450 protein-coding genes, 11 tRNA genes, 1 pseudogene, 3 riboswitches and 2 other annotated features (2 of these 467 running past the window's edge) are annotated in these 461,373 nt (G+C 27.8%); of the genes and pseudogenes, 388 read left to right on the top strand and 74 right to left on the bottom strand.

The genetic code is table 11. The features are described from left to right. The 7 genes from ACFYH6_RS16110 to rho all read left to right on the top strand — a co-directional run. Positions 1-538: the 3' portion of a LacI family DNA-binding transcriptional regulator gene (locus ACFYH6_RS16110; protein WP_416180357.1), read on the top strand. It extends 497 nt beyond the left edge of the window; 538 of the gene's 1,035 nt are visible here — the last part of the coding sequence; its start codon lies off the left edge, out of view; its stop codon occupies positions 536-538. A 79-nt stretch (positions 539-617) separates the two neighbouring features. Then, entirely contained in the window at positions 618-1,715 is a 1,098-nt protein-coding gene (locus tag ACFYH6_RS16105; protein WP_316343956.1) for a BMP family ABC transporter substrate-binding protein, read from the top strand. 103 nt (positions 1,716-1,818) lie between these two features. Further along, complete coding sequence (locus ACFYH6_RS16100; protein WP_416180356.1) at positions 1,819-3,339, top strand: ABC transporter ATP-binding protein; 1,521 nt, start codon at positions 1,819-1,821, stop codon at positions 3,337-3,339. Beyond that, positions 3,339-4,427, top strand: coding sequence for an ABC transporter permease (locus ACFYH6_RS16095; protein ID WP_416180355.1), 1,089 nt, complete (start codon positions 3,339-3,341; stop codon positions 4,425-4,427). The genes ACFYH6_RS16100 and ACFYH6_RS16095 overlap by 1 nt, the downstream gene beginning before the upstream one ends. Next, entirely contained in the window at positions 4,427-5,374 is a 948-nt protein-coding gene (locus tag ACFYH6_RS16090) for an ABC transporter permease (RefSeq protein WP_416180354.1), read from the top strand. Before ACFYH6_RS16095 ends, ACFYH6_RS16090 begins: the two co-directional genes overlap by 1 nt. Positions 5,375-5,652: 278 nt before the next feature. Beyond that, positions 5,653-9,168 (top strand): 5'-nucleotidase C-terminal domain-containing protein, encoded by a 3,516-nt coding sequence (locus ACFYH6_RS16085; protein WP_416180353.1) that lies wholly within the window; start codon positions 5,653-5,655, stop codon positions 9,166-9,168. 233 nt (positions 9,169-9,401) lie between these two features. Continuing rightward, a complete protein-coding gene (gene rho / locus ACFYH6_RS16080) occupies positions 9,402-10,802 on the top strand; it encodes a transcription termination factor Rho (RefSeq protein ID WP_316343394.1) in 1,401 nt (466 codons plus the stop codon). Between the two features lie 61 nt (positions 10,803-10,863). Here the strand turns inward: rho and ACFYH6_RS16075 are convergent, their stop codons facing one another. Together ACFYH6_RS16075 and rpmE are read right to left on the bottom strand one after the other, a co-directional pair. Continuing rightward, a complete protein-coding gene (locus ACFYH6_RS16075) occupies positions 10,864-11,970 on the bottom strand; it encodes an MGDG synthase family glycosyltransferase (RefSeq protein WP_316343393.1) in 1,107 nt (368 codons plus the stop codon). 236 nt (positions 11,971-12,206) lie between these two features. Then, positions 12,207-12,413, bottom strand: coding sequence for a 50S ribosomal protein L31 (rpmE, locus tag ACFYH6_RS16070; protein WP_008676589.1), 207 nt, complete (start codon positions 12,411-12,413; stop codon positions 12,207-12,209). 151 nt (positions 12,414-12,564) lie between these two features. Here rpmE and ACFYH6_RS16065 point away from each other — a divergent pair, with 151 nt between their 5' ends. From ACFYH6_RS16065 to upp, 7 genes are all read left to right on the top strand, one after another. Next, the gene (locus ACFYH6_RS16065) at positions 12,565-13,155 is read left to right on the top strand and encodes a thymidine kinase (RefSeq protein ID WP_416180352.1); all 591 of its coding nucleotides are present in this window, start codon (positions 12,565-12,567) and stop codon (positions 13,153-13,155) included. Positions 13,156-13,168: 13 nt separating this feature from the next. Beyond that, positions 13,169-14,932 carry a peptide chain release factor N(5)-glutamine methyltransferase gene (gene prmC, locus ACFYH6_RS16060; protein ID WP_416180351.1) on the top strand — a complete coding sequence of 588 codons (1,764 nt, stop codon included), beginning with the start codon at positions 13,169-13,171 and terminating at the stop codon, positions 14,930-14,932. A gap of 63 nt (positions 14,933-14,995) precedes the next feature. Then, the gene (gene prfA, locus ACFYH6_RS16055; RefSeq protein ID WP_316343390.1) at positions 14,996-16,081 is read left to right on the top strand and encodes a peptide chain release factor 1; all 1,086 of its coding nucleotides are present in this window, start codon (positions 14,996-14,998) and stop codon (positions 16,079-16,081) included. Between the two features lie 51 nt (positions 16,082-16,132). Next, entirely contained in the window at positions 16,133-16,720 is a 588-nt protein-coding gene (locus ACFYH6_RS16050) for a hypothetical protein (protein WP_416180350.1), read from the top strand. 29 nt (positions 16,721-16,749) lie between these two features. Beyond that, positions 16,750-17,799, top strand: coding sequence for an L-threonylcarbamoyladenylate synthase (locus ACFYH6_RS16045; protein WP_416180349.1), 1,050 nt, complete (start codon positions 16,750-16,752; stop codon positions 17,797-17,799). 168 nt (positions 17,800-17,967) lie between these two features. Next, positions 17,968-18,420, top strand: coding sequence for a ribose 5-phosphate isomerase B (gene rpiB, locus ACFYH6_RS16040; RefSeq protein ID WP_316343387.1), 453 nt, complete (start codon positions 17,968-17,970; stop codon positions 18,418-18,420). 41 nt (positions 18,421-18,461) lie between these two features. Continuing rightward, positions 18,462-19,091, top strand: a complete 630-nt coding sequence (gene upp / locus ACFYH6_RS16035; protein ID WP_316343386.1) for a uracil phosphoribosyltransferase — start codon at positions 18,462-18,464, stop codon at positions 19,089-19,091. Between the two features lie 104 nt (positions 19,092-19,195). Here the strand turns inward: upp and ACFYH6_RS16030 are convergent, their stop codons facing one another. Further along, on the bottom strand, positions 19,196-20,053 hold the full coding sequence (locus tag ACFYH6_RS16030) for an IS3 family transposase (protein ID WP_416246479.1): 858 nt from the start codon (positions 20,051-20,053) through the stop codon (positions 19,196-19,198). 11 nt (positions 20,054-20,064) lie between these two features. Continuing rightward, positions 20,065-20,391 carry a transposase gene (locus ACFYH6_RS16025; RefSeq protein ID WP_316345662.1) on the bottom strand — a complete coding sequence of 109 codons (327 nt, stop codon included), beginning with the start codon at positions 20,389-20,391 and terminating at the stop codon, positions 20,065-20,067. A 220-nt stretch (positions 20,392-20,611) separates the two neighbouring features. Here ACFYH6_RS16025 and wecB point away from each other — a divergent pair, with 220 nt between their 5' ends. The 17 genes from wecB (at position 20,612) to mreB (ending at position 36,437) form a co-directional block, all read left to right on the top strand. Then, complete coding sequence (gene wecB, locus ACFYH6_RS16020; RefSeq protein WP_416179981.1) at positions 20,612-21,763, top strand: non-hydrolyzing UDP-N-acetylglucosamine 2-epimerase; 1,152 nt, start codon at positions 20,612-20,614, stop codon at positions 21,761-21,763. 113 nt (positions 21,764-21,876) lie between these two features. Continuing rightward, complete coding sequence (locus ACFYH6_RS16015; RefSeq protein WP_316343384.1) at positions 21,877-23,058, top strand: acetyl-CoA C-acetyltransferase; 1,182 nt, start codon at positions 21,877-21,879, stop codon at positions 23,056-23,058. Between the two features lie 466 nt (positions 23,059-23,524). Continuing rightward, on the top strand, positions 23,525-23,887 hold the full coding sequence (locus tag ACFYH6_RS16010; RefSeq protein ID WP_316343383.1) for an ATP synthase subunit I: 363 nt from the start codon (positions 23,525-23,527) through the stop codon (positions 23,885-23,887). Then, a complete protein-coding gene (locus ACFYH6_RS16005; RefSeq protein ID WP_416179982.1) occupies positions 23,888-24,586 on the top strand; it encodes a F0F1 ATP synthase subunit A in 699 nt (232 codons plus the stop codon). It abuts the gene before it with no gap. Positions 24,587-24,648: 62 nt separating this feature from the next. Further along, entirely contained in the window at positions 24,649-24,879 is a 231-nt protein-coding gene (atpE, locus tag ACFYH6_RS16000) for an ATP synthase F0 subunit C (protein WP_136007982.1), read from the top strand. Positions 24,880-24,918: 39 nt separating this feature from the next. Beyond that, the gene (locus ACFYH6_RS15995) at positions 24,919-25,401 is read left to right on the top strand and encodes a F0F1 ATP synthase subunit B (protein ID WP_416180055.1); all 483 of its coding nucleotides are present in this window, start codon (positions 24,919-24,921) and stop codon (positions 25,399-25,401) included. Continuing rightward, a complete protein-coding gene (locus tag ACFYH6_RS15990; protein WP_416179983.1) occupies positions 25,401-25,940 on the top strand; it encodes a F0F1 ATP synthase subunit delta in 540 nt (179 codons plus the stop codon). The genes ACFYH6_RS15995 and ACFYH6_RS15990 overlap by 1 nt, the downstream gene beginning before the upstream one ends. 10 nt (positions 25,941-25,950) lie before the next feature. Next, the gene (gene atpA, locus ACFYH6_RS15985; RefSeq protein ID WP_416179984.1) at positions 25,951-27,465 is read left to right on the top strand and encodes a F0F1 ATP synthase subunit alpha; all 1,515 of its coding nucleotides are present in this window, start codon (positions 25,951-25,953) and stop codon (positions 27,463-27,465) included. Between the two features lie 125 nt (positions 27,466-27,590). Next, on the top strand, positions 27,591-28,442 hold the full coding sequence (gene atpG / locus ACFYH6_RS15980; RefSeq protein ID WP_416179985.1) for an ATP synthase F1 subunit gamma: 852 nt from the start codon (positions 27,591-27,593) through the stop codon (positions 28,440-28,442). A gap of 15 nt (positions 28,443-28,457) precedes the next feature. Further along, a complete protein-coding gene (gene atpD, locus ACFYH6_RS15975; RefSeq protein ID WP_316343377.1) occupies positions 28,458-29,849 on the top strand; it encodes a F0F1 ATP synthase subunit beta in 1,392 nt (463 codons plus the stop codon). Positions 29,850-29,860: 11 nt separating this feature from the next. After that, positions 29,861-30,265, top strand: coding sequence for an ATP synthase delta/epsilon chain alpha-helix domain-containing protein (locus tag ACFYH6_RS15970; RefSeq protein WP_416179986.1), 405 nt, complete (start codon positions 29,861-29,863; stop codon positions 30,263-30,265). Positions 30,266-30,659: 394 nt separating this feature from the next. Then, positions 30,660-31,307 (top strand): hypothetical protein, encoded by a 648-nt coding sequence (locus tag ACFYH6_RS15965; RefSeq protein WP_416179987.1) that lies wholly within the window; start codon positions 30,660-30,662, stop codon positions 31,305-31,307. Between the two features lie 21 nt (positions 31,308-31,328). Next, complete coding sequence (gene murA, locus ACFYH6_RS15960; protein WP_316345062.1) at positions 31,329-32,588, top strand: UDP-N-acetylglucosamine 1-carboxyvinyltransferase; 1,260 nt, start codon at positions 31,329-31,331, stop codon at positions 32,586-32,588. Positions 32,589-32,788: 200 nt separating this feature from the next. Beyond that, positions 32,789-33,805 (top strand): stage II sporulation protein D, encoded by a 1,017-nt coding sequence (gene spoIID, locus ACFYH6_RS15955; protein WP_416179988.1) that lies wholly within the window; start codon positions 32,789-32,791, stop codon positions 33,803-33,805. A gap of 238 nt (positions 33,806-34,043) precedes the next feature. After that, entirely contained in the window at positions 34,044-34,778 is a 735-nt protein-coding gene (locus tag ACFYH6_RS15950) for a M23 family metallopeptidase (protein WP_316345065.1), read from the top strand. Between the two features lie 216 nt (positions 34,779-34,994). After that, positions 34,995-35,249 carry a sporulation transcriptional regulator SpoIIID gene (spoIIID, locus tag ACFYH6_RS15945; protein WP_291708469.1) on the top strand — a complete coding sequence of 85 codons (255 nt, stop codon included), beginning with the start codon at positions 34,995-34,997 and terminating at the stop codon, positions 35,247-35,249. Positions 35,250-35,402: 153 nt separating this feature from the next. After that, complete coding sequence (mreB, locus tag ACFYH6_RS15940) at positions 35,403-36,437, top strand: rod shape-determining protein MreB (RefSeq protein ID WP_316345067.1); 1,035 nt, start codon at positions 35,403-35,405, stop codon at positions 36,435-36,437. A 61-nt stretch (positions 36,438-36,498) separates the two neighbouring features. Here mreB and yyaC read toward each other — a convergent pair whose 3' ends face one another. Then, on the bottom strand, positions 36,499-37,011 hold the full coding sequence (gene yyaC / locus ACFYH6_RS15935) for a spore protease YyaC (protein ID WP_316345069.1): 513 nt from the start codon (positions 37,009-37,011) through the stop codon (positions 36,499-36,501). A gap of 109 nt (positions 37,012-37,120) precedes the next feature. On the opposite strand from yyaC, the gene ACFYH6_RS15930 reads away from it, so the two are divergent. The 8 genes from ACFYH6_RS15930 to metK all read left to right on the top strand — a co-directional run bounded on the left by ACFYH6_RS15930 (position 37,121) and on the right by metK (position 39,829). Continuing rightward, positions 37,121-37,567, top strand: a complete 447-nt coding sequence (locus tag ACFYH6_RS15930; protein WP_416179989.1) for a hypothetical protein — start codon at positions 37,121-37,123, stop codon at positions 37,565-37,567. Positions 37,568-37,781: 214 nt separating this feature from the next. Continuing rightward, positions 37,782-37,866, top strand: a tRNA-Tyr gene (locus ACFYH6_RS15925). Positions 37,867-37,884: 18 nt separating this feature from the next. Continuing rightward, positions 37,885-37,959, top strand: a tRNA-Thr gene (locus ACFYH6_RS15920). A 6-nt stretch (positions 37,960-37,965) separates the two neighbouring features. Continuing rightward, positions 37,966-38,050, top strand: a tRNA-Tyr gene (locus ACFYH6_RS15915). Between the two features lie 20 nt (positions 38,051-38,070). Continuing rightward, positions 38,071-38,146: transfer RNA gene (locus tag ACFYH6_RS15910), tRNA-Val, on the top strand. 5 nt (positions 38,147-38,151) lie between these two features. Further along, positions 38,152-38,226 (top strand) — tRNA-Thr (locus ACFYH6_RS15905). Between the two features lie 6 nt (positions 38,227-38,232). Beyond that, a tRNA-Tyr gene (locus ACFYH6_RS15900) sits at positions 38,233-38,317 on the top strand. Between the two features lie 132 nt (positions 38,318-38,449). After that, positions 38,450-38,555: riboswitch (SAM riboswitch) on the top strand. A gap of 98 nt (positions 38,556-38,653) precedes the next feature. Next, entirely contained in the window at positions 38,654-39,829 is a 1,176-nt protein-coding gene (metK, locus tag ACFYH6_RS15895) for a methionine adenosyltransferase (RefSeq protein ID WP_416179990.1), read from the top strand. A gap of 154 nt (positions 39,830-39,983) precedes the next feature. Here the strand turns inward: metK and nagA are convergent, their stop codons facing one another. Next, the gene (nagA, locus tag ACFYH6_RS15890) at positions 39,984-41,114 is read right to left on the bottom strand and encodes an N-acetylglucosamine-6-phosphate deacetylase (protein ID WP_416179991.1); all 1,131 of its coding nucleotides are present in this window, start codon (positions 41,112-41,114) and stop codon (positions 39,984-39,986) included. 151 nt (positions 41,115-41,265) lie between these two features. Here nagA and ACFYH6_RS15885 point away from each other — a divergent pair, with 151 nt between their 5' ends. The 7 genes from ACFYH6_RS15885 (at position 41,266) to ACFYH6_RS15855 (ending at position 52,217) form a co-directional block, all read left to right on the top strand. Beyond that, complete coding sequence (locus tag ACFYH6_RS15885; protein ID WP_416179992.1) at positions 41,266-43,497, top strand: ATP-dependent RecD-like DNA helicase; 2,232 nt, start codon at positions 41,266-41,268, stop codon at positions 43,495-43,497. Between the two features lie 10 nt (positions 43,498-43,507). Further along, positions 43,508-44,530, top strand: coding sequence for a hypothetical protein (locus tag ACFYH6_RS15880; protein WP_316344452.1), 1,023 nt, complete (start codon positions 43,508-43,510; stop codon positions 44,528-44,530). Further along, on the top strand, positions 44,503-45,147 hold the full coding sequence (locus ACFYH6_RS15875) for a ComF family protein (protein WP_416179993.1): 645 nt from the start codon (positions 44,503-44,505) through the stop codon (positions 45,145-45,147). The genes ACFYH6_RS15880 and ACFYH6_RS15875 overlap by 28 nt, the downstream gene beginning before the upstream one ends. 396 nt (positions 45,148-45,543) lie before the next feature. Continuing rightward, positions 45,544-46,089 carry a ribosome hibernation-promoting factor, HPF/YfiA family gene (gene hpf, locus ACFYH6_RS15870; protein ID WP_316344454.1) on the top strand — a complete coding sequence of 182 codons (546 nt, stop codon included), beginning with the start codon at positions 45,544-45,546 and terminating at the stop codon, positions 46,087-46,089. 192 nt (positions 46,090-46,281) lie between these two features. Continuing rightward, on the top strand, positions 46,282-48,795 hold the full coding sequence (secA, locus tag ACFYH6_RS15865) for a preprotein translocase subunit SecA (RefSeq protein ID WP_416179994.1): 2,514 nt from the start codon (positions 46,282-46,284) through the stop codon (positions 48,793-48,795). Positions 48,796-49,083: 288 nt separating this feature from the next. Continuing rightward, positions 49,084-50,185, top strand: a protein-coding gene (gene prfB, locus ACFYH6_RS15860) for a peptide chain release factor 2 (RefSeq protein ID WP_416179995.1) whose coding sequence is annotated in 2 segments (ribosomal slippage) — positions 49,084-49,161 and positions 49,163-50,185 — 1,101 coding nt in all. Because the reading frame shifts where the segments join, the coding sequence is not laid out codon by codon here. Positions 50,186-50,354: 169 nt separating this feature from the next. Continuing rightward, positions 50,355-52,217: an FAD-dependent oxidoreductase gene (locus tag ACFYH6_RS15855; RefSeq protein WP_416179996.1), complete on the top strand. Its 1,863-nt coding sequence runs from the start codon at positions 50,355-50,357 to the stop codon at positions 52,215-52,217. A gap of 155 nt (positions 52,218-52,372) precedes the next feature. On the opposite strand, the gene ACFYH6_RS15850 is transcribed toward ACFYH6_RS15855, so the two are convergent. Then, a complete protein-coding gene (locus tag ACFYH6_RS15850; RefSeq protein ID WP_416179997.1) occupies positions 52,373-53,728 on the bottom strand; it encodes a M28 family metallopeptidase in 1,356 nt (451 codons plus the stop codon). Between the two features lie 551 nt (positions 53,729-54,279). Between ACFYH6_RS15850 and ACFYH6_RS15845 the strand changes: the two genes are divergently transcribed. The 4 genes from ACFYH6_RS15845 to ACFYH6_RS15830 all read left to right on the top strand — a co-directional run bounded on the left by ACFYH6_RS15845 (position 54,280) and on the right by ACFYH6_RS15830 (position 59,370). Beyond that, entirely contained in the window at positions 54,280-56,454 is a 2,175-nt protein-coding gene (locus ACFYH6_RS15845) for a Tex family protein (RefSeq protein ID WP_416179998.1), read from the top strand. A gap of 51 nt (positions 56,455-56,505) precedes the next feature. Then, positions 56,506-56,622, top strand: a riboswitch (FMN riboswitch). Positions 56,623-56,813: 191 nt separating this feature from the next. Then, positions 56,814-57,416, top strand: a complete 603-nt coding sequence (locus ACFYH6_RS15840) for an ECF transporter S component (RefSeq protein ID WP_416179999.1) — start codon at positions 56,814-56,816, stop codon at positions 57,414-57,416. A gap of 145 nt (positions 57,417-57,561) precedes the next feature. After that, positions 57,562-57,975: a MarR family transcriptional regulator gene (locus ACFYH6_RS15835; RefSeq protein ID WP_316344958.1), complete on the top strand. Its 414-nt coding sequence runs from the start codon at positions 57,562-57,564 to the stop codon at positions 57,973-57,975. Between the two features lie 15 nt (positions 57,976-57,990). Further along, positions 57,991-59,370 carry an MATE family efflux transporter gene (locus tag ACFYH6_RS15830; protein WP_416180000.1) on the top strand — a complete coding sequence of 460 codons (1,380 nt, stop codon included), beginning with the start codon at positions 57,991-57,993 and terminating at the stop codon, positions 59,368-59,370. 32 nt (positions 59,371-59,402) lie between these two features. Here ACFYH6_RS15830 and rimI read toward each other — a convergent pair whose 3' ends face one another. Genes rimI through tsaE form a run of 3 tightly spaced genes read right to left on the bottom strand, consistent with a single transcriptional unit; the run spans position 59,403 to position 61,013 of the window. After that, positions 59,403-59,855 carry a ribosomal protein S18-alanine N-acetyltransferase gene (gene rimI, locus ACFYH6_RS15825; protein WP_416180001.1) on the bottom strand — a complete coding sequence of 151 codons (453 nt, stop codon included), beginning with the start codon at positions 59,853-59,855 and terminating at the stop codon, positions 59,403-59,405. Then, positions 59,839-60,555 carry a tRNA (adenosine(37)-N6)-threonylcarbamoyltransferase complex dimerization subunit type 1 TsaB gene (gene tsaB / locus ACFYH6_RS15820; protein ID WP_416180002.1) on the bottom strand — a complete coding sequence of 239 codons (717 nt, stop codon included), beginning with the start codon at positions 60,553-60,555 and terminating at the stop codon, positions 59,839-59,841. The genes rimI and tsaB overlap by 17 nt, the downstream gene beginning before the upstream one ends. Beyond that, a complete protein-coding gene (gene tsaE, locus ACFYH6_RS15815) occupies positions 60,552-61,013 on the bottom strand; it encodes a tRNA (adenosine(37)-N6)-threonylcarbamoyltransferase complex ATPase subunit type 1 TsaE (RefSeq protein ID WP_416180003.1) in 462 nt (153 codons plus the stop codon). The genes tsaB and tsaE overlap by 4 nt, the downstream gene beginning before the upstream one ends. A gap of 190 nt (positions 61,014-61,203) precedes the next feature. Here tsaE and ACFYH6_RS15810 point away from each other — a divergent pair, with 190 nt between their 5' ends. The 12 genes from ACFYH6_RS15810 (at position 61,204) to ACFYH6_RS15755 (ending at position 72,816) form a co-directional block, all read left to right on the top strand. After that, positions 61,204-62,085: a metal ABC transporter substrate-binding protein gene (locus tag ACFYH6_RS15810; RefSeq protein ID WP_416180004.1), complete on the top strand. Its 882-nt coding sequence runs from the start codon at positions 61,204-61,206 to the stop codon at positions 62,083-62,085. Positions 62,086-62,126: 41 nt separating this feature from the next. Then, a tRNA-Trp gene (locus tag ACFYH6_RS15805) sits at positions 62,127-62,202 on the top strand. Between the two features lie 86 nt (positions 62,203-62,288). Then, a tRNA-Trp gene (locus ACFYH6_RS15800) sits at positions 62,289-62,364 on the top strand. A gap of 120 nt (positions 62,365-62,484) precedes the next feature. Further along, a complete protein-coding gene (locus tag ACFYH6_RS15795) occupies positions 62,485-65,715 on the top strand; it encodes a ligand-binding sensor domain-containing protein (protein WP_416180005.1) in 3,231 nt (1,076 codons plus the stop codon). 151 nt (positions 65,716-65,866) lie between these two features. After that, the gene (gene licT / locus ACFYH6_RS15790) at positions 65,867-66,712 is read left to right on the top strand and encodes a BglG family transcription antiterminator LicT (protein WP_416180006.1); all 846 of its coding nucleotides are present in this window, start codon (positions 65,867-65,869) and stop codon (positions 66,710-66,712) included. A 77-nt stretch (positions 66,713-66,789) separates the two neighbouring features. Continuing rightward, entirely contained in the window at positions 66,790-68,838 is a 2,049-nt protein-coding gene (gene ptsG / locus ACFYH6_RS15785) for a glucose-specific PTS transporter subunit IIBC (RefSeq protein ID WP_416180007.1), read from the top strand. Positions 68,839-68,887: 49 nt separating this feature from the next. Then, positions 68,888-69,550 (top strand): PAQR family membrane homeostasis protein TrhA, encoded by a 663-nt coding sequence (trhA, locus tag ACFYH6_RS15780; RefSeq protein ID WP_416180008.1) that lies wholly within the window; start codon positions 68,888-68,890, stop codon positions 69,548-69,550. Between the two features lie 172 nt (positions 69,551-69,722). Further along, a complete protein-coding gene (locus tag ACFYH6_RS15775; RefSeq protein WP_316344522.1) occupies positions 69,723-69,905 on the top strand; it encodes an alpha/beta-type small acid-soluble spore protein in 183 nt (60 codons plus the stop codon). 303 nt (positions 69,906-70,208) lie between these two features. Continuing rightward, the gene (locus tag ACFYH6_RS15770) at positions 70,209-70,574 is read left to right on the top strand and encodes a GntR family transcriptional regulator (protein WP_316344524.1); all 366 of its coding nucleotides are present in this window, start codon (positions 70,209-70,211) and stop codon (positions 70,572-70,574) included. Between the two features lies 1 nt (position 70,575). Beyond that, entirely contained in the window at positions 70,576-71,274 is a 699-nt protein-coding gene (locus ACFYH6_RS15765) for an ABC transporter ATP-binding protein (protein ID WP_416180009.1), read from the top strand. A gap of 20 nt (positions 71,275-71,294) precedes the next feature. Further along, on the top strand, positions 71,295-71,993 hold the full coding sequence (locus ACFYH6_RS15760) for a hypothetical protein (RefSeq protein WP_416180010.1): 699 nt from the start codon (positions 71,295-71,297) through the stop codon (positions 71,991-71,993). Positions 71,994-72,006: 13 nt separating this feature from the next. Then, complete coding sequence (locus ACFYH6_RS15755; RefSeq protein WP_416180011.1) at positions 72,007-72,816, top strand: DUF4097 family beta strand repeat-containing protein; 810 nt, start codon at positions 72,007-72,009, stop codon at positions 72,814-72,816. A gap of 160 nt (positions 72,817-72,976) precedes the next feature. Here the strand turns inward: ACFYH6_RS15755 and ACFYH6_RS15750 are convergent, their stop codons facing one another. The 4 genes from ACFYH6_RS15750 to ACFYH6_RS15735 form a co-directional block, all read right to left on the bottom strand. Then, complete coding sequence (locus ACFYH6_RS15750; RefSeq protein WP_416180012.1) at positions 72,977-73,540, bottom strand: hypothetical protein; 564 nt, start codon at positions 73,538-73,540, stop codon at positions 72,977-72,979. 95 nt (positions 73,541-73,635) lie between these two features. Continuing rightward, positions 73,636-73,821 (bottom strand): DUF6440 family protein, encoded by a 186-nt coding sequence (locus tag ACFYH6_RS15745; protein WP_316344531.1) that lies wholly within the window; start codon positions 73,819-73,821, stop codon positions 73,636-73,638. A 219-nt stretch (positions 73,822-74,040) separates the two neighbouring features. Beyond that, positions 74,041-74,649 carry a hypothetical protein gene (locus ACFYH6_RS15740; RefSeq protein ID WP_416180013.1) on the bottom strand — a complete coding sequence of 203 codons (609 nt, stop codon included), beginning with the start codon at positions 74,647-74,649 and terminating at the stop codon, positions 74,041-74,043. Positions 74,650-74,804: 155 nt separating this feature from the next. Continuing rightward, positions 74,805-75,233, bottom strand: coding sequence for a hypothetical protein (locus ACFYH6_RS15735; protein ID WP_416180014.1), 429 nt, complete (start codon positions 75,231-75,233; stop codon positions 74,805-74,807). 729 nt (positions 75,234-75,962) lie between these two features. On the opposite strand from ACFYH6_RS15735, the gene ACFYH6_RS15730 reads away from it, so the two are divergent. The 7 genes from ACFYH6_RS15730 (at position 75,963) to yaaA (ending at position 85,515) form a co-directional block, all read left to right on the top strand. Continuing rightward, positions 75,963-77,093: a metallophosphoesterase family protein gene (locus ACFYH6_RS15730; RefSeq protein ID WP_416180015.1), complete on the top strand. Its 1,131-nt coding sequence runs from the start codon at positions 75,963-75,965 to the stop codon at positions 77,091-77,093. After that, complete coding sequence (locus ACFYH6_RS15725) at positions 77,080-79,815, top strand: AAA family ATPase (RefSeq protein WP_416180016.1); 2,736 nt, start codon at positions 77,080-77,082, stop codon at positions 79,813-79,815. Before ACFYH6_RS15730 ends, ACFYH6_RS15725 begins: the two co-directional genes overlap by 14 nt. 91 nt (positions 79,816-79,906) lie before the next feature. Next, positions 79,907-80,863 (top strand): metal ABC transporter solute-binding protein, Zn/Mn family, encoded by a 957-nt coding sequence (locus tag ACFYH6_RS15720; protein ID WP_416180017.1) that lies wholly within the window; start codon positions 79,907-79,909, stop codon positions 80,861-80,863. Between the two features lie 187 nt (positions 80,864-81,050). Next, positions 81,051-82,862 (top strand): MutS-related protein, encoded by a 1,812-nt coding sequence (locus ACFYH6_RS15715; RefSeq protein WP_316343687.1) that lies wholly within the window; start codon positions 81,051-81,053, stop codon positions 82,860-82,862. 428 nt (positions 82,863-83,290) lie between these two features. Further along, positions 83,291-84,208, top strand: a complete 918-nt coding sequence (locus ACFYH6_RS15710; RefSeq protein WP_416180018.1) for an exonuclease domain-containing protein — start codon at positions 83,291-83,293, stop codon at positions 84,206-84,208. Between the two features lie 90 nt (positions 84,209-84,298). Beyond that, positions 84,299-84,715 carry a CBS domain-containing protein gene (locus tag ACFYH6_RS15705; RefSeq protein ID WP_316343685.1) on the top strand — a complete coding sequence of 139 codons (417 nt, stop codon included), beginning with the start codon at positions 84,299-84,301 and terminating at the stop codon, positions 84,713-84,715. A 29-nt stretch (positions 84,716-84,744) separates the two neighbouring features. Next, positions 84,745-85,515, top strand: coding sequence for a peroxide stress protein YaaA (yaaA, locus tag ACFYH6_RS15700; RefSeq protein ID WP_316343684.1), 771 nt, complete (start codon positions 84,745-84,747; stop codon positions 85,513-85,515). A gap of 147 nt (positions 85,516-85,662) precedes the next feature. On the opposite strand, the gene ACFYH6_RS15695 is transcribed toward yaaA, so the two are convergent. Next, positions 85,663-86,520, bottom strand: coding sequence for a MurR/RpiR family transcriptional regulator (locus tag ACFYH6_RS15695; protein ID WP_316343683.1), 858 nt, complete (start codon positions 86,518-86,520; stop codon positions 85,663-85,665). 450 nt (positions 86,521-86,970) lie between these two features. Here ACFYH6_RS15695 and gnd point away from each other — a divergent pair, with 450 nt between their 5' ends. The 13 genes from gnd (at position 86,971) to ACFYH6_RS15630 (ending at position 98,441) form a co-directional block, all read left to right on the top strand. Further along, entirely contained in the window at positions 86,971-87,873 is a 903-nt protein-coding gene (gnd, locus tag ACFYH6_RS15690; protein WP_416180019.1) for a phosphogluconate dehydrogenase (NAD(+)-dependent, decarboxylating), read from the top strand. Between the two features lie 2 nt (positions 87,874-87,875). Next, positions 87,876-88,874: a D-isomer specific 2-hydroxyacid dehydrogenase family protein gene (locus ACFYH6_RS15685; RefSeq protein ID WP_416180020.1), complete on the top strand. Its 999-nt coding sequence runs from the start codon at positions 87,876-87,878 to the stop codon at positions 88,872-88,874. 14 nt (positions 88,875-88,888) lie between these two features. Next, positions 88,889-89,989, top strand: a complete 1,101-nt coding sequence (locus ACFYH6_RS15680; protein WP_416180021.1) for an iron-containing alcohol dehydrogenase family protein — start codon at positions 88,889-88,891, stop codon at positions 89,987-89,989. Positions 89,990-89,999: 10 nt separating this feature from the next. Further along, entirely contained in the window at positions 90,000-90,830 is an 831-nt protein-coding gene (locus ACFYH6_RS15675; RefSeq protein ID WP_416180022.1) for a PTS mannose/fructose/sorbose/N-acetylgalactosamine transporter subunit IIC, read from the top strand. A 12-nt stretch (positions 90,831-90,842) separates the two neighbouring features. Continuing rightward, entirely contained in the window at positions 90,843-91,700 is an 858-nt protein-coding gene (locus tag ACFYH6_RS15670) for a PTS system mannose/fructose/sorbose family transporter subunit IID (RefSeq protein ID WP_416180023.1), read from the top strand. 20 nt (positions 91,701-91,720) lie between these two features. Further along, the gene (locus ACFYH6_RS15665; RefSeq protein ID WP_416180024.1) at positions 91,721-92,224 is read left to right on the top strand and encodes a PTS system mannose/fructose/N-acetylgalactosamine-transporter subunit IIB; all 504 of its coding nucleotides are present in this window, start codon (positions 91,721-91,723) and stop codon (positions 92,222-92,224) included. 55 nt (positions 92,225-92,279) lie between these two features. Then, positions 92,280-93,155 (top strand): hypothetical protein, encoded by an 876-nt coding sequence (locus ACFYH6_RS15660; RefSeq protein ID WP_416180025.1) that lies wholly within the window; start codon positions 92,280-92,282, stop codon positions 93,153-93,155. A gap of 14 nt (positions 93,156-93,169) precedes the next feature. Beyond that, positions 93,170-93,622, top strand: a complete 453-nt coding sequence (locus ACFYH6_RS15655) for a PTS sugar transporter subunit IIA (RefSeq protein WP_416180026.1) — start codon at positions 93,170-93,172, stop codon at positions 93,620-93,622. 12 nt (positions 93,623-93,634) lie between these two features. Beyond that, complete coding sequence (gene uxuA, locus ACFYH6_RS15650) at positions 93,635-94,720, top strand: mannonate dehydratase (RefSeq protein WP_416180027.1); 1,086 nt, start codon at positions 93,635-93,637, stop codon at positions 94,718-94,720. Beyond that, positions 94,720-95,355: a bifunctional 4-hydroxy-2-oxoglutarate aldolase/2-dehydro-3-deoxy-phosphogluconate aldolase gene (locus ACFYH6_RS15645; RefSeq protein WP_416180028.1), complete on the top strand. Its 636-nt coding sequence runs from the start codon at positions 94,720-94,722 to the stop codon at positions 95,353-95,355. The genes uxuA and ACFYH6_RS15645 overlap by 1 nt, the downstream gene beginning before the upstream one ends. A 43-nt stretch (positions 95,356-95,398) precedes the next feature. Continuing rightward, entirely contained in the window at positions 95,399-96,118 is a 720-nt protein-coding gene (locus tag ACFYH6_RS15640) for an HAD family hydrolase (RefSeq protein WP_416180029.1), read from the top strand. Positions 96,119-96,215: 97 nt separating this feature from the next. Further along, the gene (gene rpsA / locus ACFYH6_RS15635) at positions 96,216-97,358 is read left to right on the top strand and encodes a 30S ribosomal protein S1 (protein ID WP_416180030.1); all 1,143 of its coding nucleotides are present in this window, start codon (positions 96,216-96,218) and stop codon (positions 97,356-97,358) included. A 144-nt stretch (positions 97,359-97,502) separates the two neighbouring features. Then, on the top strand, positions 97,503-98,441 hold the full coding sequence (locus ACFYH6_RS15630) for a M28 family metallopeptidase (RefSeq protein ID WP_316345273.1): 939 nt from the start codon (positions 97,503-97,505) through the stop codon (positions 98,439-98,441). A gap of 52 nt (positions 98,442-98,493) precedes the next feature. On the opposite strand, the gene pyk is transcribed toward ACFYH6_RS15630, so the two are convergent. Then, the gene (gene pyk / locus ACFYH6_RS15625; RefSeq protein ID WP_416180031.1) at positions 98,494-99,912 is read right to left on the bottom strand and encodes a pyruvate kinase; all 1,419 of its coding nucleotides are present in this window, start codon (positions 99,910-99,912) and stop codon (positions 98,494-98,496) included. A 140-nt stretch (positions 99,913-100,052) separates the two neighbouring features. Between pyk and ACFYH6_RS15620 the strand changes: the two genes are divergently transcribed. Further along, positions 100,053-101,504, top strand: coding sequence for an aminoacyl-histidine dipeptidase (locus tag ACFYH6_RS15620; RefSeq protein WP_316345271.1), 1,452 nt, complete (start codon positions 100,053-100,055; stop codon positions 101,502-101,504). A gap of 406 nt (positions 101,505-101,910) precedes the next feature. Here ACFYH6_RS15620 and ACFYH6_RS15615 read toward each other — a convergent pair whose 3' ends face one another. Further along, positions 101,911-102,612, bottom strand: a complete 702-nt coding sequence (locus ACFYH6_RS15615; protein ID WP_416180032.1) for a hypothetical protein — start codon at positions 102,610-102,612, stop codon at positions 101,911-101,913. A 343-nt stretch (positions 102,613-102,955) separates the two neighbouring features. Then, positions 102,956-103,171: a hypothetical protein gene (locus ACFYH6_RS15610; RefSeq protein WP_416180033.1), complete on the bottom strand. Its 216-nt coding sequence runs from the start codon at positions 103,169-103,171 to the stop codon at positions 102,956-102,958. A gap of 345 nt (positions 103,172-103,516) precedes the next feature. Between ACFYH6_RS15610 and ACFYH6_RS15605 the strand changes: the two genes are divergently transcribed. The 11 genes from ACFYH6_RS15605 to rodA all read left to right on the top strand — a co-directional run bounded on the left by ACFYH6_RS15605 (position 103,517) and on the right by rodA (position 114,348). Further along, complete coding sequence (locus ACFYH6_RS15605; protein ID WP_416180034.1) at positions 103,517-104,221, top strand: SPOR domain-containing protein; 705 nt, start codon at positions 103,517-103,519, stop codon at positions 104,219-104,221. 201 nt (positions 104,222-104,422) lie between these two features. Next, positions 104,423-104,992, top strand: coding sequence for a Maf-like protein (locus tag ACFYH6_RS15600; protein ID WP_416180035.1), 570 nt, complete (start codon positions 104,423-104,425; stop codon positions 104,990-104,992). 50 nt (positions 104,993-105,042) lie between these two features. After that, the gene (radC, locus tag ACFYH6_RS15595) at positions 105,043-105,732 is read left to right on the top strand and encodes a RadC family protein (RefSeq protein ID WP_316343985.1); all 690 of its coding nucleotides are present in this window, start codon (positions 105,043-105,045) and stop codon (positions 105,730-105,732) included. 17 nt (positions 105,733-105,749) lie between these two features. Then, on the top strand, positions 105,750-106,769 hold the full coding sequence (locus ACFYH6_RS15590; RefSeq protein ID WP_316343984.1) for a rod shape-determining protein: 1,020 nt from the start codon (positions 105,750-105,752) through the stop codon (positions 106,767-106,769). Further along, on the top strand, positions 106,769-107,620 hold the full coding sequence (gene mreC, locus ACFYH6_RS15585; RefSeq protein WP_316343983.1) for a rod shape-determining protein MreC: 852 nt from the start codon (positions 106,769-106,771) through the stop codon (positions 107,618-107,620). The genes ACFYH6_RS15590 and mreC overlap by 1 nt, the downstream gene beginning before the upstream one ends. Before the next feature lie 9 nt (positions 107,621-107,629). Continuing rightward, a complete protein-coding gene (gene mreD / locus ACFYH6_RS15580; protein ID WP_416180036.1) occupies positions 107,630-108,121 on the top strand; it encodes a rod shape-determining protein MreD in 492 nt (163 codons plus the stop codon). Next, positions 108,118-111,054 (top strand): penicillin-binding transpeptidase domain-containing protein, encoded by a 2,937-nt coding sequence (locus ACFYH6_RS15575; RefSeq protein WP_416180037.1) that lies wholly within the window; start codon positions 108,118-108,120, stop codon positions 111,052-111,054. The genes mreD and ACFYH6_RS15575 overlap by 4 nt, the downstream gene beginning before the upstream one ends. Positions 111,055-111,241: 187 nt before the next feature. Continuing rightward, positions 111,242-111,895, top strand: coding sequence for a septum site-determining protein MinC (gene minC, locus ACFYH6_RS15570; protein WP_416180038.1), 654 nt, complete (start codon positions 111,242-111,244; stop codon positions 111,893-111,895). A gap of 19 nt (positions 111,896-111,914) precedes the next feature. After that, positions 111,915-112,709, top strand: coding sequence for a septum site-determining protein MinD (minD, locus tag ACFYH6_RS15565; protein WP_416180039.1), 795 nt, complete (start codon positions 111,915-111,917; stop codon positions 112,707-112,709). Between the two features lie 16 nt (positions 112,710-112,725). Then, entirely contained in the window at positions 112,726-112,989 is a 264-nt protein-coding gene (gene minE / locus ACFYH6_RS15560; RefSeq protein ID WP_316343978.1) for a cell division topological specificity factor MinE, read from the top strand. Positions 112,990-113,211: 222 nt separating this feature from the next. Continuing rightward, on the top strand, positions 113,212-114,348 hold the full coding sequence (rodA, locus tag ACFYH6_RS15555) for a rod shape-determining protein RodA (protein ID WP_416180040.1): 1,137 nt from the start codon (positions 113,212-113,214) through the stop codon (positions 114,346-114,348). A gap of 236 nt (positions 114,349-114,584) precedes the next feature. Here the strand turns inward: rodA and ACFYH6_RS15550 are convergent, their stop codons facing one another. Next, positions 114,585-115,061: an NUDIX hydrolase gene (locus ACFYH6_RS15550; protein ID WP_316343976.1), complete on the bottom strand. Its 477-nt coding sequence runs from the start codon at positions 115,059-115,061 to the stop codon at positions 114,585-114,587. A gap of 220 nt (positions 115,062-115,281) precedes the next feature. Between ACFYH6_RS15550 and ACFYH6_RS15545 the strand changes: the two genes are divergently transcribed. From ACFYH6_RS15545 to ACFYH6_RS15480, 14 genes are all read left to right on the top strand, one after another. Then, positions 115,282-115,755, top strand: a complete 474-nt coding sequence (locus ACFYH6_RS15545; protein ID WP_416180041.1) for a peptidase M23 — start codon at positions 115,282-115,284, stop codon at positions 115,753-115,755. 63 nt (positions 115,756-115,818) lie between these two features. Continuing rightward, complete coding sequence (locus tag ACFYH6_RS15540) at positions 115,819-116,679, top strand: site-2 protease family protein (RefSeq protein WP_416180042.1); 861 nt, start codon at positions 115,819-115,821, stop codon at positions 116,677-116,679. A gap of 486 nt (positions 116,680-117,165) precedes the next feature. Further along, the gene (locus ACFYH6_RS15535; protein WP_316343973.1) at positions 117,166-119,019 is read left to right on the top strand and encodes a TIGR03960 family B12-binding radical SAM protein; all 1,854 of its coding nucleotides are present in this window, start codon (positions 117,166-117,168) and stop codon (positions 119,017-119,019) included. Further along, positions 119,003-119,704 carry a TIGR03936 family radical SAM-associated protein gene (locus tag ACFYH6_RS15530; protein ID WP_416180056.1) on the top strand — a complete coding sequence of 234 codons (702 nt, stop codon included), beginning with the start codon at positions 119,003-119,005 and terminating at the stop codon, positions 119,702-119,704. Before ACFYH6_RS15535 ends, ACFYH6_RS15530 begins: the two co-directional genes overlap by 17 nt. A 13-nt stretch (positions 119,705-119,717) precedes the next feature. Next, the gene (locus ACFYH6_RS15525; protein ID WP_416180043.1) at positions 119,718-121,166 is read left to right on the top strand and encodes a ribonuclease E/G; all 1,449 of its coding nucleotides are present in this window, start codon (positions 119,718-119,720) and stop codon (positions 121,164-121,166) included. A gap of 132 nt (positions 121,167-121,298) precedes the next feature. Next, the gene (gene rplU / locus ACFYH6_RS15520) at positions 121,299-121,610 is read left to right on the top strand and encodes a 50S ribosomal protein L21 (RefSeq protein ID WP_136005970.1); all 312 of its coding nucleotides are present in this window, start codon (positions 121,299-121,301) and stop codon (positions 121,608-121,610) included. 5 nt (positions 121,611-121,615) lie between these two features. Further along, complete coding sequence (locus ACFYH6_RS15515; protein WP_316343065.1) at positions 121,616-121,987, top strand: ribosomal-processing cysteine protease Prp; 372 nt, start codon at positions 121,616-121,618, stop codon at positions 121,985-121,987. A 4-nt stretch (positions 121,988-121,991) separates the two neighbouring features. After that, the gene (rpmA, locus tag ACFYH6_RS15510; RefSeq protein ID WP_416180044.1) at positions 121,992-122,291 is read left to right on the top strand and encodes a 50S ribosomal protein L27; all 300 of its coding nucleotides are present in this window, start codon (positions 121,992-121,994) and stop codon (positions 122,289-122,291) included. A 426-nt stretch (positions 122,292-122,717) separates the two neighbouring features. Further along, positions 122,718-124,007: a GTPase ObgE gene (obgE, locus tag ACFYH6_RS15505; protein WP_416180045.1), complete on the top strand. Its 1,290-nt coding sequence runs from the start codon at positions 122,718-122,720 to the stop codon at positions 124,005-124,007. Positions 124,008-124,022: 15 nt separating this feature from the next. Further along, positions 124,023-124,316, top strand: coding sequence for a ribosome assembly RNA-binding protein YhbY (gene yhbY, locus ACFYH6_RS15500; protein ID WP_316343067.1), 294 nt, complete (start codon positions 124,023-124,025; stop codon positions 124,314-124,316). A 4-nt stretch (positions 124,317-124,320) separates the two neighbouring features. Beyond that, complete coding sequence (gene nadD, locus ACFYH6_RS15495; RefSeq protein WP_316343068.1) at positions 124,321-124,938, top strand: nicotinate-nucleotide adenylyltransferase; 618 nt, start codon at positions 124,321-124,323, stop codon at positions 124,936-124,938. 26 nt (positions 124,939-124,964) lie between these two features. Continuing rightward, positions 124,965-125,531: a bis(5'-nucleosyl)-tetraphosphatase (symmetrical) YqeK gene (gene yqeK / locus ACFYH6_RS15490; RefSeq protein ID WP_416180046.1), complete on the top strand. Its 567-nt coding sequence runs from the start codon at positions 124,965-124,967 to the stop codon at positions 125,529-125,531. A gap of 21 nt (positions 125,532-125,552) precedes the next feature. Then, positions 125,553-126,899, top strand: coding sequence for an LCP family protein (locus ACFYH6_RS15485; RefSeq protein WP_416180047.1), 1,347 nt, complete (start codon positions 125,553-125,555; stop codon positions 126,897-126,899). Positions 126,900-126,907: 8 nt separating this feature from the next. Beyond that, positions 126,908-127,804: an RluA family pseudouridine synthase gene (locus ACFYH6_RS15480; protein ID WP_416180048.1), complete on the top strand. Its 897-nt coding sequence runs from the start codon at positions 126,908-126,910 to the stop codon at positions 127,802-127,804. A 178-nt stretch (positions 127,805-127,982) separates the two neighbouring features. Here ACFYH6_RS15480 and ACFYH6_RS15475 read toward each other — a convergent pair whose 3' ends face one another. Next, entirely contained in the window at positions 127,983-129,266 is a 1,284-nt protein-coding gene (locus tag ACFYH6_RS15475) for a D-alanyl-D-alanine carboxypeptidase family protein (RefSeq protein ID WP_316343072.1), read from the bottom strand. A gap of 157 nt (positions 129,267-129,423) precedes the next feature. Between ACFYH6_RS15475 and ACFYH6_RS15470 the strand changes: the two genes are divergently transcribed. The 5 genes from ACFYH6_RS15470 (at position 129,424) to ACFYH6_RS15450 (ending at position 133,931) form a co-directional block, all read left to right on the top strand. Beyond that, positions 129,424-130,077, top strand: coding sequence for a helix-hairpin-helix domain-containing protein (locus ACFYH6_RS15470; RefSeq protein ID WP_416180049.1), 654 nt, complete (start codon positions 129,424-129,426; stop codon positions 130,075-130,077). Positions 130,078-130,288: 211 nt separating this feature from the next. Further along, complete coding sequence (locus tag ACFYH6_RS15465) at positions 130,289-130,969, top strand: hypothetical protein (protein ID WP_416180050.1); 681 nt, start codon at positions 130,289-130,291, stop codon at positions 130,967-130,969. Positions 130,970-130,991: 22 nt separating this feature from the next. Further along, the gene (locus tag ACFYH6_RS15460) at positions 130,992-131,348 is read left to right on the top strand and encodes a hypothetical protein (protein WP_416180051.1); all 357 of its coding nucleotides are present in this window, start codon (positions 130,992-130,994) and stop codon (positions 131,346-131,348) included. 18 nt (positions 131,349-131,366) lie between these two features. Then, positions 131,367-132,719 (top strand): 23S rRNA (uracil(1939)-C(5))-methyltransferase RlmD, encoded by a 1,353-nt coding sequence (gene rlmD / locus ACFYH6_RS15455; protein WP_416180052.1) that lies wholly within the window; start codon positions 131,367-131,369, stop codon positions 132,717-132,719. Between the two features lie 663 nt (positions 132,720-133,382). Then, positions 133,383-133,931 (top strand): GNAT family N-acetyltransferase, encoded by a 549-nt coding sequence (locus ACFYH6_RS15450; protein WP_416180053.1) that lies wholly within the window; start codon positions 133,383-133,385, stop codon positions 133,929-133,931. Positions 133,932-134,162: 231 nt separating this feature from the next. Here ACFYH6_RS15450 and ACFYH6_RS15445 read toward each other — a convergent pair whose 3' ends face one another. After that, complete coding sequence (locus ACFYH6_RS15445) at positions 134,163-134,303, bottom strand: hypothetical protein (RefSeq protein ID WP_416180054.1); 141 nt, start codon at positions 134,301-134,303, stop codon at positions 134,163-134,165. Between the two features lie 291 nt (positions 134,304-134,594). On the opposite strand from ACFYH6_RS15445, the gene ACFYH6_RS15440 reads away from it, so the two are divergent. The 6 genes from ACFYH6_RS15440 (at position 134,595) to ACFYH6_RS15415 (ending at position 141,461) form a co-directional block, all read left to right on the top strand. Next, a complete protein-coding gene (locus ACFYH6_RS15440) occupies positions 134,595-135,722 on the top strand; it encodes a tyrosine-type recombinase/integrase (RefSeq protein ID WP_416180550.1) in 1,128 nt (375 codons plus the stop codon). Further along, a complete protein-coding gene (locus ACFYH6_RS15435) occupies positions 135,715-137,679 on the top strand; it encodes a tyrosine-type recombinase/integrase (protein ID WP_416180551.1) in 1,965 nt (654 codons plus the stop codon). The genes ACFYH6_RS15440 and ACFYH6_RS15435 overlap by 8 nt, the downstream gene beginning before the upstream one ends. Further along, entirely contained in the window at positions 137,679-138,053 is a 375-nt protein-coding gene (locus tag ACFYH6_RS15430) for a DUF6262 family protein (protein WP_416180552.1), read from the top strand. Before ACFYH6_RS15435 ends, ACFYH6_RS15430 begins: the two co-directional genes overlap by 1 nt. A 450-nt stretch (positions 138,054-138,503) precedes the next feature. Continuing rightward, positions 138,504-139,946: an aldehyde dehydrogenase family protein gene (locus ACFYH6_RS15425; RefSeq protein WP_416180553.1), complete on the top strand. Its 1,443-nt coding sequence runs from the start codon at positions 138,504-138,506 to the stop codon at positions 139,944-139,946. 156 nt (positions 139,947-140,102) lie between these two features. Next, positions 140,103-140,717, top strand: coding sequence for an NAD(P)-dependent oxidoreductase (locus tag ACFYH6_RS15420; RefSeq protein ID WP_416180554.1), 615 nt, complete (start codon positions 140,103-140,105; stop codon positions 140,715-140,717). A gap of 114 nt (positions 140,718-140,831) precedes the next feature. Beyond that, on the top strand, positions 140,832-141,461 hold the full coding sequence (locus ACFYH6_RS15415; protein ID WP_416180555.1) for a glycerol-3-phosphate acyltransferase: 630 nt from the start codon (positions 140,832-140,834) through the stop codon (positions 141,459-141,461). A 206-nt stretch (positions 141,462-141,667) separates the two neighbouring features. Here ACFYH6_RS15415 and ACFYH6_RS15410 read toward each other — a convergent pair whose 3' ends face one another. Beyond that, the gene (locus ACFYH6_RS15410) at positions 141,668-142,978 is read right to left on the bottom strand and encodes an IS30 family transposase (RefSeq protein WP_416180559.1); all 1,311 of its coding nucleotides are present in this window, start codon (positions 142,976-142,978) and stop codon (positions 141,668-141,670) included. A gap of 431 nt (positions 142,979-143,409) precedes the next feature. Between ACFYH6_RS15410 and ACFYH6_RS15405 the strand changes: the two genes are divergently transcribed. The 6 genes from ACFYH6_RS15405 (at position 143,410) to ACFYH6_RS15380 (ending at position 149,197) form a co-directional block, all read left to right on the top strand. Then, complete coding sequence (locus ACFYH6_RS15405) at positions 143,410-143,820, top strand: MarR family winged helix-turn-helix transcriptional regulator (RefSeq protein ID WP_416180057.1); 411 nt, start codon at positions 143,410-143,412, stop codon at positions 143,818-143,820. A 22-nt stretch (positions 143,821-143,842) separates the two neighbouring features. Continuing rightward, the gene (locus tag ACFYH6_RS15400) at positions 143,843-145,834 is read left to right on the top strand and encodes an MFS transporter (protein ID WP_416180058.1); all 1,992 of its coding nucleotides are present in this window, start codon (positions 143,843-143,845) and stop codon (positions 145,832-145,834) included. Positions 145,835-146,027: 193 nt separating this feature from the next. Continuing rightward, a complete protein-coding gene (locus tag ACFYH6_RS15395; RefSeq protein ID WP_316343085.1) occupies positions 146,028-146,690 on the top strand; it encodes an SEC59/DGK1/VTE5 family protein in 663 nt (220 codons plus the stop codon). A gap of 15 nt (positions 146,691-146,705) precedes the next feature. Further along, positions 146,706-147,503: a DUF92 domain-containing protein gene (locus ACFYH6_RS15390; protein WP_416180059.1), complete on the top strand. Its 798-nt coding sequence runs from the start codon at positions 146,706-146,708 to the stop codon at positions 147,501-147,503. A gap of 219 nt (positions 147,504-147,722) precedes the next feature. Beyond that, complete coding sequence (locus ACFYH6_RS15385) at positions 147,723-148,400, top strand: DNA alkylation repair protein (RefSeq protein WP_416180060.1); 678 nt, start codon at positions 147,723-147,725, stop codon at positions 148,398-148,400. 230 nt (positions 148,401-148,630) lie between these two features. Next, positions 148,631-149,197, top strand: a complete 567-nt coding sequence (locus tag ACFYH6_RS15380; RefSeq protein WP_416180061.1) for a DUF4256 domain-containing protein — start codon at positions 148,631-148,633, stop codon at positions 149,195-149,197. Positions 149,198-149,268: 71 nt separating this feature from the next. Here ACFYH6_RS15380 and ACFYH6_RS15375 read toward each other — a convergent pair whose 3' ends face one another. The 4 genes from ACFYH6_RS15375 to ACFYH6_RS15360 form a co-directional block, all read right to left on the bottom strand. Further along, on the bottom strand, positions 149,269-149,487 hold the full coding sequence (locus ACFYH6_RS15375) for a DUF2922 domain-containing protein (protein WP_416180062.1): 219 nt from the start codon (positions 149,485-149,487) through the stop codon (positions 149,269-149,271). A gap of 70 nt (positions 149,488-149,557) precedes the next feature. Further along, on the bottom strand, positions 149,558-149,782 hold the full coding sequence (locus ACFYH6_RS15370) for a DUF1659 domain-containing protein (protein ID WP_416180063.1): 225 nt from the start codon (positions 149,780-149,782) through the stop codon (positions 149,558-149,560). Positions 149,783-149,977: 195 nt separating this feature from the next. Beyond that, on the bottom strand, positions 149,978-150,748 hold the full coding sequence (locus tag ACFYH6_RS15365) for a nucleoside phosphorylase (RefSeq protein ID WP_416180064.1): 771 nt from the start codon (positions 150,746-150,748) through the stop codon (positions 149,978-149,980). Positions 150,749-150,909: 161 nt separating this feature from the next. After that, positions 150,910-151,941: a conserved phage C-terminal domain-containing protein gene (locus tag ACFYH6_RS15360; RefSeq protein ID WP_416180065.1), complete on the bottom strand. Its 1,032-nt coding sequence runs from the start codon at positions 151,939-151,941 to the stop codon at positions 150,910-150,912. Positions 151,942-152,136: 195 nt separating this feature from the next. Here ACFYH6_RS15360 and ACFYH6_RS15355 point away from each other — a divergent pair, with 195 nt between their 5' ends. The 3 genes from ACFYH6_RS15355 (at position 152,137) to ACFYH6_RS15345 (ending at position 153,568) form a co-directional block, all read left to right on the top strand. After that, positions 152,137-152,574 (top strand): HI0074 family nucleotidyltransferase substrate-binding subunit, encoded by a 438-nt coding sequence (locus tag ACFYH6_RS15355; protein WP_416180066.1) that lies wholly within the window; start codon positions 152,137-152,139, stop codon positions 152,572-152,574. A 1-nt stretch (position 152,575) separates the two neighbouring features. Beyond that, positions 152,576-152,770 carry a nucleotidyltransferase domain-containing protein gene (locus tag ACFYH6_RS15350; RefSeq protein WP_416180067.1) on the top strand — a complete coding sequence of 65 codons (195 nt, stop codon included), beginning with the start codon at positions 152,576-152,578 and terminating at the stop codon, positions 152,768-152,770. A gap of 468 nt (positions 152,771-153,238) precedes the next feature. Then, positions 153,239-153,568: a hypothetical protein gene (locus ACFYH6_RS15345; protein WP_416180068.1), complete on the top strand. Its 330-nt coding sequence runs from the start codon at positions 153,239-153,241 to the stop codon at positions 153,566-153,568. A 150-nt stretch (positions 153,569-153,718) separates the two neighbouring features. Here ACFYH6_RS15345 and ACFYH6_RS15340 read toward each other — a convergent pair whose 3' ends face one another. Continuing rightward, on the bottom strand, positions 153,719-154,621 hold the full coding sequence (locus ACFYH6_RS15340; RefSeq protein WP_416180069.1) for an ADP-ribosylglycohydrolase family protein: 903 nt from the start codon (positions 154,619-154,621) through the stop codon (positions 153,719-153,721). A gap of 204 nt (positions 154,622-154,825) precedes the next feature. Here ACFYH6_RS15340 and ACFYH6_RS15335 point away from each other — a divergent pair, with 204 nt between their 5' ends. The 4 genes from ACFYH6_RS15335 (at position 154,826) to ACFYH6_RS15320 (ending at position 161,206) form a co-directional block, all read left to right on the top strand. Then, the gene (locus tag ACFYH6_RS15335) at positions 154,826-155,626 is read left to right on the top strand and encodes a MerR family transcriptional regulator (protein ID WP_416180070.1); all 801 of its coding nucleotides are present in this window, start codon (positions 154,826-154,828) and stop codon (positions 155,624-155,626) included. A 339-nt stretch (positions 155,627-155,965) separates the two neighbouring features. Next, a complete protein-coding gene (locus ACFYH6_RS15330) occupies positions 155,966-157,129 on the top strand; it encodes a hypothetical protein (protein WP_416180071.1) in 1,164 nt (387 codons plus the stop codon). A gap of 300 nt (positions 157,130-157,429) precedes the next feature. Continuing rightward, the gene (locus tag ACFYH6_RS15325) at positions 157,430-160,330 is read left to right on the top strand and encodes a Cna B-type domain-containing protein (protein WP_416180072.1); all 2,901 of its coding nucleotides are present in this window, start codon (positions 157,430-157,432) and stop codon (positions 160,328-160,330) included. A gap of 201 nt (positions 160,331-160,531) precedes the next feature. Continuing rightward, positions 160,532-161,206 carry a CPBP family intramembrane glutamic endopeptidase gene (locus ACFYH6_RS15320; protein WP_416180073.1) on the top strand — a complete coding sequence of 225 codons (675 nt, stop codon included), beginning with the start codon at positions 160,532-160,534 and terminating at the stop codon, positions 161,204-161,206. A 57-nt stretch (positions 161,207-161,263) separates the two neighbouring features. Here the strand turns inward: ACFYH6_RS15320 and ACFYH6_RS15315 are convergent, their stop codons facing one another. Continuing rightward, positions 161,264-161,929: a cyclic nucleotide-binding domain-containing protein gene (locus ACFYH6_RS15315; protein ID WP_416180074.1), complete on the bottom strand. Its 666-nt coding sequence runs from the start codon at positions 161,927-161,929 to the stop codon at positions 161,264-161,266. A gap of 262 nt (positions 161,930-162,191) precedes the next feature. On the opposite strand from ACFYH6_RS15315, the gene ACFYH6_RS15310 reads away from it, so the two are divergent. The 7 genes from ACFYH6_RS15310 (at position 162,192) to ACFYH6_RS15280 (ending at position 168,860) form a co-directional block, all read left to right on the top strand. Continuing rightward, entirely contained in the window at positions 162,192-163,259 is a 1,068-nt protein-coding gene (locus ACFYH6_RS15310) for a BMP family ABC transporter substrate-binding protein (protein WP_416180075.1), read from the top strand. A 136-nt stretch (positions 163,260-163,395) separates the two neighbouring features. Next, on the top strand, positions 163,396-163,893 hold the full coding sequence (locus ACFYH6_RS15305; protein WP_416180076.1) for an ATP-binding cassette domain-containing protein: 498 nt from the start codon (positions 163,396-163,398) through the stop codon (positions 163,891-163,893). A 42-nt stretch (positions 163,894-163,935) separates the two neighbouring features. Continuing rightward, entirely contained in the window at positions 163,936-164,904 is a 969-nt protein-coding gene (locus ACFYH6_RS15300; RefSeq protein ID WP_416180077.1) for an ATP-binding cassette domain-containing protein, read from the top strand. Continuing rightward, positions 164,894-165,985: an ABC transporter permease gene (locus ACFYH6_RS15295; protein WP_416180078.1), complete on the top strand. Its 1,092-nt coding sequence runs from the start codon at positions 164,894-164,896 to the stop codon at positions 165,983-165,985. Before ACFYH6_RS15300 ends, ACFYH6_RS15295 begins: the two co-directional genes overlap by 11 nt. Positions 165,986-165,988: 3 nt before the next feature. Further along, positions 165,989-166,903, top strand: a complete 915-nt coding sequence (locus tag ACFYH6_RS15290) for an ABC transporter permease (protein ID WP_416180079.1) — start codon at positions 165,989-165,991, stop codon at positions 166,901-166,903. A gap of 1 nt (position 166,904) precedes the next feature. After that, positions 166,905-167,699, top strand: coding sequence for a metallophosphoesterase family protein (locus ACFYH6_RS15285; RefSeq protein ID WP_416180080.1), 795 nt, complete (start codon positions 166,905-166,907; stop codon positions 167,697-167,699). 180 nt (positions 167,700-167,879) lie between these two features. Then, the gene (locus tag ACFYH6_RS15280; protein ID WP_416180081.1) at positions 167,880-168,860 is read left to right on the top strand and encodes an O-acetyl-ADP-ribose deacetylase; all 981 of its coding nucleotides are present in this window, start codon (positions 167,880-167,882) and stop codon (positions 168,858-168,860) included. Positions 168,861-168,933: 73 nt separating this feature from the next. On the opposite strand, the gene ACFYH6_RS15275 is transcribed toward ACFYH6_RS15280, so the two are convergent. Then, complete coding sequence (locus ACFYH6_RS15275) at positions 168,934-169,431, bottom strand: hypothetical protein (protein WP_416180082.1); 498 nt, start codon at positions 169,429-169,431, stop codon at positions 168,934-168,936. A gap of 276 nt (positions 169,432-169,707) precedes the next feature. Between ACFYH6_RS15275 and ACFYH6_RS15270 the strand changes: the two genes are divergently transcribed. Both ACFYH6_RS15270 and ACFYH6_RS15265 read left to right on the top strand, forming a co-directional pair. Further along, the gene (locus tag ACFYH6_RS15270) at positions 169,708-170,868 is read left to right on the top strand and encodes a GNAT family N-acetyltransferase (RefSeq protein WP_416180083.1); all 1,161 of its coding nucleotides are present in this window, start codon (positions 169,708-169,710) and stop codon (positions 170,866-170,868) included. 231 nt (positions 170,869-171,099) lie between these two features. Continuing rightward, positions 171,100-171,753, top strand: coding sequence for a vWA domain-containing protein (locus tag ACFYH6_RS15265; protein WP_416180084.1), 654 nt, complete (start codon positions 171,100-171,102; stop codon positions 171,751-171,753). Positions 171,754-171,816: 63 nt separating this feature from the next. Here the strand turns inward: ACFYH6_RS15265 and ACFYH6_RS15260 are convergent, their stop codons facing one another. Then, on the bottom strand, positions 171,817-172,512 hold the full coding sequence (locus ACFYH6_RS15260; protein WP_416180085.1) for an IS1096 element passenger TnpR family protein: 696 nt from the start codon (positions 172,510-172,512) through the stop codon (positions 171,817-171,819). A 193-nt stretch (positions 172,513-172,705) separates the two neighbouring features. Here ACFYH6_RS15260 and ACFYH6_RS15255 point away from each other — a divergent pair, with 193 nt between their 5' ends. The 26 genes and pseudogenes from ACFYH6_RS15255 to malQ all read left to right on the top strand — a co-directional run bounded on the left by ACFYH6_RS15255 (position 172,706) and on the right by malQ (position 201,629). Next, a complete protein-coding gene (locus tag ACFYH6_RS15255; RefSeq protein ID WP_416180086.1) occupies positions 172,706-173,176 on the top strand; it encodes a flavodoxin domain-containing protein in 471 nt (156 codons plus the stop codon). Positions 173,177-173,278: 102 nt separating this feature from the next. Next, positions 173,279-174,451 carry a glycoside hydrolase family 113 gene (locus ACFYH6_RS15250; RefSeq protein ID WP_416180087.1) on the top strand — a complete coding sequence of 391 codons (1,173 nt, stop codon included), beginning with the start codon at positions 173,279-173,281 and terminating at the stop codon, positions 174,449-174,451. A 231-nt stretch (positions 174,452-174,682) separates the two neighbouring features. Next, positions 174,683-174,751, top strand: a pseudogene (locus ACFYH6_RS15245) (hypothetical protein); the annotation flags it as partial. Positions 174,752-174,976: 225 nt separating this feature from the next. Beyond that, the gene (locus tag ACFYH6_RS15240; RefSeq protein ID WP_316342646.1) at positions 174,977-176,263 is read left to right on the top strand and encodes an NCS2 family permease; all 1,287 of its coding nucleotides are present in this window, start codon (positions 174,977-174,979) and stop codon (positions 176,261-176,263) included. A 10-nt stretch (positions 176,264-176,273) separates the two neighbouring features. Next, positions 176,274-178,058, top strand: a complete 1,785-nt coding sequence (gene ade, locus ACFYH6_RS15235) for an adenine deaminase (protein WP_416180088.1) — start codon at positions 176,274-176,276, stop codon at positions 178,056-178,058. Between the two features lie 104 nt (positions 178,059-178,162). Continuing rightward, complete coding sequence (locus tag ACFYH6_RS15230; protein WP_416180089.1) at positions 178,163-178,804, top strand: YczE/YyaS/YitT family protein; 642 nt, start codon at positions 178,163-178,165, stop codon at positions 178,802-178,804. Between the two features lie 362 nt (positions 178,805-179,166). Further along, the gene (locus tag ACFYH6_RS15225) at positions 179,167-181,743 is read left to right on the top strand and encodes a polysaccharide deacetylase family protein (RefSeq protein WP_416180090.1); all 2,577 of its coding nucleotides are present in this window, start codon (positions 179,167-179,169) and stop codon (positions 181,741-181,743) included. Between the two features lie 25 nt (positions 181,744-181,768). After that, a complete protein-coding gene (locus ACFYH6_RS15220; protein ID WP_416180091.1) occupies positions 181,769-183,640 on the top strand; it encodes a glycosyltransferase in 1,872 nt (623 codons plus the stop codon). Next, on the top strand, positions 183,630-185,315 hold the full coding sequence (locus tag ACFYH6_RS15215) for a glycoside hydrolase (RefSeq protein ID WP_416180092.1): 1,686 nt from the start codon (positions 183,630-183,632) through the stop codon (positions 185,313-185,315). The genes ACFYH6_RS15220 and ACFYH6_RS15215 overlap by 11 nt, the downstream gene beginning before the upstream one ends. A 10-nt stretch (positions 185,316-185,325) precedes the next feature. Then, complete coding sequence (locus tag ACFYH6_RS15210) at positions 185,326-186,399, top strand: glycosyl hydrolase (RefSeq protein WP_416180093.1); 1,074 nt, start codon at positions 185,326-185,328, stop codon at positions 186,397-186,399. A 258-nt stretch (positions 186,400-186,657) separates the two neighbouring features. Further along, positions 186,658-186,891: a hypothetical protein gene (locus tag ACFYH6_RS15205; protein ID WP_416180094.1), complete on the top strand. Its 234-nt coding sequence runs from the start codon at positions 186,658-186,660 to the stop codon at positions 186,889-186,891. Between the two features lie 47 nt (positions 186,892-186,938). Then, entirely contained in the window at positions 186,939-188,345 is a 1,407-nt protein-coding gene (locus tag ACFYH6_RS15200; RefSeq protein ID WP_416180095.1) for a GH1 family beta-glucosidase, read from the top strand. A gap of 155 nt (positions 188,346-188,500) precedes the next feature. Then, the gene (locus ACFYH6_RS15195; protein WP_316342633.1) at positions 188,501-189,229 is read left to right on the top strand and encodes a MurR/RpiR family transcriptional regulator; all 729 of its coding nucleotides are present in this window, start codon (positions 188,501-188,503) and stop codon (positions 189,227-189,229) included. Positions 189,230-189,616: 387 nt separating this feature from the next. After that, the gene (locus ACFYH6_RS15190) at positions 189,617-191,056 is read left to right on the top strand and encodes a glycoside hydrolase family 1 protein (protein WP_316342632.1); all 1,440 of its coding nucleotides are present in this window, start codon (positions 189,617-189,619) and stop codon (positions 191,054-191,056) included. Positions 191,057-191,083: 27 nt separating this feature from the next. Then, the gene (locus ACFYH6_RS15185) at positions 191,084-191,389 is read left to right on the top strand and encodes a PTS sugar transporter subunit IIB (RefSeq protein WP_316342631.1); all 306 of its coding nucleotides are present in this window, start codon (positions 191,084-191,086) and stop codon (positions 191,387-191,389) included. Between the two features lie 51 nt (positions 191,390-191,440). Further along, positions 191,441-192,778, top strand: coding sequence for a PTS sugar transporter subunit IIC (locus ACFYH6_RS15180; RefSeq protein ID WP_416180096.1), 1,338 nt, complete (start codon positions 191,441-191,443; stop codon positions 192,776-192,778). 19 nt (positions 192,779-192,797) lie between these two features. Continuing rightward, positions 192,798-193,112, top strand: coding sequence for a PTS lactose/cellobiose transporter subunit IIA (locus tag ACFYH6_RS15175; protein WP_316342629.1), 315 nt, complete (start codon positions 192,798-192,800; stop codon positions 193,110-193,112). Positions 193,113-193,288: 176 nt separating this feature from the next. Next, positions 193,289-193,594 (top strand): PTS sugar transporter subunit IIB, encoded by a 306-nt coding sequence (locus tag ACFYH6_RS15170; RefSeq protein WP_316342628.1) that lies wholly within the window; start codon positions 193,289-193,291, stop codon positions 193,592-193,594. Between the two features lie 22 nt (positions 193,595-193,616). Continuing rightward, positions 193,617-194,153 (top strand): phosphatase PAP2 family protein, encoded by a 537-nt coding sequence (locus ACFYH6_RS15165; RefSeq protein WP_316342627.1) that lies wholly within the window; start codon positions 193,617-193,619, stop codon positions 194,151-194,153. Positions 194,154-194,218: 65 nt separating this feature from the next. After that, a complete protein-coding gene (locus tag ACFYH6_RS15160) occupies positions 194,219-194,410 on the top strand; it encodes a hypothetical protein (protein WP_316342626.1) in 192 nt (63 codons plus the stop codon). A 265-nt stretch (positions 194,411-194,675) separates the two neighbouring features. Next, entirely contained in the window at positions 194,676-195,626 is a 951-nt protein-coding gene (locus tag ACFYH6_RS15155) for a PucR family transcriptional regulator (RefSeq protein ID WP_316342625.1), read from the top strand. 114 nt (positions 195,627-195,740) lie between these two features. Continuing rightward, positions 195,741-196,949 (top strand): maltose ABC transporter substrate-binding protein, encoded by a 1,209-nt coding sequence (locus tag ACFYH6_RS15150; protein WP_416180097.1) that lies wholly within the window; start codon positions 195,741-195,743, stop codon positions 196,947-196,949. 154 nt (positions 196,950-197,103) lie between these two features. After that, positions 197,104-198,021: a sugar ABC transporter permease gene (locus tag ACFYH6_RS15145; protein ID WP_316342623.1), complete on the top strand. Its 918-nt coding sequence runs from the start codon at positions 197,104-197,106 to the stop codon at positions 198,019-198,021. Position 198,022: 1 nt separating this feature from the next. Then, a complete protein-coding gene (locus ACFYH6_RS15140) occupies positions 198,023-198,916 on the top strand; it encodes a sugar ABC transporter permease (protein WP_316342622.1) in 894 nt (297 codons plus the stop codon). A gap of 87 nt (positions 198,917-199,003) precedes the next feature. Beyond that, positions 199,004-200,020 (top strand): LacI family DNA-binding transcriptional regulator, encoded by a 1,017-nt coding sequence (locus ACFYH6_RS15135; protein ID WP_416180133.1) that lies wholly within the window; start codon positions 199,004-199,006, stop codon positions 200,018-200,020. 124 nt (positions 200,021-200,144) lie between these two features. Beyond that, positions 200,145-201,629, top strand: a complete 1,485-nt coding sequence (gene malQ, locus ACFYH6_RS15130; protein ID WP_416180098.1) for a 4-alpha-glucanotransferase — start codon at positions 200,145-200,147, stop codon at positions 201,627-201,629. 174 nt (positions 201,630-201,803) lie between these two features. Here malQ and ACFYH6_RS15125 read toward each other — a convergent pair whose 3' ends face one another. From ACFYH6_RS15125 to ACFYH6_RS15115, 3 genes are all read right to left on the bottom strand, one after another. Then, positions 201,804-202,232 (bottom strand): hypothetical protein, encoded by a 429-nt coding sequence (locus tag ACFYH6_RS15125; protein WP_416180099.1) that lies wholly within the window; start codon positions 202,230-202,232, stop codon positions 201,804-201,806. Between the two features lie 105 nt (positions 202,233-202,337). Then, positions 202,338-202,538, bottom strand: coding sequence for a hypothetical protein (locus ACFYH6_RS15120; protein WP_416180100.1), 201 nt, complete (start codon positions 202,536-202,538; stop codon positions 202,338-202,340). An 82-nt stretch (positions 202,539-202,620) separates the two neighbouring features. Next, positions 202,621-203,016: a hypothetical protein gene (locus tag ACFYH6_RS15115; protein WP_316342195.1), complete on the bottom strand. Its 396-nt coding sequence runs from the start codon at positions 203,014-203,016 to the stop codon at positions 202,621-202,623. A 247-nt stretch (positions 203,017-203,263) separates the two neighbouring features. Between ACFYH6_RS15115 and ACFYH6_RS15110 the strand changes: the two genes are divergently transcribed. The 8 genes from ACFYH6_RS15110 to ACFYH6_RS15075 all read left to right on the top strand — a co-directional run bounded on the left by ACFYH6_RS15110 (position 203,264) and on the right by ACFYH6_RS15075 (position 210,295). Next, entirely contained in the window at positions 203,264-203,920 is a 657-nt protein-coding gene (locus tag ACFYH6_RS15110) for an HD domain-containing protein (protein ID WP_316342196.1), read from the top strand. Positions 203,921-203,993: 73 nt separating this feature from the next. After that, positions 203,994-204,281, top strand: coding sequence for a DUF503 domain-containing protein (locus ACFYH6_RS15105; RefSeq protein WP_416180101.1), 288 nt, complete (start codon positions 203,994-203,996; stop codon positions 204,279-204,281). An 81-nt stretch (positions 204,282-204,362) separates the two neighbouring features. Next, a riboswitch (SAM riboswitch) is annotated at positions 204,363-204,506 on the top strand. A gap of 92 nt (positions 204,507-204,598) precedes the next feature. Further along, positions 204,599-205,627, top strand: a complete 1,029-nt coding sequence (locus ACFYH6_RS15100) for a methionine ABC transporter ATP-binding protein (RefSeq protein ID WP_316342198.1) — start codon at positions 204,599-204,601, stop codon at positions 205,625-205,627. Next, on the top strand, positions 205,627-206,265 hold the full coding sequence (locus tag ACFYH6_RS15095) for a methionine ABC transporter permease (RefSeq protein ID WP_316342199.1): 639 nt from the start codon (positions 205,627-205,629) through the stop codon (positions 206,263-206,265). Before ACFYH6_RS15100 ends, ACFYH6_RS15095 begins: the two co-directional genes overlap by 1 nt. Positions 206,266-206,288: 23 nt before the next feature. Continuing rightward, positions 206,289-207,122: a MetQ/NlpA family ABC transporter substrate-binding protein gene (locus ACFYH6_RS15090; protein ID WP_416180102.1), complete on the top strand. Its 834-nt coding sequence runs from the start codon at positions 206,289-206,291 to the stop codon at positions 207,120-207,122. A 205-nt stretch (positions 207,123-207,327) separates the two neighbouring features. Beyond that, positions 207,328-208,245: a serine hydrolase gene (locus tag ACFYH6_RS15085; RefSeq protein ID WP_416180103.1), complete on the top strand. Its 918-nt coding sequence runs from the start codon at positions 207,328-207,330 to the stop codon at positions 208,243-208,245. An 8-nt stretch (positions 208,246-208,253) separates the two neighbouring features. After that, on the top strand, positions 208,254-209,441 hold the full coding sequence (locus ACFYH6_RS15080) for an alanyl-tRNA editing protein (RefSeq protein WP_316342202.1): 1,188 nt from the start codon (positions 208,254-208,256) through the stop codon (positions 209,439-209,441). Between the two features lie 149 nt (positions 209,442-209,590). Then, on the top strand, positions 209,591-210,295 hold the full coding sequence (locus ACFYH6_RS15075; RefSeq protein WP_416180104.1) for an N-acetylmuramoyl-L-alanine amidase: 705 nt from the start codon (positions 209,591-209,593) through the stop codon (positions 210,293-210,295). A 122-nt stretch (positions 210,296-210,417) separates the two neighbouring features. Here ACFYH6_RS15075 and ACFYH6_RS15070 read toward each other — a convergent pair whose 3' ends face one another. Beyond that, on the bottom strand, positions 210,418-210,891 hold the full coding sequence (locus ACFYH6_RS15070; protein WP_416180105.1) for a hypothetical protein: 474 nt from the start codon (positions 210,889-210,891) through the stop codon (positions 210,418-210,420). Between the two features lie 315 nt (positions 210,892-211,206). On the opposite strand from ACFYH6_RS15070, the gene ACFYH6_RS15065 reads away from it, so the two are divergent. The 8 genes from ACFYH6_RS15065 (at position 211,207) to ACFYH6_RS15030 (ending at position 216,979) form a co-directional block, all read left to right on the top strand. After that, positions 211,207-211,683 (top strand): pyridoxamine 5'-phosphate oxidase family protein, encoded by a 477-nt coding sequence (locus ACFYH6_RS15065; RefSeq protein WP_416180106.1) that lies wholly within the window; start codon positions 211,207-211,209, stop codon positions 211,681-211,683. Positions 211,684-211,702: 19 nt separating this feature from the next. Beyond that, on the top strand, positions 211,703-211,897 hold the full coding sequence (locus tag ACFYH6_RS15060) for a hypothetical protein (protein ID WP_316342206.1): 195 nt from the start codon (positions 211,703-211,705) through the stop codon (positions 211,895-211,897). A gap of 24 nt (positions 211,898-211,921) precedes the next feature. Next, positions 211,922-212,488: a hypothetical protein gene (locus ACFYH6_RS15055; protein ID WP_416180107.1), complete on the top strand. Its 567-nt coding sequence runs from the start codon at positions 211,922-211,924 to the stop codon at positions 212,486-212,488. 247 nt (positions 212,489-212,735) lie between these two features. Continuing rightward, on the top strand, positions 212,736-213,752 hold the full coding sequence (locus ACFYH6_RS15050) for a glycosyltransferase family 2 protein (RefSeq protein WP_416180108.1): 1,017 nt from the start codon (positions 212,736-212,738) through the stop codon (positions 213,750-213,752). Positions 213,753-213,771: 19 nt separating this feature from the next. Continuing rightward, positions 213,772-214,878, top strand: a complete 1,107-nt coding sequence (glf, locus tag ACFYH6_RS15045; protein ID WP_416180109.1) for a UDP-galactopyranose mutase — start codon at positions 213,772-213,774, stop codon at positions 214,876-214,878. A 149-nt stretch (positions 214,879-215,027) separates the two neighbouring features. Next, positions 215,028-215,546, top strand: a complete 519-nt coding sequence (locus tag ACFYH6_RS15040; protein WP_416180110.1) for an RNA polymerase sigma factor — start codon at positions 215,028-215,030, stop codon at positions 215,544-215,546. Next, the gene (locus tag ACFYH6_RS15035) at positions 215,546-216,235 is read left to right on the top strand and encodes a hypothetical protein (protein WP_416180111.1); all 690 of its coding nucleotides are present in this window, start codon (positions 215,546-215,548) and stop codon (positions 216,233-216,235) included. Before ACFYH6_RS15040 ends, ACFYH6_RS15035 begins: the two co-directional genes overlap by 1 nt. A 213-nt stretch (positions 216,236-216,448) precedes the next feature. Then, positions 216,449-216,979 (top strand): helix-turn-helix domain-containing protein, encoded by a 531-nt coding sequence (locus tag ACFYH6_RS15030; RefSeq protein WP_416180112.1) that lies wholly within the window; start codon positions 216,449-216,451, stop codon positions 216,977-216,979. A 163-nt stretch (positions 216,980-217,142) separates the two neighbouring features. Here the strand turns inward: ACFYH6_RS15030 and ACFYH6_RS15025 are convergent, their stop codons facing one another. Continuing rightward, a complete protein-coding gene (locus ACFYH6_RS15025) occupies positions 217,143-217,613 on the bottom strand; it encodes a pyridoxamine 5'-phosphate oxidase family protein (protein ID WP_416180113.1) in 471 nt (156 codons plus the stop codon). Between the two features lie 561 nt (positions 217,614-218,174). Here ACFYH6_RS15025 and ACFYH6_RS15020 point away from each other — a divergent pair. The 6 genes from ACFYH6_RS15020 to ACFYH6_RS14995 all read left to right on the top strand — a co-directional run bounded on the left by ACFYH6_RS15020 (position 218,175) and on the right by ACFYH6_RS14995 (position 226,153). Next, positions 218,175-219,464 carry an ABC transporter substrate-binding protein gene (locus ACFYH6_RS15020; protein ID WP_416180114.1) on the top strand — a complete coding sequence of 430 codons (1,290 nt, stop codon included), beginning with the start codon at positions 218,175-218,177 and terminating at the stop codon, positions 219,462-219,464. 12 nt (positions 219,465-219,476) lie between these two features. Next, on the top strand, positions 219,477-220,394 hold the full coding sequence (locus tag ACFYH6_RS15015) for a carbohydrate ABC transporter permease (protein ID WP_416180115.1): 918 nt from the start codon (positions 219,477-219,479) through the stop codon (positions 220,392-220,394). Between the two features lie 15 nt (positions 220,395-220,409). Next, positions 220,410-221,264 carry a carbohydrate ABC transporter permease gene (locus tag ACFYH6_RS15010; RefSeq protein ID WP_416180116.1) on the top strand — a complete coding sequence of 285 codons (855 nt, stop codon included), beginning with the start codon at positions 220,410-220,412 and terminating at the stop codon, positions 221,262-221,264. A gap of 17 nt (positions 221,265-221,281) precedes the next feature. After that, positions 221,282-223,045: an FAD-dependent oxidoreductase gene (locus tag ACFYH6_RS15005; protein ID WP_416180117.1), complete on the top strand. Its 1,764-nt coding sequence runs from the start codon at positions 221,282-221,284 to the stop codon at positions 223,043-223,045. Between the two features lie 175 nt (positions 223,046-223,220). Further along, the gene (locus ACFYH6_RS15000; protein WP_416180118.1) at positions 223,221-224,336 is read left to right on the top strand and encodes a response regulator transcription factor; all 1,116 of its coding nucleotides are present in this window, start codon (positions 223,221-223,223) and stop codon (positions 224,334-224,336) included. 8 nt (positions 224,337-224,344) lie between these two features. Beyond that, the gene (locus tag ACFYH6_RS14995; RefSeq protein ID WP_416180119.1) at positions 224,345-226,153 is read left to right on the top strand and encodes a sensor histidine kinase; all 1,809 of its coding nucleotides are present in this window, start codon (positions 224,345-224,347) and stop codon (positions 226,151-226,153) included. 294 nt (positions 226,154-226,447) lie between these two features. Here ACFYH6_RS14995 and ACFYH6_RS14990 read toward each other — a convergent pair whose 3' ends face one another. Further along, entirely contained in the window at positions 226,448-228,187 is a 1,740-nt protein-coding gene (locus ACFYH6_RS14990) for an ATP-dependent metallopeptidase FtsH/Yme1/Tma family protein (RefSeq protein WP_416180120.1), read from the bottom strand. Between the two features lie 220 nt (positions 228,188-228,407). On the opposite strand from ACFYH6_RS14990, the gene ACFYH6_RS14985 reads away from it, so the two are divergent. The 6 genes from ACFYH6_RS14985 to ACFYH6_RS14960 all read left to right on the top strand — a co-directional run bounded on the left by ACFYH6_RS14985 (position 228,408) and on the right by ACFYH6_RS14960 (position 234,008). Beyond that, positions 228,408-228,830, top strand: a complete 423-nt coding sequence (locus ACFYH6_RS14985; RefSeq protein ID WP_416180121.1) for a hypothetical protein — start codon at positions 228,408-228,410, stop codon at positions 228,828-228,830. 28 nt (positions 228,831-228,858) lie between these two features. Then, on the top strand, positions 228,859-229,836 hold the full coding sequence (locus ACFYH6_RS14980) for a YkvA family protein (protein ID WP_416180122.1): 978 nt from the start codon (positions 228,859-228,861) through the stop codon (positions 229,834-229,836). Between the two features lie 22 nt (positions 229,837-229,858). Further along, positions 229,859-230,788, top strand: coding sequence for a ribonuclease H family protein (locus ACFYH6_RS14975; protein ID WP_316342218.1), 930 nt, complete (start codon positions 229,859-229,861; stop codon positions 230,786-230,788). A gap of 77 nt (positions 230,789-230,865) precedes the next feature. Further along, positions 230,866-231,039 (top strand): YtxH domain-containing protein, encoded by a 174-nt coding sequence (locus ACFYH6_RS14970; RefSeq protein WP_416180123.1) that lies wholly within the window; start codon positions 230,866-230,868, stop codon positions 231,037-231,039. 392 nt (positions 231,040-231,431) lie between these two features. Next, positions 231,432-232,733 carry a helix-turn-helix domain-containing protein gene (locus ACFYH6_RS14965; protein ID WP_416180134.1) on the top strand — a complete coding sequence of 434 codons (1,302 nt, stop codon included), beginning with the start codon at positions 231,432-231,434 and terminating at the stop codon, positions 232,731-232,733. An 18-nt stretch (positions 232,734-232,751) separates the two neighbouring features. Continuing rightward, a complete protein-coding gene (locus ACFYH6_RS14960) occupies positions 232,752-234,008 on the top strand; it encodes a transcriptional regulator (protein ID WP_316342220.1) in 1,257 nt (418 codons plus the stop codon). Positions 234,009-234,420: 412 nt separating this feature from the next. Here ACFYH6_RS14960 and ACFYH6_RS14955 read toward each other — a convergent pair whose 3' ends face one another. Next, positions 234,421-236,487, bottom strand: coding sequence for a helix-turn-helix domain-containing protein (locus tag ACFYH6_RS14955; protein ID WP_316342252.1), 2,067 nt, complete (start codon positions 236,485-236,487; stop codon positions 234,421-234,423). Between the two features lie 168 nt (positions 236,488-236,655). Here ACFYH6_RS14955 and clpB point away from each other — a divergent pair, with 168 nt between their 5' ends. Further along, on the top strand, positions 236,656-239,250 hold the full coding sequence (gene clpB / locus ACFYH6_RS14950) for an ATP-dependent chaperone ClpB (protein WP_416180124.1): 2,595 nt from the start codon (positions 236,656-236,658) through the stop codon (positions 239,248-239,250). A gap of 119 nt (positions 239,251-239,369) precedes the next feature. Here clpB and ACFYH6_RS14945 read toward each other — a convergent pair whose 3' ends face one another. Both ACFYH6_RS14945 and ACFYH6_RS14940 read right to left on the bottom strand, forming a co-directional pair. Further along, positions 239,370-239,870, bottom strand: coding sequence for a 2'-5' RNA ligase family protein (locus ACFYH6_RS14945; RefSeq protein ID WP_416180125.1), 501 nt, complete (start codon positions 239,868-239,870; stop codon positions 239,370-239,372). Between the two features lie 23 nt (positions 239,871-239,893). Then, positions 239,894-240,307: an HIT family protein gene (locus ACFYH6_RS14940; protein WP_416180126.1), complete on the bottom strand. Its 414-nt coding sequence runs from the start codon at positions 240,305-240,307 to the stop codon at positions 239,894-239,896. 468 nt (positions 240,308-240,775) lie between these two features. Between ACFYH6_RS14940 and ACFYH6_RS14935 the strand changes: the two genes are divergently transcribed. The 4 genes from ACFYH6_RS14935 to ACFYH6_RS14920 all read left to right on the top strand — a co-directional run bounded on the left by ACFYH6_RS14935 (position 240,776) and on the right by ACFYH6_RS14920 (position 241,647). Then, positions 240,776-240,852: transfer RNA gene (locus ACFYH6_RS14935), tRNA-Arg, on the top strand. A 4-nt stretch (positions 240,853-240,856) separates the two neighbouring features. Further along, positions 240,857-240,932: transfer RNA gene (locus ACFYH6_RS14930), tRNA-Lys, on the top strand. A gap of 87 nt (positions 240,933-241,019) precedes the next feature. Further along, positions 241,020-241,094 (top strand) — tRNA-Gly (locus tag ACFYH6_RS14925). 205 nt (positions 241,095-241,299) lie between these two features. After that, entirely contained in the window at positions 241,300-241,647 is a 348-nt protein-coding gene (locus ACFYH6_RS14920) for a class Ib ribonucleoside-diphosphate reductase assembly flavoprotein NrdI (RefSeq protein ID WP_416180127.1), read from the top strand. An 83-nt stretch (positions 241,648-241,730) separates the two neighbouring features. Here the strand turns inward: ACFYH6_RS14920 and ACFYH6_RS14915 are convergent, their stop codons facing one another. Beyond that, a complete protein-coding gene (locus tag ACFYH6_RS14915; protein ID WP_316342225.1) occupies positions 241,731-241,919 on the bottom strand; it encodes an alpha/beta-type small acid-soluble spore protein in 189 nt (62 codons plus the stop codon). A gap of 280 nt (positions 241,920-242,199) precedes the next feature. Beyond that, positions 242,200-242,826, bottom strand: a complete 627-nt coding sequence (locus ACFYH6_RS14910) for an ECF transporter S component (RefSeq protein ID WP_316342226.1) — start codon at positions 242,824-242,826, stop codon at positions 242,200-242,202. Positions 242,827-243,032: 206 nt separating this feature from the next. On the opposite strand from ACFYH6_RS14910, the gene ACFYH6_RS14905 reads away from it, so the two are divergent. The 6 genes from ACFYH6_RS14905 to ACFYH6_RS14880 all read left to right on the top strand — a co-directional run bounded on the left by ACFYH6_RS14905 (position 243,033) and on the right by ACFYH6_RS14880 (position 249,011). Continuing rightward, positions 243,033-243,746, top strand: a complete 714-nt coding sequence (locus ACFYH6_RS14905; RefSeq protein WP_316342227.1) for an ABC transporter ATP-binding protein — start codon at positions 243,033-243,035, stop codon at positions 243,744-243,746. After that, the gene (locus ACFYH6_RS14900) at positions 243,739-245,337 is read left to right on the top strand and encodes a putative ABC transporter permease subunit (protein WP_416180128.1); all 1,599 of its coding nucleotides are present in this window, start codon (positions 243,739-243,741) and stop codon (positions 245,335-245,337) included. The genes ACFYH6_RS14905 and ACFYH6_RS14900 overlap by 8 nt, the downstream gene beginning before the upstream one ends. Before the next feature lie 255 nt (positions 245,338-245,592). Beyond that, positions 245,593-245,973, top strand: a complete 381-nt coding sequence (locus ACFYH6_RS14895) for a GntR family transcriptional regulator (protein ID WP_416180129.1) — start codon at positions 245,593-245,595, stop codon at positions 245,971-245,973. A 9-nt stretch (positions 245,974-245,982) separates the two neighbouring features. Continuing rightward, a complete protein-coding gene (locus ACFYH6_RS14890; RefSeq protein ID WP_416180130.1) occupies positions 245,983-247,113 on the top strand; it encodes a DUF1648 domain-containing protein in 1,131 nt (376 codons plus the stop codon). An 18-nt stretch (positions 247,114-247,131) separates the two neighbouring features. After that, complete coding sequence (locus ACFYH6_RS14885; protein WP_416180131.1) at positions 247,132-248,196, top strand: DUF5808 domain-containing protein; 1,065 nt, start codon at positions 247,132-247,134, stop codon at positions 248,194-248,196. 29 nt (positions 248,197-248,225) lie between these two features. After that, on the top strand, positions 248,226-249,011 hold the full coding sequence (locus ACFYH6_RS14880) for a YhfC family intramembrane metalloprotease (protein ID WP_416180132.1): 786 nt from the start codon (positions 248,226-248,228) through the stop codon (positions 249,009-249,011). 38 nt (positions 249,012-249,049) lie between these two features. Here the strand turns inward: ACFYH6_RS14880 and ACFYH6_RS14875 are convergent, their stop codons facing one another. Together ACFYH6_RS14875 and ACFYH6_RS14870 are read right to left on the bottom strand one after the other, a co-directional pair. Then, complete coding sequence (locus ACFYH6_RS14875; RefSeq protein ID WP_416246479.1) at positions 249,050-249,907, bottom strand: IS3 family transposase; 858 nt, start codon at positions 249,905-249,907, stop codon at positions 249,050-249,052. Positions 249,908-249,918: 11 nt separating this feature from the next. Beyond that, a complete protein-coding gene (locus tag ACFYH6_RS14870) occupies positions 249,919-250,245 on the bottom strand; it encodes a transposase (RefSeq protein ID WP_316345662.1) in 327 nt (108 codons plus the stop codon). A 298-nt stretch (positions 250,246-250,543) separates the two neighbouring features. Between ACFYH6_RS14870 and ACFYH6_RS14865 the strand changes: the two genes are divergently transcribed. The 12 genes from ACFYH6_RS14865 to hisE all read left to right on the top strand — a co-directional run bounded on the left by ACFYH6_RS14865 (position 250,544) and on the right by hisE (position 259,334). Then, positions 250,544-251,008: a GNAT family N-acetyltransferase gene (locus ACFYH6_RS14865; RefSeq protein ID WP_416178199.1), complete on the top strand. Its 465-nt coding sequence runs from the start codon at positions 250,544-250,546 to the stop codon at positions 251,006-251,008. A 33-nt stretch (positions 251,009-251,041) separates the two neighbouring features. Next, positions 251,042-251,542: a GNAT family N-acetyltransferase gene (locus ACFYH6_RS14860; protein WP_416178200.1), complete on the top strand. Its 501-nt coding sequence runs from the start codon at positions 251,042-251,044 to the stop codon at positions 251,540-251,542. Positions 251,543-251,838: 296 nt separating this feature from the next. Next, entirely contained in the window at positions 251,839-252,981 is a 1,143-nt protein-coding gene (gene hisZ, locus ACFYH6_RS14855; protein ID WP_416178201.1) for an ATP phosphoribosyltransferase regulatory subunit, read from the top strand. After that, on the top strand, positions 252,971-253,603 hold the full coding sequence (gene hisG, locus ACFYH6_RS14850; RefSeq protein ID WP_416178202.1) for an ATP phosphoribosyltransferase: 633 nt from the start codon (positions 252,971-252,973) through the stop codon (positions 253,601-253,603). Before hisZ ends, hisG begins: the two co-directional genes overlap by 11 nt. A gap of 23 nt (positions 253,604-253,626) precedes the next feature. After that, positions 253,627-254,916, top strand: coding sequence for a histidinol dehydrogenase (gene hisD / locus ACFYH6_RS14845; protein WP_416178203.1), 1,290 nt, complete (start codon positions 253,627-253,629; stop codon positions 254,914-254,916). After that, a complete protein-coding gene (gene hisC, locus ACFYH6_RS14840) occupies positions 254,909-255,958 on the top strand; it encodes a histidinol-phosphate transaminase (RefSeq protein WP_416178204.1) in 1,050 nt (349 codons plus the stop codon). Before hisD ends, hisC begins: the two co-directional genes overlap by 8 nt. A 9-nt stretch (positions 255,959-255,967) precedes the next feature. Then, on the top strand, positions 255,968-256,561 hold the full coding sequence (hisB, locus tag ACFYH6_RS14835) for an imidazoleglycerol-phosphate dehydratase HisB (protein WP_416178205.1): 594 nt from the start codon (positions 255,968-255,970) through the stop codon (positions 256,559-256,561). Positions 256,562-256,575: 14 nt separating this feature from the next. Continuing rightward, positions 256,576-257,190 (top strand): imidazole glycerol phosphate synthase subunit HisH, encoded by a 615-nt coding sequence (gene hisH, locus ACFYH6_RS14830; RefSeq protein WP_416178206.1) that lies wholly within the window; start codon positions 256,576-256,578, stop codon positions 257,188-257,190. Further along, positions 257,187-257,900, top strand: coding sequence for a 1-(5-phosphoribosyl)-5-[(5-phosphoribosylamino)methylideneamino]imidazole-4-carboxamide isomerase (gene hisA, locus ACFYH6_RS14825; RefSeq protein WP_416178207.1), 714 nt, complete (start codon positions 257,187-257,189; stop codon positions 257,898-257,900). The genes hisH and hisA overlap by 4 nt, the downstream gene beginning before the upstream one ends. 8 nt (positions 257,901-257,908) lie before the next feature. Further along, positions 257,909-258,667, top strand: a complete 759-nt coding sequence (hisF, locus tag ACFYH6_RS14820) for an imidazole glycerol phosphate synthase subunit HisF (RefSeq protein WP_416178208.1) — start codon at positions 257,909-257,911, stop codon at positions 258,665-258,667. A 2-nt stretch (positions 258,668-258,669) separates the two neighbouring features. After that, positions 258,670-258,996 carry a phosphoribosyl-AMP cyclohydrolase gene (gene hisI / locus ACFYH6_RS14815; protein ID WP_416178209.1) on the top strand — a complete coding sequence of 109 codons (327 nt, stop codon included), beginning with the start codon at positions 258,670-258,672 and terminating at the stop codon, positions 258,994-258,996. Positions 258,997-259,007: 11 nt separating this feature from the next. Beyond that, positions 259,008-259,334: a phosphoribosyl-ATP diphosphatase gene (gene hisE / locus ACFYH6_RS14810; RefSeq protein WP_416178210.1), complete on the top strand. Its 327-nt coding sequence runs from the start codon at positions 259,008-259,010 to the stop codon at positions 259,332-259,334. 232 nt (positions 259,335-259,566) lie between these two features. Here hisE and ACFYH6_RS14805 read toward each other — a convergent pair whose 3' ends face one another. Next, on the bottom strand, positions 259,567-259,776 hold the full coding sequence (locus ACFYH6_RS14805; protein WP_316342246.1) for a hypothetical protein: 210 nt from the start codon (positions 259,774-259,776) through the stop codon (positions 259,567-259,569). Between the two features lie 163 nt (positions 259,777-259,939). Then, positions 259,940-260,707, bottom strand: coding sequence for a histidinol phosphate phosphatase (locus ACFYH6_RS14800; RefSeq protein ID WP_416178211.1), 768 nt, complete (start codon positions 260,705-260,707; stop codon positions 259,940-259,942). A 125-nt stretch (positions 260,708-260,832) separates the two neighbouring features. Between ACFYH6_RS14800 and ACFYH6_RS14795 the strand changes: the two genes are divergently transcribed. The 11 genes from ACFYH6_RS14795 to yihA all read left to right on the top strand — a co-directional run bounded on the left by ACFYH6_RS14795 (position 260,833) and on the right by yihA (position 274,128). Beyond that, complete coding sequence (locus ACFYH6_RS14795) at positions 260,833-261,174, top strand: hypothetical protein (RefSeq protein ID WP_316342248.1); 342 nt, start codon at positions 260,833-260,835, stop codon at positions 261,172-261,174. Positions 261,175-261,187: 13 nt separating this feature from the next. Beyond that, a complete protein-coding gene (locus tag ACFYH6_RS14790; protein WP_416178212.1) occupies positions 261,188-262,435 on the top strand; it encodes a TcaA 3rd/4th domain-containing protein in 1,248 nt (415 codons plus the stop codon). A 17-nt stretch (positions 262,436-262,452) separates the two neighbouring features. Beyond that, a complete protein-coding gene (locus ACFYH6_RS14785) occupies positions 262,453-263,778 on the top strand; it encodes a murein hydrolase activator EnvC family protein (protein ID WP_416178213.1) in 1,326 nt (441 codons plus the stop codon). Between the two features lie 681 nt (positions 263,779-264,459). Beyond that, a complete protein-coding gene (locus ACFYH6_RS14780) occupies positions 264,460-264,636 on the top strand; it encodes a hypothetical protein (RefSeq protein ID WP_316345335.1) in 177 nt (58 codons plus the stop codon). 80 nt (positions 264,637-264,716) lie between these two features. Further along, positions 264,717-265,517 (top strand): hypothetical protein, encoded by an 801-nt coding sequence (locus ACFYH6_RS14775; RefSeq protein ID WP_416178214.1) that lies wholly within the window; start codon positions 264,717-264,719, stop codon positions 265,515-265,517. A gap of 107 nt (positions 265,518-265,624) precedes the next feature. After that, entirely contained in the window at positions 265,625-266,908 is a 1,284-nt protein-coding gene (gene tig, locus ACFYH6_RS14770) for a trigger factor (protein ID WP_416178215.1), read from the top strand. Between the two features lie 155 nt (positions 266,909-267,063). Then, the gene (clpP, locus tag ACFYH6_RS14765) at positions 267,064-267,660 is read left to right on the top strand and encodes an ATP-dependent Clp endopeptidase proteolytic subunit ClpP (RefSeq protein WP_316345332.1); all 597 of its coding nucleotides are present in this window, start codon (positions 267,064-267,066) and stop codon (positions 267,658-267,660) included. Positions 267,661-267,695: 35 nt separating this feature from the next. Then, positions 267,696-268,991, top strand: a complete 1,296-nt coding sequence (clpX, locus tag ACFYH6_RS14760; RefSeq protein WP_316345330.1) for an ATP-dependent Clp protease ATP-binding subunit ClpX — start codon at positions 267,696-267,698, stop codon at positions 268,989-268,991. 206 nt (positions 268,992-269,197) lie between these two features. Next, positions 269,198-270,871 (top strand): ATP-dependent protease LonB, encoded by a 1,674-nt coding sequence (lonB, locus tag ACFYH6_RS14755; RefSeq protein WP_416178427.1) that lies wholly within the window; start codon positions 269,198-269,200, stop codon positions 270,869-270,871. 310 nt (positions 270,872-271,181) lie between these two features. Beyond that, positions 271,182-273,512: an endopeptidase La gene (gene lon / locus ACFYH6_RS14750; RefSeq protein WP_416178216.1), complete on the top strand. Its 2,331-nt coding sequence runs from the start codon at positions 271,182-271,184 to the stop codon at positions 273,510-273,512. Continuing rightward, entirely contained in the window at positions 273,505-274,128 is a 624-nt protein-coding gene (yihA, locus tag ACFYH6_RS14745; RefSeq protein ID WP_416178217.1) for a ribosome biogenesis GTP-binding protein YihA/YsxC, read from the top strand. The genes lon and yihA overlap by 8 nt, the downstream gene beginning before the upstream one ends. A gap of 337 nt (positions 274,129-274,465) precedes the next feature. Here yihA and ACFYH6_RS14740 read toward each other — a convergent pair whose 3' ends face one another. Further along, a complete protein-coding gene (locus ACFYH6_RS14740) occupies positions 274,466-275,158 on the bottom strand; it encodes an alpha/beta hydrolase (protein WP_416178218.1) in 693 nt (230 codons plus the stop codon). A gap of 535 nt (positions 275,159-275,693) precedes the next feature. Between ACFYH6_RS14740 and ACFYH6_RS14735 the strand changes: the two genes are divergently transcribed. From ACFYH6_RS14735 to ACFYH6_RS14725, 3 genes are all read left to right on the top strand, one after another. Then, positions 275,694-276,119 carry a hypothetical protein gene (locus ACFYH6_RS14735; RefSeq protein WP_316345543.1) on the top strand — a complete coding sequence of 142 codons (426 nt, stop codon included), beginning with the start codon at positions 275,694-275,696 and terminating at the stop codon, positions 276,117-276,119. A gap of 25 nt (positions 276,120-276,144) precedes the next feature. Next, positions 276,145-276,414, top strand: coding sequence for a hypothetical protein (locus tag ACFYH6_RS14730; protein ID WP_294169772.1), 270 nt, complete (start codon positions 276,145-276,147; stop codon positions 276,412-276,414). 107 nt (positions 276,415-276,521) lie between these two features. Then, on the top strand, positions 276,522-277,052 hold the full coding sequence (locus ACFYH6_RS14725; RefSeq protein WP_316345544.1) for a hypothetical protein: 531 nt from the start codon (positions 276,522-276,524) through the stop codon (positions 277,050-277,052). Positions 277,053-277,241: 189 nt separating this feature from the next. Here the strand turns inward: ACFYH6_RS14725 and ACFYH6_RS14720 are convergent, their stop codons facing one another. Continuing rightward, positions 277,242-277,649 (bottom strand): Fur family transcriptional regulator, encoded by a 408-nt coding sequence (locus ACFYH6_RS14720; RefSeq protein WP_316345545.1) that lies wholly within the window; start codon positions 277,647-277,649, stop codon positions 277,242-277,244. A gap of 300 nt (positions 277,650-277,949) precedes the next feature. Between ACFYH6_RS14720 and ACFYH6_RS14715 the strand changes: the two genes are divergently transcribed. The 3 genes from ACFYH6_RS14715 to ACFYH6_RS14705 all read left to right on the top strand — a co-directional run bounded on the left by ACFYH6_RS14715 (position 277,950) and on the right by ACFYH6_RS14705 (position 279,890). After that, a complete protein-coding gene (locus ACFYH6_RS14715) occupies positions 277,950-278,282 on the top strand; it encodes a hypothetical protein (RefSeq protein ID WP_316344547.1) in 333 nt (110 codons plus the stop codon). A 67-nt stretch (positions 278,283-278,349) separates the two neighbouring features. Continuing rightward, positions 278,350-279,552 (top strand): EAL and HDOD domain-containing protein, encoded by a 1,203-nt coding sequence (locus ACFYH6_RS14710; RefSeq protein WP_416178219.1) that lies wholly within the window; start codon positions 278,350-278,352, stop codon positions 279,550-279,552. Between the two features lie 116 nt (positions 279,553-279,668). Next, complete coding sequence (locus ACFYH6_RS14705; protein WP_416178220.1) at positions 279,669-279,890, top strand: hypothetical protein; 222 nt, start codon at positions 279,669-279,671, stop codon at positions 279,888-279,890. Between the two features lie 41 nt (positions 279,891-279,931). On the opposite strand, the gene ACFYH6_RS14700 is transcribed toward ACFYH6_RS14705, so the two are convergent. Continuing rightward, complete coding sequence (locus ACFYH6_RS14700) at positions 279,932-281,398, bottom strand: nicotinate phosphoribosyltransferase (RefSeq protein WP_416178221.1); 1,467 nt, start codon at positions 281,396-281,398, stop codon at positions 279,932-279,934. 140 nt (positions 281,399-281,538) lie between these two features. Here ACFYH6_RS14700 and ACFYH6_RS14695 point away from each other — a divergent pair, with 140 nt between their 5' ends. The 5 genes from ACFYH6_RS14695 to ACFYH6_RS14675 all read left to right on the top strand — a co-directional run bounded on the left by ACFYH6_RS14695 (position 281,539) and on the right by ACFYH6_RS14675 (position 289,482). Continuing rightward, positions 281,539-283,530, top strand: a complete 1,992-nt coding sequence (locus ACFYH6_RS14695) for an ATP-dependent helicase (RefSeq protein WP_416178222.1) — start codon at positions 281,539-281,541, stop codon at positions 283,528-283,530. Positions 283,531-283,626: 96 nt separating this feature from the next. Further along, positions 283,627-285,588 carry a cell division protein FtsA gene (locus ACFYH6_RS14690; protein WP_416178223.1) on the top strand — a complete coding sequence of 654 codons (1,962 nt, stop codon included), beginning with the start codon at positions 283,627-283,629 and terminating at the stop codon, positions 285,586-285,588. Positions 285,589-285,626: 38 nt separating this feature from the next. Beyond that, positions 285,627-286,817 carry a M20 metallopeptidase family protein gene (locus ACFYH6_RS14685; protein ID WP_416178224.1) on the top strand — a complete coding sequence of 397 codons (1,191 nt, stop codon included), beginning with the start codon at positions 285,627-285,629 and terminating at the stop codon, positions 286,815-286,817. A 64-nt stretch (positions 286,818-286,881) separates the two neighbouring features. Next, on the top strand, positions 286,882-287,850 hold the full coding sequence (locus ACFYH6_RS14680) for an RluA family pseudouridine synthase (RefSeq protein WP_316344554.1): 969 nt from the start codon (positions 286,882-286,884) through the stop codon (positions 287,848-287,850). Positions 287,851-287,865: 15 nt separating this feature from the next. Continuing rightward, complete coding sequence (locus ACFYH6_RS14675) at positions 287,866-289,482, top strand: putative polysaccharide biosynthesis protein (protein ID WP_416178225.1); 1,617 nt, start codon at positions 287,866-287,868, stop codon at positions 289,480-289,482. A gap of 122 nt (positions 289,483-289,604) precedes the next feature. On the opposite strand, the gene ACFYH6_RS14670 is transcribed toward ACFYH6_RS14675, so the two are convergent. The 3 genes from ACFYH6_RS14670 to spoVB all read right to left on the bottom strand — a co-directional run bounded on the left by ACFYH6_RS14670 (position 289,605) and on the right by spoVB (position 293,945). Next, positions 289,605-290,717, bottom strand: a complete 1,113-nt coding sequence (locus tag ACFYH6_RS14670; RefSeq protein WP_416178226.1) for an ArsR/SmtB family transcription factor — start codon at positions 290,715-290,717, stop codon at positions 289,605-289,607. Positions 290,718-290,738: 21 nt separating this feature from the next. Continuing rightward, positions 290,739-292,004 (bottom strand): MFS transporter, encoded by a 1,266-nt coding sequence (locus ACFYH6_RS14665; RefSeq protein ID WP_316345352.1) that lies wholly within the window; start codon positions 292,002-292,004, stop codon positions 290,739-290,741. 441 nt (positions 292,005-292,445) lie between these two features. Further along, on the bottom strand, positions 292,446-293,945 hold the full coding sequence (gene spoVB / locus ACFYH6_RS14660) for a stage V sporulation protein B (RefSeq protein WP_416178227.1): 1,500 nt from the start codon (positions 293,943-293,945) through the stop codon (positions 292,446-292,448). 156 nt (positions 293,946-294,101) lie between these two features. Here spoVB and ACFYH6_RS14655 point away from each other — a divergent pair, with 156 nt between their 5' ends. From ACFYH6_RS14655 to ACFYH6_RS14555, 21 genes are all read left to right on the top strand, one after another. Then, positions 294,102-294,596: a hypothetical protein gene (locus ACFYH6_RS14655; protein ID WP_416178228.1), complete on the top strand. Its 495-nt coding sequence runs from the start codon at positions 294,102-294,104 to the stop codon at positions 294,594-294,596. Positions 294,597-294,621: 25 nt separating this feature from the next. After that, positions 294,622-296,292: a B12-binding domain-containing radical SAM protein gene (locus tag ACFYH6_RS14650; RefSeq protein WP_316344161.1), complete on the top strand. Its 1,671-nt coding sequence runs from the start codon at positions 294,622-294,624 to the stop codon at positions 296,290-296,292. A 204-nt stretch (positions 296,293-296,496) separates the two neighbouring features. Next, a complete protein-coding gene (locus tag ACFYH6_RS14645; protein ID WP_316344162.1) occupies positions 296,497-296,823 on the top strand; it encodes an ATPase in 327 nt (108 codons plus the stop codon). After that, positions 296,810-298,765, top strand: a complete 1,956-nt coding sequence (locus ACFYH6_RS14640) for a V-type ATP synthase subunit I (RefSeq protein WP_416178229.1) — start codon at positions 296,810-296,812, stop codon at positions 298,763-298,765. The genes ACFYH6_RS14645 and ACFYH6_RS14640 overlap by 14 nt, the downstream gene beginning before the upstream one ends. Positions 298,766-298,777: 12 nt before the next feature. Continuing rightward, entirely contained in the window at positions 298,778-299,263 is a 486-nt protein-coding gene (locus tag ACFYH6_RS14635; protein WP_416178230.1) for a V-type ATP synthase subunit K, read from the top strand. Between the two features lie 18 nt (positions 299,264-299,281). Further along, positions 299,282-299,872 (top strand): V-type ATP synthase subunit E, encoded by a 591-nt coding sequence (locus ACFYH6_RS14630; protein WP_316344165.1) that lies wholly within the window; start codon positions 299,282-299,284, stop codon positions 299,870-299,872. 12 nt (positions 299,873-299,884) lie between these two features. Then, entirely contained in the window at positions 299,885-300,886 is a 1,002-nt protein-coding gene (locus ACFYH6_RS14625) for a V-type ATP synthase subunit C (protein WP_416178231.1), read from the top strand. Next, positions 300,879-301,190 (top strand): V-type ATP synthase subunit F, encoded by a 312-nt coding sequence (locus ACFYH6_RS14620; protein WP_316344167.1) that lies wholly within the window; start codon positions 300,879-300,881, stop codon positions 301,188-301,190. The genes ACFYH6_RS14625 and ACFYH6_RS14620 overlap by 8 nt, the downstream gene beginning before the upstream one ends. Before the next feature lie 17 nt (positions 301,191-301,207). Next, on the top strand, positions 301,208-302,989 hold the full coding sequence (locus ACFYH6_RS14615; protein WP_416178232.1) for a V-type ATP synthase subunit A: 1,782 nt from the start codon (positions 301,208-301,210) through the stop codon (positions 302,987-302,989). Further along, positions 302,982-304,364 (top strand): V-type ATP synthase subunit B, encoded by a 1,383-nt coding sequence (locus ACFYH6_RS14610; RefSeq protein WP_316344169.1) that lies wholly within the window; start codon positions 302,982-302,984, stop codon positions 304,362-304,364. The genes ACFYH6_RS14615 and ACFYH6_RS14610 overlap by 8 nt, the downstream gene beginning before the upstream one ends. Positions 304,365-304,366: 2 nt before the next feature. Then, positions 304,367-305,008, top strand: a complete 642-nt coding sequence (locus tag ACFYH6_RS14605; RefSeq protein ID WP_316344170.1) for a V-type ATP synthase subunit D — start codon at positions 304,367-304,369, stop codon at positions 305,006-305,008. A gap of 195 nt (positions 305,009-305,203) precedes the next feature. Beyond that, complete coding sequence (locus tag ACFYH6_RS14600; protein WP_416178233.1) at positions 305,204-306,157, top strand: MraY family glycosyltransferase; 954 nt, start codon at positions 305,204-305,206, stop codon at positions 306,155-306,157. Positions 306,158-306,347: 190 nt separating this feature from the next. Then, positions 306,348-306,821 carry an NADH-quinone oxidoreductase subunit NuoE gene (gene nuoE, locus ACFYH6_RS14595; protein WP_416178234.1) on the top strand — a complete coding sequence of 158 codons (474 nt, stop codon included), beginning with the start codon at positions 306,348-306,350 and terminating at the stop codon, positions 306,819-306,821. A 1-nt stretch (position 306,822) separates the two neighbouring features. Beyond that, positions 306,823-308,727 (top strand): NADH-ubiquinone oxidoreductase-F iron-sulfur binding region domain-containing protein, encoded by a 1,905-nt coding sequence (locus ACFYH6_RS14590; protein WP_416178235.1) that lies wholly within the window; start codon positions 306,823-306,825, stop codon positions 308,725-308,727. After that, a complete protein-coding gene (locus tag ACFYH6_RS14585) occupies positions 308,727-310,448 on the top strand; it encodes an NADH-dependent [FeFe] hydrogenase, group A6 (protein WP_416178236.1) in 1,722 nt (573 codons plus the stop codon). Before ACFYH6_RS14590 ends, ACFYH6_RS14585 begins: the two co-directional genes overlap by 1 nt. Before the next feature lie 218 nt (positions 310,449-310,666). Continuing rightward, positions 310,667-311,221: a DUF5317 family protein gene (locus ACFYH6_RS14580; protein ID WP_416178237.1), complete on the top strand. Its 555-nt coding sequence runs from the start codon at positions 310,667-310,669 to the stop codon at positions 311,219-311,221. Positions 311,222-311,243: 22 nt separating this feature from the next. Then, entirely contained in the window at positions 311,244-311,708 is a 465-nt protein-coding gene (locus ACFYH6_RS14575; RefSeq protein ID WP_416178238.1) for a hypothetical protein, read from the top strand. Then, positions 311,705-312,376 (top strand): accessory gene regulator ArgB-like protein, encoded by a 672-nt coding sequence (locus tag ACFYH6_RS14570; RefSeq protein WP_416178239.1) that lies wholly within the window; start codon positions 311,705-311,707, stop codon positions 312,374-312,376. The genes ACFYH6_RS14575 and ACFYH6_RS14570 overlap by 4 nt, the downstream gene beginning before the upstream one ends. Beyond that, positions 312,360-312,494 (top strand): cyclic lactone autoinducer peptide, encoded by a 135-nt coding sequence (locus ACFYH6_RS14565; RefSeq protein WP_416178240.1) that lies wholly within the window; start codon positions 312,360-312,362, stop codon positions 312,492-312,494. The genes ACFYH6_RS14570 and ACFYH6_RS14565 overlap by 17 nt, the downstream gene beginning before the upstream one ends. 56 nt (positions 312,495-312,550) lie before the next feature. After that, entirely contained in the window at positions 312,551-314,251 is a 1,701-nt protein-coding gene (locus ACFYH6_RS14560; RefSeq protein ID WP_416178241.1) for an HD-GYP domain-containing protein, read from the top strand. A gap of 20 nt (positions 314,252-314,271) precedes the next feature. After that, positions 314,272-315,189: a Gfo/Idh/MocA family protein gene (locus ACFYH6_RS14555; RefSeq protein WP_416178242.1), complete on the top strand. Its 918-nt coding sequence runs from the start codon at positions 314,272-314,274 to the stop codon at positions 315,187-315,189. A gap of 8 nt (positions 315,190-315,197) precedes the next feature. On the opposite strand, the gene ACFYH6_RS14550 is transcribed toward ACFYH6_RS14555, so the two are convergent. Next, on the bottom strand, positions 315,198-316,334 hold the full coding sequence (locus ACFYH6_RS14550) for an AI-2E family transporter (RefSeq protein WP_416178243.1): 1,137 nt from the start codon (positions 316,332-316,334) through the stop codon (positions 315,198-315,200). 154 nt (positions 316,335-316,488) lie between these two features. Here ACFYH6_RS14550 and ACFYH6_RS14545 point away from each other — a divergent pair, with 154 nt between their 5' ends. The 18 genes from ACFYH6_RS14545 (at position 316,489) to ACFYH6_RS14460 (ending at position 334,957) form a co-directional block, all read left to right on the top strand. Next, positions 316,489-317,076 carry an NUDIX hydrolase gene (locus ACFYH6_RS14545; protein WP_316342143.1) on the top strand — a complete coding sequence of 196 codons (588 nt, stop codon included), beginning with the start codon at positions 316,489-316,491 and terminating at the stop codon, positions 317,074-317,076. Between the two features lie 98 nt (positions 317,077-317,174). After that, on the top strand, positions 317,175-318,140 hold the full coding sequence (locus ACFYH6_RS14540) for an alpha/beta hydrolase (RefSeq protein ID WP_316342144.1): 966 nt from the start codon (positions 317,175-317,177) through the stop codon (positions 318,138-318,140). 153 nt (positions 318,141-318,293) lie between these two features. Then, positions 318,294-318,845 (top strand): GNAT family N-acetyltransferase, encoded by a 552-nt coding sequence (locus ACFYH6_RS14535; protein WP_416178244.1) that lies wholly within the window; start codon positions 318,294-318,296, stop codon positions 318,843-318,845. A 353-nt stretch (positions 318,846-319,198) separates the two neighbouring features. Beyond that, on the top strand, positions 319,199-319,948 hold the full coding sequence (gene sufC / locus ACFYH6_RS14530) for a Fe-S cluster assembly ATPase SufC (protein WP_316342146.1): 750 nt from the start codon (positions 319,199-319,201) through the stop codon (positions 319,946-319,948). 17 nt (positions 319,949-319,965) lie between these two features. Then, a complete protein-coding gene (sufB, locus tag ACFYH6_RS14525) occupies positions 319,966-321,375 on the top strand; it encodes a Fe-S cluster assembly protein SufB (protein WP_316342148.1) in 1,410 nt (469 codons plus the stop codon). Then, entirely contained in the window at positions 321,375-322,481 is a 1,107-nt protein-coding gene (gene sufD / locus ACFYH6_RS14520; protein ID WP_416178245.1) for a Fe-S cluster assembly protein SufD, read from the top strand. Before sufB ends, sufD begins: the two co-directional genes overlap by 1 nt. Further along, entirely contained in the window at positions 322,474-323,703 is a 1,230-nt protein-coding gene (locus ACFYH6_RS14515; protein WP_416178246.1) for a cysteine desulfurase, read from the top strand. The genes sufD and ACFYH6_RS14515 overlap by 8 nt, the downstream gene beginning before the upstream one ends. Before the next feature lie 6 nt (positions 323,704-323,709). Continuing rightward, positions 323,710-324,144: a Fe-S cluster assembly sulfur transfer protein SufU gene (gene sufU, locus ACFYH6_RS14510; RefSeq protein ID WP_416178247.1), complete on the top strand. Its 435-nt coding sequence runs from the start codon at positions 323,710-323,712 to the stop codon at positions 324,142-324,144. A 229-nt stretch (positions 324,145-324,373) separates the two neighbouring features. Then, on the top strand, positions 324,374-325,708 hold the full coding sequence (locus ACFYH6_RS14505; protein WP_416178248.1) for a hemolysin family protein: 1,335 nt from the start codon (positions 324,374-324,376) through the stop codon (positions 325,706-325,708). A gap of 82 nt (positions 325,709-325,790) precedes the next feature. Beyond that, the gene (locus ACFYH6_RS14500) at positions 325,791-326,234 is read left to right on the top strand and encodes a DUF2383 domain-containing protein (protein WP_416178249.1); all 444 of its coding nucleotides are present in this window, start codon (positions 325,791-325,793) and stop codon (positions 326,232-326,234) included. A gap of 72 nt (positions 326,235-326,306) precedes the next feature. Further along, on the top strand, positions 326,307-326,543 hold the full coding sequence (locus ACFYH6_RS14495; RefSeq protein ID WP_316342154.1) for a DUF1292 domain-containing protein: 237 nt from the start codon (positions 326,307-326,309) through the stop codon (positions 326,541-326,543). 405 nt (positions 326,544-326,948) lie between these two features. Then, complete coding sequence (locus ACFYH6_RS14490; protein ID WP_316342155.1) at positions 326,949-327,179, top strand: hypothetical protein; 231 nt, start codon at positions 326,949-326,951, stop codon at positions 327,177-327,179. A gap of 82 nt (positions 327,180-327,261) precedes the next feature. Then, entirely contained in the window at positions 327,262-328,011 is a 750-nt protein-coding gene (locus ACFYH6_RS14485) for a hypothetical protein (protein WP_416178250.1), read from the top strand. A 168-nt stretch (positions 328,012-328,179) separates the two neighbouring features. After that, entirely contained in the window at positions 328,180-328,983 is an 804-nt protein-coding gene (gene zupT, locus ACFYH6_RS14480) for a zinc transporter ZupT (RefSeq protein WP_416178251.1), read from the top strand. Between the two features lie 211 nt (positions 328,984-329,194). Beyond that, on the top strand, positions 329,195-330,361 hold the full coding sequence (locus ACFYH6_RS14475) for an AI-2E family transporter (protein WP_316342158.1): 1,167 nt from the start codon (positions 329,195-329,197) through the stop codon (positions 330,359-330,361). Between the two features lie 286 nt (positions 330,362-330,647). Next, on the top strand, positions 330,648-331,595 hold the full coding sequence (locus ACFYH6_RS14470) for an AAA family ATPase (protein WP_416178252.1): 948 nt from the start codon (positions 330,648-330,650) through the stop codon (positions 331,593-331,595). A gap of 4 nt (positions 331,596-331,599) precedes the next feature. Then, positions 331,600-332,697, top strand: a complete 1,098-nt coding sequence (locus tag ACFYH6_RS14465; RefSeq protein WP_416246465.1) for a DUF58 domain-containing protein — start codon at positions 331,600-331,602, stop codon at positions 332,695-332,697. 262 nt (positions 332,698-332,959) lie between these two features. Further along, on the top strand, positions 332,960-334,957 hold the full coding sequence (locus ACFYH6_RS14460; protein ID WP_416178254.1) for a transglutaminase-like domain-containing protein: 1,998 nt from the start codon (positions 332,960-332,962) through the stop codon (positions 334,955-334,957). A gap of 217 nt (positions 334,958-335,174) precedes the next feature. Here the strand turns inward: ACFYH6_RS14460 and ACFYH6_RS14455 are convergent, their stop codons facing one another. The 3 genes from ACFYH6_RS14455 to ACFYH6_RS14445 form a co-directional block, all read right to left on the bottom strand. Beyond that, the gene (locus ACFYH6_RS14455; protein ID WP_416178255.1) at positions 335,175-335,987 is read right to left on the bottom strand and encodes a TPM domain-containing protein; all 813 of its coding nucleotides are present in this window, start codon (positions 335,985-335,987) and stop codon (positions 335,175-335,177) included. 2 nt (positions 335,988-335,989) lie between these two features. Next, complete coding sequence (locus ACFYH6_RS14450) at positions 335,990-336,559, bottom strand: LemA family protein (RefSeq protein ID WP_316342163.1); 570 nt, start codon at positions 336,557-336,559, stop codon at positions 335,990-335,992. 78 nt (positions 336,560-336,637) lie between these two features. Then, positions 336,638-337,540 carry a prenyltransferase gene (locus ACFYH6_RS14445; protein WP_316342164.1) on the bottom strand — a complete coding sequence of 301 codons (903 nt, stop codon included), beginning with the start codon at positions 337,538-337,540 and terminating at the stop codon, positions 336,638-336,640. A 200-nt stretch (positions 337,541-337,740) separates the two neighbouring features. Between ACFYH6_RS14445 and ACFYH6_RS14440 the strand changes: the two genes are divergently transcribed. The 10 genes from ACFYH6_RS14440 to ACFYH6_RS14395 all read left to right on the top strand — a co-directional run bounded on the left by ACFYH6_RS14440 (position 337,741) and on the right by ACFYH6_RS14395 (position 349,712). After that, positions 337,741-338,775 (top strand): galactose ABC transporter substrate-binding protein, encoded by a 1,035-nt coding sequence (locus tag ACFYH6_RS14440; protein ID WP_316342165.1) that lies wholly within the window; start codon positions 337,741-337,743, stop codon positions 338,773-338,775. An 83-nt stretch (positions 338,776-338,858) separates the two neighbouring features. Next, the gene (gene mglA / locus ACFYH6_RS14435; protein ID WP_416178256.1) at positions 338,859-340,358 is read left to right on the top strand and encodes a galactose/methyl galactoside ABC transporter ATP-binding protein MglA; all 1,500 of its coding nucleotides are present in this window, start codon (positions 338,859-338,861) and stop codon (positions 340,356-340,358) included. A 16-nt stretch (positions 340,359-340,374) separates the two neighbouring features. Further along, entirely contained in the window at positions 340,375-341,397 is a 1,023-nt protein-coding gene (gene mglC, locus ACFYH6_RS14430) for a galactose/methyl galactoside ABC transporter permease MglC (protein ID WP_316342167.1), read from the top strand. Between the two features lie 17 nt (positions 341,398-341,414). Continuing rightward, positions 341,415-341,579, top strand: a complete 165-nt coding sequence (locus ACFYH6_RS14425) for a hypothetical protein (RefSeq protein WP_316342168.1) — start codon at positions 341,415-341,417, stop codon at positions 341,577-341,579. Positions 341,580-341,746: 167 nt separating this feature from the next. Then, entirely contained in the window at positions 341,747-343,333 is a 1,587-nt protein-coding gene (locus tag ACFYH6_RS14420) for a response regulator (RefSeq protein WP_416178257.1), read from the top strand. 10 nt (positions 343,334-343,343) lie between these two features. Further along, positions 343,344-345,140, top strand: a complete 1,797-nt coding sequence (locus tag ACFYH6_RS14415; protein WP_416178258.1) for a cache domain-containing protein — start codon at positions 343,344-343,346, stop codon at positions 345,138-345,140. After that, on the top strand, positions 345,137-346,111 hold the full coding sequence (locus tag ACFYH6_RS14410; protein WP_416178259.1) for a substrate-binding domain-containing protein: 975 nt from the start codon (positions 345,137-345,139) through the stop codon (positions 346,109-346,111). Before ACFYH6_RS14415 ends, ACFYH6_RS14410 begins: the two co-directional genes overlap by 4 nt. Positions 346,112-346,197: 86 nt before the next feature. Then, positions 346,198-347,238: a galactose ABC transporter substrate-binding protein gene (locus tag ACFYH6_RS14405; RefSeq protein ID WP_416178260.1), complete on the top strand. Its 1,041-nt coding sequence runs from the start codon at positions 346,198-346,200 to the stop codon at positions 347,236-347,238. Positions 347,239-347,496: 258 nt separating this feature from the next. Further along, positions 347,497-347,732: a binding site (T-box leader), on the top strand. 85 nt (positions 347,733-347,817) lie between these two features. Further along, positions 347,818-349,131, top strand: a complete 1,314-nt coding sequence (locus ACFYH6_RS14400) for a dicarboxylate/amino acid:cation symporter (protein WP_416178261.1) — start codon at positions 347,818-347,820, stop codon at positions 349,129-349,131. A 326-nt stretch (positions 349,132-349,457) separates the two neighbouring features. Beyond that, positions 349,458-349,712, top strand: a complete 255-nt coding sequence (locus ACFYH6_RS14395; RefSeq protein WP_416178262.1) for a hypothetical protein — start codon at positions 349,458-349,460, stop codon at positions 349,710-349,712. Between the two features lie 41 nt (positions 349,713-349,753). Here ACFYH6_RS14395 and ACFYH6_RS14390 read toward each other — a convergent pair whose 3' ends face one another. Further along, positions 349,754-351,418 carry an FAD-dependent oxidoreductase gene (locus tag ACFYH6_RS14390; protein ID WP_416178263.1) on the bottom strand — a complete coding sequence of 555 codons (1,665 nt, stop codon included), beginning with the start codon at positions 351,416-351,418 and terminating at the stop codon, positions 349,754-349,756. A gap of 147 nt (positions 351,419-351,565) precedes the next feature. Next, entirely contained in the window at positions 351,566-352,129 is a 564-nt protein-coding gene (ahpC, locus tag ACFYH6_RS14385) for an alkyl hydroperoxide reductase subunit C (RefSeq protein WP_316342175.1), read from the bottom strand. A gap of 258 nt (positions 352,130-352,387) precedes the next feature. Here ahpC and ACFYH6_RS14380 point away from each other — a divergent pair, with 258 nt between their 5' ends. Continuing rightward, positions 352,388-352,639 carry a TIGR04540 family protein gene (locus tag ACFYH6_RS14380; protein ID WP_316342176.1) on the top strand — a complete coding sequence of 84 codons (252 nt, stop codon included), beginning with the start codon at positions 352,388-352,390 and terminating at the stop codon, positions 352,637-352,639. Positions 352,640-352,741: 102 nt separating this feature from the next. Here ACFYH6_RS14380 and ACFYH6_RS14375 read toward each other — a convergent pair whose 3' ends face one another. Both ACFYH6_RS14375 and ACFYH6_RS14370 read right to left on the bottom strand, forming a co-directional pair. Beyond that, positions 352,742-353,743 carry a glycosyltransferase gene (locus tag ACFYH6_RS14375; RefSeq protein ID WP_416178264.1) on the bottom strand — a complete coding sequence of 334 codons (1,002 nt, stop codon included), beginning with the start codon at positions 353,741-353,743 and terminating at the stop codon, positions 352,742-352,744. A 156-nt stretch (positions 353,744-353,899) separates the two neighbouring features. Beyond that, positions 353,900-355,252, bottom strand: coding sequence for a [Fe-Fe] hydrogenase large subunit C-terminal domain-containing protein (locus ACFYH6_RS14370; protein WP_416178265.1), 1,353 nt, complete (start codon positions 355,250-355,252; stop codon positions 353,900-353,902). A 183-nt stretch (positions 355,253-355,435) separates the two neighbouring features. Between ACFYH6_RS14370 and ACFYH6_RS14365 the strand changes: the two genes are divergently transcribed. The 7 genes from ACFYH6_RS14365 to ACFYH6_RS14335 all read left to right on the top strand — a co-directional run bounded on the left by ACFYH6_RS14365 (position 355,436) and on the right by ACFYH6_RS14335 (position 359,507). Further along, positions 355,436-356,197 (top strand): DUF2087 domain-containing protein, encoded by a 762-nt coding sequence (locus tag ACFYH6_RS14365; RefSeq protein ID WP_416178266.1) that lies wholly within the window; start codon positions 355,436-355,438, stop codon positions 356,195-356,197. Beyond that, a complete protein-coding gene (locus tag ACFYH6_RS14360; protein WP_416178267.1) occupies positions 356,197-357,051 on the top strand; it encodes a GNAT family N-acetyltransferase in 855 nt (284 codons plus the stop codon). The genes ACFYH6_RS14365 and ACFYH6_RS14360 overlap by 1 nt, the downstream gene beginning before the upstream one ends. Positions 357,052-357,123: 72 nt before the next feature. Further along, entirely contained in the window at positions 357,124-357,288 is a 165-nt protein-coding gene (locus tag ACFYH6_RS14355) for a hypothetical protein (protein WP_316342185.1), read from the top strand. 1 nt (position 357,289) lies between these two features. Next, complete coding sequence (locus ACFYH6_RS14350; RefSeq protein ID WP_416178268.1) at positions 357,290-357,850, top strand: zeta toxin family protein; 561 nt, start codon at positions 357,290-357,292, stop codon at positions 357,848-357,850. Between the two features lie 137 nt (positions 357,851-357,987). Then, the gene (locus ACFYH6_RS14345; protein WP_416178269.1) at positions 357,988-358,398 is read left to right on the top strand and encodes a peptide deformylase; all 411 of its coding nucleotides are present in this window, start codon (positions 357,988-357,990) and stop codon (positions 358,396-358,398) included. A gap of 149 nt (positions 358,399-358,547) precedes the next feature. Continuing rightward, positions 358,548-358,910 carry a VOC family protein gene (locus tag ACFYH6_RS14340; protein ID WP_416178270.1) on the top strand — a complete coding sequence of 121 codons (363 nt, stop codon included), beginning with the start codon at positions 358,548-358,550 and terminating at the stop codon, positions 358,908-358,910. A 69-nt stretch (positions 358,911-358,979) separates the two neighbouring features. After that, positions 358,980-359,507 carry a putative immunity protein gene (locus tag ACFYH6_RS14335; RefSeq protein ID WP_416178271.1) on the top strand — a complete coding sequence of 176 codons (528 nt, stop codon included), beginning with the start codon at positions 358,980-358,982 and terminating at the stop codon, positions 359,505-359,507. Positions 359,508-359,600: 93 nt separating this feature from the next. Here the strand turns inward: ACFYH6_RS14335 and ACFYH6_RS14330 are convergent, their stop codons facing one another. After that, positions 359,601-359,996 carry a hypothetical protein gene (locus ACFYH6_RS14330; RefSeq protein ID WP_416178272.1) on the bottom strand — a complete coding sequence of 132 codons (396 nt, stop codon included), beginning with the start codon at positions 359,994-359,996 and terminating at the stop codon, positions 359,601-359,603. A 228-nt stretch (positions 359,997-360,224) separates the two neighbouring features. Next, complete coding sequence (locus ACFYH6_RS14325) at positions 360,225-360,806, bottom strand: manganese efflux pump MntP family protein (RefSeq protein WP_316342191.1); 582 nt, start codon at positions 360,804-360,806, stop codon at positions 360,225-360,227. Between the two features lie 410 nt (positions 360,807-361,216). Between ACFYH6_RS14325 and ACFYH6_RS14320 the strand changes: the two genes are divergently transcribed. The 13 genes from ACFYH6_RS14320 to ACFYH6_RS14260 all read left to right on the top strand — a co-directional run bounded on the left by ACFYH6_RS14320 (position 361,217) and on the right by ACFYH6_RS14260 (position 369,955). Further along, complete coding sequence (locus tag ACFYH6_RS14320) at positions 361,217-362,119, top strand: AEC family transporter (protein WP_316345026.1); 903 nt, start codon at positions 361,217-361,219, stop codon at positions 362,117-362,119. Positions 362,120-362,232: 113 nt separating this feature from the next. Then, on the top strand, positions 362,233-362,406 hold the full coding sequence (locus ACFYH6_RS14315) for a (2Fe-2S)-binding protein (protein WP_316345027.1): 174 nt from the start codon (positions 362,233-362,235) through the stop codon (positions 362,404-362,406). Between the two features lie 309 nt (positions 362,407-362,715). Further along, positions 362,716-363,378 (top strand): ATP-binding protein, encoded by a 663-nt coding sequence (locus ACFYH6_RS14310; protein WP_416178273.1) that lies wholly within the window; start codon positions 362,716-362,718, stop codon positions 363,376-363,378. 17 nt (positions 363,379-363,395) lie between these two features. Further along, positions 363,396-363,605 carry a 4Fe-4S dicluster domain-containing protein gene (locus ACFYH6_RS14305; RefSeq protein WP_416178274.1) on the top strand — a complete coding sequence of 70 codons (210 nt, stop codon included), beginning with the start codon at positions 363,396-363,398 and terminating at the stop codon, positions 363,603-363,605. A 10-nt stretch (positions 363,606-363,615) separates the two neighbouring features. Further along, positions 363,616-364,683, top strand: coding sequence for a 3-methyl-2-oxobutanoate dehydrogenase subunit VorB (gene vorB / locus ACFYH6_RS14300; RefSeq protein WP_416178275.1), 1,068 nt, complete (start codon positions 363,616-363,618; stop codon positions 364,681-364,683). A 1-nt stretch (position 364,684) separates the two neighbouring features. Next, a complete protein-coding gene (locus ACFYH6_RS14295) occupies positions 364,685-365,434 on the top strand; it encodes a thiamine pyrophosphate-dependent enzyme (RefSeq protein ID WP_416178276.1) in 750 nt (249 codons plus the stop codon). A 1-nt stretch (position 365,435) separates the two neighbouring features. Then, positions 365,436-365,969 carry a 2-oxoacid:acceptor oxidoreductase family protein gene (locus tag ACFYH6_RS14290; RefSeq protein WP_316345033.1) on the top strand — a complete coding sequence of 178 codons (534 nt, stop codon included), beginning with the start codon at positions 365,436-365,438 and terminating at the stop codon, positions 365,967-365,969. Between the two features lie 246 nt (positions 365,970-366,215). Continuing rightward, positions 366,216-366,410, top strand: a complete 195-nt coding sequence (locus ACFYH6_RS14285) for a hypothetical protein (RefSeq protein WP_316345034.1) — start codon at positions 366,216-366,218, stop codon at positions 366,408-366,410. Positions 366,411-366,648: 238 nt separating this feature from the next. Beyond that, complete coding sequence (locus ACFYH6_RS14280; RefSeq protein ID WP_416178277.1) at positions 366,649-367,038, top strand: zinc-ribbon domain-containing protein; 390 nt, start codon at positions 366,649-366,651, stop codon at positions 367,036-367,038. A 145-nt stretch (positions 367,039-367,183) separates the two neighbouring features. Then, positions 367,184-367,801, top strand: coding sequence for a superoxide dismutase (locus tag ACFYH6_RS14275; protein WP_416178278.1), 618 nt, complete (start codon positions 367,184-367,186; stop codon positions 367,799-367,801). Positions 367,802-367,974: 173 nt separating this feature from the next. Next, on the top strand, positions 367,975-368,592 hold the full coding sequence (locus ACFYH6_RS14270; RefSeq protein ID WP_416178279.1) for a superoxide dismutase: 618 nt from the start codon (positions 367,975-367,977) through the stop codon (positions 368,590-368,592). Between the two features lie 144 nt (positions 368,593-368,736). Further along, positions 368,737-369,171: a DUF2809 domain-containing protein gene (locus ACFYH6_RS14265; protein WP_416178280.1), complete on the top strand. Its 435-nt coding sequence runs from the start codon at positions 368,737-368,739 to the stop codon at positions 369,169-369,171. A gap of 61 nt (positions 369,172-369,232) precedes the next feature. Further along, the gene (locus tag ACFYH6_RS14260; RefSeq protein ID WP_416178281.1) at positions 369,233-369,955 is read left to right on the top strand and encodes a glycerophosphodiester phosphodiesterase; all 723 of its coding nucleotides are present in this window, start codon (positions 369,233-369,235) and stop codon (positions 369,953-369,955) included. A gap of 107 nt (positions 369,956-370,062) precedes the next feature. Here the strand turns inward: ACFYH6_RS14260 and ACFYH6_RS14255 are convergent, their stop codons facing one another. After that, positions 370,063-370,884, bottom strand: a complete 822-nt coding sequence (locus ACFYH6_RS14255) for an alpha/beta fold hydrolase (protein ID WP_416178282.1) — start codon at positions 370,882-370,884, stop codon at positions 370,063-370,065. 194 nt (positions 370,885-371,078) lie between these two features. Between ACFYH6_RS14255 and ACFYH6_RS14250 the strand changes: the two genes are divergently transcribed. The 25 genes from ACFYH6_RS14250 (at position 371,079) to ACFYH6_RS14130 (ending at position 398,159) form a co-directional block, all read left to right on the top strand. Next, on the top strand, positions 371,079-371,792 hold the full coding sequence (locus tag ACFYH6_RS14250) for a LytR/AlgR family response regulator transcription factor (protein WP_416178283.1): 714 nt from the start codon (positions 371,079-371,081) through the stop codon (positions 371,790-371,792). A 542-nt stretch (positions 371,793-372,334) separates the two neighbouring features. Then, on the top strand, positions 372,335-373,147 hold the full coding sequence (locus ACFYH6_RS14245) for a dimethylarginine dimethylaminohydrolase family protein (protein ID WP_416178284.1): 813 nt from the start codon (positions 372,335-372,337) through the stop codon (positions 373,145-373,147). 163 nt (positions 373,148-373,310) lie between these two features. Next, a complete protein-coding gene (locus ACFYH6_RS14240; protein ID WP_316345519.1) occupies positions 373,311-373,595 on the top strand; it encodes a hypothetical protein in 285 nt (94 codons plus the stop codon). A 198-nt stretch (positions 373,596-373,793) separates the two neighbouring features. Beyond that, positions 373,794-374,297 carry a sigma-70 family RNA polymerase sigma factor gene (locus ACFYH6_RS14235; RefSeq protein WP_316345518.1) on the top strand — a complete coding sequence of 168 codons (504 nt, stop codon included), beginning with the start codon at positions 373,794-373,796 and terminating at the stop codon, positions 374,295-374,297. Next, positions 374,287-374,805 (top strand): zf-HC2 domain-containing protein, encoded by a 519-nt coding sequence (locus ACFYH6_RS14230; protein ID WP_316345517.1) that lies wholly within the window; start codon positions 374,287-374,289, stop codon positions 374,803-374,805. The genes ACFYH6_RS14235 and ACFYH6_RS14230 overlap by 11 nt, the downstream gene beginning before the upstream one ends. Positions 374,806-374,815: 10 nt before the next feature. Further along, the gene (locus ACFYH6_RS14225) at positions 374,816-375,313 is read left to right on the top strand and encodes a zf-HC2 domain-containing protein (protein ID WP_416178285.1); all 498 of its coding nucleotides are present in this window, start codon (positions 374,816-374,818) and stop codon (positions 375,311-375,313) included. A 31-nt stretch (positions 375,314-375,344) separates the two neighbouring features. Beyond that, positions 375,345-375,872 (top strand): flavodoxin domain-containing protein, encoded by a 528-nt coding sequence (locus tag ACFYH6_RS14220; RefSeq protein ID WP_416178286.1) that lies wholly within the window; start codon positions 375,345-375,347, stop codon positions 375,870-375,872. A gap of 156 nt (positions 375,873-376,028) precedes the next feature. Next, positions 376,029-376,166: a hypothetical protein gene (locus ACFYH6_RS14215; RefSeq protein ID WP_416178287.1), complete on the top strand. Its 138-nt coding sequence runs from the start codon at positions 376,029-376,031 to the stop codon at positions 376,164-376,166. A gap of 223 nt (positions 376,167-376,389) precedes the next feature. Beyond that, positions 376,390-376,815, top strand: a complete 426-nt coding sequence (locus tag ACFYH6_RS14210; protein WP_316344929.1) for a hypothetical protein — start codon at positions 376,390-376,392, stop codon at positions 376,813-376,815. Between the two features lie 121 nt (positions 376,816-376,936). Next, a complete protein-coding gene (locus ACFYH6_RS14205; RefSeq protein WP_316344927.1) occupies positions 376,937-377,998 on the top strand; it encodes an efflux RND transporter periplasmic adaptor subunit in 1,062 nt (353 codons plus the stop codon). 1 nt (position 377,999) lies between these two features. Next, entirely contained in the window at positions 378,000-378,680 is a 681-nt protein-coding gene (locus ACFYH6_RS14200; RefSeq protein ID WP_316344926.1) for an ABC transporter ATP-binding protein, read from the top strand. Further along, positions 378,670-379,878 (top strand): ABC transporter permease, encoded by a 1,209-nt coding sequence (locus tag ACFYH6_RS14195; RefSeq protein ID WP_416178288.1) that lies wholly within the window; start codon positions 378,670-378,672, stop codon positions 379,876-379,878. The genes ACFYH6_RS14200 and ACFYH6_RS14195 overlap by 11 nt, the downstream gene beginning before the upstream one ends. Positions 379,879-380,035: 157 nt before the next feature. Beyond that, positions 380,036-380,254 (top strand): hypothetical protein, encoded by a 219-nt coding sequence (locus ACFYH6_RS14190; protein ID WP_416178289.1) that lies wholly within the window; start codon positions 380,036-380,038, stop codon positions 380,252-380,254. A gap of 91 nt (positions 380,255-380,345) precedes the next feature. Further along, positions 380,346-381,263, top strand: a complete 918-nt coding sequence (locus ACFYH6_RS14185; RefSeq protein WP_416178290.1) for a DUF2935 domain-containing protein — start codon at positions 380,346-380,348, stop codon at positions 381,261-381,263. 320 nt (positions 381,264-381,583) lie between these two features. Beyond that, positions 381,584-384,001: a hypothetical protein gene (locus ACFYH6_RS14180; protein ID WP_416178291.1), complete on the top strand. Its 2,418-nt coding sequence runs from the start codon at positions 381,584-381,586 to the stop codon at positions 383,999-384,001. After that, entirely contained in the window at positions 384,001-384,924 is a 924-nt protein-coding gene (locus tag ACFYH6_RS14175; protein WP_416178292.1) for an ABC transporter ATP-binding protein, read from the top strand. The genes ACFYH6_RS14180 and ACFYH6_RS14175 overlap by 1 nt, the downstream gene beginning before the upstream one ends. Before the next feature lie 17 nt (positions 384,925-384,941). Next, entirely contained in the window at positions 384,942-385,838 is an 897-nt protein-coding gene (locus ACFYH6_RS14170) for an ABC transporter permease (RefSeq protein WP_416178293.1), read from the top strand. A 4-nt stretch (positions 385,839-385,842) separates the two neighbouring features. Beyond that, on the top strand, positions 385,843-387,423 hold the full coding sequence (locus tag ACFYH6_RS14165; RefSeq protein ID WP_416178294.1) for a pectinesterase: 1,581 nt from the start codon (positions 385,843-385,845) through the stop codon (positions 387,421-387,423). 12 nt (positions 387,424-387,435) lie between these two features. Then, complete coding sequence (locus ACFYH6_RS14160; protein WP_416178295.1) at positions 387,436-388,419, top strand: AAA family ATPase; 984 nt, start codon at positions 387,436-387,438, stop codon at positions 388,417-388,419. 3 nt (positions 388,420-388,422) lie between these two features. Further along, complete coding sequence (locus tag ACFYH6_RS14155; RefSeq protein ID WP_416178296.1) at positions 388,423-389,307, top strand: DUF58 domain-containing protein; 885 nt, start codon at positions 388,423-388,425, stop codon at positions 389,305-389,307. Between the two features lie 12 nt (positions 389,308-389,319). Then, complete coding sequence (locus ACFYH6_RS14150) at positions 389,320-391,107, top strand: vWA domain-containing protein (protein WP_416178297.1); 1,788 nt, start codon at positions 389,320-389,322, stop codon at positions 391,105-391,107. A gap of 11 nt (positions 391,108-391,118) precedes the next feature. Then, a complete protein-coding gene (locus ACFYH6_RS14145) occupies positions 391,119-393,929 on the top strand; it encodes a VWA domain-containing protein (RefSeq protein ID WP_416178298.1) in 2,811 nt (936 codons plus the stop codon). 178 nt (positions 393,930-394,107) lie between these two features. Continuing rightward, positions 394,108-395,787: an FUSC family protein gene (locus ACFYH6_RS14140; RefSeq protein ID WP_416178299.1), complete on the top strand. Its 1,680-nt coding sequence runs from the start codon at positions 394,108-394,110 to the stop codon at positions 395,785-395,787. Between the two features lie 107 nt (positions 395,788-395,894). Further along, positions 395,895-396,596: a hypothetical protein gene (locus tag ACFYH6_RS14135; protein ID WP_416178300.1), complete on the top strand. Its 702-nt coding sequence runs from the start codon at positions 395,895-395,897 to the stop codon at positions 396,594-396,596. A gap of 201 nt (positions 396,597-396,797) precedes the next feature. Beyond that, entirely contained in the window at positions 396,798-398,159 is a 1,362-nt protein-coding gene (locus ACFYH6_RS14130; RefSeq protein WP_416178301.1) for an MATE family efflux transporter, read from the top strand. Positions 398,160-398,275: 116 nt separating this feature from the next. Here the strand turns inward: ACFYH6_RS14130 and ACFYH6_RS14125 are convergent, their stop codons facing one another. Beyond that, positions 398,276-399,034: a TIGR02206 family membrane protein gene (locus ACFYH6_RS14125; RefSeq protein WP_416178302.1), complete on the bottom strand. Its 759-nt coding sequence runs from the start codon at positions 399,032-399,034 to the stop codon at positions 398,276-398,278. A 267-nt stretch (positions 399,035-399,301) separates the two neighbouring features. On the opposite strand from ACFYH6_RS14125, the gene ACFYH6_RS14120 reads away from it, so the two are divergent. The 6 genes from ACFYH6_RS14120 (at position 399,302) to ACFYH6_RS14095 (ending at position 402,410) form a co-directional block, all read left to right on the top strand. Next, the gene (locus ACFYH6_RS14120; protein ID WP_416178303.1) at positions 399,302-399,496 is read left to right on the top strand and encodes a hypothetical protein; all 195 of its coding nucleotides are present in this window, start codon (positions 399,302-399,304) and stop codon (positions 399,494-399,496) included. A 136-nt stretch (positions 399,497-399,632) separates the two neighbouring features. Beyond that, positions 399,633-399,995 carry a C-GCAxxG-C-C family (seleno)protein gene (locus ACFYH6_RS14115; protein ID WP_416178304.1) on the top strand — a complete coding sequence of 121 codons (363 nt, stop codon included), beginning with the start codon at positions 399,633-399,635 and terminating at the stop codon, positions 399,993-399,995. A gap of 13 nt (positions 399,996-400,008) precedes the next feature. After that, the gene (locus tag ACFYH6_RS14110) at positions 400,009-400,347 is read left to right on the top strand and encodes a rhodanese-like domain-containing protein (RefSeq protein WP_416178305.1); all 339 of its coding nucleotides are present in this window, start codon (positions 400,009-400,011) and stop codon (positions 400,345-400,347) included. Between the two features lie 138 nt (positions 400,348-400,485). Next, entirely contained in the window at positions 400,486-400,956 is a 471-nt protein-coding gene (locus tag ACFYH6_RS14105; RefSeq protein WP_416178306.1) for a sigma-70 family RNA polymerase sigma factor, read from the top strand. Between the two features lie 109 nt (positions 400,957-401,065). Then, a complete protein-coding gene (locus tag ACFYH6_RS14100; RefSeq protein ID WP_416178307.1) occupies positions 401,066-401,407 on the top strand; it encodes a hypothetical protein in 342 nt (113 codons plus the stop codon). 130 nt (positions 401,408-401,537) lie between these two features. Next, the gene (locus ACFYH6_RS14095; RefSeq protein ID WP_416178308.1) at positions 401,538-402,410 is read left to right on the top strand and encodes a helix-turn-helix domain-containing protein; all 873 of its coding nucleotides are present in this window, start codon (positions 401,538-401,540) and stop codon (positions 402,408-402,410) included. A gap of 143 nt (positions 402,411-402,553) precedes the next feature. Here ACFYH6_RS14095 and ACFYH6_RS14090 read toward each other — a convergent pair whose 3' ends face one another. Then, complete coding sequence (locus ACFYH6_RS14090; RefSeq protein WP_416178309.1) at positions 402,554-402,709, bottom strand: hypothetical protein; 156 nt, start codon at positions 402,707-402,709, stop codon at positions 402,554-402,556. 147 nt (positions 402,710-402,856) lie between these two features. Here ACFYH6_RS14090 and ACFYH6_RS14085 point away from each other — a divergent pair, with 147 nt between their 5' ends. The 6 genes from ACFYH6_RS14085 to ACFYH6_RS14060 all read left to right on the top strand — a co-directional run bounded on the left by ACFYH6_RS14085 (position 402,857) and on the right by ACFYH6_RS14060 (position 410,311). Then, the gene (locus ACFYH6_RS14085; RefSeq protein ID WP_316343563.1) at positions 402,857-403,525 is read left to right on the top strand and encodes a response regulator transcription factor; all 669 of its coding nucleotides are present in this window, start codon (positions 402,857-402,859) and stop codon (positions 403,523-403,525) included. Then, on the top strand, positions 403,525-405,096 hold the full coding sequence (locus ACFYH6_RS14080; RefSeq protein ID WP_416178310.1) for an ATP-binding protein: 1,572 nt from the start codon (positions 403,525-403,527) through the stop codon (positions 405,094-405,096). Before ACFYH6_RS14085 ends, ACFYH6_RS14080 begins: the two co-directional genes overlap by 1 nt. 57 nt (positions 405,097-405,153) lie before the next feature. Further along, positions 405,154-406,053 (top strand): ATP-binding cassette domain-containing protein, encoded by a 900-nt coding sequence (locus ACFYH6_RS14075; RefSeq protein ID WP_416178311.1) that lies wholly within the window; start codon positions 405,154-405,156, stop codon positions 406,051-406,053. After that, positions 406,025-406,828, top strand: coding sequence for an ABC transporter permease (locus tag ACFYH6_RS14070; RefSeq protein WP_416178312.1), 804 nt, complete (start codon positions 406,025-406,027; stop codon positions 406,826-406,828). Before ACFYH6_RS14075 ends, ACFYH6_RS14070 begins: the two co-directional genes overlap by 29 nt. 487 nt (positions 406,829-407,315) lie before the next feature. Further along, the gene (locus tag ACFYH6_RS14065; RefSeq protein WP_316345446.1) at positions 407,316-409,340 is read left to right on the top strand and encodes a YgiQ family radical SAM protein; all 2,025 of its coding nucleotides are present in this window, start codon (positions 407,316-407,318) and stop codon (positions 409,338-409,340) included. A 173-nt stretch (positions 409,341-409,513) separates the two neighbouring features. After that, positions 409,514-410,311, top strand: coding sequence for a RelA/SpoT domain-containing protein (locus ACFYH6_RS14060; protein WP_416178313.1), 798 nt, complete (start codon positions 409,514-409,516; stop codon positions 410,309-410,311). Between the two features lie 111 nt (positions 410,312-410,422). Here ACFYH6_RS14060 and ACFYH6_RS14055 read toward each other — a convergent pair whose 3' ends face one another. Next, a complete protein-coding gene (locus ACFYH6_RS14055) occupies positions 410,423-410,662 on the bottom strand; it encodes a hypothetical protein (RefSeq protein WP_416178314.1) in 240 nt (79 codons plus the stop codon). Positions 410,663-410,876: 214 nt separating this feature from the next. Between ACFYH6_RS14055 and ACFYH6_RS14050 the strand changes: the two genes are divergently transcribed. From ACFYH6_RS14050 to ACFYH6_RS13970, 17 genes are all read left to right on the top strand, one after another. Beyond that, the gene (locus tag ACFYH6_RS14050) at positions 410,877-412,058 is read left to right on the top strand and encodes a class I SAM-dependent methyltransferase (RefSeq protein ID WP_416178315.1); all 1,182 of its coding nucleotides are present in this window, start codon (positions 410,877-410,879) and stop codon (positions 412,056-412,058) included. Between the two features lie 459 nt (positions 412,059-412,517). Further along, positions 412,518-413,501 (top strand): mannose/fructose/sorbose PTS transporter subunit IIA, encoded by a 984-nt coding sequence (locus ACFYH6_RS14045; RefSeq protein WP_416178316.1) that lies wholly within the window; start codon positions 412,518-412,520, stop codon positions 413,499-413,501. An 18-nt stretch (positions 413,502-413,519) separates the two neighbouring features. Beyond that, positions 413,520-414,332: a PTS mannose/fructose/sorbose transporter subunit IIC gene (locus tag ACFYH6_RS14040; RefSeq protein ID WP_369076187.1), complete on the top strand. Its 813-nt coding sequence runs from the start codon at positions 413,520-413,522 to the stop codon at positions 414,330-414,332. 23 nt (positions 414,333-414,355) lie between these two features. Further along, positions 414,356-415,273 carry a PTS system mannose/fructose/sorbose family transporter subunit IID gene (locus ACFYH6_RS14035; protein WP_416178317.1) on the top strand — a complete coding sequence of 306 codons (918 nt, stop codon included), beginning with the start codon at positions 414,356-414,358 and terminating at the stop codon, positions 415,271-415,273. Positions 415,274-415,338: 65 nt separating this feature from the next. After that, the gene (locus ACFYH6_RS14030) at positions 415,339-415,728 is read left to right on the top strand and encodes a DUF956 family protein (protein ID WP_316344093.1); all 390 of its coding nucleotides are present in this window, start codon (positions 415,339-415,341) and stop codon (positions 415,726-415,728) included. Between the two features lie 311 nt (positions 415,729-416,039). Next, positions 416,040-416,363, top strand: coding sequence for a metalloregulator ArsR/SmtB family transcription factor (locus ACFYH6_RS14025; RefSeq protein WP_316344094.1), 324 nt, complete (start codon positions 416,040-416,042; stop codon positions 416,361-416,363). 19 nt (positions 416,364-416,382) lie between these two features. After that, a complete protein-coding gene (locus ACFYH6_RS14020; RefSeq protein WP_416178318.1) occupies positions 416,383-417,720 on the top strand; it encodes an MATE family efflux transporter in 1,338 nt (445 codons plus the stop codon). Further along, complete coding sequence (gene gshAB / locus ACFYH6_RS14015; protein WP_416178319.1) at positions 417,695-420,013, top strand: bifunctional glutamate--cysteine ligase GshA/glutathione synthetase GshB; 2,319 nt, start codon at positions 417,695-417,697, stop codon at positions 420,011-420,013. Before ACFYH6_RS14020 ends, gshAB begins: the two co-directional genes overlap by 26 nt. Positions 420,014-420,189: 176 nt before the next feature. Beyond that, positions 420,190-421,227: a M42 family metallopeptidase gene (locus ACFYH6_RS14010; RefSeq protein WP_416178320.1), complete on the top strand. Its 1,038-nt coding sequence runs from the start codon at positions 420,190-420,192 to the stop codon at positions 421,225-421,227. Between the two features lie 133 nt (positions 421,228-421,360). Continuing rightward, the gene (locus ACFYH6_RS14005; protein ID WP_316345177.1) at positions 421,361-421,861 is read left to right on the top strand and encodes a DedA family protein; all 501 of its coding nucleotides are present in this window, start codon (positions 421,361-421,363) and stop codon (positions 421,859-421,861) included. Positions 421,862-421,926: 65 nt separating this feature from the next. Beyond that, complete coding sequence (locus tag ACFYH6_RS14000) at positions 421,927-423,534, top strand: multicopper oxidase (protein ID WP_316345176.1); 1,608 nt, start codon at positions 421,927-421,929, stop codon at positions 423,532-423,534. A gap of 75 nt (positions 423,535-423,609) precedes the next feature. Then, positions 423,610-424,212: an HAD family hydrolase gene (locus ACFYH6_RS13995; RefSeq protein WP_416178321.1), complete on the top strand. Its 603-nt coding sequence runs from the start codon at positions 423,610-423,612 to the stop codon at positions 424,210-424,212. A gap of 104 nt (positions 424,213-424,316) precedes the next feature. After that, positions 424,317-425,762, top strand: a complete 1,446-nt coding sequence (locus ACFYH6_RS13990) for a DEAD/DEAH box helicase (protein WP_316345173.1) — start codon at positions 424,317-424,319, stop codon at positions 425,760-425,762. Positions 425,763-426,054: 292 nt separating this feature from the next. After that, on the top strand, positions 426,055-426,324 hold the full coding sequence (locus ACFYH6_RS13985) for an ATP cone domain-containing protein (RefSeq protein ID WP_416178322.1): 270 nt from the start codon (positions 426,055-426,057) through the stop codon (positions 426,322-426,324). 82 nt (positions 426,325-426,406) lie between these two features. Next, on the top strand, positions 426,407-427,216 hold the full coding sequence (gene yidA, locus ACFYH6_RS13980) for a sugar-phosphatase (RefSeq protein ID WP_316344257.1): 810 nt from the start codon (positions 426,407-426,409) through the stop codon (positions 427,214-427,216). A 137-nt stretch (positions 427,217-427,353) separates the two neighbouring features. Continuing rightward, positions 427,354-429,192, top strand: coding sequence for an asparagine synthase (glutamine-hydrolyzing) (asnB, locus tag ACFYH6_RS13975; protein WP_416178323.1), 1,839 nt, complete (start codon positions 427,354-427,356; stop codon positions 429,190-429,192). A gap of 109 nt (positions 429,193-429,301) precedes the next feature. Then, the gene (locus tag ACFYH6_RS13970; protein ID WP_316344255.1) at positions 429,302-430,156 is read left to right on the top strand and encodes a CorA family divalent cation transporter; all 855 of its coding nucleotides are present in this window, start codon (positions 429,302-429,304) and stop codon (positions 430,154-430,156) included. 32 nt (positions 430,157-430,188) lie between these two features. Here the strand turns inward: ACFYH6_RS13970 and alr are convergent, their stop codons facing one another. Further along, entirely contained in the window at positions 430,189-431,346 is a 1,158-nt protein-coding gene (alr, locus tag ACFYH6_RS13965; RefSeq protein ID WP_416178324.1) for an alanine racemase, read from the bottom strand. Positions 431,347-431,466: 120 nt separating this feature from the next. On the opposite strand from alr, the gene ACFYH6_RS13960 reads away from it, so the two are divergent. From ACFYH6_RS13960 to ACFYH6_RS13915, 10 genes are all read left to right on the top strand, one after another. Continuing rightward, a complete protein-coding gene (locus ACFYH6_RS13960; protein ID WP_416178325.1) occupies positions 431,467-432,861 on the top strand; it encodes a PLP-dependent aminotransferase family protein in 1,395 nt (464 codons plus the stop codon). 48 nt (positions 432,862-432,909) lie between these two features. Next, positions 432,910-434,097, top strand: coding sequence for a pentapeptide repeat-containing protein (locus ACFYH6_RS13955; RefSeq protein ID WP_416178326.1), 1,188 nt, complete (start codon positions 432,910-432,912; stop codon positions 434,095-434,097). A 388-nt stretch (positions 434,098-434,485) separates the two neighbouring features. Beyond that, positions 434,486-436,024: a glycine betaine ABC transporter substrate-binding protein gene (locus ACFYH6_RS13950; RefSeq protein ID WP_416178327.1), complete on the top strand. Its 1,539-nt coding sequence runs from the start codon at positions 434,486-434,488 to the stop codon at positions 436,022-436,024. 11 nt (positions 436,025-436,035) lie between these two features. Beyond that, positions 436,036-436,794, top strand: a complete 759-nt coding sequence (locus ACFYH6_RS13945) for an ABC transporter ATP-binding protein (protein WP_316344251.1) — start codon at positions 436,036-436,038, stop codon at positions 436,792-436,794. Between the two features lie 160 nt (positions 436,795-436,954). Continuing rightward, positions 436,955-437,449, top strand: coding sequence for a DUF2975 domain-containing protein (locus ACFYH6_RS13940; protein ID WP_416178328.1), 495 nt, complete (start codon positions 436,955-436,957; stop codon positions 437,447-437,449). A gap of 13 nt (positions 437,450-437,462) precedes the next feature. Beyond that, entirely contained in the window at positions 437,463-437,669 is a 207-nt protein-coding gene (locus ACFYH6_RS13935; protein WP_316344249.1) for a helix-turn-helix transcriptional regulator, read from the top strand. A 16-nt stretch (positions 437,670-437,685) separates the two neighbouring features. Continuing rightward, a complete protein-coding gene (locus tag ACFYH6_RS13930; RefSeq protein WP_416178329.1) occupies positions 437,686-439,539 on the top strand; it encodes a DUF4153 domain-containing protein in 1,854 nt (617 codons plus the stop codon). Between the two features lie 26 nt (positions 439,540-439,565). After that, positions 439,566-439,892: a hypothetical protein gene (locus ACFYH6_RS13925; protein ID WP_416246464.1), complete on the top strand. Its 327-nt coding sequence runs from the start codon at positions 439,566-439,568 to the stop codon at positions 439,890-439,892. A 7-nt stretch (positions 439,893-439,899) separates the two neighbouring features. Beyond that, complete coding sequence (locus ACFYH6_RS13920) at positions 439,900-440,277, top strand: hypothetical protein (protein ID WP_416178330.1); 378 nt, start codon at positions 439,900-439,902, stop codon at positions 440,275-440,277. Between the two features lie 24 nt (positions 440,278-440,301). Beyond that, positions 440,302-440,529 carry a hypothetical protein gene (locus ACFYH6_RS13915; RefSeq protein WP_416178331.1) on the top strand — a complete coding sequence of 76 codons (228 nt, stop codon included), beginning with the start codon at positions 440,302-440,304 and terminating at the stop codon, positions 440,527-440,529. 146 nt (positions 440,530-440,675) lie between these two features. Here ACFYH6_RS13915 and ACFYH6_RS13910 read toward each other — a convergent pair whose 3' ends face one another. Beyond that, positions 440,676-441,884: a glycoside hydrolase family 3 protein gene (locus ACFYH6_RS13910; RefSeq protein ID WP_416178332.1), complete on the bottom strand. Its 1,209-nt coding sequence runs from the start codon at positions 441,882-441,884 to the stop codon at positions 440,676-440,678. Positions 441,885-442,114: 230 nt separating this feature from the next. Here ACFYH6_RS13910 and ACFYH6_RS13905 point away from each other — a divergent pair, with 230 nt between their 5' ends. The 3 genes from ACFYH6_RS13905 to ACFYH6_RS13895 all read left to right on the top strand — a co-directional run bounded on the left by ACFYH6_RS13905 (position 442,115) and on the right by ACFYH6_RS13895 (position 444,859). Continuing rightward, the gene (locus tag ACFYH6_RS13905; protein ID WP_416178333.1) at positions 442,115-442,297 is read left to right on the top strand and encodes a hypothetical protein; all 183 of its coding nucleotides are present in this window, start codon (positions 442,115-442,117) and stop codon (positions 442,295-442,297) included. 80 nt (positions 442,298-442,377) lie between these two features. Further along, positions 442,378-442,609: a binding site (T-box leader), on the top strand. 60 nt (positions 442,610-442,669) lie between these two features. Then, entirely contained in the window at positions 442,670-444,331 is a 1,662-nt protein-coding gene (gene gltX / locus ACFYH6_RS13900; RefSeq protein WP_416178334.1) for a glutamate--tRNA ligase, read from the top strand. 348 nt (positions 444,332-444,679) lie between these two features. Next, positions 444,680-444,859: a MarR family transcriptional regulator gene (locus ACFYH6_RS13895; protein WP_291629974.1), complete on the top strand. Its 180-nt coding sequence runs from the start codon at positions 444,680-444,682 to the stop codon at positions 444,857-444,859. Between the two features lie 369 nt (positions 444,860-445,228). On the opposite strand, the gene ACFYH6_RS13890 is transcribed toward ACFYH6_RS13895, so the two are convergent. From ACFYH6_RS13890 to ACFYH6_RS13880, 3 genes are all read right to left on the bottom strand, one after another. Further along, positions 445,229-445,351, bottom strand: coding sequence for a hypothetical protein (locus tag ACFYH6_RS13890; protein ID WP_316344332.1), 123 nt, complete (start codon positions 445,349-445,351; stop codon positions 445,229-445,231). A 230-nt stretch (positions 445,352-445,581) separates the two neighbouring features. Next, positions 445,582-446,568 carry a hypothetical protein gene (locus tag ACFYH6_RS13885; protein WP_316344333.1) on the bottom strand — a complete coding sequence of 329 codons (987 nt, stop codon included), beginning with the start codon at positions 446,566-446,568 and terminating at the stop codon, positions 445,582-445,584. Positions 446,569-446,865: 297 nt separating this feature from the next. Beyond that, complete coding sequence (locus tag ACFYH6_RS13880) at positions 446,866-447,393, bottom strand: DUF2321 domain-containing protein (RefSeq protein ID WP_316344335.1); 528 nt, start codon at positions 447,391-447,393, stop codon at positions 446,866-446,868. Positions 447,394-447,758: 365 nt separating this feature from the next. On the opposite strand from ACFYH6_RS13880, the gene ACFYH6_RS13875 reads away from it, so the two are divergent. Next, on the top strand, positions 447,759-448,178 hold the full coding sequence (locus ACFYH6_RS13875; RefSeq protein WP_316344337.1) for a hypothetical protein: 420 nt from the start codon (positions 447,759-447,761) through the stop codon (positions 448,176-448,178). An 83-nt stretch (positions 448,179-448,261) separates the two neighbouring features. Here ACFYH6_RS13875 and ACFYH6_RS13870 read toward each other — a convergent pair whose 3' ends face one another. Continuing rightward, positions 448,262-448,699: a GNAT family N-acetyltransferase gene (locus ACFYH6_RS13870; protein WP_316344338.1), complete on the bottom strand. Its 438-nt coding sequence runs from the start codon at positions 448,697-448,699 to the stop codon at positions 448,262-448,264. Positions 448,700-449,049: 350 nt separating this feature from the next. Here ACFYH6_RS13870 and rsgA point away from each other — a divergent pair, with 350 nt between their 5' ends. From rsgA to ACFYH6_RS13845, 5 genes are all read left to right on the top strand, one after another. Beyond that, the gene (gene rsgA / locus ACFYH6_RS13865) at positions 449,050-450,084 is read left to right on the top strand and encodes a ribosome small subunit-dependent GTPase A (protein ID WP_416178335.1); all 1,035 of its coding nucleotides are present in this window, start codon (positions 449,050-449,052) and stop codon (positions 450,082-450,084) included. A gap of 1 nt (position 450,085) precedes the next feature. Continuing rightward, complete coding sequence (locus ACFYH6_RS13860) at positions 450,086-450,538, top strand: GNAT family N-acetyltransferase (RefSeq protein WP_416178336.1); 453 nt, start codon at positions 450,086-450,088, stop codon at positions 450,536-450,538. Positions 450,539-450,674: 136 nt separating this feature from the next. Further along, the gene (locus ACFYH6_RS13855) at positions 450,675-450,938 is read left to right on the top strand and encodes an RNA polymerase sigma factor (protein ID WP_416178337.1); all 264 of its coding nucleotides are present in this window, start codon (positions 450,675-450,677) and stop codon (positions 450,936-450,938) included. Between the two features lie 9 nt (positions 450,939-450,947). After that, positions 450,948-451,247, top strand: coding sequence for an RNA polymerase sigma factor (locus ACFYH6_RS13850; protein ID WP_416246482.1), 300 nt, complete (start codon positions 450,948-450,950; stop codon positions 451,245-451,247). Next, complete coding sequence (locus ACFYH6_RS13845; RefSeq protein ID WP_416178338.1) at positions 451,240-452,709, top strand: DUF4179 domain-containing protein; 1,470 nt, start codon at positions 451,240-451,242, stop codon at positions 452,707-452,709. The genes ACFYH6_RS13850 and ACFYH6_RS13845 overlap by 8 nt, the downstream gene beginning before the upstream one ends. A gap of 93 nt (positions 452,710-452,802) precedes the next feature. Here ACFYH6_RS13845 and ACFYH6_RS13840 read toward each other — a convergent pair whose 3' ends face one another. Beyond that, complete coding sequence (locus ACFYH6_RS13840; RefSeq protein WP_316344345.1) at positions 452,803-453,405, bottom strand: DUF445 domain-containing protein; 603 nt, start codon at positions 453,403-453,405, stop codon at positions 452,803-452,805. A 263-nt stretch (positions 453,406-453,668) separates the two neighbouring features. Further along, complete coding sequence (locus ACFYH6_RS13835) at positions 453,669-455,333, bottom strand: glutamine--tRNA ligase/YqeY domain fusion protein (RefSeq protein WP_416178339.1); 1,665 nt, start codon at positions 455,331-455,333, stop codon at positions 453,669-453,671. Between the two features lie 344 nt (positions 455,334-455,677). On the opposite strand from ACFYH6_RS13835, the gene ACFYH6_RS13830 reads away from it, so the two are divergent. The 3 genes from ACFYH6_RS13830 to ACFYH6_RS13820 all read left to right on the top strand — a co-directional run bounded on the left by ACFYH6_RS13830 (position 455,678) and on the right by ACFYH6_RS13820 (position 458,275). After that, complete coding sequence (locus tag ACFYH6_RS13830; RefSeq protein WP_416178340.1) at positions 455,678-456,568, top strand: lysostaphin resistance A-like protein; 891 nt, start codon at positions 455,678-455,680, stop codon at positions 456,566-456,568. A 145-nt stretch (positions 456,569-456,713) separates the two neighbouring features. Then, positions 456,714-457,472, top strand: coding sequence for a DeoR/GlpR family DNA-binding transcription regulator (locus tag ACFYH6_RS13825; RefSeq protein WP_316342402.1), 759 nt, complete (start codon positions 456,714-456,716; stop codon positions 457,470-457,472). Positions 457,473-457,489: 17 nt separating this feature from the next. After that, a complete protein-coding gene (locus ACFYH6_RS13820) occupies positions 457,490-458,275 on the top strand; it encodes an HAD family hydrolase (protein ID WP_316342401.1) in 786 nt (261 codons plus the stop codon). A 74-nt stretch (positions 458,276-458,349) separates the two neighbouring features. Here the strand turns inward: ACFYH6_RS13820 and ACFYH6_RS13815 are convergent, their stop codons facing one another. Then, positions 458,350-460,134 (bottom strand): alpha-amylase family glycosyl hydrolase, encoded by a 1,785-nt coding sequence (locus ACFYH6_RS13815; RefSeq protein ID WP_416178341.1) that lies wholly within the window; start codon positions 460,132-460,134, stop codon positions 458,350-458,352. Positions 460,135-460,418: 284 nt separating this feature from the next. On the opposite strand from ACFYH6_RS13815, the gene ACFYH6_RS13810 reads away from it, so the two are divergent. Both ACFYH6_RS13810 and cobT read left to right on the top strand, forming a co-directional pair. Next, positions 460,419-460,889 carry a hypothetical protein gene (locus ACFYH6_RS13810; RefSeq protein WP_416178342.1) on the top strand — a complete coding sequence of 157 codons (471 nt, stop codon included), beginning with the start codon at positions 460,419-460,421 and terminating at the stop codon, positions 460,887-460,889. 359 nt (positions 460,890-461,248) lie between these two features. Next, positions 461,249-461,373, top strand: partial view of a nicotinate-nucleotide--dimethylbenzimidazole phosphoribosyltransferase gene (cobT, locus tag ACFYH6_RS13805; protein WP_316342398.1) — the start only. 979 nt of this gene lie beyond the right edge of the window; only the first 125 of its 1,104 coding nucleotides appear in the window; it begins with the start codon at positions 461,249-461,251; the stop codon falls past the right edge of the window.

Here is a 461,373-nt window from a genome sequence, read left to right as displayed (position 1 = left end):
AGAGGGTGGATATTTAGCTACAAAGGCTTTAATAGAAAATGGTCATAATAAAATAGGAATAATAACAGGTATAATGAGTTCAAGCTCAGCATTAAATAGATTAACGGGATATAAAAGAGCCTTAAAGGAAAACAATATTCCAATAGACTATAATTATATAAAAGAAGGAAAGTTTAAATTAGAAGAAGCATATAGGTTAACAAAGGACTTTTTAGAAATGGCAGACTCTCCAACAGCTATAATCGCATGTAGTAATAGAATGACATTAGGTGTAATTAAGGCATTAATTGAACAGAGGATAAAAATTCCTAATGATATTGCGTTAATAGGTTTTAATAAGATAGAGCTTATGGATACAGTAGGAATTAATCTATCATATATAGAAGATTCCCCTATGGAACTTGGAGAAGCCTCAATTAGTTTGCTTTTAGATATTTTTAAATCTAAAGAAGATAACTATGAAATAAAAAGAATAAATATTCCACCTAAGTTGATTTTGAGAGGATCAGAAATCAAGTTTTTAGAGGAAGAACTATAGAAGTAAGATAAAGTTTTAAATTTGTGCATTTCTTTGTAGTACAAAGATTGCTATATATTATTTTATGGAGGGATTATATATGAAAAAGAAGTTAATAGCACTAACACTTTCAGCTCTTATGGTAACAGGCTTAATTGGCTGTGGAAGTAAGGAAGAGGGAAAGGCAGAGACTAATAAAGATTTTAAAGTTGGTATGGTTACAGATGCAGGAACTATAGACGATAAGTCATTTAACCAAGGAACTTGGGAAGGTATATTAAAGGCTAAAGATGAATTAGGTATAGATAGTAACTATATTAAACCAGCAGGAACTACAGAAGCTGATTATATGAAAGAAATAGGTAATCTTTATGATACAGGATATAAATTTATAGTTACTCCTGGATTTAAATTTGAAACTGCAATCTTTGCTGCACAAGAAAAATATCCAGATGCAAAATTCGTTATTATTGATGGTTCACCAAACAATGGTAAAGAAGGAGATGCAAGACAAGCAAAAGTTGGAGAAAATTCAGTTGCTGTTTTCTTTGCAGAACATGAAGCAGGATTTGTAGCAGGTGTTGCAGCATCTCTTGAATTAAAAGAAGGAGAACTAGGATTTATAGGTGGTATGGAAATACCAGCAGTTCAAAAGTTTAACTGGGGATTCCAACAAGGTGTTAAATATGCTAATGACAATTTAGGAACTAAAATGAGTCTTAAAGCAGAAAACGTAGTTTATCAAGGATCATTTGATAATGTTGCAGCAGGACAACAATTAGCAGCTACTATGTATGACAATGGAGTAAAGGCTATATTTACAGCAGCTGGTGGAGTTGGTGTTGGAGCTATTAATGAAGCTAAAGCAAGAGCTACTGCTAAGAAGGAAGCTTGGATAATTGGTGTTGACGTTGACCAATATTCAGAAGGTGTTTATGATGGAGAAAAATCAATAATATTAACTTCTGCAATGAAGAAAATTGATACAGCAACATTTAATATAATCAAAGATGAATTAGATGGAAAATTCCCAGGTGGACAAACTTTAACTTTTGATGCAAAAACAGGTGGAGTAGGTATACCAGAAGAAAATCCAAATCTTTCTAAAGAAACTCAAGATAAGGTAGCAGAAGTATTTAATCAAATCAAAGATGGAAAGATAACAATATCTGACAAACAAGGGGATTTAATTAAGTAAATTATTTAAAAATTATCGCAGTATTTAAAAATAAATATATTTTTAATTTTTAAATATCTGCGATATTTTCTTATATTTATAAAAGTAGAAAGCGGTGAATTATATGGAATATGTAGTAGAGATGCTTAATATCCGAAAGGAGTTTCCAGGTATTGTAGCAAATGATAATATTACATTGCAGCTTAAAAAAGGAGAAATCCATGCTCTTTTAGGAGAAAATGGAGCAGGAAAATCTACATTAATGGGAATGCTATTTGGAATGTATAGTCCAGAAGCAGGAGTAATTAAAGTAAATGGAAAAGAAGTTAAAATTTCAAGTCCTAATGTAGCTAATGACTTAGGAATAGGTATGGTTCATCAGCATTTTAAATTAGTTGAAAACTTTACTGTAACTGAAAATATTATTTTAGGTTTAGAGCCAAAGAAATTTTTATCCATAGATATAAAAAGTGCAGCAAAAAAAATTGAGGAATTATCAAAGGCTTATGGGTTAAATGTTGATCCATATGCAAAAATTGAGGATATATCTGTTGGTATGCAACAACGTGTTGAAATATTAAAGATGCTTTACAGAAATGCAGAAGTATTAATATTTGATGAACCTACAGCAGTACTAACACCACAAGAAATTGAAGATTTAATAGGAATAATGAGAAACCTTATTAAGGAAGGTAAATCAATAATTTTAATAACACATAAACTAAAAGAAATTAAAGAAGCAGCTGATAGATGTACTGTAATTAGAAGAGGTAAGTACATTGGAACTGTTAATGTTAAAGAAACATCAGAAGCTGATATGGCTAAAATGATGGTTGGAAGGCAAGTATCCTTTAAAGTAGAAAAGAAGGAAGCTCATCCAGGTGAAGAAGTATTAAGATTAGAAAATGTATCAGTTAAAAATAATAAAAAAGTTCTAGGATTAAAGAATTTTAATTTAGAAGTAAGAAAAGGTGAAATAGTAGGTATAGCTGGAGTAGAAGGCAATGGACAAACAGAGTTAGTTGAAGCTATTACAGGTATGAGATCTATTGAAGAAGGAAGTATAACTTTCAATGGAAAAGATATTACAAAGGATTCTATAAGAAAAAGAATAGATGAAGGAATAGCTCATATTCCAGAAGATAGACATAAAAGAGGACTTATTTTAGATTATACATTAGAGGATAATTTAGTTCTTAAAACTTATAAGAATGAACCTTTTTCTAAAAATGGACTTATAAATAGAAATAAAATTTCAGAATATGCAAATGAAATTATAGATACTTTCGATGTAAGATCTGGAGAAGGCGGAAAGTCAATTGCTAGATCTCTATCAGGAGGTAATCAACAAAAAGGAATAATTGGACGTGAAATTCAATCAGATCCTGATTTATTAATAGCTGTTCAACCAACAAGAGGGCTAGATGTTGGATCAATAGAATACATACACAAAAGACTTGTTGAACAAAGAGATAATGGCAAGGCTGTACTTTTAGTATCTCTTGAATTAGATGAGATATTAAATGTTTCAGATAGAATTGCCATAGTAAATAATGGTGAACTTATTGGAGTAGTTAATGCCTCTGAAACAGATGAAAATGAAGTCGGATTAATGATGGCTGGAATAAAGAGAGGTGAAAGTTAATGGGAAAAGATCAAGGTATAAAATCCATAATGGCTGTAATACTTGGACTTATAGCTGGGGCCTTATTAATGCTTGTTATGGGATTTAACCCTGTTGAAGGATATAAATATTTATTCCAAGGTGGACTAAAAAACTTAGAAAGAATAGGAAATACTATTGCTACAGCTACACCTTTGATGCTTACAGGACTTTCAGTAGCTTTTGCATTTAAAACAGGGCTATTTAATATAGGAACTCCTGGACAAATGCTATTTGGAGGATTTTGTTCAATAGCTGTTGGATTATCTTTAGATTTACCTAAGATAATATTAGTTCCAATAGTTATTATAGCAGGTATCATAGGAGGAGCTTTATGGGCAACAGTTCCAGGAATTTTAAAGGCTAAATTTAACGTACATGAAGTTGTATCATCTATAATGATGAACTGGACAGCATATTGGATAGTTTATTATATGGTACCACAATATTTCAAAGGTGAATTTTTAGAAACTGAATCTAAAATGTTACCAGAAACAGCTACATTAAAAGCAAATTGGTTATCAGAAATATTTAAGGGCTCATATATAAATTTAGGTATTTTCTTAGCTTTAATAGCAGTTTTAATAATATGGTTCCTTTTAAATAAGACAGTGTTAGGTTATGAATTAAAGGCTGTTGGATTTAATAGATTTGGTGCAGAATATGCAGGTATGCCTGTTAATAGAAACATAGTTATATCAATGATGATAGCTGGAGCTTTATCAGGACTTGCAGGAGTAATACAATATACAGGTAATGCAAATATAATGCAAATAGGAGTAATGCCAAGCCAAGGATTTGATGGAATTGCAGTAGCTTTACTTGGAGCTAGCAACCCTATTGGAGTTATTTTCTCATCATTATTCTTTGGAGTACTATATGTAGGAAAAGGCTTTATGAATGCAGCTGTAAAAGTACCACCAGAACTTGCTGATACTATAATGGCTACAATAATTTATTTTGCAGCTACAAGTATGGTAATGGACAAGGTAATTAAGAAATTTAGAAAAGCTAAAAAAGATAAGTCTAACAAAAAAGACATTTCTAATGAAAGGGTGGTGGAAAAATAATGTGGAGTATAATTGAACAAGTTTTTCCATATGCAATTTCTTATACAATTCCTTTATTAATAACAGCTCTAGGAGCGCTTTATTGTGAAAGAAGTGGAGTTGTTAATATAGGTTTAGATGGACTTATGATAATTGGTTCTTTTGCTGGAGCACTTACAGTATCTAAATTACAAGCAAATGGAGTAGCAGGAGCTTTATGGATTGGTTTATTAGTGGCTGTGATAGTAGGAGTATTATTCTCATTACTTCATGCCTTTGCAAGTATTAATTTAAATGCAGATCAAGTTATAAGTGGTACTGCAATAAATATGATGGCAGGAGCATTAACAATATACTTAGCAAGAAATATTACAGGAAGTGGTAATATAAGAGTATCTAATGGATTTATTCCAAGAGATATTCCAATACTTTCAGATATACCTGTAATTGGACCTCTTTTCTTTACAAAGACATATGCTACTACATGGTTAGTGTTAATAATATTATTAGTTAGTGCATTCTTATTATATAAAACTAGTTTTGGTTTAAGATTAAGAGCTTGTGGAGAACATCCTCAAGCAGCACAAGCAGCTGGGGTAAGCGTATTTAAGATGAGATATATAGGGGTTATGATATCTGGAGGAATGTCAGCTTTAGGTGGAGCTATAATTCTTTTAACATATTCAGGAGAATTTAATGGTAATGTTGCAGGCCTTGGATTCCTTGCCTTAGCAGCATTAATATTTGGACAATGGAAACCACTTGGAATATTAGGAGCAACTTTCTTCTTTGGATTTGCTTCAACTATTGCAAATGTGTCACAAGTAATACCAACATTAGCTCAAATCCCAGGAGTTATATTAAAGATATTCCCATATATAGTAACTCTAATTGCTTTAGTGTTATTCTCTAAATCATCACAAGCACCTAAGGCTTCTGGTGAACCTTTTGATACAGGTAAGAGATAATATTAATTAATAAAAAAATATTGAAATAATGATTATTTAAGAATAGACATCTAAGTGTTTAATATAGATATTTAATATCTAACTTAACAATAGATGTCTATTTAATAAAATAATTATTTTTTTGGTCTTAAATGTAAAAATATATAAAAAAAGTTAAATAAAGTTAATGACTAGAGAGGTGATTCAATAAGTTTATTTTAAATGCATTATTATGATGACTTATTAACTAATAAAGGTTATTATTAAAATAACATAAATATAAAATTGGGAGGGGTAAAATGAGAATTAATAATGTAAAGTTAAGAAAATTCTTAGCTACACTAGTAGCATTTACTTTTATTATAGGTAATTTACCTATAAAGTTAGTAAAAGCTACAACAGAAGAACTATCAACAAAAACAATTCAAATTCTTGCTACAACTGACTTGCATGGGAAATATGTTCCGTATGAGTATGCAAGAGCAACAACCTCATATGGAGGATTATCACAAATAGCTACATTAGTAAAACAACAAAGAGCAAATAATGAAAATACTGTTCTCGTTGATAATGGAGATACTATTCAAGGTAACTATAATCATTTATTCTTAAATGAAGCAAATAATCCTATGATGTTAGCGATAAAGGAAATAGGATATGATTCATTTAGTCTAGGTAATCATGAATTCAATTTTGGGATGGATAAGTTATTTAATATAACTAGTCAAATAAAAAGTAATGTAAAGGTTTTATGTGCTAACTTATATAAAGATAATAAGAGAGTGTTTGATGCCTATACAATAAAAGTATTACCTAATGGGATAAAAGTTGCAACTATTGGAGTTGTTACTCCACATATTGCTAAGTGGGATGGACCAAATTTAATAGGATATACACCTACTAACCCAACAGAAGAAGTTGCAAAAGTTATAGAGGAAATTAAAAAAGCAGGTGATGCTGATGTATATGTGGTTACAGCGCATATGGGTTATAACAGTGAATATGGAGATGGAGATTCAGCAAAAGAACTTGCTGAAAAAAATCCTGATGTTGATGTAGTTGTTATGGGGCATAGTCATGAAGCGAATGTTAATAAAACAGCAGGAAATGCCATTTTAATTCAACCAACTAATAATGCGGGAAGCTTAGGAAAAGTAAATATTACCCTAGAGCCAGATGGAAGCAATGGATATAAAATTAAAGATAAATCTGGATCATTTATAGCATTAAATAAAGATGTAGCAGAAGATACAAGTCTAGTGAATTCTTTAAGTTATTATAATGAAAAAGCAAAAGCAGATGCAAGTATAGTTATAGGTCAATTAGAAGGAGCAAGTTTAGCAGATAAAAATGAAATAGCTGATATTCCAGAATCATTAGTAAAAGATCAAGGAATAACAGACTTTGTAAATGAAGTTCAATTATATAATAGTAAGAAGCATTTGGAGTCAAAAGGAATAGATATTAACTCTGGATATCAAGTATCTGCAGCAGCACTATTTGATGCAGGATCTAATATGTTAGCAGGAAATATCAAAAAATCTGATGTATCAAATATATATAAATATGATAATAAGCTTTACACAATAAAAACAAATGGAAAGCAACTTAAGAGATTTATGGAATGGACATCATCAATATATAATACATTTAATACTGGAGATTTAACAGTATCATTAAATCCAGATATTAGATTATACCAATATGATATGTTTGATGGAATTAGCTATGAAATAAATATTTCTAAACCAGCAGGAAGTAGAATTGAAAATGTTAAGTTTGAAAAGGACGGGAAAGTTGTTGAAGATAATGATTTAGTTTATTTATCAGTTAATAACTATAGATATGATTCAGTGCTTAATGCAACTAAAAATCCTGTATTTGAACCTGGAACACATGAAAAAATTTATGATACTAATAATGATAGTATTTCAGACATGAGAGACTTAATTACAGATTATATAATAAGTGTTAAGGGTGGCAAAATAAGCAGAAATATTGATAATAACTGGAAGTTAACAGGTGTTAGCTATGATGATACTTTAAGAAAAGAAGTTGTTAAATTAGTTAATGATGGAGTATTAAAAATACCAGTATCAGAAGATGGTAGAACTCCAAATGTAAGAAGTTTAACTATAAATGATGTATTAAAGGCTAAGAATATAAAGAGAGTTGAATTATTAAGCTTTAATGACTTACATGGAAATGTTCAAGAAAGTGGTAAAAATGTTGGAATAGCTAAGTTAGCAGCAGCAATAAAAGAAAAAACTTCTTTAAATACTTTCTCTAATTATGAAGCTATAGCATTAGCTGCAGGAGACTTGTATCAAGGTACAGCTATATCTAACCTTACTAAGGGGGCACCAGTAAGCGAATTCTTAAAGGATATAAAAATACCTGCCTCATCAATTGGAAACCATGAATTTGACTGGGGTAAAAACTTAATACCTACATGGGCAAAAGAAGGTAATTTTGATTTCTTAGCAGCTAATATTATTGATAAGAAAACAGGCAAGACTGTTGAATGGGCTAAACCTTATAAAATAATAGAGGTAGATGTAGTAAAAATTGGATTAATAGGTGTTACAACACCAGAAACAGCTTATAAGACAACTCCAGCAAATGTAGCTGATTTAACTTTTGAAGACCCTTCAATATCAGTTCAAAAATATGCTGATAAATTAAGAAATGAAGATAAAGTTAATGCAGTAGTTGTATTATCTCACCTAGGTGCAACAACAGATAAGAGTGGTAAAACTACAGGAGAAGCTGTAGATTTAGCAAACAAGGTGAAAAATGTTGATGCTATTATAGCAGCACATGATCATCAATTTACAAATGCAGAAGTTAATGGAATTAAGATAGTCGAAGCTGGATACAATGGTAGAGCTTTGGGACTATTAACTTTTGATTTTGATAATACAGGAAAATTACTTTCACTTAAAGCTAATATAGACGAGCTTCATAAAAGAAGTGCTAGCATAGTACCAGACAAAACTTCAGAAGAAATAGTAAAGAAATATGAAGCTGAATTAGAACCTATATTAAAGGAAAAGGTTGCAGACTTAGATAGAGATTTATCTCATGATAGAAATGAAGGACTTTCACCACTTGGTATAGTTGTTTCAGAAACAATGAGAAAAATTGCAGGAGTAGATATTGCTATAACTAATGGTGGAGGTATAAGAGCACCATTATCAAAAGGTGTATTAACAATGGGAGATTTATATACAATATTACCTTTTGACAATACTTTAGTAACTATGGAGTTAAAGGGAGCAGATGTAAAAGCTGCCATTGAACATGGAATTATGCCAAATAACTTTGGCTGGGGACAATTCTCAGGAATAAAAGTTTGGTATGATAAGAATGCTGAAGCAGGAAATAGAATTACATCAATAAGATTAGCAGATGGAACTCCTTTAGACATGAATAAATATTATACAGTTGTAGTTAATGATTTTATGTCAACAGGTGGAGATGGATATAATTTTACTAATGCTAAAAATATGAAAGATACAATGTTAGTAATGAGAGATGAAATAATTCACGAGTGGAAAACTAACGGAGTAAATACTAAGATAGATAACTTATTAATAGCAGGAGCAGATGATACTAAGGAAAATGTAAAGCCTGGTAACAATGATAAGCCTGAAACTGTAAAACCTTCAACTGAAAAGCCTTCTTCAAATAATAAGGGTAATTTACCAATGACAGGTGGACAAAATTCTGCTAGTATGGCTATATTTGCAGTAATGATTTCAGGTATAGGATATTTTATGGTTAAGAAAAATAAAAAGAAAAAAGTAAGTTAATAATATTTTTAGGAGTTGTATTATAATACAGCTCCTATTAAATTTATAGAGCTTGGATTTAGAGTTATAATTCGGAGATTAAAATTAAATAATTTGGAGAGAATAATAAATAACTTGATAAATTGAGAGTATTAATTCATAATATAAATACATATATAAATTCTAATAACCATATCTTGATATCTTATAACTCCCATAAATAGAACATAGGAATAAAATATGGAGGTGTAATTTTGAATAAGGAAAATTACGAGAAAAAAACTTTAATAGAGTTAAAAGAAATAGCAAAAGAACTTAACATAAAGAATATTAGTAAATTAAAGAAAAGTGAGCTTATAGAAGAGATATTAAATAACTCTCCTAAAAGTATAGAAAAGAATGGCGTTATATTACAAGAAAAAATAACTCCTAAGGTTAAAAATGAAGATAGTACAAATATTGTAAATGACAATAAAGAAGAATTTAGGGAAGAAAAGAGAGAAAGATTAAAGGTTATGATAAATGAATCTGATACTGCCATTGGAGTGTTGGAAATTTTAGAAAATAACAGTTTTGGATTTTTAAGATGTAACAATTATCAAACTGGTGAAAATGATATTTATGTATCCCCATCACAAATAAGAAGATTTAATTTAAGAACTGGAGACGAGGTCCAAGGAAAGGTTAGAGAATCAAAAGAAGGGGAAAAGTTTAAAGCATTACTTTATGTTGAAAAAGTAAATGGAGAAAATCCTGAAAGAGCGGTAGGAAGAAAGTCATTCGAATCTTTAACACCAATATATCCACAAGAAAGACTTCATTTAGAAACTAATAACGAAAATGATTTGTCATCACGATTAATGGATATAATTTGTCCAATAGGAAAAGGTCAAAGAGGTATAATAGTAGCACCTCCTAAAGCGGGAAAAACTACTTTATTAAAAAAGGTAGCTCAAAACATATCTAAAAATTATCCGGAAGTAAAATTAATAGTATTGTTAATTGATGAAAGACCTGAAGAAGTAACAGATATGAAGAGGTCAATAAATGGAGATGTAATATATTCTACATTTGATGAAGAACCTCAAAATCATGCAAAAGTATCACAAATGGTTTTAGAAAGAGCAAAGAGAATGGTTGAACAAGGAAAAGATGTTGTTATATTATTAGATAGTTTAACTAGACTTTCTAGAGCTTATAACTTAACTATAACTCCAACTGGTAGAACCTTATCAGGTGGATTAGATCCAGGAGCATTAATTATGCCTAAAAAGTTCTTTGGAGCAGCAAGAAATATAGAAGAAGGCGGAAGCTTAACTATTCTAGCAACAGCTTTAGTAGATACTGGATCTAGAATGGATGATATGATATTTGAAGAATTTAAGGGAACTGGTAATATGGAAGTTCACTTAGATAGAAAACTACAAGAAAGAAGAATTTTCCCTGCTATCGATATATATAAATCTGGTACAAGAAAAGAAGATTTAATTTTATCAGATGAAGAAAAAGAAGTTGCATATTCAATAAGAAAAGTTATGTATAGAGATGGAAATGTGGAAAATGTTACTGAAAAATTAATAAATATGCTTTCAAAGACTAAGAATAATAAGGAATTTATTAATATTTTCAACAAGAGTGAAATAGAAAAAAGATAGAAAAGGAGCTGTAAAACAGCTCCAAATTTCATTATTCATTTTTCATTGTGGGATAGCACACTTAAAATTTTTTGATAACTAGCTTATCAGCTAAATTAACTATATTTTGTTTAGAATATAATGATGACAACTTAGATAAGTTCATTCTCATTTTTTCTAATTCCTTAGGATTAGATATTAACTTATCTATAATAAGATTTATCTCTAATAAGTTATCTATATTTAATGCATATCCATTAGAAGTTAGAAATTCGACATTTTGAGTTTCTTGTCCAGGAATAGCAAAAGGTATTAACATGGGAAGATGTTTGTTAATTGCTTCAGTAACAGTTAATCCACCAGGTTTACTTATTATCAAATCTGAATATTCCATTAAATAATTTATATCTTTAGAAAAACCTAATATATGAAGTTTTTTATTTTTTATAGAATGACTATATTCCTTCAATAGATTATCTTTAAGCTTTTCATTTTTACCACAAACTACAGTTATTCTTAGTTTATGAGGATTGTTTAATAATTCTTTTAATACATAAGATATATTTTTTAAACCCATGCTTCCACTCATTAGGAGTATATTAAAATAATCATCATTTTTAGTAAAATGAGGATCTAATGCATTATCAAAGAATTCATCCTTAACTGGAATACCATAAGAAAAAATTCTTCTAGAGTCAATCCCTCTGTTTGAAAGATCTATTCTAGTATTCTCACTAGCGGTAATATAAGCATCTATACTCTTATCTATATATGTAGCATGAGCTTTAAAGTCTGTTACCACTACTATTACTGGTATATTTAAGCCACTCCTTTTAAGGCTCCCCATAATGCTAACTGCAAAGGGATGAGTAACTAAAATTATATCTGGCTTTGTCAAATCTATCATTTTCTTAATTTTTCTTTTAGTTATTGAGAATACAAATGATAAAAGTTTATTAGTAAAACTTGTATCAGTTAACTTATAAGCAAATCCATAAGTTTTAGGAAAAAAAGAAGCAGATACTTCATATCCTGTAATAAATAATTTAGTTAAGATTTTACTGTTTTTCTTTAAAAAGTCATGAGTTACTACTTCATACCCAGACTTTTCAAAAGTAGTTGAAATTGATTTTGCTGCTTGATTATGACCTTCACCTGTGGAAGTTGTTAGTATTAAAATTTTCTTCATAAATAACACTCGCTTTTCTAAATAACATAATAAATATAAAATTATACCAATATAAATATTATAATATAAATGCTATTGTTAAAAGTAAAAAAACAAAAATTCTAAGATAAAATTAAGAAAATTATAGGAGAACTTATTTTATTAAAAATGCTTATATATAAGATATTTATTATTTAAATCTATTTTTAATTCCATAAAAAGAAAAAATGGGAAAGATAGTATCTTTCCCAGAATTTCTATTTGTTAAGATTGAATCTCTTATTGAACTTGTCAACTCTTCCGCCGACATCAATAATTTTTTGCTTACCAGTGAAGAATGGGTGGCATTTAGAGCATATTTCTACTTTTAGTTCATCTTTAACAGAACCAGTTGTAAAAGTATTTCCACATGCACACTTAACTACAGCTTCGTGATTGTATTTTGGATGTATGCCTTCTCTCATTTTTTTCACCTCTTTCAAATACTAAAATAACTACTAGAGTATATCATAGCTTAATATTATGGTCAAGAATATACATAATAAAAATATTTTTGATTACTTATAGAAATAAAAATGCTATAATCTATGTATCTAATGTAAAGGAGACATAAATATGAGCAAATTATATTTTAGATATGGAGCTATGAACTCTGGAAAATCAACACACCTTATGCAAGTAGCATATAACTACGAAGAAAGAGGAATGAAAGTTATATTAATTAAACCTTATACAGATACTAAAGGTGGAGAAAGATTAGTTTCAAGACTTGGTGTAGAAAGAGAAGTAGATTTTGTTATTTATGAGGAAGACAATATATTAGAAAAGGTAAAGAAGTATAAAGAAATAAATGGTGATATAGATTGTATTTTAGTGGATGAAGTACAATTCTTAAAGTCAGAACAAATAGATAATTTATTTGAGATAGCTGTGGTATTAGATATACCTGTAATTTGTTATGGACTTAGAACAGACTTTAGAATGCAAGGCTTTGAAGGCAGTACAAGATTATTATTATTAGCACATAGTATAGAAGAAATGAAAACTATATGTAAATGTGGAAGAAAAGCTGTATTAAATGGTAGAAAAATAAATAACAGATTTGTCTTTGAAGGGGAGCAAGTGGCTATTGATAATGTAGATAATGTAGAATATGAATCTTTATGCGGACACTGTTATTTTAAATATAAAAATAATTTATATTAGAAAGAGTGGTAAAATGAGAAAGTGTGAAGTAGGGGGCCAAGCTGTAATTGAAGGGGTTATGATGAGAGGAAGCAAAGGTCAAGCTACTGCGATTAGAAAACCAGATGGAAAAATAGAAATAGATATGAAGAAAATAGTTCCAATAACTAAGAAATATAAGTTTTTAAATATTCCATTTATAAGAGGAATATTTGTACTTATTGATTCTTTAGTTACAGGAATTAATACTTTAAATTACTCTGCTTCTTTTTTTGAAGAAGATGATGAAGAAGAATCAAAATTTGAACTTTGGTTAAAAAATAAATTTGGAGATAAAAGCAATGATTTAATAGTAGGAGGTACTATGGTTTTATCCTTTGCCTTAGCTATTGGATTATTTGTTGCATTGCCTACTGGCATAGCTTCATTATTTGCAGCACTTAATTTAAATCCAGTATTATTAAATCTAATTGAGGCTATAATTAGAATGGCAATTTTACTTATATATATGTATTCAATTAGTAAGATGGAAGACATTTATAGAGTTTTTCAATATCATGGAGCTGAGCATAAATCAATTTTTTGTTACGAAGCAGGTGAAGAATTAACAGTAGAAAATGTTAGGAAATTTGCTAGATTCCATCCAAGATGTGGAACTAATTTTCTATTTCTTATTATGTTTGTTAGTATAATAATATTTAGCTTTACTGGATGGGGAGGCTTTTTTCAAAGACTTTTACTAAGAATAGTATTAATTCCAATAGTTTCAGGAATAACTTATGAGTTAATAAGATGGCTTGGCAAAAGTGATAATATATTATCTAAAATTATAGCTTATCCTGGATTAAAGCTTCAAGAACTTACTACTAAAGAACCTGATGATGAACAATTAGAAGTTGCAATAGCAGCTCTTATGAGTGCAGAAGGAATTAAATTAAAGGAAAAAACTATAGGTGAACTGTTAGAAATTGGTTCTAAAGAGCTAAAGGAACAAAATATAGATACTTATATGTTAGATGCACAATTATTATTAGGTATGGTATTAGGAAAAGATAAAATATATCTTATTACTAATAGGGAAAAAGAAGTTTCCGATAAAGATGAAAAAGAATATATAGAATTAATTAAAAAAAGAAGTAGAAAGATGCCTATAAAGTATATTTTAGGAGAAACTGAATTCATGGGAATTGACTTTGATGTTGAAGAAGGAGTTTTAATTCCAAGAGGTGATACAGAAATACTTGTAGAAGAAATACTTTCTATTATTAATGAGGATGATGAAATAAATCTTTGTGATCTTTGTTCAGGAAGTGGAGCTATTGGAATATCTTTAGCAATGAATAGAAAAAATATAAAAGTAGATGAAATTGATAACTTTGATATCCCAGAAAAGGTTACTAAAAGTAATATAGTTAAACATGCTTTAGAAAATAGAGTTAAGTTTATAAAAAGTGATTTATTGGAAGAAGTTATTAAAATAGGTAAAAAGTACGATGTTATTGTATCTAATCCACCATATATAAAAGCTTGCGAAATAGAGAATTTAATGGATGATGTTAAACTTTATGAGCCTCACACAGCTTTAGATGGAGGAGAAGATGGATTAATATTTTACAGAAGAATTATTGAGGAAAGTAAGCTTACTTTAAATGAAAATGGAGTTTTAGCCTTTGAAATTGGTCACGATCAAGGATTAGATGTGAGGATTTTAATGGAAGAGGCAGGATTTTCAGATGTAAAACTAGTAAAAGATTTAGCAGGGCTAGACAGAGTTTTACTGGGATACTTTAAATGTTGATAAAGTTCACCCTTTTATGATATAATAGGGAGATGTAAAAAAATAAAGTACGGAGTGATATTTATGTTATTAGATAAATTAGCATTTATAGAAAATAAATATGATGAATTATCTGTAAAGATATCAGATCCTTCAATTATGGCTAATCAAAACGAATGGAGAAAGCTATGTAAGGAGCATGCTGATTTAGAAATTATTGTTACAGCTTATAGAGAATATAGAAAAGTTATAGATGATTTAGAAGCTAATAAGGAAATGTTAGCAGAAGAAAATGATAAAGAAATGAAAGAAATGCTTTCTGAAGAAATTTCAATGCTAACTGAAAGAGAATCAGAATTAGAAAAGCATATTCAAATACTATTATTACCTAAGGATCCTAACGATGAGAAGAACGTATTTGTAGAAATAAGAGCAGGTGCAGGTGGAGATGAAGCTGCTTTATTTGCAGCTAATCTTTTTAGAATGTATACAAGATATGCAGAAACTCAAAGATGGTCAGTTGAGCTTATGAGTGCAAATGAAACAGACATCGGTGGATTTAAAGAAGTAGTATTTATGATTAAGGGATCTGGAGCATATTCTAAGCTTAAGTATGAAAGTGGAGTACATAGAGTACAAAGAGTTCCAGACACAGAATCAAGTGGTAGAATTCATACATCTACTGCAACAGTGGCAGTATTACCAGAAGTTGATGATGTTGAAATAGAAATCAATGAAAAAGATTTAAGAATAGATGTTTATAGATCTTCAGGTAATGGAGGACAGTGCGTTAATACAACAGATTCAGCAGTAAGAATTACTCATATTCCGAGTGGTCTTGTTGTTGCCTGTCAAGATGAAAAATCGCAATTAAAAAATAAAGAAAAAGCTATGAAAGTTTTAAGATCTAGACTATATGAGGCTGCAGAGGCAGAAAGAAATGCTGGTATAGCAGAAGATAGAAAGAGCCAAGTAGGTTCAGGGGATAGAAGTGAAAGAATAAGAACATATAACTATCCACAAGGAAGAGTAACAGATCATAGAATAGGCTTAACACTTTATAAATTAGAATCATTTTTAAATGGTGATATAGAAGAAGTTATAAATGCGCTAATTACGGCTGATCAAGCTGAAAAGATGAAACAAATGGGTAATACAGACGCTATTTAATAAGAAAAGCCTTGCATTTTTAAATGTGAGGCTTTTAAAGTAGGTGAGTAAATGAAGATATTAAAGGCCTTGAAGAAGGAGAAAAAGCAAGAAAAGCACTTCTTTATATTTATGATAATACTTTTTTTGAGTCTTCCTTTAATAGCTTTTTTATCACAAATAGAATCCATATTTTTATGGTTCTATCTAGGAGTTTTAGAGCTTTTAATAGTAATAGCATGTATAAATAAATTGAATTATCATAATTTAAAGTTTTCTTGCAATAACAATAAACTAAAGTTTAGGAGTGGATTGTTTTTCAAAGAGTCAGTTATATTATGTGATAAAGTTGCTGTAGTTCATACTGATAAAGATAAAGAAGAAATGGATATAATACTTATAAGTACAGTAAGATTCAGAAATAAATATTTAAAACCAGTTTCTAAAGGCTTTTTGAAAAAATATCCAGAAGCATTAGAAGAATACATAAAAGTTAAAAAAATAAACCCTGAAGAAAGTTATTATTTTCAAGTAATAAAAAGGGGAGCTTTAAAGAAGTATATGCTATTAGATGTTATATATAAGAATTGTGTAAGAGCAATTTATACTTCTTCAGCTATAGAAAATATAAAAATAGCTAGAGAACAAATAGAGTTATAATAAATGTAATGTGAAAGAAGGAATCTTATTTGGAAACAAAGATAGGTATTATTAACGATGTTAATAAAGATATTGAATACATAAAGGAAGCAGCTGACATAATATATAATGGAGGAATTGTTGCATTCCCTACAGAAACTGTATATGGGCTTGGGGCAAATGCCTTAAATGAAGATGCTGTGTATAAGATATTTAAGGCAAAAGGAAGACCGCAAGATAATCCGTTAATAGTTCATGTAGCTTCTAAAAATATAGATAAATTAGTTAAAGAAGTGCCAGAGGTAGCTAAAGATCTTATAGAAAGATTTTGGCCAGGACCATTAACAATAATTTTAAATAAAAAAGAAATAATACCAAATAGAACTAGTGCTAATTTAGAATCAATTGGTATAAGAATGCCAAATAATGAAATTGCACTAAAGTTAATAGAACTTTCAGGATGTCCAATTGCAGCACCATCTGCCAATATTTCAGGAAGACCTAGTCCAACAGATGTGGAAAGATGTATTGAAGATTTAGATGGAAAAGTAGATTGTATTATTGGCTGGAAAAAAAGTGATGTTGGAGTAGAGTCAACTATAGTTGATTGCACAGTTGTGCCACCAGTAGTATTAAGACCAGGTGGAATAACATTAGAAATGCTTAGGGAAGTTTGTAAAGAAATTAATATAGATAAAGCTATACAAGGAAAACCTGATGCAAATTTAAAGCCAAAGGCCCCTGGAATGAAGTATAGACATTATGCGCCAAAGGCAAAATTACAAATAATAAAAGGAAATAAAGAAAAAACTATTGAAAAAATTAATGAAATAGTACAAAATTATATAGATAATCAAAAAAAAGTTGCAATTTTAGCTACAGAAGAAATATCTAGCAGATTTCCTTTAGGAGAGATAATATCCTTAGGAAGTGAAAAGAATCTATATGAAGTGGCAAGAAACTTATTTGAAGCTCTTAGAAAGTGCGATGATTTAAATGTAGATTTTATTCTATGTGAAGCATTTGAAGAAAAGGGAGTTGGTCTTGCTATAATGAATAGATTAAATAAAGCAGCAGGCTTCAATATATTGGAAGTATAATTAGGGAGGGAGGGGGAAACCTTTCCCTTTTTTTTATAACCTAGGAATTTATAAAATTAAACTTATGAAAAATTTTTATAGATTCTTTCCTTTAGTTTTTAAGTATGATATTTAATAACAAAGTTTATATATCATATTTATATAATATTATAGTTGGGAGGAGTAGCAATGAAGAAGATAGCAATTGGCTCTGATCATGGAGGCGTTGAGCTTAAGGAAGAAATTAAGAACTTTCTATTAAAAGAAGGATATGAAGTTAAGGATTTTGGAACTAATTCAAATAATTCTTGTGATTATCCAGATTATGCATTACCAGTAGCAGAAGCAGTAGTAGCAAAGGAATATGATTTTGGTATTTTAATATGTGGTACTGGAATAGGTATTGGAATTGCAGCAAATAAAGTACCTGGAATTAGAGCAGCATTATGTTCAGATACTTTTAGTGCACATGCTACAAGAGAGCATAATGATGCCAATATATTAACACTAGGACAAAGAGTAGTTGGACCGGGATTAGCTTTAGATATAGTAAATACATTTTTAAATACTGAATTTCAAGGCGGAAGACACCAAGATAGAATTAATAAAATTTCAGAAATAGAAAAAAAATATAATAAATAATATTAAATAATATAAATTTTAATGCTATAGGAGGAATTTAAATGAGTAAAGTAACTCAAATTGATCACCCATTAATATTACACAAACTAGCTTTTATTAGAAGTAAGGATACAGGTGCTAAAGACTTTAGAGAATTAGTAGAGGAAGTTTCTATGCTAATGGCATATGAAGTAACTAGAGATTTGAGCACGGAAGAAGTAGAAATAGAAACTCCAATCTGTAAAACTAAATGCAAGATGCTTTCAGGTAAGAAAGTAGCAATAGTACCAATATTAAGAGCTGGCTTAGGTATGGTAGATGGTATGTTAAAACTTATACCAGCAGCAAAAGTTGGACATATAGGATTATATAGAGATGAAGAAACTCTTCAACCAGTTGAGTATTTTTGTAAAATGCCTCAAGATATAGCAGAAAGAGATGTAATTGTAGTAGACCCTATGCTTGCAACAGGTGGTTCAGCTGCAGATGCAATAACTATGTTAAAGAAAAGAGGGGCTAAGAATTTAAGACTTATGTGCTTAATTAGTTCTCCAGAAGGAATTGAATTTGTACAAAAACAACATCCAGATGTAGATATTTATGTTGCAGGAATAGATGAGAAATTAAATGAACATGGATATATAGTTCCAGGACTTGGAGATGCAGGAGATAGATTATTCGGAACTAAATAATTTATCATTAAGAAGATGTTTATGTAGCTCCAAATATAAAATTAATAAGTTAAAAACTCCGAATAAACTTGGCCCTGTCAAGTAGACAATAGGAAAAAGACTCTTTATGCGGCATGAGACTTATATTGAATAGGACTCATGCCATATTTTAGTTGTATTCGTTCATTGTTATAAAACCAAATATATTCATTGATTTCATTTATTATATTTTCCGCTCCTTGTGTTTTACTTAAGTATATTAATTCTGATTTTAAATGACCGAAGAATATTTCAATAGGAGCATTATCCCAACAGTTTCCACGACGAGACATGGACTGAGTAATACAATGCCTTTTTAAATCATCGCAATAAGCTTTTCTTGTATATTGAAATCCTTGATCTGTATGCAATATACATCCTTCTTTCAATTGTAGATCATATAGCTGCTCTAATGTATCATTAACTAGTTTTACATCATTTCGAGTACTCATGTTATAAGCAATAATTTGATTATTATATAAATCTTTTACTGCACTTAAATATAAAAATCGACGACTAGATTTATCTAGAGGAATATATGTTATATCCATGCATAACTTCGTTAACGGTCTAATTGCTGCAAAGTCTCTATTCAATATATTCTTCGCTACTGATGCAGGTTTAAACTTATGCTTATATACTTTTTTACGTATAACAGCTTTTATATTCATTTCATTCATTAGTCTATATACACGCTTATGATTGATTTCAATTCCTAATATATTATTAAGATAAATGCATATTCTCTTTCTTCCATAAGTTCCTCTGTATTTATTATGTATATCTAGTATATGGCTCTTAATTATTCTATCTTGGATATCCTTTTCTGTAACTATATCCTTACGTTTAAGCCACTTATAATAGGAGCTACGCGCTACTTTTGCCAATAGGCAAAGGCGAGAAATACAATATCGCTCTGATAATAAAAATATAATTTTGTAGATATTAATTCGCTTTATTCTTTTATCAGAGCTTGCAATTTTTTTAGGAATTCATTCTCCATTCTTAAATACTCAACTTCTTCTTCTATTGATGAAAATTTAGTCTTTGGTCGCCCTTTCCGTGAGCCATTAGCTTGAATTTTAGATTTTTTACCTCTATTTTCAATATCGAAAGCTTTATCACCTTCAGCTTGATATTTTTTTACCCAATCATAAACCCTCTTTTTTTCACTTAAACCTAATTCCTTTGCAATTGTATTTGCTCCTATATGTTTATTTAAATACATATCAACTGCTTTTAATTTAGTTTCTTTTGTATATTTTTTTTGAACCTTACTCATAAACAATCCCCTCCATAGTAAACAAATATTTAACCTAATTATAAAGGTCTTTTTATATTTGTCTACCATAAGGGGATTATACTAGAAAGGGGTTTTTTTCTTTAACTTATAAAAGCTGTATATTTGTTTATTTAATACATAATGTGTATAATGAAATTAGATGTATAAGATAATAAATATATAATTATTAATATGTACAATATATTGGGAGGAACCTTAAATGGAAAAGAAAAAAATAATAACGATATTTGGAACAAGGCCTGAAGCAATAAAAATGGCTCCTTTAGTAAAAGAACTTGAAAAAAGAGAAGGAATTGAATCTAAAGTTTGTGTTACAGCTCAACATAGAGAAATGTTAGATCAGGTTTTGGAATTATTTGATATAACACCAGATTTTGACTTAAATATAATGAAAAGTAAACAAACATTAACTGGAATAACTAACAAAGTATTAGAAGGATTAGAGGAAGTCTTTACTAAAGAAAAACCAGATATGATATTAGTCCATGGTGATACAACAACTACTTTTTCAGGAGCTTTAGCAGCTTTTTATCAACAAATAAAAGTAGGTCATGTAGAAGCTGGGCTTAGAACTTTTGATAAGTATTTTCCTTTCCCAGAAGAAATGAATAGAAAACTTACAGGGTCTCTAGCAGATTTACATTTTGCCCCTACAAAAGGCTCCAAAGCAAATCTTTTAAGAGAAGGTGTTAAAGAAAGTGATGTATTTATAACTGGAAATACTGTTATAGATGCTATGAGTCATACTGTTAAAGAAAACTATAAATTTGAAAATGAATTATTAAATAAAATAGATTTTGAAAATAAAAAAGTAATTATGATAACTGCTCACAGAAGAGAAAACTGGGGAGAAGGAATAGAAAATATATGTGATGCCTTAAATAAAATAGTTGAAGAAAATAAAGATGTTGAATTAGTATATTTAGTACATCTTAACCCAGTTGTAAAAGATGTAGTTACAAAGAAGTTAGGAAATAAAGAGAGAATACATTTACTTTCTCCATTAGATACTAATGAAACTCATAATTTAATGAATAAGTGCTTTATGGTAATGACTGATTCTGGTGGATTACAAGAGGAAGCCCCTCACTTAGGAAAACCAGTTCTTGTATTAAGAGACGTTACAGAAAGACCAGAAGCAGTAGAATATGGAACAGTAAAATTAGTTGGAACAGATATAGAAAAGATAGTAAGTGAAGCTAATTCCTTAATAAGAGATGAAAATCAATACTTAAAAATGAGTAAAGCAGCTAATCCATATGGGGATGGTTATGCATCAAAAAGAATTGTAGATATTATAGAAAACTATTTTGGAATAAGCAATATAGAGATTGAAGAGTTTATTAGATAAGTAAAAAATAAAATAATTAAAATAATTGGGTTGAATAAAAGGGACAAAGTGGTATAATTTAATTGTGTTAATTGTTTGACAATTCATAAGATTAAATTAAAGGAGATGTGAATATGAGGGAAGTTGTAATTGCGAGTGCTGTGAGAACTCCAGTCGGTTCATTTGGTGGTTCATTAAAGGATGTTTCAGCAGTGGATTTAGGAGCCTTAGTTATAAAAGAAGCTGTAAATAGAGCAGGAATAAAAGGTGAATTAGTTGAAGAAGTTTTGATGGGCAATGTAATACAAGCTGGTCTTGGACAAAATATAGCTAGACAAGCAACTATTAAGGCTGGACTACCTGTAGAAGTTCCTGCCATGACAATTAATATGGTTTGTGGTTCAGGACTTAGAACTGTTTCATTAGCAGCTCAAATGATTAAAGCCGGTGATGCTGATATTATTATTGCTGGAGGAGCAGAAAATATGTCTCAAGCTCCATACTTATTAAAGACATCCAGATGGGGTCAAAGAATGGGCGATGGAAAAATGGTAGATGCAATGCTTAATGATGCATTAATGGATGCATTTAATAACTACCATATGGGTGTTACTGCAGAGAATATCGCTAAACAATGGAATTTAAGCAGAGAAGAACAAGATGAGTTTGCATTAAATTCTCAATTAAAGGCGGAAGCTGCTATTAAAGCTGGAAAGTTTAAAGAAGAAATAGTTCCAGTTGTTATTCCACAAAGAAAAGGAGAACCAAAGGTATTTGATACCGATGAATTCCCAAGATTTGGTTCAAAGATAGAAGGTTTAGCTAAATTAAAACCTGCATTTATAAAAGATGGTACTGTTACAGCTGGTAATGCATCAGGTATTAATGATGGGGCAGCAGCATTTGTTGTTATGAGTGCAGAAAAAGCAAAAGAATTAGGAATAACTCCATTAGCTAAGATTGTATCTTATGGTCAAAAGGGATTAGATCCTGCAATTATGGGATATGGACCATTCCACGCTACAAAGAAGGCATTAGAAGTAGCAAACTTAAAGGTAGAAGACCTAGATTTAATAGAAGCAAATGAAGCTTTTGCATCTCAAAGTTTAGCTGTTGCAAAAGATTTAAACTTTAATATGGATAAGGTTAATGTAAATGGAGGAGCTATTGCATTAGGTCATCCAGTTGGAGCATCAGGTGCAAGAATATTAGTTACATTACTTCATGAAATGCAAAAAAGAGATGCTAAAAAAGGTTTAGCAACTTTATGTATAGGTGGAGGAATGGGAACTGCGCTTATAGTTGAAAGAGAATAGATTTATTTAAATGTAAATGCCCTCGAATAATCGAGGGCATTTTAAATTTTATGAATTATATAATTTGTTTTAGAGAATAATAAAAATAAATATAAAATAAAAATGAATAAACTATTAATGAATTATGCATTTGTCAAATAAAAAAATAAATTTTAATAATATAAACAATGTATTTTTTTATAAAATCAAGCAAAAATAAAATTAATAAAAAAATATGAAAATGTTATCAAAAGGAGAGTAAAAAATAAAATTTTGAATAAATTTTCAGAAAAATGAATGGAGAGGACAAATTTAAGCTATATTTAAAGATAATAGGAAAAAAAATGAATTTACTTAAGCAAATCAGATATAAATTCTTATAATAATGTAAAATCAAGTAATAATCTGTTAAATAAACTTATTTAAGGTTTTCATTAATTATTTTAGAGTAATATAATAACAAGAGTTAGTTGGGAGTGAAGATAAAATGAGTAGAGAAATGAAAAATACTATTTCGAATATGATAAAGTATGATTTAATAGCTGGTTTCATTTTTGTACTTATATTATCTCTATTCTTTAATTTAAAAGTGGCTCTTATATTTTTTCTTGGGTTAATGATTTCTTTAATTAACACATCCGTTAATGGACTAGTTATTGAATATTCCTTGTTAAAGGATAAAAAGATATTATTACCACTAAGTTATGTATTTAGAATAATTGCTATTATTTTAATAGCATTACCATTTTTAAATAATTTAATACAACTTTTATCCTATATTTCAGGATATTTAACCCATTTTTTATTAGTCGTAATTTATTGGTTAAAGAAGGAGAAAGGAAGTGATTAGGTGGAACCACTGAAACCATTATGGTCATTCAATGTTGGACCCATAAAAATTGATATAGTTCCAGAAATAGTAATGCAATGGATAATAATAATTATTATTGCTGCTATTGCAATATGGGCAACTAGAAATTTAAAACTTAGACCTAATAAAAAGCAAGTGGTAGTAGAGTATATTTATACTACATTAAAAAATGTAGTCACAGCTAATATGGGAGAAGAATTTTTGGATATTATTCCTTTCATTGGTAGTCTAGCCGTATTCTTATTATTTATGAATTTAACTGGCTTATTTGGACTACCAGTTCCAACCAAAAGTTTTAGTGTAACAGTAGGAATGGCTTTAGTAACTTTCTATATGGTTCAATATTACACCATAAGAAAATATGGACTAAAGAGCTATTTTGTAGGGTATACCCTACCTATTGCAATAATTACACCAATTAATATTTTGGAAAGAATAATGCTTCCAGTTTCCTTAGCACTGAGACTATTTGGTAATATACTTGCCGCAACTTTTTTAGTCGAATTATGTTATGAGGCATTAGGACATCTAGGATTCGTAGCACAATTGGCAATACCAGTACCATTACATGCCTACTTTGACATATTTGATGGTGGTATACAAATGGTTATATTTATTATGTTAACCATGATAAATATAAAAATGACAGCAGAACACTCAAGTCATATGGAACATTAATCACGAAAAAAAGTTTATTATTTTAAAATATAAAATGTATTTATTTTAAGGAGGATTTTATTATGGAATTATCAATGAGAGCATTAGGAGCAGCAATAGCTGTATTAGTAGGGATAGGAGCAGCAATTGCAATAGGAAATGCAACAGGAAAGGCTGTTGAAGGAATAGCAAGACAACCAGAAGCTAGTGGAAAGATAACAACTGCATTAATGCTTGGAGCAGCATTCGCAGAAGCAACAGCTATATATGGTTTATTAGTATCAATCCTTTTAATATTCGTTGGAGTAAAATAGTACCTTAGTACTCCAAAAGGGAGGCGATTATATATGTTAATGGAAATAAACCCTAGCACCCTTATTGCAACTATAATTAACTTTATTATACTATTTGCAATTTTGAAGTACTTCTTCTTTGAAAAAGTTCAAGCGATTATCGATGAGAGAGAAAATCTTATAAATGATAAATTAGATTATGCTGATGAAGAAGCTGAAAAAGCTAGAATGATAGCTATAGAAAATGAAAGAATGTTAAAAAATGCTAGAGAAGAAGGAAAATTAATTACAGAAAGGCATAAACAAAAAGCTGAAAAAGTTTATGACGAAATAGTTAGCGAAGCACAACAAGAAGCTAAGATAATTATAGAGAGAGCTAAGGTTGAGATTAATAGAGAAAAAGAAAAAGTTGAAGATAAGTTAAAGAGGGAAGCTATAGACTTAGCTATTGAACTTTCTAAAAAGGTTATAGAAAAGAATATTGATGAAGAAAAAAATAGAGAATTAATTGGAGAATTTATAACTAAGGTAGGTAATTCATAATGTATGAATATTTAGACCGTAGGTATGCTCTAGCCTTATATGAGGTAGCAGAGGAAAAAGGTAAAGTTCAACAATATCTAGAAGATTTACATGAAATATGTAATCTTATAGAAACAAATAAAGATTTCTATGAAGTAATCAAGCACCCTCAAATTAGTACAAAGAAGAAAAAAAGGACCTTTATAAATATTTTTAAAGGTCATATAGATGAAGAATTATTATCATTTTTATTAATTCTTATTGAAAAGGATAGAATACTATACTTAAAAGAAAAATTAGTAGAAATGGAAAAGATAGATCTTGAAAGAAAGAATACGCTAAAAGGCATAGTTAAGACTACCATTCCATTAACTGAAAAAGAGTTTAGTAATCTAATATCGACCTTAGAGGATAAGTACAAAAAGAATATAGTCTTAGAACAAGTTATTGATGAAAAAATTCTAGGTGGAATATACGTTAGAATTAATAATGATGTTATAGATGGAACAGTAAAATCTAAGTTAGATGATCTAAAAGAATTAATGCTTAAAACAGAATAGAGGTGAAGGTATGAATATTAAGCCTGAAGAAATAACTTCCATAATTAAAAGAGAAATAGAAAGATATGAAAAAGAAATAAAAACAGTAGACTCAGGAACTATTATACAAATTGGTGATGGTATAGCTAGAGTATATGGATTAGATGATTGTATGGAAGGTGAATTGTTAGAATTTCCAAATAATGTTTTCGGTATGGCATTAAACCTAGAACAAGATAATGTAGGTTGTGTTCTTTTAGGATCAGAAGAAGGCATTAGAGAAGGAGATATAGTAAAAAGAACTAATAAAATAGTAGAAGTGCCTGTAGGTGAAGCTTTACTTGGAAGAGTAGTAAATTCTCTTGGTGAACCTATAGATGGAAAGGGGCCAATAATTAATTCTGGTTATAGACCTATAGAAGTTCCAGCACCAAGTATTATTGATAGAAGTTCTGTAAATGAACCATTGCAAACAGGTATAAAGGCAATAGATTCTATGATACCTATAGGAAAGGGCCAAAGAGAACTTATAATAGGTGATAGACAAACAGGTAAAACAGCTATAGCAATAGATGCTATATTAAATCAAAAAGGAAAAGATGTAATTTGTATATATGTTGCTATTGGACAAAAACAATCAACAGTTGCAAATATAGTAAATACCTTAGAAGAATTTGGTGCCTTAGACTATTCAATAGTTGTAAGTGGAACAGCATCAGAATCAGCTCCACTTCAATATTTAGCACCTTATGCAGGATGTAGTATGGGTGAATACTTTATGCATCAAGGGAAAGACGTACTTATAATATATGATGATCTTTCTAAGCATGCAGTAGCTTATAGAACTATGTCACTATTACTTAGAAGACCACCAGGCAGAGAAGCTTATCCTGGAGATGTATTCTATATTCATTCAAGACTTTTAGAAAGAGCTGCAAAGCTATCTAAGGAGAATGGAGGAGGATCATTAACAGCACTTCCAATAATTGAAACACTTGCTGGTGACGTAACTGCATATATACCAACAAATGTTATTTCAATTACAGATGGTCAAATATTCTTAGAGTCAGATTTATTCCATTCAGGACAAAGACCTGCAGTAAATGCTGGTATATCTGTATCAAGAGTTGGAGGAAATGCACAAATTAAAGCAATGAAACAAGTTTCAGGAACTTTAAGATTAGAATTAGCTCAATATAGAGAACTTGAATCCTTTGCTCAATTTGGATCAGATTTAGATAAAGATTCTAAGAAGAGATTAGAAAAAGGTAAGAGATTAGTAGAAGTATTAAAGCAAGATCAATATTCACCTATGGCTGTAGAAAAACAAATTGCAATTCTTTATGCTGTAGTTAATGATTTGTTATCAGATATTAAAGTAAATGAAGTTAGAAAGTTTGAAAGAGAACTTTTAGAATATATGGATACTCACAATAGAGATTTATTAAAGAGAATATGTGAAGGCAAAGTTTTAAACGATGAGATTAAGAGAGAATTAGATAACTCTATTGTTGAATTTAAAAAGATATTCTTACAAGATGCATAACTTTATAATGAAAAATGAAGAATGTAAAATTAAGAATTGAGAAAAAACTCCTTTAGGAGTTTTTTAAACTAAATAATTAAATTAGCTGTCTAAAAGGCAGCTCCAATTCTTTAGGAGGTGGAATCTTGGGATCAGCAGGACTTATAGAAATAAAAAGAAGAATAAAGTCAGTTGAAAGTACAAGAAAAATAACAAAAGCTATGAATGTTGTAGCCACTTCTAAACTTAGAAAAGTAAGGAAAGAGTTGAATAGTAGTGAGGATTATTACAATTTATCTGAAGAAATAGTAAATAAATTAATATCCTCACTACCAGAAGATTACGAAAGTTCCTTCTTTAATACAAGTTCTAATGATTTAGATAAGTTATATATTGTTATGACTTCAGACACAGGCCTTTGTGGAGGATTTAATGGAAATGTTGTTAATACTCTAAATGAGGTTATTGATAATAAAGCTTCAGCTAGAATAGTAGTAGTTGGAAGTAAAGGGATTTCATATGTTAGAAAATATGGGCTTGATACTGTAAAAGAGTATATAGAAATTCCAGATATTCCAACGATTAAAGAAGTAAGGGCTATATATGACGACGCAGTATTTATGTTTCAAAATGGTGAAGTTGGCGAAGTTAATTTAGTATTTACTGAATTTAAATCTCCTGTAAAGCAAGAAGTGAAAATTGAAAAGTTATTTCCATTAGAAATAAAAAGTGAAAGTTCAGAACAATTCTTAATTGAGCCTAGTTTAGAAGAGGTTTTAAATTCTAGTTTAAATATATATTTCAAGTGTAAAATAAGAAGAGCTATGCTACATTCTAAGGTTAGTGAACAAAGCGCTAGAATGACTGCTATGGATGGAGCAACACAAAATGCCAATGATATCCTGCATTCATTAAACCTTAAGTATAATAGAATTAGACAAGGAATGATAACTCAAGAAATATCAGAAATTGTAGGAGGGGCAGAAGCTCAAAAATAGTAAGGAGGGATTACTGTGCCTGGAAAAGTAGGAAAGGTAGTTCAAGTAATTGGACCTGTAGTAGATATAAAATTTGATTCAGATTCTTTACCTAATATCTATAATGAAATTAGAATAGATATGGGGGATAAAGAGTTAATAGTTGAAGTTGAACAGCATATGGGTGACGATATAGTTAGAACTATAGCTATGGAATCAACAGATGGATTAAAAAGAGGTATGAAGGCTCTAGACATGGGAAGATGTATTTCTGTTCCTGTAGGAAAAGAAGTACTAGGAAGAGTATTTAATGTTCTAGGTCATCCTATTGATAATGCTGGAGACGTAGAAATAAAAGAAATGTATCCAATTCATAGACCAGCACCAAGTTTTAAAGAACAATCCTTAGAACCTGAAATGTTTGAAACAGGAATAAAGGTAATAGATCTTTTAGCACCTTATCAAAGAGGGGGAAAAATAGGTCTATTTGGTGGAGCTGGAGTTGGAAAGACAGTTTTAATACAAGAATTAATTAATAATATAGCAAAACAACATGGTGGTCTTTCTGTATTTACAGGTGTTGGTGAAAGATCAAGAGAAGGTAATGATTTATACTATGAAATGAAGGAATCTGGAGTTATAGATAAAACTGCCCTAGTATTCGGTCAAATGAATGAATCTCCTGGAGCTAGAATGAGAGTTTCATTAACTGGATTAACTATGGCTGAATACTTTAGAGATCAAGGCCAAGACGTGTTATTATTTATAGATAATATATTTAGATTTACACAAGCTGGTTCTGAAGTATCTGCTTTACTTGGAAGAATTCCTTCAGCTGTTGGTTATCAACCTACTCTAGCAACTGAAATGGGAGCCCTTCAAGAAAGAATTACATCAACAAAGAATGGATCTATTACATCTGTTCAAGCAGTATATGTTCCAGCTGATGACTTAACTGACCCAGCACCAGCTACAACATTTACTCACCTTGATGCCACAACAGTTTTATCAAGAAGCATTGCTGAACTTGGTATATATCCAGCTGTAGATCCTCTTGAATCTAATTCAAGAATATTAGATCCAAGAGTAGTAGGTAGAGAACATTATGATGTTGCTACTGAAGTTAAGAATATACTTGAAAGATATAAGGAATTACAAGATATAATTGCAATTTTAGGTGTTGATGAATTATCTGATGATGATAAGAAAGTAGTTGCAAGAGCTAGAAGAGTTCAAAGATTCTTATCTCAACCTTTCACTGTTGCAGAACAATTTACAGGAATGCAAGGAAGATATGTTCCAGTAAAAGAAACAGTAAGAGGATTTAAAGAAATATTAGAAGGTAAATATGATAATTTACCAGAATCAGCCTTCCTTTTTGCAGGAACTATAGAAGAAGTTATAGAAAAAGCTAAAACCTTAGAATAGGGGATGTGGGTATGAATAATATTTTTAAAATAACTATTATTTCTCCAGGAAAGAGTCCCTTAGAATTTGAAGGAGAAGCAGTAATAACATCTACTATTGATGGGCAGATTGAATTCAAATCTAATCATGCTCCTGCAATTATTAGTACAATTCCAACAACCACAACAATAATTAATGGTTCAAGTAAAAATAATCTTTTTACAGCTTCTGGAATAGTATATATAAAGGATAATGAGCTTAAGTTTTGTTGTGACTCAGCAGAAATATCATCAGATATTGATAGAACAAGAGCCTTACAATCAAAGGAAAGAGCTGAAAAAAGATTAAATGAAAAGAAAAATATCGATATAGAAAGAGCTAAGAGAGCATTAGCAAGAGCAAATGCAAGAATTAAGACTTTAGATATCAATAACTAATATAATTAGTAAATAGGAGCTGTTAGATAGCTCCTATTTGACAATATAGAAGATTAATTTTAGAAACTCCGCAAGGAGTTTTTTTATTTTTAAATTTTATTATAAAAATTTAAATAATTAAAATTATATTTTATAAATTTATATGAAATGGAATTTTTCGTGTAATTCCTGAACAAGCTATATTTATAATAGTATTAATTAAAAACTAGTAGTTAATTAAGATTTATTTAATTAAATATAAGACAATAATTATAAATGTAGCTTGTATAAAATTTTTAAGTATTGACAATTAATCACAAATTTCAACTAATTTTATATATTATATTATGACTATTATTTTTGAATAAAAAGAAAAAAACTGGACAATAATCATAAAAGAAAGGTAGGGGGAATTATGAAAAAGTATTTAAGAGTACTACCTATATTAACCTTTGTTTTATTAATTATTGGTACGGTTCCAGTAAAATCTGAATTAATTTCAGATGATTTTTATTTTTTAGAAGATAAAATTATTAACTATGGAACTTTTATAGAAAACGGAGTTAGATTAGAGTATAGTACAAAAGTTAGCACAGAAGATGAGATACTTAAATTAAAAAATAATTTTGAAAAACAATATAAAGTAAAAGTTAATATTGATAGTAATACTATTTCTATAAATGAAGATTCTATGGAAATTAGAGCAATAGTATGGAGCAATAAAAGAGATACAAAGGTTCAAATTACTTATATAAACAATAATAGTGATATTACTACTGTCCAATTAAAGAAAGAATTAGAACAAATTCGAAGTTTTGCAGATAAAAATATAAAATATTTTGAGTTTGTAAAGGTAAAAATAATAGAGGAAGAAAAGCAGAATATTTTAGATTTACTAAGGAGCAATATAGATGAAAAAACTATTGAAGAACTAGATATTTTAAATGGAAAAGTTTCAAAGGGGAAATTAATAGATGGAAGTAAAATTAATTTTTCTTTTATGACATATGATGAAGGAAAATATTTGGTTATCGGAACACCGGTGATATTCATAACATACTAACAATATATAATGGAGGATAATATGGAAAAAATTATAGTTGAAGGTGGTAATAAACTAAGGGGTGAAGTGAATGTTAGTTTAGCTAAAAATTCTGTTTTACCTATAATAGTTTCAAGTATTTTAAGTCCAAATGACATAGTTATAAAAAGTGCACCTATGTTAGAAGATGTAGTAGTATTAACTGATTTATTATTAGGTATGAATTGTAATATTGAAAGTAATGAAAATAGTGATCTTAAAATAAATACATCTAATTTAGAAAATGTTAATATGAATAGTGAATTAATTAGAAAGATGAGAGCATCCTTTTTAATTATGGGCCCCATGCTATCGAGATTTGGTAAGTGTAGAATATCAATGCCTGGAGGATGCAACATAGGTAGTAGACCTATAGATTTGCATTTAAAAGGCTTTAAACTTTTAGGCGCAGAAGTAGATATGGAGCATGGTTATGTAGAAGCTAAAGCAAAAAGATTAAAGGGAAATAGAATATATTTGGACTTCCCATCTGTTGGAGCAACTGAAAATATATTAATGGCAGCTGTTTTAGCAGAAGGAACAACTATTATAGAAAATGCAGCAGAAGAGCCAGAAATCTGGGACTTAGCAAACTTTTTGAACTCAATGGGTGCAAAGATTCATGGAGCTGGAGTAGGTAAAATTACAGTGGAAGGGGTAGATTCCTTAAAAGGAGTAACCTATAAGCCTATTTATGACAGAGTTGAAGCTGGTACCTTTATGGTGGCAGCAGCTATAACCAATAGCAAGATTACTATAAATGGTGCAAATGAAGATCACTTAAGACCAACAATAGAAAAATTAAAGGAATGTGGAGTTATATTTGAAAATATAAAAGAAGATACTATTTTAGTAGATGGAACAAGAACAAAGTCACCTGTAGATATAAAAACATTACCATATCCAGGCTTCCCAACAGATATGCAGGCTCAAATGATGGCATTACTATCAGTTACAAAGGGATCAAGTATTATTACTGAAACTGTATTTGAGAATAGATTTATGCATGTTGCTGAATTAGTTAGAATGGGAGCAAATATAAAAATAGATGGAAGAACAGCTATAATAGAAGGTGTAGGTACTTTAACCGGATGTGATGTTAAAGCAACAGATTTAAGAGCTGGTGCTGCTATGATATTAGCAGGCCTAGTGGCACAAGGAAAGACAGAAATTAGCGATTTATATCATATAGATAGGGGTTATGTTAATATAGAAGAAAAATTTAGGGGCCTAGGAGCCAATATATATAGAATTGAAAAATAATTTCATCTTTAGGTATATTATATTTAAATTGAATATTCTACATTTTAATAAGGAGTTGTCTAAAGGCAACTCCTATATTTATTTAAATCAGAATTTAAATGTAAAGTTTAAATAGTAACTTAACATAAAAAATAATATAAAGTATATTTGGGTAAATAAAACATATATTTAATTGTATTAATAAAAAGAGAGGTATCATTATGAAAAGAGATATTACATCTAATATAATATCTAGTATTCTAATATTAGTACTAATGATATTTGTACCAATATTTATAATTAAATCTATACCAGCTAAAGCAAATGGCAAAGATGAAGTATTGGAACCTAAAGAGGAAAATAAAGACATATTATTAAAGGGAAAGGATATTATCAGAGTAAATATTACAAAAGAAAATAGGATAGAAGAAGTTCAGATAGAAGAATATGTGAAGAGTGTTGTATCAGGAGAAATGTTAGTAACCTTTGATGATGAAGCTCTAAAAGCGCAAGCAATTGCAGCAAGGACATATATTGCTTCAAAAAGGCTTAGACCCTGTGATATTGCAAATGGTGGAGATGTATGTGACACAACTCACTGTCAAGTATATATAAGCAAGAATGAAAGATTTGAAAAATGGGGAAGTAATGCAGAGGAATATTGGAGTAAAATTTCTAATGCTGTTGATGATACTAAGGGAATGGTATTATCATATAATAATGAATTAGTTTTATATCCTCAATTCTTTTCTACAAGTTCTGGAATGACAGAGAATGCAGTAGATGTATTTTCTAGTTCAGTTCCTTATTTAGTATCTACAGAAAGTAAAGGTGAGGAAATAGCGCCAAAATTTGAAAGTGAATTTCCTTTTAGCATAACTGAATTTGTAAATAAAATTAATGATAAATATCCAGATGCCAGTATTACTTCCGAAAACTTAAAAGATAATATTGAAGTATTAAGTAGAAGTGAGGCTGGAGGTATTAAAGAATTAAGAATAGGGAAAATTAAAGCTAAAGGATTAGATTTTAGATTAACTTTAGGATTAACATCAACTAATTTTCAATATACTATAAATGAAAATGAGATAATTTTTAAATGCAAAGGATACGGTCATGGAGTAGGAATGAGCCAGTGGGGAGCCAATGTTATGGCTAACAATGGATCTAATTATAAAGAAATATTAACTCACTATTATACAGGAGTAGATATAACTAATTTAGTATTTAAGGAATAATATATAACAATAAAATATTAATAAAAGAAGACTATCTAAATAACTGATATATAAATCAGGTATTTAGATAGTCTTCTTTTTATGAAGTTTTATGTATTAAAAGTTATAAAAATGGCTATTGTTACAAATGTAAATACAAGCTAAATGTTGATAATTGTAGAAATTTGATGTAAACAAATATACTTTAATTTGTATTAATTTACTATAACAGGCAAGAATACAAAAAGGAGGTGTTGATATGAATAATAACAAAAAAGATAAGGTAAAAGACTTTTTCAGAAAGGAGGGCTTTTATTTAGTATTATTTCTTTGTTTATGCGTAATTGCTACTGTTGCTGTAGTGACAACTAGAAGAAATAAGTCATTAGAAGAAAGCAATAAAGCACAAAATGAATTTACTTTAAATGTTGATGATAAAGAAACTTCTGAAGTGAAAAAGCAAAATGCTGAAAGAGTTGAAGGTAATGGTGATGGTGAGTTAACTCAAGATGAAGAAGATATAGCTTCTAATGAAGAAGGTGTTGATGTTTCATCAGGAACAAATACTCAAGTTGTATTTTCAAATCCTATAGAAGGGGTAATATCAAGAGGATATACATATCCAAAGCCTCAAGCTATGTCTGATGGAACAAGTAGAAACATTAGAGGAATAAATATAAGTGCTGCTTTAGGAACCGAAGTTATGGCAGCTGCTGTTGGTGAAGTAAAAGAGATATCAACCAAAGTAGATGATGGTAATTATATAGTTATCGCTCACCCAAATGGTTTGTATACAAAGTATACTAATTTATCAAATGATATTAGGGTAAATGTTGGTGATAGAGTTACAGAAGAAACAGTTATAGGAACTGTTGGAAGTAGTTCAAAAATATTTACTAACACAGAGTTTGGAGAACATTTAAATATACAAGTTCAAGATTCAGATGGTAAAGATTTAGATCCAACAACTTATTTTACATTTAATGAAGAATAATTAAATGAAATTATTGTAAATAGTTCAAAATTAAAAAATGTAGAATGAAAAATGTAAAATTGTTGATGTAATTTATATAAGCTTGAAAAAGGTATATTCATTTTAGAACTCATTAAAGAGTTTCTACCTCAATTTTACATTTTCATTATTGGTTTTGTATTAACAGTAAATATTAAAGTATATGAATAAATTTTATTATAAAGGGAGGTAATATTTTTGAAGGATTATATAGAAGAGAGAGTTTTAGAAGTTGCAAAATATATTATAGAATCAAAAGATACAATTAGAAAAACTGCAAAAGTATTTGGAGTAAGTAAAAGTACAATTCATAAAGATATGACAGAAAGATTACCTAAGATAAATCCAACAATAGCCAAGGAAACACATTCAATATTAGAATTAAATAAAGCAGAAAGACATATTAGAGGTGGAAATGCTACTAAAATTAAGTACAAAACTTCTGGACAATAGAGATAGGTAAATAATTATTTATTAAGAATATAAAAATATTGAAGGTTTACCATATTCCATATATAATTAGAAATAGGGCAAATATTGTAAATTTTTATGTATAAGATATTGTTTTATTAAAATTATATAGTTTGAGATTAGGAGTGAACAGGAATGTGGTTTTGGAAGAATAGGGGTAATCTAGGGATCGACTTAGGAACAGCTACAGTTTTAGTTTATGCTGAGGGGAAAGGTGTAATACTTAAAGAACCATCAGTAGTAGCTATAAATAGAAATAACAATAAAGTACTTGCTGTTGGCGAAGAAGCAAGAAAAATGATAGGAAGAACGCCTGGAAATATAGTAGCAGTAAGACCATTAAAAGATGGTGTTATATCAGATTATGAAATAACAGAAAAGATGTTAAAGGAATTTATAAAAAAGGCTTACGGAAAGAGTAAGATTACAGCTCCTAAGGTAATAGTATGTGTTCCATCTCAAGCAACTGAAGTGGAAAAAAGAGCAGTAATTGATGCTGCAAGAAATTCAGGAGCAAAAAAGGTTAATTTAATTGAAGAACCACTAGCAGCAGCTATTGGAGCAGGTTTAGATATAACTAAGCCTAATGGGTCTATGGTAGTAGATATCGGTGGAGGAACTACTGATATCGCTGTAATATCCTTAGGTGGAATAGTTGTAAGGGCATCTATTAAAGTAGCTGGAGATTCTTTTGATGAAGCTATAATTAAATATGTTAGAAATAAGTACAAGATAATGATAGGTGAAAAAACAGCAGAAGAATTAAAAGTTACTGTTGGTTCGGCATTAAAGGATTCAAGGAAATTAACTACAACTATGAAAGGTAGAAATTTAATCACAGGATTACCAGATGAAATTTCTATTACATCTAATGAAATTAATGAAGCATTAAAGGAATCTGTATCATTAATTGTAGAGAGTGTTAAATCAGTATTGGAAAAAACACCGCCTGAACTTGCTTCTGATATAATTGAAAGAGGAATTTTAATGACTGGTGGGGGTTCTTTATTATTCGGATTGGATAAATTAATAGAACTTGAAACTGGCGTAAATGTTGAAATTGCAAATAATTCTGTTGAAGCAGTGGCAGAAGGAACAGGTAAGGTTTTAGGATATTTAGATAAGTTAGATATTAATATAAATGATGAAGAAATCAGTTTAATTGAATAAATGTAATTTCTACATAATTTAAAAGGAGCTTAAAGAGCTCCCTTTTTATTTATATTAAATTCTATAGAGAGTAAGATGATATAATAGCATTTGATATTACTTTAGCCATTTCCATGATTAAATATAATCTAATGCTTCTACTAGTAAAAAATGCAGCACTGTCACTAGAATCTACGATACCTATTATTGAAATATCCCCAACCTCTGGTAGTGATTTTCCAACTCCCTTTCCTGGGTGAATTGGATAATCACGAATATGAATTTCACCTATAGAATTTTCTTCTCCTAGGCAAGCATCTATTCCGATAATTAGTGAGTTTGGATGAAGTTTATTAATATAATTTAATTTTTCTTCAATATTTAAAGCATGAATAGGAGATTGTAGTGTTCCGAAAACTGGTAATAGGAAGTTCTTTTCTATTAAAATGCTACCTACTAGTGGACCAAGGGAATCACCAATGCATTTATCTGTACCTACACAAATTATTACTGTATTTTCATTCATATATTTTTTTATTTTATTAGCAATCTCAATGAAGGAATTATGATCATCATAATGTACTTTATGCTTCACTAGAATTCACCCCCCGATTATACCAATATATGTTTAAGATAATAAAAATATAATTAAATGTATAAAAAAATATAAATAGGAGAGTAATTAAATGAAGGTGGTGAATTATATGAAAAAATTAATACTATACATATTTACTATTATATTAGGTGCAAGTATACCTATTTATTTTTTACTTATTTGGGAGCCGTTAAAAAGTGAAGAAGTTTTAAGTAATAATATTTTAAGCCAAGATACAAATGAATATGATATGAATACAAAGGAAAGTTTAGAGAATAATTCAATAGAAACAGAAACTATTTTATTAAAGGAAAGTAATTTTTCAAATAGTTTATTTAATTATTTAGATAATGATAGAAAAGAAAAGTTAAATGTAATTATGAAAAAATTATCAGTTTTAGATTTTATTAAAATTAACAACTATTTTTCAGATAAAGATAATAATGAAAAAATTAATAAAGGTGTAGAATTAGCTAAAAAAAGAATGCCTACATCTGACTATGAAATATTTAAAAATATATTAGAAAACTCTATAAATTCCAGTATTTTGGACTAAATTTAAATTTAATAAATAAAAATGCTAAAAATATAATTTTAAAAAGATATTAGCATTAAATAGGAGAAAATGAAAGAAAAATAGAATAAAATAGTTATAATTTCGTTTAATGAACAAATATTACACTTGAAATTAATAAATAATAAATATATACTAGTCATTGTCAGTCGAGCGAGTAAAATCAAATGACTGAAATTAATTAAATAAATTTTATGGGGGAGTTCCCGAGTGGCCAAAGGGGGCAGACTGTAAATCTGTTACGTTTCGTTTCGATGGTTCGAATCCGTCCTCCCCCACCATTAAATTTATTTGAATATGCTGGCATGGCTCAACGGTAGAGCAGCTGACTTGTAATCAGCAGGTTGTAGGTTCGATTCCTATTGCCAGCTCCATAAAATGGGGGAGTTCCCGAGTGGCCAAAGGGGGCAGACTGTAAATCTGTTACGTTTCGTTTCGATGGTTCGAATCCGTCCTCCCCCACCATTTTAATTTAATTTTTATATGGAAGCATAGCTCAGCTGGGAGAGCATCTGCCTTACAAGCAGAGGGTCACAGGTTCGATCCCTGTTGTTTCCACCATATATGCTGGCATGGCTCAACGGTAGAGCAGCTGACTTGTAATCAGCAGGTTGTAGGTTCGATTCCTATTGCCAGCTCCATAATAAGGGGGAGTTCCCGAGTGGCCAAAGGGGGCAGACTGTAAATCTGTTACGTTTCGTTTCGATGGTTCGAATCCGTCCTCCCCCACCACAAAGACAATGTTAGTATACCTTGTCTTTTTTTGCTTATAAATAAAAATTATAAGAAAATAAATGTTTTACAGAAAATATTGACTATTCATAGTAAGAGTGATATAATCTGAAAAGTAAAATTTGATATTAGTTCTTATCAAGAGAGGTGGAGGGATAGGGCCCTATGAAACCCGGCAACCTACTTCATGTATTTGAGTGTGGTGCCAATTCCAGCAATTTGATTTGCAAGATAAGAAAAGTTATGATTTTTAACATCTCTTCTTATCGAAGAGATTTTTTTATTATATAGCTAAATTTTTAGAATTAATATCAAAATATGAAAGGAGATATTAATATGAGAAGATTATTTACATCAGAGTCAGTTACAGAAGGACATCCAGATAAAATTTGTGACCAAATATCCGATGCTGTTTTAGATAGCATCTTAGCACAAGATCCTATGGCAAGAGTAGCCTGTGAAACAGCTGTTACTACAGGAATGGTTTTAGTTATGGGAGAAATATCAACTAATTGCTATGTTGATATTCCAAAGCTAGTAAGAGAAACTGTAAGAGAAATTGGATATGATAGAGCTAAATATGGATTTGACTGTGATACATGTTCAGTTTTAACATCTATTGATGAGCAATCAGGAGATATAGCAATGGGTGTTAATGAAGCCTTAGAATTTAGGGCAGGAGAAAAGGATGAAGTAGAAGCTGTTGGAGCTGGAGACCAAGGTATGATGTTTGGTTTTGCAACTAATGAAACAGAAGAATTTATGCCATTACCAATAGCTATGGCTCACAGGTTATCAAGAAGATTATCTGAAGTTAGAAAAGATGGTACTTTATCATATTTAAGACCAGACGGAAAAACTCAAGTTACTGTTGAATATGATGATAATAAAGTAATAAGAATAGACGCCATTGTAATATCAACACAACACAGCGAAGAAGTTACTCAAGAGCAAATTAGAAATGACTTAATGGAGCATGTAATAAAAGCTGTAGTTCCAGCTGAATTATTAGATGATAAAACAAAATATTATATAAATCCAACAGGTAGATTTGTTGTTGGAGGACCACAAGGAGATAGTGGTTTAACAGGAAGAAAAATAATTGTTGATACTTATGGTGGATATGGAAGACACGGTGGCGGTGCTTTTTCAGGTAAAGATCCAACTAAAGTTGACAGATCAGCAGCTTATGCAGCAAGATGGGTAGCTAAAAATTTAGTTGCAGCAGGAATTGCTGATAAATTAGAAATTCAATTAGCTTATGCTATTGGAGTTGCTAAGCCGGTATCAATAGAAATTGAAACTTTTGGTACAGGCAAAAAATCTGAAGAAGAAATAGTAGCTATAGTAGAAAAGGTATTTGATTTAAGACCAGGTGCTATAATTAGAGATTTAGAGCTAAGAAGACCTATATATAAGCAAACAGCTGCTTATGGACACTTTGGTAGAATTGATTTAGATTTACCATGGGAAAACCTTAATAAAGTAGAAGAAATAAAAAAATATATGTAAAATTTTAAGCTTAATAAAGAGTTTATAAACTTTAATTAAAAAGGAGATAAATATTATATTTTAAGTTCTCTAGCCTTTGCTAAAGTAATTATTATAATATTTATCTCCTTGTTTTTATTCTTTAGAATTTATAAAAATATATCTAAATAATTTTTTATACTATAACTTTTCCACCAACAACTACATTTTTAATGTTGATATCTTCGTCAAATAATAATAAATCAGCGTCATATCCTTCTTTAATAAGACCTTTTCTATCTGAAACTTTACAATGTTTTGCAGGATTGTAGCTAGCCATTTTTACAGCTTCATATAGAGGCATACCAACGTTTTTATATACATTCTTAACAGCCTTGTCTAATGTAAGAATTGAGCCTGCTAGGCTTCCGCTTAATAATCTTGCTGCACCATCTTTAACCACAACATCTTGACCACCTAAAGCATACATTCCATCAGGCATTGCACAAGCCATCATAGCATCTGTAACTAAAAGAACTTTGTCTGAAGTTTTTTGTTTGTAAGCTATTCTAAGTGATGGATAAGACACATGGATTCCATCTGAAATAGTTTCTGTTGTTATATCACTATCAAATATAGCTCCTACAACTCCAGGTTCTCTATGAGCGAAAGGTGTCATAGCATTAAAAAGATGAGTTGAGTGACCACATCCACACTTTATTCCTTCCATAGCTTCGTTATAAGTAGCTTTAGTATGCCCTATAGAACAAACTACTCCTCTTTGAGATAATTCTTTAATTAACTCTTTTGCACCTGGTATTTCTGGTGCAATTGTAATTGATACTACAGCATCTTCAGCATCTCCAACCATTGCATTATAATTTTCTAATGTTGGTGGAATTAAGTAATTAGGATTTTGGGCTCCTATAGCCTTTGGGCTAATAAATGGACCTTCTAAATGAGCACCTAATACTATAGCTCCATCAGTTCCTTTTTCCTTTGCTTCTTTTATTACATTCATTGACTTTCTAATATCTTCTACAGCAACAGTCATAGTAGTTGGAGTAAAGGATGTAGTACCATGTTTAACTATTACCTTGGAAATTTCATTAATTGCTTCAAAGGTTCCATCCATAGTATCATGGCCACCTGCACCATGAATATGAACATCTATAAATCCTGGTGATAAATATAAACCATTGGCATCTATTACTTCCTCATCATCATAATTACTTGGATTAATTTCTTTTATTTTTCCATTTTCAATTAAGACAGAACCATTTTCTATCTTGTCAAGATATATGATATTACAATTTTTAATAATCATATAAACACCTCCATACTTCCTAACATATAATTATTATACCATATTGAAACAATATTCTTAAAAATAAATAATCTTTATTATGTATTATTAGAGATATATTATATAATAAAAATAGTATAAACAAAAAATATTTAGATTTGGAGAATGTAACATGGAAGATTGTATAAATGGAATAGTGGAATCTATTGTATTTAAAAGTGATGACACTGGATATGTAGTAAGTAAGATTAGAACTGAAAAGGAAATAATAAATGCAGTGGGAGTAGTTCCTTTTATAAAAGAAGGTCAACATGTTAAATTAAAAGGTCAATGGGTTGTTCATAAGCAATTTGGACGACAATTTAATATAGAGGAATATGAAGAAATACTTCCTAATTCTACAAAGGGAATAGAAAGATATTTATCTACAGGAATTATAAGAGGAATAGGCCCAATTACAGCTAAAAGATTAGTTGAAAAATTTAAGGAAAAAACTTTAGAAGTTTTAGATACAGATATCGATAAAATAAAATTAGTAGAAGGAATAGGGGCAAAAAAGTTTGAGATTATTAAGGAATCTTATTTAGAACAAAGAGATTTAAAAGATATAGTTATATTCTTCCAAGGTCATGGAATGAGTACAAATCAATGTATAAAAATTCATAAAACCTTTGGAGCAAATGCTAAAGAGATAATTTTAGAAAATCCATATATTCTTTCAGATGAAATTAGTGGTATTGGATTTATAACTGCAGATAGAATAGCAAAGAGTATAGGAATTGAAGCAAGTTCACCTTTTAGAATTCAAAGCGGGATTAGATATATATTAAATCAGTTTTCTGCCGCAGGTAACACATTTATGCCAAAGGATGAGCTAATAAGGGAATCAAGCAAAATATTAGGAGCTACACCTGAAATGGTAGAGGAGAGTTTATATAATTTATCTTTAGATTCAAAAATAAAAGTTGAGAAAATAGAGGGAAAGGATTCGGTTTTTGCATTACCATATTATTATTGTGAATTAGGTGTAACCAATAGAATAATAACTTTGAGTATGGAGAACTTTAGAAGTATTAACTCAGATATTGAGTTTGAAATTGGAGTTTTCGAAAAAAAATATAATATAAATTTTGCACCTTCACAAAGAGAAGCAATAGTAGGAGCTTTTGATAATGGAATAGAAATAATTACAGGAGGTCCTGGAACAGGTAAGACTACCATAATAAAAGCTATAATTGAAATCTATGAAAATAACAATATGAAGGTAGTATTAGGAGCACCAACTGGAAGAGCAGCCAAAAGAATGAGTGAGTCTACTGGAAGAGAAGCAAAAACAATACATAGATTACTTGAAATGGGTGTTAGTGATGAAGGAAAGTCTTATTATAAGCTAAGTGAAAGTGAACCCTTAGAAGCAGATGTAATTATTATAGATGAAGCATCTATGATAGATGTAATGCTTATGAATAGCTTACTCAAGGCTATAAAATTAGGAACTAGATTAATTATAGCTGGCGACGTAGATCAGCTTCCTTCTGTAGGTGCTGGAAATGTATTAAAGGATTTAATTGAAAGTAAGTTTATAAAAGTAGTAAGACTAAAGGATATATTTAGGCAAGGAAAAGAAAGCTTAATAGTAACTAATGCACATAAAATTAATAATGGAGAAATGCCAATTTTAAATAGAAAAGATGGAGATTTTTTCTTTGAGAACAAGGAAGATGTTAATGAAATACTTAGGACAATAATAGATTTAATAAATAGAAGGCTTCCTAAATTCAATACTAGTTGGGATAAATATAGAGATATTCAAATATTAACTCCTACTAGAAAAGGAATTCTAGGAGTACAAAATTTGAATAACGAACTACAAAATGTATTAAATCCAAAATCACCAAGTAAAAGAGAAAAAGATTTAAAAGAAGTTACCTTTAGAGAAGGTGATAAAGTAATGCAAATTAAAAATAATTATTCTTTGAAGTGGGTTAGAATAAACGGATATGGAGATAATGAAGGTGTAGGCGTATTTAATGGAGATATGGGTTTTATAGAAAGTATTAATGATGAAGAAAAAACTCTAACTGTAATCTTTGATGATGAAAGAAAAGTTATTTATGATTATATATATTTAGATGAATTAGAGCTAGCATATGCAATAACTATTCATAAAAGTCAAGGAAGTGAATTTAAAGTTATTATTACTCCAGCATTTATGGGCTCGCCATTACTTATGAATAAAAATTTGCTTTATACTGCAATTACGAGAGCAAAGGAACTAGTTGTAGTTGTTGGAGTTCCAAAGGCACTTCAATATATGATTACTAATGATAAGAGCGTAAGTAGATATTCATCTCTAAAAAATAGAATTTTAGATATTACCAGTAATGAAATATTCACTGAGTAGGAGAATTTAAATGGTAGATAATATATTAATTAACGTTAAAGAGTTTAATAATTGTGTATCTAAAATAAATAAGTGGTATAATAAGCAAACAAAAATTTTAAATATAATAACAAATCCATACAATACAACATTAATTTTTCTTAATATAATTAAGCTGTTAATTGAAGAAAATAAAAAGATTTTGTATGTATGGAATGGAGAACAATGCAATGAGGAAATATTAAGAGAATTAAAGAAAGAAAAATCAAGTTTTAAGTATTCATGCAATAAAGAATTGGATGGCTCTGAAGACTTAGTTTTTATTAATTCTAAAAATATAAAAAATATAAGAAATTACTATGATATTTGTATTATAGATGATATAAGTGCTTACTCCACAATTTCAAAAGAAGAAATCAGATCTGGGATAGAGTACTTATATATTTATGCTAAAAGGATAATATCATATTCAGTAGATAAAGTTATAAATATGGGAAACTCCTTTGAAATAGGAGATTTAATTAGAAAAAAAGTCTTTGCAGAACCAAGAATAATAACAACTAGAGTAAAGCTTGATGAAGATATCCCATACACATTATATGATTACTTAATGTGGTTTAAAAATAATAAAAGGAAGGTAATAATTTATGTTCCTACTGAAGATAGAATTAACAAAGTTTATAATTACTATACTAAAGAAATAAAAATAAAGGATGTTAATGTAATTAAATTTCTAAAGGAAGATTCCACAAGAGAAATAGATAGTACTTATATTAATAAAAATAAAAGTACATTTATTATTACTAATTATATAAGAGAATATTCAATGAAAACAGAAGGTATAGATATAGTTGTATTGTTTGCAGATGAAGCTTTTTATAATTATAAAAAAATACTATATTTCTGTGCAGATGTAGGAAACAATACTAAGGATAAAAGCATAGGGGAAGTGTTATTAGTAGCTAGGGATATATCTAAAGATATGGATTTAGCTAAAGATATAACGAGGAGATATAATAAGAATATATGGGAAAACGGATTACTAAAATACTGATTTCATTAAAGGATGAATTGTTAGATATTATCTATCCACCTAAGAATAGTTGCATAATTTGCCAAAGTGAATTTGTAGGTATATGTCCATTATGCAAAAGTAAGATAAAAAGGGTAAAAGAATTTAATGGAGTTCTTTCATATGGATACTACAATGGAGTACTAAAAAAACTTATATTAGAATTTAAATATAATAAAAATTTTGTTGCAGGTTCAATATTAGTAGATTTTTTATGTGATATGATTATAGAAAATCAAATAGATATAGATTATATAGTATATATACCAAGTAGCAAAAAAGCAATAAAAAATAGAGGATTTAATCAATGTGAATATTTAGCTAAAGAGATAAATAAAAATTTAGATATTAGTATATGTAATGATGTAATAAAAAATAAAAATGTTAAAGAACAAAAGCTATTATCAAAAGAAGAGAGATGCAAAAATATAAAAGGAGCATTTAAATTAAAAACTGATAAAAACATCAAAAATAAAAAATTATTACTTATTGATGATGTTATGACAACAGGGGCAACCCTATATGAATGTGAAAAGTTACTTAAAGAAAACGGAGCACTTTCAATAAAAATGTTGACAGTTGCTAAAAGTTATATATAATAATAGAGTAAAGATAGGTCTGTGGATGAAAGTCGATGCCAGTCGCAGGCAAAACGATCCACGTAAGCTTAGAAAAATTTTAAGTGAGCATGGTGCGGTGTAGAAGTAAGTCCTACCAAGCAATTGAGAGGGTTAGTAGTGAGGGGTTAATTCCTAGTAGCAAAAGCTCCAGTAGGCGAGTGTGGGGTCAAAATCCAGGTCAGCTATTTTTGCGGTAATTAGCTATTAGTGTAACTAATGGCTAATTTTTTTTACTTTGTATAAAAAAAGTTAACATTCTGAAAATTATGGATAATGTTATTGATAAAAACGGTTACTGATAGTATAATATATTTATAAACAAACAAATAATTCTACTGTTTAAGCTTTAAGCTTATAGAGAGGGGATGAACTTTTATGAGAGTTTCAGTAATAGCAAAAAATACTACAGCAACACCTGCATTAAAGGATATGGTAGAAAAAAAATTATCTAAGGTTAAGAAATATTTTAATCCTGATGTTGAAGCTAAAGCTACCCTATCAGTGCAAAAGAATAAACAAAAGGTAGAAGTTACAATACCTTTTAATGGAGTTATACTTAGGGCAGAAGAAGCAACAGATGATATGTATAAATCAATTGATTTAGTTATTAACAAACTAGAAAGACAAATTAGAAAGCAAAGAACAAAATTATCTAGAAAGAATAATGAATCTTTAAGATTTACTCAAATAGATGAATATGCTTTCGAAAATGAGGAAGAAGTATTAGATGAAGAAAACGGAAAGGTTGTTAAGACTAAGAAATTTAGTATCAAACCTATGTCAGTAGAAGAAGCTATACTTCAAATGGAGTTAGTTGGTCATAACTTCTTTGTATTCCAAGATTTTGATGGCAATAAGGTGAATGTTGTTTACAAGAGAAAAGATGGAGACTATGGTTTATTAGAACCAGATTACATTTAATTATTAAATGTTTAGGGTAAATACTAAGGGAAGTGCATAACACTTCCCTTTTTTAGTTATAATTTTATTAAATAGTTACATATTTGTTGAATTAAATATGATTAAAATGGTATAATTTATAAATGAAATTATATAAATATGAATATTAAAAATATCAGCATAAAAATATACGAATTAGAAGGGAAAATTAAAATGGGTTTTTTGGAAAAAATATTTGGATCATATAGCGAAAGGGAAGTTAAGAAGCTAGAAAAAATTGCAGATAAAATAGAAGAATTAGATGAATCCATGCAAAAGCTATCAGATGACGAACTTAGAGCTAAGACTGAAGAGTTTAAAAATAGAATTAAAAATGGTGAAACCTTAGATGATATATTACCAGAAGCTTTTGCAGTTTGTAGAGAAGCTGCATGGAGAACTTTAGGAATGAAGCATTATAGAGTTCAGCTTATTGGAGGAATGGTTCTTCATCAAGGTAGAATTGCAGAAATGAAAACAGGGGAAGGTAAAACTTTAGTTGCTACTCTTCCATTATATTTAAATGCACTATCAGGAGAAGGAGTTCACTTAGTAACAGTTAATGACTACTTAGCAACAAGAGATATTGAGTGGATGGGAAAATTATATCATTTCTTAGGATTAACTACAGGTTGTATAGTTCATGGATTAAATTCTGATGAAAGAAGAGCAGCTTATGCAGCAGATATAACTTATGGAACTAATAATGAGTTTGGTTTTGATTACTTAAGAGATAATATGGTAATCTACAAAGAAGAAAAAGTTCAAAGAAAATTAAATTTTGCAGTTGTAGACGAAGTCGACTCAATTCTTATAGATGAAGCAAGAACACCTCTTATAATTTCAGGAGCTGGAGAAAAGTCAACAAAATTCTATAATGTTGCAGATAATTTTGTTAAGCAATTATTAGCTGAAACTGATTATACCATTGATGAAAAGGCTAATTCTGTAATGCTAACTGATTCTGGTGTTGCTAAGGCAGAGAAAGCTTTTGGAATTGATAACTATGCAGATGCAGAACATTTAGAATTACAACATTATATAACACAAGCATTAAAAGCTAACTATGGAATGAAGAGAGATAAAGACTACATGGTGAAAGATGATCAAGTAATAATAGTTGATGAATTCACAGGTAGACTTATGGAAGGTAGAAGATATTCAGATGGTCTTCACCAAGCTATAGAAGCTAAAGAAGGAGTTAAGATTGAAAGAGAATCTAAAACTTTAGCGACAATTACATTCCAAAATTACTTTAGAATGTATAATAAGTTATCAGGTATGACAGGTACTGCTTTAACAGAAGAAAATGAATTTAGAGAAATATATTCTTTAGACGTTATAGTTGTTCCTACTAATAAAGAAGTTGCTAGAATAGATAAAAGTGATTTAATATATAAAAATACTAAAGGAAAATACAATGCTATAATAGAAGACATAATTGAATGTAATAAAAAAGGCCAGCCAGTATTAGTTGGTACAGTAAGTATAGAAAAATCAGAGTATTTATCTTCTTTATTAAAAAAGAGAGGAATTAAACACCAAGTATTAAATGCTAAATACCATGAACAAGAAGCAGAAATCATATCTCATGCAGGAGAATTAGGCAGTGTTACAATAGCTACTAATATGGCTGGTAGAGGTACAGATATTAAGTTAGGTGAAGGTGTTAAAGAAGTTGGTGGATTAAAGATTATAGGTACTGAAAGACATGAATCTAGAAGAATAGATAACCAGTTAAGAGGTAGATCAGGTCGTCAAGGAGACCCTGGTGAATCAGTATTCTATATTTCTCTTGAAGATGATCTAATGAGAATATTTGGCTCAGAGAGAATTCAAGGCTTAATGGATAAGTTAGGATTGGAAGAAGACGAAGCTATTGATCATAAGATGGTAAGTAAGGCTTTAGAAAATGCCCAAAAGAAGGTTGAAGGTAATAACTTTGATATAAGAAAGAACCTTATAGGCTATGATGATGTTATGAATATGCAAAGAGAAATTATTTATAAACAAAGATCAGAGGTTCTTGAAGGTAAAGATTTAAGAGATCAAATAAATCAAATGATCAAAGATATAGTTACAGATGCTGTTAAAGGTCATTTAGATAATATAACAGATAGTCTTGAAGTAGAAATAGAAAAATTAATACATTACTTAGAAGATATATGTTTACCACATAAACTTGTTAAAGTGGAAGATTTAATTAATTTATCTAATGATGAAATTATAGAAAAATTATTAGATATATTAGCTAAAATCTATCATGAAAAAGAAGAAGAATTTGGTGAAGAACACTTTAGAGAAGTTGAAAGAGTTATACTTCTAAGAGTGGTTGACCAAAAGTGGATGGATCATATTGATAATATGGATCACTTAAAACAAGGAATTGGACTTAGAGCTTATAAGCAAATGGATCCAATTCAAGCATACCAAATGGAAGGTAGTGCTATGTTTGAAGAAATGATAGAAGGAATAAAATTAGATACAGTTAAATTCTTATATCATATTCAAATTCAAAAACCTGTTGAAAGAGAAAGAGTAGCAGAAGAAACTTCAGCAAGCCATGGTGGAGATGAAGGAGATGTTAAGAAACAACCTGTAAAAAATGAAAACAAGGTTGGAAGAAATGATCCTTGTCCATGTGGAAGTGGAAAGAAATATAAAAACTGTTGTGGAAGAGAAGCATAGTTAATTTCCTTAGGGCAATTAAATGAAAAATTAAGAATGAAGAATTTAGGAAGTAATTTGTTCCAAATTACAAAATATTAAGGGGCTGTTTCATTAAAAAGAAATACAACAATGTATTAATTTCAATTATAAAATTAATACATTGTGTATAATTTCTTAATAAGGCAGCCCTTATTTATGAATGTAAAATTAATAATAAAATATATATTATAAGTAATTTGGAACAAATTACATCAATAATTTTACATTTTACATTCTACATTATTAATTTAAAAAAGGTGTGATATTATGATAATTAAGTTGGAAGCAGAATTAGCTAAGCTTAATGATATTAAAAAATTTATAGAAGAATTGAGGGCTTCTCTTTGACAAGGAAGCATTAGAAAAACAGTTACAAGAATTAGATCTACAAATGCAAGAACAAGGCTTTTGGGAAGATATAAAAAGAGCAGAAGAAGTTACTAAAGAAAGTAAGAGGATTAAAGATAAAATAGATAAATTTAGTTCTTTAGTTACAAGAGTTGAAGATGTAGAAATACTATCTCAATTAATAGAAGAAAATGATGAAGATTCTATTAATGAAGTCATCAATGAAATAAAAAGTATAGAAAAAGATGTTGATGAATATAGAATAGAGTTACTATTGTCTGGGGAATATGATAGAAATGATGCCATATTAACACTACATGCAGGTGTAGGTGGAAGTGATGCAAATGATTGGACTGAAATGTTATTAAGAATGTACACTAGATGGTGTGAGAAAAAAGGCTTTAGAGTTGAAACTATTGATTACTTAGAAGGTGATGAAGCAGGAATAAAGAGTGTTACCTTAAAGGTAAAAGGAGAGTTTGCTTATGGTTATTTAAAAGCAGAAAAGGGTGTTCATAGACTTGTAAGAATATCTCCTTTTAATGCAAATGGAAAAAGGCAAACCTCTTTTGCATCTGTAGAAGTCTTGCCTGAACTTACCAAGGATCAAGATATTGAAATAAGAAGTGAAGACTTAAAGATAGACACCTATAGAGCCAGTGGAGCAGGGGGACAACATGTTAATAAAACAGAATCTGCTATTAGAATAACACATATACCAACTGGAATAGTAGTACAATGTCAAAGTGAAAGAAGTCAATTTTCAAATAAAGATACAGCTATGTCTATGCTTAAGTCTAAACTTATTGACTTAAAGGAAAGAGCACATAAAGAGAAAATTGAAGATTTAACTGGTGAACTTAAAGATATGGGATGGGGAAGTCAAATAAGGTCATATGTATTCCATCCATACAATATGGTTAAAGATCATAGAACTAATGAAGAAACTGCCAATTTAAATGCTGTTATGAATGGAGAAATCGATAATTTCATTACAGCATATCTAAAAAATAATAAATAAGAGATACTTTAATAGAGCTGCTTTTAAAACAGCTCTTTTTTTATAAAAAAATAAAACAAAATGATTAAAACAAATTGATTTAATTAATTGTATAATGTACAATATAAATACACATTTAAGCGTAATTTCCGTTTATTTGTTAAAAAAATAACATGAGGTGGAGATATTTATGAAATTATTTAATGATGGACATATTGGATCATTATCATTAAAGAACAGAATTGTTATGGCACCAATGGGGATTGACTATATAGATGAAGACTATGGGTTTTCAGAAAAAGCAATTGATTACTATGTTGCTAGAGCAAAAGGGGGAACAGGTCTTATAATAACAGGTGCTACTTTAGTATCAGAGGAATTTGAAAAACCTCAAAGTTCCTTCTTATTAGACAGTGAGGATAAAGTTGAAAGAGTTAAGAAATTAGCTGATAGAATTCATTCTTATGATTCAAAGTTATGTCTTCAATTATCATTAGGGGTTGGTAAGATAGGTTATGTTGGGGAAAATAACCCGCCTTATTCTATAAGTGAAATTGATAGACTTTTAAATTCTTTTGAAAAAGCAGCAGCACTAGCAAAGAGTGCTGGGGTTGATGCAATAGAAATACATGGCTATGGTGGATATTTAATAGATCAATTCCATTCATCACTATGGAATTCTAGAACTGATGAATATGGTGGCAGCTTTGAAGGTAGAATGAAAATAGGAATTGAAATAATTAAAAGAATAAAAAAAGCTTGTGGAGAAGATTATCCAATTATATATAAATTTACACCAACGCATTTAATTAATGGTGGAAGAGAAATTGAAGAAGGAATAAGAATGGCTAAATATTTGGAAGAGGCAGGAGTTACTGCATTACATGTAGATATTGGTTGTCATGCTTGTTGGCATAATGCTATTCCTACAATATATCAAGAACCTGCAATTCATGAAAAATATATAAAAATTATTAAGGAAGAAGTAAATATTCCTGTAATTGGTCATGGAAAGTTAGGATACCCTGAAGTGGCTGAAAGAATACTTCAAGAGGGTGTTTCAGATTTTATAGCATTAGGTCACTATTCTTTAGCTGATCCTGAATGGGCTAATAAAGTTAAAGATAATAGAGAAGAGGATATTGTTCCTTGTATTGGATGTAATGAATGTATGTTTTCAGTATTAGCTGGACAACCTGTAAGTTGTGGTGTAAACCCACTTTGTGGAAGAGAAGGAGAAGAAATTATAGAAGCAGATATTAAAAAATCTGTACTTATAATAGGAGCAGGCCCAGCAGGATTAGAAACTGCAGTTACAGCAGCAAAAAGAGGTCATAAAGTAACTATTTGGGAAAAGGGTGAATTAATAGGTGGAAATCTTATTCCAGCTTCAGCACCTAATTTCAAAAATGATTTAAAAAGGTTAATTAAGTATTATGAAAATCAATTAAAGAAATTAAATATAAATATAGTATTTAATAAAGAAGGAAATGAAGCAGAAATATTAGAAGAAAATCCAGATGTACTTGTTATTAGTACAGGTAGTGAGCCTATTATTCCTAGAATTTCTGGTATTGATAGTGAAAATGTTCACCTAGCTACTGATATATTAGTTGATGATAGTAAAATAGGAGAAGAGGTAGTTGTTGCAGGTGGAGGTTTTGTTGGATGTGAAACAGCAATATACTTATCTCAAAAAGGTAAAAAGGTTACCATAGTTGAAATGAAGGATAGTATATTAGCAGAACCAATGGCATTAAATAATATGATAGCTCTTAGAACTATGTTAGCAATGAATAGAATAGAAATAATTACAGGAAATAAATTAACGGAAATAAAGGGAAATAAAGCTATATTAATGAACTCTAATGGGGAAATTAGAGAAGTTAAATGTGATTCTCTAGTATTAGCATTAGGATTTAAATCCTTACAAGAGTTAAAAGAAAAAGATGGTTTAAAAATAAATGATATTAGAGTTATTGGAGATGCAGTATCACCACGTCGTATAAAACATGCTATTGCTGAAGGTTTCCAAGTAGGAATAGAAATATAATAGTGCTATAGCACAATGTAAAATGAATAATGAAAAATGAAGAATTATGGAAGAAACTCCTTTAGGAGTTTCAAAAATAAATATATTTTTATAATTTCTTTGAATTAATTAAAAAAGTATATATTTTAAATTGGGAGCTGCTTTAAGCAGCTCCTTTAATTTATTTTTCTTTTTTTAATGTAGGTTATAAATGGAGCAGATACTAAAAATCCGAATAAGATTGAAAATATAAGAATTGAAGTTTTACCATAGAAAAATTTGGTTACTAAGCTGTAGGAAGAATCAAAAATTTTATCTTCTATTACGCTATAAGCATCATTAATTGCATTTATGCTAATATGTTCTATAGTATCATTAGGAGTATGGATTTTAGTTAAGTCGCTATGACAAAAGCTAAGAGCATCTATCCCTAAGTCATTAAAACTAGCATGATCACTTGAATTTTCATAGGCTACTTTTGTAGAGATATTATTCTTTTTAGCTATTTTTTCAATAGAGTTAAGAAGCTTTGAATCTTTGTCTTTATAGTTTGCACCTAGCATTAAAGTAAGTGGATAACCATCGCTTCCAATCATATCAAAGTTAATAACTTCAGCTCCTTTTAATTTGCTTAGGTTCTTTTCTGCAAAGGCTTTAGAGCCTAAAAGTCCGAATTCTTCAGCATTTAAAGCTACAAAAATTATATCCCTTTTTGGTTTACCATAAGTTGCAAGGGATCTTTCAAGTTCAAGTAAAAAAGATGTACCAGAAGCATTGTCTAAGGCTCCTCCATAAATATTATTGAGAGCATCTGTTCCTAAATGATCAAAATGAGCAGTTAAAACTAATGGAGGAAGTGATTTTGATGTTCCTTCAATAACTCCAACAACATTATATATTTCCTTTTCTTCTGTGGAAAATGGAATATTAATAGAAATATCAGCTCCATCTTTTAAAGAAGTTATAATTTTATTATAGCTGTCAGTATTTATTAATATCAGCATATCATAAGGAAAGTCAGTTATGAATGAACTTCTAAAGGAAAAATCATTATTAGGAGCTAAATGAAAAAGAAATTTTTCATCCTTAGTATTTACTTCAATATAATTAGAAAATATAGTTATTTTATCTTCATTAGAAAAGGTTAATTTTGTATTCTTGAAGTTAATCATATCTTCCTTAAAATCAACACCATATTTTAGATTTTCTTCATAGCCATCATCATAAGAAATTTTTAAATAAGGAGTACTATTATTATTTACTGGAGAAATAACTTTAAAACTTTCCTTATAGTTATCATTAAGTGGAATAAGTTTGTTATCTTGAAAGTTTTTTCTTAATAATTCTTCAACTAAGGAATTTTCCTTGCTACCAGCAAGCCTACCAGCATATGTGTCAGAGGATAGTATAGCTATACGTTTCTTTACATTATCAGCGTTAAATGGTGAATATGTAAAATTTGAAAATAATGATAGAGATAATAAAATAATTGTAATAACTAGTGATACATAATAAATTAATTTTTTCTTCATAAAAAATACCTCAAAAAATAGTTATAGTTAATACTATTAATTAAGGCTTTAAAATATAACAAATATAAATTTAAAAAACTTAAGCTTTCTTATATATAAGATCAATAAATCCATTTGTAAAGGAAAATAATATACATATATATATGGAAATGTTTATTTTATTAGAAAGTATAGAAAAAACTCCACCAACTATGAAGCTAAACAAAATGATACAGTTTATAAATTTTGTTAATCCAGATTTACTAACTATTATTTCTTTTGTAGAAGAAATTAAAATTAGAATTAAAGTTAAAAAGTAAAGTATATATTTAAGAGTAGTTGAAAATTCTATTATATAATATTGATTCAACACAATAAAAATTATAAAGAATACTAGAAGTATATTAATTATTTTATTAATAAATATAGAAAATTTATTCATAACATCACCTAATTGTAAATATTTTACAATTACAATTATAAACTTTATTTTACATAATATCAATAGGATAATATATAAAAGCATAAAATTGTATTATAATAGTAATATGATTTTTTTTAGGAGGAAACCTATGGTTGATATAACAGGAAGAATAGCAGAGGAACTTGGAATAAGTTTAACTCAAGTAAATAATGTTATTTCATTACTTGATGATGGTAATACTGTTCCCTTTATTTCTAGATATAGAAAGGAACAAACTGGAGCATTAAGTGACGAGGTATTAAGAAAATTTCAAGATAGATTAATTTATCTTAGGAATTTAAAAGAAAGAAAAGAAGATGTATTAAGACTTATAGATGAACAAGGTAAGTTGACAGAAGAAATTCAAAAATCTTTAGCAAAGGCTTTAACTTTAACAGAAGTTGAAGATATTTATAGACCTTATAAACAAAAGAAAAGAACAAGAGCAATAATTGCACTAGAAAAAGGATTAAAGCCTTTGGCAGATCTTATCTTATCTGGAGAATTTAAAGGTGATATAAAAGAAGAAGCGAAAAAATATATAGATGAAGAAAAGAAAGTAATTACTGAAGAAGATGCTATAAATGGAGCCTTAGATATTATTGCAGAAGAAATATCAGATGAAGCTAAATATAGAAAATGGATAAGAAACTTAGTATTTAAAGAAGGTAAAATTGAATCAAAGGGACAAAGTGATGAAAATACTCCTTTTGAAATGTATTACGAATATAGTGAAGATGTATTTAAAATACCACCTCATAGAATTTTAGCCATAAATAGAGGGGAAAAGGAAAAGGTCTTAACTGTTAAGATAACTGTTAATGAAGATAAGATAATATCTTATCTAGAAAAAGAAATATTAAAAGGAAATAATATTTCTGATGAATATTTAAAAATTGCAATTAAAGATTCATTAAAAAGATTAATATATCCATCTATAGAAAGAGAAGTTAGAAATGAATTAACAGATAAGGGTGAAGATGGAGCAATAAAGATATTTAAAGAAAACTTAAAGGCATTACTTATGCAGCCACCTATTAAGGGAAAGGTTGTAATGGGATATGACCCAGGCTTTAGAACAGGATGTAAAATAGCTGTATTAGATAGTACAGGAAGATTTTTAGAAAATACTACAGTATATCCAACAGCACCACAAAATAAAGTAAAAGAAACCAAAGAAGTATTAAAAAATTTAATTAATAAACATAATGTAGAAGTAATTTCCTTAGGAAATGGAACTGCATCTAGAGAATCTGAAGAAGTAATATCAGAAGTTATTTCAGAAATAAAAAAGGAAACTGGCAAAGAGGTGTCTTATGTAATAGTATCAGAAGCAGGGGCATCAGTATATTCAGCTTCAGAGCTTGCAACTAAGGAGTATCCAGATTTAGATGTTACTGTTAGAGGAGCTATATCAATTGGTAGAAGGTTACAGGATCCTATGGCAGAATTAGTAAAAATAGATCCAAAGGCTTTAGGAGTTGGCCAATATCAACATGATGTTACACCTAAAAAATTAGACGAATCCTTAACTGGAGTAGTTGAAGATTCAGTAAATAAGGTAGGAGTAGATTTAAATACTGCAACACCTTCATTACTTACTTATATAGCAGGTATTAATTCAAGCATTGCTAATAATATAGTTCTTTATAGAGATGAAGTTGGTGGATTTAAAAGTAGAAAAGAACTTTTAAAAGTAAAGAGACTTGGACAAAAGGCTTACCAGCAATGTGCAGGATTTTTAAGAGTTATGGAAAGTAAAGAACCACTAGATAACACTTCAGTACATCCAGAATCCTATGATGTAGCTAGAAATTTAATAGCCTTACTAGATTATAATGATAATGACTTAAAAGAAAATAATCTTAATGATATAGATAAAAGAGTGAAGGAAAAAGGAATAAAAAATATATCTAAAGATTTAGATATAGGAGAACTTACTTTAGAAGATATTATTAAAGAACTTAAAAAGCCAGGAAGAGATATTAGAGATGAAATGCCAAAACCTATTTTAAAAACTGGAGTAATAGACTTAAAGGATCTAAGTGAAGGTATGGTATTAATGGGAACTGTAAGAAATGTATCAGATTTTGGAGCTTTTGTAGATATTGGAGTTCACCAAGATGGATTAGTTCACAAAAGCCAAATGGCAGATAGATTTGTAAAGCATCCTTTAGACATAGTTAAAGTTGGTGATATAGTTAAAGTAAAGATTCTTGAAGTAGATAGCAAAAGACATAGAATATCTTTATCTATGAAAGGAATAAAAGAAGAAGATTGTTAAAAAATTTACTTGCAAGTAATTAGAAATAGGAATATAATAAGAGTATAAATAAATTATCTTCAGGGCGGGGCGTAATTCCCCACCGGCGGTATAGCCCGCGCGCTAGTTTTAGCATGATTCGGTGAAACTCCGAGGCCGACAGTATAGTCTGGATGAAAGAAGGTAAGGTGTTAGATATTGCTTATTATGTATTTAATTTGGCAAATCTTATTTCTTATGATTTTAATCCCTGATGTAATTTTACATTAGGGTTTTTTATTTATCTATAATATTTAAAGTTATAAGAAAAGTTGTTAAATTACTATCAGAGTTAAGCAACTAACCCATGCCCCAGGGGATATCTTTTGGGAGGAATTAAAATGAACAATCAACAAAACAAAAATCTAAACAAATTTATTAAAATTTCACTTTTAGGTGCCATAGCAGTGGTACTTATGTACTTCGATTTTCCAATACCATTTTTACCATTTCCATGGCTTAAAATTGATTTAAGCGATATTCCAGCACTTATGGGAGCTTTTGCTTTTGGACCTATGGCAGGGGTATTAATCGAATTACTAAAAAATTTATTAATTTTAATTGTTAAGGGAACTGGGACAGGTTTTGTTGGAGAAATGGCTAATTTTATAGTAGGGGTTTCTCTAGTTGCTCCAGCAGCATGGGTTTATAATAGAAATAAGAGCAAAAAAACAGCTTTACTTGGAATGTTATTAGGAACTATATGTATGGAAATAGTAGGAATTATAGCTAATGTGTACTTCTTGTTACCAGCATATGGGATGCAAATGGCTCCTAATGAATTGGTTCAATACGTAACTATAGGATTACTACCATTCAATGGTATAAAAGCTATAATGGTATCAGGAATAACTTATGTATTATATAAGAAGATATCAGTAGCAATTTTCCAAGTAGATTCAAATTTAAATAATAGAAGAAAAGGGAGCCTTGGTTCCGTTTAAAATAATAAGATAAAATTTAGAGCTGTTTATACAGCTCTTTTTTTATATTGAGATTTATTTTTTATATGATATAATAATATAGTTGCAAATGCAACTATATTGTTATATATTAAGAGTATTAAACTTAGTTATTTAGGAGTTTGCTATGAAAGAATTAGAATGTGAAAATATAGCTAAATATATATCAGAAATTCAAAGAATGGGAAATATATTCTTTTTAAAGGAGCTATGTCATTTAGGATTGGGATATGGGCAATTTAATTTTTTAATGGAGCTATATAAAGAAGATGGAGTAAGGCAGGAGGATTTATCACTAAAGCTAAAAATAGATAAGGGTACAACAGCTAGAGCAATTAAAAAATTAAAAATTGAAGGCTTTATTACAAAAGTTCCTGATGAAAAAGATAAGAGGGCTTATAGAATTTTCTTAACTGAAAAAGGTATGGAACATAAGAAAGATATATACAAGGTTGCGAAAAGTTGGGAAAAGAACTTAACTAAAAATTTAACTATAGAAGAAAAAGAAATAATTTTAAATTTATTAAAAAAGTGTATATAGGAGGAGTATGATTTAATGAGTACACAAGAATTACTAGCAAAAGAAAAGATAAGTAAATTACTGTTAAAATATTCAGTGCCAGCTATCATTGGTATGTTAGTTAATGCTTTATATAATGTAGTAGATAGAATCTTTATAGGTAATATACCAGGGGTTGGTTCACTGGCAATTACTGGAGTAGGTGTGACTTTACCTATAACAACTATTGTTTTAGGATTTTGTATGCTAGTTGGAATTGGTGCAACTACTACTATTTCTATAAAATTAGGACAGGGTAAAAAAGAAGAAGCAGAAAAAGTAATAGGAAATGCTATAACTTTATCTATAATAATTGCTGTTATATTAACTGTAATAGGAATAGTTTTTGGAGAGTCTATTTTAACTAAGTTTGGTGCAAGTGAAAGTACATTATATTATGCAAAATCATATATATACATAATACTATTAGGTACAGTATTTAATATGGTAGCATTTACTTTAAATAATACTATTAGAGGTGATGGAAATCCAAAGCTTGCTGCTACAATTATGATTATTGGATGCCTAACTAATATAGTATTAGATGCTGTATTTATCTTTATATTTAACATGGGTATTCAAGGAGCAGCTATTGCAACTATTATCTCACAATTAATAACAGCCATAATAGGTATTAGATATTATTTAAGTGGAAAATCAAATCTAAGATTTTTCAAATCAAACTTAAAGATAAATAAAGATATAGTAATAAAAATATTAGCAATAGGTTTATCACCTTTTGCAATGCAAATGGCAGCTAGTTTAGTTCAAGTTATAGCGAATAATGTACTTAGAACATATGGAACAGATATTGCAATAGGAGCAATGGCTACAATATCTTCAGTTGCCCTTATGTGCTTGATGCCTATTTTTGGTATAAATCAAGGAGCACAGCCTATAATAGGCTTTAATTATGGAGCTAAGCAAGAGAAAAGAGCTCAAGAAGCATATAAATTATCACTTATGGTTGCAACTATTATATTGGTAGTAGCATTTATAGTAGTTCAAAGCTTCCCAGAAGCTATAATAGGAATATTTAATAAAGATCCTAAGTTTATGGATATTTCTGTTAAAGGATTAAGAATATACTTATTAATGTTACCTATAGTTGGAGTTTCAATTACTGGAACAAACTATATTCAATCAATTGGTGAAGCAAAGACTGCAATGATATTAAGTCTATTAAGACAAGTGATACTATTAATTCCATTTATAGTGATTCTACCAAGAATATTTAATCTAGGATTAAATGGAGTTTGGATAGCACAACCATTAAGCGATTTAATTGCCTCATCTTTAACAGGTATAATCATACTTAAACATATGAGAAAAAAAGAAGAAAATTATGAGGAAGTATTATTAGAAGAAGCAAATTAGAAGGAGCTGCCTAAGCAGCTCCTTCTATTAATTTAAGAGTATAATATTTTACTCATTAATATTGCATTTTCCTTATTATCCTCATAGTAACCTTTTCGAATTCCATCTATATTGAAACCAAACTTTTTATATAGATTTTGTGCTTTATAGTTAGATTCCCTAACTTCTAAATTTATTAAGGAACAGTTTAAATCAGAACACAAATTTATTAATGAAGATAATAATTTATCTCCTATCCCATTTCCTCTATAATCTGGATGGACAGCAATATTAGTTATATTTCCTTCACCTACAACTATCCAAATTCCAACGAATCCAACTACTAGGTCATTTATTTCATCCCTTGCAACTATATATTTAGCCAATGGATTATTTAGTTCTCCATTAATTGACTCAAGGCTCCAAGGAATAGAAAAAGAAGCATTTGATATATCAAAGACTCCATTAACATCTTTATTAGTCATTAAATTATAAGTTATTTTCATTTTTTAATGCTAACCTTTTTTCTAATTCTCTTTGTGCTTGAGGTTTCTTTAAATAAAATGGAGATGAATTTAAATCATCTTGTTCATTATTTAATAACATTTTTATACCTATTTCGCCTAAGGAAGAGGCTCTTATAATACTAAGATGATTTGGCGCAAATTTACAATTAGGTAAATGCTCTAATAAATAATCCTTATGTTTATTTACTGCATCTCCAGTAAAAATAACATCTTCACCCTTTTCTTTTAATAAATCTATTAATTCATCTAATTCTAAAGCTGAATAATCTATTAGTTTTTCTAAATTTCCATTATTTCCTTTATAAAGACAAGTATAAACACTACTTCTCAAAGCATCCATTATTGGACATATTATTCCATTGAAGTTTACAAGAGAATAAGCAAGGGCATCTAAACTAGATATACTTATGTAAGGCTTATTTGAACCAAAACTTAAGCCTTTTACAGTAGCCATTCCGATTCTTAATCCAGTAAAGGAACCTGGACCCTTTGAAACTACAAATCCATCTACATCATCAATATCTAAGCTAGAGTCTTTTAAAAGTTTATCAACCATGTCCATAATTAAAGTTGAATGCTCTAGTTTATTATTAATTGTGTATTCTGCAATTAAATTATTTTCATCCAAAAGAGCTGCAGTAGCTACTTTTGAGGCTGAATCTACACTTAAAACTATCATAAGTTTAACTCCTTTATATAATTATATCTTTCACCATAAGGAGTAATAGTAATATTTCTAAAATTTTCTCCTTTAGATAAATCTTTTTCTATTAATATATGTAAGTATTCATTAGGTAATATTTCTTCAATGTAATTAGCCCATTCAATTATAGAAACTCCATCTGAAAAAATATAATCATCAAAGCCTATAGCATAAATTTCATCAGGATCACTTACTCTATAAACATCGAAATGATATAGTTTAATTCTACCTGAGTCATATTCATTAACTATAGTAAATGTTGGACTAGTTATATATTCATCTATCTCTAAACCTTTTGCTATTCCTTTAGTTATATGAGTTTTTCCAGTTCCTAAGTCTCCAGTTAAACATACTATATCACCAGGATTTAATAACTTACCTATAGCAAATCCAAGATTAGTTGTTTCTTCTATAGTATTAACATTAAAATTCATTTGAAATCTCCTTTCTAAGGAATTTATACTAATATATATTCTATCTAAAATGAAGAAAAAAAGAAAGTTAAAAATATATACATAATTTAACTTGTTACTAATATGTAAAAGATTTGTAATTCTTTTTCGCTCATGATAAGATACAATATATATATAATTAGATTATTATAATTTCCAGGAGGATATTAACATGAAGAAGTTAACATATGCTTTAGTTATTTTTACTTCTATATTATTTTTTGGATTAACATTTTCCTACAATCCTCTTATGGCAAATCCAACAGATGAGTTAGATGAAGAAAGGGATACTTATTTAAATATATTAACAGTAAATAAAGAACTATATAATATGGTTAAAGCTTTAACTTTAGATAAACATAGTGTAGAGTATTTATTTAGTAGTGAAAAAGAAATGCAAGATTTTAATATAAGTGAAAATACTATAAATAATGTATTAAATATGGACCTGTTTATATATAATGGTTTAGGTTATGAAAATTGGATAAATGTTATATTAGATAATTCCAAAAACTCTAATGTAGGAGTTATAAACGCCAGTAGAGGAATAAGAACTATTATAAAATCATTATCAAAAGAAAATGAAGAAAATCCTTATTATCTATTAGGTTTTAACGAATATAAAATAGCTTTGTATAATATAAAAACTTCATTACAAGAAAGAGATATTAAAAATAGAAGCTTCTATGAAGACAATTATAAGAAAGTAACTGAAGATTTAGATAAATTTTTAAGTGAATCTAAAGAAGAATTAAGTAAATATAAGGATTATAAAATATTTACTAATACAGATAAATTTGATTATTTATTTAGAGATTTAGGAATACAAGTAAATAAATTAAAGGATAATAATGAAGAAATAGATGAAGAAGAATTAACAAAAAATATATTTATTTACGATAAAGATGTTGAGAATTTAAATGAATTAAAGAGAAAAATGAAAAGAGAATATACCTATGTTGGGTTAAGCTCTGAAGGTGAAATAAATGTATTAACTGAAAATGTTATTAATATTCTTGAAGAATTAAAAAATAAAAGTAATATTAGTAGTTGATTTTTAGATATACATAAGTTATAATATTTATTGTCACGCAAAGGGGTATAGCTCAATTGGTAGAGTAGCGGTCTCCAAAACCGTTGGTTGTGGGTTCGATTCCTACTGCCCCTGCCAAAAAGTCAGTAATTTAATTACTGACTTTTTTTATAATATTTTTGTTGACAAGTATTAAATTGTCATGATAGAATAACTTTTGTTGAAGGGGTATAGCTCAATTGGTAGAGTAGCGGTCTCCAAAACCGTTGGTTGTGGGTTCGATTCCTACTGCCCCTGCCAAAATCAAAAGACTAAAAAATTTGTTTTTTAGTCTTTTTTTTTATTATATATATTTTTTATATATTAAAGTATATAATATAAACTATAAAATTGATTATTATTTAGTGGAGAATAATTTATATGAGATATAAAAAGAGGAAAATAATAATATTTTCAATAATAATAGGTATTATTTTTAATAGTTTATGTTTCCAAGTCAGTGCAGTTAATAATGATAAAAAGAATATTGTTTTTAAAAGAATAACTGTAGAAGATGGATTATCTCAAACCACAGCTCAATATTTATTTCAAGATAGCAAAGGTTATATGTGGATAGCAACAACAGATGGTTTAAATAGATATAATGGACATGAATTTGAAGTATATAGATATAGAGAAGGTTATGATAAAAGTATAAGTGACAATTATATTTCAGCCATAACTGAAGATGAAAATGGAAATATATGGGTTGGTACTGGGAGAGGTTTAAATAAAATAAATACTGAAACAAATGAGATAAAAATATATATTGCAGGTATCCATGGATGTAACTTATCTGATAATAATATAACTGAAATATTAATTGATTCAAATGAAAATATGTATATAGCAACGGAAAATGGATTAAATTTATATGATAAAGAAAAGGATAACTTTATAAGATTATATTCAGATGAAGACATTAATAATAAATTATCTAGCCAAGTTATCTATGCTATAGATGAAGATTTAGAGGGAAACCTATGGGTAGGAACTAAAGATAGAGGGTTAAATAAAGTTAACAGGAAAACTGGAGAAATTACTTACTATTATGCAGATGGATTAAGTAATTCAATTTCAGATAACTTTATATATGATTTATATTTAGATTGTAATAATTTGTGGATAGGTACATATAACGGTGGATTAAATAAGTTAAATATAGAAACAAATAACATAGAGCACTACAGTAATAACCCAAATGATTCAAGTTCTATTGCTAGTAACTCAATTAGAAATATATATAAGGACAAAAATAAAACAGTTTGGATAGCAACAAATAAAGGACTTAGTAGATTAGATGAGAAGGATAATAAGTTTATAAATTATACTTCAAGGATATATGATCTACAAAGTTTAGTTAGTGATGATGTATTGTTTTTAACAGAAGATAATTCAGGATCAATATGGGTAGGAACTTATGATGGAATAAGTATTTTTAATAATCAAAATTCCTTTACTAATTATAAGAAAGATTATTTAGACAGTAATTCATTAAGTGACAATATGATAGCTGGAATATATAAAGATAATGATGGCCTTATTTGGGTTGGAACTGTTCAAAATGGTTTAAATATTATAAATAAAAAAAATAATACTATAACTAAATACAAAAGCTCAAGGGATGATAATTCTATTAGTGATGATAGTATAAGAGACATTACTGGAATTGATAATGAGATTTGGATAGGTACTGAAAATGGATTAACAAAATATGACAAAAACACTAATAAGTTTACAAAGTATTTCCAGGGAAATGAAAATTCTTTAATATCAAATAATATAAGAAGTTTATTTATAGATAAAGATGGTGATTTATGGATAGCTACTGAAAATGGTGTTTGCACCTTTGATAGAAAAAATAATTTCCAATCCTATAATGAATTATTTATGAATAATGATATATCCGATACTATGTTTTCAGGAATAGCTCAGGATAAAGATGGGGATATATGGATAGGTGCATCTTTAGAAGGTGGCTTAATTAGAATAAATAAAAATACTAAAGAAATAAAAGTATATAAAAATGAAGTAGATAATAAAGGAAGTTTAAGTTTTGATGCAGTAAAAAGTATAGCTGTAGATGAAGATAATAATGTTTGGATTGGAACTGCATATGGGTTAAACAAATTCAATAGAGAAGACGAAAGTTTTATTAGGTATAATGAAAATAATGGTTTATATAATAGCTTTATTTATGGGATTTTAGTTGATGATGAAGGGAATCTTTGGATGAGTACCAATTATGGTATATCCAAATTTAATATAAAAAACAATAAATTTATTAATTATGATGTGGCAGATGGATTACCAGGTAATGAATTTAATGGTTTTGCATATCATAAAGCTAATGATGGAGAAATGTTTTTTGGTGGAACTAATGGACTAACTTCCTTTTATCCACAACAATTAAAAGAAAAGAGCTTTATACCTAGCGTAGTTATAGGAAGTGCATATACGAATCAAGATGAACTTTTAGATTTAAATAAAATACATTTAAAGTATAAAAGTAATAATATACACTTTAATTTCTTTTTGCCTGATTACAGAAACGTAAAAAAGATTCAATATGCTTATAAGCTAGAAGGATTAGAAGATGAGTGGATATTAGCGGATAATAGAAATTATGCCAGTTATACTAACTTAGAAGGTGGTAAATATACCTTTAAAGTTAGTGCAAGAAATTCTACTGGAGAATGGAGTAGGCCTACAAATGTAAGTTTTACAGTAGGAGTAAAGCCATGGAAAAGTCCCTTTGCATATATGATTTATTTATTGTTAATATTTATGATAATATATATAATCTGGAATAGGGTTAAGATACTAGATAGCCTAGTTGAGCAAAGGTCTAATGAGTTAAATAAGAAATTTAAAGAAAATGAAGAACTGTACAATAAATTAATTCAAAATGAAAAATATAAAAACAATTATTTTATTAACCTTTCTCATGAACTTAGAACTCCATTAAATGTTATAATTTCAGTTGAACAACTTATAACAAGATTAAATGATGATAAAAAAGTTATTCCAAGAGAAAAATTATATTATTATATGGATGCAATAAGAAGAAATTCAAATAGACTTTTAAAATTAATTAATAACATAATAGATACATCTAAAATAGAGTCAGGATCATATAAGTTAGACTTTAAAAAACATAATATAGTTTATTTGGTGGAAGAAATAGTTTTATCTATGAAGAATTATGTTGAATCAAAAGGGATTGAATTAATTATAGATCCAGAAATAGAAGAAAAGATAATAGAATGTGATGAATCAGAGATAGAGAAGTGTATAGTAAATTTAGTTGGTAATGCTGTTAAGTTTACTGAAAGCGGAGGAAGGATAGAAGTTAAAATTTCAGACCTTGGGAATTCAGTAAGTATATCTGTGAAAGATACAGGAGTAGGAATAGATAGAAGTTATCATGATGCTATTTTTGATAGATTTGGTCAAGCATATAATAATGTATCTGAAGAATTTGGCGGAAGCGGATTAGGATTAACACTTACTAAGCAATTAGTGGCTTTACATAAGGGTGAGATATTTGTTAAAAGTGAAGTTAATAAAGGCAGCGAATTTATAATTATTTTACCAACAAAGCAAAGATAATTTATTGATATTGACAGTAGTAATTTACAATGATAAGATATATTTATTAAGTATGTGGATTGTTACTGGAATGTAGGTAATACCTAAATTGGGGTGTATTAGTATACTCTAGTTTAGGTATTTTATTTTCCAAGTGTAAGGAGAATGTAAGATGATTGTTGAAAAAATATTGAACAATAACGTAGTTGTATCAATAGATCCTAATACTAAAAAAGAAGTAATAATTATGGGGTCAGGAATCGCCTTTAAAAGAAAGGTTGGTCAGGAGATCGAAGAAGATAAGATTGAAAAAATATTTGTTGTAGATGATAAAAAAATGAGCAATAAGATAAAGAAATTAATAAATCAAATTCCAGATGGAATATTTGAATTAGCTCATGAAATAATTGCTTATGCTACTAAAAAGTTAGATAGAAAGTTAGATAAACAAATATACATATCTTTAGCTGACCATATTGCTTTTGCTATAAAAAGATACAAAAATAACATACAAATAAAAAATGATTTATTAGATGAAATAAGAAGAATCCATAAAGAAGAATTTTCAGTTGCTTTATGGGCAGTAGATTATATTAATAATAAACTTAATATAAATTTACCAGAGGATGAAGCAGCTTTTATTGCATTACATTTAGTTAATGCAAGCTATCAAGAATCTTCAAAAGAATCTGTTATTGCAACTAATATAATTAAAGGTGTATTAAATATTATAAGATATTATTATTCAGTAGAATTTAATGAAGATGATTTAAATTATGATAGGTTATTAACACATTTAAAATATTTTGCAAAAAGGGTGGTCACCAATAATCAAAACAATGATGACAATAGTGAATTTATAGATATAGCTAAAAAGAGTTACCCAGAAGCATATGAATGTGCTCAAAAGGTGAAAGCCTATGTTAAAGCAAATTATAATCATAATGTTAATGAAGATGAAATAGTTTATTTAACTATGCATATTCATAGGGTTATTTCTGTACTTAGAAGTACCTAATTATTATTTATATCTTTCAGAATTTTGGACTTAAGTAATTTTACTTAAGTCCTTATTTGAATTATTTAGGAGGGAAAATGGATATTAGCTTATTTTTCAAAAAATCCTTTGGGGTTTTGCAAAGGATAGGGAAAGCAATAACTTTACCAGTAGCATTATTACCAGTTGCAGGACTATTAATGGGGATTGGTACTTTATTTGAAAATCAAGATTTTCTAAATATGTTTCCTATTCTATCAGGACATGGATTCCAAATAACGGCAGATATAATGTCAACATCAGGAAGTATAATATTTACTAATTTACCATTGATATTTGCAGTTGGAGTTGCAATTGGAATGAGCACTGGAGATGGAGTTGCTGCATTAGCTGCAATAGTTGGATTTTTAATAATGAATGTTACTACAGGTATAATTGCTGGTGTAGATATATCACAAGTTCCAAATAATCCAATGTATACTACTGTATTAGGAATACCAACCTTATCTACAGGAGTTTTTGGAGGAATTATTATGGGTCTTATTTCAGCTGTTCTATATCAGAAGTTTCATGATATAAAATTGCCTGAATTTTTAGGCTTTTTCTCAGGAAAGAGATTTGTACCTATAGTAACAGCTATATCAGGATTAATACTAGGGATTATTATGGCAATTATTTGGCCTCCTGTTCAAAATTTTTTATTAGAATTTTCTAGAAGTATGATTAGTACAAATGAAACTCTTTCTGCATTTATTTTTGGAGTTATAGAAAGAGCATTAATACCCTTTGGATTACATCATATTTGGTACACTCCTTTTTGGTATCAATTTGGAGAGTACATAAATTCTTCAGGTCAATTAATAGTAGGTGACCAATCTATATTTTTTGCTCAATTAAAGGATGGAGTAGAATTTACAGCAGGTACATTTATGACTGGAAAATATCCATTTATGATGTTTGGACTTCCAGCAGCATCACTAGCTATGTATAATGAAGCAGAAAAGGGAAAGAAAAAGCTAGTTGCTGGAATATTATTTTCAGCTGCACTAACATCATTCTTAACTGGTATAACAGAACCAATAGAATTTATGTTTCTATTTGTAGCACCAGTTTTATTTGCTATACATTGCATCTTTGCAGGACTATCTTTTATGATAATGCAAATATTAAATGTTAAAATTGGATTAACCTTCTCAGGTGGATTAATAGATTTTATATTATTTGGAGTAATACCTAATAGAACAAATTGGGTATGGGTAATTATAGTAGGTCTTGGATTTGCTATAGTATATTATTTAGGATTTAGGTTCATAATAAGAAGTCTAAATTTAAAAACCCCAGGAAGAGAAGAGGATGAAAATAATATAAATATAGATATGTCTAGTGAAAAACTTCCTTATGAAATTCTAAATGCCTTTGGTGGAGGCAAAAATATTAAATATTTAGATTCATGTATAACTAGATTAAGAGTAACTGTAAATAAATTTTCATTGGTTAATAAAGATAAGTTAAAAGCCTTAGGTGCAGCAGATTTAATGGTAATAGGAAATAATATTCAAGCTATTTTTGGTCCACAATCAGATATTATTAAAGAACAAATGAAGGATATTATGGATGGAAAAGAAATAGTAGTAAAGAAGAAAAATAAATTGAAGAAAATTAAAAGTGGTATAAAAACTGAAAAGCAAATAAGTATTCCTCTTTCAGGGAATTTAGTAAGACTTGAAGAAGTTCCAGATGAAATATTCTCTATGAAGATAATTGGAGATGGATTTGCAATAAACCCTAGTGATAATATTTTAAAATCACCAGCTAAAGGTATGGTTATTACCTTAGCTAAGGAGAAACATTCTATTACCATTAGAACTTTAGATGGCTATGATATATTAATGCATATAGGAATAGATACTTTAAAGTTAAGAGGAGAAGGATTTAAGGCTTTTGTAGAAGAAGGAGATATAGTAAATGTGGGCGATAATCTAATTGAGTTTACATTAGAACTTATAAAGGAAAAAGCTAAGTCTCCAATAACTCCAATTATATTTAAAGGCTTAGAAAATAATAAATATATATACTTTGAAAATAATAAGAAAGTTACGGCTGGAGAAGAAAATATAGTTCAAATACATAAGAAATTAAAAGAATAATATTATAGGTATTGAGATATAATTATTTAAAATTGGGGAGGTTGATACCATGAAAAAGGAAGAATTTGAATATAATTTTTATACTAAGGGAGAAGAAATTGCAAATGCTGTAACTCATGGAGTAGGAGCTATACTATCAATTGTAGGAAGTATATTTCTAATTTTAAAAGCCTCTAAAACTTCTAGTAATTATGCAATTATTGGAGTTTGGGTATATTGTATAGCATTATTTATACTATATTTAGGATCTACTCTATATCATAGTATACCTGGAAAATTAGTAAAAAGGATATTTAGAATCTTAGATCACTCATCAATTTATTTATTAATAGCTGGAACATATACTCCAATTATATTAATATTTTTGAATACTGATAAGAAATCTATGTATTTACTTCTTTTCTTGTGGGTAATTGCAGTGGTAGGCATAGTATTCAAAGCTTTTTGGATAGATAAATTTGGGCTTTTATCTACAATTCTATATATACTAATGGGATGGACTATTGTAATAAATATAAAAACAGTAATTTTATTAATACCTTTCAATATTTTAATGCTTATAGTTTTTGGAGGGATTTCTTATACAGTAGGATGTATATTTTTTTCAATAGATAAGATGCCTTACAATCATTTTATATGGCACTTATTTGTTATGTTAGGAAGTGCTTTGCACTATATTGCAATTTTCTTAGGTATACTTTATATAACTTAATGAAATATCCTTTATAAAATTTGTAGATAATAATACTAGTGTAGCCAGTAATTACTAGGAATATAAAACTTGTATCAGGTTAATATAATAGTGTAAACATCAAAGCTTTTAATTGATAAACACTTCATTTAAAAGTTGTTTACTAAACCAACAGCCAAAGGAGGAATTACAAATGGCTAAAACATTAGTTCCAGAAGCAAGAAAGGGATTAAGTGCATTTAAAAATGAAGTTGCAGCAGAGTTAGGAGTTCCATTTAGTGATTATAATGGAGACTTAACTTCAAAACAATGTGGTTCCGTTGGTGGCGAAATGGTAAAAAGAATGGTAGAACAATACGAAAATTCAATAAAATAGCCACAGGAACAAAGAACCTAAGGTATTAAAACAGGATGGATATACCGCCAAAGAATATAGTAATTCTACCGTTCTAAAAGGGAGAAACCTATATTAAAGTAAAATTTTATATTTTACTTTAATGGGTTTCTTTCTTTTTTGTTGAAATATTCTTAAAATTAAGAAAAATAGAGAGATACTGAGTAAATTGAAAATAAGTCCATGAAATGGAGAATTAACATCATTAGTAAAAGATGCAAATATATATGTACTAGTGTACTATTTAATTAATACACTAGTACTGTATAGAAAGGAGATAAATTTATGGTGCTTGAATTAAATACAAAAGAGCCTATATATCTTCAAATAATTGCTTATATGAAAAAGAAAATAGTTTCTGGAGAATTAAAAGGAGGAGAAAGAGTTTTGTCTGTTAGAGAATATGCAAGTGAAGCTAAAGTTAATCCTAACACAATACAAAAAGTTTATAATGAACTAGAAAACCAAGGACTAATTTACACACAAAGGGGTATTGGGAAATTTGTAACTGAAGATGAAGAAAAAATTAATTCTTTAAGAGAGGAATTATTTAACGAAGCTATAGATAAATTTATAGAGGATTCAAAATCATTAGGATTTACTAAAGATAATATATTAGCAATTATATCAGAGAGATATAAGGAGGATTAAAATGAGTAATTTATTAGAGGTTAATAATATAAGTAAAAGAATAAAGGGAAAAGAAATATTGAAAGGAATAAGTTTTAATTTAGAACAGGGAAAAGTATTAGGAATAATGGGACCTAATGGACAAGGTAAGACAACCTTGTTGAATGTTATTCAAGGATTCTTAAAGGCTGATAATGGTGAAATTAAAGTTGATGGAAATCCTCAAAGTGTTTTAACTAAAAATGATATATCTTTTCTACAGGATGTAAATATTTTTAATAAGTCTATGAAAATAAAAGATGCAATAAGTTTATATGTAGATTTCTTTAATGATTTTGATAAAGAAAAGATGGATTACTATTTAGACTTTATGAATTTAGATAGTTCATCTAAGATAAGAGATTTATCAAAAGGAATGATGGAAAAATTTAATTTATCACTAGCTTTAAGCAGAAGAGCTAAACTTTATATGTTAGATGAACCAATTTCAGGAGTAGATCCTGTATCTAGAGAAAAAATACTTGATGTAATTCTAGAAAACTTATCAGAAGATAGCTCCATGATAATAACTACCCATTATATAGGTGAACTTGAAAGAATATTTGATGAAGTTATTTTCTTAGGTGATGGAAAAATAATAGAACATGGAGATGCTGAAGAACTTAGAGAAAAGTATAAGGAATCAATTGACCAGATATATAGAAAGATTTTTGCAGAATAATATAGGAAGGGGTGTAGAATTTGAAAAACATTATTAATTTATTAAAGTATAGCTTTGGGAAATACCATATGAGTAAAAGTAAAGTGTTCTATATAGTTGGATTAGTTATTTTATGTTTTAATTTTATTGGCATGTTTGCTAGGATACCAATACTTGGAGAAATGATTTCATTATTAAATATAGGATTTATTGTAACTTTTTTATCTATAAATTTCATATGGTCTTTAGTTAGATTTCAAACACAAATTTCTAAAGAAAAAGGGAAATTACTATTTACATTACCAATAAAATCTCATGAATTTATAATAGCTAAAATTATTGAGTTTATTTTAATTCAAGGCATAATAGTTTTTATTACAATGTTAATGACTCTAATTTCAGGTAATAGCCTTAGAGATTTAGTTAATTTATCTTCTATAGCAGTAATGTATGGAACAATAATTGCATATATTATCATTATTTCTTTTATGGTGATTTTTTCATCTTATATTAAAAATACAGCTTTATATATTCTATCAGTAGTAATAGGTGGAAGCATAATTCAAGGTATTGTTGAAGGAATCATTAAAACAATAACAAACTTTTTACCTTATATTTATATGAAGATAGGAACTTTTATTGAAATTGATTTGGTACACTCTCTATTAAGCTTAAGTTGGATTATTTTTATAGTTTATTTAGCAATTTATCATTTAGATAAAAAATTAGATATAATTTAAAGGGGTGAATAAAGTGAAAAAATATATTGGTATCACAGTAGCTATAGCTTTAACTACATTGTTAGCTGGCTGTGGAGTAAAATTTGGAATAGAAAGTAGAAACAATTGGTGGAATGATAGGGCTACAACAGATGATTCTACTAATAGTGGAGAGAATATTATCATATCTGAAGTCATTACTGACATTAATAAATTAGATATAAAAATAGATGTAAGTAATGTGAAAATTAATTATTATGATGGATCGGATATAGAAATTTCAGGTAAGTTAAGTAAATATTCTAGAGGTGTTAAAACGGAAAAAAAATCTGATACACTAATTATTATAGAAGAATCAAAAAATAATAAGAATTTAATGGCAGACTCCTCAAGTAATTTAGTAATAGATATTCCTAGAAATTTTAATGGAGATTTTGAATTTGCCTTTGGTGTAGGTGAATGTGAAATTAATGACTTAGAATTAAGTAATATTAAAATAAGTAGTGGAGTGGGTGAACTAACTTTACATGAAATATCTTTTGATAAAATAGAATTAAAAAGTGGAGTTGGAGAGACAACTTTAGAGACAAGTAAAAAGACAGGTGAAATCAATATAGAAGGTGGAATTGGTGAAACTAATGTCTCATTAGGAGATATAAATGGAGATTTAAGATTTGAGGGTGGAATGGGCAGTGCAACTATTAAGGTTCCAGTTAATGCGCCAATAAATATTACTTCAAAAGCTGGACTTGGAGAGGCAAAAATAACTGCAAAGACATCAAATGAAGAAAAATATACTTTTGATGTTAGCGTTGGATTGGGAGATATTAAGATTACTAATTAATTTATAAGAATTAATTTAATTTTTTATGAAAATAATTAGGGCGCTACCAATAAAGGGCGCCCATTTTTTTGACTACAAGCTGTGTGCAGCCTAAAAATGATTATTATTAGCTGGAAAGAAAGATGTTTCTTGTTAAGAGGCTGGTTTTACTATATCTAGTTTATTGACATACTAACTTTATGAAAATATTAGTTTTATTTATCTCAAGTAATCTATCTAGATCTTCTTTTGATAAGGATCCTAGTCTATTCATGGGTAAACCCATTCCGCCATCATTAGCATGAAATAAATATACTTCATCACCTATATCTATTATTCTAGTTCCAGTAAAATAATAGTTTGTAAATTTAGAAATATCTTCTTCTATTTCAAAACTAGTATATGCTCCACCAGACATTAGTTTTATTTTATTTTCTTGTATATTTATTGATAAATTAGTATCTTCTATCTTATCTTCTGTTGGTCCATATGCCATAGCAAATATCATTTTTTCTTTTACTTTTTCTTTGTTTTCATAAGTTTCATATACTACCTGCAGTTCATAGCTTTTATCTTCAGGTAAGTTTTTTAAATCATATTTAAAAGCTCTATTACCAGTTAGTGATAATATTTCATTTTGTTCATCGGTAAATTCCTTATAATTAATTGTAAAGTCTTTACTTTGAGTACATCCACTAATAATTAACGAACTCAAAATTACAATTAATAGCAATAATTTTTTCATATTTTACCCCCAATAATTTATATTTTTTTGTGTTATATAATTTTCAAAAAACTTCTTTCCACGTAAAGAAAATAAATAGTTTTAATATTACTTATTTATTTATCAACAATCACTTTACCTTCTGAGTCTAGCAATGGTATGATACTATTTTGCCCTGCTCCAACAGTCATTAAATAATTTACTCCTGTAAGAGTATCAACAACTACATATAAAGCTCCACATATTAAAGCTTGTTCTTCTTTAATTACAAATCGTTTATCTTTTTTATCTTTTCCAAACAATTAAAATTCCTCCTTATAAATTTCTATATTATTTAAATAATAAATAATACAATTGAGAATTTATTATAATATTTGCATAGTATTTTACTGTTACATTTTTAAGTTATATTGATATAAAGTAATTAATAGTATTCTAAAAATACCTTTTATTCTTTTATCTTAATAAACTGTTTAATTACTACAATTATGAATTGCACTATTAAAATAATTTCAATATCATTATTGTTTTGATAGCCAATTTAAATAGTCTTCTGGCAATCTATCTACTTTTTCTGTTTTAGAAAGTATTTCACCATAGTCTAACTTTTTAAATCCATTAGAAGAAATTGCACTTTCATAGCCTCCATTTTTATCATAGTAAATAATCTGTATTCCTGTAAAATTATAATCTTCACCCATGAGATTTATAAATTTATCTGCAATAGTTGCACACATTTTTTTGCTCTCTTCTTCTGATATATCTTCTGTATTATATACACCCAAAAGATAAAGCCTTTGACTTTTTATTGAATAATTATCTGCATCAAATTCTGTCCAAACTGTGATTCCTTTAGGAAAACTTAGATTTTGTGGAAACTCTTCCTTAATTTTATTATATTGGGTTTCTGCTGATAAACTAACTTTTTCTGAAACATTTTCATCATAAATTGTATTCCTTTGTAGTCGATAACTAAGATTTCCCTTAACAGACTGATATTTAGCGTTATACCAATCATATTTTGTTTCAACCTTTTGTGTATTCCCTTTTTGTATAGTAGCATAATTGCTTAACTTTTTTTCTGCAATCAGATTTCCTATAATAGGTACGTAGCCAATTAAATACATCAAATATGATAGAACACCAATAATTGATATTAATATACATAGCTTTATTATAGGCTTTCTTATCTTTATTTTTATTCTCCTCACCCCTATATTACAAATATATAATTTATTACAATTGCTTATTTCCTATAAATTAATCACTTCTTAATAGTCTAATATTAATCGCTTTCATTATTATTAACTTTACTTAATTCAATAGTTTCTTCTGTATTATTCCATTTTATAACTACATTCAACTTATCTTTATTCTTAGATTTTGATACAGAGCCAAATATATCTTTATCATAATCGTCTTCAAAAGTAAAACCTCCAAATTTTTCGGCTGTTAATTCACTGTACTCAAAATATCCACCCGTACTGTTACCTGATAAGAATTCTGCATTTAAAGTAGCCTTTAATGGCAACTGTTCTTCTTGCCCTATATACTTAATATTAAGTATATACTTATCGTTTTCATCAAATATCATTGTTGATTCCCAATTTAAACTTTCACCCTGATACGTTACTTTAGTTATAGTTTCACTCGTACACATAGTCATAACGATGCAATTTAACAGAATAGTAAATGTTAATAACCACTTCTTCACTTCTTATCATATACTCCTTTCAATATAAATATCTATTATATTACTCAATATAATACAAATGTGTATTATTATATACTTGTATTATACATTATAATTGTAATATAATTCCATAAAATACTGATATTACATCAATATTGTAATTCTATCTTTAAACTCCGTTACTTTTAGATATAAGAGATAATAATATAGTGCTAGTGTGACTTGAAGAAATCGACAGACTTAAAATAATACTAATAGTTAAATGACAATAATAGAATTCAAAACAATTTTCATAATTCCGAATGAAAAGGGGAATTATTACCTTCAGTATTTAAGGATATATATATTATGTTCTGGCGACTTGGAGCTTGCGACGGACTTTAAATAATACAGATAGTTAAATGACAATAATAATATTCAAGACAACTTTCATAATTCTGAATGCAATGAAGAATTATTACCTTCAGTATAGAAGGATATAAATGTTATATGACGGCCACTTGGAGCGAAGTGACGGAATTAAAATAATACTAATAGTTAATTGACAATAATGATATTCAAGACACTTTCATAATTCCGAATGAAAAGAGGAATTATTACCTTCAGTATAGAAGGGGATAAATATCATATGAAGTCGACTTGGAGTTTACGACGGAGACCTGAATATGATATTTATCCCCTTTCTTGTTGTATAAGTAATTTAAAAATGATAAAATAGAACAAAAGTTCGTAGAATTTAAAGGTGATAATATGAGGAAGATTAAGATATTACAAGCAGGAGATTTACATTTTGATACCCCTTTTAAGGACTTAGATAAAAACATCTCTATGATTAGTAAAGAAGAATTATTAGAGGTATTTAGTAGGATAATAGATATAGCTATGGAAAATTCTGTTGATATATTATTATTAACTGGGGATATTTTTGACAATTTAACTATAAATAAGAAAACACTGATATTTATTAAAAATCAAATTGAAAGAATAGATAACATAAGAGTATTTATATCACCTGGAAATCATGATCCTTATAATGAGAAATCCTTTTATAAGATGATAAATTGGCCAGAAAATGTTCATATATTTGAAGGAAGCATAGAAAATGTAGTTTTAGAAGACTTAAATACTGTAGTTTGGGGAGCTGCCTTTAATGAATACCATGTAAGAAAAAGTATGCTTAAGAATATTAATATTAAAGAAAATTACATTAACATAATGACTATACATGGAGACATTTCTAATACTGATGATGGAAATGAATATAATCCAATGACTATAAAAGATATTGAAAACAGTAAATTAGATTATATTGCCATTGGCCATAGGCATAATTTTAGTGGAATATTAAGAGAAAACAATACCTTTTATGCTTATGCAGGATGTCCACAAGGAAGAGGTTTTGATGAAGTTGGAGATAAAGGAATCATATTAGGTGAAGTAACAAAGGGAGCAGTAAATTTAAACTTTATTAGAACATCAAAAAGAAATTATTATGTTGAAGAAATAGATATAAGTAATTCTGTAAGTTATGATGAAGTAAGACTTAAAATCCTATCAGCTATTAATGAAGAAGATAGAAAAAATAATTTATATAAGATAATACTTAAAGGTGAAATAGAATCTTATATTAATCTTAATGAAGCTGTAATATTAGAAAAAATAAAAAGAGATTTCTATTTTGTAAAGGTTATTGATAAAACAGAAGTTAAGCTAGACTTTGATAAAATATCAGAGGATTATTCTATCAAAGGTGTTTATGCAAAAAAACTATTAGAAAAAATGAAAGAGGAAGATTGTGATAAGGAGATTTTAAAAATGGCTTTAAAGCTAGGAATACAATCTCTATCCCATGAGGAAGTGAATTTAAATGATTATAAATAAAATTAATATAATTTCTTTTGCAGGATTGAAAGATAAGGAAATTAACTTTGAAGAAAAAATTAATTTAATTTATGGAGAAAACGAAAAGGGGAAAAGTACTATTCAAAACTTTATTAGAGTTTGGCTTTATGGAATGAACTCTAAAAGGACTAAGGATTTGAAGAACAATGATAGAGTAAGGTTTGCTCCAATAGATGGGGAAAAAATAAGAGGGGAGTTATATGTAACTCATAATAATAGAAAATATATAATTAAAAGAAGCTTTGGCGTTACTAAAAAAGAAGATACATCTGAAATATTAGATGCAGAAAGTGGAGAAATTATTACAGAAATTCCAAAGGATGAACCAGGAAGATATTTTTTTAATGTAAACTCATCTACCTTCTTTAAGACGCTATTTATAAATCAATTAGGTGTTGCAATTTCTAAGGATAAAGAGGAAGAAATAATAGATAAAGCAGCTAATTTACTTGATAGTGAGGATACTAATATATCTGCTCAAAAATCTATAGAGAGGCTTGAAACTATTAAAAAGTCTATATCTACTGCTAGAAAGACTGGAGAATTAGATATATTAAGAAATAGGCTTAATGATTTAAATCAAGAAAAATACGAAGGATATAAGTTATCAGAAGAAAATATAGATATGGAAAATAATTTAATATTCTTAAGAGAAAAGAGAGCTGGTTTAAGAACAGAAATTAAAAATCTAGATATCTATAAAAAATATTTAAAAAAATCAAAATTACAAAAAGAATATGAGGAAATTACTGAATATTTAAAGAAAAGAGAAGAATTAAAGAAAAAAGAAAGATATATAGAAGAAAGTATTTCTTCTAGAAATGGAATTATAGATGAAGTTTTACTTAATGATATAAAGGATGAAAATTCCCTTTACTTTAGTCTTTTAGATATGAAGAACGAAGAAGAAAAAAGTTTAAGTAAAAGTAAAGAAATTTATTCTGCTAAAAGAGAAGGTTACGAGAACCTTCTATTTATTGAAGAATTATCTAGTGAAGATAAAAATGCTTTTATGAAGGCAGTTATGGAAAAGGATAATTTAACAGAAAAGATTAAAAAATATGAGGAATTAAATAAAGAAATAAATTTAATAAAAGAAGATATATCTAAAAAGGAAAGATATATAGGAAGTGCAATAAATTTTAAAGGAATTAGGGAAAAAATAGGAACCTTATTAGATAAATATGAAGATAAACTAAAGGAACTTAAATTTAAAGCTGAAAGTTATACTAATAAATCAAATTTAGAAACAGAGAAATTAAAAAATAATTTTAGAATTTTTTCATTAGCAGCTCTTATAAATATTATCCTTTTAATAGCTTTAATAATATTCTATAGAAAAAATATGTTGTTAGTTGGATTTACAGCTGGAATTTTAGTTCTTATATTATATAAAACTATAACTTTAAAAATGGAAATGGGAAGTGAAGGTAAGTCTTCTTTAAATATTAAAGCATTAGAAGAAGATATAAGGAATATAGAAAAGGAAATATTTAAACATACTAAGTTAGTTGAGGCATCCTCCTATGAGGATTTTATTAAAAAATTAAAGCTATTTGATGATTATAACAGCTATTTAGAAAAACAAAATATTAAAATATCAGAAAAAGAATCCCAAGTTAAGTTTTTAAATATAGATGTAGTTAAAGAAAATTTTAGAAAAAATGAAGACTTTATAAATAATATTTTAAAACTAGCTAATACTGATGATATTAATAAAGTAATAGGGATGATTTCTCAATATGAAGAAATAAGCAAAGAAGTATTATCTATAAAAATTGATATAGATAAAGAAGAAAAATCCATTGAAAAATTAAATAGAGAATTAGCTATTAGAGAAAAGAGAATAAGAGAAAAGCTAGAATATATAGGTTTAGAAAACATAGATTTATATGAACTTGAAGAAAAATTATTAGAGATTAAAGAAAAAATTAAACAAAGAGATGAAATTTTAAAAACTTTAGAAAATATAGAAGGAGCATATGAGGCTTTAACTAAGGACAAGGATATAGAAGCTATAAAAGAAGATTTAAAAGACATTATTAATGAAAATATTAATTATAGTTATTCATCAGAAGAAGAAATAGATAATCAAGTTTCTTTAAAATCTCATGAATTAATTGAAGTTGAAAAGGAAATTAAGGATGTTGAAAATCACTTAAATAATAGATTCTTAGGAAAAAGAGCAATACCTGTAATTGAAGAAGAAATTCAAGATGTTCAAGAAAAGATAGAAAAGAAAGAAAAGCTACTTAAATCAACAGAAATTGCAATAGAAATTATGAATGAATCAATTAGAGAGGTAAGAGGCAACTTTGGTAATATACTTAATTCAAATGTAATTGATTATTTCAAAACCTTAACCAATAAGGAATATGAAGATGTTATGGTATCAGATTCTTATGATATGAAGGTAAGAAAAGGAAGAGATATTCTACCAGGTGCAATATTAAGTAATGGAGCTAATGATCAATTATACTTGTCATTAAGATTAGCTTTTATAAATATGATATATAGGGGGATGGATTTCCCAGTAATATTAGATGATACCTTTGTTCAATATGATGATATTAGAACAGAAAGAGCATTAGATTTATTAATAGAGTCTAATTTTAGTCAAACCCTTATTTTTACTTGCCAAGGTAGAGAAAAAGAGATCTTTGACAAAAAAAATATAGAGTTCACTTATATTAATTTATAATAATGTCAATACTAGTATTGACATTATTAACTAAAGACTATAAAATTAACCTATGAATAATGCAAATCATTTGCATAAATGAGGTGGAATAGTGAAGAAAAAATTAATAAGTTTAGGACTTATATTAGGAGTATTAGTTTCTTTTTCTGGGTGTAGTACTAAAGATTTAGAAGATAATAATGGAGAAAGATTAAGAGTTGGAGTTACAATAAATCCCTTAAAGGATTTCGCAGAAGCTATTGGAGGGGATAAAGTAGAAGTATTTTCTATTATTCCAGATGGTAGTGACGCACATAGCTTTGATCCAAAACCAAAGGATTTAAAAGAGTTAATAAATACGAACATATTTATATATAATGGACTTCAAATGGAAGAATGGATAGATTCTGTTTTAGGAACTATTGAAGGAAAAGATGTTAAAGTTGTAGAAGCTAGCAATGGAATTGATGTAATAAATATTTCAGAAGAAGATAATCATGACCATGAAGGCGAAGATGAGCATGATCATGAAGGTGAAGAAGAACATGATCATGAGCATGGAGGAGCAGATCCTCATGTTTGGTTAAGTCTAGGTAATGCAATAATAGAAGCAGAAAATATTAAAAATGCTTTTTCAGAAATAGATCCAGAAAATAAAGACTACTATGAAACAAACTTTGAAAAGTTAAAAAGTGATTTTACTTCATTATACGACGAATATAAAGATAAATTTAAAAGTTTAGAAAATAAGAATTTTGTTACTGGACATGCAGCTTTTGGATACTTATGTAAAGACTTTGGTTTAACTCAAAATAGTATAGCAGATGTATTTGGTGAAGGTGAATTAACAGCTAAAAATTTAGAAGCATTAATAAACTATAGCAAAGACAATGGAGTTAAGACAATTTTCAGTGAATCAACTGCTAGTGAAAAAGAGGCTGAGACTTTAGCAAAAGAAGTAGGAGCTAAGGTAGTTAAGGTATATAGCCTTGAAACAAAGGAAGATAACATGAGCTACTTAGAAGGAATGAGATATAATTTAGAAACAATATATAATTCATTAAAATAATATAAATATAATGCTACTGTGACTTATAATTTTTATGGCCATAGCTAGCATTATATTTTTTATTATACATAAAATTATATAAGTATTAATATGTTAATACTTTTAAAAATTCAGAGGGGTTGAAGAATAAATTTCTTTAGTTATAACAGAAAAAAATGGTAAAATAGTTAAGTGAGGTGGTGTATATATGAGTAAGGCATTAAACTTTTATAATAAAGAGATTTCAAATAAAAGTCAGGATATAAAAGCTTTAAATAATATAATCAATATAATTTCAACTATAAGATTAATGATAGTTATATTAACTATTGGATTAGCCTATTATTTTTATAAAAAAGAAAATATTATATTTTTAATTTCATCTGTTATCATTGGATTTTTAATATTTATTATTGTGGCTATTTTTCATAATAGAAAGATAAAAAGAAAAAAGGAAGATGAGCTCTATATTAATATTAATAAAAGAGGAATAGATAGAATAAAGGGAAACTTCAAAGAGCAAGATGATAAAGGTGAAGAGTTCTTAGATGATAAACACCCCTTCGTTAGTGATTTAGATGTTTTTGGAAGAAATTCATTATTTCAAATGATAAATTCCACAAAGACTAAGTTTGGAAGAGAAAAATTAAGTGAAATAATATCATTAAAATATATTCCTAAGAAGGAAGAAATAGTCCATAGGCAAGAAGCTATTAAAGAGTTAGGAGAAAAGATTAACTGGAGACAAAAGTTAGAAGTGAAATCTACCTTCAAAAAAAGTGGATTAAAGGATACTGAGGATTTATTAAATTGGGCAGCAGATAAGAAAGAAATTAAACCACTATTAAAAATTGTTCCTTATATCTTTATAGCTATGACAATCTTATCTATTCTTTTAGTAGCTTTAGGAACAATGCCTATAACCTATTTACTTTTAGTATTTATGGTTAATTATTTAGTAGTAAAGATATTAACAAAGGATCTTGATGGAATAATATCATTGTTAAGCAATCATAAAAAGGATATTGAAGCTTATACTAATATATTAACTTTAATAGAAAATGAAAACTTTGAAAGTAAGTTACTAAAGGAATTAAAGGTAAAGTTATTTAATGAAAATAAAAGTGCAGTAAAGGAAATGAAAGCATTAAAATCCCTAGTAGATTGGCTAGGAGATAGTAGTGGGAATGCATACTACCTAATATTAAATGTAACTATATTATCAGATACATTTATTTTAAGAAACTTAGAAGAGTGGAGAAATTTAAATGGTAAAAATCTAAAAGAATGGCTTGAAATTATGGGAGAGTTTGAGGCTTTATCAAGCATTGCTAATTTATCCTTTGATTTTGAAAGCTGGTGCTTCCCTGAAATATGTAATGAAGATAAAGTAGAAGCCATAGAGGTAGCACATCCAATGTTAGGAGAAAAAGCAGTTTCAAATAGTTTTATTTTAGATTCTAAAAATGGTATAAGCAGAAAAGTTGCTTTAATTACAGGTTCTAATATGTCAGGTAAAAGTACTTTTTTAAGAACTATAGGAGTAAATTTATTATTAAGCTATATTGGAGCACCAGTTTGTGCTAAAAAGTTTAGCTGTAGTATTTTTAATATTTATACTTGCATGAGGACTAAAGATAATTTAGAAGAAAGCATATCTTCATTTTATGCTGAAATACTAAGAATAAAGATATTAATAGAAGCAGCTAAAAATGGGAAAAAGGTATTTTTCTTATTGGATGAAATTTTTAAAGGAACTAACTCAAGGGATAGACATGAGGGAGCTAAGGTCCTTATAAATCAATTAGTAAGCAATGGAGCTATGGGATTAGTATCAACCCATGACTTAGAACTTTGCGATTTAGAAGAAACTAGGAAATGGCTTAAAAATTATAACTTCCAAGAGTATTATGAAGATAATAAAATAAAATTTGATTATAAATTAAGAGAAGGTAGAAGCAAAACTCAAAATGCAGTACATCTAATGAAGCTTGCAGGAATAAACTTTGATGATAACTAATATATGAGGGCAACTTGGAGCTTGCCAGGTGGCAAATAAATATAAAGTAAAAATAACAGATTACAAAAATATAAGGTAAAACATTTTTAATAATTCCGAAGTATTGAGGAATTATTACCTTTAGAGATAAATGGAAAATATATTATGCTGGTGTGACTTGGAGCTTGCGACGAAAAGTAAATATAAAGTATAAATAACAGACTACAAAAAAATTATAAGGAGAAACATTTTTCATAATTCCGAGTTAGGGAGGAATTATTACCTTCAGTATATAAGGATATAAATAATATATGACGTCGACTTGGAGCGAAGCGACGGAGAAAGGAATATATTATTTATATCCTAATTTTTTTTGTAGAAATAATAGTGAAAAATATTTGGAAAAATGGCATAATATACTTGTGAGTATAAAATTTGAGAGGTATGAAATGGCATTTATAATAATTGATTTGGAGTTCAATAACTTAGAAGGGATACATAAATATTATCCAGATATATTTACAAAGTATCCAAGCCTAGAAAATATTGATTTGGATAATGAAATAATAGAAATTGGGGCAATAAAACTAGATAATTATATGAAGCCACTTAATGAATTTAAAGCATATATTAAGCCCTCTGTTATTCCAATTTTAAATCCGAAGATATCTGAAATAACTGGAATAACAAATACTGATTTAGAAAATGGATTATCATTCCAAGAGGGAATTCAGAAGTTATCAGAATTAATTGATGAGGGAGATATTATATGTTCTTGGGCAAAAGACGATATAATTGAGATAATTAATAATGCAATACACTATAAATATGATAACTTAGATTGGCTAGAAAATTATTTAGATTTGCAAGAGTATTCTACTAAGATATTGGGAAAAAAGAAATCTTTGAGTTTAAAGAGCGCTTTAGAGGAATTTAAGATTAAGGTTGATAGCAGTAAGCTACATGATGCTTTAAATGATGCAGTTTATACTGCAGAAGTATTTAAGAGAATATATAACTCAAGAGTTCTTAAAAATTATATTATTAAAGATATATATAACATGCCAGCAATGGATATTAAAAATTTAGCTGAATATAAATTAGATATAAGCAAGCTAAAGTGTAAGTGTCCTAAATGTAATTTAGATATAGACTTTGAATATGATTTTATTCCAATGAAATGGAGATTTATAGCCATTGGAAAATGTAAAAAGTGTAATAATAAAATTATTGATGAAGTTATAGTTAAGCAAAGCTTTAGTGGACAAGAAGTTTATAATGAAATTGCTACTATAATTGACGAAATTGAGTATATTAATTATAGCTATAAGTTTAAGAGGGGAAAAAATAAATTAATTAACTATTAAGATTTTATATAGTGTAAAATAATTGACTTGAAAATGTGATAAAATTTATACATGACTTGGTTTAATTTAAAGTATTGGAGAAGATAAATTATGAATATTGCATTTTTTTTAACACCTAAGAATGAAGTGATATACGAATATTTAGATGCAACTATGAGACAAGTTATAGAAAGAATGGAGCATCATGGATATACAGCTATACCATTAATAAATAAAGAAGGTAAATATGTAGGAACATTAACAGAAGGAGATTTGCTTTGGAAGCTTAAAAATACTCCAGATTTAAATTTTAGAAATACAGAAAATGTTAAAGTAATAGATATACCTAGAAAAAGAAAACACAAGAGCGTTTCAATAAATGCTGATGTAGAAAGTTTAATTTCTTTAGCAACAACTCAAAATTTTGTGCCTGTAGTTGATGACGAAGGCATTTTTATAGGCATAATAAAGAGAAGTGATATAATAAATTATTGTTATAGTGAAATGATTAAAAAAAATATAGTTTAACTAATAATAAAGATAAAAGGAGGAACATTATGATAATTGTTATTTCTCCTGCAAAAACTTTAGATTTTGAAGCACAAAATAGTAACTTACCAATGAGTGAGCCCAGGTTTTTAGATAAGTCGCAGGAAATAATAAATGAAATTGTAAATTATGATAGTTATTCTTTAGAAAAGCTTATGAAAATAAGTACAAAGTTAGCAGATTTAAATAGAGATAGATTCCAAAAATGGACTAAGAGCTTAGATACAGCTAAACAAGCTATTCTAGCTTTTAAAGGTGATGTCTATAGAGGAATGGATGTAGGTAGTTTATCAGATTCAGAACTTTTTTATGCTAATGAACATTTAAGAATATTATCAGGACTATATGGAGTTCTTAGACCTTTCGATGGTATCAATGAATATAGACTTGAGATGGGTACTAAGCTAAAGGTAAATGGATTAAAGGACTTATACGAGTTTTGGGGAAGTACGTTAGAAGAAAGTCTAATTGAAGAATTACAATCCCATAAAAATAAGACTATAATTAATTTAGCTTCAAATGAATACTTTACTGCTATAGAAGGAGTAAGAAAAAGTAAAAAAGTAAATGTTATAACTCCAATCTTTAAAGAGCTAAGAGGAGATGAGTATAAAATCATATCCTTTAACGCAAAAAAAGCTAGGGGAATTATGACTAGATATATAATACAAAATGAAATTGAAGATATAGAAGAAATTAAAAAACTAGATATAGATGGATATTTATTTAATGAAGAAATGTCCACAGAAAAAGATCTAGTATTTATAAAAGAAAAATAAAATGGTTGCCCAAAAGGCAATCATTTTTTGCTTTTATGTAATATTTTCGTATATAAAAATTTATATATTCAAAGAAAGTGGATTATTCAGGAAAATAATCCGCTTTATAAGTATAGCAGTGCTTTGAACTTGAATATAATCTTGTTGTTATAAATTTTTATGCTTCACTTCAGAAATACTTGATCTAACTTTAGATAAAACTTCTTGTGCTTTTTCTTTATTCATAAACATTAAAATTACAAAGAGTGAATCTAAAATGCTCAATTGAGATATACGAGAAGATAAAGCCTCTGAATGAAATTCGATTTCTTCCGATACTGAAACGAAAACAATATCTCCAATCTTAGCTAAAGGAGAGGATGCATCACTAGTGATAACAATTACTTTCGCACCAACTTTTTTTACTGTTTCAGCAATTTTAATAGTCTCTTTTGATTTTCCAGTATGTGAGATACAAATTGCACAATCATCTGGTTTTAATAAAGATGCCTCCATTAGTTGTATATGATAATCAGTACTATGACGGACAGGAATTGGGGAACGTAAAAACTTATGATAGGCATCTTCTGCAAGTATTCCTGACCCACCAACACCAAAGAAATATAGGAGGTTTGAATTAAATATAATTTCAGTTGCTTTTTTCAAATCCTCTAATTGTAATATCTTCTTAGTGTTAGTTAAGGTTTTAATGTTTGAATCAAAGACTTTTTGAGCGATAGTTAACTCATTATCATCAACTTCAATGTTTTCATGAATTGTTGCATTGGGAAAAGTATTTTCATGAATTAAGATAGCCATCTTAAGCTCTTTAAAGCCAGAATATCCAAGTTTTTTTGCAAATTGAAATAAGGTAGAGCTGGCAACATTTAGTTCAGAGGATAAATCGCTGATAGAATTGTGAGCCACAAAATTAGGGTTTTCAAGTATATAGTCTGCAATTCTTTGCTCTTTAGTACTTAATCCATTATATAAGGACTTTATTTTAAGTCTAACAGATACATCCATGTTGTACCTCCTTTATATAGGTAATATATTATAACTTTAAAAAAGTAAAAATCTTAGGGTAATGTATATTATAAATGCTATTAGATACAAAAATCAAATTTATAAAATAAAAAACAAATAAAATTTTTGTTTACATGAGTGAATAATTGAGTCTGATAATACATGAAAAATTGTGAAAAATTGTTAGGTTAATAAAACATAACATTGTCATAAGTATATCAAATTGTAAAGTTATGTCAATATCTTGCTTATTAAAACTAGAATACTTATTCTTAACTCAATATAGCTGTTATTTTATATGAGTAAATTAGTGCTTATATAGATTATAAGCAGAAAATAGAGATAAGTAAAAGAAAATCACATTGATTTGTCGAAAAAAATTTTTTTAAAAAAACCTTTACACAAAAAAAGTTTTTTGGTAAAATTAACTTGTGAAATGGAGGAGATTACATGAGAATAGCTGTTATAGGTCTTGGTAAGATGGGGTTAAACATAGCACGCAATTTAAAGAGTCATAATTATGATGTTGTGGGATTTGATTTATCTGACCAAGCAAAAGAAAATGCTGAAAAGGCAGGGGTTGAAACCTTTGATAATTTAGACCAAATGATTACTTCATTTTCTGAAAAAAGAGTTATCTGGTCTATGTTACCTGCAGGAGAAATTACAGAATCTGTACTAAATAAATTACTAGATTTACTTTCTCCGAATGACATTGTCATTGAAGGTGGAAATTCAAATTATAAGGATTCAGTAAGACGTGCAAAAACTTTTGAGGAGAAAGAAATATTCTATTTTGATTGTGGAACATCAGGTGGAATTTCTGGTGCACGTGGTGGTGCATGTACTATGATTGGTGGAGATCCTGAAGTATTTAAGTACATAGAACCAATCTTCAAAGATATCTCAGTTGAAAAGGGTTACTTATATACTGGCAAATCTGGAAGTGGTCACTTTTTGAAAATGATCCATAATGGAATCGAATACGGAATGATGCAAGCGATCGGTGAAGGCTTTCAAATTGTTCAAGAAAGTGAATTTGATTATGATCTAGCTGATGTTGCACGTGTTTGGAACAACGGATCGGTTATTAGAGGTTGGTTGATGGAACTTGCTGAATCACAATTTAAAGGCAGTCCAAATTTAGAAGACTATCGTGGAGTTGTTGCTGCATCTGGAGAAGCAAAATGGACTATTGAAACTGCTTTGGATATGGGAATTGCAGTACCAACAATTGCTTTGAGCTTGTTTATGCGTAACTTGTCTCAGGAAGATGATAGTTTTTCTGCAAAGGTTGTTTCGGCTTTACGAAACGGATTTGGCGGACATGCTGTTGTAAAGAAGGATGAATAAGTATGAGAGAGTATAGAATAGCCATTGTTAATTCAAGTAGTTTTGGAAAGGTATTTCCTGAACAAATTGATCGTTTGAAGAAAATAGGATCTGTTGATTATTTTCAAGTTGATAATGAAATACATGGAAAAGAACTTGCAAATTTATTAAGTGGATACAATATTATCATTGCAAGTGTAACCCCATTCTTTACTAAAGAGTTTTTTGATTATAAAGATGAGCTTTTGCTGATTACACGTCATGGAATTGGATATAACAACATTGATATCGATGCAGCAAAAGAACATGATACTGTTGTTACAATAGTTCCCGCTTTAGTAGAACGGGACGCAGTCGCAGAAAATAACATTACTAATTTGCTGGCTGTATTAAGAAAAACAGTGGAATCTAGCAATAGAGTTAAAGCGGATCGTTGGGAAGATCGAGCTAAATTTGTTGGGCATACGCTTTTCAATAAAACAGTAGGTGTTATTGGGGTTGGTAACACAGGAAGTTGTGTAGTAGAGATTGTTAGAAATGGTTTTAGATGTAATGTTTTGGCTTATGACCCATACAAGTCAGAGTTATATTTGCAGAGTTATGGAGCAAGAAAAGTTGAATTAGATGAATTGTTGGCTTCTTCTGATATTATTTGTCTTTGTGCAAATTTAACTGAAGAAAATTATCATATGATTTCTAAAAAAGAAATAGAAAAAATGAAAGATGATGTTTATATATCGAATAGTGCAAGAGGAGCATTACTGGATGAAAATGCAGTTGTTGAGGGATTGAAATCTGGAAAAATTGCTGGTTTCGCAACAGATGTTTTAGAAGAAGAGCCAGGAAGAAAGAGTCATCCATATTTAGCTTTTGATAATGTTGTAATGACTCCTCATACGTCAGCTTATACTCTAGAATGCCTAGAGCAAATGGGAAATAAATGTGTAACAGATGTTGAACAAATAGTTCAAGGTTTGCTACCAGAAAGGGCAATTCAGTCAAAAAGCAAATTTATTAAATAGTGAAGGTGATTGGAATGTTGAGAGATTTAAAGGTTAAAGTTGGACCTGAATTCTATATGTATCATGAAGGTGCAATTGATTTTATTCCAGAATTATTAAAAGAACATAAATCAAAGAATATTTTGATTGTACATGGAACAATTTCTTGGGAAAAAGCAAAGCCTAAAATGAGTTTTTTAGAGAAGATAGAACAAAATGTTTTCTATCATCAATATACAGGGGAATGTAGCTATTATGGTGCAAATTTAATAGAAAAATCTGTTCAAGAAAACGACATAGATTTCATTATTGGAGTTGGTGGCGGGAAACTTGCAGATCTTGTTGGATATGCTGCTCATATTTGCAATGTTAAATATGGCGTAGTTCCAACTTTGGTTAGTAACTGTGCACCTTGGACACCTCTATCTGTTATGTATAAAGAAAGTGGAGAATCAGAAGGAAAAACTGAGCATTATATGAGACAAGCTGTTTTCTTAATTACAGATCCATATTTGGTCATTGATTCCCCAGTACGTTACTTTATTGCAGGTTTAGCAGACACAATTGCAAAATGGTATGAATCAGAATCTATTCTGGCTCAAAAACATTTAATTAATGAACCATTTTTACAATTAGCAAGTTATACTGCAAAATTATGTAATGATTCAATTGTAAAACATTCTGCTAAAGCAATAAAAGATATGGAAAATAATATTGTTTCAGAAGAGTTTGTACATTTGTCTGAAATTGTGATAGCAATTGCAGGCTTATGTGGAGGCTTAGGAGATAAATATGCCCGTAATTCGGCAGCCCATGCTATGCATGATGCAATAGCGAAGTATATTCCAGAAAGTCATTCATACCTTCATGGTGAAAAGGTGGCTTATGGGGTTTTATATCAACTAGCTTTAGAAGGCAAGTGGTCTACGATTGATTCTTTAATGCCTTTCTATTCTGATTTGGATTTACCTGTATCTCTACATGATATGGGATTGTATCCAAAAGATGACAAAGTTATTAATGATATAGTTGCTTTTATTGATTCAAAAGAGAAGGTGCATTTAATACCTATAGAAATTACACCAGAGATTTTGAAAAAAGCAATTATTGATTTAGAAAAATATGTAAAAATATAGGAGGAGAGTAATGGAAACTTTAAGTGTATTACAGAGTTTTTTAATCGCACTATGGGTTGGAGCGGTTATGTCAAGATGGTTAGGTGGAGGAGCTACATTAACGCTTAGATTTTCACCTTTAATGACAGGTTTAGTTGTTGGTATTATTATGGGAGATGTTTCCCAAGCAATGATTGTTACTGCAGCGTTACAAATGATTTATATGGGGGTTTTCTCACCAGGAGGATCAATGCCATCAGAGCCAGCTATTGCAGCAGCTATTGCAGTACCGGTTGCTTTATTAGGAGATTTACAACCTGAAGCAGCTATTGCAGTTGCAGTACCAGTTGGTCTATTAGGAAGTTATTTATATCAATTCCGTTTTTTCATCAATACATTCTTAGGTAAATATACAGATAAAGCTGTAGAAGATTTAAATGATAGAGCTATTAGAAGATCAATTATTACTTTACCTACAATTGCATCATTTGTTTTATTCGTACCACTAGTATTTATAGCTTTATATTTTGGGGCACCAATGATTGCAGATGCAATTAATGCCTTAGAAGGAACCGTTATTATTCATATTCTTGAAGTTGTTGGTGGTGGATTAGCAGCTATCGGTATTGCAACAACAGTTTATGTAATTGGACGTAAGGACTATTTAGTATTCTTTTTCTTAGCATATTTTATGAGTGTTTCATTAAAGTCATTAAATATTACAATGGTAACTTATGCTGTATTTGGTGTATTAATTGCTTTAATTTTCATTATGTCTCAAAAGGGAAAGAATGTACCAGTTAAAGCTAGTGCTAATGGTACAGAGACATTAGATGAAGATGATTATGATGATGGATTTTAAGGAGAGGATAAAATGATAGATAATAAAAAAAGAGCTAATGCAGCTCCAGAAGAGATAACAAAAAAAGATGTTACTAAAGCATATTTAAGATGGCATTTTGCTAATGAAATTCCTCATTCATTTGATAGATATCTAGCATCATCTTTATTATATGCAATGATGCCGATTTTAAAGAAGCTATACAAAGATGATGATTCATTAAAAGCTGCTTATAAAAGACAATTATTATTCTTCAATACTCAGTTAAGCTGGGGTGGTGGAGTTATTACTGGTTTAATGGCTTCTATGGAAGCACAACGTGCGAAAGAAGAATATGAACATTCAGAAATAACAATGCAAGATGATTTAATGTATAACACAAAAGCTGGTTTAATGGGTGCACTTGCAGGAATAGGTGATGCAATTGACTCAGGAACAGTACAATATATCTTTATTGCAATTGCAGTTGGTTGGGCTCAACAAGGTAGTGCAATGGGGGCATTATTCCCATTCATTTGTTTTGCAATTTACCAAGTTTTATTAGGTGTATTCTTTGCTCGTCAAGCATTTACTATGGGACGTAATGCAACAGGATTAATGGCAAGCACAGGTGTTCAAACTGCAATCGATACTTTATCTGTTTTAGGTTTATACATGATGGGAATTTTAGCAGGTAACTATGTAAAAGTTACTTCATCATTACAATTCACAATTTCTGGAAAAGAATTTATTTTCCAAGAGCTTTTAGATAAGATTGTTCCTGGTATTTTACCATTAACAGTAGTTATGGGAGTTTACTGGTACTACAATAAAAAAGGTTTAAAAGTTACAAAAGCATTATTATGGTTAACATTAATTTTAATTGTATTAGCTGGTTTTAGAATTCTATAAAATAAAAGGAGATTTGAAAAATGGGTGTTATAAATTTAGCAAGAGTAGATGAGCGTTTAATTCATGGACAAGTTATGATGACTCTTTCACAAAAGAGTGGAGTAAATTCAATCTTTGTAGTGGATGAAGTTGTAGCAAAAGATAGCTTCATGAGAGATTTATATAAAAATGCAGGAAGTCGTACTGGACAAAAAACAATAGTAATTACACCAGAAAAAGCTAAATTTTATTGGGATGAATATAAGTTCAAAGATTATAATTGCATCTTATTAGCAAAAACTGTAAAGGTTATGTACGACTTAGTTAAACATGGAATACCAATGAAAGAATTAAATATCGGAGGTGTTGCTCAAAAGGATACAAATAAGGATTTACTAGTTACAAAATCTGTTTATATGAATAAAGAGGATGTAGATAGACTAGTAGAAATGAGAGACAAATATGGAGTAGAGAATATATATTTCCAAGCAACTCCTTCTGCTCCTAAGACAGAATTAAAGGATGTTATTAATAAATTTAAATAATTGTTTTTAAATTAAAGACCACTATCTTTCTTATAATAAAAATTGGAGGTTTATCATGGATGATATTTTAAAAGATAGAATAGCGAGGTACTCTTTTATGTATCGCTCAAGGAATAGTAATAAAGAGAAAACTAGATTTTTAAAAGCACTTGTAGCAGATATATCACAGGTACGAAAAGATATTTCCGTAATTGAATATAGTAATCAAAAAAAATATAGTACACGAAATGTGTATATTGGAGATATTGAAAATGCAGATCAAATCTTTTGTACTTATTATGATACACCTCCAACCCATTTAGGAGATTATATATTTTTTGATAGAGGTAAGCAACAAAAACAAACAACAAAAGCAGTTCTTTATACATCTATAATGTGGGTTTTAGTGGGGATTATAGGGACACTTTTATACATGAAATTAATTACTGCACCATTTGTTTTATTTTCTCTACAAACCTTATGCCTTGTAGCAATATATGGTGGATATTTCTTTATTTTGTCAAAGCTATCAAAGGGTATGTGGAATAGAAAGAGTTTAATTAGAAATACATCTTCAGTACTTTGTTTACTACAGATGTTAACAGAGAATAAAAACAAAAAGAAAGTAGCTTATGCATTTATAGATGAAGGATGTTATGGAGAACAAGGCTTAGATTTCTTAATGAAATCTATAAAAAAGAGTGCAAAGGTTTATTACTTAGATTCTATTGGAGCAGATGCCACTTTAAATGTAATGGGTCAACAATTTAAAAAGGACATGGCTGACTCTAAGGGAATCCGATATATAGCACCTAAAGATCAAATCAATTATTTATTTTGTGCTGATATAAATGAAAATAAAGAATTTTATTTAGATAAGTCAAAATTAAATCAGAAAAGTTTAAATTATGATAACTTTAATCAAGCAATAGAATTGTTAAATAATATATAAAAGGAGATTGATTTATGTTAGGAATTGTAGTTGCCACACATGGTAGTTTTAGTAACGGTATAAAAGACGCAGCTGAAGTTATTATGGGGAATGTAGAGAATATCACAACTGTAAATTTAAATGCAGGAGATGATGTTGAGCAACTTGGTAAGAAGATAAATGACGCTATTTTAGAAGTAAATCAAGGTGATGGTGTTGTGGTATTGGTTGATTTAATTAGTGCAAGTCCATATAATCAATCAGTTCTTGTTACAAATCAGTTAGATCCAGAACTAAAAGATAATGTTTATATTATTGGTGGAGTTAACTTACCTATGTTATTGGAAATAATCAATCATCAAATTTTAGGAACCAAAATTGAACTAGTTGCAAAGTCAGCTGAGGAACAAGCAAAAGAATCTGTTGGTTCATGGCATGCTCCTGTTGATGCAGATGCTAATGAGGTTGATGAAGATGATGATTTTTAATGGAGGTATAAAATGAAGTGGGGATTTAGATGGTATGGAGCGAAAGACTCTATTCCTTTAAAACATTTCAGACAAATTCCAGGGACAGATGGCGTTGTAGGCACCTTATTAAATAAGTTACCTGGAGATGTTTGGGAAATTGATGAAATTAAAGAATTTAAGGCTTCAATTGAAAAAGAAGGCTTGGAGTTACTTGGTATTGAAAGCGTTGCAGTTCATGATGCAATTAAAGCAAGAACAAAAGATTGTGATCATTATATTGATAATTACATACAAACAATTAGAAATTTAGCAGCATGTGATATTCATTTAGTATGTTATAGCTTTAAACCAATTTTTGGATGGGCAAAGACAAACTTAAAATATGAAAATCCAGATGGAAGTTATTCATTAGTATTTGACCAAGCTGTAGTAGAAAATATGGATGCTAGTGAGATGTTCCAACTTATAAATAGTCAGTCTAATGGTTTTAAATTACCTGGATGGGAAGAAGAACGTCTTAAAAAGTTCAACAAATTGATGGAAATGTATGAAAATATTACAGAAGAAGATTTATTTGACAATCTTGCATATTTTCTAAAAAAAGTTATTCCTGTTTGTGAGGAAGTTGATGTGAAAATGGGGATTCATCCGGATGATCCACCATGGGAAATCTTTAATCTTCCAAGAGTAACAAAAAATTTAGAGGATTATAAAAGAATAATAAATATTGTTGATTCTCCTTATAATGGAGTAACACTTTGTACAGGATCTTTAGGAGCAAATCCAGAAACAGATTTAGTTAAAGTTATACATGAGTTAGGACATAGAATTCAATTTGTACATTTAAGAAATGTTGAATTTTTAGGAAAACAAAAATTTAGAGAATCTGCTCACTTAAGTGTTGATGGTTCATTAGATATGTATGCACTTATGAAGGCTCTTATAGATGTTAAATTTGATGGAGTTATCCGTCCAGATCATGGACGCTCAATTTGGGATGAAGTAGCAATGCCAGGATATGGTTTATATGATCGTGCATTAGGTTTCACTTACTTAAAAGGATTGTATGAGGCTATTACAAAATCTCAAAAAGAAAATGGATTGGAGCAAGAGTAATGAGTATAAATGGAGATGTATATAAAAAATTAGGAGAAATAAAGTTATTACCGCTTTATACTGCGACTGATTTGAAGTATTTAGATGATTTGGAAGAGATTCTTTTGCAGAATGATGTACCTTTTATAGAAGTTACATTTAGAAGCAATTTGGCTTTAGAAGCAATTAATAAGCTTTCACAATCTGGTAAGTTGATTGTTGGAGCAGGAACTGTACGTACACTAGAACAAGCTAAAAATGCAATTGAAAACGGAGCAAGTTTTATAGTTTCTCCAGCAGTGATTCCAGAGATAATCGAATATTGTATTGAAAACAAAGTTCCAGTTTTCCCTGGAACAGCAACTCCAACTGATATTCAAAAAGTCGTTAGTTATGGACTTCATGTTGTAAAGTATTTCCCAGCAGATATTTATGGTGGTTTAAAAGCGATTAAAGCATTAAGTGGACCATTCTATGATGTGAAATTCTTGCCAACAGGAGGAATTAATGCAGACAACTTTATGGATTATGTTAGTAATGATAATATTTTAGCTGTTGGTGGATCTTTTATTATTTCTGAAAAAATGATTAAAGAGGAAGGTAAAGAAAAGACAAGCAACTTGTTAAAATCATTAGTTGATAAAATTAAAGCTTAGTGCATTATTGCACGGCTTTTTTTTTAAGGGGGAGTATTTAATTATGAAAAAACCTAAATTAGTTATATTTGATATGGATGGATTAATGTTTGATACAGGAGTAATGTCATATCGTGCATATTTAGAAGGAGCTAAATATTTTGATTTTACAGTAAATCCTTCCGTATATTACTATTTGACTGGACGTAGAGATCCTGAGATTCGTGAGGGAATGAAAGAGTTATACGGAAATGATGTTCCTACTTCAGAATGGAGAGATAAAATTATATTATATAGAGAAAGAATTTTAAGTGATGAAAAACGCGTATATAAGAAAAAAGGCTTATTAGAATTATTGGAGTTTCTAAAGAGAAATAATTTTAAAACAGCGTTAGCTTCTTCTACAAGCAGAGAGAAAATTGAATACTATTTTAAAATTGAAGATATGCCAGATGTATTTGATATTATTGTAGCGGGAGATGAGGTTCATACTGGAAAACCAAATCCTGAAATATTTTTAAAGGCCTGTGAAAAAGCAAATGTTCTACCTGAAGATGCTTTAGTCTTAGAAGATTCTATTGTAGGTATTAAAGCTGCCTTGAAAGGAAATATTACACCGTTTTTAATTCCAGATGATATATCTAACTTACCAACCTATAAAGGAAAATATCCATTATTGAAAAATCCTGAAGAGTTTATTATTACAAGACCAGAGAATGTAAGAGTTTTCAAAGATTTATTAAAAGTTAGGGATTATTTAAAACAACATTTTATGATAGATTAAGAGTTTCTAAAAAGTTAATAAGTATAAAGGGTTGTAATCAATATCATATTAAATTAAAATTATAATAGTATATAACATATTTTAAGGAGTGAAATACATGGATAATCAAAACTTAGAAGGAACAATGGGTGACTTATTAAAAGAGTTTGACGTTAAGAGAATAAGAACTGGAGATATATTAGATGGTGAAGTAATAGATGTTAATGATAAAGAAGTTATGGTTAATATTAATTATGCCTTTGATGGAGTTATAGAAAAAAATGAACTAACTAACATAGATAAAGATCCTAGAGAAGTTGTAAGCATTGGAGATAAAATTAAAGTTTATGTCTTATCACCAAATGACGGAGAAGGATATGTTCAATTATCAAGAATAAAGGCTTTAGAAATAACTGAAAGAGAAGATATAGAAAAGGCTTTTGATAATGAAGAAATAATAAAAGTCTATGTTAAAGAAGAAGTTAAAGGTGGATTAGTAGCTTATTATGGAAATATAAGATTATTTATTCCTGCATCTTTAGTTTCAAGAGAAAGAGTTAATTTAGCTGATTATATAGGAAAAGAATTAGAAGTTAAAATAATTGAATTAGATTTTAAATCAAGAAAAATAGTTGCTTCAAGAAGAGTAATAGAAGATGAGATATTTGAAAAGAATAAAAAAGAATTATGGAAATCAATTAAGTCTGGTGAAAAGAGAACAGGAGTAGTTAGAAAAATAATAAAAGCAGGTGCATTAGTTGATATTGGTGGAGTAACTGGATTAATTCACTTAAATGATTTATCTTGGGGAAGAGTTAATAGAGCAGAAGATGTTGTTAAAGAAGGAGACAATGTGGAAGTATTTGTTGGAGAAGTAGATACTAAAAATCAAAGAGTTTCTTTAATTCTAAAAGATATAAATGAAGATCCATGGACTAAAAATGGAGAAAAATTAAAATTAGGGGATGTTTTAGATGGAAAGGTAGTAAATTTATTAAATTTCGGTGCCTTTGTAGAATTATTCCCTGGAGTTGAAGGTTTAGTTCATATAAATGAAATAACAGAAGAAAATATTGCAAAACCTTCAGATGTATTAAAATTAGGACAAAAAGTAAAGGTTAAAGTATTAGATGTTAATAAGGAAAACAAGAGAATTTCTTTAACTATAAAAGATGCTGAAGAAAAATCTAAGGAATATTTACAATACAATGATAACGATGAAGGTGTATCCTTAGGAGATTTATTTAAAGGATTATTTTAATATATAAAAGATAATAACAGTGAATTAATGAAGGAACTCATTTTATTTTGAGTTCCTTTTTTATAATTGATTTATATATTAAAAGTTATATTAATTATAAATAAAGAATAGTATATATTATTATTTATTTTAGGAGAAGAAGAGATGAAAAAAGTTATTATAATAATTTTTATTATATTTTCGTTAAGTCTAATATTCATTAATAAAGAAAGAAATAAGGAAGTTTCAGATATTAAAGAAGTTATAAATTATTTATGTTCCGATGAAATTAAAGACAGGGAATATAAAACTGATGGAAATAAAAAGGCATCAGAGTACATTAATAATTTATATAATGAAATGAATTTAGAGTTTGTTTTCGAAAATTCATATCTTAATAGTTTTAATTGTGGTGGAATGAATATTAATAATGTAGTTGGCAAAATAAGTGGTGAAGATAGTAAAAAGGCTATTATAATAACTGCTCACTTTGATGCTTGGTGTAATGGTGCAGTTGATAATGCATCAGGAGTTTCATCAGTAATTGAAATAGCAAAAAATCTAAAAGAATTTTCAGAGACAAATAAGCTTAATCAAGATGTAATATTTTTAATGACAAACGCTGAACTGAGCGGGTATAAGGGAAGTGAAGATTTTGTATTAAAACTATCTGAACTAAATTATGAGAATGTCTATAATATTAATATAGATTGTATAGGAATAAAAGATTCAATTAATTCTAGTGGATTAGGATTAAAGAACTTAAGTCGCTTAGAAGAATCAAAAAAATTATATTCGGGAATAAAAGAAGTATTAGGAGAATATGAGATAGACTATGTAGATGATTTTTCTACAGAAAAATCTAAGGATGCATATGAACAAGGTTATGGAGTTAGTGATTATGTTCCATTCGAACAAAATGGTTATCCGAATATTCATATTGCACAAAAGGGGATTGGAGAATTTATATTGAATGAAAATGATAAGCCAAACTTAATAGATTATAGAAAAATTAAGAATTTATCTGAAGCAATATCTAAATATATAGAAAAAAGGACTGCGGACTTGTTATCTAGTACCGCAGCCCAATATTACAACTTATGAGTGTAATTTTTAAATACTATGAAAATTAATGAACTTAATAATCAAGATAAATCTATAATTTTTCGATTTTTAGCATATTAGTTCCACCTGTAATGGCACTAGGCATTCCTGCAGCAACAATAATATCATCACCTTTTTCAGCAAAGGATAAATTAGTTGCAACCTTCTTTGCTTCACTTAATATTTCATCAGTAGTTGTGAATACATCACATTTTGCTGGGTATATACCAAAATTAAGATTTAAGCCTCTTCTAACTTCATCATATGGAGTTATAGCTATTATTGGAGATTTTGGTCTATACTTTGATATAAGTTTTGCTGTAGCACCACTATTAGTAGCTGCAACAATAGCTTTTGCATGCAATAGATTTGAACTTCTACATGCAGAATAGCTAATAGCTTCAGAAAAAGAAGATAAAGAAGGTTCTTTTAATCTCTTATTTAAATAGTTATAATCTAAATTTGCCTCAGTCTCTATTGCAATTTTAGACATCATCTCAGCAGCTTCTATAGGATAGTTACCACTAGCACTTTCTCCACTTAACATTATTGCATCAGTACCATCAAAGATAGCATTACTAATATCACAAGCTTCAGCTCTAGTTGGAAGAGAATTTCTTATCATAGAATCTAACATTTGAGTAGCTGTAATAACTATTTTGCCAGCTTCATTACATTTTCTAATTATTTTCTTTTGAATTATTGGCACTTTCTCGATAGGTATTTCAACGCCCATATCTCCTCTAGCTACCATAATTCCATCAGAAGCTTCTATAATTTCATCTATGTTATCAACGCCTTCTTGGTTTTCTATTTTGGCAATAATTTGGATATAATCCCCTCCATGAGATTTTAAAACATTTCTTACATCTTCTATATCAGAAGCTTTTCTAATGAAAGAAGCTGCAACGAAATCCACTTTATTTTCGCATCCAAATATTAAGTCTTCTTTATCTTTTTCAGTTATTGATGGAAGATTAATTTTTACGTTAGGAACGTTTACACCCTTATGATTTTTTATCATTCCACCAACTGTAACTATACATTTAATCTCTTTACCAACTACTTCTTTTATCTTAAATCTCAATAATCCATCATCTACTAAAATTTCTCCGCCTACTTTAACATCCTTATATAAATCTTTATAAGAAACAGTACATCTTTTATTATCGCCTAATATTTCATCATCACAAATAAAAGAAAACTCATTATCTGCAAATAGTGTTACACCATCATTAATGAAGTTATGAGTTCTAATTTTTGGACCTTTAATATCGAGCATAATTGCTGTTGGAGAATTAAGTTCTTCCCTTATTTTTTTTATAAGATCTATTTTTTCTTTATGTGTTTCATGAGTCCCATGAGAAAAGTTTAATCTTGCTACACTCATACCTATTTGAATAAATTTTCTTAAAATTTCCTCTTTATCACTTGCAGGACCAATTGTAAAAATCATTTTTGTTTTTTGCATAATATCACCTCAAAACATAAAATTTGTGAAAATTCTGAATAAGTATAATAAAAAAATATAATTTAAGTATCATATATACTATGATATACTTAATTTATAATATCATTCTAACATAATTTAGCAGTAAAGGAGAGGATAAAATGAATATTTTACAAAATTTAGAACCTAAAAGGGTTTTTCAATATTTCGAAGAAATTTCACAAATACCAAGAGGATCAGGAAATGAAAAGGCTATAAGTGATTATTTAGTAAGTGTAGCTAAAAAGCTTAATTTAGAAGTATATCAAGATGAGGCTTTAAATGTAATAATTAAAAAGCCAGGAACAAAGGGATATGAAAATTCTGAAACAGTAATTCTTCAAGGCCATATGGATATGGTTTGTGAAAAGAATAAAGGAACAGAACATGACTTTGAAAAGGACCCAATAAAATTAAGAGTTGTAGATGATATGATTTATGCAACTGATACAACTTTAGGATCTGATAATGGAATAGCAGTGGCATACTCACTAGCTATATTAGATTCTACAGACATTCCACATCCACCACTAGAAGTATTAATTACTACAGATGAAGAAACTGGAATGTCAGGAGCAATGGCAGTATCAAAAGAACATATAACTGGCAAGATTTTATTGAATTTAGATAATGAAGAAGAAGGACACTTATTAGTAAGCTGTGCTGGTGGAGTAAGAAGTAAACATTTATTAAAGGTTAATTTAGAAGAAGTAGGTAATTACAATAACTTTTTACATATCGCTATAAGAGGACTAAAAGGTGGTCACTCAGGTATGGAAATTAACAAAGAAAGAGGAAACTCTAATAAGATTATGGGTAGAGTTTTAAAATCATTACTACCTATAGATTATAAATTAGCATCACTTCATGGAGGTTCTAAAAACAATGCAATTCCAAGAGAAGCAGATGCTATAATAGCTTTAAAATCAGAAGATGTTGAAAAGGCTAAAGAAATAATTAATTCATGGACTGAAGTATTAGTAAATGAACTAAAAACTCAAGATCCAGGAGTGAAGGTTTCTATATTAGAAAACACTGAAAAAGTAGAAAAACTATTTACAAGAGTTGATACTGAAAAAGCAGTAAACCTACTTTATTTAATTCCAAATGGAATAAATACAAATAGCGTTGAAATAGAAGATTTAGTTGAAAGTTCAACAAACTTAGGAGTAGTATCAACTAAGGGTGATATTGTTGAATACGATAGTGCAATTAGAAGTTCAGTTGCATCATTAAAAGACGAAATAGTTTTAAGATGTAAAACTGTAGCTGATTTACTAGGTGCAGACTTTGAAACTACAGCTGGATATCCAGAATGGCAATATGATAGTGAATCTAAGGTAAGAGTATTATGCCAAGACGTTTATAAGAGAATGTATGGAAAAGATGCTAAGATAGTAGCAATTCATGCAGGAGTTGAATGTGGATTATTTAATGAAAAGCTAGGAAAGCTTGATATGATAAGCTTTGGACCAAGTCTTTATGATGTTCACACACCACAAGAACATATGAGTATTTCATCAGTAAAAAATGTTTGGGAATACTTATTAGAAGTACTAAAAGAACTAAAATAATTGTATAAATAGAGAAAGCTGGCTATAGTTTTATAGACCAGCTTTTTTAATGAATAATGAATAATGGGTAATGCACATTTAAAATGCATAATGCGTAATGCACAATGCATAATTATGGTAAAAACTCCTTAGGGAGTTTTGAAAAATTAAAAAATTAAAGAATGAAGCTTCTCTTTTGCATTCGCAAAATCAGCATGAAAGAATTAAGAATCAAATTTATTTAGAATTTATATTTTTATAACTCATCTTTTCTGAGTGATTTCATAAATATCCATTATGCATTACTTTTTCTGAATTACTAACTAAAAAACACCGCATATTCCTTTTGAATAATACGATATTTTTAATGATTAATATTAATTTTTTTCTTAACTTTTATATTCTTCTATATCTTTTATAATTTAAATTAAAATAGAGGATCATAAACTAGGTTATAATAACAATTATTATTCTCTATTCTAATTACTTCATATTTATTATCATCAATTTTATTTAAAAATACACTGTCTGAGTTATATTCTCCTGAATAAATATTTTTAATATAGTCATTCAACTTATCATAATCTAATACTTTATCTTCAAGTATTAGATTTCTAAATTCATTATCGCCAGATGCATCAGTAGTATTTATACTTAAATCAATATTTAAATTTTCTTCATCAGTAAAATATTGAATTGTCTCTGCCCCTAAAGTTGCTAAATTATTTAGTAATATATAGTGTTCATCATTAGGAAAATCTTTAAGACTAGAAATTTTATCGCTAATAGGTTGTATATATTTTATTTCTAGTGAATTGTTTCTACAAAATTCTTTAACTATACCTATAGCTCGTATATACTCTTCTGAAATGGCTTTATTTCTAACTTCGAGATTTGGTGTATTCTTATTGCTTTTAATAGTCGCAACCTCTTTTTTATTACTTATTATATTTCTTGAATTGATAGTTGAATCCTTATTCTCTCTATCATTTGAATTACTATTTACTTCAGAATCAATTTGAGTATTAATATTTTCAATTTCCGTCTTAACTTTAGAATTTTTATTTATTGTACATCCTGTTAATATTAAAGTAAGTGTTAATATTAAAATAATTATATTTTTTCTCATCTTATTTCCCCTTTTTTAAAATTATGTCTTTTAATCCTTAATTCAATACAATTATGAGTTAATTATAAAATATTTTGTAAATACCGTACTATTTAATTTTCTAAGAACAAATTGTTTAACTAGTTCTCAATAGTTTAAGATTGTTACTCAAGCTCTAATCGCTAAATTGAAATTTGTTAAATACTCATAATCTTTAACACTCTAGTTTTTTATTTTAAATACATTACCACCAACTTATATATGTATCTCGTCGGTCAGCAGAAGATTTTCATATATTAAAGACTATTGATTTATCAATCATGTCAAAGTAATAAGTAAATTCATCATCATGTCCTTTTTAAATTTAATCATAAATTTCTATTATTTCATAATCTGGATCTTCATATTCATCAATTGGATAATCCCCAGGATTAGATAAGTTTAAAGTCTCCGCTCCATCACTACAACATCCAACTAAATAACAAGCATATTCTTCAGCAGCTTCTTTTGAATCAAAAATATCATCCTCTTCTTCGCTTGTTCCGTCTGAATATTGCATTACAATCTTATATTTGGGCATATTATTCACCTCCATAAATTCCCACTTACCGAGCAGTTTAAAAGTAAAACTAACTCATTTTAAAATACAATTGTAAATTAATGTATATTTTTATTATACATTAACTATAAAGTATATTTAAATAAAAATAATAATTTTATATTTTTTAGAGCAGTATGAAGCTCAAAACTTAATTAAAACAGAGAAATTAATTTTCATAACTCAGCTTGGCTGAGTTATTTCAACCATTCTTTCATTTTTTCATTCTTTCATTTTTAAATTTTCAAAATTAATTGTTTTACATAATGAATATATTTAATCTATTTAGAATATAAATTAAATATAAAAAAGAGGGGGATGATAAAAATGAAGTACACTAAATATCAATACAAAAAGAAAAATAACGGTATTAAACTTTTAACATCTTTATTAATGACAACACTAGCTGCAATATCTATAGGTTTACTTGCAGCATGGTTGTTACTTAAAGTAGTTCCTAATATGGATGGATTAAAGGGAGTCAATGGCAATCCTAAAGTGGAAGAAAGCAATAATACTGAGAATTCCTCAACTGAAGAAATAGAAACCTTTAGTTTAATTCAATGTGGATATTTTTCTAAGGAGGAAAACGCTAAACAAGTTTTAGATAAAATAAGTAGTGATTTTAATTCTTTTATAGTTAAGGATACAGAAGGAAAATATAGAGTTCTTGCTGGAATTACAACGGAAGAAAATGGTAATGATCTTATGGAAGGCTTAAAATCAAAAGGAATAGACAATATTAAAGTGAAATTAGAGCTAAATAAGAATGATAAAATTGAAAATCAAATTAGTGCAATTACAACAGGTTATTTGGAAATTTTAGATACAGTACAAAAAGAGGAAGTTAAAGAAGTTAATACTAATGATTTTAAAACTTGGATTAATAAATTAGAGGAAGTTTCTAGTGGAGATAAAATTGATATATTAAAGGAATATAAAGAGCATATTAAAGCATTACCAGAGGCTTTAAATAAGAGTAATATTGTAGCAGAATTAGAATATATATATTCAATATTAAGTAAGATATAATTGAAAAAAAGTTAGTTGGAATAATATTACAAAACTATTAAAAATAAATAAAAATTAAATAAAGAAAGACAAAGTTACTTGTTTCAAATCTTATATAATGATAAACTATATTAGATATAAGATAGAGGCAACTAGCTTTGTCTTTATTTAGTTTTAAACCATGCTGTTTTTTCAAGAATATAAAAATAGGATGTGATAGGTTTGAAATATGTTTTAGCATCAGCATCTGAAAGAAGACAAGAACTATTACATAGAATAATTAGGGATTTTGAAATTAAAGTTAGTGACTTTGATGAAGATACTATTTTATTTAATGGAAATGTAGAAGAGTATGTAATTAATTTGGCTAAAGGAAAAGCAATTAGTACAAAGGAAAGCCTTCATGATAATGCTATAATTATTGCTGGAGATACTATAGTTGTATTAAATGGAAAAATCCTGGGAAAGCCAAAAAATGAAGAAGATGCATATAGAATGTTAAGAGAATTAAGTGGTAAAACCCATAGAGTTTATTCAGGTATAGTTGTTATTAATATGTATAATAATAAGATTGAAGAATCTGCTATATATACCGAGGTAAAAATGGGTGATTTAACAGACAAAGAAATATTAGAGTACATAAAAACTGGTGAGCCGCTTGATAAAGCAGGTGCCTATGGAATACAAGGATATGGAGGCATTTTTGTTGAAGAAATTAAGGGGTGTTTTTATAATGTAGTTGGATTACCATTAAATCTTCTAAATAAAATGCTAAAAATGGTTAAAGAATAGAATTATAGGGTATATTTATAAATAAAGTTATTATTTTTAGGAGTTTATTTATGAATAATAGTATAAAAATTATAGATATACCAGAAGAAGAAAGACCTGTTGAAAAATTATTAATAAATGGGCCAGAATCTTTAAGTAACCCAGAACTTCTTGCAGTAATTTTAAGGACTGGAACTAGAGGAGAAAATATAATTTCTTTAAGTACTAGAATTATATCAGAGTTTAATGGACTAGATGGTTTATTAGATGCTGGAATAAATGAAATTACAAGTATAAAGGGAGTTAAAAACATAAAGGCAAGTCAAATTATGGCCATAGGAGAGCTTGTTAGAAGAATTAATAAGTTAAATATAATTAGATCAGGAAAGATTATTTCTTCTCCAAGTGATATAGCAAGCCATATAATGAAGGAAATGGTAGTTTTAAAACAAGAAGTTTTAAAGCTAATAATGTTAGATACTAAAAATAATATAATAGGAATAAAAGATGTATTTAAAGGAAGTTTAAATACATCAATTGTACACCCTAGAGAAATTTTTAAAGAAGCTATAAAAAAGAGTAGTTCAAGTATAATAATTTGTCATAACCATCCTTCAGGAGACCCTACACCAAGCAAAGAGGACATAAATATAACTATTAGATTAAAAGAATGTAGTAAAATAATGGGTATTGATTTATTAGACCATTTAATAATTGGTAAAGATCAGTATGTTAGTTTAAAAGAAAAAGGAATAATATAAGCGAAAGGGGAATTCAAATGGGATTTTTCAGTAGTAATAAGGACATGGGAATAGATTTAGGAACAGCAAATACACTTGTGTTTGTTAAGGGCAAGGGGATAGTATTAAGCGAACCTTCAGTTGTAGCTATTAATAGTACAACAAGAAGACCGCTTGCAGTAGGTACAGAGGCTAAGCTTATGATAGGAAGAACTCCTGGTAACATAGTAGCTATTAGACCATTAAAAGATGGCGTTATAGCTGATTTTGATGTAGCACAAACTATGTTAAAAAAATTAATTGAAAAAGCAACTAGTAAGAGTGCTTTTACTAGTCCTAGAATAATAGTTTGTTATCCATCAGGAGTAACAGAAGTTGAAAGAAGAGCAATTGAAGAAGCGGCAAAATTTGCAGGGGCTAGAGATGTTGTACTAATGGAAGAACCAATGGCAGCTGCTATTGGAGCAGGACTTCCAGTAGGAGAACCTACAGGTAGCATGATAGTTGATATCGGTGGAGGTACAACAGAAGTTGCTATAATATCTTTAGGTGGAATAGTTACAAGCAAGTCTTTAAGAGTTGCTGGAGATGAATTAGACCAAGCAATCATAGCTTATATTAAAAAAGAGTTCAACTTAATGATAGGTGAAAGAACAGCTGAGCAAATTAAAATGGAATTAGGATCAGCTTATAAGATTGATGACGAAGAAAGAGAAATGGACATAAAGGGAAGAGATCTTATTACAGGACTTCCTAAGCCAGTAGTTGTTACTGAAACTCAAATAAGAGAAGCTTTAAAGGAACCTGTTTATGCTATTATAGAATCAATAAAAACAACATTAGAAAAGACACCACCTGAATTAGCAGCAGATATAATGGAAAAAGGAATAATGTTAGCTGGTGGAGGAGCATTACTTAGAGGATTAGATGCACTTATTAACCATGAAACAAATATGCCTGTTCATATAGCAGAAGCACCACTTGATTGTGTTGTATTAGGTGCGGGTAAAGCATTAGAAAACTTCGATGAGTTAAGTAAGACACAAAGAGGTCAATAATGAAGCGTCATAAGAATAAACTGGCAGTTACTGTAATAGTGCTGTCAGTTGCCTTTTTAGGCATAATTATTTATACAATGAATAATGAAAAAAAAGATGCTGTTTCAAGTAGTTTAGGTAGTGCGATTAATCCCTTGCAAAAGGTAGTTTATACAATTGGTGATAGAATAAAGGAATCTTTAGATTTTTTCTTGAATTTTTCTAATGTGAAAAATGAAAATAAGGATTTAACTAAGGAAAATAATGAACTAAAAAATAAACTTTTAGAATACGATAAACTTAAAGAAGAAAACGATAGATTAAGAGAAGTTTTAAACTTTAAGAATTCAAAAGCTAATTATGAATATATAGGAACTGAAATAATTGGATATAGCGGAGAAAGTTTTTCAGATGGATATATAATAGATAAAGGCGAAAATGACGGATTAAAAAAAGATATGGTAGTGATTTCAGATAAGGGTTTGGTGGGACAGGTTACCAGTACAGGTTCTAATTGGGCTATAGTGGAAAGTTTACTAAATGAAAACATAGCTGTTTCAGTTATGGTTAATAGTACTAGAGAAACTACAGGAATATTAAAAGGCTATGTTACTCGTACTAACAATGGATTAACAAAGGTAACTAATTTACCATTAGATTCTGAAATAAAAGAAGGGGATGTAATATTAACTTCAGGGCTTGGACAAATATATCCTAAGGAAATTAGAATTGGAGAGGTTATTTCTGTTGAAAGTGATGAAATAAAAGTTATGAAAACTGCAATAGTAAAACCTTATGTAGATTTTAATAAATTAGAAGAATTATTTGTTGTTGTTCCAAAAGAAACAAGAGAAGTTAAGTATGCTAATTAGAGGTAGAATATGAAAAAGTGGATTTTAGTTTTAATTTCATTAGGACTTTTAATACTTGATAATTCTTTTATGCCTTTTTTATCTATTAAAGGAGCCTTTCCAAGTTTACTTTTTATTTTTGCTATAGCTTATTCTATTATAAATGGCAAAAAGGAAGCTGTTTTTATTGGAGTTATTTCAGGATTACTACAAGATATATATTTTTATGAAGGCTTTGGAGTAAATGCTTTAATTAATATGTTAATATGCTTACTTGCAGCTGTTATAGGAGAAAATATATATAGAGAAAAGAAGCTTATACCAACAATATCTATGGCATTTTTATATATGTTAAAAGTAGTATCAATATTTTTACTATTAAAAATGGCTGGAAAAACTATAAATATTGAAGTTGGTATATACGCATCCATATATAGTGCAATAATAATGTTTTTAGGATATGATTTTGTTTTAAGGCTTTACAATAATAATTATAAAAAGAGATCATGGAGGTTTAGATGATAGTAAATAAACCCAAAAAGAAAAAGAAAATTTCTAGATATACTGTTTTAAATATAATAATGATAGCTCTTTTTACTACCTTTATTGCGAAGCTGGTTTATCTTCAAGTTTATAAACATGAAGATTATAAAGAAAGAGCTGATATTAGTTCAACAAGGCTTATTTCTGAAAATGCTCCTAGAGGAAAAATATATGATAGTGAAGGAAATATTTTAGCAAGTAATATTCAAACTTATACCTTAACATATACTAAGCCTAATGATGATAATGAAGATTTTTATGGAACTATGGGTAAGGTATTCGATATACTTTCACAAAATGGAGAGAATTTTGAAGATGAATTAATGTTAAAAGTAGATAACAGTGGTAAGTTCTACTTTGATTTTAAAACAGATGATGAAGATACAAAAAAAGTTGTTGAAATTAGATTTAAAAGAGATAGAGGACTTAATGAAGAAATAGAGAGAAATCTATTTGGTAATCAAAAGACTGAATTTAACGATAAAGAAATAGAACAAGTTAATGAAGAATTATTAAAAATATCTGCAGAAGAAACCTACTATAAATTACTTAAAAGTTATAGTCTTCAAGAACTGGTAAATCCAATGCCAGTTAGAGAAGAAGGTGAAACAAGTAAAGCTTATAATGCTAGAGTTGATGCTTATAATGATAAGTATAAAGAAATGTCTGGGAAAGAAATATTAGATGAACTTTTAGAAACATATTCAATGCAAGATGTAAGAAAATATGTTGTTGTAAAAGATGCTATTAAAATGCAAAGCTTTAATGGATATAGAGCTGTAACCATTGCATCTAATATAAAGAAAGATACTGCTTTTATTATGTATCAAAAATTAAATGATTTACCAGGTATTGATGTAAGTATAGAGCCTATTAGATTTTATCCATATAATAGCTTAGCTTCAGGAGTAATAGGATATTTATCTTCAATAGATTCATCTAAAGAAGATAATTATGAATTAAGAGGATATGATGTATCTTCGGATTTAATAGGAGTTGCTGGTATAGAATCTGCTTTAGAAGATCAATTAAAAGGAACTAAAGGTGGAACTACAGTTAAAGTAAACTCTCAAGGAAGAGTTACAGAGGAGTTATTTAAATTAGATTCTTACCCAGGAAATAATGTACACTTAACTATTAATAAAGATGTTCAGTATGCTGCAGAACAAGCTATGCAAGATACTATGAATCGTATAAAGAGTAGTATAGCTCCAAATGCAACAAGAGGTGCAGCAGTAGCAATTGAAATTAAAACTGGTAGAATTATTGCTATGGTAAGTTATCCAGGATATGATCCAAATGTATTCTCTATTCCAGGAAAGTTAACTGATGAGTTATCTCAGCAATACTTTAGTCCAGATATAGAAAGTTATGCCAAGGAATTTATACAAAGAACTGGTGCTACTGGAGGAATGGATTATTTATTCCCTATAAATGAAGAAACAGGTAAAAGAGAAGATAAGTTTGATACTTATCCTAAGCCTTTTTTCAATTATGCAACACAAGGTCTTCTTCCAGCGGGATCAACTTTTAAGCCTCTTACTGCCATTGCAGGATTAATGGAAGGGGTAGTTAATCAATATGAAGTTATGAATGATACCTCTGGTACATGGAGTAAAGAAGATTTGCCAGGAATGGTATTAAAGAACTTCCAAGGTACAGCAAATGGAGCAACTGATTTAAGAAAAGCTCTAGAAGTATCATCAAATTACTATTTTTATGAGTTAGGGTATAGATTATATAAAAATAGTGGAGGAGATGTAAGTGGTGGAAATATTGAAGCTTTAAATACTCTTGCTAAATATGCATGGAAGTTTGGACTTGGAGTAGAACCAAGTAAACAAAATTCTAAAACTATGTCTACAGGAATTCAAATTGAAGAGTCCTTTGGTCAAGTTTATAATTTTGAGTCATGGAAAAATCAAATAGTAAATACTCCTATGTATGAAATAGTAGATGCTTTAAAGGCGGGAAATTATTACAGCTATTCATTTGTACCATTAAATATAGAAGATAGTGATAATGATTCAGACACTTTAAAAGAAGCGAAAAATGCTTTGAAAAATTATATGAAAGATACTTTAGCAAAGGTAGGAACAGATGAAGAAGTATCTGACACTACTAAATACGCTGAAAGTTTAGTTCCATATATTAAGAAGGTAATGGATTTATCTGATGAATTTAAAGCTTCAGTAATTGAAACATCTAAAAGAAGAACTGTAGATATAGATGAAGAGGCTGGAACTATTTCAGATGCAATAGCTTATTATATTATAAGTAATGCAGGACTTCAGATTAAAACTCCAGGACAAATTATATCTAGTGCTATTGGGCAAGGTATGAATAACTTTACTCCTGTCCAAATTGCAAACTATGTTGCAACATTAGCTAATGGAGGAACTAGACGTAAGTTAACCCTTGTAGATAAAATTACATCACCAACAGGTGAAGTATTACAAGAATTTGAACCAGAAATAATTGATCAAATAGATATACCAGCAGAATATCTTCAAGCTGTTAAAGATGGAATGTACAGAGTTAATACAAGTCCTAATAATGGTACTGCGTACCAAGCTTTTGGTAATTTCCCAATTAAGGTTGCAGGAAAAACAGGTACAGCTGACTTTAGTACAGATGAAAATTATAAGATTCAAGGAAGATTAGCTTATGGTAACTATATTAGTTTTGCACCTTTAGATGATCCGGAAATAGCTATATTTTCAACTATTTATGATGGCTTCAGAGGTAGTGAGGGTGCAACTATTCATAAGGCTATATATGAAGCTTATTTTAAAGAAAAGTTATTAGAATTAGATCCTTCTTATGCTTCTAAATCAGAATCCTTTAGAAAATATGTAGTAGAATCTCCACTAAAGGATAATAAAGATGATAGTATTAAATTAAGTAATTAATAAAAAATAGTAATTAAAAGTAAAAAGCTGGGTTTTCTCAGCTTTTTACTTTTATAAAAACATTGATTTTCTCCGTTTTTTTTAATTTAATACAAAATTAGGTTGTTAAGTTATAGATTATAATTGTATAATTATAAGTATCAGATATTTTTATTAATAAGTAAATGTAATTGGTGGAGGGTTGCCAATGAAAGTACATAGTAAAATTCAAATAAGAGGTACTAAAGATGGTATCAATGCAGCAATAGATATGGATAAGTTTAATAACTTTGATGATATGTTAGAATCCTTAATAAAAAAGTTGTCTGTTGGAAAGGGCTTTTATAAAGGAGCATCTCTTAAAATAGAAACAAATTTAAAGTTATTGAATGAAGATGATGTATCAAGGCTAAAGGATGCTTTATTTGAAAAAATTCAAATTAAGGAATGTATTTTTGAAGATATTAAGAAATTAGAATCTAAAGATAATAAAGAAAATAAAATATTTAATGGAATATATGAAGGAAAAACAAAATTTATAAAGAAAACAATAAGAGGTGGACAACAGATTAAATATTATGGAAACATAGTAATTATAGGGGATATTAATAATGGGGCAGAGGTGTATGCAGGAGGAAATATAATAGTTTTAGGGACTATTAGAGGACATGTGCATGCAGGAGTAGGTGGAAATAAAAAAGCTGTAATATCAGCCTTTAATCTTCAGCCAGAAATACTACAAATAGCTGACATAGTTACTATTGCTCCAGAGGATGGTGTGAAGCCATCTTATCCAGAACTTGCAAAAATTAAAGATAATATTATTATAGTAGAACCGTATTTACCAAAGAAATATATATAGTGTTGGAGGGAGATAAAAAATGGGAATTTCTATAGTTATTACATCAGGTAAAGGTGGAGTTGGAAAAACAACAACTACAGCAAACATTGGAACTGCATTAGCAGCCTTAAATAAAAGAGTTGTAGTTGTAGATGGGGATACAGGTCTTAGAAATTTAGATGTGTTAATGGGTTTAGAAAATAGAATAGTCTATACAATTTCAGATGTTATAGAAAATAGATGTAGATTGAAACAAGCATTGATAAAAGATAAAAGATATCAAAATCTTTGTTTATTACCAACTGCTCAAACTAAAGACAAAGATGATATAAGACCCCAAGATATGTTAAAAGTAATAAATGAATTGAAAGAGGATTTTGATTACATTTTAATAGATTGTCCTGCAGGTATTGAACAAGGCTTTGAAAATTCAGTAGTAGGTGCTGATAGAGCAGTTGTAGTAGTTAATCCTGAAATAACTTCAGTTAGAGATGCTGATAGAGTTATTGGAAAGTTAGATGCTAAGGGATTAGAGGATCATGCAGTAATAATCAATAGATTAAATTACGAAATGACACAAAGAGGGGATATGCTTGATGTTCCTGATATAATTGAAACTTTATCAATAGAATTATTAGGAGTAGTTCCTGATGATAAAAACATTACTATTTCAACAAATAAAGGGGAACCTATAGTTTTAGATGATAAATCAATTTCTGGACAAGCATTTAGAAATATAGCAAGAAGAATAATGGGAGAAGAAGTACCGTTACTTGATTTAAAAACTGGGGGAGACGGATTTTTTGCATCATTAAAAAAATTATTTAAGCGTTAAAAGGGGGAGTTGAGAGGTGGATTTTTTTAAGAAGTTTTCAAATAAGCCAACACCTAAGGAAGTAGCAAAGGATAGATTAAAATTAATATTAATACATGATAGAGGTGATTTACCTCATGAAACTCTTGATAAAATAAGATTAGAAATATTAGAAGTATTATCTAAATATATAGAAATAGATGTTGATGATGTTGAAATAGCTGTAAGCAAAAGTGAAAATTTAGAGGGTAATAGCCCAGCATTAGTTGCTAATATACCTATTAAGAATATTAAAAACTAGAAATATAATGCATTACGCATTGCTAAAAGGTCTATGATTATGCTAATTCTATTTTATACGTAGAGTTAGAAATAGACCTTTTACTATTTTTTAATATTATTAACAGATAATTAATTAATAAATTCTTAAATTTTATTTATTTGTAGATATGTTATAGAGAAATAAAATTTTTTTGGATATAATAAAATCTAGGTTAAAAAAATGGAGGTGTAATGCAAAAAAATGATACCATTATCGCATTTTAAAATAGATTTTAAAAAGCTTAAAGAAATAGATAAGCTAATGCTATTTTCCATGATAGCTTTAATGATATTTGGAATAATAAATATATATTTAGCAAGTGCAGCAGAATATGGAACATTATTTTTGAAGAGACAGTCAATTTGGTTTGTAGTTTGCTTAGTTGCATTGTATTTTGTTGTTGCTATTGATTATACGTTATTAAAATCTTATACTCCTTTGTTTTATTGGGGATCAATACTTTTACTTATAGTAACAATGCTTATAGGTACAGAGATTAATGGAGCAAAAGGATGGATAAGACTTGGACCATTATCCTTTCAACCAGCAGAGTTAGCAAAGATAGCTACAATAATGATGTTAGGTAAAACTTTAGAAGAAATGAATGGAACAATAAATGAACTTAAAAATTTCTTAACCATGGCTTTTTATGCAATTGTACCAGCAATTTTTATAGTTATTCAACCTGATATGGGAATGACTATGGTTTTATTCTTTATGGTAGTTGGAATATTTTTTATTGCCGGATTAGATATAAGGATAATTGGTGGAGGTTTATTAACTCTAATTGTTGCAATAGTTATAGTATGGAATTCAGGGTTAATAAAACCGTACCAAAAAACTAGAATAACTTCCTTTATGAACCCAGAATCTGATTCTTCAGAATCGGGCTATCAATTGAGACAATCCCTTATTAGTATAGGAAATGGTGGAGTCTTTGGATTACAAGGCAATGTAATAACTAAGGAAAATTCAGTAGGGTATGCAGCTCAATATGTACCAGAGGTACAGACAGACTTTATTTTTGCAAGTATAGCTGAACAATGGGGATTTATTGGAGCCTGCTTCTTATTACTTCTATATGGTATATTAATTTCAAGGATGATAGCAATTGCACGAACAGCAAAGGATCAGTTTGGATCAATTATTTGTGTAGGATTAATAGCTTACTTTTTATTTGCATTGCTCCAAAATATAGGAATGACAATAGGTCTTATGCCGATAACAGGTATAACATTACCTCTTATTAGCTATGGAGGAACTTCATTACTTACTACAGTTATGTCTATAGGATTAATATTAAATGTAGGTATGAGAAGGAAAAAGATATACTTCTAAGAAATGTATAATGTAAAATGAAGAATGTATAATTAATGATGTAATTTGTACCAAATTACTAAATTAAAATAGAGATATTAAAAAAATCTGCAGTTTTAAAACAGCAGATTTTCCTTTTTTTATAAAAAATAAACATAAAATTTAATCGGCTAAATTAATATATAATTTTCTAGTTATTATTTTTTGTATCACTTGAGATTATCAAATAAAACTACTAGAGCTGTGACAATTTAAATCTACTTTATTTCTGTAATTAATGTTAGCTCCTTTGGTAGATTAAAGATTTTATCTTTTATAAATAATGGATATATGTATTCTGTTTGCAATTGATTAAATGTTAACCATTCAAAAGTATTACATTTATCCCCTTCAACTAAAGAAAATTTATTTCCATTATCTAATAGATTACTTCTTTTAATATCTATTAAGAAATATAAACATAATTCATGATATTGCTCTTTGTTAACATCTTCTGTGAAAAAATTCTGATTAAACCATAAAGGCCTAACTATATCAGAATCAATTTTTAATTCTTCTTTTAGTTCTCTTAGCATAGCTTGTTCGGCTGTTTCATGAAGCTTAACTCTACCACCTGGTAGATAGAAATAAGGAGAATGTTCATCTTTCATTGCTAATAACTTATTTTCATGGATTATAATTGCACATACGCGATAATTAAATCTTCCCTTTGATGTTTTAAATGTAATATCCAAGGTATTAACCTCCTTTTATAATTAATAATATAACTACGGAATAATATATATCTATTATACATTATTTGGGCTATCATTTATGAAAATACAAATATTATGTTCTAGTTACTTGGAATTTACGAGGTCGTAAGTAATATACCATTTATTTCCTAGTTTTTTATGGAATAAAAGTCTTAGTAATTAAATATAAATACACTATTAAGAGTAGGGAGAGAGGTGTATGGTTAACAATTATAACGAGGCTTATAAAGAGTATTACGAGAAAGTTAGGGGAAAAGTTAGAGGAAACGAAAATAAGGGTGATAATGGACTTATGACTAAAGAATATATATATCCAAATACGTCAAATGTAAGAAATTATACTTATGGAAAAGGGACTTATCAAATTAACTCTAGCAAAAAGAAATATAAATATATAGATGGATTTATAATTAGGCTCATAATAACTTTTATGTTGTTTTTAGTAGTTTTTACTTTAAAAGTACTTCCTAATAAGGAAGCAAAGGAGCTTTATAAAATATGTAAGACATCTATAAATAGTGAATTTAATTACAAAGAATTATTATCTGGAGTAGAGAAGCTTGGTTTTGATTATAGTGGTATTAAAAATAATATAGAAGAAAAGTATAAAGAAGTTATAAATCAAATAACTAATATAAATTTAGATGATATGAATAACGGATTAAATTTATAACAATAAAGCATTAGAAATAGAAGGTGGTTTTATAGATTTGTAGCAATTATTAGGGAGATATAAATGAATAGAGAAAGAAAGAAGATATTAGCAGAAATACTTCTAATATCAATTGTATGTAGCTATAACAAATTGTTTATATTTGCATTTATATGGGTGTTTTTACATGAGATAGCGCATATATTAATAGCCTTTAAATATGGATGTAAATTTTATAATATAGGATTCCATATATTTGGATTAAATGCAGAACTTTCAGAAATTAACACACTAAAGGACAAAGAGAAGATAGTAGTATATATTGCAGGAGCTTTATTTAATATAATTTCTGCATTTGCACTTTATTTAATTAGCTTTAAGTATAAAAACATTTTTATAGACACTGGCATTAGTTTAAACATAGGGTTAGCATTTTTCAATCTGTTACCTGCTTATCCATTGGATGGATCTAGGATTTTGGAAATTGTTTTATCAAAGAGAATTTTATTTAAAAGAGCTCAACGTATAATAAGTATAATTAGTTATGTTATAGCAGGCTTATTTATTATTTCAGGAATTAGTATTTATATTTTTCTACATAGTTTAAATTTTAGTATAATTATAGGCGCTATAATTATAGTTTATATTACTAGAATGGAACAACATACTTCAATGTATATAACAATGGGTAATATAGTTAAAAAAAGAAAAAAGCTTTTAAAAGATAATTATATTGAAAATAAAAGTATATCTGTTTATTACAAGCAAGGACTTGTTAATGTATTAGCCTTGGTAGATAGAAATAAGTTTAATACCTTTTATATTTTAAATGATGATATGAAACTTATTTATATATTACATGAGGACGAATTAATAGAAGCTTTAAAAAGCTATGGAAATATGACTGTGGAAGAATATATTAAGAGAATGCAGAATGCAGAATGAAAAATGCAAAATTGATGTTAAAATTTTTGGGAGAGTTTCTTATAGAAATTTATTCTGGTAATTTAAAGAAAATTACTTCGATAATTCTACATTGGACACTCTAAATTCTTAACTTGGAGCTGTTGTGACAGCTCCTTTACCTTTATTAGTAGATATGCTAGAATAGAAAAGATATATTGGCGCTACGCACAATGGATAGTGGATAATTAATGGATAATGCATAATGCGTAATGCATAATTAATGATGAAACTCCTTCGGGAGTTCCTTAATTAAAGAAAGAATAATGAAGTAATTAAAAAATGAAAGAATTGATGATGAAACTCCTTTAGGAGTTTCTAAAATTTCATAATTCAGCTTGCTGAATTATTTCAAAAATTATGCATTATTAATTATGCATTACGCATTGCTTTAAGTGTATTATCAATTACGCATTATACATTATTTTTGCGTGGCTTCTTTAAATTCTCGTTCTAGGAGGAAGTATTATGAAAAAAATTACTGACCATATTCTATATAAGGTTGAGAAACCATCAAGATATGTTGGTGGAGAGTTAAATCAAGTAGTAAAAAATCCAAAAGATGTTGATATAAGATTTGCTTTTTGTTTCCCAGATGTATATGAAGTAGGAATGTCTCATTTAGGAACAAGAATACTTTATCATACAATAAATCAAAGAAAAGATACATATTGTGAAAGAGTTTTTGCACCATGGCCAGATATGGAAGCGGAGCTTAGGAAAAATGAGATTCCATTAATGACCTTAGAAACTAAGGATCCACTTACAGCATTTGATATATTAGGGTTTACACTTCAATATGAAATGAGTTATACAAATATATTAAATATGCTTGATATGGCAGGAATTACTTATAGAGCTTCAGAAAGAGGAGAAGAGGAGCCAATAATTATGGCTGGTGGTCCTTGTGCATATAATCCAGAGCCCCTATACGACATAGTTGATTTCTTCGAAATAGGTGAAGGTGAAGAAATAATGAATGATGTCCTAGATGTATATAAAAAGTACAAGGGCAAGGGAAAGAAAAAAGAGTTTTTAAGAGAAATATCTAAAATTCAAGGAGTATATGTGCCTTCATTATATGATGTTACTTATAATGAAGATGGAACTATAAAGGAATTTAAACCAAAATATGAAGATGTTCCAGCTAAGATAAAGAAAAGAATAGTTAATAATTTTGATAAAGTAGATTTCCCTATAGATATGATAGTTCCTTATTCTGAAATAGTACATGATAGAGTAGTTTTAGAAACTTCAAGAGGATGTACTAATGGATGTAGATTCTGTCAAGCAGGGATGATTTATAGACCAGTTAGAGAGAAAACTACTAATACTTTATTAGATCAAGCTAAAAAGATGATTGAAGCTACTGGGTATCAAGAAGTTTCATTAGCTTCTCTAAGTATTTGTGATTATTCAGATATACAAAATCTTGTAAGCAGTTTAATTTTAGAGCATGGAGATAAAAATGTTGGGGTTGCCCTTCCATCTATTAGAGTGGATGCCTTTTCAGTTGATTTAATAAAAGAAATTCAAAAGGTTAGAAAAACAGGATTAACTTTTGCTCCAGAAGCTGGCTCTCAAAGAATGAGAGACATAATAAATAAAGGATTAACTGAAGAAAGAATATTAGAAGCAACTAAAAATGCCTTTGAATCAGGATGGAGTACTATTAAGTTATACTTTATATTAGGTCTTCCTTATGAAGAATTAGAAGATGCAGCAGGAATTGGAGAACTTGCAGAAAAAATGGCTGCTGTTTACTATGATATTCACAAAGATAAGAGAGCAAAAGGATTAAAGATTAACGTAAGTACATCAATACTTGTACCAAAGCCATTTACACCATTCCAATGGGCTCCAATGGCTAGACCAGAAGAAGTATGGAAGAAGATAGATGCAGTTAAAGGTGCTATAAAAACTAGAGCTATACATTATAGCTACCATGAACAAAAGACATCCTTTATGGAAGCTGTATTTGCAAGAGGAGATAGAAGAACCTGTGATCTTTTAATTAAAGCCTTTGAAAAAGGTGCAAAATTTGATGGATGGTCAGAGTACTTTGATTATAACCTATGGATGGAAGCTATGAAAGAATGTAATATAGATGAAGATTTCTATGTGTATAGAGATAGAAATTACGATGAAATACTTCCTTGGGACTTTATAGATATTGGAGTTAATAGAAGATATTTAGAAGTTGAAAATGAAAAAGCAAAGAAAGCAGAACTTACACAAAACTGTAGAAAGGGTTGTACAGGTTGTGGAGTAAATGTAAACTTTAAAGAAGGGAAGTGTTTTGAAGGTGCGTTATGTAATTAAGTTTACTAAAGAATCTAGTATTAAATTTATATCTCATTTGGATTTAATGAGAACAATTCAAAGGGTTATAAGAAGAGCAGATCTTCCAATGGAATACTCAAAGGGATTTAATCCTCATATGGCAATGTCAATAGCACAACCTCTATCAGTTGGTGTTTATTCAGATGCTGAATATATGGATATTGTATTAGTAGAAGAATTAAGTGAAGATGAGATAATTAATAGATTAAATGAAAAAACTGCATCAGGAATTAAATTCTTAAATGCTAAAAAGGTAGTCAATGTTGAAGGACAAAAGAAAGTCCCTCAAAGTATGGCCTTAGTAGATGCTGCTAGATTTACTATAAAGATGATATGTAAAGATGCTAATATAGTAGAAGAAAAAATGAAGGCTTTAGAAAAAGAAAGTCAATGGACTACTATAAAGAAAAGTAAAAAAGGTGAAAAAGAAGTAAATCTAAAAACTATGATTAAAGAAATGAAATATTGGATAAATAATGATGAATTAATTATTAATATAGTAGTTTCTTCTGGTAGTAGAGAACACTTATCTCCAGATTTAGTAGCAAGCTATATAAAAAATAATATTCCTGAAATAGAAGAAGATGCATTTGTAGATATAAAGAGAGAAGAAATGTATGTATTAACTAATAATAAATACATGCCAATATATAAATTTATTTAGGGAAGTGTATTTTATGAGGGAAATTTTCATTGAAAGAGATGAATTGCTTTTAAGAATTGCCATAAAAGAAAATGGAAAACTTGTAGATTGCTTCTTTGAAGAAATTTCTAAAGAACCTAAAATGGGAGAGATTTATAAAGGAAGAGTAAAAAATATAGTTCCTGCTATAAATTCCATTTTTGTAGATATTGGTCTAGAAAAAGAAGCTTACATGTATTATAGTAATGAGCTTAAGGATTCGGGAATAAAAAAAGGTGATGAAATTTTAGTAGAAGTAATAAAAGAACCTTTAAATAATAAGGGAGCTAAAGTAAGTAAAAATATAAGTATTCCAGGTAGGTTTATGGTATTAACCCTAGGGGGAAGTGGAATTAGCTTTTCAAAGAGAATTAATAGTCAAGAAGAGAAAAATAGAATTTATAAAATTATTAATGAAATAGATGGTTATGGCATAACTATGAGAACTGAATCAGTAACTGCTTCAAGTGAAGAGTTATTAGAAGAGAGAATAAAACTACTACAAGAGTTTGATATTCTTATAAATAAATTAAGATATAGTCTGAGCTTAGGTAAGGTATATGGAGAGAACATTATTTTAAATAAAGTAATTGTAGATAACCTAGGAGCTAAATGTAAGATAATTTCAAATGATGATGAAGATTTAAAAGAAATATATTTAAATATAAAATCTAATGAAGATATAAGTATTGAAAAATATAATAATAGTATAAGTTTATTTGAGTATTATGGAATAGAAAAAGAAATATTAAAGCTTAGACACAAGAAGGTGGCTCTAAATTGTGGTGGAAATATAGTTATTGATAAAACAGAAGCCATGTATGTTATAGATGTAAATTCTTCTAAAAACATTAAGGGAAGAAGTTTTGATAAAACTATACTAGAAACTAATTTAGAAGCTGCATATGAAATTGGAAGGCAAATTAGACTTAGAAATTTAGCTGGTATAATAGTTATAGACTTTATAGATATGAGAGATTATTCACAAAAGGCTTTAGTTATGGAAGCTTTAAAAAAGTCTTTAAAAGCAGATAAAGGAAATGTTAAAGTATTTCCATTTACAGAACTAGATTTAGTTCAAATTGCTAGAAAGAGAAGAGGAAAATCTATATATGAATATTTAGAAGAAGGCTGCAAAAGATGCCATAAGGAAGGTTTTGTTTTAAAACTATCATATATAGAAAAACTAATTAAGAATGAAGTTATTAAAGCAGAAGAAGAAAATTCAATAAATTCCTTTTATATAGAGTTAGATAAAAATTATGAGGATATAGTTAGAGGAGATGAATTTTCATTTTTATCAAATATAAGTTCCTTAGATAATGAAATTTACTTGAATTTTGTAGATGGAATTGAGGGTTATAAAATAGAACCTTTAATATTTAATAGTCAAAAAGAAAATGTAAAAAATTATCTTGTAAAAGCTTATGAAAAATATGAATAAATTGCTTTACAATCTACATAATAGTGTGGTAAAATAGCATTTGTTAAACCGCGCATAAGAGGTTTTTATATAAACAAAGTTTAGAGCTTTGTACCTCGGTTGGCGAAACCGTAATAAGAGGAGGTGTTTTTAATGTACGCAGTATTATCTACAGGAGGAAAACAATACAGAGTTCAAGAAGGAGACGTAATATTCGTTGAAAAACTTAACGCTGAAGTTGACTCAACAGTTGAATTAACAGAAGTATTAGCAGTTTCAAATGGTGATGCTTTAAAAGTTGGTACACCAGTTGTAGAAGGTGCTAAGGTTGTAGCTAAGGTTTTATCTCAAGGTAAAGCTAAGAAGATAACAGTTTTCAAGTATAAGCCAAAGAAGGACTACAGAAAGAAGACTGGTCACAGACAACCATACACTAAGTTAGTAATCGAAAAAATCGAAGCTTAATTATCATGATTAAGATTAAGATTTATGAAAAAGAAAATTTAAGACTTGGATTTAAGATAGAAGGTCATGCTTTATCTAAGGCTGAAATAGAGAAAAGTGGAGATGCTTATGATTTAATTTGCAATTCAGTTTCTGTATTATCTCAAAGTGTTATAATAGGCATTGAAGAGGTATTAAAGCTTAAGGTTAAGTATAGTATCAATGATGGATTTTTACATATAAATTTATCAAATCTTAAAAATCAAGAAATAGAGAAGACTCAAGTATTACTTTTAACTTTTGAGAAAAGTATAGAAAGCTTGATGGAATCTCTTAAATTACAATTTGGAAATAATAAGTATAGCGAATATATAAGATTATTTAAAGAGGAGGTGTAATAGTATGTTAATGATGAACCTTCAATTATTTGCCCACAAAAAAGGGGTAGGTAGCTCAAAGAATGGTAGAGATTCAGAATCTAAGAGATTAGGCGTTAAATCTGCTGACGGACAATTCGTTTTAGCTGGTAACATTTTAGTTAGACAAAGAGGAACAAAGATTCACCCAGGAACTAATGTTGGTAAGGGTGGAGATGACACTCTATTTGCTAAAGAAGACGGAATCGTTAGATTTGAAAGAATGGGTAGAGATAAGAAAAAAGTTAGCATTTATCCAGTAAATCTTGAAGAAATAGCAGAATAATATTATTTTCATAAAGCACCCTAGTTTAGGGTGCTTTATTTTGTAAAACAGCAAGAGTGGGCAATTGACAATGAATAAGCTTGCCCATTGTACACTGTCAATTGTCCATTTATTTATGGGCTTGTGCCCAATGTAAAATGAATAATGTAAAATGTAGAATTAAGGTTGAAACTCCAAAGGGAGTTTCTAAAATAAAGATATTTTTAAAATTTGTTTAAATGCATATCGATAATTATAGATTTTATGCCCTATATGTATAATATAGGAGTTAGTTTGACAACTGTTATAACTAAATTATATAGTTGAATTTAGTTTCTAATAATATAAGTAATAATTTTGTTATTTATACTTATGTTATAATAAACCTTAAGAAGATTGAAATAATAAGAATAAGGTAAGAATATTTTATGAAAGATAGGTGATTTTATGTTTATAGATAAGGCGAAAATATTTGTTAAGTCTGGAGACGGAGGAAACGGATGTGTATCCTTTAGAAGAGAAAAATACATTCCACTAGGTGGTCCTGATGGAGGAGATGGTGGAAAAGGAGGAAGTGTAATTTTTGAGGTTGATCCAGGATTAACTACACTTTTAGACTTTAAATATAAAAAGAAATTCGTTGCTGAAGCCGGTGGAAAAGGCGAAGGCTCTAAATGTTATGGAAAAGATGGAGATGATCTTCACGTTAAAGTTCCTATGGGAACAATTATTAGGGATTTTGAATCTAATAAGATTATAGCAGACCTTTCTCACAAAGATGATGTTTTTGTCCTTGCAAAAGGTGGAAAGGGTGGAAAAGGAAACTGTAAGTTCTGTACACCTACTAGGCAAGCACCTCATTTTGCAGAACCTGGTATGCCTGGGGAAGAAAGATGGATTACATTAGAACTTAAATTATTAGCAGACGTAGGATTAGTAGGTTTCCCAAATGTAGGTAAATCAACATTCCTTTCAACAGTTACAGCTGCTAAACCAAAGATAGCGAATTATCACTTTACTACATTAAAGCCAAATTTAGGTGTAGTTAAAGCAGAAGGAATTAATGCCTTTGTTATGGCAGATATTCCAGGAATAATAGAAGGCGCTGCTGAAGGTGTTGGATTAGGTCTAGATTTCCTAAGACATATAGAAAGAACTAGATTATTAATACATGTAGTTGATATATCAGGAATTGAAGGAAGAGACCCATTTGAAGATTTTGTTAAGATAAATGAAGAACTTAAGAAATATTCAGTTAAGCTTTGGGATAGACCACAAATAGTTGTAGCTAATAAGGCAGATATGCTTTATGATGAAGAAGTTTATGAAGACTTTAAGAAAAAAGTAAATGAATTAGGTTTTGATAAAGTATTTAAGATGTCTGCTGCTACTAAATCAGGAGTAGATGAAATTATCAAGGAAGCAGGAAGAATGCTTACAGAAATTCCAATAACAGAATTAGAAATTAGTGAAGAAGAAAGATATGTTCAAGAAGAAAAGAGATTTACATACGATGTTTCTGTTGAAGATGGAGAAGAAGGAAATAAGGTATATGTAGTTTATGGATCCTTTGTAGATAGATTATTAAATTCAGTTAATATACATGATGCTGACTCATTAAGATACTTCCATAAGGTATTAAGAAATAAGGGCGTATTTGATACCCTTAGAGAAATGGGCATTGAAGATGGCGACATGGTAAGACTTAATGATTTTGAATTTGAATATGTATTATAATTTAGGAGGAATAAGATGATAACAGGGAAACAAAGAGCTTATTTAAGAGGTCTTGCAAATAATATGGATCCTATATTTCAAATAGGAAAGAATGGAATAGAGGAAACTTTTTTAAATCAATTAGAAGAAGCTTTAGAAGCAAGAGAATTAATTAAAATAAAGGTGCTAGAAAACAGTGGTTTAGCTGCTAGAGAAGCATCAGACGAAATATGTGAAAAAATTAATTGCGAAGGTATTCAAGCAATTGGTAGTAAAATAGTTTTATATAAAAAATCCTCAAAAAAACCAAAGATAGAATTACCTAGGTAATAATATGAGTAAAATTGGTATATTAGGAGGAACCTTTAATCCTATTCACTTAGCACATTTGTATATAGCATACGAGGCTAAGAGCCAATTAAACTTAGATAAAATAATATTTATGCCAGCAGGAAGCCCACCTCATAAAAAAGATAAAGAGGTATTAGAGGCTTCCTTAAGGTATAATATGGTTTGTGAAGCTATTAAAAGTTATGAGGATTTTGAAATAAGCGACTACGAAATTCATAAAACAGGATATAGTTATACTTATGAAACCTTAGAAAAGTTTAAATCGGAGGATAATGAATTATATTTCATTACAGGTGCTGATTGTCTTATGGATATTGAAAAGTGGAAGAAGCCAGAAGAAATATTTAAACTTTCAAGGTTAGTAGTATTTAATAGACCTGGTTACAGTAAGAAAAACTTAATAATTCAAAAAGATAAAATTGAAATGAAGTTTAACACAAGTATAAAATTTTTAGATATAATAGACTTAGAAATTTCATCCTCTATGATTAGAAAAAGAATAGAGGAAGGTAAAAGAGTTGACTTTTTCCTTTCTAAAGAGGTTTTAAATTTTATTAAAGAGAATAATATATATAATTATTGTAACAATATTAAGCTCTAATAAAAGTGATATTTAAGGAGAGAATTATGATTAGTATAGATGAAATGAAAGTCTACCTTAAAAATAACTTAATTGAGAATAGATATATTCACGTATTAGGAGTAGTTGACACAGCCATAAGACTTGCAAAAATTAATAAGGTAGATGAAAAAAAAGCAGAAATTGCTGCTTTAGCACATGATATAGCTAAAAATATGACAATTTATGAATTAAAAGATATTTTAGATAAAAATAATATAGAGCTATCTTATGATGAAGAAAATAATCAAGAACTTTGGCATAGTATGGTTGGTCCTATAGTGGCTAAAGAAATTTTTGGAATCGAAGATGAAGAGATTTTAAGTGCTATGAGATGGCATACTACTGGTAAAGAAAATATGAGTAAATTAGATAAAGTAATCTATATGGCAGATATGATAGAACCAAATAGAAATTTTCAAGGAGTGGATAATCTAAGAAGAGAAACCTTTAAGGATTTAGATAATGGTGTTCTTCAAGGTTTAAATCATACTATAAAGTACTTGTTAAATAAGGGTGTTGCTATTGATATAAATAGTATTAAGGCAAGAAATTATTTATTGCTGCATAAGTAATTATTTAAAGGGGAATTAAAGATGGGTAATAGTAGGGAAGATGTTGGAAATAGAGAAAGAAGACCACTTACTAGAGAAGAAAGAATAAAAAGAAGAAAAGCAATTGAAGCTAAGAGGAGAAAAAGAAGAAGAAAGAGAATATTATTTTCTATAATTACGCTTATATTTGTTTTAATATTTGCTGGAGCAATATATGCATATTCTTTTATTTCAGGCTTAAAAACTAATAAATTAGGAAATGGAATACCACCAGCATCTTCAAATGACTCAATTAATATCTTAATTTTAGGTATGGATGTAGGAGATACTGATAATCAAGCTAATAAATCTATAAGAAGAAGTGATACCATAATGGTATTTAACTATAATCCTAATACTAAGAAGGTTCATTTAGTTTCTATACCAAGAGATACCATGATTGAAGTAGATGCATATTTAGATACAGGAGAATATCAAAGATATTGGAAAATTAATTCAGCATATGCTTTAGGTGGAGAAGAAGAAATAACTACTCATGTTGAATCATTATTAGATATAAATATTAATTATATTGTAGAAGTTGATTATAATGCATTTAGAAGTGTTGTTGATGCACTTGGTGGAGTAGATATGACAATAGAGCAAGATATGTTTTATGATGATGAAGAACAAGATCTTCATATAAACTTTACTGCTGGAGAAACAGTTCATTTAGATGGGAAAAAAGCTGAAGAATTTTTTAGATGGAGACAAAATAATGATGGCTCAGGATTTGCAAATGGTGATTTAGATAGAATTAAAAATCAACAATTACTTATGAGCAAGTTAGTAGATAAGGCATTAAGTCCTAACATAGTATTAAAGGCTCCAAATATACTTAAGGCTATTAGTGATAATGTTGATACTAATATTCCAGCAAATAAATTAATATCATTAGGACTAAAGGTATTAAGATTAAAGTCATCTGACATAGTTATGACAACACTTCAAGGTGTGCCAGAAAACATCTATGGTCAAGAATTTTTAGTATCTTATAAAGAAGATAATATGGAGTTAATAAATTCATTAAATGCTGAAAATCCATCAGAATCAGATAGTATAACATCTATAAAAAGAGAAGAATTAGATATCTTAGTTTTAAATGGAACTAAAATAAATGGTTTAGCCTCTACTGCTAAAGATCAGCTTCAATCATTAGGTTATGCAAATATTGAAGTAGGGAATACTACTCCAGTATCTAAAAGTATAATACAAACAGACAATAAAGAATTAAAAGAACTTTTAAAGAGTGACATAGATATAGATAAGTCTGAGAAGATAAGTAACCCTGAATACAAGGAATATGATGCAGTAATACTTTTAGGAGAAGACTATAATTTGTTCAACTAGGAGGAAATATGAGTACTATTAAAAAAGTAGTTCCTAAAGAGTACCAAGGAAGAAAAATAAGAGAATATTTAAAAGAAGAACTTGGACTTTCTTCAAGATTAATTAGGGGAGCTTCAATAGACAAGAGAATATTTGCTAATAATAAAGCTGTTAAAATGAATTATATATTAAAGGGGAATGATAATATATTAATTAATTTAATGAAGGATGAAACACAAAACATAGATCCAGAAAATATTCCTATAGATATCATCTATGAAGATGAAGATATAATAGTAGTAAATAAGGAACCTAATATGGTAGTACATCCAACTAAAAGACATCAAAGTGGTACCTTGGCAAATGCTTTAATGTATTATTTTAAAGAAAGTAATCAAAAATGCATAGTTAGATTAGTAAGTAGGCTAGATATGGATACTTCAGGATTAATAATAATCGCTAAAAATCAATATGCACATATGGAATTATCTAAGGAAATGAGCTTAAATAATGTTGAAAAAAGATATTTAGCTGTAGTACATGGGCATATGGAAAAGATGGAAGGAACTATAGACTTACCTATTTATAGACCAGAAGAAGAAGGAACTATAAGAAGAGTTATTGATGATAGAGGACAAAGAAGTATAACCCATTATAAGGTTATAGAAAGATTTAAAGACTCTGATTTAGTGGAATGTTTACTAGAAACAGGAAGAACACATCAAATTAGAGTTCATTTAAGTTCGCTAGGACATCCTATTTGGGGAGATACCTTATATGGAAATGAAGAAGATAATGAGATTATAACAAGGCAAGCACTTCACGCCTATGGATTAGATTTTAAATCTCCAAGAACAAAGAAACCTCTAACATTAAGAGCAAGCTTACCTAAGGATATTGAAGCTTTAATTAATAAAATTAAATAACAAAAAAGGAGCTGGAGTTCCAGCTCTTTATTTAATATACTAGGAATTTATAAAAATATTACCCTGCTAATAATTTTTTATAAATTCATTTCCTTAAGTATATGATGAGATAGATATTATATTCTGGCGACTTGGAGCGAATGCGACGGAGCAAAGAGTATAATATCTATCTCATCTTTTATCTACTAAATCTAGGACGTTTTCTTCTTATCCTTTTTCTTTTAATAGATAATAGTATAGCTCTTAATAATAAAAGAGCAATAAATACTATTATTAATGTATAAATTATATTGCTTGGCTTCTTAGCAAAGTCTGAAAAAGTTTCTTTTAACATGATTTCGCTGTTATATTCTCTATTTGCTCCACTTATTAAATCCATTGTAGAAATAGTTTCTCCATCAATAATAATTTTAGCTTTAAATAATGTATCATTTATATTAATATCTTTTTTGCTTATATCACTTTTATCATATTCAATTGTATATTCAGGTACTTCTTCAGATTTAGATTTAGTATAATAAAAGTCACTTTTAGCTAATAAAGGAAGAGTTATAGCATCATTAATTTTGTAGTTATCTAATATTTGATTTTCACTAATTAACTTTACTGTTTCAAAATTATCAAAACCATAATCAAATAATGGGCCTATATTAGTATAAAAGTTATCTTTATCTGTAGCATTTATAAAGGCTCCTATCATCATTTGGTCTCCTTTTACTGCAGCAGCAGTATAGGCATGATTAGCCTCAGGTGTATATCCATTTTTTCCACAGTATGCATTAGCATAAAAATAAGGACTATACTCATTAAATAGTTGATTTCTATTTGTTGCCCATTTTTCACTTCCATCAGAAAAAGGCTGATTTACATATTTATAATATTCTGTTTTAGCAATTCTTACAAATTCATCGTTATGGGAAGCAGCTTTCATTATAAGTGCTAGATCATAAGCAGTTGTTACATGTCCATCTTCATGAAGACCACTAGGATTTTTAAAGTTTGTATTTAAAGCTCCAAGTTCTTTTGCTTTAGCATTCATTAGCGTAGCAAATTCTTCATTAGAACCAGCAACATATTCAGCTAATGCTTCTGCACAATCATTTCCTGATTCTAGTAAAAGCCCAAGCATAAGCTCTTCAACAGTGTATACTTCCCCTTTTTGAATACCTATTGCAGAGCCATCCACTAAAGGTGGTTTTTCCCCTATAGTAACCTTATCTGTTAGTTTAACCTTATCAAGAACAACTAATGCTGTCATTACTTTTGTTGTTGATGCAGGTTCGTATTGATTATGTTCATTTTTTGCATAAAGTATTTTCCCCGTTTTTCCATCCATTAGAACTGCACCTTCTGAATAAACTGGAGGCAGTTCAGTAGCACTAGCTTTAACTAAATTAAGGCTAGCAAAGATACTACTTATAAATAAAGTAGATAGAAGAAATTTTTTTAATAAATTTTTCATAATAAATCTCCCACAATAACTATTTCATATAGACAAAAATATTTTATCAAAAAAATTAAAATCTTTCTATAATTTATAAATAATTAATGGTAAAGAGATAAATTTTTAAGAATTAGTTAATAATTATAAGGAATAATTATTTAATTGGAGGAAAAAAGTGAATAAAAAGGTAAAAAATATATTAAATTTAAGAAATTGTATACTAATTATTTTAGCTTTATTTTGCATAAGTACATCTTTTTATTTATATGGGAAAAATAAATCAAAGGTATTTAAAGATGAATATATGAAAAATATATTTGTAGAAGAGGAAGGAAAAGAAAATAATGTAGATGAAGAAAGTATTAAGTCTAGTGGAAGTAATGTAGTTATTCCTAATAAAAATAAGATACTTGTAGAAATTAAGGGGGAAGTTAAGAGACCAGATGTATATGAAGTTGAAGAGGGGAGTATAATAAGAGATTTAATTGATATTGCTGGAGGCCTAACAGAAAAAGCTAATATAAATAAAATAAATAGAGCAGAGAAATTAAGAGATAATCAACTTATAGTTATTCCTGATAATGAAAGTGCTGATAATGGAGCTATTATGAATGATGCAGGTAATAGTTCTAATGATGGAATTATTAATATTAATTCTGCATCCTTAAGTGATTTGCAAAAAATAAATGGAGTAGGTGCTGTCAAAGCTCAAAGTATAATAGATTACAGAGAAAAAAATGGGGGATTTAAATCTATAGAGGATATTAAAAATGTTGATGGTATAGGAGATAAAACCTTTGAAAAAATAAAGGATAAAATAAGTATTTGATGCAAATATACTAGCTGATTTTAATAAGGAGTTAGAAAAAGGAAATATGGAAGTAACTATATTTTTATATTCAGGTATATCTTTATTTTTTTGTAATATGTCAGTTAAGTGTCAAGCCCTTTTAATATAAGGGCTTTAGTGTTATAATAAGATGAATTTAGGAAAAAATAAAAAAGATGATTTACAAGGGATGCATCCTAAGGAGGATATTATGATTAAAAAAATATTGATGGCAATTTTAAGTGGAGTAACAATTGTATCTTTAGTAGCATGCAGTCCAGCTTCCAAGAATGAAAAAAGTGAAAGAACAGTAGAAGAAAGTAGCAAGAGTGATGAAAGCAAAAAAACTTTTATAGGCGAAGGAGTATGGGCAAATGATTATACTATAGAAGAGGTATCTCAATTAAATGATGAAATAACATCTAGAATTGAGGAAGCAGCTAACTTCTATGGGTTAGAGTATACAAAAGAAGAAAAAATTAAAGATGAAAATGACCAAAGTGTAAATGAAAAATACGTTTATTCTGATAATTTAAATCCAGAACCAAACAGAATGGAAAGTATGTATTATGGTTTTAAAACATATGGTACGGATATGGCAGAGGGAAGCCTAAATATGAAAATAGGATTTAAATTAGACTTAGATCAAATCAAAGAGGAAGATAAATTTGATTTAAAGGAAACTTCAATAGCAAACTTTTCAGAAGCTATGACAAATAATATTGATAGAGATTATTCTGAAATAAATGAAAAGATAATAGATATTGTTAAAAACAATGATGCTAATGGAACTATAGAAACTAATTTAAATGGATTAGTTGAAACTATAACTATAAAGGGTGACTTTTTATTATATAAAATAGATTCCAAAACATATAATTTTAAAATTTAATATAATTTAGGAGGATGCAGGTTTGGATAATAAAGAATTAAATAAGGATGAAGTTATAAACGAAGTTGTGGAAGAAAATAAGGTAGTAGAACCAGTAAATGAAGAAGTATCTGAAGAAAAAGAGATAAAAGAGGATAGCAAAGGACTAATATTTTTTAAAAGGCTTTTAGCAGGAGCAATTGATCAAATTATTAGTATTGCATTAGCATTAGTATTATTAATAGTTTTTGATTTATTATTAAAATTATTTGGTTTTTATATTGCAGAAAGAGAGCCTATGTTCTTAATAATGTACGTTATCGTTAATATAATATATGGACCAATTTGTGCATCAACTAAATTAAAAGATACTATAGGAAGAAAAACAGTGTTAAAATAATTTTACTTAGGAGTTAACATGAAAAAAGGAAGTACTATTCAAGTTAAAATAGATAAAAGTGAGTTCCCATCAACAGGAATTGGGACTTTAGAAGGTAAAAAAATATACGTAAAAGGTGCTTTTCCAGGGCAAACAGTAACTGGGAGAGTTAAAAAGAAAAGAGAAGCCTTTGCAGAATTAAAGCTTACTTCAGTGGATGAGAGAGCAGACTATGAAATAAGTCCATCTTGTGAGCACTTTGGAATTTGTGGTGGGTGTACATCACAAAATTTAACTTATGAAAAACAATTAGAACTTTTAAGTGAAGAATTTAAAGATTTATTTGAAGAAGCTGATTTACCACTTAAGAACTACAAAGGAATTGTAGGAAGTAAGGAACAATGGGAATATAGAAATAAGATGGAATTTACCTTTGGAGATTTCGAAAAGGGTGGAGAATTAACTCTTGGAATGCACATGAAGGGGAAATCCTTTGGAATTATTACAGTAGATAAATGCTTAATAGTGGATGAAGACTTTAGAACTTTAATTAAGGCAACAGTAGATTATTTTAGAGCTAAAGGCTTACCTTATTATAGAGTTATGAAGAGAGAAGGATATTTAAGACACCTAGTTATTAGAAAAGCAATTAATACTGGTGAATTAATGGTTAACTTAGTTACTACAACTCAAATAGACTTTGATTTATCTGAATATGTAGAGATATTAAAAAATCAAAATTATAAAGGTAATTTAGTATCAATTTTACATACAGAAAATAATTCATTTTCAGATGCAGTAGTACCAGAAAAGGTTAATTTATTATTTGGAAAAGATTATATAACAGAAAATCTTTTAGGATTAAAATTTAAAATATCTCCTTTTTCCTTCTTCCAAACTAATACTAAAGGAGCAGAAAGCCTATACAGTATAGTTAGGGATTACTTAGGAGAATCAAAGGATAAGGTAGTATTTGACCTTTATTGTGGAACAGGAACTATAGGGCAAATAGCAGCTGCTAATGCAAAAAAAGTAGTTGGAATCGAACTTATAGAAGAAGCAGTAGAAGCAGCAAAGGAAAATGCAAAGTTAAATAATTTAAATAACTGTGAATTCCTAGCAGGAGATGTAGCAGAAATAATAAAATCAGTAAAAGATAAACCAGATACAATAATTTTAGATCCACCAAGAAGTGGAGTACATCCAAAAGCATTAGAATACGTAATTAAATTTAATGCCAAGGAAATAATTTATGTATCATGTAATCCTAAAACCTTAGTAGACAACTTAAAGGTATTAATGGAAGCTGGATACGAAATGGTAGAAAGCTGCGTTAAAGACATGTTCCCAAATACTCCACATTTGGAGGCAGTTGTTAAACTTACGAAGTAAGTTGTTACAACGCCCCATGCAAGGATTTACCAAGAACACAAGCGAAGCGAAGTGTGATTGGAATAAATCTACTGCTGGAGGCAATTGTTAAGCTGGCATTGAACGATTGACATTGAACACTTAGTGAAGCTATAGCTAAACTTAGTGTGAAAGTCCATCTTATGTAGTGCAACGAAATAAGATGTTCCTTTTAAAAACGCTAGCGAAGTGTGAACTTAGCGAGAAAGCCCACATTCCGTAGCCTGCCGGAGGAATGTGTTCATTTTAAAAGATAAATTACCATTGCAAGGGATGCCCAAGAAACTGAACGCATTGAAAGTTGATTGGAAGCAGCCTACTGCGGAGGCAAAGGAGTTAAGCAGGATAATTGCTTGGCTCTTTTTTGATTTCTCCTTAAATCTGAAAGTTTGAAAAAGCAAACTTTCTTCGGAGAGTACAGTAATAGAACTGTTTATAAGGTTTTAATAGATTTTAAATTAAAGGTTTGCCATCCGTTAAGGTGATATGGTGGTAAACCTTAATAATTTTTTAGATAGTAACAGCTTCAAATTAATTTTGAATAGCATGAAATAATTATCCATTGTTGTTGAGATTATTAGAACTAAGTAATAAATATGGCATTTCAACTTATAAAACTGAAATTATGAATATGGAGGAGATTATATGAATATTAATGATATTAAATTTCGTACTGCTGAAGAAAATGATATTGATTATATAATGGAGATAGAACAATCATCATTTTCTAAAACCGTATGTGAAAATAAAGATGTATTTCTGCAAAGAATTAAAACCTTTAAAGAAGGCTTTATAGTAATGGAATATTATAATAAAGTTATTGGCTATATATGTTCAGAACTATGGGAGTATAGAGAAGAAATTGATAAGGATAAATTCACATTAGGACATTTAATCAAGGATAGTCATAAAGCAAATGGGAATGAAGTATATATATCTTCATTTGCTATTCTTCCAGAAGTAAGAGGCTATGGATTAGGCAAAATGATGCTTGAGTTTTTTATAAAACATATTACTAAAGTAGTAAAATCGCAAAAGTCAATAATTTTGATAGTTTCAGAAAAATGGACGAAGGCAAGAAAAATATATATAAATTATGGATTTGAAGAAGTTTCTATAATTAATGACTTTATTGATAATAAGGATATTGAGCCTTTTAAAGAAAATGGAATTATAATGAGAAAGCTACTGTAGTCTCTCACAATAGTTTAATTATTAATAACAAACATTGACTATTCTTAAGAAAGTCTGACGGTGGAATCTTTCATGCAGAGTTAAGGAAAGTGGTAGAGGGAAAATAAATAAAAGAAAATATTGCTAAAGTCAGATAAATAGAGGAGCTCGGCAAGATAATTGCTTGGCTCTTTTTTTGTCTGCCATTAAATCTAATGCTTTCTAAAAAGTCAAACTTTATTAGGAATTTTATTATTTATTGTCAGCATCAATCAATTCCTTCTCAATGCCTTTTCCAGAGTTCAAAGCTTCAATACCTCTTCGTAAATGTTCGATATTAGATTCTGAATAGAACGGGTCAAGGTCTTTAGTTGTAGGTTTGTCTATGGACATATACAACACTCCTTTCAATTATATTATATGACAAAGTAAAGAAAGCATCAATAGAACTGGAAAGATCCTATTTTGAGGGTATTTTCCTTTACTTATACTAAAGCATTTTTTATATTATTAGTAAAAGAAAGAAATATAGTGTAGATACTTAGATAGTATTTATAGTAGTTTAAATATACCCTTATAATATATGTAATACTTGGAATACTAAATATATAGTTGAAATGATTATAGTGTTTATAGTAAACTAAGTGTAGAATAAAGTAAAATTACAGAGGTGTATGTAGAACTATGGAAGTAGTGAAGGTAAAAACAGAAGATGGAAAGGAAAGATACTTTGTAGCAGATGATGATGGTTTACCAATAGAGCCTATACTAAAGTTTATTAGGTTTAAAGATAATACTAACTTTGCAAGAAATACTTTAAGAATGTATTGCCAACATCTTAAGCTATATTTTGAGTATCTGCAACAAAGGGAATTAGATTTTCAAAAGGTAACTATTGATGATTTAGCCTTATTTGTAAATTGGTTGCAGAATCCGTATAAAAGTTTAAAGGTTATTCCTACACATCAAGTAGATACAGCAAGAAGTCCAAGAACAGTAAATATTATAGTTAATACTGTATTAGCATTCTATGATTATATTTTAAGACACGAAGAATACAGTAATAATATTTCTGATAGACTTAGAAAATTTGTATCTACTCCAAGTAGAAACTTTAAAGGTTTTTTATACGGAATAGCTCATGAGCAAAAGAAAGTAATAAGCAATATACTGAAACTGAAAGTCCCTAAATCTAAGCCAAAGACATTATCTAAAGAAGAAATAGCAACGCTTATAAGAGCCTGTAACAACCTTAGAGATAAGTTCCTATTGAATTTGTTATATGAAACTGGCATACGCATCGGCGAAGCCTTGTCTTTATGGATTGAAGATTTTGATATAAGTGATATGGTTATAGATTTACAAGACCGAGGTGAACTTGAAAATAATGCTGAAATAAAAACAGTATCAAGTCCACGAAAAATAGATATATCTCAAAACTTAGCAGATATGTTTATGGAATATATTGCAGAATATCATACAGAAGAAGTTGAAACTAACCATATATTTATCAAACTTAGTGGAAGTAATAAATATAAACCTATGAATTATACTGATGTAGATAATTTATTTAGAACATTAAAAAAAGTAACAGGCATATATGTTACTCCACATATGTTTAGGCATAGTTCATTGACATTATTAAGAATGGCAGGATGGCAGCCAGAACTGTTGAGAATAAGGGCAGGACATAAAAATATTTATACTACTTTGAACACTTATATACACCCTTCTGATGAAGAAATAACCGAAGAGTTCAATAGAACTCAACCTAATTTAGATTTGGATATTTATAATGAGGAGGATGAATAAAGTGAAAAGTTTGCAAGAGATAAAAAGTAATCAACAAAGTAAATATGATGAAATAATTGAGTATCTTAAACAAGATAACGGATATTGGTTAGAAAATGATAAGTGGGACTTAACACATGATATTTTTGTTGGTAAAAAAATAAGATCTAACAGGTATTTTAATTTTGAAAGAATTAATAATGTTTGTTTGAAAAATGAAATTAAATATTATTTTCTTTATAATTTCAAAAATGGTTTAATAAAGTTAAACACGTTTGATAGGCAATCTGAATCTTTGAAAAATATAAGTTATTTTTTTAATAAGTATATAAAAGTGAATACTTTAAGCGAAGTAGATAAAAACAAAACTCAAACCAAATGGATTTTATTTTTAAATGAAATAGGTGTAAAAACAAGTAATCTCCATATGCGCAATATAACTAATTTTGTAATAGACTTTATAATAGATTTCTATGATGATAGAGAAGAAACTGAAAAAGATATATGGTATTCAAAAAATATTAAAGGTGTAAAGAAAAGTGCAACATCAGACAGAACAGCAACATCATTAAATTTTATAGAAATTCCATTATATTATAGAGAGATAGTTAAAAGATATTTTAGGTCTTTTATTACAAAGAAAAGTTGGATGACTTGCTTTAATACACTTAAACATTTAAAATATTTCTTTAATTATTTTTACTCAAACGGATATAATGACGGTTTTATTGAAAATTTAAATAGAAATGACATTGAGAAATATTTATTCCATATAGGGAATGAAAGAAAAGGAAAAAATCCAACTGAAACAAGTAAATATATATCTTATATAAGAACATTTTTAGAATATATTCAAATTGCTCAATACGATAAAGCACCTAAAAAGGAGGTATCATTTTTAATATTTCAAGATGATATTCCTAAAAGGGAATTAAATAAAGATGAAGTTAAAAAAGCAAAATTTATTCCAGAACCTATATTAAAACAATTAGATAATAATATTATGGATTTAGATAGACTACAGTTTATACCGATTTATATTTTACTTCGTGAAACGGGTTGGCGTGGAACTGATATATTAAATCTTAGATATGATAATTGTTTAGAGCAAGTGTGGAATAACAAAGAAGAAAAATATAACTACTATCTTTGTGGTGAAATAACTAAAACAGGTATAGCACAACTCAAAATACCTATAAGGGATAAAGTTGCTGAAATGGTTCAAAAAGCTATTGATAAAGCAAAGGAGTCAAGCACAGAAGAAAACAATCCTAATAAGTATTTATTTAATACTTATGAAGGAAAACTTAAAGGAAAACCGTTAGCAAAAGAAGGTTTACTAAGAACTATTAAAAGATTAATAGTTAAAAAAGATATTAGAGATGCTAATGGTGAATTATATCACTTTAGACTTCATTCTCTAAGGCATACAAGAGCAAAAGAATATGTAGAGCAAGGTATGGGTATAAGTGTTATACAACAGATTTTAGGACATCAAAGCCTACAAATGACAGTTCATTATGCTACTGTTTCAGAAAATGTATTATATGAAAAATGGAAGAATACAGAGGACTTAGAATTATTTAAAGTTGATACTACAAATAATGAACTTATTGAAGTAGATCCATCCTCTGATGAAGGTGAAAATCTTATTAGATATGAATATGTTAAAAAGAATTTAGATGCTGTAAGAGTTCCTTTTGGAGTATGCTTTAAACCTTCTAAAGCACCTTGTAAGCAACAAATGAATCATTGTTTAACTTGTGGAAGTTTCTGTACTACAGTTGAGAATATCCCTGAATATGAAGAAGAAATAGAAAAGGTTAAGCAGCAAATTGAAATAAGTAATAGATGTGGTAGAGAACTTTGGGCAGAAAAGAATAAACAGTATTTAAATATATTAGAACAAACATTAGAAAAAGTTAAAGAACATAAATTAGTTCATAAGAATGGCAAGTCAAGGGAGGATATAGTTTAATGGCTGATAATACTAAAGGATTAAAAGAATATGCTAAACAAAGATCACAAATGGCTTTAGATAAGGTCGATAAGGCTATTAGAGAACTCTCATTGACTGAACATAAAATTAACTTTAATAGTGTTTCACAACTTAGTGGAGTGTCTAAGACATTCCTCTATAACAACCAAGAAATCAAAAAAAGAATTGAAGAACTTAGAGATAAACAAGTAAGCAGAACTATCAATCAAAGAGCCAAATATGATAAAACTTCTAAAGCAAAAGATATTATCATAATGGCTAAAGATAAAAAGATAAAAGAATTAGAAGAAGAAAATAAAAAGCTCAAAGAACAATTAGAAGTTCTTAGAGGTAAGTTATATGAAAAATTATAGACTACATAGATTATATGTAGTCTATGTATAAAACAAGTAAAATCAAGGCTTGTGTTGAAATATACACTAGATATCTTAAGGAGTTGTGAATTATGGGTACAAGGCAAGATAGAGAAGAATATATGTGGAAAAACTTTATACAGTATACCAGCAAAAGGAAAAAAAAAAGAAGTGACGGCATGAAATGGACCCTATATAGTAGACACTAGTAAAAGAGAGTCTATTTGTATAGAGTCTTTTTTTTACAATAAAATTAATGAGGTGATTGAATAATTAGAAAAAACTTTTTCCAAAGAAGATATAAAGATCCTATCAAATGCTATTATTTTATAATAATCATTATCAATTATAATAAATATATGATATAATTATAATATATAATATGATCATTTAATTATTACTTATAAATAAAATATTAATATAATTTTTATATTCAAAAGGAGGGATTTTATGAAAAAGTATACTAAACAATATATAAATGGAGAGTGGAGAAGTGGTAGCAGTTCATCTACTTTGGAAAATAAAAATCCATATACCAATGAAGTGCTATATACTTATAAGTCAGCTAATGAGCAAGATGTTAAAGATGCTTATGAAGCTGCTTACGAAGCATCAAAACTTTGGGCAAGCACATCTCCTTCTGAGCGAATAGAGTACTTAGAAGCTTTAGTAAAAGTTTTTGAGGAAGGAAAAGATAACGTTTACGATGTGATAAGGGAGGAAGGTGGAAGTTCCTTGGCAAAATGTGATTTTGAATTCTTCACTAGTATTTCAATAATAAAGTTGGCTATGAGTTATCCTGAAAGAATGAAAGGTACTATGCTTCCTTCTAATATACCAGGAAAAGAGAATTATATTATTAAAGAACCAAAAGGAGTTATTGGTGTTATAGCACCTTGGAATGTTCCTTTAGTTTTAGCAATGCGTTCTGTAATTCCTGCTATTGCACTTGGAAATACTGTAGTCTTAAAGCCAGCTTCAGACACACCTGCATCTAGCTTAATGATTGCAGATTTCTTTGACAAAGCAGGATTCCCTAAAGGTGTTATTAATGTAGTTGTAGGAAAAGGTTCAGAAATTGGTGATAGTATTGTTTCTAATCCAATACCAAGTCTAATTTCATTTACTGGTTCTACTGAAGTTGGTAGACATGTTGGAGAAGTTGCTGGATACCATTTAAAGGATGTGTCATTAGAATTAGGTGGAAATAATGCGATGGTTGTACTTAAAGATGCTGATATTGACCAAGCTGTAAATGCAGCTGTATTTGGTTCATTGTTCAATCAAGGACAAGTTTGTATGGCTCTTAATAGAATTTTAGTTCCAGAGGAAATACATGATGATTTTGTAGAGGCTTTAGTTAAAAAAGTTAAGAGCTTAAAGGTTGGTAATCCAGCTGATCCAGAAGTGTTTATTGGACCTATTATAAATTCTTCACAAATTGAAAAAATTGAAAATTATATAGAAGGAACTATTAAACAAGGTGCAAAGGTTGTATTAGAAGGAAAAACAGAAGGATCAGTTGTTTATCCATGGATTTTAACAGATGTTAAAAATGATATGCCTACTGCTTGCAATGAAGTATTTGGTCCAGTTATTTCTATTATAAAAACTAAAAACGAAGAAGAGGCTATTGCTATTGCTAATGATACTATATATGGATTAAGTGGTTCAGTATTTACAAAGGATATTTATCATGGTATGGAAGTAGCAAAACAAATTAAGTCAGGTATGGTTCATGTTAATGACCAATCCATTAATGACGAGCCACACGTTATGTTTGGTGGTGAAAAAGCTTCTGGACTTGGACGTTTTAATGGTGAATGGGTAATTAATAAATTTACTACTGATAGATGGATTAGTGTCCAAGGTAAGGAACGTAAATTTTTCTAGAATATATATTGCTAAAAATTCATCTTATAGAGAAGACTTTTAAAAAAGGTTTACTCTATAGGGTGTTTTTATATATAATAAGTATAAAAAAATAACTAATTACCACTTAAAATTAGTATTTAAAATACACATAAATTAAAAGGATGGTGATATGTAATGAAAATTATTGTTTTTGGAGCTAATGGTAGAACTGGACAAAAGGTAATCGAACAAGCTATAAATAAAGGAATGGAAGTAACAGCTTTTGTGAGAAATCCAGAAAATATAAAAATAAAGTCTGAGAACTTACACATAATAGTTGGACAAGCAACTCAATATGAGGATGTAAGAAATGCTATGGCCCTTCATGATGCAGTAATTAATTGCATAGGAGGACCAGGAAATAAACCATCTACAACTATTACAGATATTACAAAGAATATAGTAGATGCTATGAATGAAACAGGAGTTAAAAGAATAGCACAAGTTTCTTCTGCTGGAGTACATGGTGAGTTAAAAGGAATAATAGGCAAAATTATAAGCTTAATGCTAAAGAATCCATTAAAAGATCATGCAGGAGCTTATGAAGTATTAAAAGAAGGAACAGTTTATTATACTTTAGCAAGACCAATGTCTTTAACAAATGGTAAATTTACAGGATTATATAGGGAAGCTGAAGATGAAGTTCCAGTTAAAGGGAAAAACATTTCCCGTGCTGATGTGGCTGATTTCTTATTAAGGGTAATAGAAGAAGATAAATATATTGGAAAGAGTATAGGATTAGCATATTAAATATAAGTAAACTATAATTATTAATTTAATTAAGACTATGGTGCTATATGGGATTTTAACTACGAAAATAACAAAGAAATGATAAGGTTTGGTTATGAGGAGTAAGAGAATTTAATGAGATATCTTATGGTAATTTTAATAGGTTATTTAATTGGAAGTTCTAGTATGTCTTATTATTTAGGTAGGTTAAATAATATTAATGTATTTAAAAGTGGAACAGGCAATTTAGGTGCATCTAATATGGTGCTAATAATGGGATGGAAAGCTGGAATTATGGTAGCTTTACATGATATTTTAAAAGCTTATATAGCCATTGTAATAGTAAGATATTTATTTACTGATTTACCTTATGTGGCAGAATTAGCAGGGGTAGCCTGTGTTATTGGGCATATATTTCCATTTTACTTGAAGTTTAAGGGGGGCAAAGGATTTGCTTCTTATATAGGTATGACTATTGCACTAGATTGGCAGTTTGCCATAGCTTTAATTATTTTATGTGTAATTCTAACTTTAATTACTGATTATGTTGTTAGTGCAACATTTGCAACTATAATTGCTGTACCTGTTTATATTGGATTATTTAATAATAATCTTATAGCTTTTTGTATCTTGTCTATGGCAACTCTTATAATGTTTTATAAACATAGTGAAAACATTACAAGACTTAGAAATGGTACTGAAATTGGATTGAGAATTGCAAACGTTGAATGCAAAACTAACTTCCGTTTTAGAGTAAGCTATTGATATTGCAAGAGTAAGGTCAGTTTTTACACTTAAATTTAGTGGCTAAAAGCTCTAAAATAAGATATAATTTTCATAAGATAATCAATTTTTAGGGTTTTTAAGCATGCTTATTAAGCCTACGGAAATCGGCTTGCAAAACTAAGTTCCGTTTGCTTGATTTTTGCATGATTAAGTTCCGTTGATACTTGCCCTAGATTTTTGATATCTTATTTTTTAAAAAGTGCAGGTTTTAGATGTATTTCATCTGCTGGTATAGGTTTTAATGATAGCTTGTCTAACAATGAATTATCTAATAACATTTGAGCTAGTCTGAATGGTGTATTTCCGTTTAAGCTAGCTCTTGCTGTACTATTAATATGATTCATCATCAAAGTAATATCTTCTTGAGTACGATTGTTTAATGATATTCCTTTAGGTATTATGTACCTTATGTACTCGTGATTCTTTTCTACGTGCGGCTTCTGATAAGAAGCCATGGGATTACAGTAGAAAATTTTGGTCCTCTGATTTCCTTTAGCATCTAATTCTAAATCTTTAGGATTCTTAAATTCAGAACCATTATCTGTTAATATAATAGGGAAATGATTCTTAAATACTTCATGCCCTAATACTTCATATAACTTATCTATAACTTCTTTTACAGCTAGCTCGCTACAACTATCAATTATAAACGCTAGCATTAAGGCACAATTTCTAAAAATAAAAGTTATAAGAACTTTGCCACTTCGTGTGCCGTGAACGGTGTCCATTTCTACTATAGGTATATTTGGATTCTCTTCAGTGAATTTAACAAAATCAACAAATGTTCTTCCAATTCTATAATTAGATTCTTTAATGACAGGAGGTGTAGATTTTTTTCGGGGTTTATACTTAACTTTTCTAGGTAAATCAATATTTCTAGCTGTAAAAGCATTTTTATCAAAATAATTATATAAAGTTCTTTCACAACAATTTATTTCTTTCCTATGATGAGTAAAAATATGAAATAAAGATTGCCCTTTAAAAATTAATGGAGAGATAACATCATCTATATTTTTCAATTCTTTTGAGGTTATATTAAGGCCTTCCCTAGATGATATTAATAGTTCTTTATACTTTGTATCTGCAATTTTAGATTTATAATACTGCTTTTCTGCCGTACACGTAGTAGCAGTGTTACAGCCGTTACAAACATATGGATAGCGATCAAGTTTAAAACATTTCTTAGCTGAAAAATCAGTGCATGCTCTGTAGCAGTTTATGAATCTACATTTCTTACATTGCTTTCCGCAGTTACTATTACATAAGTTTGTCTTAGTGCAACTTCTTCGATGTTGGCACGGTTGTATATCATTTTCCTTTTTCTTACTTACTTTAAGAAATCTATTTCTTTTAATTTCCTTAGATATAGTAGTTGGATCCTTTTTTAATCTTTCGGCAATTTCTTTTAATGGGTAATTTTGATCTAATCCATATTCAATTATAATTCGATCTTCAATCCTAAGGTGCTTTCCCTTGCATAAATTATTGTTTGACATAATTAATCCTCCCAATATGCTAAGGACAAATATCAAATTAATTATATCAAAGACTTTGCAAAACTAACTTCTGTTTAAGTAAAAAAACGGAAGTTACTTTTTCAATTTACATGAGAATTGCAAATAATGGTGAACATAGAGTAAAATAATTGATTTTAAAGTAAAAATAACTAATAGTGTAAATTAAAGGAGTAATGGTGATTAATCATTACTCCTTTTATAATTAAAAATTTTAGGTTAAAAAATGATAACCTATATAATATTATAATAGTTTGTTAAAACTAGGATTTTTTAAAGAATATTAAGGAAGAATAGGTGAAAAATGGCATTGTAATTTAAAAATCAAAGGATTACTATAGAATAGTGGCATTAGTCAACAGTTGTAAATAACAACATTTAAATTATATTATTAACACAAATGGAGGAATGATATGGATAACTTAGAAGTTATAGTACGATATTGGAGAAACTTTACTGAGAAGAGATTAAAAGAATTTGATTTGACCTTTGGGGAACAGATTATCATTATATTTTTATCAAAAAATGAAAATGTGAACCAAGAGACCATTTCAAAAAGATACATGATTGATAAAGGAATGGTAGCTAAAACCTTAACTAGGCTTGAAGATAAAGACTTTGTACTTAGAGAGAGGAATCCTGAGAATAAGAGAGAAAATATTATTTCACTTACAGAAAAAAGTTTATATATTATGAATGATATAAATACTATATTTGATGATTGGAATAAGATTCTTTATGGAGAAATGAGTAAGGCGGATATTGAGTGTGTGAAAAGACTTACAGGTAAAATGGTAGAAAATGTTGCCAAATATTTAGATTAGAAATTGAAAGGGGAAAGGGTTTATGAGGGTAAAAGAGAAAAAATTGAACTTAGGATTAATTATGGCTGTATATTTATTAGGGATATTTATGGGAGCTATAGATACTGGGATAGTAACACCTGCAAGAACTATAATCCAAAATGACCTAATGGTAAATGATAATACAGGAATATGGATGATTACTATTTATACTCTTGCATATGCAGCAAGTATTCCTATTATGGGTAAGTTAGCTGATAAATACGGAAGAAAATATGTTTACTTAACAAGTATATCTTTATTTGGTATTGGCTCTTTATTCTGTGGTTTATCACAAAATTTAGGAAGTTTTTCTGTATTACTAATTTCAAGAGTTGTTCAAGCCATTGGTGGAGGTGGAATTCTTCCTATTGCAACAGCTGAATTCGGTACCACATTCCCAAAAGAAAAAAGAGGACTTGCACTTGGATTAGTAGGTGGAGTTTATGGAATTGCTAACATTTTTGGAGCATCTGCTGGGAGTGCAATTATAGATATATTTGGTCAAAACAATTGGCAATTTATATTTTATATTAATGTTCCAATAACAATATTTATATTAATATCAGGCTTTATGACTCTTCCAAATACTAAGATGACAGATGTTAAAAAGATTGATTACTTTGGAATTACAACATTAACTTTAATGGTACTTTCTATTTTATATGGACTTAAAAATATTGATTATTTTAATTTTAAAAATACCTTCTTAAGTACATCTGTTTATCCTTTCTTAATAATATTTGTAGTTTTACTACCAATATTTATATTAATAGAAAAGAAAGCAGAAGACCCAGTACTTAATATTTCATATTTCAAAAATATTAGGATTATAATTACATTCTTTATTGCTTTTATAACAGGAATTATTATTATGGGAATGATATTTGTTCCTCAATTCTCTGAAAATTCTTTGAAAATAGCTTCAGGTAGTGGTGGTTATTTTGTTATTATTTTAGGGGTATTTGCAGGCATTGGAGCACCATTCTCAGGAAAATTAATTGATAAATATGGGGCTAAGATTGTACTTGGTACTGGATTTGTTGCTTCTATACTAGGATCTTTATATATTATATTTTACGCTACAAACAATCCAAGCTTAATTTCAATAGTAATATGTTTAATTTTACTAGGAACAGGAATAGGCTTTACTATGGGAACACCAATAAATTATATGATGTTAGATAACACTAAAGTTGAAGAATCAAATTCAGCATTAGCAGCTGTTTCATTAATTAGATCTATTGGAACTGCTATTGCTCCTGCAATAATGATAGGATTTATTTCCCATGCTGGAATGGCAGTACAAGATAATATAATGACTCTTATTCCAAATGAAGTTCATGTACCTAAGCTTCCATATGCAGAGGAACTTACAGAACAATTAGATCAATTAAAAGAAAATCCTTCTATGGCAGAAAAGCTTAAAGGAATAGATATACCAGATTTAGCATCAATGGAAACAATAAAATTTGATATGAATAGTAAGAGCGATAATTTCCAATTACCAGAAGAAATAATTGAAATGTTACAATCTTCTGATGTTACAACAATTACTGACAATACAAAGAAAATGGCAGAGTATATGTTCTCACAAATGACACCTTCAGTAATTGCTAAGATAAATGGTGGTATTGATTCTGGAATAACTGGTATTAGTGATTCTATAACACAATTAACAGAAGCAATAAATAAAATGCCACCTATTCCAACTATGAAGCCAACGATAGATAAGATGAATGCTGGAAAAGTTCAAATGGAAGATACATTAGTAAAAATGAAGGCATTAAAAGAAGCTGTTCCAACTGCATTTGAAACTGGGAAAAATAATTATTTAACTGAAATTGAAAATATTAGGGGTACAATTGAAAATGAATTCCAAACTACACTAAATAAGGGCTTCCAAGAAGTTTATGCAACAGTTGCTATTGCTTCATTATTAGCTATGGTTGTTCTTATGTTGTATAAAGAAGAGAAGAAAGTTACAACTAATTAAAATATTCAGAGGCTAAATTATTAATAATAAAAACTAGTCAAATACTAAAAAAATATTGACTAGTTTTTTTATGTTTTAATTATATCTAGAAATTTACTCCTATAATTAGTTATAGTTTCATTATTCCATACTATTTTATTTAAAAGAGATATAATATTAGATATAATATATACATTAATTAAAGGAGGTGTTTTTGATTAATATTGTTGGAATAATTGTTTCTATAGTATTTATATTTGGAATAATCGGGATTTCATCTGTACTAAATAAATTAAATATATTAGCTAATGAAGATAGCAGAAAATTTATTCATGTAGGGGTAGCTAACTGGTGGATTGTGGCAATGATTTTCTTTAATAATAATATTTATGCCTCTATTGTACCTGCACTTTTTGTTATTATAAATTATATATCATACAAAAAGCAGATATTTAAGGCAATGGAAAGAGATGGATCTAAAAATGATTTAGGAACTGTATATTTTGCTTTATCTTTAATGATTTTAGCACTTATAACCTTTAAAAATACTGAATTTTCTTATATTGGTGCTTTAGGTATATTAGTTATGGGCTATGGTGATGGCTTTGCTGCTATAATAGGAGTTAAATATGGAAAGCATAAATTTAAAGTATTGGGAAATAACAAAAGTCTTGAAGGAAGCTTAGCTATGTTCTTATTCTCCTTTGTAGTTTCTTTAGTTATACTTTATATTTTTAATCCAGTAAATATACTTTTATATAGCTTAATATTAGCTGTAGTAAGTACAGTTTTAGAAGTTTTTTCTCCTTATGGATTAGATAACTTAACAGTACCTTTAGGTACATCATTACTATATTATTTATCTATTATTTTATAAGTTAGGAGGTAGAATATGTTAGACTTTTTAGTTGGGCTAACCTTTTCCTTTTTAATAGCATTTGTTGCCTATAAAAAAGCCTCGTTGAATAAGAGTGGCTGTCTGGCTGCTACAGTGCTTGGAACAGGGATATATTATTTTGGGGGATTATGGTTTTCTATTATAATGATTTCATTTTTTGTATCTTCTAGTATTTTAACAAAATTTAAAAATAATAATAAAGAAAGCTTAGACAAATTAAATGAAAAGGGTGGAAACCGTGATTATATGCAAGTATTTGCTAATGGAGGAGTAGGACTTATAATTTCAGTCTTATATTATTTTTATCAAAGTCCAGTATTTTTATTAGCTTATGCTGTTTCCTTTGCAGAAGCTACTGCAGATACTTGGGCTTCAGAAGTTGGGGTATTAAGTAAAAGTAAGCCAATAAATATATTAAACTTCAAGCCTTTAGAAAAAGGTATGTCAGGTGGTATTAGTATATTAGGCACAACCTTTGCCTTCCTAGGAGCTTCATTTATTGCCAGTATATATTTTATAGCTTCTTTTATTACATATAGAGATATAAAGCAAAGCTTAATTTATTCTATACTTTGCCTTGTTATGGGCTTTATTGGTTCAATAGTTGATAGTATATTAGGTGCATCTGTACAAGCTCAATATTATTGTGAAGACTTAAAGACTATTACAGAAAAGAAAGAGTACAAAGAAAAACCTAATAAGCTTATTAAAGGAATTTCATTTATAAATAATGATGTAGTGAATCTCACTAGTAATATAATTTCTACATTAATAGTATTATTGATAGTTTAGTTTTATATTAAATTTTAACTCCAAGTAGAAAGCAATGATGCTCCTACTTGGAGTTTTATTTTATTACTTTAAGATATTAATTGCTATGCAAGGGCTTTTTGTAAGGAATATGATAAGCTATACTTAAAATAAGTAGAATTTAATATAATAGCTTGCATGACTTCAATAGTAAAAGAGGATTTAAGAGATAATGAAATTTATTATAGGAGGTATATAGAAATGGATAAATATAATGAAATAAAAGTACTATTTGAGAAAAATAAAAATGAAGAAAATGCAGAGAAAATGTCTGCCTATATGAGAAATATTTTTCCCTTCTATGGTATTCCTACACCAAAGAGAAAAGCATTTTATAAAGATTTATTAAAAGCTGAGAAAAAGACAAAGAAAATAGATTGGGACTTTCTAGATAAATGCTGGGAAGATGAACATAGAGAGTTTCAATATGTTGCCATAGATTATCTTTTAGCAATGCAAAAATTTATCACCTTTGATGATATTCCTCATATAAAAAAATATATTAAGACAAAGCAGTGGTGGGATTCAATTGATAACTTTGATGGCATTGTGGGAAATATTGCATTTGTTGATAATAGAATTAATGATTTAATGCTAGAGTGGTCTAAAGATGAAGATTTTTGGCTACGTCGATTAGCCATAGATCATCAATTAGGTCGTAAGGATAAAACTGATAAGGAATTACTAGAGAAGATACTGACTAATAATTTTGGAAGTAATGAATTCTTTATTAATAAGGCTATAGGTTGGAGCCTTCGAGATTACTCAAAAGTAAATCCAGAATGGGTAAAAGCATTTATTGAAAAATATAAGGATAAAATGGATAAGCTGAGTATTAAGGAAGCTAGCAAATATATTAAAAAAAATAATGAGATATAAATAAAAATAAATTAAAAAAAATAATAATGTCCGAAATAAAAATATCAACTATAAGTAAATATAGAAATTAGATAGTAATGCTATGGAGCAAATCAAATATACATTATATTGACCAGATAAAATCCATTTGATACAATTATAAAAAGAAGTTTGATAATCAAAATTCTTTTATTTAACTCTGATAAGATAATAAAGATTAGTCTAAAGAGATTATATGAGGAGATTTTATTATGGAAGATAAAGCAAGAAGCCTGTCATCTAAAGAACAAGAAGAAATACTTGAAATCTTAAAAGTACGTTTTAATAAAAATATAAATCTACACAAATATATTGAATGGGATAAAGTACAAGAAAAATTACAAAATAATATTGAAAAGTTGTGGTCTCTTAATGAAATGGAAGTAACAGGTGGTGAGCCGGATGTTATTGGTTATGATAAGGATACTGATGAGTATATTTTTTATGACTGCTCAGCAGAAAGTCCTAAAGGTCGTAGAAGCCTTTGCTATGATGGTGAAGCATTAGAAAAAAGAAAACAAAATAAACCACAAGGTACTGCAATTGATATGGCATCAGATATGGGAATTGAAATTTTAACAGAAGAGCAGTATAGAGCTTTACAGAAGCTTGGAGCTTTTGATATTAAAACATCAAGTTGGGTAAAAACACCTGATAATATTAGAAGTAAGGGTGGCGCAATTTTTTGTGATCGTCGCTATGATACTGTGTTTACATATCATAATGGAGCTGACTCCTATTATTCTTCAAGAGGATTCCGTGGATCACTAAGAGTTTAAACTTTATTTTAAATATAATATATATTATAAAAAAATAGGGAGCTACATTTATAGCTCCCTAGGTTTATATATTAAAATTTAACTTCAGTGGTATCTTTAACAACTATTTGAGCAGCTTGCTTTTCAACTAAGTCTCCAGCTGCAGTTTTAATAAGCTTTTTATTTAGAATAGTATCCATAAGGGCTACTACAGCAGAATTATCAACATTTTCCTTTATATCTTTAACAGCAACTGTGTGCTTTTTACCAGCTTCATCTTTAAAACTCATACTTGCAGTTCTTGTAATCATAGAACATCCTCCCTTCTTTATAGGTAATGGTTAATAACTAATAGTGAATAAATAAAGTAACTAATAAGTGTTAACCTCTAGTTACTATATAAGTTTGTTCTTTTTTTATAGTAGTAATATCGTGTTCTAATATTCCTCCTATAGCATCAGACATTGCAATTAAATCTTCATCTGTTGCAGTAGCTGAAATGTTCTTAAAGCTTTGGCCCTTAAAAACATCATTTCCTTTAGAATCAACTCCAATTTGATAGCTTACGCCTAAAGCATTTCCAACTAATACTGAACTTGCTGCCATAATTATCACCTCCTCATATCTTATATACGAAGGTTAAATACTATTTTGAAAATATTAGAAAAATATTTTTAATTAATTCTCTATTTCAAATTATTGTTGATATTGGACAAATAAAAAATGGACATTGATTGTCCACTTTTGCTTTATAATATATTAAATTTTTTATTTCAATCTATTTATAAAATTATAAGTTAATTATTTATCACCAATACATAAGGCTAATTCCATAGCAAGTGTAGCAATCCTATCTTTTTGTAATGGATTAAAATTATTTGATAAACTTCTTTCATCCCACTTTTCAGAATCTAAATTATCTGCTGCGTAGAAAAAGTGAAATATATCTTTTTCTCTAAATTGTGAAAGAGCAGCAATTGCTGAACATTCCATATCTACACAGATACATCCTTGTGCTTTTCTTAAATTAACCTTATTACGAGTTTCTCTATACATTGCATCTGTAGTCCATACTTTTCCTATATGGTATTTTAGTTTATAGTTGTCCAGTATATTTGTAAATATATCTATATATTTAGGATTTACAGCTATCTCATCTGAAGGTGGGGAATAATGAAAACTAGTTCCTTCATCTCTCATTGCCATATTAGGAATAATTATTGAACAATCCTCTATAGATGAGTCCAACACACCACAAGTTCCAAAAAGAATCAATTTTTCAGCACCCATTGCAAAAATATCTTCTATTACTGCAACACAACCTGGAGCACCAACATAAGACATAAACAAAGCTACTTCAAATCCATGATAATTTACTTTGTAAATAGGAATTTCCATATTTGCTATAGAAATTGAAGTGATTTTAACACCTTTAAGCTCCTTTACTAATCTATTAAATGTAGTTCTTGCAAAACATGATACTGCAACTTTAGGGAAAAAATCAATGGGCTTAATAATATCAGTTGCATTAATTACAGCAACTTTATTTTCATCAAATTCTTCAAGTATCATAAAATACCTCCTTATTAAATATATTTTTATTTATATAATGCTAAATATAACTTTAAATAGAACTTAATATAATTTTTAATTAATGGGTATTTTTATTATATATTAAATATAAATTATGTTATATAAAAATATAAATTTTCATTATTCAAATAGGGAAGCTATTAGTCCCATCCTAAAAGCTTCTTTTCAAGATCAGCATAATCATAGTCTCGTCCCTTAAAGTTATGGAATCTTAGACTTTTATTGCTTTTATAATTATTTTTAGGCTCATAGGAATTATTGCTATTAGTACTTGAAGTAGCAGGGACATTTTGATTTAAATACATTTCAAACTTATCACCAAATAGAGTAAAAGGAGTTAAGTATTGCTCAAATAAAGTTCCCTTCCAAGCTTTAACCTTTTTATCGATAACAGTTTTAAAGTCATCAACAGTAAAGCCATCTTTAAGCTTAGACTTAACTAAATTAATAGTTTTAGAATTAGTAGCTTTATACATAGCACCAGCTTTTAAATTTAAATAATTTATAATATTATTTATTTTTTTTTTTATATTATTATATATATTGTTTAATTTAGTAGATGAATTATTTAATAGATGGTTATTTGTTGAACATTTCTCTGCACAACCTTTATTCATATTTACATACACAGGCTCTTCATTTTTATGCTCAATGTGTTCTAAATCACTAAAATTATAATAAGCTTCTTCATTATTTTGCATAGTATCTTCATTAGTATTAAGAGCCTTATTAAATGTATCATTAATAATAGTGTTATTAGTAACACTATTATATTTAACTATATCTATATTGTTTTCTTTATTCTTATTGCTGCTTGTATAATTATCCTTATCATTATTGTCATTAACATATAATAACTCCTTGTACTTTTCTCCTAAGGCATAATAAGAGAAGGTACCACCTTCCTTTTTAGTATAATGAGCTAAAATCCCTAAATCCTTTAGCTTAAGCATTCTCATCATAATAGATCTCTTTCCTAGTCCTAAGAAAGGAAGTTCATCTTCAATATTCTTATAGCTTATCCAATAATATTTAACTCCTTCTATAACTTCATAATTCATTTTTCCACTTTCCATAAAGTCATCAAAATATCTAAGGATAGCTAAATCCTTAACATCTAAATCAAACTCCATAATTTTCTTTACTGAATACCCTAAAAATGAAAATTTCATATTAATTACCTCCAAAAAATATTTCTTAAATACCCTGTCATAAAATAAGTACCCAGTTTTAAGAGAAATTGAGAAAAATAATTTTAAAATAATTAAGTTTAATTTTAACGTTTAAAGTAAATAAGTTATTAATATCTGTGAGAAATTAAAAAAAGATGTTATTATAAATTTGATTTAGAAATTAGGAGTGATTAAATGAGTGGTATATTAGACAAGTATGATGAATCCATTAAACTCACTTATAATTACACATATAAAATACTTATGCGATTAAAAAATATAATAGAAAACTATAGAAGATTAGAAAATACAGATGAGATAACTTTAGAAGTATATAGAGATTCCATAATAAAAAAGTATGAAACCTTAGAATATTTAACATGTAAGTTATTATCTAAAATATTTAAAGCTGATGGAATAGATATAAATAGCCCTAGAGGATGTTATAAACATGCATTTAAAGAAGGATTAATAGAAGACATTATTGTTTGGAATGATATATTACTTGCAAGGAATTCAACAGCTCATATATATAATGAAGAGGATTATGAAGAAATAAAAAATAATATAATTGAAAGATATATAGATGCTATAGAAGAACTTTTAAATAAAATATCAGTGGAGAAATTATAATATGTATGGAATAGAAGAGAAGATATATAAAAACTTAATTTCATATTTTAATAATAATAAATATATACAAAAAGTAGTTTTGTTTGGATCAAGATTAAAAGGAAACTATAAATATAATTCAGATATAGATCTATGTATATTATGTGATAAAAAATATAAGGGAACTATAGCAGAAGAATTAGATGAGATTGTATGAATATATTCTGTAGATTTAGTTTTTTTAGATAGTATGAATGATGAAATAAAGACACAAATAGAGAAATATGGTATAGAAATTTATAATAATATAATAAAAAAATATGATATGAATACTTATATTATGGTGGACTGACACCTGAAAAACCTAAAAGATTTGCATGATTTAATGCATGCCGTTGGCAGACAACAGAAAAATCAGTTTACTTTAAAAGGGAGAGCTATCTCTCTCTTTTTTTGTTTTCGAATAAATTTATATGACTTTTCAGGAGAGATAATAATTTAATATAAAATTACAAAAATACAGCAAAAGATTTAGAAAATTGAAAAAAGGTGTTAAAATAATTATAAATAGATAATATTAACTTTTTTTCATCAATTTAGAGATGTGTTTATATTAGATTTTATTAAATAATTTCGTTGGATAGGCTAATTGTTACTAAATAGAATAAGAAAGGAGGAAATAACTATGCCTTGGAATTACGCAGAATTATCAAAAATGGCAAAAGAAAATGGCGGACCAGAAAAATTTGTAGAAATACTTATAAACTCTGGTAAAAAACAAATGATACCATGGCTAGGTGTAGCAATGGCTGTAGGTGTGGCTTCAACTCTTGGTATTCAGAAAGTTGTTAAATATTTTTCCAAAAAGAAAGCAATGTCAGATGAAGCTGTAGAGGCAGCTAAGCAAGAACTAATTCAAGGTATCAAAGAATATGATGCCGCTCAAGAGACTATTGAAGAAAAAGTCGAGATAGATGAAGATGATATTAATCAAGGAGAATTTGAGAAATTATAAGGACTAACTAAAAAGGCTCCTCATCACAAGTGATAATTTTAGTGATGAGGAGTTGCTTTTTTAATAAGAATCTAGGAAATAAAATTATATAGTAAAAGTTGTAATCAAGTAAATGAAAAATTGCTTTAATGAAATTTTTAAATTCAATAATTATCCATTTATTTTGAATTTTTCACAAAAGTCATTAACAACCATAACTATAATATCATCACAATTAGTTTTTTCAGTAACAGCATTAACAAATAATCCTACTAAGTTGCCAAAAACAGCTCCAGTTGAATCACTATCACCCTTATGGTGTATTGCTAATTTTATAGCTTTATTTAAATCCTTTGTTTTTTCATAAAATAAAGCTGAATAAACTGCAATTGCTAAACATTCTTCTGCAACCCATCCTTCTCCTAAAGAATCATAGGGACTTTTATCAGGATTATTTAATAAATATAAAGCAGATTCTAATAATTTTATTATTTCTTCAGTATTTTCAATTTCTTTAAGATATTGAATTCCTCTCTTTGTAGCTTCTTCAATTGATATATTTTCCTTTATAATAAGATTAATCATAAAGGCAAAAATACCAGAGCTAACTGCAGAATAATAATGATCATGAGTTATTAACGAATCCCTATAAGCTTTTTCATAAGCTTTTACAGAATCACAATTTAACATTCCATAGGGAGCACTTCTAATTAAGGCTCCATTGCCTTTTGAGTCATTTTTTTCTCTTTCATTGTTATAATAGAGTTCTTCTAATGAGGATAAGCATGTAAGTCCAGGAGCCATTTGTTTATGCATTCTGTTATCTTTATAAAACCAGCATATTGGGTCCTTTATATCATTTCCATATGACTGTGTGCAATACCATTCTATAAGTGCTTCTTTAACATTTCCTTGATTTAAGCCTTCCATTACAAATAATGTCATTTGAGTATCATCTGTAATTTCATAATCATCATATATTACATTATCAAAGTCCTTAGTTTTAAATTCCAGGGGCTCACCTAAAGCATCACAAAGAGCTCCCATTTTAATGCTATTCATAATTCTATCCATAACAAATTCACCCCAAATCTTATATAAATTAATTATAATTTAATGATAGTTTATTAATTTTCCTAAGTCAAAATAAAGAGAAAATATTATTAAAAAGTTATAATTTTACATTATAATTAGAAGTAAAGATATTAATTTTAAGAAGAAAATCTATTGACTCTTCCCTTAGAGGAGGGAGTATTGTTAATTTAAGGAGATGATATTATGTATAGGATTGGTGAGTTTTCTACTTTAGCTAAAACAACAATTAAAACATTAAGATATTATGAAAAAGAAAAGCTTCTAATTCCAGCCTTTGTTGATGATAATGGCTATAGATATTATGAAGCAATTCAACTTAAGGAGCTAGCCAAGATTATTTCCTTAAGACAAATTGGCTTATCAATTCATGAAATTAAGGAAGTATTAGAAGGCAAATTACTTGAAGATATTTTAATGTCTAGAAAAGAAAAGGTAGAAGAAGAACTAAGAAATTGCAAATATCAATTATCCAAAATTAATTATTTATTGGAGGGAAGAGATATGAGTTACGAGGTGATTTTAAAGGAATTACCAGACTACACAGTGTATTATAAGGAAGGGATAATAGAAGAATACAGTAAATTAACAGAGTTTATTTTAAGTAGTGGAAAGGAATGTTTAAAAACTAATCCTGATATTAAGTGCATTAAGCCAGATTACTGTTATATAAATTATCTTGATGGAGAATATAAAGAAAAAGACATTAAAATAAGATATGCACAAGCTGTAGAAAAAGAAGGTACACCTAGTGAAACAATTAAGTTTATGAAACTTAATAAAGTTGAAGCTGTTTGTATATATCATAAAGGATCCTATGATTTATTACCTGATGCTTATAGTTTTATAATGAAATATATTGAGGAAAATGGTTATGAAATAGTAGAAAGTCCAAGGGAAAGATATATTGATGGTATTTGGAATAAAGAAAATATAGATGAATGGCTTACAGAAATACAAGTTCCTGTTAGAAAAAAATTAAAATAATAAAGGAAGTATTATACTTAGTTAATTTAGATTTTTCAATTATTTATTTAGAGCTATAGAATCAAATTTTTTAATATAAAAGAGTTAAACAATATAAATGTTTAGCTCTTTTTATTGTGTGTTCAGCATGAGCAACAAGTTGAATGTGAAAACAAAGTCTAATACCCCAAAAAAACTTAAGAGCATATGTAGATATATATTTAAACTATCAGAAGTTAGCAGAAATCATAGTAACTCTGTTAATCATTATAGCAGATGAAGTACTGAACTTTAATGAGGTTTTGAAATATGATAATATTTACTAGTATAAATTTCGTTAATAATTAGGAGGAAAATATTATGCCACTGGATTGGGCTCAGAAAAAATACTTAACACATTCTTTTTTAAGAAATAGAAATAGAAGCTTTCCATTTGAATCAGGCAAGTATAAATTTTTAGATACAACAGGAGCGTATCCAGGATTTAAGGAGAAAAAAAGTTCGGAAGTTTTTATGTGCAGTTGTTGTAAAGAACCACTGTCGAGGGATATAGATAAGTTAAATATTATGTTAGAAAAGGATAGACAATATAAAGCATCTAAGGGAGATCAAGCTTACAAGTATGGAGGAAATTTAGATATTGTAGGATCTTTTGCTGGATTAATACCAAAGGCTGTATTTAAGGCAATAGACTTTGAAATTCTAAGAAAGTTTAGACTAAATGGTCATATAGAAAAAAAATTTTTATTTGAAAATATTAAATTTGATTATAGAATTTGTAGACTTTGTAAAGTAGAAGATGGGGAAAGTAAATCCTTATCCTTAGATGAATTTAATGAATTTAAATCAATATATGCACATCAGGTTATGAATGAACTAAATGCTTATTCAACTTTTTCTGCTTGTAGAAAACTTAGCTATTGTGTTCAAGAATATGAGCTAACAGAAAGAGGAGAGGTGTATTCAAAGAAAAAACATTTAGATATAGATGAAATAAAAAAAGTTATTCCACTAGATGAAGAAGAATGGGGATATAGTAGGTTTTGGATAGGAAAAACTAATGTAAAAAATCCAGAAAGTAATTTTGAAGATATTAATTTATTAATGAAGCGTAGATTAAATTATGGTAAAGCATTAGGAAAGTGGAAAAGAGAAGAAGAATTATACCACCTAATTAGAAAAACTTATAAAAAATATAATGTAATATACCAATATAGACCTCAATTTCTATACAATTCATATTCTAAGGGACAACAAAGTATAGATATATTTATAGAAGATCTTAATATAGGTATAGAGTATCAAGGAAAGCAACATTATCAGGCAGTTGAAATGTTTGGTGGTACTAAGGGATTACTTGAAACTCAAAGAAGAGATAAAGAAAAATTGGATAAATGTACATCTAATGGGATAAAGATAGTTTATGTAAAATATGATGAAAAAATAGATTCGAAAATGATAAAGGAAAAAATTAATGAAGCTATAAAGAATAGTATTATTATTCAAAATGTTTGTGTTAGATAATGCATATAGTAACAATTAAAGTCTTTTAAAGAAAAATCTTTAAGGGGCTTTTTTAATTTAAAAGAAACTTATTAGAATATTTATGAAAGATATTAAGAGAAGCTGGGAGTTATATTTTTCATATTTATATCATGCTTTAAAGTATGAAAAAAGCGTGCTAAATTCTAAAAAAAGTGTAAATAAAATGTATAATTATAAAAAGAATATAGATTCGAATTAATTTAAATATTGTGAAAATTATGTTATAATAAGTTTGTTAAAGTTTCTATATTTTTGAAAATGAGGAAGGAGAAGAGAAGTATGAAACGAAAAAGCAATTATAAAAAATTGTTGTCTTTTCTTTTAGTATTTGCTCTGATGCTACCTACAAGTATGACAACATTGGCAGCACCGGATGAAGGTATGGCAGAAATTACAGCTAATACAAAAGATGAGAGCAGTAATGTTGATACTACAAAAGAGAATGAAGAAACAATAGTAACAAATGATTCATCTGGAAATAAAAATGAATTAATATCAGATGAAACAAAATACAATGAGAATAATACAACAAATACAACATTGAAAACACCAGATGAAAGTGCAGTAGAAAATACAGCAGTTATAAAAGATGAAGGTATCAATGTTGATGAAGCAAAAGAAAATGAAGAAACAATTATAACAGATGATTCATCTGAAAATGAAGTAACACTAGATGAAGAAAAAGATGATAAAAATAATACAACAGATGAAGCTGAAAATAAAACTAAATTAAAGGCATCTTCTAAAGTAAAAGCTAAATCAGTAGAAGAGGACCTAAAGAATGGAATAAATGTTATCACCCAAAGTGTAAGTGGAAAAACATTTAATATCGATGATGGTAAATGTGTAAATATTAATGGACCTTCATCAGAGAAGTCAATTGAATTCACTAACTGCGTTTTTAATCTTTCTGCTAAGAATTATTTTATGAGAATTGAGGGAGTTGATTTAGCTACAAAAGTATATGTAAGTGGTAATGTAATCTTTAATAATTGTATTTTTAATATTGATAGTGTTAAGGAGGCTGGAGCTGGAGGTAATGATGCTGCTATTTATTTAACAGGTGATAGAAACAATATTACATTTAATAACAGTAGTATTACAAGTAAAGACGCTAAGTGTCAAGTAGTTGGTTTATACGGATCAGCAAATGTAACTTTTAATGATAGTAATATTTCTACTATTGGTACTACTGCTCTTTGGAGTTATGCCATGTATGGCGAAAGTGTTCTTAATTTGAATAAGTCAACTATGAGTGCAACAGGAATGAATAGAATTCCAGGCCATAATGTTAATGCAATTTATTCTGGAGATAAAAGGACTAACTACGATGCCATTTACATTAATAATTCTACAATTGATTTTAGTGATAATGATGGTGGAGGATTTGCAATTAATAAGATTAACATTCATGTTTATAATAATTCAAAGATTAATGTAAACAACAATGCAGGGAATGCTAGTAACTCTGGTGTTTGGTATGTCAATGATTCTGAAATCACAATGAATGGCAATAAAGGTCATGGTTTCTCACACATTGGTGATGAAATGACAAATACAAAATTAACACTTAAGCATAATGGATATGCAGGTTACTACCTTCAATCAACTGATGCATATTACACAAACTGTGAAGTAGATATACGTTGTAATGGTGAAAGATTATTAAGCTATTCTGCTGGTGATGTATGGTTGAATGGTCATACAGCAACATTTAATAATTGTCCATATGTATGGTTAGGTGCTGTAGGTCGTAAAGGTCAAGTTGTAGCAGAAAATTGTCCATATTTTGTTGCCTACGACTTATTTGAAAATAAGACAAAAGAAAACACAGCTCCAGTATTAGAAGGAGTTACATTAAGTGAACAAGATAAACATATTTTATTCTTAAACCCAAGTAAAGATTTTGATTATGCTCGTGGGGATACAGAAGGAAAAACAGGAAATAGCAATGATGACGATTTATTTAATGATATAGCTAAAGAAACTGTTATTGGAAAAGGGACTGCAAAGATTGGAACACTTACAACAGCTCAATTGTCACACCACAAGTATGATTGGACAAATGGTACAGTAACAGATAAAGCTACTCCAGATACATTTGGAGTTAAGGCTTATGAATGTGTAGATTCTTGTGCTGAACATAAGGAATGGACAGGCTCTCATACTAGTAGCTTTGATTGTACTGGAACTTATGTATATGCACCTCTTGTAGGATTAACTTTTGATAGTAATGCTGGTGATGATGAAGTTAATAATATGCCAGAAGCTCAAGCAACTATTAATTATGAAGATACTGCTATAGAACCAAATCAAGTACCAGAGCGTGTAAGCAAAGATAATGTTAATTATGCTTTTACAGGTTGGTATACTGATAAAGAATGTACAAAGAAATTTGATTTTTCTACTAAGTTAACTAATAACTGGACAACACTTTATGCAGGATGGAAAGAACTAACAAGTGTCTCTGTAACAAAAGTATGGGATGATGAAAATAATCAAGATGGAAAACGTCCAGATAGTGTTACAATTACATTATTAGCTAATGGGGAAGAAACAAATAATACAATAACATTAAATGCTGACAACAACTGGGAAGGAATTTTTGCTGGATTAGATAAGTATGCTGATGGAAAAGAAATTCTATATACAGTAAAAGAAATAGAATTAGAAGGATATACTAGCAAGGTTACTGGAGATGCAGAAAATGGATTTGTAATTACGAATACTCATACTCCAGAAAAATTAGGAAAAGTATCTGTAACAAAAGTATGGGATGATGAAAATGATAAAGATGGAAAACGTCCAGAAACTGTTACAATTACGTTATTAGCTAATGGAAAAGAAACAAATCATACAATAACATTAAATGCTGATAATAAATGGCAAGGAACTTTTACTGGATTAGATAAGTATGCTGATGGAAAAGAAATTCTATATACAGTGAAAGAAGTAAAAGTAGAAGGATATAGCAGTAAGATTACTGGAGATGTAGAGAAGGGATTTGTAATTACGAATACTCATACTCCAGAAAAAGTTGTGATTAATTCAGGAACAAAAGGAATAAGTACAATAAATACTGTAAAGACAGGGGATACTAGTAGCTTTGTATATTTAATTTTATTACTTATTGGATCAGTTACTGGAATTGGAGTATTAGGAATTCGTAGAAGAAAATAATATAGATTAGATGTATGTTGTTTTCAGAGTAATTATCACTATCTTATCTGAAAGCATATATTAAAATTCCATTTATAGTGCTGAGAATAGACTATAATTATTATAGTTTATTTTCAGTACTTTTTTTATAATAATGTGATGAGTAAGAGGCAAGGTTTTCTATACCATATGGTATAATAAGGAAAGTGAGGGAGGGCCTATATGTTAAAGAAGAAGAATACTATCATTTTAATTGTTTTAATAGGTTGTTTAATCATGGGATTTATAGATGCAGTTATTAGACCACAGTATCTAATAAAGTCCTTTATAAAAATTATACTTTTTTCCATAATGCCAATTGTATATTCAAAATATAATAATGAATTAAATTTATCCTCATTATTTAAAGTAAAGAGTAAGAAAGAAATAATTATAGCTCTTTTATCAGGAGTATCAGTATTTATTGTTATTTTAGGAGCATACTTCATAATTGGAAACTTCTTTGATTTTTCAAAGGTTGTATCTTCATTATCAGAAAATGTAGGTGTTAATAATAATAACTTTTTATTTGTGGCAATTTATATTTCCTTTATTAACTCTCTATTAGAGGAATTCTTTTTTAGAGGCTTTGCATTTTTAAAGTTAAAGGAAGTATCAACTAGGAAATTTGCTTATATTTTTAGTTCCTTAGCCTTTGCTTTGTATCATGTTGCTATGATGATGGGCTGGTTTGATATAAGTTTATTTTTATTAACTATAGTTGGATTATTTGTTGGAGGATTAATTTTTAATTACTTTAATGAAAAATATAAAAATATATATGTTACTTGGTTAATTCATATGTTTGCAAACTTTGCCATTAACTATATTGGATTTATGCTTTTTAGTATTATATAAATAAAGATCTCCTTAGCTTTATATTAATGTAAGTTAAGGAGATCTTTATATTTTGTATTAAGAGTTTGAGGAAATTTCTATAAAATAAGCTTCATCTAATATTTTGTAATATTTACCCTTCTTATCTAGTTTATTATTATTACAAAAAGAATTAAGTAATCTTAGTAGGTGCCTATAGCTGGTACATAAAAGCTCTGCACATTCTGTTAAGTTATAATGAAATATATTATCTTTAGAGGTTTTTAGTATAAAAGAAGCTAAACGACTTTCTAAGGAATCAAACATAGTAATGCAAGTATTACTATTCATATCGCTAAGTCTTTCAGCAAGACTCATACAGGTATATCTTAAAAATTTCACATCATTTAAAAGAGTTTCTCTATGTCTAATAAGAGATATACCTATACAATATCCATCTGTAGTAGCCTTAACTGAAGCTGTTGGTGCCTTATTCCATAGGCTACGGGCTTCACCTAGAATTTGTAATGAGTTAAAATGTGAAACAAACATTACCTTTCCAGAACTAGAATGAGAATAAACTTTCATTTTTCCACTTACTAAAAAAAACAAATAATCCGAACATTCACCTTCATTTATTAAAACATCACCTTTCTTAAAAGAAAAGAAGTCCATTTTACTAGTCATATCATTTGAAAATAATTCTAAAATATTACTTTCTAATAAAAATTTATTGAAAAGTGAGGTGTTTTCTATTCTTTCCATAAGTCCTCCACAACTATAGAAGTATTAACTATTTAGTATTAAATATTTTAGCATAGGAGTATTTATCATTCAAATAGTATTATTACAATCTAATAATGTAATAATTAAATAGGTATTAAAAAAATCTCTCTTAAAATACGAACATTTTTATCTTTAATAACAAAAATATATAGTTTTTTGCTGAAAATGTGACACAGGTCCTATTTTTAATGATAAATAGTTATTATAATAAAAAAGCAAGTTGAATACGGAGGATTAGATTATGAAAAAATTAATGAAAAAAATTACTATTTGTTTATTATTTATTATGTCAACTCTAGTTTTTGCAGGATGTTCTTCATCTAATAATTCAGCAGGTGGGGATAATCTTTCAAATGGAGATTATTCTAAATTAAGAGTAGCATTAATTTCAGATACAATTGGAACAGAACAATTTATACTTCAAGCTTATAATGCATTAAAAGATGCAGCTGATAAGTATGGATTTCAATGGACATCAATAGAATGTACAGATACAGCTGCTTGGGAAGAAAATACAAGAGCAGCATCAAATGAAGGTTATGATTTAATTATAGGTATTGGCTGGCAAGCAGCAGATCCATTTAGTGAAGCAGCAGATGAATTTGAAAATACTAAATATGCTGTAATAGATACAACAGCTTCTAATGATAAAGTAACAAGTATAGGATTTAATGAAGCAGAAGGAAGTTATGTACTTGGTACTATGATAGCAACAGCTTTCCCAAATGAAAGCTTATATGGATATGTATCTTCTTTCCAATCACAAGCTACATACAAATATAGATATGGTTTTTCAGAAGGTGTAAAATCTGTTAATCCAAATGCAAAGTTTATGTATAACTTTACTAATTCTTATAATGATACAAGCTTAGCATATGAATATGCATTACAACAAAAAGCAGCAGGAGCAAATTTCATATTTGGTGGAATTTCTGCTAGTGCAAATTCAGGTATATATCAAGCAGCTCTTGAATTAGAAAAGAAGGGTACACCTATCTACACTACTGGATTAAGTATTGACCAAACAACAGCTGATAATAAGCACATTGTTGGTGGATTAATAAAGAATACAGCAGCTTGTGTAAATACTGTAGTTGATGAATTCTTAGCTGGTGAATTAAAAGGTGGAGCTCAAATACTTGGATTAAAAGAAGGAGCTTTTGGTTTTGTTGGTGTTTCTCCAGAAGCTATGAATTACAGAAATACTGATATAATAACAGACGAAGTTCTTGCAATAGGAAAAGAAATAGCTGATAAGTTTATATCAGGAGAGCTTGCAATTGAAGTTCCAGAAGAATCTACAAGATAATAAAATTTTATTTTGTGAATAATTTAGGAGGTAAATATTATATGACCTTAGCTTAGATTAAAGTTACGGAATAAATAATATAATATTTATCTCCAGTTTTTTATGCTTAAAACCTTAGGAAAAGGAGTAGTTTAATATGCTTTTAGAAATGAAAGATATCGTTAAAAGATATGGAAATGTATTAGCTAATAATAAGATAAACATAAATCTTAATAAGGGTGAAATTCTTGCAATAGTAGGTGAGAATGGAGCTGGAAAATCTACAATTATGAAAATTCTATATGGATTAGAAAGACCAGATTCAGGTGAAATATATATTAATGGTAAAAAGATGGACTTCCATAATCCTTCAGATGCAATGGCACAAGGAATAGGAATGGTTCAACAACATTTCATGCTTTTTGACTCTATGACAATAGCAGAAAATATAGTTTATAAGAAGGAAATGAGAAAGGGAATTTTCTTTGATTATAAAAAAAGCATTGAAGTTGTAGAAGAGCTTTCTAAAAAGTATATGTTAAAGGTAGATCCTAAAGCTATTATAGAGGATTGCCCAGTTGGACTTCAACAACGTGTAGAGATTTTAAAAATACTATATCAAAATGCAGATATTATTATATTTGATGAACCATAAGCGGTTTTAACACCTCTTGAAGTAGAAGAGCTTTTAAAAACAATGAAGCAATTAGCTAGCCTTGGAAAAAGTATAATAATCATAACTCATAAGCTTAATGAAGTTATGGAAGTAGCTGATAGAGTTGTGGTAATGAGATCAGGGGAAGTAGTAGCAGAAAGACTTAAAAAGGATACTAATATTGATGAATTATCATGCCTAATGATAGGAAGACAAATATTAACTAGAGTTATTCCAGAAAAGGAAGTAAAGGAAAAAGTATTAAAAATAAAAGATTTAACTTTAAATGGTGAGCATAATAAGAAAACCCTAGATAAGGTTAACTTACATATAAATAAAGGCGAAATTGTTGGAATTGCAGGGGTATCAGGAAACGGACAGTCAGAGCTTATAAGATGTATAACAGGACTTACTCATGTGGATTCAGGGGAAGTTATACTTAATGAAAAAAATATTACAAATAAAAAGGTAATGGAAATTAGAGATGCGGGAATTGCTCATATTCCTGAAGATAGATATTACTGGGGAAGTGCTAAAGAAGCAACTTTATCTGAAAATGCTTTAATGGGCTTTGAGGATAAAAAGGAATTCTCAAAAAGAGGAATATTAAATATGAAAAAAGTTACAAGCCATGTAACAGAGTTAATATCTAAGTTCCTTGTAAAAGCTGATTCTCCAAATCAAAAGATTAAAGAACTTTCAGGTGGTAATGCCCAAAAGCTTATTGTAGCAAGAGAAATTTCTATGGAAACTCCACTTCTTATTGCCTGTGAACCAACTAGAGGTGTAGATATTGGAGCTATGGAATTTATTCATGACCAGCTTGTTGAAAAAAGAAACAATGGAGATAGCGTTTTATTAGTTTCTTCAGAACTAAGTGAAATAATGAGCTTAAGTGATAGAATTTATGTAATTTATGAGGGAGAAATAGTAGGAGAATTTAAAAGAGGAAGTATAGATGAGAAAAGACTTGGTCTTCTAATGGTAGGAGGTAAAACAAATGAAAATTAAAAATTCATTATCAAAAGATAAATTAAAAAATCTATTTGAGCCATTAAAGCACCCATTACAAGCTATAGTTGTAGGATTAATATTAGGAGGCTTAATTATAGCATTTTCAGGTTTTAATCCTTTTGAAGCAATTATAGGAATGTTTAAGGGTGGATTTGGTTCAGTTTATTATTTAACAACTACTTTAACAAGATCTGTTCCTATTATTTTTGCAGGTCTTGCAGGAGCTTTAGCATGGGGATCAGGTTACTCAAGTCTTGGAGCAGCAGGACAAATGGTTTTAGGTGCATTTACATCAGCTATAGTAGCAGCTAATTGCCCAGGACCAGCAGTGTTTGTTGTTATTGTAGCACTTGTTACAGGAGCTTTAGTAGGTATTTTATATTCAATACTTTCTGCTTTTTTAAGTGAGAGATTTAAATTAGATTTACTTATAATAACACTTATGCTTAATTATGTTGCAGATTATATTGCATCATATTTTACAACTTATGTGGTAAAGGACCCACTAGCAGTAGATTCTTCTGCTATTCAAACACAAAAATTAACAGATACAATATTACCAAAAATCTTTAAGGGATATTCTTTACATTGGGGATTTGTAATAGCTTTAATTACAGTATTAGTAATTTTATTTATTATGAAAAAGACAAGCTTTGGATATAAGGCTAAAATGGGAGGCTTAAATCCTAATTTTGCTAACTATGGTGGAGTTAATAGTACAAAGATGATGTATTATGTGCTAATTATAAGTGGTGCTATAGCAGGACTTGGTGGTGCATGTGAAGTTTTAGGCTCAAGATATCGTTATGTGGATTCTATGATAACATCTCCAGGATATGCGTGGACAGGTATTATAGCATCATTAATGTCTAGCAATCACCCAGTGGGAATTTTAGTTAGTTCTATATTCTTAGCAGGAATTACAACTGGTGGTAGCACTATTGAAAGAAGTATGGGGGTTCCATCAGAAGTAACTACTATAATACAAGGTATTATAACATTATTAATTACAGCAAAATTCGTAGCAAAATGGTATAAAAAGAAGAAAAATCTTTCAACTAAGGAAGGAGTTCAATAAAAAATGGAATTAAATATAGATTATTTAGCAGTGGTAATAAACTCTACTATTCGTATGATGACACCTATTTTATTAGTAACTCTTGCTGCTGCAATATGTACTAAAGTTCGTATTTTTAATATTGCAATGGAAGGAACAATGTTAACAGGAGCATTTTTTGCCATTGTTGCTAATTATTATACTCATAATGTATTTTTATCTATCTTAGCAGGAGCAATAAGTGGAATGATTGTTTCAGCTATAGTTGGTTTCTGTATTATAAAATTAGAAGCATCACCAGTAGTTGTTGGTATGGCAACTAATACAATGATGGGTGGAGTAACTACATATTTACTTTATATTATATTTAAGACAAAGGGTGTATTCACTGATCCAAGCTTAGTAAGTCTTACAAAGCTAGAAATACCTTTTATTAAAGATATTCCTGTACTTGGAAGTATATTATCAGGCTTAACAATACTTGATTACTTAGCCTTTGTAATAGCTATTGGATTACATATATTTTTATATAAAACAGTTTTAGGTTATAGATTAAGAGCTATAGGAATAAATAAAGAGGCTGCAAGAAGTCTTGGAACTCCAGTAGAAAAATATCAATTTATTACAATTAGTTTATCAGGTTTATTATGTGGCTTAGGTGGAGTACTTTTATCTATGGGAAGTGTAACTTTATTTATACAAAACATAACTTCAGGACGTGGATATATTGCTATGGCTGCTAATAACTTAGGAAAATCTAATCCATTAGGAGTACTTTTATCAAGCTCATTTTTTGGATTTTCACAAGCAGCAGGAAATGTGCTTCAAAATACCTCTTTAAAAACACAAATAACAGCATCTATTCCATATGTAGCTACAATAGTTGCTTTAGTTATATTTAGTATAAAGAGTAGAAAAAATAAGGTTAAAAGGGCTTAGTATGGTATTTTTACATTTATCAGATATTCATTTTTTAAGAAAATATATAAAAGAGAAAGATGGATATAATTCTATTTTTAATAATATGACAAATCCTATTATTCAAATAGAAAAGGTGTTAAAGAAAATAGATAAGGATATCTTAGACTTTATTATAATTACTGGAGATTTAGTTGAAGCAGGTAAAAGTGAAGATTATAAAGCATTAAAAGAAAACCTTGATAGTTTATTTGGAGATATACCTTATATTGTTACCTTAGGAAATCATGATAATAAAAGAGCTTTTTATAAGGGATGGCTTAATGAAGAGGAAAAGGATGAGCCCTATAATACTGCAATGAATATAGGAAATCTTAAGATAATAAGCTTTGATAATTCTGAATATCATAATAGTAATGGAATTATAAATGAAGAAAGATGCCTGTGGCTAAAAAATGAATTAGAAAAGGAAACAAATAAGGATACAATTCTTATGCTGCATCATCATCTTTTAAAAGAGCAATTTAATTTACCTCCAGTTAATTTTAATAGTGAGTTTTATGACATTATTAATAATAGTTCAATTATTGGTATATTTTCAGGACATACTCACCATCCTTATAAGGGAACTTTTGCTGGAAAACCTTATTTTACATCTGGAAGCCTTTCCTTTGTTGGGCATAATGAAGAGGATGGAAGGGTTAGATTCCAAGAAGAAACTAAATGTAATCTTTGTAGATATGAAGATGGAAAATTATATGTAGATAATATTGATGTTTTAGAAAAGAGTAAATTTTTAACCTATGTAAGATTTTAAATTATAAATGAATTCTGGGGCTGCCTTAAGCAGCCCTTTAATTTTAAGTTTATAATTATTAACTTTACATTGTGACATAGAGAATTTTTAGTTAAGCTTTTGTGGGGAATATTTACAAAAAATATTTAAAATGTTATGTTAAAAATGATATATATAATAAAATTAGGGGTGAGAATTAATATGCCATTTGAAATAATTCGTAACGATATAACAAAAGTTCATGCTGATGCAATTGTAAATGCAGCCAATACTTCATTACTTGGAGGGGGAGGAGTAGATGGAGCAATTCATGCAGCAGCAGGTCCAGAACTTTTAAAGGAATGCAGAACTCTTGGTGGATGTGCAGTTGGAGAGGCTAAGATAACCAAAGCATATAACTTACCAGCTAAATATATAATTCATACTGTAGGTCCAATATGGAGAGGTGGAAATAATAATGAGGAAGAATTACTAAGAAATTGTTATAAAAATTCTCTTCAATTAGTTAAAGATTATAAATTAGAAATTGTAGCTTTCCCAATAATATCTGCAGGAGCTTATGGATATCCAAAAGATGAAGCATTAAAGATAGCTATTTCTGTTATTGGAGACTTTTTATTAAGTAATGATTTAACTATTTATTTGGTTGTTTATGATAAAAATGTATTTATGCTATCTAACAAGCTACTTGCTTCAATTAAGGAATATATAGATGATAGATATGTAGAAGAGCATACCTATAGTAGAAATAGATACGAAGAAACTTATTTACGTGAAACAGAATGTATTGAGAGAAGCGAAGGTATTAAACCTAGAAGACTTGAGGATATATTAATAAATATAGATGAGACTTTTTCAGAGATGTTATTAAGATTAATAGATGAAAAAAATATGAAAGAGGTTGAAGTATATAAAAGAGCTAATATCGATAGAAGACTTTTTTCTAAAATTAAAAAGGATAAAAACTATAAGCCTAGCAAGGCAACTGCAATTGCATTTTCTATAGCCTTAAAGCTAAATTTAGACGAAACAAAAGACTTACTTTTAAAAGCAGGCTTTGCCCTATCCCATAGCAGTAAATTCGATATTATTATAGAATACTTCATCGAAAACCAAAACTATGATATATTTGAAATAAACGAAGCCCTATTTGATTTTAATCAAAGTACTTTAGGCTCATAAAACTATACAATTCCAGATAAAAAATCACAGTAAAAAGGTGGACATATGTCCACCTTTTTATTTTCCGTTTAAATTATTCACCATTAATAACCCTTTTTAGAGCTGCATCTATAGTATCAGTATCATCTGGATATTTTAAATATAAGAAAGATGATTCTGCATAAGCAGCAGCATATGAGGTTTGTACTGATTGTTTAACTTTAGGATCATCAATAGAATTAATATAATCCTGTTGACGCTTTTTAGCTTCTTTAATTATTATATAGTATTCTTCTTCAGTTAAGCCTTGCTTTACGTCAGATTCATTGTTTTGTTGTATATTTTCTTGGGTGGTATCTTGTGTATTTGGTTTTGCATCTTCATGATCTAGTTCACTTTCTGATGTAGCTTCAATAGAGGGAGATGTAGTTTCAATACTTTCTTCCTCAGAACTTTGAGAGCTGATAACAGCTTGACTTGTACTTGATATAGAAGAATTATCTTCCCCTGATGAATTATTATCTTGTCCACATGAGACAAGTAATAGAGATAATAACAATAATCCTAATTTCAAAAATAACTTTCTATTCATTTTACATCTCCTAATAAAATAAGTACTATACTATATATTTTGATAATATTACTAAATATCTTTTAACATTATTATAACACTATTTCCAAATTGGATTTATATGGATTTTAATGTGAGGCTCTGTTTTATTTGAATGTTGAAAATTACTAATTTTTCTTTGATAAAGTTATTTTACTTCTATTTTATGGGATTATATCCTAAATAAATGTATAATTAAAATATATATTATTAAGAAATTGTAATATATTAAGAAGTTATAATTTTATGGGGGATAGTATGGTGATTGAGTTTTTAAAGGGAATGAAAGAGGATTTTGATGACTTAGTTGAGTTTATAAATTATGTATTTAGTTATGATGGGGAAGAAACTGATTTTAAAAGTCTTTTACCTAAGTTATATAAAAAGGAATATAAGACTATAGAAAATCATTATATTGTAAAAGAAGATACGAAAATAAAGGCTGTAGTAGGTACTTTTCCTATGGACTTAAAAGTTTTAGATAACTTATCGTTAAAGGTTTCAGGAATAGGAAGTGTTTCTGTTCATCCAGATTCCAGGGGATATGGATATATGAAAAATTTAATGAATATGGCTTTGGAAGATATGAAAAAAGAAGGTATTCATATAAGTTGCTTAGGGGGCAATAGACAAAGATATGAGTATTTTGGATATACTCCCTGCGGTCAAAATATTTCCTATGAAATAAATAGTGACAATGTTAAACATAGTCTTAAGAAATGCATTAATAAGAATATGCTATTTAAAGATGTTAAAGATAATAATTTGGATTTTGTAGATAAGATATATGAAACTTATAGTAAAGATAAATTTAGGTTTAATAGAAATAAATCAGGTTTTCTTGATATATTAAAGTCTTGGAATTTTGATGTTTATTCTGTATATGATGATGAAATATTTATAGGTTATATAGTTTCTAATAAAGATAAAAGTTATATTAGTGAATTAAAGGTAAATAATGATGAAGATTTTATTAGTGTTTTAGCAAACTTTATTGAAGCTAATAATTTAAATGAAACTAATTTAGAATTACCTGTTTGGGAAAAGAAAAAAATAAAAGAATTAAACGCAGTTGCAGAAAAAATAACTATAAATAATTGCTATCAATTTAATGTATTAAATTATGAAGAGGTTATAAAACAATTATTAAGTTTTAAAGCAACTTACAGTAATTTAGTTAATGGAAATATAAGTTTTGATATCATGGAATATGGAAAATTTAAAATAACTGTTGAAAATAACAAAGTAATAATAGATAGTTTCAATGGAAACTGTGATATTCAATTAAGTCACCTAAAAGCAATGCAATTATTATTTTCACCATTTGGAAGTTATTTAATAGAGAATGAGAAACTTTGTGGAATTATAAATTCATGGTTTCCTATGCCTTTGTTTATAGGAACTCAGGATAAGGTTTAAATTAAATATAAATTGAATTTACTATTTAGATTAAGTTAATTTGTAATAGTTTAATATTACAAATTAAAAGTGGATAAATAAATTTATCCGCTTTTATACTTTCCATTATTAACTTAGTTTAAAACAGAGTCTAATGTGAATATCACATTAAAGGTGTCGCTTTCAATGCGACCAAAGAACTCTTTGAACATGCTATCCTTAAATCATAAAAGGTGATTGGAGGAAAAGGGTATGAAAAATAATTTAAGTGAATTAGTATTTATTTTAGACAGAAGTGGATCAATGAGTGGACTTGAAAAGGACACTATAGGTGGCTTTAATTCAATGCTTGAAAAACAAAAGAAAGAAGAGGGAGAAGCTATTATAACAACTGTATTATTTGATAATAAGTATGAGTTATTGCATGATAGAATTAATATTAGAGGAATATCTCATATAACAGAAAAAGAGTATTATGTTAGAGGGACAACTGCATTATTAGATGCTGTTGGAAGAACTATAGAAAAGATAGAAAATGCTCATAAACATACTTTAGAAGCTGAAAGACCAAGTAAAGTTTTATTTGTAATAACTACAGATGGTATGGAAAATTCAAGTACAAGATATAATTATGAAAAAATTAAGAAGATGATAGAAGATAAGAAAAAAGAATTTGGATGGGAGTTTATTTTCCTAGGAGCAAATATTGATGCTGTAAAAGCAGCAGAAAGTATAGGGATATCTGAAGATAGAGCAACTAATTACAACTGTGATAGTGAAGGAACTATGCTTAATTATGAAGTAATAAGTGAAACTGTAAGTTCTATAAGAGCTAATAAGGCTATAAATAAAAATTGGAAGGATAAAATAGATAAGGACTATAAAAAGCGTAGTACTAAAAGGTAAAACTTAAGGTGGAAGTACTTGATAAAATTAATGAAGTATCCATTAATTTTATCAAGTGAAATTTTATTCTAACTCATAAACATCATTATCACCTTCGTAAGCACATACTCCCATACGTGGAGAGTTGGTTATCTTTATATAAACTATGTCATCTTCATCATCAGAGATATTTTCTATGCAAGCATCACATAATGGTTTATAGTCTGAATAATCATAATCAGTCAGTAAATATGTAGAATAATTTCCACATTCTGCACATTCAAAGTCTTTTCTATTATTTCTAGCTAGTAATGATATTCCTTCTAATGAATTAATACCAGTATAGCTATCTACTACTGTAAGCTTTAATTTAGTAGTGCTTCCAAAATCATATTCATGAATAAAAGTGCTATTTTTGCTTATAACTTCAATAAGTCTAAAATCACTCATATCTTCATTATCATTAAAAAAGAATGAATCATCTTCATTAAAAACTTTATCATAAATAACATGGTCAATAGTAAAGGAGCTTAAGTGTCCACAACATTCTAGCCAAATATCTCTTAAAAAATCATCTAATTCATTTAAAGTTATATTAGTTTTTACTTGTAGATAAAGCCAGTAACTTTTATCGTAATAGTCTTCAACTTTAATTAAATAGTATTTTGTTTTTCCAGTACAAAGATTGTTACAGATTGATAAATGTTTTTTCATTCCAGCTTTAGTAAATTCCTTTTTACATATATAGCATTTTCCCCTATTTTTTTGAGATGTAGCCATAATCATAACCTCACTTTCTTAATTATATTATATCCATTTACAGAATAAAACAAAATAGGTTGTTAAAAGGTGGAAAAGACTTGAGTACAGAACAGATAGTAATAAATAAAATATTAAAAAAAGAATATATTGGGTATAATAGATATATATATAAATGATTATTGTTGTAGAAATTATAGAGAGGAAAATATTTATGAAAATCTTAATTATTTATTGTTCTGAGTATAAGAAAAATACAGAAAAAATTGTAGAGATTTTTAAAGAGAAAACCAGCTGTGATCTAATAAATATAAAAAACTTTAGAGAAGTTAACTTAGATAATTACGATTTAATAGGATTTGGTTCAGGAGTATATGTAGAAAGTTTATCACCAAAACTCTTTAAAATAATTGAAAAATTAGATTTAAAAGATAAAAATGTTTTTGTATTTTCAACAAGTGGTGTTGGTATGAAGTATTATAATAAAAAGCTTATAAAAGCATTAATTTCAAAAGGAGCAATAAATAAGGGAAGCTTTGCATGCAAGGGAAGCTTTGAAGCAAAGGAATTTTCAAATAATAAGATTTTTCATATTATAGGTAAATTAACTAAAGGTCATCCAAATCATAAGGATTTTAAAAATGCAGAGAATTTTTTTGTGAATATGATAAAGCAACTTAATTAGGCTATTTAATAGGGCAGAAAAGTGAATTGAATTTACTTTACAAATATGATAATATGAATCTATTATAATTGTAATATATTTACAATGAGCAAGAGGTGTATTATGAATAATAACTTAAAGGATACTGATGAGAAAAAAGAGGACTTAAGAGTTAGAATATTTGCTGGAATAGTTATTATAATAATTGCAGTAGGATACTATTTTTATAATATAAACTACACAAGTAGGGGTATTATAAATAAAGTCCTAAATAACATAGAGGGGAAGACTTTAAATAGTGACTTTAGTAGTAAAATAAAATCTGCAAATCTTTCAACAGATTATAGTGTTGAACAGGCTATAAAGGACATAGAAACTTTAGGGTTAAATACAATTAACTTACCAGTTGTTATTAATATAGATGATATAACCTCAAGTAATGTAAGTATAGATGAAAATAGTTTAGAAAGAGCAAAAATTCTTTTAAAAGAACTTAAAGGAAAGAATATAAATATTATATTAGAACCATATCCATGGATTGCAAATGGTAGTAAGTATGAAACAGATTTGAATCCAATTGATAAAGCAGAATTTTTATCAAATTGGAGGGATGATGTTATTAAACCATTGATAGATGAAATAGCTATTCCTTATAGAGTAGATGCATTAAATATAGCAACAGGATTTACCCATTTAGAGAATATGGAAGATGAATTTTGTGAAATAATTGATTTCTCTAGAAAATATTATAAAGGGTTAATTACTTATAGAACTAGTTTTTGGACAACTGCTAATTGGAAGGATGAAGTTGTAAAAAACCAAGTAGATGAATTAAATGAAAAATATTATCAAAAATTAAATAATAGGATATTTTCTAAAGTAGATTTTATATCTATTGCTTCATATTTTGAATTAACTGATAATGATACTAATACAGTAGAAAATCTTGTATCTTCTTTAAGTTCTTCACAAAGATATAATAGAGGGCAAAATATTAAAGAGCAAGTTGAAAATTTTCATAATAAGTGGGACAAGCCAATTTTCTTTGGAGAATTAGGATTCCCTAGAACAATTAAAGCATCTGTAGAACCATGGAATCCATATTTATCTAAGGAGATAAATACACAAGAACAAGCTAATTGCTTCGAAGCATATAAAGAAGTTTATGAATCAGAACCATGGTTTTTAGGTTTTTCTATTTTTGCAGTAGGAAATAAAGATGAAGACAAGATGTATTATCCAAGTGACGAAACTGTAGAAGTTATAAAAAAATGGTTTAATTATGAAGGGATATAATTTAATAGAATTTATTTTTTAGGTATTAAAATTTTTATTTTAATACCTTTATTTTTATCTTAGAAATATATCTTATAAAATTATAAGAAGTTTATACTCATTTAAAAGGATCAGAAAAAAGAGTTGCTGAATATATGTTAAAACGAGGTCAAGAATTTATAATTAGAATTGTCGTGAACTTATTGATTCAATTGAAGACATACATGAAGATATAGAAAGTAAGGACAAAGAGATTATTTTGGAGCACATACCTATGAGAGAATAGATACTGAAGGAGTATTCCATCATAAATGGAACTGATTTTAGAATAATATTATTTTAATTATAAGAATATTTAATTTATAATAACCCAATAATAACAGCAAAAAATATGTTGTTTTTATTGGGTTATTATTTATTATAAGATAATATTTAAATTATTTTAAAAGAATCGTAAAAAATCTTGACTATAACGAACAATGATTATATTATATAAAATATAATTCGTATTTTATTTTAAACTAGCGAAAGATGGAGGAAGTACAAATGATGGAAAAAGTTTTTAGCTTTAAAGAGCGTAATACAAATGTTAAGACAGAAATAACTGCAGGTATTACTACATTTATGACAATGGCATATATTTTAGTTTTACAGCCTATGTTTATGGGAGCTGCAGGAATGGATGTTGGAGCTGTAACGGTTGTAACAGCTGTTCTAGCAGCTGTATTTAGCATTTTTATGGGGATATACACAAACCTGCCTTTTGCTTTAGCGCCAGCTATGGGAAGTAATGCATTCTTTGCTTATACTTTGGTTGCAGGTGGAATAGTTAACTGGGAAACAGGATTAGGAATGGTGTTTATTTCAGGAGTTATCTTTATACTACTAACTGTACTTGGGCTTAGAGAAGTAATAGTAAACTTAATTCCAAAAAATATTAAGTATGCAATAGGTGTTGCAGTAGGATTTTATATAGTTTTATTAGGCTTCAAAAATGGGGGCTTAATGAGTTTAGAAGGTGGAAGTATTGCTATGGGAGATGTTAAATCACCAGGAGTTCTACTTACAATAATAGGTTTAGTACTAGTTGTATTTTTACAGGCAAGAAAAGTTAAGGGTGGCGTATTAATTGCAATTATTTTAACAACATTAATCGGAATACCTATGGGAATTACGAATGTTCCAGAAAAACTTATTACAATGCCACCATCAATAGCACCAATAGCATTTAAGTTAGATATAATGGCAGCATTAAAGTGGAGCTTTTTCCCGCTTATGTTTACATTTTTTGTAGGAGACTTCTTCTCAACTTTAGGAACATTATTAGGAGTTTCTGCAAAAGCTGATCTTTTAGATGAAAATGGAAATTTACCAAATATAAACAAACCATTTTTAGTAGATGCAATTGCAACAGTAGTAGGTGCTTTATTTGGATCTACAGTAGTTACAACATATATTGAATCAGCTGCTGGAGTTGAAGAAGGTGGTAGAACTGGATTTACTGCAGTAGTAGCAGGAATATGTTTTGCACTTACAGTATTCTTTACTCCAATTGCAGGAATGATACCTAGTGAAGCAACAGCACCAGCTTTAATATTAATTGGATTATTAATGATTACAGGAATAAAAAATATAGAATTTAATGATTTCACAGAAGCTTTTCCAGCTTTTGCAACAATTACTTTTACAGCGTTTACTTCAAGTATATCTAATGGTATAAGTATAGGAATTATTTCTTATATGGTTACTAAAGTTATGGCAGGAAGATTTAAAGATTTAAATTGGGGAATATACATTTTATCTATTCCACTAATAGCATATTTCATAATATAGGAGAGAGAAAATGAAAATCTTACCTAAGGATAAAAAAGGATTAATTGAAGCAGCAATAGGGAAGAGACCTTGTGACTTAGTTATAAGAAATGCAAACATAGTTAATGTTTTTACTGGGGAAATATATAATGGCAATATCGGAATATATGATGGATTTATAACTCATATAAGTGCAGATATTGATAATTCTACTATGGAAGATATAGAAGCTAAAAATTATTATGATGCTAAAGGTAAGTATGTAATACCTGGACTTATAGATAGCCATATACATATTGAGAGTACTCTTATGACACCAAGAGGTTTTGCAAGAGAAGTTATACCATATGGTACTACTACTGTAGTAACAGACCCTCATGAAATTGCTAATGTTCATGGAGTAAGAGGAATTAAATATATGCATGATAGTAGTGAAGATCTTCCAATGAGACAATATGTACTAGCACCTTCTTGTGTACCAGCTGTATTAGGGCTTGAAAATGCAGGAGCAGAGTTTTTTGTAGAAGAAATTGAAGAAATGCTTAATCTAGACAGGGTAATAGGTTTAGGTGAAGTTATGGACTTTATAGGAGTTATTGAAAATAGCGATAGAATGGTTAGCATATTAGAAGAGGCTGAAAAAAGAGGGAGTTTTATTCAAGGACATGCACCATTTTTAAATGGAAGAATGTTATCAGCTTATTTATGTGGGGGGGCAACTACTTGTCATGAAAGTAGAACATCTCAAGAAGCAAGAGATAAGATTAGAAATGGAATGTATGTAGATGCTAGAGAAAGTTCAATATCTAAAAATGTTACTGATATTGTAAAGGGAGTAAAAAACTTTGCATATTTAGACAACTTAACTTTATGCACAGATGATAGAGAAGCAGATGAAATACTTAAGAATGGTCATATGAATGATGTAGTTAGAAGAGCAATAAAAGCAGGGCTTAATCCAATTGATGCAGTAAGATCTGCAACTATAAATTCTGCAAGAGAAATTGGTATAACTAATTTGGGAGCTATAGCACCAGGATATGTAGCAGACTTAGTAGTTTTAGATGATTTAGAAGATATGCTAGTTAAAACTGTAATTTTCCAAGGGGAAATAGTTGCAGAAGATGGTGTATTATTAAAGGCAATAGAAGATAAAAAATATGATATAGAATTAGAAAATTCAGTTCATGTTGATAAATTATCCTTAGAAGATTTTAAATTAAAAGCACCTATAGAAAATGGACAAATAAAAGTTAATGTTATTAGGTATAATAGTCAAGCATCTTCATCTACTGAAATTATTGAAGAAGTTGTAGAAGTTGAAAATGGATATGTAACTTTAAAGGATAATGATGATTTAAGATTTGTTATAGTTATTAATAGACATGGGAAATTAAATACAAAATCCATTGGATTAGTAAGGGGATTTGGGATAAATAAAGGGGCCTTAGGAAGCACAATTTCTCACGATAGTCATAATTTAACTATAGTATATAAAGATATAAATGAAGCATTTAAAATAGCAAAAGACTTAATTTCTATGGGGGGAGGAATAAGTTGTGCTATAGATGGTGAAATAAAAGAACATATTCAATTAGAAGTGGCAGGACTTATGACAACAAAATCTGCTTCAGAAATAGCTATAGTTGCAGAAAAAATGAAAGAAATTCTTAGAGGGATGGGACTTACGGAAATAAAAAACCCTCTATTAAGAATAGTTACTTTAGCGCTTCCAGTAATACCAGAAGGTAAGATGTCAGATTTAGGATTAATAAATGTAAATAAAAAAGAAATAGTAAGTATTTTTAATAACTAATAAAAGGATGGTGCTAACATTTTGATAGCACCATCCTATCTTTGTTTTGTATCATTAATAATGATAAAATTATATAGATTGCAACTAATGAAAATATTAAGTAGGTGAGAAATTTGATAAGTATATTAAAAAAATCTATAAGGCTTATAATAGGCTTTATTTTATGTGCAAGTTCTACGGTGTTTATGTTAAATTCAAATCTTGGACTATCTCCATGGGATGTTTTTCATCAGGGATTAGCTAATGTAACAGGACTAACAATTGGGCAGGCTAATATAATATCCAGTATAGCAGTTATAATAATTGGAATTTTACTTGGACAAAGAATTGGTTTAGGTACATTATTAAATATTATAATGATTGGAAAGCTTGTAGATATAATTAATGAAAGTAATATAATACCTGTAGCAAGTAGCCTAAGTATGGGAATTATTATGATGGTTATTGGCATGCTTGTTATGGGATATGGATGTTACTTATATATAGGTTGTGAATTAGGTTGTGGTCCAAGAGATGGTCTAATGGTAGGCTTAAGTGCTAAATTAAAAAAGCCAATTAAACTTATTAGAGGAAGTATAGAAGTTTTTGTTTTATTAGTAGGAGTAGTTTTAGGAGGTAAAGTTGGAATTGGTACTTTAATAAGTGCATTTACTATTGGATATTGTATTCAATTAATATTTAAAATATGTAAATTTGATGCGGTTAATATAAAACATAAATCATTTTTTGAGTCTATAAAAATATAAGGTATTTATGTTATTACCTCTTTAACTTTTCTAATAATATATAGAAAGATAGATTTGATAATATCAAAGCTATCTTTTTTTTATTTGGATCTATTTTAGTATAATTATGAGATATATTACTATGAACAATAAAATTTTTAACTCTAATTAATTCTTCGGATGTCATTCTTTTAATCAACAATCAACACTTAATTAAAACAGAGCCTAATAAATAAATTAATAAAGTAATAAAAGTATAAAAATAAGTGAAATATTGTTATAAATAAATATATTTGATATAATCAATCGGTATGTATTTAAGTGAAAATATAGTTATGATATTTTAGTGTTGAAATAAGTGGATATAAAAGGGAGGAAACTAAATGAAGAGGAAGGTTTTACTTCTAGTAATTACTATAATGATTTCAATTTTAGCCATAGTTTTTTATTTTAATAAGAATTATAAAATAGATAGTAATTTAGAGGGAATAAATATAGTTAAAAAGAAAAAGTATGATGCATCTTATGAGATTGAAGAGGCAAAAAAAATATATGACATTAATAAGAAGGCTGAAATCATTGAAAATATTAATACAGATTCAAGTTCTATTGCTTTAACCTTCGAAGGATTAAGTGATAAAGAAACTACTTTTCAAATATTAGATTTATTAAATAGTTATAAAATAAAAGCAACTTTTTTTGTTACTGGAGTAGAGTCATCTGAAGATTCTAGCATAATTGAAAGAATAATAAAAGATGGGCATACAGTGGGCAGTGGAACTCTTTATGGAACAAAGGAAATGCAAAATCTATCAAGGGATGAATTAATATCAGACTTTGCTAGTGCAAATAAGATACTAAAGGATACAACAGGAGATAATATAAGATTATTAAAATGTAGTTCAACAGAATATAGGGAGGAGTTATTAGCTTCTGCTTATGCAGTAGGACATAAATATGTGGTAAATCCAGATGCTTATTTAAGTTATCAAAGCTTTAAAAATTATGAAGAAGTTGTTGGATATGTAAAGAAATTATCAAAGGGGAATATCTTATCAATAAAATTACAAGGTGTCTTAGATGATTTTGAATACACTAGATCAAAGGAAAATGAAAAGCAATTATCAGAGAGAAAGGTTAATGTAACTAATTTAGAAAAAGAAGAAAATACTTTAGAAATAGATAACGTAACTATATTAAATACAGTAGAGTGGATTTTAAAAGTTATTAAGGATTATGGAATAGAAGTAGTTGAAATTAATAAGCTAAAAGAATTAAATAATAGATTTGAAAAACCTATAACTTCTAATGAAAAGTTTATTTCTTATGATAATACTGTATCAGATACTTCAGATGATGTATCAGATACTTCAGATGAAGAAAATTTAGGTTATGAGATTAATTTTAATGACTTAATAGAAAGTAATAATAAGAAGTTTTCTCCAGTAGTTTCAAGATTTCTTACAACTGAAGAAACAGTAACCTATACCTTTAGAGGATTAAGTAATGAAAAAGTCCTAGATAATGTTTTAGAAAGTCTTAAAAAATATAATGCTAAAGGAACCTTCTTTGTTACAAAGGAAGAAATTCAAAAGTATCCAGATAGAATAAATAAGATAATTGAAGATGGTCATGAAATTGGTAATGGAGGAGTAACTTCTAGCTCTACAATCTTAAATAAAAGTACAGAAGAGATATGTAAGGAAATTTATGAAGTAGACAAGTTGTTGAAGGAAAAGGGAATTTCCACTAATTCATATATGGCTGGATATGGGTATTCAAATTCCAATATTCAAGAAGCAGTATCTACAATAAAGCAAATTAATGGACTTGGAGGCTATGAACTAATAACTTATACAAAGTCACCTATTTTAGAGAAATATAAAAATATGAGAGCTGAAGAAATCATTAGTGATTATTTTAATGTAAAATCTTATGTTTCATTAAGTAAGGGAGAAGTTGTCTACTTTAGATTAGATTCAGATATATTTACTGATGAAAATGAACTTGCAAGACTTATAGAGATGCTAACAGAAAATTATGTTAATAATGGATATGCTTATAGATATGTTGAAGAAACAGGTTATTATACTTTAGATAGTGTTCCATTAAATTATAGTGTAGTTTCAATAAAAAATATTCAAAATACTATTGAAAGTATAAATGGATATGGAAGATATGATATTGTATCTTACTATAATCCACTAGTACAGACAACTTATGATAAAGCTCTAGAGTTAATGAAAACAAATTATATCGGTAATAAAAATTCACCTTTAGTGAATTTTGATGAAGAGGAAATGAAATATCTTGATATTACTGGAACTATAGATACTAATGGAGAAGATGTAATATTCTTTACTTTTGATGATTGGGGAGGAGATCCAATTATTAATGAAATATTAGATGTTTTAAATAAGCATAATGCTAAGGCTTCATTTTTTATAATATCAAGATATTCAGATTTAGAAAGTGATGTATCTAATATTAATCCTAATTTACTTAGAACTATTGCATTAAATGGACATGATATAGGTAGCCACAATTATAATCATGAATTATTAGGTTCTAGTAAAGAACAATTGGAGTGGTCATTAATAAAATCCTATAATTCAATGGCTAATATAATAGGAGACTTAAATTCATTAAGACCATATTTTAGACCACCTACATTATATATTGAGAAGGGTGGATTAACTTCTGTATTTGAAAGTGGATATAAATATTCAATAAGTGGTAATATTTCTACTCATGACTATGAAAGCAGTTCTTCTGATAAGATAGTTAAAAATATTGAGTCACAATTATTAGATGGAGTAGGGAATGTAATAATAATGCATATTAATAATCAAAGTTATTACACTGCAGAGGCTTTAGATAAGTTTCTTACAAATAATGAGAACGGAGTTTATGGTAAAAAATATAAAATTGCTAAATTAAGTGATTATTTATCTAATTAAAATCTTTTATTAGGGAGGAATTGTATTGAGATTTAGGGATAAATATTACAAGAAACAAAAGAAGGACTATGAAGATATTTTATTAGTAAAAGAAGAGGACAGAAGAATCTTATCTAATGTTCCTGATAAAGATGGAATAAGAAGTAGAATTGATCGTAGAGGCAAGAAGGTATTAGAAAGGAATAAGCATAAAGAAACAGCATTTATAGAAGGGAATAAAGCTGGAATTAGATATATTACAGAAGTTGATGTAAAAGTGAAGTGTAAGACTTCTAAAACAGAAGATGTATTTGTAGCTAAATCCAGAGATATATCAACTACTGGAATGCTAATTAAATTAGATAATAATAAAGAACTAGACTTAATTGAAAAAGCAGAGGAAATAACCTTACAGTTTAAAATACTTCCAGGTTCAATGCCAGAAGGCTATGAAATGAAAGTTAAAATAAAGGGTAAAAAGGTAAGGGATAAAATTGATGAGGATGGAAATATATTATGTGGAATAGAATTTCTAGAAACCTTATCAGAGTATTCAAATAGAACAAAGGATAGGTATTTCTTAGTTTTATCAAGTTTATCCTTACTATTTATAAGCTTGTTTATAATATTAATGAGAGTGGAAAGTGTAATCTATTTTAAATTTAATAAAATAATGTATCTTTATAGTATTATAGCAGCAGTATTTTTATTAAGTAGATATTTATTTGGTGCACTATATAAGCCTGTACCCTTAGATACTAAATATACTCCAGGAGTAACTATTGTAATTCCTTGTTTTAATGAAGAACAGTGGATAAAAAGGACAATTATTAGTTGTGTTAATCAAGACTATCCTATTGATAAACTAGAAGTAATAATAGTAGATGATTGTTCAAATGATAAATCTGTAGAGAAAATTAAGGAAGTAATAGAAGAATTAAAAAAGGAAAAGAGATTTGAGCTAGATAAAAGATTAAGTTATTATGTACAAGAAAAAAATGCAGGGAAAAGAGAAGCACTATGTACAGGAGTTCTTAAGGCAAAGCATGATTTAATAGTTTTCGTTGATTCAGATAGCTTTTTAGATCCATTTGCAATTATTAATTTAGTTCAACCTTTTAAGGACCCTAAAATGGGGGGGGTAGCTGGTAGAACAGATGTAGCTAATACCTACACTAATGCATTAACTAAAATGCAATCTGTTAGATATTATATAGCCTTTAGAATAATGAAGGCAGCAGAAGGATATTTTGATACTGTTACATGTTTATCAGGTCCTCTTTCTTGCTATAGAAAGCAAATTATAATGGATAATATGGAACTATGGAGAAACCAAAAGTTCTTAGGGCAACCAGCTACTTTTGGAGATGACAGAGCAATGACTAACTTTGTTTTAAGCAAGCACAGAACAGGCTATCAAGATACTGCCTTTTGCTCTACTATAGTACCTAATAAGTATAAAGTATTTTTAAAGCAACAGATGAGATGGAAAAGATCTTGGATTAGAGAGTCAATTATTTCAGGAAAGTTTATGTGGAGAAAGGAACCCTTTGCTGCTGTGCTTTTTTATATTGGGTTATTAGTTCCAATATTAGCACCAATTGTAGTTGGTTATAACCTTATTTATATTCCTTTATTTCAAAGAACATTCCCTACAACCTTTGTAGTTGGATTATTGATGATGGCATTAATGATGAGCTTTGCACAGATGCTTTTAAGAAAAAGTACAACCTGGATATTTGGAATGCTCTTCTGTATATTCTATGAATCAGTACTACTTTGGCAAATGCCAATTGCATGGGTAACCTTCTGGAAATCTACATGGGGAACAAGAATGACACCAAGTGATATAGAAGAAGCAAGAAAAAAGGAAATGGCTAAAAGAAGAAAAGTAGGAGGAAGTATAAATGAAGCGTAAAGAATTTTCTCCTAAAAAGAAGGATAGAGTAAAAATTGTTAGAGGTATTTTGGAAGGAATAATATTAATAGGATTATTAGTATTAGCTATAAAGTCAATTTTTACACTTTCAGAATATAGTCCCTATGAATATAACTCCATAAATAGTGGAGAAGATAATGGTTTTATTACTATTTCTTACTTCGGAGTAGATAGAAATGGAACTAATAATTTAATAAGTACTGATGCATTAGAAAATCAATTAAAGGCTTTAAAGGAAAATGGTTATGTTACTATAACTCAGCAGGATGTTTTAGATTATTATAATGAAGGAAAGAAGCTACCACCTAAAGCTTTATTATTATTATTTGAAGATGGAAGAACAGATACTGCAATATTTTCTCAAAAAATAATGGAGAAATATAATTTTAAGGCTACAATGCTAACTTATGCTGATAAGCTTTCAAAAAAGGATTCTAAGTTTTTAAAGGGAAAGGACTTAGAAAAGCTAGTTGATAGTACATATTGGGAACTAGGCACAAATGGATATAGATTAGAATACATAAATGTTTTTGATAATAATCAAAATTATTTAGGGGAATTAACAATAGATGAATTTGTAAAAGCATCAAATACGATTAATAGAGATTATAATCATTATTTAATGGATTATATTAGAGATGAAAATAATATTCCAAAGGAAACTTATAGTGAAATGAAGGCTCGTATACAATATGACTATACAAAGCTAGAGGAAACTTATAATGATGAAATAGGAACGTCACCTAACCTATATGTTCTTATGCATTCTAATACAGGTAAGTTTGGAACAAATGATAAGGTTAGTGATATTAATGAAATGTGGATTAAGAATCTCTTTGCCATTAGTTTTAATAGAGCAGAATATTCATTAAATACCAAAGATAATTCAATTTATGATTTAACAAGAATACAACCACAGGCATATTGGCCAACGAATCATTTATTAATGAAAATCTTTGATGATACAAAAAATAGTATGGATTTTGTTATAGGTAATGAGGAAAAAGCTAAGGAATTTGAAAAAATAAATGGTGAAGTAGAGTTTAAAGATGATACAATAATTCTGACATCATTACCGAAGGGAGTTGGAACATTAAAACTATTAGGTAGCAATGATTATAAAGACATTAATTTATCTGTAGAGCTTAATGGTAATATAATAGGGTCTCAAGCTATTTATCTTAGAAGTAGTGAAGATTTAAAAAATAACTTAAGATTTAGAATTGTTAATAATACTGTTAAAGTAACTGAGAGTATAGATGGAAAAGAAGATCTTCTTTACTCAAAGAATTTAAGTGGTGATAGAGATATTAAGGATATTAATATTAGTGAACCAGGAAGTAAAAAGGTTAATTTACAGTTAATTGATAATAAACTTAATGTTACTTTGGATGGAGAAGAAATTATAAAGGGATTAGAAGTAAGGTACAGGGAGTGCGGAAGTATTTTATTAGAGTCATCCTGGGGGGGAGATGACTCTAGTAAAATAAATATTCATGATGATATTTATGATGGAGTATTTAAAAATTTAAAGGTAAGCAAATTAGATAATACAGTTTTATTTGATACATCATTAAAGGGTACTGAACTTATTAAATATAATACTAAAAATTTTTTTAAGAAGTTAGTAAACTGGTTTATAACTAACCTATAGAAGAGGTAATATGATTAAAAAATATAAAAAAGTATATATTGTTCTTAGTATGTTGTTATTGGTAGTAATATCAATTTCATTGATAAAATTAATAAGAATAAAGAAAAATATTGAAAAAAACAAAGTGAATATACAAGATAAAAACATATCAATTAATGATGTTAAAGACTCTTTATTTGAAGAAATTAATAATTTATCTTCTTGGGTTGTATATTGGGATTTAGAAGTAGATGATGAAATAAAACAATTAGAAAATAAATTGGATAGTGTTTCATATTTTGCTGTAAATTTTAATGATAAGAAGGAACTTCTTGTACCCCAAAAGCTAATAACATATTATAATGATAGTAAAATATATAATTTTAAAAAATATATAACCATTGTAAATGACATAGTTTATGATAATGGAAGATCTTCTGTAAAAGATAAAGATATTTTAAAGGAACTACTTACTGATGAAGTATCAAGAAGCAATCATATTAAAGAGATTATATCCTTAGCTAATAAATATAAATTTAATGGAATAGAAATAGATTATGAGCAAATTAAAGGGGATATAGAGCTATGGAATAATTTCTTATTGTTTATAAAAGAATTGTATAGTGAAGCAAGACAAAATAATTTAGATTTAAGAGTGATACTTGAGCCAAATGCTCCTATAGATAAATTGGATTTTATAGAAGGTCCTACTTATGTAATGATGTGCTATAACTTACATGGAGGCTTTAGCGAGCCAGGGGAGAAGGCTAATAAAGAATTCATAGAAAGTTTAATAGAAAAAATGGGGAAAATAAATAGCAATAAAATCTTTGCTATAGCCACAGGGGGATTTGATTGGGTAGCAAAGGGAAATGCTAAAGCAGTATCAGAAGTAGAGGCTAACAAAATAATAGAAAAATATAATGTAGATGTAAAAAGAGATAATAATAGTCAATATTTATATTTTAACTATATTGATGAAGATGATATAAAACATGAAGTTTGGTATGCAGATAAAGTGACTTTAGAATATTTATCAGAAGTAATTACTGAAGCAGGATATGATATAAGCTTGTGGAGGTTAGGAAGTAATTTATTCAAATAGAGTTTAAAAGGTAAGAGTAGTTAACAAAGGCTCTTACCTATTTTTCTATAATAAATTAATACTATAAAAGTTAATTTTAAATATATATTTATTTAAAATTAACTGATATAATTCTTATAACAATATGTTACAAAAATAAAACAAATTATAAAAAAATGATACTTGTTTTATTAGTTTATAAAAATAAGTCTTTACACTAAAAATATTGTAGAATTAGATTAAAATGATTTGTAAGTAATTAGGTAGGAGGAATTTGGTATGCATAAAGTGGAAATTAATGGAGTTCAAATGAAATTTATAAGAGAGTTTTTTGATAATTACCAAGATGAAAAGGTTAAACTAACTGTTTTAGATGATAAGAACAGAATTAAGATAGTATATTCTGCTGAAACCGATTTATCAGCTGAAGATTTAGAAAAACATTTAAAGAATGAATTTAAGACAAAATCAGTATATGGTACAAGCCTTTACTATACTGTACATGTAAAATAGCATATTGTGTTTGAAATGGCTTATTTTTATAATAGGAGGAAAATTTAATGAAGTTTGCTAAAGATTTTTTATTTGGAGCAGCATCTGCCTCATATCAAGTTGAAGGGGCATGGAATGAAGATGGAAAAGGTGTATCTAACTGGGATGTATTTTCTAAGATACCTGGAAAAACTTTTGAAGGTACTAATGGAGATGTAGCAGTAGATCATTATCATAGATATAAAGAAGATATAAAATTAATGGCTGAAATGGGATTAGAATCTTATAGATTTTCTATTTCATGGCCAAGAATTATACCTAATGGTACTGGAGAAGTTAATACTAAAGGATTAGAATTCTACAATAATATTATTGATGAATGTTTAAAATATGGAATAGTTCCATTTGTAACATTATATCATTGGGATTTACCACAGGTTTTAGAAGAAAAGGGTGGTTGGCTTAACAAAGATACAGTAGAAGCCTTTGTTAATTATGCAGAAGTATGCTATAAGGCTTTTGGTGATAGAGTTAAGCATTGGATTACTTTTAATGAAACAGTTGTATTTTGTAGTTTAGGATATTTAGCGGGAGCTCATCCACCAGCAATAGTTGGGGATATAAATAAATATTTCCAAGCAACTCACAATGTATTCTTAGCTCATGCAAAATCTATTGAGTTATATAAATCATTAAAGCAATATGGTGAAATTGGAATTACTCATGTATTTTCTCCAGCCTTTAGTGTAGATGATAAGGAAGAAAATATTATAGCTGCTAAACATGCTAATGAATTAGAGCTTAATTGGTACTATGATCCAATATTAAAGGGTGAATATCCTAAGTATGTAGTAGATCATCTTTCTAAAAATGGAATTAATATAGATTGGACAGATGAAGAGTTAGAAATAATAAAAAATGCTGCTGATAAAAACGATTTTATTGGATTAAATTACTATCAACCTCAAAGAGTTATGAAAAATAATTTAGATGATAGTGTTGAAAGAAGTAGAGAAAATTCTACAGGGGCACCTGGAAATCCTTCCTTTGATGGTTTCTATAGAACTGTAAAGATGGATGATAAAAAGTATACTAAATGGGGTTGGGAAATATCACCTGAAGCATTTTTAGAAGGCCTTAAAATGTTAAAAGAAAGATTTGGTGATGTTAAAATATATATCACAGAAAATGGATTAGGAGATGAAGATCCAATCATTGAAGGCGAAATTGTTGATATCCCAAGAATAAAATTTATTGAAACTCACTTATCTGCAGTTAAGAATGCAATTAAAGCAGGAATAAATGTAAAAGGCTACTATGCATGGTCTGTAATAGATTTATTAAGCTGGCTTAACGGATATAAAAAACAATATGGATTTATATACGTTGACCATAATGACAACTTAAATAGAAAGAAAAAAGCCTCTTTTTATTGGTATAAGAACATAATAAAAACTAGAGGAGAAAATATTTAGATATAATAATAGTTAGGCTGAAATCTTTATACTATAGATTTCAGCCATTTTTTGAATTATAATTATTAATAAGTGATGCATACAGCTAAGCTTTAAAAAATAAAAATGAATATTTTAAAACAACTATTCATTACTATAATTAAAGGAGATAGGATATGTTTAGTTATAATAAAATACAAAATCTAAACGAATTAGAACTATCATTATATAACTATATTATGAAAAATAGTGAAAAGGTTATTTATATGAGAATAAGAGAATTGGCTAATGAAGCTCATGTCTCTACAACAACTATATTAAGATTTTGTAAGAAGTTGGACTGTGAAGGATTTTCAGAATTTAAAGTCAAATTTAAAATGTATTTAGAACAAGCAGAGGGTAAAAATCTAGCGGACAATACCTCTATGATAATAGATTTTTTGAAAAAAGCTCAGGGAGTTGAATATAAAGAAAAAATAGATTTAGTTTGTAGGGAACTAGATAAAGCTAGCACAATTATTATTGTAGGAATAGGTTTTTCAGGAATACTTTCCAAATATGCTGCTAGATATCTTTCAGCTACAGGAAAAAACGCTTTATATATAGACGATCCTTTTTATCCATTAAATTTCAAATATAGTGACAATTATATAACTATTGCATTTTCTGTTTCTGGAGAAACACCAACAGTAATAGATCATATAAATAGGCTAAAGAGAAAAGGCAGTAAGATAATAAGCATTACTAATAATGAAGATTCAACATTATCCAAAATATCTGATATTAATATTGGATACTATGTGCAACAAGAAAAAACAGAAGATTATGATATTACAACTCAGATACCAGCTTTATATATTATAGAGACAATAGGAAGAAAATTGTACAAGACTAAGAAGGGATAGAATTAATTCTATCCTTTTTATAATTTTATTAATTCAGTTTTGAAATAGAATAAATATTATATGAGGTTAACTTGGCGCTTGCGACATCACAAAGAAAAAATAAAATGAAAAGTTTATATTACAAAGCAAATTTTTTATAATTCCGAATGAAGTGAGGAATTATTACCTTCCACATAGAGGGAAATAAATAGTATATGAGGGCGACTTGGAGTTTACGACGGAGCAACGAATATACTATTTATTTCCCATTTTTTTATGGAACGATTTGTTATTTTTATGGAACAAATTATATAAATCAAATGCTTGTTTTTTTAAGGGTGGAAATGATTACAAAGGGTGTTGTATGATGTATAATGAAATCATCAAAAAGGATTGGAGGAGGGAAATGTGATTTACGATAAACTTGATAAATTTAAAGAAGGTTTCTTGTGGGGAAGTGCTTCTGCAGCATATCAAGTTGAGGGTTCCTATAATATAGATGGAAAAGGGCCAAGCATTTGGGATAAGTTTTCAGAAATTCCTGGAACAACTTATAAAGGAACAAATGGAAAGATAGCAGTAGATCATTATAAGAGATTCAAAGAAGATGTAGCTTTAATGAAAGAAATGGGACTTAAGGCATACAGATTTTCAATAGCATGGAGTAGAATTTATCCTAAGGGTAGAGGCGAAGTAAATGAAAAAGGCTTAGAATTCTACGATACGCTAATAGATGAACTTATTGCCAATGATATAAAGCCTATTATTACAATATACCATTGGGATTTACCTCAATATCTTCAAGACCTTTATGGAGGCTGGGAGTCAAGAGAAATCATAGAAGATTTTAATAACTACTGTATAACTCTATATAAAAGATATGGTGAAAAAGTTAAGTGTTGGGTAACACTTAATGAGCAAAATGTATTTATGCTTTTAGGTTATAAAATCGGAATTCATCCACCAGGAATAAAGGACGAAAAAAGAATGCTTAAAGCTAATCATATAGCTAGTTTAGCTAATGCAAAGGCTATAGTATCTTTTAGAGAATATGTTAGTAATGGAATGATTGGACCAAGCTTTGCTTTTACACCTAATTATGCTTATACATGTAAACCAGAAGATGTTTTAGCAAGGGAAAACGCAGAAGATATGAATTGTCATTGGTGGTTAGACGTATATTGTTTTGGAAATTATCCAGCATTTGCTTTAAGTACTTATGAGAAACAAGGTATAGCACCAGAAATAGAGGATGGTGATTTAGAATTATTAGAAAGAGGAAAACCAGATTTTATAGGAATAAATTACTATAGAAGTGAAACTGTAGAAGAAAATCCTTTAGGAGGAATTAGTGACTTTGAAGAAATAAATACATCAGGGAAAAAAGGGACTTCTAAGGATTATGGAATTCCAGGTAATTTTAAAACAGTTAAAAATCCTCATTTAGAAAGAACAAATTGGGATTGGGAAATAGATCCAACAGGTTTAAGGGTAGGAATTAGAAGAATAAACAGCAGATATAGATTACCTATACTAGTGACAGAAAATGGTCTTGGAGAATTTGATAGTCTAGAAGAAAATGATGTAATAAATGATGATTATAGAATTGACTTTATAAGAAATCATATATTAGCATGCAGACAGGCTATTACTGATGGAGTTGAGTTGCTGGGATATTGCACCTGGTCATTTACAGATCTTCTTAGTTGGCTTAATGGGTATCAAAAAAGGTATGGTTTTGTTTATGTAAATAGAGATGAAAACAGTGAAAAGGATTTAAGACGTATAAAAAAGAAAAGCTTTTATTGGTACAAAAATGTAATCAAAACTAATGGCGAAGAGCTTTAGTTGTATATAAATTTAGGAGGGATTAATATGAAAAAAATATTATTAGTTTGTGCAGCAGGTATGTCAACAAGTTTATTAGTTAACAAGATGAAGGCAGCAGCAAAAGAAAAGGGAATTGAAATTGATATTGATGCTTTACCAGTTTCAGAATGTTCAAGCGTTATTGATACTGTAGATATAGTATTACTTGGACCTCAAGTAAGATTCCAAAAACCACAAGTAGATGCATTAGTTAAGGGAAGAGTTCCTGTAGAAGTTATAGATATGAGATTATATGGAACTATGAATGGAAAAGCAATATTAGAAGGTGTATTAAAAACTCTTGGAATTTAATAAGTAACAAGAGGTTTAATAAATATAAAAAATTATAAGGGGGAAAACACAATGAGCTTTATGACAAAATTAGAAAACAGCATGGAAAAAATACTTGTTCCAATTGCAACAAAATTAAATGCCCAAAGACATGTTTGTGCAGTTAGGGATGCATTTATCTTAACCTTCCCATTAACAATGGCAGGTTCATTAATGGTATTAATAAATAATGTTTTACTTCATCCAGATGGATTTATAGCAAAACTTTTACATTTAGGGGATTTGATTCCTAATTTAGCAGATTATCAAGCTATATTTGCACCAGTATTAAATGGATCTTTAAACATTTTAGCAATTTTAATAGTATTTTTAATAGCAAGGAATCTTGCAAGATCCTTAGGTGCTGATGACCTATTAACTGGTTTAACTGCAGTATCAGTATTCTTTATAATGTATCCATCAGCAGTTGATGGAAACCTTACAATGCAATATATGGGACCACAAGGTTTATTCGTTTCTTTAATAATAGGTTTAGTAGTTGGTGAAGTTTTATCAAGACTTTCTAAGACACCTAAACTAGAAATTAAGATGCCAGAACAAGTTCCTCCAGCAGTTGCTAGAACATTTAAAATATTATTACCAATAATAATAGTAACAGTTGGTTTCTCAATTCTTAACTTTATATTAGGTAAAATTACTAATGGTGGAGGAATTCATACTATAATTTATAACTTATTACAAGCTCCATTAACTAAACTTGGAGATAGTATTATATCAGTAGTAATTATGGCTTTAGTATCAAACTTATTATGGATCATGGGTATCCATGGACCAAATACTATTGCAGCAGTAAGAGATACTATGTTTGCAGAACCAAATGCAGCTAACTTAGCTTTCGCACAAGCTAATGGAACAGCATGGGGAGCTCCATTCCCAACAACTTGGGCTTTAGTAGATGGATTCTCTAACTACGGTGGATCAGGTTGTACACTTGGATTAATTATAGCTATTCTTATATTCTCAAGAATGAAGGATCAAAAGGATATAGCTAAGTTATCTATAGGACCTGGATTATTTAACATTAATGAATCAGTAATATTTGGTTTACCAATAGTATTAAACCCAATATTTATAATACCTTTCTTATTAGTACCAGTTGTTAACCTATTAATAGGATATGGAGCTATTGTAGCAAAAATTATTCCACCAATAGCTTATGGAGTGCCTTGGACTACTCCAGGACCACTTATACCTTTCGTAGGAACAGGTGGAGAAATTATGGGACTTGTAGTTGGATTTGTATGCTTAGCAGTCAGTGTATTAATTTATGCACCTTTCGTTATAGCATCTAATAAAGCAGCTGCAAAAGCTGAAGAAGAAGGACTAAATTCAAACGTAGAAACTATGTAAAAGATAGGAGAAGGATGAAATGAATGAACTAGAATTAGTTGCTTTTGAAATAATAAGCAATGTTGGAATGGCTAAATCATTAGCGATGGAAGCAATAAGAGAAGCTAGAGCAGGAAATTTTGAAGAAGCAGAAAAAAAGGTAGATGAGGCTAAGGGATTTTTGCTAGAGGGACATCATGCCCATTCTGGTTTAATTCAAAATGAAGCTAACGGAAAAAAACTAGAGTTTTCTTTAATAATAATGCATGCAGAAGATCAACTTATGAGTGCAGAAACAATTAAGGATATAGCTATAGAATTAATTGAAATGAATAAAGAAATTAAAAGTAAATAATATGCATTTAAAATAAACTATAAAAGGGAGCTGTCAATTTTTGATAGCTCCCTTTGTTTCATATAAAAGTAATCAAAAGTAATAGTAAATGTATTAATTAATAAATGTTTTATAGGAGTATCCTTGCTTAAAAGAGTGTTGAAAATATATAATTATAAAAAACAGGAGGTATTTTTATGAAAAAAATATTATTAGTTTGTGCAGGAGGTATGTCAACAAGTATTTTAGCTAATAAGATGAAGGCTGCAGCAAAAGAGAAGGGTTTAGCAATTGAAGTTGATGCTTTAGGAGTTTCACAATGTGAAGGTGTTATTGATACTGTTGATATAGTTTTAATTGGACCTCAAGTAAGATACCAAAAACCACAAGTAGATGAACTAGTTAATGGACGAGTACCTGTGGAAGTTATTGATATGAAACTTTATGGAACAATGAATGGAAAAGCTGTATTAGAAGGTGTGTTAAAAACTCTTGGAATTTAAAAATAAAAAATGAGGCGAGAATATGTTAGAGATAATAAGTAACTTAGATATTAATATATTGAATTTTATTAGAGATAACTTATCAAATGCTGTTATGGATAAGATTATGGTAGTTATAACAAGCTTAGGAGATAAGGGCCTTATATGGATAGTAATGGCATTAATATTATTAGCTGTAAAGAAATATAGGAAAATAGGAATAATTTTATTAATTTCTTTACTAATGACATCTTTACTTGGTGAGGGGATAGTTAAAAATATAGTACAAAGGCCAAGGGCTTTTATAACATATCCAGATATAAGTATAATAATAAATCCACCAACTTCATTTTCATTTCCATCTGGGCATACGGCTTCATCCTTTGCAGCAGCTGTAGTTCTAGGACATTATTTTAAAAAATGGAGTTTTTTATTTTATTTTTTAGCAACCTTAATTGCTTTTTCAAGACTATATCTTTTTGTACATTATCCATCAGACATAATAGTTGGTATAGCACTAGGAACTATTTGTGGTTTACTTACTATAAAGCTTTTAGATAAAACTATAAAACTATCATAATTAACTAGTATAAATTATTATTAAAGGTAAAATATAATAGTATATTAGTTAGGAGGTTTATAATTATGGGTATGGAAGATATAGAAAAGAAATTAAAGGAACTTTACAAAGATGTTAAGTCTGGTAAATTAACTGAAGAAATTGCAGAAGAAATATCAGAATTAATTAATAAGGCTGAAGAAATAGGTGGCGATTTTAAAGATAGTGTTTCTTCAATGATAAATGATATGAAAAATTCAATTAAAAAGATGAAATAATTTAAAAAATAGTTAAGATACTTTTGTTTATCTTAACTATTTTTGTAATATACACATAATTTGTGTAAAAAAACAACCTATGTTGGATAAAAGTACAAAAAAAGTTTTCTGAATTGTACAAATATACTATTGAATAAAAACGATTCCAATTATATAATTGCAATATAGAAAGAAAAAGTATAAAATAAACATACAAATTCATTCTTGATTTTTTGGAAACGTTACCTGTTTTCAGAAAGTAAATAATTTATATGGGAGGGAGCTCATGTATGGATTAAGAAATTCTTTTAAAAAGATAAGTGAAGAAATTCAGATTCCCTTCAAGCTAGTTGATAAAGATGGAGCTATCTTAGCAGATTTCCTTTCTCAAGAAAATATAAAAACCATAAGTTGTTCAATTAAAATTCCAACAGAAGAATTAACATTAGAAACTTATGAAAATTATAGTAACTGTATAGCATTATTAAAATGTTTTTTAGAGCAGGAGCTTGGAAATACAGTTAAGTCTAAAGAGGAAATTATAGTAGATATTTTAAAGGGAAAGGAATTTTCAGATGATATCTTAAAAGAAGTTATTAAGTACAAGCCTTTTAAATTAATACTTGTTTATCTAAATGAAAAACAATTAAAAAAAGGTTTGGAAATAATAAAGAATAATCCTTTGGAAGATGACAGTATTATAGTAACTCAGGATGAATATATTCTAATTATAAGCAAAAATGAAATTAGCAAAGAAAAAATAAATGAGTTATTCAAATTAATAAGTAAGAATATAACTAAAAAAGTATATATGACTTATTGCAATATACATGAATATAAAGAATTAAAAGAAAGATTTGAATACTTAAAAGGAAATATAGGGATTTGCATAAAATATGAATTGGCATCTAAGGTTTACGGAGAAAATTCTTTATTACTTGAAAAGATGATCAATAATGCAAGTGACGAAGAAATAACTCGTGCATATAAGCAGTATAATAATATTTTTTCTAAATTAGATAATGAACTAATTAAGACTATAGAAGTATTTTTGGGAGAAGGACTTAAAATTAGTGAGTCTGCTGAAAAACTATATATTCATAGAAACACATTGTTTTATAGAATAGATAAGATAAAAAAAATCATAAATTATGATATTTCTAACTTCAATGAAGCATTAGAATTCAAGATACTATTTTTACTTTGGAAAGAAGCTATTAATAGTAGTAGGTTATAGGGTTAAGTGGAAACGGTACCGGAAAGGTTACCTGAAAATGTTATCAATAAGTTAATAAACCTAAAAAGGGTTTATAATATAAAGATCAAAAATAGATTTTGGGAGGAATATATTATGGTAAAACGTTCAAAAGTATTAGCAGTATTAATTGCTGGTATAATCACAACAACTGCATTTGTTGGTTGTGGAAGTAAGAGTAAAGATGGAGGTAGTACTTCAGGAGAAAAGAAAACATTAACTGTTTGGTCTCACTTTACTACAAACGAAGTTCAAGAGTTTGAAAAGGTAGCTAAGGCTTGGGGAGAAGAAAACAATGTTGAAGTTAGCGTTGTTGAAGACCAAGGAAAATTCCAAGAAATGATACAAGCTGCTCAAAGTGATAACGGACCTGATATAATTTTAGGAGTTCCACATGATAATTTAGGAACATTCCAAAAAGCTGGAATTACTGCAGAAGTACCAGTTGGTATGGTTACAGAAGACAAATATACTTCTAAAGCATTAGTTGATGCAGTAACTATAGATGGTAAAGTTTATGCAATTCCATTTGCACAAGAAACAACAGCAATGTTCTATAATAAAGATTTAGTTAAAGAAGTTCCAAAGACTATGGAAGATTTAGTTGCTCAAGCAAAAGAAGTTGGATTTGTTTATAACATAAACGATTTCTATTTCTCATATGCTTTCCTTTCAGCTAATGGTGGATATGTTTATAAGAATAATAATGGTACATTAGATCCAAGTGATATTGGACTTGGAAATGAAGGAGCTGTAAAAGGACTTCAATTTATTTCTGATTTAGTAAATAAAGATAAATTAATGGCAGCAGATATTACTGGTGATATAGCTAAGGGAGAATTCACTTCAGGTAAAGCTGGATTCTACTTCTCAGGTCCATGGGATGTGGCTGGTGCTAAAGAAGCAGGATTAAACTTTGGTGTAATTCCAATGCCAACATTAAACGGAAATGCTCCAAGTACTTTCTTAGGTGTTCAAACTTCATTTGTTAATGAAAATTCTAAAAATAAAGATTTAGCATGGAAGTTAATGGAAGAGTTCGTTAATAAGGGACAAGATATAGTTTATAAAACTGGTAGCAGAATTCCTGTAGCTAAGGACTACACTGTTGATGATGAATACACTAAAGCATTTATGGAACAAGCTAAGGTTGCAACTCCAATGCCAAATATAGTTGAAGTACAAGCTATGTGGGAACCAGCAAATAATAATTTAAGATTATTAACTTCTGGTCAAAGTGATGCAGCAACTACTGGTAAGAATATAGTTGATCAAGTTAAAGAAGGTATAAAACAAATAAAATAATTACAGGATGTAATTACAATGCATAATGGGTAATGCATTATGCATTAGAATTTTGAGAAACTCCTTAGGGAGTTTCTTCCTTAATTCTACATTTTACATTCTACATTTTACATTCTACATTTTACATTTTACATTTTACAAAGGGGGATTTTAAATGGGAATGAAGAGTAAAAGTCCTAAAGCTTATTATTTCTTAGCTCCAGCACTGATTTCAATATGTATATTCACATTATTTCCAGTATTATCAACAGTATTTTATGCTTTTACTGATTATACTCAATATTCTAAAGGTGAAATTAAGTTTGTAGGTTTATCAAACTTTGTAGAAGTTTTGGTGGGACCATTTAAGGAAACATTTTTACCTGTATTTGGATGGACAATGATTTTTGCAATAATATCAACCCTTGGATGCTTCTTATTAGGTTTAGTTATAGCATTAGTTTTAAATAACCCTAACATTAAAGAAAGAGGATTTTATAAAGGAATTTTAATACTTCCTTGGGCGTTACCAGCATCAGTTGCAATTATATCATTCCAAGGATTATTTAATGGAAGCTATGGACAAATAAATAATTTCTTAATGCAAATTAATTTAATTCAAGAACCTATAAAATGGCTAACAGATCCTAATTTAGCAAGAATAAGTATATTAATGGTTAATATATGGCTTGGATTCCCATATATGATGAATGTTTGCTTAGGTTCTTTAGCAGCAATACCAGAAGTATATTATGAAGCAGCAGAGGTAGATGGAGCTAGCAAGTGGAAGCAATTTATGAACATAACAATACCATCAATAGCTAAAACTGCATATCCACTTATAATATCATCCTTTGCATTTAATTTTAATAATTTCGGTTCTGCTTATTTAATTACAGGAGGTAACCCTCCAAGATTAAATACTCAATTTGCAGGATATACAGACATATTAGCATCAGTAAATTACAAACTTTCAATGCAATTTGGTAGATTTGAGATTGCATCTGCACTTAGCATAATAATATTTATAATAATTGCATCAATTTCAGTTATTCAAATGAAAGCATCTGGTCAGTTTGAGGAGGTTGAATAATATGCAAATAGAAATAAATTCAAAAAGTATGGCGATGAATAAAGAAAAAGTCGTGTATAAAAAGAAGTTAAGACCTGATGAAATAAGAACAGCTTGGTTTGGAAGAATATTTATATGGATAATGATATTAATAACATTATTTCCTATAGTAGCTGTAATTTCTGCATCTATGGCAAAGGGAAGTTCATTTACTCAAACATCATTTTTCCCAGCAGAATGGACACTTGATAATTATGTAAAAGTACTTGAAAAAACAAATTTCTTATTATGGCTTAGAAATTCACTAATTATTTGTACTAGTGTTGCAGTTCTTCAATTAGTGTTATCAGTTCCAGCAGCTTTTGCTTTCTCTAAGCTAAGATTCTGGGGAAGAAAAAAAGGACTTATGAGTTTATTAATTCTTCAAATGTTTCCAGCTGCTATGGCATTACCAGCAATAATGGGAATAGTTTTCACATACAACTTAACTAATAAACCAATAGTGCTAATACTTATATTAGCTGGTGGTAGTGCATATAATATTTGGCTTTTAAAGGGTGCAGTAGATGGTATTCCAGATGAATTAGTTGAAGCAGCATACATTGATGGGGCATCTACATTTAAAGTATTTACATCAGTAATACTACCTTTATTAAGAAATATGTTAATAGTAATATTCTTATTTGCATTTATAGGAGCTTATAGTGAATTTATGTTTACTTCAGCAATATTAAAAAATGCAGATGTACAAACTATTGTAACTGGATTACAAAAATTTATTAAGGATCAATTCTCAGCAAATTGGACTCAATATTCAGCAGCAGCAGTAATGGCTACTACACCAATTGTAGTTATATTTATGCTTTTCCAAAAGTATATAGCAGGTGGATTAGTTTCTGGATCAGTAAAGGAATAGTGTATTATATTAAGGTAAACATTATAAAAATATAGGTGATAATGGAAACGGTACCGAATATTTTGTCGAATTTTGGAGGGATTTATGATTAACATAAGAGATATTGCAAATATAGCTGGGGTAGGGGTTAGTACGGTATCACGTGTAATTAACAATCATCCAGACGTTAAGGAGCAAACAAGAGAAAAAGTTTTAGAGATTATAAAAGAGAATAATTATATACCAAACAACAGTGCAAGAAATTTAAAAAAGAACAATTCAAATAATATTGGGGTATTAATAAAAGGGGTATTTAATCCTTTTTTCTCAGAAATGTTAGATTTAATTAGTAAAAGAATATCTAAAGCTGGTTATTCAATGATATTAGAACATCATGACTATCTAAGTGATGATGAAATGAATAATTTAATATCCATAATAAAGGAAAAAAGACTACAAGGTGTTATATGTCTTGGAGGCAACTTTACAGACGTAAAAAATGATGACTTTAAAGATATTAATGTTCCTGTAGTGCTAACATCTATTAATCATAAGTATGGAAAAGAGTTATCTAAATTTTCATCAGTATCCATAGATAATGAAAAGGCAGCCTATTCGGCTACTAAATATTTAATAGATTTTGGCCATAGAAATATAGCTTTAATGCTAGGGGATGAATATGATATTGGAATTAGTCATCGAAGAGAAGCTGGATATTTACAAGCTTTGATTGATAATGGTATTTCAGTTAATAGGGAATATAGAATTTTAGGGAATTATGATTATAGAGGAGCCTATGAAGAAACTAAAAAATTTTTAGATGAACATAATGAAGTTACAGCTATATTTGCAATATCAGACATAATGGCTGTAGGATGTGCTAAGGCTATAAAAGACAGAGGGTTAATAGTAGGAAAAGATATTTCAATTATAGGATTTGATGGTATGGATATAAGTGAATTTTATAACCCTACTATAACAACAGTTATACAACCTAAAGTGGAAATGGCTAAAATTAGTGTTGATTTATTATTAGATTTAATGATGAATAAAACAGATAATAAACACATTATTCTTAATACAGAATTAATAAAAAGAGAATCAACAAACCCTAGGATAGAATAATAAAAATTATTATTATAAATTTTAAGATTATACCCTGAAACAGAATTTTGCAAATCTTTTATTAAAAATGTTATACTAGCGTTGTGTAAAATATATGAAAATTTGGCAGAAATGAGGTAGTAAAATGGAAAGAAGTAGTGGAATATTAATGCATATTTCATCATTACCTGGAAAGTATGGAATAGGTACTTTTGGGAAACAAGCCTTTTCATTTATAGATTTCTTAAAAAAAAGTGGACAAAAATATTGGCAGATACTTCCCCTGGGGCAAACAGGATATGGAGATTCTCCATACCAATGTTTTTCAGCTTTCGCTGGTAATCCATACTTTATAGATTTCGATATATTGGAAGAAGAAGGCTTATTAAATAAAGGTGATTATGAAAATTTAGATTATGGATCAAAAGAAGATACAGTTGAATATCAAAAGTTATTTATTAATAAAAATAAAGTTCTTAGAATTGCTTATGAAAATTCAAAAGGAAAGTATACTAAGGAATTAAAGAAATTTATAGCTGAAAATAAATTTTGGATAGAAGACTATTCTTTATATATGGCAGTTAAAAATCATTTTGATTTAGTTAGTTGGTATAATTGGGATGATGATATAAGACTTAGAAAAAAAGAAGCAATAAATCATTATAAGACATTACTTAAAGATGAGATTAATTATTGGATATTCATTCAATATATTTTCTTTAAGCAATGGAATAACTTAAAGAAATATGCTAATGAAAATGAAATAAATATAATAGGAGATATACCAATATATGTAGCTGAAGATAGTGCAGATATTTGGAGTAATCCTAAATATTTTAACCTAGATAAGGATATGAAACCAATAACAGTTGCAGGATGTCCTCCAGACACATTCTCATGCACAGGTCAATTATGGGGAAATCCTATTTACAATTGGAAGGCTCTTGAAGAAGATGGATATGATTGGTGGATAAAAAGAGTTAGAGAGAGTTTCAAAATATACGATGTAGTTAGAATTGATCATTTTAGAGGATTCGAAGCTTATTGGGAAATTCCATATGGAGATAAAACTGCAGAGAATGGTCAGTGGACAAAGGGACCTGGAACTAAGCTTTTCAAAGCAATAAAAGATAAAATTGGAGATGTAAAAATAATTGCAGAAGATTTAGGAATGATGACAGATGAAGTAATCAAACTTAGAGATTATACAGGTTTCCCAGGAATGAAAATACTTGAATTTGCTTTTGGTGGAGAAGATAGTGGAGATTTACCACATAACTATCCAGTAAACTGCGTAGCCTATACAGGAACTCATGATAATGATACAGTATGTGGCTGGTACAACTCAACAGGAACTACAGCAGAAATAGAAAAGGCTAAGAAATATCTTAATTTAACTTACGAAGAAGGTATTGCTAGAGGTTTAATAAGAGGAGTATGGTCTAGTACTGCTTACCTAGCAATTACAACTATGCAAGATTTCTTAGGACTAGGAAAAGAAGCTAGAATGAACTTCCCATCAACTCTAGGAGGCAACTGGATGTGGAGAGCAAAAGAAAGTGATTTTACTGATAAACTAGCAAAAGAAATTTATGATTTAACTAAGTTATATAATAGAGTAGCTAAGTAATAGGTAATAGGTAATAGTGAAGAGTGAATAGATAAGGTTAAGAGTTAGGAGTTTAAAAGGTGTCTGCTTTGTAGACACTTTTTTATTAGTTTATGTTTTAAATTGGTGTTGATAATGGAAAGGATGAAAGTTAATAAATAAATTTATTAACTTTCAATTCGTAATAGTTTAATATTAATCGCTTTCATTATTATTAACTTTACTTAATTCAATAGTTTCTTCTGTATTATTCCATTTTATAACTACATTCAACTTATCTTTATTCTTAGATTTTGATACAGAGCCAAATATCTCTTTATCATAATCGTCTTCAAAAGTAAAACCTCCAAATTTTTCGGCTGTTAATTCACTGTACTCAAAATATCCACCCGTACTGTTACCTGATAAGAATTCTGCATTTAAAGTAGCCTTTAATGGCAACTGTTCTTCTTGCCCTATATACTTAATATTAACTATATACTTATCGTTTTCATCAAATATCATTGTTGATTCCCAATTTAAACTTCCACCCTGATACGTTACTTTAGTTATAGTTTCACTCGTACACATAGTCATAATGATGCAATTTAACAGAATAGTAAATGTTAATAACAATTTCTTCACTTCTTATCATATACTCCTTTCAATATAAACATCTATTATATTACTCAATACAATACAATACAATTACTCACTTCCTATAAGTTTATCAATTCGTAATAGTTAAGATTATTCCTTCGTATTTTTAGTATCTCTTATTTCATCAATAATAGAATACGTACAATAGAGCATAGTAAAAACAATTATTGTTGCAACTGCAATACTAGTTTGTTCCTGGTCAAACCCTATTAATTCAAATAAAATAAGAAATCCGATAATAATAACAATTGATAATAAAAAAGCCCTAATAAAATTTTTACCATTATTCATAAATTACACCTCATAATATTTATTAACTCTTAATTAAATACAATTACTTAGATCCTATAAATTAATTTGTAATATTTCAAAATTAATATTCTTTATATAAGCTTGATATTAATGTATATCCTAAGACAATATTTGCTATAGTAAATACACTGCTAAATGAATTTGGAATTTGAATAAAAGTTAAAACTAAATATTGCATAGAAAAAATTAGAGAAGGTATTCCTAAAATTATTAATTTAGTAATATCAAATTTCCATTTTCCTTCCTTAGTTAATTCTGATAAAAACTTATCTAAACCTAATACCATACCAATTCCGCCAAAGAATATCAGCTTTACCATTGTAATTAACCAGTAGTTATAAATAAAAGTTATTTTTGCTTCTTCATAATGTTTTGCCAATATACTTGAACCTAAATAATATAAACTTATAAGAAGAATAAGATAAATAAGATATTTTACTGTATTTTTACTATTCATTTTATTTTTTCTCCCCAATACCTAGTATTTTAATACAAATGTATAATAATATATATTCTTATTATACATTAATTGGGATATAATTCCACAAAGATAATGACATTATACAGAATTGAAAAAATTAATTAATTATCAACATTCAAATAAAATAGAGTCTTTTATTATTAAAAATTAAATATTTATCATGGGATTCAAGTTAATGATTAATGTATAATAATTATATAATTTACTACAAAAGGAGAATAAAATGGATAAATCTTTAAAGATAGAAAAAACTAAAGAATTTGTGAAAAACAAACTATATGGAGAAGGAAGTGGACACGATTGGTTCCATATAGAAAGAGTATATAACTTATCTAAATATATAGCTGAAAAAGAAAATGCAGATTCTTTTATTGTTGAAATGACTGCATTATTACATGATATTGATGATTGGAAATTTTCAAAGTCCAATGATAGTAATACTACCGTTACAGAAGATTTCTTAAAGTCCATAGAAGTAGACGAATTATCCTCTGAAGCAATAATAAAAATAATAAAAACTATGTCTTATAAAGGTGGAGTTGTGGATTCAACCCAACATACAATTGAAGGGAAAGTAGTTCAAGATGCAGATAGATTAGATGCTATAGGTGCAATAGGAATAGCTAGAACCTTTGCTTATGGTGGCAGTAAAAATCGTCTAATGTATGATCCATCAATAAAACCTATGGATTTTAAAAACTTAGATGAAGTTAAAAATGCAGAAAATCATACAATAAATCATTTTTATGAAAAATTATTAAAATTAAAAGATTTAATGAATACAGATACAGCAAAGGAAATAGCAGAAAAAAGACATAAATTTATGGAAGAGTTTTTAGATGAGTTTTATAATGAATGGAACTTTAAAGGAATGGATTAATATTGTGTATTATTTCTCCTTCTTTTACTTATATTAATATAAGGAGTATAATATTAATAAAAGGGTGATAATTATGAAGGTGTTAGTAATGACTATTAACTTAAGGGCTGAATGGGTTCATTCATTAAAAGAAAAAAGAATGATAGTTAGAAGTGTAACTCAAAAGCTTAAAAATAAATTTAATATATCAGTAAATGAAGTAGGTAATCAAGACATTCATAATTATATTACTATTGGAGTATCAGCTATTTGTGCTACAAATGCACAAGTAGATTCAACATATGAAAATATAATAAATTTTGTTGAAGAAAATACTGATGCAGAATTAATGAATATAGATAGGGAAGTAATAATATTCTAAATATTTTCGTGATAGTTATTGACAATTTAAGTTAATAACAGTATAGTATTAATATAAAATTTAATAAACATTTTTTAATGTTTCTTATCAAGAGTGGTGGAGGGACTGGCCCTGTGAAACCCAGCAACCTGTAATAGGTGTGATAGGCTTAATTTTTATTGAGCTTAAATTACGCATATTAAGTTTGGTGCTAAATCCTGCAGCTTTTAAGCTGATAGATGAGAGAATAAATCAATAAGTGAATTTACACGCACTAGAGAATTTATTCTCTAGTGCGTTTTTTGTTTTTATTGAAGTTCTTATTAGGAGGGACGTAAATGATTGAAATTAGAAACTTAACTAAAAAATTTAATGATGTAGAAGTTATTAAAAATGTATCATTATCAATTGAAGAAGGAAAGATATATGGAATAATAGGACATAGTGGAGCAGGAAAATCAACTTTACTTAGATGTATAAATGGACTTGAAGGTTATGAAGATGGCTCAATAAATGTTATGGGAAAAGAAGTTAAAGATTTAAAAGGATATGAATTAAGAGAATTTAGAAAAAAGCTAGGTATGATATTTCAAGGCTTTAATTTATTAAATAGAAAAACTGTATTTGATAATGTAGCATTACCATTAGAAGTATGGGGCTTTGAAGAAGAATATAAAGAGTATAGAAATAATTTAGGGAATAAAAAAAGTATTGGCTATAGAGCTTATAGAAAGAAAAGAATAAATGAAAGGGTAAATGAACTTTTAGAATTAGTAGGACTTTCTGAAAAAGCAAAAGTAAAGCCAGCTAGTTTAAGTGGAGGGCAAAAACAAAGAGTAGCTATAGCAAGAGCATTAGCATTAGAACCTAAAATATTACTTTGTGATGAAGCAACATCAGCCTTAGATCCTAAGATAACAAAGGACATACTATCACTTTTATCTAAGATTAATAAAGAACTAGGTATAACTATTGTAATAGTAACTCATCAGATGGAAGTGGTAAAAGAAGTTTGTGAAAAAGTTGCATTAATTGAAGGAGGAATATTAAAGGCAGAGGGAAAAGCAGAAGAATTATTCTTAAGGCCAGGAGTATCATTAAAGAAATTCCTTGGAGAAGAAGAGGACCTTTTACCTAATAAAGGTATTAATATTAAATTATTCTTCCCAAGTACATCTTCAGAAAATGCTCTTATAACAAAGATGGCAAGAGATTTAAATGTAGATTTTTCAATAGTTTGGGGAAAGCTTGAAAAGTTTAGAGAAGATATATTAGGTAATTTAGTTATAAATATTGAGGAAGAAGATAAGGACAAGGTTATAGCTTATCTTCAAGAAAGAGATGTAGTATTGGAGGTGCTTAATTAATGTCAGAAATATTAATAGAAGGATTTAATAAAACCATAATAATGGTATTTTTCTCAACACTATTTTCAGTAATATTAGGTTTTATTCCAGCCATTGCGTTAATAGTAACAGCACCAAAGGGGTTAAGGCCTAATAAAGGAGTTTATAAAACTTTAGATACAATAATTAATATTTTAAGAGGTTTTCCATTCTTAATTTTAATGGTGGCAATAATGCCCTTTACAAAATTATTAGTAGGAAAGTCTATAGGAACCACAGCAGCAATAGTTCCACTTACTATAGCAGCAGCTCCATTTGTAGCAAGAATAATAGAATCAGCTTTAAAAGAAGTAGATCCAGGAGTAGTAGAGGCAGCTAAGTCCTTTGGAGCATCAAATATTCAAATAATATTTAAGGTTATGCTTAAAGAAGCAGTACCATCAATAATTTCAGGATTAACATTAACAATAATAAGCATAATTGGATATTCAGCTATGGCAGGAACAGTAGGCGCAGGTGGACTTGGTGATTTAGCAGTAAGATATGGGTATCAAAGATACCAAACAGATGTAATGATAGTAACAGTAGTAATCTTAGTAATAATAGTACAAGTTCTACAATCACTAGGAAACTACTTATATAAAAAATTATCACAATAAATTAAATTAAGGGGGCTTTAAATATGAAAAGAAAATCAATTTTATCAATTTTATTAGCAGGGGCTTTAGCAATGGGCTTAGTAGGATGTGGAAATAAGGCGGATGATAAATCTGGTTCAGCATCTGAAGATAAAACAATAACAATAGGGGTTAGTCCTGTTCCTCATAAGGAAATAGTAGAGCAAATAGTACCAGATCTTGAAGCGGAAGGATATACAGTAAAAATAGTAGAGTTTACTGATTATGTAACGCCTAATACAGCATTAGATGAAGGAGAATTAGATGCTAACTACTTCCAACACATAGCTTATTTAAATGAAACTAATGAAAGTAAGGGCTTAGACTTAACTTATACAGCAGCTATTCACTTAGAACCATTAGCAGCTTATTCTAAATCTATTACAGACTTAAAAGATCTTAAGGATGGAGCAACAGTTGCTATACCAAATGATCCATCAAATGAAGCTAGGGCTTTAAGATTAATTGAAAAGGCAGGTTTAATTAAATTAAATGATGGAGAATTAGTTACTCCTAAGGATATTACAGAAAATGCTAAGAACCTAAAATTTGAAGAATTAGAAGCAGCACAATTACCTAGAGTATTAGATGAAGTAGATTTAGCTGTTATCAATGGAAACTATGCACTTGAAGCAGGATTAAATCCATCTAAAGAAGCTTTAGCAATAGAAGATGCAAATGCAGAAGCAGCTAAAAATTACAGAAATATATTAGCTGTTAAAAAAGGCAATGAAAATAGCGAAAAAATTCAAGCATTAACAAAGGCTTTAACTTCTGAAAAAGTTAAGAAATTTATAGAAGAAAAATATAGTGATGGAACAGTAATTCCAGCATTCTAAAAAGTTGATTTTTAGGTATTTTTATAAAATTAATTAAAGGATTGTTAGTTACCTATAATAAAAGTAGATAAATATTATATGCAGTTCACTTAGAGTAAATCTAGGAAAGAATGAATATAATGTCTATCTACTTTTTTATTACAAATATAATTTAAATAAGCTCATATGTTATAATAGAATGAAAATAAAACTAAGGATGGTAGTAATGAAAAAAATATATATATTGTTAATGGCTATTTTTATTACTATTTTTACAGGATGCAGATATAGCGGAAATATAGAAACAATAAAAAATAAAGATACATTGGAAAGAGAAAATAGCAGACTTATAGAGTTAATTGATAATAAAACAAATGAAGTATTAGGAGATTATAAGAATAATGTAGCTATTTATTTTAAGAATTTAAATACTGATGAAGAATACACTTTAAATCCAGATAAATATTATATAGCTGCAAGTACAAATAAAGTTCCTTTATCGATGTTAATATTAGATGAAGTTATAGCTGGAAATAAATCATTAGATGATTTAATTCATTTTAGTGAAGAGGATAAGGAAGAAGGAAGTGGAGTTTTAAGTAGTTTAGATGAGGTTCCTGATATAACCATTAATGAAGCTATATATTTATCTATTGTAAATTCTGACAATATAGCTAAGAATATGTTATCACGAGTAGCAGAAACTAACATTACTGATTATATGAAAGAAATTACAGAAGATAATAATATACCTAAGGGAAATTATACAACAGCAAGGCAGATTGGAATTTTATTAAATAATTTATATGAAAATCCAGATAATAACCCATATTATAATACCCTTATAGAATATATGACTAAAACTACTTACCATGATAGATTAGATAAGTATTTAGATTATAATAAATTTGCCCATAAAATAGGAAATTACTACAGATATTATCATGATATAGGGATAATTTATGGAGAAGATCCCTATATATTAGTTATTTTAACTAAGGATATTGGAGAATTAAGTACAAATCCCTATGAAGATGGTGGGGAAGATGAAAGATATTTACTTGATTGGGGCGAAGAAGCTTGTGAACTTATAGCTAGATTATCTAGAGAAATATATACTATAGTAGAAGAAAGTAAAAGGTAGGTGATACTTTGGAAAGGTTATACTATGAAAATCAATATATAAAGGAATTTGATGCTAAGGTAATAGAAGTTAAAGAAGTTGATGATATTTATCATATAGTTTTAGATAAAACTGCCTTTTTCCCAGGGGGAGGAGGGCAAAGCTGTGATTTAGGATACATAAATGATAATGAAGTTTTAGAAGTTTATGAAGAAAATAATTTAATTTATCATGTATTAAAAGAATCCTGTAAAATTAATGATACTGTATTCTGTAAAATAGATTGGAATAGAAGAGAAGATGGAATGCATCAGCATTTAGGTCAACATATATTATCAGGCTGCTTTTTTAAATTATTTAATGCCAATACAGTAAGTATTCATCTAGGGAAAGAAATAAGTACAGTAGATATTATAGGTGAACTTAATGAAGAAATGGTTAGAAAAGCAGAAGTCTTAGCTAATGAAGTAATTCATAAGGGAATAGAAGTAAGTTTTTTAGTTCCTAATGAAGAAGAATTAAATGATATGAATTTAAGGAGAGACTTACCTAATACAGAAGAGGATATTAGAGTAGTTAAAATAGGTGATTTAGATATTAATGCTTGTTGTGGTGTTCATCCTAGCAAAACATCAGATTTAAGGATGATAAAGATTAAAAAGTTTGAGAAAAACAAAGGAAATACAAGAATAGAATTCTTAGCAGGAGAAAGAGCTATTAAGGATTCATTACTTAAAGATAAAGTCCTTAGAGAAATTTGTAATTATTTAAATAGTAATGAATATGAAGCCTTAAATGGAATAAAAAATTTAAAGAATTCCTTAGAAGAAATAAAAAAGGAAAAAAAGATATTAGAAGAAGAATTATTGAATTATGAAGAAGAAGTACTTATTAAAGAAGGAGAAAATCTAGGAAAATATATTATTATTAAGAAGATATATTTTAATAAATCAATAGATTATGTTACAAGACTTGCTAATAAAATAACCGAAAGAGATAATATTATCTGTTTATTTGCAATAAGACTTAAGGAAAAAGCTAATATAATTCTTGCTTCTTCAAAAAATATAGAAAATATTAATATGGGACAAATACTTAAAGAATATATTTATATAGTTAATGGTAAAGGTGGGGGAAGTAAGACTTTAGCCCAAGGTGTTGGGGAAGTAGATAAAATAGAAGAATTTTTAAATATCATAAATGAAAATATATTTTAGAGCTAGGAATATAACATTTATACATTTTTTGTTGAAATAGTAATGATAAAAATTAAATTTGTAACCAACTATCGAAATTCCCAATATACTAAATTATAAAGTAATGCAATATTTATATTATTACTATATAAATAATGGGAGGGAAAGAGTTGGCAAAATGGGTATTGGATGCAGGTCACGGTGGAAAAGACTCAGGAACAGTGGGCAAAAATGGAAGAAGAGAATCTGATATAGTTTTAGAAGCTGTTTATGAGGCAAAAAGATTATTAGAAAGAAACGGTGAAATAGTATTGCTTACAAGAGCATCTGATATATACTTAGATGTCATGGACAGAGTAGAAATAGCAAATAATTGGGAGGCAGATTATTTTGTTAGCTTCCATATGAACTCCTTTGTAGATAATTCTGTTACTGGAACCGAAATTGTAATATTTGAAAAGGGACATAAATCAGAAGAATTAGCAAGATTTTTAAAGGATGAATTACTTGCTAATTTAAAATCTAAGGATAGAGGAATAAAGGAAGGTAGCTATACTATTTTAAGGGAAACTAAGATGCCTGCAGTTATTATTAATGCTGAATTTTTATCAAATGAAGACATAGAAAAAAACTTTAGTAGCATAAAGTATGGATACATGGTAGCAAGAGCTTGTTTAACTATGGTTAATAAAGTTTTAATTGATATTCCAGTGAAAAAGCCAAAGACTCCTACAAGAGAGGGCTGGAGAATTTGTATAGGATATTATAGAGATTATGAAACTGCTGAAGAGGAAGTAATTAGATTGCAAAATGAGGGCTTTAAAGATGCCTATGTGGTTCCATATCCAGAAGAAAATATAATCAAGAAAGAATGAAAAAATGAAAGAATGAACTATGGAAGAAGTAAGAAGTAAGAAGTAATAGTTAAGAGATAAGTAAGATAATGGAGGCTGTAAAAGTGGATAATTGAATTTATCCACTTTTGATTTGTAATAGTTTAAAATTGCTTATCTAATTTGCTTGATAAAATTGAATTTTTTCTCTTTAATTTTTGCTTGACAGAATAGATTATATTTATAACTAAAGTAATAGCTATTAATATATGTAGAATAATGTGATAAGCATCGGGAATATATACTGTCTCTGAGCTGAAAATTTTAATTGTCTCCTTAAAATATTCAATTTTCCCTTCAGTACTGCCCATAAATCCACTTCCGAATAGGGTATACCATTCATGACTTAAAAATTGAAGGATAATCCACAGTGAATTCCATAATAAAAGAATATACTGTCCTATATTCTCTTTTATTATGAATATAATAAATGCCATTAAGGGGATAATCATAAAAATCCAATCTTCTTTATATGAGGGTGTAACTAAATATTTATTTTCAAATTTAATTCCTATCATAGCTAAAAAATACCATAAAAGAAGAACTATATTTGAAATTATACAATATTTTTTCTTCATTATTTTCTCCTATAACTTTTTCAATAATCTATTTAATAATCTCTAAATTATTTCTTACAATTTAATAGTATGATGAATTAATAATACAAATGCGTGATAATATATATTCTTATCATACATTAATTTTAAACTATAATTCTATAAGAGATGAGAATAATATATTTAATTTAAAAAAAGTCATAAATTATAAACATTCAAATAAAATAAATCCATTTTTAAAATAGTGTTTATGCATTAAGGAAGTAAATATTATCTTTATTGTTAAAAAGAGTAAATAAGAGTATAATATTTTAAAGAATTGAAAGGTGGATGACTATGAGAACCATGAGAAGAAAAGATAGAGAAGTAACAGATATTAACGAAAAGATGGAAATAATAAATAATTGCAAGGTTGTTAGGTTAGCTATGAAGGATAAGGAAGGTTTATATATTGTACCACTTAATTTTGGATATTCCTATTTAGATAGTAAGTTAACTTTATATTGCCATTCTGCTAAGGAAGGAAGAAAATTAGATGCTATAGAGGAAAATTCAGAGGTAGCATTTGAAATGGATTGTGAACATAAATTAATTGAGGCTAAGCTTGCTTGTTTATATGGATTTTATTTCAAAAGTATTACAGGAAATGGTGTTGCATCAATAGTTGAAGATATGGAGGAAAAGAAGATTGCTCTTTCATTACTTATGAAGCATCAAACAGGAAAGGATTTTACTTTTGAGGACAAGCATGCTAAGGCAGTAACTGTTTTCAAGGTAGAAGTTACTAATTTCTCAGCTAAAGAGTATAAATAAACTTCCATACATAGATGAAATGAAAAATTACTATGGAAAACTAGAACAACCATATTTTCTATCAGGGGGCTTTGTAGAATTTATTATTAATGAATATGGATATGATAAGATAATTGATTTAATTAAAAATCCTGATGATATAGAAAAGATTATAGACACGACAAAAGAAGAAATAATAGTTAAATGGAATGAATATATCCTTAGTAGCTATTAATATGTTTAAAATAGGAGGAACAGAATGATAAGCAATTATTTATACTTGATTTCTATAGGATTAGTCTTTATGACAATTATATTTATAATATATAATTACATTTTATTAGGAAAAAGAAAAAAAGCTGATCATAAAGATGATAATAACAAAGAAAATATAATAAAGAACTACAAAAAGAATATAATGAATTTGGTAGTAATATTAATAGTTTGTATCTCGTTTGCATTTTATTTTTCAAGACCTGTAGACATATATAAAACAGTAAATATAGGTAAAAACATAAATTATGAAAAAGTTAATGTATATGGAAATATTACTAGTTTTGATATGATTGAATTAGATTCAGGTAATGGTGAGAAAGTATTTGATTTATTAGAAAAGTATAAGTATAAAAGGATTTTTAACTTTAGTGATGCTACTGGAGGAGATGCACAATTTATTTTATTTGAAAATACTGATGGTAAGCCTGGAATAATAGAAGTTTGGCGTAAGGGGTATATTAGAATACCAAATCATAAGGTTTATAAAGTTGAATCAGAAGACAAAGAAGAATTATACGGTAAGTTATCAAGTCTTCTTAAAAATTTATAATTATATTTATTGATTATAAAAATCACACCATTAATATGTTTTATTAATAGTGTGATTTTTTTTTACTATTAGATTTGTAATATAAATTATCAGAAAAAATTAAGAAAATTTAGTGGGGGTTATGAAATAAACAGTATTTTATTTGGCAATAGCAAATGATATAATTATACTTAGAAAAAAATGGGTTTAATTACATATTATTAAAGGTAATTTAAAATTATAAAGAATAAGTAAAGGTCGTGTAATTATGAAGTTATTATCAATAATAATTCCTTGTTATAATTCAGAAAACTATATGAAATATTGTATAGAGTCGCTTTTACCAGGTGGAGATGATGTAGAAATACTTATAGTAAATGATGGCTCAAAGGACAAAACAGCTGAAATTGCAGAGTCTTATGCTAATAAATATCCATCAATTATTAAAGCAATTCATCAAGAAAATGGTGGACATGGTGAGGCTATAAATACTGGAGTGAAAAACGCAACAGGGTTATATCTGAAAGTTGTTGATAGTGATGATTGGGTAGATACTAGAGCTTACTTTAAGATATTAGATGCTATAAAAGATTTCTATAATAATAGAGAATATGTTGATATGATAATCAGTAATTTTGTATATGAAAAAGAAAATGCTAAATTTAAGAAGGTTATGAAATATGATAATGTTCTTCCAGAGGAAAAAATATTTACCTGGGATGATATTGGAACTTTCCGTAAAGGACAGTATATTTTAATGCATTCAGTTATATACAGAACTGAGGTTTTAAAAGAATGTAGACTAGTTCTTCCAAAGCATACTTTTTATGTTGATAATTTATTTGTATATTTACCTCTTAAAAATGTAAAGAAGATGTTTTATATAAATACTGAATTTTATAGATATCTTATTGGTAGAGAAGATCAGTCAGTAAATGAGAAGGTAATGATAAAAAGGATAGATCAACAAATAAAGGTTAACAAATTAATGATAGAAAATATTGATTTAGAAGATATAACCAATAAGAAACTTTATAAATATATGATTAATTATTTAGAAATTATTACTGCTATATCAGGGGTATTGCTTATACGTTCAGGCACGGAAGAAAATTTAAAGAAGAAGAAGGAATTATGGAAATATATTAAAGATAAAGATGTAAATTTATATCGTACTCTTAGATATAAATTAATGGGACAACTTATTAATTTACCAGGTTTAATAGGGCGTAAAATTTGCATAGGAATATATAAAATATCTCAGCTAGTTGTAGGATTTAACTGATATAGTAGGAAGGTAAACTATGAGTAAAAAATATGATTTTTTAATTGTTGGAGCTGGACTTTATGGAGCTGTATTTGCACATGAAGCAAAAAAACGAGGAAAGAAATGTTTAATATTAGAAAAACGTAATCATATAGCAGGGAATATTTATACAGATAAAATTGAAGACATTAATGTTCATAAATACGGTGCACATATTTTTCATACAAACAATAAAGAAGTATGGGATTATGTAAATAATTTTGCTGATTTTAATAGATATACAAATAGTCCTGTAGCCAATTATTGTGGTGAAATTTATAATCTTCCTTTTAATATGAATACCTTCAATAAAATGTGGGGTGTTAAAACACCAGAGGAAGCTAAAAAAGAAATTAGAAAACAATGCAGTGATAACTATGTTGAAAATCCAAGAAATTTAGAAGAGCAAGCAATTAATTTAGTTGGAAGAGATATATATGAGAAGTTAATTAAGGGATATACTGAAAAACAATGGGGAAGACCTTGTAGTGAACTTCCTTCATTTATAATAAGAAGGTTACCAGTAAGATTTACTTATGATAATAATTACTTTAATGATAGGTATCAAGGTATAGCTATAGGTGGGTATAGTAATATGGTTAAAAAAATGATAGATGGAATTGAAGTGAAATTAAATACAGATTATCTTAAGGAAAAAGATAAGTGGAATAGTATTGCAGGAAAAGTAGTTTATACAGGACCTATAGATGCATATTTTAATTATAAATTAGGAGTTCTTCAATATAGAAGTATAGCCTTTGAAAATGAAACTTTAGATATTGAAAACTTTCAAGGGAATGCAGTTGTAAATTATACTGATAGAGAAACTCCATATACACGTATAATAGAGCATAAGCATTTTGAATTTGGAAATCAGCCTAAAACAATTATAAGCAGAGAATATAGTAAAGAGTGGAGTATTGGTGATGAACCATATTATCCTATAAATGATGATAAAAATAATGAATTATATAATAAGTATAGTGAGCTTGCAGATTCTGAAAATAATGTGATTTTTGGTGGACGTCTAGGAGAATATAAATACTATGATATGGATAAAGTCATAGAAGTAGCTTTAAATAAGTCAAAAGAAATACTTATATAAATTTAATAAATAGGAAATATATTTTAAAGTATATAAAGAGGATTCAAATGAGAATCCTTTTTATTTTAATTTTTTAAAAAACTATATTTTATGAACTTTTATGCAGTATAAAGTATCTAATAGATAAGAATAAAGAAGGGGGTAATTAGATGTTTCGGGGAAATAAGGGGAATTTAATTTCTAAGGCTAAGAAGGGAGATGGAAAAGCATTTACTGAATTAATTGAAGAAAATATTAAAGGGGTATACAGAGTAGCAAAAGGAATTTTAAATAATGAAGAAGACATAGAAGATGCCATACAAAATACTATATTAAAGGCTTATTCAAATATTAATACTTTAAAAAATGAAGAATTATTTAAAACATGGCTTATAAAGATTCTTATTAATGAATGTAATAAAATCTATAATTTTAATAAAAAGTGTATAAGTTTAGATAAGGTTATTGAAGAGCAATATAGAGATAAATATGAAAATTTAGATTTGAAGATTGCTATTAATTCTTTACCAGAAGAATTAAGACTAGTTATTATATTATTTTATTTTGAAGATTTAAAGATAAGTGAAGTTTCAAAAATTATTGGAATAGCTGAAGGAACTGTTAAATCACGATTATCTAGAGCAAAAGATAAACTTTCAAAAATTATAAATGGAAAGGAGATAATGTAATGATAGATTTAGATAAGAGTTTAAATAATCTTTATAAAGATAATGATATAGAAATTCCAACTTCTTTAAGAAGGAAGCTTGATAAAGTATACGAAGAGATAGAATCAAAGAAAAAGAAGACAATTAAAAAGAATGTATTAAAAGTTGCTGGACTAATCATTGCATTATTAATAGGTACTAATTTTATTAAGCCTTCTTTAGCAGAAGAATTACCTATATTTGGACCAGTAATTAAAGTATTAAATAATAAATGGGGATTAGGAATTAAATACACAGAAAATGGATTAGTAGTTAAAGAGGATTTTCATACCGAAAATCATACTCTTAATATTGAAGCTGTAGATTATCGTGGAGATCAAGTATTGTTAGTATATAAAATTATAAATAATAATAAAATAGATATGGATAATACAGAAATGTATTCTTTGGATATAGACATAAGTGGAGAGGACTTTATAGTTGATAGCAATACAGGGATAGACACCGGTGGGGTAGATGAAGATGGTGTATGCTATGGGTATTCATTACGAAGATTAAACTTTGAAAAAGGGTTAGATAATAGGAAGGAATTAACTGTAAAAATATCTCCCAAAGGAATAAGATATTTCAAAGGTGATGAAGATGTAATTGAAGAAATTAAAGATACTAGAGAAATAAATTTAACAATAAAAAATAAAAATTTTAGATAAAAGATATTTCATAGAGTAACTATGATGAAAATATATTTTTAATTTAGAGCTGTTTAGACAGCTCTATTTTTGTTTATATGCTTAAGAAAATATTTTGAAAATTCCTACAAATATATGGACAAATTATATATAAGAGAATATAATTAAATTAGTAGTAAAAAATATTTTAGTAATAAAATAAATATTATTAATAAAAACTTAGGGGGTATAATTATGAATTTCTTAGATTTATATTTGCAAAGAAATAATAGTAAGAGATATGAGATTTATAAAAAAACAGGGGTAAGTCAGCAGTTATTAGCAACTCACACAAAAAAGAGTGTAGAGAATTATTCTAATAAAGTAATACTAGCATTAGCAGAAGCTTTAGGAAAAACTCCAGGAACTGTATTAGATGAGCTTTTAACTTTAGAAAAAGAAAATCCAGCTTTTGAAGCTTATAATCCAGAAGAACTATTAACAGCTTTACAATTTAAATACGATAAAATAATTATTAAGGGTGCTTATTGCAAGGAAATATATAAATTGATGAAAAGTCAATTATCAGAAACGGAAAGTATGGGTTTTGAGTTAGGTAGTGGTGGAGTAGCTACAGTCCTTGCTTATGCTATAAACGTAGCAAGAGATCTTTTCAGTAATTCAGACAAGGTTTCTAAAGAAATTGAAAGAAAAATAATATCTTATAAATTAGAAAGTGCTTCAGAAGAACAAGTAATTATAAGATTAAAACAATTAGACTATTAAAATCCAGGAGCTATATAGTATTGCTTGTTCCGTCGCCAGCTCCAAGTCACCACAATAGGATATAGCTCCTCTTTAAAACTGAAGGAAACAACTCATTGGCATGAGTTGTAAAAAATATAGTACTGCTTGTTCCATCGTAAGCTCTAGAATTGGAAGTTAGTAATTATGATACTGGTTCAGTATTTAAATCAAATGGAAATTCTTCAACTTCTTTTAGTTGAAAGTTTACTTTATAGCCTATTCCATCTTTATAGAAAAATCCATCTTCCAGTTCAATTTTTACGTAACACATATTTTCATCATTTTCATTATTATGTGCAAAGTACCAAGGCTCAAATACTTTAATTAATTTTTCTCTTAACTCCCTATTTTCTACTAATAATGGATGACCAATATTATAAGCATTTCCACTAAATCTATAAAATTCATTGCATAGTGAAACTTGACTGTTCTCCTCTAATTCGCGAACCTTTTGTGATTTTGAGTAGGTAACTACATAAAATGAATTATCTTCAAAAAAAGTATCAATAACTCTAACTGATGGTTTATTATCCTTCACAGTAGCCATTGCAAATTGACAATCCTTTGCAAATAATTCATTCATAGTATATAAAGCCTTTTCGTAAATTTCCATTTCTAATCCTCCTACAAATTCTAATTAATTGAGTAATTTAATAAATAATCAACTTATAACAATGTAATTATAAGTTAATTATAGCATGTTTTGTAAGAATGTTACTATTTAATTCCATAGAGTAAATTTTCTTTCAAAAGAAGAACAAGATACATTAATAAAAATACTTACTAAAATTGATGAAAATATGTAATTTCTTTGGAGATATTATGAATACAATTTTATTTGAAACGTGGATTTGTAGAGTATGGGAAAAGGGAAATTAAAATTCCACTTACTAATAAAAAAGTTCCACTTACTTGTTTTTTATTTAGTTGATTTTATACATATACCTTATAAATAGTTAGAGGTTTTAAATTATTTTAAGGATTAGAAATTATGACTTTATGGATAAAATATTATACTTTTATTATTAGAAAATGTATTATCTCAATTTTATGATAAAAAAATAGTACTAAATTTGAAAGATAGTACTATTTAATATCTTTAAGAAAACATTTACAATGGGATTAGGCAAGTAAAGAAGGCATATAGATATATAAAATTTGATGGAGGGGTAAAATGAAAAAAAATAAAGTTTTAGTTTCAAGTCTTTTAGTACTAAGCTTAATTACTGGAATTGGATGTTCTAGTAAAACAAATGAGACAATCAACCAGCCAGAGGAAAAGACAAACTTAGTATGGGCAGGTTGGAGTGGAGAAGAAGAAGCTAATAAAGAAACAATAAAAGGTATTATTGATACCTATAATACTTCTACTGATAATGCTGAGATTTCATGGGTTGGATGGCCATGGGCTAATACTTTGCAACAATTAATTATAAGAACTCAAGGTAATCAAGATCTTGATGTTGCACAAGTAGATATGGCTTGGCTTGCTACTTTAGCAAAGATGGACGTGCTTGTTGATTTAAATGAAGTATTAGGAGAAGACTGGATGAAGGAAAACATACCAGAATCATCTTTAAATTCAGGAAATATTGATGGAAAACAACTTGCAGTTCCGTGGACACAAGCATCTATAGGTATGGTATATAATCCTACTATATTAAAAAATGCAGGGATTGATAAAGTTCCTGAGACAGTAGAAGAGTTTGAGGAAGCTCTTAAAAAGATTAAAGAATATGATAAAGATATTATTCCTTATGCAGCAGCAACAAAAGAAGCAGGAAGTATTGCAAAGGATGTAAATGCTTGGTTTTGGACTTTTGGAGGTCAGTATATAGATGATAATGGAAAAGTTGTTATAAATAGCGAGGCCAATGAAAAAGCTCTAACTTGGTATAAGGGCTTAAAGGATAATGGATATATAGCTATGGATTTAACAAGATTTGATGCAAGACAATTATTTGCACAAAATAAAGTTGCATTTTATGATGATGCAATACTTGCAAGAGGAATAGCTAAGAGTAATGGAGTGACTGAAGATAAGCTTGATGAAACAATACAACCAATGGCTAGACCAGTATTAAATAAAGGTGATAAGCCTCAATCTACACTTTGGGGACATCAGTTAGTTATATTTAAGAGTGCTAAGGATACAGAGAAGGTAGGAGAATTTATAAAATATTTGATAAGTGAAGAAACTTCTCTAAAATATTTTGAAGCATCAGGATCAGTACCAGTAATAAATTCAGCTATTAATAGTGATAAGGTTAAGAATGATAAGTGGGCAAGTGAATGGCTTACAATAACTGAAACAGGTAAAAAAGCTGAAACACAAAAATATGAAAACGATAGTCAGTTAGCAACTATTATTACAGAAGAAATTCAAAATACTTTACTTGGAACTAAAACTCCTAAGAAAGCATTGGAGGATGCACAAAGTAGATTTGAGCAAAGCATGGACTAAGGAGGACGATAAATGCAATCAAATTTGTTTTTAAAGAGTAAATCTGATGAAACTATAAAAAAGAATAAACTAACAGATGGCCAATTTGGCTTTCTGTTAGTACTTCCAGCCCTGATAGTATTTTCTCTAATAGTATTATATCCTTTTTTATCATCAGTTTCTCATAGCTTTTTCAAGGCTGGAATGTTGACTAATGAAAAGAGTTTTATAGGTTTAAATAATTTTAAGAATATTATTTCTGATCCTAATTTCACTAAAATACTAGCAAATACATTTATATTTGTTATTGGAACAACCCTTTTATCCTTTATTTTAGGATTTATATGGGCAATAGTATTAAATCAAGGATTTAAAGGTTCAGAATTTCTTAGAGGTATTACTCTTGTTAACTGGATAATACCTGGAACTGCTATAGGATTTTTATGGATGTGGATATTTCATGGCCAATTTGGAGTTTTAAACTATATATTAAGAAGTTTAGGACTTATTAAGGAGAATATTATATGGCTAGCAGATCCTAAATTCTCAATGTTGGCAGTTATAATTGCAAGAACATGGCAGTATATGCCTTGGTTTATGGCACTTCTTATAGGAGGATTAAAAGGTATATCCTATGATATTGTTGAAGCAGCAAGAATAGATGGAGCTAATAACTTTAAAGTTTTTACAAAAATAGTTCTTCCATCTATGAAAAATATTATATTCTTTATTTTGCTTTTAGGTATTATATCAGGATTGCAACATTTTGATATTATATGGGTTATGACTTCTGGAGGCCCAGGAATATCAACTACTACACTATCAGTTGAAGTGTACAAAACAGCATTCCAAAATTGGGATTTAGGCAGAGCATCAGCCATAGGAGCAATATGGGTTGCTATATTATCTGTGTTTATGTTTTTATATCTAAAAATGCAGAGAGAGAAGTAAGGGAGGAGAAATACTATGTCAGAAAATAAGTTGTTTGATAGTAAAGGTAAAGGCTTCAAAGTTTTCTTTATAATTTCCTTAATTATTGTTGGATTATTTGTACTGTTACCATTGTATTGGATAATAATAACTGCATTAAAGCCAGCAAATGAGGCTTTCAGTGTTAATCCAAGTCTCTTTCCTAAAAGTATAACCTTCGATAATTTTAAACAGGTAATAACAGATGAGAGAATACTTATATATCTTAGAAACAGTTTGTTTGTATCATTCCTAAGTTCTTTCATAACTACAGTTCTATGTACTTATGCAGGATATAGCTTTTCGAAATTTAATTATAAGGGAAAAAAATCTCTTATCATGCTGGTAATGACTGCACAAATGTTTCCTTTTGCAGTATTGCTTCTTACAATATATACAGTAATGCGTAATTTAAATTTATTAGATAATTATATATCCCTAATATTATCATTTGTTACATTCACTTTGCCAATGGGTACTCTCACACTTAAATCTTATTTTGACGAGATACCAGATTCTTTAATAGAATCTGGAAACATAGATGGTGCATCGAGGATGACTATAATGCACAAAATAATATTTCCGTTAGTAGTACCTGGAGTAATTTCTACAGCAATATATGGATTTGTTTGGAGCTGGAATGATCTTTTATACTCTTTAACTCTTGTTACTTCAGCAACAAAAAGAACTTTAGCTCCTGGATTATCACTAACATATATGGGGGAATTTCAAAATAATTGGTCTAATATGATGGCAGCATCCATATTTGTATCTATACCAGTTGCTTTAATATTTATATTTTTACAGAGGTACTTTATTCAAGGTATTACTTCTGGTTCAGTAAAAGGTTAAATTTGTGAGGTATAAGAATGAATAAAAAAATAGAAATTAAAGATTATAAAGTGATAGTTATAGGTGGAGGAATGGCAGGAGTATGTGCCGCTATAGCTAGTGCTAGACAAGGAGAAAAGACTGCTCTTATAAATAATAGACCAGTATTAGGAGGTAATGCTAGTTCTGAAATAAGAATGCATATATGTGGAGCTGATTATCATGGTTTCAGAAAAAATGCTAGAGAAACTGGAATAATAGAAGAAATTTTATTAGACAATAAAATGGCTAATAAAAGTAATTCTTTCTCTATATTGGATACTATCTTATGGGAGAAAACAAGATTTCAAGAAAATCTTGATTTATATTTAAATACCCATGTTACAGACCTAATTAAAGATGAAGATAAGATTATAAGAGTTATGGCAGAACAATTAACTACAGAAAAGATATTTGAGTTAAATGGAGAAATATTTATAGATGCTACAGGAGATGGTACTATAGCTTATTTATCTGGGGCGGAATATATGAGTGGAAGAGAAGGAAAAGATAAGTTTGGAGAAAAGTTTGCTCCTGAAAAATCAGATAATCATACTATGGGGAACACTCTATTATTTTCGGCAGTAGATATGAGGAAAAAAGTTGAGTTTATAAAACCAAGCTGGGCAAATACTTATCAAGAGGAAGATTTAGCTTATAGGCAACATCATGAAATTAACAGTGGATACTGGTGGATTGAAATTGGCGGAGATGATCTTGATGTTATTCAGGATGGAGAAGTTATAAGAGATGAACTTCTAAAGGCTGTATATGGTGTATGGGATCATATCAAAAATTCAGGAAATCACTATGCAGATAATTTTGCATTAGATTGGGTAGGATTTTTGCCAGGGAAACGAGAAAGTAGAAGAATAGTAGGAGACTATATATTAAAAGAGCAAGATTTATTTGAGGGTAAGATATTTGATGATGCAATAGCATATGGTGGTTGGCCTATGGACATGCATACCGTAGGTGGAATCAGAACTAGAAGAGAGCCAAATGACTTTATTATGATGGAAGATTTATATACAATACCTTATAGAAGTATATATTCAAAAAACATAAAGAATTTAATGGTGGCAGGAAGAGATATAAGTGCTTCACATATGGCCTTTGGATCTACAAGAGTTATGGCAACTTGTGCAGTTATAGGACAAGCAGCTGGTACAGCGGCAGCTATGTGTACAAACAAAAAAGTTTTTCCAAGGGAGATTAATGAGCATATACATGAGCTTCAGCAAAAGCTTATGAAAGCAGACTGCTATATACCAGGGTTTAAAAATGAAGATATAGGTGATTTAGCACTAAACTCAAAGATAAGTGCATCAAGTTTCTTAGAAAACTGTCAACCTGAAAATATTATTAATGGATATTCAAGAACTATTAAAGATAAAATTAATGCATGGATTCCACAAGAGGAGGATAAGTATCCATGGATTGAGCTTTCTTTTAATAATATTATTTCACCTAAGGAAATATTATTGAAATTTGATTCTAATCTTTCAAGAGAAATAATGATTTCTCTAACTCATAGTGTTAGAAATCGTCAGCATCAAGGGACTCCAGAGGAAATAGTAAGAGATTATGATATTGAATTTTATCATGGAATAGAATTAGTAGAAAAAAGAGAGATTAGAGATAATCATAGACGACTAAGTTGTACTAAAGTTGATGAAATTAGATGTAATAGAATAAGAATTAAACCTTTAAATACATGGGGTTCAAAAAGAATTTGTATTTATGAAATAAGAGTATATTAATAAAGGAGCTGTCGCGACAGCTCCTTAATTTTACATTATTCATTCTACATTGTGCACAGCTCCTTTAATGATTTAAGGATATTTAAAATGTGAGATATAAAGGATTATTTTATATTGTGAAGAATAATATAAGTAAGTATAAAAAAATGAGACTTATGAGCTGGTGGTGATATAAGTGTATAATCTAGTTATTGCAGATGACGAAAAGAACATAAGAGAAGGATTAAGTAGATTTATTGATTGGGCAGATATGGGATTTAAGGTTGTAATGAAATTTGAAGATGGAGAAGATGTAATTGATTACATGAATTCTATGTCTGTAGATGTAGTGCTTTGTGATATTAGGATGAATAAGAAATCTGGGCTTGAAGTAGCTAAATATGTATACGAAAATTCTCTAAATATAAAAGTTGTTTTAATGAGCGGATATCAGGAGTTTGAATATGCTAAAAAAGCTTTAGAGTATAATGTTATTTCTTATATAGTAAAACCTATAGAGATTGATGAAATTAAAGATAAATTTATAAAGATAAAAAACGACCTTGATAGTTTGAAAATAATTAATGAAAAAATGAAACAGGAAAAGAAAAGGGCAATAGAAGCTCAGCAGGACTTTAGTGTTCTTATAGACCTACAATCCAATTTGATAGAGTCCTTTTTAAACTTTGACAAGCCTTCTATATACAGTATTTTCAATGATATTTCTACTAAGGCAATCAATATGCCATTTAATTCTGGACTAAAATTTTTAGAGAACACATTATTACTTCTACTAAATAGAATAAATAGTCACTATTTAGGATTGACTATTAAAGAAGATTTAAAGGCTATCATAAGAAAAATTAATGATGCAGAAAATTATAATAATGCACTTCAAGTTTGTGAAGAATATATAAATTCAGCAATTAATGGTATTGAAGAAAATAATAATAACAATTCAAGATTAGCTATAAAAAAAGCAAATAAATATATTGAAGAAAACTATATGTATGACTTAACTTTAGAAAAAGTAGCTGAAACTGTATTCTTGAGCCCTGTTTATTTAAGTAAGATTTATAAGAAAGAAATGGGGATTAACTTTAGTGATTATGTTACCCAAAAAAGAATGGAAAGAGCCAAAGAACTATTAAATAATAGAAATTTGAAGGTATATGAAATATCAGAGCTTGTGGGATATAAAAATCTAAAATACTTTTACAAGATATTTAAAAATTATACAGGATATACTCCTAATAAATATAGGGGGATGTTTATAAGCAATAAATCTAATAAGGCAAGAGAAGATAAATAGGAGTTATTATGAGAAAAATTAAAAGTTTAAATATATATAAATATATAAAGGAATACAGATTTAACAGTATTTTAGTAAAGTATTTTATAACTATTAATCTTTTTATAACTCTTCCACTATTTTTAGCCATATTTATTGCTTTTAACTATTTAAACAATATATATAATGAGCAGATAATGAGTGCTAACCAGGCAGCTTTGTCTAGAACAAAAGATAGCATTGATATGATAAGCAGACAGGTTGAAACAGCTCTTTTAAGTCTTGCTACAGACTTAGAAGTAGAAAATATATTGAGATTTAATAGGCAGAATTATAATGAAAAAGATTCAGACATGATTAAGAGTATAAATAGTGTTGAAAAGGTAATAAATACTTATGTATATTATGGGGATTTCATAGACTCTATTTGTATTTACTCTGAAAAAAGTGGCTATAAGGTTGTTACAAGTAATATATCCTATATAGATTGGAAGTACAGTGATACTATTGAAGAGGAATTTAATAATAATATATCTAAAAGTTATTGGACATCTGTTATTCCAGAAAAAAATACAATATCATTTTTTAGATCCATACCTATATATTCTAGTGAGAAAAGTGGGGTAGTAGTTGTTAGTATAGACATTGATAGTATTAATAAGCTTATAAATGAAAATAAGGATGTTATTATCGAGGATTTCTATATACTAAATAATGATTCAATAGTATTTAACAAAGATAAAAATCTATTAAATAAAAATATTAGCAGTGTAGAATTATTAGAAGGAATGAAAAGATTAGATTTAGGTGAAGGTAGTACTATAACAATAGAAGGAAGAGAATACTTTACAAATAATATTCAATCTGATTATAATGATTGGAATTTTATATCTCTAGTAAGCGGTAAGGACAATAAATTAAGGGTAAATAGAATAAGAGATATAATGATTGGATTTTTAATTTTTAGCATAAGTATAGTGCTTATTATTTCATTTCTTATAGCTGTCAAGCTTTTCACTCCAATAGAAGAGATACTTGGTATATTAGAAAAGAAAAATAATGATAGTAGTCCAATTTACAGTAAATCAAAGATAAATGAACTGAAAATAATATCAAGAGGTTTAGAAAGCTCCATGAGTGATGTTAAATATCTTAAAGAAGAACTTAATAATAGAATGCGACTTTTAAAGAAAGCGAGATCTATAGCACTTCAATCACAAATAAATTCTCACTTTCTGTTTAATACTTTAGAGAATATAAGGTGGAAGGTTATGGAGTTCACAAATGGAGAAAATGAAGGAAGTCATATGATTTCAAATCTTTCAAAGCTTTTAAGGATTGGCCTTAATACAAAAGAGTATATGAATACTTTAGAAAATGAAATTGAACATATAAAAATATATTTAGAAATACAAAAAATAAGATATGAGGATAGATTTGAAGTTATTTATAATATTGATGATGAAACATTAGAAACAATGTTGCCAAAGATAACTCTTCAACCTATTGTAGAAAATGCAATTTATCACGGAATAAAGCCAACCAATAAAAAATGTATTTTAACTATAAAATCTTTCCTTTTAAAAGATAAAGTCTTTATAGAAATTAGTGATGATGGTATAGGTATGGATGAAGAGAAGTGTAGATATATTAATAATGAGCTTCAGACAGAATATATAAAGGAAGAGAATCATATAGGAATAAAAAATGTTAACCAAAGGATAAAGCTTAGTTTTGGAGAAAATTATGGTATAGAAATAAAAAGCAAACTTAATATTGGAACAAGTATAGTTATATCAGTACCATCAGATTTAAAAAATAACTCTAATGAACTATAATATAAATCCTATGTGTAAATGAGAATATGATGAACATTGTTTAGAAAATTGAGTTGGATTTAATTTTTAAATTTAAACTATTGCGAATTAAAAGTGGATAATAAATTATCCACTTTTAACTGTCCAATATAGAAATTAGTCTAAAAAAGAAAAGTATTACTAAGAATTTCACCAATTGCTTATGGTATTTACGGAGTTGTATTTAAAAATAAACTAATTTCATTTTTTTATTTCACTTTTGCGATAGCAAAAGTGAAGATTCATTCTTTCATTGTAACTCTTACCTCTTCTCTCTTAGTTATTACTTAAAATTTCGTAAATTCTCTCTTCTTCCAGTGTTTCTTTAGCTAAGAGCTCCATAGCTAATTTATCTAAAGTACCTTTATTTTCTTTTAGAGTAGTTATTGTTTCTTCGTATAAAAAATTAACTAATTCTCTACATTCCTCTACAATAGGGTTTCCATAAGAAGTTGAAAGATTACCTAGTTTTGATAACTTCAATAGTCCTAAGGTATTTCCCATTCCATATTCTGAAATCATAGCCATAGCCATTTCTGTTGTTTGGCTTAAGTCTCCTTCAGCACCAGTTGAAATTTTTTCTTTTCCAAAAATAATTTCTTCTGCAGCTCTACCTCCAAGTAGAACCATAATTCTATTTTTTAAATAATCTAATCTTTGATAAGAGTTATCCTTTGGTATTGTTAGAGTATATCCACCAGCACCATTAGTAGTAGGAATAATAGTAATTTTTGATACCTTATCCTCAGGTGTTTTTATAAGTGAAATAAGAGCATGTCCAGCTTCGTGATATGAAGTTAAAAGTCTATCTTCTTCTAGGTAATGCCCTCTTTCCTTCTTTTCATACCCTGCAAGTACAATTGAATAAGCTTTATTTATATGCTCCTCTGTTAAGGAAGGAGAATTTTCTTTAGCTGCTATAATTGCAGCTTCATTAATTAAGCTTTCTAATTTAGCACCTGAGAAATAAGCGGTTTTTTTAGCTATATTTTTTATATTTATATGATTATGAGGTTTATTTTCTAAATGAAGAGATATAATTTTTTCTCTTGCAGATAAATCAGGTAATGAAACCTCTATATGTCTATCAAATCTACCAGGTCTAAGAAGAGCTGAATCAAGGGTATCTAATCTATTAGTAGCAGCAATAACTACTATACCTTCTTGTTCACCGAAGCCTGACATTTCAGTTAATAGAGCATTTAAAGTTTGATCTCTTTCATCATTTCCACTAGTGGAATTAGAACCACCTCTTTTTTTACCTATTGCATCTATTTCATCAATAAAAATAACAGCTTTACCTTGGGCCTTTGCCTTCTTAAATAGATTTCTTATTCTAGCAGCTCCAACCCCTACATATACTTGTACAAAATCAGAACCACTTAAAGCATAAAATGGAACTTTAGCTTCACCTGCAACTGCTTTTGCAAGAAGAGTTTTACCAGTACCAGGAGAACCATAAAGTATAACTCCCTTTGGCATTCTAGCTCCATATTCCTTATACTTTTCAGGATTTTTTAAAAAGTCAACTATGTCCATAAGACTTTCCTTAGCTTCTTCATTTCCAGCAACTGAATTAAAATTTAATATATTTTTATCTTCAGAAAAATCCTTTATATCTAGATTAGTGATTTTAGAGCCACTTCTTTTTCCCATAGATATAAAAACAATAGAAATTATTGAAGCTAAAAGAACCATAGAAGTAATAGTTTTAGAAGGACTATTTATATTTTCGTCTGAAATATCTATATTATTTTTTAATAACTCTTCCTTTAATGTAGGACTATTAGGATTTTCAGTAGAATATTTACTACCATCCTTTAAAAATACAGTAAGCTTTGAGCTATTATTAATTATTACCTTAGATATATTATTATCAGTTATATCTTGTAAAAACATTGAATATTGTTTATTGTAGTTTGCAGTTTTCCCAAAACTTAAATACATTAAAACTAATGTTGAAAGAATAGCTGTTGCTATTGGAATAAAAATTAAATTTTTCTTTAGTTTATTCATGATTACCTCCTATAAAGAAGATTAATTATCAAAAATATTTTAGCATTTTAAAAAAATTAGTCCACTTAATAACCTAGATTATTCCTATGTAAGTGTTGGAATATATGCTAAAATAAAAGATATCTTTTAAATTTTATGTAAATAGTGTATACTTTAATAAAATAGCTGACTGATTAGACTAATGATTTTAATAAGTAATATATAAGGAGAGATAATAAAATTGCTTTATTCAACTGTGTTATCATCAATGGATATTACTAAGTTAGTTAATTCAAAAAGCAAAGATAAGGGGATAGAGATAACCCATATAGAAATAAATGAGGGCATAAGTTTTTCAGGAAATATATTTAGTAAAATAAATAGTAAATTTAGTGGCAACCTCTATATAAAAAGTTTTTACGATAACAAAATAGTTATTGGTACTAAAGACATAAATATAGATAAATTAGGTATGTTAAAGGGAATCAGCAATATAGTTTTAAAATCAGTAGTTAAAATCATTGGCGAAGAACAACTTAGTATAAAAGGAAAAGATATTGTGATTGACTTAGATAAGTATGAAGCAATTATAGAAGATGTATATATAAAGGACAAGTTTCTTTATATAATAGGATCTAATTTAAAGTTTTATATCAATGCATAATTAATTTATTAATGGGAGGTAGATATGAATGAATATTTCAAGTGTTAAAGTAGCCTTATCAGGTTTAGATTTATTAAGTATGGCAAATGAATTTGTAAATGTAGAGGGTTTAAATCTACAAAAAATTGAAATAGAGGATGAAATAAGACTATATGGAAGTTTTACTAAGGGTATAACTATTAACTTTGCAGTTGGTGTTAAGCTTAGTAGAGTAGAAGATGGAATAGTACATGGAGAAGTTTCCTTCGTTAAGGTAGCTAAATTAAAGATATTCTCAATAGCAAGAAAGGCTGCATTAAAGTTTGCATTAAAATCTCTTGAAGAAAAAGGGATAAGCTATAAGGATGGAAAAGTAGTAATAAATATTAAATATTTATTAAAGGATGTTCCATATATTGATTTAGATATATCAGATATATACTTTACTCAAGACCTTATAAATATTGATGTATCTAATATAAATCTTTCAATAAAGGGTACACTAATAAAAGAAAATCCATTAGGTGAAGAAGATAAAAAAAAACAATCTGAATCAAAAGAAGATTTTGAATTAATTGAAGAAAATATAGTGAAAGTAAAGGATCATTATAGTAGAGGAAGAAATTTTGCAGTAGAAAAACTTCCTAAAAAAATAAAAACTTATAGTGATTATTTATTTATAGTTCCAGATATGGCAGCTTTATTATATAGATTATTAAAAGATAAAAGGGTTTCTACAAAAACAAAAATTATTATTTCAGCTGCTATAGCATATACTGCATTCCCAAGGGATATAATACCAGATAAAATACCTTTTATAGGAAAGGTAGATGAAATAGCAGTTGCATTTTTTGCACTAGAAAGAGTTATATCTGATGTACCAGTTCAAGTAGTTTTAGAAAATTGGGAAGGTAAAAATGATATTGTTTTTGTATTAAGAAACTCTATTGAATATGTGGTAAACTTCACAGGTGCTAGAAATGTAGAGAAGATTTACAACTTTATTGAGGAAATTGTGTCATTATAAAAGAAGACAAGGAGTATTATAAATGGCAAAAAAAGTTTATGCAATTAAGGAAGGCTTTAATTTTAATACAAATGAAAAAGTTGAAAATTTAATAGTAGATACATGGGCAGAATGTCAAATGTATATAAAAGGTGTTAAAGGTGCTAAATATAAAAGCTTTGAAGATATTAATGAAGCTAAGGCATTTTTATCCAAAGGGGATGGCATGTTAAAAAAAGGTGTAGATAGTTATCCCATGGATTGCTTACATATATATGTAGATGGAAGTTATAATATATCAACGGAAAGATATGCTTATGCTTTAGTAGCTGTGAAAGATAATGTAATAGAGTATGTAGAAAATGGCAGAAGTGAAGATAATTCTAACAAAGCAATAAGACAAATTGCTGGAGAGTTAGAGGCTACAGTTAAAGGTGTAGAATATGCTTTAAAGAAAAAGGAAAATAGAGTAGTTATTTTTCATGACTATGCGGGAATAGCTCATCATGCTACTGGCTTTTGGGAAAGAAAAGATCAATCATCAGTAGCCTATCATAATAAGATGAAAAGCTTAATTGATAGTGGAATTGAAGTGATTTTCGTTAAGGTAGATAGTCATACTGGAGATTTATATAATGAAATTGCAGATGAAAAATGTAAGGAAGCTTTAAATATTGAATCTAGTAACGAGTTTTATAAATATCTTGGAAGTAATAAAGTATATGTTTCTAATGCTTTAGTTAAAGAAAACCTTAAAAATATAGCTAAAGATAGAGAATTTAATATTATTCCTACGGATAATTCCATTATTATAGAAACTTTAGATAAAGAAGAGATAGCTTTAGATAATAATGAAGAAACAGAAGAAATAATATGCAGCCTAAGAGAAGTCCTAAGAAAACTACCAAAAGAAAAGCAAAAGGATATTTTAAGCTATGCAGAATATCTTTTAAATAAAGAAATTAAAAAATAATTATAAAAATCATTTCATGAATATAAGATTAAAAAATACAAATAATAAAGTTAAAATAATGTTTATGAGGTGATGTTATGTTAAGGATTATTAAAGGAATGGTAGCAGGAGCTGTATTAGGAGTTGCAGTAACTGCTGTTATGTTACCACAATTAGATAGAAAAACTCAAAGAAACTTAAAAAGAGTAGGCAGAAGAGCTATGAATATGGCTGAAGATGCTTGTGATATGATGATTGGATATATGAGATAAGAAATATCATCATATAAATTAAAACTGAATAATTCTGAATATGTAAGGAAGTATTTCCTTTGGATATAAGAGATAAAAATATAGTGTTAGTATGACTTAAAGAATAAAAAGCATACTAGCATTATATTCTTATCTCATTTTTTTTATAATTAAATTAACTTTATGGAAAAAAATTTCAAATTATTAGTGCTTTTATTTAGTTTAATGATATAATATTTAAAAGGAAAAAATAAGAAAATATTATTATTTATATTATAATTTGACGAAAAAAGCAAATTAATAGGTTTATTATATGGAGAATTACTATTAAAATTGGTTAAATTATGATATAATTTAAAATAATAGGAAAAGTTAATAATATTAATATATGGGTATGAAAAGGAAGAGTAATGATGGAGATTCTTGCATTAGGAGAAAAAATAAAAAGAAGACGTAAAGAGTTAGATATGACTCTAAAGGATTTAGCTGGAGATAGAATTACTCCAGGACAAATCAGCTTGGTGGAATCAGGACGATCTAATCCTTCTATGGATCTACTTGAATATTTAGCAGGAGCTTTACAAACTTCAGTTGAGTACTTAATGGAATCGGAAGAGACACAAGCTGAAAAGATAAGTGTTTACTATGAGCAAATTGCTGAATCATATATTTTATCTGGAGATTACATTACTGGAGAAAAATATATAGAAAACGCTTTATATTATGTTGAAAAATATAATTTAGAGTATAGAAAGGCAAAAATTATATATTTAAGAGCTCAAATATGTAAATCTAAAGGTGAATATACTTTAGCACAACAATTTTTCTTATCATCAAATGTTATCTTTATTAAAAAAAATAATTATGAAGAAATAATAAACACATTTTTAAACTTAGGAGAAATAACTTTAAAACAAAAAGCTTTTCATTCAGCTAGCAGTTATTTAAGACAAGCTGAAAAGGTCTACTTAGATAACAATATTGGAGATGACTTTTTACTAGGTGAAATATATTATTATCTGGCACAAGCTTATTTCAATATAGAAGATATTTCTAGAGCTATGAATTATTCATTTTTAGCAAAGAGTAAGTTTGAACAAGTTAGAAATAGGGAAGAATATGCTAAGACCTTATTATTATTATCAGAAGAGTATAATAAGCAAGGTGATTTAGCAAATGCTATTAAATATTCTCAAAAAACTTTAGAAGTGTATAAAGAATTAGATGAGTTGAATAATATATCTGAAATAGAAAATAATTTGGGGAAATTATTCTATGAATTTGAAAACATTGAAGAATCCTTCAAGCATTATGAAATATCTAAGGATATTAGAATAAGAAGAAATGATTGTAAGGTAGTTAATACTTTAATGAATATTTGTGAGAATTATATTAAATTAAAGGATATTTCAAAATGTGAAGACATACTTATAGAAATAACTTCTTACCTAGAAGAAGGAGATATAGAAAATCTAATAGAATTGAATTTACTATGGTATAGAATTTATATTCTTAAGGAATTATTTAAGGAAGCGGAATATGTTTTACTTGATACTTATGATTTAGCTAAGAAGAATAATTTACAAAAACAAGCAGGGCAATTAGCAATAATGATAGGAAAGTACTATATAGATAATAAGAAAGAAGTAGAGGCAGCTAAGTATTTAGATGAGGGAGTTAATATTTTTAGGAAGTTAGGAATACTTAAAAACTAATTCAGGCGGGGGATTTAAATGGAAATATTATCAACTGGAGAAAAAATTAAAAGGGCTAGGGTATATCAAGGAATAACTTTAAAAGAATTATGCGGAAATAAAGTTTCTATATCTAAAATGAGTTGCATAGAAAATGGAAAAATTAAAGCGGATAAGGATATTCTAGAATATATATCAGAAAAGCTTGGACTTGATTATGATTATTTGGTAAGAGATGTAGAAGAACAAATAACAAGCAATTTAAAACTAATCAATAGAGGATTAGTTCCAGATGAAGAAATGGATAATGTTATAAATCATAATTTAAATTATGCTTTAGACTATTCTTATAATGATTTGGCCTTTGAATTAATTCATAAGTTATTTAATTATTATGTTAGAAAAAATAGGGTTGAGAATATACAATTAATCATATCACAATATTATGATTTATATCAAAAGAACAATACTCCCGAAAACACTATTACCTATTACGTAGATATGGCAACCTTCTTTTATAGTATAGAGGATTATAATGAAGCTATAAATTACTTTAGTAGAGCAAGATCAATTATTAAAAATAAGAAGAACTTTAATAAAGCAGATTATGCTTATATTTGCTATAGAGAAGGGAAATCCTTTGAAAAGTTAGGACAATTAGAAAAGGCTTATGATATTTTAAAGGAAGCTTTAAAATATGTAGATAATATTGAGAAGGATCTAGATAAAGGAGATATTTATCATAGCTTTGCAATTGTTTGCATAAGGTTAAATAAGGATGAATATGATAAATACATAAATTTAGCTTATAAGTATAAGAAAGAAAAATTATCAGTATTAGCAATTGCTAAAGGTAAAACTGGAGAAAGCTATTTTTATGTAAACAACAGGGAAAAGGCAATTGAAGAAATTATGGAAGGAATAGATTTATTCCCAACAATTGATGAGAAGAAATATGTTAGATTCTTAAATAAATGTGTTAAAACTCTTTATGAAAATAAGGAATATGATATTGCCTATGAAATTACGGACAGAGCTTTAAATTCAGCAATTGATACTAATGATATAGTATTAATTGAAGAAGCATATTATTTAAAGGGTATGATACTTCAAAAGAAAGAACTATATGTTCAAGCAGAAATGTATATGAACCTTTCACTAGATTCCTTGTTTAAGTTCGCTAACAAAGAAAAAAGACATGAAAGATATCTTGATATGGGTGAAATGTATTATAAATTAGGGGATGTAAAAGATTCTTTAAAATACTTTACATTGGCTATGAAGCTAGAGAAATAATATATACTGATTATAAAAATAAAAGCTCATAAAGAAGTTAAATATTGTGTTAACTTCTTTATGAGCTTTCAATTATAATGGTATTTATACATATATACTCATAAATATTTTAATGTTTTTTAAACTATAATTACTTTTTATTTGGATGGAAAAATGATGATATTATATTGGCTAATGAATATTTTGATAATACGCTTGGTACGAAAAATAATCCTCTCACTAAAATCAACCCTTTCTAATCTTTTAACTTAATCACTTATGTTTAAATTATACTTGTTAACTCATTAGAATGCATTGACTTAAATGTTTAGTTTTAAGTACATTTAAGTTATTTACAAAATTTCCAATATATAAAAAAGTACAAAGAAACACTAAAAAGTTGTATCTTTGTACTTTTGCTTATAATATTTATCTATTTAATGTTCTTAATTAGGATAAGCTTAGCATCATATCCCTTTAATTCAGTAATAATATTTAAAATTGTATTTTTCTTAGAATAACTAAATTCTATTTTAGGGAAGGATGCTTTGTGTAATATTTCTTTTTCTTCTTTATTTAATCTATCTGGAGATCCCATAGATAGCCAATAGTTATAAGAAGAACCGATTTTTTCGCTTATTTCATAAGTTATTATCCTAGAAGATTTTTTTATATTTTCAATATTTAAAGATATTTTCTTTTTATAAATTTTCCTTTTACCACGTTTAGTAAAGATATTTTCGAAGCTTTGTAATTCTTCAAGTTCATCTGTATAAGAATACAATAGTATACAATACTCATCATCCTTTTTAGTAACTATTAATCCATTATCTATAGTAACAATTTCATCACCTAATTTACTTAGTAAGTAATAGGCGTAATAAGATGGTTTTCTTATTCCCATATCATTTACTAAACCAGGAGCACCTATAAATACCTCGTTTGTTAAGCTTATTTCTTTTTCTAAAACATCAAAAGCTCTTAAAAAGCTTAATGAATTTTTATTAAAGATTGTGTTATGGATAATAAATGGTAGCATAAAAGCTGTATCATAAATTTTATTTAAACTTTTATCACAAATAAAATCTTCTTCTATAACCTCTATATTATATTCATTAGATATAAATTCTAATAAGGATGTCTTTAAGCTTCTATCTATTACAGGAGTACATTGAAATTTAAATTCAGTTATATCAATATAATCTATTTCTGAAAAATACTCAAAAAAACTATTTAGGATATGTTTATATTTTTTTAGCGAAAAATTAGGATTATCTATTAAAATAAGAGGTTTTAAATCAATATAATCCAAAAATTCAATAATGCTTTTAGCTTTATTCCAGTTATAAAAATCAGCTTTAGGGAAAACCCCCATATCATTATTAAACATGTTTTCTAATCTAACATATTTAAAGTGAAGTTCTTCTTGAATTTCTTCTAAGATATCTTTATTATCTTCTAGAAGTAAATCGAAGGCATCATCTAAATTTATTATTTCTCTAAAATTCTTGTTAAGTTCCCCTTGACTCTCATCCATATTTATATGGATTTTCCATAGTTTATTTTCATAATTAAATCTTTCGTAATCATCTAATTCTGATGATAGATATTCTAAGGCATCCTCAAGATTTAAAATTTCGATTTTTTTACTTCTCTCATATTCTTCTTCTGTTAATTTATTCTTTTTTCTATATTGAAGTGGAGTACATCCATAGTAGTTTTTAAAATTTTTATTTAAGTATCTAACATGGGAGAAACCAACCTCATCTGAAATATCAGAAATACTTAAGTCGCTATCTAATAATAATTTAACAGATTCTTCAACTCTAGTTTGATTAACTAAATCAGTAAAGCTATTTCCTGTTGCATTTTTAATTTCATGAGATAAATAATGAGGGCTTAAAAATTCTTTCTTAGCAATTTCTTGTAATGTAATATTACTATCATAATTATTAAATATATACTTAGAAATTCTATGATACCTTGCTAATTGTTCAGTATTAGATTTTAATTCTTCTCTTTCATAAGTTAAGTAATGAAAATTATTTATAAGATGATAAAGCAAATCTATTAATAAGGATTCTACTTCTTTATCAAAATCATCTAACTTTTGTACTGATTCACATAAAAGTTTAGCTAGAAAATTTCTAAGTAAATCATATTCTTCCCCTTCTTGAGCACCATCATCAGTGGAATTTGTATAAAAGAAAATATTATTTATATCCTTATAATACTTTTCAAAGAAGGAAGGATCTATATGAAACATTAAGACTCTATTATCTTCATCACTATAAATTCTATGTGCTTCATCAACGTTTATTATCTCCATTTCCTTTTCTAATACTTCAAAGGAATCTGTATCTACATTAACATTTATGCTTCCTCTTAAAACATAAAGTATTTCAATAGAATTATGCCAATGTATTGGATATTCCTTTATGTTAGCATATGTTATTTTTATAGGAGAGTCTGCTGGGTAAACTATATATTCTCTTCTTATAAAAATCACCTCATTTTGTTATAATAATATAATTATATCCTATTTATAGCAAAATAGAAAAGTTTTAAAAGTTTTAAAATATACTTTGACTTTCTTTGACTTTTGTATTAATATATTAAATATAGATTATAATAAATATATTAAGTAGTGTATAAAGGAGTGAAGCGCATGAACATTGAAAAAATGACATTAAGGGTTCAACAAGCACTAAATGATGCTAGTATGATTGCAGTCAAATTTAATCACCAACAAGTAGAACTAATACACTTATTCACAGCATTAGTAGAACAAGAGGATGGGCTAATACCTAATATATTTACTAAAATGGGTGTTAGTGTAAAGTCAATAGATGATGATTTAAATAGAGCCTTAGGAAATATGCCAAAGGTTTTAGGTGAAGGTGCTAACTCATCTGGGGTTTATGCTACTAGGCAAATAGAAGAAGTATTAGTTAAAGCTGAAAATATAGCTAAGAAATTTGAAGATTCATATATTAGTGTTGAACATGTTATGCTTGCAATCATTGAAGTAGATAAAAATGGAGAAGTTAAGAGAATACTAGACAAGTATAATATTAATAAAAAAACATTTATGAATGTTTTAAAAGAAGTAAGAGGAAATCAAAGAGTAGAAACTCAAGATCCTGAAGGAACCTATGATGCTTTAGGTAAATATGGTACTAACTTAACAGACCTTGCTAAAAAGCATAAGTTAGATCCTGTAATAGGTAGAGATGAAGAAATAAGAAGGACTATTAGAATTCTATCAAGAAGAACAAAAAATAACCCTGTATTAATTGGTGAACCTGGTGTTGGTAAAACTGCTATAGTAGAAGGATTAGCAGAAAGAATTATTAGAGGAGATGTTCCTGAAGGATTAAAGAATAAGGTTATATTCTCTCTAGATATGGGTTCATTAATAGCTGGAGCTAAATATAGAGGTGAATTTGAAGAAAGATTAAAGGCTGTATTAAAGGAAGTTCAAAGTAGTGAAGGTAGAATAATATTATTTATAGATGAAATTCACACAATAGTTGGCGCAGGTAAAACTGATGGTGCTATGGATGCAGGTAACTTAATTAAGCCTTTACTTGCAAGAGGAGAATTGCATTGTATAGGTGCTACAACCTTTGATGAATATAGACAATATATTGAAAAAGATAAGGCTTTAGAAAGAAGATTCCAACCTGTAATAGTAGATGAACCAACAGTTGATGATACTATATCAATTCTTAGAGGATTAAAAGAAAGATTTGAAATACATCATGGAATAAGAATTCATGATTCAGCATTAGTTGCAGCAGCAAAATTATCACATAGATATATTCAAGATAGATTTTTACCAGATAAGGCAATAGATTTAATTGATGAAGCTGGTGCTATGATAAGAACTGAAATAGATTCTCTTCCAACAGAACTTGATAATATTAGAAGAAAATTATTCCAATTAGAAATTGAAAAAGAAGCTCTTACAAAGGAAAAGGATGAAGGATCTAAAAAGAAATTAGAGGCTTTAGAGAAAGATATTGCAGAACTTAAAGCAGAAAATGATGCTATGACAGCTAAATTTGAAAAGGAAAAGGATGCAATAGTCAACTTAAAAGACTTAAAAACTAAGTTAGATGAAGCGAGAGGAGATTTAGAAGCTGCTCAAAGAAACTATAACTATAATAAAGCAGCGGAAATTCAATATAGTGTAATTCCAGCTTTAGAAGAAGAAATAAAGCAAAAAGAAGTTGAAGTAAAGGAAAACTATGAAGGAGCTCTTTTAAAAGAAGAGGTAACAGAAGAAGAGGTATCTAAGGTACTTTCTAAGTGGACTGGAATTCCAGTATCTAATCTTTTAGAAGGGGAAAGAGAAAAGCTTCTAAGATTAGAAAGTGAAATTCAAAAGAGAGTTATTGGCCAAGAAGAAGCTATAACTGCAGTATCTAATGCTATTCTTAGAGCAAGAGCAGGCTTAAAGGATGTTAATAAACCAATAGGTTCATTTATATTCTTAGGACCAACTGGTGTTGGTAAGACAGAACTTGCTAAGACATTAGCTAGAAATTTATTTGATTCAGAAGAAAATATAATAAGAATAGATATGTCTGAATATATGGAAAAACATTCAGTATCTAGATTAGTTGGAGCGCCTCCAGGATATGTTGGATATGATGAAGGTGGTCAACTTACAGAGGCAGTAAGAAGAAATCCATATAGTGTAATACTATTTGATGAAATTGAAAAGGCTCATGAAGATGTATTTAATATCTTCTTACAAATCTTAGATGATGGTAGATTAACTGATAATAAAGGAAAAACTGTAGATTTTAAAAATACTATTATAATTATGACTTCTAATATAGGTAGTAGCTATCTTTTAGATAATAAGAGTGAAGATACTATAGATCCAGAAATTAGAAGCGAAGTTATGAATGAAATGAAGCTAAGATTTAAGCCTGAATTCCTAAATAGAGTAGACGATATAATTATGTTTAAGCCTTTATCTGAAAGTGGAATTAAGAAGATAATAGAAATTTTCTTAGAAGAAATATCAGGAAGGTTAAAGGAAAGAAATATAACTATTGATGTAACTGATGAAGCTAAGACAATTATGGCAAGAGAAGGTTATGATCCAGTATACGGTGCTAGACCATTAAAGAGATATATTCAAAATACCTTAGAAAATAATTTAGCTAGATTAATTATTAAAGGAGATATTGGATATGGCTCACATGTTGTAGTAGATGCAGAAGGAGAAGAAATAGTTATAAAATAGGGAAAAGTTAAGAGATAATAGGTAAGAAGTAATAGTGAAGAAGTAAGAAGTGGAATTAAAATCACATGTGAAATCATATTAGAATTCATATGTGATTTTTTATGTTAAAAATTCACCATTTATTCATTTGGTAATTGCTTAAGCATATAACACCCAATATATCGTGAAGGAAAAAACTCATATAAATAAATCTTATCTACTCTTCCAACAAATTCTTTAAATTCCGATAGTACTATTCTTTCGGCTTCAAGAACTATCTCTGTATCGTCAATCAACATTGTTACATGTGGTGTCCATCCGGCACTATTCCCAAATAGTTCTTTAAGTTCCAACATATATCTATTGATATCAGGCGCAACAAACAATACTTCACCACCTGCAAAAATGCCTATATGATGAAATTCAACTTCAAGCGACTTCATGGAGAAAACAGTTCCTTTTAAAAAATCAACCAGCTCTGCTTCTTTTTCACAGGTAAGCATTCCAAGGGTAATATGAATTGGAATATTTTTTGTTTGCTTTCCAACAAATCCTTTTGAATATAACTTATCTTGTAAACTATGTAGAAATTTTTCTGTCTGGTCATCAAAACCAGCCATTACACACAAAAATTTATCCATGGCTTTCTCTCCAATTCTACAAATTATTTAATAATAAGTTTCTTTTGCATATATTCTATCTCATATTTTGCTCCGATAAATTTAGGCCATTCACCGGAACCACCAAGGCCATCACCCTCTTTTCTGGGAATAATATGCATATGAAAATGTGGGACTGTTTGTCCAGCAGATTCATTATTTGCATTTAACAAATCAACTCCATTGTATCCGCAATTTTCTACCAAATGATTCGAAACTTTTTTTACAGTATTCATAATATATTTTAATGTATCGTTGTCACAATCCAAAATATTTTTGCAATGTTTTTTAGGAATCACAAGAATATGACCATCGGCATCTTTTGCCAGGTCCATAAATGCAATTGTATATTCATCTTCAAACACTTTCATACTTGAAGCCTCTCCTATAACAATTTTACAAAAAATACAATCACCCATTATTAGTCCTCCCTCTTAATTATCCTTTCATCTACAGGCAGCGCAAATTCTAACTATGTTAAATTTTTTAATTAGATCTATTTCTCTTAGATTTTCTGTTCTTTCAAAAAATAAATAATATTTTTCCTTTGTTATAATCTTTTAATGTAAACATACATATGTGTCTTATAATTATATCTACTCATATTTTTTATTGTTGTTAATAAAAACTAATTTGCATTATGATACAATTATTTAATATTAGTATATTTATATTATACATTATTTATGGAATATAATTACATAAATAATGAAATTTACAAAATAATGGCATAAAACTTTCTTTTTAATATTAGTTTACTAGTGCTTTTAGATTTGATATTAATACTGATACGTTATTATTATTGTTATAAAAACTTTTAATTTAAATATAAAAAACTGTTGACATGATACGACAAAATAGGTTATTATATTTTTCGTGGAAAAGATGCGTGTTTAGCTCAGCTGGATAGAGCAACGCCCTTCTAAGGCGTGGGCCAGGAGTTCGAATCTCTTAACACGCACCATTGTGGTTTACTAGCTCATTCGGTAGAGCACTTGACTTTTAATCAAGGTGTACCGGGTTCGATTCCCGGGTAAGCCACCACATTTTTGTGGAAATTTGAAATCAATATTTAAAAAATAGTATTGACCATTTAGATATGATATTGTATTATGTAACAGTAAATAATATGCGGAAGTGGCTCAATGGTAGAGCGTCACCTTGCCAAGGTGAATGTTGCGGGTTCGAGTCCCGTCTTTCGCTCCAATATTATCCGTACAAGATAGATGCAAATTAGCATCTTTTTGTACGGATTTTTTGTTGTTTAGGTAATTTAAAAAAATATTTTCATTTATTAACATTATATTGTTATTATTATTAAAAAATAAAAATTATTTAATAATAAAATGCTTATATTTTCCTTTTTGTATGATATAATAAATCAAATTAATATATAAAAGGAGAAAAAGATATGTTAGTAGTATATGATAGTAGATTTGGCAGTGGAAAAGCATTTGCTGAAAAATTAGGAATGCCAACACAAAACGTTAGTGAGGCGTTAAATGAAGAATGTGTTCTTGTTACACGTAATGAAGGAGCAGGTCAAATTACACAAGTTACAAGAGAGTTTTTAGATAAACACAAAGATCTAGTTCGTGGCGTTGTTGTCAATGGTAGTAAGGAAAGACATGCTGAAACATATTGTTTTGCAGCTGATAAAATTGAAAAAGAATATGGAATTACTTGCCTTCGTAAAATTGATGGACAAGGAACTGATGAAGATGTAGAAGCAGTAAAAGCTGCTATTAATAATCTTTAATATAAGTAGGAATTTATCTTACTTTAAAAGGAAAAGCTAAGTATAGTTAAAAAACTACACTTAGCTTCTTTTATTAATATTTTCTATTTAATTTTTGATTCGTATTGTTGTACCATTCTCTTAACCATTTCTCCACCAACACTACCGCATTGTTTTGAAGAAAGATCTCCATTGTAATCTGTGAAAGGTACTCCCATTTCATTAGCTACTTCATTTTTAAACTTAGATAATCCTTGTTTTGCTTCTGGAACTAATTTTGTACTACTTGCCATAATAAATTCCTCCTTAAAAGTTAATACAAAGCTTTTTAATGACTTTGTACTATTATGTTATGTAATAATAATTTCTATAAACTATTAAATTAATTACAATAAAGGAAGTGAATTCTTGCTAAGCATAAAAATAGTACAAACTACCTAGATAATGAATAATGGATAATGAATAATGCGTAATTGAGGTAAAAACTACTGAAGTAGTTTTTTCATTAAAAAGAGCTGTACACTTATTTTAGTGATACAGCTCTGTGAAATTTAATTTTTATGTTAATATTTTTTAAAAACTTTTCTTTTGCATTTTAAAGATTGCTATTACTATTGGAGTTACAAGTAAAGCTGATAAAATAGCTTCAGCAATTCCGTTTGTTCCTATTACAGTTAATAGAGCAGTTGTAACTGCACTTACTGAATTTGATAAGATAGTTCCTTTATCCATAAGGATTTGAGCATAATCTTTAAAGTATATTAAGTAGATAGTGCCAAGTACACCAATTGTGTTTACTAAAGAGCCACAAATTGCAGCAACAGTAATTGATACTTTGATGTTTTTAATCTTACTTTTCAAATATTTAAAAATGTAATAAGATATAACACCTATTAGGACTCTAGGAAGTACAGATACTAATGGGTTATAAAAAAATGGTGACATTGGTGTTGGAGCTGTTATATTTTGATAAATTGAGAATAAACCAAAAATTAAGCCTATAGATCCACCTACTATTGGGCCTTCAATTATAGCTCCTATTATTACTGGTAAATGTAAAATTGTTAGTTTAAAAAGTGGTAAAGGTATAAAACCAAGCCCTGTTAATCCTAGAAACAAACAAATAGCGGATAACATTGCTATTATTACCATCTTCCTAACGTTTTCATGGGATTTCCCCATCCCTCTAGTGTTTAACATATTAACTCCTCCGTTCTTATTCCTTATACAAGGATATAATTCGGCAAAAAATAAATTTTTGCAAAGTTCGGTTTCAAAGAATACCGACTCTTATAATTTTACCATATATAAGTAATGTGTAAATAGAAAATATTAAGAAAATATTGTTTTTTCATTATATCTGTTATATACTGTATATAACAGATATAATAATGAGAGGTGTTAGTATGTTAGAAATAAAAAATTATTCAAAAGCATATAAAAATGGTAAAAAAGCTGTAAATAATATTTCTCTTAAGGTAAATGATGGAGAGATATTTGCTTTTATTGGTCATAACGGAGCTGGTAAAACTACCACTATAAAGTCTATAGTTGGAATATTAGAATTTGAAGAAGGCGATATTTTAATTGATGGGGTATCTATAAAGAAAGATCCTATGAAATGTAAGAGTAATATTGCATATATACCAGATAATCCAGATATTTATGAGTTCTTAACTGGAATTCAATATTTGAATTTTATTGCAGATATCTTTAATGTTTCAAAAAATGATAGAGAAAATTTAATTAAGTACTATGCTGATAAGTTTGAAATAACAAATTTTTTAGGAGATTTAATATCTTCATATTCTCATGGAATGAAGCAAAAGTTAGCTATTATTTCAGCCTTAATTCATAAGCCAAAGCTACTAATTTTAGATGAGCCTTTTGTTGGGTTAGATCCAAAGGCATCACATACATTAAAAGAAGAAATGAAATCCTTATGTAGTAATGGAGTATCAATATTCTTTTCTACCCATGTTCTAGAAGTTGCAGAAAAGATTTGTAATAAGGTAGCTATAATTAAGGATGGAGTTATAGTTTCCCAAGGTAAGATGGATGAAGTAAAGGGTAATAGTTCATTAGAAGATATATTTATGGAGTTGATAGATAATGAGTAAATTAGTAAGTCTTTTAAAAATAAATTTTATATCCACTATGGGTATAAATAAATTTACTAAGGAAAAATCAAAAGTAGAAAGAAATAAAGCAATTTTCTTAGCTGCAACAATTGGATTTACTATGATTATGCTTTTAGTTATGGCATTATTATATTTTGAACTTTTAGCTAAGGGATTACAACAATTTGGATTATTAGATATTATTTTAGTTATGGGATTTATAATAAGTGTAGTAATGATATTATTTACATCAATATATAAAGCCCAAGGAATATTATTTTCTTTTAAGGATTATGATTTGTTAATGAGTTTACCAATTAAGAAAAGTGATATTTTAATATCAAAAATGACACAATTACTTGTGGTTAATTATTTCTTTTCCTTATTTGTTTTATTACCATCTGCAATTATATACTTTAAATATAGTAATATATCATCTTTATTCTTTTTAAATTTACTATTAGTATATTTGACTTTACCTCTTATTCCTATAATTGTTGCTTCAATAATTGCCTTTGGAATAAGCTATATATCCTCAAGAATGAAACATAAAAATTTAGTAATTACCTTAGGAACCTTGGCAATTGTATTTATATTTTTTATAGCATCCTTTAAATCAAATGAACTTATAAATTCCTTTATAGCTAATAGTAAATCTATAAGTGAAGGGATTTTAAAAATATATCCTCCAGCAATTTTAGCGGTAAGAGGTCTAGCAAATAATAATTTTATAGATATCTTATTATTTGTTATATTATCAGTAGCAGTATTTGCTATATTCATATTAGTATTTAGTAAAAGTTTTAAGACTATAACTTCAAGACTTCAAGAAAGTTATAAAAAGTCTAATTATAAAATGAAAGAAATGAAAAGTTCCACCCAATTAATAACATTAATAAGAAAGGAAATAAAAAGATATTTTGCTTCACCAATATATGTAATAAATACAATTATTGGTCCAATATTATTACTTGGAATGTCAATAGCTACTATATTTATGGGAGAAGAAGTACTTGCTACTATTCTTGAAGTAGATATTGTAAAAGAAATAATACCTGTATTTATTATAGTTATGGTATGTGGCACTTTAGTATTATCTTGTACAACAAATTCATCAATATCATTAGAAGGAAAGAATTTATGGATATTAAAATCAAGTCCAATAAAGCCAATAGTTATATTTAAAGCTAAAATAGCCTTAAATTTATTTTTAATTATACCAGCTTTATTAATTTCAGATATAATTTTTGCATTTTCATTAAAGCTATCAGTTATTCAATTTATTTGGCTTATTGTTATATCAGGTATTTTTTCTTTAATTATCCCAATAGTAGGAATTATAATAAATCTATTATTCCCTAAATTTAATTGGGTTTCAGAAACAGCTGTAGTTAAACAAGGAGCAAGTGTACTTATTCAAATGTTAGCTTCAGCAATTATAGTAGCAATACCAGTATTAATATTTATTTATGGAAATATACAAAATATAAATCTATTTTTATTAGGTACAGTAATTTATGAATTAATAATATTAGGAGCTATAACAGTAATATTAAATACTACTGCTGTAAAACTATTCAACAAACTTTAATGGGCTGTAAACAGCCCAAATGCAAAATGCATAATTGATAATGCATAATTTATGGAGAAACTCCTTGTGGAGTTTCTTAAAATATATATTTTAGTAATTTGGAACAAATTACTTCAACAATTATTTCATTTTTTCATTCTGATTTTGCTTTAGCAAAGAAGTTTTTCATTTTTTCATTTTAAAAATTCAGAATGAGTTTTCACATAAATTATCAATTACGCATTATGCATTATCCATTAGAAACGAGGTGATTTAGTGATCTTGAGAATAAACTTCGATTCGGAGGTTCCAATTTATATTCAAATTAAAAATCAAGTTATTGAGGGTATAGCTAGGGGAGAAATTGATATAGAAGAGGAGTTGCCATCTGTAAGAGCTTTAGCAGAGGATATAGGTGTAAATATGCATACTGTTAATAAGGCATATAATATACTAAAAGAAGAAGGCTATATAAAAATTGATAGAAGAAAAGGTGCAGTAGTTTCTTTAAGTTTAAATTCATCTAGGGAAAGGTTTGAAGAAGAGTTGAAGGATAACTTATATTATTATATGGCTCAATGCTTTAACAGAGGAATTAAGAAAGATGAAATTAAAGATTACATAGATAAAGTATTCTTAGAATTTGATGAAAAGTAGGTGTAGATTATGGAAAGGATAATAATTATAAGTTGTACCATTATTACAAGTGTAATTCTGTTTTTTTCAACTTTTCTTGTAAATAAGTTTTCTAATAATGGAATAATATTTGGGGTTAGAGTTCCAAAGGAATATGAAAAAGATGAAGATATATTAAAGTTAGAGAAAGAATATAAGAAAAATTATTTGATTTTCATTTTACCATTAATTCTTATAATTAATATAATAGTTATTTTTAATTGGAGAATATCTATATTTATATTACTAACTTTTCTTTTATTAATAGTTTGTAATATTCCAGTATTTATATATTGGAAGAAAACAATGAAATTAAAAGAAGAAAAGGGATGGCATAAACTTGGAAAAAATATAGTTTTTGTTGACACTTCTATTAGAAAGCCAAAGCTTAGAGAAGATAATGTTGTAATAAAAACTAAGGCCTTTATGATATTATTAATATTCCCTTTAATTACATTTATAGTAACTCTTATAGTATATCAAAATGTTCCGAGTCCTTTTCCAATTCATTATAATGCAGAAGGAATAGCAGATAACTTCATATATAAAGAAGGGTTTAAAGGCTTTTTCTATTTAGCTCTATTTCCAGTATTAACTCAAATAGGAATGATAGTTTTCTTATCATTAATAAATAAATTTGCTATAAATGGAAAGGTTGAAATAAATAGTGGAACCTTAGAAGAAATTAAAGAACAAAGAAAAACCTTTAAAAGAATTAATTCTATCTTATTATTTATATTAACTATAGAAATTTCAATTATGCTTACCTTTATTCAATTTAGTACCCTTTTTTCATGGAATGTAAAGTTCATAAATATAATTTTCTTACCTATAATTTTATTAACTACAATTATATTTTCAATTATTAGTTACAAAATAGGACAAGGTGGAAAAAATATAAAAATTAAAAAAGAAGATAAAGAAATATATAGAGATGATGATAGAAATTGGATCTTAGGTAATTTCTATTATAACAAAAAAGATCCAAGCATCTTTGTAGAAAAAAGAGTAGGTATTGGCTGGGATGTTAATTTAGGAAACCCAATGGGGTTAATAATAATGATTTTACCTTTTATTTTAATTATAGTATCACTTATATATTTAATAGTAATGGGAGTATAAATTGTAGGAGGTGTTCTTATGAATAATATAGAATATATTATAGTATTTAATATTACAATTATATCTCTAGGGGTATTATCATATTATTTAAATAGTTTTTCTAATAATGGAATATATTTTGGAGTTCGTATTCCTAAAAGGTTTAAAGAAATGAAGGAACTTAAAGATTTAGAAAAGGAATATAAAAGAATTATTTTATTAACCTTTTTAATACTTATAGTTCTTTTTAATATAGTTTTATTTATAAATAGAAATAGTAGTGAAGAAAAAATATCTATAATTTTAGGTATTACTACAATTCTATCTATAATAATCCATGGTATAGTTTATTCTATATACAATATAAAACTTAAAAAATTAAAGGAAAATAATAATTGGAATTATAAGGGGAATAATGTTGTAATAGTAGATACCACTTTAAGAAAGCCAAAGAAAGATGAAAAATATAAACCCTTAAAAGATTGGATATTTTTAATTCCAATTATTATACCCATAAGTATGCTATTATTAACTTACATAAGAAGCAGTGAATTAATGAATTCAGGCTTTTCTAACATATATAAGTTTCCTTTCATAGGAATAATAATGTGCTTATTTATGTATTTATTAGCCAAGATAAGCTTAAGATTAAGAGTTGATTTAAATAGTAGTAATATTGAAAGTACAATAACATATAAGAAGAAAATAAAAAGATTAATATCATTATTTTTCTTCATAAATGAGATAGATATTATTATTCTTTATTCAGTAATTCAACTTGGAATAATTTATGATTTTTATTCTGAAAAGCTAATTTCGCACATTAATAGCTTTATTTCAATTAGTATGATTATTTTCTTATTAGTCTTTATTATAATGGGAATAAGGGAAAGAGATAATAAGGAAAATGAAAGTCAAGAAGAAGCTTACATGGATGATGATAGCAACTGGATACTTGGAATGTTTTATTATAACAAAAAGGACCCAGCTTTTATGATTGAAAAAAGAGTTGGGCTTGGATATACAATTAACTTTGCTAATAAATTTTCTTTAATTTTAGTACTTTTAGTTATACTCTTTATTATTTTTATGTCATATATTTAATAATTTTATGTGAAAAGGGGGATTTTAGTATGGTCAATAACTTATCAATTATTTTTATGGGAATTAGTTTAATTATATCTTTAGGGTTACCTATTGGAGGAATTATCTATTTAAAGGTGAAACATAAAGTAAGCTTAAAAGTTTTCTTTATAGGAATGTTAGCTTTTTTTGTTGCTGTTCAAGTTTTAGAAGCACCAATACACAATTACTTTTTAAACATTAATGAAAATACTTCAGCATTTTTACTAAATAATCCAGTGGCATATATGCTTTATGTTGGATTAATGGCAGGAATTTTTGAAGAAACAGCAAGATTAATATCCTTTAAGTATTTAATTAAAGATAGAAATGATATAACAGCAGTGACATATGGAGTTGGACATGGAGGAATAGAAGCTATATTAATTGGAGGAGTTAGTAGCTTAAATGCTATAGCTTACTCACTTCTTATTAATAGTGGTGGCTTTCAATCAACAATGGAGAAGGCTTTAGTTTCAAAGGAAGTAATAAGTACAACCTATAATCACTTTGTAAATAGCAGTTCAATTTTATGGTTAATGCCAGGTTTAGAAAGAGCAATAGCTATGATTATTCAAATTTCTTTATCTATAATAGTTTTTTATGCTGTAAAAGAAAGAAAATATATTTTCTTTTTTATAGCAATATTAATTCACGCATTTATAGACTTCCCAGCAGCTCTTTATCAAGTAGGAGTTATAACCAATGTTTATATAATAGAATTAATAACATTTATTATTGCAATAGCATTAGCAGTTACAACTTTTAAAAAATTAATAAAAAAAATCCCTAATTAAACTTGGCCCTGTCAAGTAGACAATAGGAAAAAGACTCTTTATGCGGCATGAGACTTATATTGAATAGGACTCATGCCATATTTTAGTTGTATTCGTTCATTGTTATAAAACCAAATATATTCATTGATTTCATTTATTATATTTTCCGCTCCTTGTGTTTTACTTAAGTATATTAATTCTGATTTTAAATGACCGAAGAATATTTCAATAGGAGCATTATCCCAACAGTTTCCACGACGAGACATGGACTGAGTAATACAATGCCTTTTTAAATCATCGCAATAAGCTTTTCTTGTATATTGAAATCCTTGATCTGTATGCAATATACATCCTTCTTTCAATTGTAGATCATATAGCTGCTCTAATGTATCATTAACTAGTTTTACATCATTTCGAGTACTCATGTTATAAGCAATAATTTGATTATTATATAAATCTTTTACTGCACTTAAATATAAAAATCGACGACTAGATTTATCTAGAGGAATATATGTTATATCCATGCATAACTTCGTTAACGGTCTAATTGCTGCAAAGTCTCTATTCAATATATTCTTCGCTACTGATGCAGGTTTAAACTTATGCTTATATACTTTTTTACGTATAACAGCTTTTATATTCATTTCATTCATTAGTCTATATACACGCTTATGATTGATTTCAATTCCTAATATATTATTAAGATAAATGCATATTCTCTTTCTTCCATAAGTTCCTCTGTATTTATTATGTATATCTAGTATATGGCTCTTAATTATTCTATCTTGGATATCCTTTTCTGTAACTATATCCTTACGTTTAAGCCACTTATAATAGGAGCTACGCGCTACTTTTGCCAATAGGCAAAGGCGAGAAATACAATATCGCTCTGATAATAAAAATATAATTTTGTAGATATTAATTCGCTTTATTCTTTTATCAGAGCTTGCAATTTTTTTAGGAATTCATTCTCCATTCTTAAATACTCAACTTCTTCTTCTATTGATGAAAATTTAGTTTTTGGTCGCCCTTTCCGTGAGCCATTAGCTTGAATTTTAGATTTTTTACCTCTATTTTCAATATCGAAAGCTTTATCACCTTCAGCTTGATATTTTTTTACCCAATCATAAACCCTCTTTTTTTCACTTAAACCTAATTCCTTTGCAATTGTATTTGCTCCTATATGTTTATTTAAATACATATCAACTGCTTTTAATTTAGTTTCTTTTGTATATTTTTTTTGAACCTTACTCATAAAAAATCCCCTCCATAGTAAACAAATATTTAACCTAATTATAAAGGTCTTTTTATATTTGTCTACCATAAGGGGATTATACTAAATAATGATGAAATTATTTAGAAAAACCCTTATAATAGTATTAATATAGTAATTGTAATGAGGGGTTTATGTAAAAAGTTAAAATTTAGAATATAGATTTTCTGATATAATTTAAACTAATGAAATATATCCATTTTAGAAACTCCGTTAGGAGTTTCTTCTTTAATTTTACATTTTACATTCTTCATTATACATTAAAACAAGGGGGCTAAATATGAAAAATTTAATTATTAGAAAGGCAAGAGCCGGAGATGAATTAGGAGTTTTAAATTTAGTAAAGGAGGCTTTAGAGCCTTATGGATTAGAGTTAAATCCAGCAGCAGAAGACTTAGATGTTACTAATATACCTAAATACTATATGGAGAATCATGGGGATTTCGAAGTTATAGAATATATGGGTAATATAATAGGAAGCTATGGCATCTATAGAATAGATACAGAAACTTGTGAGCTTAGGAAAATGTATTTAAAGCAGAATTTTCAAGGAATGGGCCTTGGAAATATAATGATAGAAAATTCCATTAAAATTGCAAAGTCATTAGGATACAAAAGAATTACTTTGCAAACTAATTCGCTTTTATATAAAGCAACAAAACTATATAAGAAATATGGATTTGAAGAACTAAAAGAAGATGTATGTGAAAGATGTGATTTAGCAATGTTTAGAAATATAGCTTAGAATATGTATTTCTAAAATTAAGAGAGGTTATTTATGAAATATTATGATACTAATATAGAAAATTTAAAGATTAGAGAAACAACAGAAGAAGATTGTAGTCTTATATTATCTCTAATTAAAGAAATTGCAGAGTATGAAAAGATGTCAGACCAAGTAGTAGCTACCGAAGAAAGCCTAAAAGAATCTATATTTAGAAATAAAAGAGCTGAAGTAGTAATTCTAGAGCTAAATGGAGAAGCTGTAGGCTATGCTTTATATTTTTATAATTACTCTACTTTTATTGGTAAAAGTGGATTATACTTAGAAGATATTTTTATTAAAAAAGAATTTAGAGGTAAAGGAATAGGCAAGGAAGTTTTTAAATTCCTTATTAAAAAAGCAAAAGAAGAGGGATGTAAGAGAATGGAGTGGACATGCCTTAATTGGAATGAGCCATCAATTAAATTTTACAAATCCTTAGGAGCGGTTCCTATGGATGATTGGACTATATATAGATTAACTGAAAAAGAAATAAATAAATTAAGTGAAATGTAAATAGAAGGTGCTAACGCACAATGTAAAATTAATAATGAAAAATGTAAAATTAATGAATAAACTCCGTTGGGAGTTTCTAAAATATATATTTTTCAGTAATTCGAAAGGAATTACATCAATAATTCTACATTCTACATTCATAAAAAAGGAGTTGCATAAGCAACTCCTTTTTTGGAATAATATGCAAATTTTATTTTTTTATTTTGTAAATTTTCTCGTAAATAATTGACAGTAGAAAAATATGGGTGTATTATTTTTATAACGCTTTAAAGTGATAAAGTGATAAAGGAGGGCTTATGTATAAGAATATTATTCCTGATGGGACAAGAGATTTAACTAATGAAGAGTGTATAAAAAGAGATAAAGTTATAAATTTAATTAATAACACCTTTGATTTATGGGGATATAAGGAAGTAATTACACCTAGTATAGAGTTTTATGATGGCTTCAGGTATGAGTATTCAGGCTTAAGAGAAGAGAATATTTATAAGTTTTTTGACTCTAAAGGAAGAATATTAGCACTAAGACCAGATATGACAATTCCTATAGTAAGGCTTGTTTCTACAAGGTTTAAGGATGTAAATGAAAGTATAAAGTTAAGATATACATCAAATATATTTAGAGTTTTTGAAGATTTTAGTGGAAAAAGAAATGAGTACACTGATTGTGGAATTGAGCTAATTACAAAGGAAAAAGATTTTTCAGATTTAGAAGTTTTAATAATTGCTATCGAAGCATTAAAATCAACTGGGGCAAAGAATTTTAAGATTGAGATAGGAGAAGTTAACTTTTTTAAAGCTGCTATAGAAGACTTAAATATATCAAAGGAAGAAAAGCTTTTATTATCTGAGTTAATAGAAAATAAGAAAATACAAGATTTAAATTTACTTTTAGAAAAATTAGACCTAGATGAAAATATAAAAAATACTTTTTATAAGTTACCTTTTATATTTGGTGATGGAATAGAAGTTCTTAATAGTTATAAGGAAATATCCTTTAATGAAAATATGTTAGAAAGCATAAAAACCTTAGAAAGCTTAGCTTATAGATTAGAAAGCTTAGGTTATAAGGATTATATAACCTTTGATTTAGGAATAACACCAAGTGTTAATTACTATACTGGAATAATTTTCAGAGGCTTCGTTGAAGGATCTGGTAATGTGGTTTTAAGTGGTGGACGATATGATAATTTAATAAAGTCTGGTAAAAAGGATTTTAAAGCTATAGGATTTTCTATAAATGTAGATGAATTAGTAAGTATATTACCAATGAACCTAGAGCATAAAACTAAGTTTAAAATTATCTTTAATAAGGAAAAAGAAATAGAAGCAATTAAAGAAAGTATGAAGCTTAGAAGTGAAGGCTATGTAGTTGAGGTAATACCTTCAACTGAAGAAAAGGAAATAAGAATAGTTAGGGAGGAATATTATGGGGGTTAGTATTGCTTTAACAAAAGGTAGGTTAGAAAAAGAGGCTATTAAGATTTTCGAAAGAGCTGGTTTTGGGGTAGATAATTTAAAAGATAAAGGGCGTAAATTGGTTTTTAATGATACTAAATATGATATAGATTATTTTTTAGTAAAATCTAATGATTGTATAACTTACGTAGAGCATGGGGTAGCAGATGTAGGTATAGTAGGATTAGATTCACTTTTAGAAAAAAATAATAATTGTTATGAGCTTATAGATTTAGGGGTAGGTAAGTGTAAGTTTATAGTAGCATCTATGCCAGACAAGGACTTGTTTAAAATGAAAGGCCATATAAAGATAGGAACAAAGTATCCTAAGGTGGCTAAGGATTATTTTAAACAAAATAATATAGATGTAGAAATTATAAAAATTGAGGGATCAGTAGAGCTAGCACCAATTCTTTGCTTATGTGATGGAATTGTAGATATTATGGAAACTGGAACTACATTAAAGGAAAATGGATTAGTAGTATCAAGAGAAATAAAAGATATAAGTGCTAGATTAATAGTAAATAAAGCAAGTTTTAAGCTTAAGAAAAAGGAAATTGATTTTATTTTAGAAAGCGTAAGGCAATCAATAAGCAATAAATAAGCAATAAATAAAGAGGTGGGGCTATGTTGAAAATATTTGATTTATCTAAGGATAAAGAAAGTGATATTTTAAAGATAATACAAAATAGAGATGATGAAGGTACAGATGTTTTAAATGTAGTTAATAATATTTTAAAAGATGTAAGAAAAAATGGGGACAAGTCTTTAAATTATTATACAAAGCAATTTGATAAGGTTGATATAGATAACTTAAGAGTTTCTAATGAAGAAATAGAAGAAGCCTTTACTAAGGTGGAAGAAGATTTTATTGTTGCTATGAAATTAGCAATTAATAATATTGAAGAATATCACAAAAAGCAAGTTAGAAGTGGATATTCAATTGAAAAAGAAAATGGAATATTTATGGGGCAAATAATATTACCATTACAAAGAATAGGGGTATATGTACCAGGGGGAACTGCAGCATATCCATCTTCGGTTGCAATGAATGTAATACCAGCAAAGGTGGCTGGAGTTGAAGAAATTGTAATGATTACACCACCTTCAGCAGATGAAGGAATTAATCCATATATTTTAGTAACTGCAAAGCTAGCTGGAGTTAGTGAAATATACAAGGCTGGTGGAGCTCAAGGTATAGCTGCTTTAGCTTATGGAACGGAAAGTATAAAAAAGGTAGATAAGATAGTAGGTCCAGGAAATATATATGTAGCTACAGCTAAGAAATTAGTTTTTGGGGATGTAGATATAGATATGGTGGCAGGACCTAGTGAAATATTAATTGTTGCAGATGAAAATGCTAATGCTAAGTATATTGCAGCAGATTTAATGTCACAAGCTGAACATGATAAGTTAGCATCATCTATATTATTAACAACTTCTTATGAAAAATATAAAGAAGTATTAGAAGAGTTTAATAAACAAATTACTTCATTAACAAGAAGAGAAATAATAGAATCATCATTAAATAATTATGGTATGTGCGTTATATGTAAGGATATTAATGAGTGTATAAAAATATCAAATAAAATTGCACCAGAGCATTTAGAGTTAATGGTTGAAAATGCTCCTGATTATCTTGGACAAGTTAAGAATGCAGGATCAATATTTTTAGGGTATTATTCACCAGAACCTTTAGGAGATTATTTTGCTGGACCAAATCATGTTTTACCTACTAATGGAACAGCTAGATTTTCATCACCACTTGGTGTAGATAGCTTTATTAAGAAAAGCTCATATTTACATTATTCAAAGGAAGCTTTAAATAGTGTAGGAGATAAGATAATGCTTTTAGCAGAAAAAGAAGGGTTAACAGCTCATGGAAATTCTATAAAGGTGAGGTTAGAAAATGATTAAAGATATAGGTGTGTATTCAAATAATAATAATACAAAAATAAGATTAAATGGAAATGAAAGTCCAGTTGAAATAAATGAAAATAAGCTTACAAGTGTAGTTGAAGCTTTAAAGAATATTGAGTTAAATAGATATCCAGATAGCGATAGTGATGCTTTAAGAGAGGCATATAGTAAATATGCAGAAGTGAAAAAGGAAAATGTTATTGCTGGTAATGGTTCAGATGAAATGCTTAATTTAGTTATTAGTAAAATTATTTCTAAAGGAGATAAGATATTAACACTAAGCACTGATTTTGTAATGTATGATTTTTATACAAATATAAATGAGGGTGGAATTGTTAAGTATGATTTTGACTTAGATAAAGGCTTTAATGTTGATGATTTTATTAAGTTAGGACAAAGTGATGATATTAAATTAATATTATTTTCTAATCCTAACAATCCAACAGGTTATGGATTTACTATTGATGATATAAAAAAGCTTTTAGATGCTTTTAAAGATAAGGTTGTTTTAGTAGATGAAGCTTATTACGAGTTTTATGGAGTATCAGCTATTTCACTTATAAATGAATATAAGAATTTACTTGTAACAAGAACTTTATCAAAGGCCTGGGGATTAGCAGCTTTAAGAGTTGGATTTTTAATAGGAAATGAAGAAAGTATTGCAGAATTATTAAAGTATAAAACACCTTATAATGTAAATTCTTTATCTCAAGAAATAGCAATAAATTATTTAAAGGATAGTAAAGATTTATTAAATAATTTAGATTACATTATTTCTGAAAGAGAAAGATTTTATAAGGAATTAAAAGAAATTGAAGATGAAGTTTTAAATAAATATAAAGAGGTTAAAATTAAGTTTTATCCTTCTAAAGCAAATTTTATATATGGAAAAACTGAATTTAAAGACAAGTTAATTGAGACTTTAGAAAAAGAAGATATAACAATAAGAGTTTTTGAAGATGAAAGATTTAGAATCACTATTGGTTTAGAAGAAGAAAATTCAAAGGTTTCAAAAGCAATAAAGAAGATTTTCTTGTAGGAGGGTTATATGGATAGAGTAGCTAGTGTAAATAGAACTACAAAAGAAACAAGTATTTCCTTAAAAATCAATTTAGATGGTAAAGGAATAAGTAATATAAAAACTCCAGTTGGATTTTTAAATCATATGCTTACTTTATTTTCATTTCACAGTTCTATAGATATTGATTTATTTGCAGAAGGAGATATTGATGTTTGTGATCATCACTTAGTTGAAGATATAGGAATTTCTTTAGGTAAGGCCTTAGATGAAGCATTAGGAGATAAAAAAGGAATAAAGAGATATGGAAATTCATTTCTTCCTATGGATGAAACCTTATGTCAAGCTATCATAGACTTAAGTGGACGTAGTTTCTTACATTTTGAAGGAGAATTTAAAAGAGAACAAATAGGAAATTTTTCAACAGAAATGACTAAGGAATTCTTTAGAGCTGTTGCAATGAATTCAAATTCTACATTACATCTTAGAATTCTATATGGAGAAAATGATCATCATAAAATAGAAGCTATGTTTAAAGCTTATGGAAGATGTTTAAAGGAAGCAATTTCTTATAATGAAGATAGAGAAATGGTACTTTCTACAAAGGGATCATTAAATATTTAGCAAGGTGGGGTAGTATGATTGCTATTATTGATTATGGAATGGGGAACTTAAAAAGTGTTAAAAATGCTTTAGACTTTTTAGGTATTCCATCAGTTGTTACAAAGGATAAAGAGGTAATTAGTAACTCAAGTGCTATTATATTACCTGGGGTAGGTGCCTTTAAGCAGGCTATGGATAACTTAAAAGATGATAATTTAGATATATTTATAGAGGACTTAGCTAATGAAGGAAAACTAATTCTTGGAATATGCTTAGGTATGCAAATATTATTTGAAGAAGGCTTTGAAGGCGATAGATGTAAGGGTCTAGGGCTTATTAAAGGTAATATAAGAAAAATTGAACCAAAGGAAAAGGTTAAAATTCCACATATGGGATGGAATAAAATAGTTATTAACAATAATGATGATATTATAAGTGGATTATCTGGGGATAATTTCCTATATTATGTGCATAGTTTTATGGCTTGTGAATATATGGATGAAAATCTTATTGCTTATTCTAATTATGGAGGCGTGAAGGTTCCAGGAATAGTTAGAAAAGATAATGTAATAGGAATGCAGTTCCATCCAGAAAAAAGTGGAGAAACAGGTCTTAATTTATTAAAAAAATTTGGGGAGATGATAAAGTGAAAGTAATTCCAGCTATTGATATTATTGGTGGTAAAGCAGTTAGATTATTTCAAGGTGATTATAATAAAACAGATTTTATTGGACAAGATGTTCTAGAGCTAGCAAAGTCTTTCGTAGATAGTGGTGCGGATTTAATTCACTTAGTTGATTTAGATGGAGCTAAAGCAGGAAAATTAGTTAATAAAGATACTATATTAGAAGTTGTAAAAACTTTAAAGGTAGATGTTGAAGTTGGTGGAGGCATAAGAAATTATGATGATATCAAAGCTTTAATAGATGGGGGAGTAGCAAGAGTTATATTAGGTACTGTTGCTATAGAAAATAGAGATTTATTAGTAAAAGTAGTAAAAGATTTTGGAGATAGAATAGCTGTTGCTGTAGACTTTAAGGATGGCTATATTTGCACAAAAGGTTGGATAGATAAAAGTGATGTTCATTATATGGACTTAATAAAGGATATGGAAGCAATAGGCGTAAGTAATATTATTGTTACAGATATAAGTAAAGACGGAACTTTAGCAGGAAGTAATGTAGGCATAATAAAGGATGTAAGTGAAGCTACTAAAATTGATGTAACAGCCTCTGGTGGAGTAAAAGATATTAATGATATTATTGCTTTAAAAGCTCTAGATGTTTATGGATGTATAGTTGGTAAAGCTATTTATTCTAAAACTATAGATATTAAAGAAGCTATAAATCTATGTAAGTAGGTGATATTATGCATACTAAAAGAATTATCCCTTGTCTTGATGTTAAAGACGGAAAAGTAGTTAAGGGAATTAATTTTGTAGGATTAAAAGAAGTTGGAGATCCTGTAGATTTAGCAGAGGAATATTATAAGCAAGGTGCAGATGAATTAGTATTTTTAGATATAACTGCATCTCATGAAAAAAGAAAAACTATTATAGATGTAGTTGAAAAAGTAGCTGAAAAAATATTTATTCCTTTTACTGTAGGTGGAGGAATAACTACAATCGAAGAAATTAGAGGAATACTGAGAGCAGGTGCAGATAAAATAAGCTTAAATTCTGCTGCTATTAGAAATCCTAAGTTAATTCAAGAAGGTGCTTATTACTTTGGAAATCAATGTATGGTTTTAGCTGTTGATGCTAAGAGAAAAGATAAAGACAACTGGACTGTTTATATAAATGGTGGAAGAGTAGATACAGGAATAGATTTATTTAAATGGATAGAAGAGGCTCATAGCTTAGGTGCAGGAGAAATATTGTTAACTTCAATGGATGCTGATGGAACTAAAAAGGGTTTTGACCTTGAGGTTACTAGTAGAGTTAGTAATATAGTAGATATTCCAGTAATAGCTTCAGGTGGCTGTGGGAAGATAGAAGATTTCAAAGATGTATTTATAGATGGAAAAGCTGATGCAGCACTAGCAGCTTCATTATTTCACTATGGAGATCTTACAGTTAAGGAAGTTAAGGAATATCTTAGAGAAAATAATATAGAGGTTAGGTTATAGATATGGATTTTAATATTGATTTAATAGATTTTGAAAAGGGAAATGGATTACTTCCAGCTATAGTACAAGATTATAAAACTAAGGAAGTCTTAATGCTTGCTTATATGTCAAAGGAAAGCTTAAAGAAGACTTTAGAAGATAAAACTACTTGGTTTTATAGTAGAAGTAGACAAGAGCTTTGGAATAAAGGAGCTACTTCTGGACATTTTCAAATTGTTAAAGAACTATATTTAGACTGTGATTTAGATACTATTTTAGTTTTAGTTGAACAAAAGGGAGTAGCTTGTCATACTGGGGAAAGAAGCTGCTTTCATAAAAAGTTATTATAAGGGGCGATAAAATGGAAAAGGTTATAGCAGAACTTTATGAGGTAATAAAGGGTAGAAAAGAAGGTGGAGATGAAAAATCTTACACAAGCTATTTATTTACTAAAGGAATAGATAAAATACTTAAAAAGCTTGGTGAAGAATGTACGGAAGTTATTATTAGTGCAAAAAATGATAACAAAGAAGAACAAGTAGGAGAAATTGGGGATTTAATTTATCACTTATTAGTTTTAATGGTAGAGTCTGAGGTAACTCTAGAAGAGGTAGAAGAAGAGTTAAAAAAGAGAAGAAGCAAGGTTAATAATTTGAAGGATGAGAGAAGAGAAATAGAAAACCTGTAGTTAATGCATAATGCGTAATGGATAATGCATAATTAAGGAAATAACTCATCGTAGCTGAGTTATTAAAAAATGAAAGAATTAAAAAATGAAAGAATGAAGGACTCATTTGGAATTGTTATTAAGAAAGTAATATTGATATGTGATATAAAAAGTGGACAATAAATAATTGTCCATTTTTTCTTGGAAATAGTAATAGTTTCTATTAATTTATATATCAAAATAATAAAAAATATTATTCTTTTGTTTTATAATTATCATCTTTAGTTTCTATGTTTTCTTCTTTTGATTTTATGGCAGAGACTATAGCACCTGTACATCCACAAATTATAACTGATTGAATTATAATTTGGTTATATATGATATCGTTAGAAGAGTTATTTAGTAATTCTGATAAAATTAATGTTACGAAAATTCCAATTAATCCGTAAAAAAAAGCTCTCACTGCGGCTCTCCTTTCTTTGTATAAGATGTAATTATTTATTAATACATATTTATATTATACCTTTTAGAGGAGAGTCATTCTATAAAAAAGTAATATTTATATAATTTTAATGAAAAAAACCTCTGTTAAAAAACAAAGGTTTTTTCATTATTTATTTTTAAAATTAAAAGAACTCCATCTTTCTTTTATTAAAGTAGACTCCTTTAAGTCCTAAATCTTCTATGAATTTTAAAGCTAGGTCAAAATTTCTATTTATATTTAAATGGCTATGTGCATCTGAGCCCAGGGTTACATATTTCCCACCTAAGTCAAAGTAAAGCTTGTAAATATCTTTTAAAGCTTTATTTGCCTCAGGAATATGAAGTCTTGAAGTATTTAATTCTAATACTTTTCCTTTATTTATTAAAGTAGTAAAAATTTCAGAAAGTATATCTTTGAATTCATTTACTAGGATTTCTTTATTGTCAAAGGAACAATATCTACAGGGGTAATCTATATGGGATAATGAGTCAAAATTATTATATATTTGAACACATTTTAGCATATCTTCAAAATAATAAGTGAAAAATTCCTTCTTATTATAGCCTTGGTGTACATATTCTTCGTATATATCTAAGCCTCTAACTGCATGGATAGATCCTAAAATAAAATCAAAGTCATAGTTTTTAGCAATAAGCTCATTATCTAAAAGAGTGTTTTCTGTTAAACCTATTTCAATTCCAAGTTTTACTTTATCAGAACGGTACTTTTCATATTCAGAAAAATAGCTAGGAATATGAAATTTAAATTCATCTTTTACAGGATAGTCTAAGTCCATATGATCAGTAATAATTATCCCAATATTATTTTTATTTCCTACTTTAATAGCATCTTCTATATTCATATTACTATCAGTAGAAAATTTTGAGTGCATATGACTATCAAATATCATTTATTTACCTCCTTTTTTATATTAAATTATAGCATAGTATTTCTATAATTTGACTATTTTATTGTCTTGATTAATATTACTAATAAAGATAAAATTAAAGTACATTAAGGCAAAGGTGTGGTATTATGGAAAAATTATTTGAAATAAAGGATTTAGTGTTTTATAAGGAAGAATTCTTAGATAATATAGAAGAATTTGAAGACATAATAAGTCTTATTAAAGAACTTAGTCCAGAACTTCAATATGAAAAAATAGAAGTAGTAGGAGAAAATGATTGTTGTGAGGCAACAAATGAAAACTACATAGTAGAAATTCAAGGCTTTTTAAATGAAGAGGATGATTTCTTTACTAAGGAAGAAGTAGAATTATTAAGTAAAGAAAAACCAATGGGAATCCTTGATATGTTTGTTATTAGAATATATAAATGTCTAAATTGTCAAAAATGGATAATAGATATTTTAGAATAAAGGGTGAAATTTATTGAACAAGTTAAAAGAAGTTCTTAAATACTTAAGAGAATATTTTAATTTATTAAAAGAAGATATTAGTGGTGTGAAGCTTTCAACTTTAAAGGAATTCTTAATTAAGAGAAAGTTTCTTTTAATAGGTGTACTTTTACTTTTCACATTAATGGGATTTAGCGTTGGAAGTTATAAATCAAGTAAAAATATAATCTTAAAAAATTTAGAGATAGCATTAAAGGATAATAGACCAGGTAAAATTTATAGGGAAGTAAAATTTCAAAATAAAAGAATAAGCAAAAGTGATTTTGAACCCTTAGCTGAATATTATTCTGAAAATCCATCTAGAGTAAGTAATATAATTAAAGATTTAAAGAATAATGGAGAAAGTAGATATTTTACTTTAGTAAATAAAAAAATATTGTTTTTTGATAACTATCATATAGAAATATCCCCTGTAGCTATTAAAATTAATACAAATTTTGATAATTCTGAAGTATATATAAATGATAAGGAAATTACAGATACAAATTTAATAACAAATTTAATTCCTGGGAAATATTTAATTAAAGGAAAATTAAATACTTTGTATGGATTAGTTGAAGCAGAAAAGGAATTATATATAGTAGAAAATATGGAATATAGTCTTAATATGCCAGCTTTAAATATTAATCTAACTTCTAACTTTGAAGATGCTGATGTATTTATTAATGATGAAAAAATTAATAAAAAGGTTAAGGATATAAAAAAATATGGTCCTATTCCATTAAATAAACAAATAAATATACAATTACAAAAAGAATTCCCCTGGGGAGTTATAAAGAGTGATAAGGTACAGGTTTCAAGTTTGCCTAATATAAATATAGATATAAACATGGTAAATGAGAAGCTTATTAATGATGTCAATAAGTCAACTGATATCTTTTATTCTAGTGTATTTAATGCATTAAATAGTTCAGATTCTTCATTAATTCTTAATTCTAAAGAGGACACAAGAAGTAAAATTTATGATAGCATAATAAGGGAAAGTTTATTTTTGAAAAACAATTACGAACTTAATGATTTAAAAACTGAATTAAAGAGTAGTGAGTTTTATTACGAAAATGGAACTTATAAAGGAAATGTAGTCATTAATTTAAATTATAATGTTAAAAAGAAATTATTACCCTTTTTAAAGAATAATGTTGAAGAAATGTTTTTAACACATATTGAGTATGAAGATAATAATTGGATTATTAATGATGTACAAAAATTTAGTATAGATTAACTAACGGAGGCATAGTTATGAGTAAAATATTAAGGACAATAACAATAGCTGTTACTGTAGTTTTTTCAGCGAATTTTTTAGCTTTTGCGGAGACAAGCTCCTCTTTACAAGATAAGATTAATGAAAATCAAAATCAAATTAATGATTTGGAGAATGAAAAAGATAAGATTGAGAGCGAAATAAATAGTCAAAATAATGAACTTAATGGCATATTAGATCAAATAAATGAAAAAAGTGCAGATTTAGAAGCTGCTAGAGAAGAAGTTAATTCTTATCAGGCTAAAATAGATGAAGTTCAAACTGAAATAGATAATATAAATAGTGAAATTTATAAATCACAAGTTGAAATTGAAAGTAGAGAAAAAATAATTGAAGAAAAAGAACAGGATGCTATAAAAATTAAGTCAAACATAGAAAAAAGGCTTAGAAATTACTATAAAATTGATGTAGCAAGTAATTACATATATTTACTTTTAAAAAGTGAAGACATACTTTCATTATTTAATAATCTTCAAAGTATTTTTAGATTAATAAATTTTGATAAGAAATTAATTAATGAAGCAAAAGAAATTCAGGCACAACTTGAAAAAGAAAAGGAAGAAATATCCAATCAATTAGCACAAATAGAAGAAAATAAGAAGGCAGTAGTAGCAAAACAAGATGAACTAAAAGAAGCACAAAAGGAATACTTAGCTAAAGAAGAATATCATCAAAGCAAGATTAATGAATTAAATAATTTAGAATCTGAAAAATCTAATTTGATAGCTTCTTTAACAGATCAAGGAAATGATTTGGAAAGTAAAATTGGAGATTTAGTTTCTTATAATGCAGAGCTTCAACAAGAGTTAGATAATATCTTTGCGGAAATAAATAATGGAAATAATTCAGGTGGTGGACAAGTTGCCACTCCAAGTACACCAGAAAATGGTGGAAGTGATGGTGTTCCAGGAGATCCAAGTATAGAGACCTTCTTAAGACCAGGATATGGAGCTGTTACTGATACATATGGCCCTAGAATCAATCCAGTTACTGGTCAAGCTGGTTTCCATACTGGAGTAGATTTAGGAGATCCTTATGGTGCACCAATTGCTGCATCTAAAAGTGGAGTAGTAGTATATTCAGGATGGATTAGTGGATATGGAAATACAATAATAATAGATCATGGAAGTGGAGTTCAAACTTTATATGGACATTGCAGTGAACTTCTTGTAGGAGTTGGTGCAACTGTTTATAGAGGACAAACTGTTGCTTTAGTTGGTTCAACAGGAATGAGTACAGGTCCTCATATACATTGGGAAATAAGAGTTAATGGACAACATACTGATCCTACACCATATGTATAAATAATAAAACTAAAAAATATAAATATTTAAATGAAGCTTTGAGAAGGAACTGCACCCTAAATGTTAGATATATTTTACCTAACATTTAGGGTATGTTTTTTTATGCAAAATATTTAGTGTGGAGAATTACACCTCAATAATATTTTAACAGACTATAAATCTATTTATAGTAATGTTATAATTGTAAATATATAGAAAAATATTACAATTTTTTGGTCCCCTGGGGTATGTTAAGGTAAGATGATATAAATATTAAAAATGGGGAATTGGAAGTTGTTATGGATTTTCAGAATATATATGATTAGATAAATAATATAAAAAAAGAACCTGTACAAGAGTATTGCACAGGTTAAAGGGTTTTATGTTCATTTAAGAAAGGGAATAAATGAACATATGTGGGGTTTTATTAAAACTGTTAATAAATTATTAACAGTAGTATGGGCTTTTTAGAAAATTAATTATATACAAAACATATAATATATATAAATATTATATTATTATTATAGTATAATTGGTCAAAAAATCCAATAGTTTTTATAAAAAAATCGAAAATGATGACATTTTAAAATAATATATCATTTAATGTATAAAAAATATATTCTTAAAATAAAATTAAAAAAATTTAAAATTTGTGGAGATTTGACTTAATTAAAGTATATAATATAAGTTGAGGTGATTTAAATGATAAATATTAATACAGAAGATTTATTGAAAGCTACGCCTGAATATGAAGAATATGACAAAAATGAGGCTCAGCTAACAGTAAAAGAATTAAGAGATTATGGTCTTCTTAAATGTGGGGGATGTTGCAGTACAAAAGGTGGAAAATCTTCTTGTGGCTGTGGAAGTAAAAGATAAAAGAATACTTAAACATTATATATAAATTATATAGTTAGTGTTTTTAATATAAATAATATTTTATAAGGAGGGGATTAGGTGTGAGAAAACCTAGCATATTCAGTAGAGACTATGAGAGGCAAATGAGAAAAAGAAGAAAAAGAATAGCTATAATATCAATTCTAGGAGTTCTTCTTATTGGTGTATTATTCTTAAAGATAGCTATGAATAGTATAAATATGGAAACCTTAAGGAATAAAGTCCAAAACTGGATAGATGAAGATAATAAAGATATTCAAGATGATACTAGTAATATAAGTGAAGAAAATATACAAGAAGAGATAACAAAAGAAGAAGCACCTAAGGAACCGGAAAGTAAGACAAAGGATTTAACTGTCAAGACAGGAGTTATATTAAAGGCAGAATATGAAGAGAATAATGGGGTAGTTAAGTTTAAGGGGATAAAAGATATTCCAAGTAATATTTATTATACATTAAATCAGGAGAAAAATTTAATTTTGACTATTGATGATACTCAAGATATGAAGATATTTAACATCGATGGAAAAGAAGCCATTATAACTAAAGATAAATATGTGGCTCCAAATGGAGAAGTGTTTAATAAAGCAGATGTTTTACAAACATATAATGGCTATCTATGGAATGTAGAAGCTAAATTTATTAGTAACACAAAAGTAGCTTATATAAGTAATGTTCCATACTTTGGATATGACTTAAGTAAATATATTTGGGTAGTAGATTTAAATGATAGTAATCATAAAACTTTATGGAATTCTAAGGGGAAAGAAGTTAAATTTGGTGAAATTAAAGAAAAAGGTTTAGAAGTTACTATAGATGGAAATGTTAAATATATAAACTCAAATGGAGAATTAATAAATTGAGGAAAATTAAATAAACAAATATTTGAAAGTAAACATTATTCTATGTTATAATAAGCTAGTTATATCAATAATGATAGTATCTTACTATTTTAGGAGGAAAGAATACGATGGAAGCTAAAATGGAAAAAATAGAGAAAAACCTTGTGAAACTTGAAATTACAGTTGAAGCTGATAAATTTCAAGAAGCTATAAAAAAAGCTTATAATAAAAATGTTAAGAACTTTAATGTGCCAGGATTCAGAAAAGGTAAGGTTCCTATGGCAATAGTAAAGAAATATTATGGAACTGGAATTTTAATGGAAGATGCAATAAATTTTGCAATAGATGGATCTTATTCAAAAGCATTAGAAGAAAATAACATAATTCCTGTTGACTATCCAAAGGTAGACATAGTAACAGCAGAAGAAGGAAAAGATTTCGTTTATACTGCTGAAGTTACAGTTTATCCAGAAGTTGAATTAGGAGAATACAAGGGATTAAATATTGAAAAACCATCTTACGAAGTAACAGAAGAAGATTTAGCAGCAAGATTAAAAGAAATGCAAGAAAAAAATGCAAGAATTGAAACTAAGGAAGATGGAGAAGTAGCTACTGGTGATACAGCAGTTATTGACTTTAAGGGCTATGTTGATGATGTAGCTTTTGAAGGTGGAGAAGGTAAGGACTATTCACTTGAAATAGGTTCAGGTACTTTCATAGATAATTTTGAAGAGCAATTAATAGGTGCTAAGGCTGGAGACAAAGTTGAAGTAAATGTAACTTTCCCAGAAAACTATGGTAAGGAAGAATTAAATAATAAGAAAGCTAAGTTTGAAGTTTTAGTAAAAGAAATAAAAGTGAAGGAATTACCAGAAATAGATGATGAATTCGCTAAAGAAACTTCAGAATTTGATACATTAGAAGAATTAAAGGCTGATTTAACTAAGAAAATGGAAGAAGCTAATGCAAATAGAGCTGAAAAAGAGCATGAAGATGCTATAATTAAAGCAGTTGTTGAAAATGCAAAAGTTGAAGTTCCATCAGTTATGGTAGAAAAAGAAATTGATGTTATGGTTCAAAACTTAGAGCAAAGACTTCAATATCAAGGATTAAACTTAGAACAATACTTCCAATTCACTGGAACAGATGAATCTAAGATGAGAGACTATATGAAGGAAAATGCTGAAGTTAAGGTTAAGACTGATTTAGTATTAGAAGCAATAGAAAAAGCAGAAAATATAGATGCTACTGAAGAAGAGTTAAAAGAAAAGGCTCAAGAAGTTGCAAAAATGTATTCAGCTGGAGATGACGAAAAAATGGTAGAATTACTATTAAACAGTCAAAAAGCTGCACTTATAGCAGATGTAAAAGTATCAAAAACTATAAAGTTATTAGTAGAAAACAATAAATAGTAATAAGTAGTAATTGCCAGGATTTAATTCTGGCAATTATTTCAAATATTCATTAACAAATTAAATAAAATTTTATATAATTTAATATAATTAGTTTTTATGGAATGTGGATATATTATAAAAGAAGGTAAGTTTTAGAGAAGGAGGGAATTTAAATGAGTTTAGTTCCAATGGTAGTAGAACAAACTAGTAGGGGAGAAAGATCTTACGATATTTTTTCAAGGTTATTAAAAGATAGAATCATAATGTTGAGCGGAGAAATAAATGATGATGTTGCTAATTTAGTAGTTGCTCAACTATTATTTTTAGAAAGTGAAGATCCAGATAAGGATATCCATTTATACATAAATAGTCCAGGAGGGTCAATAACTTCAGGAATGGCTATTTATGATACAATGCAATATGTAAAGCCAGATGTTTCAACTATATGTATAGGTATGGCTGCATCAATGGGCTCTTTCTTGCTTTCATCTGGAGCAAAGGGAAAAAGATTTGCTCTTCCAAACAGTGAAATTATGATTCATCAACCACTAGGTGGTTTCCAAGGGCAAGCAACAGATTTTGATATTCACGCTAAGAGAATATTAAAGATTAAGAAATCTTTAAATAGAATTTTAAGTGAAAATACAAATCAACCAATAGAGAAAATTGAATGTGATGTTGAAAGAGATTACTTTATGGGAGCAGAAGAAGCTATGAATTATGGTTTGGTAGATAAAGTAATAATTAAAAATGAAAAAGGTAGTAACTAATCAAAAGTTCTATCTTAACCAAGTGAGGTGAATTTATGGCTAAATACGATGAGAAGAAACAATTAAAATGCTCTTTTTGTGGGAAAAATCAAGAGCAAGTAAAAAGGTTAATTGCTGGACCTGGTGTATATATTTGTGATGAGTGTATAGATTTATGTTCAGAAATAATAGCTGACGAGTTTGAAGAAGGCGTTGAGTTAGATACAACAAGTGTTCCTAAACCAAATGAAATTAAAAATTATTTGGATCAATATGTAATAGGTCAGGAAAAGGCTAAAAAGTCTTTATCTGTTGCTGTTTATAATCACTATAAAAGAATTAATTCTAATTTAGTAGAAGATGATATAGAACTTCAAAAAAGTAATATTCTTTTATTAGGACCAACTGGTTCAGGTAAAACATTATTAGCTCAAACTTTGGCTAAGTTTTTAAATGTTCCTTTTGCCATTGCTGATGCTACAACTTTAACTGAAGCTGGATATGTAGGTGAAGATGTAGAAAATATATTATTAAAGCTTATACAAAACGCGGATTATGATATAGAAAGAGCAGAAAAAGGAATAATTTATATAGATGAAATAGATAAGATTGCAAGAAAATCAGAAAATCCATCTATTACAAGAGATGTATCAGGAGAAGGGGTTCAACAAGCATTATTAAAGATACTTGAAGGAACTACTGCTTCAGTACCACCACAAGGTGGAAGAAAACATCCTCATCAAGAATTCTTACAAATAAATACTTCAAATATATTATTTATTTGTGGTGGAGCCTTCGATGGCATTGATAAAATAATTGAAAAAAGAACTGAAAAGAGTTCTATAGGTTTTGGAGCTAGCGTTAGTTCAAAGATTAATAAAGATGTTGGTAAGCTACTTCAAGACATAATGCCAGGAGATTTATTAAAGTTTGGTCTTATACCTGAATTTGTAGGTAGATTACCAGTTGTAGTAACATTAGAATCATTAGATAAAGATGCTTTAATAAATATTTTAACAAAACCAAAAAATGCTTTAGTTAAGCAATACAAAAAGTTATTTGAAATAGATAATGTTCAATTAAACTTTACTGATGATGCTTTAGAGGCCATAGCTAATGAAGCTATCAAGAGAAAAACTGGAGCAAGAGGATTAAGATCTATAGTAGAAGAAGCTATGACAGAAGTTATGTTTGATATTCCTTCTGATGAATCTATAGAAAAAGTTATTATAAATGGAGATTGTATAACTGAAAAGAAAGATCCTGAATTAGTTAAGCTACCAGAAGGTGAAGTTAGACCCCAATTGAAAGCTAAAAAAATTAAGAAAAGAAAAGGTATAGAAACTGCCTAATTAAAAAACATCTTATTGTTATTATAACTTTAAGATGTTTTTTATTTTATAGAAATATATTTAAATATATTATTAATAAGTTTTTTTAGAAAAATAATGGTAAAGTATCCTTTTTCTATAGAATATTAACATGGTAATAAGTTAATAATATTTATATGACAGATAGAAGGGAGGATGCATTTACTTTTATAGTTAATGCAAAATATATGGCAGAAGTATTAATAATACTACAAATAACAACTATGTTGCTATTTATTTATTATATTGTTAATATCAATAAAGGTCATGTAAATAACAAGACAGTTATTGAGAAAGAGAATGTTAAAGAAATGGATAAATTGAGGAAATTAAGAAGTATACAATTAACTAAGCCTTTAACAGAGAAAAGCAGACCTACTACATTTGAGGAGATTATAGGCCAAGAGGAAGGAATAAAGGCACTAAAGGCTGCACTATGTGGACCTAATCCCCAACACGTTATTATTTATGGACCACCAGGAGTTGGTAAAACTGCTGCTGCTAGATTAGTTCTTGAAGAAGCTAAAAAGTTTTCGAAATCACCCTTTAAGAAAGATGCTAAATTTATAGAAATAGATGCGACTACAATTAGATTTGATGAAAGAGGAATAGCAGATCCTTTAATAGGATCAGTTCATGATCCAATCTATCAAGGGGCTGGGTCCTTAGGGATAGCTGGAATTCCACAGCCAAAACCAGGAGCAGTAACAAAAGCTCATGGTGGTATTTTATTTATGGATGAAATAGGTGAATTACATCATATAGAACTTAATAAACTCTTAAAGGTTTTAGAAGATAGAAAAGTATTTTTAGATAGTGCTTATTATAGTAGTGAAAATCCTAATATGCCAGATTATATTAAAGAAATATTTGATAATGGATTACCAGCAGATTTTAGATTAATAGGTGCTACAACAAGAAGCCCAGAGGAAATAGTTCCTGCTATAAGGTCAAGGTGTGTGGAAATATTTTTTAGATCACTTCATTCTGATGAAATTAAAATTATTGCAAAGAATGCAGCTATGAAGGTAGGATTACATATTGATGATAAGTCTTTAGATTTAGTATCAAAATATTGCACTAATGGTAGAGATGTAGTTAATTTAGTTCAACTTTCTTCAGGAGTTGCAATTAATGAAGATAGAAATGATATTAGTATAGAAGATATACAATGGGTAATAGAAAATGGAAACTACGCACAAATTCCAGATAAAAAGATTAGAGAAAAAGCAGAGATAGGAATAGTAAATGGATTAGCAGTTCATGGTGCAAATATAGGAATACTTATGGAGGTTGAGGCTACAGCTAAGAAAGTAAATCATAGATTAGGAATATTAAAAGTAACAGGAGTTATTGAAGAAGAAGAAATAAGTAATAGCAATAGAAAAGTTAAAAGGAAAAGTACAGCTTATTCATCAATTCAAAATGTGCTAACTGTATTGAATAATATATTCGGATTAGAGTGCGAAAATTATGATATACATATAAATATTCCAGGTGGAATGCCTGTGGATGGTCCTTCAGCTGGAATAACAATAGCAACTGCTATATATAGCGCTATTAACAAAGTGAAAATTAATAATAAAATAGCTATGACTGGTGAGATAAGCTTACTAGGAGAAGTTAAACCAATAGGTGGAGTTAATGCAAAGATATATGCAGCTAAAAAATCAGGAGCCACTAAAGTCATTATTCCAATTGAAAATTGGAGAGAAAGTTTTAAAGATATAGATGGAATAAAGGTTATAGCAGTTAATAATTTAAGAGAAGTAATAGATGAGTCTATATATAAAGAAAATATATCTGAAGATATTATAATGAATAACAACTTAGATATATTATCAGCTAAATCTGAAGATTGAAAAATATTTAATATATAAATATACAAATTTATTTGTATTATTAATTTTAAAACTCCTTAAGGAGTTTTTTTCTTTGAGTTTATTATGATGAAGTAGATATTTTTGCTATAATAGAAAGTATCTATTTTCATTGCTAAATTTTATATATGTATTATAATATTAATAAACTAATATAGTTAATATATATTATTATTAAATATTAATTATTATATAGACTATTTGCCAATATAGGTATATAAAATAGATTGAAAAAATGCAAGTTTATGTGTATACTAATAAAGTTATACAATAAATAAGGAGGATGGGAATAATGAGTGAAAATTTTATGACTCTACCTTTAATTCCTTTAAGAGGTATTAGTATCTTTCCCAATATGATTATACATTTTGATGTAGGGAGAGAAAAGTCTAAAGCTGCAATTGAAGCTGCAATGGATAATCAAATAGAAATATTCTTATCGACACAGAAGGATTATGAAATAGAAGAACCTGATTTTGAAGATATATTTGAAATAGGAACTATTTGTAGAATAAAGCAAATTATAAAATTACCTAATAATGTTATAAGAGTATTAGTAGAGGGTATAGATAGAGGTAGACTTATAAGTATAAACAACAAAGATGAATATATTGAATCAGAAGTGGAAAGAATTGAAGAGCCTTCTAACGAAGAGTATGAAGGTATAGAAGCTTATGTTAACCTGTTAAAAAAGAGCTTCAGTAAGTATTTAAACCTTTCTGGAAATAATAGAAGCAGTATCATGTCTATTTTTGATACCATCAAAAATTATAGTGAACTTTCAGATGTAGTAGCTTCATATATAATAATTGATGAGGATAAAAGACAAGAAATTCTTCAAGAAGTTGATTGTATTAAGAGAATAGAAAAATTATTAGTTATAATAGAGAATCAAATAGATATATTAAATATAGAGAAAAAAGTAGGGAAAAGGCTTAAAGAGAGTATTGATAAATCTCAAAGAGAATACTACATAAGAGAACAAATTAGAGCTCTTCAAGAAGAAATTGGTGAAGATGACGAAGAGAAGAAGGAAATAACTAATTATGAAAATAGAATAAAGAAAGCTAAATTACCTAAGTATGTTAGGGATAAAGCTGAAAGTGAATTAAATAGGCTAAAGGCATCTGCTGGGCAAGGTTCAGAAAGTAATGTAATAAGGACTTATTTAGATTGGATTTTAGATATTCCATGGAGTAAATCAACAAAGGATAATTTCAATATAAAAGAAGCAGAAGAAATTCTAAATAATGAGCATTATGGTTTAGATGAAGTAAAGGAAAGAATAGTAGAGTATTTAGCTGTAAAAGAATATACAAATAGCCTTAAAGGGCCTATAATATGTTTAGTTGGTCCACCAGGAGTTGGTAAGACTTCGATTGCAAAGTCTATAGCACATGCAACTAATAGAAAGTATACTAGAATATCATTAGGTGGAGTTAGAGATGAAGCTGAAATTAGAGGACATAGGAAAACTTATGTAGGAGCAATTCCTGGAAGATTAGCTTATGCATTAAAAGAAGCTAAGGTAAATAATCCTCTAATATTATTAGATGAAATAGATAAATTAGGTTCAGATCATAGGGGTAATGTTGCTGATGCACTTTTAGAAGTTCTAGATAGTGAACAAAACAATACTTTTAGGGATCATTATTTAGAACTAGACATGGATTTATCTAAAGTATTATTTATTACAACTGCAAATTCACTTGATACAATTCCAAGACCGCTTTTAGATAGAATGGAAATAATAGAAGTATCAGGATATACTTATGAAGAAAAATATCATATAGCTAAAGGATATTTAATTCCAAAGTTATTAAAAGAGCATAAACTAGAAAGTAATGAATTTAAAATATCAGAAGCAGCTTTAAAGGATATTATTAACTATTATACAAGAGAAGCTGGAGTAAGAAGTTTAGAAAGAGTTTTAGGAAAACTTATAAGAAAATCTCTTACTGAAATGATGAAGAATAATAAAAAGTCTATTTCAATTAATGCAAACAGATTAGAAAAGTATTTAGGAAATAAAATATATACATTTGATGTTAAAGATAAAGAAGACCGAGTAGGGGTAGTTAAAGGAATGGCTTGGACAGCTGCTGGAGGAGATACATTACCAGTAGAATCTGTAGTTATGAAGGGAACAGGTAAACTAACTTTAACTGGACAACTAGGAGATGTAATGCAAGAATCTGCTAGAATTGCCTTTGGTTTTGTAAGAGCAAATGCAAGTAAATATGGAATAGATGAGGATTTCTACAAAACTACAGATATTCATATTCACTTCCCAGAGGGAGCTATTAAGAAGGATGGACCTTCTGCTGGAGTTACTATAATAACTTCAATAGTTTCAGCATTAACAAATAAAAAGGTAAGAAATAATGTAGCTATGACTGGAGAAGTTACACTAACAGGAAGAGTTTTAGCTATAGGTGGATTAAAGGAAAAATCAATTGCAGCCTTTAGAGCAGGAATTGATACTATAATAATACCAAGAGAAAATGAAAAAGATATAAATAAAATACCTGATGTGGTTAGAAATAAACTTAATATTTTTGCTGTTGATCATGTTGATGAGGTATTAAAAAAAGCTATAATTGGAGTTGATACCATTGTTTAAGATAAAAAACTCAGATTTCGTAACTTCTGCAGTTAAAAAGGAACAATATCCAGTAACTGGCCTTCCAGAAATTGCTTTTGTGGGCCGTTCTAATGTTGGAAAGAGTTCTATAATTAATGCACTAACAAATAGAAGAAAATTAGCTAAAGTAAGTCAAACACCTGGAAAAACTAGATTAATTAACTTTTTTGAAATAAATAATAATGAGTTATATTTAGTAGACTTACCTGGTTATGGATATGCAAAAGTATCTAAGACAGAGAAGGCTAGTTGGGGAAATACTATTGAAACATATTTAAGTGGTCGTGAAGAATTAAAAAGAGTAGTTTTATTAGTAGATTCTAGACATAAACCTACAGCAGATGATATACAAATGCATGAATGGATTAAATTTTATGGATATGATGAAGTAATTATTGCTACTAAAAGTGATAAATTATCTAATAATGAATTAAGAAAGAATGAAAAAGTTATAAGAGATACTTTAAAATTAGGAAAAGAAGATAAATTATACTTTTTCTCATCTGTTAATAAAAAAGGAAAAGATGAATTAATAGATGATATTTTTGGACCTTTAGTAGAAAGTGAAACAGAAATTGAAACAGAAAGTGAATAATTTGGATTATTATAAATAAAAATTATTACTTTCAATATATAAGGATATAAATATTATGTAATTATAATTTGGAGCAATCCTAGGTGTTAATTAGTATAATATTTATATCCTTTTTATTTTTCTCTGTTTCAAGCTGATATTCATTAAACATCATTTTTTCTAATTCCTATAACAATAAATACTAATCCTAATATATTTAATAGAATTGATAAATTATATATAAAATTACGTTGATAAAATCTATCAGTATTAGCTCAATATAAAAATATAATACAGTATTAAAAAACATCGTGATTCTCTCTACTGAAAAATGAAATTTACTAATTTAGTGTTATTTTCATATATTTTCTTCAAGCCATTCATGTACTATCTTCATATCCTCGTTTTCCATGAAAGGATGCTCACTATTTTGAGAAATCGTTAACTTGCAACTGTGTGCTTTCACAAATTCTTGAATTACATCTATAGATTGCAGAGTGTCTTTCCCTCCATAAAGTATTGATGTGGGAATACTCCATTTTTCAATGGGATGTCCTTTAACATATTGGTAGTAGTCCCAACGTAATGTATCAATAGGAGTTGGGATTTCCTTTTCAAGACACAGTCTTTCTTCCGTAACATCAAACCAAATAAGCATCTGATTGATAAGGTATTCCATGTTTAATACAGGAGAGTGAAAAAGGCACTTTGTAAAATCCTTATCTGCATAAGTATTTAAGCTGAAATACGCTCCCAAGCTACTAGCATACAAAGAAACATTTTTCCAGTTTGAAAATGTATAATCTGCAATTATGGAAAGGTCATGTATACCATTCCAAATATCACAACGATAATCGTTGTCCTTTCTTTCTCCATGTTCGGGTAAATCAAAACTGAGGGTTTGATAGCCCTTATGTTCTGCAATTTCAGCAAAACTTTCAGCATACTCTTTGCAAGACATTTTTCCATGAACATGAATATATACTCTATCTGATTTTTCTCCCCAAACAATAGTGGGAATATTACCAATTTTAATTTTTAGGGCTTTCATTTTTACCTCCAATTGCTATCATTGTTTACTGTAAAATGTTAATAACTTCTTTACCAAATTCTAATTTAACTATTTGCAATCAAGCCAACTCGAATTATCCACATTTAATACATTTTGTTTCTTTTTTCATAGAAAATCCTCCAATAATAATATTGCTTAGTAATATAATACAATTATTTAATAATATATATTATTATTATACGCCTATTTGGAATATAATTCCATGAGGATGAGAACAATATACCCTATTAAAAAACTAATAATTATCAACATTCAAATATAATAGTTTTTCAGAACAAATAGACTATCATATTAATATTTTTCATGATTCCAAATGAAAGAGGAATTATTACCTTCAGTGCTGAAAGGGGGAAGTATCATATGAGGGCGACTTGGAGTTTAGGAGGTGGCAAAGAATACAATATTTATATACAAAATTTTAAATTATTACAATAAAAAACAGTGTCAATTATTATTCGAGGGAATATCATATACTATAAAAACAAAAACTAAAAATCCCAAGGAGGAGTAAGTTATGGAAATGAATGAAATTCTAAATGGTTTAAATTCATGTGGCTGTAATGATAATGTTGCACCTAATTGTCCACAACAACCAGTTGGATCCTGTTGTAATAACGGTTGTTTTGGCGGATTTGGAAGTTGGATTTGGATCTTATTAATCCTATTCTATAGTGGAGGATTTGGCGGAGGATATGGTAACAGAGGTAGAAATCGCTGCTGTTGTAAGAAATCACGTAGACGTGATTGCTGTTGTGAAGAATGCTGCTGTAAAGAATGCTGCTGTGATGGTGGCGGATACGGAGGATATGGCGGATCTGGTGGATTAGGAAATTGCACACCTTATCTATTCTTATTAGTTATTTTATTCCTTTGTAATGGTTCAGGTTTTGGAAACTGCGGTAACTTCGGGTGTGGAAATTTATTTGGCGGATGCTGCTAATATGAATTAGAAAGGAGAGAAAATCATGTCAAAGAGAAAACATTGCCGTGAAAAAAAATATGATGATTGCTGCTGCTGTGAACCAGTATGTTGCGAGCCAATGGGAAATGCTTGCTGTGGAACAGGAAATATATTTGGTGGATTAAATAGTTGTATTACTCCAATTATATTCTTATTAATTGCATGTGCTTCTGGTCTATTAAATAGTAACTGCTCAGTTTTAATAATATTATTATTCTTACTATGCGGAGGCTGCTTCGGAAATATGTTTGGTGGAGACGGCTGCGGATATTAGTATAGAGGATGGAGGGCAATGCCCTCCAAAAAAATGCCCAAAAATATAAGCAAAAAAAATGTTTTTACATATAATAAAACAACAGAAATATAATTGGAGGAACCTTAATGTCTAAAAGAAGGCGAAGACGTAGGGAGGATAGAATAAATAGCCAATCCTCTAGTAATTCAGGGAATAATATTCCTTTCGGTATTAATCCAACCCAACTTATGAACCTTTTGGGTAGTAACATAGATCTTAATCAAATTGGAAGTATGCTATCTTCTATGAAAACTGATGGGGTAGATTTAAATAATTTTAGCTTAAATCAAAATACTAATAACCAAGCTAATCCCATGGGATTTAATGTTTCACCACTACAAAACATTATTAGTGGTTTAGGTTTGGGAAATTTTAATGTATCCAATAATGGAGCTAATATGTATGGCTATGAAAACAATATATCACATAATGGAAATTTAGATAGCACTGATACTGAAAATAATGATGAAGAAAGTAAAGAAGAGATAAAAGAAGAATTTCTTGAAGAAGATGAAAATGTACAAATGTTAGTAGCTATAAAAAGCATAGTAGACTATAATAAAGCTATTTTTCTAGATAAGGTGATTGATGCTTATAATAAAGGGCTTTTTAAATAAAAAACTGAATAAAAAGCTTTGGAGTAGATAATACTATTATTGTACCGGAGAAGTATTCTCCTATAGCAAACGTAGAGTAATCTTCGTTTAAGCTAAAACCCCCCCATCCCCCTTTTAGGCCGCAGATATGCGGCCTTCAAAATAAAAAAACAAGCTAAAAATAATTATAAATCTTAGCTTGCTTTTTTTTTATTTACAATCTTTACATAATCCATAAAAGAAAACTCTGTTTGATAAAACTTTAAATTCTGAGCATTCCTCAGCAGCGTGATTAAGAGTAGAAAATGATAAATTTTCTAAATCAGAAACCTTACTACAGTTTATACATTGGATATGAGCGTGGTCGCCTTCTTTAGCATCATATCTAAAATTACCTTCACCAACGTTAATTTCTTGAACTAATCCAACTTCCACTAAAGTTTTTAATGCTTTGTAGACTGTAGCCAAGCTCATAGTAGGATACTCAGGTTGAAGTGATTTGTATATAATTTCTGCAGAAGGATGTTCATTTGTACTCATTAAATATTTATAAACTGCTAATCTTTGAGGAGTAAGCTTTAATTTCTTTTCTCTGAAGATAGAAGTTATATTTTCCATAATACACCATCCTTTTTATATTAGTATAAATATTATATAATATATAACACTAATTGTCAATATTTATTTCCTAGTAAGAATTTCTAATAAATATTTATTATTCATTAGAAAATTTAACTTGAAATTTTCTAATAATTCTAATAATATTGTAATAAAATAATTGTTATGATATTATATAGAATATGGTTGTTAAGAAATTAACAAAAATGCTATATTAAAATACACTAAATTATAATATCATAATTTTTTGTAATAATATATACTAAAGATAGAATTAATTTTATTTAAGGAGGAATTTATATGGGAAAATACAAAGTTGGAGATGAATTAATAGTAATTAGCGATCCATCAGAGGAAAAAGAGAAGATAAGAGAGCTAACTAAGTTAACATCAGATGGAGATTATGCTCAAATTACTTGGGGATTAAAAATAGTTAACGTAGAATATGATAAACCATATGTAACATTAACATATAGAAATTTAGATGGAGAATTAAATAAAGTTTTTGCAGAATGTAGAGATATAGCAAACTTCGATCATGAAAAAGTTTTAGAAAAAGCTCTTCTTAAAGCATTTACTAATGAAATAATAAATATTTCAGTAGTTAAGAATAGTATTCATTTTAAAAAGTAAAAATAATATTCTATATTTACATTTATTGGTTTATAATGGGTATATAATAATTGATGAGGAAGAAAATATGGATATTTTTATAGCTAGACAAGGAATTTATGATGAAGATGGTAAGGTTGTAGCTTATGAGTTATTGTATAGAAATTCACTAGAAAATGGTTATAACCCTTTAATTGATGATGAAGTTTCAACTTATAAAGTTATTGATAATATATCAGCATTTGGTTTAGATATTTTGACAAATAAAAAAAGAGCTTTTGTTAATTTTTCCGAAGAGCTTATAAAGAAAGATATCGCTACATTATTGCCAAAAGAAAATGTTGTAATAGAAGTTTTGGAAACTGTTAATCCATCTAAAGAAATAATAAATAAATTATTATTTTTAAAGGAGTTAGGATATTATATAGCTTTAGATGATGTTGTAGATGTAGAACATATGATAAATTTCATTGGAGTTATTGATATAATTAAAGTGGATTTCATATTATCAACAAATAAGGCCAGAAGAGATCTTGCTTATCTTTGTAAGAAATATAATATAAAGATGTTAGCAGAAAAAATTGAAAATTCTGAAGCTTTAAATGAAGCAAAAGAATTAGGGTGTGTTTTTTTTCAAGGGTATTACTATAGTAAGCCATCTATATTTTTAGGAAAAGATATTGCTGTTAAGAATACTAGTATTTTTATGCTGTTAGTAGAGCTTATTAAGGAAGATTATGATGTGGACAAGGTTGAATATGTAATAAAAACAGATATTGCATTAACTTATAAGTTTTTAAAATTTATTAATTCATCTTATTTCAATTTTCTTCAAGAGATAAAGTCAATTAAACAAGCAATAATGTTAATTGGAAGAGAAGAACTTAGAAAGTGGTTATCTATATTATCTGTAGCAGAAATGGCATCTGTAAATGATGGATATGCCAATAGTATAATTATAAGAGCCAAGTTTTGTGAGGAAATTGCTAAGATAATACACTGTGAGGATTCGGCATCAGCATTTATGGTAGGATTGTTTTCTAACTTACATTTAATGATTGAAAAAGATATTAATTATGTAGTTAAAGAGTTACCATTAAATTTTGAAATAAAAGAGGCATTGCTAGGAGGGAAAAATATATTTAGAGATATTTTGGACTTAGCATTGGCTTATGAAAATATGGAAAGCGATAAAATAACTAAAATACGAGAAAAAATGAGTATTAGTGAAGGGTTACTATGGAAATTATATTCTAAATCAATAGAATGGTGTGGCAATATAGATAATTAAGTCGATATTTGTCTTACAAAAGTATGGTTCTAATACTTTATTTTAACAAGAATATATAATATAATATAAGAAAATTGTGATTTCGTTTTCAACTATTGGGGTTTGGAGGGAAGAGTATGAGTAAGTGTCCGTTTTGGTCAACAAACAAAGAAAGGGTTAATTGTTATAGTGATTGCCCAATGCATACTACAGGTAATGAGAATGATTTATGTCCTTTTAATGAGTTTTTAACATCAGGTGCTAAGCTTTCTTTTGGGGAAAACTTAAATGATGATTTATTTTATTCTCAAGAAAGATATTCAAGCTATGAGGAAGATAATAGGGTTATTAATTATTAAAAAATAGAAGATATACGAAAATAAGGAGCTTTTAAAGCTCCTTATTTTATACATTTATGAAGTAAATCTTGTTTTAATTTCCATAAATTCTCGGATAAGTCTACATAATAATTATGTGGGTTTTCAAATCTTAATATTTCAGGCCACATTCTTAAACTTTCATTTTTAGAAAACTCTTTAATTTCTAATACAGAAGGGCTTTCATAAACTTGCTGACCTTTATCAAATATTTTAACCATTAAGTCCTTAACGTAATAATTAGTTACAGTTTTTCTTTTCCAAGTCTCAATTGGATGGAATATTTCTAGTGGCTTAGATTCATCAATAATTTCATTATTTAATGCGATAATATCAGCTATAGCATTATCTGTATCCTTATCATAAATTCTATATATTTTCTTAAAACCAGGATTAGTTATTTTTTCTGTATTTTCACTAATTTTTATCTTAGGTACTATGCCATTATCTTTTTCAACAGCTACAAGTTTATAAACTCCTCCAAAAACAGGTTCTGATTTTGCAGTGATTAATCTTTCACCAACTCCAAAGGAATCAATACAAGCACCTTGACTTAAAACATCTCTTATTATATGTTCATCTAATGAGTTAGATACTATTATCTTACAATCTTCATATCCAGCTGCATCTAGAATCTTTCTACATTTTTTAGTTAAATAAGTAATATCTCCAGAATCTATTCTAATACCTTTAGGTCTTTTTCCAAGTGGTTTTAAAACTTCATCAAATACTTTTATTGCATTTGGTAATCCAGATTTTAAAACGTTATACGTGTCTATTAATAATGAACAATTATCTGGATAAACTTCTGCCCATGCTTTAAAGGCTTCATATTCAGTATCAAATAATTGTACCCAACTATGGGCCATAGTGCCTACTGCTGGAACACTAAAATATTTATCTGCTATAGTACAAGCTGTAGAATCACATCCACCAATTATAGAAGCTCTAGCTCCATATATAGCACCATCATATCCTTGAGCTCTACGTGAGCCAAATTCCATTACAGTTCTTCCATCAGCAGCTCTACATATTCTGTTAGCTTTAGTTGCAATTAGAGTTTGGTGATTTATTGTAAGAAGAATCATAGTTTCTATAAATTGCGCTTGAACAACAGGACCTCTTACTATTACCAGTGGTTGATTTGGAAAAACAAAATTTCCTTCTGGAATTGCCCAAACATCACATTCAAATTTAAAGTTCTTTAGATAGGCTAAAAAATCTTCTGAAAAAATATTTTTACTTCTTAAATAATCTATATCAGAATCAGTAAAATTTAAGTTGTTTAAATACTGAATTAATTGATCAACGCCTGCCATAATACAGTATCCACCACCATCTGGTACTCTTCTGAAATACATATCAAAATAGGCTATTTTATTTTGAATTCCTTTGTCAAAATATCCATTTGCCATAGTTAGTTCATAAAAATCTACCAACATGGTTAAATTACGTTCATTAGTAACATCAAATCTGATTAAGTTTTCCATATACTTCTCCTTTTTTAAATATTAATATACTAAAGAAATTAATATTGAAACATATACCTATTGTACCTCTATAAATAAATTATTACAATATAGTTATTTATAGTATGAAAAAGTCAATAATAAATAGTAGAGGAGATAAGATGAAGGTTAATTTAGATAAGTATCAAGAGAAAGCTGTTTATATAAATGAAAAAAATGTATTAGTTGTAGCGGCTCCTGGATCTGGGAAAACTACTGTAATCATTAATAGAGTAGATCATTTAGTTACTGAATTAAATGTTAAGGTAGGAAATATAATTGTAATTACTTTTACAAGGGCAGCAGCAGATAATATGAGAACTAGGTATAAAAATGTATTTAATAGAGATGTTGCACCCTTTTTTGGAACCTTTCATGGATTGTTTTATAAGATTTTATTAAGGGAAGGTTATAATATATCTATAATTCAAGGAGGAGTTGCTCATAGAATTATTAAGTCTGTTTTAACAAAATATTCTGATGAAGTTAGTGAAGATAAGATTAAGGAAGTTCTTAATAATATTTCGCTTTTTAAAACTTCTTTAAAAAATATTGAAGATTTTAAGCCTTCTTTATCTAAAGACATTTTTGTAGAAGCTTTAGAAAAGTATGAAGAATACAAAAATAAAAATGAACTTTGGGATTTTGATGATTTATCAATTAAGGTAATTAAATTATTTAAAGAAGATGAAAATCTACTAAACAAATATTTAACCTTATTTAAATATGTTCTTGTAGATGAATTTCAAGATTGTGATGAATTACAAATAACATTTTTAAAGATGATGAATAAAAATAATTCTTTATTTGCAGTAGGAGATGAAGATCAGTGCATATATAGTTTTAGAGGATCTAAGCCAGAGTATATGGTAACCTTTAAAGAAATTTTTAATGGTGGAGAAAAGATTTATTTATCTATAAATTATAGAAGTAATGAGAATATTGTTGAGGCTTCTAAGGATGTTATCAAAAATAATTTAAAAAGAAATAATAAAGTAATTAATTCTTATAAAAAAACTAATGGGATTATAAAGTTTTCATCTCCTTATGATGAAAGAAATCAAGGTGAAGAGATAGCTAACATAGTTGAAAAGTCTATATATAATGTAAGTGAAAATGCAGTTCTATATAGAACCAATATGGAGGCTAGAAGTCTTATTGATACATTTACAAGAAGAAGAATTCCCTTTGTTCTTTTAGATAAAGGATATAACTTTTTTGAACACTTTATTGCTAAAGATATTCTAGCATATTTAAGGTTAGCTATTGATATTAAGGATAGGGAAAGCTTTTTACATATAATAAATAAACCTTTTAGATATGTTAGTAAGAGTAATTTAGAATACTTAAGAGCCTATAGAGACGATAAGTGTCCCTTTGATATATTAATTGAAAAGAAAGATACTCCACCTTATCAAGCTAAAAAATTAGATGAATTAAGAAGGGATATTATTCACTTAAATAAACTGTCATTATCATCAGCTATACAGTATGTAATAACAGAATTAGGATATATAGATTATTTAAAGGAATATTCAGAAAGATACAATCAAAGTATTGATGACTTAGAAGATATAGTTGAAGAATTTAAAAGTGCAGCTGATGGACTTAAGACTATTATAGAATTATTTGCTCATGTTGAAAGAGTTAAAGAAAGCATAGAGGAAAGCAAGGAGATAAAAGAAGGTGTTATTTTAAGTACCATTCATGGGGTTAAGGGGATGGAATTTAAAAATGTATTTTTAATTAATGCAAATGAAGAAACAATTCCACATAGATCATCAATGGAAGAAAACATAGAAGAAGAAAGAAGGTTGTTTTATGTAGGAATAACTAGAGCTATAGATAATTTATATATATTCTCTCCTAAAACTCAAAGAGGAAAATTTAAAGAAGCTTCTAGATTTGTTATAGAAGGAAAGTTTAAGGAAATAGAAAGTAATGAAGACTATGGGATAAAAGTTAATGATATAATTACACATAAGGCTTACGGAATTGGAAAAGTTATAGAAATAAATAAGGATCTTATAAAAATAGACTTTGGAGATAAAGTAAACAAAAGTTTTTCTATTAAAGTATTGATGGAAAATAATCTTATTGTAATAAATAAGTAAGTAATAGTTCACTAATTAGATATTAGGCTGTATAATTTTATTATGGCAATAAAAGGAGAAAACAAGCTATATTATATAGATTATGAGGTGTATTAAATGGAGAATGTAAATTTAAGTAAGGTTAAATTTGCACTAGATGTGGGGACTCGATCACTAATAGGGACTGTTGGAATAGTTGAAGATAATAAATTTAAAGTAATATGCGAAAAATACTTAGAACATGAAGAAAGAGCCATGATAGACGGACAAATTCATGATATAGATTTAGTTGCAAAAGCTGTAAAAACAATAGTAGATGAAATTCAGTCAGAATTAGGAATTGAACTTAAAGATGTATCAATTGCAGCGGCGGGAAGATTCCTAAAAACAATAAATTCTGAAGGTATAATGAACTTAAACATAGATGATGAGATAACTAAGGAAGACGTAAAAAGTTTAGAGTTAATTTCTTTAAAGGCTGCTGAAAATGAAATAAATAAAACTACAGAAGGCAAACTTTATTGTGTAGGATATTCAGTTAGAAATTACTTTTTAAATGGTTTTGTTATTTCTAATTTAGTTGGACACAAAGGTGAAGAAGCAAAAGTGGAAACTATAGCAACATTTTTACCACGCTCAGTTGTAGATTCACTATATTCAGTAATGAGTAAAGTTGGATTAAAAGTTAATAACTTAACTTTAGAGCCAATTGCTGCTATTGAAGCAGTAGTACCACAAAAATTAAGACTTTTAAATATAGCTTTAGTAGATATTGGAGCTGGTACATCAGATATAGCAATAAGTTCTAAGGATAGCATATCATCCTATGGAATGGTTCCACTTGCTGGTGATGAAGTAACAGAGGCAATAGCACAAGAATGCTTAGTAGATTTTAATACTGCTGAATACATAAAAAGAAATTTATTAATAAGTGATGAAATAACATATACAGATGTAATAGGATTTGAAAATACTATAAAATCAGAAAATATATTAAAGAGTATTAAACCAATAGTCAAAAAAATAGCAGAAGCTATAGGTAGTAAGATAATTGAATTAAATGCTAATAAATCACCAAGTGCATTATTCTTAGTAGGAGGAGGCGCTCATACTCCAGGTCTTATAAATGAATTAAGTGATGTAATGAATATACCTATTCAAAGAATAGCAATTAAAGATAGAAAGGCTATAGAAAATTGTATTAGTAATAATGATTTAGGATCAGCAGGAGTAACAGTATTAGGTATAGCATTAATATCAATAAAAAATGGGCACAATGATTTTATTGAAGTTACTTTAAATGGTTCAGAAGTTGCTTTATTTAATTCTCATAACCATAGTGTTGTGGATGTAATAATTCATGCTGGAATTAATCCTAATATGTTAATTGCAAAGAATGGTAAGAATTTAAGATATACATTAAATGGAGTAAAAAGAGTAGCTTTTGGAGAACGAGGAAGAAGTCCAAAGATTAAAGTTAATGGAAATATTGAAAGCTTAGATAAGATAATTAAGTCAGGGGATAATATCGAAATAACATATGCTATTTCAGGAAAAGATGCAAATCCTACCATTATTGATGAAATAAGGGGATTCAATAGCAAGAGTTTTTATCTTGATAATAAAATAATAAATCTAGAACCCATTATTTTAGTTAATGAAAATAAAGAAACTCTAGATTATTTTATAAAAGAAAATGATAATATTAATATAATTCTTCCTAAAACTATTGGGGATTTAAAAAAATATATAATTAATAAGGAAGTAAATATTAAAAAGGATTCAGAAACTATAAGTGATAGTTATATTATTAATGAAAATGACAACTTAATTACCTATGAGGAAGCAAATAATCAGGAAGAAATATTAAAAGATACTATTGAAATAGAAGTAGGTTTTAATGATTCAAAGATAAAATTATATGGCAAAAAAGATTATATCTTTGTAGATATTTTCAATTATGTTTCTTTTGATTTAAGAGAAGCAAGGGGCACAATTAACTTAATGTTAAATGGAAATAAAGTTGGATATACAGAAAGACTGAATGATGGGGACAGTATTGAGGTTTTCTGGACATAGGTAATACTACATAAAATACAATTAAGGGGGCAATATTTATGAATTTTAAAGATGAAGCAATAAGTATAAAAAATGAATTGATTAATATAAGACGAACTTTACATCAGTATCCAGAGTTAGGTATGGAAGAATATGAAACTTCTAAGTTTATAAAAAACTTTTTAAAAAAAGAAGGCATAGACTTTATAGAAGTAGCTAAAACTGGAGTATGTGGAATTATAAGAGGAACTAAAGAAAGTAATAGTGATAATGTAAAAACTATAGCTTTAAGAGGAGATATTGATGGACTACCTATTTTAGATAAGAAGGTATGTGAATATTCCTCAAAAGTAGAAGGAAAAATGCATGCTTGTGGTCATGATGGACATACTACTATCTTATTGGGAGCTGCCAAGCTATTAAATCAAAATAAGGATTTATTTAGTGGAAATGTAAAATTATTATTTGAACCAGCAGAAGAAACTATAGGTGGAGCTAGATTTATGATTGAAGAGGGAGTATTAGAAAACCCAAGAGTAGATTGTGTTTGTGGCCTTCATGTAGAAGAAAATTTAGAATGTGGAACTATTATGTTAAAGGATGGAGTAGTAAATGCAGCATCAAACCCATTTACAATAAAAATAAAAGGGGCAGGCGGACATGGAGCTTATCCACACACTACAGTAGATCCAGTAGTTATAGCTAGCCATATTGTTTTAGCTATTCAAACAATAGTAAGCAGAGAAATAAATACAGCTAATCCTGCAGTAATAACTGTTGGAAGTATTCATGGAGGTACAGCTCAAAATATTATACCAGAAGAGGTTGTAATAAGTGGTGTTATTAGAACTATGAGTAAGGAAGATAGGAAATTTGCAAAGGAAAGATTAAGGGAAATAGTAGAAGGGATATGTAAGTCTTCTAGAGCTTCTGCTGATGTAGATATAGAGGAATCTTATCCTAATCTTTATAATGATGAAAAGATGGTAGAGTTATTTAAAATTGGAGCAGAAAAAGTTTTAGGAGAAGAAAATGTATTGCTTCAAAAATATCCTAAGATGGGAGTAGAAAGCTTTGCTTATTTTGCAAATGAAAGACCTGGAGTTTTTTATTTCTTAGGTTCTGGTAATAAAGAAAAAAATATTATTCATCCAGCCCATAGTAATTTGTTTGATATAGATGAGAATTGTTTACCTCTTGGAGTAGCAATGCAATGTGAAATGGCTTTTGAATATTTGACAAGAAGTTAAAATAATATTAATCTAGTATAATGGAGAAAATAGTTTATAAAATAGAAACTAGGAGTGATTACTATTGAAAATAGAAATAGGAACAAATGAAGCTGGCCAAAGGCTAGATAAATTTTTAAGAAAATTATTAAAGGATGTTCCATTAAGTAAAATATTTAAAGCCTTAAGAAAAGGTGATGTAAGAGTTAATGGAAAGAAACAGAAGGAAAATTATACACTTCAAGTGGATGACATAGTTGAAATTAAATATATACAAAGTACAAAAGAAAAACCAGAAGAAAAATTTATTAAGGTAAATGCAAGTGGAATGAAAATCACTTATGAGGATGCTAATATATTAATAGTTGAAAAATGGCCTAATATCCTAGTTCATCCAGATGAAAAGGGAAAAGAGCCAAGTTTAACGGATTATGTATTATCATATTTAAATGAAAAAGGTGATTATTTACCTGAAAATGAAGTAACTTTTACTCCAGCACCATGTAATAGATTAGATAGAAATACTTCAGGTATAGTTATATTTGGTAAGAATTTTGAAGCTTTAAGAAATGTAAATGAATTAATAAGAGAAGGCAATGTTGAAAAGTATTACAATGCCTTAGTTAAGGGCAAAATTAAAGATGGATTATATAAGGGTTATATACTGAAAAATGAAGATGCTAATATTTCTAAGATTTATGATGAAAAGGTTCCTAATTCTAAGGAAATAGCTATGGAAGTTAAAACAATACAAACTAATAGTGCGTATTCACTTTTAGAAATAGACTTGATAACAGGAAGAAGCCATCAAATAAGAGCTCATTTGTCTCACTTAGGAGCACCTATTATTGGTGATAATAAGTATGGAGATAGAAAATTAAATTCATTCTTTGCAAATAAATTTGGCTTAGATTGTCAATTCTTATATGCATATAAAATTGTTTTTAGAGATACAAAAGATAAATTAAGTTATTTAAATAATAAAACAATAACAGAAAGCTTACCACCAGTATTTAAAAAGATTAAAAATGATGTGTTTAAGTTCAGAATATAATAAAAGGTGATTAGTATGGAACAAAAATCAGCCGGACGTGGTTTTTTAATATTATCAATAGCAGGTATTGCTGGTAAGCTATTATCAGCAATATATGTTCCTTTATTAACAAGAGTTTTAGGGGAAACTGGATATGGTATATATGTAGCAGGTTATGATATATTTGTATTTTTAATTGCAGTAACTAGTTTAGGTGCTCAACCTGCAGTTACTAAGGTTGTAACAGAGCTTAGAGCAATGGGAAATCATAAAGATGCTTTAAGAGCAATGAAGCTATCAATAAAGTATTTAGCATTAATTAGTATAGTAATAGCTGGAATATTTATGGCATTATCATTTCCAATATCTAAATTAATATATAGAGAAAGATCTGCTTTAACATTTGTATTCTTAGGGCCTGCAATAATTTTTGCAGCTGTTTTAGCTGCTTTTAGAGGATATATGCAAGGTGTAGAAGAAATGGAATCCTTAGCAATATCACAAATTGTTGAGCAATTAATTAATGTTGTGCTTAGTCTTGTTTTTGCAGCTTTATTATTATCAGTTACAAGTAAGCCGGAATGGGGAAGTGCTGGAGGTACTGTAGGTACTTCTCTTGGGGCAATCGTTGCAATAATATATATAATGTACATTTACAACAAAAAGGATTTTAAAGAAGAAGCAGAGTTAAATCACGATCCAAGTAGAAAAAGGGTTTCTGATAAAAGAATAGTTAAAAAGTTATTTATGTATGCTATTCCTATAACAATGGTGGCGGCAGTTCAGAATTTCGCAGGAGTTATAGATAGTATAACTTTAGCTAGAAGCTTAAATTCTGCAGGCTTTGATAAAGATAAGATAGATAGCTTAACGGCAATACTTTCATATTATAAAACTCTTATTTATGTACCACTTGCTATAGTAACAGCCCTTGGAACATCTATATTTCCAAAGATTATACAAGCATTTGTTTATAAAAATAAGAAGGATTTAAAACAACAAACTAGTTATGCTTTTAGAATAATGTATATAATAGTTATGCCAGCAACCTTTGGATTAGCTATATTAAGTAAGGAAATATATACTTTTCTATTTCCTTCTAACTCAGGATATAATTTGTTAATGTATGGCTCTACATTGTTAATATTTATGTCAATAACAACTATACAAAATGTTATTTTACAAGGGATTAATAAATTATATTTAATTATTGTATCTGCAAGTCTTGGATTACTTGCAAAAATAATTATAAACATAGTTTTAGTTTCTAATCCAAATATTAATATAAAGGGAGCTGTAATTGCAACATTTATATCATTTATAATACCTACTATAATAAATCATAGAAAAATCAAAAAGTTCTTTAGAGTGAATATTCCAATAGTAAAACAAGCAATAGTACCAACAATTTGCTCTATACTAATGACTTTAGTTATATTTCTTGCAAAATTCCCTATTCTCAGAGTTACTGAAGCTTTAGGTGGGGGAAAAATTGTAACTGCTATAGAAACAGTTATATTAATAGGAATAGGGGGAATTGTGTACCTTTACTCAATGATTTACTTTGGAGGAATTAGAAAGAAAGACTTAGATTTATTTTCACCTAAATTATTTAAGTTCTTACCAAGAAGACTGAGAAAAGAACTACTTTAGGAATGAAGAATGTAAAATGTAAAATGTAGAATTAAGGTGAAAACTCCACAGGAGTTTTGTAAATTTAAAGAATGAAAGATTAAAAACTCAGCTTAGGCTGAGTTTTTTTCATTAATTATGCATTATCCAAATGTGTTTTGTAGTAAATTGCATATTTTATTTATTTCTTCTTTATTTAAGCTGTAGTAGGCTTTTGTATCTATTTTATTTATGGTAACTAGCTTGTTTAGAGATAAGGTATTCATATGATATGAAATTGTAGCTGTTGTAAGATTTAGTCTTTCTGCTATTTGTTGACCATACATTGGCTCAATATTTAGCATTTTTAGGATTTCATATTTGCTTTTATCACTTAAACATTTTAATTTTTCTAGTAAAACTTCTTCTTCATCTTTTTTCCCTTTTGATAAATTCATTAGCTCTTCGAACTTATATCCTAAGTAACAAACAGTACTCTCATTTATTGAAATTAATGAATTTGTATTTTCGTTTAGTGAAATTTTTCTTAAGTCTACCATAGAGGGATATATTATTAATTCAGAAACTCCATCTACTTTAAAGGTACTAAGTTCTGTTAGAAAATTATTGTTTCCACTTAGTTTCTTTTTTAAATTTGAGATAAGTTTGTTTTTATCTTTTTCAAATATTGAAAAAATATCTTGAAAGTTATCTATTGAAGTTAATAATATCTTAAAGTATTTTAATAAAATGTTTTTACTATCTTCTAATAGAACTGTTAGTTTCCATTTTGATTCGTAAGAAAAATCTTTACTGTTAATTAGATACTTAAGAAATTCATGTTTATTCATAGATAAATTTAAATTTTTATCATCAAAATTTTCTATTATAAATTTAATTACTTCCTTGAAGGTAAATTCTTTAACCTCTTCTTCTGATAATTGTGTGATTTTTTCTTTTAACTGAATAAGTTCATCCTTGGTGAAATTTACTAGAAATATTTCGAATATTGATATAGAGTTCTTATGACTTCCATCATTAATATCTGAAAAATAGAATTTCATATCATCTAATGGAAGTGTATTAATCTTCTTGAATTTTTCAATAAATTTATAAAAGCTTTTAAGATTATTTTTCTTATATTTTTCATTATCTATGGGTATTTTAGATAAAGTATCATTTAGCAGTTTTAATTCTTCATTTTCATCTGCCAAAAACATAAAGGCTTTGTTAATTTCATATAAAATATTTATTTCATCTTTAATAATGTAATTCAAAATAAACACTCCTTTTAAGTTCTAGTATTCATCAAATGCTTTAATTGTTTTATTTAATGACATTATTAAAAATAATAATGATATTAGAATACCAAAGCATAAGAATAGTAGTTTGATATTTACAAATTGAGATATAATACCTACTATACAAGCGGCTATAGGTACTGCACATAGTGCACCTGCATTAAAAATTGCAGCTACTCTTGATAAATATTCTTGGCTTACTTTTTTCATCATAACTACCTGTAATACAAAGGTTAAAATTAATACACCTACACCAAGTAAGAATAAATTAAGAGCTAATATTATATACATAATAAGTTTGTTTTCTATATTTCCAAGGAAAGATAATAATGAATATGTTATACCTATTATAACACCTCCAAGTATAAACATCTTTCTTCCACCTAAGATTTCTTTTATTCTAGGTCCAAGAATCCCAGATAAGATCATTCCAGATAACATACCTATACTTATTACTGATAGGGCTGTACTATCTGTTCTAAGAACTTCTTCAACATATGGAGCCTGTAGTGAATTAATTGGAATAAGTAAAGCATTTATAATAGTTGCAAATAAAATTAGTACAATTATTAATTTATCTTTCTTAATAAATAAAAAGCCTTCTTTTAAGTCACTAAAAGATCCTTTTACTGTAATTTTGTTATCAGATATTGTACTTTTTATTTTTAAGGAGAGTACTAAAAATCCACATACTAAAAAGGTTAATGCATCAATTAATATTGCACCACCTAATCCACTCAAAGATATTATTAATGGTGATATTGCAAGACCTATTAATTCAGCAACTTTACATCCAGAAGAACAGAATGCCATACCATGTTCTAGTTTTTCTATAGGAATTGTTTTAGGGAATATAGACATAGATGCGGGTTGTCTAAAAGATTCAAAAGATGAGTTTAAAAATGTTATTACATACAAATGCCATACAGCAAGATTACTTGTAATAAATAACACAGCAATTAAAAATACACAAAATGCCCGTCCAAAATCACAAATTGCCATAATTTTTTTATCGGGAACATATTTACAAGCAACACCAGATATCATACCAAATAGTATATTTGGTATTCCATTAACAGCAAAAATAGTAGCAACTAAAAGCGTAGATCCTGTAATTTTGTAAACAAGTAATGAAAAAGCTATAGTATCAATTCCATCCCCAAATCTTGAAATGATACTAGAAAAAGTGTCTAAAAGATAATTTTTTTCACAAAACAAATCCGTATACTTAATTTTATCCTTTTCTAATTTTACCATACTCATTGAAATCCCCCTTTTTATTTTAAATAACTAATATGTAAAAGCATACCAATTAGTTAGATATATATAAATAGTTATTAGATGATTATCTAATATATTATGCAAAAAAATAAATAATGATAATAATATTTATTTAATTACCAAAGAAGTACATTGAATAATAGTCATTTAATTAAGTATAAATAAAAGTCTAGTGAATATACACCAAGCAAATCAATGCATAATGCATAATTGATAATGCATAATTAAGGAAATAACTCAGGCAAGCTGAGTTATAAAAATTATTAATTCTGAAAGAATTTAATCCATAATTCTTTCAGAATTTCATTTTTTAATTCCTTCATTTCAATTTTGCGTAAGCAAAAGATAAACTTCATTCTTTCATTTTCCCAAACTCCGAAGGAGTTTTCACCACAATTATGCATTGCACATTACGCATTATCCCTACTCTTCTTCTATTCCAAAGAAACTTAAAGCTACAAAGGTTGAAAATGTTATAAAAATAAGAAGAATATTTTTTAGTATAATAAAATTATTTAATATGTTTGAAGTAAGTCCTTTTAATATTATAAATAATAATATGGAGAGCAATGTGAAAATTATTATATTGCTAGTAGATAAATTTAAATATATATGTTTTTGGACTTCTCTAAGGTTTATAAATAAACTTATGCTAGAAGTTATAAATAAGGTTATACCATATCCCATTATATTAACCCCTGGAATACCTATGAATATGAATAAACAGATAATCTCTATTGTAGATACTATTAATGAGTTTCGAAGAATTATTCCTTGTTTATTTAAGCCATTTAATATTCCAAACATTGTACTGGCAGTAAAGAATATAGGAGCACTTAAGGAAGCAATTTTAATATAGTTACCTAAGTCATCTCTTTTAAAGAACATTTCACCTAGAGAATTAGGAATTAAGTTACATACTACTGTAGTAGCTAATCCTAATAAAAAAGCTATTTTCATAACTTTTTTTATTCTTAAAGATGCATTATAGTAATCTCTTCTACTTATGGTTTCAGAAAGATCTGGAACTATTAATGAATTTATAGACATAATAACTATCATTGGGAAAGTTACAATAGTTAATGCCATTCCATTAAACTTACCTATCATACCTAGTGCTGTTGAGGTATCAAATCCAGCAGCTGCTAATCTTCTTGGAACTAAAAGAGTAGAAGCGGTTCCAAATAAATTTCCTAAAAATCCATTTAAACATAGAGGCAATGCAATAACCAAAACATTAAATAATAGCTGAGAAGCTCTTTCAGGCTTGTTAGATGATTTAGGAACTTGTTTAGTAAGATTTTTATAATAAATAAAAAGTAGAATTAAGCTTTGTAATTCACCTATAGCAAGGGAAAGATAAGCTAAAGTTACAAGAGATGTAATTGAATTAGCTTTAAATATAAAAATTAACAAAGTTATAGTTATAATACGCATAGCCTTTTCTAAAATATCTATAAAGGAAGGAACAACTATTTTTGAAACTCCATAAAAGTATCCTTTTAGAATATTTGATAAAGCTATAAATACCATGGCAGGACAAGTTATTCTAATTGCATTTATAGTTCTCATATCATGAATTCCATATTTACTTATGTAAGGAGCTAAAAAAAACACCATTACTCCTATAAAAACAGCCCAAATCACATTAAAACTTGCAACTGATCTTATTGTTTTAGTTATATTATTATATTGCCCCTTTGACTTATATATAGCAGAAACTTTAGATATAGCAGCTATTATACCAGCAGTCATAAGACAAATGAAGAGATTATAAATAGGCATAACTAAACCATAAAGTCCAACACCCACAGGGCCTATAAGATTTGATAAGTAAATTGAGAAAATAAATCCCAATACACCTGTGGTTATATTTGATGCTGTCAGCAGAATAGAATTCTTTAGAAAGCTATCTTCTTTCAAAATTTTCACCCCCAATCAATACACTTATATGTATTCTTTAGAAAATAAAAATATGAATAATGAAAGATTTTTAAATATTAATAAAAAATAATAATAAATTTATAGAAGTACTAATATAAATATAATGTAACTTATGTAATATGGAGGTATGGTGAGATGGGAAAAACAATAGTATTAAATTTATCGGATGTAGTACTAAAGGGAAATATATTGGATGTAGGAGAAAGCTTTGGAGTTATTTACAATATATCAAAGGATATAATGAATGAAATATCAGTGGATTATATTAATGGAGATAACTATCATATTTTAAAGGAAGAAGAATATGATACTTGCACTATGTTTTTTTGCTTGAGTAATATTTGGAATAATTCAAATAGATTAAAATTAATAGAAGAAGTAAGTAAATATATTAAATCTGGGGGAGAATTACTTATATGGGATATTAATAAGGAAGTAAGAGATATGATAAATAATAAGATAATAGCATTATTACCCTCTGGAAAATATAAAGAATTTGAATTTAAAAATTTAAATCCTATAATAAAATCTAACATTGAAGAAAATGAGAAACTTATTGAAAAATATTATATAATAGAGGAAACTAAATTGTGGGAGGATATTCATTTTATAAGGGGTAAGAAAATATAGTTTAAGTTCGAAGGGAGATATACTTATGAAAATTTTGCTTACAGCTTTAAATTCTAAATTTGTGCATAGTAATTTAGCTGTTAGATATTTAAAAGCTTATACAAAGGACATGGATTATGAATGTAAAATTAGAGAGTTTTCTATAAATGATAGGGAAGAAAAAATATTAGAAGAAATCATTAAGGAAAGGCCGAATGTAGTGGCTTTTTCTACTTACATATGGAATATAGAAATGATAAAGAGAATTTCAAATTTAATAAAATTAGTAGATGAAAGTATTGAGATTGTTTATGGAGGACCAGAGGTATCTTATGATAGTCAAAACATACTTAAAGAACTAAATGGGGAATATATTATTGAAGGAGAAGGAGAAAAGACATATAGGGAGTTTGTTGAATATAAGCTTGGTAGTAGAGACATAAAATCTATTAGAGGTCTTTATTATAAAGTTAATGGAGAAATTCATTCTAATGGAAAAAGACCATTAATGAATATGAATGAACTAGTTTTTCCTTATGAAGAAGATGAGGATTTAGATAACAAAATAGTATATTATGAAGGAAGTAGAGGTTGTCCATTTAATTGCAAATATTGTTTATCATCTACTGTACATGGTGTTAGATTCTTAGATGTAGATAGGGTAAAAAAAGAATTGCAGTACTTTATAGATAAAGAAGTAAGATTAGTTAAGTTCGTAGATAGAACTTTTAATTGCAATCATAAATTTACTATGGCTATATGGGAGTTTTTAATTAATCAAGAAACTAAAACTCAATTCCATTTTGAAATATCAGCTGATATTTTAAAGGAGGCTGAACTTGAATTATTAAGAAAAGCGCCTAAAGATAGATTTCAATTTGAAGTTGGAGTTCAAACTACAAATGATGAAGTTTTAAATAAAATAAATAGATTCGTTAATTTCAGTGATATAAAGGAAAAGGTTGATGAGCTTCTTAAAATACGAAATATTAAGCAACACCTTGATTTAATTGCTGGATTACCAGGAGAAGATTATAATTCCTTTAAAAAATCCTTTAATGATGTATATAGTATATCACCAGAAGAAATACAATTAGGATTCTTAAAGCTTCTTAGAGGGTCATCAATGAGAGAGGAAGCAGAGGAGTATGGAATGAAGTATTCTCCATATCCACCATATGAAATATTAAAAACTAATTCTATAAGTTATGAAGAGCTTCTTAAACTGAAAAAAGTTGAGGAAATGGTAGATAAATACTATAATTCTCAGAAATTTAATAACATAATAAAATATTTTGTTAATAAGTTTGATACACCTTTTGATTTTTACTATGAATTAGGATCTTATTTTGAGGAGAAGGGATACTTTAATAGAAATATAGGAAATAGTGAGTACTATCGAGTATTTTTAGATTTTAATATGGAAATATTAAAAGAAGATAATTCTATATTAAATGAAATATTAAGATATGATTATTTAAGCTTTAACAAAAAAAGAGGGATACCTGATTTTATTGGGAAGAGTATTGATAAAAGTGAAGAGGAAGAAATGAAAGAAAAATTAAGAGAAAAATATTCCTTTAAAAACTATTATATAGAGAGTTTTAATATAAATATTAATATATTTATAGAATCATCGATAATAATTAAAGAAAAGGATTATTTTTTATTCGGATATGAAGGTGATATAATACACGTCAATAGTGAAATAATTTAATTTTATTAAGTATTAATTTGTTAAGTTAATCCAAGAAAAAAATGATATTAAAAACAAATGAAATTCATAATTTATGCAAAAAAAGAATAAAAATATTGAAAAAATTAATGAATAGTGTATAATATAGAAAAAGTAATTAATACTACTTAAAGTATTAATTACTATATTATTATTGTCATTTAATATAATAAAGGTGGTGAGATTTTGGCATTAGAAGCAATAAATGATATTAAAAAGTCCGAAGATCAGGCTGAAAAGATAATAAAAGAAGCTACATTAAGATCAAAGGAAATAATTAAAGAAGCAAGCCTATTAGCTGATGAAGAGTACGAGAAAATTATAAATTCTGCTAATTTGAGGAAAAAAGAAATAATTAAAAAGGCAGAAGATGATGGGAATTCTGAAGCTAAGCCTATATTAGATAAAGGTGAAACAGAAGTACAAGAAATAAAAAATATTTCTATGGACAAGAAAAATAATGCTATTAATTTAATCGTTGAGAGGATAGTGAAGATTCATGGCAATAGTTAAGATGAAGAAGTTCACTTTACTTACCTTTGAATCTAAAAAGCCAAAGTTTTTAAAGGAAATTCAAGGCTTATCTAATGTTGAATTTATTAATTTACAAGATGAAGATTTTCTTGAAAAGTATGAAGATTTGAAAAGTTTATCTAAGGATAATGATGAAGTAGAGTGTTCTAAATATGAAGAAAACTTATCAAAAGCAAAATTTGGAGTTGAGTTTTTTAATAAATATGTTCCTAAAAAATCAGGGTTAAAGGCATTAAGAGAAGAAAAATTAACTTTAACTTTAGATGAATTAGAAGAAAAGGTTAATTCCTTTAATTGGATAGACAGTTATGATAAAGCTAAAGAGAAAGAATCAGAGTTAGTAAAGTTAGACTCAGAAGTTACAAAGCTACAATCTGAAATAGATAATTTAACACCATGGGAAAACTTAGATATTGCTTTCAGCGAACTTAAGTCATTAAGAAATACATCCTATTATTTAGGAACAATAGCTAAGGGTTATGAAGAAAAAGTACTTGAAGAATTATCAAATTGCTATATTGAAATAATTTCAAGAAGTACTAATGATGTTAATTTATTGATTTTAGCTAATAAGGAATATGATGAAAATATTTCTGAAGTATTAAGAAGTATTGGATTTAGTTCTTTTAAAACAGAATATACAGATGTACCATTAAAACTTATTTTGGATTTTAAACATAGAATAGAAGAAATTCAATCTAGGAGATTTTTTGTTCAAGAGGAAATATCTGATCTTGAAGAAGATTTGAAAAAGTTGGAATTAGCTTATGACTATTTTGCAAGTAAGGTTGAAAGAATAAAAGCATCTAGAAACTTTTTAAAGACTAAAAATGTTTGCGCTATACAGGGATGGATAGCAGAGGAAGATAGTGAGAACTTAAAAACTATATGTTCAAAGGTTTTAAATGATGATTATTACATAGAATTAGAAGATGTTAAGGAAGAGGAAATAGATAAGGTTCCTATAAAATTAAAAAATGGAGAATTAGTTTCAGCCTTTGAAAGTGTAACTGGAATGTATAGTTACCCAAAATATAATGAAATTGATCCTACTCCACTTCTTACACCATTTTACTTAATATTCTTTGGCATGATGGTTGCTGATGTGGGATATGGATTGGTAGTTTTAATAGCTTCAATTGTGGCACTAAAGTTCTTAAAGTTAAATGATAGTATGAAGGACTTTATGAAGTTTTTCTTCTACTTAAGTTTTCCAACAATATTCTTTGGCTTAGTTTATGGCTCTTTCTTTGGAGATGCAATTGCGATGCCATTCAAATTAATTGATACTAATAAGGATGTAATGACTATAGTTGCTTTATCCCTAGCCTTAGGAGTAATTCAAATATTCTTTGGGCTATTTATAAAAGCTTATAGTTTAATAAGACTAGGAAAAGGTATGGAAGCATTACTTGATGCAGGGTCTTGGATAATAACATTATTATCAATAGGAGGAATTGCAGCAGTAAAATTATTAAAATTACCAAGTTTCTTAAATACATTATTTATCATTACAGCCATTATAGGTGCAATATTAATAGTTATTGCTGGTGGAAGAGAAGAAAAATCCTTTGGAGCTAAAGCAGGTCAGGGACTATATGCATTATACGGTATTACTGGATATGTAGGAGATTTAGTTTCTTATACAAGACTTATGGCCTTAGGGCTTGCAGGTGGTTCTATTGCAGGTGCATTAAATTTATTAATTCACACTTTACCAGGAGTAGCTGCAATAATAATAGGACCAGTGTTATTTGTTTTATTCCATATATTCAATTTAGGATTATCTTTACTTGGAGCCTATGTTCATACAGCTAGACTTCAATACGTTGAATACTTTGGAAAATTTTATGATGGTGGTGGAAAGCCATTTAAAGCATTTAAAAGTTCAGAAAAGTATATAAGGATCAAAAGAAATTAGGAGGAATTACAAATGGAAATGTCATGGATTCAATTTTTTATAGAAAATAATGGAGGATTAATATTTGCAGCACTTGGAGCTGCATTAGCAGTTGGACTATCAGGTATAGGTTCAGCAAAAGGTGTTGGTATAGTTGGTGAAGCAGCTACAGGATTAATTACAGAAGAACCAGAAAAGTTTGGTAAAGCATTAGTTCTTCAATTACTACCAGGTACACAAGGTTTATATGGTTTCGTTATAGGTTTCTTAATATTTACTAAGATGACTTCAGGTATGCCATTTGAACAAGGATTATACTTATTAGCAGCAGGACTTCCAATAGCATTTGCAGGACTTTGGTCTGGTATAGCTCAAGGTAAAGTTGCAGCAGCAGGTATTCAAATATTAGCTAAGAATGAAGACCACAACACTAAAGGTATTATATTAGCAGCTATGGTTGAAACATATGCATTATTAGGTTTCGTTATTTCATTTATGTTAGTAAATAAAGGATTCTAGGATTGGAGAGAATAGGCGATGGCAAATATAAATAATCTAACTTCTAAAATCCTTAGGGATGCTGAAGAAAGAAAGGAAAATATTCTAGCTTCTGCTGAAGAAGAAAAGAATAAAATTCTTTCAAAGAAAATAGCTAAAGCCAAGGAACTAGAAAAAGAAATTATAAATAAGGCTGAGGTTGAAGCTAAGAGCAGAAAAGAAAGAATTATATCTTCTGCTTCTCTAAAGGTTAGAAATAATAAATTATCCGCAAAGCAAGAAGTTATAAAAGAAGTGTTTGAAAAAAGTATAGATGTATTATCTTCTATATCTGGAGATGATTTTTTAAGATTTATTAAAAATTCAATACTTTCTTTAGGAGAAATAGGTGAACAAAATCTAATTTTAAATAAAGAAGGAATGGAATTAGTTGATCTTACTTTTATATATGATTTAAATCAAGTATTAGGAGATAAAGGCAATATAAAATTAAGTCCTAATGTTGGAAATTTTAAAGGTGGATTTATTCTTGAAAGAAATGGAATAGAAATAAATAATACATATGAAGCTTTAGTAAGTTCATTAAAAGATGAATTGGAGTTTGAAGTAGCAAGTGTGTTATTTGATTAAGGAGGGTAAGAGATGGATGTAATGAAATTTACCCAAGCAGTATCAAGAATATGGGTTCTAGAAACTAGACTTCTTGATAAGTCAAAAGTTGAGAGAATGATTGAAGCCAGTTCAGCTAGTGAAGTACTAAGAATATTAAATGAAACAGAATACTCAAATGTTTCAGCAAATGTAAAAAGACCAGAAGATTATGAAGAAATATTAGCAGCAGAACTAAAAAGAGTATATGATTTAGTTTATGAAATAAGCCCTATTAAAGATGTTGTTAAGATAATGAGCTTAAAATATGATTATCATAATGCTAAGGTTCTTTTAAAAGAAAAGTTATTAGGCAAAGATTTGTCATCAATGCTTATAAAATTAGGAAATTTAGATTTAATTGAAATTAAGCGTAAGATAGATTCTGATAATTTAAGAAGCTTAAATGGAACTTTGGGCAAAGGAATTCAAGAAGCTATGAAGGCCTTTGAAGAAACTAAGGATCCTCAAAAAATAGATATTATTATAGATAAATATATGTATAAAGAATTAGTAGAACTTAATAAATCTTTAAATTATAAGTTTATAGATAATTTAGTTAAAGCTATGATTGATTCTACTAATATAAGAACTTTACTTAGAATTAAAAAACAAAATAAGGGAAGAGATTTTGCACAAGAAGTTATAGTTAATGGTGGTGCCATAGATAGTAATAAATTAATTTCTCTATTAAACGAATCACCAGAAAACATAATGTCAAAATTACAAAGTACTATTTATTCAGATTTAATTAAAGAAGGATTTGAAGGATATATTGCAACAGAATCTGCAAGTCTTTTAGAGAAATTAAGTGATAACTATATCATGGAATTAATGAAAAATTCTAAGTTGGTTACATTTGGACCAGAAAAATTATTATCTTATATTTATGCCAAAGAAACAGAAATAAAAGTAATAAGAATTATAATGGTTGGCAAGCTTAATAATATTGCTGAGGAAGTAATAAGAGAAAGGTTGCGTGATATATATGCATAAGAAGATAGCCGTAGTTGGCGATAAAGATTCAGTTTTAGCATTTAAAGCTTTAGGAATAGATGTATTTCCAGTAGTGGAAGCTGATGAAGCAAGAAGAGCAGTAGATAATTGTGCGAGAAATAATTATGCAGTAATATTTGTTACTGAGCAAGTAGCTCAAAACATAGAAGAAACTATAGCACGTTATAACGAAGAAATACTTCCATCTGTAATATTAATTCCAAGTAATCAAGGTTCATTAAATATTGGACTTAAGAGAATTAGTGATAGTGTGGAAAAAGCTGTTGGCGTTAATATTTTATAGGAAGGTAGGTTAGTACGTTGAAGACCGGAAAGATAATTAAGGTTGCAGGTCCTTTAGTTGTTGCTGAAGGGATGGAAGAAGCAAATATATTCGACATGGTAAAGGTTGGAGATAAGGGTCTTATTGGAGAAATCATAGAAATGAGAAATGATAAGGCTTCTATCCAAGTTTACGAAGAGACTACAGGAATAGGGCCAGGAGACCCAGTATTTACTACTGGAGAACCATTAAGTATAGAATTAGGACCAGGTCTTATTGAATCAATGTTTGATGGGATTCAAAGACCTCTTGATGCTTTTGAAAAAGCAGCAAACTCACCATTTCTAAAAAGAGGTGTAGTTGTAAAATCATTAAATAGAGAAAGAGTATGGACATTTAATCCTACAGTTAAAATAGGAGATATAGTAGAAACTGGAGATATTATTGGAACAGTTCAAGAAACTTCAGTTATTCTTCATAAGATAATGATACCTTATGGAGTAAAGGGAAAAATAAAAGAAATTAAATCAGGAGATTTCACTGTAGTTGATACTGTTTGTATAGTAGAAACTGAAAAGGGTGATAAGGAAGTTACTTTAATGCAAAAGTGGCCAGCAAGAAAAGGAAGACCATATGCAAGAAAATTAAAACCAGATGCTCCTATGACTACAGGACAAAGAGTAATAGACACATTTTTCCCTGTGGCTAAAGGTGGGGCTGCATCAGTTCCAGGTCCATTTGGAGCTGGTAAGACAGTAGTTCAACACCAAGTAGCTAAATGGGGAGATACTGAAATAGTTGTATATGTTGGATGTGGAGAACGTGGTAATGAAATGACAGATGTTCTTAATGAATTCCCAGAACTTAAAGATCCAAAAACTGGTGAAAGTTTAATGAAGAGAACAGTGCTTATTGGTAATACTTCAAATATGCCAGTTGCAGCTAGAGAAGCTAGTATATATACAGGTATTACAATTGCAGAGTACTTTAGAGATATGGGATATTCAGTTTCAATAATGGCTGATTCAACATCAAGATGGGCAGAAGCATTAAGAGAAATGTCAGGAAGACTTGAAGAAATGCCAGGAGATGAAGGTTATCCAGCATATCTTGGATCAAGACTGGCTGATTATTATGAAAGAGCTGGTAAAGTAGTATGTTTAGGTAAAGACGGTAGAGAGGGTGCTGTAACAGCAATTGGAGCTGTATCACCTCCAGGAGGAGACCTTTCTGAACCAGTTACTCAAGCAACTCTTAGAATAGTTAAAGTTTTCTGGGGTCTAGATGCTCAATTAGCATATAAGAGACATTTCCCATCAATAAACTGGTTAAATTCATATTCATTATATGCAGACACTATTGATATATGGATGAATGAAAAAGTTTCATCAGATTGGTCAACTTTAAGACAGGAAGCTATGACTTTACTTCAAGAAGAATCAGGCCTTCAAGAAATAGTAAGCCTTGTTGGTATTGATGCACTGTCTGAAAATGATAGACTTAAATTAGAAGTAGCTAAATCAATTAGAGAAGACTATCTTCAACAAAATGCATTCCATGAAGTTGATACATATTCTTCACTAGATAAGCAATATAAGATGTTAAAATTAATACTTCTTTTCAGAAAAGAAGCAGAAAGAGCATTAAAAGCAGGGGTTTATTTAAATAAAATCTTAGGATTAGATGAAATTAGAGATAAGATTGCAAGAAGTAAATACATTCATGAAGATAATATAAATAAGATGGATGAAATTGCAGTAGAATTAAAATCTGCTATAGATACACTAATAACTGAAGAAGGAGGTGTTCTAGATGCTTAGAGAATACAAGACAGTAACAGAAATTGTAGGACCTTTAATGGTTGTTGAAGGCGTTGAAGGAGTTAAATATGATGAATTAGTTGAAGTAGAGCTTCAAACTGGTGAAATGAGAAGAGGTAAGGTTCTTGAAATTAATGGAACTAGAGCAATGGTTCAACTTTTTGAAGGCTCTTCAGGAATTAATTTAAAGGAAACAAAGGCTAGATTTTTAGGAAAACCACTTGAACTTGGTGTTTCAGAAGATATGCTAGGTAGAATATTTGATGGTATGGGACACCCTATTGATAATGGTCCTAATATAATACCTGAAAAAAGATTTGATATAAATGGAGAAGCAATTAATCCAGTATCAAGAGATTATCCATCAGAATTTATACAAACTGGGATTTCAGCTATTGATGGTCTTAATACATTAGTAAGAGGACAAAAATTGCCTGTTTTTTCAGCATCAGGACTTCCTCATGCTCAATTAGCGGCACAAATAGCAAGACAAGCGAGAGTTTTAAATTCAGATGCTAACTTTGCAGTTGTATTTGCTGCAATAGGTATTACTTTCGAAGAATCACAATTCTTCGTGGATGAATTTAATAAGACAGGAGCAATAGATAATTCAGTATTATTTATGAATCTTGCATCAGACCCAGCTATTGAAAGAATAGCTACACCAAGAATGGCTCTTACTGCAGCAGAATTTTTAGCTTATGAAAAGGGAATGCATGTACTTGTTATTATGACTGATATAACAAACTATGCAGAAGCTTTAAGAGAAGTTTCAGCTGCAAGAAAAGAAGTTCCAGGAAGAAGAGGATATCCAGGATATCTATATACTGACCTTTCAACATTATATGAAAGAGCAGGAAGATTAAGAGGAAAAGAGGGTTCTATAACTCAAATTCCAATTTTAACAATGCCAGAAGAAGATAAAACACATCCAATTCCAGACTTAACTGGATATATAACTGAAGGACAAATAATTCTTTCAAGAGAATTATATAAGAAGGGTGTTGTACCTCCAATAGATGTTTTACCATCACTTTCAAGACTTAAAGATAAGGGAATTGGTAAAAACAAAACTAGAGAAGATCACGCTGACACAATGAATCAATTATTCTCTGCTTATGCACAAGGAAAGCAAGCAAAAGAATTATCAGCTATTTTAGGTGAGTCAGCATTATCAGATACTGATAAACAATATGCTAAATTTGCAGAAGCTTTTGAAGAACAATATGTTTCTCAAGGCTTTACTACAAATAGAAGTATAGAGGAAACTTTAGAATTAGGATGGAAACTTTTAAAGATACTTCCAAAAACAGAACTTAAGAGAATTAGAGATGAATATCTTGAAAAGTATATGCCAAAGGGAGATGAAGAGTAGCCATGGCAAGATTAAATGTCAATCCTACTAGAATGGAGATGTCTAAGCTAAAGAAAAGATTAGCTACAGCAACAAGAGGACATAAACTTTTAAAGGATAAGCAAGATGAGCTTATGAGACAATTCGTTAATCTTGTCAAATATAATAATGAATTAAGAAAATCTGTAGAAGCAGAGCTTCAAGGAGCACTTAAGGATTTTGTTATGGCTAGAGCTGTTATGAGCTCAGAATTTTTAGAAGAAGCAGTAGCTTATCCAAAAGAAAGTATATCTGTTGAAGTAGGAACTAAAAATATAATGAGTGTTAATGTTCCTAAAATGGATTTTCATAGGCAGCTTGAAGGTGATGAAGGTAGTATATTCCCATATGGTTTTGCAACAACATCATCAGAGTTAGATGATTCTATTGCTAAATTATATAATATGTTACCTAAATTATTAGAATTAGCAGAAGTTGAAAAATCAACTCAGCTAATGGCAGATGAGATTGAAAAGACTAGAAGAAGAGTTAATGCCCTTGAATATATGACTATACCTTCATTACAAGAAACTATTAAATATATTAGAATGAAGTTAGATGAAAATGAAAGAGGAGCTTTAACTAGACTTATGAAAGTTAAAGATATAATACAAGCAAAAAGCTAACAAATTTATTGTATAATATAAAAAGAATAACAAAATGTGAAATGGGTATAAAACTATTAAATGAGTTTTATACCCATTTATAATTTTAAAAATAAATCGTCATCCTTTTGTCATTGATAAAAATAGGTGATAATAGTATAATTAGATAATAATTATTTACATAATAAAATAGCAGTAGGTTTTAAGGAGCATATTATGAGATATATTTTATCTTTAGTATTATCATTTTTAATAGTTTATTTTATAACACCCTGGTTAATGAAATTATCTACTAAATTTAGTTTTACTGATAAACCAACAAAAAGAAAAAAACATAATAAAGAAACTCCACTTTGTGGTGGATTAGCAATGTTTATAGGATTTTTTATAGTTTATTTTTTAATAAATAACTACACATTAACAAAGGAGAAAATTTGGATATTTATAGGGTCATTATTAATTTTAGTAATAGGATTAGTTGATGATTATTATAAAACTAGAGGAAAGGAATTTCCAATATACCCAAGATTGATAGTTCAATTAATAGCAGCATTTATAATATATAGTGCTGGAATTGTATTTAGAGGATTTACTAATCCCTTTACAGGTGAATATATAGTATTATCAAATATTTTACAATTAATATTAACAATTACATGGATATTTGGTGTAACAACAGTTATTAATTGGTCAGATGGAATGGATGGACTTGCTGGGGGATTGTCTCTCATATCATCTATTACCTTTGCAGGAGCAGCAATTATATTGAAACAAAGTGAGTCTATTACTATGTCACTAATTGTTTCTGGAGTTACACTTGGATTTTTAAAATATAATAGGTACCCTGCTAAGATTTTTATGGGAGATTCAGGTGCAAACTTTTTAGGTTTCATTTTAAGTATAATTGCTTTAGATGGAGCTTTTAAACAAGCTACATTAATGAGTATATTTATACCTATATTAGCATTAGCAATCCCTATTTTTGATAATCTCTTTGTTATAGTAAAAAGATTTATTGATGGAAAGCCAGTATATCAAGCAGATAGAAGTCAAATCCATTATAGATTAGAATCAAAGGGATTTACTCCAAAGCAAGTTGTAACATATATAAACATGGTTAGCTTAGCTTTTAGTTTAATATCAATTATTCTATTATTAATAAAAAATTAAGTATAAAATTCAGCTTTATAGCTGAATTTATTTTATATTAAAAAGTTTGAAAATTAGGAATATTTTAATTGCATTCTAATTATAATGTTAGGATGCAATTTTTTTATTTAATTAATATAACATATATGATAATATACAATATATGGAATATTTTGGATATTATAAAAGTTTGTTTGTGGGAGATGATTTAATGGACAGGTGTTGTAAGTTCAAAGATTTAGAATCATTTATTCAAGAAGGAAATGATGATGAAAGCTCCTTAATTGCAGTTTTACATCAGGCTCAGAACCTTTATGGATATTTGGGAAGGGAAGTGCAGGAGTATATAGCAGAAATGTTAAATATACCAGTTTCAAAGGTTTATGGTGTAATAACTTTTTATTCATATTTTTCTACCCATCCAAAAGGAAAATATGTAATTAGTATTTGCACTGGAACTGCTTGCTTTGTAAGAGGAGCAAATGATATAGTAGAAGATTTTAGAAAAGTCTTAGGTATAAAAGATGGAGAAACCACAGAAGATGGATTATTTACATTAGATACTTTAAGATGTGTAGGTTCTTGCGCTATTGCACCAGTAGTACTAGTTAATGACAAGGTTTATGGACATTTTACTAAAACTAAAGTTACTGAATTAATTAATGATTTAAGGGAGCAAGGCTGATATGGAAAAAATTATAGATTATAAAGAGCTATTACAAAGGGTTAGTGAATGTAAAAGTAAAATTGAAGTAAGACAAAATCCAGATAAGTTTAATAAGGGGAAAATAGAAGAAAGACATATATTAATTTGTGGTGGACCTGGTTGTAAAGCATCAAATGCAGATAAAATACAGGAAAGATTTAGAGAAGAGATAGAAAGATTAGGACTAGAAGAAAAAATAAAAATCATAATGACTGGATGCTTTGGATTTTGTGCTAAGGGGCCAGTAATAGAAATTATGCCTGATAAGGTTTTTTATATTGAAGTTAAAGAAGATGATGTGAAAGAAATAATAGAAAGTCATATACTTAATGAGGAAGTGGTTGAAAGATTATTATATGAAGATAAAGATACTAAAGAAAGAATAAAAGTAAAAGAAGAAATACCCTTTTATAAGAAACAAGTTAAAATAGCCTTAAAAAATTGTGGAGTTATAGATCCAGAAAATATAGAAGATGCTTTGGCAGTTGGAGCTTATACTGCTTTAGGAAAAGCTATAACATCTATGACTAAAGAGGAAGTTATAAAAGAAGTTACTGAATCTGGATTAAGAGGAAGAGGTGGCGGTGGCTTCCCAACAGGTAGGAAATGGGAAACTGCAAGAAGATCTGAGGGAGATATAAAGTATGTAATTTGTAATGCAGATGAAGGGGATCCAGGAGCATTTATGGATAGAGCTATATTAGAAGGAGATCCTAACTGTGTATTAGAAGCCATGGCTATTTGTGGATATGCTATAGGAGCAAGTAAGGGATACATTTATATTAGGGCAGAGTATCCCTTAGCGGTGCATAGATTAAAGATTGCAATTTCTCAAGCTAGAAGTTTGGGGTTGCTTGGGGAAAATATATTAAATACTGGTTTTGATTTCGATATTGAAATTAAGTATGGTGCTGGAGCCTTTGTATGCGGAGAAGCAACTGCTTTAATACATTCTATAGAAGGACAAAGGGGAGAGCCTACTATGAAACCTCCTAGAACTTCAGAAAAGGGATTATGGCAAAGGCCTACTTGTGTTAATAATGTGGAAACTTTCGCAAACATTAGTCAAATAATTAACAATGGTGCTGGTTGGTATAGTAGTATAGGAGCAAAAAAATCAACAGGAACAAAGGTATTTGCATTAGCAGGAAATATAAATAATGTAGGATTAGTTGAGGTTCCAATGGGTATTCCACTAAGAGATATAGTATATGAAATAGGTGGTGGATTATCAGATAATAATGAACTAAAAGCTATTCAAACAGGAGGACCATCAGGTGGATGTATTCCTATAGAATATTTAGATTTACCAATAGAATATGATACCCTTACTGACATTGGCTCAATGATGGGTTCTGGAGGAATGATAGTAATGGATAAGGATAATTGTATGGTTGACATAGCAAAATTCTATTTGGAATTTAGTGTTGATGAATCCTGTGGAAAGTGTACTCCATGCAGAATTGGTAATAAAAGAATATTAGAAATAATAGAAAAAATAACTAAAGGAAAAGCTAATGAAGAAGATTTGAATAAGTTAGAGGAACTTTGTCAAGTAGTTAAAGACACATCTTTATGTGGATTAGGTGAAGCTGCCCCTAATCCTGTAATTAGTACTATTAAATTTTTTAGAGATGAATATAAAGAGCATATAATAAATAAAAAATGTAAAGCTGGAGTTTGTAAACAGCTATTAAAATATGATATTACAGATGAATGTATTGGATGTACTAAGTGTTTAAGAGCTTGCCCAATATTAGCTATTAAGGGAAAACTTAGAGAAAAGCATTTTATAGATAATGATAAATGTATAAGATGTGGATTATGCTTTGAAGCATGTCCCGCTAAAGCCATAGTTAAAACTAGCTTAGGAGGGGATAATTAATGGTTAATGCAAAGATAAATGGTATTAATATAGAGGTGGAGAAAGGGACAAGTATTTTAGATGCAGCAAAAGATGTAGATATAAGTTTACCAACTTTATGTAATTTCTATATGGTAGATGGAAAAACAAGAAATTGCAAAGGAACTTGTAGAGTATGTGTTGTTGAAATTGAAGGAAAAGAAGGGTTAGTACCTTCTTGTGCTACAGAAATAAAAGAAGGAATGTCTATAAGAACTAATTCTTTAAAGGCTATTAGAGCACGGAGAACTGTAACTGAACTCTTATTATCAGATCACCCTATGGACTGCTTAAAATGTGAAAAAAATAACATTTGTGAGTTGCAGAATTTAGCTGCAGAACTTGGAATATATGAAAATCCGTATGTAGGGGAAAGAAATAGATTTGATTTAGATATCTCTGAAGGATTCGTAAGAGATAGAGAAAAATGTATCCTATGTAGAAGGTGTGTAACAGTATGTAATGAGGTACAAAAAGTAAACGCTATAACAGTAGCTAATAGAGGATTTAAAAGTAATATTTCAACTTTTGGTGATGAAAGTATAAAAAATACTAATTGTACTTATTGTGGTCAATGTATAGCTGTTTGTCCTACTGGTGCCTTAAGAGAAAAAATGAAGTATCAAAAAGTTTGGGAGATATTAGATAGCGATAAATATGTTATAACACAAATAGCTCCAGCGGTAAGATATGCACTAGCAGAGGAATTTGGATTAGAGTCTGGAAAATTATCTATAGGTAAAATAGTATATGCATTAAAAATATTAGGTTTTGATTTAGTATTTGATACTGATTTTGCAGCAGATTTAACTGTGATGGAAGAGGCTAATGAATTTTTAAAAAGATTTTTTTCAGATAAAAACTTACCTCTTATTACAAGTTGTTGTCCAGCTTGGATAAAGTATGCAGAAAATAACTATGGTAATAATCTAGATTTTCTTTCCACTTGTAAGTCGCCACAACAAATGTTTGGAGCCATTGCTAAAAATTATTTGCCAAATAAACTAGGATTAAATAAAGAAGATATAAGAGTTGTATCAATTATGCCATGTATATCAAAAAAGCAAGAAGCTAACAGAGTGGAAATGAAAGATGAAAATGGAACAAGAGATGTTGATATAGTAATAACTACAAGAGAACTTGCTAAATTAATAAGAGAAGCAGGAATTAATATAGTTAATCTTCCAGATAGAGATTTTGATAATCCTTTAGGAGTAGCAAGTGGAGCAGGTGCTATATTTGGAGCCAGTGGTGGAGTTATGGAAGCTGCTTTAAGAACATCTTATGAATGGATTACAGGAGAAACTTTAGAAAAAGTTGACTTTGAAGCTGTAAGAGGTCTAGATGGTATTAAAGAAGCTAAAATAGATTTTAATGGTAAAGAAATAAATATAGCTGTAGTTAGTTCTCTTGGAAATGCAAAGAAAGTAATGGATGATGTAAGAAATGGAAAATCAAAATATCAATTTATAGAAGTTATGGCTTGCCTCGGAGGATGTATTAATGGAGGTGGCCAACCTTACATTAAAGCAAATAGAGAAATATTAAAAAGTAGAATGGAATCTATTTATATGGAAGATAAGGAAAAGTCAATTAGAAAAGCCCATGAAAATCCAATGATAAAAGAACTTTATAATGAATACCTCATTAAGCCTAATAGTGATATAGCTCATGATATTTTACATGTCAAATACAAAAAATAGTATTATCTAATAAATAGGGGGATTTATTTAAATATATTTCCCTATTTTTTTGTTTTTTTCAACTAAAATATATATAATCATATTTATTTAATAAAAATATAAAAAAGTTATGGAAAAGAATAACAGTTGATAGTATAATTGTTGTATAAAAATTAAATATAATTAATATTATGTTTAATATATTTATTTACATTAAAGTAAAAGGTGAATACTTAACTATGTTAGAAACAATAATTATTTCATTAATATTTTGTAAAGTAAAGAAATTTAAGATAAAGCCAATATTTAAAAAATGGGCTATATACCCAGTTATATTTATGGAAGTAGTTTATTTAATTGTACAAGCTAATATTTTTAGTGAAAATTATAGTATGATTAAGTATGTAGGGACATTAAAAACATTATATCTATGTTCCTATTTACCACTTATATTTACTTATAGGCAATATGTTTCAGCTATAGTAGGATCAATATTTGTTGTTATAGGAGGAATATTAAATGATCTAGCAATTTCTGCAAATAATGGATATATGCCTGTATTCCCAAGCCTTTCATATTTAACTGGATATGCCAAAGTTGATTCTTTTGCAAAGGTCCAGGATATTCATATATTAGGGGATGCTTCAACTAAATTAAAGTTTTTAACTGATATATTTGATATTGGGTATAGCGTTCTTAGCCTAGGAGATATATTTATAAGAGGATTTGTATTTATTATTATATATAATACAGTAAAATATATAAATTTAACTAATGAAAACAGTATCAAATAATTCGATAAAAAGGAGACGTAATATGTTACAATTAAAACCAATAGAATTTCTATTAAGAGCATTACCAGAAGGTTTTTTAGTTATATTAGCAATTTATATTTTTTCTAAAACAAAGATAAATAATAAAAAGTATGTAATTACAAGTTTAATATTTTCTTTAATTACATACACCGTTAGAATGCTACCAATAAATTATGGGGTACATATAGTTCTATCTATATTATTTTTATTATTAATTGTAGTTTCTTATAATAAAATAGAAGTTTTAGTTGCTATAAAAAGCATTATATTTATATACTTGATACAGTTTGTATCAGAAGCAATAAATGTTTTAATACTTACCTTTATGAATATTGATTTAAATATTCAATTTGAAAATCCAATTTACAAATCAGTCATGGGGATTCCTTCCTTGATAATTACTGGAATTATAATATTAATATTCTATATAATTAACAATACGATAAGGAAGAATAAAAAAGTATGAATTTAGAATTATTAAGTAAAAAAATATCTAATGATTTAAAGGAAGAATTAAAATTAGATGAAGACAAAAGAAGTATTATTGAATATGGAATATTTGCTTTTTTTCAAATGGGACTTTCAATATTATTGGTAGCCATAGTTGGTTTAATATTTAATGTAATGTTTGAAGCCTTAATAATATCTTTTTCTGGAGCTATTTTAAGGAAATTTTCAGGTGGAGCCCATGCAAGTACTTCAATTAATTGTTCAATATTGGGCGTATTAATTTCTGTTATACCAGCATATATATTACAAAAAATATTTTTAAATGTGAATTATACAACTATTATAGGAGTTTTATTATATATTATTTCATTAATAATTATTTATAAGTTAGCACCAGTGGATAGTCCTAATAAACCAATAAAAAAGAAGGAAAAAATAAAAAGATTAAAAAGAGGATCTATTATTATTTTATCTATTTATATGATTGTAGTATTTATCAACATAAGTATTTATTATATTAAAGATATTAACTCATTGTTAGTTTATTGTTTTTGTATTTATGTAGGTATATTATGGCAAGTTTTTACTTTGACAAAATATGGTCATATTATAGTTAATAAAATAGACTCTTTATTAATAAAAATTCTTAAAATAATAAGGAGGAAAAATGAAAAAGTTAAATAATAAAGTATTAATGGCTGTTGCAGCTTTTGCTACAGTAATTGCATCTGTAGTATCAACTTCAGCTTGTTACTGGTTAATGTTTCAACCAGAAGAGCCTAAAGCTTTAAGAGATGAATAATTAAATAAAGGTCGGATTTTTCCGATCTTTATTTGGCATAGAAAGAGATGATGACTATGGTAAGTATGAAAAATAACAGATTAAAAGAAATAAATGATATGGTTTCAATAGTAAAATTAGCCTCATTAATGTTTACTGGAATTATATTTTTTCAATATTTTTTTAATGAAGATAAAATAAAGGGGAATTTTATTTATGTTCAGTCAGCTTCTACAGTAATAATGATAACTGTATTAATATTATTATTTATATATATTTTATGGTCATTTCCTACAACAAATAGAATGAATAAAAAAAGTTATAAATATATAATGTTTATAGAAAATTTGGTTTTTATTGCTATATTTTTTGTGGCAATAATTTTTTCTGGAACTAATGAAAGTGAATATAAATATATATTTTTATTCATAATAATGACTTCAACTATACAACTTGGGTTAAAAAATGGGATAACAGTTGCTATAATATCATCAGTTTTAATATTAGCAATGGATATTATTTGCTTTAAAGATGCAGGTGGAGTTAATAAATATTTTCAAAATGATTTAATATTATCAGGAATATTTATTTTAACTGCATGGCCATTAGGTTTTTATGTAAAAATTGAAGGAGAACATATAAATAAATTAGAGGAGCTTGTAAATAAGGATGGCTTAACTGGAGTTTATAACCATAGATATTTTCATGATAAATTAAAAGAGAAAGTAGCATTATCAAAGAAAAGTAATAAACCTGTTTCTATGGTATTTGTTGATATAGATTATTTTAAGCATTACAATGATTTAAACGGACATCAAATGGGAGATGAAGTTTTAAAAACTATAGGGAAAATATTGAGAGAAAATTTAAGAAAAAATGATATATCAGCTAGATATGGTGGAGAAGAATTTGCAATTATTTTACCTGATACCACTGAGGATGAAGCTGTCCTTATAGCAGATAAAATTAGGAGAATTATAGAAAGTACTAAATTTGTAGGTGAAGAAAACCAGCCTAATGGTGTTTTAACTGCTTCTATGGGTATATCTGTTTATCCAGATAAAGCAAAGGATGATGTTACCCTTATAAAAAGTGCAGATGATGCATTATATAGAGCTAAGTTCTTTATGAAAAATAGAGTTGAAACATACACATCTATATTAGATGAAATAAGTGCAGATATAGATAAAGAAGATATAGAGTTAGTTGCATCTATTAAGACATTAATTAGTGTAATAAATGCTAAGGATAGATATACATATGGACATTCTGAAAGAGTTGTTCTTTATAGTAGATTGCTAGCTGAAAAACTAAAATTAAATGAAAAAGATAAGAAAATACTAATTTATAGTGCTTATATGCATGACATAGGTAAGATTAATATTTCTAAGGAAATTTTAACTAAAAGGATGCCTTTAAATGACGAAGAATGGGAAACACTTAAGAAACATCCTGAAGATGGTATAGAAATTATTAGACCAGTAAAGTCCTTAGAAGCTGTTATACCTATAATATTACATCACCATGAGAAATATAATGGTACAGGATATCCAAGGAACTTAAAAGGAAATGAAATTCCTTATTTGGCTAGGGTGCTTTGCGTTGTAGATAGCTTTGATGCTATGACTTCAAATAGGCCTTATAATGTTAGAAAGACATATGATGAAGCAATAGAAGAAATTAGAAAATATAAAGGGATACAATTTGATCCTGAAATAGCAGAAAAGTTTATAGAAGTAATTAATGAGAATAAAAATAAATTAGACACTTTAATTTAATAAAGCTGGGGGTGAAAGTTTTGAAAATAGGTATAATTGGATTAGGAAATATTTGTGAAAAAGCATATTTACCAGTTGTTACATCTTTAGATGATGTAGAATTAATTTTTTGTACTAGAAATATAAATAAGCTTAAGTATTACTCAGAGAAATACAGAGTTTCAGAATATGTAGCTTCAGTTGATGAATTAATAAATAAAAATATAGAAGCAGCATTTATTCATACAGCCACGGAAAGTCATGCAGAAATAATCGAAAAATTATTAAATAATAATATTCATGTATATGTTGATAAACCTATAAGTTATAGTTATGAAGATGCTGTTAGATTATCAAATTTAGCTAAATCAAAGAATAAAATATTTATGGTTGGATTTAATAGAAGATTTGCACCTATGTATTCTAATTTAGAAAATATGGGATTGCCAACAATAATAAAATTAGAAAAAAATAGACTAGATAGCCCTAAGGATCCAATTGTTTTTGTATTAGATGATTTTATACATGTTTTAGATACAATTAGATTTTTAGCAAAAGATAATTTAGAAGTATTAAATGTTTCTGGTAAAAAGAAGGATGGCTTATTATATAATTTAGTTGTCACTTTAGGAAATGATAAAACTACTTGTATTGCTATGATGAATAGAGAAAGTGGAGCAAATGAAGAAGTTCTAGAGTACTATACTTCAGGAACAAAAGTAATAGTAAAAGACTTAGTTAACTCTAATATATTGTCGGAAAATACTGAAAAGTTACTAAAATTTAATGACTGGGATACTATTCTTTACAGAAGAGGCTTTGAAGTTATAATTAAAGAATTTATAAAGGCTGTCAAAGATCACAATCAAGATAATCTGCTAATAGAGGATTCATTAGAAACTCATAAATTATGTTTTGAAATACTTAATAAAATACATGAAATTAAGGAAGTGAAATAATCACTTCCTTAAATTTTTACTTCTTTTTTATTTAATCTTTTATTAGTATAATCCTTAATAAGCTGGTAAGCTACACTGAATAGAGGAATTCCAATTAGCATTCCAATTAATCCTAAAGTACTACCACCAACTAACATTGCAAGCATTACCCATATTGCTGAAAGTCCAACAGAATTACCTACAACCCTTGGATAAATAATATTTCCTTCAAATTGTTGTAAGCATAAAATAAATACTATAAACCATAGGGCTTGTATAGGGTTTATTATAAGAATTAGGAATACAGCTGGAATTGTTCCTATAAAGGCTCCAAAGACAGGAATTAAAGCCGTTACCCCTATAAGAACACTTACTAATAATGAATATGGCATTTTAAAAATAGTCATTCCAAGGAAACATAAAACACCTAAAATAACTGCTTCAATACATTGACCAGTAATAAATTTAGCAAAAGTTGTATTTGTAAGTCTACCTATACTTAAAATTTTATCTACAATAGTATGGTTTAAAAATGCATATAATACTTTTTTAATTTGATATATTAAAGTTTCTTTACTAGCTAACATATATATAGTTAATACTAATGATAATATAAAGTTTATAAATCCACTAGTTATAGAAACTGTGGTATTTAAAATACCAGTAAATGAGGTGCTTAGGAAATTAGCAAAATATTTTAATAGCTCTTGCCATGTATTCATTAAAGTATCATAAATATTTTGTAATATCTCTGTAGAAGAAAGATATTGGTTTAATAATTTTTCAAAGGAATCAATATAACCAGGTACTGCATCAAGTAATGTAGAAAGACTTGAAGCTATTTGTGGAACTACAAAAAGAATTAAAGCTACAATTAATCCTATTACAGTTACAAATGTGGCTAATATAGATAAGGGTCTTTTAAGACCTCTAACAAAGCTAGATTTTTCCTTGTCTAAAAAATTAAAAACTTTATCTTCAAAAAACTTCATTGGTAAATTTAATACAAATGCCATAGCAAAAGCAGTTATAAAAGGACTAATAATACCTATAATACTACCTAAAGCTACCATTACCCATTTGATATTTAACAAAATAAAATAAAGAATAAGTAAATATGTTCCTAATAAAAGATTTTCTTTAAATTTTTTATTTATTTCTTTCAAACTCAATATCCTCCAATGTGTAAATTAGTATAATATATTAATTTTAAAACAATAATAGAAGGAATACTAGTGATAAAGTTGAATGAATTGTAAAATAAAAGTAAAATATAAGTAAAAGGTATAATTAAACTATAGCTATAATGGAGATGAAAAAATGAGTAGAGTTAAAAAAATTAGAGTATTATCCCAAAATAAGTTTTTATCATTATATAGTGCAGACTATATTAATAAAAAAGGAAATTTAAAAAATTGGACAATAGCCTCAAGAAAGGATTTAGAAAGCCTAGAAAATAAATTTTTTAAAAATGAAGAAGATAAAATAGATGCAGTTGTAATAATTGCAGAGCATATAGAGGAAAAGAAGTTAGTTGTTATTAGGCAATTTAGAGTACCTATTAATGATTATGTTATAGAATTACCAGCTGGATTAGTTGATGGCAATGAAGGCTTTGAGGAAGCTGTAAAGAGAGAGCTTAAAGAAGAAACAGGCTTAGACCTTATAGAAATAGATAAGGAAGGAACAAGTGAGAAAGTCTATGTGTCAGTAGGAATGACAGATGAGTCCATAGCCTTAGTGAAATGTACATGTAAAGGAATTATTTCTAATGAAAATCTAGAAGAAGATGAAGATATAGAAGTAATTATGCTTAACAAAGAGGAGGCAAAAGAACTTATTGCTTCAAAGGAAAATATAGATGTAAAAGCATTACTAGCAATTCAAAATTTTATATTAAATTCTTAGTATAGGAGCTGCTTCAGCTCTTTATTTTTATATAAAGATAAATAAATTTAATAAAAGGAGGAAATATAATAAGTATCATATTTTAAGAGGTACAACAAATGATAAATGAAAAATATATAATGAATTTTGGAATGGATGAAGATGTTGTTTGTGATGTTAAGAAAAAACTTTCATATATAAAATCCTGTGGGAATTTTAGAGGAGAGAAAAATAATAAAATATATTTTGAAAAATATAAAGTGAAAAATGAAAAGGGAAGAATAGTAATTTCACATGGATTTACAGAATGTATAGAAAAATATTATGAATTAATATATTATTTTACCAGTGAAGGATACTCTACATTTATTATGGAGCATAGAGGCCATGGAAGATCAGGATGTTTAGGAAAAAATAATACACAAATAAATGTTGAAGATTTTAATTATTATGTTAATGACTTGAAGTTATTCATAGATAAAGAGGTATTAATAAATAAAAAAAAGGAGTTATTTTTATTTTCCCATTCTATGGGTGGTGCAATTGGAATTATGTTTCTTGAAAAATATCCTGAATATTTTAAGAAAGCTATTTTATCATCACCTATGCTACAAATATCTGTGGGAAAAGTTCCGAATTTTTTAGCACGGACCTTAGCTAAATTTCAATTACTAAGGGGAAAGGGAGATGAATTTATTTTAGGTAATATGCCTTATGATAGTACTTATGATTTCTTTTTAGCATCTACATCAAACGAAAGTAGATATGAATATTATTATAGAGAGATAGTTGGAAATGGAAAGTTGCAACGAGGTGGAGGATCTTATAGATGGCTTTATGAATCTCTAAAGGCTATTAAAAATATATTAAAAAAGAAAAATATAAATAAAATTAATGCTGAAGTAATACTATTTCAAAGTGGAAGAGATGATTTAGTAGGAGCTAGAGGAATAAATAAGTTTATTAAAGGATGTAATAAAGCAAAATTAATTAAATTTAATAAGGCAAAGCATGAAATATATTTAGAGAATAATGATATACTAGAAAAATATCTAGATACAATATTTGAATTCTTAGAAAAGTAGTTTTATATAAATCTGAATAAAATGAGGTAAATATCATGTGAGTGTGACTTGGAGCTTGCGAGGTCGCAAGGAATATAATATTTATATCCTTTTTATTAACAACTTTAAGATTATTTAAATATGATAATATAGATGAAAAAGGGAGGGGTAAAATTGGAAGAAATACTAAAGCTTAAAAATAAATCTGGTAACATAGTTAATGCTAGGTACAAAATTTTAAATTTAAATAATATAGATGAAATAATAGAATTACAAGAAGTAATTATTAATGGATTAGAGGATAAGCAATTATATGCTCCCACTGAAAGAGAGGAATTTATTAACTACCTAAAAAGTGGAGGCAAAATAATTGGATATGTAGATGAAGAAGATACTTTAATTGCAATGGCTGTTTATGTGAAAAAAGGATATGAAAAGGGAAATTACGGATATGACTTAGGATTACAAGGAGAACTGTTACTTAAAGTTGCACAAGTTGAATCTACAGTTGTTAGAAGTGATTATAGAGGAAATGGACTTCAAAGAATATTATGTAAAAAGATAGAGGAGATAGCAAAGGATGATAAGGTAAAATTATTAACATCTACAGCATCACCATATAATAAATATAGTGTTGATACATTTAAAAAATTAGGATATGAAATCAAAAAAGACAAGATTAAATATGGTGGATTAAGAAGGTATGTTTTAGCTAAAGAAATATAAAAGATCTTCTGAAGGTTATAAACATGAAAATATTTATATAATGGTATTTAAATTACTAGAAATATAGTTATTCAGAAACTCGAAAGAGTTTCTTTTTTTTATAGTAATTATATTAGAAGATTATTATAAAGTAATAATAAATATGATATTTGCACCTTTTTTGTATAAATTGAAATAAAAATTAGCAATATAAAGCTAATATAACTTAATAATATATAATTGACTATTATGTACTATAATAATTTAAAAAAAAGTTGATTAATTCTTAGTAATTTAGTATGATATAGTTAATTCAGACTAAAATGATAAGATTTAAATGAAATAAATGATAACTGTAACAAGGAGATGTAAAAATGAAGGATATTTTATTAAATATAAATGGATTAAAAACAGCTGTAGAAGGTAAAGAAATATTAAAAGGACTTGATTTAAAGATTAATAAAGGTGAAATTCATGTAATTATGGGACCAAATGGAGCAGGGAAATCTACTCTAGCTAACATTTTAATGGCTCACCCAAAGTATGAAAGAGTATCAGGAGAAATTACTTTTGAGGGTGAAGACATTACAGAACTTAAAACTGATGAAAGAGCTAAGAAAGGCTTATTTTTATCTTTTCAAACACCTGAAGAGGTTCCAGGAATAACAGTGGAAAACTTTATAAGAAGTGCAAAAATTGCAAAAGAAGGTCAATTAATTAAATACTTAAAGTTTGATAAGGACTTAAAGAACAATATGAAGGAATTAAAGATGAATCCTGAGTATGCAAAAAGATATTTAAATGTAGGATTTTCAGGTGGAGAGAAGAAAAAAAATGAAATACTACAAATGCTTATGTTAAATCCTAAATTAGCTATATTAGATGAAACAGATTCAGGATTAGACGTAGATGCAGTTAGAATAGTATCTGAAGGGATTAAAATGTTTGCTAATGAAGAAAATGGAGTTTTAATAATAACTCATAACAATAAGATTCTTGAAGGATTAAATCCTGACTATGTTCATGTTTTAGTTAACGGAAAGATAGTTAAAACTGGAGATGCTAGTTTAGCAGATGAAATACAAAAAAATGGATATGAAGCTTTTAAAGCAGAAGCTATGTAAAACGGAGGTGACTTACTTTGGAAATTAAAAAGAAGACTTACGTTGAAGATGTAGAAAGAGGAATTTACGACGTAAAAAATGAAGATAAATTTGAATTCAAAGCAGATAAAGGCTTAACAAAAGAAATAGTAGAAACTATTTCTAAGGAAAAAAATGAACCAGAATGGATGAAAGATTTTAGATTAAAATCTCTTGATATATATAATGAAATTAAATTACCAACTTGGGGACCATCCTTAGATGAGTTAGATATGGATAATATAGTAACATATGTTAGACCAAAATCTAAGCTAAATGGTACTTGGGAAGAAGTTCCTGAAGAAATTAAAAAAACCTTTGACCTTTTAGGTATTCCAGAAGCTGAAAAGAAATCACTAGCTGGAGTAGGAGCACAATATGACTCTGAAGTTGTTTACCATAGTATAAAAGAAGACTTAGTAAAACAAGGTGTAGTTTATACTGATATGGAAACTGCTGTAAGAGAATATGAAGATATAGTTAAAAAGTACTTTATGAAATGTGTAGCTCCAAGTGATCATAAATTTGCAGCTCTACATGGAGCAGTTTGGTCAGGTGGATCATTTGTTTATGTACCTAAGGGAGTACATGTAGATATACCACTACAATCATATTTTAGATTAAATTCCCCAGGAGCAGGACAATTTGAACATACGCTAATAATAGTAGAAGAAGGAGCAAGCTTACACTTTATAGAAGGATGTTCAGCACCTAAGTATAATGTTACTAATTTACATGCTGGATGTGTTGAATTATTTGTAAAAGAAGGAGCAACTTTAAGATACAGTACTATAGAAAACTGGTCTAAGAATATGCTTAACCTAAATACTAAGAGAGCAATAGTTGAAAAGAATGGTAGAATTGAATGGGTATCAGGTTCATTTGGTTCAAGAATTTCTATGCTATATCCAATGAGTATATTAAAAGGAGAAGGAGCAAGAGCAGAATTTACTGGAGTATCATTTGCTGGTAAGGGACAAAATTTAGATACTGGAGCAAAAATAATTCATGCAGCACCAAATACTTCATCAACAATTAATTCAAAATCCATTTCAAAAAGTGGAGGAAATGCAACTTACAGAGGTGTAGTTAAGGTAAATGCAAATGCTCATAATTCTAAATCAGTTGTATCTTGTGAATCATTGATGTTAGATAATATTTCTAAGTCAGACACTATTCCAGTTATAGATTTGATGAATGATGATGTTGAAATAGGGCATGAAGCAAAAATCGGTAAGATTAGTGATGATGCTATATTCTACTTAATGAGTAGAGGTATTTCCGAAGAAGAAGCTAAAGCAATGATAGTAAGAGGATTCGTAGAACCTATATCAAAGGAATTACCATTAGAATACGCAGTAGAAATGAATAACTTAATTAAGCTTGAATTAGAAGGGAGCATAGGATAATGAATAATAGTATAAGTTTTAATAACATTAATAAGACTCCTGTAAGAACTAAAAGCTGGTTAAAGGTTAATGATATAACATTAAAGAATTATGATGCTCCTGAAATTGGAGAGTTTAATAATTATAAAGTAACTGGTAATGGTTTTGAAGGCGTTACAATAGAAGAATTAAAAAAAGGAAAAGTATTTCCATTAAATAAAAAATTTATTTATGGAGCTTCAGAAGAATTAGTTAATCAAGGAGAATTTGATTTTAATAAAGGCTTTCTTATTAGTATAGATAAAAGAGCAAAGATTGAAGAACCAATAATTTTAGAATTCAATATGGATAGGGAAAATAGTACTTTAGTTGATAATATTTTAATAGTGGCAGAAGAAGATTCAGAGGCAAAGATTATTATTAAATATAATTCAATGGATGATGTTAGCGGATATCGTAATGGAGTATGTAAAATTTTCAGTAAAAATAGCAGTAATATACAAGTTGTTAAAGTAAACTTATTAAACAATAACACTGTAAATATAGATTCAAATCTTTCAGATATTAATAGTTATGGAAATGTTGATTTTGTTTCAATAGATTTAGGAGGAAAGGTTAGCATTACAAATTATCATGGAGATTTAATTGAAGATAGTTCAGAAAGTAATTTAAGTTCAATTTATCTTGGTGGAGATAAAAAAATAATTGATATGAATTATGTAGTTACTCATAAAGGAATAAGAAGCAAATCTCAAATTACAACAAAAGGTGCATTAAAGGGAGAAGCAAGTAAAATCTTTAGAGGAACTATAGATTTCAAAAGAGGAGCATCTAAGAGTGCAGGAGCAGAAGAAGAGTACTGTATGCTATTATCACCAAAAGCAAAAGCAAAGGCACTTCCATTATTATTATGTGAGGAAGATGATGTATCAGGGGAACACGCAGCTGCTTCAGGAAAAATAGATGAAAATAAATTGTTTTATTTAATGAGTAGAGGATTAAGTTATAGTGATGCAAGAAGAATAATAATTGAAGGGGCATTCAATCCTATAATAGATAAGATAGTAGATGAAGCAACAAGAAATGAAATTTTAGCTGCTGTAAAGGGATGTTTAGACAATGAATAATAGAGAGTTTTTAAAAGATTTTCCTACTTTAAGCAAAGAAAAGAACGGGAAAAGAATAGCATACTTAGATAGTGCTGCAACAACACAAAAGCCTAAAGTTGTTATAGATGCAATTAAAAATTATTATGAAAATACAAATGCAAACCCTCATAGAGGCGCTTATGAATTAAGCGTCCTTGCTACTGAGGCATACGATGAAGCAAGAGAAAAATTAAGAAAATTTATAAATGCACAATATCCTGAAGAAATAATTTTCACTAAAAATGCAACAGAAGCTTTTAATTTATTAGCTATGTCTTATGGAATGAATTTTATAAATGAAGGTGATGAAATTGTAATTTCTATTGCAGAGCATCATTCTAATTTAATTCCATGGCAAAATGTAGCTAAGGCAAAGGGTGCAGTTTTAAAATATATGTATACTGACGAAAATGGTGAATTAACAGAAGAAGAAGTTCATTCAAAAATTACTGATAAGACTAAAATAGTTAGTATAACACATGTATCTAATGCTTTAGGAACTATAAATCCTGTTAAAGAAATAGCAGAATATGCACATTCTAAAGGAGCTATAGTAGTAGTAGATGGAGCACAAAGCGTTCCTCATATGAAAGTTGATGTAAGGGATATAAATGCAGATTTTCTAATTATAGCAGGACATAAACTTTTAGCACCAATGGGAATTGGAGCTTTATATGGTAAAAAAGATTTATTAGAAAAGATGCCACCTGTATTATTTGGCGGAGATATGGTAGAATATGTATATGAGCAAGAAACTACCTTCAATGTTTTGCCATATAAGTTTGAAGCAGGAACTCAAAATGTAGAAGCTGCTGTAGGTTTATCAAAGGCAATAGATTATTTAAACGAAGTAGGCATGGATAATGTTGAAAAGATAGAGAAAGAGTTAATGTCTTATGCTTTAGAAGAAATAAGTAAATTAGATTATGTTAAGATATATGGACCTAAAGATATTGAAAAAAGAGGAGGAGTTCTATCCTTTGAAATAAAGGGTGTTCATCCACATGATGTAGCTTCAATTTTTGATACAGTTGGAGTTTGTATAAGAGCTGGAAATCACTGTGCACAACCTCTTATGAGATATATGGGTATAAATGCAACATCAAGAGCAAGTATTTACTTCTATAATACTAAGGAAGATATTGATAGGTTAGTTGAAGCAATTAAAAAAACATATGATATGTTTTCAAAGTGGAGGTAAAGTTTAATGGACTTAAATGAAATTTATACAACTCTTATAATGGAGCATAGTACATCAAAACACAATAGAAGAAAATTAGAAAAAGTAGATTTATCAGAAAGAGGACACAATCCAAGTTGTGGAGATGAAATTACTCTAGAAGTAAAACTAAATGGTGATATTATAGAAGATTTAGCATTTTCAGGTCAAGGCTGTGCTATTTCACAAGCATCCACTTCAATGATGATAGATTTAATTAAAGGTAAAAGCAAAGAAGAAGCTTTAAAATTAGTAGAAACTTTTATTGGAATGATAAAAAGAGAGATAGATGATGAGGAGCAATTAGAAGAATTAGAAGATGCAATTGTCCTTAAAAATATATCAAATATGCCAGCAAGAGTAAAATGTGCAGTTTTAGCATGGCACACATTAAAAGAAGCAATGGAAAAAGATAATAAATAATAATTTATTACAGAAAAATCATTTTATAAATTTAAAATGATTTTTTTGCTTTTACTAGTTTATGTAAGACCTCGTTATAATGAGGTAGAGGTAATTATAAATATATATATGAGAATAATTACTAATATTGAGAAAATTCAGGAACTATATAAAAAATACAAATTTGAAACAATAATATGAACTGTGATAAAATGAAAATATTACATTAAAAATAAGGAGAAATGAGTAAATGGAAGGAAGTCCCGGGAGTAGTTTTATTTTAATTTTAATTTTAGTAGTTGTTAATGCATTTTTTGCATCTGCTGAAATGGCCATAGTGTCATTAAACAAAACTAAGATAAATATTTTAGCTGAGGAAGGAAATAAAAAAGCAAAATTATTAAAAAATGTATTAAAGGATCCAAATAAGTTCTTATCAACAATACAAGTTGGAATAACATTTGCAGGATTCTTCGCATCTGCATCAGCAGCAACATCAATATCCTATAGTTTTGCAAATATCTTAAAGAATATAAATGTTCCTTATTCAGAAAGTATTGCATTAGTTTTGACAACACTTGCTATATCTTATATTACTTTAGTTTTAGGAGAGTTAGTGCCAAAAAGAATAGCACTTCAAAATTCAGAAAAACTAGCTATGTCATATATAAAGCCAATAAACTTTATTTCAAAATTAACCAAGCCTTTTGTATGGTTTTTATCATTTTCAACAAATATAATTTTGAAAATAATTAGAATTAACACTGAAGGTATAGAAGAACAAATTTCAAGAGAAGAAATTAGAAGTTTAATAGAAATAGGTGAAGAAAATGGAGCTATAAATCCATCAGAAAGAGAAATGATAGATGGAATTATTGAATTCGATGACACAACAGCTAAAAAAATAATGACACCTAGAACTGAAACATTTTTATTAGATGTTAATGAAAATATAAGAGATTGCATTAAAGACATTTTAGATGAGAACTTTTCAAGAATACCTGTTTATGAAAATGAAATAGACAATGTTATAGGAATATTGCATATGAAGGATTTATTTGCAAGTATAGTTGAAAAGGGAATAGATAATGTTAAAATAAGGGATTTATTAATAGAACCATGTTTCTTTATTGAGACTAAGAATATTGATGATTTATTTAAAGAGTTAAAAGAAAAAAAATCTTACATTGCAATATTAATTGATGAATATGGTGGTTTTTCAGGGATAGTTACAATGGAAGATATCATAGAAGAAGTTATGGGAGAAATCTTAGACGAATATGATGATAACCTAGATATAGAAAAAATAGATGATTATAATTATATAGTAAGTGGATTAATGTCTATTGATGATATAAATAATTATTTAGATATTGAATTAGAGTCTGAAGTAGCAGATACTATAGCTGGTTTATTTATTGAAAAGCTTGGAGAAATACCAACTTCTACAAAGGATTGTGAAATTAGCCTTGGTAATTTAAAGTTAAAATTATTAAAGCTAGATGATAAGAGAATTGATAGAATTCAAATAATAATGAATCATAATATTCAAGAAGAAGCAGTTTGTGATGAAGATGATTTATAAATAAAAAAATAAATAAAAAATAAATAAAAAATGTATAAACTCCTCTATGTTTCTAAAAATAACATAGAGGAGTGTTTTTATTATGAAAGATAAAGTTTTAAAAGAATTAAATAAAGAATTAGAAGGAGTAATAATGGGAGAAAATCAAATTATAAAACTTCTAGAAAAAGCAAAGGATTATAAAGTAATCGAATTACTAGATAACACCTTAAAGATAGCAGAGAAAAATAAATTTGCCATTACAGAAGAAATAAAAAATTTAGGCGGAAAGCCTACCAAAGATGAAGGTACTTGGGGAAAATTTGTAGATGTATTTAATAGTATTAAGGAAATGAATATTGATACAGATAAGGAAATATTACAAACAGGAATTAAAGGAACAGAAATGGGATTTAAAGCTATTTTAGATTTTCTTATAAAAGAAGCTGATTTAAATGAAGCTTTTAAAAAAGAATTAATAAATATATCAGATGAATATAGTAAAAATATAAAAGAAATGCAAGAATACTTAATACAATTAAATTAAAATCTCACAAATATGTATAAATTTATTTAATGAAAGCAAAATAAAAATAGAAGAATAAAGGAGGGTATACATATGAGTGAAAAAATAATGGCATTTAATGATGAAAATGGAAAAAGGATTGAATATGCAATATTAGAACAAAAGCTTATTTGTGGAAAAGAATACGTTGCAATGGCACCTGTAAAGGATAAATCACATATAGAAATTTATAAAATAAACTTTGATAAAGATTGGAATGAAACTTTAAGTGAAGTAGATTCAGAAACTGAAATTAATATGTTTAAGCAAGTTTCATCCTTAAAATTTTAAATTAAAATTAATTAATAACTGCACCAAAAATGTTAGACAAAATATATCTATCATTTATAGGTGCATTTTTTATTTATTAATTCAATAGAAATCAATTTAATATAGAGAATAAAATAGTGTAGAAGGAGATAGATAATATATTCCGACGACTTGGAGCCTGTAGATCAAAGATAACAAATAGTAATATTAAAAGTCTATATTGTAAACTACATTTCAATAATTCCGAATGAAATGAGGAATTATTTCCTTTAAGATAATAGGAGGATACAAATGTTATATGACGGCGACTTGGAGCTCGCGACGGAGCAAGGAATATAACATTTGTGTCCGGACTTTTTTTTGTGGTCACAAATAAATTTATAGATGAATAGTATAAATTAAAATAATATTAGGAGCAAAGTTTTGATGAATAATTATAACTTAATAATGAAGTTACAAGCAAAAATGCAGGATCCTAGATTTTCAGAAAGATTTAATAGAATAGTATCTGAATTTAATAGTATCCCTGGAGTTCAACAAGAAGTAATGAGAATAGCTCAAATAGACGATGAAAGAAAAAGAGAAAAGGCATTATCTAGGCTTCCAGAGAGAGTTAAAAACTTAGTTAGAGAAGTTTATTCACTACTTAATGATTAAATTATAGTATCTTAAATATTAACAAAAGCAAGAATAGTAGCATATATTGTCTATTATAAGAATATACAAGGAGATAAAAAAGATGGGCACTAATTATGGAAATAATGCTGAAAATTTTGAAGAAATTTTAAGCCGACTTGGAAATGATGAATCTGAATTAACATCCAATACAAATTATGTTGATTCAGAGAATGGATTAGATGACTTTAATTTTTCTGACTTAGAATCACTAAGTTTTCAAGAATTAAATTCTAGATTTAATAATGGATGTAGTAGTAATTTAAATGACATAGATGCTACAAACTTGGGTTTAGGAAGTAATAATGGATGTTCTTCTAGAAATAGTAGTGGTTCATTCAGAAATAATAATGATTCATGTGGAAATAATAATGATTCATGTGGAGTTCTTAATGCTAGGGAATGTTATGAAAAGGGATTAAGAGAAGGATTAGAACAAGGATTTATAAGGGGATTTTCTAGAGGAAAACAACAAGGGAGAGAAGCTGGATTAAGAGAAGGTTTTAATGCTGGTTTAGAAAGGGGCTTAAGTAGATCAGAGGAATTAGCTAGAGCAGCTTATCAAAAAGGTTTTAGATGTGGATATCAAAAAGGCTTTAAATGTGGGTATCAAAAAGGTTTTAGAGAAGGCTTTAATGCTGGATTTGAAAAGGGTACAAGAGAAGGATTTAATAATGGATTTAGGACAGGCTATAATAAGGCTTTGAGAGATGTAACTAGAGCTATTAATAATTTATCTTGTAATGCAAACAATGTAAGCACTGCATCAAATGAAAATGGAAATTCTAATTCATGTTGGAGAAGTTGTCAATAATATAAAATAGTTACTTTATATAAATTGATTTTAAAATTTATACAAGCTAAAAAAGAGTTGATTATTATATTTAGTCAACTCTTTCTTTAAATATTAATGTTTGAAATATAAGGAAAATAAGTGTAAAATTAAAGTATATTAAATATACAAAGGTTAAGGGGGGAATGCATGAATAATGTAGTATTAGCTTTTTTGATAACTTTATTTGCTGGACTTGCTACAGGTATTGGAAGTTTAATAGCTTTTTTAGCTAAAAGCACAAATAAAAAATTCCTATCAGTTAGTCTAGGATTTTCAGCAGGCGTTATGATATATGTTTCCATGGTAGAAATATTTGTTAAGGCAAAGGATTCTCTAGTATTAGCTAGGGGAGAAAAACTAGGTAATTGGATAACTGTTATATCTTTCTTTTTAGGGATGTTATTAATAGCCATAATTGATAAATTTGTTCCAAGTGGGGAAAACCCTCATGAAGTAAGATTAATTCCATCAGAAGAAGCAGAGGAAGAAAAAAGTAGACTTGGATTATTAAGGACAGGAGTTTTTACAGCAATAGCAATAGCTATACATAATTTTCCGGAAGGGTTAGCAACCTTTGTATCAGCTTTAAATGATATGAAAATTGCTATTCCAATAGCAATAGCAATAGCTATACATAATATACCAGAAGGAATATCTGTATCAGTTCCTATATATTTTGCCACAGGAGATAAAAAGAAAGCTTTTATATATTCATTTTTATCAGGGATGGCAGAGCCAGTTGGAGCCATATTTGGATATGTGTTATTAAGAAATTTCTTTAATGATTTATCTTTTGGAATAATATTTGCAATGGTTGCAGGTATAATGGTATTTATATCACTAGATGAATTGCTACCAGCAGCTAAGGAATATGGAGAACATCATTTATCCATATATGGATTAATACTAGGTATGATAGTAATGGCAGTAAGTTTATTATTGTTTATATAGTAAACAATGAATTAATGAAAAATGAAAGAATTAAGAACTAATTCTACATTTTAAATTTTGAGCTGTTTTATACAGCTCAATTTTTTATCTAATGTAGTTATAAATATTATATTAAATAATGAATAAACAATGAATTTTAGAAAAAGTATAAAAATTATATGTAAAATGAATTATAATAATATAGAAAATAAATATAAAAGTGAGGTTAGAGATGAAATTAAATTGGAATAGCAAATATACAACTATAGCTATATATTCTTTCCTAGTGGCAGTTTCAGTTATTTTATTTTATTTAGCAATATCACAAGTATCTATATTTACTGATAAATTAAATTCAATAATTGTTATATTACAGCCATTTATTATTGGTTTTTGTATAGCATATATAATTAATTTTCTTTATGAATTTTATAATGATAAGATTTTTAAATCAAAATATATTAAGAAAATAAAATTAAAATCTACAAAAGGACTATCTATTTTACTTTCATATATAACTGCTTTTTTTATAGTTGGAATGGTAGTAAGATTTTTATTACCACAGGTTATTGATAGTATTATTGGTTTAGTTAACGATATACCTATGTATATAACAAATACTACAGAGTTTTTTAGTGATATTATTAAGGATCTACATATAGAAGAGCAATATTCAAATATTCTTATTGATCATTTTAATAACTCAGTAAATTCTATTATTAAATTTATTACTAATTTAATTCCTGCTTTAGGAGGAATTGTAGCAAAAATTGCTTCAAGTATATGGAACGTAATATTAGGTATTATAGTATCTGTATATTTGTTAATTGATAAAGAAAAACTATGTGCTTTAACTAAAAAAATAACTTTTGCTCTTTTTAATGAAAGATATGCTAATAGCTTAATAAGCTTAGCACATAAGAGTAACTATACTTTTGGAAGATTTTTAATAGGTAAAATAATAGATTCATTAATTATTGGAGTATTAACTTTTATTATATTAACTATATTTAAGATGCCATATACTGTATTAGTATCTGTGATAGTTGGGATAACTAATATTATCCCATTCTTTGGGCCATTTATAGGTGCGATACCGTCCTTTATAATTATTCTATTTGTTTCACCTATTCAAGCTTTATGGTTCTTATTAATAATATTATTTATTCAACAATTAGATGGAAACTTAATAGGTCCTAAGATATTAGGAGATACTATTGGAATATCAGCCTTTTGGATTTTATTTTCAATTTTAGTTGCAGGTAAGCTATTAGGAATAGTAGGAATGGTTATTGGAGTTCCTTTATTTGCAGTATTCTATTCTATAGTTAAAATATTTATAGAAGGTAGATTAGAAAAAAAAGGACTTAAGACAGAAACAGAAGATTATATGAAATAATTAAATAGAAAGATTATAATTAACATAATCTAAAAATCCCAATGCTGTGGTTTTCTAGTAACAGAAAATTAGTATTGGGATTTTTTATATAAATTCATTAAAAAACATAGGCTTTTTGGGAAAAAATATAAAAAATGTAAATTATATATTGACATAATGTTAACTCCATACCATAGTATAATAAACGGGAAAAATAAAAATCTATATAAAAAGGGTATTTAAATAATTCTATTAGCAACTATAAGATTAACTAATAGGATAATAATTTATAAAAATAAGGAGGACTATGGATAATAATAGAAAAATTGCAAAAGAAATGATCTCGCAATTAAATAAAGTTATTTTAGGAAAGGAATCATTTATTTTTGAATTAGTATCTGCTGTATTAGCTAATGGTCATATATTATTAGAAGATATACCAGGTGTTGGGAAAACAACCTTAGCATTAGCAGTTTCAAAATTAATGGGCCTACAGTGGAATAGAGTACAGTTTACACCAGATGTACTTCCATCAGATTTAACTGGATTTTCTATATATAGAAGAGAAACAGAGAAGTTTGTTTATCAACCAGGAGCTGTGTTTTGTAATCTTCTTTTAGCTGATGAAATTAATAGAACATCTCCAAAGACACAATCTGCGCTTTTAGAGGTTATGGAAGAAATGCAAGTTACAGTGGATGGAGTTACTAGAGATGTTCCTCTTCCATTTTTAGTTATTGCAACACAAAATCCCTTAGGAACTGTAGGAACTCAGCCTTTGCCACCTGCACAAATGGATAGATTTTTAGTTTGTATGACTATGGGATATCCTGATTTTGAAAGTGAGATGTTAATGGCTAAGGAATTAGATGGAGGAAAGAGAACAGAAAAATTAACTCCTATTGCTAATTCAGAAATATTAGTAAAGATGCAAAAAGAAGTAGAAGAGGTTTTTGTAAATGATATTATTTATGAGTATATTGTAAGATTAATTACTGCCACTAGAAATAGTGAGTATCTAAATATTGGAGTAAGCCCAAGAGGAACTATTTCACTTGTAAAGATTTCTAAAGCAGCAGCTTGGTTAAAGGGAAATGATTTTGTATCTCCATCTGAGGTATATGATTTATTTCCAGCAATAGCAAGACATAGAGTTCAAACTAGTGCAAAGGCAAGAATTGATGGAATTGATAAAGAGGAAATTTTACAAGGAATTTTAAAGAATATAGAAATGCCATCATTTAAAAGGAAGTGATTAAGTGAGAAAAATAATATATTTTATCTTTCTTATAGTTACTTTTTACTTAGCAGGAAGACATAAATTGAAAACATTAATTTTATTAGTTTTCTCAGTATTAATTTTATTTATAATTCTCTTTTTAACAACTAAGTATTTTCAAAAAAATATAGATGCTGAAATAGAAGTAAGTAGTAGAAAAGTAAAAAAGGGAAAGATTATTAAAGGGAGTATAGTAGTAATTAATAAAAGCTTGCTTCCAATTACACGCTTTACTATAAAGGTAGAATACTTCAATAATAAAGTATTAAAGTCTGCAGTAAAAGTTATAAAAGGATATGTTCCTGCAAATAGTACAACAAAAATGGAATTTCAGATAAAATCTAAATATTGTGGGATTTTAGATTTGAAAATAAAAGAAATTAAAGTGTATGATTACTTTTTATTATTTAAAAGGAAGAAAAAAATACAAATTCATAAGGAAGTTTTAATATTACCTTCTGGATATCCACTTAAGAGTGATGTTCAAAGTAATGATTATATATACTTTCCATTAGAAGAGGGAAGGAATTCAGAATCATTAATGAATCAACCACCAGAAATATTATGGATTGATAAATATAAGTATGGAGACTCTATGAGGGATATACATTGGAAATTAAGTGCTAGAAATGATGAAATATTAAGCAAAAAATATTCCTCAGATATACAAAACAGAATTACATTTTTTATAGATTTAAGGACAGAAAAAGATATAAGTATAGAAAGAAAAGATGTTTTTTATGAATTATGCTCATCTATTTCTCTTGGACTAATAGAAAATAAAGTATCATACATAGTAAGATGGTATGATATAAAAAATATGAGTATGGTAGAGGAATTAGTTAGAACAGAAGAAGATTATATAAATATGATAGAAAACTTAATGCTAAAAGCAGAATTATTTAACGAAAAGTCTGATGATAAACTATTAAATGAAATATATTTATATGAAGATCCTTTTGAAACTACAATAACTTTGAATTTAGAATTTAAATTATTTTTAAATAAAGATTTACTTATGGAGTTTTCAGAAGAAAATTATCTAGATGAAATAGAAAGAAGGTGTTTAACTGTTTAGGTTTATAAAGAAAAAGGCAACTAAAGACAAGGTAGGGGTAGACTTTGAAACAAGTATTTTTACTGTTAAAAAAGAAAGTAGAAATATATTATCAGAATTAATGTTATTTATTAGCTATGTTTCTGGTGTTACTGGAATACTGTATACTATATCTTTTAGCCCATTTTTAACCTTCAAAAAAACACTTGTATACTTTATTTCTATAATTATTTGTAGCATTATTTGGATTTTATATAATAGTAAGAAGATGAAAATTGGAGTAATGATTTTTGTATTATTATTACTATTTAATATAAACTTTTTGAAAGAGCAGTGGAAAAATATATGGACTTTAACTCTTTATAATATAAAGTATCTTAAGAATTTTGATATTACGGAAACTATATTAATTTTTTCTGTAATAGTTGCTTTTATTATATATTGGCTTACCTTTAAAAAAGGAAAAGGATGGCTGATTTATCTAGTTTCAATTGCAGTTATAATAATTGGACCCATTATTGGAAATCCACCTGATATTATTCAAGTATGTTTATTTGTGCTCTTCCATATAGGGACTTCTGTTACAGGTAATATGTTATCTATTAAGAAAAAGAAGAATAAATCTACTACAGAACTTATAAATACAGCAGGAATTGGAGCTTTATTTACAGCTATATTTTTCATATTTTCTTTAATAGTAACGTATAGAATAACTAGTAATCATATGATGACTCTTTTTTCAATACCAATTAAATTAGAAGAAGAAATTAAAGAGATTTCAACAAAATTGAAGGGTAAAAAAGAAATTGAAGGAAGAGTTAGTAGAGGGAATAATAATGCTAAAGGAGTTCAAAAATTAGAAGTAACTGTATCTGAAAAACCAGATGAAATAATTTATCTTAAGAATTTTATAGGTGCAAATTATTTGGATAATAAATGGGAGAAGGACATGTGGTTAAATTATTCAGTTGATGAGAATTTAGAGGATGATAATATAGATGCTCTAAATTATTTCGATAAGCAATTTTATTTAACTCAAAATAATGAGATTGTAGAAAATCAAGGATTATACATAGATTCTACTCAATGGTTAAAAGTAAAGCATCTTAATCCAGAGGAAGAAGGGTTTTACATTCCTTATATTTCTCAAGCTCAGCGTATGAGGAAGATAGAATATGCTTTTTCAACCTACAGTCAGGAAAAATATTTAAATGCACTTAAAAATATAGATAGTCAATCCTTCATGTGGTATAAAGATGTAGAAGAAGAAGAGCATAAGTATGCTAAAGAAAAATATTTGAATTTTACGAGAGAAAGATTCCCAAGACTTTTTGAACTATACCAAGATAATTATATTTATGGAACTGATAATATTACAGAGTTTATAAAAAGTACTTTATGGTCAAAGGCAACCTATACATTATCTCCAGGAATAATACCATTAAATGAAGAAATACCTGAATATTTTTTGTTTGAAAGTGGAAAAGGATATTGTGTTCATTTTGCAACTACTGCAACCTTAATTTATCGTATGTATGGAATACCTGCTAGATATGTTACTGGATATATAGCAAAACCATCTCAGTTTGTAGAGGAGTCAGGAGGCTTATATAAAGCAACTGTTACAGATCGTGAAGCACATGCATGGGTGGAAATTTATAAAGAAGGTTATGGATGGGAAAGGGTAGAAGTAACACCAACTATAAATGAAGTTAGCAGTGAAATAAATGAAGAAAAAAATACTGTTGCTGAAGAAAGAACTAATACTATACCTGAAAGAATTAATGAAGAAGAAATAGATAATGCAGAAAATAACTTAAGTATAAATGAAGATAATAATTCTAATAAAAATTTCAAGATACTTTTTAATATTATAAAGGTACTAGCAATAGTTTTAGGAAGTTTAAGCGCTATAACTGCTATTTGTTATATTGTACTATTAAGAAGAAAGAAAATACTAAAAAAATATAAGAAGTCTTATTCTGATAGGTTAGTTACAAAAATAGTAGAAGTTCTTCAATTTGGTGGATATGTAAAAGAATATACAGGCATGGAACCAGAATTTCCAGAGGTAATTGCAGAAATAGTACCACAACTTAGTATTGAAGAGGCAGAAGAATTAATTAAATCTGCACTTCAAGAAACATTTGGTAATAAACATGTCTCACCTGAAAAAACAAAAAAAGCATTAAATGCTTATAAAAATTCCTGTATTTTTGTATATGAAGGCCTTCCACTGTGGAAGAAAGGATACTTTAAATATATAAAAGCATATTGGTAAAAATGTAGAATGTAAAATGTAGAATTATTGATGTAATTCGAAACGAATTACTAAAAATATATGTTTTAGAAACTCCTAGAGGAGTTTCTTCTTTACTCTACATCATTCACAATTATAAATTAAGTAAGAAACTCCTTTTGGAGCTTCTTACTTAATTATATTTTATAAACTCCCTAAGGAGTTTAATCCTTAATTTTTCATTGTGCGAAGCACACTCCTACCAGCTTCCAGATGATCCTCCACCACCGGAAGAACCACCACCGAAGCCACCAAAACCTCCGCCTCCACCAGAGGAACCGCCACCGAAGCCACCAAAGCCGCCGTGACCGCCTCTTCCGCCTCGTCTATTTCCTCCAGATAAGATTAAAACTTTAATAAGAAAGCTAATAAATCTACCTCTATTAAAAATTAAGTCAATTAATAGAAGAACTCCAAAGAGTCCTAATGAACCCAAGGCAAAAACATTAGTGTCATTATTATTACGTGGAATAGTTATATTTAATGATTTATCTAATGTAACATCATATTCTTCCGCAATTAAATCACTAAAGGCACTATAGCTATCTACTATACCTGTTCCATAGTCATTGGCTTTGAATTTTTCAGTAGCTAAAGACTCCATTACTCTATTACTTAATGCATCAGGAATTGCACCTTCTAGGCCTCTGCCAACTTCAACTCTCCATTTTCTATCATTTATTGAAATTAACATTAGTAAACCATTATCTTTACCTTTTTCACCAATTCCCCAGGTTCTAAATAGATTTAAAGCATAATCTGCAATTTCTCTGCCCTCTGTACTATCTATTATAACAGTAACAGCTTGGGCTCCAGTTTTATCTTCTAACTCTTTTCCAATAGATATTATTTTTTCTTGTTCTTCTTGAGTTAATATACCAACATAATCATTTACATACTTATAATTAGTAGGAGAAGGATAGTTGGTTTCAGCAGAAGCAATTAGAGAAAAACTTATAAATATAAATAGAGAAGATAAAAGAAGTACCTTTAATTTTGAAAATACTCTCATAACTATCTACTAAAATCTACTGATGGAACTTCACTAGCATTATCACTTGCTTTGTAAAGTGGTTTAGCTTCAAAACCGAAAATTGAAGCCACTATATTTGTAGGGAATCTTCTCAATTTAGTATTATAACTAGTTGCTGCAGTATTATAATCTTGTCTTGCAACAGCTATTCTATTTTCAGTTCCTTCTAATTGTATGCTTAAATCTTTAAAATTTTCATTTGATTTCAAATCAGGATATCTTTCAACAACTACTAGTAATCTAGATAAAGCACTTGATAATTCGTTATCAGCATTAGCTTGTTCTGTAATATTAGTAGCACCTGATAGTTTACTTCTTGCATTTGCAATATCAGTAAATATATCTTTTTCTTGAGTTGCATATCCCTTAACTGTATTAACTAAGTTAGGTATTAAGTCAGATCTTCTTTGAAGTTGAGTATCTATATCAGAAGATGCCTTATCAACCTGTTGTTCTAAGCTAACTAAACCATTGTAACTAGATATAATAGGGAAGGCTATTATAGCAATAACTACAACTACAGCTATTAGTATCTTTATTCCATTTTTCATAAAAAACACCCCTTTCTATATATTACTATTATAACATACATAAATAGTATATGGGAAAAAGGATAGTCTTATTAAAGATTATCCTATTAATAATGTAAAAATTAATATTAAAGTAAAACTCCAATGAAGATTATTAGTATAAGGAATTCCTAGCTTTTCAAAGCTACAAACAGCTTTATGTGCTTTTAAGGCAATAGGTAAAGTGATAAAAACTAATAGAGATGTTAAAGGATAAAACCCTGTAAGTACATAAATTAATGTCAATATATATGATCCAAAAACTAAAAATCTATAAATATATCTACTAAATTTACTTCCAATTCTAACACTTAATGTTCCAAGGCTTAAATTAGCATCTCTTTGAAAATCTCTCATTTCATTGCTTATCATTAAGGCAGGAATTAAAAATGATGCAGGTAGTGATAATAAAATAGGATACAAACTTATTTCTTGAGTAAAAGGATAAGAAGCACCTAAAACCATTAAAGGTCCCATTGTTATAAAGGAAAGTGGAACACCTAATCCTTTTCTTTTAAATACAAAAGGTTCTCCAGTATAAGAATAAGCTCCAAATATTCCAATTAATCCTATTAGAAGCATTTTGTAATCAGTTATATAAACTAGATATATACCAATTAGGGAGGCTAGTCCAAAACAACACATTGCCCAAAGAAATACATAAATATCAAAATAACTTCTAGATACACCTAAAAAATTAATTTTTCTGCCAGTAGGTCTGTAATATCTAAAGCTACCTTCAAAGTAATCATTTACTAAATTAGCACCAGATTGAGCTAAGAGCCCAGCAATAGTAACAAGAATAATTAAAAATAAAGTTTTATAATTTGAAAAATCTATTGCCCCTATTTTATATGCAGAAACTATTCCTAAGGTAGTAGAGCCAATAGCAAGAGTTAGGGATAATGGACGAAAGGCCTTCCAAGAATCTTTAATAAATTTAATTATGTAGTCTTTATTCAAAATATCACCTCATATCATTATGCAAGTTAAAATTCTAGCATAAATATATAATTCTTTCAAACAGAAACTTATTTTAATAGTTAAGAATTTCGATATATTTGTTAAGTTTTTCGTATGGAGGTTAATAATGAATATATTTATAATAAATGATGTAAACGGAATCAATAAATGCAATGATTTATGAGAGATGGAGGGTTAATATGAAAAAAGTTAAAAGATTACTTACAATGGCCATGGCAACAGTTATGGTAACAGCTTCATTAGTAGGCTGTGGAGGAAAAGAATCTGGAGATTCAGCAAAAGGAGATAAGGTAAAGGTTGGGGTATGCTTATACAAATTCGATGATACTTATATTTCAACAGTTCGTCAAAATTTAGAAAAACTTCAAAGTGAAAATTCAGATAAAGTTGAATTTACTTTCTATGATGGAAAAGGTGACCAAGCTACTCAAAATGATAGTATAGATACATTATTACAAAAGGATGTTGATTTATTATTAGTTAATTTAGTTGATACAGGAGCTGCACCAACTGTAATAGATAAGATTAAAGCTGCTGAAAAGCCAGTAGTTTTATTTAATAGGGAACCATCAGCAGATTCAATTAAGGCATATGATAAAGCTATATTTGTTGGAACTAATGCAAAAGAAGCAGGAGTTATGCAAGGAGAAATAATTTCAAAGTTATGGGATAAAGATTCAAAGGCTATAGATAAAAATGGAGATGGAGTTTTACAATATGTTATGTTAAAGGGTGAACCTGATAATCCAGAAGCAGTTGCAAGAACTCAATATTCAGTTTCTACTTTAAATGATAAAGGAATTAAAACAGAAGAATTAGCTCTTCAAGTTTGTAACTGGGATCAAGCATTAGCTCAAAACGCTACAGAAGCATGGTTCTCAAAGTTTGGAGAGAAGATTGAAGCTGTAATAGCTAATAATGATGGAATGGCACAAGGTGCTATAGCTGCATTACAAGCTCAAGGTTATAACAATGGTGATGCTGCAAAAACTATTCCAGTAGTAGGTGTTGATGCAACAGCAGCAGCTCAAGACTTAATTTCTAAAGGATTTATGGTAGGATCAGTTTTACAAGATGCTGAAGGAATGGCTAAGGCTTTATATGAAACAGGAATGAATTTAGCAGCTGGAAAGAGTGCTGTAGAAGGAACTTCATATAAGTTTGATGAAACAGGTGTTTCTGTACGTATTCCATATCAACCATACATTAAATAATATGTAAATAAATTTTTTCTAAACTGCATAGTATATTTTTACTATGCAGTTTAATAAATAATAGAAAAGTGGTGAAGTAAGTTATGGCAGATACAAAATATGTTCTTGAAATGACAGATATATGCAAAGAATTTCCAGGAGTTAAAGCCTTAGATAATGTTAAATTAAAAGTAAGACCAGGAACTGTACATGCTTTAATGGGTGAAAATGGAGCAGGTAAATCTACTTTAATGAAATGTTTATTTGGTGTTTATATTGAAGATGGTGGTGAAATTTTAATAGAGGGGAAAAAAAGCAAATTCTCTAATCCAAAGCAAGCAATGGATAATGGAGTTGCTATGGTTCACCAAGAATTAAACCAAGTTTTACAAAGAAATGTTATGGACAATATATGGCTTGGCAGATATCCAGGTAATGCTGGTGTTGTAAGTGAAAAGATAATGTATGAGGAAACTAAAAAAATATTAGATGAACTTGAGATAGATGTTAATCCAAAGGTTAAAATGGCTAAACTTTCTGTATCTCAAAGGCAAATGGTTGAGATAGCTAAAGCAGTTTCATATAATGCTAAAATATTAGTTCTAGACGAGCCTACATCATCATTAACAAATGAAGAAGTAAATCATTTATTTAAAATTATAAATAAATTAAGAGATAAAGGCTGCGGTATTATATATATTTCTCATAAAATGGAAGAAATTCTTCAAATTTCTGATGATGTAACTATTATGCGTGATGGAAAGTGGATAGATACAATTCCAGCTAAAGATCTTACTACAGATAAAATTATTAAATTAATGGTTGGACGTGATTTAACTAATAGATTTCCACCAAAGACTAATAAACCTAAAGATGTAATATTAGAAGTTAAAAACTTAACTGGTGCATATCAACCTTCAATTAGAGATGTATCTTTTGAAGTAAGAAAAGGAGAAATTCTTGGAATTGCAGGTCTAGTTGGTTCAAAGAGAACTGAATTATTGGAAACTATATTTGGAATAGCTAAACATAGCACAGGAGAAATAAATCTCCATGGTAAAAAAGTAATAAATAGTGATTCTCGTAAAGCAATAAAAAATGGATTTGCTTTATTAACAGAAGAACGTAGAGCAACAGGTATATTTGGTCAACTTGATATTAAGTTCAATACTATGATTGCTAATATAGATAGATATAGTAAATTCGGTGTATTAGATAATAAGAAAATCATTGAAGATACTAAATGGACAATAAATAGTATGAAGGTTAAAACTCCAAGTCAAAAAACATTAATTAGAAGCTTATCTGGAGGAAATCAACAAAAAGTAATTATAGGAAGATGGCTTTTAACTAATCCAGAAATACTATTATTAGATGAACCAACAAGAGGAATAGATGTTGGTGCTAAATACGAAATTTATCAATTGATTATAGATTTAGCAAATAAGGGAAAAGGAGTTATAGTTGTATCATCTGAAATGCCAGAATTATTAGGAATTTGTGATAGAATTCTTGTAATGTCAAATGGTAAGGTAGCTGGTATTGGTGATGCTGATAAATTGTCTCAAGAAGATATTATGACTATGGCTGCTAAATATATTTAGAGTAGAGGTGGAACCTATGAATAAAGTTAAATTTAATAAAGAGTCTTTACAAAATTTCTTGCTTAATTATGCATTATATATAGTTCTGTTCATAATGATAGTGTTTTTTGTTATAAAGGAACCAGGCTTCCTTTCATTGAAAAACTTTACTAATATTTTAAGTCAAGCATCTACACGTGGTATACTAGCACTTGGTGTTGCAGGATTAATAGTACTTCAAGGAACTGACCTTTCTGCTGGACGTATTTTAGGATTTACAGCTATTGTATCAGCATCATTATTACAATCAACAACATATGCTGCTAGAATGTATCCTAACTTAAAAGCATTACCTTTAATAGTACCAATGTTTTTAGCAATAGTAATAGGTGGAATATTTGGAGCAATTAATGGATTTGGAGTTGCAAAACTGAAAGTACATGCATTTATTATAACCCTTGGTACTCAACTTATAGCTTATGGTGCATCTTGTTTATATATTGATAGACCACCACTAGGAGCTCAACCAGTAGCTAATTTAGATGAAAGATATACTGCTTTTGTTAACGGATATTTAAGATTAGGAAGTATAGAAATCCCATATTTAGTATTTTATCTTGCTATTGTAGCAGCTATAATGTGGTTTGTATGGAATAAAACAAAATTAGGCAAAAATATGTTTGCAATAGGGGGAAACCCAGAAGCAGCAGCAGTTTCAGGAGTTAATCTTGTGAAAAATATAATGTTTATATTTATAATATCAGGAGTACTTTATGGACTTGCAGGTTTCTTAGAAGCAGCTAGAGCAGGATCAACTACAACTAGTACAGGATTTAACTATGAACTAGATGCAATTTCTGCCTGCGTAGTTGGTGGAGTTTCATTTACTGGTGGGATTGGTACAATTCCAGGAGTATTAATAGGCACAGTATTACTTCAAGTAATAAACTATGGATTAAACTTCATAGGTGTAAATGCATACTGGCAATATATAATTAGAGGATTAATTATTATAGTTGCTGTTTCATTAGATGTAAGAAAATATATAGCTAAGAAATAATAAAGGAAATGATTAGTATGGAAAATGAAGAGATAAAGGTAAATATTGAAGAAGTACCTAAAAAATCTATGAGAGATACCCTTTATGGGAATATAGATGTATCAGTGAAAACCATGGATAAGATAATAATATTATTATTTATTTTAATTTTCTTATCATTGATAATAGGAATAATACTATAGAGCATAAAATTAAATACTAATTTATTTGGAACTGTGAAAACAGTTCCATTTTTTGTATTTAAATATTTATATTTTAAGAAAGTATGATATAATAAATTTTGAATAATCAGAAGATTTTCTAAGCATAATTTATAGATTTATTTCTATATTATTTATAGGAGGGTGTTATGGGGTTATATAAGATAATGATTGTAGATGATGAAGAGGAAATTAGACTCGGAGTCATTAAAAAAATTAATTGGGAAGAGCATGGATTTGTAGTAGTAGGAGATGCAGAAAATGGACAAGAAGCTTTAGAGTTAGCAGAAAAAATTCATCCAGATGTGCTAATGACAGATATAAAAATGCCTTTTATGGATGGCTTAGAGCTTGGAAAAAGAGTAGTGGATATAATGCCTTCAACTAAAATCATTATTTTTTCAGGTTCAGATGATTTAGAATATGCACATCAAGCAATAAAAATAAATGTAGTTGAATATGTATTAAAACCTATTAACTCTCTAGAACTTATAGATGTATTGAAGAGGCTAAAAGAAAAATTAGATAAGGAATATAATGATAAAAGAAATATGGAAGTTCTTGAAAAGCATTATTTAGAAAGTATACCAGTAATAAGAGAACAACTATTAGTAGGAGCTTTAGAAGGAAGAGTAACTAAGGAACAATGGAAGGAAAATGAAAAAAAGTTAGGATTAGATTTTATAAATAAATTTTTAAGTGTAGCCTTAATAAATATTGATGATTTAAATAAAAATGAAGATAATAGATTGGCACTAATATCACTTAAAAATATAGTAAATGAAACTATGGTAGATTATTGTGACTTTATAAGTTTCCCTTATTTAGATAAAATAGTTCTTTTATTAGCATTAAATGAAAAGGATAACATATTTAATGTGATAAAAGGTTTAAATGAAGTATGTAAAATCTTTGAATGTGTATTTGGAAGGAATATTTCCATTGGAATAGGTAGAATATATGAAGATATTAATGAAATAAGATTTTCATATAGAACAGCACAAAGCGCATTAGCTTATAGACCAATACTTGGAAATGGTAAATCAATTTATATTGATGATGTTGAACCAGATAATTCTATACAACTTCAATTTGAAGACCAAGAGGAAGTGAAATTTTTAAATTCAATTAAACTTTCAAGTGAGGAAGATATAAGAATAGAGGTAGATAATATATTTAAGAAAATAGAAGAATCACCTGTAGCATTAGATAAGTATAGAATTTACTTAATGGAAGTTTTGACTTCTATGGTTAAATTAATTCAAAGCCATAATATAGAAGTTAATAAGGTTTTTGGTGATGAATTTAATTTTTATAGTTACTTAGATGAATTTAATTCAATTAGAGAAATTAAAACATGGTTTGTAGCTAAAGCAATAATATTAAATAAAATAATAAAAAAAGAAAGAATTAACTCTTCAAAAATATTAGTAGAAAAAGCTAAAGAATATATAAAAAATAATTATTATGACGAGGAATTATCTGTAGAAAAGCTTTGTTTAAATTTACATGTAAGCTCTACATATTTTTCAACTATTTTTAAAAAAGAAACAGATATGAGCTTTGTAAGCTATCTTACTGATATAAGGCTTGAAGAAGCTGTAAAATTATTAAATACTACAGATGATAAGACTTATATTATAGCCACAAAGGTTGGTTATCAAGAAGCAAATTACTTTAGCTACGTATTTAAGAAAAAGTTTGGAATATCACCATCAAGATATAGAAAGAATTGAGAAGAATATTATGTTTAATTTTATTAAAGACAAATTAAATGAATATTACAAAAAGGCTAGTATTAAATATATAATTTCAATTTCCTTTACTGTAGTTGCTGTTGCTGGAATGATAGTAGTCGGAGGAGCATTATATTTAAGATTTTCTAATTCTACTGAAGAAGTTGTGTCTAAGAATAACCAAACAATTATTGATCAAGTTAATTTGAATTTAGACAGTTACTTAAGAAATATGATGAAAATTTCAGATACTATTTACTATAGAGCTATAAAAAAGATAGATATGTCAGTAGAAAATATAGAAAAAGAAATGGACTTAATATATGAGGCAAATAAAGATAATTTAATAAGTATAACATTATTTTCAGAATATGGTGAGGTTATAGATTCATATCCACTTCAACAGCTTAAAAAGAATATAGAGGCAAGAAATAATAATTGGTTTCAAAATGCAAAAAATAAAAAAGAAAATTTACATTTTTCAACTCCTCATGTTCAAAATTTATTTTATGATCCTAATTATAAATATAGATGGGTAGTATCATTAAGTAGAGCTGTTGAAATAACCAATAATGGTAAAACTAGTAGTGGAGTACTTTTAGTAGATATGAATTTTAGTGGGATAGAACAAATTTGCAAAAATGTAGAGGTTAGCAAAAATGGTTATGTATATCTTATAGATAGAGATGGAGAAATAATATATCATCCAAGACAACAACTTATTTATTCAAATTTAATAACTGAAAATAATAAAGAAGCAGCTAAATTTGAAGATGGAAATCATATAGAAAAATTTGAAGGAAGCAAGAGATTAGTTACTGTTAAGACAGTTGGATATACTGGATGGAAATTAGTTGCTATATCCCCAATGTCTGATGTTACAGCAGGATATTATGAATTTAGAGTATTTGCAATCTTTATTATGATTTTTGCAATATTTATATTAATATCAATTAATATGTTTGTATCATCAAGAATAGCAAATCCTATTAAGGATTTAGAGAAATCTGTTAAAGAGTTTGAAAATGGAGTGGTAAACTTAAATATAACAGAAAATGGTTCTTATGAAGTTCAACATTTAGCAAAGGCAATAAAATCAATGGTTAATCAAATGAATATACTTATGAAAAATATAATGATAGAACAAGAATCAAAAAGAAAAAGTGAATTAAATGCACTTCAAGCACAGATAAATCCTCATTTTCTATATAACACTTTAGATTCTATAATTTGGATGATAGAGAATGAAAAATATGATGGATCAATAGTTATGGTCAGTGCTTTAGCTAGATTTTTCAGAATTAGTTTAAGTAAGGGTAAAAATGTAATTACAGTAAAAGATGAATTAGAACATGCTAGAAATTATTTAACTATCCAAAATATAAGATACAAAAATAAATTTAGTTATAGTATTGAATCTGATGAAAATACCTTGAATTTAACTAGTATTAAATTAATAGTTCAACCACTTATAGAAAATGCTATATATCATGGAATGGAATATATGAGTGGTGATGGGGATATAGTGGTAAAATCATATAGAAAAGAAAAAGACTTATATATAGATATAATTGATAATGGTTTGGGAATGCCTCAAGAAATAGCGGACAAGCTATTAATTGAAAAAGTTAATAATGGTCAGAAAAAAGGATCAGGAATTGGATTAAGAAATGTACATGAGAGAATTAAGTTATACTTCGGAGAGGAGTATGGATTAGAAGTTTATAGTGAACCAGATGAAGGAACTACAATTAGAATTCATATGCCAGCTATAGAATTTAATAGTGCTAAGGAGGAAAAGAAATGAGAATAAAGAAAAAATTAATTATTTTGACTTTACTTTTAGCGGTATTAGCTTCCTCATTAGTATTACTTAAAGAAGGTGGAAAAAAAGAAATTGTAGTGTATGATATTTCTGTAATAATAAGAGGAAGAAATAATGAGGAATGGAGCATTATAAAAGCCGGAATGGAGCAAGCATCTTCAGAAATGAATGTTAATCTAAGATTTATATCATTACTAGAAGAAAATAATGTTGAAGAACAAAAGGATTATTTAGAGAAGTCAATAGATTCAGGAACAGATGCCATAATTATATCACCTTCAGATTATACAGCATTATCAAATATCATAGAAAATACTAGTAAAAAAGTACCAATAGTATTATTTGAATCAAAAATAGATACTAAACAAAATATACCTTATATTTCTTGTGATAATTATGAGCTAGGTAAAAAATTGGCAGAAGAGGTAATGAGAAATGGAAATACTAGAAAGAATATTATAATTGCTAAAAGTGACTTAGAATTTAGCAGCTTAGTTGAGAGATATAATGGGTTCAAAGATGAAATAAATAAGAGTAAAAATACTTTTGAAGTTATAGAGTTACCTAAGGATGATTCAAAATTATATAATGAAATCAGAAGCATAATGGAAGAAGATCAAGAAATAGTTTTAGTCGCTTTTGAGCCAAGTGAATTAGAAGCTATTGGAAGGGCAAAAAAATATATTATTAATGATACTAATGTAAAGTATGATACTGAAGTATATGGAATTGGAAGAACAAGTACAATAATATCTTTAATAGAAGAAGAAATAATTAATGCCACTGTAATACAAAATGAATTTAATATTGGATATTTAAGCGTAAACACTGCTGTTAATAAAATAGAACATAAAAAGATAGATAATAAAATCAATATTGAGTCAACTGTGATAAATGGTGAAAATATGTACTCCAAAGAAAATCAAAAAATCTTATTTCCAATTGTTAGATAATATTTTCTTATAAATTTAAGATAAGAAAGTTTAATTAAAATCCATGTCACAAATTTATAATAAGTAATTATTAATAGGAGGTTATTGTGATAAAGAGTAAAAAGATATTGGGTATGATTAGTTTAGTAATTATTTCTACCTTAATAGTAGGATGTGGTGAGGGTAGCAAGACTAAATCAACTGAAGAAATAAAGATTGGAGTAACAGTATATAGGCAAGATGATGTTTTTATATCTACAATCACAAATAATTTGGAACAAATTATTAAGGAAAAAGGAAGTGAGTATAACTCTAAAATTTTATTCGAATTTGTAGATGCAAAGGGAAGTACATTAAACCAAGGAAATCAAGTTGATAGATTTATTAATCAAGATTATGATGTGATATGTGTTAATTTAGTAGATAGAACAGCAGCAGCTACAATAATAGATAAAGCAAAGTCAGCAGACATTCCATTAATTTTCTTCAATAGGGAACCTGTAGAAGAAGATATGGATAGATGGAATAAAGTTTATTATGTAGGTGCACAAGCGGAACAATCAGCAAGACTACAGGCTGATATTGTGGCTGAGCAATGGATTTCCAATAAAGAAATTTATGATAAAAATAAAGATGGAATAATTCAATATGTTATGCTTGAAGGAGAGCCAGGCCATCAAGATTCACTTATAAGAACGGAATATTGTATTAAGTCTTTAAATGAAAAAGGAATACAATCAGAAAAGTTAGCTGATGATAGTGCTAATTGGCAAAGTGATCAAGCAAATAGCAAAATGACTCAATGGATTAAAGAATTTGGGGATAGTATAGAAGTTGTGTTTAGCAATAATGATGTTATGGCACTTGGAGCTATTCATGCCATAAATTCTAATAGCGAACTAATTAGAAAACCTATAGTAGTTGGAATAGATGGAATCAAAGCAGCTATGGAATCAATAAAAGCTGGGGATATGAAGGGCACTGTTATAAGTGATTCAATTGCACAAGCAGAAGCCATTTTAGAAATAGCAATTAATGTAGCACAAGGAAAATCTATAGAAAATATAAAGGATATAGAAGATGGTAAGTATAAAAAGTTACCACATACTAAGGTTACAATAAACAATGTTGATGAGTACTTAAAGTAATTCATAATGCATAGTGCGTAATGCATAATGAAGGAATAAACTCCTTCAGAGTTTAGAAAATTGCATAATTCAGCTTGCTGAATTATTTCAACAATTATGCATTATTAACTGTCCATTAAATAAGGGGATGCTTTTATAGTTTCTTATTTTTTTATTTTAAGAGAAAATTAATATAAAAATATTCATTTGAAATATTTAATTTATATATTGACAAGGAATGATATAATGATATAATTAAATCATAGTATTCCGATATGAATAATGACGATGAAGAGAAGAAGTAATTAATAACAATTATTTTAGAGAGAGCTAGTTTGCTGGAATAGCTTATAATTGTATTAATGAAGTGCATCTCAGAGTTTAATCCTTGAAACTAAGTAGGGGGTTATGGGTTCTCCCATTATAGAGACTAGGTATGTTTAGTACCGATGACGAGATGGATATTTTATATCTAATCAGAGTGGAACCGTGGAAGTTAGACTTCTGCCTCTGTATTACAGGGCAGGAGTTTTTTTGTTCTTTTAAAATCTTAATAATTTATATTATAATTATAAAATCAATTAAAAGTAGGAGGAAAATATGAATATAAATATTAGTTTTAATTTAGTTTTAGCAGTAGTACTATCATTAGTAGCATTTTATGTTATTTATTTAGTAAAATCAAAGACTGGAAAGTTCTCTTATGCAACTTTAACAGCTTTAACAATAGGTTTAATTTTAGGAGGAATTTTTAAAGAAAATCTTGCTTACCTTGAAGTAGTTGGTAAAGGATATATAGCAATAATTAAAATGATAGTTGTACCATTAGTTATGGTATCAATAATAACAAGTATAATTAGACTTAAAAATTTAGATACTTTAAAATCAATAGGACTTAAAACAATAGGTATATTATTAGGAACAACAGGAGTTGCTGCAATAATAGGCTTAATTATAGGAAGAATATTTAATTTAGGAAATGGATTAAATTATGTTGGAGTGGAAGGTTTTACTCCAAGAGAAATACCAGCTTTTTCAAAAGTTATTTTAGATTTCTTACCATCTAATCCTGTAGCCTCAATGGTAAATAATCAAATAATACCAATAGTTATTTTTTCATTATTTATAGCAGTAGCATTAGTTATTGAAGATAATAAAAATCCAGAGAAAGTTAAAGCCTTTAAAGATTTTATATTATCAGCATATGAATTAGTATTAAGCATTACTAGAATAATATTAAAGTTTATACCCTATGGAGTATTTGCATTAATAGCCACAGCAGCAGCAAAAAATGGAATGGACACTATTAAATCATTATTCTTAGTTGTATTAGCTGTTTATATAGCATGTATATTACAAATATTATTAGTTCATACACCATTAATAGCCTTTGTTGCAAGAAAGAATCCAATAAAGTTCTTTAAAGATATATCTGAAGCTCAAGTAGTAGCATTTACAAGTCAAAGTAGTTATGGTACATTACCAGTTACTATTAAGACATTAGTAGAAAATGCTAAGGTTTCTGGAAATGTAGCAAGCTTTGTAGCTCCACTTGGATCAACAATGGGAATGAATGCTTGTGGTGGATTATATCCAGCTATAGTAGCTATATTTGTAGCAAATGTATTCAAAGTAGATATGACAATGTATCACTATATTTTAATAGTAGTAACTACAATTATTTCTTCAATTGGTATAGCAGGAGTTCCAGGAGCTGCTACTATGTCAACAACTGTAGTATTATCAACTGCTGGATTACCTATAGAAGGTATGGCTATGGTAATGGCAGTAGATGCAATAATAGATATGATGAGAACATTAACTAATGTAACTGGAACAGCAGTTACAGCATTAGTTGTAGACGAAACAGAAAAAAGAAAAAAAGAAAAATTAGCATCAAAAATAACAGCATAATTATAGATTAAATTAAGCCTATATGAAAGACAAGCTCTAGAGTAAGTCTATTCATATAGGCTATTTAAGTGAGAGTCCAAATTTTAATTTGGTCCCTCGAACTTACTCCTTGGACTTTAGGAGAAGGAGTTTCCTCTAAGAGTCCAAATTTTAATTTGGTTCCTCGAACTTACTCCTTGGACTTTAGGAGAAGGAGTTTTTTTAATTAATTGCTAAAAAGTGGTTCTAGCTTTAGGATTTTTTTATATAATTTATTTAAAGTTTAAAAATAATAGAGTGTATAACCTTAAAATAATTAAATATGAATAAAGAATAGGTGGTGTAGTATGACTTTCAAAAGGAAAATTAAAATTATTATTGCCATATTTCTTTTAATACCAATATTAGTTATTGGGTATTTTATTTATGGTTTTATCTTTCATGAAAATGCAATGAATTTGAATTCTATTTCCTTTAAAGAATATAAAAGTTATATTAAAAAACAATATCCTAATATAGAAGAGTTAGATACTTATTATCAATTTGGAAGGATTACCTTTGAATATAAGGTTAAAGAAATATTAAGAAAAATAAAAAAGTGATTTCTGTATATAAACAGAAAACACTTTTTGGGGTTAAATTATTATTTTAATAAGTTTACTATTTCTTCAAGCTTCTTACCACCGAAGTATACTTTTTCGTCATTTACTATTAATGCAGGTACACTCATTATTTTATGCTTATTCTTTAAATCAGGGAAGTTAGATAAATCTAACATTTCAGTTTCTATATTAGGATTTTCTATTGCAATTCTTTGAGCAGCCATAACTACATCAGGACATACATGGCAAGAAAGTGATACTCCAACTTTAATATTTAGTTTCTTATCTATAGACTTAATATCATTTAAAACATTAGCATTAATTTCTTGACCAGGACCTGCTACATTATACATAGCTATAAGGAATGAATTTAATTCATGACCACCAGGCACACCATGGAATTTAACACCACTATATTCACCATCTTTATTTAAAATAGCAACTATAGGGAATTTGTTTGCATGAACCTTATCTTCCATTTCAGGATTTTCACCCTTCTTATATATAAGTGCAGTAACTTTATCACCTAAATCAGCTATATCTAAAACTAAATCTCTTAGTTCAATTGATTTACTATTAGTTTCATCTACAATTGAAACTAGAGATATATTACTTTCAAATCTAGCTAAAACTCCTTGAATTTGTTTTCTTAGAGCATCATTTAATAATGCACTCTTACCTGTATTTGAAATAGAAGATACTGAAGATTCTTTTGGTTCTTCAACTTTTTCTTCTTCTATATATTCATCAACAATTCCAAGTCTTTCTTTTTGTGCAGCTACATATTTTTCAGCATCTGTTGCAGCAATAGCACCATCAGCAACTGCAGTTACAACTTGTCTAAGCATTTTAGGTCTTAAATCACCAGCTGCATAAACACCGTCTACATTAGTTTTCATATTTTCATCAGTTAATATATATCCCCATCTATCCATATCTACTTTGTTTTTAAAAACATCAGTTTGTGGTTGATAACCAACGAATACAAAGATACCAAATGTTCCATCTTCTTTTGGAGGATAGTATTCAGAAGTTTCATTAGTAACGTTATTAATTAATTTTACAGATCTTAATACATCATCACCAACAGCTTCAACAACTTCAGTATTAAATCTAATTTCTATATTCTTATTAGCTTTAACCTTATCTCCAATAGATTTTGCACAAGTAAAATCAGGCTCTCTAGCTATTATTATTACCTTTTTAGCAAATCTAGTTAAGTATATAGCTTCTTCTGCTGCAGCAAAACCTGCACCTATTACAAGAACTTCTAAATCTTTAAAGAATTCACCATCACAAGTTGAACAATAGGCAACACCTCTACCGCCATATTCAATTTCTCCAGGAAATCCTAATTTTCTTGGAGAAGCACCTGTAGCTATAATAACAGATCTTCCTTGAATATCACCAACATTTGTTTTTATAGTTTTAACTTCACCATTAAAATCTACATCTGTAACATCAGCAGTTTTAAATTTAACTCCAAAATTTTCTGCTTGTATTCTCATTTGAGATGTCATTTCTGCACCACTTGTTTTAACTATAGCAGGATAGTTTACCACTTCGGCAGTAGTAGAAATTTGACCACCAATATTTTCTTTTTCAATGATTAATGTTCTAAGTTTTGCTCTTCCGGCATATAAACCAGCAGATAATCCAGCAGGACCGCCACCAATTATAATTAAATCATAAATATTATTGTTCATATAAGCCTCCTTATAAATAAAATGAAATATATATTTTTAATACTCTATTATTACCTAATAATTATTATTGATTAGTTTGTTAAAAAAATAGCGAGTTTCCTCGCTAATTTTTTATAGTGGAGGAGAAAGTCCCCTCTATGTTATATATTAAAGTTTTCCAACTAAATCTAAGCTTGGTACTAAAGTTTCAGCTCCTGGAGTCCAGTTAGCTGGGCAAACTTCATCTCCATGTTCTCTTACGAATTGAGCAGCTTGAACTTTTCTTAATAATTCTTCAGCGTTTCTACCAATTCCGTTTTGGTGAACTTCATAAGCTTGGATTATGCCATCAGGGTCAACGATAAATGTTCCTCTTAAAGCCATACCTTCTTCTTCAATAAGTACTTCAAAGAATCTTGCTAACTTACCAGTTGGATCTGCTAGCATTGGATAAGTAATCTTTCCAATTGTTTCAGTTGTATCAGCCCATGCTTTATGAACGAAGTGTGAATCTTCTGATACTGAATATATTTCAGCTCCAATTTCTTTAAAGCTATCATAATGATCAGCTAAATCACCTAATTCAGTTGGACATACAAATGTGAAGTCTGCTGGATAGAAGAAGAATATTCCCCACTTTCCTAAAACATCTTCATTTGATACTTCTACAAACTTTCCATTGTGGTAAGCTTGAACCTTAAAGTCTTCTAATTTCTTTCCTATTAATGCCATAATTTTTTTCCTCCTGTTTCTTTTAATATTCTCTATGTATTAATAATAATTATTAATTAATAATTTGTCAATAGTATTTTTAAAATCATTATAATTTTTATTAATATTTTTTTAAAACTAAGATAATTGAAGAAAAAAGTGGAAAATAGATACATTTAATAATTAAGTAAGAATTAAGAATATCAATACAGGTTGTATATTAGATATATTTGGTATAAAATATATTTAAAAAGTAGATTTTATAGGGAGGATTATATAGTGAATAAGGGTGGAATTAGATTATATTACAAAAATCAAGAAGAACTAAGCTATGCATTGAGAAACTACATAGATGACTACTTTGAAGGGAACATAGAAGACGAAGCATTAGAGGAAAAAATCTATATGGTTGTACAAGCAAACAAGAACAAGTTCTACAAAGACAATGAAATAGCTAAGAAGCCTAAACAAATACTTGGTAAAACAAGATTAAATGTTTTAGAGCAAATTTTAGACAAGAGACAAGACTAGTAACTTGACATTATTGATATTAAGTTTAGATTAATATCAATATAAAGGTTTTCAAATTTCTAATATATTAAAAATAAGGAAGAGGATAAACTCTTCCTTATTTTATTTAGTTATACACAAATTTAATATGGAGAATCCGAAAAATTCAGGGATTATATCTTTAGATATATTATGAATTAAATTGAAGTAGTAAGAGTATTCATTGGGAGTAGTGCTTAAATAAGTTTTAAAACATTCCTTAGAAATATCAAATTCCTCAATCTTTTTATAGCATTCACTTAAAAATAAATAGAGTTCCCTTATAAAATTATATTTAATAGAGAAGCTTTCACCTATCAAAATAGCCTTATTATATTTTTTCATATAGTAATAGGATTTAACTAATAAAAGTGTTATATAGCTATTTATATAAATATTATCATTTGAGTTAAGTGATTTAATATAATAGTTATTTGCAGTATTATATTTTCTCAAAAGGTAGTATTCATTTGCAATATTATAATAGTAAGCAAAATCTACTTCTTCTTTATTAAATGATGAATAAATTTCTATATTTCTATTGCATCTTTCAGTTAAAGTCTTTCTACTATAATCAAATCCAAAATTATATAAAAGATATTCTAAATTAATTATTTCAGTATTATATGAATCTTCATAAATTGAATTCATCAGTCTTTCATTAATCTTTCCAGAGTAGTAAAATCCAGAATTGTTTTTAATAATTCTCAAAATATGTTTTCCTTCATATAATTTATTATTAATAACATTAGTTAGTTTTAGTCTAAAACCCAAATGTTTAGAATTTCTTAAGGCTCTTTTAATTTCATAAATTTGAGATCCATCTAGAGCTTCATCACAATCAAGACATAAGATCCAATCTTTAGTTGCCATTTCTAAGGCTTTATTTCTTGCAGAGCTAAAATTTTTTGTCCAAGGAAATTCCATTACTTTAGCATTATATTTTTCAGCAATACTTATTGTTTTATCAACAGAACCTGTATCAACTAATATTACTTCATCTGCAATACCTTTTATGCTCTCTAGGCATCTTAATAAGTTGTTCTCTTCATTTTTAGCTATAATACAAACACTTAAGGTATCCAAATTAAAATTTCCTCCAATAATATTTTTACAGTATAACATATGATAATTAAGACATTTATGACAGTAATAGAAAAGTAGATATTCTACTCAATTTCTACTTTAAATTACTTAATTAAGTGTATTTTAAAGAAAATGAGCATAATATGATATTTATTTTTAACTAAAATCCCTATGAAAAATTTCAGTTTTTTTATCATCTTCAAAATCCTTCAGGGAAGTTATATTTATTTTTTCTAATACTTCATCCATAGTACTACTATGTGTAGCAATTTTAATTGGAGAATTATAAGCTAGATTATCAACAGATAGTTTCCCTTCTTCTTTAGATATTAAGGCTTTAGGGCCACCAACACATCCACCAATACAACCCATTCCTTCTATAAAATTAGCTTTAATATCACCACTTAAAGCTTTATTTAATATTTCTTTACATTCTTTGACACCTTCAGCTTTTGCAGATTTAAAAAGCTTTGCTTTCTTTGGATATAATTCTTCTACAGCTTCACCTACAGCAATAGAAACACCTCCCGTACGAGCATATAATCTACCACCTCTAGAAGCGTAATCTTTAGTAGGAATTCCATTTAATTCAGAAGGCTTAATTTCTAAAGTTTTAAATATATCGTCTAATTCTTGAAATGTTAAAACAAAATCTATATCATTAGATAAATCTTTTTCCTTTGCTTCAGCCTTTTTTGCTATACATGGCCCCACAAATACTACTTTAGCATCAGGATTTAATTTTTTTATAACCCTTCCTGTAGCTATCATTGGAGATACAGAAGGAGATAGATCAGGAACTAATTCTTTATAGACTCTTTTAAGCATTCCAACCCACATAGGGCAACAACAAGAAGTTATCATTATATCATTAGGACTATTTACATGTTTATTAAATTCTACAGCTTCTTTTATTGTAAGCATATCTGCAGCAAAGGCAACTTCAATCATATCGGTAAATCCAATTTTCATAAATGCTTCTCTTAATTGATCTAAAGATACATCTTCACCAAATTGGCCCATAATTGCAGGTGCAACAGCAGCAACAACAGTTTTATTATTTTTTATTAAGTCAATGATAGGAATAAAATCTACTTTATCGAGTATTTTTCCTTCTTTACAAGAGTCTATACATAAACCACAACCAACACAAAGATTATAATTAATATAAGTAGATTTTTTATTTTCATCATATATTATTGCATCAAAAGGACAGCTTAATTGACATTTATATTTTTCATCAGATTCATTTTTACAGTTTAGGTTACAGCTTTCGAGTTTTTCAATAAATCTTTTACTTACTTCATAGTTAGTAATAGCCTTTTTTAAGTTATAAACATAATTATTATTAAATTCTAGAGATACACCACAAAGCGAAGAAATAATTTTAAAAGTTTCTTGAGGTGAAATCTCATGACAAACCATAATATTTGTAAGAGTTTCTTCAAAGTTTCCATTATAATAAGACTTTACTAAGGTATCAAAGAGGTCATTATATCTACTATGCACTTTTTACACCACCTAAAAATATTTTTATCTCAATACTATATTCTATTAATAATATTATGCTATTTTGAAAATTTTAAACTAATTTTTATTTATACAAACAAATTAAAAATAAGTTTATTTATTTATAGACAAATATATATTATTGTTTTATAATTTTGCTAAGAAATATACGGAGGGATTAAAATGGAAAATGAATTTTTTTGGAATTCATCTATTGAAGAAATTGAAAAGGGATTTATTGAAACAGAAGAAGATGTAAAATGTATAGTTTGTGAAGAAAGTTTTATAAATGGAAGAATATATGAAGTAGATGGAAATCTATATGATGCAAAAAAGACAGCAGAACTTCATATTAAGGAAAAGCACCAGTCGATGTTAAGCTATTTATTAAATATGAATTCAAATTATACAGGGATATCATCATCTCAAAGGGCAGTAATTGAATTAATAGCTTTAGGACTTACAGATAAAGAAATAGCAGCAAAATTAGGAATTGCAAACTCTACTATTAGAAATCATAGATATAAATTAAGAGAAAGAGAAAAACAAGCTAAGTTATTTTTAGCAACTATGAATTTGCTTTCTAAAGAAACTAATAAAGATATAAATATGTTAGAGAAGGATGTTATTTGTGATGCACATAAAGGAGCAACAACCTTAGATGATAGATTTAATATAACTAAAGAAGAAAAAATTAAGGTAATAGAAACTTATGTAGATGAAAATGGGGCATTGAAAAGTTATCCATCTAAAGAAAAGAAGAAAATTATATTATTAGAAGAAATAACTAAAAACTTTAATGTTGGAAAGAAATATTCTGAAAAAGAAGTTAATAGAGTATTAAAAAGAATATATGAAGACTATGTAACAATAAGAAGAGCTTTAATTCAATATGGATTTTTAGATAGATCTAAAGATTGTAGTCAATATTGGGTGAAAGAATAATGATAAAGAATCTTTTAGAATTAAATAGTGATGAAAAAAATTTAGCATTAGAGTTTATAAAAAATAAAGAAAACACTGATTTATCATTCTCTGAAATTGAAAAGGAACTTAAGGGTAAGATTTGCAATTATGGCGAAGGGGTATTGTTCTATTTTCATGAAGATAAGATAGTAGGTAAGGTATCAGTAATATTAGAAGTTGTTGATAAATTAAAGACTATCTATATTAATAAAGTTATTTGTCAAAAGGATAATAAAAAAGTATTAAAGGAATTAATTAATACTTCATTAGCATTAGCAAACAAATATAGAGCTAATAAAGTTCTTCTTGGAATAAGAAATAAGGATTTGCTTAATTTAGCAGAAAGTATAGGACTAAAAAGAAGTTATTCATCCTTTAATATGATATTAACTAATAGAGAAAAAGAAAATGATGTATTAGATAAGATTAATTTATCAAAGGAAAATATTGATGAGTATGTTGATATTTATAATAAATCCTTTATGGATATGCCTCATGGAACCTATATAGAAATTAAAGATGCAAAGGGATTTTTAGATAATAAGAATGACAATGAAGAATATTTTATTGTAATAGATAAAGGTGAAAGTATAGGTTTTTTAAATACAATTATTGAAGGTAATAAAGGCTTTTTCGATATAGGATTAGTAAAAGAGTACAGGGGAAAAGGCTATGGTAAAAGATTATTAGAAACAGCAATACAATACTTAAATGAAAAGAAAGTAGAAGAACTTTGTTTAACAGTAATTGAAAAGAATAGTATTGCTTATGAAATGTATAAGAAGAGGGGCTTTAAGGTTTATAACAAGATAAGTGATTGGATAGAATTATAGAGTATGTTTATTATTTTATATATTCGGTATATAATATTTATATAAATATGTTTCTTTTAGGAGGTGCCTTTTATGGGAAATAAGGATATTAATTTATATGATATTTTTATAAAGTATTCATATAGTGAATTGAAGGAATTATTTAAGAATGCTAAGACAAAAGAAGAACAAGATTTTTATATGACATTATCTAATTTAGTATTACAAAAAGAACAAGAAAAGGTTATAGGTAAGTAGGGTGCCAACATATACAATTTTTGCAGGCGTTAATGGAGCAGGTAAAACTTCAATGTATGAATCTATATATTATAATGAAAATAAAGATGAAAAAAGAATAAATACTGATGAAATGGTAGCAAGAATTGGTTCTTGGAAAGATAAGAATCTTCAAGTTAAGTGTGCAAGAGAAGCTATTGTCTTAATAAAAAAATATATTCTTGAAGGAATATCTTTTAACCAAGAAACTACTTTATGTGGGAAAAGTATAATAAGGAATATAAGTCTTGCTAAAGAGAATGGTTTTTATATAGTTATGAATTATATAGGTATAGATAATCCTGAAATTGCTAAGGAAAGAGTTAAAATTAGAGTAAGCAAAGGTGGGCATGGAATACCTGATAAGGACATAGAAAGAAGATACTATAATTCTTTAAAGAATTTAAATGAAGTAATTAAAATATGTGATGAAGTAAATATATATGATAATACTGAGGTGTTAAGAGAAATTGCATATTTGAAGCATGGAAAGATAGTCTGGGTTGATAAAAAGCTTCCAAAGTGGTTAAATATTAATTTTTAGTGCTAGTAGAATTTAACTAATTCTACTAGTATTTTTGCTATTTATACTTTGATTATATTAAAATAAGAATAGGCAAACAAGTAAGTTAATAATTAAAATTAGAATAGAAATTAAGAAATAGAAAGGTTTGAAAAAATATGATAAGACCAATTGTAAATGATGTATTATTCCTAGGACAGAAATCAGAAGCTGCAACAAAAGCTGATATACCAGTTATTGATGATTTAGTTGATACATTAAGAGCAAATTTAGAGGCCTGTGTTGGTATGGCTGCAAATATGATAGGAGTTAAAAAACGTATACTTGTATTTAGTGTAGGTAATATAATAGTTCCTATGGTAAATCCAGTTATAGTAAAGAAAGAAAAAGGTTATGAAACAGAAGAAAGTTGTTTATCTCTAACTGGTTTTAGAAAAACAAAAAGATATGAAACAATAGAAGTGGAATATCTTGATAGAGATTTTAAGAAACATAAACAAATATTTACTGGTTTTACTGCACAGATTATTCAACATGAAATAGACCATTTTGAAGGAATAATAATTTAGATAAATTGGAGTAGATAGATAATAGATATAGTATAAGTGTATGCAATTTACAAAATATGTTATAATCAAAACGGAAAATAAAATTAAGTTATTAGATAAATAATAGTTTATTAGAGCTTAAGATAAGGAATATATAAGGGAGGAATAATATGGTTATTAATTGGATTACAATTAAAGTAAAAGATTTTGAAAAGTCTAAAGAGTTTTATAAGGATTTTTTAGGCATGAAGGCTGAAAAGGAATTTTCCCATAATGAGGATATGTCTATTGCCTTTTTTTCTGCAGAAAATGGAGTGAAAATTGAACTTATTTATTATAAAAATTTAGAATTAGAGGCTTTATCAAATAGCAATGTTTCTATTGGTATTTGTCCAGTGAATTATGATGAGATTTTAGAAAAATCAAAAGAAAAAAATATAATTACTGCTGGACCAATTATATTAGGTGGCAATATGGAATGCTTTTTTGTAAGGGATCCAAATGGAGTTGGAGTTCAGATTATTAAGGGATAATAGCAAAGAATTTCATTTACCTTTGGTATTAATTTTATTTTAAAAATATATTTAATAAAAGGAGTAATTATGGCTAAATTACGGAAAATGCTTGGAAAAGCAGACTCACCATATATTATTTCTCTTATGAGATTAATAGAAACACAAAGTAAATATACAATTATAAAATGGTGTAATGAATATGCTAGAGAACATATTCTACCTATTTATATAAATGTATATCCTAAGGATTATCGTTTAGATAACGCATTAAATGCAGTTGATGAATGGCTAAAAGGCAATATAAAATTAGCTGAAGCAAAGAAAATTATTAAGGAAGCTCAAATAGCTGCAAGAGAAGCAGAAGAAAATCCAGCAGCACAAGCAGCAGCAAGAGCTATAAGGGCTACAACAGCAACAATTAATACTATAACTAGCTCTTTAGGACTTGCTTTTTATGGTTCTGCTGCAATAGCATATTCATCAGTTGGTGTTAATGAGAATGATGAGATTTATGATGAAATTGCAGCAAGAGAGTGCAAAAAGATGGAAGAAGCCTTGCTTAAAGTTTATATAATTGATGAGCCTAATCCAGTAAAGATAAATTGGTATTGTTAAAAAAGAAGTTATAATTAAAAGAATAACTATTATTAAAGTAGCTATGCTTTTAAATTCTTTTTAATAAATAGTATTTTTATAATACAGTAGCATTTATATTGAAATTACAATAATTTTGTGTTGGGGAGTAGTTATTAATTCATATACAGAAGAAGTTTTAAAATAATTTGCATTTGAGAAATTTCTAAGTTTTGCACGGTCATCAAGACCTTTAGCTTTTGGTGTATATCCATAGAAGGAAAGTATATACTTTATCATTTTTCCTACTATCTGCTTATTGCGAAAATCTGTAAAAGGGAAATTTGCAGTATTAGCATAGTTCTTTTCTAGAGTTGATACAATACCAGTAATTGCTGGCAACTCAAGTTGGCTAAAACAGATCATGTTATGAATATTAGATGGTTCGGATAAAAAAGAAAAAACATTTTGAGCATCAGTATTACTGATTAGATTACTATTAGATTTATTACAGAAATCTTGATAAGTCATATGGAACCCCTTTCTAAATGATTATTTATTTTTATATATTTACTATATGCTTAATAATAATAAACGTGTAAAAAATATACGTAAATTATTTGTTTTATTATAGTAATCAATATAGAGAAAAGGCACTACTATTTCTATTAAGAATAGTAGTGCCTTTTCAATTAGAAGGTCAAAACTCAGAAAGGAGTTTTTTCCTTCATTCTACATTTTTCATTTTACATTCTTCATTTACATCAAGTGTTCAAACAATATTTTAGCTCCAATAAATATTAAAATAATTCCACCTATTATTTCAGCATAACTTTGCATATACTCACCAAGTTTTTTGCCAAGAAAAACTGCAAAAAAACTTAATATAAAAGTAGTTATTCCTATAATTGTTATAGAAGGAATAATGCTAACGCTTAAAAATGCAAAGCTAACTCCAACAGCTAAGGCATCTATACTAGTTGCGATTGCTAGTATTGTTAGTTTCTTATAAGAAAATTCATCCCTTTCACATTCTGTAGCTATCTCTGAATCGTTAATAGATCTTAGTTCCTTAATAGCTTCTATTAGCATTTTTCCACCTATAATTACTAGTAATATAAAAGCTATCCAATGATCAAAAGATTTTATATAGCTTTCAAAATATCTACCAAACCACCAGCCTAATAATGGCATTAAGGCTTGAAATCCACCAAAGAATAGAGCAACTTTAAAAGAATTTTTAAATTCATCTTCTTTTAAACATATACCTTTAGCTAAGGAAACGGCAAAGGCATCCATAGATAATCCTATACCTGTCATAAAAATTGAAATGAAACCCATGATATGTACTCCTTTATTATAGATTTTATTATAAAAGCCTAAATATTACTTAGGATTTTATTACTATTTATAGATTATTATCATAAAAAATGAGACTTATGCGTAGCAAAACTACGCATAAGTCTCGTTATTTAATACTAAGCCAGAACTAAGTTCAATATGTTGACTTAGTAACTCTTACAAAATTAGAGTTAACTACTCCCTTATACAAACAATTCGATAGTTATTATAATAACAAATAATTATCAGCTTATCAATATAATAATAAAATATTAAAGAATTATTTAATTAATATATATGAGAAGATAAGTAAATTAATACTTTATATTGAAAGTTTCAAATTACTATATAACTTATAGTAATAAAAAGTATATAATATAAAGAAAAACAGATTTTTTATAGGAGAAAAAATGGTTGTCTTAAATAAAATAATTTCTTTATTTTTAATAATATTAATTGGCGTTTATGGAACAAAGAAGAACATAATAAATGAAGAAGTAAATAAGGGATTAAGAAGAATACTTTTAGAAATAACATTACCACTTTTAGTTATAAATTCATTTAGTTTTGAATTTAGTGATGGAATGGGCAAGAATGTTTTTATAGCATTTACCTATAGTGTAGTTTTTATGCTTCTAGCAGCTATTATATCTTATATATGTTTACTTCCTATTAAAGGTGAAAAGAAAAAAATTCTACATTTTGCAAATGTATTTTCAAATTGTGGATTTATAGGATTTCCCATAATTAATAGCTTGTATGGCCCAGAAGGAGTTGTTTATACGTCAATTTTTAACATGGTATTTACAATAGCTTTATGGACATATGGAGTTATGATTTTTTCAGACAAAATATCAAAGAAAAATACAAAAAAAGTTTTATTAAATCCAGCTATAATAGCAGTATATATAGGAATTCCTATGATGCTATTTAAAGTTCAGCTACCATCTTTTATATTAGACACAACAAAAATAGTTGGAGATATGACGGCACCTATCTCAATGATAATAGTAGGAAGTATATTAGCTAAGGTAAGGATAAAAGATGTGTTTAAGGAAATATCAATATATTACGGATCATTAATTAAGCTAATAATAATACCTTTAGTACTTATTTTAATAAAATTAGGACTAAAAGATAACACAACTATAATAAACACCATTATAGTTATACAAGCTATGCCAGCAGCTGCTATGACCTCAATATTTGCAGCTGATTTTAATAAGGAAAAGGAATATTCATCAATAGTTGTATTTATAACCACTTTACTATCTATTGTTACTATACCTATAATTTCAAAAATAATAAGTTAGAAATAATTATTTTCTAATAACATCTTTTACAAATTAAAAAAATATATTATAATCAATCAAGAGATTAAATTTTTATAATCTAATGAAAAGATTTTAGAGATTGAGGTGTAAATATGGATTTAGTTTGCTTATGTAAAGGTGTAGAAAAAGATGAAATAGTAAAAGCTATAAAAGATGGTGCTGATACTTTTGAAAAGGTTCAAGAAGCTACTTGTGCTGGAACAGGATTCTGTGGAGCTAGTAGATGTGGAGCTAGAATTGAAGCATTAATTGAAAATAATAAATAGTTTTTTGTATAGAGCTTTAGATTTATTCTAAGGCTCTTTTAGTTTTTAATAGCTCAAATATAAGGTTTATGATTTAAATTTTAGGGTATTGAAAGAAAAATATTATATATCATATTTTTTATACTCTAAAAAATAGATAAAAAAATAATTAATATATCATTTATTTTAGTAATTTCTTAAGATTTTATTTGAATAAATTAAAATTATTGTGAAGTATGGTAAATATTTATATATATTACACTTTTTATTGCGATAAAAATAGAATATAAAGTATACTGATAGTAAGAATGTGTAATAGGGAGTGTTAATGTGAGTAGGATTAAGATATTTACTGGACACTTTGGTAGTGGCAAGACAGAAGTGGCAATTAATTATTCTATAAAAATGTCTAAAGAAGGTAAAAAGGTAGCATTGGTAGATATGGACACAATTAATCCTTATTTTTCTATAAGAGATATTAAAGTTAAAATAGAAAAGGATTACATGATAAGGGTTATAAGTACATCAAAGGATTTAATTAATGCAGAACTAATGGTACTATCAGCAGAAATTTTATCTGTATTTAATGATAAATCATATGAAGTTATATTGGATGTTGGTGGAGATGATGTAGGGGCAAGGGTTCTAGGAGTATATAACAAGTACTTTGAAGAAGAAGGTTATTCAATGTATTATATTTTAAATAATTCAAGAATGGAAACCTTAAATTGTATATCAGCAAGTAAATATCTAAAGTCTATTGAATTAGCCAGTAAGCTAAAAGTAACAGGTATAATATCAAATTCTCACATGATGAAGGAAACAGAATCTAGACATATACTCAAAGGAGATATTGAATCTTTTGAGTTATCTAAGTTTTTAAACATTCCTTACAAATACACTGTATGTACCAAAAAATTTGAAGAGGTAATAAAGTATAAAGTTAATGGAGAAATATTACCTATAAATTTATATATGGACATGACTTGGTAATAATAGGGGGGATTTTAATGGCGAAGGTTATATTTAAAGAGGAAAGATGTAAGGGCTGTGGGCATTGTATAAATATATGTCCCAAAAAAATTATTAGTTTTAAAGAGAATTTTAATAGTAAGGGATATCATCCAGCTGGAATAGATGAAAATCTTATGAGTGCATGTATAGCATGTGCATCTTGTGGAAAAATTTGTCCAGATTCTGTCATAACAATTGAAAGGTAGGAGGAAAACTATGGGGGAAAAGTTTTTAATGAAGGGTAATGAAGCAATAGCAGAAGCTGCTATTAGAGCAGGATGCAAATGTTTTTTTGGATATCCAATAACACCTCAAACTGAATTAATAGCATATATGGCAAAAAATATGAAAAAGGCAAATGGAGTTTTTTTACAAGCTGAAAGCGAAATTGCAGCTATTAATATGGTATATGGATGTGGAGGTACAGGGGTTAGATGTATGACATCATCATCTAGTCCAGGAATAAGCTTAATGACAGAAGGTATTTCATATTTAGCAGCAGCAGAAGTACCTTGTCTTATAGTTGATGTAGTTAGATGTGGTCCAGGACTTGGAGGAATACAACCAGCTCAATCTGATTATTTATTTTTAAACAAGGGACTAGGACACGGAGATTTTAATTTGCCAGTTTATGCTCCAGCATCTATTCAAGAAATGATAGATTTAATATCAGAAGCCTTTGATGTAAGTGATTTATATAGGACGCCAGTAATGATAATGGCAGATGGAATGCTAGGTCAAATGATGGAGGGTATTGAATTTAAAGAAAATACAAAAAGAGATTTACCAGAAAAAACTTGGGCTGCTAATGGGTTAGGAAAGAGGAATAAACATAACATAATAAACTCATTAGAATTAAATCCAGAGAAGTTAGAAGAACTTAATTTGAAGCTTCAAGAAAAATATAAAATAATAAAAGAAAATGAAGTTAAATATGAATTATATAATTGTGAAAATTCCTGTGATCTGATATTAGTTTCCTTTGGAATAACAGCTAGAATATGCAAAAGTGTTATAAGCCTAGCTAAAGAAGATGGAATAAATTTAGGATTAATAAGACCTATAACAACTTGGCCATTCCCTAATGAAGCCTTTATAAAGACCTTAGGGAAGAGCAAAAATGGATATTTATCTGTGGAAATGAACTGTGGGCAAATGGTTGAAGATATAAAACTTGCTGTAAATGGAAAAGAAGAAGTTAGGTTTTATGGTAGAACAGGTGGTATAGTACCTACAGTAGATGAGATATACCAATATGTAAAATCTATTATTGGAGGTATGTAATATGGGGATTATATATGAGCCAACCAAAGCTCTTTTAGATGTACCTACACACTATTGTCCAGGATGTACTCATGGAATAATTCATAAATTAGTAGGGGAAGTAATAGAAGAATTAGGAATATTAGATAAGACCATAGGTGTTGCATCAGTTGGATGCTCAGTACTTGCATATAATTACTTTGCCTGTGATATGTTCCAAGCAGCTCATGGAAGAGCCCCTGCAGTTGCTACAGGTATAAAGAGAGGAAATCCAGATAAGGTAGTATTTACTTATCAAGGTGATGGAGATTTAATAGCTATAGGAACCGGAGAAGTTGTTCATGCAGCCGCTAGAGGAGAAAATATTGTAACTATCTTTGTAAACAATTGCATATATGGTATGACAGGAGGGCAAATGGCTCCTACTACTTTAGAAGGGCAAATTACAGAAACCTCTCCCTATGGAAGAGATTTAAAAACACAAGGTTATCCAATAAGAGTGTCAGAAATGATATCTACTTTAGATGGAGCAACTTATGTTGAAAGAGTAAGTGTAGATAATATAGCAAATTTAACAAAAGCTAAAAAAGCAATTAAAAAAGCTTTTAATAATTCAATAAAGGGTTTAGGATACTCATTTATTGAAGTTTTATCTACATGTCCAACTAATTGGGGGTTATCTCCACAGGATTCTTTAAAGTGGCTTAGAGAAAATATGATTCCTTATTATCCTTTAGGTGTTAAAAAAGATACAAATAAGGAGGATAAGTAGAATGATTAAAAAAGAAATTATATTTGCAGGTTTTGGAGGACAGGGAATATTAACTGTTGGTAAGCTTTTATCCTATGCAGCTATGGATAATGGATTCAATGTGTCATGGCTACCATCTTATGGACCTGAAATGAGAGGTGGTACAGCAAATTGTTCAGTTATAATTTCTGATGAAGAAGTTGGATCTCCTGTTATTACAGAAGCAGATATAGTAGTAGTTATGAATAAGCCATCTTTAGATAAGTTTAGCCAATCAATAAAGGAAAATGGAATTTTGATAATAGATTCAGATATGATAAAAGATGAAATAAATTTTAAAAATTTAAAAGTATATAAGATTAATGCTGAAACAAAAGCAGAAAACCTTGGAGACAAAAGAAATGCAAATATGATATTACTAGGTTTTTTAATTAGGAAATTAAATATTATTACTATAGAAGATCTTTTAAATTCTATAAAGATACATGGAAAAAAAGAATATTATGAATTGAATAAATTAGCAATAGAGTTAGGTGCTAGTATAGACTTAGAATAATTATTTTTATGTGTTTTTCAAGGAAGCTTTAGATATTTTCTAAAGCTTCTTTATTAGAATAAGGAACTATAGTAAATATAAAGAATATATTGTTTTATAATTAAGTTTTTATAGTTCTATTCGAAAATTTTAGTATTAAAATCTTAAAATTTAATTAAAAATAGGATTTGACTATAAATTGTAACAAAATTTAATAAAAAGAGTATATAATGTAGATAGAGAAATAATTGAAAGGAGTGAGATAATATGTTAAGAGTAGATAGAAATAAACACTGTAGTTTTAATGAATCTGTAAGAAAATTATTTTATATGAAACAAAATATAAATAATTCCCCAACATATACAGAAGAAGAAAAAAGATCTCTTACAAGGAAAATTGAAAAGGATATCAATAATACATGGGAACAACAAAAATATGAATTAAATAAAAATAAAGTATAATTTACTATTATTTTTCTACTTGTTAAAATAATTGCAGAGGAGTATATCTTAATGACAGTTAAATTAGAAGTTGATTGTAAGTTTATTAATAAGTTAGTAAGTAAAGGGATAAATAGTAGTAATTACTTAAAAAAGAATAAAAAACTATGATAAGAAGTTAGAATTAATAATTAATCTAACTTCTTATTTTTTTATGATAAAATAAGAATATATTATAAAACTAAGTAAGGAGAATAGTATGTTTTTTATAGGTATCTTTGGTATAGAAAATAAAGCAAAAGAAATAAAAATAATAAATAATTTTACATGTAAGAGCTGTAATAGATTAACTATTGGAAGAGTTATAAAGCACTATGAATTTTTCCACTTCTTTTTTATACCCATTTTTAAGTGGAATGAAAAATATTATGTTGAATGTGAAAGTTGCAAAAAAATATTTTCGATTTCTAAGGAAAAGGGAAAGTTAATAGAAAAAGGTGAAAATATTGAATTAACATATTGGGATTTAAATGAAATTAATAATACTTATGGATATGATTATAATATTAATAATGTATGTAATAATTGTGGGAAAGTAGTTGATTCAGACTATAAATACTGTCCTTATTGTGGTTATAAAATCAAGTAAAATATTTATCAAAAAAATATATAAAGTTTCACATAATGATATAAAAAGTCTTTTGATAATTATTATTAAATGAAAATAATTATAAATTGCATTGAAAAAGTATATTTTATATGCTATAATTAAAGAAAAAAAGGGAGGGAACTTTATGTATAATAGAATAGAATTACCATATGATTATAACGCATTAGAACCTTATATAGATGAGGAAACTATGAGAACACATTATGATAAGCATCATAAAACTTATGAAACAAATTTAAATAAGGCATTAGAAAATCATGAAGAATATGCAAAGGGAAAAACATTAGCACAATTATTAAAATCTGTTAATGAATTACCTGAAGATGTAAAAACACCAGTTATTAATAACGGTGGTGGAGTTGTAAATCACAACTTATTCTTCTCAATTCTTTCTCCTAATGCAAAGAAGGCCCCAGAAGGTAAGTTATTAGAAGAAATTAATAAAACTTTTGGTAGTGTAGATAAATTAAAGGAAGATTTAAGTAATGCTGCAGTAACTTTATTTGGAGCAGGATTTGCATTCTTAGTTAAAGATAAGGATGGAAAATTATCAATAGTTAAGAAATCAAATCAAGACTCACCATATATGGATGGATTAGTACCAATTCTAGGTATTGATGTATGGGAACATGCATATTACTTAAAATATAAGAATTTAAGACCAGATTATGTAAAGAATATATGGAATGTAATATGTTGGGGAAAAGTTGAAGAACTTTACAACGAAGAATATAACATATAATAACATAATAGAATATTATAAAATAAAAGTGCATTTTTAAAATGCACTTTTTTCTTTCCTTTATTTATCTATTTTTGGTGTATAAGAATCACAATATAAGGATAAATTAAAATAAACTACTAATTTAAACATAATAAGTTTAGTAGAAAAATTAAAATTAAGGAGAAGAATTTATGTATAATAAAATAGAATTACCCTATGATTTTAATGCGTTAGAACCTTATATAGATGAGGAAACTGTAAAAACCCATTATAGTAAACACCTTCAAACTTATGAAACAAATTTAAATAAGGCTCTAGAGGGATATGAAGAGTATACAAAAGGTAAAAACTTAGATCAATTAATAAAAGGTGTTGCTGATTTACCAGAAGAGATAAGACCAGCAGTTGTTAATAATGGAGGAGGAGTATCAAATCATAATTTATATTTTTCAATACTTTCTCCAACTCCAAAGAAAGCTCCAGAAGGTAAATTGCTAGAAGAAATAAATAACACCTTTGGTAGTGTGGATAAATTAAAAGAAGAATTATCTAATGCAGCCATATCACAATTTGGATCAGGATATGGATTCTTAGTTAAAGATAAAGATGGAAAGCTATCAATAGTTAAAAGGGTAAATCAAAATTCACCAGTTATGGATGATTTAATTCCAATTTTAACTATAGATGTATGGGAGCATGCTTATTATTTAAAATATAAGAATTTAAGAGCTGATTATGTAAAGAATATATGGAATGTTATAGATTGGGAGAAGGTTGAAGGCCTTTACGAAAATTGTCATAATATTTAGTTTAAAAATAAAAGTACATCCAATAGGTGTACTTTTTTTGATATATAAAAATATTATATTTTATAAGATACTAGAGGATTTAGAGCATAATTGTGTTAGTATATTTATAATAAATATTTATATATAAATAGGGGATTATATAAAATGATTAATTCAAAGATTTTATTTAATATTAAAAAAAGCAATTTTACTAGAAGTAGATTAATTTATTTATGGCTAGTTTTATTTACTATGGCCTTAGGCTTATCATCAAGAAAATTTATAAATTATTTTCCTAGCTTTTTAGGAAAGTATGCAGGGGATACCTTATGGGCAACTATGGTTTATTTAGGGTTTGCCTTTTTATTTAATAAGCTTACTATTAAAAAAGTTGCAATAGTATCTTTAATATTTTCCTATGGAATAGAAATATCACAGTTATATCAAGGGGAATGGATTAATAATGTTAGGAGCACTTTAATAGGTTCTTTAGTATTAGGACATGGATTTTTATTTTCTGACTTAATTTGTTATACCATTGGTATATTTATGGCTATGATAATAGATAAATTTATATTTATAAAAAAGTCCAATTTATAGTAAAATTTTAATTGTTTAAGAGTATAGAAAATTAATATCTATATAAGGGGAGAAGATAAATATGATAAATTTTGCACATAGGGGTGCAAGTTCTGATTACCCAGAAAATACAATGCTTTCTCTAAGAGAAGGAATAAAATCAGGAGCAAAGGGATTAGAAATTGATGTTCATAAAAGTAAAGATAACAAACTTGTTGTAATACATGATGAGGATATAGAACGTACATTTATGGGAAAAGGATTAGTTAAGGATTTCACCTTAGAAGAACTAAAATCCTTTAATAATAGGAAAAAACTATTTAGAGATAATGAAGAATGTCATATTCCAACATTAGAAGAAGTATTAGAGTTAATTAAGGACATAGATATATTATTAAATATTGAATTAAAAACAGATATTATTAATTATGAAGGAATAGAAGAGGATGTTATTAATTTAATTAGATATTATAATCTAGAAGATAAGATTATAATATCTAGCTTTAATCATGAATCTATAAGAAAAGTAAAAACAATTAGTAATATAAAAACAGCAATTCTATATGAAAGCCCTATAGTAAATGTAGTTGAATATGCAAAATCTTTAGGCGTAGATGCAATTCATCCAAGTTTAATAGTTGCATCAGAAGAATTAATAAAGGAAGCTCATGAAAATAACTTAAAGGTTAATATTTTTACAGTTAATAATCCAATGCATATGAGATTATTAATTAAAAATAAAGTAGATGGCGCATTTACAGATTATCCAGAATTATTAAAGGAAATTTTAGAAGAAGAAATATAAAAAATATGATGCTACTGTGACTTTAATACTAGATATCTAAGTAGCATCATTCTTATTTAAGTTTTTTACAGCTTTCCAGCTATATCCATAACTAAATGATAATCTTTTTAGTTATTATCTTCAATAAAGTTTAATAGGCTTTTGTTAACTTTATCTTTTTCTTCAATAAAGGAACCGTGTCCACTTTCAGATAGTGGTATTAATTTTGAGCTTTCTATATTTTCATGAAGGTACTTACCGAATTCATATGGACAAATAACATCATGGACTCCATGAAGAATTAAAGTAGGGATTTTAATTTTATTTATATCATTAAATAATCTTTCATCCCTTAAACTAATTAAACACTTAAAGGTTCCCCAAGGAGAAGCAGATAAGGAAATATTATTAAACCAGTTTAGCATTTCTATTGGAGTATTTTTATAGAAGAATAAATTAGTAACCTTTGTTCTTATAAAGCTTGGTCTATCATTTAAGGATTCTTTAATGAATTTATTTACTTCTTCTTCTGTAAAACCATATGAATAATCCTTAGTTTTCACCCAGCTAGGAGAAGCTGCTCCTATTAAGCAAAGCTTAGTAACTTTATGGGAATCATATTTTGATATATATTTAATTGATAAGGCACCACCCATAGAGTGTCCAACTAAAGTTATATTTTTTAAATCAAGAACATCAATTACCTTTCTTATATCTGAAGCCATAGTATCGTAATCATAGCAATTAAAAGGTCTATCAGATTCTCCAAATCCTCTTAAATCTATACCAATACATCTATAACCTTTTTCACCAAAAAAGTTAAATTGATATTCATATGCATTATGATTTAAAGGCCAGCCATGTATAAATAATATTGTTTTATCTGAATCAGAATTTAAATCTTCCACTAGTATTCTAGCATTATCGGAAGTTTTTATAAAATATCTCATATAATCTCCTAAAATAAATATTATATTGATAATATATTCAAAAGCTTGTATTGATGATAATAAGAATTAGGAATAAATTGTAAGTTTAATAGTAAAATTGTAATATATTACAAGAAATATTGCTATATATTTACAAATAGTAATAAATAATATAAAATAGGAAATATTGTAATGGTATTTTAGGGGGTAAATAAATGAATATTTTGGTGCTAGAGGACGAAGTTTATCAGAAGGAAATGCTGAAAAAATGCATTGAGGAAAAGTTCTTAGATGTGAGAGTATATGAAGCAGAAAGTGAAGAGGAAGCAAAAAAAATTATTGATAGTGGAAATATTATAGATTTATTTTTTCTAGATACAAAATTAAAAGAAGGATCAGGATTAGATTTTGCTAAGTTTATAAGACAAATAGATAAGTATGAGATAAGTCCAATAATATTTATTAGTGGACAGGTATCATATATAGTCGAAGCTTTAAAGGAAGTAAATTGTTTTGATTATTTATTAAAACCCTATGCACTTGAAAAAGTATTTGAGTTAGTAGATAAATTTTTAAGGCATTTAAAGAAAATAGAAAAGAATAATTATATTTTCTTTAAGGACATAAATGGAAATCAAATAAAGATATATCATAAAGATATTTTGTTTTTAGAATACTATTTAAAAAAGTGCATAATACATACTAGAGTTGGTTCTATTAATATAAGAACAAATGGTATAGACAATATAATAAAAGAAATAAACTATAAAAATATTTTAAGAACACATAAGTCTTATGCTGTCAATTTAGATAACATAAAAGAAATAAAAAGAATAAATTCAAAGCTATGGGAAGTTGTCTTTTATAATTATGATAAAACTGCTGATTTAAGTTATAGCTTTAAGAATAACTTACCAATATTTAAATAATATTTTAGTATAAAAGTAGATAAATATTATACAATTGTGACTAAAATCATAAAGAGGTTACAATCAATATAATATTTATCTATTTTTTTTATTCATTAAAGATTAAAAAGCAAAAAAATAACATTTAAAGGAATAAAAAGTGAAAATAATTTCTAAATAAATCAATAAAATTAAATTTAAGGATAATTATGTAATTAAATATAAGTATTTCACTATAATATGTTTATAAGCAAGAGGGATTCAGATGATATGCACCCCACAAGCACCCCTGGGCACAAAGCAGATATTGACAGAGGTGGGGGAAACTATGAAAATAATATTCAAATATATTACCCTTATAATTTATGGAACTTTAGTTTTATATTTAGCTAATAATTTTATATATAAAAATAAGTGAATATTATAAATCATATATTGAAATTATAAATATATAAGTTGCAAAAATAGTATTATGCTTCAATAATGTATAGATATTAATAAAGATATAGTTCGGTAACTTATATAAAAGGATAAATATCGGTTAACAGATTAGGAGTAAGTATATGAAGGTAAATAATTATTGTCAAAGTGATGAATTAAAATATTGTATATTGTGTTATCCAGTAAATTATAAAATAATAGATAAAAGTAATGAATATTATAATAAAATTAATTATGATTTACTTTATAGTCAATATAACAAATTTATAAATACATTAAGTAAAAATAATGTAAAGTTATATTTTTTAGATATAAATAAAAATGCGGCTGATCAAGTTTTCACTCAAGATATTGGCTTTGCAGTTGATGATATACTTTTTGTAAGTAAAATGAGAAAAGAAGATAGAAAAATTGAAACAGAAAATTTCATGAATTTTGTAAAAGAAAACAATATTAAATATTATAAAATGAAGAATAATATGGAAGGTGGAGATGTTATAAAATATAAAGATGTTGTTTTTGTTGGAATAAGTAGCAGAACAACTATTGAAGCAGCTAATGAACTCCAAGAAGTCTTAATAAGTTTTAGAAGTGATTCTAAAGTTATACCAATTAATTTTGATAAAAGCAAAATACATTTAGATTGCGCTTTTAATACACTAGATAAAGAAAGTGCAGTTATATCACCATATGTTTATGATAAAGAGATAATAGAAAAATATATAAAGAATTTATATGAAATCTCTAAAAAGGATGCAGATGATTTAGCAACTAACTATGTATATTTAGGTAATAAGAAGCTGATAAGTACTAATAAATCTGTTACAGAAATGCTTAAAGAAAATGGATATGAAGTTGAACTTATAGATTATAGTGAAATAATGAAAAGTCATGGAAGTATAGGGTGTTCATCTATGTTTATTTTAAGAGAATAATCTATAGATATAAAATAGGCTTAATTGAGTTTAAAATTCTTTTAAGGCTTATTTTTTTGCATTTAAATCATAAATGAAATGATAAATTAAATTATCTAATATAATAAATAACAGGTTACGAATTAATATATTAGAAAGAATACTTTGAATTTGGAGTACAAGAATGAAAAAGATAATGTGGGGAAGTGTATTTGTAGAATTTACTGTGCTAATAATAATACTAGCATTAGTAGTATTAGGAAAACAAGTATCAGATTTAATCTTCAATATAGTTTTCTTAGCTGCTGGAGTATGCTTATTATCAGCTATTGTTATAGAAAGAAAAAAACATATTGAAAATAAACTTGAAAATAATTTAAAAGTACAGAAATCAAGTATATATGTATATATTATAGTACTTATACCTTTAGTTATAATGCTAATTATTAATAATATTATAATGAGATAGCATTATTAAAATTTATAGTTTATATTAATTAGTAATAAATTATATTATTGAAATTTAGATAATAAAAAAGGTGAATTACCTTTTTAAATTTAAAAAGGTGTATATTTAACTTAAAAAGTATTTCTTGATTATGAATTTAATAGAGGGAAATACTTTTTTCTCATTTGTAACGAATTAATAAAAAAGAGGATATATATTATGGGAGGTGAAGCATTGCTTACTATTGGTGAAATATATAAGGAGAACTCTAAAATTGTATATGGATTTTTACTTAGTTACACAAAAGATACAAGCCTATCAGAAGAATTAACACAAGAAACTTTCCTAAGGGCAATTAAATCAATTCACAAATATAATGGTGAGTGCAAAATTTCGGTATGGCTTTGTCAAATATCAAAGCATCTTTTATATCAAGAATGGGAGAAAAGAGGTAAGAAAATAAATGTTTCATTAGATGAAAGCATAAGCATAAGTACTAATTCTACAGAAGCCATAGTTATATCAAATGAAAATAAGAAAAACATATATAAAATAATACAGTCTTTGGATAATCCATATAAGGAAGTTATGTACCTTAGATTAACTGGAGATTTAAGCTTTAGAGAAATTGGTGAGATATTAGGAAAGTCAGAAAATTGGTCTAGAGTTACATTTTATAGAGGTAAATCTAAGGTTATTAGGAGGTTAGAAGATGGAGAATAAATTATCATGTAATATAATTCAAGACTTATTACCTATGTATGTTGATGAAATTTCAAGTGAAGAAACTAATGATTATATTAAAGAGCATTTAGATAGATGTGATACTTGCAAAAAGGAATATTATAAAATCCTTAAGGGTAACAATTCTAATGAAAAAAATAATGACATAGAAGTATTTAAAAAATTCAAATCTAAAATCATATTAATATTTATTTTATTTATGATAATAAGTATAGTTGCTGTGAGTTTATCTATGATATGTAAAAATATTCAACTTGGGTTGCATAGAATATCTACATTGGAAGTTAGTTTATTTGTATTGCTAAATATAAGTATTTATTTTATACCAATGATGGCATTATTATTTTGTTGGATATGGAAAAAAACTTCATATGGAAGTAGTAGCTTTAATGTTGCAAATTCATTTTTTATATCTTTAGTAATAATAGTTATATATTTAATAGGGAGTTTACTATTTAGATATATGGATTTAGCAAATTTGTTGTAGGAGGTATAAGATGAAAGAAATAGTATCATGTGAAATAATAAAAGATTTATTACCTAATTATGTTGAAAGGGTTTTAAGTAATGATGGAAATGAATTTGTTAAAGATCATATTGAGGGTTGTAGTTCTTGCAGAAAAGAATATGAATTGATTAATTCTAAAATTGATATTAATAATATAGAAAAGGTAAAAGTTAATTATTTAAAAAAAGTAAATATAAGATTTTTAATTATATTAATATCCTTATTTGTAATTACACTAACTTCAATTATATTATTAACATTTTATACTGAAGCAAATAGGGAAGATGGTATTTTAACATTAATATTTTTAATATTTATTAGCATCGCTATAATAGTGAAATTCATTCTTCCATTAATAGGCTTAGTATTTAGTGTTGTATATTTAAAGGAAACCCATAAAAAAGTCCTTGTTGTACCAATAATTATATTTAGTATATGGTTATTTAACTCTGTATATATTTATATAAGAAATTTAATATATTATTAAAACTTATAAAGAATTAATTGGAGGGGGTTAATTGAAATCTATTGTTATATATAAGTCTAAATCTGGATATACAGAAACATACGCTAAATGGATTGCGGAAGAATTAAAATGTGATTTGAAAGAATCGTCTGATGTGGTAATTAATGAATTGCAAAAATATGATGTAATTATTTATGGTGGAGGGCTGTATGCTGTAGGTATTAATGGAATAAGGTTAATAAAGGCAAACTATAATTTATTATCTAATAAAAAACTTATAGTTTGGGCAACAGGTGCAAATCCAGGAAGAGAAGATGAACTTCAAAAGGTATGGAATAATAATTTTACTGAAGAACATTTAAAAAATATAAAAACATTCTACTTAAGAGGAGGCTTTGATTATAAACGTTTAAATGCAGCAGATAAAATACTTATGAGTATGTTAAAAATAAAGTTAAAATTAAAGAAATATAGAACAGAAGATGAACAAGGAATGTTAGATGCATATGATATTGCAGAATATAATTGTAATAAAGAAAATATAAAAGACTTAATTGAATATATAGAAGGATTACACTAAATTAGAAAGTAATAATCAATAAAAAGTAATATTATAAAAAGGTAAAGCTTTAAAAGAGTTTCAAATTCTTTTAAAGCTTATTTTTTTGCATTTAAATCATAAATAAAATATTAAAGTTAATTTTCTAATATGATAAATAAGGTGGATTATGGAAAAGTGTATTCTATAAATGTTCTTTTTACTTTTGTAGCTATGGTTATTCTATGTGATGATATTTATGAATTTTTGTTATTTCAAGGATGTATTTTTATTGCATCATTAAGTATTACTAGATATATAAATAATATTAAATAAACGCCTAAAACTGATTTGTAAATTCCTTTAAGGTTATTTTTTTTGCGTTTAAAGCATATTTTGATAAATAATAAATATTAATATATATAATTATTTACTGAAGTAATGTGCTAGTAGTATAAATCTTCAAGGAATTAAATATATTTTTAATTTCTAATTATTAATGTTCTTTTTAAATAAGTATATATTTTAACAAATTCATAAAAAATGAGGGGGAGTATAAATGCAAAATACAGTAGAAACTAAAAAGGCAGGGGCAGGAATTATTACAATGTCCGTATTATACTTATTTGGACAATTTTTTGTTATTCTGGGATCTTTAGTTATTATTATTGGTAAAGACTCTATAATTAGTTATTATGAGAGTATGGGATTAGCTGAAGTAGCAACAGGAATAAATATAGCAGAAATGTCTATAACATTGGCTATATCAGTAATTATAACTATATCAGTTATATTACTTTTATTAAAAAAGCCTATTGGAGCATATATGTTTATAGGAGTTGAAATTTTATCATTTATATTTAAAGCAATATCTTCAGGGATAGGTATAGGTTCATTTATAATGTTAATTTTCCCAGCTTTAATGATTTTCTTTATTTACAAGAAAAAAGATATATATTTTGCTAAGGGAGAGCTTGAGAATTAGGTTATAAGGTTAATAAAAAGATATTAATTTATTTTAAATTACATTAATAATAGTAGGTATAATTTATAAGTATTAATTTGGGAGCTGTTTTATGCAGCTCCTTTACTGCATGGGGGAGTATATGAAAAAAAAGCAAATAATAATAGGAAGTAGTATATTTATAGTAGCTTTAGGATTAACAATAAGTGGAGCTTTATATGTTAAAAATAAGGCAAAGTTAGTAACTAATAAAGAAAATATTGTGGAGTATTTCACAATAGAAGATACTTCAGGATTAAAATTTAAGGGAAGTAGTATTATAAGCGATGAACAAAGAATAATGTTAGATCCTTCTAAAGGTGAAGTGAATGAAGTATTTGTTGAGGATGGGCAAATAGTTGAAAAAGATACTGTTCTTTTTAATTACTATAATGAATCTATTCAAGAACAAGTATATGAGTTAGATAGGCAAATAAATTCTTTGAGTTCTAAAATAGAGAAGGAAAAGGAAAGAGAAAGTAAGGCAGAAGCTTTAAAAAAAGAAGCAGAATCTAATGTTAATAATAATCAAAATCCAGCAAATTTAGCTTCAGTAGATCAATTAAATAGTGGTAGCGCAATAGAAGAATTAAAATCTAATTTAAATGATACTATTTCAAAGAGGGATTCATTAAAAGAAAAGGTTGTGAAATCTGTAATAGCAGAAATAAGTGGGAAAGTTTATATAAATAAAGAAGATCCTACAAGTGAATATATGAGAGTAATTTCTGAAGATTCATTAATAGCAGCACAAGCTTCAGAGTTTGATATTGATGAACTTAAATTAGATAGCAAGGTGGATATTAAGATTGTAAGTAACAATAGTAAGGTTACTGGTAAGATAACTAAAATTTATGATATTCCTACTATGTCACTTGATCAAAAATCTTCTTTATATACATTTTATGTGAAGCCTGATAAAGGTATAAAAATTGGATTTAGCGTAGAATTAACAGTAAATCCAGGTGAAATAGTAGTGCCTAAAAGTTCTGTTATAGAAGAGTCAGGAAAATTATATGTTATGTTAGCAGAGGGAGAAAATAATAAAAAGATAGAAATAACAGCTACTCTTAAAGATGATAATTATATAGTTCAAAATGATACTTTAAAGCTAGGAGATAAAATAATGTTAAATCCTTCAGAAGATAGTAAGGAGGAAGTTTAATATGATAAAACTGAAGGGGATAAATAAATATTATACTTCAGGAGATGAAAAATTACATGCTTTAAAGGATGTAGATTTAGAAATAGAAAAGGGAGAATTTCTAGCTATAATGGGACCATCGGGCTCTGGTAAATCTACTATGATTAAAATATTAGGGCTATTGGATAAGGAATTTGAAGGAGTCTATTTACTTAATGGAGAAGAAATAGAAAATTTAAATGATGATTTACTTAGTAAGCTAAGAAATAAGAGTATTGGCTTTGTTTTTCAAGATTTTAACTTAATAGATAGATTAACTATTAAAGAAAATATAGAACTTCCTATGTTATATATGGGTAGTGGAATAAAGAAAACAAAGAACAGAGTAAAGGAACTTTTAGAGAAGGTAAATTTAATAGATAAGATTGATAAATATCCAAATCAATTATCAGGTGGACAACAACAAAGAATATCAATAATTAGATCCTTAGTAAATAATCCTGAGATAATAATAGCAGATGAACCAACAGGTGCTCTTGATAGTAAAACTTCTGAAGAAATAATAGATATATTTAAAGAATTAAATAAAGAAGGAATAACAATTATTTTAATAACTCATGATATAAATGTAGCTAATAAAGCAAATAGAATAGTTAAGATTTTTGATGGAGAACTTAAGGAGGCAGAGAAAAATGCAATTTAAAGTTTTAGTTTTTGCTGCCTTAAGAAATTTAAATAGGAATAAAAAAAGATCTATATTAACTATGTTAGGAATAGTAATTGGTATAACATCAGTTATTGCAATAGTAGCTTTAGGACAAGGGTATAAAAATAAAACTATTAAAGAATTTACAGGAGAAAATGACGGAGCAGTTGTACTTATGGCTACTTTTACTCCAGATGATTATATGCAAAACACATCAAATATGGAGTTTTTCGGCAACAAACATAAAAGTAAAGTTGAAAGTTTAGATTCAGTTGAATCAGTTGAATTCCAATATAGTGATAATTCCTTTGGTGAATTAATGGAATTTGAAATAAGAGGGGAAAAGATTAATTCCTTAGTTAAGGCAGTAGATGATTTTAGTGCTGAAGAAGAAGCCTTTGGAAGAAATTTGAAAGTAAATGATAACTTGCTTAAGAGCAGAGTAATATTTATGTCAGAACAATCTTTGAAAAATAGTTTTGAGGATGTAGAAGCATTAATAGGGGGGATAGCTACTATTAATGGAATATCCTTTGAAATTGTTGGTATAAAAAAAGCGCCAGCAGAAGAGGAAATAAGTTTTATTAATATGGGTGGAGATGTGAAAATTCCTAAGGAAACCTATAATAAATATTTTTCTAGTATTAAAAAAGTAGCCGGTTTAACTATTACTTTAAAAAAAGATAAAGATGTTAAAGCTAGTATGAAGGAAATAGAAAATGTATTAAACTCAATTGAAGGAAATAAGATAGAAGGTAAGTATCAAATAATAGATACTAGTGGAATAGTAAATTTATTAGGTGGAGTACTTAATACTATAACTACATTTATTGCGTCAGTAGCAGGTATTTCCTTATTTATAGCAAGTATAGGTCTTATGAATATGATGTACACATCAGTTTCTGAAAGAACTAAGGAAATAGGTATAAAGAGAGCCCTTGGAGCAAGAAAAAGAGATATAAAAAGAGAGTTTCTAATAGAAGGAATATTAATTACTATAGTAGGTGGAATAATAGGATATATTTTAGGAATAATAGTTGCTAATATAATATCAGTATTTTTAAAATTAGTAATTACACCAAACTTATTTACAGGTTTATTAGCCGTAGTAATTTCAATTGTAATAGGACTTGCTTCAAGCTTTATTCCAGCAAGAAAGGCTGCCAATTCCAATACTATAGATATATTAAAATAGAACTTTAACTAAAACTCTAAATTGTCTCCTTCTGGGATGCATATTTATTACTAGATATATAAATAAAAAAATGTATTGAAGTAAATGTTAAATAAGGATTTATTAGGGTGATTAAGCTAAAAATTACAATTTAAATTATTTATGGGGGAAAGAAGTTATGAAAAATACAAAAATATGTCCTAAGTGCAATAGCAATAAAATTATTAGGATACCAGGTGAGACAGGGGCTTATGGAGTAGGAAATAATATTAGAATTGGTTTTCTAAAGGGAACAGTTAATGTTTCAAGATATATGTGTTGTGATTGTGGATATACGGAAGAATGGATAGATAATAAAGAAGATATAAGAAAATTAGAAGAAAAATATAAGAGATAATAAGATTAGATATTTAATTAATTAAATGATGAATATGAATATAAAGCAAAACTTTAAAATATAATATAATAATAAATTTTGGAGGATTGCTATGTTAAGTCGTAAAAGGTATGCATTATTATCTTTGGAACTACATCTGTTTTTTGCACGTATAATGAAAGAGCATTCACTTTTTTTAGAAGCAGGGTTCACAGCTAAAAATACTAAGCTTTCTAAGGAAGCAAATGATTATAAAGTGCAATTTGAGAAAATACTATTAGAAACAGTTAAGTTAAGTGATGGAAATATTAGAGAATGTGTATTGAATTCAGGAGAAATTTATACTGATCATACTTTAAACACTGAAAAAAAGACAGAATACTATACAGGAATAGAAATTAATTCTAAAATAACTATGCTAGAATTAAAATTAAGTAGTAATGATGATATTGAAGTTGATTCAAAATTAATCAGTTCCATAAAGAAGATTAATAGTAGAGCTATTAAATCATTAGATGGACTTATTGATTTAAAGACTAGAATTTTAAATGATATGTTATCTTGTAAGTTGTTTACATCAAATTATCCATTACTTATTGAACACATACTCCGTGAAGCTAAATTATATCGTGCTTATGTATATGATATTGAAAATGATGAGGATATTGAGGAAAGAAGTATTAAAGAAACAGAGCTGTTTTGGGATGAAATAATGATGGAGCATTCATTATTTATTAGAGGTCTATTAGATCCAAGCGAGGAGGAATTAATAAATACTTCAGATAAATTTGCTAAAGAATATTGTGAGTTAATTGAAAAAGCAAAAAATATGACTAGTGCAACAACTTTAGCTGTTAGGGATGAGACACTGATGGAGACAATTAAACTAAGAGACTTTAAAAAGGCAGGAACAGAAGGAATAGAAGATTGTAAAATAAAATCTATAATATTGCCGCTTTTAGCAGATCACGTATTAAGGGAAGCTAATCATTATGTAAGAATATTAAGTAATTATAGAGAAAGAAAATAACTTATTAAAAGATTATTATATGCTAAGTTCATGTAATGGTCTTTTATTTTTATATTTATTAAAAAGTTTACGTAAACTTAAAAGAGTAAATTAATGTGAAAATAATCTTACTCCATCAAAAAATTACAAAATTATAAAGTTTTAACATTATATAGAAAAGTGGAGATAATAGTAGTAAAATTAAAATAATATAAATTTAATGATATTTATTTAGTTTATTTAAACAAAATAAGAAAATTTTAAGGATTTGTTAAGATAAATTTCTATTATTTGGTTTAAAATTTAAATATATAATAAATGCAATTTAAGGGGGTTAAATAATGAAGGCATTTTTTAAAAACAGCATAATAATTGCTATAGTAGCTTTAATAATTTTTACTTTACCTATTGGAAGTTTTGTGGCTAAGGCAGATGAGAAGAAAGCTGAAGCTTATGAAATGAAGATTACTTCAGGAATAGAAGGAAAATATAGAGCCTTAAAATATATTCCTGTTACTGTTGAATTTACTAGTTCTGAAAAGGATTTTAATGGTGAAGTGGAAATAAGAACATCTGGCAGTTATACATCTACTTATGATGCTTATAGTAAGGAGATTTCTGTAGCTAAAGGCGAAACAGGAAAGGTAACTATACCAATTAAGATATTAGAAGGTTCTAGTAAGATTACAGTTAATCTTATGGAGAATGGAAAGGTTTTATTTGAAAAGAAAAGCTTAATTTCAAATGGTAGAGTTTCAGAATCAAATCTCTTTATGGGGATATTAACAGATGATCCTACAGCTTTAAGCTATACAGGAAGTATTTTCTTTGAGATGAATAATCCATATAAAGGTATACAAGAAGTACAAGGAACAATTGAAAAAGTACAGTTAGATGAAAAGTTAATTGGAGAAAATAGTTTAAACATAGATGGTTTGAATGTAATTTTTATTAATAATTATAATATGGCAAACTTAAAGAAGGAACAATATACCGCTTTAAATTCTTGGTTAAATAAAGGTGGTACTTTAATAATAGGGGCAGGGGCTAATGAAGCAAAAACTATTAATAATATAGATAGTGACTTTTTGGATATAAAATCAAAAGGTAATAAAGAAAAAAATGTGAAAATAGTAGATGAAAACTTAAATTTAATTTTTTCAGATTTAGAAGTTAAAGGTGGAAAAATTAAAATAGGAGATGAAATAAATCCCTTAGCATATTCTATTGAAAAAGGAAAAGGAGAAATATTAGTTACAACCTTTGATTTAGGGTTAGAGCCTTTTATATCATCAAAGGATTCTAAAAGTTTTATTAATTCTTTATTATTAAATGCTATAAATAATATGGCTAATATAAATTATAACGGTGGATATGGTCAAGGATATTATAGAACAAGCGAATTAACAAGATATATTCCTATTAATGAAATAGTAGGAATTAGGTCCTTAATCATTGTACTTGTAATATATATAGCTGTAATTGGAATAGCTATTTATATAGTTTTAAAAAAGATAAATAAAAGAGACTTTGCATGGATTGCAATACCTTTAGCATCAATATTATTTACATTAATAATTTACTTTATGGGCTCTAAAACAAGGGTGAATGATATTGTATTAAACCAAAATAATATAATATTTGTAGATAAAGATGGTAAATCAATAGCTAAAGGTTATTTAGGAATAGGGACAAAATATAAATCAGATGTAATTATCGAAAAGCCAGAAGATTTAACTATGAATTATTCTACTGAGGATAACTATTATTATGGAAATCAAGAAGAAGAAGTTAGCAATGTGTTAAGGGTTAAGACTACTTATAGTGGAAATAATTCGTATTTTACTTTCCATAATAGTGATGCCTTAGATATGAAATCCTTTGAGGTAACTGGAAAGGAAGAAGTGCTTTCTAAAATAGAATCAGAATTTAAACTATCTGAAGGAAACTTAAATGGGAAAGTTAAAAATACTTCAGGATATGATATTAATAGATTACTATTAGTTGTTGGAAGAAATGTTTGGGACATGGGAGCCATGAAGAAGGATGAAGAAAAAGAAATTTCTGAATTAAAAACAGTAGGAGTAGCAAGCTTACAGGCTTATGCTGATACATTAAATCAAAAATATTATGAAGCAAGATGGAATAATAAGGATGAATTAAAAAGTGATGAATTTAAAAATATAGTAAGAGTTTCAGCTTTACTTGGAGCTGTATCTAATGAAATTTCTATTAATAAAGGTGTTAAATTAATTGCAATAACAGATTTACCTATAGAATATGGTATTAATTTTGGAAAAAAATCAATTTCTAAGTTCGATACAACAGCTATAGTTCAAGAGGCAGAATTAGAATTTAAAGATAAAAATGGAGATTATAATTTCCCAGATGGATATTTTGAAGGAACTGTGGAGTCAGCATCAAGCAATGTTCATATAGATGAATATAATGGATATATCTATGGACAAGGAGATGTGGTATTTAATTATAAAGTAGACAGTAATATAGAAATTGTAGATTTAATTATTAAACAAGGTGTAGATAGATATGGTTATTCAGGTCAAGAATCTGCAGATAGATATATCTACAATTATAAAACAGATTCTTATGATAAGCTTAATATGTATAATGGCTATGAAAAAATAACTGATTTAGAAAACTATATAAATAATAATAATATTAAAATTAAATATACTGTAGATGATATGAAGGGTCAAGCAATGATTCCAATGATAACTGTTAAAGGGAGGGAAAGATAATGCTAGTTATAAAAAATCTTGAAAAATCCTATGGTAGTTTTAAAGCATTAAAAGGCCTAAACTTAGAAATCAAAAAGGGCGAGATTTTTGGATTTATAGGACCAAATGGTGCAGGAAAAAGTACTACTATGAAGATAGTATCAGGGCTTCTTTCCCCAGATAGTGGAGAGGTTTATGTAGATGGTATAGATGCTATAAAAAACAATAGAGCCTTAAAAGATAAAATAGGATATATGCCTGATTTCTTTGGAGTTTATGATAATTTAAAAGCAATAGAGTATTTAGAATTTTATGCATCCATATATGGAATAGTTGGAGAAGAAGCAAAAAAATTATCCTTGGACTTACTAGAACTTGTAAATTTACAGGATAAATATGATGCAAATGTAGATGGATTATCTAGAGGAATGAAGCAAAGGCTATGCCTAGCTAGGTGTTTAGTTCATAATCCAGAAGTACTAATATTAGATGAGCCAGCTTCAGGTATGGATCCAAGAGCAAGATTCGAAATGAAGGGAATATTAAAAAATCTTAAGGAAATGGGAAAGACTATAATAGTTTCCTCTCATATATTATCTGAACTTGGTGAAATATGTACTCGAATAGGAATAATTAAAAATGGAGCTATAGTTTGTGAAGGAACAGTAGAAGAAGTTATGTTAATGGCATCAGGTACGGCCCCTATAAATATAACTGTTATGGATAAAGTTCAAGAGGCTATTGGGATTTTAAAAGAACAGCCAGAAATAAAAGAAATATCTGTTGATAGTAATAAAATAACTATTAATTTAGCTGGTGGAGACAAAGAAGCTAAGGATATCTTAAAAAAGTTAGTATTAAAAGACATACCAGTTATAAATTATAGTAAGGCTTCAGGTAATTTAGAAGAGGTATTTATTCAAATAACAGAGGAAAATAATTAAAGGGGGAGGAAAAGACTATGAGAGTAAATCCAGTATTAAGAAATGAAAGTAAATTATCAGTAAGAACCTTTAGATTTTCATTGATGATATTACTTTATATATCAGTTTTAGCAGTAGGAGTCTTAATATTTTATAATGAGTATAGTAGAGATGTTTATTCTTCAGGAATAAATCTACAGGGAGCAGTTACTTTATATATAACAATGGCAATAATTCAAGCTGTATTATTGATGTTTATAGTACCATCCTTAACGGCAACATCTATTTGCTCTGAAAGAGAAAAGCAAACTTTAGATATTTTATTATCAACTAGATTAACTCCACTTCAAATAATATTCGGTAAGCTGTCAGCTTCATCCTTAAAGGTAATTATGTTAGTAATATGTACAATACCTTTATATGCAATTTCTGGATTAATTGGTGGTGTAAAATTAAGTAATATATTAATTTTAACAGGATCATTTATTATAAATACAATATTTGTTGGAGCTATTGGAGTATTTATTTCTGCCTACTCCAAAACTTCAAAAGCAGCAACAGCATTAACTTATGCTTTAGTTCTATTTATTTTTGTTGGGACAATAGTTATTGCCTTTATTATGGTAATGCTTAATTCATATAATGGTGTATATAGTGGTAATAATACTCCTCAGATACCTATTATTGCATACTTAAGTCCTGCTACAGGATTCTTTATTATGTTATCTAACCAAGTTGGATTTGGAGGAAATTCTTTTTACTTTATAGGACAAATGGGAGTTAATAAATATGCAGATTACATTAGTATAGCTATACAATTAGTTTTAAGTTTTATCTTCATATATTTTGCAGCAAGAAGACTGAATCCATTAAAAGGGAAAGTAATATTGAATAAAGTCAGAAAAGAAAAGGCTAAGAAAAAAGTAAAGGAGTAAAGCTATGAATTCTTTAAATAATGAAATATTAACCTTTATTAAAAAGGCATCAAAAAGAATTAAAGCTAACTTTATAATTAATTTAAGCATAATAGGTTTAAAATACCTATTATGCTTAATACTATCTTTACTTTTAATATCTATATTTATAACTATTCCATATATAGAAGAGATTTCTTTAGTAATTTTATTAATAGGATTAATATCTATAGTTATTTTGGGATTTATTAAAGCCCCTGATAATAAGAAGGTAGCATTAATAGTAGATTCAAAGGGATTAAAGGAAAGAGTTACAACTTCTTTAGAATTTATTAATGATGAAGATAGTATTTCTATAGCTCAAAAAAATGATACTTTAAAATTTATAAAAAGTTTTAATATAAAGGAAAATCTTAAAATTTCTATTGATAGAAAGCAAATCCTTTTAGTAATAGCTTTAATTGGATTATGTATTTTCACTTCTTTTATAGATACATCAGCAAAAAAGGAAGCTAATAATATTAGGGAATTTAATAAATATCAGCAAGAATATATAAAAAAAGTGGAAGAAGAAAAGAAAAAAGTAGATAAGCTAGAGGATTTATCAGAAGAAGAAAAGGAAGCAATAAAAAAGATATTAGAAGATGCGAAGAAGGAATTAAAAGAAAGCGAAAAGAAGCTTGATGTTAATAAAACCTTAGAAAGAATGGAAAAAAAAATAGAGGATGCAAAGGATAAATCTAAAAATGATAAAAGTAAGTCTGCTATAGATAATATGCAGAAAAATTTATTAGATAAGTTTAATAAGGAAAAGGAAGAGGAAGCTAAGAAGGATTTAAATAAACTTGTAAATGATCTTATGAAAAAGAAAGAGGGTAAAGACTTAGCAGAGGCAATTTTATCAAAGGATAAGGAAGCCTTGGAGAAAGCCTTAGGAGATTTAAAAAAATCTTTAGGAAAGATGAGCTCCAGTGAACTAAATAACTTATCAAAGGCACTTGCAAGTGCATCTGAAGGTGTAAATGATGAAAATTTAAAAGAAGCCTTAGAAAATGCTTCAAATTCTGTTTTAGATGGGAAAATTGATGCAGAAAGCTTAAAAGAAGCTATTGAAAACTCTCAAAATAATAGTGAAGGCAAGAAAAAAGATGGAAATGGAGAGGGCTCAGGAGAAGGAGAAGGTCAAGGCTCTGGAGAAGGAGAAGGTCAAGGCTCTGGAGAAGGAGAAGGCCAAGGCTCTGGAGAAGGAGAAGGCCAAGGTAATGGAAATGGTCAAGGTCAAGGTGGTTCTGGCCAAGGTGGAACAGGCTGGGACACTGGTAGCAATGAAGGAAATGAAAATGATATAGATAATAAAAAAGGAGAGCAAGTTTATATTCCAGGAAGAGACCTTGGAAATGATAAGAACTTAACTGGAAATAAAAATGAGGATGGCGATTTTCAAAGTATAGATTCTGAAAATGGATTTAATTTAGATGGAAGTAAAATTGATTACGATAAGGTAATTGGAGATTATACAAATAGTGCTTTAGAAGGAGCAAATAATAGTAATTTACCAGAAAGTCTAAAGGATCTTATAAAGGATTATTTCGAAGGATTAAACTAAGGGGTGAATAAGATGGAAATAAATGACAAGGAAATAATAGAAGTATCAGAAAAAATAAGAAAATGTGAAGAAGAAATATCTAAAGGAATAATAGGTCAAAAATCAATAATTAGAGATGTTTTAATAGCTATATTTGCTGATGGTAATGTACTTTTAGAAGGTATGCCTGGAATGGGAAAAACACAGTTAGTTAAGACCATTGGGAAGGTATTGAATTTGAAGTTTTCAAGAATTCAATTTACTCCAGACTTAATGCCAGCAGATGTAGTTGGTACAAATATAGTTGTTAAGGAAGGAGATAAGACTTTATTTAAGTTTGAAAAAGGACCTGTATTTACAAATCTTTTATTAGCAGATGAAATAAATAGAGCTACTCCAAAAACACAATCAGCTTTACTTGAAGCAATGGGAGAAAAAACAGTTACTGTAGGTAAGAAGACTTATGATATGTCAAAGCCTTTTATGGTCCTTGCAACTCAAAATCCTATTGAACAAGAAGGAACTTATCCATTACCTGAAGCGCAACTTGATAGATTTTTATTTAAATTAAATGTAGATTTTCCTAATTTACAAGAATTAAAAGCCATAATGGATTTAACACTAACAAATGATAAAACTGAAATTAATTCAGTTCTTGAAGGTGATGAAATACTAAAGATAAGAGAATTAATAAGGGAAGTAAAAATTGCAGATTCTGTTATGGAATACGCTTTAAAGCTAATATTAGCAACTCATCCAGAAATTAATGAAGGTGCAGATATAGTTAAAAAATATGTAGAAGCAGGAGCAAGTCCAAGAGCGGCTCAAGGTATTATTAGTGGAGCAAAGGTAAGAGCAGTAATGGAGGGAAGGTTAAATGTTTCTTTTGAAGATATTAAGGAACTAGCTTATCCTGTTTTAAGACATAGAATAATATTAAATTTTGATGCTATAACTGAAGGGTTAACTGTAGAAAGTATTATAGAAAGCTTATTAGAAGATTTAAAGGTTGTGTAGATAATGAGTGAAAGATTATTTAATGAAGACTTTTTTAAAAAGCTAAATAAAATTAATATGCATATTAATTTTAAACTTTCATCTGGCACTCAAGGAGGAAGAAAATCTAAGGCAAAAGGTGTCTCTGTAGAGTTTTCTGATTATAGAGATTATGCACCAGGAGATGACTTTAGAAGGATAGATTGGAATGCCTATGGAAGATTTGATAAGTTTTTTGTTAAGGTCTTTATGGAAGAAAGAGAAGGTGTATTTAACTTTTTTATAGATAAATCTAAGTCTATGGATTATGGATTAATAAATAAAAAGGATACTGCATTAAAGGTAGTTGCTGCCTTAAGTTATATTGCATTAAATAATTTAGATAGGGTAAATATTTCTACTATGGAAAGTGGAAATATAGAAAATATTAAATCAGCAGCCGGAAATAAGGCCTTTCAAAGAATACTTAGAGAACTTGATACTTTAGAGTTTAAAGGAAGTACAGATTTAACTAAAAGTATAAAAAAGAGACCTTTATCAAATAGAGGGGTTTCAGTAATAGTTTCAGACTTTTTAAATAACTATGGATTAAAGGATTTAGAAGATTCATTAAAATATTTAGCCTTTAAAAAGCAAGAAATAATTTTAGTTCAAATTCTTTCTGATGAAGAAATAAATCCAGATTTCAATAATGAAATAACATTTATAGATTCTGAAACTAATGAATCTGTTAAAATGAGCTTAACTCCAAATGTAATAAAGGAATATAAGAAGGCTTTGAAAGTATATAAAAAATCTTTAGAAGATTTAGTTAAAAAATATGGTGGAAAATTTATAAGTGTTAGCTCATCTATGGAAATAGAAGAAATTATATTAGGTGAGTTTAGTAAGAAAAGAGTACTTTATTAGGGGGGGAACGTTATGGGATTTACTAACTTATGGCCATTGTTTTTACTGATAACTATTCCTCTTTTAATATTATTATATATATTAAAAAGAAAGTATAGAGAAGAAGTTATTTCTTCAACTCTTTTGTGGAATGAAGTTTATAAGAATACAAGGGCTAATACACCCTGGGAAAAACTAAGAAAAAATATAATGTTACTTTTACAAATAATAATACTACTATTATTAATATTTAGTTTAATGAGGCCATTTTTAAATTTTGGAGGGAAAACATATAAAAATATAATTTTAGTAATAGATAATACTGCAAGCATGGCTGCAGAGTATGGAGATGGGACTAGATTAGAGGAAGCAAAAAAATTAGCAAAGGAAGTTTTATCTTCTACTAAGGATGATACAAATACTTATATTATATCTTTTGATGGGAACAGTAATTTACTTCAAAATGGAGATTTCAATAAGGAAATATCTAATGAAATAATTTCATCAATATCCCAAAGCTATAACACTGGAGAAATAAATGAAATTTTATCCTTTGTTAAAGCCATAGGTGAAGGTATAGAGGAAGAATATGAAGTAATTGCAATTACTGATAAAGATTTTTCCTTAGGAGATGTTAATGGAAAAGTAATATCCTTAGCCAATTCAGGTATAAATGCTTCTATAGACAATATTTCTCATAAATTCTTAGAAGATAAGATAAGAGTAATTGCAACTATTACCAACAGAGGTTCTGGAGAATATTCAGGAGATTTTTCTCTTTATGATGGAGAGGAACTTATATCAGTAGAAGCTTTAGACCTTAAAGAAGGTGATAATAAAACATTAACCTTTGATTTACCTTCAATTAAGTCTGAAGTATTAAGAGGGGAACTTTCTAGGAAAGATATGATTTTAGAAGATAATACTTATAATCATGTTATTGGAAAGAAAAAAGTAAATAAGGTTCTTATTGTAACAGAAGAAAACTTATTTTTAGAAAAAGCCTTTAGTAGTATTCAAAATACTGAAGTTTATAAGACTAATAGTGCATCTAACTTAACTAGTGCAGATAGCTATGATTTATATGTCTTTGATGGTATTACACCAGATATTATACCATCTAAGGGAAGTATATTATTTATTAATCCATCTTCAAATGAATTCTTTAATGTAATTTCTGGTGGAGAAGGTGGAGAGGCTAAGGCTGTTATTGGAGAGGTTTCTAAATATTTAGAGGACACCACCTTTACAGCTGCTAAGTATAATTCTATTGAAATACCTTACTATGGAAGAGGATTCCTAAATATTGATGAAGACTTTATAGGATTTAAGGGAGAAGTTGATGGAAGGAAAATAGCTGCCTTATCCTTTGATCTTCATAATAGTGATTTTCCACTTAAAAAGGAATTTCCAATTTTAATGTATGAACTAGGAGAGAATCTAATTTCAAGTGGAATGGTTTATAAAAATAACTTTAAAGCAGGTGAAAGAATTATTGCTAAGGGGCTATCTTTAGATGCAGCTATTACAGTAGCTTATCCCAATGGAGATACTTTAGAGATTTCTTCAGGTGATGAGATAAGAGAAGATAATTCTCTTGGTATATATAAATTGAATTCATTAGAAGAAAAAGAAATGTTTTCAGTAAATTTCCCTTCAGAAAAAGAAGGTAATACAAGCATTAATAATATCAGTGAAAGTGAAAATATAGCTAATGTAAAATCAGATTTAAAGAGGGGTTTAAATATTTCTCCTTTACTTATAATTTTAGCAATTTCAGTAGTAGCTTTTGAGTGGATAATGTATAAACGAGGAAATTAGGAGGTAAGAATATGAAGATAGAAATAGGAAACTTATACTTTTTAATATTTATTCCAATAGTTCTTGCCTTTATGTACTATAGTTTCAAAAAATATAAACCTTGGAATAAAAATGAAATAGTTATATTTATAAGTAGAACTATAATATTTACTTTATTAATATTAGCTTTAGGAAATATTACTTTAAATTTAAAAGGAAGAAATATTTCAACAGTATTTTTACTAGATGTTTCAGAAAGTCTTTACGATTTTGAAGACTCTGGAAAAGATTTTATATCTACAGCTTTAGAGAAAATTCCAAGAGGAAATAAAGCTGGGGTAGTCTTATTTGGAGATAATTCTGTTGTAGATAAGGTGTTAAATAGAAAGAAGGAGTATAAATCTATTAATGAAAAACCAATAGATACAGCTACAAATATTCAAGAAGCTGTTGAAAGAGCTTTAAGTTTATTTGAAAGAGGTGGATCAAAGAGAATAGTATTAATTACTGATGGCGAAGAAAATCAGGGAGACATATTAAAAACTATTCCTTTAATAAATGAGCAAAAAATAGATTTAAAAGTATATAAGGTAAGTGGTGAAAAAGGTAATGAAGTTTATGTAGATAGCGTAAAGGTACCTGATAATATATCTGTTGGTGAAGAATTTTCAGTTTCTATAGACATTAAATCTAATTATGCAACGAAAGCCAAGCTATCATTATTTTCTGGTAGAACTAAAGTTGGTGAACAGGAAGTTCAAATCCAAAAAGGTAAAAATTCTTTCGTTTTTAAAGATAAGCAAGACTCTGGAGGATTTAAGGGATATAGAGTATTAATTGAAGCTTATGGAGATATCAATAAATCTAATAATGAATATAGCACCTATACTAACGTAATAGATAGACCTACTATACTTCTTGTTAATGGAATAAATGGAGATTCTAAGGCACTAGAAGAAATACTTACAAAATCTGGTGCAAATGTAAAAATAGTGTCCCCTGGGGCATCTCCAAGTACTTTAAATGAAATGCTTGAATATAAGACAATAGTCTTTAATGATGTTCATAGAGATGATTTAACTAATGGTTTTATGGAGAACATTGAAAGTTATGTTAAAGATTATGGCGGAGGTCTTATAACCTTTGGAGGAGAAGACTCCTATGCATTAGGTGGTTATAAAGATACATCCTTAGAAAAAGTGCTTCCAGTTTATATGGATAAAAGGGGAAAGAATGAAGTACCTGCTATAAGTATTAATTTAATTATAGATAAGTCTGGAAGTATGAGTGCAGAAGGCGGAGGAGTAAGTAAATTAACCTTAGCTAAAGAAGCTGCTATGAAGGCTTTAGAAAATCTAAGGGAAGTAGATGAAATATCAGTTATAGCCTTTGATGATACTTATGATGTAGTTGTACCCCTTCAAAAAGTTGGTGATAAGGAAACTATAAAAGAAATGATTTCAGGAATTCAAATAAGAGGTGGAACATCAATTTATCCAGCCCTTGAACGAGGCTATAATATACAACTTGAAAGCAATGCAAAGATAAAGCACACTATACTATTAACAGATGGGCAAGATGGCTATGGATATGATAACTATGCAACCTTATTACAAGGATTTAATGACAATAATATAACTCTTTCAACAGTTGCAGTTGGGGAAGGTGCTAATGCTGATTTATTAAATCAATTAGCATCTATAGGAAGAGGAAGAAGTTATTATACTGATATTTATACTGATATACCTAGAATATTCGCAAAGGAAGTTTTATTATCAGCAGGAACCTATATAATTAATGAAGAATTTACTCCTAAAATTTTAAGTAATCATGAAATACTAGCAGGAGTTAAAACTTCAGATGGAATTCCAAGCCTTCTTGGATATATTGGGACATCAATAAAGGAAAATGCAGTTGAGATATTCAGTTCTAGCCATGATGAACCAATACTTGCTGCTATGCAATATGGAATAGGTAGGACTGTTAGCTTTACCTCTGATATTAATGGACAATGGAGCAAGAATTATTTAGCCTGGGAATATGGACCACAACTTATAAAAAACATGGTTTATTTTACTATTCCGAAGTATGGAGAAGAAGGATATTTAAATATTACTCAAGAAGGTAATGAGGCAAAAATTGAATTTTATAATGATAATATTTCTAAAGATGCAAAGGTAAAGGGAATATTTAATGGTGAAAATGGAGAAGAAGGGGAGTTTGATTTGACTCAAACTGAACCTGGAAAATTCTCTGCAAATGTGCCTTTAAATTCATTAGGATTTTATAATTTTAATATAAGAGAAGAGGAAAATGGCGAAATTACTAATAATTATAAAGGAGCCTTTGCTCTTCAGTATTCAGATGAATATAAATTTAATACTAATGCTGAAAAGCTAGATGTGGTAGTAAAAGAAACTAAGGGGACATTTATTAATAAACCAGAAGAGGTTTTTGAAGGAAAGCTTCAAAGAGAATATAAGAAAATCAATTTAACAAATCCTCTTTTAATAATAAGTATTTTACTCTTTATGCTTGATATAGCTTATAGAAGATTAAACTTAGATTTTATTAAGAGTTTTAATAAAAATAAGAATAAGCTAAAGAAGGAAAAGAAAGAAAAAGAAAATATTATTAAGAAGGAAAAGGTTCATAAAGATAAAGTGATTTTAGAAGAAAAGCAGAATATAAAAGAAAAGCTAGAAGAAGAAATTAAAGTAGAAAAAGAAAAAACTAAGGTAGATAATAAGCCTAAGAAGAAAGAAGTTCAGAAGGAGGACAAAAAAGATTCTCTTGATACAAGTGCATTACTTAAGAAAAAGAGTGATAGAAAGAAAATCTAAAGGAGATGTGAAAGCATCTCCTTTAAATTTTCTTTATGTAATTTTTATAAACAGTTATAATATAATTTTAATGTTATTATATTAAATTGTTAATAAAAAATTAATAAAAAACCGTTGTTGAATTATAAAATTTACTATGATATTATTTCCCATTGTATAAAGAAGAGGAGGTAGAATATTGAAAAATAAAATAATAGCAAACACAATAATATTCATTTTTATATTAACTTTTGTAAATATATTTAAGGTAATGTTTGGTGCAGAAAATACTTTAATGGGTGTAACTATTATTACTACTGCCTTAACACTTATGGAAAAAGATTTAACAATCTCACCAGCTAAAAATTTTATAAAAATATTATCTATAAATATGGTTAGTTTAATATTTTCAGTTTTAGCAATTAAAAATATATTCTTAGGGGTAATAATAAATTTTATTGCTCTTTTTATTATAGGATATTTATTTAGTTATGATTTAAAAAAGTCCCTTGTAGTTCCTTTTGGTCTTCAGTATTTCTTTATGTTATTTTATCCTGCTGAGGGAAAAGTATTATATAGTAGATTCTTATCGTTGATTTTTGGAGCTATATTTGTAATGATAATCCAATTTATAGTTAATAGAGATAAGGTTTTTAAAGTCGGAAGTAAAATAGTTAATGGTATTAGCGATAATATTCTTATTAAGATTAGAGCAATTCAGAAAAATGATGATTTTACTAAAGAAAATATAAGTATAATAGAATCAATAAATTATTTGAAAAGAGTGATTTTTGATAAAAGAGTAGATGATTATTATTTATCTAATGATGGAATTATAGTAACAGATATTTTATGGTCTCTTGAGAGAATAAATTTATTACTTGATGATATAAGTAGTTTAAAAAATAAGGAAGACTATTATGATTTGCTAAATGATGTATATAATGAAGTTATGGTTATAAAAAATAGGGATTTTAATGCTAGTAACATTCATATACTTAAGAATCATACTTATAATGAAAAAATAGAAAAAATATATATAGATGAATTTATAGGATTAATTAATAATTTACTTAAAGAAGTTGCAGAAATAAATACCTTAACTAAAAAAGAAAAAAATAATATAAAAGCAGATTATGAAATTCCTCATCATTTCCATAACATAACAGTACATAAGAGGAATTTTAATATTGATTCAGCTAAAATTAGATATGCTATAAGGTTAGGAATAGTAGGTACCTTTACAGTATTTATTGCTAAGTTATTAAATCTATCTGAAGGAAGATGGTTGTGCTTTACAATATTCTCACTAATCCAACCTTATTCAGAATTTTCTAAATCAAGATCAAAAGATAGAATAATTGCAACCATAATTGGTGGGGCAATTGTATTATTATCTTTTACATTATTTAGAAATCAGACTGCAAGAGCAGCTATTATATTAATGGCTGGATATTTAGATCCTTTTACAACAAGTTATAGAGGAAAAATGATTTGTATAACTGTATCAGCAGTAGCTTCAGCTTCATTACTTGGTGGAACACTAAGTATGGTATTAACAAGAATTGCTTTTGTAATAATAGGATCAATTTTAACATTGATTGCAAATAAATACATATTACCATATAAAATAAAAGACATGAAAAGATATTTAATTGAGACCTATGATTCATTAATAAACCAAATGAAAGTAGATATTTATGAAAAACATAAGGATTATAGTATAAGGAATTTATACCTTATAACAGGATTTATAGAAGATAAAATGAAGTTATCCATAAGCTATGATAACAATAAAGATATTAATAAATATTTGAAAAACAAAAGATTGGAAGTAAATAACATCTATAATGATTTCTTATTACTCAATAATTTATAAAAATATAGTTAGAATATAATATATATCTCCTTTTCATTTTTTTGTAGCAAAAGTATATAAAGATAAATACATATATAGTAATAGTAATATAATAGGAGATTAACCATATGCAAATGATGGATATGCTTTTTAGAGGTCTAATGGGCGGCATGGGAGGCGGAATGCCTGGCATGGGTGGAGGAATGCCTGGTATGGGAGGCGGCAACCCACTTATGAATATGCTCATGGGCTCAATGATGGGAGGAATGGGTGGTCAAAGACCAGGTCAAGGTCAACAAGGACAAATGAACAATCCATTATCTATGCTAATGAACGGTATGAATGGAATGCCTGGCATGGGAAATGGTATGCCTCAAGGGAATAATATGAACCAAGGTAATGGCATAAGTCAATTGTTAAGCATGCTAATGGGTGGAAATGGGATGAATATGCCTAATCAAAATAGAAATATGAATAACATGAACAATATGAATAATCCTTTGGCAAACTTTATGAATACTTTAAATATGCAACAACCAAACCAACAAAGAAATCCAGGGACTACTACTAATAATAATAGTAGCGTAGATATGAATCAATTAATGAGTATGCTAATGGGTGGAAACCAAGGAACACAAAATAATATGAGTAATGGAAATATGAATAGTGGAAATAATATGAATAATCAAGGAAATTCTCAAATGGATCCATTATCAATGTTGTTTGGCTCAATGAATGGTGGAAACAGCAATGGAAGTAACATTAATGGTAATACGAACTCTAATTTAGATAGAAGTAGAGATTCATCTAGGAGACATAGAAGAAGATAGAACTAATGCGTAATGCGTAATGGATAATTAAAATTAAAAAAGACGTTGCATTAACTATAACTTAGGCTGTCCTTTGGGCAGCCTAAGTTTACTTAACATAACATAGTTTATAATAAGAAAAAATATTAAATTAAGGGTTTATTAATTTAATAAAAGATGTTATTCTATATAATCGAAAGTATAATATAGGAGAGTAAAGTAATGAATAAAGAACTAACCAAAGATATGACAACTGGTAGTCCAGTAAAATTAATATTATTGTTTTCAATACCTTTATTAATAGGGAATATATTCCAACAGTTCTATAGTATGGTTGATACTATAATCGTAGGTAGATTTGTTGGAGTAGATGCATTAGCAGCAGTTGGTTCAACAGGTTCTATGTCTTTTTTAATTAATGGGTTCGTTGTTGGATTAACTAGTGGGTTTGCTGTATTAATATCTCAAAAGTTTGGAGCTAAGGATGAGGTTGGTCTTAAAAAGGCTACAGCAAGTACTATAGTTTTATCTTTAATAGCAACTATTATAGTTACAATTGTAAGCATGCTTTTTGCAAAGCCATTACTTAACTTAATGAATACTCCAGAAAATATAATAAATGATGCATATAGCTATATTATCATTATTTATGGAGGAACAGTTGCAACAGTTGCATATAATATGTTTGCAAGTATATTAAGAGCCTTAGGTGATAGTAAAACACCATTATATTTCTTAATAATAGCTTCAATTTTAAATATAGTTTTAGATATAGTATTTATAGTAAACTTTAAGATGGGAGTTTCAGGGGCAGCTTATGCTACAGTTATTTCTCAAGGATTATCAAGTATTTTATGCTTATTATATACATATAGAAAATATAAAATATTAAGACTTAAAAAAGAAGATTTTAAAGTTAAAAGAACAATGTATATAAAACATTTAAAAATAGGAATTCCAATGGCACTTCAGTTTTCTATAACTGCACTTGGAATAATGACAGTACAAGGAGCTTTAAATATATTTGGCTCTACAGTAATTGCTGCATACACAGCAGCTTCTAAAGTATTACAAATAGTAATGCAACCAGCTATTACATTTGGAGTTACTATGGCAACATATTGTGGACAAAACTTAGGAGCTAAAAATTATGCTAGGATAAAAGAAGGAGTAAAGAAATGTACCAAAATATCTATAATTACTAGTATTCTTGCAGGTGCTATACTAGTGTTTGGCGGAAAATTCTTTGTAGGATTATTTATAGAAAATCCAGATGCAGCTATTTTAGCTTATGCACAAGAATGTTTAAACTATTCAGCAATATTTTTTATTCCTTTAGGGTTAATATTTATATATAGAAATGCTCTTCAAGGCATGGGGGAATCTTTTGTGCCTATGATGGCAGGAGCTTATGAACTTATAGCAAGAGCAGTTGTGGCTTTTACATTACCAAGATTTATTGACTATACTGGAATATGCTTAGCAGATCCAGTTGCATGGCTTGCAGCAGCAATTCCATTAGGACTTTACTATTATAAAAAAATGAAATCTATAGATAATTCTAATTTAGTTGGTAGTAATTAAACATTATATATCGATTTAGAATCTTTAATTTTATTAGGAATATTTATGTCAGATAAAACTTTAACATGCAAAGATTGGGAAAGCTAATTTTAGAGTGTTTAAGGTTGTAGTGCAGACTACAACCTTTTTTGATATACTTGCCTAACTTCTATTATTTTTAGCATTATATATATTGTAAAAAAATATATAAGACCAACTATTTGTAAATTAATAAAATATTTATATCCATTCCCTAACCCCTCTAATATAGTACCTTGAGCAGCAAAATTATCAGTAAAGCTTACAAAAAAATAATTAGTTTTAAAATAGCTATTAAATATTCCAAAACCTATAGATAATATTTCCATCTGTATAAAAACCTCTAATAACTCATTTGTTTTTAATTTATAATTATGAATTACAATAAAATATATAGGTAGTATTATTATTGCTATATGACTTAATGTAAATTTATAATATTTAAAATAACTTGAAGATAAAGATAAATCTATTGATATAAAACTACTTAACCCGCCAATAACACCACAAACTAATAGAAAATTAAATATTTTTTTATTCTTATTTAATGCTAATATTATAGATAATATAGTACAAAGATAACACAGATGAAAAGGTAAGTTATTTATATCAACACCAAGTATTAACCAATTTCCTATATAATAAAAACTTATCGTGATTCCAGTAATAAATGAAAATACTAATCTTATATTTTTTTCTAACTTTGAATTATGTCTAATAAAATCTTTTAAAATTAATATTATTAAAAGTAATAAAAATAGAATTATAAATGGAGCATATCTTTCATAATTATTCATAATATAGTTATCATTATCATTAATATTTACAATAAAATTTCTTATCTTAATCAAATTCATTATGTACTCTCCTAATAGTTCATATTTTTAGTAATAAATCTTTATATAATAATTATGAGATAGGTATTTATAAAATGAGTAAAGATAAAAGATTAAATGAAAGAAAAGTCAAAAGCAAAAGGAAAAGCTACAATTAGTTTCTCCCTTTTATAATTTACAACCTTCAGTTCAGAAGTATTAAAAATCATAACAAGGCGACTTTGGACTATAATAATGAAGGGAGATATGATGCTTTAAAAATTTTTTTATAGAAATGCTTTTCAAGGCATGGGAGAATCCCTTGTACCAATTATGGCAGGAGCCTACGAACTTATAGCAAGAGCAATTGTTGCATTTACATTACCTAGATTTATTGGATATACTGGTATATGCTTAGCAGATCCAGTTGCATGGCTTGCAGCAGCAATTCCATTAGGACTTTATTATTATAAGAAAATGAAAACTATTGAAATTAGAAGTTAGGAAACTAACTTCTTTTTTTATTAGTATTACAATAACTATTTAATATATGTGATAAAGTCACGGATAAAATAAAAATATATATGGTATCTTATATATAACAAATAGAAAAAATTGGATATCGAAGAGGGGATTAAAAGTGACAAAACCATCAGTTCATCACAGCCAAGGATATACTTGTGCAGAAGCAATAATTAAAGCATATAACGAAGAACATAATACAGCCATACCAGTAGCATTAGGTAGTGGTATGGGGACTGGAATGACAGTGGGGAGTATATGTGGTGCTGTAAATGCATCAGCTATTATAATAGGGTATCTAAAAGGAAGAGAAAATAACGAAAGAATAAATGAGGCTAGGGGTTACTCTAGAGAATTAATGAATACAGTAAGAGAAAAATTCAACACTGAAATATGCAAAGATCTTAAAAAAAATAAAATAAGTTGTGAAGAGATAATTGATTTTTCATACAAATCTTTGAACGAGTTAATAAATAAATAGAGGAGGAATAAATATGGGAATTTTCTCAAGCTTCTTTGGAAATAAGAAGTATAAAAAAATTAATAACGAAGAATTAGAAAACATAATTAAAAATAATAAAAATGCTTTAATATTAGATGTTAGAACTCCAGGAGAATTTAAAGGCGGTCATATTCCTAAAGCAAAAAATATACCAGTTCAACAAATAAGCTCACAAATAAATAATTTAGAAACTTATAAAGAGAATGAAATTATAGTATATTGTGCATCTGGAGCTAGAAGCTCTAATGCTGCAAATATTTTATCCAAGAATGGATTCAATAAAGTATATAACTTAGGCGGTATTGGTAACTATAAAGGTAAATTAAAATAAATTCATAGAAAATAAAAAACTCATCTTACTGGTGAGTTTTTTTATTTTCTATGAATTTATAAAAATATATAATTAAATAGTACGCAACATTTTAAAGAGTTAAATTGTATTAAAGGTGAAAGGGGGAGGATTGGGAATATGAATGAGTTTTCTTTACCTAGGGAAGAGCTTATTTTAGAAGTTATAGAAAAATATAATACCATGGTATACAGACTAGCCTTTTCAAGAACAAAAAGTGTGCTGGATGCTGAGGATATAATGCAAAATGTTTTTATGAAATTTATAAAATCTAATATTAATTTTGAAAGCCAAGAACATATAAAGGCTTGGTTAATAAGGATAACTATAAATTTAAGTAAGAATTTATTAACGTCAGCTTGGTTTAAAAGAACCACGACTTTAGAAGAGGATATAGTTATAACCTTAAAGGAAGAAAGTGAAGTATATAAATATGTATTAGATTTACCAACTAAGTATAGAACTGTTATACATCTATTTTATTTTGAAGATATGACAACAGCTAATATAGCAGAGATATTAAGTATAAAGGAGTCAACAGTACGTTCTCAGCTTCATAGAGGGAGAAATTTATACAACAAAGGGCTATGATGAAGGTTTTAGATTAATAACCTATACTAAAAATGAATATGGAGAATATGTTAGTCTATGGGAATGTTTAAATGACTTTATACTAATTGATGGTAGTGGCGTTTTTGGAATGATGAATATAAAGGACAATTTAGAAAGTGCTACATGGGAAAGTTTTAATAACTGGAATAATGGAATAATAGAAGAAAAAGAAGTTACTATAGATGATATAGTAAATAACTTTATAGATGCTATGTATAAAGGAATACCATATTCATTAGAAGATGAAAGCTTGAGAAGTGAATTGTTTGATAAGGAAGAAAACCAAAAATTTATTTTTTTAAAAATGAAGGATGGAACTAAAACAGAAATAAGATTATTTAAGAATGGATATGTATATTATTCAGGATTAAATTTTGTTTTTAAATTAGATGAAGAAAATTCTAATAATATGTGGAATAAATTGAATTAGTATAGTGATAAAAATAAAATCTATAGGTGTATAATTAAATTATATTAATAATATTAAAGAGATAGCAAAAATAGTCGAGAGTTATGGCTTTCTTATTTGGTATATTTTACTTGTAAGGGGTGATAAAGGAATGGAGGAACGAATTCAAGCAATTCAAAGAATGCAAGATTATATTGAATTACATCTAGAGGAGGATATTTCTATGGCAGATTTGGCAAGAGTATCATTATATTCTCCATGGTATTCTTATAAACTATTTACACAATTATTAAATATTACACCTTCAGATTATATACGTAGGCTTAGACTGTCAAAATCAGCAATAAAGTTACGTGATGAAGAGATAAAAATTATAGATGTTGCCTACGAAGTAGGATTTAAAAGTGTAGATGGTTACCAAAGAGCTTTTTATCGTGAATTTGGTTGTAATCCAAGGCAATATGCTCAAAACCCCATTCCAATATATCTTTTTACTCCTTATGGAATTAAATCAATTAAAGGAGGAAAAGAAAAGACTATGACTAATGTAAAGACAGTATTTATTCAAATAATAGAAAAACCTCACCGCAGAGTACTTATTAAACGAGGTGTAAAAGCTACTGATTATTTTTCTTATAGTGAAGAAGTAGGCTGTGATGTTTGGGGATTACTAAAGAGTATAAAATCCATAAGTGGAGAGCCAGTATGTTTATGGTTACCTAAAAAGTATATTGCTGAAGGAACATCAGAGTATGTACAAGGTGTTGAAGTTCCAGCAGACTATAATGGTGTAGTTCCTGATAGCTTTGATATAATTGAGCTTCCAGCAAGTAAATACTTGATGTTTCAAGGGGAGCCATTTGAAGAAGAACATTATGCCGAAGCAATTGAACAAGTATGGGAAGCAATAAAAAAATATGATCCAACAATAATAGGATATGAATGGGATAATTCAAATCCACGTATTCAGCTTGAACCAATTGGAACAAGAGGATATATTGAATTACTTCCAATTAAAAAATAATAATGAATTTGAATATATAAAATTTTTAATTGGGGGCTGTTTAAACAGCCCCTTTCTTAAAACTCCGTAAGGAGTTTTTTCATTAATTCTACATTCTACATTTTACATTATACATTTAAAAAGCTGTCCTAAGACAGCTTTTCCTAAAATCCTCTTTTTTTAGCTTCAGCACCACTTTCATTTATGCCAGGTTCTTCTGTACTAAAGTTATAGTGACTATTAGCATATTGATTTTGGCTCTTTACACCATTTCTTAAAACATTTTCTTTAGAATTAGTTTTTCTATTATCATTTTTCATAATTTTTTCCTCCTAAACAATATTACATTTATAGTATTAGAAGATTACTTAAAATTATGAATTTATATATTTCTTACATATATTTTTCAATGATTACATTTAATGTATAATAAGCGTATACAATATAGTCAATTTATTGGAGGCAATATGATTAAAATATTATTTTTAGAAGATGAACCTAATATACTTGAAGTTACAACTGAATATATGAAAATGCAAGGATATGAAGTTACTTGTGTATGTAATGGAGAAGAAGCAATAGAAAAATTAAAAAATGAAGATTTTAATTTAGCTATATTAGATATAATGGTTCCTAAGGTTACTGGATTAGAAGTACTTGAATATATAAATAAAAACAAAAAGGATATATCTACGATTATGTTAACTGCTTTAGGTGATGAGCAAACACAACTTAAAGCTTTTAATTTAAAAACTGATGACTTTGTAATTAAGCCATTTTCACCTTTATTATTATTAAAAAGAATAGAAGCTGTTTTGAGAAGAAGCTTAAAAGAAGAAAATGATGATTATAACAATAACGAGCTTTATATAGATGATAAAACTTATCAAGCTTACTATAATAATGAAAGTCTAAGCCTAACATTAAGTGAATTTTTATTATTACAAACTTTAATGAAGGAACCAAATAGAGTTTTTAATAGAGAACAATTAATTATAAAAATATTTAATGAAGATTATATATCAAATGACAGAATTATAGATGCGCATGTTAAGAATTTAAGAAAAAAACTACCTCATAATTATATTAAAACTGTAATTGGAATAGGTTATCAGTTTAATAAGGAGGATATTTGATGAATTTATCTAAGAAAACCTTTATGTATAGTGCCTTTCTTTCTGGAATGATTCTTGCTCTTATATTAATTTATTTTATATTTATGTTACCTTCCTTATATATAGATTATTTAAGTAAAAGCCATTATCAAGCTATAAAGAAAATACAAGAAGAGTATATTAATGATGAAGATTACAGTAATATATATTCACCTAATCCATCGGGAACTATAAGTGTTAAAATTCCTTCAAAAGGTAAAGAGATATATGCATCAAATACCTTTGGTACAACTAAGATTACTATTAAAGATAGCGAGGTAGATTTAATAAATTTATTAGATGAAGTTAGATATTATGCAAATAATATAGATGAATTAAAAGAGCTTGAAGATTATGATATTAAATTTTTTGAAACATTAAAGAAAAGTTTTTATAAAGATAATTTTATTGATGAATTACCTGTAAAGTTTGAATTTAATAAAAGTGATAATGACAATATATTTTCTGAAGGAAATAGTAAAATGAATATTGTGGGAGATGATACTATAATTTTTGAACTTAATAGTTTTGATGGAATAAATTATTACACAATTTTTTCTGCAATCACTATTAATGATGGAGAGATAATAATTTCGTTTTTAAATGTTATGACTCCTAAAATAGGAGAAATAAGATCAATAGTATTTCAAAGCTTGCCAATGATAATAGCAGTAATTGTTTTAATTATTTTAATATCTACTTATTACTTTTCAAGAAAGATTGTTATTCCTGTAAAGAAGCTGGCTAATCATGCTGAATTTATTAAAAATAATAATATAAATGAGATTTATCCTATAGAAATAACAGGAGAAGATGAAATATCTTATTTAGGAAATACATTAAATGAACTTTATAGCAAGTTAAATGAAAGCTTTAAAGCTTTAGAAGAAAAGAATAAATTATTAATTGCTGAAAATAAGAGGCAGGATGTATTTTTAAGGGCATCTTCACATCAATTAAAAACACCAGTTGCAGCAGCACTTTTACTTGTGGAAGGTATGATTGATGAAGTTGGTAAGTATAAAAATACAAAAGAATATTTACCAAAGGTTAAAGCTCAGCTTCAATCTATTAGAAAAATTATAGATGAAATATTAAATCTGAATAATAAAGCTGTAAATAAGAAAATGATTAATATAAAAGATTTAATTTATGAAATAATATCTAGTCATGAAATTGAAATAAAAGAAAAGAAAATTTTATTAGATAAGGAATTGGAAAATATTACAGAAGAGACAGATTATCATTTAATATATAAAATTATTGATAACTTAATTACAAATGCAATAATTTACACTGATAATAATAACAATATAAAAATAACATTAGTAAAAAATAAGTTAGAAATTATAAATTATGGATCACATATAGATGAAGAACTTTTACCTAATATATTTGATGCTTTTGTATCAAGTAATACAGAAAGTAGGGGAAGGGGGCTAGGTCTTTATATAGCAGATTATTATTCTAATTTATTAGATTATCAGATAGAAGTTAATAATATTGTAAGTGGAGTAAAAGCTACATTATATTTGCATAGAATCTTCATATGAAATTCATATGGGAATAATATAATAAGTTTATAGAAGATAAAAAGAGGAGAGGTTAAAATGCTTACTATAAATAATTTAGAAGTTAAATATGGAAAAGAAGTAGCTTTAGTAATTAAATCTCCTATTGTATTTGAAGAAGGAGATAGAATAGGGATAATAGGATCAAATGGAGCTGGAAAAACTACATTAGTAAAGTCAATTTTAGGGCTGATTAATTATAATGGTTCTATTAATACATCTGTAAAAACAGAAGAAATTGCTGCACATATGCAATTTAATAATTATGTAGATACTATGGCAGTTAAGTATATTATAGAAGCTATACTAGATACTAAAATTAAAGATAATAAGAAGTTACAAGAATTAATTGATTTCTTTGACTTTAGAGATTGCTTAAATAAAAAGTATAGTTCACTTTCAGGAGGACAAAAACAAAGATTAACTATAATACTAGTGCTAATTCAAGACTCACCTTTAACCTTTTTTGATGAAGTTACATCTGGGCTTGATTTTGAAACAAGGCAACAATTAATGAGTAAAATTGAAGAGTGGTACAAAAATAAGAAAACAACAATTTGTTTAGTTTCTCATTATTATGAGGAGTTAGAGCAATTAACTAATAAAATATTAATATTAGAAAAAGGAAGAGTTGTTGATTTTGGTAAAAAAGAAGAACTGTTCAAAAAGTATTGTGGTAAATCAATAATAATATTAAATAATACAAAGGCAAATATAGAAGTAACAAAAGCTTTTAGAAAGATAAAATCTCCACAACATTTAATTGCTATTTCCTGTATAGATATTCAAGAAGAATTAGAGATATGTAGTCTTTTAATTGAAAAAGATATAAGCTTTAAAAGAAGTAATTGTGATATAGAAATTATGAGTATTAATGCAAAATTAAATAATGAAGTAGGCAGTGAGGAGGGTGAGAAACTTGAAAGTAAAATTAGTTAGAAGCAATTTAGTTAAATATGAACTTAGAAATTTATTAGGAAATATATTTGTATTAATATTTGGACTTATTTTTCCAATATTTATGTCAATATTTTTAGGTAATTTAATTGGAGCACAAGTTCCAGAGGAAACAAAAGATACAGTAGTTACTACCATATTTATAAGCAATAGTTTAATGCTGCCTTTAGCTACTGTTTTCATTGGATATTCTGCAACTTTTTCACAAGAGCTTGAAAAAAATATACCACTACGTTTTAGATTATTTGGTTATAGTGAGAAAACTTTAGTTTTATCAAAGATAGTTGCTTATTTAATATTTATGACAGTGGCAATGATTATATATACAATAGCATCATCCTTAGGTTTAAAAATATTAGTGCCATCCTTTAGTTCAGCTATTATTTTGATAGGTTCCTTATATTTACTTTCTATTATATTTTTTGTATTAGCTCATGGTATTGCATTATTTATAAAGAAATTTGGACCAACCTATGCTATAACTATGATACTTTACTTTGGAATAATGATATTAAGTGGGATGTTTGGAGTACAAGCAAAGGATTTTCCAGAGACAGCTATGAAAATAGCATTTCTTTTCCCTACAACTTATGTAGCTAGTGAGTTTATTGATTTTTGGCAAGGTGGAAGCTATAATTTTATGCCTTATATACAGTCATTAGTATTATTTACAGCAGTATCAGCAATAGTTTTATTCTTAGCTATAAATAAAGATTCAAGATATAATCATAAAGAAAAAGTAGTAGTTACTAAGTAAATGTAAAATGAAAAATGTAAAATGTAGAATTAAGGTAAAAACTCCTTTAGGAGTTTTTGAAAATAAATTATTATATTAAATTATATTATATTAAGGATATAGAAAATTGTATAATGAAAAATTTAGAATATAAAATTAAAGAAGAAACTCATTTATGAGTTTCTTCTTTAAATATGCTTTAATTTAAGTAATTTGGAACAAATTACATCAATAATTCTACATTTTACATTCTACATTCTTAATTTTGGAATTATACTAGTAACATTATGTAAATTAAAAAAATAAATGATTTAATTCATTTAAAATGATATAATCAATTAGCGAAATATACAGAAGGAAAGGAATTTATAAATGAAACACCTTCTCATATTCATTCGAAGGTGTAAGTTCTACCAAACTAAATCAAAGATTTAGGGTAGTACTTAAAATTATTAATAGGGGAATATTTTTATAAATTTCTAGAAAATAAAAAAGAGTAGGTGTTTAAATGTCAAATAATAGATTTCTACCAATAAGTAAAGAGGATATGAAAGAACGTGGCTGGGAACAATGTGACTTTATTATAGTTACTGGGGATGCCTATATTGATCATCATAGTTTTGGAACTGCAATTATTTCTAGAGTTCTAGAGGATGCAGGATATAAGGTTGGTATTATTCCACAACCAGATTGGCATAGTACAGATGATTTTATGAAGCTTGGAAGACCAAGACTTGCTTTCTTAGTTAATGGAGGAAACATGGACTCCATGGTTAACCATTATACTGTAAGTAAAAGACCTAGAGAGAAGGATCTATATACTCCAGGTGGGAAAATGGGAGCAAGACCAGATAGAGCAACTATAGTTTATTGTAATAAAATAAGAGAAGCTTATAAAAATATAGATATTGTTATAGGTGGAGTAGAAGCAAGTTTAAGAAGAATGGCTCACTATGACTACTGGGGCAATAACGTAAGAAATTCAATACTTATAGATAGTGGGGCTGATCTTTTAATTTATGGAATGAGTGAAAAGCAAATTGTAGAAGTAGCAAATGCTTTAAATGATGGATTTGAAGCTAAGTACATAAGACACGTTAATGGTACTACTTATACTATAGATTCATTAGATGAAATTTATGGTGATTATAAATTACTACCTTCTAAAGAAGAAGTTACAAAAGATAAGATGAAATATGCTGAAGCTTTTAAGATTCAATATGAAGAGCAAGATCCTGTTAGAGGAAAGGTATTAGTTCAAAAGCATGGTAATAAATATGTAGTTTGTAATACACCAGAAATGCCCTTAACAAGAGAAGAGTTAGATAAGGTTTATGCTCTTCCATATACTAAAGAGTCTCATCCTATATATGATGAATTTGGTGGAATAGCAGCTTTAGAAGAAGTTAAGTTTAGTATAGTAAGCTCAAGAGGATGCTTTGGGAATTGTTCATTTTGTGCTATTACCTTCCATCAAGGAAGAGCAGTTCAAAGTAGAAGTGAAGCATCTATTTTAGATGAAGCTGTTGAAATAACTAATCTAAAAGACTTTAAGGGATATATACATGATGTTGGAGGTCCAACTGCTAACTTTAGAAAGCCAGCTTGTAAAACTCAGCTTACTATAGGTGCATGTAAGAGTAAGCAATGTTTAACTCCAAAACCATGTAAGAACTTAATAGTAGATCATAGTGAATTCTTAAGTATCTTAAGAAAGATAAGAAAGCTTCCTAAGGTAAAGAAGGCCTTTGTTCGTTCAGGCTTAAGATATGATTACATAATGGCAGATAAAAATGATACCTTCTTTAGAGAACTAGTAGAACATCATGTAAGTGGACAATTAAAGGTTGCTCCAGAACATGTAGCTGCTAATACTTTAAAGTATATGGGTAAGCCATCTGGGGATACTTACGATAGATTTAGAGAAAAATTCTTTAAGATAAATAAGCAATTAGGTAAGGAACAATATTTAATTCCATACCTAATGTCAAGCCATCCAGGAAGTGGATTAAATGAAGCAATAGAATTAGCTGAATATTTAAGAGATACAAAGTATCAACCAGAGCAGGTTCAAGACTTTTATCCAACACCAGGAACTTTATCAACAGCTATGTTCTATACAGGAATAAATCCAATAACAGGAGAAGAGGTATATATTCCTAAGACAAGAGAAGAAAAAGCTATGCAAAGAGCATTACTTCAATTTAAAAATCCTAAGAATTATAACTTAGTTCATGATGCTTTAGTTAAGGCTGGAAGAGAAGACTTAATTGGTAATGGACCTAAGTGTTTAATTAAATCAAAAGCTGATAGATATATGGCTAAGATTAAAAAAGAAGAAGCAATAGCAAGAGGAAGTTCAAATAGAGGTAAACAAGGCTCTAAGTCTAAATCTTCTTCAAAGTCAGCATCAAAAAATAATAGTCGAACAAATTCAAAGTCAGCAAATAGTAAAGCTACATCAAAAGGAAAATTTGGAGATTTTAAAGGAAAAAGTTCTAAGTCAAAAAATAATAAAAGACAAGGAAGATAAGGTGAAGAAGTGATACTTTACAATGTAAAATTAAGAATGAATAATTTAAAATTAATGAAAAAACGCCTTTAGGAGTTTTGAAAAGATTTTAATTATAGTAATTCTGAAAGAATTACATCAATAATTCTACATTTTACATTTTACATTCTACATTCTTAATAGGGGAAGGATAAATGAGGAAAAGTTTTAATATAGATGAATTTTTATTGAAATATCCACATGCAGAAGAAAAAATTAAAACTAATAATATAGATATTAATGTTTTAAGTGATATATATAGTGATTTTGTAGATTATGAAATTTCTTATGAAAATCATGCAGACTTTATTTCAAATATTTTACGTTCACAACCAATAATTCATACTGTAAAATCAAGAATAAAGGACCCAGATAGATTAATTGAAAAAGTAATAAGAAAAACAGAAGATAGAAAATTAAAGTATGGAAAGGATTTTCAATTTACTTTAGATAATTATAAAAATGAAATAAACGACTTAATTGGAATTAGAGTTATTCATATTTTTAAAGACCAATGGCAGGAAATTCATGAGTTTATAACTAAGACTTGGAGTGTTATTGAAGTAACTGCAAATGTTAGAGAAGGGGATAATACTAAAAAGTTTGAAGAACTTGGTATAGAAGTTAGATCAAGGATATCAGGATATAGATCAGTTCACTACTTAGTAGAGTTTTATCCAACTAATGAAAAAGTTATAGCAGAAATTCAAGTTAGAACAATATTTGAAGAAGGATATGGAGAAATAGACCATAGACTAAGATATTCACACTCAGAAATACCAGAAATTCTAAAGTCCAATCTACTTTTATTTAATAGAATAGCAGGTAGTGCTGATGAAATGGCTTCTTTGATTAATGACTTAAGTAAAGAGTACTTTACTAAAGAAGAAGAACTCCTAAAAATAATTGAAGAGCAAAAAGAAGAAATTGAAAGATTAAAAAGTATAAATTAATAAGTATAAATAAGGACTACGTAAGTAGTCCTTAATTTTATGCTTATAAACTATTAAATTTTGATGACTTTCTTAATAATATTAAACCAATTATACTTGGAGTAATCATCATTAATGATATTGATATATAATTAAATTCTCTATTAATACATCCATATATAAAGATATGGCAACTAGCATTGGTTTAATAATTTTAAATGATTCTTTTATAATAGGTTCTGGAGTTATATCATCAGGATTCATTTTCTTTAATTCTTTTAGTATTTTTATTGTTTTAATAAATTGAGGAATACCTACAAATAATGCTATTACAATACATATAATAGAAATTATCTTAAGTAAATTTATCATTTCCTATCCTCCTATTAAGCTTGTAGAAATATTGAAGTGTATTTATTTTGAAAATATAGAATTATAAGTTAATAATATCATATTTACAAAAAAAGTAAACATTGTAGACTTTCAATATATTAAATAACACTATTTAATAATACTAAGAATATTTTAGGCACTTAGGGAAAAAATACTAAGTATGATTTAAAATATTGAAAGAAGGTGTTTCACTATGTCATTAGAAAGTATGATTATAAAAAAATATTTTAAAAACAATAATGCAGTACCTTTTAAGGTTATATTTAAAGATGGTAAAGAGTTAAAAATAGATGATGGAGATCCTAAGTTTGTTATTAAAGTAAATGGAAATATAGATAAAAAGGTATTATTTACTAGTACATCTTTAGCTTTAGGGGAAGCCTATATGGATAAGGTATTAGATATGGAGGCAGGAGACTTATATGATGCCTTAGATATCGTAATGGGAAGCTTAGATGAGTTTAATGTTAATGAAAATGTATTAAGTAAATTAATACATTCATCAACATCTAAAAAGAATCAAAAGAAAGAAGTAACATCACATTATGATATAGGAAATGATTTTTATGAACTTTGGCTAGATGAAACTATGAGCTACTCTTGTGCATATTTTAAAAATGAAGAGGATACATTATATGAAGCACAAAAGAATAAGGTTGATTATATTTTAAAGAAATTACAACTTAAAGAAGGGATGAGTTTGCTAGATATAGGCTGTGGTTGGGGATATTTATTAATTGAAGCTGCTAAGAAATATAAGATACATGGAGTTGGAATAACTTTAAGTGAACAACAATATTTAAAGTTTAAGGAAAGAATTAAAGAAGAAAATTTAGAAGAATATTTAAGTGCTCAATTAATGGATTATAGAGATTTGGAAAAGAGCAATTTAGAGTTTGACAGAGTTGTAAGTGTAGGAATGCTAGAGCATGTTAGTCGGGATAATTATGAGCTTTTCTTTAAGAATGTAGATGCAGTATTAAAGAACCAAGGACTATTTTTATTACATTATATTAGTGGAAGAAAAGAAAATTCAGGAGATCCATGGATTAAAAAATATATATTTCCAGGTGGAGTTATACCTAGTCTAAGAGAAATAATAAATATAGGAAGTGAACTTAATTATTATACCTTAGATGTAGAAAGCTTAAGAAGACATTATGTAAAAACATTACTTTGTTGGTATGAAAATTATAAAAATAATATAGATAAGATTTCAAAAATCTTTGATGAAAGATTTATTAGAATGTGGGAATTGTATTTATCTTCTTGTGCGGCATCCTTTAATAATGGAATGATTGATTTGCATCAAATAGTATTTTCAAAAGGAAATAATAACAATTTAGAAATGACTAGGGATTATTTATATAGATAATTTAATAAAAGCAAAAGTATCAAGATTTGAATTATTAAGTTTACTGTTTATATAAATAGTAAGCTTAATTTTGTATTGTAAGAAAAAATATAAAAAAATCATAAAAAAAATTAAGGATATATTTAGAAATATTTTTAGAAAATTTAAAAATATATTTATTTAATATATAAAAAAACACGGAATAATATAAATATAATATGAAAATAAAGTAATAATGAGTAGTTTTTAGAATTTTAAATGTTGAAAAATAGTATAAAAATAGGACTATAATGGTATTAAATTCATATGAAAAGTTTGACATTAAAGAAAAATGTAAGTTATAATTTTAATAGTTTAATTCCTAACAGTTAGTACATTAAAATGTTTTCAGAATATCTGTAAATAAGATAATGTATTCTAAATAATGCGCATTAAAATAGAGTGAGGTTTAAACTGAAATTCAAAGAGGGGGAGAAAAAAATGGTAGGAATTATCATAGCTAGTCATGGTGAGTTTGCTAATGGTATTTTGCAGTCAGGGCAAATGATTTTAGGTGATCAAGAAAATGTAAAAGCTTGTACATTAATGCCAAGTGATGGACCTGAAAATATCAAAGCAAAAATGGAGGAAGCTATTGCTTCATTTGATAATCAAGATGAAGTGCTATTTTTAATTGACCTATGGGGTGGAACACCTTTTAATCAAGCAAGTGCATTGATTAATGGTCATGAAGACAAATGGGCAATTGTTACAGGTTTGAATTTGCCTATGTTAATTGAAGCTTTTGCTTCTCGTTTCTCTATGGAAACTGCACATGAAATTGCAGCACATATTTCTGGTAGTGCTAAAGAAGGAATAAAAATAAAACCAGAATCTTTAGAACCAAAAGAGGAAAAAGCACCTGTTGTAGCAGAAAGTGCAAATCAGGGAAGTATTCCAGAAGGAACAGTTATAGGAGATGGAAAAATTAAATATGTTTTAGCACGTATTGATACACGTTTATTACATGGTCAAGTTGCAACAGCATGGACAAAAGCTGTTCAACCAAATCGTATTATTGCTGTATCAGATTCAGTTGCTCATGATGATTTAAGAAAGAATATGATCGAACAAGCTGCACCTCCAGGGGTTAAGGCTAATGTTGTACCAGTAGACAAAATGTGTAAAGTTGATAAAGATACACGTTTTGGTAATACAAAGGCAATGTTATTATTTGAAACACCTCAAGATGCATTAAGAGCTATTGAAGGTGGAGTAGAAATTAAGAAATTGAATTTAGGTTCAATGGCTCATTCAATAGGAAAGGTTGCTTTAACAAAGGCTGTTTCTATGGATAAAGATGATGTTGAGACATTTGAAAAATTATTAGCTTTAGGAGTAGAAATTGATGTACGTAAAGTACCATCTGATTCTCCAGAAAATTTCAACGAAATTTTGAAAAAAGCAAAGAAAGAATTAGCATAAAAATGGGAGGAAATTAATATGTCAGTAATTACTATCGTATTAATTGTTATAGTTGCTTTCTTAGCAGGTATGGAAGGTATTTTAGATGAATTCCAATTCCATCAACCACTAGTAGCATGTACATTAATCGGATTAGTAAGTGGACACTTAACAGAAGGTATTATTTTAGGTGGATCACTTCAAATGATAGCTCTTGGATGGGCTAATGTTGGTGCAGCAGTTGCACCAGATGCTGCACTTGCTTCAGTAGCATCAGCAATTATTATGGTTCTTGGTTTAAAAGGAGGAAATACAAGTGTTGCTAATGCAATAAACACTTCAATTGCTATTGCAATTCCTCTTTCAGTAGCAGGTTTATTCTTAACTATGATTTGTCGTACAATTGCAATTCCTATGGTTCACTTTATGGATTCTGCAGCTGAAAAAGGCAATATCAAAGGTGTAGAAATGTGGCATATATTAGCTATAGGATTACAAGGTATCCGTATTGCTATTCCTGCTATTGCATTATGTGTTGTACCTCCAGAAATAGTTACAAATGCATTAAATTCAATGCCAGCTTGGTTATCAGGTGGTATGGCTGTAGGTGGTGGAATGGTTGCTGCCGTAGGTTATGCAATGGTAATTAATATGATGGCTACAAAGGAAGTTTGGCCTTTCTTTGCAATTGGTTTCTGTTTAGCAGCAATCAGCCAATTAACACTTATTTCATTAGGTGTAATCGGAATTAGTTTAGCATTAGTTTATTTAGGATTAAAAGAATCTGGTGGATCTGCTAGTGGTGGATCTGGTTCAGGGGACCCTCTAGGGGATATCTTAAATGATTACTAAAATCTTGAAGGAGGATTAGAAAAATGGCAAATAAAGTTCAATTATCTAAAAAGGATCGTTTTTCAGTAGCTTGGCGTCATCAGTTCCTTCAAGGTTCTTGGAACTATGAACGTATGCAAAATGGTGGTTGGTGTTACTCAATTATTCCAGCTATAAAGAAATTATATCCTGAAAAAGATCAACAAATCGCTGCTTTAAAGCGTCACTTAGAATTCTATAATACACATCCTTATGTATCTGCACCAGTTATGGGGGTTACATTAGCACTTGAAGAAGAACGTGCAAACGGTGCTGTTGTTGAAGATGCAGCAATACAAGGGGTTAAAGTAGGTATGATGGGACCATTAGCTGGTGTAGGAGATCCAGTATTCTGGTTTACTATTCGTCCTATATTAGGAGCTTTAGGAGCTTCATTAGCATTATCAGGAAGTATCATTGGACCATTATTATTCTTCTTTGTATGGAACATTATACGTTTCGCATTTATTTGGTATACTCAAGAATTTGGCTATAAAGTTGGAACAACTATTACTAAAGACTTATCAGGTGGTTTATTAGGAAAAATCACACAAGGTGCATCTATACTTGGTATGTTTATAATTGGATCTTTAGTACAACGTTGGGTAAGTATAAGCTTTACACCTGTTGTATCTAGAGTTACACAATCTGAAGGAGCTTACATTGATTGGGAAAGTTTATCTTCTGGAGCAGAAGGAATTAAAGAAGCTTTAACACAATATAGTTCTTTAGGAGCTAATGGTTTAAATATAGAAAAAGTAACAACTTTACAACAAAACTTAGATTCATTAATACCTGGATTAGCAGCTGTATTATTAACATTATTATGTTGCTGGTTATTAAAGAAAAAAGTATCACCTATAGTAATTATTATTGCTTTATTCATTGTTGGTATTATTGCAAGAGTTATTGGATTAATGTAATATAAGATATTAATATAAAGGAGCTGTTGCCACAGCTCCTGAATTTTTATATATGGAGGAGAACCATGGTACAATCATTAAATACAAAAGTTGATTTAACAATTCCAGGAACATCTTACTTAGGAATTGCAAGTTATGGAAAAATTATGGTTGGTGATAAAGCCTTTGAATTTTATAATGATAGAAATGTAGAAGATTATATTCAGATTCCATGGGAGGAAGTTGATTATATTGCAGCCTCTGTTATGTTTGGTGGAAAGTGGATTAGTCGCTTTGCAATATTTACAAAACAAAATGGTCACTTCTCATTTTCTACAAGAGATAACAAAAAGACATTGCGTGCAATTAATGAATATATTGAGTCAAATCGTTTAGTTCGTTCTATTACATTTGGACAAGTTATAAAAAGAGGAATAAAATCTTTGTTTATTAAGGGTAAAAGAGTTAATCAATAGTAATTTTAAATTTATAATCATAAAATAAACTCCAGGTGAAGCTTATGCTATTATTTGGAGTTTAAATTTTATATAATTATTTATACTGTTATACTAGTATAAGTATATATACTACTAAATAATTTTTTGAAAATATCAAATAATATATATTAGGACTACATATACATTAAGTATTATAACCGCAAAAAAGTAAATTTAAAATATATTTATTGACTAAATATAGATAATCATCTATATTTAAATATGGTATATATAGATGATTGTCTATGAATAGTTTATACATAGATAAATATCTATACAAGGAGGCTATAATGAACAAAAATCAAGATGATAACATAAAAATACTAAAAGCATTAGGTGAAATAAATAGATTAAAGATAGTGGATATGCTATCTTCTGGGGAAAAGTGTGCTTGCATAATATTAGAAAGTTTTCATTTTACTCAGCCTACATTATCTCATCATATGAAGGTTTTAATGGATTCTGGAATAGTAAAGTGTAGAAAAGAAGGTACATGGATATATTATAGTTTAGACACAGAGTTATGTGATAAACTTATAAGATTTTTAAATGGTATTTTAACAAGTGATGAAAAATGTATATGTAGTTCAAATTGTATAGATAAAAGTGAATAACTTTGAAAGTGAGAATAAAATGGATAAAGTTGATTTAACTAAGGGGAATGTACTTAAGGTTTTAGTTACCTTAGCATTACCTATAATGGGAAGTTCATTATTACAATTTACATATAATCTAGTAGATATGTTGTGGGTTGGAGGATTAGGGAGTAATGCAGTTGCAAGTATAGGTTCATCTAGCTTTTTTATTGGCCTTGGCTATTCCATCAATGCCTTTGTAGTAATTGGAACAGGAATAAAGGTTGCTCATTCAATTGGACGAAAAGATAATAAAGCTGTGGATGAATATATATCCGCAGGAGTAATATTAAATGCCATTGTAGCAGCAGTATATTCTTTAGTATTAATATTTTGGGGAAAGAATTTTATAGGTTTTTTAAACATAAGGAACGCTACAGTTGAAAGAGAAGCATATATTTATTTAGCTATTAACGCACCAATATTGTTTTTTTCTTTCTTTAATACTTTGTTTATTAGAATATTTAATAGTTTTGGAATAAATAAATCAGCCTTAAATATAAGCGCTATAGGAGTAATAATTAATTTAATTTTAGATCCAATTATGATATATGTTCTAAAACTTGGGGTTATTGGTGCTGCACTTGGGACTTTAATAGCAAATGCAGTAATGTTTATATTTTTTATTAAAAAGTCGCTAAATTTATATAATTTTGACTTTAAAAAAGGATTAAATTATATTAAGCTTAAAGAAATAACTGTTTTAGGACTTCCTATGTCGTTGCAAAGAGTTTTATTTACCATTGTAAATATATTATTAGCCAGAATAGTGGGAAGCTTTGGTGCAGATGCTATTGCAGCACAAAAAATCGGATTACAAATAGAGTCAGTGGTTTATATGGTAGTAGGTGGACTAAATGGTGCAATTGCAGGCTTTGTAGGACAAAATTTTGGAGCAAAAAAATATGATAGAATAAATAAGGGATATAATACAGCTATAGGTATTGGGATTATATATGCTTTATGTGTAAGCTTACTATTTATATTTACTCCAGAAATATTAGTAAGATTATTTATTAGAGAAGATAATACTATATTTATTGCAAGTAATTACTTAAGAATAATAGGATATTCTCAAATTTTTGCTACTATAGAGATGATATCCAATGGTGTTTTTACAGGCTTTGGAGTTCCTAAAATACCAGCTCTTATTAGCATAATATTTACTATTCTTAGAATACCATTAGCACTTATATTAACAAAGTTTTATGATGTTAATGGAATATGGATAGGGATTTCAATTTCCAGCATTTTAAAGGGAATAGTAGCTTATTTAATATATAAATTTAAAATATGGAAGGTGTATAAAAATGTTAGATGTGATTCAGTCACTTAATTATAGAGAAGATTTATTAAAGGGGAACTTTGGATTAGAACGTGAAACATTAAGAGTAGATGGAGAAGGTAAATTAGCTTTAACTAAGCACCCTGAGGTTTTTGAGTGTAAAATTTCACATCCATATATAACTACAGATTTTTCAGAAAGCCAGATAGAACTTATAACTCCAGTATTAAATACTTTAGAGGAGTTACATAGTTTTGTTAATTCTCTTTATGATATTACTGTTTTAGAGTTAAAGGATGAATATCTATGGCCACAATCGATGCCCTGTAGTATCCCAGAAGATAATTTAATTCCAATAGCTGATTATGGTAAATGTAAAAGTGGTGAAGCTGCAAGTGATTATAGAAAGAAATTATTAAAGAAATATGGAGGAAAGAAACAATTAATTTCTGGAATCCATTATAATTTTTCTTTTAATGAAGAATTAATAAAAGACCTATATGAAAAAATGGGAAATGGTGAAACTTATAGAGATTTTAAAGATTCTATTTATTTAAAGGTTGTTAGAAATTACTTAAGATATAGATGGTTATTAATTTATCTTTTAGGTGGAACTACAACTATGCATGAAACATTTGGTGAAAAATGCGTAATTGAATTAGATAAGATATCTAAAGATGGTTTCAGTAATATTGGAGCTGTATCTTATAGAAATAGTGAATGTGGTTATAAAAATCCTATAGATTTATATCCAAATTATAATTCTGTAAAAGAATATGTTGAAAGTGTATATAAATTTATTGATGATAAATTAATTGATAATCATAAAGAACTTTATACACAAATTAGATTAAAAGCCAATGATAATGATAGATTTCTAGAGTCACTTTTAGAAGATGGAATTAATTATATTGAAATGAGAAGTATAGATATTAATCCTTTTAGCAAGGCTGGAATTTCTCTTGATGACTTAAATTTTATTAACTTACTAACTATTTATTTCCTTATAAAGGATGAAAGCTCATATGAAAAGTGGCAAGAAGAAGCTCAAAACAATCAAAATATAATCTCAATGTATGGACAAATGGATGTAGTTTTATATAGAGATGGAGAAACAATAACTAAGAAAGATTGGGCTTTAGATATATTAAATGAAATTAAGGAAATGAATGATAAATTATCTTTAGGCAAGGAAGATATAATTAATTCTATGATAGAAAAAATTATGAATCCTAAATTAACATATGCTTATAGAATATCTGAAATGGTTAAAGAAGAAGGATTTTTAGAAAGTCATTTAAGATTAGCAAAAGAATATAAAGAAGAAGCATATAAAAATAGATTTAAATTAGAAGGCTTTGAGGATTTAGAGCTTTCAACTCAAATATTAATGAAAGAAGCTATGAAAAGAGGAATTAAGGTTGATGTTATTGATAGGGCAGATAACTTTATTTCTTTAAAGAAGGATGATCATATAGAATATGTAAAACAAGCTACTAAAACATCAAAGGATAACTACGTAACAGTTTTAATGATGGAAAATAAGGTAGTAACTAAAAAAATATTAGATGAAAATAAAATAAAGGTACCTAAGGGAGATGAATTCTTTAGTCTGGATGAAGCTATAAGGAAGTCACATAAATACGTAAATAAATCTATTGTAGTAAAACCAAAATCAACTAACTTTGGACTAGGTATTTCAATATTTAAAGAAGGACCGAAATTAGAGGAAATAGAGGAAGCATTTAAATTGGCTTTTGAACATGATAATACTGTATTGGTTGAAGAATTTATTAAGGGTAAGGAGTATAGATTCTTAGTAATTGGTGATGAAGTACCAGGTATTCTTCATAGGGTGCCAGCTAATGTTATAGGTGATGGAAAAAGTAGCATTAGGGAATTAGTAGAGGGAAAAAATAGAAGTTCACTTAGAGGAAAAGGATATAAAACACCTTTAGAAAAAATAAATTTAGATGATAATGCAAAATTATTCTTAAAGCATTTAGGTAAGGACTTCGATTATATTCCAGAAAAAGATGAAGTTGTATATTTAAGAGAAAATTCTAATATAAGTACAGGCGGAGATAGTATAGATTATACAGATATAATACCACAAAGATTTAAGAATATAGCAATTGAATCATCTAAAGCTATAGGAGCTAATATTTGTGGCGTAGATATGATGATAGAAGATTATAGAGATGAGAATTCTAACTATGCTATAATAGAGCTTAACTTTAATCCAGCTATTCATATTCATTCATATCCTTATAAGGGAGAAGAAAGAGACATAGCTAAGGAAATATTAAAATTATTAGGTTTATTAAAAGTAAATAATAACTAGTTATTTATAAATTACACCTGCAAAGGTTAGATATATATCTAGCATTTGCAGGTGTATTTATTATTTTAATTTTTTAAATATTATGGATTATATATGAGAAAATGTAGTAAAATATAGTAAAATAAATGTTACTATTTTAATATTAAAATAGGTAAAATGGAAGGAGATTTACATATATGAATTATAATGTAAATAAAGAATATGTGCTAAACACAGCAAAAAAAATATTACAATTTGATAGTCCAACAGGATTTTGTTTTGATATTATTAAGGTTATTGAAGAAATTGCAACAGGGTTCGGGTATAAATTTGAAACTACAAGAAAGGGATGTGGAGTAATTACTATTCCTGGGGAAAGTAATGAAAAAGTAATAGGCTTATCTGCTCATGTAGATACTTTAGGAGCTATGGTTAGATCTATAACAAATAGTGGTACTTTAAAATTCACCTTATTAGGAGGACCTATACCAGCCACTATGGATAGTGAATATTGCAAAATAAGAACAAGAGAAGGAAAGATATATACTGGAACATTTTTAAGCACTAGTCCAGCTGTTCATGTTTATCCTGATAGTAAGGATAAAAAGCGTGATCCAGAAAATATGGAAGTTAGAATAGATGAAAAAGTTTTATCTAAAAAAGATGTAGAAGATTTAGGAATATGTCCAGGAGACTTTATATTTATTGATCCAAAGACTACTATAACTGAAAGTGGATTTATAAAATCAAGATTTATAGATGATAAGGGCAGCGTATCAGCATTAATGGGTTTAATGGAAGTCTTTAGTAGAGAAAAAATTACACCTAAGTATACGACTAAAATATTTATTTCAACATACGAGGAAGTAGGACATGGATCTTCATATATACCTCAAGATATAACAGAAATGATAGCTGTTGATATGGGATGTATAGGAGATGATTTAAGTTGTACAGAATATGATGTATCTATATGTGCAAAGGATTCTGGCGGCCCATATGATTACAATATGGTAACTGCTTTAGTAAATTTAGCAAAATCAAATAATATTAGATATGCAGTAGATATTTATCCAATGTATGGATCAGATGTTGGAGCAGCTCTTAGAGGCGGTAATGATATAAGGGGAGCACTTATAGGACCTGGAGTTCATGCATCACATGGGATGGAAAGAACTCATTATGAGGCAGTAGAAAATACTATAAAACTACTTATTGCATATTTACTATCATAATATTTAAATATTAGTTTAAAGCCTTAAGGATCCTTTATAAATTATTAATAATTTTAATATTTTATATTAAGGTTATATTAAGAAAGTAGGGGTAAACTAAAGTCATCATAAGATGATTTGGGGTGTGATATAAATGGGTAATATACAAGTAATAATAGAATATTTTGCAAGATATGGCTTAATATTCGTATTTTTAATTATTTTTTTAGAGTATTTAAACTTTCCAGGGCTAGGGGCAGCTATAATAATGCCAGCAATAGGTATAGCTGTTGCAAAATCAGGGGTGAATTTTTTCTTAGCTCTTGGAATATCAATAGTTGCTGGTGAATTAGCTAGTTACGTGCTTTATATAATAGCATATTGGTTTGGGCAACCTATATTAACTAAGATATATAATAGGTTTCCTAAATCAAGAAAGTCTATAGATAAAGTATGTTTATATATGGAGAATTACGGAGATAAGGGTGTATTAATAACAAGATTAATTCCAGCTGTTAGAACTTTAATTCCAGTTGTAGCAGGAATGTTTAGAATGAATATTGTAAAGTTTTCACTTTATTCAATTATAGGTATAGCAATTTGGAATTCAGCACTTATGTATGCGGGATATGCCTTTGGATATTATTTTATTTAATATATAACATATTAATATATTAGTGAATACATTGTTATTATCATATAACTTAAGGAGTGAATTTTGTGAGTTATGATAAAAACACCAAAGAAGAAGATAATAACAAATGTATTCGCATTGATCCATCAGATCCACTGACAATACCTAAATTTGTTGATAAGTTACCAATTCCAATTAGAGCTACTGAAATAGAGCATTCAGATAAAGATGAATATGGTGATTCAAAGTATTATAGAATTATAATGAAAGAAGCTGAACACTTTTTTTCCTGTTATTTTCCACCTACAAAAATTTGGGGATATGATGGTTTATATCCAGGTCCAACTATAGAGTCATATAAGAATATACCAACTTATGTATTGTGGGAAAATCAATTACCCAATAAGCATTTCTTACCTTATGATAGGACATTACATGGAACTGTAGATGATCCAGAGGTTAAGACTGTAGTTCACCTTCATGGAGCTAAAGTAGAAAGTAATAGTGACGGGCATCCAGAAGCTTGGTTTACAAGGGGTTTTAGAATTGTTGGACCAGAATTTAAGAAAAAAGTATACAAATATGAAAACTATCAATCAGGAACAACACTTTGGTATCATGATCATGCTATGGGTCAAACTAGACTAAATGTTTATGCTGGACTTGCAGGGCTTTATATTCTTAGAGATGAATTAGAGGAAAGATTAAATCTTCCTAAAGGAGAATATGAAATTCCTATTATGATACAGGACAAGTCTTTTAAAGAAAATGGAGAACTATTTTATCCAGATAAGCCACCATTTCCAGTAGATGTATTTCCATCAATAGTACCAGGGTTTTTCGGAAATACAATTATAGTAAATGGGAAGATTTGGCCTTTTTTAGATGTAGAGCCAAGAAAATATAGATTTAGAATATTAAATGCTTCAAATAGAAGAGAGTATATTTTAAGGTTATCAAATGGTGAAGATTTTATTCAAATAGGTACAGATGGAGGATTAATTGAATCACCAGTTTCATTATCTAGTTTTAAACTTATGCCAGCAGAAAGAATTGATTTAATTATTGATTTTTCGAAATATAAAGGTCAAAAAATTATTTTAATGAATGATGATACAAATTCACCTAGTCCAGGAACTAATATGATTATGAGATTTAATGTGATAAAAGATTTAGAAGGAAAAGATGATAGTGCAATTCCAGAAATGTTAAGAGTTGATCATGGACCTAATATAGATTCTGTAAGTAAAAGCAGGAGATTAACTTTTGGTGCAAAAACAGATCATTTTGGAAGACCTATGCTTCTTATAGATGAAAAAACATGGAGTGATCCTACAACAGAAAAGGTTGGATTTGATTCAGTAGAAATATGGAATCTAATAAACCCTATGCCAGTAGCACACCCTGTTCATATTCATTTGGTACAATTTAAGCTTCTATGGAGAAGAGCTTTTGATGTTGAAGCTTATAATGATACTGGGAAAATAGTTTTTACAGGAGAAAAGGAACCGCCTAAAGATTATGAAAGAGGTTTTAAAGATACTATAGATTCAGAACCAGGAAAAGTTACTAGAATTATTATGCAGTTCAAAGGCTATGCAGGAAATTATGTTTGGCATTGTCATTTCTTAGAACATGAAGATCATGAAATGATGAGACCTTTGAAGGTATTAGAATATTGCAATCCCAAATAAATAGATATTGATTTTTAGCAGTAGATAAAAGCTAAAAGATATCTACTGCTTTTTATAATTTTCATGGAGGGTATTATGTATAAGAATGTAATTTTTGATTTAGGAAATGTTTTGTTAGATTTTAATCCTAGAGATTATTTAAAAAGCAAAATTTCAGATGAAAAAGTAGATGAAGTTTTTAAAGCTATTTTCAATAGTGAAGAATGGATAATGTTAGATAGAGGTACAATAACTGAAAAAGAAGCAATTAATAATATAATAAATAGAAATAGTATTTACAGAGATGAAATTAATTTAGCCTTTGAAAATTGGTATGATTTATTAAAACCTATAGGAGATACTGTAGAAATATTAAGTTCATTAAAGGAAAAAGGTTATAATATATATTATTTATCAAATTTTCATGAATTAGCTTTTGGAGAAGTAACAAAGAAAAATAAATTTTTTGAGTTGTTTGATGGTGGAGTAGTATCTTATATGGAAAAGCTACTAAAACCTGAATCAGATATTTATAAATTAATTTTAGAAAAATATAATTTAAATCCAAGTGAAACTATTTTTGTTGATGATATGAAAGCAAATATTGAAGGCGCTGATAAATTAGGTATAAAAACTATTTTATTTAAAGGTGCTAAAGAACTAAAAGAAGAATTAAATAATTTTAATATAGAAATATAATTATTTGAACTAAACTTAATTTACTATGACTTACTTGTACATAACATAATACTAAGTTAAAATAAATAAAGTTATTCAATATGTTATAAGAAAGAGGTAAATTAATGAATATAGATAAATTTGAAGATATGGGATTAAGAGAAGAAATTTTAAAAGCTTTAAATAATTTAGGCTTTGAAAAGCCATCAGAAGTTCAAAAGGAAGTAATCCCAGAAATATTAAATAAAAATGATATAGTTGTAAAATCTCAAACAGGTAGTGGTAAAACTGCAAGTTTTGGAATTCCACTTTGTGAGCTTATTAATGAAGAAGAAAATATAGTTAAGGCATTAGTTTTAGTTCCAACAAGGGAATTAGCAATGCAAGTAAAAGAGGATATTTCCAATATAGGAAGATTAAAGAAAATAAGATGTGCAGCCATTTTTGGTAAGCAGCCCTTTAATGATCAAGTTAGAGAATTAAAGCAAAGAGTTCATATAGTTTCTGGAACTCCAGGTAGAGTAATAGATCATATACAAAGAGGGAATTTAGATACAAGTAAAATAGAATATGTAATTATTGATGAAGCTGATAAAATGCTTAATATGGGCTTTGTAGATCAGATAGCTGAAATATTAAATAAGCTACCTAAAAACAAAAATACTGCACTTTTTTCAGCAACAATTCCAAATGAAATAGAAGGATTATACTCAAAGTATATGAGGAATCCAAAAGTTTTAGAGGTCAAATCTAAGGTCTTTAATAGAGAGAAAATAAGTGAAAGATTTATTATTTCTAGCAGGGAAGAAAAATTTAAAACTTTATTAAAGCTACTTTATGCTTATTCAGATGAAAGTTCAATAGTATTTTGCAATACTAAAGATTCTGTAAAGAAATTAAGTTCTTTATTAAGAAAAGAAAAAATCAAAGTTGATGAATTACATGGAGATATGGATCAAAAACAAAGATTAAAGGTTATGGAGAGCTTTAAAAATAAGGAATTTAAGGTGTTAATAGCTACTGATATTGCCGCAAGAGGAATTCATATAAATCATATAACTAATGTATTTAATTATGAAGTTCCTATGGAAAAGGAAAGCTATGTACATAGAATAGGTAGAAGTGGTAGAGGTGAAAAGAATGGTTTAGCCATAACTTTAACTTCTATGGGAGAAAAAAGATTTTTAGAGGATATTGAAGAATATATAGGATACAATATAGAAGAAATAAAGATACCAGCTTATGATGAAGTAATTTCAGGAAGAAAGAATTTCTTTGAAAGCCAAAAGGATGATTATGGACATAATACAGCCAAGAAGAAATCAATACATAGCGAAGTTACTAAAATCTATGTAGGTGCAGGTAAAAAGAAAAAAGTAAGAAATATTGATATACTAGGAGCCTTAAGTAATTTAGAGGAATTAACAGGTGAGGATATTGGTATTATTGATGTACAAGATGGTTTTTCCTTTGTAGATATTTTAAATGGAAAAGGAAATAATTTGTTGAAGAAGTATAAAGAAATAAAAGTAAAAGGTAAGGTTGCAAAACTAAGTAAAGCTAAAAAATAATAACTAGATATGCTCCGTTTATAGCTACAGTACAATTAAACTGTCTACTATAAATGGAGCATTTTATTATTGAGAAATTCAAATACATATTTAATATTCTTGAGTAATAATTTATATATTTGTATAATTATAGAAAAGGGAGTTTTATATTTATTTTATAAATTTAGATTATTTTTTAAAATATAAATAAGGCTTTAGCACATAATACTTATGATGAAGTTTAATAATATATAAAACATATTTTAATAAAATAAATATTTAAGGATAAATATAATATAGGGGAGTGATTAATATGAAAATAATAAAAAAAGATGGGAGACTAGAAGAATTTAATATTAATAAAATAAAAACTAGTATAGAGAATGCAGCAAAAGATAGCGGCTCATTCTTAAACTCATCTGACTTAAAAATACTAGCAGAAAATATCAAAAAGACAATATTACTAATTAGGAAAGATCCTTGTATTACATCAAGTTATGAGGTAACTGGAATTTTATTTTCTGTTCTTGCAAGAGATGGATTTAATAATGTTTTAAAATCCTATATTGAATTTGATAAATAATTATAATAAATAAATAATAAATACAATAACAAATGAATATATGCTATAATCTAATTAAATTTCACATTTACGGAGGATTATAATGTATAAATTAGTAGCTATTGATATGGATGGTACTTTACTTAAGGAAGATAAAACTATATCCGAAAGAACTAAAAAAGCCATTCAATCAGCCAGAGAAAAGGGCGTAACAGTAGTTTTAGCAACAGGTAGACCAATAGAAGGAGTATCAAGATATTTAGAAGAATTAGATATGTATTCAGAAAAGGATTATGTTTTAAGTTACAATGGGGCTTTAATTCAAAAAACAAAAAGTAAGGAAGCTGTTGCCAAGATAGCATTAAAGGGAGAAGATTTACACTATTTAAGAAAGTTAAGTAATGAATTAGGAGTAAATATTCATGCTTTTTCAGAAGAAAAGGGATTAATAACTCCTAAAAATAGCAAATATACAGAGGTGGAAGCTGAAATAAATAATATAGAAATTCATGAAATGAATATAGATAATATTTCAGATGATGAAGTCATTATAAAAATTATGATGATTGATGAGCCAGAGATTTTAGGGCCAGCTATGGAAAAGCTTCCTAAAGAAGTATATGAAAAATATACAGTAGTTAGAAGTACACCTTTCTTCTTAGAATTCTTAAATAAAGAGGTTAATAAGGGTGTTGGAGTTGAAATGCTAGCCAAGTATTTAGGGATAAAAAGAGAAGAAGTCATGACATTAGGTGATGCAGGTAATGATTTACATATGATTGAATATGCAGGATTAGGAGTTGCTATGGCAAATGCTTTTGATGAAGTAAAGGAAGCAGCAGATTATATAACTGATAGTAATGATAATGATGGAGTTGCTAAGGCAATAGAGAAATTTATACTTGAAAAATAATTATTTATATTAGATTTTAAATTTTGAGCTGTTTTAAACAGCTCTTTTTTATATTATTTTTAAGTATTTTTAAATCACTAATATCAAAACATAGTCATATAACTATAAATATAAGCAAAGAAGAAAGAAGGATGATTATGTGTGGAATAACAGGGTTTATTAACTTTAAAAAGAATATAAAAGATGAAAATAATATATTAAAGAATATGACAGATACTTTAATAAATAGAGGCCCTAATTCTGGAGGAATGTACGTTTCTAATAATGTTATGCTAGGACATAGAAGGCTTATAGTAGTTGATCCAGAAGGTGGAGGTCAACCTATGAAAAGGTCTGTTAACGGTAAAGATTATGTTCTTATATATAATGGAGAGTTATATAATACTGAAGACCTTAGAAAAGAATTATTAAAGGATGGTTATAAATTTGAAGGATACTCTGATACAGAGGTATTACTTTTATCATATATAAGATGGGGAATAAACGCTATATCTAAGTTTAATGGAATATTTGCTTTTGCTATTTATGATGAAGAAAAAAGAAGAGTTGTTTTAGCAAGAGATGCTATGGGAGTAAAACCATTATTTTATAGTATAAAGAATAATACTTTTATTTTTGGATCAGAAATAAAAAGTTTATTTAAACATCCTTATGTAGAACCAGTTGTAGATAAAGATGGATTAACAGAATTATTTGCATTGGGACCAGCTGTTATACCTGGAACAACTGTATATAAGGATATTAATGAAGTTAAGCCTGGAGAATATTTAATAGTAGATGAATTTGGATTAAAGAAGGATATGTATTGGGAGCTTAAAGCAGAAGAATTTAATGAAAATGAAGAAGAAGCTATTGAGCATGTAAGAGAACTTCTTACTGATGCTATAAAAAGGCAACTAGTAGGTGATGTACCTCTTTGTACATTTTTATCTGGAGGTTTAGATTCTTCAGTAATTTCTGCAATAGCAGCAGAAGAGTATAAAAAGAAAAATAAGGTATTAACTACTTATTCTATAGATTATGAGGATAATGAAAAGTTCTTTAAATCATCATTGTTTCAACCAACATCAGATCAATATTATGCAGAATATATGTCAAAATATATAGGAAGTGATCATAGAACTGTAGTATTGAATCATACTGATTTAGTTAAAGCGCTAGATGATGCTTTAATTGGTAGAGATTTACCAGGTATGGCTGATGTAGATTCATCTCTTTACTTGTTTTGTAAAGAGGTAAAGAAAGATTTTGTAATAGCACTATCTGGTGAATGTGCTGATGAATTATTTGGAGGTTATCCATGGTTTACTAATGAGGATATGATAAATGCAAATACTTTTCCATGGTCAAGATTTATAGGTGAAAGAAAGGCAATTTTAAGTCCTGAATTAAAAAACTTAAAGATTGAAGAAGTAGCCCAAAGTGCTTATATGGATACATTAAAAGAAGTTCCTCATTTAGATGGAGAAAGCAAATTAGAATATAGGATGAGAGAGTTATTTTACTTGAATTTAAGATGGTTTATGGTAAATTTATTAAATAGAAAAGACAGAATGAGTATGGCAAATAGCTTAGAAGTAAGAGTGCCATTTGCAGATTATAAAATAGTGGAATATGCATTTAATATTCCATCAAATATAAAATTACTTAATGGAAGAGAAAAGGGCTTACTAAGAAAGTCATTAGAAGGAATTTTGCCAGAAGATATTATTTATAGAAAAAAGAGTCCTTATCCCAAAACTCATAATCCAGTTTATACTGATTTAGTTTGTAATATAATGAATGAAGTTATTAATGACAACACTTCACCAATATTAAATCTTATAGATAAAACTAAGGTAAAGGAAATTATTGATACTAAGGGAGCTTCTTATAAAACACCTTGGTATGGACAATTAATGACAGGTCCACAAATGATAGCTTATTTAATTCAAATAAATAATTGGTTAAAGAAATATAATGTTAAGTTAGTATAGAGATTTAATAGGAGGCTGTTTTTACAGTCTCTATTTTTATTGTACATTGTATAGTAATATTTTATTGTATATAATATAAAAAAATAAGAAATAAATGAGGTGAGAATATATGAAAGCTTTTATTTTATCTAATGGAGATATTATTACTAATGAAGACCATAATGAAAACTTATCAGATGTGGTTGGATACATATGTGAATCACATAATAAAAAGAAGATTGATGAAAAGGGAATAATAAATGTTCATAAGGAAGTGGTAATTGAAAATAAAAATAAGATTTCTTTGAAAATACCAATTTTATCTGGGAAAGAAAAAATATTTATTGAAGGTACAATAGAGAAAGATAAATTTACTTTAAATTATTATAGCGAGGATTTTATCAATTTTTTAAAAGAAAAGATGTCCTTAAATAATAAAGCAAATAAGTATATGATTTGCTTATTTTTATTTCAGTATTTGGCCTATTCATATAATGAAGAATTATTAAGAATAGAACAAAAAGTGGACAACTTATTTCAAAGAGCAGTTAATTATGGAGAAACTAATAATAAAGAAATATTAAAGGTAAAAAAATCAGTATCTTTAATAAAGAGATTTATTACTAGTTATAAGTTTATCATAACTTATTTAGATGATGAATTTAGTAATTTAGATTTATTTGATAAAGTCTTATTAGTTTTAGATACTACCTTAGGATTAGTAGAGAATATTGAATCATCTGTTTTTTCCTGCCTAGATATTTTTAATTCTGAACTTTCAAACAAGATGAATAAAACTATGCAATTACTTACTATAATTACTGTTTTACCATTACCATTAAATATAATATCAGGTATATTTGGAATGAATTTTTTGACTATGCCATTAATAAAAAGTGAAAATGGATTTACAATTTCTATGGGTATTACTTTAATATTAATATTAATACAAATTATTTATTTTAGAAAAAAGAAGTACTTATAATGGTAAAAGACACCTAATGTAAATAAAAAAATTTACATTAGGTATCTTATACCTAGTACTTCATTATCTTTAATATATACTCTAGGAGCTCTTCTTCCTATTAAACAAAGAACTTCATAACTAATTGTATTTAATATATTAGCCATATCTTCAGCATCAAACTTTACTTCACCGTCACTACCTAGAAGTATAACCTCATCTCCTGATTTTACATTTTCTATATCTGTTACATCCACCATAAATTGATCCATGCAGACATTTCCTATAATAGGAGCTAGTTTACCTTTTATTATTACACTTCCTTTATTAGAAAGCCCTCTAGAATAACCATCAGCATAGCCAACTGGTAAAGTAGCTATTAAGGTTTTTTTACTTGTTTTATAAGTTTTTCCATATCCTATATATTCATTTTCTTCTACTTCTTTAATATGAACTATCCTAGTTTTCCAAGTTAATACTGTCTTTATATTAATATTATTTTTATTAACTTCATCAGAAGGATAATAACCATATTGTATTATTCCAGGTCTAACATAATCATAATGACTTTCAGGAATATCAATTATTGCAGCACTATTAGAAAGATTCCTTTTACTAATATTAACTCCTTTTTCTTTTAGTTTAGCTATTATCGAATTATATATATCAATTTGGCTATTAGAATAGCTTTTATCAATAGAATCAGCTGTAGAAAAGTGAGAAAAAATACTATCTATCTTTAAGTTACTTAAATTAGAAATAACTACTATATCATCTATATCTTTTGAAGTATCTTTAAATCCTATTCTACCCATTCCTGAATCTAAAGCTATATGGATATTTATTGTTTTATTCTTTTTTCTTGCAGCTTCATTAAGATTTTTTGCAAAATGAAGAGTTGAAACTGTAGGTTCAACATTATAATCAATTAATTGATCAATAGCATAATCTTCACTGATTCCAAGAAGCATAATTGGAGCATCAATATCATTTTCTCTAAGCTCTATTGCTTCTACAATATTAGCTACAGCTAGTTTTTTTATATTGCAGCTTAGTAAAGCCTTAGATACTTCCACAGCACCATGACCATAAGCATTAGCCTTTACTACTCCTATTATTTCACTTTTATTAGATTTTTTACTTATTTCATCTATATTATTTATTAAATTATTCAAATTAATTTCTGCCCAAATTGGATGTAATAAATTCATAATAAAACTCCTTACTATAATTGACATATTATTAATACCACTGATAATATTATATACATAAACTGAAACTTTGATAAGTACCAGTTTTGATAAATTTAATGAGGTCAGATAGGAGATAAAATGGATAGTTTAACTATAAACTTAAATAATAATAGTAATATTCCTTTATATATACAATTGTATGATTTTATAAAGGATGAAATCCAGACTGGCAAAATGGTATCTAATAGTAAACTGCCTTCCAAAAGAAAACTATCTAAGTATTTAGAGATTAGTCAAAATACAGTAGAATCAGCTTATGACCAACTAATAACAGAAGGTTATATAATATCTTTGCCTAGAAAAGGATACTATGTTTCTGAACTTCAAGAAGTAATAAATATTAAAAGTAAAAAAGAATATATTAATGAAAAATCAAGTAAGAAAAAGCCTTATAAATATGAATTTTATTCAAGTAGAGTTGATATTGAGGGCTTTCCATATACAATATGGAGAAGGATATATAAAGAAGTATTAACAGAAGATAATAATGAACTATTACAAATTGGCCACTCTCAAGGAGATAGAAATTTAAGGAAAGCTATAAATAATTACTTAAGATTCTCTAGAGGAGTTAACTCCAATATAGATAACATAATAATAGGAGCTGGAACTGAATATTTAATTCAAATAATTATAAACATATTAGGAAGGAATAAGAGGTTTTCAGTAGAAGAACCTGGTTATTACAAAATTAAGAAGATACTAAAAATAAATGGAGTTAATCCAATTCCTATACCAATAGATAATCAAGGAGTTAATGTAGATAGATTAAGGGAAAGTAATTCAGAAGTAATACATATTACTCCATCTCACCAATTTCCTACAGGAATAATTATGCCTATTAATAGAAGAATTCAAATTTTAAATTGGGCTAATGAAAGTAAAGAAAGATATATAATAGAAGATGATTATGATAGTGAATTTAGATTTGAAGGGAAACCAATACCAGCATTACAGAGTCTAGATAACAAAGGTAAGGTTATTTATTTAGGTACATTTTCAAAGTGCTTTTCACCTTCTGAAAGAATAGCGTATATGGTTTTACCAGATGAACTTATGAAAATATATAGAAAAGATTTTAGCTTCTTAGCTTGTACTGTATCTAGAAGTGCTCAACAAGCTTTAGTGAGATTTATAGAAGAGGGATACTTTGAAAGACATTTAAATAAGATGAGAAATATATATAGAAAAAAGAGAGAGTATTTAGTTTCTTTAATAAAGATGCATCTTAAAAACACAGAGATTATAGGAACTAATTCTGGACTACACTTATTATTAAAGGTGAATAATGGAATGGATGAAAAAGAACTTATTAAAGCTGCAGAAGAAAAAGGTGTAATGATATTAGGGTTATCAAAATCATATTTTAAGGATGTTGAAGAAAGTAAAACTGTATTTTTAGGTTATGCTAATTTAAAATACAATGAAATAGAAGAAGCAATAAAATTATTAAAGGAAGCATGGAATTTATAATGAATTTTTGGGGAAAATATAGGTATTAAAAATCTAAGGAGAAAGATTATGGCCTATATTAACTTTAAAGAAGAAATTGCTGCAGCAAAAACTCAATTAAAAAAACGAATTAATAATAATCTAAGGGTATTTGAAAAATTATCAAATAGTAAAGATGTATACAGTGAATATAACCCAAATGAAAGATATAGTTTTAAGGAGCATAATAATTTAGTTATAGGTGGAGGACATCCTAAAAAAGAAGATGAATTTCAAGAAATTAAGGATGCTGATATTATCTGTGCTAAGTTTATAAAATGTAGATTTTCAAATATAAAGTTTACAAATTGCAAATTTATTGGCTGTTATTTTGAAGAATGTGAACTAATGGGTGGAGGAGTGGTTTTTCAGGATTGTATTTTTTTAAAGCAGGATAAAGAAGATACACCTAATTTAAATAAAGAAGATAATTTTTCCTGTGAATTTAATCATTGTAACATATATGCAAAGTTTATCAATTGCACTTTAGAATTCATTATTTTTAATAAGTGTATTTTAAAAAATACTAATTTTGAATTAAGTGATATGAGCAATGGAATTATATATGATTCAACATTAGAAATGATTATTATTTCTGATACTAATCTTTCAGGAACAAAAATTGTAAGTACCTATATTGAAGACTTAGAGTTTAGAGATAAATATAAAACAAAGCTAGATGAAAAAACCTTTATAGATAAGATAAAATTTAGAAAGAGAAATAGAGACGAATATGAGGGAATATATACAGTATATGAAAATATAGCTAATAAATTTAATGATAATAATTTGAAAAATAACTTTGGAGAATACTATTTTTTATGTAGAAAAGTTCAAAGAAAAACATTAAAACCTATGCCTAAAATTGCATCAACCCTTAGTCTCCTAAGCTGTGGATATGGAGAAAGACCTATGTATGCAGTTTATTTTTCATTATTTATAATAATATTATTTTCAATATTATATCTAATACTTGGAATGAAGGTAAATGAAGAAATAATAACTTATGATTCCGTAAATAAGTTTCATGGTTTAAGACAAATGCTAACAGACTATAATGAATCCTTAAATTTAAGTGTTGGTATGTTTGCTGGTGTTGGTCTTAATGAAGCACAACCATCTCCAAGATCTTATATGCTTAGTAATATAGAAATGCTAATTGGTGTGTTAATGATGGGAATTGGAATAGGAGCATTGGTAAAGAAAATAGTTAGATAGAGTGCTGCGCAAATGAAGAATGTAAAATGTAGAATGTAGAATTAAGGAGATAACTCAGGCAAGCTGAGTTAATGAAATAATTAAGCTTCTCTTTTGCTATGCGTAAAATCGAGATGAAAGAATTAAATAATGAAAATATTAAATAATTGAGCGCCTTTAAAGTTGGGGCGTTCTTTTGTTTTTTTATTATTAATATAATTTATGAAATTAGATACTTGGAATTGTGGACTTAACAAATTGGAATAAAAGGTATAAGATTATAAGAAAGGAAAATTTAAAAAATTAAAGAATAATTTCCTAATTAAGAAACGAGGTAGTATAGTGAATATAAAAATATATATTAGATTTGCAACTGATTATACAGTTGAGGAAAGGAGCGTAAATAAAGATGATTAAAGAGGTTATTTTTCAATTAGTTGATAAGAAAGAATTTTTTGTGAATCTTTTGCTTGAACATTTAGAGATATCAATTATATCAATAATTATTGCAACAATTTTAGGATTAATATTAGGTATTCTAATTAGTGAGTATGAAAAAAGTTCAAAGTTTGTGCTTGGAGTTATAAATTTCATTTATACAATTCCATCAATATCATTATTAGGATTTCTAATTCCATTTTCAGGTATAGGTAACACAACAGCAGTTATAGCCTTAAGTGTTTATGCTTTATTACCCATGGTACGTAATACATATACTGGAATAACTAATATAGATAAAAGAGTATTAGAAGCAGCTGAAGGAATGGGAAGTACTAATTTTCAAATGTTATATAAAATTAAGATTCCATTAGCAATGCCTGTTATAATGTCAGGATTACGTAGTATGGCAACAATGACTATTGCATTAGCTGGTATTTCTTCCTTTATAGGAGCAGGGGGACTTGGGGTTGCCATTTATAGAGGTATAACTACAAATAACGCTGCTTTGACTATAGCAGGAAGTTTACTTATAGCTATATTGGCAATAGTGGTAGATTTAGTTTTAAGTATAATAAGTAAGATTTCTAAGAAAAATATTAGAAAAAACAAAGGACTAAAAGTAGTGGCTATAGGAATATTAATTGTATTTATTACTTTTTTATTTGGTAAAGTATTTTATAGTAGAAAAGATACAAAAGTAATAAATATAGCAACTAAGCCTATGACTGAACAATACATTTTAGGATCAATTTTGAAACAAGTAATAGAAGATAAAACTGATTTAAGTGTGAATATAATCCAAGGTGTAGGAGGAGGAACATCCAATATTATGCCTGGAATGGAAAGTAAAGAATTTGATATGTATCCAGAGTATACTTCAACTGGATGGAACATGGTGCTAAAACATGAGGGCGTTTATGATGAATCAATGTATGAAGAATTAAAGAAAGAGTATTTAGAAAAGTATAATTTTACTTGGACTGGACACTTTGGATTTAATGATTCTTATGGATTAGCAGTTAAAAGAGAAATAGCTGAAAAGTATAATTTAAAAACATATTCTGATTTAGCAAAAGTACCTGATGAACTTACCTTTGGTGCTGAATATGATTTTTATGAAAGACCAGATGGATATGATAGCTTTGCTAAAACCTATGGATTTAATTTTAAGAAGACAGTTGATTTAGATATAGGTCTAAAGTATTCAGCAATAAATGAAGGGAAAGTTGATGTAATTAATATTTTTACAACAGATGGACAACTTTCTGTATCAGATGTTGTGGTTCTTGAAGATGATAAGCAGTTCTTCTCTTCTGCAATGGCTGTAATGGTAGTAAGAACAGAAGTATTAGATACCTATCCAGAATTAAATAATGTATTAAATACTTTAGATGGAATATTAGATGATAAAACCATGGCAAATCTTAATTATCAAGTTGAAACAGAAGGAAAATCTCCAGAGGATGTGGCTGAAGAATTTATTTTGGAAAAAGGAATTATAGAATAGGAGGTTATCATATGGAAGAGGTAATAAGATTTGAAAATATAAAGAAAAGTTATGGAGAAAAAACAATAATAAAAGATTTTAATCTATCTATTAATAAGGGGGAATTTCTAACTATAATTGGTAGTTCTGGATGTGGGAAAACCACTATATTAAAAATGATTAATGGATTAATAAAACCTGAAGAAGGAAAGATCTTTATTAAGAATAAAAATATAGAAGAGGAAGATATAATTAATCTTCGTAGAAATATAGGTTATTCTATTCAAGGAAGTGTATTATTTCCTCATATGACTGTAGAAGAAAACATAGCCTATGTTCCAAATTTATTAAATAAAAAAGATAGGGACAAGACTAAGAAGGCAGTTAGAAAATGGATGGATATAGTAGGATTAGATGAAGATATGCTAGAAAGGTATCCAGATGAGCTTTCAGGTGGACAACAACAAAGAGTTGGAATAGCTAGAGCTTTAGCTGCATCACCAGATATCCTTTTAATGGATGAACCTTTTGGAGCAATAGATGAAATTACAAGAGGGCAACTACAAGATGAAATTAGAAATATTCATAATAAAACTGGAATTACTATAGTATTTGTTACTCACAATATTTCAGAAGCAATTAATTTAGGAACTAAGGTTCTTGTAATGGATAGTGGTAAGATAGAGCAATATTCAGAACCAAAGGAAATATTAAATAATCCTGCAACTGATTTTGTAAAAGCTTTAGTATCTAGAGAGAAAAAAATATATAACCTTTCTGAAGGAAAATAATATGTAAATATGATAAAAGAAAAGCCATGGACTTTTATAGTTCTATGGCTTTTCTTTTTTAAAGATTTTTTATTAATAAAAAAATATCGTTTAACGATAAAAATATCTTGAAAAAGATTACTAGAGGTGCTAAGATATATTTAAAAGGTGGAGGTATTATATGGAAATGAACAATGAAAAAAAGTTATCTAGTGTATTATCAATTATTCTTAGTATTACAATTGTTTTTGGTATTATCCTTACAGGAATACTTTTTTACAATACTTTTATAGAAAAAGGTATAGAAGATGTAATAATTGACAAGGGACTAATAATATTATTACTAGTTGTAGGAATAAGTAGTTTATTTTATATAGTTTTTATGCTAAAAGGAATAATTAATACATTAATAAAGGGAGATCCCTTTGTTAGGTCTAATGCAATAGCTTTTAAAAAAATATCTGTAGCATGTTTAATAATATCAATATGTTATTTAATAAATTTATTTATAAATTCTAACTTTAAGGAATTTAAATTTATTTATGTAGATAATATGGGAATACATACTGATATGGAGGTATTTATATTTTTATTTGCAGCTGCCTTTATTTATATTCTAGCAAAGGTATTTGATAAAGCTGTATCTTTTAAAGAAGAAAATGATTTAACTATATGATAAGGAGAATAACATGGGAATAGTAGTAAATTTAGATGTTATGATGGCGAAGAGAAAAATTTCTTTAAATGAGTTAGCAGAAAGAGTTGGAATTACCAACGCAAATCTTTCTATATTGAAAAATAATAAGGCAAAGGCAATAAGATTTTCAACTTTAGAAGCTATTTGTAGAGAACTTAATTGTCAACCAGGAGATATATTGGAATATGTAGATGAATAAATATAGGAGGGATAATATGGTCAATGTAGTATCATTAGTTTTAATGAAGGAAGAAAAGTTACTTTTATTGAAGAGAAATACTAATAGATTACCAATAATAGTAATGCAAGATAATGAAACTCCAGAAAAGTGTGTTGAGAGATGGACTAAAGATAATGTAGAAGTAGGATTATCAAAGTTAATAAGACATGAGAAAAATTTTAAACTTAATAATTACAATGTTAGTTTAGTTTTTATAGATGTAACTAATAGTGAAGTTAAATTACTAAATGAGGATATAGTATTTGAAGATTGTAGGTTTATATATAACCTTAATAAATTTGAAGAAGAATTATTATCCAATGTGGTTAGAAAGTGCAATTTAATAAATTATAAATCCTTAGCAGTTGAATCATTATCTAAAGCTTATGGAATTAACACTAAACCTTATTTAAGTAATAAATTTATGGAATTAGAAAATGGAAGAATGAATAATAAGAAAGCTTTAAATCTTATTGTTTTATCGCTACTTGTAGGAGCTTTATTTTCAATATTTGCATTCAATTACTTAGGGATTTCAGTTCCAATTATAATTGTTTTAATGTGCATTTTATTTATAAATATTGTAGGTATTAAAAATAAGAGTGTTTTAGGATTCTTTTTTGTTATTTCAAGCATAATTCTTTCTATAACCTATGCTATATTTACAAATGAATTCTTTAGAACTTTAAATATAATTGCTATTCCAATTAGCCTATTCTCGGGATTTTTATTGTTAACTTATGATAACATACCATTTAAACTAGTTACATTTATAACTGCTTTCTTAGAATTAATAGTTGGGAAATCTATAGAAAATACTTCAAAGCTTTCAGTTGAAGTAAAAGAGAGATTTGGTAATTCCCATAAAGAAAATAGAAGTAAGTATTCAAAAAATATATTAAAAGGAATATTAATTTCTATACCTTTAGTTATAGTTTTATTAATGTTACTTTCAGGAGCAGATGAGGTATTCAGTTATTATTTATCTAATATTTGGGAGTATATTAATATAGAAAATGTTTTTGATTTCATTGTTAGAGTTATAGTAGCAGTAGCTGTGATGTTTTTAGTTTATGGATTAAATTATACATTATCATCTACTAAGGTTAAAAAAGTTAATAATAAAAGCCTTAAGAGGACTTTTAATTCCACTACAATAATTACAGTTTTAGTTTCAATTATTTTAGTATATTTAGTGTTTACAAAGATACAAGTTTCTTATTTATATTTAAATAAAGAACTGCCAGCAGGAGTTAGTTATTCACACTATGCAAGAAGCGGCTTCTTCCAATTGGTATTTTTAGTGGCAATAAATCTTATAATGATAATTTCCATTAAATTAAAAACCATTGTTAATACATCAAAAATAAATAATCTTTTAAATACTGTTTATAGCATAATTACAGTTTTAACTATAAATATGGGGATAGCTGCAATATATAAGATGAATTTATATATTGGAGAGTTTGGATATACAAGACTTAGAGTTTTAGTTCAATCCTTTACAGTGTTCTTATGTATATCACTTTTTTTCCTTCTTTTATTTATATGGAGAGAAAAGAATTTATTTAAGCCTATTGCTATAGTAGCTATGGCTATATATCTAGCTTTAAATTATGGTAATATAGATAATTTTATTGCAAAAGAAAATATTAAGCTTATAAATCAGAGGGAAGAAATAGACCTATGGTATATCTCAACTTTATCTTTAGATGCAAAGGATGCTATTGATGAAGGTAGAAGAAATGGATTAATAAGTAGCGAATATTATAATATGTGGGCAAATAAACGAGTTGCACCTGAACATTGGTATGAGTATAACTATTTTAATAATAAGGTATTAAAATAAGAAATATTATATGAAAGGAGAGTGGGATGATTATTTTACTTAATCCAGCTAGTTTAATACTTGGCTTAATTGCTTGGATACTTCCTATTATTAATATTACCCAATACAATAACTCAAAACATAGAAATTGGGTAGTATTTTCAGTAACAAGTTTAAGTCTGTGTTCTATTTCAATATTCTTTCAGATTATCTATAACAATCATTTAGTTAATATTTCAGATTGGTCTGCCCTTATGGATACTACCGATGCTTTAGTATTTATGACATTAATACTTATCAGTGTTACAATCACGTTAAACATTATTACTTTGGTTATATATAGAAATGAATATCACTGTAATAGAAAAGGATAAGAAATTTATGAAGGCTAAAATTACTATTAATTTTATAATTTTAACAATCCTTATATTAGGATTTATTGGAGGATGTTCTCAAAAAAAGGAGCCATATAATTTGGTTATTACTAATAGTAGTGGATATAGGTTTAAGAGTATTGGATTTTATGAGCAACATAGTTCAGGGGGAGTTTCTAATGCTGATAATAGTATTATAGAATATGGAGAAGAAATTAAATTGTATATTGAAAGTGATGAATTTACTCTGAAGGTTATTGATGAATATGATAATGAATATGTAAGTCAAAAGTTTAATATAGACTTTAAAAGTAATAAAAATAAAATTTATAGTATTTCAATCGAAAATGATTCTTCAAATAGTTTAGAATTTATTTTAAATTAAAGTTATATATAAGGGGAGAATTCAATGAGAAAAAAGATAATAGATTTAGTTATATTAATCTTAAGTCTAACTTCATTATTAATATCACTTAAAACCTTCTATAACTTAGCTATTTATGTAGATGAGGTTAATACATCGCCAAGTGTAGTTTTAGGTAGTGACTTTTGGTTATTAATGAATTGGATGAAATTTGGATTATTAGCATTGATTTCACTTTTGGCTGGAATAAATCTAATAAAGAAGGAAGAGTAATTTATAATATTATATTAATGTAAACTGAAAAAGGTCGGGCATATTGCACGACCTTTTTTGTTGTTATTTTACTGTGAATTTTATTGTAGAAAGTTTTTTTAAAACCTTAAAACCGAACTGCTTAAGAAGTACAGTATACTAAATATTTATATAATACCTAGACTTAATTTTAGTTTTAAAACTCTTAAAACTGCATTATCTATAACTTCTTCTTTTATATCTCCATTTTTTACAGCTTCAATTACAGTTGGAATTTGAATATTATAATCTGAAGAAATAATTAAATCATTTCCAGAGTTTACAGCAAAAATTACAGAATTAACTTCACCTATATATTCTTTAATTGCACTCATTTGTAAGTCATCAGTCATTATTACTCCATTAAAGCCTAAATCATTTCTAATAATATCATGAACAGATTTAGATAAAGAAGCCGGAAGGGTCTCATCTATTGAGCTAATAATATTATGAGATACTAAAATACTATCAGCACCTGCATCTATTCCAGCTTTAAAAGGAATAAAGTCATTATTAACAAAGCTCTCATAACTTCTATTATCAGTAGACATACCAGAATGGGTATCTAAGTTGCTACCATAGCCAGGAAAATGTTTTAAAGTAGAACCTATCTTATTTTCTTTCATAGTTTCAACTACAGTTTTTATATAAGTAGCTGTTTCTTCAGCATCTTTTCCAAAGGTTCTTGGATAAATATAGTCATTAGGGTTTGTTGAAATATCACAAACTGGTGCTAAGTTCATATTAATTCCAAGGGATTTCAGAAGAGTAGCTTTTTCTTTTGTATCATTAATAATTAGAGGATATCCTCCTTCATTATACAATTCTTGTGGTGAGTAAAATGGGACAGCTCTAAATTCAGGATACCAACTTAACCTGTTAACAATACCACCTTCCTCATCTATTGCAATAATCATATTGATTGATGAGCTTTCTTGATAAGATTTAATTTTAGATGATAAACTTTCTTTAGTTTCTCCTTGTATATTTTCGTCAAATAATATAAAACCACCGACTTTATAATTTTCTATATCCTCAAATGCAGTAACATTATTACATCTAATAAGAAACATTTGACCGATTTTTTCTTCTATTGTCATGGCTTCTAGAAGCTTTTTAGCTTTTTTTTCTATATTGTTGTCTATAACAATTTCTTTATCTGCTGAAGTAGATTCATCATTGCTTTCTTCATGATTGTTATTTTCATTAGAGCTATTTGATGAAGAATTTTTACCGTTATTGTTTTCAATATTAGCTCTATTTATAAATTTTCCTATTAGATAACCAGAAAAAAGTGAAATAACTATAATAAGTATTACTAATATAAATTTTTTCATAATATATCTCCAAACTAAATTTATTTGAATTTGTTATAAAATTCATTGATATTTCATTGCTTAACTTATTTTGGCAATGAGATATATAAGTAAATATAATCATATTATATAAATTTATACTAAGTTTATCAAATTATATAGATATTAATAAAATTTTGTTATTAATTTGAAACAAAGATACTAAGGTTCTTCTTAAAAAAGGAGTTAAGTTTAGCAATATAATAATCTTTATGAATGCTTGGTGTATAACTAAAATATCTACATTAATTTTTGAATTTTCTTCACTTGGATATAAATTTACTTTAGCAAGACTTTTAATTGATATACCTGGAGTAATAATAATGGGATATTTAGTTGAAGCTATAATGCCAAGAAATGAGTTGAATAGCCTTTATCTAGATAGTTTAGCGTAAGAATATATTATAAAATGAATAATATAAAATTATTTACAAATTATAAATGTATAGTTATAATGAGTATGACAAACTATAAATAATAAGCTATGAAAGAGAAAATTAGATAGATAATCATTTTACAGAGATTTAAGCAGGGGTGGAAGCTTAAAATTTGATGCTATTGAAGGAAGCTCTGGAGCTATAAACTGAAACTGCATTATTAAATTGCAAGTAAGTTTATGGGTTTCTCCCCTTAAAGAGATTGAGTGGATTAATTTTTAATTAATCAATTTAGGTGGTAACGCGGAAATATAGTCTTTCGTCCTAATATTTATAGGATGAAGGGCTTTTTTATTTATAAAAAAATTAAACTACGGAAGGAAGATAAATATGAGTTTAGAAAAATTAGCTGAATTAATATTCCCTAATATTGATAAAACACCAGAAGATTATATTGCAAAATATCCAAAAAGAAATTTAAAAGAAGGTGCTGTAGTTACAAGATATGCACCATCACCAACTGGATTTCAACACATTGGTGGAGTTTTTGCTGCTTTAATTAATGAAAGATTAGCAAGCCAAACAGGTGGAGTATTTTATTTAAGAATAGAAGATACTGACCAAAAAAGAGAAGTGCAAGGTGCTATAGAAGACACTATTGAAACTATGCATAACTTTGGTATGGACTTTAATGAAGGTATGACTGGAGATAATACTTCAAAGGGAGAATACGGTCCATATAGACAAAGTGAAAGAGCTGATATATACAGAGCTTTTGCTAAGGATTTAATTAAAAAAGGATTAGCTTATCCTGCTTTTGATACACCAGAAGAATTAGCAGAGCTAAGAGAAAAACAAACTGCTGCTAAAATAACTCCTGGATATTATGGAGAATATGCTAAGGATAGAAATTTAACTGTTGAAGAAGCTATGGAAAAGATAAATAATGGAGAGGCTTACATAATTAGATTTAAGTCACCTGGAAATATAGAAAATAGAGTAGAATTCCATGATTTAATAAAGGGTGACATAAGCTTCCCAGAAAATAATCAAGATATAGTTATTATAAAGGGAGATGGACTTCCAACTTATCACTTTGCTCATGCTATAGATGATGCATTAATGAGAACTACTCATGTTATAAGAGGAGAAGAATGGTTATCTTCATTACCAATACACGTACAATTATTTGATACATTAGGTTTAGAAAGACCAAACTATGCTCACATTCCAACAATAATGAAAAATGATAATGGTTCTAAGAGAAAATTATCTAAGAGAAAAGATGCAGAAGCTGCAGTTTCATACTATAAAGAAGTCGGATACCCTGTTCAATCAGTTGTTGAATATTTATTAAATATAATAAATTCTACTTTTGAAGATTGGAGAGCAGAAAATCCTACTGTAGATTATCATGAATTTGAAATAGCTTTAGATAAGATGAGTAAGTCAGGAGCATTATTTGATATAGTTAAATTAAATGATGTAAGTAAAGAAGTTATTTGTAAGATGAAAGCTGATAAGGTTTATGAATTATATACTGAATGGGCTAAGGATTTCGATAAAGAAATGTATGACTTAGTTACTGCAAATGAAAAGATGTCTAAGGAAATCTTCAATATAGATAAAGAAGGTCCAAAGCCAAGAAAAGATTTTGCTAAATGGGATGAAGTAAGAGGAAAAGTAGATTATTTCTTTGATGAATTATTTAATAAGGAAACAGCAGAAAATGTTGAACTTCCAAAGACTTTAAGCTTAGAAAATGCAAAAGAAATAATAAAAGTATATAAAGATAAATTTAACTTTAATTCAGGAAGTCAAGAAGCTTGGTTTGAAGAGTTAAAGGTAATTGGAGGAGAGCTTGGATATTGTGCAAATAGAAAAGAATACAAAGCAAATCCAGATGCCTTTAAGGGAATGATTTCTGATGTTGCTGGAGCTGTAAGAGCAGCTTTATCTCATAGAAGTAATACTCCAGATCTTTATACTATTATGCAAATATTAGGTGAAGATAAAGTAAGAGCTAGATTTGAAGCATTTTTAAATATATAAAATAAAGGTGCTGTTGCACAATGCAAAATGCATAATTGATAATGTATAATTAATGTAAAAACTACTGAAAGTAGTTTTAAAATCTAAGGGGCTATCGCATTAGCAGATAAAAATCTGTTAAAGATAGCTCCTTTATTTTTTTATTAAAAAGGAATTATGCACTAATTTTTAGCGTGATAGTACCTTATTTATTAATTTAAGAAATTAATAAAATAGTTACTTGAAAATTGGATATAATTATAGAATAGGAAAATAAAAGTCAGAAAATAAAAATTTTTATTTAATAGTTGAAATTAATATAGATTATTATGTAAAATTAATATGATATAATAAAAAGGAGATGAAAAAATGGAAAATTATAACGTTGTATTAGAATGTTTTGAAAAGAATGATGAGCCGATGAATGCTACTGCAGTTGCAGAAAAAACAGGCATAGATAAAAAAGAAGTATCTAAGGTAATGGATAAACTAAAAAAGGAAGAAAAGATTTATTCACCAAAAAGATGTTACTGGCAAATAAAAAAATAAGTAATAGGTAAGAATTAAGGTTGAAATTTCACTTGGGGTGAAATTTCTTTTTTTATTTACATTTTATTTTAAAGTGATATTGATATTGAACGATTAAAAAGGAGAATTGATCGCTCTTTGTAATTGCCAATAGTTTAACAAGACGAATTTAGAAAAAAATAAAAAGCTTTAGGTATATAAAACAATAGTTAATCGGTTATTAGTAATATATATATCTTTTTTTATCTTTAATATCTTTGATAAACTTTTCAGCAGTAGATCCTATATCAGAACATATTAGTACGTATGTTTATAAGCAACTACCACACATAAAGACACTAAAGTACAAAAAGCAGATTTACCAGTACCTTTTGAAACTACTCGCTCTAATTACTTTGGTATAGTATCGATTACAGATTCTTGTACATCTCTCCACATATCATGGTGAAGTTCAGCAATAGGAGATGGCACATTATCTGCTTTAGGTAGATATATATCTTGTAAAAAATACAAACAAAAAAACTCTAAACTTATTTGCCTAATTGTCATGCTAATCCATGCTATCCAAACAAATTTTTAGAGTTTTCTAAAATTCTTTTATCAGTTAATTCATCAGCTTTATATTCAGGAATACTTAAATCATTATAATATTTTTTTGAGTAGTGATAAAGCAACCATTTATTACTAGCTTCATCACTAGGGAATTCAAATTGTATATTAATACTTTATCACCTTTCTTTTTATTAAATTAAGTCAAATAATTCTAAATTTCTATTCCTACTGTCTAAATATTTATTCCAATATAATTTATCATTATCTTCTTCATTATATATTGCTTGTTGTATAAGAATACTAGATGCTCCTGTTAATCTAGAAATGACACTATCATTAATACCTACTATTATCATATTTTTAATTGCATATTTAATTAATCCATTTAAGTCATTTCTACCAGTACATACATCTAAAAACCAAGATATATTAGAAGTTGGTACTGGAAGAGTATCTCCCTTTTTATTAATAAATAAACTATCTGAGACCTTACTATTTTTAATTAATATTTGGTTTCTTATATCTATATATTTTTTTAGTTGCTGCCCATATTTCTCTGGTAAAGTTAGTCTAAAATCATTAATTAAAATTTTATTATATTTAGCAATATCTTCAGTTACTTTAATCTTTCTCAATTCTCTGTAAGTAATTCCATTTAGTGCAATCAATTTTAAACATAAAGCAGCAATGAATTTACTATATTCTTTGTCTTTAGAAATTATGAAATTACTATCCTTACCTAACACGTCATCACATTTCAAAATTAAATCTCTTACTTCTTCTGATGTATATATTTTGTATGTATCCTTTTCTTTTAAATCAGGATCCTTAGATATATATTCATTTATTTTATATAAATAAGATTTATTTATTGTTGTTGGTAAATTCAATTCGTCATAGAATTCTTTATTTTCTACATATCCATGTGAAATTAAGTATTTGAAAAATTCACTTATTGCAGAAGCATATCTCTTTGCTTTACTAACAGATGCTAAATTACTTTTTATTTTATAATAATTGATACTTTCTATTACATTCTTAGTTCTAATACCTTGTAATACCTCTTTACATAATGGTAAGTTTTTAGACATTAGAAAATCAAGGAAAATCTTAACATCACTTCTATATCCATCTGGTTTTTTTATTAAAAATTCTTCTAATCGTTCGTTAATATTCATAAAATCACTCTCCCATAGAATAATAATTCTATAAAAGTAACATTTTTCCTTTTAAGTTTGTTCAATGGCCCCATGAGAATTTCTTCTATATCTTCTAGCTAAGATCATCTGTTTCAATTTCTTTAAATACATTTTTGATATTACAATGAGAGCATGATATATATTTACCAGATTTGAATGTGCTATTAAGTTGTTCAGTTAGTAATATAACTTCTTTACCACATCTTTTGCATTTATAAGTAGTATAATACAATCATAATCCCGTCCAAATAAAAAGAACCCTCGTTATTGAGAGTTCTATATAACACCTTGCTCTTTCAAAATTTTCAGGGCTGTTTCTGACGCTACATCAACAATGATTTGTCTAGCAACATCTCCAATTGATTTTCCTACTTTAGATAAATATTTTTTGATTTTAAATGCGCCTAATTGTGTTTTTGGATTATCAGTAGAAATTATTACAGCTGATTGTTTTAAATCTTCCTTTTCATCATTGCTTAATTCCTCCATAAGATCTACTATTTCATTTAATGCGTTAGTCCTAGATTCAGTCCATGGAAAGGGGCTACCACATTTTTTACAATAGCTTGGTAATTCAATTTCTAAACTTCCAATCCAACCTGATACATGCCTATATCCATCAATTGTCTTTTTACAGTTTGGACAAGTACTAATATTCTTAGCTCCACATTTTTCACAATATTCACTATTAGATTCAGGATATTCAACCATACAAGAGTTAATTATATGTCCATTTTCACATATCAACGCTGTATCAGTATAATCTTTACTTCTATTAGTTTCTCCATAGAAATCATCAAACATTGACTCACCTCCTTCCATAGAACAAATATTCTACGAAATTTGGCAATATCCTCTATTTTAAATGCTCATTTTAATATTCTTTTCTATATCTATAATAATTAGGTTGAGTTATACCTAATAATTTCATACATTCAACTGATTTAATATCACCAGATAGAACTCTTTTATATTCTTTTACGAGTTTATTGAAATCAAGAGCTCTAGGCCTTCCATAGTCATCCCATCCACCTAAATTTTTTAGCCATTAATAAACAATACAATTGCAAATAATTTATATTTTATATTTGTAAGCATAATATAAATTTATAAGGTCTACTTAGTTTATTAGACTTTAATAATATTTTTAGTAATAAGGGGTAATGCTTATGTTAAGTAGGTTAGTAAAGAGGATGAATGAATATAAATATATTTTTAAAAAAGCAACTCTTTTGATTTTTACTTTTTGTTTAAGCTTATTAATGATAGGATGTGTAAAGTGTAAAGTAGAAAGTGGTAAAACACAAAATTATATAAATGCAGTTGTAGATGATATAGCAGAAGAAATTATTAATGTTGTTCCAATAGACAATGAGAATGTTAATTCAGATAAAGATATTATTAATGCAAATTGTATTATTGTAAATAAAAATACAGTATCTACTGATAGTCTGCCAGAATTAGAAAAGGGAGACAAAATAAGAATTGTATATAATGGTGAAAGTGTAGAAGAAGATCCTTTAAAAATTGATATAGTTTTTGCAATATATTTACTAGATGAAAATGGTGAAGTTATACCTAACGAATAAAGTATAAAAGTTGATAAATAAATTTATCAACTTTTAATTTGAAATAGTTTTAAATTTTGCAGCGCATCTATTAATTATAAAAATTAAAGCTGCTTTTTAAATACATAACTTGTTTTATCAAATCCCATTTTGAGTTCATAAAACTTATGTGCTTCTACTCGTTGTAATCCTGATGATAGTGCAACTACATCACAACCATTTTCTTTTGCCCATTCATTAATAAATGATAGGAGGATTTGTCCGTATTTATTTGACCTTTTATTTACATCAGTAACTAAATCATTAACCCATATATGTTTGCCATAGTATAGGTTTGTAAGTTTAATCACCCCTATAACTGCAACAACTTCTTCGTCTACATAGAGTGCAAACATTTTATAGCCTTCTTTTTTCATATCTAGAATTAAGTTTAAATATGTTTCCTCAATTAAATGTGTTCTCAACTGCTTAATTATTGGAAATGCTTTAAGTAATTCTTCTTTATTTAATAATTCTTTAACATAAGTAGCTTCTTTATCCATGTATAGCTCTCCTTTTAATAATCATTCCGTAATAATCTATATTCATTTAATAACCTAATACATTGTTATTATGCTATTTAATACAATTGTTAATTAATATGTATTTTTATTATATATTAATTAGAGGTGTAATTGAAAAAAATATTAATAAAATTGTGTGAAAATTATGAGTATTAATATATAATAAATATAATGGTAATTACAAGATTAACCATTAATTATCTGAAAGGATGTGATGTTTTATGATGAGTTTAGTAAGAAGAATCAAAAACTATATTGTTGTTAAGGGGAAGGTGACTTCAATATAGCAATAAATATCCTTCCCAATATGTTTAATTTCGGGAGGAAGAATGAATAATAAAAACTTACTAGAATTAGGATTAAATGAAGGATACATTAAGGAAGCAAGTATTTATAATGAAAACTTTTATTTAGGAAGAGTTTCAGTACAATATAAGGATATTTATAGAGTTGTTACTGAAGAAGGAGAAGTACTTGCAAGAGTATCTGGAAAATTATCATATTCTTCAAATAGTACTTTAGATTATCCTGTAGTAGGAGATTGGGTATTATTAGATAGAACAGATAATAAAAATGGTGATGCTATAATTCATAAAGTATTAACTAGAAAAAGTTATTTTTCTAGAAAGATAGCTGGTACTAGATATGATACACAAGTTGTTGCAGCAAATATTGATTATATATTTATATGCATGGCTTTAAATAATGATTTTAATATTAATAGACTTGAAAGATATATAGCTGTGGCTTGGGATAGTATGGCAACACCTGTTGTAGTATTAACTAAGTCAGATTTATGCGAAGATATAGATGAAAGACTAAGTGAAGTTGAAGAAGCAGCTATAGGAATAGATATACTAGTAACTTCAAGTTTAAATGGAAATGGATATGAAAAAGTTAAAGAATATATTAAGACAGGAACAACAATAGCCTTTATAGGGTCATCAGGTGTAGGAAAATCTACACTTATAAATAAGTTATTAAATAAAGAAGTTTTAAAAACTAATTCAATTAGTGAAAATGATAAAGGAAGACATACAACCACTCATAGAGAGTTATTTTTATTAGAAGATGGTGGAGTAATAATTGATACTCCTGGAATGAGGGAACTTGGATTAATATCTGCTGATGTTAATAAGTCCTTTAGTAATATTGAAGAGTTAGAAAAACAATGTAAGTTTTCAGATTGTACTCATAAGAATGAACCTAAATGTGCAATAAGAGAAGCCATTGAAAATGGAGAATTAGACTTAGATAGATTAGAAAGATATAAAAAGCTTAAAAAAGAAGAAGCATATAATTTATCAAAGGCTAAGAGTCACGAAAGGCATAGGATTAAAAGTCTTATGAAGGGGAAGAGATAATATGAGTATATATTTAAAAGATATCGATGAAAATAATTTAGAGGAATGTACCCTTTTAACAACTAATAAAGAGGGAAAGCACTATGTTTTTGAAGAGTTTGTTGCTTCAAATGCCTTTTCAATTGCACAATCTAAGGTTCAAAAGGGATGGATTGTGAAAGCAATATATGATGATGACTTAATGGTTGGCTTTACAATGTATGGATATTGCTATGAATATTCTTTTTATGAAATATGTAGGTTTATGATAGACCATAGATATCAAGGAAAAGGATATGGAAAACTTGCCTTAGGTAAAATAATTGAAGAAATGAAGAAATTTGAGGATTGTAAGGATATATATATTTCCTTTGATCCGAAGAATAATATTGCAAGAAAACTTTATGAAAGTTTTGGATTTAAGGATACAGGAAAAGTTTTAGAAGAAGAATTATTATTTAAATTAGATGATTAATACAAAGAGTTGCTAGGCAACTCTTTTTTTATAATAGAATTTATTGTGTATTTCGATGGAACTTTTAAATTAAGGTATGCGTCTAATTAAGTGAAGATAAGTTAATATAGCTATGGTAAATGGAAGGGGAAATATAATGAATATGTCTAATATTATTCCTATAGGGATATTAAATAAACTTAAAGATGAAAAGCTTAAGAAAAGTAATGTTAGATTAGCTATAGAAGGAGATAAGGAAGCTTTTGGTATTTTAATTAAAGAGAATTTAAAGTCCTTATATATTGTTTGTAGGGGAATTCTAAATAGTGAATATGATATGGAAGATGCTCTTCAAAATACTATATTAAAGGCATATGAGAAAATTCCATATCTAAAAAATGAGGAGTTTTTTAAAACCTAGTTAACAAGAATTTTAATAAATGAATGTAACAATATAATAAGAAAAAATAAAAAGATTACTTATATTGAGGATTCACAAATAAATAATGAAGTTTATGAGGATAAATATAAAAATATAGATTTAATTAGAGCCATGGATTCATTAAATTCTGAGTTAAGGTTAACCATGTGGTTATTTTATTTTGAAGATATGTCTATAGAAGAAATAAGTAATACTCTAAAAATTGCTAAGGGAACTGTAAAGTCTAGATTAAATAGAGGAAGGGAAAAAATTTATAATATTATGAGTGAGGTATGTAATCATGAATAATTATGATGAAGACAAGTTTAATGAAGATCTAAGGAAAGAGGCGAGAAATATTAATATAGAGGTACCAGATAAGTTGAAAAATAATATATATAAAACTTTAGATGAGCTACCAGAAAGAAATGTTAAAAGAAAAAGTAAATTTAAAAAAGCATTAGGATTAGTTGCTGGAGCCATAGTTTGTATGTTCGCTTTTAATATAGTTATGCCTGCTTATGCAGAAAATCTACCTCTTATAGGACCAACTTTTAAAAGTATTAATGAGGCAATAGGTGTTGGAAAGCAATATGTCGAAGGAGCAAAAGATATAAATATATCAAAAAAATATGAAGATACTACAATGACAATTAAAAATATTTACTATGATGGAATAGAATTAGCTATAGCTTATGAGTTAAAATCAGAAAATGGGTTTGATGATAAACCAATAATATTTCCTATTATAAAAAGTGGATTTAAAAATATAGAATATGATAATGAGGAAAATGATGGTGATTTTATAAATGATAATACTTATGTTGGATTAGCCTCTTATACATTTACAGAAAATGAATTGTCTGACAAATCTAAAATAGAGTTTACAGTAAATGATTTATATGGAAATTGGGTGGGACATTATCCTAAAAAATATAAGTTTAAGCTTTCTTTAGATGCTGAAAATATGGGGAAAGAAACACATAATATAAATAAAGAAATTAACTATGAAGATAGAGTATATAAGATTAAAGAAGTTATTACAAGTAAGCTAAATACATTTATATATGTTGATATATTAAAAAAAATTAATAATGATATTAATTCAGAAAAATCAACTGAAAATTATGGTCTAAGATCAGATGATAATAAATTAAGATTTTTTATAATAGATGATAAGGGAATGCCTATAGATAATAGAGGAATGAGTCTAAGTAGTAGTTTTAATATAAATAAAGATTTATTGGGAAATGGTACATTCAGATTTAGTAATGCATCAGATAATGCAAAATCAATAACTATTATTCCATATATAAGTGAGGATTATAAGAAGTGGGGTACCGAAAAAGGAGAACTAAATAAAGACAGCAACACATTAAAAGGAGAGTTAAATAAAGACAGTAAAACATTAATAAAGATTCAAACAGGAGGAGAGTATATTGTCAATGGTATTGACTTTAAAGAAGATAAAACTTTAATGGATATTAAAGTTAAAGGATATTTAGAAAGAATAGATAATATAGGAATTGGATTTTGGAAAGACGGGAGGGACGATGAAGATAGATCAAATTGGGTAATTAATGACAAATGGTACGAAGAAAAAACTCCAATAGACATTCAAGATATAAAATTTAATGGAATAAATGATGGGTATAATTTTACTTTAACTTTACCACCATTAGATAGTGATAAAGAGTATTATTTTTCAGCAGATAACAGTAAAAAGATAATATTAGAAAATGAAAAAATAACTATAGATTTATCTAAATAGTAAAAGATTAACGCTATTTGAATTGAAATATTATTCAAATAGCGTTTTTTTACTATAATAAAGTATAAAGTTTTATATATGTAAATTTATCAATTATAGGAAAATAACTAAAATTCCTTGAAGTACTCCAATAACAGCACCTAGTACAAGCCCTAAAATTTCAATATGCTTTAGTTCTTTTTTTGCAACTTTAATTATTATCTCTTCTAGTTTTTCTAAGTCTAATTCATTGATTTTCTCTTCAACAATTTTTTGAATATCAACATTTTCCTTAGCTTTATTTAATAAATCAGCACTAATTTCATTAACTGCCTTAGGAACCTCATTATTTAATATTTCATCAATATAAGGTGATGCCATAATTCTAAAGGGCATAGGAATAATATTTAGTTTTTCATTTATTACATTTTTAATTTTATCTATTAAATAAGAATTGAAGTTTTCACCATTAGAGCTATTAAATGCTTGATCTAATATATCCTCCATTGAAAGTAATTCATTAGAAATAACTTCTCCTATGTTAGTAGCAATTTCATTTTTCCTTTTAGGAATTAAGCCTATTATTTCAATATTTAAAATAGGAATTTTTATTGGTTTAATTGGTCTAAATAAAAGCTTTATTGCTAAGATATTAGTTACCCATCCAATAAGTCCGCCAACAATTGTTAGTATTAATATAGTTGTAAAATTATTCATAAGTGCCTCCTAATATGTAAAGTATATTAATTGTGCAAATAAAACACATAGAATATTTTATAACCAAGAAAGAAATATTTCAACAGAAAAATTGACTAATCAGTATAAAATTTTACTGTATAGCTTTTAATAAATAATTATATAAGAAAAGAGAGTTGCCAAAGCAACTCTCAAAAAAATCCAATAATTCAGTTCACTGAATTATATCTACAACTTTTTAATTCTTTCATTTTTTCATTCTTTAATTCTTTCATTTTTAATACTTAATTATTAATTTTAAATGAGCTCTTAAGTGAAACTATTCTGTTAAATACAAGCTTCTCATCAGTAGTGTACTTAGGATCAACATTAAAGAATCCGTTTCTTACTAATTGGAATTTATCTTGTGGTTTTGCAATCTTAGCAGTAGTTTCTTCAATAAATCCTTCTAATACTTCTAATGAATTAGGATTAATTTGTTCTAAGAAATGCTTTCCTTCATTTTCAGGAGCATCATCTAATATTAATGGTTCATAAAGTCTAAATTCAGCTGGCTTTGCAGTTTTTGCATCTACCCAGTGGATAGTTCCTTTAACTTTTCTTCCAGTAAATCCAGAACCACTCTTAGTTTCTGGGTCATAAGTACAATGTAATTCAACTACATTTCCATTTTCATCTTTTATTACATCGTTACATTTAATAAAGTAAGCTCCAATTAATCTTACTTCGTTTCCAGGGAATAATCTAAAGTACTTTTTAACAGGTACTTCCATAAAATCTTCTTGCTCTATATATATTTCTCTTGAGAATGGAACTTCTCTAGTACCAGCCTCTTCATTTTTAGCATTATTTGGAACTGATAGCATTTCTGTTTGTCCTTCTGGATAGTTAGTTATAACGACTTTTAATGGTCTTATAATAGCCATAGCAGCATTAGCCTTAAGTTGTAAATCTTCTCTTATGAAATGTTCAAGCATTTGAGAATCTACAACTGAATTAGCTTTTGAAACTCCAATTGCACTACAGAAGTTTCTAATAGCTTCAGGGGTATATCCTCTTCTTCTTAATCCAGAAACAGTAGGCATTCTTGGATCATCCCATCCATCAACAACTTTTTCATCAACTAATTGTTTCAGTTTTCTCTTACTCATAACAGTATTAGTCATGTTAAGTCTAGCAAATTCAATTTGTCTTGGAGTATGTTCCATTTCACATTCTTTAACAAACCAATCATAAAGTGGTCTGTGATCTTCAAACTCTAAAGTACAAATTGAGTGAGTTATTCCTTCAATTGCATCTTCAAGAGGATGTGCAAAATCATACATAGGATATATGCACCACTTATCTCCAGTATTGTGATGTGTTGCATGAGCAATTCTATATATTATAGGATCTCTCATATTAATGTTAGGGGATGACATATCTATTTTAGCTCTTAAAACCTTAGTGCCATCTTCAAATTCACCCTTTTTCATTCTTTCTAATAAATCAAGGTTTTCTTCTACAGATCTATTTCTGTAAGGACTTTCTTTTCCAGGTTCAGTTAATGTTCCTCTATATTCTTTTATTTCTTCAGCCGTTAAATCACAAACGTAAGCTAATCCCTTAGTAATTAATAGTTTAGCTTTATCATACATAATGTCGAAATAGTTAGATGCAAAATATATATTATCCCAATTACCACCTAACCATTTAACATCTTCTTTAATTGATTCAACGTATTCAGTGTCTTCTTTAGTAGGATTAGTATCATCAAATCTTAAATTAAATTTGCCTTTGAATTCTTCTGCTAGACCTGAATTTAAAACTATTGATTTAGCATGACCTATGTGTAAGTATCCGTTTGGTTCTGGTGGGAAACGAGTTATTATTTCATCATGCTTTTTATTTTCTAAGTCTTCAATAATTATATTTCTTATAAAGTTAGATGACATATTTTCATTTGACATATGCAAACCTCTCCTATACAAATTATCTTTTAGTATTATATATAGTTATATACTATTTTTTTCTTTTAAATCAAATATTATATAAATAATAAATATGTATATAATTTTAAACTAATGCTGAGAAAAAATAAAGTATTAGTAAGGTAAAAGATAGCTTTTGTGAGTATTTATGAAAAAGTATATATTATTAAGTAGATTTTTAGAGAATTTTATATAAAAGATAATATATTAAGTATAATTATAAATAAAATACAATTGGATATTTATTATAATTTATGGTATAAAAAGTAAAAATAGGGTATAATTATTTTATATATACTTTTAGCTAGAAGGGAGAGAATTTTATGAAAGAAAAGGTTAAAGCATTTTTTGCAGCTATAGGATACTTAATTATAGCATTATTATCTCAATTATCAGTAGCCACTATTGGTGGAATAATTATAGGTATATTCTATGTAATAAATGAAATGGGGAATACTACTAATGGTATAAATCCTATTAACCCAGACTTAGATAGTCTTATACAATTTACCTTAAGCGTAACAAATATTTTTCTGTTAATTTCATCCGTATTAACTATTCTTATTCTATTTTTAATTTATAAAATAAGAAAGAAAAATTGTAGTGATGAGCTTCAACTTAAGAAAACTAGTGGCTTTAATATTGGCTTTGCAATTATTTTAGGCATTTCTTGTTGGTTATTTAATTCAGGAGTATTAAGTTTAATTGATGAAGCAAGACTATTTTCAAGTCAATTTCAGTATATGGAAGATTTATTGGCACCACTTAGTAGTGGTAGTTTAATTCTTTCTATTATTACAGTTGGAATCATTGCACCTTTTGCAGAGGAATTTTTATTTAGAGGAGTTATTTATAATACTTTAAGTAAAAAGATATCAATAAGATGGACTATAATAATACAAGCTATATTATTTGGGGTTTTCCATTTTAATTTAATTCAAGGTGTGTATGCAACACTTTTAGGGTTAGTATTTGGATATGTTACTTATAAGACAAAGTCCTTGTGGCCAGCTGTTATTATGCATATACTTAATAACTTAATTGCAACTATAGCACCTTATGTTTTAAGTGAAAGCTTTGGTGGAACTATGGTTTATATATTATTTGCTATAATAGGAGCTATTGGAATAATTATAGGAGTATTTTTCACTAAGACTAAAAATATAGATGATGAAGAAATAATAAGCTTTAATAGTACTAATAATTTTAATTAATTTTAAAGAGCTAGGATACATTTTTAAATGTATCTTAGTTCTTTTTTCTTGCTTATATATAAAAAATGCTATAAAATAATAATAAATAGTAATAAACGATAACAATTAATAATAAATAGTTATAAGAAGGTGCATTTTTGTGTTTATGGAAGAAAGGCTTGAGGATATATTAGCTATTCTTAAAAGAGATGGAAAAGTTAGAGTTAAAGACTTAAGTGAAAAATTTAATGTTTCTGAAGGCATGATTCGTAAGGATTTATGTAAATTAGAACAATATGGTGGTATAAAAAGAACCTATGGTGGTGCAATTTTAGAAAGAAAAATAGAGCATAATGAAAATACTTCATCTAGGGTAATTATGAATTTAGATGAAAAAGAAAGTATTGCTAACATAGTAATTAATGAAATAGAAGAAGATGATGTTATTTTCTTAGATATTTCTAGCACAAATTATATGGTTTCTAATATGCTTACTAACTTTAATAAAAAAATAACTATAATAACTAATATGAATAGAATAGCTATGGAATTTGATTTTAATCCTAATATAGATATAATTCAAATAGGGGGAACCTATAATAAAAGACTTGGAGGAACAGTTGGAGCTTTTTCTATTGAAGAAATTAAAAAGTTTAAAATAGATAAAGCCTTTATAGGGGCTGGAGGTATTAACATAGAAGAGAATTTTATAAGCAACTTTAACCTAGACGAAGCAGAAACAAAGAAGGCTATAATTAATGCTAGTAGAGTGACTTATTTATTAGGAGATAATAATAAATTTTATAAAGATGGTTCATATAAATTTACAACATTAAATGAGATTGAATATATAATTACGGATAAAGAGCCAGATATAAATATAATGAAAGCTCTTAAGGAAACAAAAGTTAAACTATTGTATTAGAAGGAAGGAATTTGAAAATGATAAAATTAATAGCATCAGATATGGATGGAACATTGTTAAACGAAAAAAATGAAATAAACCAGGAGTTTTTTGATATTTATCATAAGCTTGTGGAAAAGGACATAATATTTGCAGCAGCCAGTGGAAGGCAGTATTATAATCTATTAAAAAGATTTGAAAAAATAAAAGATAATATGATGTTTATAGCAGAGAATGGTACTTTTGTAGTATATAAGGGTGAAGAAATTCTGGTTAATGCTTTAGATAAAAATATTGCAATAGAGCTTATAAAAATAGGTAGAACTATAGAAAATGCTTATGTTATTGTATGTGGTAAAAAATCTGCTTATATAGAAAGTAGCGAAGAGAGATTAGTTAAAGAAACAAAAAAATATTATGAGAGATATGAAATAGTAGATGATTTAACTAAAGTAGAAGATGATATATTAAAAGTAACAATATGTGATTTTTCAGGATCAGAATTTAATAGTAATAATTATTATAATGAATATAAGGACAAGCTTCAAGTAACAGTATCAGGAGAAATTTGGCTTGATATAACTGCTAAAGGTGTTAATAAGGGAGTTGCAATAAATAAAATTCAAGATATGCTAGATATAGATCATAAAGAAACTATGGTATTTGGAGATTATCTTAATGATTTAGAAATGATGGGCAGTGCTTATTATAGTTTCGCCATGGAAAATGCCCATGATGATTTAAAGAAGGTTTCTAGATTTATTGCTAAGAGCAATAATGATAATGGCGTAGTAGAAGCTATAAAAGAAGTAGTAAAATTTTAGTTTGGAAAATTTAATACATATTAAATAAGAAATGGAGCTGTTGTAACAGCTCCATTTTTCATTGTGCGAAAGCATCATTTTACTTCTTCTAATAATATAACTCCATTTTTATTAGGCGATATATTAACTTTTCCATTTTTAACAGTATATTTTTTACCTGTATAAAAATCCTTTATCTTAGTATCATCATCCCAAACTGAAGAAACATCTATTTCAGATTCATCATAAGCTTCAGTTGATATAACCACCTTATCATTTATATTATTTTTATTATATGTTCTACTAAAAGCATAAGGAGAACTTTGAAGCATATTATGGTAACCAGCTCCAATAGAAATATGATTGGATCTAAATTGGCCAAGCTTTTGCCAATGTGATAAAACTTCTTTATCCATTGAGTCCCAATTCATATCTGACCTTGAAGGTTGGTCCTTAGCTGTAGTAACAGTATTAGTAGACGCCTTTCTGTTTGATTCATCACCATAATATATTTCAATTCCACCTGGAGTCATTATTAATTTAGTTCCAAGATTAATCATATTACCTCTTGTTAGTCCAGTATCGTGGGAAGAAATATAACTTAGAACATTAAATTTATCATCATTATTTATTTTGTTAGCATATTCAGAATATATTTCTTCAAGATATTCTAAGCTATCACCTTTAGGAAAATCGAAGTTAATTATAGAATCAAAACCATTATCATAATACTGATTTTTATCTAAGCCTTGTCCAAAAACTTCACCTGTCATCCAAAAGTCATCTGACCATTTGGCACCAGGTTTATCTGGATTATTTTCCCTCCAAGTTTTTAAGGCTTTATTACTTTCATCTTTTAATTCTTGCCATCTATAAATATCAATATGTTTAGCGGTATCAGCCCTAAAACCATCTATTCCAAATTCCTCTACCCAAGCAGCAAGCCATTTAATAATATATGTTGAAGGATCTACATTTAAATCAGTTCTATATTTTACTGCTGAAGGAACTATCCAATCTTCATTATTTTCAACTTTATCTTTTTCCCATTTTCTTTCAAGAATTGGTGGAAGAGATACTGGTTCTTTTGATTCGGTTTTAATATCTGGTAGTCCAGATAAATTCATAGTAATATCATTATTTCCACCAGAAGTATAACCAGGAAGTCCAGCTCTTATCCAATCAGTTCCCCACCATTTAGCCCACTCCTCTTTAGAGCCAGCATAATCTACAATTGTCTTATTATAAGTATCATAATTTTCAAATTCACTTGGTTGCCAATTTCCAATATCAATAGAGGGATTTTTTAAAGGCTTAAAGTCGTAGTCTGACATGTCTTTTAAATTAGAATAACCTGTATGATTAATAACTACATCTAGAACAACTCTAATACCTTTAGAGTGAGCAGTATCAACAAATTCTCTCATATCTTCTACAGTACCCATATTTTTATCAATAGATGTCCAATCTAAAGCATAATAGCCATGATATCCATAATGAGCAAAGGAACCAGAGTTATCTCCAGAAATAAATCCATGGATTTGCTCCACAGGTGAAGTTATCCAAATAGCATTAATACCTAAATCATTAAAGTAATTTTCTTTTAATTTTTTTGTTAATCCTTTTAAGTCTCCACCATGAAAGGTACCAACTGTTGAACCTTTTGCATCTATTGAAAGACGTTCATAGGAATTGTTGTTACTTTTGTCACCATCATAAAATCTATCTGTCATAACAAAGTATAAGCTTAAGTTTTCCCAAGAAAAGTCTTTGTTTTCATAAGGGGCATTATTTTTATTAATATAAATAAAAATTGTTGCTGGAATAATTAATATAAATGTAATGATAACTGATATATATATCACTCTCTTTTTTGCCATGGAAACACCTCTTTAAGATAATATAATTAGAATTTATCATACTAAGGCTATGATAACAATTACAAAGGAGCTTTAAATAGCTTTTTTGGATTTGGATACAAAATAATAAGAAAAAATTAGATAATAATAACATTAAAAGGACTTTAGTCCTATGATTTTATGACCATAATAACCTAATAAAGGACTTTAAAAAGTTAGGTATTAGTACGAGAATATAGATATAAAATAAGATGTTAGAATTAGAATAAAATTTAGACCAAGTATATAATAAAAGGAGGCTAAATGTGGATTCTATTGAAATAAATGATATTCTTTCAACTACAGTATTATATGAAGGCTTTGCGTATTATAGTAATGTCTTTAACTTTTCTAATGATAGTATTAACAAACTAAAAAAAATAGCTTATAAATATAAAGATTATGATGCAAATACTATGGAAAATGAAGAGGACACATATTTAGAAAATGATAATTCATATTTAAGAGAATTTACATATAAATTTACAAGCTTTATTTCAATTGAAAAATTAATATATCCATCTGTTAATAATGATATCATTAGTTATGAAGTTATAGATTTATCAGGTGACAAAGAAATATTAATACTATCAAGTGAAAATGTTAATATAAATAATGAAAACATAGAAATTAGACTAAATAATATTAAAGTTAATTATATTAAAGTAAGAATAAAAAGTAAAAACAATATATGGTCAAAGGTTTCAGATATTAAAATAATAAAAAATATATGTTAATAAGTATAAAAACTTATAAATTGATTTCAAAAGAATTATTGCCTTTACATGTAAGAGATAAAAATATAATGTTATTGTGACTTATAGGTTAATATGTCACCTTAACTATATTTTTATCTCTATTTTTTATTTTTTAGGAATTTATAAAAATATTACCCTGTTAATAATTTTTTATAAATTCCTTTCCTTCAGTATTCGAGGATATAGATATTATCTTCTGGCGACTTGGAGCCTGCGACGGAGCAAAGAAGATAATATCTATATCCTTTTTTACGTCTATTTAATCATAGCTTTATTGACTTTTAGTTAAAATTTAATATATTATAACAAAAAAAGAAGAATATAATTAGGTGATTTTAATGAAGTATAAAAATGAAGTTCAGGCCATTATTGATAATATAGAAAAGGTAGATAAAAAAGCAATAGAAGATGCTAGAAAACGAGTAGCTTCTTTAGCAAAGCCTTTAGGAAGCTTAGGGAAACT

Source organism: Clostridium sp. HCS.1 (genome assembly GCF_047900555.1).
In the GTDB taxonomy this organism is placed as follows: Bacteria; Bacillota; Clostridia; order Clostridiales; family Clostridiaceae; genus Clostridium.
Note: the sequence above shows the minus strand (reverse complement) of the source record. Positions and strands in the feature narration are given on the sequence as shown.

Excerpts from the sequence above, each read along its gene's own strand:
- vorB (WP_416178275.1), top strand. The coding sequence starts at position 363,616 with ATGGGGGAAAAGTTTTTAATGAAGGGTAATGAAGCAATAGCAGAAGCT.
- ACFYH6_RS15170 (WP_316342628.1), top strand. The coding sequence starts at position 193,289 with ATGAAAAAAATATTATTAGTTTGTGCAGGAGGTATGTCAACAAGTATT.
- ACFYH6_RS15615 (WP_416180032.1), bottom strand. The coding sequence starts at position 102,612 with ATGAGAAAAAATATAATTATTTTAATATTAACACTTACTTTAATATTA.
- ACFYH6_RS15540 (WP_416180042.1), top strand. The coding sequence starts at position 115,819 with ATGAATAGAGAAAGAAAGAAGATATTAGCAGAAATACTTCTAATATCA.
- hisZ (WP_416178201.1), top strand. The coding sequence starts at position 251,839 with ATGTATAAGAATATTATTCCTGATGGGACAAGAGATTTAACTAATGAA.
- clpX (WP_316345330.1), top strand. The coding sequence starts at position 267,696 with ATGGCTAAATACGATGAGAAGAAACAATTAAAATGCTCTTTTTGTGGG.
- ACFYH6_RS15050 (WP_416180108.1), top strand. The coding sequence starts at position 212,736 with ATGAAGTTATTATCAATAATAATTCCTTGTTATAATTCAGAAAACTAT.
- ACFYH6_RS14340 (WP_416178270.1), top strand. The coding sequence starts at position 358,548 with ATGGTTATTAATTGGATTACAATTAAAGTAAAAGATTTTGAAAAGTCT.
- ACFYH6_RS15375 (WP_416180062.1), bottom strand. The coding sequence starts at position 149,487 with ATGATTACAAGAACTGCAAGTATGAGTTTTAAAGATGAAGCTGGTAAA.
- ACFYH6_RS13895 (WP_291629974.1), top strand. The coding sequence starts at position 444,680 with ATGGAAAATTATAACGTTGTATTAGAATGTTTTGAAAAGAATGATGAG.
- ACFYH6_RS15355 (WP_416180066.1), top strand. The coding sequence starts at position 152,137 with ATGAGTGGTATATTAGACAAGTATGATGAATCCATTAAACTCACTTAT.
- ACFYH6_RS15115 (WP_316342195.1), bottom strand. The coding sequence starts at position 203,016 with ATGAATAGTAAAAATACAGTAAAATATCTTATTTATCTTATTCTTCTT.
- lon (WP_416178216.1), top strand. The coding sequence starts at position 271,182 with ATGAGTGAAAATTTTATGACTCTACCTTTAATTCCTTTAAGAGGTATT.
- ACFYH6_RS15840 (WP_416179999.1), top strand. The coding sequence starts at position 56,814 with ATGAACAATCAACAAAACAAAAATCTAAACAAATTTATTAAAATTTCA.
- ACFYH6_RS13915 (WP_416178331.1), top strand. The coding sequence starts at position 440,302 with ATGAGAAAAAAGATAATAGATTTAGTTATATTAATCTTAAGTCTAACT.
- hisH (WP_416178206.1), top strand. The coding sequence starts at position 256,576 with ATGATTGCTATTATTGATTATGGAATGGGGAACTTAAAAAGTGTTAAA.
- ACFYH6_RS14410 (WP_416178259.1), top strand. The coding sequence starts at position 345,137 with ATGAGAATAAAGAAAAAATTAATTATTTTGACTTTACTTTTAGCGGTA.
- ACFYH6_RS14155 (WP_416178296.1), top strand. The coding sequence starts at position 388,423 with ATGAGTGAAAGATTATTTAATGAAGACTTTTTTAAAAAGCTAAATAAA.
- ACFYH6_RS13940 (WP_416178328.1), top strand. The coding sequence starts at position 436,955 with ATGGAAATGAACAATGAAAAAAAGTTATCTAGTGTATTATCAATTATT.
- ACFYH6_RS14795 (WP_316342248.1), top strand. The coding sequence starts at position 260,833 with ATGGAAAAATTATTTGAAATAAAGGATTTAGTGTTTTATAAGGAAGAA.
- ACFYH6_RS15300 (WP_416180077.1), top strand. The coding sequence starts at position 163,936 with ATGAAGCAATTAGCTAGCCTTGGAAAAAGTATAATAATCATAACTCAT.
- ACFYH6_RS14100 (WP_416178307.1), top strand. The coding sequence starts at position 401,066 with ATGATGAATATAAAGGACAATTTAGAAAGTGCTACATGGGAAAGTTTT.
- ACFYH6_RS14575 (WP_416178238.1), top strand. The coding sequence starts at position 311,244 with ATGTTACAATTAAAACCAATAGAATTTCTATTAAGAGCATTACCAGAA.
- ACFYH6_RS14110 (WP_416178305.1), top strand. The coding sequence starts at position 400,009 with ATGGGAATTTTCTCAAGCTTCTTTGGAAATAAGAAGTATAAAAAAATT.
- ACFYH6_RS14720 (WP_316345545.1), bottom strand. The coding sequence starts at position 277,649 with ATGGAAAATATAACTTCTATCTTCAGAGAAAAGAAATTAAAGCTTACT.
- ACFYH6_RS15880 (WP_316344452.1), top strand. The coding sequence starts at position 43,508 with ATGGTAGATAATATATTAATTAACGTTAAAGAGTTTAATAATTGTGTA.
- hpf (WP_316344454.1), top strand. The coding sequence starts at position 45,544 with ATGAGAGTTTCAGTAATAGCAAAAAATACTACAGCAACACCTGCATTA.
- yqeK (WP_416180046.1), top strand. The coding sequence starts at position 124,965 with ATGATTAGTATAGATGAAATGAAAGTCTACCTTAAAAATAACTTAATT.
- ACFYH6_RS13845 (WP_416178338.1), top strand. The coding sequence starts at position 451,240 with ATGAATAATTATGATGAAGACAAGTTTAATGAAGATCTAAGGAAAGAG.
- ACFYH6_RS15435 (WP_416180551.1), top strand. The coding sequence starts at position 135,715 with ATGAATAAAGTGAAAAGTTTGCAAGAGATAAAAAGTAATCAACAAAGT.
- ACFYH6_RS13825 (WP_316342402.1), top strand. The coding sequence starts at position 456,714 with ATGGAAGAAAGGCTTGAGGATATATTAGCTATTCTTAAAAGAGATGGA.
- ACFYH6_RS14800 (WP_416178211.1), bottom strand. The coding sequence starts at position 260,707 with ATGATATTTGATAGTCATATGCACTCAAAATTTTCTACTGATAGTAAT.
- rpsA (WP_416180030.1), top strand. The coding sequence starts at position 96,216 with ATGGATAATCAAAACTTAGAAGGAACAATGGGTGACTTATTAAAAGAG.
- prmC (WP_416180351.1), top strand. The coding sequence starts at position 13,169 with ATGAGAAAGTGTGAAGTAGGGGGCCAAGCTGTAATTGAAGGGGTTATG.
- prfA (WP_316343390.1), top strand. The coding sequence starts at position 14,996 with ATGTTATTAGATAAATTAGCATTTATAGAAAATAAATATGATGAATTA.
- ACFYH6_RS13970 (WP_316344255.1), top strand. The coding sequence starts at position 429,302 with ATGAAAGCTTTTATTTTATCTAATGGAGATATTATTACTAATGAAGAC.
- ACFYH6_RS15810 (WP_416180004.1), top strand. The coding sequence starts at position 61,204 with ATGAAGAAGTTAACATATGCTTTAGTTATTTTTACTTCTATATTATTT.
- ACFYH6_RS15330 (WP_416180071.1), top strand. The coding sequence starts at position 155,966 with ATGCCACTGGATTGGGCTCAGAAAAAATACTTAACACATTCTTTTTTA.
- ACFYH6_RS15030 (WP_416180112.1), top strand. The coding sequence starts at position 216,449 with ATGAATTTCTTAGATTTATATTTGCAAAGAAATAATAGTAAGAGATAT.
- spoIID (WP_416179988.1), top strand. The coding sequence starts at position 32,789 with ATGAAAAGAGATATTACATCTAATATAATATCTAGTATTCTAATATTA.
- ACFYH6_RS15295 (WP_416180078.1), top strand. The coding sequence starts at position 164,894 with ATGAAAATTAAAAATTCATTATCAAAAGATAAATTAAAAAATCTATTT.
- rpiB (WP_316343387.1), top strand. The coding sequence starts at position 17,968 with ATGAAGAAGATAGCAATTGGCTCTGATCATGGAGGCGTTGAGCTTAAG.
- ACFYH6_RS14390 (WP_416178263.1), bottom strand. The coding sequence starts at position 351,418 with ATGAACAATAATATTTATGATTTAATTATAATTGGTGGCGGTCCTGCT.
- ACFYH6_RS15175 (WP_316342629.1), top strand. The coding sequence starts at position 192,798 with ATGAATGAACTAGAATTAGTTGCTTTTGAAATAATAAGCAATGTTGGA.
- ACFYH6_RS16025 (WP_316345662.1), bottom strand. The coding sequence starts at position 20,391 with ATGAGTAAGGTTCAAAAAAAATATACAAAAGAAACTAAATTAAAAGCA.
- ACFYH6_RS15225 (WP_416180090.1), top strand. The coding sequence starts at position 179,167 with ATGAAGAGGAAGGTTTTACTTCTAGTAATTACTATAATGATTTCAATT.
- gnd (WP_416180019.1), top strand. The coding sequence starts at position 86,971 with ATGAGAATAGCTGTTATAGGTCTTGGTAAGATGGGGTTAAACATAGCA.
- ACFYH6_RS15515 (WP_316343065.1), top strand. The coding sequence starts at position 121,616 with ATGATTAAGATTAAGATTTATGAAAAAGAAAATTTAAGACTTGGATTT.
- ACFYH6_RS14185 (WP_416178290.1), top strand. The coding sequence starts at position 380,346 with ATGTTAAGTCGTAAAAGGTATGCATTATTATCTTTGGAACTACATCTG.
- ACFYH6_RS14915 (WP_316342225.1), bottom strand. The coding sequence starts at position 241,919 with ATGGCAAGTAGTACAAAATTAGTTCCAGAAGCAAAACAAGGATTATCT.
- ACFYH6_RS15855 (WP_416179996.1), top strand. The coding sequence starts at position 50,355 with ATGAAATTATTTAATGATGGACATATTGGATCATTATCATTAAAGAAC.
- nadD (WP_316343068.1), top strand. The coding sequence starts at position 124,321 with ATGAGTAAAATTGGTATATTAGGAGGAACCTTTAATCCTATTCACTTA.
- ACFYH6_RS13885 (WP_316344333.1), bottom strand. The coding sequence starts at position 446,568 with ATGAATATTAACGAACGATTAGAAGAATTTTTAATAAAAAAACCAGAT.
- ACFYH6_RS14695 (WP_416178222.1), top strand. The coding sequence starts at position 281,539 with ATGAAGGTTAATTTAGATAAGTATCAAGAGAAAGCTGTTTATATAAAT.
- ACFYH6_RS15065 (WP_416180106.1), top strand. The coding sequence starts at position 211,207 with ATGAGAACCATGAGAAGAAAAGATAGAGAAGTAACAGATATTAACGAA.
- ACFYH6_RS15320 (WP_416180073.1), top strand. The coding sequence starts at position 160,532 with ATGTTAAAGAAGAAGAATACTATCATTTTAATTGTTTTAATAGGTTGT.
- ACFYH6_RS15360 (WP_416180065.1), bottom strand. The coding sequence starts at position 151,941 with ATGAAATTTTCATTTTTAGGGTATTCAGTAAAGAAAATTATGGAGTTT.
- ACFYH6_RS14545 (WP_316342143.1), top strand. The coding sequence starts at position 316,489 with ATGAGTAGAGTTAAAAAAATTAGAGTATTATCCCAAAATAAGTTTTTA.
- ACFYH6_RS14580 (WP_416178237.1), top strand. The coding sequence starts at position 310,667 with ATGTTAGAAACAATAATTATTTCATTAATATTTTGTAAAGTAAAGAAA.
- ACFYH6_RS14940 (WP_416180126.1), bottom strand. The coding sequence starts at position 240,307 with ATGGGTGATTGTATTTTTTGTAAAATTGTTATAGGAGAGGCTTCAAGT.
- ACFYH6_RS15100 (WP_316342198.1), top strand. The coding sequence starts at position 204,599 with ATGATTGAAATTAGAAACTTAACTAAAAAATTTAATGATGTAGAAGTT.
- ACFYH6_RS14650 (WP_316344161.1), top strand. The coding sequence starts at position 294,622 with ATGAAAATTTTGCTTACAGCTTTAAATTCTAAATTTGTGCATAGTAAT.
- clpP (WP_316345332.1), top strand. The coding sequence starts at position 267,064 with ATGAGTTTAGTTCCAATGGTAGTAGAACAAACTAGTAGGGGAGAAAGA.
- ACFYH6_RS14440 (WP_316342165.1), top strand. The coding sequence starts at position 337,741 with ATGAAAAAAGTTAAAAGATTACTTACAATGGCCATGGCAACAGTTATG.
- atpA (WP_416179984.1), top strand. The coding sequence starts at position 25,951 with ATGAATATTAAGCCTGAAGAAATAACTTCCATAATTAAAAGAGAAATA.
- ACFYH6_RS15160 (WP_316342626.1), top strand. The coding sequence starts at position 194,219 with ATGGGTATGGAAGATATAGAAAAGAAATTAAAGGAACTTTACAAAGAT.
- ACFYH6_RS14885 (WP_416180131.1), top strand. The coding sequence starts at position 247,132 with ATGAATAATATAGAATATATTATAGTATTTAATATTACAATTATATCT.
- ACFYH6_RS15240 (WP_316342646.1), top strand. The coding sequence starts at position 174,977 with ATGATGGAAAAAGTTTTTAGCTTTAAAGAGCGTAATACAAATGTTAAG.
- ACFYH6_RS14415 (WP_416178258.1), top strand. The coding sequence starts at position 343,344 with ATGTTTAATTTTATTAAAGACAAATTAAATGAATATTACAAAAAGGCT.
- ACFYH6_RS14590 (WP_416178235.1), top strand. The coding sequence starts at position 306,823 with ATGGAAAAAATTATAGATTATAAAGAGCTATTACAAAGGGTTAGTGAA.
- ACFYH6_RS15270 (WP_416180083.1), top strand. The coding sequence starts at position 169,708 with ATGGTGATTGAGTTTTTAAAGGGAATGAAAGAGGATTTTGATGACTTA.
- ACFYH6_RS14280 (WP_416178277.1), top strand. The coding sequence starts at position 366,649 with ATGTTTTTTATAGGTATCTTTGGTATAGAAAATAAAGCAAAAGAAATA.
- ACFYH6_RS15185 (WP_316342631.1), top strand. The coding sequence starts at position 191,084 with ATGAAAAAAATATTATTAGTTTGTGCAGCAGGTATGTCAACAAGTTTA.
- ACFYH6_RS15105 (WP_416180101.1), top strand. The coding sequence starts at position 203,994 with ATGAAGGTGTTAGTAATGACTATTAACTTAAGGGCTGAATGGGTTCAT.
- ACFYH6_RS14360 (WP_416178267.1), top strand. The coding sequence starts at position 356,197 with ATGATAAAGAATCTTTTAGAATTAAATAGTGATGAAAAAAATTTAGCA.
- ACFYH6_RS14245 (WP_416178284.1), top strand. The coding sequence starts at position 372,335 with ATGAAGGTAAATAATTATTGTCAAAGTGATGAATTAAAATATTGTATA.
- ACFYH6_RS14625 (WP_416178231.1), top strand. The coding sequence starts at position 299,885 with ATGGATGTAATGAAATTTACCCAAGCAGTATCAAGAATATGGGTTCTA.
- ACFYH6_RS15620 (WP_316345271.1), top strand. The coding sequence starts at position 100,053 with ATGAATATTTTACAAAATTTAGAACCTAAAAGGGTTTTTCAATATTTC.
- ACFYH6_RS15385 (WP_416180060.1), top strand. The coding sequence starts at position 147,723 with ATGGATAAATATAATGAAATAAAAGTACTATTTGAGAAAAATAAAAAT.
- ACFYH6_RS15795 (WP_416180005.1), top strand. The coding sequence starts at position 62,485 with ATGAGATATAAAAAGAGGAAAATAATAATATTTTCAATAATAATAGGT.
- ACFYH6_RS14045 (WP_416178316.1), top strand. The coding sequence starts at position 412,518 with ATGGTAGGAATTATCATAGCTAGTCATGGTGAGTTTGCTAATGGTATT.
- ACFYH6_RS14740 (WP_416178218.1), bottom strand. The coding sequence starts at position 275,158 with ATGAAAGCCCTAAAAATTAAAATTGGTAATATTCCCACTATTGTTTGG.
- uxuA (WP_416180027.1), top strand. The coding sequence starts at position 93,635 with ATGAAGTGGGGATTTAGATGGTATGGAGCGAAAGACTCTATTCCTTTA.
- hisC (WP_416178204.1), top strand. The coding sequence starts at position 254,909 with ATGATTAAAGATATAGGTGTGTATTCAAATAATAATAATACAAAAATA.
- ACFYH6_RS14655 (WP_416178228.1), top strand. The coding sequence starts at position 294,102 with ATGGGAAAAACAATAGTATTAAATTTATCGGATGTAGTACTAAAGGGA.
- ACFYH6_RS14900 (WP_416180128.1), top strand. The coding sequence starts at position 243,739 with ATGAGTAAATTAGTAAGTCTTTTAAAAATAAATTTTATATCCACTATG.
- ACFYH6_RS14890 (WP_416180130.1), top strand. The coding sequence starts at position 245,983 with ATGGAAAGGATAATAATTATAAGTTGTACCATTATTACAAGTGTAATT.
- ACFYH6_RS14060 (WP_416178313.1), top strand. The coding sequence starts at position 409,514 with ATGAGGAAAAGTTTTAATATAGATGAATTTTTATTGAAATATCCACAT.
- ACFYH6_RS15535 (WP_316343973.1), top strand. The coding sequence starts at position 117,166 with ATGAAAAAAATTACTGACCATATTCTATATAAGGTTGAGAAACCATCA.
- obgE (WP_416180045.1), top strand. The coding sequence starts at position 122,718 with ATGTTTATAGATAAGGCGAAAATATTTGTTAAGTCTGGAGACGGAGGA.
- ACFYH6_RS14075 (WP_416178311.1), top strand. The coding sequence starts at position 405,154 with ATGCTTACTATAAATAATTTAGAAGTTAAATATGGAAAAGAAGTAGCT.
- ACFYH6_RS15655 (WP_416180026.1), top strand. The coding sequence starts at position 93,170 with ATGTTAGGAATTGTAGTTGCCACACATGGTAGTTTTAGTAACGGTATA.
- ACFYH6_RS15255 (WP_416180086.1), top strand. The coding sequence starts at position 172,706 with ATGAAAATCTTAATTATTTATTGTTCTGAGTATAAGAAAAATACAGAA.
- ACFYH6_RS15680 (WP_416180021.1), top strand. The coding sequence starts at position 88,889 with ATGTTGAGAGATTTAAAGGTTAAAGTTGGACCTGAATTCTATATGTAT.
- ACFYH6_RS15290 (WP_416180079.1), top strand. The coding sequence starts at position 165,989 with ATGGAATTAAATATAGATTATTTAGCAGTGGTAATAAACTCTACTATT.
- ACFYH6_RS14255 (WP_416178282.1), bottom strand. The coding sequence starts at position 370,884 with ATGAGATATTTTATAAAAACTTCCGATAATGCTAGAATACTAGTGGAA.
- ACFYH6_RS15370 (WP_416180063.1), bottom strand. The coding sequence starts at position 149,782 with ATGGCAGCAAGTTCAGTATTAGTTGGAAATGCTTTAGGCGTAAGCTAT.
- ACFYH6_RS14120 (WP_416178303.1), top strand. The coding sequence starts at position 399,302 with ATGGGAGAATCCCTTGTACCAATTATGGCAGGAGCCTACGAACTTATA.
- ACFYH6_RS14585 (WP_416178236.1), top strand. The coding sequence starts at position 308,727 with ATGGTTAATGCAAAGATAAATGGTATTAATATAGAGGTGGAGAAAGGG.
- ACFYH6_RS14785 (WP_416178213.1), top strand. The coding sequence starts at position 262,453 with ATGAGTAAAATATTAAGGACAATAACAATAGCTGTTACTGTAGTTTTT.
- ACFYH6_RS15710 (WP_416180018.1), top strand. The coding sequence starts at position 83,291 with ATGGCATTTATAATAATTGATTTGGAGTTCAATAACTTAGAAGGGATA.
- yaaA (WP_316343684.1), top strand. The coding sequence starts at position 84,745 with ATGATAATTGTTATTTCTCCTGCAAAAACTTTAGATTTTGAAGCACAA.
- ACFYH6_RS14170 (WP_416178293.1), top strand. The coding sequence starts at position 384,942 with ATGAGAGTAAATCCAGTATTAAGAAATGAAAGTAAATTATCAGTAAGA.
- ACFYH6_RS14325 (WP_316342191.1), bottom strand. The coding sequence starts at position 360,806 with ATGGGTTTCATTTCAATTTTTATGACAGGTATAGGATTATCTATGGAT.
- ACFYH6_RS14095 (WP_416178308.1), top strand. The coding sequence starts at position 401,538 with ATGGAGGAACGAATTCAAGCAATTCAAAGAATGCAAGATTATATTGAA.
- hisD (WP_416178203.1), top strand. The coding sequence starts at position 253,627 with ATGTTGAAAATATTTGATTTATCTAAGGATAAAGAAAGTGATATTTTA.
- ACFYH6_RS15415 (WP_416180555.1), top strand. The coding sequence starts at position 140,832 with ATGAGATATCTTATGGTAATTTTAATAGGTTATTTAATTGGAAGTTCT.
- hisE (WP_416178210.1), top strand. The coding sequence starts at position 259,008 with ATGGAAAAGGTTATAGCAGAACTTTATGAGGTAATAAAGGGTAGAAAA.
- ACFYH6_RS15140 (WP_316342622.1), top strand. The coding sequence starts at position 198,023 with ATGCAAATAGAAATAAATTCAAAAAGTATGGCGATGAATAAAGAAAAA.
- ACFYH6_RS15345 (WP_416180068.1), top strand. The coding sequence starts at position 153,239 with ATGCCTTGGAATTACGCAGAATTATCAAAAATGGCAAAAGAAAATGGC.
- ACFYH6_RS13990 (WP_316345173.1), top strand. The coding sequence starts at position 424,317 with ATGAATATAGATAAATTTGAAGATATGGGATTAAGAGAAGAAATTTTA.
- ACFYH6_RS14315 (WP_316345027.1), top strand. The coding sequence starts at position 362,233 with ATGGATTTAGTTTGCTTATGTAAAGGTGTAGAAAAAGATGAAATAGTA.
- rsgA (WP_416178335.1), top strand. The coding sequence starts at position 449,050 with ATGAATAATAAAAACTTACTAGAATTAGGATTAAATGAAGGATACATT.
- ACFYH6_RS15970 (WP_416179986.1), top strand. The coding sequence starts at position 29,861 with ATGAATAATATTTTTAAAATAACTATTATTTCTCCAGGAAAGAGTCCC.
- ACFYH6_RS15020 (WP_416180114.1), top strand. The coding sequence starts at position 218,175 with ATGAAAAAAAATAAAGTTTTAGTTTCAAGTCTTTTAGTACTAAGCTTA.
- ACFYH6_RS14605 (WP_316344170.1), top strand. The coding sequence starts at position 304,367 with ATGGCAAGATTAAATGTCAATCCTACTAGAATGGAGATGTCTAAGCTA.
- ACFYH6_RS14485 (WP_416178250.1), top strand. The coding sequence starts at position 327,262 with ATGGGCACTAATTATGGAAATAATGCTGAAAATTTTGAAGAAATTTTA.
- ACFYH6_RS14880 (WP_416180132.1), top strand. The coding sequence starts at position 248,226 with ATGGTCAATAACTTATCAATTATTTTTATGGGAATTAGTTTAATTATA.
- hisG (WP_416178202.1), top strand. The coding sequence starts at position 252,971 with ATGGGGGTTAGTATTGCTTTAACAAAAGGTAGGTTAGAAAAAGAGGCT.
- nagA (WP_416179991.1), bottom strand. The coding sequence starts at position 41,114 with ATGATTATTAAAAATTGTAATATCATATATCTTGACAAGATAGAAAAT.
- ACFYH6_RS14125 (WP_416178302.1), bottom strand. The coding sequence starts at position 399,034 with ATGAATTTGATTAAGATAAGAAATTTTATTGTAAATATTAATGATAAT.
- ACFYH6_RS14870 (WP_316345662.1), bottom strand. The coding sequence starts at position 250,245 with ATGAGTAAGGTTCAAAAAAAATATACAAAAGAAACTAAATTAAAAGCA.
- ACFYH6_RS14960 (WP_316342220.1), top strand. The coding sequence starts at position 232,752 with ATGGAAATATTATCAACTGGAGAAAAAATTAAAAGGGCTAGGGTATAT.
- ACFYH6_RS15430 (WP_416180552.1), top strand. The coding sequence starts at position 137,679 with ATGGCTGATAATACTAAAGGATTAAAAGAATATGCTAAACAAAGATCA.
- ACFYH6_RS14030 (WP_316344093.1), top strand. The coding sequence starts at position 415,339 with ATGGTACAATCATTAAATACAAAAGTTGATTTAACAATTCCAGGAACA.
- ACFYH6_RS14180 (WP_416178291.1), top strand. The coding sequence starts at position 381,584 with ATGAAGGCATTTTTTAAAAACAGCATAATAATTGCTATAGTAGCTTTA.
- ACFYH6_RS14130 (WP_416178301.1), top strand. The coding sequence starts at position 396,798 with ATGAATAAAGAACTAACCAAAGATATGACAACTGGTAGTCCAGTAAAA.
- ACFYH6_RS14420 (WP_416178257.1), top strand. The coding sequence starts at position 341,747 with ATGGGGTTATATAAGATAATGATTGTAGATGATGAAGAGGAAATTAGA.
- mreD (WP_416180036.1), top strand. The coding sequence starts at position 107,630 with ATGAAAAAGTGGATTTTAGTTTTAATTTCATTAGGACTTTTAATACTT.
- ACFYH6_RS14860 (WP_416178200.1), top strand. The coding sequence starts at position 251,042 with ATGAAATATTATGATACTAATATAGAAAATTTAAAGATTAGAGAAACA.
- ACFYH6_RS14305 (WP_416178274.1), top strand. The coding sequence starts at position 363,396 with ATGGCGAAGGTTATATTTAAAGAGGAAAGATGTAAGGGCTGTGGGCAT.
- clpB (WP_416180124.1), top strand. The coding sequence starts at position 236,656 with ATGAACATTGAAAAAATGACATTAAGGGTTCAACAAGCACTAAATGAT.
- ACFYH6_RS15610 (WP_416180033.1), bottom strand. The coding sequence starts at position 103,171 with ATGCCCAAATATAAGATTGTAATGCAATATTCAGACGGAACAAGCGAA.
- ACFYH6_RS15405 (WP_416180057.1), top strand. The coding sequence starts at position 143,410 with ATGGATAACTTAGAAGTTATAGTACGATATTGGAGAAACTTTACTGAG.
- ACFYH6_RS13840 (WP_316344345.1), bottom strand. The coding sequence starts at position 453,405 with ATGAATAATTTTACAACTATATTAATACTAACAATTGTTGGCGGACTT.
- ACFYH6_RS14265 (WP_416178280.1), top strand. The coding sequence starts at position 368,737 with ATGATTAATTCAAAGATTTTATTTAATATTAAAAAAAGCAATTTTACT.
- ACFYH6_RS15260 (WP_416180085.1), bottom strand. The coding sequence starts at position 172,512 with ATGGCTACATCTCAAAAAAATAGGGGAAAATGCTATATATGTAAAAAG.
- ACFYH6_RS15950 (WP_316345065.1), top strand. The coding sequence starts at position 34,044 with ATGAATAATAACAAAAAAGATAAGGTAAAAGACTTTTTCAGAAAGGAG.
- ACFYH6_RS14705 (WP_416178220.1), top strand. The coding sequence starts at position 279,669 with ATGAGTAAGTGTCCGTTTTGGTCAACAAACAAAGAAAGGGTTAATTGT.
- ACFYH6_RS13830 (WP_416178340.1), top strand. The coding sequence starts at position 455,678 with ATGAAAGAAAAGGTTAAAGCATTTTTTGCAGCTATAGGATACTTAATT.
- ACFYH6_RS14515 (WP_416178246.1), top strand. The coding sequence starts at position 322,474 with ATGAATAATAGAGAGTTTTTAAAAGATTTTCCTACTTTAAGCAAAGAA.
- ACFYH6_RS14225 (WP_416178285.1), top strand. The coding sequence starts at position 374,816 with ATGAAAGAAATAGTATCATGTGAAATAATAAAAGATTTATTACCTAAT.
- ACFYH6_RS15195 (WP_316342633.1), top strand. The coding sequence starts at position 188,501 with ATGTTTAGTTATAATAAAATACAAAATCTAAACGAATTAGAACTATCA.
- murA (WP_316345062.1), top strand. The coding sequence starts at position 31,329 with ATGGAAAAAATTATAGTTGAAGGTGGTAATAAACTAAGGGGTGAAGTG.
- ACFYH6_RS13880 (WP_316344335.1), bottom strand. The coding sequence starts at position 447,393 with ATGTTTGATGATTTCTATGGAGAAACTAATAGAAGTAAAGATTATACT.
- ACFYH6_RS16050 (WP_416180350.1), top strand. The coding sequence starts at position 16,133 with ATGAAGATATTAAAGGCCTTGAAGAAGGAGAAAAAGCAAGAAAAGCAC.
- ACFYH6_RS14780 (WP_316345335.1), top strand. The coding sequence starts at position 264,460 with ATGATAAATATTAATACAGAAGATTTATTGAAAGCTACGCCTGAATAT.
- ACFYH6_RS14635 (WP_416178230.1), top strand. The coding sequence starts at position 298,778 with ATGGAAATGTCATGGATTCAATTTTTTATAGAAAATAATGGAGGATTA.
- ACFYH6_RS14205 (WP_316344927.1), top strand. The coding sequence starts at position 376,937 with ATGAAAAAAAAGCAAATAATAATAGGAAGTAGTATATTTATAGTAGCT.
- ACFYH6_RS15010 (WP_416180116.1), top strand. The coding sequence starts at position 220,410 with ATGTCAGAAAATAAGTTGTTTGATAGTAAAGGTAAAGGCTTCAAAGTT.
- ACFYH6_RS15445 (WP_416180054.1), bottom strand. The coding sequence starts at position 134,303 with ATGTCCATAGACAAACCTACAACTAAAGACCTTGACCCGTTCTATTCA.
- lonB (WP_416178427.1), top strand. The coding sequence starts at position 269,198 with ATGGCAGAAGTATTAATAATACTACAAATAACAACTATGTTGCTATTT.
- ACFYH6_RS14105 (WP_416178306.1), top strand. The coding sequence starts at position 400,486 with ATGAATGAGTTTTCTTTACCTAGGGAAGAGCTTATTTTAGAAGTTATA.
- ACFYH6_RS15060 (WP_316342206.1), top strand. The coding sequence starts at position 211,703 with ATGAAAAATTACTATGGAAAACTAGAACAACCATATTTTCTATCAGGG.
- ACFYH6_RS15770 (WP_316344524.1), top strand. The coding sequence starts at position 70,209 with ATGGTGCTTGAATTAAATACAAAAGAGCCTATATATCTTCAAATAATT.
- ACFYH6_RS14505 (WP_416178248.1), top strand. The coding sequence starts at position 324,374 with ATGGAAGGAAGTCCCGGGAGTAGTTTTATTTTAATTTTAATTTTAGTA.
- ahpC (WP_316342175.1), bottom strand. The coding sequence starts at position 352,129 with ATGGCATTAATAGGAAAGAAATTAGAAGACTTTAAGGTTCAAGCTTAC.
- ACFYH6_RS15095 (WP_316342199.1), top strand. The coding sequence starts at position 205,627 with ATGTCAGAAATATTAATAGAAGGATTTAATAAAACCATAATAATGGTA.
- sufC (WP_316342146.1), top strand. The coding sequence starts at position 319,199 with ATGAAGGATATTTTATTAAATATAAATGGATTAAAAACAGCTGTAGAA.
- ACFYH6_RS15475 (WP_316343072.1), bottom strand. The coding sequence starts at position 129,266 with ATGAAAAATTTATTAAAAAAATTTCTTCTATCTACTTTATTTATAAGT.
- ACFYH6_RS13995 (WP_416178321.1), top strand. The coding sequence starts at position 423,610 with ATGTATAAGAATGTAATTTTTGATTTAGGAAATGTTTTGTTAGATTTT.
- ACFYH6_RS14570 (WP_416178239.1), top strand. The coding sequence starts at position 311,705 with ATGAATTTAGAATTATTAAGTAAAAAAATATCTAATGATTTAAAGGAA.
- ACFYH6_RS15110 (WP_316342196.1), top strand. The coding sequence starts at position 203,264 with ATGGATAAATCTTTAAAGATAGAAAAAACTAAAGAATTTGTGAAAAAC.
- ACFYH6_RS14735 (WP_316345543.1), top strand. The coding sequence starts at position 275,694 with ATGGAAATGAATGAAATTCTAAATGGTTTAAATTCATGTGGCTGTAAT.
- ACFYH6_RS13935 (WP_316344249.1), top strand. The coding sequence starts at position 437,463 with ATGGGAATAGTAGTAAATTTAGATGTTATGATGGCGAAGAGAAAAATT.
- ACFYH6_RS14640 (WP_416178229.1), top strand. The coding sequence starts at position 296,810 with ATGGCAATAGTTAAGATGAAGAAGTTCACTTTACTTACCTTTGAATCT.
- yhbY (WP_316343067.1), top strand. The coding sequence starts at position 124,023 with ATGATAACAGGGAAACAAAGAGCTTATTTAAGAGGTCTTGCAAATAAT.
- ACFYH6_RS14145 (WP_416178298.1), top strand. The coding sequence starts at position 391,119 with ATGAAGATAGAAATAGGAAACTTATACTTTTTAATATTTATTCCAATA.
- upp (WP_316343386.1), top strand. The coding sequence starts at position 18,462 with ATGAGTAAAGTAACTCAAATTGATCACCCATTAATATTACACAAACTA.
- ACFYH6_RS15590 (WP_316343984.1), top strand. The coding sequence starts at position 105,750 with ATGGGATTTTTCAGTAGTAATAAGGACATGGGAATAGATTTAGGAACA.
- ACFYH6_RS15380 (WP_416180061.1), top strand. The coding sequence starts at position 148,631 with ATGGAAGATAAAGCAAGAAGCCTGTCATCTAAAGAACAAGAAGAAATA.
- ACFYH6_RS13855 (WP_416178337.1), top strand. The coding sequence starts at position 450,675 with ATGAATATGTCTAATATTATTCCTATAGGGATATTAAATAAACTTAAA.
- ACFYH6_RS15875 (WP_416179993.1), top strand. The coding sequence starts at position 44,503 with ATGGGAAAACGGATTACTAAAATACTGATTTCATTAAAGGATGAATTG.
- ACFYH6_RS14730 (WP_294169772.1), top strand. The coding sequence starts at position 276,145 with ATGTCAAAGAGAAAACATTGCCGTGAAAAAAAATATGATGATTGCTGC.
- ACFYH6_RS14085 (WP_316343563.1), top strand. The coding sequence starts at position 402,857 with ATGATTAAAATATTATTTTTAGAAGATGAACCTAATATACTTGAAGTT.
- ACFYH6_RS15705 (WP_316343685.1), top strand. The coding sequence starts at position 84,299 with ATGAATATTGCATTTTTTTTAACACCTAAGAATGAAGTGATATACGAA.
- ACFYH6_RS13950 (WP_416178327.1), top strand. The coding sequence starts at position 434,486 with ATGATTAAAGAGGTTATTTTTCAATTAGTTGATAAGAAAGAATTTTTT.
- ACFYH6_RS14150 (WP_416178297.1), top strand. The coding sequence starts at position 389,320 with ATGGGATTTACTAACTTATGGCCATTGTTTTTACTGATAACTATTCCT.
- ACFYH6_RS15150 (WP_416180097.1), top strand. The coding sequence starts at position 195,741 with ATGGTAAAACGTTCAAAAGTATTAGCAGTATTAATTGCTGGTATAATC.
- ACFYH6_RS14035 (WP_416178317.1), top strand. The coding sequence starts at position 414,356 with ATGGCAAATAAAGTTCAATTATCTAAAAAGGATCGTTTTTCAGTAGCT.
- ACFYH6_RS14565 (WP_416178240.1), top strand. The coding sequence starts at position 312,360 with ATGAAAAAGTTAAATAATAAAGTATTAATGGCTGTTGCAGCTTTTGCT.
- hisF (WP_416178208.1), top strand. The coding sequence starts at position 257,909 with ATGCATACTAAAAGAATTATCCCTTGTCTTGATGTTAAAGACGGAAAA.
- ACFYH6_RS16065 (WP_416180352.1), top strand. The coding sequence starts at position 12,565 with ATGAGCAAATTATATTTTAGATATGGAGCTATGAACTCTGGAAAATCA.
- ACFYH6_RS15070 (WP_416180105.1), bottom strand. The coding sequence starts at position 210,891 with ATGAAGAAAAAATATTGTATAATTTCAAATATAGTTCTTCTTTTATGG.
- ACFYH6_RS15715 (WP_316343687.1), top strand. The coding sequence starts at position 81,051 with ATGAGTAAGGCATTAAACTTTTATAATAAAGAGATTTCAAATAAAAGT.
- ACFYH6_RS16095 (WP_416180355.1), top strand. The coding sequence starts at position 3,339 with ATGGGAAAAGATCAAGGTATAAAATCCATAATGGCTGTAATACTTGGA.
- ACFYH6_RS14620 (WP_316344167.1), top strand. The coding sequence starts at position 300,879 with ATGCATAAGAAGATAGCCGTAGTTGGCGATAAAGATTCAGTTTTAGCA.
- ACFYH6_RS13925 (WP_416246464.1), top strand. The coding sequence starts at position 439,566 with ATGATTATTTTACTTAATCCAGCTAGTTTAATACTTGGCTTAATTGCT.
- ACFYH6_RS14910 (WP_316342226.1), bottom strand. The coding sequence starts at position 242,826 with ATGTTAAACACTAGAGGGATGGGGAAATCCCATGAAAACGTTAGGAAG.
- rplU (WP_136005970.1), top strand. The coding sequence starts at position 121,299 with ATGTACGCAGTATTATCTACAGGAGGAAAACAATACAGAGTTCAAGAA.
- ACFYH6_RS15145 (WP_316342623.1), top strand. The coding sequence starts at position 197,104 with ATGGGAATGAAGAGTAAAAGTCCTAAAGCTTATTATTTCTTAGCTCCA.
- ACFYH6_RS16105 (WP_316343956.1), top strand. The coding sequence starts at position 618 with ATGAAAAAGAAGTTAATAGCACTAACACTTTCAGCTCTTATGGTAACA.
- ACFYH6_RS14020 (WP_416178318.1), top strand. The coding sequence starts at position 416,383 with ATGGATAAAGTTGATTTAACTAAGGGGAATGTACTTAAGGTTTTAGTT.
- mreB (WP_316345067.1), top strand. The coding sequence starts at position 35,403 with ATGTGGTTTTGGAAGAATAGGGGTAATCTAGGGATCGACTTAGGAACA.
- ACFYH6_RS14345 (WP_416178269.1), top strand. The coding sequence starts at position 357,988 with ATGATAAGACCAATTGTAAATGATGTATTATTCCTAGGACAGAAATCA.
- ACFYH6_RS14540 (WP_316342144.1), top strand. The coding sequence starts at position 317,175 with ATGATAAATGAAAAATATATAATGAATTTTGGAATGGATGAAGATGTT.
- ACFYH6_RS15630 (WP_316345273.1), top strand. The coding sequence starts at position 97,503 with ATGAAAAAAGTTATTATAATAATTTTTATTATATTTTCGTTAAGTCTA.
- ACFYH6_RS14970 (WP_416180123.1), top strand. The coding sequence starts at position 230,866 with ATGTTAAGGATTATTAAAGGAATGGTAGCAGGAGCTGTATTAGGAGTT.
- ACFYH6_RS15390 (WP_416180059.1), top strand. The coding sequence starts at position 146,706 with ATGTTAGACTTTTTAGTTGGGCTAACCTTTTCCTTTTTAATAGCATTT.
- sufD (WP_416178245.1), top strand. The coding sequence starts at position 321,375 with ATGAATAATAGTATAAGTTTTAATAACATTAATAAGACTCCTGTAAGA.
- ACFYH6_RS15165 (WP_316342627.1), top strand. The coding sequence starts at position 193,617 with ATGTTAGAGATAATAAGTAACTTAGATATTAATATATTGAATTTTATT.
- ACFYH6_RS14355 (WP_316342185.1), top strand. The coding sequence starts at position 357,124 with ATGGGAAATAAGGATATTAATTTATATGATATTTTTATAAAGTATTCA.
- ACFYH6_RS14295 (WP_416178276.1), top strand. The coding sequence starts at position 364,685 with ATGGGGATTATATATGAGCCAACCAAAGCTCTTTTAGATGTACCTACA.
- ACFYH6_RS13870 (WP_316344338.1), bottom strand. The coding sequence starts at position 448,699 with ATGGATAAAGAAGCTACTTATGTTAAAGAATTATTAAATAAAGAAGAA.
- secA (WP_416179994.1), top strand. The coding sequence starts at position 46,282 with ATGGGTTTTTTGGAAAAAATATTTGGATCATATAGCGAAAGGGAAGTT.
- hisB (WP_416178205.1), top strand. The coding sequence starts at position 255,968 with ATGGATAGAGTAGCTAGTGTAAATAGAACTACAAAAGAAACAAGTATT.
- ACFYH6_RS15420 (WP_416180554.1), top strand. The coding sequence starts at position 140,103 with ATGAAAATTATTGTTTTTGGAGCTAATGGTAGAACTGGACAAAAGGTA.
- yidA (WP_316344257.1), top strand. The coding sequence starts at position 426,407 with ATGTATAAATTAGTAGCTATTGATATGGATGGTACTTTACTTAAGGAA.
- ACFYH6_RS15365 (WP_416180064.1), bottom strand. The coding sequence starts at position 150,748 with ATGATACTTGAAGAATTTGATGAAAATAAAGTTGCTGTAATTAATGCA.
- ACFYH6_RS15205 (WP_416180094.1), top strand. The coding sequence starts at position 186,658 with ATGCATAAAGTGGAAATTAATGGAGTTCAAATGAAATTTATAAGAGAG.
- ACFYH6_RS16010 (WP_316343383.1), top strand. The coding sequence starts at position 23,525 with ATGAGTAGAGAAATGAAAAATACTATTTCGAATATGATAAAGTATGAT.
- ACFYH6_RS15280 (WP_416180081.1), top strand. The coding sequence starts at position 167,880 with ATGCCATTTGAAATAATTCGTAACGATATAACAAAAGTTCATGCTGAT.
- trhA (WP_416180008.1), top strand. The coding sequence starts at position 68,888 with ATGAAAAAGGAAGAATTTGAATATAATTTTTATACTAAGGGAGAAGAA.
- ACFYH6_RS14240 (WP_316345519.1), top strand. The coding sequence starts at position 373,311 with ATGAAAAAGATAATGTGGGGAAGTGTATTTGTAGAATTTACTGTGCTA.
- ACFYH6_RS15750 (WP_416180012.1), bottom strand. The coding sequence starts at position 73,540 with ATGAAAAAATTATTGCTATTAATTGTAATTTTGAGTTCGTTAATTATT.
- ACFYH6_RS15730 (WP_416180015.1), top strand. The coding sequence starts at position 75,963 with ATGAGGAAGATTAAGATATTACAAGCAGGAGATTTACATTTTGATACC.
- ACFYH6_RS14500 (WP_416178249.1), top strand. The coding sequence starts at position 325,791 with ATGAAAGATAAAGTTTTAAAAGAATTAAATAAAGAATTAGAAGGAGTA.
- ACFYH6_RS14055 (WP_416178314.1), bottom strand. The coding sequence starts at position 410,662 with ATGATAAATTTACTTAAGATAATTTCTATTATATGTATTGTAATAGCA.
- ACFYH6_RS14025 (WP_316344094.1), top strand. The coding sequence starts at position 416,040 with ATGAACAAAAATCAAGATGATAACATAAAAATACTAAAAGCATTAGGT.
- ACFYH6_RS15660 (WP_416180025.1), top strand. The coding sequence starts at position 92,280 with ATGGATGATATTTTAAAAGATAGAATAGCGAGGTACTCTTTTATGTAT.
- ACFYH6_RS14675 (WP_416178225.1), top strand. The coding sequence starts at position 287,866 with ATGGAACAAAAATCAGCCGGACGTGGTTTTTTAATATTATCAATAGCA.
- ACFYH6_RS14700 (WP_416178221.1), bottom strand. The coding sequence starts at position 281,398 with ATGGAAAACTTAATCAGATTTGATGTTACTAATGAACGTAATTTAACC.
- ACFYH6_RS15725 (WP_416180016.1), top strand. The coding sequence starts at position 77,080 with ATGATTATAAATAAAATTAATATAATTTCTTTTGCAGGATTGAAAGAT.
- ACFYH6_RS15250 (WP_416180087.1), top strand. The coding sequence starts at position 173,279 with ATGAATAATAACTTAAAGGATACTGATGAGAAAAAAGAGGACTTAAGA.
- ACFYH6_RS15055 (WP_416180107.1), top strand. The coding sequence starts at position 211,922 with ATGATAAGCAATTATTTATACTTGATTTCTATAGGATTAGTCTTTATG.
- ACFYH6_RS14945 (WP_416180125.1), bottom strand. The coding sequence starts at position 239,870 with ATGGATAAATTTTTGTGTGTAATGGCTGGTTTTGATGACCAGACAGAA.
- ACFYH6_RS15400 (WP_416180058.1), top strand. The coding sequence starts at position 143,843 with ATGAGGGTAAAAGAGAAAAAATTGAACTTAGGATTAATTATGGCTGTA.
- ACFYH6_RS14330 (WP_416178272.1), bottom strand. The coding sequence starts at position 359,996 with ATGACTTATCAAGATTTCTGTAATAAATCTAATAGTAATCTAATCAGT.
- ACFYH6_RS15695 (WP_316343683.1), bottom strand. The coding sequence starts at position 86,520 with ATGGATGTATCTGTTAGACTTAAAATAAAGTCCTTATATAATGGATTA.
- metK (WP_416179990.1), top strand. The coding sequence starts at position 38,654 with ATGAGAAGATTATTTACATCAGAGTCAGTTACAGAAGGACATCCAGAT.
- atpE (WP_136007982.1), top strand. The coding sequence starts at position 24,649 with ATGGAATTATCAATGAGAGCATTAGGAGCAGCAATAGCTGTATTAGTA.
- ACFYH6_RS15180 (WP_416180096.1), top strand. The coding sequence starts at position 191,441 with ATGAGCTTTATGACAAAATTAGAAAACAGCATGGAAAAAATACTTGTT.
- ACFYH6_RS15850 (WP_416179997.1), bottom strand. The coding sequence starts at position 53,728 with ATGAAGAAAAAATTAATTTATTATGTATCACTAGTTATTACAATTATT.
- ACFYH6_RS13860 (WP_416178336.1), top strand. The coding sequence starts at position 450,086 with ATGAGTATATATTTAAAAGATATCGATGAAAATAATTTAGAGGAATGT.
- ACFYH6_RS13905 (WP_416178333.1), top strand. The coding sequence starts at position 442,115 with ATGAATGCTTGGTGTATAACTAAAATATCTACATTAATTTTTGAATTT.
- ACFYH6_RS14040 (WP_369076187.1), top strand. The coding sequence starts at position 413,520 with ATGTCAGTAATTACTATCGTATTAATTGTTATAGTTGCTTTCTTAGCA.
- ACFYH6_RS15440 (WP_416180550.1), top strand. The coding sequence starts at position 134,595 with ATGGAAGTAGTGAAGGTAAAAACAGAAGATGGAAAGGAAAGATACTTT.
- ACFYH6_RS14715 (WP_316344547.1), top strand. The coding sequence starts at position 277,950 with ATGGGAAAATACAAAGTTGGAGATGAATTAATAGTAATTAGCGATCCA.
- ACFYH6_RS14400 (WP_416178261.1), top strand. The coding sequence starts at position 347,818 with ATGAATATAAATATTAGTTTTAATTTAGTTTTAGCAGTAGTACTATCA.
- ACFYH6_RS14200 (WP_316344926.1), top strand. The coding sequence starts at position 378,000 with ATGATAAAACTGAAGGGGATAAATAAATATTATACTTCAGGAGATGAA.
- rpmE (WP_008676589.1), bottom strand. The coding sequence starts at position 12,413 with ATGAGAGAAGGCATACATCCAAAATACAATCACGAAGCTGTAGTTAAG.
- minC (WP_416180038.1), top strand. The coding sequence starts at position 111,242 with ATGAAAGTACATAGTAAAATTCAAATAAGAGGTACTAAAGATGGTATC.
- ACFYH6_RS15005 (WP_416180117.1), top strand. The coding sequence starts at position 221,282 with ATGAATAAAAAAATAGAAATTAAAGATTATAAAGTGATAGTTATAGGT.
- ACFYH6_RS15525 (WP_416180043.1), top strand. The coding sequence starts at position 119,718 with ATGAGGGAAATTTTCATTGAAAGAGATGAATTGCTTTTAAGAATTGCC.
- ACFYH6_RS14290 (WP_316345033.1), top strand. The coding sequence starts at position 365,436 with ATGATTAAAAAAGAAATTATATTTGCAGGTTTTGGAGGACAGGGAATA.
- ACFYH6_RS13815 (WP_416178341.1), bottom strand. The coding sequence starts at position 460,134 with ATGGCAAAAAAGAGAGTGATATATATATCAGTTATCATTACATTTATA.
- ACFYH6_RS14905 (WP_316342227.1), top strand. The coding sequence starts at position 243,033 with ATGTTAGAAATAAAAAATTATTCAAAAGCATATAAAAATGGTAAAAAA.
- ACFYH6_RS14725 (WP_316345544.1), top strand. The coding sequence starts at position 276,522 with ATGTCTAAAAGAAGGCGAAGACGTAGGGAGGATAGAATAAATAGCCAA.
- ACFYH6_RS15995 (WP_416180055.1), top strand. The coding sequence starts at position 24,919 with ATGGAAATAAACCCTAGCACCCTTATTGCAACTATAATTAACTTTATT.
- ACFYH6_RS15450 (WP_416180053.1), top strand. The coding sequence starts at position 133,383 with ATGAATATTAATGATATTAAATTTCGTACTGCTGAAGAAAATGATATT.
- ptsG (WP_416180007.1), top strand. The coding sequence starts at position 66,790 with ATGGATATTAGCTTATTTTTCAAAAAATCCTTTGGGGTTTTGCAAAGG.
- ACFYH6_RS15930 (WP_416179989.1), top strand. The coding sequence starts at position 37,121 with ATGAAAAAATTAATACTATACATATTTACTATTATATTAGGTGCAAGT.
- ACFYH6_RS13960 (WP_416178325.1), top strand. The coding sequence starts at position 431,467 with ATGGATAGTTTAACTATAAACTTAAATAATAATAGTAATATTCCTTTA.
- ACFYH6_RS14260 (WP_416178281.1), top strand. The coding sequence starts at position 369,233 with ATGATAAATTTTGCACATAGGGGTGCAAGTTCTGATTACCCAGAAAAT.
- ACFYH6_RS16090 (WP_416180354.1), top strand. The coding sequence starts at position 4,427 with ATGTGGAGTATAATTGAACAAGTTTTTCCATATGCAATTTCTTATACA.
- ACFYH6_RS14365 (WP_416178266.1), top strand. The coding sequence starts at position 355,436 with ATGGAAAATGAATTTTTTTGGAATTCATCTATTGAAGAAATTGAAAAG.
- ACFYH6_RS14425 (WP_316342168.1), top strand. The coding sequence starts at position 341,415 with ATGGAAAATGAAGAGATAAAGGTAAATATTGAAGAAGTACCTAAAAAA.
- ACFYH6_RS14630 (WP_316344165.1), top strand. The coding sequence starts at position 299,282 with ATGGCAAATATAAATAATCTAACTTCTAAAATCCTTAGGGATGCTGAA.
- ACFYH6_RS14975 (WP_316342218.1), top strand. The coding sequence starts at position 229,859 with ATGGCAAAAAAAGTTTATGCAATTAAGGAAGGCTTTAATTTTAATACA.
- alr (WP_416178324.1), bottom strand. The coding sequence starts at position 431,346 with ATGAATTTATTACATCCAATTTGGGCAGAAATTAATTTGAATAATTTA.
- pyk (WP_416180031.1), bottom strand. The coding sequence starts at position 99,912 with ATGCAAAAAACAAAAATGATTTTTACAATTGGTCCTGCAAGTGATAAA.
- mreC (WP_316343983.1), top strand. The coding sequence starts at position 106,769 with ATGAAGCGTCATAAGAATAAACTGGCAGTTACTGTAATAGTGCTGTCA.
- gshAB (WP_416178319.1), top strand. The coding sequence starts at position 417,695 with ATGTTAGATGTGATTCAGTCACTTAATTATAGAGAAGATTTATTAAAG.
- ACFYH6_RS13910 (WP_416178332.1), bottom strand. The coding sequence starts at position 441,884 with ATGAAAAAATTTATATTAGTAATACTTATTATAGTTATTTCACTTTTT.
- ACFYH6_RS14460 (WP_416178254.1), top strand. The coding sequence starts at position 332,960 with ATGATTTTTGTATTATTATTACTATTTAATATAAACTTTTTGAAAGAG.
- ACFYH6_RS14865 (WP_416178199.1), top strand. The coding sequence starts at position 250,544 with ATGAAAAATTTAATTATTAGAAAGGCAAGAGCCGGAGATGAATTAGGA.
- ACFYH6_RS15325 (WP_416180072.1), top strand. The coding sequence starts at position 157,430 with ATGAAACGAAAAAGCAATTATAAAAAATTGTTGTCTTTTCTTTTAGTA.
- malQ (WP_416180098.1), top strand. The coding sequence starts at position 200,145 with ATGGAAAGAAGTAGTGGAATATTAATGCATATTTCATCATTACCTGGA.
- ACFYH6_RS16015 (WP_316343384.1), top strand. The coding sequence starts at position 21,877 with ATGAGGGAAGTTGTAATTGCGAGTGCTGTGAGAACTCCAGTCGGTTCA.
- tig (WP_416178215.1), top strand. The coding sequence starts at position 265,625 with ATGGAAGCTAAAATGGAAAAAATAGAGAAAAACCTTGTGAAACTTGAA.
- ACFYH6_RS14320 (WP_316345026.1), top strand. The coding sequence starts at position 361,217 with ATGGTTGTCTTAAATAAAATAATTTCTTTATTTTTAATAATATTAATT.
- sufU (WP_416178247.1), top strand. The coding sequence starts at position 323,710 with ATGGACTTAAATGAAATTTATACAACTCTTATAATGGAGCATAGTACA.
- nuoE (WP_416178234.1), top strand. The coding sequence starts at position 306,348 with ATGGACAGGTGTTGTAAGTTCAAAGATTTAGAATCATTTATTCAAGAA.
- ACFYH6_RS14195 (WP_416178288.1), top strand. The coding sequence starts at position 378,670 with ATGCAATTTAAAGTTTTAGTTTTTGCTGCCTTAAGAAATTTAAATAGG.
- ACFYH6_RS14050 (WP_416178315.1), top strand. The coding sequence starts at position 410,877 with ATGTCATTAGAAAGTATGATTATAAAAAAATATTTTAAAAACAATAAT.
- ACFYH6_RS13930 (WP_416178329.1), top strand. The coding sequence starts at position 437,686 with ATGGTCAATGTAGTATCATTAGTTTTAATGAAGGAAGAAAAGTTACTT.
- ACFYH6_RS15965 (WP_416179987.1), top strand. The coding sequence starts at position 30,660 with ATGAAAAAGTATTTAAGAGTACTACCTATATTAACCTTTGTTTTATTA.
- ACFYH6_RS14490 (WP_316342155.1), top strand. The coding sequence starts at position 326,949 with ATGAATAATTATAACTTAATAATGAAGTTACAAGCAAAAATGCAGGAT.
- ACFYH6_RS15835 (WP_316344958.1), top strand. The coding sequence starts at position 57,562 with ATGAAAGAATTAGAATGTGAAAATATAGCTAAATATATATCAGAAATT.
- ACFYH6_RS16085 (WP_416180353.1), top strand. The coding sequence starts at position 5,653 with ATGAGAATTAATAATGTAAAGTTAAGAAAATTCTTAGCTACACTAGTA.
- ACFYH6_RS14010 (WP_416178320.1), top strand. The coding sequence starts at position 420,190 with ATGAATTATAATGTAAATAAAGAATATGTGCTAAACACAGCAAAAAAA.
- rodA (WP_416180040.1), top strand. The coding sequence starts at position 113,212 with ATGATACCATTATCGCATTTTAAAATAGATTTTAAAAAGCTTAAAGAA.
- ACFYH6_RS15305 (WP_416180076.1), top strand. The coding sequence starts at position 163,396 with ATGCTTTTAGAAATGAAAGATATCGTTAAAAGATATGGAAATGTATTA.
- ACFYH6_RS15340 (WP_416180069.1), bottom strand. The coding sequence starts at position 154,621 with ATGGATAGAATTATGAATAGCATTAAAATGGGAGCTCTTTGTGATGCT.
- ACFYH6_RS13875 (WP_316344337.1), top strand. The coding sequence starts at position 447,759 with ATGTTAAGTAGGTTAGTAAAGAGGATGAATGAATATAAATATATTTTT.
- ACFYH6_RS14190 (WP_416178289.1), top strand. The coding sequence starts at position 380,036 with ATGAAAAATACAAAAATATGTCCTAAGTGCAATAGCAATAAAATTATT.
- ACFYH6_RS15310 (WP_416180075.1), top strand. The coding sequence starts at position 162,192 with ATGAAAAAATTAATGAAAAAAATTACTATTTGTTTATTATTTATTATG.
- ACFYH6_RS15025 (WP_416180113.1), bottom strand. The coding sequence starts at position 217,613 with ATGGAAATTTACGAAAAGGCTTTATATACTATGAATGAATTATTTGCA.
- ACFYH6_RS15210 (WP_416180093.1), top strand. The coding sequence starts at position 185,326 with ATGATTAAAAAATATAAAAAAGTATATATTGTTCTTAGTATGTTGTTA.
- ACFYH6_RS15640 (WP_416180029.1), top strand. The coding sequence starts at position 95,399 with ATGAAAAAACCTAAATTAGTTATATTTGATATGGATGGATTAATGTTT.
- ACFYH6_RS14710 (WP_416178219.1), top strand. The coding sequence starts at position 278,350 with ATGGATATTTTTATAGCTAGACAAGGAATTTATGATGAAGATGGTAAG.
- ACFYH6_RS14990 (WP_416180120.1), bottom strand. The coding sequence starts at position 228,187 with ATGAATAAACTAAAGAAAAATTTAATTTTTATTCCAATAGCAACAGCT.
- ACFYH6_RS13945 (WP_316344251.1), top strand. The coding sequence starts at position 436,036 with ATGGAAGAGGTAATAAGATTTGAAAATATAAAGAAAAGTTATGGAGAA.
- ACFYH6_RS13985 (WP_416178322.1), top strand. The coding sequence starts at position 426,055 with ATGAAAATAATAAAAAAAGATGGGAGACTAGAAGAATTTAATATTAAT.
- ACFYH6_RS15425 (WP_416180553.1), top strand. The coding sequence starts at position 138,504 with ATGAAAAAGTATACTAAACAATATATAAATGGAGAGTGGAGAAGTGGT.
- zupT (WP_416178251.1), top strand. The coding sequence starts at position 328,180 with ATGAATAATGTAGTATTAGCTTTTTTGATAACTTTATTTGCTGGACTT.
- wecB (WP_416179981.1), top strand. The coding sequence starts at position 20,612 with ATGGAAAAGAAAAAAATAATAACGATATTTGGAACAAGGCCTGAAGCA.
- rlmD (WP_416180052.1), top strand. The coding sequence starts at position 131,367 with ATGAAAAAAGGAAGTACTATTCAAGTTAAAATAGATAAAAGTGAGTTC.
- ACFYH6_RS15350 (WP_416180067.1), top strand. The coding sequence starts at position 152,576 with ATGTATGGAATAGAAGAGAAGATATATAAAAACTTAATTTCATATTTT.
- ACFYH6_RS16100 (WP_416180356.1), top strand. The coding sequence starts at position 1,819 with ATGGAATATGTAGTAGAGATGCTTAATATCCGAAAGGAGTTTCCAGGT.
- ACFYH6_RS15575 (WP_416180037.1), top strand. The coding sequence starts at position 108,118 with ATGATAGTAAATAAACCCAAAAAGAAAAAGAAAATTTCTAGATATACT.
- ACFYH6_RS15845 (WP_416179998.1), top strand. The coding sequence starts at position 54,280 with ATGGTTGATATAACAGGAAGAATAGCAGAGGAACTTGGAATAAGTTTA.
- hisI (WP_416178209.1), top strand. The coding sequence starts at position 258,670 with ATGGATTTTAATATTGATTTAATAGATTTTGAAAAGGGAAATGGATTA.
- ACFYH6_RS15335 (WP_416180070.1), top strand. The coding sequence starts at position 154,826 with ATGTATAGGATTGGTGAGTTTTCTACTTTAGCTAAAACAACAATTAAA.
- tsaE (WP_416180003.1), bottom strand. The coding sequence starts at position 61,013 with ATGAATTTTAATGTTAATACTATAGAAGAAACAACTAATCTTGGATTT.
- ACFYH6_RS15645 (WP_416180028.1), top strand. The coding sequence starts at position 94,720 with ATGAGTATAAATGGAGATGTATATAAAAAATTAGGAGAAATAAAGTTA.
- ACFYH6_RS14395 (WP_416178262.1), top strand. The coding sequence starts at position 349,458 with ATGACTTTCAAAAGGAAAATTAAAATTATTATTGCCATATTTCTTTTA.
- ACFYH6_RS13820 (WP_316342401.1), top strand. The coding sequence starts at position 457,490 with ATGATAAAATTAATAGCATCAGATATGGATGGAACATTGTTAAACGAA.
- ACFYH6_RS14080 (WP_416178310.1), top strand. The coding sequence starts at position 403,525 with ATGAATTTATCTAAGAAAACCTTTATGTATAGTGCCTTTCTTTCTGGA.
- ACFYH6_RS15675 (WP_416180022.1), top strand. The coding sequence starts at position 90,000 with ATGGAAACTTTAAGTGTATTACAGAGTTTTTTAATCGCACTATGGGTT.
- ACFYH6_RS15480 (WP_416180048.1), top strand. The coding sequence starts at position 126,908 with ATGAGTACTATTAAAAAAGTAGTTCCTAAAGAGTACCAAGGAAGAAAA.
- ACFYH6_RS14560 (WP_416178241.1), top strand. The coding sequence starts at position 312,551 with ATGGTAAGTATGAAAAATAACAGATTAAAAGAAATAAATGATATGGTT.
- ACFYH6_RS14980 (WP_416180122.1), top strand. The coding sequence starts at position 228,859 with ATGAATATTTCAAGTGTTAAAGTAGCCTTATCAGGTTTAGATTTATTA.
- ACFYH6_RS15410 (WP_416180559.1), bottom strand. The coding sequence starts at position 142,978 with ATGTCAAACAATAATTTATGCAAGGGAAAGCACCTTAGGATTGAAGAT.
- ACFYH6_RS15040 (WP_416180110.1), top strand. The coding sequence starts at position 215,028 with ATGTTTCGGGGAAATAAGGGGAATTTAATTTCTAAGGCTAAGAAGGGA.
- ACFYH6_RS15120 (WP_416180100.1), bottom strand. The coding sequence starts at position 202,538 with ATGAATAATGGTAAAAATTTTATTAGGGCTTTTTTATTATCAATTGTT.
- ACFYH6_RS15215 (WP_416180092.1), top strand. The coding sequence starts at position 183,630 with ATGAAGCGTAAAGAATTTTCTCCTAAAAAGAAGGATAGAGTAAAAATT.
- ACFYH6_RS14610 (WP_316344169.1), top strand. The coding sequence starts at position 302,982 with ATGCTTAGAGAATACAAGACAGTAACAGAAATTGTAGGACCTTTAATG.
- ACFYH6_RS15090 (WP_416180102.1), top strand. The coding sequence starts at position 206,289 with ATGAAAAGAAAATCAATTTTATCAATTTTATTAGCAGGGGCTTTAGCA.
- rpmA (WP_416180044.1), top strand. The coding sequence starts at position 121,992 with ATGTTAATGATGAACCTTCAATTATTTGCCCACAAAAAAGGGGTAGGT.
- mglA (WP_416178256.1), top strand. The coding sequence starts at position 338,859 with ATGGCAGATACAAAATATGTTCTTGAAATGACAGATATATGCAAAGAA.
- ACFYH6_RS15485 (WP_416180047.1), top strand. The coding sequence starts at position 125,553 with ATGGGTAATAGTAGGGAAGATGTTGGAAATAGAGAAAGAAGACCACTT.
- ACFYH6_RS16075 (WP_316343393.1), bottom strand. The coding sequence starts at position 11,970 with ATGAAGAAAATTTTAATACTAACAACTTCCACAGGTGAAGGTCATAAT.
- ACFYH6_RS15465 (WP_416180050.1), top strand. The coding sequence starts at position 130,289 with ATGATTAAAAAAATATTGATGGCAATTTTAAGTGGAGTAACAATTGTA.
- ACFYH6_RS15285 (WP_416180080.1), top strand. The coding sequence starts at position 166,905 with ATGGTATTTTTACATTTATCAGATATTCATTTTTTAAGAAAATATATA.
- ACFYH6_RS15315 (WP_416180074.1), bottom strand. The coding sequence starts at position 161,929 with ATGGAAAGAATAGAAAACACCTCACTTTTCAATAAATTTTTATTAGAA.
- ACFYH6_RS15015 (WP_416180115.1), top strand. The coding sequence starts at position 219,477 with ATGCAATCAAATTTGTTTTTAAAGAGTAAATCTGATGAAACTATAAAA.
- ACFYH6_RS14995 (WP_416180119.1), top strand. The coding sequence starts at position 224,345 with ATGAGAAAAATTAAAAGTTTAAATATATATAAATATATAAAGGAATAC.
- ACFYH6_RS14250 (WP_416178283.1), top strand. The coding sequence starts at position 371,079 with ATGAATATTTTGGTGCTAGAGGACGAAGTTTATCAGAAGGAAATGCTG.
- ACFYH6_RS14475 (WP_316342158.1), top strand. The coding sequence starts at position 329,195 with ATGAAATTAAATTGGAATAGCAAATATACAACTATAGCTATATATTCT.
- ACFYH6_RS14665 (WP_316345352.1), bottom strand. The coding sequence starts at position 292,004 with ATGAGTATGGTAAAATTAGAAAAGGATAAAATTAAGTATACGGATTTG.
- minD (WP_416180039.1), top strand. The coding sequence starts at position 111,915 with ATGGGAATTTCTATAGTTATTACATCAGGTAAAGGTGGAGTTGGAAAA.
- ACFYH6_RS15265 (WP_416180084.1), top strand. The coding sequence starts at position 171,100 with ATGAAAAATAATTTAAGTGAATTAGTATTTATTTTAGACAGAAGTGGA.
- ACFYH6_RS14165 (WP_416178294.1), top strand. The coding sequence starts at position 385,843 with ATGAATTCTTTAAATAATGAAATATTAACCTTTATTAAAAAGGCATCA.
- ACFYH6_RS14270 (WP_416178279.1), top strand. The coding sequence starts at position 367,975 with ATGTATAATAAAATAGAATTACCCTATGATTTTAATGCGTTAGAACCT.
- ACFYH6_RS15155 (WP_316342625.1), top strand. The coding sequence starts at position 194,676 with ATGTATGGATTAAGAAATTCTTTTAAAAAGATAAGTGAAGAAATTCAG.
- ACFYH6_RS14005 (WP_316345177.1), top strand. The coding sequence starts at position 421,361 with ATGGGTAATATACAAGTAATAATAGAATATTTTGCAAGATATGGCTTA.
- asnB (WP_416178323.1), top strand. The coding sequence starts at position 427,354 with ATGTGTGGAATAACAGGGTTTATTAACTTTAAAAAGAATATAAAAGAT.
- ACFYH6_RS14275 (WP_416178278.1), top strand. The coding sequence starts at position 367,184 with ATGTATAATAGAATAGAATTACCATATGATTATAACGCATTAGAACCT.
- ACFYH6_RS15085 (WP_416180103.1), top strand. The coding sequence starts at position 207,328 with ATGAAAAAAATATATATATTGTTAATGGCTATTTTTATTACTATTTTT.
- ACFYH6_RS14090 (WP_416178309.1), bottom strand. The coding sequence starts at position 402,709 with ATGAAAAATGATAATAGAAAAACTAATTCTAAAGAAAATGTTTTAAGA.
- mglC (WP_316342167.1), top strand. The coding sequence starts at position 340,375 with ATGAATAAAGTTAAATTTAATAAAGAGTCTTTACAAAATTTCTTGCTT.
- ACFYH6_RS15665 (WP_416180024.1), top strand. The coding sequence starts at position 91,721 with ATGGGTGTTATAAATTTAGCAAGAGTAGATGAGCGTTTAATTCATGGA.
- ACFYH6_RS15775 (WP_316344522.1), top strand. The coding sequence starts at position 69,723 with ATGGCTAAAACATTAGTTCCAGAAGCAAGAAAGGGATTAAGTGCATTT.
- ACFYH6_RS14470 (WP_416178252.1), top strand. The coding sequence starts at position 330,648 with ATGGATAATAATAGAAAAATTGCAAAAGAAATGATCTCGCAATTAAAT.
- ACFYH6_RS14335 (WP_416178271.1), top strand. The coding sequence starts at position 358,980 with ATGGCTAAATTACGGAAAATGCTTGGAAAAGCAGACTCACCATATATT.
- ACFYH6_RS14600 (WP_416178233.1), top strand. The coding sequence starts at position 305,204 with ATGAGATATATTTTATCTTTAGTATTATCATTTTTAATAGTTTATTTT.
- ACFYH6_RS15990 (WP_416179983.1), top strand. The coding sequence starts at position 25,401 with ATGTATGAATATTTAGACCGTAGGTATGCTCTAGCCTTATATGAGGTA.
- ACFYH6_RS14920 (WP_416180127.1), top strand. The coding sequence starts at position 241,300 with ATGTTAGTAGTATATGATAGTAGATTTGGCAGTGGAAAAGCATTTGCT.
- ACFYH6_RS14690 (WP_416178223.1), top strand. The coding sequence starts at position 283,627 with ATGGAGAATGTAAATTTAAGTAAGGTTAAATTTGCACTAGATGTGGGG.
- glf (WP_416180109.1), top strand. The coding sequence starts at position 213,772 with ATGAGTAAAAAATATGATTTTTTAATTGTTGGAGCTGGACTTTATGGA.
- ACFYH6_RS13955 (WP_416178326.1), top strand. The coding sequence starts at position 432,910 with ATGGCCTATATTAACTTTAAAGAAGAAATTGCTGCAGCAAAAACTCAA.
- ACFYH6_RS13920 (WP_416178330.1), top strand. The coding sequence starts at position 439,900 with ATGAAGGCTAAAATTACTATTAATTTTATAATTTTAACAATCCTTATA.
- ACFYH6_RS15545 (WP_416180041.1), top strand. The coding sequence starts at position 115,282 with ATGGTTAACAATTATAACGAGGCTTATAAAGAGTATTACGAGAAAGTT.
- radC (WP_316343985.1), top strand. The coding sequence starts at position 105,043 with ATGAATAATAGTATAAAAATTATAGATATACCAGAAGAAGAAAGACCT.
- ACFYH6_RS15200 (WP_416180095.1), top strand. The coding sequence starts at position 186,939 with ATGAAGTTTGCTAAAGATTTTTTATTTGGAGCAGCATCTGCCTCATAT.
- ACFYH6_RS15685 (WP_416180020.1), top strand. The coding sequence starts at position 87,876 with ATGAGAGAGTATAGAATAGCCATTGTTAATTCAAGTAGTTTTGGAAAG.
- ACFYH6_RS14175 (WP_416178292.1), top strand. The coding sequence starts at position 384,001 with ATGCTAGTTATAAAAAATCTTGAAAAATCCTATGGTAGTTTTAAAGCA.
- ACFYH6_RS14235 (WP_316345518.1), top strand. The coding sequence starts at position 373,794 with ATGGGAGGTGAAGCATTGCTTACTATTGGTGAAATATATAAGGAGAAC.
- ACFYH6_RS14455 (WP_416178255.1), bottom strand. The coding sequence starts at position 335,987 with ATGAGAGTATTTTCAAAATTAAAGGTACTTCTTTTATCTTCTCTATTT.
- ACFYH6_RS14495 (WP_316342154.1), top strand. The coding sequence starts at position 326,307 with ATGAGTGAAAAAATAATGGCATTTAATGATGAAAATGGAAAAAGGATT.
- gltX (WP_416178334.1), top strand. The coding sequence starts at position 442,670 with ATGAGTTTAGAAAAATTAGCTGAATTAATATTCCCTAATATTGATAAA.
- ACFYH6_RS14965 (WP_416180134.1), top strand. The coding sequence starts at position 231,432 with ATGGAGATTCTTGCATTAGGAGAAAAAATAAAAAGAAGACGTAAAGAG.
- ACFYH6_RS14450 (WP_316342163.1), bottom strand. The coding sequence starts at position 336,559 with ATGAAAAATGGAATAAAGATACTAATAGCTGTAGTTGTAGTTATTGCT.
- ade (WP_416180088.1), top strand. The coding sequence starts at position 176,274 with ATGAAAATCTTACCTAAGGATAAAAAAGGATTAATTGAAGCAGCAATA.
- ACFYH6_RS14160 (WP_416178295.1), top strand. The coding sequence starts at position 387,436 with ATGGAAATAAATGACAAGGAAATAATAGAAGTATCAGAAAAAATAAGA.
- ACFYH6_RS15275 (WP_416180082.1), bottom strand. The coding sequence starts at position 169,431 with ATGAATAGAAAGTTATTTTTGAAATTAGGATTATTGTTATTATCTCTA.
- ACFYH6_RS15765 (WP_416180009.1), top strand. The coding sequence starts at position 70,576 with ATGAGTAATTTATTAGAGGTTAATAATATAAGTAAAAGAATAAAGGGA.
- rimI (WP_416180001.1), bottom strand. The coding sequence starts at position 59,855 with ATGAAAATAACTTATAATTTAATGACTAATAAAGATGTTAATGGAGTC.
- tsaB (WP_416180002.1), bottom strand. The coding sequence starts at position 60,555 with ATGATAGTTTTAAGTGTAGATTCAGCCTCAAAAGTAGCTACTGCAGCT.
- ACFYH6_RS15885 (WP_416179992.1), top strand. The coding sequence starts at position 41,266 with ATGGAAGATTGTATAAATGGAATAGTGGAATCTATTGTATTTAAAAGT.
- ACFYH6_RS15670 (WP_416180023.1), top strand. The coding sequence starts at position 90,843 with ATGATAGATAATAAAAAAAGAGCTAATGCAGCTCCAGAAGAGATAACA.
- licT (WP_416180006.1), top strand. The coding sequence starts at position 65,867 with ATGATTGTTGAAAAAATATTGAACAATAACGTAGTTGTATCAATAGAT.
- ACFYH6_RS14135 (WP_416178300.1), top strand. The coding sequence starts at position 395,895 with ATGCAAATGATGGATATGCTTTTTAGAGGTCTAATGGGCGGCATGGGA.
- ACFYH6_RS15605 (WP_416180034.1), top strand. The coding sequence starts at position 103,517 with ATGAAGTACACTAAATATCAATACAAAAAGAAAAATAACGGTATTAAA.
- ACFYH6_RS14065 (WP_316345446.1), top strand. The coding sequence starts at position 407,316 with ATGTCAAATAATAGATTTCTACCAATAAGTAAAGAGGATATGAAAGAA.
- ACFYH6_RS13835 (WP_416178339.1), bottom strand. The coding sequence starts at position 455,333 with ATGTCAAATGAAAATATGTCATCTAACTTTATAAGAAATATAATTATT.
- ACFYH6_RS15830 (WP_416180000.1), top strand. The coding sequence starts at position 57,991 with ATGAGTACACAAGAATTACTAGCAAAAGAAAAGATAAGTAAATTACTG.
- ACFYH6_RS14210 (WP_316344929.1), top strand. The coding sequence starts at position 376,390 with ATGCAAAATACAGTAGAAACTAAAAAGGCAGGGGCAGGAATTATTACA.
- ACFYH6_RS14285 (WP_316345034.1), top strand. The coding sequence starts at position 366,216 with ATGTTAAGAGTAGATAGAAATAAACACTGTAGTTTTAATGAATCTGTA.
- ACFYH6_RS15035 (WP_416180111.1), top strand. The coding sequence starts at position 215,546 with ATGATAGATTTAGATAAGAGTTTAAATAATCTTTATAAAGATAATGAT.
- ACFYH6_RS14685 (WP_416178224.1), top strand. The coding sequence starts at position 285,627 with ATGAATTTTAAAGATGAAGCAATAAGTATAAAAAATGAATTGATTAAT.
- ACFYH6_RS14230 (WP_316345517.1), top strand. The coding sequence starts at position 374,287 with ATGGAGAATAAATTATCATGTAATATAATTCAAGACTTATTACCTATG.